The sequence below is a fragment of the Pseudoxanthomonas indica genome (genome assembly GCF_900167565.1).
Classification (GTDB): domain Bacteria; phylum Pseudomonadota; class Gammaproteobacteria; order Xanthomonadales; family Xanthomonadaceae; genus Pseudoxanthomonas_A; species Pseudoxanthomonas_A indica.
This window is the reverse complement of the sequence record NZ_FUZV01000001.1, coordinates 961,288-1,411,447: the sequence shown is the minus strand read 5'-3', so window position 1 is coordinate 1,411,447 and position 450,160 is coordinate 961,288. Positions and strand designations below refer to the sequence as shown.

Sequence of the window (450,160 nt, the reverse complement as noted above, 5' to 3'; positions counted from 1 at the left end):
GAAACGGGCCATCAGAAGAATCCGATTCCGAGAAGAGTGAGAGAAATTCACGATGCTCCCGCCTCGGAGCGCTTGGGTGTCATCCCAACTCAGGGGTTCAACGCCCAACTCGTTACATCAGGAATTTCCAAACATGAAAAAGCATCTGCTCTCCGCCGCTCTGCTTGCGGTTCTCGGGTTCTCTACCATCGGCGCCGCCTCGGCTGTTGACGGCAAGATCACTTTCACCGGCACCATCAGCGATCAGACCTGCTCGGTCACCGGTGGCACCGGCACCAACGGCGCCGCGGGCGACTTCACCGTCACCCTGCCGACCGTGGCTACGACTGCTTTGTCGGCAGCTGACAAGGTGGCTGGCGAAACGCCTTTCACCGTAGTGATCGGTGGATCGGGTCAGACCGGCTGCGGCGCAGGTACGCCAGCCAAAGTCGCGCGCCTGCACTTTGAAGCGCTGTCTTCGCCGGTCAGCGCATCCACGGGTCGTCTGATCAACCAGGCGGCGAGTGGTGCCACCAAGGTGGAAGTCGAGCTCCTGAGCAAGGATAACAAGCCGATCAACATCGCAACGGGCGAGAACGCTACGGGTTCCGAGGAAACCATCACCGGAAACACGGCCACCCTCAAGTATGGCGCCCGTTACCACGCCACCGGCGGCGCCAGCACGGCCGGTGCTGTCAGTACCTATGTGAACTACACGATCGTTTACAAGTAAACGACAGTGCCGCACCAGGGGACAGGCATCTGGTCCCCTGGTGTGTGTCTGGAAGCCGTCCTGCTAACGAAAGAACCGCAACCATGAACAGTTACATCCGCATCGCCCTGACGTCCGTGTTCTGCCTTAGCATGGCCCCGATGGCCAATGCGCAGACCCAAGTGCACGGTACGCGTGTGATCTATCCCGCCGAAGAGCGGGAAGTGACCGTCAGCGTCGACAACGTCGGCAAGACGCCGCGCCTCCTGCAGGTATGGGTGGATGATGGAAAAGAGAATACCACAGCAGAAACCGCTACTGCGCCGTTTCTACTGACGCCGCCGATGAGTCGCGTCGAGCCAGGCAAGGGTCAGTCCTTCCGCTTGATGTTCACGGGCGGCGATGTTCCCCAGGATCGGGAGTCAGTGTTCTGGTTCAATGTTCTCGAGATTCCGCCCAAGCCAGAAGCCAAGGACGCACCGGCCAACTACCTGCAGTTTGCAGTCCGCACGCGCCTGAAGATTTTCTATCGGCCCAAAGGTTTGAAGGACGATCCCCTCAGCGCATTGGACACACTGACCTGGCGCCTGGTGCATGACGGCACTTCCCTGGCACTTGAGTGCACGAATCCTTCGCCCTACAACGTTTCGGTCGCGAACGTCCGTTTCAAGGGAACCGAACTACCGAAAGACTCCATCGAACAGCCCAGCGGCATGTGCACGGCCAAGTCGAGCCATCGAATCGTATTGCCTGGTCATGAGTCCGGCAGTGGGACTCTGATCTACAACGCCATCAATGACTATGGTGGTTTCGTGGAGCGAGAAGCTCCCTACACACGCTAAACCTCCGCTTTGCCCCGCAACGGCCATCGGGCCGCAGCGGTAATTCCCTTCGAATCTCAGGCCCCTGACCAAGGGGAGCGGGCATGCCTTTGTCCAAAACAACGGCGTGCGGCACGGACGCGGCTCTGAATAGCGGCATGTCTATTCCATCTGGAACGTTTCACTATGCAGAACGATCGCCACAAGCTCTCCATGCGCTCGCGCAATGCGGGCATCCTTCGCCCGAGCCTCCTGATGGTGTCGGTCGTTGCCGCCCTGGGACATGTGTCCAGCGCAATAGCCGGACCGTCACCTACCCCGAGTCCCGTGCCCGCCCCCGCGGTACCTGCCCCGGCCGTCGCCCCCTTGCCGAATCCCCTCGTGGCAGGTCCGCAGGAAGTCCAGTTCAGCGCATCGTTTCTGGGCACAAATAGCGACCTGTACGACTTGGGGAGTTATGAGAAGGGTAATCCGGTGCTGCCGGGAGATTACCTGGTTGATCTCTTTGTCAACGGTTACGCCGTCGGGCGCGAGACTGTCTCCTTTCGTGTCCCCGATGCGGGCGGCCAGGCGCAGGCGTGTCTTACCCGCGAGCTGATGACCTTGGCCGGTGTGGACACGGCCAAGCTGGAAGCCAGTGGCGCCATCCTGGAAGGTTGCATCGATATTGGCGCGTTGGGCCAGGGCGCCACTGCGCTGTACGACCCCAGTTTGCTACGTCTGGAGTTGTCGATTCCCCAAATCGCGTTGAATCGGCGCCCCCGCGACTACGTCGACCCCAGTCTGTGGGATCGCGGCATCAATGCATTCACGCTGAGCTACAGCGCAAACTTCAATCATGGCAGCTACGGCAATGGCCAGAAATCGGATAGTGCTTACATCGGCCTCAACTCCGGTCTCAATATCGGCGGTTGGCGCATCCGCAACCAGGCCAGCTATCGTTGGGATGATGCGACGGGTAGTGACTTTCAGAGCATTTCCACGTACGCGCAGCACGACATCACGCGTTGGAAGTCGCAGCTGACGATTGGTGACAGTTTCACCGGATCCCAGTTCTTTGACAGTACCGCCTTTCGTGGCGTCAACCTGGCGACCGACCAGAGGATGCGACCGGATTCCACCAACGGGTATGCTCCGAGTGTGCGCGGCACTGCGGAATCCAACGCCAAGGTCGAGATTCGCCAGCAAGGCTATGTCATCTACGAGACGACTGTGGCGCCCGGTGCGTTCGAGATCAACGACCTCTACCCCAACAGCATTGGTGGTGACTTGGAAGTGGTCATTACAGAAGCGGATGGCAGGACACGCAGCTACACCGTTCCGTATGCCTCGGTGCCGCAGTTGCTGCGTCCTGGCATCTGGAACTACTCGGTCACGCTTGGCCAGGTGCGCGACGACAGTTTGACCGGCGAGGCGCCCACCTTCATCGAGGGAACATTCCAGAAAGGCATCAACAACTGGCTGACGTCGTACGTTGGTGCGCAGGCAACCGATGGCGGTATGTACCGCAGCGCGATGCTGGGCGGTGCCTTCAATTCCCGCTTCGGCGCTGTGTCGATGGACATCACCGGATCGCGCTCCACCTTCGATGCCACGGGCGAAAGCCGAAATGGCTACAGTGCCCGCATCACGTACAACAAGAACATCCCGGCCACACGCACGGACTTCGCGCTCGCCGCTTATCGCTATTCCACCGAAAACTATCTGAGCCTGGCCGACGCGACGCGCTGGAATGACCTCTATGCAAGCAACGACAAGGACCGGATCGCGCAGGCAGAGCATAACGAACATAGCCGCCGCGGACAGCTAAGCTTGACCGTCAGCCAGCGCCTGGGTGATCGAGGTGGTTCGCTCTACTTCTCGGGCTGCGCAACAACTACTGGGACACCGCCAAGCACGAGGCCGTGCCGACCGACTACAGCTTCCAAGCGGGCTGGAGCCGGGCCTTCCGCACCGTAAGCTATAGCGTCAATGCGAGTCGCACCCGACTGTCCACCGGTGAGTTCGACAATAGTGTGTACATGAATGTCTCGGTGCCACTGGGGCGGCTGGCGCGTCGTGCTTCGCGCGCGCCGCAGTTGAGCTTGTCGGGCAGCCAGACCAGCTCCTCGGGTTATGGCATGCAAGCCAGCGTCACGGGCTCGGCCGGGGAACGCAGTCAGATCAGTTACGGCGTCAACGGAAGCTACGGCGAATCGACCCCAACGAATGTGGGCGGCAACGTCAGTTGGAGAGCGCCGTATGTCAACCTCGGTGCGAGCTACAGTCACGGCGAAAGCAGCCAGAACACCTCCGTAACTGCCACTGGCGGTCTGGTGGTTCATAGAGGCGGCGTGACGCTTGCCTCGCAGCTGGGCGACACCATCGGTATTGTCAAAGCAAAGGGCGCCAAGGGTGCTCGCTTGAACAGCGATAACACCACCAAGGTGGACGGTCGCGGCTACGTCGTCACCAACAATCTCATGCCGTATCGCATGAATGAAGTGAACCTGGATCCCAAGGGCAGTTCGTTGGATGTGGAATTGGAGAACACCCGTCAACAGGTCGCACCGCGTGCTGGGGCGGTGGTGGCAATAGAATTTGGCACCAAGACGGGTGAGGCGATGCTGGTTCGCACTCTTCTGGAGGATGGACGGCCTGTCCCGTTTGGTGCACGAGTGATGGACCCCACTGGAAATGTGGTCGGCATTGTCGGGCAAGGCGGACAAGTCTTCATTCGCAGCGAAACGCGTGCAGATGCAGTCCTTAGGGTCGAGTGGGGCGAGCACGGCTCTTGTGCACTGGATGCTGCGATTTCTGCCAATGCGGATCCGGCGGAGAATCTTGAGATTGTCAAAGCTACATGTCGGAGCTACCAGTAGCAGCCCAGCAATAGCATGGGTCTGGAGCAAGGGCCGGAAACTACGCGGATTGAGGCTTGAGTAGTACCGATAACCCGTATCGACACGCTCCACTGCAGGTGTGGCCAGCCGACACATGTGTGAATCGCAGAACGCGTATGGAGTGGGCCGGCTTCTCCAGGTTCGCGAATTGTGTCTGCCAACCAAGATCTTCTGAGTTCTGAGAGGTGGAAGGAAACGCATGAATTTGGTCAATCGAGTAGCTAAAAGTGTCAAGGCGATTCGTCGCGGGTATGGCGGCAGAAGGCGGCATGTTGGAATGCAGCGCATTGCGCTATTCGTTCTGCTGACTCTGATTTCCGGATCCAGTTTGGCGTGGACATGCGACAAGATCGGAGTGCAGAGTGAAACCGTGAGCCTGGCCGCGAATGCCGCCGCGGCTCGTGATGTGCCCGTTGGATCTGCTATTTCGGACTGGAACTACTCCGTGCAGCAAACGTATCGCACATGTACTAGTACGGCCGGCGCCACTCAGGTCATTGGAGTTGCCTTCGGTACATCGGGTCTAGTTGCAACTGCGGGCATCACATTCCAGTCTGATTCTGGAGTGAGCATTCCCGTCTACGACACCGGCTTGGCAGGTGTCGGCGTAGCGATCGAGTCGCGCGGATGGACTTGCTCATCATGGAGCGGCTGGGAGGGAGCAAAGACCTACCAAGGCTCCTATCTATTGTTCCCCTCTGGGTCTGGATTGTACGGGTGCATTTGGAGTAGCACCAATGCACATACTCTCGCAGTTGCAGGCCAAATCGGTATTCGCTTGATAAAGACGGGAACGGTTTCGCCAGGAAAAGTTAAGCTGGGCAACTCGATTGTTGCGTACTCGGTTATCGATGGAAATGTTGATTGGGGCGCGGATAACACGCGCAGGTGGTTCAATTCCACTGAGGTGACGATTTCAGCGTCTTCGTGTGCAACTCCCAGTGTGTCGGTGAACCTCGGAGAGCACAGGTCAAATGCCTTCCCTGAAGTCGGAAGCCGCACCAGTCCCGTGAAGTTTGATCTGAAAATCAATGACTGCCCCGCAGGAATGAGCAACATCCGCTATGGGTTCAATTTTCCCAGTGGAACGGGTTACACACCCACGGACGGGCTGTTTGGGTTGAAGGCCGATGCGACAGCCAAGGGCATCAAGGTCAAGCTGATGACAGATAAAGGAGATACAGTGCAATTGGACAAGTGGTACACCTTGTCTGATTACAATCGCGCCACCGGTGGAAGCTACGTGGTTCCGTTGTCAGCCGCCTACGAAAGAACTGGCGATGTGACTGCGGGTAGCGCGGATGCGGAGCTCACCATCGCCATGAATTACCAGTAGAAGGTGCTGCGGCGGAGCACGTGGCTTCTCGGGCTATGTGCCCCAATAATCCGCCCCATGGAAATCAAATCCGACAACCCTGAACACGGCTTCCAGTTCCCCGGGACTTTCCAGCCCAGTGCCATGGGCATGGCGGGGGCGGGACTGGAGGCGGAATTGCCCCGGCTGCTGGTCGCCGCTGGCCTGGATGTGATCCATGAAGACATCAGCTGGCAGCACTCCTCCAACGACAAATACGTCTGCAAGATCGAGCGGGCGATGATCTATACGGTCGGCGAATGGAACATCCATGTCGAACGCAAGGCCGGGCTCCCGGCGTCGACGTGGCCGGCGCCGAGGTCGGCGCCTTGGTTGGTTCTGGCGGCGGAAACTATATGGGATTCAGCGGCGCGGTCACTCCCAAGAACATCACCTGTGCTGCGGAATATCCTGCTGTGGTGACGCTTCCGAGTGTTGGACTCAGGGGCCTCGGAGAAGCGGGCCGAATTGCGGGGCTAACCCCCTTCACCATCGGTTTGACGTGCGACAAGTCGGCAACAGTGGGTATCTCGTTCGCACCGGGTCCTGACAGCAGCATTGCGATAGCAAGCAGCGGCGTCATTGGTCCCGCCAATCCAGATGCGCCGGACTCAGCGAAAGGCATCGGCGTGCAAATCGTAGACGCAGCGGCAAAAGCGATTCCTTTGAACACCCGACGCCAGCTCGGAGATTTGCAGGAGAACATCAGGGCAGAGGCGACCTTTGCATTGCAGTACTACCGGCTCAGTTCAGCTATGCAGGCTGGCAAAATCGACGGGTCGTTGATCGTCACCTTCGACTACCGGTGAGCTCGAGTTCGACGCGCAGTTGAGAGATGGCCCTCCGCTGTACATCCAGTGCAGCGGCCGACGCACGCAACCTTATGCTGCGATGGCCCTCCCGTAGACAGGCCATTCGCTACCGATGAAAGAATGCGGCTTGGAATTTGGCCGGTGGGCCCCAATAATCCGCCCCATGGAAATCAAATCCGACAACCCTGAACACGGCTTCCAGTTTCCCGGTACCTTCCAGCTCAGTGCCATGGGCACGGCGGGGGCGGGGCTGGAGGTGGAATTGCCCCGGCTGCTGGTCGCCGCTGGCCTGGATGTAATCCATGAAGACATCAGCTGGCAGCACTCGTCCAACGGCAAATATGTGTCCGTACGCATTGCGTTCCGGGCCGAGAGCCGTGAGCAGTACGACGCCGCGCACGCCGCATTGCGTGATCACCCGGAAGTGAAATGGACGCTGTAAGTCGGCTCTGCCGGGTCCGCGAGTTGGGACGGCAGCCTTACGAACCGGTCTGGCGTGCCATGCAGCGGTTTACAGACAGTCGCGACGAGCAGACGCCCGATGAGCTGTGGGTGGTGGAACACGATCCGGTCTTCACCCTGGGCCAGGCGGGTAAGCCCGAGCATGTGCTCGCCCCGGGCGACATTCCGGTGGTGCAGGTGGACCGCGGTGGTCAGGTGACCTATCACGGACCCGGCCAGATCGTTGCCTATCCGCTGTTCGATTTGCCCCGCATGAAAGTCGGAGTGCGCGATTACGTCTGCAAGATCGAGCAGGCGATGATCGACACGGTCGGCGAATGGAACATCCATGCCGAACGCAAGGCCGGGGCTCCCGGTGTCTACGTGGCCGGCGCCAAGATCGGCGCCTTGGGTATCCGCGTGCGCCACGGTCGCACCTTCCATGGCCTGGCCTTCAATATCGCGATGGATCTTTCGCCTTGGCATCGCATCAATCCCTGCGGTTACGAAGGCCTGCAGGTGACCACGCTGGCTGATCTGGGCGGTCCTTCGGGCATGGACGTGGTCAAACCGGTATTGCTGGAAAAGCTCGCCGGCCAATTCGGCCTGCATCTGCAGCACGAAGCCGGGCTGCCGGAGCTGTCCCTGGCCGCATGAGGCCAGCATTGCGGGTGCAGCGATTCCCGGCCCGGCACGCAGCAAGTTTCAGCGGGGAACACCGCATGACATCCGTGCCCGGGTCTGCCGGCGGCGCGGGCTGTCATGCCACAATCCGGGCATGCCCGATTTTTCCCAGGATCTCACGCCCGACCTGCTCGCCGTCATCGAACGTGGATTGTCGCGGCTGCGCGAATCCCATCCTGACAGCGCGGCGCTACTGGCAGCTCCACGCGCCGCCGCTCGAGTAGGCCAGGTCATCCTGGCCAGCGACTTCGCTCTGGAAACGCTGCGCCGCCAACCGGACTTGCTGGCCGATCTGCTGGCGCACGACGGCACGACGCCGGTGCCGCAGCCAGTGCTCTTCGAAGACACCCCCGAGCGTTGGCAGGAGCAGCTCCGCCTCTATCGCACCGCCGAATCCACCCGCCTGGTCTGGCGCGATGTGCATGGGCTGGATGACGTGGATGCCACGCTCGCTGGCAGCACCCGTCTGGCCGAGTACTGCCTGACCCTGGGGTTGGAAGCGCTGGAGAAGGAATTCGCCCGCCGCCATGGGGTGGTGCGTGCCGAAGACGGCAGCGTGCAGCGTCTGGTGGTGTTTGGCCTCGGTAAGCTGGGCGGCGGTGAACTGAATTTTTCCTCCGACGTCGATCTGGTCTATGCCTTCCCGCAGAACGGCGAATCCGATGGCGCGCGTTCGCTTGCGGCCGAGGATTACTTCGCGCGTCTGGGCCAGCGCTTGGCCAAGTTGCTGGACGAGCCGACGGTGGATGGTTTCTGCCATCGCGTGGACCTGCGCCTGCGCCCGTTCGGAAACGCCGGTCGCGTGGCGCTGTCCTTCGCCGGCATGGATCATTATTTCCAGCGCGAAGGTCGCGATTGGGAGCGGTACGCCTGGCTCAAGGCGCGCGCGGTGGCGGGCGATGTCGAAGCCGGCGAACGCTGGCTGGAATCGCTGCGCCCCTTCGTCTATCGGCGTTACCTGGACTACACCGCGCTGGATGGCCTGCGTGAAATGAAGGCCGCCATCGCCGCGGAAGTGGCCCGTCGCGAGCTGGCCGATGACATCAAGCGCGGTCCCGGCGGTATCCGCGAAATCGAGTTCCTGGTGCAGGCTCTGCAGTTGATCCGGGGGGGCAGGGAGCCTTCGCTGCGCGAGCGTCGGCTGATGCCGGCCCTGCGCGCGCTGGTGGCCGATCGCCAGGTGGGCGCGGAAGAGGGCGCGGCGCTGGGGCAGGCCTATCGTTATCTGCGGCGGCTGGAAAATCGCCTGCAGATGCTGCGCGATGCGCAGACCCACGCGTTGCCCGAATCACCGACCGACCGCGCGCGCATCGCCGCCACGCTGGATTACGCATCGTGGGAAGACTTGCTGCGCGCGCTGGATCTGCAACGCGATCGGGTTTCGCGCGAGTTTGCCGAACTGCTGGCGCCGCGCCGTGGGCAGGCGGCGCCCGGTGCGCTGGCGCATTACTGGCGCGCCCTGCCCGATGGCGGTGAAGCCAGCGCGCTGGCCGATGCCGGTTTCACCGACGCCGCCAGCGCCGACCATGTGCTTCGCGACTTTGCGCGTTATCCCGGTGTGCGCGGGCTGTCCGACGCATCGCGCGCGCGCCTGGATCGCGTGCTGCCTTCGCTGCTGGACGCTGCCGCGCGATCCAGCCAGCCGGACGCCGCATTGCGCCGCATCCTGCCCTTGCTGCAGTCCATACTGCGCCGCGCCAGCTATCTGGCTTTGCTCGATGAGCAACCCAGTGCGCTTGCCCGCCTGGTCGATGTGCTGGCGCGCAGTGCGTGGCTGGCGGATCGCCTCGCCGCGTTTCCGCTGTTGCTGGATGAGTTGCTGGACGCACGCGTCTCCGGACCGTTGCCGGATCGCGACAGCCTGCGTGTGAACTACGCCGAGCTGGGTGAAGACGGCGATGCCGAAAGCGCATTGCGCGCGCTCAACGAACGCCGCTTGGCCTTGAGTTTTCGCATCGCGATGGCGGCGCTGGATCGTCGGCAGGCCGCGCGCGACAGCACGCGCCAGTTGGCCTGGCTGGCCGATGAAGTGGTGGCAGCCGTGCTGCGCATGGCCGAAGCCGAAGTCGTGGCCGCGCATGGACCGCTGGCTGGCGGACGCTTCGCGATCATCGGTTACGGCAGTCTGGGCGGTGAAGAACTGGGCTTCGGTTCGGATCTGGATCTGGTGTTCCTGTTCGATGCGCCCGCAGATGCCGTGTCCGACGGCGCGCGTCCACTGGAAGCCGGTCGCTGGTATGCGCGCCTGGCCCAGAAGATCGTGGCGCTGCTTGGCGCCGAGAGCGGCGCGGGCCGGTTGTATGAAGTGGACGTGCGCCTGCGTCCCGACGGCGCCAAGGGCCTGCTGGTGTCGAGCATGGCCAGCTTCCGCGAGTATCAGCGCGAGCGTGCCTGGACCTGGGAACATCAGGCCTTGGTCCGCGCACGCGCCGTGGCGGGTGACGACGGCCTGATCATGGCCTTCGAGGATATCCGCGACGCCACGCTCTCGCGCATGCGTGACCCGCAGAAACTGCGCGAGGACGTGGTGAGCATGCGCAAGCGTATGCGCGGCGAACTTGATCGCAGCGACGTGGCCCGCTTCGACCTCAAGCAGGGCGAGGGGGGGCTGGTCGATCTGGAATTCCTGCTCCAGTACCGGGTACTGCGGGAATCGTCAGCGGTACCGGCACTGCTGACACCGCGCAACACTGCGTCCTTGATTGCCGCGTTGCAGTCGGCGGGGCGTATCGATGAAGCCACCGCGCATGCGCTGACCCAGGCGCATTCGGTGTTCCTGAGCGAGGGGCTGGCCTGCACGCTGGATCGTCGGCCGCGGCTGGTGACCGAAAATGCGGCCATCGCCACGGCGCGCGCGGCCGTGCGCAATGTGTTGGCCGCGCATGAGCTGGCATTCAACGGGTGAACGCGGTGGCGGGGTGTTTGGATGTTGCGGAGTGCGGCGGGGACGCGTGTGCTTGCATCGCACGGTGTGACGATGGTGGTGCTCGTGCGGCGTAAGCTTCGGGGCTGAAGCCCCTCCTACACGGGGCTTTCCAGGGGCATCCGCTGGCGCAGTAGTGCTGCCACGCGCCCGGTTTCGCGCAGCGGCGTTGGCTGCGCGCTCACCGGGTTCGCCGACAGGGCGCAGACGCGTCCGTTGCCCAGCAGGAATTCGAGGAAGCCGCGCGGACGGCCACGCAAGCGTTCGGGTTCGAATACCTGCACCGGGACGCGCGTGGCGCAGGCTTCGGACAACAGGTTGACCGAGTCCGGCGTGCAGATGATGCGATCGGCCCATGCCAGGAAGCCGGCATAAGTATTTTCGCCGTCCGTGCCATCCAACCACACGCGTGCATTCGCACGACCGGCGAAACGTTGGCGCAAGCGTGCGCGCACCTCGTCGGGTGTGCGCCGGGATGCGGTGATCAGCAGCGAGCTGGCATCGGGCAGCGTATCCAGCTGCGCGGCGAGCGCGTCGAACGCCGCCACATCGAAGGCCATGTGTGCACTGGGCCCGCCTATCAACACGGCCGTGCGCGGCCCGGGCAGGGCAGCGAGAGCAGGAAAGGCAGCGCGTGCTGCTTCCAGCCAGCGATCATCGATTTCGTTGAGGCTGCCGTGCACGTTGATGACGTTCTGGCCGCGCAGCCGGTCATGGGCCGGGGCAATCACCCAGTCCCAATGCCGCGGGGGCAAGCGCGGATCCAGAATCTGCACCGCGCGAGCGCCGCGTTCGCGCAACAGGCGGGTAGCCAAGGCGGCCTGGCGACCGCAGCCAATGACCAGTCCGGGCGGCGAGCCCAGCAGGCGGGCAAAGCCGGGTCCGAATGCCTGTCCGCTGGCCGGCAGACGCCGCGGCGCCCACCAGCGCCAGGGTGCGGCCGGCTGCAGGCGCACGTCCCGGATCGCATCCGGCGCCAAGGCCAGTGCCAGCGCGCGGGCCTGGCGAAGATTGCCGGCATGGCCATCGGTCACCGTCCAGACGGCATCGCGGGAGGCGGGTTGGGCGGGCTTCTGTTCCATAAATCAAAACAATCCGTTCCGGAACGACTGGATGTTGCCAAAGTCGGGACACTCTACACTGGCCCGGTCGTCAAGCGCAGGCCCACACCCACCGCCTGCGACCCCGTATCCCGCCCCGGCCTTTCTGTCCGAGCTGCCGCCATCACGTGACGGCCCTCGACCCGGCATTGACGGAGCATCCCGTATCCCTTCTTTCCACCGATTGCACGTCACCCCACCCTGGAGCCCACCCATGCGCAAGACCCTGTTGATTGCCGCCCTGTTCGCCTTCGCTGGCTCGGCCTTTGCCGCCCCGGTGACCTACAAGATTGACCCCAACCACACCAGCGTCATCGCGCAGTGGAGCCACTTCGGTTTCTCCAACCCCAGCGCGAACTTCGGCAAGGCCGACGGCGTGATCGTATACGACGCGCAGAACGTGTCCGCCTCCAAGGTCGAAGTGACCCTGCCGCTGGAAGGCTTGAACAGCTTCGTGGCCGATTTCGACGAGCACCTGCGCAGTGCCGACTTCTTCGACGCCGCCAAGTACCCGGCCGCCACCTTCAAGAGCACCAAGGTCGAAGCCGCCGGCGAAGGCAAGCTCAAGGTCACCGGCAATCTGACCATCAAGGACATCACCAAGCCGGTGGTGCTGGACGTGACCTTGAACAAGGCCGCCGATCAGCCGATGGCCAAGCGCGCCGCGATTGGCTTTGACGCCACCGCCACCGTCAGCCGCACCGAGTTTGGCGTGGGCAAGTACGCGCCGGCCGTCAGCGATGAAGTGAAGCTGCGCATCACCACCGAAGCGCTGGTGCCCAAGGCCGAGTAACGGCCATCGGCACGCATGCCCGCAGGCGCGCGTGCCCGGGTTGCAAAGTCCCCAGCGGGTTCCGGCTCCCCCTCCCCCTCGACTTCGGTCGATCGCCGGTACCCGTACTCCACGCCGTCCCGCCTGGCAGGGCGGCGTTTTTTTTTGACCGGCTTCCGCGCCGGCGCGGCGAGGCTCTGCCTGGGCTGGATGCTAAACTCGCGGCTCGATTCCACAAGCCCCACGCCGCCATGAGCCACACCGCCACCGCGCCCGCCAATGCCGAGAAGCGCTACACCGTCCACCGCGCCGACCTGCCCTTGAGCTGCCCGCTGCCTTCGATGGCGCTGTGGAATTCGCATCCCCGCGTCTACCTGGCCATCGAAGACGCTCCCGGCGGCGAAGTGCAGTGCCCGTACTGCGGCTCGCATTTCGTGCTGGCTGACTGAACTCCGGCCGGGCGCCGATGCGCCGACTGACCGTCGTCCAGTTGCTGCCGGCGCTCGAGTCCGGCGGCGTCGAACGATCCACGCTTGAGATTGCAACTGCGCTGGTACGCGCCGGACACCGCGCCATCGTGGTGTCGGCCGGAGGCCGGCTGGTGGCACCGCTGCTGGCCAGCGGCGCCGAACACATCACCCTGGATATCGGTCGCAAGTCGCTGCTGACGTTGCGGCATGTGCGCGCCCTGCGCGAGATCTTCGTGCGCGAACGCGCCGATATCGTCCACGCCCGTTCGCGCCTGCCGGCCTGGCTGGGCTGGAAGGCGCTCAACGCGATGGCCGCCACGCAGCGGCCGCGTTTTGTCACCACCGTGCATGGACTCAATTCACCGGGCCGCTACAGCGCGGTGATGACCTATGGCGAGCGCGTCATCTGCGTGTCCGACACGGTGCGTCGCTACGTCCTCCAGCATTACCCGCGCACGCCGGCCGACAAGCTGCGGGTGATTCCGCGTGGCATCGATCCGACGCAATTCCCACGTCGGCCGTGGCCTGATGCACCCATGCGCGCACGCATGGCAGAACAGCATCCGGCCCTGGGCGGCGAGGGACCCTTGCTCCTGCTGCCGGGGCGCGGCACGCGCCTGAAGGGACATGCCGACGCCATCGCCTTGCTGGCTGATCTGCATGGCGACGGCATCCCCGCACGCCTGTGGATGCCCGGCGCACGCGAAGCCGGACGCGAGGCCTACCTGGCCGAGTTGCAGGCCGAAGCCAACACGGCAGGTGTGGGCGATGCACTGCTGATGACGCCACCCACCGCGCGCATCGCCGACGCCTACGCCGCCGCCGATCTGGTCTTGCAGCTCTCGCGCAAACCCGAAGCATTCGGGCGCACCGTGATAGAAGCGCTCTCGGTCGGCCGCAGCGTGCTGGGTTGGGCGCATGGCGGCGTGGGCGAGCTGCTGCACGAACTGCAACCGCAAGGGGCGGTGGCGCCCTTCGATCGCGAGCAACTGCGCTCCACCGCATTGGGCCTGCTTGCGCAGCCGCCAGCGGCTGTGACGCGCATGCCGGACCGCTACACTCTGTCGGCGATGCAGGACGCCACACTCGCCACCTATCAAGAGCTTGCCGATGACTGACGCCGCCACACCCGCTTCCTCGCCGCGCGAACACACGCCCTATGGCTGGCGCTGGGCGCCCGCGTGGGTGTTGACCTTCGTGGCGCTGTGGCCGGCGCCGGGCTACGCGGAAGGGGTGATGGTGCTGGGTGCGCTGGCGGCGATCATCCGCCTGCTGTTGGCGCGTTTCCGCGGCAGTTCGCAATTGCTCAGTGGTCCGGCGTGGGCGCTGACCAGCGTGATGTTCTTTGCCTACTGGTCGCCCGAATTGATTTCGTCGATCGACTCGGTCGATGCCGGCCGCGCCCTGCGCGAATCCGCAGTGGATCTGCGCTACCTGCCATTCCTGTGGCTGGTGGCGGCGGCCGTGGCCAACGAGAAAGGTCGCCGCACCACCTTTGCTGGCCTGGCGATCATTGCCGGTCTGTGGACGCTGGACGCACTGCTGCAAGCCGCCTTCGGCACCAGCCCGCTGTTCTGGGCGCTGGATGAACTCAAGCAACTAGTCAGTGGCCATCCCATGTGTTCGGCCGAGAAGACCTTGCTGGTGGACCGCCTCAGCGGTTTCCTGGGGCCGTGCAATCTCAAGCTGGGCGTGGTCATCGCCAGCCTGTCACCCTTCGTGCTGTTCGCGGCCGGCAAGCGTTTCGGCATGCTGGGCTGGGTAGTGGCGGCCGCTGCGGTGGGCGTGGTGGTGATGCTGGCCGGCGCGCGCGCGGCCTGGATCACCTACGGCCTGGTGCTGGTGTTTTCCGGCTGGCCGCTGCTCGGCTGGAAGCGACTGTTGCTGGTCTTCGCGCTGGGAGCGGCGACGCTGGCCGCACTGGCGCTGACCACCCCGCAGTTGCACGAACGCCTGGAGCGCACGGCCAAGGCGCTGGCGGCGGATCAGAGCGGGGTGGACATGGCCTTGTCCGGCCGCGCGCAAATCTGGAGTGCGGCCTGGTGCATGATCAAGCAGGAACCGCTCAACGGCGTGGGTGCGCGCGGCTTCCGCGAGGCCTTCCCAGCCTGCGATCCGCTGCACGGCGCCAAGCCGGCCTGGGGCAAGGGCCCGGCCCATCACGCGCACCAGATCGTCTTGGAGATTCTCAGCGAGACCGGCGTAATCGGCTTGCTGTTGTGGCTGGCCGGCGCTGCATTGGCTTGGCGTGCGTGGCGCTTCGCCCCCCCTGAAGCCAAGGATCGCGCGCGTCCGGCGATGCTGGCGTTGGCGGTGACGGTGTTTCCGCTCAACACCCACTTGGCGTTTTATTCCACCTTCTGGGGTGGGCTGACCCTGATGCTGGCCGCGCTTTATACCGGCAGCCTGCTGGCGCACAACGGCAGCCGCCCGACGCAGCCCTGACACGCCGGACCGCAAACACGCACACCCGCGATCATTCGTAGAAGCGGCTGCGCCCTTCCGGCTGGCGCTTGAAGCGCCGATGGATCCACAGATACTGATCGGGCGCCTCGCGCACCATCGCCTCGATCTGGGCATTGACCCGCGCGCTGTCGGCCACGGCATCGGTGGATGGGAAATCCGCCAGCGGCGGCGCCACCCGCAGCACGTAGCGGTCACCTTCGCGGCGGTGGAAGAACGGCACCACCGCGCAGCCGGTCAGCCGCGCCAACTGGTGAGTGGCGGTGATGGTGGCCGCAGGCACGCCGAAGAACGGGGCAAACACCGTATCCTTGCCGCGCATGTCCTGGTCCGGTGCATACCAGAGGAATCCGCCCTGCTTGAGGTGGCGCACCGCGCCGCGGATTTCGTCGTTGGTGTACATGTGGATGGCGTAGCGCAGGCGACCGCGCTTGACCGCCCATTCGAACACCGGGTTCTTGTGGCGACGGTACATGCCGGCCAGTGGAACGTGGTCGCACATCAGCCGGCCGCACATCTCCAGCGTCATGAAATGGCCGGACACCATCAGCACGCCGCGGCCCTGCGCCTGCAAGGCGCGCAGATGTTCCAGGCCTTCGATGTGCAGGGTCCGGCGCATCGGCTCGGCCGAACCCCACCAGGCACGGGCAAACTCGAACAGACCCACGCCCAGCGCATCGAAGCTGGCATCCAGCAAGGCGGCACGCTCGCCGGCCGGCATGTGCGGAAAGCACATCGCCAGATTGACTTCGGCCGCGCGCCGACGATCTCGCGCCAACCAGGGCGCCAGCTTGCCGATGACATGGCCCAGCCCGCGCTGCAACGACCATGGCAAACGAGCGCCGGCCAACATCATGCCCAGGCCCAGCCACTGCAGCCAATGGCGGGGCGTAAATGGGGGACGGGCAGGCAGGGGGGATTTCTCGGGCGCGGCCATGGCCTAATTCTAGCGTCATCACCTATCCTTCCCGGATGCGGAAGGATCTGACCGAGCGTCTATTGCGTGGCCTGTACTCGGCCGTGCTCTATCTGTTGACGCCCATCACCGTCTATCACCTGATTTGGCGTGGATTCCGCTTCAGCGATTACTTCCAGCGCTGGAACGAGCGCTACGGCAGCTTCGAGCGGCGGCCCGAGGCGGTCGATGTGTGGCTGCACGCGGTGTCGGTGGGCGAGGTCAATGCCGCCGCGCCGGTGGTGGACGCGCTGCGCCGCGAGCGGCCGGAGCTGCGCTGGGTCATCACCACCATCACCCCGACCGGCTCGGCGCGGGTGAGCGCGCTGTGGGGTGACAGCGTCAACCACGTCTACGCGCCGTACGACCTGCCGGGTGCGGTGGCGCGCTTCCTCGATCATTATCGGCCCGGCGTAGCGCTGGTGATGGAGACCGAGCTGTGGCCCAACCTGCTGTTTGGCTGCCACGATCGCCGCATCCCCACCTACATCCTCAATGCACGGCTGTCGGCGCGGTCATTGCGCGGCTACAGCGTGCTGCGGCCGCTGATCGCCCGCACCCTGCGCACGCTCAAGCGCATCGCCGCGCAATCGGCGGCCGACGCCAGGCGCTTCACCGTGCTCGGCGCGGAGCCGGAGCAGGTGCTGGATATCGGCAACCTCAAGTTCGATGTGCGTATGCCCGCCGGGCTGGATGAATTCCGCCAGCAGTTCCGTTCGGCCATCGGCTCGCGGCCGGTCTGGATCGCCGCCAGCACGCACGAAGACGAAGAGTCGGCGGTGCTGGCCATCCATCGCGAGCTGCGTGCGCAATGGCCAGACCTGTTGCTGTTGTGGGCGCCGCGCCACCCGGAACGCTTTCCGCGCGTACAGGAGTTGGCCACCGCCGCCGGTCTGCAGGTGGCCACGCGCACCGGGCAGCGCTGGCCGCAGGCTGCAACCGATGTGCTGGTGATCGACACGCTGGGCGAGCTGTCCGCCTTCTATGCCTGTGCCGACATCGCCTTCGTCGGCGGCAGCCTGCAGGCCATCGGCGGACACAATCTGCTGGAGCCCGCGGCGGTCGGTACGCCGGTGGTGACCGGGCCGCATCTGCACAACTTCGTTGAAATCGCCAAGCGCCTCAAGGAGGCCGGTGCGCTGGAAGTGGGCCACGATGCACGCGCGGTCGCGGCCATCCTGCGCCGACTGCTGGCGGATCCGCAGGCGCGCGCGCAGATGGCGCAGAGTGGTTGCAGCCTGGTCGAACATGGTCGCGGCGCCCTGGCGCGCACGCTGGCGATGATCGACGACGATCTGCCGCCATCGACGCCGTGAGCGAGACCGCACTCCCGGCGCAGTCGCTGGACGGCATCCGCGTGCTGGATCTCTCGCGCGTGCTGGCCGGGCCGTGGTGCACGCAGACGCTGGCCGACCTCGGCGCCGATGTGATCAAGGTGGAGCATCCCGTGCGCGGCGACGACACGCGCGGTTGGGGCCCTCCTTTCCTGCGCGATCGCGATGGCCAGGAAACCGAAGAATCGGCGTACTACCTGTGCGCCAATCGCAACAAGCGATCGATCGGCATCGATTTGTCTACGCCGGCGGGACAGGCACTGATACGCCGCTTGGCCCTGCAATGTGATGTGGTGGTGGAGAACTTCAAGGTCGGCGACATGGCGCGCCATGGTCTGGATGCCGCGACCTTGCGCGCGGCTGATCCACGTCTGGTGTATTGCTCGATTACCGGCTTCGGCCAGAGCGGTCCCTATGCGCAACGACCGGGCTACGACTTCGCGGTGCAGGCGATGGGTGGGCTGATGAGCGTCACCGGCGAGCGCGATGGTGTGCCGGCCGCCGGCCCGCAGAAAGTCGGCGTGGCGGTGGCGGATCTATTCACCGGTCTGTACGCCACCATCGCCATCCTGGCGGCGCTGCGTCATCGCGATGCGACGGGTCAGGGCCAGCAGATCGACATGGCCTTGCTGGATTGCCAGGTGGCCATGCTCGCCAACCTGGGCAGCCAGTATCTTGTCGGCGGTCAATTGCCGCAGCGCATGGGCAATGGCCATCCCAGCATCGTGCCGTACCAGGTCTTTGCGGTGCGCGACGGGCATCTGGTGTTGGCCATTGGCAATGACAGCCAGTTCGCGCGTTTCTGCCAGCTGGCCGATCACCCGGAGTGGGCGCAGGACGCGCGCTTCCAGCGCAACGCCGATCGGGTGCGCCATCGCGCGCTGTTGTTGCCGCAGATCGCCGAGGTCATGGCTACCCGCGAACGCCAGCAGTGGCTGGCGGCGCTGGAGCAGGCCGGTATTCCGTGCAGTCCGGTCAACAGCATCGATGAAGTGTTTGCGGATCCGCAGGTGCGCGCGCGCGGCCTGGCGGTCAGCATGGATCATCCGCAGGCCGGCGCCTTGCCGCTGGTGGCCAGCCCATTGAACCTGTCCGCCACGCCGGTGCAGTACCGGCGCGCGCCACCGGGACTGGGCGAGCATGCGGACGAACTGCTGCAGGAGTTCGGTCTGAAAGCAGAAGAAATCCAGGCGCTGCGCCAACAGCAGGTCATTTCTCCCGCCACGTCTGATTTGTCGTAAGCGCGGTCGCCGCAACCGCGCGCATCTGCTTCCACTGGCGCGCGCGGGCAGGCGAGTCGACCATCACCGCATCCACACCCAGCGCGGCGGCGAGCTGGTAGTCCGCCTTTGACGACACGCCAATCCAGAGGATGCCCACCTGCGGTCGGGCCGAGCGGAAACACTGCACGGCCTGCGGCGTCCACAGCTGTGCGTCCGCAATGGCGCTGACGCCATCACCCAGGGTGAAGTGCTCGCTGACGTGCAGGGGACGCCGCACCTCGAATGCCGTCCACGTCGGTTGCGTCGGTGCATGTTCGCAACGTGATGCCAGCGCCATCGTCAGCAGGCGAGTGCGGGTGGCGTCCCGAGCTTCCATCACCCGTGCATACGGGTGGCGCTGCCAGGCCTGATTGAACTCGACCTCGGTGGAATACAGCCAGACCTGATGCCATGCGCGGCGGCGTTCGAGCACGGCGGCGACCGCATCGACCAGCGGCACGGCCGGCGTGGCTTTCAAATCCAGGAACACCGGCACATGCGCGGGAATCATTGCCAGCGCGCTTTCCAGGCTGGGAATGCCCAGGCCGTGGCGGTGACGGCGATAGACGTAGCCGGCGTTGCCGCGCTGGAAATTCCAGCCGGCATTGAGTCGTGCCAGCGTCGCCGCGGTGTGGGCCGCCACCGGGCCGCGCGCCTGCGTGAGTGCCGACAGATCCTGTGGCCGATACAACACCGGCACGCCGTCGGCGCTCAACTGCACACTCAGCCAGAGCGAATCGGCGCCGTTGACCAGAGATTGGCGGATCGCCCACAGCGTGTTCTCGGGGTAATCGGCCGTGCCGGCACGGTGGGCCACGATCATCGGCTCGCTGGCGCCAGCTGCCGCGGCCACGAGCAGGGCCAATGCAAGGAACAGGCGTATCGCCCGGAAACATCGTGTCATGCAAGGACCGTCCGCTGGATCGACAGTCTGTTATGGCACGGCCTCTGCATCGGTACCACTCACATTGCAGGCAACAAAAAAGGCGGGCTTGCGCCCGCCTTTTCTGGCATTGCCGTGAAGCGTTGAATCAATTGCTCTGGGTGGCTTCCGGCGCCAGGCGCGCTTCGGCCGACACGGTCAGCAGACGGTTGATGTCCTGCACGTCGGCGATATCCAGCGTGCCGGCGGCCTGTTCCAGCAACAGGCGGTTCTGCAGGAAGTTGTACTTCGAGCGCGCATATTCCACCTGCGCGGCGAACAGGGTGCGCTGGTTCTGCAACACGTCCAGCACGGTGCGCGTACCCACTTCCAGGCCGACGTTGGAGGCGTCATACGCACTCTGCGCCGACACCACCGCCAGACGACGGGCTTCCACTTCGCTCACGCCGGCCACCAGCGCCTGGTAGGCATTGCTGGTGTTGCGCACCAGCGCGCGGCGGGTCTGCTCCAGGTTGTCATCGGCGATATCCCGCTGCGACAGCGCCTGGCGCACACGCGACTGGGTGGCGCCGCCGGCGAAGATCGGCACATTCAGGGTGATGCCCCAGTTGTAGCCTTCTTCTTCCGCGGAGATGCCCGGAGCCAGCGGGCCGTGTACCGAATCCCAGCCAGCGCCGTTGCTGTAACCGCCGCCAAAACTCAGCGTGGGGTAATGGCCGGCACGTGCGCTGGCGACGCCAAAGTCCGCCGAACGCTTCTGGAACTCGACCGACTTCAGGTTCGGGTTCTGTTCCAGCGCGCGATCCACCCAGCCCTGCGAGGACTGGTCGGCCGGCAGGTCGGGACGGAAATCATCCGGCAGACCCTGCAGGTTGCTGATCGGCTGGCCGGTCAGCTCGGTGAGCGCGCGATAGGCATCGTCCAGCGCGTTGCGCACCAGGATGGTATTGGCGCGGGCGCTGTCGTACTGGGCGCGCGCTTCGTGCACGTCGGTGATCGGCGCCAAGCCCACGTCCAGGCGCTTCTGCGCGTAGTCGAACTGCTTCTTCGAAGCCGCTTCGTTGGTCTGCGCGGCGGCCAGCGACTCGATACCCACCAGCACGTCGAAGTAGGTGGCCGAGGTGCGGGTAATCAAATCCTGGTTGGCGGCGGCCAGATCGTAATCGGCGGCCTGGCTCAACTGCTGCTGCGCACGCAGGTTGGAGATGCGGCTCCAGTCGAAGATCGACTGGCTGATGTCCACGCTGTAGCTGCGGCCCTTGGTGTCGCCGACCGGGCTGCCGGGACGGCTGGAGTGGGCGCGGCTGTAGCCGGCACTGCCGTCAAGTTGCGGCAACAATGCGGCACGCGCCTGCACCTTGCCTTCCTTGTCGATGAGGGTCTGCGATTCCGATGCGGACAGCTGGGTATCACCGGTGCGTGCCAGATCGTAGGTCTGCAGCAGATCGGTGGCACTGGCGCCGAACGGCAGGACGAGGGCGAGCGCGAGTACGAGGGGGCGACGGCTCATGCGGTTTCCTTGGGTTTTCAAGCTTAAAAGACGAACTTCGGCGCGGGGGCCGCGCCGGCAAGATAAGACAGGTCGGTTTCAAACAACGAATCAGTGCGCGCGCCGTTGACATCGGCGGTGTGCAGCACCGCTTCCATCACCGGCGACTGGCCGCGGACCACGAACAGGCGGCCACCGGGGCGCAGCCATTCGAGGAAGCGCGGCGGAATGCTGGCGACCGCGCCGGTCACGCAGATCGCATCGAAGCGCCGATCGGTGCTGTAGCTGAGCGCGTCGACGTTCTCGATGCGCACGTTGTTGCCCAGGCCCGTGGCGTCCAGCCGCGCGCGCGCCTGGGTCGCCAACTCGGGCTGGATTTCCAGGCTCACCACGTCGCGTGCCAGCGCGCCGAGGCAGGCGCTCAGGTAGCCGCTGCCGGCACCGATTTCCAGCACGTCTTCATCAGCCTGCACCAGCAGACCCTGCAGGGTGCGGCCCTCGACCACCGGCTTCATCATCTTCTGGCCGTGGCCCAGCGGAATTTCCAGATCGGCGTAGGCCAGCGCGCGGTGAATCTCCGGCACGAAGGCCTCGCGCGGCAAGGTGGCCAGCACGTCAAGCACGCGCGCATCCAGCACGTCCCAGGGACGCACCTGCTGTTCCACCATGTTTTCGCGGGCGAGTGAGTAATCGATGGTCATGGGGTTTCTATCCGGCGCGGGAGACAGGGCCGCACATTTTAGCGTCACGGCAGCGTTCGCGCCGGGCAAGGATCGCGGCTGCGGCCAAGCTGGCGCAGTGCCGGAAGTCACCGGCACCTACGGGCCCATGCGGCTGCGCGGCCTCAGCGAGGGCCATAACCGCGCAGGAAGAAGTCCACGGTGGCGTCCAGATGGCTGTCCACGTCGCCCCGGCCTGGGCGATCACACAGGCCGCACATCATCTGTCCGTGCAGTTCACCCTTCACCAGCGCGAAGAACTGCTCGGCGGCGCGGTTCACGTCGGCAATCTGCAGCTCTCCCGCTTCCACGCGCGCCTGCAGGAAGCTGGCAAAGGCGGCATGCGTGCGCTGCGGTCCGGCCTGCCAGAACACCCGCTTGAGGTTGTCGTCGATATTGCCCGGCACCAGCATCATGCGGTGGGTGCTGATGGCCTCATCGCTGCTGATCAGCGCGAAAAACGCCTGCGCAATCACCCGCAGCTGCTGGCGCAGCGAGCCCTTGAGCTCCAGCTCGAACAGGTCGTCCGGCAGCATTTCCTCGCACTTTGCGCGCACGGCCTCGGTAAACAAGGCTTCCTTGTCACCAAAATGGCTGTACACGGTGAGCTTGGAAACACCGGCTTCGGCGGCGATCTGATCCATCGAGGCGCCACCAAACCCGTCGCGGGCGAACAGGCGCTTGGCGGCTTCGAGGATCGCCGCGCGCTTGCCCAGATCCTTGGGCCGGCCGGGACCGGAGGAGGACTTGGCGGCGCCGCCGCGGCGGCTGGCAGGAGGTACGGGGCTGGCCATGACGTAATACTAGACTACTCGGTTCGATATTTATACTATACCGCCAAGTCCATTAATTACAGAAGAATCGGAGTCGCCATGTACGGCCTGCGCCTTGTTGGAGTCAATTGCGTCCTGGTCCTGGGCCTGTCGGCCTGCGGGGCAGGCGACAAGCCGGCGGAAACGCCGCGCCCGGCCATGGTCGTCCATCCGGGTGGCGGCGCCGATGCCGCACTGACGGCCTATGCGGGTGAAGTGCGCGCACGCGAGGAAAGTGCGCTGTCTTTCCGGGTCGGCGGCAACCTGGTGCGCCGCAATGTCGATGCCGGCGCGCGCGTGCAGCGCGGCGAAGTGCTGGCAGTGCTGGACCCCGGTGATCTGCAGTTGCAGGCGCAGGCCGCGCAGGCCGAACTGGCCGCCGCCAATGCCGAACTGGCGCGCACCCGAGGTGATCGTGACCGCTATGCGCTGCTGGTGCGCGACAAGCTGGTCAGCCAGTCTACCTTCGATGCACAGGACGCCGCCTACAAGGCTGCCGAAGGGCAGGCGCGCGCGGCGCGCGCGCAGATGGAGGTGATGCGCAACCAGGAAGGCTATTCGCAGTTGCGCGCACCGCGCGATGGCTTGATCGCCACCCGCCAGGCGGAAGCCGGGCAGGTGGTGGCCGCAGGCCAGACCATCTACACACTGGCCGCCGACGGCGGCCGCGAAATCGCCATCGCGCTGCCGGAAAACCGCATCCGCGAATTCCGCATCGGCCAGCCGGTGCTGATTGAGTTGTGGAATGCGCCGGAGCAGCGCCTGCCCGGCACCATCCGCGAAATCGCCGCCGCCGCAGACCCGCAGACCCGCACCTATGCGGCGCGCGTGGGCCTGGCCAGCGATGCCATCAACGCGGTCGAACTGGGCCAGAGTGCGCGCGTCTACGTGCAGGAAACCGGCACCCAGGCGGCGCTCAAACTGCCGCTGTCGGCAGTGCAGCGTGGCAGCAACGGCCGCACCTCGGTGTGGGTGGTCAATCCAGCCGACGGCAAGGTGGCGCTGCGTCCGGTCACGCTGGGTCCGTACGGCGAAAGCGAAGTGCCGGTGATCTCCGGCGTAAGTGCCAGCGATTGGGTGGTGGCCGGCGGCGGCCACCTGCTGCGCGAGGGCGCTGCGGTGACCCCGGTGGATCGCGACAACCGCCCCCTGTCCACGTCCGCGCCGGTCGCGCCGGCCAAGAAAGGCTGAACCCATGCGCCGCTTCAACCTCTCCGAGTGGGCGCTGACCAACCGCAGCCTGGTGCTGTTCGCGATGATCGTGCTGGCGCTGATTGGCGGCTGGTCGTATCGCCACCTGGGCCAGTCCGAAGATCCGCCCTTCACCTTCAAGGCGATGGTGGTGCGCACGGTATGGCCGGGCGCGACCGCCGATGAAGTCTCCAAGCAGGTCACCGAGCGCATCGAAAAAGCGCTGATGACCACCGGCAAGTACGAGTTCATCCGCTCCTACTCGCGCGCCGGCGAATCGCAGGTCATCTTCATGGCGCGCGACTCGCTGCACTCCAAGGACATTCCCGAGCTCTGGTACCAGGTGCGCAAGAAGGTCGGCGACATCCGCTACACCTTGCCCGAGGGCGTGGTCGGGCCGTTCTTCAACGACGAATTCGGCGACACTTTCGGCAACATCTACGCACTGACCGGCCAGGGTTTTGACTACGCCGTGCTCAAGGACTATGCCGATCGCGTGCAGTTGGAGCTGCAGCGCGTGCCCGACGTGGGCAAGGTCGAGCTGGTTGGCCTGCAGGACGAGAAAATCTGGGTTGAGCTGTCCAACACCAAGCTGGCCACGCTGGGCATTCCGCTGACCGCCGTGCAGCAGGCGCTGGACGAGCAGAACGCGATGACGCCCACCGGCTTCTTCGAGACGCCCAGTGATCGGGTGCAGTTGCGGGTCAGTGGCGAGTTCGAATCAGTCGAACAGATCCGCCAGTTCCCCATCCATGCCAATGGCCGCACGGTCAAACTGGGCGACATCGCCGACGTGCATCGCGGTTTTGCCGATCCGTCGGCGCCGCGCATGCGCTTCATGGGCGAGGACGCGCTGGGCATCGCGGTGGCGATGAAGGACGGCGGCGACATCCTCAAGCTGGGCGACACGCTGGAGAAGGAATTCCAGCGCCTGCAGAAAACCCTGCCGGTGGGCATGCAGCTGCGCAAGGTCTCGGACCAGCCGCACGCGGTGGAAGAATCCGTCGGTGAATTCGTGCGCGTGCTCACCGAGGCGGTGATCATCGTGCTGGTGGTGAGCTTCTTCTCGCTGGGGCTGCGTACCGGCCTGGTGGTGGCGGTCTCGATTCCGCTGGTGCTGGCGATGACGTTCGCGGTGATGCATTACTTTGGCATCGGCCTGCACAAGATTTCGCTGGGCGCGCTGGTGCTGGCGCTGGGGCTGCTGGTGGATGACGCGATCATCGCGGTGGAGATGATGGCCATCAAGATGGAGCAGGGCTATGACCGCCTGAAGGCGGCCAGCTTTGCCTACGAGTCCACCGCCTTTCCGATGCTGACCGGCACGCTGGTCACGGCGGCGGGCTTCCTGCCGATCGCCACCGCCGCATCGAGCACCGGTGAATACACGCGCTCGCTGTTCCAGGTGGTCACCATCGCATTGGTGGTGTCTTGGATTGCCGCCGTACTGTTCATTCCCTACCTGGGCGACAAGATGCTGCCGGACCTCGGCCAGCCGCGTGCGCCCAAGCCCGGCTCACTGGCCGCGCGCTGGCACGCCCAACGCGCGCGCTGGGCCGATCGCCATCCGGCCTTCGCCGGCTGGTTGCAGCCGCCGAGCGGCGATCACCACGATCACGATCCCTATCAGCGGCCGTTCTACCAGCGCTTCCGCAAGCTGCTCGATGCTTGCCTGCGCCATCGCTGGCTGGTGATCGGCATCACCGTGCTGGCGTTCGTGCTGTCCATCGTGCTGTTCCGTTTCGTGCCGCAGCAGTTCTTCCCGGATTCGGTGCGGCCGGAACTGATGGTGGATCTGGAACTGGCCGAAGGCAGCTCGCTCAAGGCCACCGACGCGCAGGCGCACAAGCTGGAGAAGCTGCTGGCCAAGCGCGAGGGCGTGCAGAACTACGTCGCCTATGTCGGCACCGGTTCTCCGCGTTTCTACCTGCCGTTGGATCAACAGCTGCCGCAGGCCAACTTTTCGCAGTTCGTGGTGCTGACCAATGACATCGAAGCGCGCGAAGCCACTCGCAAGTGGCTGATCAACGAGGTCGCGCCGCAGTTCCCCGACATCCAGTTCCGCGTGACCCGGCTGGAGAACGGACCGCCGGTGGGTTATCCGGTGCAGTTCCGCGTCTCCGGCGAGCACATCGACCGCGTGCAGGCGCTGGCCCAGCAGGTGGCGGACAAGGTGCGCGCCAATCCCAACGTGGCCAACGTCAACCTGGACTGGGATGAACCGAGCAAGATCGTCCGCCTGGAAATCGATCAGGACCGGGCACGCGCGCTGGGCGTGAGCACGGCGCAGGTGTCCAACTTCCTGACCAGTTCCTTGTCGGGTCTGCACGTCAGCACGTATCGCGAAGGCAACGAACTGGTCGAGATCCTGCTGCGCGGCCCGGAGCAGGAACGTGCGCGCATGGATCTGCTCGGCAGCCTGGCGGTGCCGACCACCAGCGGCGCCAGCGTGCCGCTGTCGCAGATTGCCACCCTGCATTACGAGTTCGAGGACGGCATCATCTGGCATCGCGATCGCCTGCCCACGGTGACCGTGCGTGCCGACATCAACACCGATTCGCTCACTGCGCCGACCGTGATCGCCCAGATCATGCCGACGTTGGAGAAGGTGCGTGCCAGCCTGCCGGAAGGCTACCTGCTGCAGACCGGCGGTACGGTCGAAGACTCGGCGCGCGGGCAGAACTCCATCAACGCCGGCATGCCGCTGTTCCTGCTGGTGGTGGCGACCTTGCTTATGCTCCAGCTGCGCAGCTTCCCGCGTATGGCGCTGGTGGCGATGACCGCCCCGCTGGGACTGATTGGCGTGACCCTCGCGCTGCTGATCTTCCGGGTGCCGTTTGGCTTTGTCGCCATGCTGGGCACGATCGCCCTGGCCGGCATGATCATGCGCAACTCTGTGATCCTGGTAGATCAGATCCAGCAGGACATCGATGCCGGCCACGATCGCTGGCACGCGATCATCGACGCCACCGTGCGCCGCTTCCGTCCCATCGTGCTGACCGCGCTGGCGGCCGTGCTGGCGATGATTCCGCTGTCGCGCAGTGCATTCTTCGGGCCGATGGCGGTGGCGATCATGGGTGGCCTGACCGTGGCGACCTTGCTGACGCTGTTGTTTTTGCCGGCGCTGTATGCGGCGTGGTTCAAGGTCAAGCCGGAAGAGTCGGGCGAGGCGGCCGGTCAATGAAGCCTCTGGCGCGGGACGGCGTGCCGCCTTCCCGCGCGATTCACCCGCGATCGGCTGGCAGAAAGCGCGGCACCTTGGCCCGCAGCAGCTTGACCAGGTCCGGGTCCATATAGCTGTAGTCGTCGGGGATGTCGAGGCAGATCACACGCTGGCCGTTCAAGTGCTGCTTGAACCGGCTGGACAGCTTGTTCCGATGCGCACGCTCCATCACGAACACCAGCTGCGACCAGGCCAGCAGTTCCGGTGTGAGCGGATTCTCCGCATCCTGGTTCAGGCCTGCCGACGACGTTTCGATCCCCGGCCAGTCCGCGAACACCTGTTCGGCAGTAGGACTGCGCAGCCGGTTCTGGCTGCACAGGAACAGCACCCGCAGGCTCACGCCGACAACGCCATGTCGGCGGTGGCCGTGGCGTGCAGCCGGGTCGTGTCGAACAGCGGCACGCTGGCGTCGTCCGCGCCCACCAACAACGAGATTTCCGTGCAGCCCAGGATGATGGCGGTCGCGCCTTGCGCCACCAGCCGCGCCATGATGCCGCGATATGCCTGGCGCGAGACATCGGACACCACGCCCTGGCACAGCTCCTGATAGATCACGCGATGCACGGTGTCGCGATCATCGGCCTCGGGGATCACCACCTGCAAACCCCTGGCCGCGAGCCGATCCCGGTAGAACGCCTCTTCCATGGTGAAGCGCGTGCCCAGCAGGCCGACCACCGAATGTCCGGCCTGGGTGATCGCTGTCGCGGTGGGGTCGACCACATGCAGGACCGGGATGGCGATGGCCGCCTCCACCTCGTTGACCACCTTGTGCATGGTGTTGCTGCAGATCACCAGGAAATCGGCGCCTGACGCTTCCAGTCCGCGCGCGACTTCGGCCAGCAATGCGCCGGCCTGGTCCCAGTCGCCGCTGCGCTGCAACCGTTCGTAATCGTCGAAGTCCACGCTGTGCAGCAGTACGCGCGCCGAGTGGAAACCGCCCAGGCGCTGGGCGATGGTCTGGTTGAGGATGCGGTAGAAGGGAATCGTCGATTCCCAGCTCATGCCGCCGATCAGGCCGATGGTCTTCATGCGTGCAGTCTAGCCACAGAAGGTCGTGGCGTGTGCGAGCGCGCATCGGCCGGGCAGCGCTGGCGCCGCCCGGCCTGGTATGGCCTCAGTCGCGCAGATCCGCCACGTAGCAATGCTCTTCCAACTGCGCGATCACCGCCTCGGCAGCGGCCGTGGTCGAGATGCCGCGCCCGCCCGGGGCCAGATCATTGGTGAAGGCCTGCGCATTCAAGGCCGCATCCACCGCGCGTTCGATGCAGGCCGCCTCATCTTCCCATCCCAGCGAATGCCGCAACAGCATCGCGCAGCTGAGGATGGTGGCGTAGGGATTGGCGATGCCCTTGCCGGCGATATCCGGCGCCGAGCCATGGATCGGCTCGTACAGGCCACGCTTGCCGTCGCCCAGTGAGGCCGACGGCAACAGGCCCAGCGAGCCGGCCAGCATCGAGGCTTCGTCGGTCAGGATGTCGCCGAACATGTTCTCGGTGACGATCACATCGAACTCGCGCGGCTTGGACAGCAGGTGCATGGCCATCGAATCGACCAGCACATGTTCCAGCCGCACGTCCGGAAATTCCTCGCGGGCGATGCGGCTGGTGACGTCGCGCCACAGCCGCGAGGTTTCCAGCACGTTGGCCTTGTCGACCGAGGCGACGAAGCCGCGGCGCTGCCGGGCCAGGCGGAAACTGCTGCGCACCACGCGCTCGATTTCCTCCACCGTGTAGCGGCATAGATCACTGGCGCTGTCGGCATCGCGGGTCTTGTCACCGAAGTAGATGCCGCCGGTCAGCTCGCGCACCACCAGGATGTCCACGCCGGTCAGCAGGTGCGGCTTGATCGGCGAGGCATTCAAGGCGGCCGGGTGCGGACGCACCGGGCGCAGGTTGGCGAACAGACCCAGGCCTTTGCGCAGGGCCAGCAGGCCCTGTTCCGGGCGCACCTTGGCATTCGGATCGGACCACTTGGGTCCACCGACTGCGCCCAGCAGAACCGCATCGGCGCGCTGGCAACCGGCCAGGGTGGCGGCCGGCAGCGGCTCGCCATGACGATCGATGGCGATACCGCCGATGTCGTATTCGTTGAAGACCAGATCATGGCCGTGGCGGTCTGCCACTTTGCGCAGCACCTTGATGGCGGCGGCGGTGACTTCCGGACCAATGCCGTCGCCTGGCAGGACGGCGATTTCACTGTGCATAGCGGGTGTCCTCGTAATGTTCGATATCGGCCTGGCGGGCCAGCAGGTAGCCCAGTTCGTCGACGCCTTCCAGCAGGCAGGTCTGGGCGAAGGCGTCCAGCGGGAAGGGATACGTGCGGCCATCGGGCGTGCGCAGTTCGCAGGCGGCCACGTCGATCAGCAGCTCATCGTCGGGACGTTCCATCAGCTTCTGCACGTCCTCTTCGGCCAGCACAACCGGCACCAGGCCGTTCTTCAAGCTGTTGTTGCGGAAGATGTCGGCAATCTCGCTGCTGACGATGGCGCGCAAGCCCAGATCCACCAGCGCCCACGGTGCATGCTCACGCGAGGAGCCGCAGCCGAAGTTGCGCCCAGCCAGCAGGATCTGGCGATCCGCATTGGCGGGCTGGTTGAACGGGAACTCCGGATTCGGCGCGCCATCGGCCTGCCAGCGCCAGTCATTGAACGCGTGCCTGCCCAGCCCCGAACGCTCGGTGGTGGACAGGAAGCGCGCCGGAATGATCTGGTCGGTATCGATGTTGGTCTGGCGCAGGACCACGCTGCGCGAGCGCAATTGCTGGAAGCCACTCATCACGCCACCTCCTTGTGCGCGGCAAACAAATCGCGCGGGTCACTGACTTTTCCATTCACCGCCGCCCAGGCCGCGCTCAGCGGCGAGGCCAGCAAGGTGCGCGAACCCGGTCCCTGGCGGCCTTCGAAATTGCGGTTGCTGGTGCTTACCGCCAGCTGGCCGGGTGCGACCAGATCGCCGTTCATGGCGATGCACATCGAGCAGCCCGGCTCGCGCCATTCGGCGCCGGCGGCACGCACGATGGCATCGATGCCTTCGGTCTCGGCTTCGCGCTTGACCTGTTCGGATCCGGGCACGACCAGCATGCGTACGCGTGCGGCGACGTGGCGATCGCGCAACACTGACGCCACTTCACGCATGTCGCTCAGTCGACCATTGGTGCACGAGCCGACAAACACCACGTCCACCGGCGTACCCGCCAGCGCGTGGCCGGCATCCAGGTGCATGTAATCCAGCGCCTTGCGCGCAGCCGCGTCATTGGCGGCGGGAATGGGCAGGTCCACCGCGATGGCCGTGCCAGGATGCGTGCCCCAGGTCAGGGTCGGGCGGATGTCGGCGGCATCGATGCGCACCTCGCTGTCGAAACTCGCGCCGTCTTCGCTGTGCAACTGGTTCCAGGCCTGCACGGCCGCCTCGAACGCCGCACCCTTGGGCGCACGCGGGGCCTTGGCCAGCCAGTCGAAGGTGGTCTGGTCCGGCGCCACCATGCCGGCACGTGCGCCGGCTTCAATCGACATGTTGCACAGGGTCATCCGCTGCTCCATGTCCATCGCGCGGATGGTCGAGCCGCGGTATTCGATCACATGGCCGGTGCCGCCGTTGACGCCAATCACGCCGATGATGTGCAGGATTACGTCCTTGGCGCCCACGCCCGGCGCCAGTTCGCCTTCCACGCTGATCGCCATCGATTTGGGCTTGCGCTGCAGCAGGCACTGGGTGGCCAATACGTGGCCGACTTCGCTGGTGCCGATGCCGAACGCCAGCGCACCGAATGCGCCGTGGGTGGAGGTGTGGCTGTCGCCGCAGACGATCGTCATGCCCGGTTGGGTGAAGCCCAGCTCCGGTGCAATCACGTGGACGATGCCGCGGTGATCGGAGTTCATGTCGAACAGTTCGATGCCATGCGCGGCGCAGTTGCGCGCCAGCGTGTTGACCTGGGTTTCGGCGGCCGCGGTGTAGTAGGGCAGCTTGCCGTCGGCGCCGGCCGGCAGGGTCGGGGTGGAATGATCCATCGTCGCCTTGGTGCGATCCGGGCGGCGTGGCTTCAGGCCGCGCGACGCCAGTTCGGTGAAGGCTTGCGGCGAGGTGACTTCGTGGATCAGGTGCAGATCGATATACAGCACCGCGGGTGCGGTGCTGGTTTCAGGCGTGACGACGTGGGCGTCCCACAGTTTGTCGAACAAGGTGCGTGGCGCGGAGGTCATGCTGGGATTCCTGGTGGTCATGCGACGGCGGCTTCAGTGGTCTCGACGCGGCGCTGGCGCAGCAGGCGGTTGGCCACGTCCAGCCAGGCCAGCGCGCTGGCTTCGATGATGTCCTTGCTGGTGCCGGTGCCCTGGTATTCGACACCCTCGCTGCGCACCGACAGGCTGGCTTCGCCACGCGCATCGGCGCCGATGCCGACGCTGTGCACCTGGTAGCTTTCCAGCTGCAGCTGCACGCCGGTGGCCGCCGACAGCGCGCCAAACAAGGCGTCGACCGGGCCATTGCCCTGCGCGGTCTCGGCAATCCGGTTGCCCTCGGGATCCGACAGTTCCACCAGTGCGTTGGCGCGGCTGCCGACGTCGCTGATGGTCATCGAGGACAGGCGATAGCCGTCACTGACCGAGGCATCCTGCATCAGCGCCTGCAGATCGGCGTCGCCGACCACCCGCTGCTTCTCGCACAGCGCCTTGAACTGCTCGAACACCAGCTTCAGTTCGTCTTCTTCCAGCCAGTAGCCCAGCGCACGCAGGCGCTGCTCCACCGCGGCGCGGCCACTGTGGCGGCCCAGCACCATCTGCGAGGCCGGCCAACCCACGTCCTGCGGTTCCATGATTTCGTAGGTGCCGCGATGACGCAGCATGCCGTGCTGGTGGATGCCGGATTCGTGCGCGAAGGCGTTGGCGCCGACAATGGCCTTGTTGCGCTGCACCGGCATACCGACCAGCCGCGACAGCAGCTGCGAGGTCGGCACGATCCGGCGCGTATCCACGCGCGTACCCAGGTTGTAGAACGCGTTGCGCACCTTCAACGCCATCACGATTTCCTCGATGGCGCAGTTGCCCGCGCGTTCGCCGATGCCGTTGATGGAACCTTCCACCTGGCGCGCGCCGCCTTCGATGGCGGCCAGCGAGTTGGCCACGGCCAGGCCCAAATCGTTGTGGCAATGCGTGCTGAAGATCACCCGGTCGGCGCCCGGCACCTGCGCGATGACGCGCTCGAACATGCCGCGGATTTCTTCCGGCGTGGTGAAGCCCACGGTGTCGGGCAGGTTGATGGTGTTGGCGCCGGCGGCAATGGCCGTGGCGACGACCTGATGCAGGAAGTCTTCCTCGGTGCGGGTGGAGTCTTCGGCCGAGAATTCGACATCGTCGATATGGGCGCGCGCCATCGTCACGTGCTTGTGTACCGACTCCAGCACCTGCTCACGACTCATCCGCAGCTTGTGCTCGCGGTGCAGCGGGCTGGTGGACAGGAACAGGTGAAGGCGCGGACGCGCCGCCGCCTGCACGGTGCGCAGCGAGGTCTCGATGTCGGCGGCCAGGCAGCGCGACAGCACGGCCAGGGTGGTGTCCTTCAGATCGCGGGCGATCAGCGCGTGGGCTTCGCGGTCGGACTGCGAACTGGCCGGGAAGCCGGTTTCAATTACGTCCACACCCAGATCGGCCAGGCCGCGCGCCATCACCAACTTCTGCTGGGGGGTCATGCTGCAACCGGGCGATTGCTCGCCGTCACGCAGGGTGGTGTCGAAGATTCGAACGTTTTCAGTAGTGGTGGGAATGTTCACCAGCGGGATTCCTTATACGACAGTGGCAACGCGGCGGGAGCGGGGCGGCGGCGGGGCCAGGGAAAGAGTAGAAGCGGGAGCGGCCTTGGCGGGCGGGCTAAGTGCAGGCTCGCCTTCGCGGTTGCGTCGGCGCGGCTTGCGCGGTGGGCGCGGACGCACGTCGGACAGCAACTGCGCCAGCACGCTGGCGTCGATGTTGCCGCCGGACACCACCGCGCATTTGCGCTTGCCGGCTACGCGCCGGCCGGCGGCCAGCGCCAGCGCGCCGGCGCCCTCGGCGATCACATGTTCTTCCAGCGCCAGCCGCACCACGGTCTCGCGCAGCTCGGCTTCGCGCACGATCACCACGTCATCCAGCAACTGGCTGCACAGGCGGCGGGTCAGGAAGCCGGGCACCTTGACGCGCACGCCGTCGGCCAGCGAGGCGACCGGATCGCGCGCCGCGATGTCGCCGCGGATCGCGCGGGCCATCGAGTCCACGCCTTCCACCTGCGCGCCAATCACGCGCACGCCCTGCGACTTCAGCGCCAGTGCCACGCCGGAGGCCAGGCCACCGCCACCGATCGGCACGATCACCACGTCCGGCGCGAACGGCGCGATTTCGATGCCGACCGTGCCCTGGCCCGCGATGACATCGGGGTCATCGAACGCCGACAGGAAGCGGTAGCCGTTCTGTTCGGCCAGCTCGCGCGCAAACGCGAAGGCCTCGTCATAGCTGTTGCCGTGTTGGCGCACGGTCGCGCCCCAATGGGCGACGCCGGCGATCTTGGTCGCCGGTGCGCCGTGCGGCATCACCGTGATCGCCTGCACGCCCAGCCGGTAGGCCGACCACGCCACGCCTTGCGCATGATTGCCGGCCGAGGCACAGATGACCGGACGGCGGTCACCGCGTTCGTGCCCGGCCAGCAGCGCGTTCAACGCGCCGCGCACCTTGTACGAACCGGTGCGCTGCAGGTTCTCCAGTTTCAGCAGGACGCCAAAGCGTTCGGCATTGTGGATGGGAGTTACGGGCAGGTAGCGGCGCAGACGAGCCTGCGCCGCCAGAACATCAGCCACGCCTACGCGAACGTCACCGACGTCCGGCTCTTCGTTGGCGGGGGCGCGGCCGGCGTCAGGCATTTGCGAGGCCGGGACAGAGAACGCACGGATTGAGCGGAAGTCGGCGCGACCTTCCGAGAACCGACCTCCGTGCCGCTCGCGTTGTGCGCAGCGCGCGGAAAGGGTGGGCGACGCTCACGACGCCGCCTCCACTTCCGTGATCTCGACCGACTCGCAGTCGTAGATCTTCTGCATCTGCAGGCGCAGGGTTTCCGGCGGACGCTGGCCGTCCACCACCAGCTGCAGGCGCCAGCGGCCATCGGCCATCGCCGGCTCGCCGTTGATCGCACGCGGGGTGAAGCCGCGCCGTTCGGCCATGCCGATCACGCGCGTCAGCGCGCCCTCGGCGGGTTTCAACACCAGGTCAAGCCGGTATCGCATGAGAGGAAGGCTCCGGACTCTGCTTGGCGGGATTGGCGTCCAACATGGTGCTGTTGGCGTGATTGGGTGGCACCAGCGGCCAGACGTTGGCCTTGATGTCGATGGCGACGTGCAGCAGCGCCGGACCGGGCTGGGCCAGAAGATCAGCCAGCGCACCGTCGACCTGGTTGCGCAGATCAATGCGTTGGGCCGGGATGCCGAACACCCGCGCCAGCGCGGCGAAGTCGGGGTTGTCCGACAGATCGATTTCGCTGTAACGCTCGGCGAAGAACAGCTCCTGCCACTGCCGCACCATGCCCAGCGCGCTGTTGTCCAGCAGCACGATCTTCACCGGCAGCTTGCAACGGGCGATGGTGGTCAGCTCCTGCACGTTCATCATGAAGCTGCCGTCACCGCTGACCAGCACCACCGTGCGATCCGGACAGGCGAACTGCGCGCCCATCGCCGCCGGCAGGCCAAAGCCCATGGTGCCCAGTGCACCGCTGGTCAGGTGATTGCGCGGATCACTGAACTTGCAGTGCTGGGCCACCCACATCTGATGCTGGCCCACGTCGCAGGCGATGATGGTGTCGGCCGGCGCCACTTCGCACAGGCGCTTCAACAGGGCCGGCGCATAGATGTCGCTGCCCGGAGCGTCGTAGCGGAAGCCATGCCGTTCGCGATTGCCGGCGCAACGCTTGCGCCATTCCTCGCAGGTGCTGCGCGCCGCGCTCAGCGTGCGCAGACCTGCGGCGACGTCGCCGGGGATGGCGATGTCGGCGCTGCGCAGCTTGGAGATCTCGTACGCGTCGGCATCCAGATGGATCACGCGGGCGAACGGCGCGAACTCGGCCAGCTTGCCGGTGGCGCGATCATCGAAGCGCGCACCGACCACGATCAGCAGATCCGCTTCCTGCACCGCCATGTTGGCCGCGCGCGTGCCGTGCATGCCCAGCATGCCCAGAAACTGCGGGTGGTTGCCGGGCAGCGCGCCCAGGCCACGCAGGGTCAGCACGGTCGGGATGCGGGTGGCGTCGACGAACTGGCGGAAGGCTTCCACGCCCTCGGACAGCGAGATGCCGCCGCCGCCGTAGATCACCGGCTTCTCCGCGCCGGCAATCGCCGCCAGGGCTTCGGCCAGCTTGGCATCGGCCGGCGCCGGTTGCGGGTCCACCGCCGCCGGCACGTGATCGGGCAGATGCGAGGCATCGGCCATCTGCACGTCCTTGGGCAGATCGATCAGCACCGGGCCGGGCCGGCCTTCGCGCGCAATGCGGAAGGCTTCGCGGACCATCTCCGGCAGATCGTCGACCCTACGCGCGACAAAGCTGTGCTTGACGATCGGCAGGGTCAGGCCGAACACGTCCAGTTCCTGGAACGCGTCGGTGCCCATCAGCGGCGTTGCCACCTGTCCGGTCAGGCAGACCATCGGCACCGAGTCCAGCATCGCATCGGCGATGCCGGTGACCAGGTTGGATGCGCCCGGGCCGGACGTGGCCACGCACACGCCGACCCGACCGCTGGCGCGGGCATAACCATTGGCGGCCAGTGCCGCGCCCTGTTCGTGCCGCACCAGGATGTGCTTCAAGCCTGAATCCACCAGCGCGTCATAGAACGGCATGATGGTGCCGCCCGGGTAACCGAACAGCGTGTCCACGCCCTCGGCTTCCAGGGCGTGGGTCAACCAGCGGGCGCCATTGCGTTGAGCAGTGGCAACGGTGGCGTTCATGCAGCGGCGGCCTGTTGTTCTGTATCGGGCTGGGAAGCATTGGCCTGCAGCCACACCATCTTGGCGCGCAGGCGCTTGCCGACGACTTCAATCGGGTGATCCAGATCGGCCTGCTTGAACTTCTTGTAGTTGGGCAGGCCGGCTTCGTACTCGGCGATCCAGTTCTTGGTGAAGGTGCCGTCTTGGATGTCGGTCAGCACGTCCTTCATGCGCTGCTTGGTGCTGGCGTCGATCACGCGCGGGCCGCTGACGTAGTCGCCGTACTGCGCGGTCTCGGAGACGAATTCCAGCATGCGGGTGATGCCGCCTTCGTAGAACAGGTCGACGATCAGCTTCAGCTCGTGCAGCACTTCGTAGTAGGCGATTTCCGGCTGGTAGCCGGCTTCCACCAGGGTCTCGAAGCCGGCCTGCACCAGCGAGGACGCACCGCCGCACAGCACGGCCTGCTCACCGAACAGATCGGTCTCGGTCTCTTCCTTGAAGGTGGTCTTGATGATGTTGGCGCGCGCGCCACCCAGGCCGCCGGCATAGGCCAGCGCCAGCGCTTCGGCCTGGCCGCTCTGGTCCTGGTAGACCGCGTAGATGCAGGGCACGCCGCGGCCGATTTCGTATTCGCGGCGGACCAGCGCGCCCGGGCCCTTGGGCGCGACCAGCACCACGTCCAGGTCTTCGCGCGGGGTGACCAGGCCGTAGTGGACGTTCAAGCCGTGCGCAAACAGCAGGCAGGCGCCTTGCTTCATGTTGGGCGCCAGCACCTCGTTGTAGAGCTGCTTCTGCACCATGTCCGGGGTCAGCACGGCGACCAGGTCGGCGTCCTTGACCGCATCGGCCGGCGCCTTGACCACGAAACCATCGGCCTGGGCCTTGGCTTCGGTGGGACCGCCCGGGCGCAGGCCGACGGTGACGTCGAAGCCGGACTCGCGCAGGTTCAGCGCGTGCGCGCGGCCCTGGCTGCCGTAGCCGACGACGGCGATCTTCGGTTGCGGGAGATTCTGCGATGCGGTGGTCATGGTGCCGGTTTCCTTGAAGTCTTGGGTTGGATGGAATTACTGGGAAAAGAACTGCAGGAAAAAACTCGTGCAACAAAAAACCCCGCACTTCTCAGTGCGGGGTTTTGCGAATCTGGCGTTGCTTGTTGCTTACACGCCGGTTCGTCCCGCACCTGTTGGCGAGGTAATAAGGACGACGACGACAAGGTTCTCAACCGCCGGGCGGGCGGTGGGCGAGGTCTTGGTCAGGGGCGTGTGCAGTTGCAACATGAGGCAAGAGAAACACGTGGGCAGAAAGCTTGTCAAGCAGGGCTGCGAAATTTTCTGTAATGTCCCGATGACCGGCCGAATCAATGCGTTGATGGTTGCAGCTGCAACCATGCACGCACCCCGCGGAACCCGCCGGCGCCGTCCGCATCATCCCCACGCAGAACCATGCCTCAATACCGATCCAAGACCTCCACCCACGGGCGCAACATGGCCGGCGCCCGCGCGCTGTGGCGCGCCACCGGCATGAAAGATGACGACTTCCAGAAGCCGATCATCGCCATCGCCAACTCCTTCACCCAGTTCGTCCCGGGCCATGTGCACCTGAAGGATCTCGGCCAGCTGGTCGCCCGCGAGATTGAACGTGTCGGCGGCGTGGCCAAGGAATTCGACACCATCGCGGTCGATGACGGCATCGCCATGGGCCATGACGGCATGCTCTATTCGCTGCCCAGCCGCGAAATCATCGCCGACTCGGTCGAATACATGGTCAATGCCCACTGCGCCGATGCCCTGGTGTGCATTTCCAACTGCGACAAGATCACTCCGGGCATGCTGATGGCGGCCCTGCGCCTGAATATCCCCACCGTGTTCGTCTCCGGCGGACCGATGGAAGCCGGCAAGACCCGGCTGGCCGATCACAAGCTGGATCTGATCGACGCCATGGTGATGGCCGCCGATCCCAATGCCACCGATGAGCAGGTGGCGGCGGTGGAGCGCAGCGCCTGCCCGACCTGCGGCTCGTGCTCCGGCATGTTCACCGCCAACTCGATGAACTGCCTCACCGAGGCTCTCGGTCTGTCTCTGCCCGGCAACGGCACCACCCTGGCCACGCATGCGGATCGCGAGCAGCTGTTCCTGCGCGCGGGCCGCCTGGCAGTGGAGCTGTGCCATCGCTGGTACGGCGGTGAAGATCCGCGCGCGCTGCCGCGTGGCATCGCCACCTTCGAAGCCTTCGAGAATGCGATGACCCTGGACATCGCCATGGGTGGCTCGACCAACACCATCCTGCATCTGCTCGCCGCAGCGCAGGAGGGCGAAGTGGATTTCGGCATGCGCGACATCGATCGCCTGTCGCGGCGCGTGCCGCAGCTGTGCAAGGTCGCGCCGAACACGCAGAAGTACCACATCGAAGACGTGCATCGCGCCGGCGGCATCATGTCGATCCTGGGCGAGCTGGCGCGCGGCGGGCTGTTGCATACCGACGTGGCCACCGTGCATGCCAAGACCCTGGGCGATGCCATCGAGCGCTGGGACGTGACCCTGACCCGCGACGAGCACGTGCACACCTTCTTCAAGGCCGGACCGGCCGGCATCCCGACGCAGGTAGCTTTCAGCCAGGCCACGCGCTGGCCGTCGCTGGATGTTGATCGCGCCGAGGGCTGCATCCGCAGCGTCGAGCATGCGTACTCAAAGGAAGGTGGCTTGGCCGTGCTGTACGGCAACCTCGCCGTGGATGGCTGCGTGGTGAAGACCGCGGGCGTGGATGAGTCCATCCATGTCTTCGAAGGCCCGGCGCGTGTCTATGAAAGCCAGGACGCGGCGGTGCTGGGCATCCTTGGCAATCAGGTGCGGGCCGGCGACGTGGTGGTGATCCGCTACGAAGGACCGAAAGGTGGCCCGGGCATGCAGGAAATGCTGTACCCCACCAGCTATCTGAAATCCAAGGGCCTGGGCAAGCAATGCGCCTTGCTCACCGATGGTCGCTTCTCCGGTGGCACCTCGGGACTGTCGATTGGCCATGCTTCGCCGGAAGCGGCGGGTGGTGGTGCGATTGGGCTGGTCCGGGATGGCGATCGCATCCGCATCGATATTCCCGCGCGTTCCATCAACCTGCTGATCGACGATGCCGAGTTGCAGCAGCGCCGCACCGAACAGGATGGCAAAGGCTGGAAGCCCGCCGAAGTGCGTCCACGCAAGGTCAGCACGGCGCTCAAGGCCTACGCCTTGCTGGCCACCAGTGCCGACAAGGGCGCGGTGCGGGATCGCGCGTTGTTGGACGGCGTTTGAGTCTGGCGCGCTGGCCGGTGCGCAGAGCGAACGCCGCGACGGTGGCGGCGAACCGTCGCTGGTGGCCGCGTTTGGCGGTAACTGCGGGCGGAGTCGCGGTGCTTGCACTGTCGTTGGTGGCCGCACCGGCCATGGCCGTCGACGCGCCCGCGCTCGTTGTGGCCACCTATGCCTATCCGCATCGCGATCGCGCCGCGTCGATCCGGCCGCTGGCCGAATACCTGGGCGAGACCTTGCAGCGGACCATCGAAGTCCGCGTCCTGGCATCACCCACGGCGCTGGTGCAGGCGATGCAGGACGGCCAGGTCGATGTGGCCGTGCCCAACCTGTATGGCTATTTGCTTGGCACGCGCGAGGGCAGTCCGTTGCAGGCACTGCCGGTGCCGGAGGTACCGCCGGATCATGCGCAGCGATACCGTTCGGTCATCGTGGCCCGCCAGCCGATGACGATGCAGCAACTGGCGGCGCGCGCGCGCCAGTTGCGGTTGGGTCTGGTCGGACGAGATTCGGCATCCGGCGGCTTCGTGCCCTTGGCGGGCCTGCGTGGGGTCGGCGTCGACAGCGGCGACTTCGCCAGTGTGGCGTATGCGGGTTCGCACTCGGCGGCGTTGCACATCCTCGGCGACAGGCAAGTGGATGTGGTGGGTTTGGCAGCCGACGAATTCGACAACACCGCGCGCGGCGGCCTGTACGAAATCTGGCGATCACCGGTGATTCCGCCGGGACCCTTGCTGTGCCGCGGATCGCAGTCGACTTCCTGCGACGAGGTTGCCGCCGCACTGCTCGTCGCCGGCCAGCGCGATCCACGCGTCATGGCCGGGCTGCGCGCTGGCTGGCCGGAGTTCGGCGATGCGCAGCGCCTGGTGGCAGCGCCCGTGCAGGCGTTGCAGGCGCTGCAGGCTGACGTGGTGCCGGTTCGCTAATCCGCCGCGCCGGCCTGGCCGGCGTGCGCCCCGATGTGCCGATCCAGAAAAGCTTCCAGGCGGCGGTAGAAGGCAATGTTGTTCTTGTCTTCGTAAAAGCCGTGGCCTTCCTTGGGCACCGCCATCCATTCCGGCGCGTTGCCGCTGCTTTCCAGCGCGGTCTTCATTGCCTTGGCTTGCGCAAAAGGCGTGCGCTGGTCGGCCTCGCCATGAGCGATCAACACCGGCACCTTGATGCGCGAAGCTACGCCCGTGGGGGAATTGGCCTTCAGATCGCCGGCATCGGTACCGATGGTGCGATTCAAGTAATTCAGGCCGTAGTTGTAAGTACGGGTGTCGCCCTTTGCGTACATCATGTTCAAGTCGTACAGACCGGCCAAGCCCGCGGCGCACTTGAACAAGCCGGGCTCACGCGCCACCACCATCATGGCCGAGTACGCACCAAAACTGGCTCCATAGGAACAGATGCGTGCGGGATCGGCCTGGCCTTGCGCGATGGTCCAGCGCACGCCATCGATCAGATCCTGTTGCACGCGCTTGCCCCATTGGCGGTAACCCAAGGTTTCAAATCGCTCACCGCGACCCAGCGATCCGCGGTAATTGACCTGCAGCACCAGGTAGCCACGGCTGGCCAGAAACTGGGCGTCGTTGTCGTAAGCCCAGGCGTCACCCCAGACATGCGGGCCACCATGCGGCAGCAGCACCATCGGCAGGTTGCGCGGCGTTTCCACCCCGGCCGGCACGGTCAGGATGGCCTCCAGTTCCAGGCCATCGCTGGCCTTGAATCGGAACGGGCGGCGTTCGCCCATTCGCGCTTCGTCGATGCCTTCACGGCTGGCCAGGATCGCTTCCAAGGTGCTGCGCTGCCGGTCGAGCAGATACCAGGTGCCGGGATCGCGGTCGCTGTAGGCATGCAGCAATGACATATTGCCGTCCTGGCTGTGGCCGGTGTACCTGATGAACTTGCCGGGGATCGCATTGCCGATCGCCTCATGCAAGGTGGCATCGCGGGCGTTTGGCTCGAAATAGGTCCAACGCGGCTTGCCGGCGCCCAGTGATGCGGCAATGGGTTGGTAGGGCAGGGAACGCCACTCCACAGCAGCCACGGACGAGAACCCATCCTGCAACAGCACCGTGCGTTGTTGACCTTCCGGCGTGGCGGTCACCACCTGGCTGGGGCCGCCGCTTTCGCTGTAGTAGGCAAACACGCGCGTGCCATCGGCGTTGAAGGCGAACGGCACGAACTTGCCGCCGATTTTTCCGGCATCCAGCGGCAGCCACTCCTTGCCCTGCGCATTGGCCTGGTACAGCAGGTACACGTCGTTGTCGTCCGTGCCGTAGGCGTAACGCGGCACGCCTTTGTCGTCGATCACAAACGAAAGATCCTTGACCGGTATGTCGGCGATCAAGCGCGCCGTCTTCATCTCGGCGTCGACGTCGTAGAGTTGCGAGCGCGATGTGCTGCCGGCGCGGCGCATATAGAAATGGCCGTTGGGCTGGTGCGGACCCCCGGCGACAAACCCAAAGCCTGGCTCCAGACTGGAGGTACGCAGCGAACGCTCCTGGCCAAAGATGTAGTCCTGGTTTTTGCCATCCACGTCGGTAGCGATGATCTCGCCGAGTGCGTAGGGCTCTTCGCGGCCCCCAAACTTGCGGCCTTTGCCAAGCACCAGCCGTTTGTTGCTGACCCACATGGTCTCGGTTGGCAACTGATAGCGCGGCAGGCGCAGCACGGCCGTCTGCTTCATGCCTTCCACGCGATAGATCAGCAGCGCATGGTTGCCTTCGCCCAGGTCGGCGGACACGGCCACATGCTTGCCATCAGGTGACAACCGTGGATTGGACAGCGCGTTGCCCTTGGCGAACGCTTCAACCGGCACACGCTCAGACCCGGTGGACGCGCTGGAATCGTTGTTGGCGGCGTGCGCGTGCGAAACAGACAGCACGACCCAGACGGCGGCGCAAAGCGCCTGTTGCATCCTTGAACGCATGACATCCCTGGCTCATTGTTCCCCTGGGCTAGCCTAGCCAGTTGGACCCTGCGGCGCCAGTTCCTCCCTCCTGTTCACATGACAGCTTCGCCGTTTGGTTGTCTAATAGCGGCCGAAGCGGGGGTATCAGCGGCCAGGCCGGTGATTGAGACAGACCCTTCGAACCTGATCCGGTTGAGACCGGCGTAGGGAAGCTTCGCAGGATGCGGCCGGGGGTGGACCCCGCAGGGCAGGATCACATCGTGATCCCCGCCCGCGATTCCTTTTCAGGATCGCAGCCGTTCCCCGCGCCGCCGCTTCGTCCCGTAGCCGACCCAGGACGATGCCGATGAACGCCGTACCCTCCCGCCTCTTGCAGGACACCCAGCAGCTGTCCGAAACGGTCACCCGGCCGATTCCCGGCTCGCGCAAGATCTTCGTCGAAGGTTCGCGCGCGGATCTGCAGGTGCCGATGCGCGAGATTGTGTTGAGCCGCACGCCGACCCTGTTCGGCGGCGAGGAAAACGCGCCGGTCACCGTCTACGACACCTCCGGCCCCTATACCGATCCGGACGCCACCATCGATCTCGCTGCGGGCCTGTCGGCATTGCGCGCGCGCTGGATCGAGGAGCGCGGCGACACCGAACAACTGTCCGCGCTGAGTTCGGAATTCGGCCGTTCGCGCGAATCCAATGCGCGCCTGGACGCCGTGCGTTTCCCCGCACGCGTGCTGCCGCGCCGCGCCAAGGCCGGCGCCAATGTCAGCCAGATGCACTACGCCCGCCGCGGCATCGTCACCCCGGAAATGGAGTTCGTGGCCATCCGCGAAAACCAGCGCCTGGAAGCGCTGCGCGAGCAGCTGCTGGCCAATCCCAAGCTCAACGGCAAGGGTGCGCGCGACCTGCTGTTCCAGCATCCGGGCCAGAGCTTCGGCGCCAACATCCAGTCGCTGATCACGCCGGAATTCGTCCGCGATGAAATCGCCCGCGGCCGCGCCATCCTGCCCAACAACATCAACCACCCGGAAAGCGAGCCGATGATCATCGGCCGCAACTTCCTGACCAAGATCAACGCCAACATCGGCAACAGCGCGGTGTCCTCCGGCATTGCCGAGGAAGTGGAGAAGCTGGTGTGGGCGATCCGCTGGGGCGGCGACACCGTCATGGATCTGTCCACCGGCAAGCACATCCACGAAACCCGCGAATGGATCATCCGCAACTCGCCGGTGCCGATTGGCACCGTGCCGATCTACCAGGCGCTGGAAAAGGTCGACGGCCGCGCCGAGGAACTGACCTGGGAAATGTTCCGCGACACCCTGATTGAGCAGGCCGAGCAGGGCGTGGACTACTTCACCATCCATGCCGGCGTGCTGCTGCGGCATGTGCCGCTGACCGCCAACCGGGTCACCGGCATCGTCTCGCGCGGTGGCTCGATCATGGCCAAGTGGTGCCTGGCGCATCACAAGGAGAACTTCCTCTACACCCACTTCGAAGACATCTGCGAGATCATGAAGGCCTACGACGTGGCCTTCTCGCTGGGCGACGGCCTGCGTCCGGGTTGCATTGCCGATGCCAACGACGCCGCCCAGTTCGGTGAACTGGAAGCGCTCGGTGAGCTGACCAAGATCGCCTGGAAGCATGACGTGCAGACCATGATTGAAGGCCCCGGCCACGTGCCGATGCAGCTGATCAAGGAGAACATGGACAAGCAGCTGCGCGAGTGCGGCGAAGCGCCGTTCTACACCTTGGGGCCGCTGACCACCGACATCGCGCCCGGCTATGACCACATCACCTCGGCGGTGGGCGCGGCGATGATTGGCTGGTTCGGCACCGCCATGCTCTGCTACGTGACGCCGAAGGAACACCTGGGCCTGCCCAACCGCCAGGACGTGCGCGACGGCATCATGGCCTACAAGATTGCGGCACACGCCGCCGACCTGGCCAAGGGCCATCCGGGTGCGCAGGTGCGCGACAACGCCTTGAGCAAGGCGCGCTTCGAATTCCGCTGGGAGGATCAGTTCCATCTCGGCCTGGACCCGGAGAAGGCGCAGGAATTCCACGATGAAACCCTGCCCAGGGACGCGCACAAGGTGGCCCACTTCTGCTCGATGTGCGGGCCGCACTTCTGTTCGATGAAGATCACCCAGGACGTGCGCGACTACGCCGCCGAGCATGGCATGGACGAAGCGCAGGCGCTGGAAGAGGGCATGGCCGAGAAGTCGGCGCAGTTCCTGGCGCAGGGCGCGCAGGTGTATCACCGTGATTGAACGTGAGGGAAGCGCGATGCAAGGCTGAAGCCTGCACATCGCGTTCACGCCGGCAGGCCTTGCTTTCCTGCCGGCGTCGGGGCGACGCTGGCGATACCAGGACAGGAGGGATCCCCATGACCCGTTTCATCGCCCGCTTCGCCCGACTCGCGCCGTTGGCAGCGCTGTTGCTGCTGACGGCCTGCGTCAGTTCCCCGCGTATCACCAGCGAGGCCGACCCCAATGCCGACTTCGCACAGTACAAGACCTTCTCGTTCTACTCGCCGCTGGCGATCGACAGCAATGGCTACGCCACCCTGACCGGATCGCGACTGAAAGCCGGCGCACGCGCGCAACTGGAAGCGCGCGGCTACGTCTACGACGAGAAATCGCCCGACCTGTGGTTGAACATCAACGCCTACATGCAGGAAAAGACCGACGTGGTCAGCATGCCGAACGTGGATTACGACTACTACTACAGCTATCGCGCGCGCCGTTACGTGTCGGTGCCGTACTGGTATGACGAGACCCGTGTCTATCAGTACACCGAGGGCACACTGAACTTCGACCTGGTCGATGCCAAGCGCAACATGCTGGTCTGGGAGGGCATCGCCGTGGGTCGCGTGGCCAACGCCAAACCGGCCGATCGCGCCGCCCGCATCGACAAGGCGGTGGTCGACATCTTCGCCCGTTATCCGTACCGCGCCGGCAGTGGCACGCCGGCCGTGGCGGTGCAGCCATGAAGGGCGCCTCCAGCGCAGCCAAGGCCGGCATCGGCTTTGGCACCGCCCTGGCCATCACCATTTCCTGGTCGGCCAACCATTCGCTGCTGTGGGCGGTGATCCATGGCTTGCTGTCATGGATCTACGTGGTGTATTACGCGCTGGTGTACCACTTCAAAGCGGTCTGAGCCCCCATGGCACTTCCCTGGCTGCGCTGGGCGGTGATTGCGCGCCGACATCCCTCGGCCCTGCTGCTGACCGTGCAGCTGGCCGGCATCCTGCTATATCCGCTGATGGAGACGGCGCCCGGCGGGCGCGCCATCTTTGGTGCATTCGGCATCCTGGTGCTGGCCTTGGCTCTCTGGGTGGTCAATCGCGGTCCCACCAGTTTGTGGGTGGCGCTGTTGCTGGCGGTGCCCTCGGTCATCCTGTCGCTGCTGGCAGCGGCGCTGGGCAACGTGCATCTGCAGATCGTCGCGCACCTGCTGGAAAGCGCGCTGTACTTCTACACCGCCGGCAGCCTGACCGCCTACATGCTGCAGGACCATCGGGTGACTTCCGATGAGCTTTATGCCGCCGGCGCTACCTTCACCCTGCTGGCCTGGGGTTTCGCGTTCGCGTTTTCGGTGTGCCAGCAGTGGTATCCGGGCAGTTTCATCGCCGCCGTGCATCCGGAGCAACCGCGCACCTGGATGGAATTGCTGTTCCTGAGTTTCAGCCTGCTCTCGGGCGTGGGCCTGAGCGACATCGTCCCCGTCCAGCCGCAGGCGCGCGCGTTGGTGATGCTGGAGCAGTTCGCCGGGGTGATGTACATCGCGCTGGTGGTGTCGCGCCTGATTGGGCTGACCACCTTGAAGATGAGCGGACGCAAGGATCTCTGACGCGCGGACTTCGCCGTACCTCCATCCGCCCTGCGGGCGCCTTCCCCCGGTGGCGGAAGGGAACAAAAAAGCCCGCGCTTGGCGGGCTTTTTCGTGACCGCTGGCGCGGCGGATTACTTCTTCAGTTCAGCGAAGCGCTGCATGGCTTCCACCAGCACCGCCTTGGCGTCGGCGGCGTTGGCCCAGCCGTCGATCTTGACCCACTTGCCCTTCTCCAGATCCTTGTAGTGCTCGAAGAAGTGGCCGATGCGTTCCAGCCAGTGCGGGCTGACCTGGTCGATGTCGGAGATGTGCTTGTAGCCGGAGAACACCTTCTCCACCGGCACGGCCAGGATTTTCTCGTCGCTGCCGGCCTCGTCGGTCATGCGCAGCACGCCGACCGGGCGGCAACGGATCACCGAGCCGGGGATCAGCGGCAGCGGCAGCACCACCAGCACGTCGGCAGGGTCGCCGTCGCCGCACTGGGTGTTCGGCACGTAGCCGTAGTTGCAGGGGTAGCGCATCGGGGTTGAAAGGATGCGGTCGACGAAGATCGCGCCGCTTTCCTTGTCCACTTCGTACTTCACCGGCTCCGAATCCTTCGGAATTTCGATGATGACGTTGATTTCTTCCGGCGGGTTCTTGCCGGTAGAGACGTGGTCCAGACCCATGAGGCTTTGCTCCAGAAACAGTTGCGATGACAGGGGAGCGAATTCTACGCCCCTTCCTGTTGCGGCGCAGCAGGCCACATTCGTGCCCCTTCCCCCGCAGGCGGGGGAAGGGGCGTGACTGCGTCCCCGTTTCCAGCCTTCCCGCAGGCGGGGAGGGAGCAATGGAGACTTCCACGCACTGCTCAGCCAGCCAAGCCTAGAATCCGCGCCGATGACTCCCCTTGCCGCCGCCACCCGCCTGCTGCTCCTGGCCTGCCTGGCCGGCGGCTGCATCGCGCCGGCGCAGGCGCGCACGGTCTACCGCTGCGTGCGCGATGGCACGGTCAGCCTGGCCACCGCGCCGGAGCCGGGCTCGAAGTGCCAACCGCGGGAGGTCGATGACAACGCCGTGAGCCTGCCCAACCTGTGGGGAAAGATGGGGGTGTTCAGCGGCGTGCTCTACGAGCGCGAGCAGGACGGGCAACTGGTGTACAGCACGCGCAAGCTGCCCGGCTCGCGCGAATACCTGCGCTTCACTGTCGCAACGCCACCGGGCGAGCCAGCCCATGCCGGTCTGGGCAAGGTTGGCAAGCCGCGGCTGGACATGTACCCCAAGGATTTCCGCCGCGCGGCACGCAAGACCGGCGTCGACGACGCCTGGCTGCGCGCGGTGGCGCATGCCGAGAGCGACTTCAACGCCCAGGCGGTGTCGGCCAAGGGCGCCAAGGGCGTGATGCAGCTGATGCCCGAGGTGGTGAGCGAGTACGGGGTCACCGATCCGTTTTCCTCCGCGCAATCGATCGACGCCGGCGCTCGCCATATGAAGGGGCTGATGCGTCGCTACCAGGGCGACCTGAGCCTGGTGGCGGCGGCCTACAACGCCGGCATCGGCACGGTCACCCGCTACGGCGGGGTACCGCCCTATGCCGAGACGCAGGAGTACGTCAGCAAGGTCACCGCGCTGTACGAACTCTATCTGCGCGCGATGGGACGCAAGGCCGCGCCGGAAACGCCCGCGCATTAGCCCGCGCGTGCGCGGCGCCGCGCCTTCACCCGGTTTTCGGATGCGCCGTCCTATCGTGCCTGCATACGCTGGCAGGCAGTCCAGCGCAGGAGAGCACCATGAAACGTCGTGTATTCAGCGCGCCGGATCTGGGAACGGCCGAGCAGGCGCTGGGCGCCGCCTTGCGCCTGGGCATCCGCCCCGGCCACGCAGCGGTGCTGGCGCAGTCGGACATCGAAATGAACCAGGTGCCCGATGCGGAGAAGGAAAGCTCGCCCACCGACTTCATGCCGGCCGCGCGCCGCGGCATCGTCGGCGGCGCGATCATCGGGTTGATCGCCGGCCTGATTGGCATGTTCGTGCCCTCGATTGGATTCCACTTCGCGGGCGCGGTGATCACCACCATCGTCGGCGCGATTGTCGGTGGCTGGGCGGCGGCGTTGGCCGGTTCGTCCGTGCCCAGCGAACCGCGCCGGGATTTCCAGCGGGAAATCGAATCCGGGCAGTTGCTGGTGGTCATCGACGAAGAGGACGAAGCCCTGCTCGATCGCGCCAGCCAGGCCATTGCCGCCACCGGCGGCATGCGCCCGCTGAAGCAGATACCGCACGGCTTGCTGAGCTGATCGGCCCGGGCGCCGGCCCGGGCGCGCCGCAAAGAGGTGACAACTGACACTAGGTAAGTGGTGGCATGGGCACGTACCTTTTGCGCATCCACTCTGGAGCCGCTTCGATGCCCGCCGCCACCTTGCCTGCCCTGACGCCGTTGCTCGCCACCGCCGGCATCGGCTGGATCATGTACCGCCGCATCCGCCGCAGCTTTGGCCGGCAACCCTGGCAGCCCAAGCGCACCGTGTTCCGGCTGGGCCTGATGATGCTGCTGCTGGCTTTCCTGATGTTCGGCGCGGTGTTCATGCCCGCGGTGCGGCTGGGCGTGGGTCTGGGCCTGGTCGCCGGCTTGGCCCTGGGTGCCTTGGCCCTGCAGCTGACGCGGATGGAATGGCATGAAGGTCGTCCCACCTACGTGCCCAATGCGTGGATTGGCGGCGTGCTCACCTTGTTGCTGGTGGGCCGACTGGCCTGGCGCTGGTCGCAGGGTGCGTTTGCCGACGGCGCCGCGGCGACCGCGCAGCAAGCCAGTCCGCTGACCATGGCCTTTGCCGGCATGCTGGTCGGCTACTTCCTGCTGCTCAACAGCGGTCTGCTCTGGCGCATGCGGCAATTGCGCGACGCGTCGCGCGGCGAGCTCTGAGTGTGATCAGCGCGAAGTGATCAACGCGGGATATCCGCCGATTCAATGACGTGGATGCCGGGTTGCGGATCCAGCGCCGCCTTCACCAGGGCGCTGGCCACCGCGGTGGCCGGCACCGCTCGCCAACTGCCCGGCAGCACGCCATCCAGTGCGCGCGAGATCCGCAAGGCCAGCTGTTCCATCGGCCGCTGCGCCTGGCGTTCGCCATCCAGCAGGCCCGGGCGCAGCAACGTCAACGAGTCAAAGCCAATCCCGCGCAAAGCTTGTTCCAGCTCACCCTTGGTGCGCGAGTAGAACACCTGCGAGCGCGGATTCGCAGCCTTGGCCGAGGTCAGAGCAAACGTGCGCGCGCCGGCGGCATGCGCCAGCCGGGCGAATGCGAGCGGATAGTCGTAATCGACTTTGCGGAACGCCGCTTGCGAGCCGGCATCCGCGATGGTGGTGCCCAACGCGCAGATGACCGCATCCACGCGCCAGGCCGGATCGCTCACATCGATGGCATCGAAGTCGATGATCGGATTGTCCAGTCGCGGGTGCGTGGGCAGGGGGCGCCGCGTCGGCGCCACCACGCCGGCCACGCGCGCATCGGCCAGCGCCTGCTGCAACGCCGAACGGCCGACCAGGCCGCTGGCTCCCAACACCAATAGTCGCGTCATGACGTGCCCCCGGGCGTGCGCGGGCGGGTCCGCGCGCTTCCCGTATCCTATGCGCTGGCACGCGCCGTGGGTGGGCGTGCATCGACCCAGGCGCCACGGGAGCGCATCAACGCATGAACCTGCCGCTGCATTTCGGATTCCTCGGCGCACTGGAAGCGGGCCTGATCGCCTTCCTCATCGGCCTGCTGGTGTACGCCGGCTGGCAAGCGGTGTGCCGCGCGCTGGGTTGGTCCATCGGTCACGCGATTGGCTGGTCCTGCGTGTTCGCAGCGCTGATTGGCGCTGGAGTGGACAGCTGGAACATGTTCTACCTGGGGATGATGAAGCTCGAGTCGCCCTTGTATGCGCGCATCGCCTTGCAGGCGATCCACGATCCGGACGCGCTGGGGGCGCGCGTGATCTGCGAACTGGTCGGTGCGGGCGCCGGCGTTGTAATGGGTTGGCAATGGTTCAGTCGCGGCCACGCGAAAGAAAACGTTCTCAACGACCGCGAAAAAACGCGGATTGAACATTGATCTGACGATCACGTCACGTCGCGATTCGCGCTCGACATGGTTGTCACGCATCGCTAACGAAGCGAGTAATCGAATCTTTCTGGTGGTTGGTTAAGCCAGCGTGCACATTCATTTCAATCAGCAGTATCGATTCAGAACAAGGTTGGCATCGTCGGCATCGTGCGCTACAGGACGCACTTTCATACTTCCCAACGGAGCTAACGACGATGACCAAGTTCAACACCAAGCCGCTGTTCGCCCTGATCGCTCTGGGCGCCGCCGTTGCCATGCCGGCCGCGTTTGCCCAGGACCCGGCCGCACAGCCGCAGCCGCAGCCGACCCAGTCCACCGAGCAGGCCGCAGGCGGTGCCGAGCAGTCCGCCCAGCAGAGCACCCAGGCCGCTGGCCAGCAGGGTTGGGCCGATGTCGACAAGAACGGTGACGGCAACATCAGCAAGGAAGAGTCCGCCGCCAATGCCGGCCTCTCGCAGGTCTTTGACAAGGCCGACGCCAATGCCGACGGCAGCTTGACCGCCGAAGAGTACAAGGCGTTTGTCGAGAAGAACTACAGCGAACCGCAGAAGTAATCCATCTTGAAGTAATCCTTCTTGATGCATCAGCCCGCGATGGCTCCGGCCATCGCGGGCGTCCGCAGGGTGGAGGGCCACCCTGCGCAGGATGAGGAGAACCGTGATGAAGACCATTGCACGCCCGATCCTCGCCGTCGCATCGGCGCTGCTCTTCGCGGGCCTGGCAGTGCCTGCCGCATTGCTGGCACAAGAACAGGAAACGCCGCCACCCAAGACCCACAGTGACGCGCCCCCTGCCGCGGATCCGGCGAATCCTTCGCCGCGTGCGTTCCAGGAACTGGACACCGATGGCGATGGCGGCATCAGCAAGGACGAAGCCGCGGCCGATCCCGCCTTGACCCAGGCCTTCGGCACACTGGATCAGGATGCCGACGGCAAGTTGACCTCGTCCGAATACCAAGCCTACAAGCCGGCAGCGCCGGGCGGTTGATCCGCGCCTGATTCAGAGGGCCACCCATCCAGCGGTTGCAGCGCAACCGTGACAGGAGGAGCCAATGCAAGACCATACCCCCCATTCCCAACGCGCCCACCGCGCCGGCTGGTTGAGTCTGGCACTGCTGGGCGCCGTGCTTTCGCTGGCTGCGTGCAATCGCACCACCGACAACGACACGGTGACGCCGGTGGACACCGCGCCGCCGCCGGCCGACACGAGCACGCCGCCGCCGACCGATCCCAACGCGATGCCGCCGGCCAGCGATCCCAATGCACCGCCAGCGCCGACCGATCCGGCAGCGATTCCGCCACCGGTCGAGTCGCAGACCACGCCACCCACCACGGACCAGACGCCGCCGCCTCCGGCGAGCTCCGGCACGCCTCCGGCCAACTGATCGCCATCAACTTCCGGAAGCGTGCAGCACTGCCGCATGGCGCCAGCCTGCCTGTCGCCGGCGTCGTGCGGTAGCGAGGCGAGAAGGGCGACCCCTCGTGCGGGGGTCGCCCTTCGTTTATCCTGCGCGCCCCACGACGGTAGAGACAGGCACATGGCGGATATTCGCTGGGTCGGCTTTGATGGCGACGACACGCTGTGGAAGAGCGAGGACTACTACCGCCAGGCCGAACACGACTTCGAGCAGATCCTTGCCGGCTACCTCGATCTGGAAGATCGCCGCATGCAGCAGCATTTGCTGGAAACCGAACGACGCAACCTCAAGGTCTTCGGCTACGGCGTGAAGGGCATGACGCTGTCGATGATCGAATCGGCCATCCAGCTCACCGATGAACGCATCAGTGCGCGCGATCTGCATCGCGTCATGGAAATCGGCCGCGCCTGCCTGCAGCATCCGGTCGACCTCCTGCCGGGCATCCGCGAGGCGGTGGAAGCCGTTGCCCGCGATCACGAGATTGTGCTGATCACCAAGGGCGATCTGTTCCACCAGGAAGCCAAGATCGCCCAGTCGGGCCTGGCCGATCTGTTCCATCGCATCGAAGTGGTGTCCGAGAAGGACGAGGCGACCTACGCCCGCGTGCTGCAGGAACTGGGCGTGCATGCCTCGCAGTTCGTGATGGTCGGCAATTCCCTGCGCTCGGATATCGAGCCGGTCATCCAGCTCGGCGGCTGGGGCATCCACATGCCGTATCACGTGACCTGGGCGCTGGAAACCGAGCACGGCTTGGGCGATGACGTACCCAGGCTGCACACCGTCACGGTTGCGGCGCAGATTCCGTCAACGTTGGCGAGCATCCGCTCGCAGTGACGCCGGCCAGACGGATTAACGGCGACTATCTGTCACCGCCATTCCACGCGACCGCGTCTGCAGGTTAAAAGCCCGTTCACCAGCAAAGCGACATCTTTCACATACGCCCGATGGACGGGCACTTGGGAGGATGACCATGGCTGCATCGCTTATCGCTCGACTGCTTGCACCCGCCGTGTTGGCCACGGGCCTGGGACTGGCGGCCATGACGCCGGCACCGGCGCGCGCTGGCGACGATCTGGTACGGGTCATCGTGGACGTGGCCGATGTCATCTACCACGGCGGCTACCCCTACTATCGCAACGGCCCGGGCTACGGCTACGGCGACCGTTTGATCGTGGTGCGTGATCACTACCATCGCCCCACCTACTATCGCTATGCGCCGCGCACCGTGGTCTATCGCGAACGGCGACCGCCTTACGGCCATGCCTATGGCTACCATCGCAACCGCGACGCGCCCGTGTACGTGCGCTACGTCGACCGGGATCGCGACTACCACCATGACCGTCGTGATCGCTGGGATGACGACAGACGCGGGCACGGAAAGAAGCACGACAAGAAGCGGCGAAACGGTCATCACTGGGACGATTGATCACCCAGGGCTTGGCGGGCCCCTCGCCAGCGGCGCGGGGAGTGATGGCACAATGCGGCCATGTCACTCCTGACGCGCCGCTTTCTTTTTGTGCTGTGGCTTGCCGCCCTGCCGGTGGCGGGCAGGGCCCAGCAGGCCGACGTGCCGGAGCCGATAGCGTGGCCCGGTAGCGGCGATGCGCAGGTGGATCGCCACCTGGCCGACATCAACGACTATGCCGCGCGCTATCCGGCCAGCTTTGTCGATGAGATGGCGCGCTACTACAGCGTGCCGCGCGCCTACGTCGAGGCGATGATGAAGCAGGGCGACTGGACCGCCGGCGATATCTACATGGCCTGCGCGCTGGCGCAGGTGGCGGGCCAACCCTGCCGTGCGGTCGTGCGCGAATGGTCACGTGATCATGCGGGCGGCTGGAAGGACGTGGCCGCACGTATCGACGTCAAACCCGGCGGCGCCCAGTACCGGCGTCTGCGCAAGACCCTGGACGATACCTATCGGCGCTGGGAGCGGCCGGCGCCGTAGCGCGGGTACACTCGCCTTCCATGACGCAGGGAGCCGCGCCGATGGTGGGGAAGGTGGTTTGTTTCGGAGAGTTGCTGCTGCGGCTGGGCGCGCCCGGCCGTGAACTGTTGCTGCAATCGCCGCAACTGCAGGTCAACGTGGGCGGGGCCGAAGCCAATGTCGCGGTTGCGCTGGCCAGCTTTGGCCACGACGCGCGGTTTGTCAGCGTGGTCGCCGACAACACGCTGGGCACGGCGGCGCTCATGCAGCTGCGCGGCCACGGCGTGGATACCTCGGCCGTGCAGCGGGGCGAGGGTCGGATGGGCTTGTACTTCCTGAGTACGGGCGCGGTGCAGCGGCCCTCGCAGGTGCTCTATGACCGTGAGGATTCGGCCTTCGTGCGCGCGGGCGGCGGCGAGCATGACTGGGCCACGCTGCTTGCGGGCGCCGATTGGCTGCATGTCTCCGGGGTGACGCTGGCGCTGGGCAAGGCTTGTCACGCCAATGCCGTGGCGGCCATCCGCCAGGCGCGCGCGATGGGGGTGAAAGTCTCCTTCGACGGCAACTTCCGTCCCCAGTTGTGGCAGCGTTGGGAGCCACAGGACGCCATCCCTTCCGTGTTGCATGCGCTGATGTCGCAGGCGGATCTGCTGCTGGCCAGCCATCGCGATATCGAAGTGGCGCTGGGCAGGCGCTACGAGCACGGCGACGCGACCGCACGCTTCGAAGCGGCCGCGCGCGATGCTTTTGATGCGTTCCCGCACCTGCAACGCATGGCCGCGACCACGCGCGGGCAGCGCAGTGTGGATCATCAGGTGCTGGCGGCGGTATCGCTCTCCCGTGACTGTGCGCTGGTCACGGCGCCTGCGCAGGAGCTGGCCGGCATCGTCGATCGCATCGGCACCGGTGATGCATTTGCCGCCGGCGTGCTGCATGGCATGGTCAGCGGGATGGATGAAGCGGCGATCCTGCGCTTTGGTCTGGCGGCGGGTTGCCTCAAGCATTCGGTGCCAGGGGATTTCTTGCCGCTGGGCGTGGCCGAGGTTGAGGCGGCGATGGGGGAGGGTGGGTTCGATGTCAGGCGGTGAGGGGGGTGAGGGTGAATGCGGGTGGTTGAGGGTGGACAGGGTTCGGGGCTGAAGCCCCTCCTACAGGGGCACTGCGTGTCCCGAAACCGACGCCGCGCTTGCTGCCTTGTTTGCACTGCAACAATTTCGTCGGGTTTGCCAGGGTCGCAGCGACATCCGCTTGCGGCTCCCTCCTGCCGCCCCACCTGCGACGCACGTCGCAATGCCTGACAGCACAGACGCTTTCGACCCAGCCCCTCTCATCACAAGCAAAAGTTGGGTCTGAAGATGCCGGGCGCGACTTTTCTTTGGGTCCGCATCCGACACACTGCGCGCCATGACGAGTCAGACCCATGCGTAGCAAGCTGTTCGTGCCCGCGATACGTCCCGAGTTGTTCGCCAAAGCCATGGCGAGCCAGGCCGACGCCGTGTCCTTTGATCTGGAGGACGCCGTGCCGGCTGATCGCAAGGCGCAGGCACGGGCGCATCTGGTGGAATTCCTGCGCGAGCCGGCCGCCCTGCGCAAAACCATCATCGTGCGCGTCAATGCCAGCGGAACCCCCGACTTCCAGGCCGATCTGGACGCGCTGGCCGGCCTGCCAATCGACCTGATCAACCTGCCCAAGACCGAGTCGGCCGACGAGCTGCGCGCCGCCGCCTCGAGCATCGCCCGCCGCTGGCCACAACCGCCCGGACTGCTGGTCACCATCGAAAGCGCGCGCGGCCTGCGTCATGCCGCCGCCATCGCGGGCGCCGATGCCTCGGTCGCCGGCCTGCAACTGGGGCTGGGTGATCTGTTCGAAGCCTTGGGCATTGATCGGCGCAACCACGCCAATGTGCATGCCGCGATGTACGCGCTGCGCATGGCCGCCGCCGAAGCCGGCGTGTACGCCTACGACAGCGCCTGGGGTGCCATCGAAGACGAAGCCGGCTTCCGCACCGAGGCGCAACAGGCGCGCGCGCTGGGCTTTTTGGGCAAGAGCTGCATCCATCCACGCCAGGTGGCGCTGGCCAACGCCCTGTTCCAGCCCACGGAAGAGGAAATCGCCGCAGCCCGGCGGATCGTCGCGGCCGCTGCCGAGGCGAACACGCGCGGGCATGGTGCCTTTGTTGTCGACGGGCGCATGATCGATGCGCCCTATCTGCGTCGTGCGCAGGCCATCGTGGCCGCCGCCGACGCATGAGCGACCAGGACGTCGCCACCCATCCGGTTCGCCCAGCGAGTCCATTCATTGCATGCACCCGGCGCAGGCCGGCGTTCGAAATCAGGGGAGTTGCTGCACCGATGAAAGCCCAGTCCCACCCTCCCGCCCGGAAGGGAGCCTTCGGCTTTCGCCGCCTGTTGTCCCACGGTTTGGCCTTGCTGCTGTTGCTGGCGTGTGCGCCGGCCGTGTATGCCGAAGCGCTGACCTCGGTCGAGCGCGCCACCTTGCCGGCGCTGCCGGTGGCGGACGTGCAAGCCGACCTGCAGACCCTGGATGATCAGCTGATCGCGTTCTCGCCGGATCAGGCCTGGCGACTGAGCGCCGATGCGCGGCAGTGGCAACCGCTGGCGTGGCAGGGCGCCGCGCCACGCCTGCTCTCGCTCGGTGGCAACGGCAAACGCCTGTTCGCGTTGGCCGAGGACGGCAACGGACGCCATCTCGAAGAACTGGTCATCAGCGGCAACCAGATCCAGCGCAAGCCGCTGGCGGCGTGGCCGTCTGCATTGACCTGGGCCAGCTTTGCGGTGATGGACGATCGCCTTTACGTGGCCGGCTCAGCGAGTGACGGCGACAAGCCGGTCATCCGTCAATGGAACCTGGCCACCCCCGGCACCTGGGCCGATGGCCCTGCATGGCCGAGCCAGGCAACGCGTGGCGAACTGATCGCGCAGACCCGCGCCCTCTACGTGGTGGAAGACGGCCCGGCGCCGCAAGCCCTGTGGCGCCATGACAGCGAAGCCGGCTGGCAATCCAAGCCGCCGGTGCCGGGCGAACGCGTGCCGGGATCGCTGCGCATGCTCGGCCAGGCGCATCTGCTGATGCTGGTGCGTGGCAATGCCGGCGCCGATGCCGCTTCGCCCGCCGACGCACCGGCACGCCTGATGAGCTACCACACCATCACCAGCGCCTGGGCCCAGCTGCCCGACGCAGGCGCCGGCGCAGTGGTCGCCAGCGGCGCCTACAAAAATGGACTGGTCTGGTACGAGCGCGGCGCCGATGGCGTGGTGCACGGACAGAGCGCACAGCTGACCGCCGGCAAGTACCTGCTCAAGTGGATGGACTGGCTGGTGATCGTGGTCTACCTGGCCTCGATGATCGGCATCGGCATGTACTTCTACATCAAGGAAAAGCGCAACTCCACGTCCGACTTCTTCGTCGGCGGCCGCAGCATTCCGTTCTGGGCGGCCGGCGTGAGCCTGTACGCCACCAACACCAGCTCGATCAGCTTCATCGCCATCCCGGCCAAGGCGTTCGAGACGAATTGGCAGTACATGACCAACAACCTGATTGCGGTGTTGGGCCTGATGTTCGTGGCCGTATGGATCGTGCCGCTGCTGCGCCGGCTGGATCTGATGTCGGTGTTCTCGTACCTGGAAACCCGCTTCCATCCGGCCATCCGCATGATCGCCAGCGCGCTGTGCATCGCCATGCAGGTGGGCGCGCGGATGAGCGTGATCCTGTTCCTGCCCGCGCTGGCCATCGCCACCATCACCGGCATCAGCGTGGTGTGGAGCGTGATCCTGATGGGTGTGTTCACCATCATCTACACCGCCATGGGCGGCATGAAGGCGGTGATCTGGACCGACTTCGTGCAGGTGTTCGTCAAGATGGGCGGCGCGATGTTCGCCATCGGCTTCATCATCTGGCACCTCAAGGGCGGCGTGCCCGAGTTCTTCGCCACCGCCATGGCCGAACAGAAGATGCACACCCTGGACTTCAGCTTCGACCTGACCAAGGCCACGGTGTGGGGCTTCATCTTCCTGGTGATCTTCGACGTGGTGCTGACCTTCCCCAAGGATCAGGTGCTGATGCAGCGCACCCTGTCGACCAAGTCCGACAAGGAAGCCGGGCGTTCGATCTGGGCGTTTGCCGCGATCATGATCCCGGGCGGTTTCATCTTCTACGGCATCGGCACGGCGCTGTTCGTGCACTACAAGAACAATCCGGAGCGGCTGAATCCGCTGTTGCCGATCGACGCCACCTTCCCCTTGTTCATCGCTGCCGAACTGCCGCCGGGCGTCACCGGTCTGATCATCGCCGGCATCTTCGCAGCCGCCATGGCAACGCTGTCGAGCATCATGAACAGCGTGGCCACGCTGATTTCGGTGGACTTCTACGAGAAGCTGGCCAAGAACCCCAACCAGAAAAAGAGCGTGCTGTTTGCCGAGGTCACCACGGTGATGGTGGGCCTGGTGGCGATTGGCCTGGCCTTGCTGCTGTCGCGTTACGACATCCACTCGCTGTTCGACATCTCGATCGAACTGGCCGGCCTGCTCGGCGGCGGCTTCGCCGGCGCATACACGCTGGGCATGTTCACCCGCCGCGCCAACTCGGCTGGCGTGGCCATCGGCATCGGCTGCAGCATCGTGCTGACCTTCATCGCCTGGTCGTTCAATCTGGTGCATCCGTACTTCTACCTGGCCATCTCGATCCTGCTGTGCATCGTGATTGGTTACCTGGCCAGTCTGCTGTTCCCGGCGCCAACGCGCTCGCTGAAGGGACTGACGATTTACCGCGACGTCGAATGAACTGCGCGCCGCCCGCATGCCGCATGGCCCTGTCCCCGATGACAGGGCTCGTGTAGCCTGCCCGGCACGTACAGGGGGCGGAAGACGTGGATACCCAGTTCCTGAATACCTTCGTGACGGTGGTCGATCGTGGCTCGATGGCGGCTGCCGCACGCGAGCTCAACATCACCCCGGCCGCGGTGGCGCAGCAGATCCGCACGCTCGAGCGCGAGCTGGGCGCGCCGCTGATCGCACGCGTGGGGCGCACCGTCAGCGTGACCGAAGAGGGCTCGCGCATCGTCCAGCGCGCCCGCGATCTGCTGCGTGGCGTGGCCGACATGCGAAGCATCGCCAACGACAGCGCGGTATCCGGTGAGCTGCGCCTGGGCGCCTGCCCGACCGCGCTGGCCGGCATGTTGCCGGACATCCTGGCGCGGATGGTCGCCGCGTTTCCGCAGATCAACGTCTTCATCAAGCCCGGTTACTCGGCCGATCTCTATCGTGCGGTGGAGTCCGGCGAACTGGATGCGGCCATCGTGCTGCAGGCGCCGTTCGCCCTGCCCAAGACCTGCCAGTGGCAATTGCTGCGCGAAGAACCTCTGGTGGTGCTGGCGCCCGAAGCCATGGCCGATCGCGATCCGCACGAACTGCTGGCCACCCAGCCGCTGATCCGTTACGACCGCAACCAGTGGGGCGGGCGGCTGGCCGACGAATACCTGCGCAACGCCGGCATCGTTCCGCAGGAGCGTTTCGAGCTCAACGCCCTCAATGCCATCGCAGTGATGGTCGATCGTGGCCTGGGCGTTTCGCTGGTGCCCAACTGGGCGCAGCCCTGGCCGGAAGGGGTCAAGCTGGTGCGCCTGCCATTGCCCAACGAGTCGGTGCCGCGCCGCATCGGCATGGTCTGGTCACGCTCGACCGTGCGCATCCGCCTGGTCACCGTGCTGCTGCAGGAAAGCCAGGCGGTTTCGAAGCTCGCCTGAGGTCGATGCTGCACTGCATCGATACGCCACCGCGTTGGCGTACCTAACAAAAACTAGCCTCTGAACATAGGCAAGACCAATTTGTTTCCAATAAGTGTGCGCCTAGTCTCCTAATCCATTGTCTAGGCTGTCGCTGGCGTCTGGGAGGAACGTCCGGCAATGCGGGTGCGCATGCATCCGCAGCACGACCCACAAGAATGCATTCGGGGACCCGCGCATACCGCCGCGGCTCTGCAGCCAATCCACTAGAGAAGAACACCCATGAAGCAAGTGCCCGCCGCCCTAGGCGTATTCCTGCTGGCCGCTGCCGTCAGCGCCAGCGTCAAGGCCCAACAGAACACCCCGCTGCCGGCCGCCGACGGCGCGCCCGAGAGCGCGGCGCAGAAGGACACCAAGGCCACCGATCTGGATCGCGTGATCACCACCGGCGTGCGTTCGCCCAAGGCCATCGACAAGATTCCCGGCGCCATCACCCTGGTTTCGAAAGAAGAAGTCTCGCGCACGCTGCTGCTGACCGAAGACGCCACCGCGGTCCTGGCGCGCACGGTGCCGGGTTATTCCGAAGCCTCGCAGGCGATGAGCAACACCGGTGAGAACCTGCGCGGCCGCATCGCGCTGCGCCTGTTCGACGGCGTGCCGCAGGGCTCGCCGCTGCGCGAAGGCACCCGCAACGCCACCTTCACCGACATGGGCATCGTCGATCACATCGAAGTGATCAACGGTCCTTCGGCGTCCGAAGGCATCGGCGCGGCCGGCGGCATCATCAACTACATCTCCACCGTGCCGCGCGAAGAGGGCAGCACGTTCCGCTTCCTGACCCGTTATTCGACCCAGTTCGAGGACGACAGCGCGGGCTGGAAGGTCGGCGCCAACTACACCTACAAGCAGGACGACTACGACCTGGTGCTGGGCCTGGCGCGCATCGATCGTGGCATGGGCTATGACGCCGATGGCGTGCGCCTGGGCATGAACACCAGCGGTTCGCTCAACGACTCGGTGGCCGACAACTTGTTCGTCAAGGGCGGCTGGAACTTCGGCGAGAACTTGAGCAAGCGCCTGCAGCTGAGCTACAGCAACTTCAAGATCGAAGGCAACGGCGACTACATCCAGGTCGACGGCTGCCGCTATGAGCCGGGCTATTGCGAAGATCCGCATCCGAATACCTCGGAGAAGGGCCACATCTTCGGCAGCAAGGCCGAGTTCAACGATTTCCAGCAGGTCAACGTGCAGTACAGCGACGGCGACTTCCTCGGCGGCACGCTCAACCTCAACGCCTACTGGGCCGACCAGGCCATGCGCTATCCGCCGGAGAACGGCAGTGACCGCCAGGATCCGCTGATCACCCCGAACGGTCCGGATGGCTTGATCTGGGATCAGTCGGAAATCAATTCCGACAAGCTGGGCTTCCGTCCGTCCTGGACCAAGTCGCAGTTCTTCGGCGTGGAAGGCCTGGAACTGCGCACCGGCGTGGACTGGGTCAAGGACAAGGCCGACCAGCGCCTGGCGCTGACCGATCGCGTGTGGGTTCCGCCGATGGAGTACACCAGCATCGCGCCGTACGCGCAGTTGAGCTGGGACGTGGGCGACTTCACCTTCAGCGGCGGCTTCCGTCGCGAAGACGGCGAGATGAAGGTCGCCGACTACACCACCACCTGGTATCGCGACCGCGTCAACGTGCAGGGTGGCAAGCTCGAATACACCGAGAACCTATTCAACCTGGGCGCGATCTGGAACATCACCGATGAGTGGTCGGTGTTCGCCGCCTACGGCGAAGGCTTCGGCCTGCCCAACGTCGGCATCCCGCTGCGCAACATCCAATGCCCCAACGATCCGGATGACACCAAGCCGGACGGCTGCCCGGGTGATCCGCCGCAGAGCGTCGACTCCACCTTCCGCGAACTGCAGGCGGTGGTGGTGGACAACCGCGAAATCGGCGTCAACTGGCGTGGCCCGACGGCCTCGTTCAGCGCCTCGTTCTACGACTCCGAGTCCGACTACGGCACCTCGTACGCCATCGACCCGGACACCAACGACTATGTGCTGTTCCGCGCGCCGACCCGGATCAAGGGCTTCGAGGCTTCCGGCGACTGGAACGTCACCGATGCAGTCAAGCTGACCGCGCTGTACTCGCGCATCCGCGGCAAGACCGCGTTCTGGACCGAGGATCCCGAAGGGCGCTGGGATGCCGGTGGCCTGAACAAGCCGATGGGTGCGCTGGACGTCAACCCGGACAAGGTGGTGTTGAGCGCGCGCTGGAAGTTCCTGCCCAACGCCGACGTGACCTTCGGCTCGACCACGCAGATCTCGCGTGACCTGAGCGGCAGCGACACCCGTCCCGACGGCCGTGAGTACGAGTACGAAGAACACACCAAGGGCTACACGCTGTATGACCTGAGCGGCAACTGGATGGTGGAGAAGGTCGGTCGCTTCTCGATCGGCGTGGAGAACCTGTTCAACAAGCAGTACATCCTGACCTGGTCGCAGGTGCCGGGCTTCCGCAACTACTGGGCAGGCCGTGGCCGCATGTACTCTTTCACCTACGAGTACACGTTCTGAGTCTTGCCGGGATGCAGTTCGAAATCGGAGGTCGTCGCTTCACGCCTGCTGTCGCCCCCCCGCGGCAGGCGCGAAGTGTCCGATGGGGCCTCGGCGCATGGCTGCTTGCCTGCGTCGTGGCCTGGCCGGCGGCCGCAGCCACGGATGGCGCCGCCGGGCAGTCTTCGCCAGGGCAGGCGGCGTCGTGGACGCCGCTGCATGAATTCCTGGACCGCAACACGGGCGACCGCGGCTACCTGGGCGCGGTCAGCCTGATCGCACGCGACGGTCGCATTGTCGACGTGCACGTAAGCGGTCATCGCGACCTGGCGCGCAAGGTGCCGATGCGCCGCGACAGCATTTTCCGCATCTACTCCATGACCAAGCCGCTGACCTCGGTGGCGGTGTTGCAGTTGATGGAGCAGGGCAAGCTGGGCCTGGATGATCCGGTGTCCCGCCATCTGCCGGAATTTTCCGGCCTGCAAATTTTCACTGGCGGCACGGCGGACGCGCCGCAGCTGGCGCCGGCGCAACGCGCGCTCACCATCCGCCAGTTGCTGACCCATACCGGCGGCTTCGCCACCGGCGGGCAAGGCCATGAAGAACCGACGCGCCTGCTGGAACGCGCCAACCTGCACGACTCGCCGGATCTGGCCAGTTTCAGCCGCAGCCTCGCCAAACTGCCGCTGGCCACGGAACCGGGCACGCGTTTCAAATACGACGGCACCGGCATCGAAGTGCTGACGCGGTTGGTGGAAGTGGTCAGCGGCGAAGCCTTTGACGCCTATCTGCACAAGCACGTGTTGGCGCCACTGAAGATGCGCGACACCGGCTTTGAGGTACCCAGGCGCCAGCGTGGACGCATCGTGGATCTGACCCGCATGGGTGACGATGGGCAGCTGCAGCGCGACGACAGCCGCAGCGCACAGACCCCGGGTGTACGCCTGAATGCCTATCCCAGCGGCGCGGGCGGTCTGTATTCCACGGTGGATGACTACGCCTGCTTCGCCCTGATGCTGCTCAACGGCGGCGAATACCACGGCGTGCGCCTGCTGCGCGCCGACACGGTTGACCTGATGATGCGCAATCAACTGCAGGGCCAGCTGGATCCGCCGGTGACCGAATTCAACGCCGGCGAAGGCTTTGGCCTGGGCGGCTCGGTGATCATCGATACCGACAAGCGCGGCCGGCGCGGTTCGCTGGGCGCGTTCGGCTGGTCCGGTGCGGCCTCCACGTATTTCACCATCGATCGCGAGCGGAAGCTGGTGGCCATCCTGTTGCTGCAACATCTGCCCAATGGCGCCGACAACGATCTGCCGCGTCTGGCCACGCCTTTCTACAACCTCGTCTACACGACGCTGGACGCGCAGCAGGACGCACCATGAGCACGCGTCCGGGAATTCTGGTCGCCGGCTCGGCGAACCTGGACTTTGTCGTCCACGCGCATCACGTGCCGTCGCCGGGTGAAACCGTGCTCGGACGCGAGTTCCGGACCTTTCCCGGTGGCAAGGGCGCCAACCAGGCCGTGGCCTGTGCGCGCGCCGGCGGTGCGGCCACGCGCATGTTGCTGGCGCTGGGCGAGGACGCCTTCGCCGAGCCCATCGAGGCATCGTTGCGCGAGGCCGGTGTTGAACTGCACATCGTCCGCGCGAACCAGCCCACCGGTACCGCCTTCATCTGCCTGGCCGACGACGCGGAGAATGCAATCACCGTGGCGCCCGGCGCCAACAACGCGCTGCGCCGGCATCATCTGCCATCGCTGGACGACACGGCGTACTTGTTGCTGCAACTGGAGACACCGCTGGATGTGGTGACGGCGTACGCGCGCGCCGCGCGCGCTTCCGGCGTGCGCGTGGTGCTCAACGCGGCCCCGGCACAGGCGCTGCCTGCATCGCTGCTGGCCGATGTCGATGTGCTGGTGGTCAACGAGGGCGAGCTGGCCCTGCTCAGCGGCGTCGCCGATTCCGTCGCGCAGGGGTTGGCGCAGCTGCCGCAGGTCGCGTGCATCGTCGTCACCCTCGGCGCACGCGGTTGCGTCGCGCGCCAGCACGGGCAGTTCACCCTGCAACCGGCCTTCCGCATCGAACCGCTCGACACCACCGCCGCCGGCGACACCTTCTGCGGTGCGCTGGCTGCGCGGCTGGCCCAGGGCGACACGCTGGCCGATGGCTTACGCTACGCCAGCGCCGCCTCGGCCCTGGCCTGCCAGGCCTTGGGCGCACAATCCAGCATTCCCGCCGGCCAGGCCGTGCATGACCTGTTGAATGCAACGCCGCGCGCCGATGACGACGCCCTGCAAGTGCTGGCCCGCTATTGCGGCCTGCCTTCCCCCCTCACCACGATCCCATTGCCATGACCGCTCCGGAAACCCCCACGCCGCCGTTCCACGAAGACACTCCGCGGCACGTGCCGAAGACGGAATACAAGTTCTCGCACGTCACCACCCAGCGTTACCTGCCCACGCCGGGCAAGGCGCCCGGTTGGCCGTTCGCCGAGATTGGCCACTGGAAGATTGACGTCAACGCCACCTCGGCCGACTGGATTGCCGAACTGCGTGACTGGCGTCGCGAGCATCTGGCGCGCATCGGTTTCGACGACGCCAACTATCGCCGCCCGGAACTGCAATGGGCGCAGCGCAACTTCGTGCACGCGCAGATGATGTGCGAAGACCGCTACTTCTACGACCCGGTGGAAGGCAAGTACACCGTGGATCGCTACCTGGATGATCTGGAAGAGCGCTTCGGTGGCCTGGACAGCGTGCTGATCTGGTACGTGTACCCGAACATCGGCATCGATGACCGCAACCAGTTCGACATGGCCGCCGATTTGCCCGGTGGACTGGACGGCCTGAAGAGCGCGGTCGATGATTTCCATCGCCGCGGCGTGCGCGTGTTCCTGCCGACCATGCCGTGGGATCACGGCTCGCGCGATCAGGGCGAACCGGACTGGAAGGCGGTGGCGAAGATCGTCAAGCACGTCGGCGCCGACGGCATCAACGGCGATACCTACAACGGCGTGCCGCGTGCGTTCTTCGACGCCTGCGATGCGCTGGGCCAGCCGGTGGTGGTGCAGCCCGAGTCCACCATCAGCGCCGAAGAGCACCTGATCTGGAACGTGCAGAGCTGGGGCAAGAAGGCGCCCAACGAGGTCATCCCGCCGGTGGCCAAGTTCAAGTGGCTGGAACCGCGCCACATGATCAACTACGAAAACCGCTGGGGCCGCGATCGCAACCACGATCTGCAGTACATCTTCTTCAACGGCGTGGGTTACAACGCCTGGGAAAACATCTGGGGCCTGTGGAACCAGTTCACCCCGCGCGATGCCGAATCGCTGCGCCGCATCGCCGGCATCGAGCGCCAGTTCGCGCCGTTGATGGTCAGCCGCGACTGGACGCCGTACTTCCCGACCCTGCAGGCCGGCGTGTTCGCCAGCCGTTTCCCCGGCCACGGCCAGGTGCTGTGGACGCTGGTCAACCGCAACGAATACGAGGTGGCCGGCGAAAGCCTGAGCGTGCCGCATGCCGAGGGTCGCCGCTACTTCGACCTCTGGCAGGGCGGGGAAGTGCAGCCGCTGCTGCAGGGCGACCAGGCCATCATCGAAATGGATCTGGAAGGCCGCGGCTTCGGTGCGCTGCTGGCGCTGGATGCGGGCACGTCGGTGGAAGGCCTGGATGCCTTCCTGGCGCGCATGGCCGAACTGGCGCGCGTGCCGCTGCACACGTTCTCGCGTCGCTGGCAGGCCATCCCGCAGCAGATCACCGAGATGGCCGCCACCGCGCCGAGCGCGCAGGCGCCCGAGGGCATGGTCAGCATCCCGGCCGGTGAGTTCCTGTTCGTGGTTGGCGGCATCGAAATCGAAGGCCAGACCTGGGAAGGCCTGGACGTGCAGTATCCGTGGGAGAACAGCGCACGCCGCCAGCATCGCCGGCGCATGCAGATGAAGGCCTTCCATATCGATCGCCATCCGGTCACCAACGCCCAGTTCAAGCGCTTCCTCGACGCCAGCGGTTACGCGCCGCGCGATGCGCACAACTTCCTGCGCGACTGGGACAACGGCGCACCGCGCGCCGGCTGGGAGAACAAGCCGGTGACCTGGGTCGCGCTGGAAGACGCGCGCGCCTACGCCGCATGGGCCGGCAAGCGCCTGCCGCATGAGTGGGAGTGGCAGTACGCGGCGCAGGGAACGGACGGACGCCTCTACCCCTGGGGCAACGACTGGCGCGCCGATGCGGTGCCGCCGGTCAACCGCGAGCGCTTCCTGCTGCCGCCGGCCGACGTCGATGCGCATCCGCAGGGCGCCAGCCCGTTTGGCGTTGAAGATCTGATCGGCAACGTCTGGCAATGGACCGACGAGTACGCCGACGAGCACACCCGCGCCGGCATCCTGCGTGGCGGCAGCGCCTACCAGCCGCAGACCTCGCACTGGTACTTCCCGCAGGCTTACCGCCTCGACCAGCATGGCAAGTATCTGTTGATGGCGCCGAGCAAGGACCGTTCCGGCATGCTCGGTTTCCGCTGCGTCGTGGATGCGGAGTGATCGCGTGAACCTGCACGACTCCACCACCACCCGGGCGACGCCCCGTCAGCGCGCCTTCCAGCCGGCCGCGGCCGGCGCCGTGCAGTTGGGCGGCGTGCTCGGTGCGGCGATCGAGGCCAACCGGCGCGGGCGACTGAGCCGTTTCATCGTCGACGCGGACAGCCCGGCCATCGCCATCTTCCATCCCGAGCACAGCGACGAGAACGAAGAAGGCGACTGGTACGGCGAACACGCCGGCAAGTGGTTGATTGCGGCGGCCAAGGCCGTGGCACGCAGTGGTGACGAAGACCTGCGCGGCAATCTGCGCCGCGTTGCCGATTACCTGCTCTCGCGCCAGCATGCCGATGGCTACCTGGGCAACTACGCGCCCGCGCGCCGCTTCATGGTGCCGCAACCCCCCAAGCCGGTGAGCTGGGACGGTGCGCCCGCGCTGCGCACCTGGGATATCTGGACGCACAGCTACCTGATCCTGGGCCTGATCGAAACCGCGCACGCGCTTGAGGACGACCGCTATCTGACTGCCGCGCGTCGCATCGGCGATCTGTGCTGGCAGACCTTCTGTCGCGACGGCCTGGACATCACCACGCTCGGCAACCACTTCGGCATGTCGGCCACCGTGCTGATGGATCCGGCGGTGGAGTTGTATGGCCGCACCGGCGAGCCGCGCTATCTCGAACTGGCCGAGACGATCGCCGCGCAGGCCGATGCCGAACCGCGGCTGGCGCTGGTCAGCCGCGCCGTGGAAGGCGTGGACGCGGCCGAGATAGGCACCGGCAAGGCCTATCAACTGGCCTGGAACCTGGTCGGCCTGACCAAGTTGCATCGCGCCACCGGCAATCCCGTTTATGCACAGGCGGTGGAGAATCTCTGGCGCAGCATCCGCGATCACCACCTGAGCCTGGGCGGCGGACCATGGGGCGGCGTGGCCCATCGCTCGCGCGAAGTGTTCAACCCCATCGGCGTATTCGATCCACGCGCCTACGTGGAAACCTGCTCGGTGCTGGCCTGGCTGCAACTCAACCGCGAGTTGCTGCAACTCACCGGCCAGTCCCGTTACGCCGACGAAATCGAACGCACTGCCTACAACGATCTGCTCGGCGCCGCCGCGCCCAATGGCGAGGACTGGTGCTACTACTCCTTCCCGAATGGCCCGCGCGTGCACACCACCTATTGGCGCTGCTGCAAATCCAGCGGTGCGATGGCCTGGGAGGAACTGCCGCCGCTGGCCTACGGCGTGACCGACCAAGGCGCGGTGCAGGTCAATCTGTATGGCGAGAGCCGGGCGCAGCTGAAACTGCCGCAAGCACAGGTGGATATCCGCCAGCAGGGCGGCTATCCCTTCCAGGGTGATGTGGAACTGCAGGTGTCGCCGAGCGCGCCCGCAAGTTTCGCCTTGCGCCTGCGCGTGCCGGCATGGGCGAAGCAGTGGGAAATCCGCGTCAACGGCAAGCCGGTGGAAGCGGCGCAGGTCGACGGCTGGATCAGCCTGATGCGCGAGTGGCGCGCGGGTGACCGCGTCGCACTGGCCTTCGCCACGCCGCTGACGCTGCATCGCCGCCAGGCGCGCAATGTGCAGGAATCGCGCGCGCCGGATGGATCACCCGTGCGTCAGCAGGTGCTGCAATATGACTATGCCGGTTTCACCCGCGGGGCCTTGGTCTATGCCACTTCGTTGATCGATGGTTACAAGCACGAGGAAAGCATGCGCTTGCCGGCGGCCGCGCTGACCGAATGGTCGCGCGAGCTGCCAACCGCCGCGGATGCGAAGATCGTGGACATGGAAGTGGATTTCGAGGGACGCGCGCCGCTGCGCTATTCGCCTTACTTCCTGACCGGCGGTCAGCAGGACGGCAGTTGGCGTCTGGTCTGGATGTCGCTGGCACCGCAATGGACGACACCGCAACAAGGAGGTTGAACGTGCAGCATCCCCACTGGATCAAGCAAGAATTTGTCGCCGCAGAAACTAGTTCGCCGCACTGTTTCGGCATGCGGCCTTGCGGGAGACTGGCCCCGGCCCGGGACGATGCACCCGATGGATTTTTTGCCCATGGATAACTCGTCTCCCTTCGCCCTGGTGGAACGTCGCGGACCTGCGGGCCCGCTGGACGGCGTCAAGGTGCTGGATCTCAGTGCGTACATCGCCGGCCCGTACGGCTGCAGCCTGCTGGCCGATCAGGGCGCGCAGGTGATCAAGATTGAACCGCCGGATGGCGACAACCTGCGCAAGTACCCGTCCACCCTGCAAGCCGAGAGTCGCGCGTTCATGGGCGTCAACCGCAGCAAGCTGGGCATCGTGCTGGATCTCAAGTCCGCCGAAGGCCTGACCGCGCTGCTGCGGCTGGTGCGCGAAGCCGACGTGCTGGTGCACAACTTCCGCCCCTCGGTGCCCAAGCGCCTGGGCATCGACTTCGATCGGCTCACCCTGATCAATCCGCGCCTGATCTATTGCGCCGTCACCGGCTATGGCGAGAGCGGGCCGATGAAGGACAAGGCCGGCTACGACCAGGTGCTGCAGACCATGACCGGCATGTGCACCTTGCAGGGCAAGCGCGGCGGTGCGCCGGAAATCACCTACGGATCGGTGGTGGATTACTACGCGGCGGCATTGCTGGCGGCAGGTGTCTCCTCGGCACTGTACGAGCGTGAGCGCAGCGGCCGCGGCCAGTTCGTCGGCGTGTCGCTGCTGCGCAGCGCGCTGACCATGCAATCGGCGCGGATGATCTGGGCCGAGGGCGAATCGCTGGACATCGGCCGCGACATGCGTTCCGGCGGCGTCACCGGCATCCATCCCGCGCGCGAAGGCTATATCTACATCTCCGCCAACACGCCGCGCTTCTGGCAGGCGCTGTGCGAGAAGACCGGACTGACCGCGCTGGCCGGCAATGAACGTTACGACAGCGTGCGCAAGCGCGCCGAGCATGTGCAGGAGATCGTGCCACTGCTGCACGAGGCCTTGTCCACGCGCACCGCGATGGAATGGGAAGCGCTGTTTGGTGACGCGGTGCCGTGTGCCGCCGCGCGCCGCATCGAGGACATGTTCGATCATCCGCAGGTGCTGGCCGAGGACATGGTGGCCAACATCGAGCATCCGGTGGTCGGCACCTACCGCGGCGTGACCCGGCCGATTGCCTACGGCCGCACGCCGGGACCGGCGCCGTTCGCCGCGCCGACGCATGGCCAGCATACGGAGGCGGTGATCGGTCGCGACGACGAATCCGCGGGCACCCGCCGCGCCTGAGCCGGACGCGGCAGCGCGTTACTCCGCTTCGTCCAGCACATGCAGGCCCAGGTTGAGCCGTTTGGCCCGGCGCTTGGCCGCCGCGGCCTGTGAAGCAACTTCTTCGGCGTTGCCGAACCGGCCTGGCTGCACGCGCACCACGCCAATGGTCAGCGTGGTCAGCGGGAAGGCTGGAACACCGCGCGCAGGCCGCCGGGACGCAGGGCGGATTCGAGTAAGAGAGTGGGACTGTCGTCGAGGCTGGGCAGGAGCATGATCGCGCCAGACTAGCCACCGCCAATGACAGAACCGCGTCAGCGCTCGCGTCAAGTCATTGGCCCCATGACGTTGGAGGGTGCCTGCGCAGGCAGACCGCAGTAGCCTAGGCCGATGGACTCCCTCATCGCTGCAGCCGGCCGGGCCTTGATGGCCGGTGACGCCATCACTGCGCTCAAGCATGTGGCCCTGCGCGAGGAGCCGCCGGCGGTGGCCCTGCGCGGTATCGCCATGGCCCAGCTGGGCGATTATCCGCGTGCCCGCGAGCTGCTGCGCCGCGCCGGGCGCGGCTTCGGGACACATGAGGCTTTGGCGCGGGCCCGTTGCAGCGTCGCGGAAGCAGAAGTGGCGCTGGCGATGCGCGACCTGGCCCATTCCCCGCGCGGGCTGCTTACTGCGGTGCAGGATTTGCTGGCACGCGGTGACCCGAGCAACGCCTGGCATGCCCAGCTGATTGGCATCCGCCGGCAGTTGCTGGTGGGCCGGATCGATGCGGCTGAGACGGCCTTGGAAGGCCTGCCCATCGACGCAATGCCGCACGCGCTGGCGGCCAGTGCCCATCTGGCGACCGCCGAAGTGGCGCTGCGTCGCGTGCGGATCCAGGTGGCGGGCCATGCACTGCAATGCGCACGGCATGCTGCAGAAGCGGCCGGCATTCCGGCGTTGCTGGCCGAAGTGCAGGCACTCCAGGCGGCGTTGCAACGGCCGGCGGCACGACGGATCCGTGCAGGCGAGCAGCAGCCACTGCGTCTGGCGCAGGTGGAAGCCCTGTTCGAGAGCGCGAGCCTGGTGGTGGATGGTTGCCGTCGCGGCGTGCGCATCGATGGTCACTGGTATGGCTTGACCCGGCGACCGCTGCTGTTCGACTTGCTGCGCGAACTGGCACAGGCCTGGCCTGGGGATGTCGAGCGCACGGCGCTGATTGGCCAGGTGTTCCGCAGCTGGATGCCCGATGAGACGCATCGCGCGCGCCTGCGGGTGGAGATGGGTCGTCTGCGCAAACTGCTGGCGCCGCATGTGCGGATTGAGGCGACGCCACGCGGCTTTCAACTGCAGGCGTACGATGATCGCGACGTGGTGCTGTTGGCGCCGCCCACCGATGAGGATCATTCGCCATTGTCGGCCTCGCTGCTGGCACTGCTTGCCGATGGCCAGCCCTGGTCCACTTCCGCATTGACGCTCGCGGTGGGCGACAGTCAGCGCACCGTGCAACGCTCGCTCGCGGATCTGGAAGCCGCCGGCCAGGTACGCAGCGTCGGTCGGGGACGCGCGCAGCGCTGGCTGGCGGCGCCCTTGCGCGGATTCACGACGATCTTGTTACTCCCGTCCGCGCTGCCACTCTGACTAGAGTGATTCCACGGCGCCAAGCCCGGCGCCTCACGGAGAACGATATGACTACCGCAACCTCCCGCAAGAACGAAGCCACGGTGCAGCAGGTCGATGTGCTGCGCGAATACGGTCCCTTCGGCGGCGCCGCCCAGGTCGCCGGTGTTTCGCACGACGGCACGCAGGTCTGGGCCGCTCTGGGCTCACGCTTGGTCGCCTTTGATCCGGCCGATGGTCGTGAGCGCCAGAGCCTGGCCGTGCCCGCTGACGCCGGCACCGCATTCGACGGCAAGCATCTGTACCAGTTGGCCGAAGCACGCATCGACAAGATTGATCCGGCCACGGGCAAGGTGCTGGCCTCGATTCCCGCACCGGGTGAAGGGCGCGATTCCGGCATGGCCTGGGCCGAGGGCAGCCTGTGGGTCGGCCAGTACCGGGATCGCAAGATCCATCAAATCAATCCGGACACCGGCGCAATCCTGCGCACGATTGAATCCGATCGCTTCGTCACCGGTGTGACCTGGGCCGACGGCGAACTCTGGCACGCCACCTGGGAAGGCGACGACAGCGAGCTGCGCCGGATTGATGCCAGCGATGGCCGCGTACTGGAACGCCTGCAACTGCCCAGCGGCATCCATGTCAGTGGGCTGGAGTTCGACGGCACCGACACGTTCTATTGCGGCGGCGGCAACACCGCCAAGGTACGCGCCGTGCGCCGGCCCCAACGCGCGGCCTGAAGTGGCCGGTGTCCGGCCCGCCGCTGCTAGACCAGCGACGGGTCGGTCTCGCGATCAAAATTGCGATGCGCGGTGATTGCCTCGACGAACGGACGTACGCCTTCCTCGCTCAGCGCGTCGCCGGCGATCACGACGGCCGGATCCTGGTCATCCTCCACATCGATGCCGGCCATCGACAACACCCGCGCCGCCATGCCGGTGGCCAGCAGCGGCTTGCCATGGCGATAAGCGTCGCGCAGATGCTCCAGCACGCGGCCGTCACCGGACAGTGCTTCCACCGGCTGGTCGCCGCCGATCACGGCAATGGCATCGAACAGGAATCCCGGCTCGTTCTCGAACGAGGCATCGGCATCGATGTCGCCGCCTTCGCCCTGCAGCGTGCCGACATGCGGCCCCACCACGCGCACGCTCGCGCCCGCTCCGGTGAGCGCCGCTTGCAGGGTCGCCAGAGCGGCGACATCGCTGCCTGCGTGCACGAACGCGGCAATCTTGCGGCTGCGGATGCCTTCCTCACCGGGACGGGCGAGCAGGGACAGCGTCGGTGACGCGGTCACTTCCGGCGTGAGCTTGCCCTTGAACGCGCGCGGCATCGGCTCGGGCAGCGGCATGCCCAGGCCCGATGCGACCTGCGCGGCCAGCTCCTCGGACACGTTGCGCAGCATCGACACCACGCGCACGCGAATCGCCGGCACGGTCAGCTTGCTCAGCTCGAAGCGGAACGCCGCCGCGATATGCCGCTGTTCGGCCGGGGACTGGCTCTCGTAAAACAGGGTGGCCTGGGCGAAATGCTCGGCGAACTTCTCCGGCTTGGCGCGCACTTCATCGCCCTGCGGTGGCTCGGCGAACGAGACAAAGCCCGCGCCGCCGGCCTGGAACGGACAGCCGCCGCCCAGCGAATTGGGTTCGTAGGAGACGCGGCCGCGATGGATCGCCTGCCGGTGCATGCCATCGCGCTGGTTGTTGTGGACCGGCGCAATCGGCGAGTTGATCGGAATCTCGTGGAAGTTGGGTCCGCCCAGACGGCTGATCTGCGTATCCACGTAGGAGTGGATGCGCCCGGCCAGCAGCGGGTCATTGCTGAAGTCGATGCCGGGAATGACATGCGCCGTGCAGAAGGCGACCTGCTCGGTCTCGGCAAAGAAGTTGTCCGGATTGCGATTGAGCACCAGGCGACCGACCGGACGCACCGGTACCAGTTCCTCGGGCACGATCTTGGTCGCGTCCAGCACGTCGAAGCTGAAGGCCTCGGCCTGCTCTTCGCTGAAGATCTGCAGCCCCAGCTCCCACTCCGGGAAGTCGCCGGCCTCGATTGCTTCCCACAGATCACGGCGGTGGAAATCCGGATCCGCGCCGGAAATCTTGACTGCCTCATCCCACACCAGTGAGTGCGTGCCCAGCTTGGGCGACCAGTGGAACTTGCAGAACACCGACTGGCCTTCCGCATTGACCAGACGGAACGTGTGCACGCCAAAACCCTGCATCATCCGGTAACTGCGGGGGATGCCGCGATCGGACATCACCCAGGTGAGCATATGGGTCGACTCGGGCATCAACGACACGAAATCCCAGAACGTGTCGTGCGCCGAGGCCGCCTGCGGCATGCCATGGTGCGGCTCGGCCTTGACCGCATGCACGAGGTCCGGGAACTTCATCGCGTCCTGGATGAAGAACACCGGGATGTTGTTGCCCACCAGATCCCAGTTGCCCTCGTCGGTGTAGAACTTGACCGCGAAGCCACGCACATCGCGGGCGGTGTCCTTGGAGCCGCGCTCGCCGGCCACGGTGGAAAAGCGCACGAACACCGGCGTGACCTTGCCGGCCTGCTGGAACGGAGCGGCGCGGGTCAGATCGGTCAGCGCCTCATACGCCTCGAAGTAGCCATGCGCCCCGGAGCCACGCGCGTGCACGATGCGCTCGGGGATGCGTTCGTGATCAAAGTGGGTGATCTTTTCGCGCAGGATGAAGTCCTTGAGCAGCGTGGGGCCACGCAGGCCGGACTTCAGGCTGTTCTGGTTGTCGCCGACCGGCACGCCCTGGTTGGTGGTCAGGCGCTGATCGGTGGCGTCGTTGCGCACGCGCGACAACGGCGCGGTCGTGGTGTCCACGCCAGGAGCCGCCGCCCCGCCCAGTTTGTCGTTGTCATTGGATTCGCTGGTGGTGCTGGCGCCGACCGCTGCCGAGGCCGCGGCAAAATGCTCGCCTTCCGGCGGCTCCGTCGCGCCCTTGCGGCCGTGCTCGGCAGGCTTGTCCGAATTCCATGCCCGCTGCGCCGCCAGTGCATCCACCTCAGCGGGCACCGCATCCACGGGACGTGCGGGTTTTTGCGACGCGCTGCGGCGGGGGCCGCTGTCGGAACGTGCGGCCGACTTTGCGCGTGGGGTAGCTGCGGGGGCTTTCTTCTTGCTGGCCATGTGGCGTGCTCGATCGGGAAGGACGACCTCGTCAACATAGGCGCAGGGGGTGAACACGATGTCGACACCAGGCGTCTGCGCCGTACGCAGGCAGTGATGTCGACGAAAGGTCAGCGCGCCGCCTCACTCTCTCTTGATGATCGAAACCGCAGGGTGGAGGGAAATCTCCCGCGGAAAACAGCATGAAAGCACTGACTTACCAAGGCACGCGCGACGTACGCGTCGAAACCGTCCCCGATCCTTCTCTGGTTGCCGACGACGACATCATCCTGCGCGTGACCGCCACCGCGATCTGCGGTTCGGATCTGCATATCTACCGCGGCAAGATTCCCGGCATGAAAGACGGCGACATCCTCGGCCACGAGTTCATGGGCATCGTGGAGGCCGCTGGCCCCGGCGTGGAGCGGGTGAAGGTGGGAGATCGCGTGGTGATTCCGTTCGTGATCGCCTGTGGTGAATGCTTCCACTGCCTGCTCAACGAGTACTCGGCTTGCGAAACCACCAACCCCGGGCATGGCGCGGCGATGAATGCCAAGGGCATCAAGCCGCCCGCCGCCCTGTTCGGCTACAGCCACCTCTACGGCGGCGTGCCGGGCGGGCAAGCCGAGCTGGTGCGCGTGCCCAAGGCCAATGTCGGGCCGTTCGCGGTGCCGGACGTGCTGAGCGACGAGCAGGTGCTGTTTCTCTCCGACATCCTGCCCACCGGCTATCAGGCCGTGATCAACGCCGGCATCAAGCAGGGCTCGACCGTGGCGATCTTCGGCGCCGGCCCGGTCGGCTGCATGGCCGCGGCCAGCGCACGCATGCTCGGCGCCGAGACGATCTTCATGATCGACCATAACCAGTACCGCCTCGATTTCGCCCGCGCCACCTACGGCGTGGTGCCGATCAACTTCGATGAGCAGGACGATCCGGCCGAGGTCATCGTCGAAGCAACCAGCGGGCGCGGCGTGGACGCGAGCATCGATGCGGTGGGCTTCGAAGCCAAGGGCAGCACCACCGAGACCGTACTGACCAACCTCAAGCTGGAAGGTTCCAGCGGCAAGGTGCTGCGCCAATGCATCGCGGCCACGCGGCGCGGCGGCATCGTCAGCGTGCCGGGTGTGTATGCGGGCTTCATCCATGGCTTCCTGTTCGGCGATGCGTTCGACAAAGGGCTGACCTTCAAGATGGGCCAGACGCATGTGCAGGCGCTGCTGCCCGAGCTGCTCGAAGCGATCGGCGAAGGCAAGCTGGCGCCTGAGGTGATCATTTCGCACCGCATGTCGCTGGCCGACGCCGCCAAGGGCTACGACATCTTCAACAAGCGCGAGGATGATTGCCGGAAGGTCGTGCTTACGCCCTGAATCGTCCATTGACGCATGGAGAAGGGGAAGACAGCACTGTTGATCATCGACATGATCAACCGATTCGACTTCGAGGGTGGCGCGCGACTGGGGCGTGCCGCCGTCCACGCGGCGCCGCGGATCGCGCAGCTGCGCGAGCGTTTCGAGCAGGCGCAGGCGCCGGTCATCTACGTCAACGACAACTTCGCGCAATGGCAGGGCGAATTCCACGATCTGGTGCGTGCCTGCGAAGCCGAAGGTGGCCACGCGGCGGAAATCGTCGAACGCCTGTCGCCGCGGCAGGGCGATTACTACATCCTCAAGCCCAAGCACTCCGCCTTCCTCGCCACCGCGCTGGACGTGCTGCTGGCCAAGTTGAAGGTGCGCCAGCTGGTGCTGACCGGCCTGTCGGCCGATTCCTGCATCCTGGCCACTGCGCAGGACGCCAACATGCGCGAATTCAAGCTGTGGATACCGTCCGACTGCGTAGGCTCGCGCACCGAGGTATTGAAGAAGCAGGCGCTGGCGCTGATCAAGGGCGCGCGGCTGGCCGAGACCGGCAGTACGCGGATCATTCGCGGCGTGTTTCCCGCGGCGTCGTGAATCATTCGTTCGTCCTGTTCGAGTCGCACGCTCGACGCGCTCTTCATCGTCCGGATGCGAAACAAGAAAGCAAGCGAAGCTGAAGATCACTCATCCCCTGCCGGAGACTTATGCCGAACGACAACGACGGAAAACCCAATCTCATCATCGACACCCTGGCCGATGCGGTAGGCGCACTGCGCCTGGATGACGACATGCATGAGCTGGCCAAGGCGCATGGCGAACTGGAGCCCAAGGCGATCGAAAAACTCAGCGCCAACGAAGCCCGTCAGCAACCCACCATCGCCGACGCGGTCAAACACCTGCTGCAGAAACAAGGTCGTTCAACCGATCCGGAAGCGCTGGTGCCCGGCGTGACGCGCAAGTCGATGAGCATCCCCGCCCGCGGTGGTCCGCTGCATGCCCTGGTGTACACCCCGCAGGGCGCGCGCGACGTGCCGGCCATCCTCTACATCCATGGCGGCGGCTGGGTCATCGCCAACGCCGAGGTGTACGACGGTGGTGCGCGCGGGCTGGCCAAGCAGACAGGAGCGGTGGTGGTGTCGGTGGATTACCGGCAGGCGCCCGAGCACAAGTTCCCCGCCGCCTGGGACGACTGCGTGGATGCGTGGCGCTGGCTGGGCGAGAACGCGGCTGCCCTCGGCGCCGATCCTGCACGCCTGGCGATTGCCGGTGAGAGTGCGGGCGGCTGCATGGCCGTCGCCACCGCCGTCGAGGCCCGCCAGCTTGGCCTGGTCGCGCCGCGCCACGTGTTGGCGGTCTATCCCGTCGCGCAGACCGGCAGCCTCAACACCGTGTCGTACCTGGAGAACGCGATCGCCAAGCCGCTCAACCGGCCGATGATCGAATGGTTCCTTGGCCATCTGCTGCGCACCGACGCCGACAAGCAGGACACGCGCCTGGATCTCGAACATGCCGGCTTGGCGGGTTTGCCGCCGGTGACCATCATCAACGCCACCATCGATCCCTTGCGCAGCGATGGCGAGCATCTGAAGGATGCCCTGGAAGCGGCGGGCGTGTCGGTGGAGCGCAAGATCTATACGGGCGTCAGCCACGAATTCTTCGGCACGGCTGCGGTGGTGGCCAAGGCGCAGGAAGCGCAGGAATACGCCGGCGCGCGCTTGCGCGCCAGCCTGGGCGTGGCCCGGGCCTGACGGTGCGGAATGCGGCCGGTGGGGTCGTTCGGTGAGTAAGGTCATGGACAACGGGGCAACCAAGGACGCCTTCCACGCACGCCTGTTCAAGGTCGACGCCAAGGATGAGGAACTTCGGCCGGAACAACTGGCCAGCGTGGCGCTGGACGATGACAGCCTGGGTGGATCTGCGCGATCCCGACGACGAGAGCGTGACCGCCATGCTGCTCGGACGCTGGCGGCAGTGGTCTTGGGCGGGATGTTCCGCCGCCGGACACATCCTCCCCATCAGCTGTCGATCCGCTGGCGCCGAATCGGCTCGCCGCTGCGCCACCGCCGGGTGATGCGCTGGAAGAACTGGCTGTTGGGCACCTGCAGGACGGTATCGCCATGCGTGCCGTCGGTTTCCAGCAGCGTGGTGTAGAGCAGGTTGATATCGACCACGCGTCCGCCCAGGCCGGGCTTGTCGCCGCCTTCCAGCAGTTCCACGTGATCTTGCACGCGGAACGGCCGCGTGGTCAGGATCAGCAGGCTGCAGAACAGATTGGACAGCACGCTCCACGCGGCGAAGAACGCAATGGCCGCCACCGCGGTGAAGCCGGTCAACGCGGTCCACAGGGCCGCGCCGGACACACCCAGTCGGGCCAGGACCAGCATCGTTGCAACGGTATAGATCAGCACGCTGAGCAGGCGGCGTGCGCCGATCGCCAGCTCCGTGGCGATGCCATAGCGGTCGCAGACGCGCCGGATCACGCCACGCAGCAGCCGCCGCAACAACCAGGCGACGGCGAGTATCGCCACCACTTCCACGGCGGGCATCGCGATCAGCGACCATTCGGCGAAGCCGTCGTGCCACCAGGCGGTATTGGCTACTGCGTGCAAATTTTTCTCCGTGTGCAGGCGTCGCGACGTCGCGGGCACCTTTGCCAGGCCGACCGAAGTATAGCCCGCGAATAAATCCGCGTACTGCGACTTGCTCTTCATGCGGAGTGTTCGATGTTGTCCATGCCGCACAGGCACATCACAGAGAGAACGTCATGAGCAACGAGCGCAACCAAGCCGATCAACCACAGCGCGATGATCGGCAGCAGGGACAGCAGCAACAACAGCAGGGTGGCCAGAATCAGCAAGGTGGCCAGGGTCAGCAAGGCGGGCAGGGTCAGCAGCGCGATCCGAACCAGCAAGGTGGTCAAGGTCAGCAGCGCGAACAGAATCCGCAGGGTGGCCAGAACCAGCAGGGTGGGCAGGGCCAGGGACGCCAGGATCAGGGTGGCCAGAAGCAAGGCGACCAGGGTGGCGACGAAGAAGAGTAAGCCGCACGATCCGCGAGTGGACAGAGGCTGCCCGTGCGCGGGCAGCCCTTTTTGTCTGCACCGGCGTCGCCCGCTTCGCTAGCGGAAGCGCCGGGCGATCAGCTCATGGCGATGACAATCACCGTGCCCCAGGTGGTCAGGAACACATGCGCCACCGCCACGGATCCGGTGTAACCGATCACGGCGATCGAACTGTCCGATTTCTCCTGCAATGCCGCCAGACCGGCAGTGAAGGTCTGCGCGCCGGAAATGGCGCCGAGCAGCAGCAGCGGATCGATCTTCAACACCTTGCGTCCAAACCACAAGCCCGTCAGCAGCGGCACCATGGTCACGACGATGCCGCCGAGGAACAGGCCCAGTCCGGATTCCCTGATCGCGCCCAGGAAATGCGGCCCCGCGCCCAACCCGACCATCGCCACGAACGCGGCCAGGCCGAACGACTGCATGAATTTCACCGCCGCATCCGGCACCCGCCCGAACAACGGACGGCGCACCCGCACATGGCCGATCACCAGGCCCGCCAGCAGTGCACCGACACTGGTGCCGATGGTGACGGTGATGCTGCCAATCGGAACCGCAATGACCGCACCCAGCAGTGCGCCCACGAAAATCGCCAGCCCCACCACCACGAAGTCGGTGCTGTCGGTGGCATGGATGATCTCGCCCAGTTGCGCGGCCGCTCCCGCCACGGCCGCTTCCGGGCCGACCACCTGCAGCACGTCGCCACGCTCGAGCGTGGTCCGCGTACCGATCGGGATCGACTGGCCGTTGCGATGGATGCGGCGCAGGAACACCGCGCGCACTTCGTCGCACTCGCCCAACTCTTCCAGGGTGCGACCGGCCCAGCCGGGCTTGCTGACGAACACCTCATGCGAGGCCATCGGGATGTCGAGCAGGGCAGGGTCTTCGACTTCGGTGGCGCGCGCGCCAACCAGATCCACCAGCACCTCGCGGCGACCACTGATGGCGATCACGTCCTCGGGCTGGATGACGGTGGTGGCCTCCAGATCCAGCAGCGCGCCGTCGCGGCGGATGCCATGCACGAACAGTCGCTTGCCTTCCATCGAGCGTTCGGCCTGGGCAATGCTCAGGCCGATGATGCGCGCCGTCGCGGCCACCCGATACGCGCGCGTCTCGAACGGCTGCCAGGCCGAGGCCACGCCCGAGCGCACGCGGGTTATGCCGTAACGCGCTTCCAGGGTCAGGGCGTGCGCCGCCAGATCGATGCGCAACAACGCCGGCCCGAACACCGTGCAGGTCAGGATCACGCCCAAGGCGCCGGACACGTAGCACAAGGCATCGCCGACACCGACGTGGGCCAGGTAGCGTTCCTTGGTGGCCGCATCGATGGTCAGCGCCTGGATCGCTTCGCTCGCGGTTCCCATTGCCGGCGATTCGGTCAGCGCGCCGGACAGCATGCCGGCCGCCAGGCCGGGGTCCAGGCGCAGGTGGCGCGCCACCAGCCAGGCGATCAGCAGGCCTACCAGCGGCATGAAGATGCCGAGCGCGGCAAAGCGCCAGCCATCGCCCTTCATCGCCGACAGGAAGCGCGGGCCGACTTCATAGCCGATCCCGAACAGGAACAGCAGAAACACCAGCGATTTGGCCGCGCCCGATACCGGCACCTCGAACAGCCAACCCAGCAACATGCCGGCCAGCAGGGAGCCGGTGACTCCGCCCAGGGAGAAGCCGCGCAGGCGCAGGTTGCCGACCCAGTAGCCGATGCCGAGCGCCAGATACACGGCCAGTTCCGGATAGCGCGCCAGCATCGACGTGATCCACTGCATGTGGGCTGGCTCCCCGTGGCGGGCTCAGAACTTGGGTGGGTCGTAGTAGATCATCAGGCGCAGGTCATCCAGGTTGGTTCCCATCGGGTCATCCTGGCGCACGTGCGCGTAGCGCAGGCGCAGCATCAGGCCCTTGAAGATGCCTTCCGGAATCGTCCACTGCACGTTGAAGTCGGTCTCGTTCTTGGCGTAGTCGCCGGGTGCCTGTGGATCGGAGCCGTCCACATACAAGGCGTAGATGCTGGCGCCCTTGATCGACTCGAAGGTGTATCCGGCCCGCAGCATCCAGGCCTTTTCGCCATCGCGATTGAAGTCTTCGACCTGCACGCTGGTGTAGCCCGGATAGCCACTCCAGGGGTTCTGCATGTTGGTGTCGCCGCCGGCGCGCGTGTAGGCCGCACTGAACAAGGCGCCATGCCAGGCCAGCTCCGCCTTGCCGCCCCACTGGTCGGCGGAGAAGTCGGTGCCGCGCAGCAGTTCATCGCCGGTGCTGGTCTGATCCGAATACTGCACGGCGAACTGCAGCTTGAGCTTGTCGGCCAGCGGGATGGCGTATTTTCCCTCGGCGTAGAAGATGTTGATGATGTCGTCGCTGTAGTAGTCGATGGCGCCGAACGAGAAATCGCCGGCCTTGACGTTGCCGCCGAGGGCGTAGACCCCACGCTCGATGCCGGCCGGCGCGCCGGCGTCGGTGGCCATCGAGACGAACTCCTCCGACGTGCGCTCCTTGATCTCGTCGAAGTAGCCGCCGCCGAAACGCCACTCCGCCTTGCCGTCTTCGCCGCCGTACAGGCCCTGCACGGTGATCGCCTCGAAGGTGTTGGGGGTCATGCGCGCATCGTTGCGGTTGAGGTAGGGCGTGTCGAAGCCGCGCCGCCCGATGCTCAGGCGGGTGTCCTCATTGAGCAGGAATTCTCCATAGATCTCGCCGAGCACCGTGTAGCCTTCCTGCCCGGTCTGCAGCAGCAACGTACCGTCTTTGTCTTCCGGGCCGTAAAGTTTCTGCGAGGTGTAGCCGGTGGCGCCGAAGGCGAAACGATCGCGGAAATAGCCGGTCTTGAAGCCCACCGATCCACCCAGCGCCCAGGCTTCGCTCTGGGTGTCGTCGTACTTGTCCCGATCCAGATAGAAGGTGCGCAGCTGGATGTCCCAATGGGTGTCCTCGAACGCCTTGCGCCGCGTTTCCCGTACCCAGTCGGCGTGATCGCGCGGGCCGAAGGCCTCGTCGATCGGGGTCTGTCCCAGTTCGGTCGAGGACGTCACCGGCGTGTCGGCGGCAGCGGTGGTGGCTGCCGGCGGAGCGGTGGGCGTGCTGGTCTGCGCCGCCGCCGACAGCGGCAAGGCGCTCGCCAGCAGCAGCATCATCAGGCGCGGCCGGCCGGCACGCGCCTTTTTCAATGACATCGCGTCCATGGCGGCTCCTTAAATCGTGCTATTGCGACAGCACCATCGCGAAGTAACCGAACACGGTATAAAGCACGCCCGACACGGCATAGCCGACCGGGAACCCGACCCACGGCACCGTGCTGTCGATTTCCTTGGCCGCTTCACGCGCCGGTCCGGAGTGCGACCGCGATCCGGCCACGCCACCCATCAACACGGCGGGGTTGATCTTGAAGATGTGGTAGCCGATGGCCCAGGTGATGAAGGGCGGCACGGTACTGGCGACAAAGCCGGCCAGGAAGATCTTGACCGCCACCGAACCCGTGAGCTGTTCCAGCAACGTGGCGCCGGCGTTGATGCCGACGATGGCGATGAAGGTCACCAGGCCCAGATCTTCGAGGATGTTGCGGGCGGCGTTGGGGGTGCTGCCGAAGTAGCGCAGGCGCGACACCACCGACGACACCAGGATGCCTGACAGCAACAAGCCGCCAGCATTGCCCAGGCCCACCGAGAAATCACCGACCGGCACGTTGATCTTGCCGATCAGCAGGCCCAGCACCATGCCGCCGGACAGGGTCAGCAGATCCGTCGCGCTGCTCGGACGCGCCACCTTGCCCAGCAGGCCGGCCGCCTTGTCGACCGCACTCTTCAGGCCGGTGACAAACAGCACGTCCAGGCGCTTGAGTTCGGTGTCCGCACCCACCGGCATCGGTTCGCCGGATCGTTCGAGACGGGTGACCTGCAATTGCCCGGCAAAATCCTCGCTGGCCAGCGTGCGCAGCGGTTGCCCGACGAAGGATTTTTCGGTGACCAGGATCTCGGCCTGATCCAGCGGGATGTTGAGCGCCTGCGGATCATCCACTTCGGCGCCAATCAGGCCCAGGTTGGCGGTGAGATCGCCGAGCTTGCCGCCCAGCGCGATCACGTCGCCCTGCTTGAGCACCAGATCGGTGGCCGAGCCCAGCGACTCGTCGCCGCGGCGGACGTTGGCGATCCGATACTGCGGATAGGTCTTGCGGAACTGCGCGATGGTCTGGCCCGCCACTTGTGCGTTGTCCAGCCGGTAGGCGCGCAGGCCACCGCCGCGATAGCCACTCAGGGCGGCGTCATCGACGTTGCGCACGCCATTGGCCTGTTCGTATTCACGCGCGGCCTTCTTGGCATCCACGCCCCACCAGCGCGGCAGGTACTTGCAGATTAGGATGATGCCGACTGTGCCCCAGATGTAGGTCACGCCGTAGCCGAGCGCGATCATGCCGGAGACCTGTTCGGCGGTGGATCCGGTGGGGACCTTGTAGGCGCCTTGCTCCATCGCCATCTCGGCCGTGCCGATCGCCGCGGACATGGTCTGCGAGCCGGCCAGCACGCCACCGGCGGCGCCGGCGGGCAGTTCCAGCCACTTGGACATGAGCACCACCAGCGCCAGGCCCAGCACCGAGCACACCACGGCCAGGATGGTGAAGGTAATGCCGTCCTTCTTCAGGCTGTTGAAGAACGCCGGACCCACGCGCAGGCCCACGCCGTACATGAAGAGGTAATAGAAGAGCGACTTGGCGAAGTTGTCGAGCTGCAGCTTCACCCCGTAGGTCGATGCCCACGTGGCCAGCGCCGCACCCACCACCACGGCAGCGGCGACCATGCCCAGGCCGTAGCCCTTGACCGAAAACTTGCCGACCAGGACCGCCATGCCCACCGTGAAAAACAGCAGGATGTAAGGGTTGTCAGCCAAAAACTGGAAAAATGCTTGCATGACAGCTGCCTCCGCATTCGGTGGGTTCGGTCATTGCACGGAGCTGGCGCGACGACTGGCCAGCTTGCTGGGGGTGATCAGCTTGATGCCCTGCGCGGCGTGGTAGCCGTGGATTTCCTTGACGTCCAGTTTGCGCATGAAGGCGATGGTGTCGGCGGTGATGACCTGGCCGGGCACCATGATCGGAAAGCCCGGCGGGTAGGGGATGACGAAGTTCGCCGAGACCATTTCCGGGCCTTCGCGCAGACGCCGATCCACGTCTTCGCTGTTCAACTTGACGAATTCGCAGTTGGCTTCCTCGTAGGCCATGAAGAAGGCCGGCCGCATGTGGCCCTCGTTGCTGGCGCCGCTGGGGTCATCGCGGAAGGCATCGTGGAAGCGGCTGAAGTTGGGCAGGTCCGGCACGTCGGTCATCAGCGACTTGACCCGATCCGCGAAGACCTGCTGGCCCAGCGTGCCTTCCTGCGACAGCCGCGACTCGATTTCGCGTGACAGATCGGCCAGCGCCTTGATCAGTAACGCCGCATCGCTATGGGTGTTGTTGATGTTGGTCTGCACCAGCACGCTGTTGCGCGAGGTCTTGTTGATCTGGATATCAAAACGCTCGGCGAGCATGCCCTTGAACTGGGTGCCGTCGAAACCGGCGGCGCCGCAGATGAGTGTCAGCCGGGTGGGATCCAGGGCGAACTCGTCGCTGTCCAGCGCCTCGGCCGAAGCGGCCCAGCTGGCATGCGGCGGTCCGTAATCCTTCAGGCCGGATTCGCGGTATTCGGCCGGGATCATGTCCTCGGGCGTGGCGACCTTGAAGTACTTGGAGATCAGCGGATGGGTATTGATGGCGCGGCGGATCTTCAGCGCCAGATCGGTCATCCGCGTGGTCAGTGCATAGCCTTCCAGTTCCATCTGCCGGCGTGCCAGATCCAGCGAGGCGATCAGCTGCAGGTTGGGCGAGGTGGAGGTATGCGCGAAGAACGCCTCCTCGAACGGGCCTTCCACGTGATGGAAGTCCTCGTCCCACACCAGCATCATCGAACCCTGGCGGAACGCCGACATCGACTTGTGGGTGGAGTTGGTCTGGTAGACGCGGATGCGGACCTTGTCGGGGTCGGGCAGCCAGCGCTCGTCCAGTAGCGCCGGATCGGTGGGATCCACTTCGCCGCGCCCGGATTTCCAGGCCTCGTATTCCTCGCGATAGGCGGCGCTGCGATAGCGGGCGGTCAGCGCGGCGGCCGCGCCCATGGCGGTGCGGCGGCGATGCAGGGCGTTGAAGCGGGCGAAGCCGAACCAGGCTTCGTCCCACAGGAAGATCAGATCGGGCTTGATCGCCAGGCATTCCTCCATGACCCGGCGCGGGTTGTACATGTGGCCGTCGAAGGTGCAGTTGGTCAGGTCGATCACCTTGACCCGATCCAGCTTGCCGCCCGCGGCGCAATCGAGCAGCGCCTGCTTGATCGTGCGCAGCGGCACCGCGCCGTACATCGAGTACTGGGTCAGCGGGAAGGCCTCGACGTAGTATGGCTGCGCGCCACTCAGCACGAACCCGTAGTGATGCGATTTGTGGCAGTTGCGATCGACGATGACGATATCGCCGGGCTTGCACACGGCCTGCACCACGATCTTGTTGGAGGTGGAGGTGCCGTTGGTGCCCAGGTAAGCGCGCTTGGCGCCGAACGCGCGCGCCACCGCCTCCTGCGCGCGCTTGATGGTGCCGGTGGGTTCGAGCAGGCTGTCCAGGCCACCGGTGGTGGCGGAGGATTCGGCGAACAGGATGTTGGTGCCGTAGAAATGGCCCATGTCGCGAATCCAGTTCGAACCGAAGATCGATTTGCCGCGTGCGATCGGCAGGGCATGGAAGGTGCCGATGGGGCGCATCGCGTACTTCTTGAGATTGTCGAAGTACGGCGTCAGGTAGCGATCGTTGACGCCATCCAGGATCGACAGATGAATCTCCATTGGTTCTTCGACGTAATGGAACACGCGCCGCAGCACCGCGGCGGCGTCGCTGCCGGCCAACGATTCCGGCGCACGGTCGGTCAACAGGTACAGATCCAGTTCGGGCCGGAACGCGTCGATGGTGCGCGCCAGCGTCAGCGCCAGGCTGCCGGGCTCCAGGTCGCTGTGATCCACGCGGATATGGCGCGACAGGAACTCCTTGAGGTCGGCCACATCGTGCCGCGAGGCGAAGCCGAAGCCATCCATCAGCACCACGGCCTGCAGGTCGTTGTTGACCATCACCGCCAGCGCGGCATCCTCGAAGCTGCCGGCGTGCACCACCGCAAAGTGGAAGGCATCGTCGGGACGGCGCATGCGGCGCATCTCGTCCTTGGAACGCTGCCACTGCGCCGGATCGCTGGGCGTCACCACCAGTACTTCGAAATAGGGTTTTTCATTGATGCCGGTGATGTCCGGCGGCAGGGCGTCGAGGGCGGTGGCGTCCAGGTCGTCACCGCTGTCCCAGACCCGCTCGTCGCGACGGTAGTCGCCGGAGAGGATGGCCGCGGAGATCTTGTGCACGAGTCGCGCGAACAACGCGGCATCGCCGCGATCCAGCGCCTCGCGCACCTCGCCCAGCAGGCGTTCGCCGGGGTAGGCCCAGCAATGCTCGATCAGCAGCACCGTGTTGAACTGGCTCTGGCAGTTGGCGTGCAGGCCCTTCGCATTGGGACCGCCCGCCGCGAACGACCATGCCCGCGCGGTGGCATTCAGTTGTCGCCACTGGTCCGCGCGCATCGAGGCGGCGACCAGCACATTGGAGAGCCGCGATGGCTCACTCGATTGGAGAACCTCACTCATGCTCCCACTCCCGTGGATGGCCCAGGTTGCCAGCGCTGCATGCTGGCACCAGGCCAGGCCTTCCACGATTGGACCTAGGCCCAACATTCGGGCGCTTTTGCTTACCGCCGGTCGCCTTGCCGCCATGGGCTACGTGGGATGGGATCCTTGCGGGCCATTCCTGCCGAAAACGAACTGCCGTGCGGGGCCGCGTGATAGGGCCAAGGGCCAATGGCAGCCGCTGTAACGCAGGCATAGATTGCTAGCCGCGTCCGCATCCATCTTGCAGGCCTGGTGGCTTCCGCCAGGCTGACCGACATCGAGGCCATAGCCATGAACGTTTCGCCGAAGCAGCTGTTGCTCGCCTGCGTGCTGTTGCTGTCCGTCGTTGCGACCGCGCTGGCGGCCGACGGCGACAAGAGCAAGTTGAAAGGGATCATCACCGGCGTGCAGGGCAACACCGTCACGGTCAAGGATCAGAACAACGTCGAGCAGACGATTACCGTCTCGGCGGACACCAAGTACAAGCGGACCAAAGGATTGACCGGTGTCATCCACGAGAAGGCCGAGCAGTCCGCGCTGGTCGCCGGCCTGCCGATCACCGCCGATGTGGTGGCCGCGGGCAGTGGCTTCAACGCCACCGAGATATCGTTCAAGTCCGAGGACATGCGCACCGCGCAGCAGGTGCAGGCCGGGCTGGCGCCGACCACCGCGCGCATGAACGACTTCGGTACCTACGAAGCCTTGCAGACCGTGGATGTGTTGTTTGCGTCCGGTAGCACGGCCATTTCCGCCAAAGGCAAAGCCGATCTGGATGCGCTGGCCGCGAAGGCCAAGGAAACCAAGGACTACCAAATCGTCCTGCAGGGCTTCACCGATTCCACCGGTGATGCCGCCGCCAACCAGCGCCTCAGCACGCGTCGCGCCGACGCGGTTTCCAACTACCTGCAGCAACACGCCGGATTGATGCCGGGCCGGGTGCGCGCCGGTGACGGCATGGGCGTTGCCAGCGACGCAGGTTCCGGCAGCAACGCCAATGCACGCAAGGTCGTGGTCAAGCTGGTCGTCGACAAGGGCGTGCAGGCCGGCGTCACCAAATAAGTCCAACCGCACGACGGAGATGCCCACATGCGCAGGTTAGCGACCGGACTGCTGGCGTTGGCGGCGGGCATTGGCGTCGCGCTGGCCACAGGCAACGCCGTTGCCCAGACGACGGCGTCGCCTTCATCGGCTACCAAGGCCGGCACCGCCACTACGGCAAGCAGCAACTTCAGCACCGAGCAGCTGGATCAGATGATGGCGCCGATTGCGCTGTATCCGGATTCGCTGCTCGCTCAGGTGCTGATGGCCTCGACCTATCCCGGTGATGTGGCCGATGCCGTGGCCTGGTCGAAGGCGCATCCGGACGCCAAGGGCGAGACAGCGGTCAAGCAGGTGGCCAACGAGAGCTGGGATCCCAGCGTGCAATCGCTGGTGGCATTCCCGCAGTTGCTCGCGGTACTGGGACAGGACGGCGCGTGGGTGCAGCGCATGGGCGATGCCTTCCTCGCCCAGCCCGATGACGTGATGGCCTCGGTGCAGCGGCTGCGCAAGCAGGCGGATGCGGCGGGCAACCTGAAGTCCAACGAGCAGCAGACGGTGAGTACGCAGGCGGTGGCGGCGGGTGCGGCGACCACCGGTTCGCAGCAGGTGATCGTCATCGAGCCCAAGGACCCGGAAGTGGTCTACGTGCCCAGCTACAACCCCAGCGTGGTGTACGGCAGCTGGGCCTATCCGTCCTATCCGCCTTACTACTACCCGCCGCCGGCGTACTACTACCCCGGCGCGGCGCTTTTCAGCTTCGGCATCGGCGTGGCCGTGGGCGGTGCGTTGTGGGGCAACTGCAACTGGGGCGGCGGCGACATCGACATCGACGTCAATCGCTACAACAACTTCAACAGCAACCGCCAGATCAACCGCGGCGACAACACCTGGAAACACAACGCGGCCAACCGCGACGGCGTGCCGTATCGCGACAACGCCAGCCGCGAGAAATTTGGTCGCCAGCTCGATGGCGCCGGTCAGCGCGACAACTACCGCGGCCGTGACCAGGCGCGCACCGCCGAGCGGGATCGCGCGCGGCAGTCGCTGGAGAAGGGCGGCTTCCAGGCGCCGGCGGCGAGCAACCGCGAAGCGCGCGAGCGCGCCGGACAGGCCGGTCGCGAACTGGATCGCCAGCCGGGCGGGCGGCAGGCCGCGGGCAACGCGCAACGTCCGTCCACCGCCAACAACATGCAGTCGCGACAAGGCGCACGCGAGCGGCAGCCGCCGGGCATGGCGCAGAACAACAATGCCTTCCAGGGTGCGCGTGACCCGGGCCAGTCGCGTGCGGCCTCGCAGCGCGGGCAGGGCAGCTTCAATTCATCACAGCGTCCGGCCAGCTCGCGCGGCGGCGGGCACCAGATGTCGCGTCCCTCGCGTCCACCGTCGCGCGGCGGTGGTGGCGGCCGGCGGCGCTGAGGGAGAACTCCATGCCAGGCATGATGCGTTTGTTCGCGATCACCCTCCTCGCTGCACTGGCGTGGCCGGCGCATGCGCAGCACAGCTACGGCAGTCCCGATGCCGCGGTACAGGCGCTGGTCGATGCATTGGGTGACAAGGCCGCCGACCAGGCCAAGCTGGCCGACGTGCTGGGCCCCGACTGGAAGACCTACGTGCCCGCCGAAGGAGTGGATCGCGAAGACGTCGACGCCTTCCTCAAGCGCTATGCCGAGCAGCACCTGCTGAAGACCCCCGCTGCAGGTCACGCCCTGCTCACCGTCGGTCGCGATGCATGGACCTTTCCGGTGCCCCTGGTGAGGAACGACAAGGGCTGGGCGTTCGACCTCAAGGCAGGCGAACCGGAAATAGCGGCACGCCGCATCGGCCGCAATGAACTGGCGACGCTGCAGGCCGTGCTCGCCTACCACGACGCGCAGATGGATTACGCCAGCGTCGATCGCGACGGCGATGGCGTGCTGGAGTACGCGCAGAAGTTCGTCAGCACCGACGGCGAACACGATGGGCTGTACTGGAGCGATAGCGGCGACGACAGCGACGAAAGCCCGCTGGGCCCGTTGTTCGGCGATGACACTCCGCAGGGCGAGTGGCACGGCTACCACTACAAGATCCTCACCGCCCAAGGCGCCTCCGCGCCGCGCGGCGCCTACAGCTATCTGATGGGCGACAACATGAGCCGCGGCTTCGCCGTGATTGCCTGGCCCGCACGCTATGGCGACAGCGGCGTCATGAGCTTCATGATCAGCCATGACGGGCAGGTGTTCGAAAAGGACCTGGGGCCCGATGGCGCGGCGATAGCGCAGGGGATGATGGCGTTTGACCCGGATAGCAGCTGGACGGAGTAGTTCGGCGGGCAGGGGAGTGCGGCTCGCTTCCTGATCGGTAGTGCAGTCGCGGGGACGTAACGCTCCCTGATGCACCGGCACGGCTCGGCGTACAGCAGAAACGCGTCTCTTCCGTGGGCCTTACAATGGCGCCCATGCAAGCCTCCGCCCCCATCCCGCAGGAACACCTTCGCCTCTCCGTCGCCCCGATGATGGACTGTGACGACACCTCCGCTAACTGCTTTTGAGTCAACTAGTTGCGGTGGTACGGGAAAAGCGCGTAGCACTTACGAAGCGTCGCGCAGGCGCTGCCAGTCCTCTCTTGCCTCGCGGGCGCGGCAGTCAATGAAGCTGGCCAAGTCCTCCGCCGATACCAGCCAGGGCGACTTCTGGGAGCCGAGCCTGAAGGCCGGTACCGGCAGCTGCTGGCGACCGGCTGCGCGCTTGGCTTCCTCGGCCTGCAGGCCGAAGTGATGGCAGCACCGTTCCACCGGAATCTGCCCGCTCCCGAACTCGGCCAGGAGCAGGAACAGGGTGCGTGACGAGGCGACTTGTGCCACCTGGTCGGTCAGTGCCGGCGCTTTCTGGGAGCGGCTAGTCATGCATGCACCTTTGCTCAAAGCACTCGTGCACATCGAGGTTCGCGGAAGGGATCATCAGGGAACGCCTCCGCCACGCCGCCGCTTTTGGCGCGTCATGGCCAGCATCGTTCGAGTTGCGTGGAACAAGGCATAGTCTTCGTAGTCGTCGTCTGGGTTGAAAAGCACCCGATGCGGCGTCACCACGATGGCGTTGCGCGGCACATGGGGGATGGGTTCGAATCGCCACCGGTGCAAATCGACCAGCGCTTGGCGCTCCGGTTTGAGCGGGCGCGGCGTCAGCATGCCGTGGCGATCGACGCGTTTGGAGCCATCGTGCGAACGTGCGTCCATTTACGTCCGCGCCGCCCGATCAATCGCAGCCAGCAGGAGTGCGACGGATTCGCGCAAGGCGCGGCGATCCGGCGCCGGTACGGCGGACAACGCCGCTCGGAAATCACTTTGCTTGAAGTCGAGCACGCGCTCGATCTCGGCGGTGACACGGGCGACGAAGCGGCTCGTGCTGACCTTGACGTCCGTTGCGCGGCGCTGCACCGGTGAGTCCGTGGCCTTGGCCACCAGGCGCTTGGCATGTTGCGCCCGGGCGCCCGGCGGGTAGCGCAGCAGGGCGCGGTAGATGGCCTTCTGCTGTTCCTTTGCCAAGGGCGCCAGGATGATGGCCTCCGTGAAGCGCAGGCGCTTCTCGTCATCCATGTCCGGGTGCATGCGCTCCTGCAGTTCCGCGCACAGTTGCTGCAACTGCAGGTACTGGTATACCCAGGCATCCGACTTGCCGATCGAGTCGCCCAACTCCTTGATGGCCTGCCCCCTCGACAACCCGGCTTCGACCCCGGCCTCGACTTGGTAGTGGACGCCGGCGGAAATCTCCATGTGGGTGTGACCCTCGCGCATGAAGTTGCTGGCCAGGGACAGCAGATGCTGGTCGACGTGACGTGCGAGGTCGCGATCTTCAACGTCCACCCGGATGGTGGTGATGCCGGCGAGTTTGCAGGCGCGCCATCTGCGCTCGCCGTCGATGATCTCGTACGGCACTTTGGCTCCGGCGCGCAGCGCCCGCACGGTGATAGGTTGACGCTGGCCGGTCTTCTGGATCGAGGTGGCCAGCGCCTTCAATGCGGACTCGCGGAAGTAGGTACGAGGTTGCTTGGCGTCGGGGCGCACGTCGCTGATCGGCACACGCAGGCTCATGGCTTACTTGCCTCCCTTCTTCGTGACTTTCTTGGGAGCCTTCTTGACGGCTGCCGACGCGGACTTTTTGCCCGCGCCGCTGGCGCCCTTTTTCTTCGGCGCGCTCTTGCCCTTGGTCGCCGGCTTGGCGGCAGGCTTGACCTTGCCGGCCTTCTTGGCGGCCGCTGGCGGGCTCGCCGCTCGGCCCGCGTCGGCGACGCGGCCGTAGCCGGGCCCGCGCAGCGCCGCGGGCAGCCAGCCGGTACCGGACAGCAACTTTCCGCCCAACGCTACTCGCTCAGCGCGCTTCAGATCCTTCAGCTGTGCCGCGACTTCTTTTCCCTTCGCTTCGGTGATTGCCTCCACCAGGAGCTTCGGTGGGATGCGACCCACGAAATTGTCGGTGACCGGCGTCCAATGGCTACTCATGTCGAACCCGACAACGCGATGGATCGCGGCGACGCCATCATGCCCGCCGGCCGACTGCGAAATCCCGTCGAAACTCATGGCCACCAGAATGGCCTGCACTTCCATCCGCCACTTCTCGGTCTGCTTGAGCAGGTAGTCGAGGGTGTCCTTCTGGGGAATCGTCTTGATGACCTGCGCGGCCGTCGCGATCGCGGCGCGAATTGCAGGGTGGACCTCCGCCACCTTGCTGGCGTCGGTGACGCGATCCACGTCCAGGCGCAGGCCATTGCGTTCGTACACGCCCTGCCAGTGATGCTGCAGCAGTCGCTGGATGAGAATGCATTGCGCCAGGACCGGATCTTGCGCCAAGTGATATCGCGCGACCTCGCTGCGGTGTGCCGACAGCGTTTCCAGTACGGCGGCGCTCAGCTCGGTCGGGGCTTCGGACTTGGCAGCTTTGCCGGTGGCGCCGGCGCTCTTGGTCGCCTTCTGGTTCGGCTTGAGCCGGGCATGCAGGACCTGGAGGCCGCTGCGGTCCAGGAACACCAACACGCCGGTAGTGGCCATGATGTCGGCGGGGTAGGTGGTCACCTTGCGATCGTTGATGGCATCCATCTCGACGTCCAGTTCCCGCCACTGCTCGTTGAGAGCGTCCACGCGCGGATCTTCGTCGTCCAGATCCTGTATCTGGTTTTCGAGCTCCGATGCCTGCAACTCGATTTCGGCAAAGCGCGCCGCATCGGCGTCCGAAGCGAAGTTTTCGATATTGGCTGTCCAGCAGCGCGGGTGCTGGCCATATGCGCTCTGCTCGCTGTAGTCCATGCTCAAGCGAGCCTCGGCCCAAGACCATCCGGCGTTGCGAAGTTCGCTCGCGATGGCTTCCAGCTTCTGCATGGCCAGGCTTTCCAGCAGGCTCAGGTCAGCCAGGTAGGCGGTATCGGAGAACAGGTCTCGCCTGACCTTGCCGCCGGCTTCCTCGTACGCCTCCAGCGTCACCAACTGCGCCATCGGGTTCTCGCTGGAGACCGTTTCGCGATAAATGAAGTTGCGCAGCGATCGTGCGTCGCGCTCGTAGTCACCGCGCGCGGTCGCCCATGCCTGGCGCTGCAACTCATGGTTGTCGGTCGAAGCCAGCGCCATCAACTGGTCCAGGTTCATCCCGCCGCCGCGGTAGACCTCGAACAGGTCGGGTTTGACGTTGGCCAGCTTCAGGCGCTGTTGGATGTGCCGGACAGGCTTGCCAAAGCGCTCGGCAATTTCATCGGCCGTGTTTCCTTCTTCGGCCAACTGCCGGAATGCCAGGAACTCATCGGCCGGGTGCATCGCTTGGCGCATGATGTTGGCGGTCAAGCCCGCTTCCACGGCGCGCTCGTCATCCACCACCAGGCACATGACGCTCTTCAGCGTGTCTGCCAGCCGCCCGGCGCGATCAAGCTGCTGCAGTGCCAGAAGGCGCCGGCCACCGTCGACGACCTCAAAGAAGCCATCGTTCGCCGCGGTCACCACCAGGTTGTTGAGCAGACCTTCGGCGCTGATGCTCGCCGCCAGCTCGTCCACATTGGAGTCGCCCGTGCGGCGGACATTGCGGTCGGAAAGGCGCACCTGCGCCAAGGGAATCAGTTGCGAGTTGGTCATGAAAAACTCCTGAGAGTGATGCGCCGACCTTCCAGTCGAACGGGAAATCGACGTGGGGTAGAGGCGTTGCGGATCCACGGGAACCGCCGATGCAGCAGGCGCTGCAGGCGGTGGCTGTTGGCGTGTCGAAAGTGGCCTTGGTAGCTGGCCAAGGTGCTGCGCAGTGCTTCGAGGGCGTACGGGGTGGCGCGGATGCTTCGCGGCGACACGTGGGCGCTCTCCCACGCGGCCAGCGCCTGGCGCGCATGGCTGACCACGCGTGGCCTCACCAACGTGTGCGTGGGCCGGATGACGTAGCCGAGGAAGTCCAACCCGGCTGTCAGTGGCCGCAGGCGCACGTCGGCCTTCAACGAGAGTCGGAGCCGTTGGGACAGGAACGCCTCGATTGCGACCTGCCAGCGCTCGAGCTGGTCGCGGTCATGGTGGAACAGCACGAAGTCGTCCACGTAGCGCACATAGCGCTTGGCCTTGAGCTCGTGCTTGACGAACTGATCCAGCGCATCCAGGTAGACGTTCGCGAAGAACTGGGACGAGAGGTTGCCGATGGGCAAGCCGCATCCCGGCGCCGCGTTGGCGAGCCGCTTGTGGGGTGGCACGAGTGCCTGTTCCTCGGCCGTGGCACGCACCCGCACGCCAGGCGCGACCGGATCCTTGCGCAGCAGAGCGTGCGTGACCTGCAGAAACTGGATGTGCGCGCCTGCGCGCAGCAAGCGCGGCTTGAGCAGGCCCCACAAGGTCGGTCGATGGATGCTGTTGAAGAAGTTGTGCACATCCAGCTGCAGGAACCAGCCACCGCCCTGGCCGCTATGGACCTGGCGGGCGAACGCCTGCGCTCGCCGCACAGCGGCGTGGCTGCCCTTGCCGCGACGGTTGGCGTAGGAGTCATGGATGAAGCCACGCTCAAAGGCGCCTTCGAGCTGCGGCACCAGCCAGTGGTGCACCACACGGTCCGCAAAGTCCGGCGCATGTATCTCGCGCGCCTTCGGTCGTTGGGCGATGAAACAGGTTGCCGGCCTCGGTGACCAGGTGCCGGCGGTGATGCTGCGCTCCAACTGGAGTAATTCGTCCATCCAGTGCGTGTCGAACCGGAGCTGGTTCTGACTGGGCACTTTCTGTCGCCGGGCACGTCGCCAGGCGTGGTAGAGCGCCTGGAACGTGACGGGCATCCATTCCCCCTGAAACTCACCGGCGCGGCGCACGGCCAACGCGAACCCGTTGTTGTTGCGGTGGTTGTTGTTGACGTTGCCGTTGTTGAAGTTGACGTACCACGCGGACGCCGAAGACCAGGCGGCCGCCTCCCCATACACTTGCGACCAAGCCGCGCAGCCCGGATGTGGGTAGCGAGGCGTCGTCATGGATTGGCCTCCGCAGAGGCGGTACAGGTACTCAGTTTCTGGCCTCGCTGCGGTACGGCACGACGGCCTTCCGCATTCTGGGCAGGAGGGGAATTCAGCTGACGGCGCCAGCCGCCAGCCTGTGCGCCCAACTGCTCGGCCTGCCGTGCCAGGTGCTCGAACTGGCGAAAGCTACGGAAGGCCTGCAGCAGCTTGGCGGTCTGCAGGTATTGCTTGAGCTCATCGATGTCCCACACCAACTGCTCCACCCAGCGCCGCTGGTGCGCGCGGTCGCGCCATGCACGCCCGGCCCTGTGCGAAACCGTCATGGCGTGCTCGCGCAGGTTCTTGCCTATCTGGTAACGGTGGTAGCGCGGGAACGCCCGTACCGCCTGTTCTATGTCCACGAGCAGGCGTTCAGCGGCCTTGATGATGGGCGGTGGCTGGAAACGTGATGTCATCGGTCAGGCGAGCTCAGAGAGACCAATTACTGACCGGCGCGGCGCACGGCCAACGCGAACCCGCCGCCGTAGCGGTGGAAGTCGTCGACGCCGCCGTAGCTGAAGCTGACGCACCACGCGGACGCCGAAGACCAGGCGGCCGGCGTCTTGCTCCAGTACCAATCGCTCTCGATGTTGCGGAAGAAATCGGTATTGATGGCAGGGTCGTAGCGGCTTCGGTCGACCAGCAGCTGCAGCTCTTCGATGGTCGGCAGGTCCCAATCCTTCGCGCCCAGCAGGTCCAGCTCTTTCACCTGCTCCTGCAGGGCTTCCTGACTGGCCTGCTCGGCGTTGATGTGCGTGGCGGTGAAAATGAGGCCATGCTCGAGCACACGCACCGCGACCCAGTCGGCCGCTTCGGCAGGCAGTTCGTTGCCCTGCGCATCCAGCTTGACGAGTGTGATTTGTTTCATGCGGTTTCTCCTGAAATTGAAGGGGACAAAGAGCCGACTACTGACCGGCGCGGCGCACGGCCAACGCGAACCCGAGGCTGGAGCGGCGGTCGTAGCTGACGCCGCCGTAGCTGAAGCCGACGCACCACGCGGACGCCGAAGACCAGGCGGTAAGGTCGCTACTCCAGAACCAGCCTCCTTTGATTTCCGGGAAGGCTTCGACATCGATGGCGGGGTCGTAGCGAGTCAGGTCAACGAGCGTGAGAAGCTCGGCACGCGTGGGCAGGCGCCAGTCGCTGTAGCCCGCCAGGTCCAGCGCGGCGCACTGGTCGATGGCCTGCTGGTGCGTGACGCGCTCGGGCAGAGGTTTCGCAGCCCACTGCAGGCCAGTCGTGGAATCGATGTTGGTTTCGACAGTGCCGTCAGCCGCCTGCGTCGAGGTGAAACGAGAGGTGTTGGTGGTCATCGGTGTTTTCCTGGATGGGGTGGCAAAGAGCCGATTACTGACCGGCGCGGCGCACGGCCAACGCGAACCCGTCGCCGCCGCGGAGGCCGCTGTAGACGCTGCCGCCGTCGAAGTAGACGCACCACGCGGACGCCGAAGACCAGGCGCAAGGCGTGCTGGTCCAATGCCAGTTCGGCTTCACGCGCGGGAATGCGTTGGTGTCGATGGCCGGCTCGTGGCGCGTGTCATCAACCAGGCCCGCCAGCTCGGCGCGCGTGGGCAGGCGCCAATCGTCGAAGCCGAGCAAACGCAATTCCGCGCAGCGGTCGATGCAGGCCTTCTGTTCAATGCCGTCGCCGTCTGCGTCGCCCAGGGATTCGACGGACCACATCAGGCCGGTGGCGTTGTCCAGGACCGCAACATGGTCCGTGCCGGTATCTCCGGCAACGCAATGCGCGCCGTTGGCCAAGACCTTGGTGAAGCGGTCCGTGAGTGCCGGGTCGGCGCTCCGCAGACCAGTGACCACTTGGCCGGCCACTGCGTCCGTCGCCACTGCTTGCGCCGCTTCGGCCGGCTGGCCGACGAACCGCGCCGGAACCGTCTCGATGTCGATGGTGCGTTCGGTGGCCAAGCCATTGGCCTCGTAGCGATGGGTGATGCGCACACTCAGTTCGGAAAGCTGGGTCATGGGTTGCTCCTTAAGCGCGGCCAGCCGGCCGCATGGCGATGGCGCGCCGCGTGGCGCGCACCGGGGTGGGAATGGGTGCAGCGGAGGCGGCATCGATGTCTTGCTGCCACTGGCGCGCGCGCTTGCGGTACTCGGCCGCGTTGCGCTGGTTGCCCAAGGCCTCTTCGGCGTCGGCAACAGAGTCGAGAAAGTCAGGCCCGCTCAGGTCGGGCTCGCGGTGATTGAACATGGTGGTGCTCCGTCAGGTGTTGGAAGACTTGGCGCGGCGGTGCGGCGGAATCGCCGAGCGCTGCCGCTGCTCGGCACGGAAGCGTTCTTCGCGTGCTTTGATGGATTCGGCGGTGTCGCCGTGATCGAGCTTCTGGATGGCGCCGCCCGAAGCGATGAAGCGCTCCACGTCCGCAGTGATTTCTGTGCGGTCCAGTTGGCGATGCTTGGGCTTGAGATACAGGCTGCTCAGGTTCACGCGGCCGGCGACTCGCGAGGCCAGCGCGGTATCCACGCGCAGCGGATCAGCGGACTGGTGTTGCGCCATCGGTGAGGGCTTGGCCCCAAGGGACGCCGGTACTGCCTTGGCGATGGGCTTGGGAGGAACGGCCTGCGTCGCCGCCGGCGTCGGTGCGGCCACCGTCGACTTGGTCGGCAGGAAGTGAACCTCGCCGCCGCGCACCTTCCGACGCACCTGGCCGCGCGCCACAATCGGCGCGAGCGTGGCGGACATCGCGCTGGCGGTGCACGCGCGGTCAACGCCCTGAATGATCTGCGCGACGGTCACTCCGTTGGGATGGCGCGCTACAAACTGGCGCACGGCCCGGGCGCGCGACTTAGTCACCACTTTCATGCGTCGCACCCCGGACCAATCTCACCCGGCTTGCCGGCGGCAGTGAAATCCTTCCAGTGCACCCACCCGCGCTCAGGGCAGTGGAAGCCCCATTCGCGCACGGTGGGTCCGAACAGGAACAGCGACCAGCACGGCACTGCGGGGTCGTCCTTCCGCACGATCGGGTCACCGTTGTCGACAATCTCGCGCAACAACTCGATGCGGTGCGCGTGTGTGGTCGGCAGGAAGCGCAGGCTCCCGGGCCCATAGAAGCGTCGCTTGTGGATGCCACCCTCGCGGATGGTGTGCTCGGTGTAGCCGTTGCGCAGGATGAAGCTCACTGCCCAGCTGGGGTGATCGTGCAGGGCACGGTCATCGTCGTCGCGCAGGAACTTGTGCAGGTAGAGGTTGGGAAGCCACCGCGCCATGCGTGCAGTCGCCCGGTTCCACCAGGTGGGGTTCGCGTCGGCACGCTTGCCCAGGCGATGTTGCCAATCGCGCCAGGGTGTCAGGAACCAGCGCATCAGGTAAGCACCGTTGTCGCTGTCGGCGCCCACCACGAAGTTGGGCGGGCGGCGTCCGGCAACGTGGGTGACCAGGTAGGCGAACAGGAGCTGCGCCAGGCGGGTCATCGCACGCCTCCCGCCGTCTGGCGACGGGTTGACTTGGCTTCGGCTATGGCGCGCAGGGTTTCGGCCAGACACACGCCCTGGAGCGTCAGCGTGGCGCTGGTGGGGAACTCCGTGCTGTCGAAGGTGACCAGGTAGCCGGCTTCGAGCATGCGCATCAGGCGAAAGGTGAACGCCGGCGCGGACGTCGCCCCGGCCGGCACGTAGCCGGCGCGCGTGCGATTGAACCGGTGGTCCGGTGCGCCCAGCGCAGCGAGGAGCGCGTGGCGCTGCAGTGGTGTGGTGTTTTCCGGCTTCATCATGGGTGCTCGCGGTGCGGCCTCAGGCCGCGTAGGCGTAGTCGGCGGCGGCGCGAGTGCGCGCTTGGCCAATCTGGGAAAGGGGGATGCGGTGCGGACTGTCCGGCTCGGACCAGCGCAACTCGGCGATGGCGCGGCTGGGGTGCGGTACAGTGGCGATGCCGCACCGCGCGCACTCGATGTGGTACTGATTGGGGCAGGGCAGGCCGGGCTTGTGGTTGAGCGGTGCGCCGCGGCTCTCCACGAACTGAGGGCGATGGCCCAGCACGCAGACCGGAATGCGCGGCGACAGGGGTTCGGCGATCTGCAACATGTCAGGCCGCCTCCAGTGCGCGCATCTGCGAAGCCATGTCGCGGAACTCGTCGCCGCAGGCCTCGTGTATGCCCACCCACAGGCGTCGCTGTTCTGAATCTCCTGCACGCCAGGCCTGTTGCGCGCGGTCTACGGCTTGATGGCACGCGTCGGCAACCGCATTGGCGCGCTGGAGGAGGTCATCGCCATCTTCCTGGTCACGACGCTGCAGCAGCCTGGCCTGCGCCTGTGCCTCGCGCTGCTCGGCCTGGATGCGCGCACGCTCGTGGCGACTGGAAACCAGCCAGCCCAGCGCAATGTTGAGGACGGCCAGCGCAGCCAGCGCCAGCAGGGTGTGGGCGGGATTCATGCGGCGCTCCTTTGCGCATACAGCCAGCGGCTACTGCGCTCGATGTCGCGGTTGGACTTGATGACCAAGCCCTCAGGCATGCACTGCGCGCAGTACGCGTCGTGGTGCGGGCAGTACTCGGGCACGGTGATGCGCACCGGCAGCGGCGCGTGTTGGGCGTGTTGGCGGCGGTCGAAGGTGGGCGCCGGATTCATGCGACACCGTCCTGGCGCTTCGCAGCGCGGCGGTGCTGGGCAATGAGCTTCATGACGGCCATGCCGTCACGGCCGGCGCGCACTTCGGAAACCACCAGGCGCGCGGACTGGTGACGCAGGTCGGGCCTGCCCAGGTCACACAGTTCGCGGAATGCCTGGCGTACCGGATGGAAGGGGACCACGAGCGCAGACATCAGCGCGCCTCCCAAGCCAGTTCACGGGCGCGCACGTCGGCGCGCTTGCTCGCTACGTGCAGTCGGGGCGCCGGGCGTCTCTGGTGTCCATGACGCAGTCCTTCGGCATGGGCGTGGTCGGCCGAGGTGCAGCTGCGCAGGCAGCGGATGGCGGCGTGCGGCAGGCCTTCTCCATCCGATGGCTGTGCGACCATCGGCCGATCAGGTAGGCCAGGAAGACACCGATGAGCATCCCGATCGACGACAAGATCAACTTGAAGATGTACGTCAGCGCTTTGGAAGCCGCCGCCCACGCAAAGACTGACGCCTTTGCCAGCGAGGGCGGCACCCTCACCCGCATTGCCCGCGAACTGCTGGATGCCGGCCTGCTGTCGGATGCCCGGACGGAGTTGGGCTCTTTTTCCCTGCGAAGTCGCATCGTGCTCACTCCTGCTGGCGCCAGTGCGCTGGTTGAGTGGAGTGACTACCTGCAGCGCAGAACATGGCGCGCCCGGCTGCTTGCTGTCCTCGGACAGGTGCTGCTGGTGCTCACGGGTGCCGTGGCAACGAGCTTGCCCGACTGGTTCGCGTGATGGCTCTGGCAAAGACTGCATGGCGTCCTCTCCTGGAAGGAAAGGGCGCCGGCGGGTCGGGTAGGCCCGGGGAAAGGCCTATGCCGGAAGGGGGACCGGCGGTCTGACGACTCGCCGGTCGCCCGCACCTGTGGGTGCGGGACGGATTTAGCCAGCAGCTAAATCATTTGTCAATAGCTGACAGCTAAATTATCGCGCGATGATTGTTATTTCCGCCGGGCCACCCACCGGGAAGGTGCAATTCGCTGTGTATGGCAACTCAACGCCCAAGGCGTTGGTCGCCTCAAAATCCAAGAGCACGCGCGCGCCGCCGGTGGTTTTGTCGGATGAGAAGCGGGCGCCAGCCCATGTGTGCGCGTTGACCAAGGAAGGGAAAGTCGCTCTGGACTTGGCTGCGTCAGCACAGGCGTCGATAGCGACGCTTTGGCTTATGACGCGATCGGACTGGGGGGAAAGTGCCCTGTTCTCGTTCAGGTCATCCTCAGAGACATACAGTCGTTCGCGATTTCGACAATCCACAAACACGGTAATGTTCTGCTTCGTCGAGCGGCTCTCTGACACTTCCGCTAGTTCGACAAAGTCGCATCGGCCGGACTTAACAAATCTCAGCGCGGCCGCTTCACGTAGTGGCTGGATGCGCGGCCAGGCGCTGCCGAGCTTTTTTGACAGCTTCGGGTATTCCCGTTTGTCGTACGGCTCGAAAACGTACTCACTGATTGCTTTCCGCGGATCGCGCGGCTTGGACTCGGTTGTCGCCTTTCTCGTTGCCTCGGCTTTTCGTTCGGGTGAGGCAGGTTCACTGCAGCCAGCAACACCAAAAGCGATCAAAAGAACAGCGAAGCTAGCAGGTTTCATGGCAACTCCGTGAAGGGCTCAATGATGTGGCTCGACGTGTCGCGCACCAGTTCGGCATCGTCAAAGGAGATTCCATCAGCAATGCACTCACGCCCGCGTTCTAGGTCAGCGAGCAAGGCAGCCAGGGCGTGGTCAGCGAGGTGCTCTACCGATGCGGACGAAAGCTGGTGCTGATCCACCAGCCAAGCTAGCCCGTACCGAGCACGCAAAAACCGTATGCGCCGAAGTATGAAATCACGCGTTGCTGGATCGAACTGGCGCGCTGGTGCGCGCGAAACAAGGCGAAGGACGGGAGCTGTTTTGTTCCGCGTCCTTGCTTTGACTTTGTCAGCGAGCGCCTGTGCGAGCGCTTCGAGACCCTTGTGCGTTTCCATCCATCCCCCTTTCTTGCAACACGCGTCTGATATGCCCCGTAAATGAGACGACATTGTCCGCAGTGACCTCAGTCTCACTGCGTGAGGAGAGGTAGTCGTAGGCAAGTAGGACGATTGCCGCGTCCTCTGTGCTTTCAGGGTCGAATGGGATTTCCAGCGCCTGGCAAGCGAGCCGAACGACCTTTACGGACGATGCGAGTATCTTTGAGCTAAGTCGCTCGTTCTGAGACGTTTCACGCTGCGGCGGGGACGCGCCGTGGATCGAGTGTGTGCTGTCGCCCTGGTGCCGGTGCTCTGGTGGAAGGTCCATCCATCCGCGCGGAAGCCTAAGGACCATTTCCAGTTTGCGTGCAACATCGTCACCAATCTTCTTGCCGCCATACAACTGACTCAAGAAAGACGGACTAATGTCGAACTCGATGGCAACTTGTTTCTTTGTGCGCCCCTGAGAAGTGCTTTTGTCGACAAGATCTCGGAAGTTGGCAGTGCGGGATGTCGAGGCGTCCATGCAGCCAGCGTAGCCCGCAGCTAAACGCGCTTGTTTAGCCAACGGCTTGACATATGGATTTAGCTCGTGGCTAAATTCTGACCCCATGGACCTTCTTTCCTTTATTTCGAACCCCGACCGCAAGCGGCGGCTCGCTCGCGCACTTGGAAAATCAGAGGGATATCTGTGGCAGGTAGCCACAGGCTGGAGGGGAAAACGGGCCAGCGCAGAACTGGCCAAGGACATTGAGGCTGCGACGACTGAAATCGGGCCAGGGACGGTTTCCAGGTCCTCGTTGCGCCCAGACCTCTGGAAGCAAGACTCGGAGGCCGCCTGACATGCCGCGCGCACGGCGAACCCTCACCGACTCCGAAATCCTAAGCATGGTCGTCAATACCTCGGCTGCCAGGCGCCTGCGTGGCCCCTTGCCCGAGAGACGGACGAACGCAGTGGCGCATGCGGGCATGTTCTTGTGGCTCGCTGCTGCCGCCACCTTTTTGGCCATCGGCTTGTCTTTGATGGTGGGGGCCGATGACTGGCTCGAAGAACACTGCCACAACGGCACCGACGCCCAGCGCCGCATCGAATGCACGCAGCACGCTGTACCGGGGGCGGGTGGGGAAGGGCAGGACGTTCGACATGAACCGAACTCTGCGGGAACCACGGAGCCTCGCGCATGAAGCCTGGGATCCGTTTTCTGCCACCAGCCCAGTCGGTCCTCTATGCCATCACCGAGCGAATGCTTCGCGAGACTGGCTCCAACCGACGATCTTTTGCCATGGAGGTAGCCGAGCGCTACCTGATGATGACGGCCGAGGACGATCGCACCCACGCGTTTCGGATCACGACTGGCGGCAAGGTCGAGGATGACAAGAAGCACAACGGTCAGATCCTTGGACGCTACCTCGACGGTACGCTCAAGTCGCTGCCCGCTGATCTACTCGATGCGTGGATCACCGCTTTGCCGCAGCCATACCGCGATGAGTGCGAGCAGGCTCTGGCGGTTCGCCGCGGCATGCTCGCCGTGCGCATGCCGGCCGCCGAAATGCTCTCGGTGGCCAGCGTCTCCACTTTGTTCCAGGAGTACGGCCATCTGATGCAAGCACTTGGTCCGGCGTTGGCCGATGGCCGGCTGGGTCCAGAGGATCGCCAACACGCCCCCCGCATCAAACGAGAGGGTCGCGAGGTCATCGCAGCCGTGCTCGCACTTGAGGCGGAAGTGGATCGGGTGGTGTACGGGGAACCGGAGGCGTAGTGCTATGGGGGCAGGGGGAGCTTGCGGCAAACCGTATCGTGCCCTGCGCCATTCGGCGTACAAGCACACCTCAGCGCGCATAGCGATGGAAGTCGCACGCCGAGCACTAGACGAGCCTGGGATTGAGCCCGGGGAACAGGCTATCGCTATCTGCGAGCAACGCAGAATCGAAGACTCTGCCCTACATGACGTGCAGCAAGAACTGCAACTGCGGAGCCATGATTGAACTCCATTGAGCCACCGGGCCAGGGCACCGCGCCCAACGGCCGGCCGACTTCGCGTCCGTATGCAGAGGAGCGGCTGATCCCGCCACATTCGGTTGAGGCTGAGCAGGCGATCCTCGGCGGTCTGCTGCTGTCCCAGGATGCCTGGGAAGATGTCGGAGGTTTAGCGGAGACCGACTTTTATAGACGAGACCACCGGCACATCTTTCGGGCGATCTCTGAGCTTGCCGCACACGGCAAGCCATTTGATGCTGTAACCCTTGGCGATTGGTTTTCGAGCCAGGCAGGCGCCACGCAAGAACGGGTCAGCCTTGAATACTTGATCGACCTTGCGGCCAACACGCCGAGTGCCGCCAACGTTTCGGCTTACGCCGAGATTGTTCTCGAAAAGTCGCGCCTGCGCAGACTCGTCGATATCGGCACCGATATCCTCAATGCGGCGCTAAGCCCTGAGGGTCGCGAATCATCCGTGCTCTTGTCAGAAGCGTCGGCGCTCTTGGACGGAGCACGGCGAACTGAACAAGCGCCGACAGGCTTGCGTGACGTCCCTCTCACTGCATTCATGGACTCGCCACCCAGCACCGTCGGGTATGCAGTTCACCCTGTCGTTCCCCGTGGCGTAGTCACTCTGTGGGGTGGTCACGGCGGTGCCGGCAAAAGTATCAGCACGCTGCAACTACTTGCTCACGGCGCATGTGGCCAGCCATGGCAAGGGCTCACGCCCGACGGCGCGATCCGGTCCATCTACTTGAGCCTAGAAGATCCGGGCGACTTGGTGCGTTATCGCCTGAGGCGAGTGTGCGAGAGCTATGGGCTTGACGAGCGTCGCGTCGAAACGGGCGTTCGCGTGTTTGACTGCCCCGACGGCAGGGCTGCTCTGATGTCCGAAGTTTCGAGTTTCGGCATCCGGTCGATGGTCGAGACCCAATTGCTCGCGCAAGTTCGCGAGCTTTGCGAGGGCGCCGATCTGATTGTGGTCGACAACGCCAGTGACGCGTACGGCGGGAATGAGAACGACCGTCAGTCTGTTCGAACGTTCATGACGGCACTCTCGCGTATCGCCCGTGAACACAACGCCGGGCTGGTCCTGCTTGCCCACATCGACAAATCGGCCGCTCGAAACGGTGCCAACGGCAACACCTATAGCGGCAGCACTGCCTGGCACAACAGCGCTCGTTCTCGCATGGCCATCGTGGCTGGCAAAGACCCGGGCACAGTGGAACTGCACCACGAGAAGAACAACCTCGGCAAGTGCGCAGACCCCGTCCACCTCAAGTGGAACACGCATGGCGTACTGGTTCCACTGACGCCCATGGATCGCGCAGAGCGGGACCAGGCAAACGACGATGGCGCTCTTGCCCTTGCCGTACTGAACGCAGCAGCCGAACGAAGTCTCTGGGTCAACACCGCTACCACCGGGGCCCACCCCGGCCACAAGGCGGTGCAGCATTTGGCGGAGTACGAATCAGCGTTCGGTCAGGACAAATGGCGAGGTGCGCGCCGCTTCCACGCGGCGCTCGACGCGCTTCACCAGGCGGGCCGCATTTCGAAGCAGCCGATGCGCACGAAACACCGCGGTCAAGTGGAAGTTTGGTTGACTGCTTCGCCATCCGCTGCGGTCAATGGCGCGGTCAACGCAGCGGTTAACGCCGATGACACTGGCAACGCCCCCCCATATAGAGCCTCCGAAGGAGGCTCATATATGGGGGGCGGTGAGCGCTCAACCGCGCGTTCAACGCCGCGTTCAACGCAAGGCGGCGGGGAGGAGGCATGAGCCGTCCCATTCGCCCCAACTATCTCGCCAGGGCAATCACTGGCGCTTTGTCCTATGCGGGGCGCGACCCAATTGAGATCGTGATCGCTCATAGCGAAGACTGCCCCCGCCTTATGGGTCGAGCGTGCGAATGCCAACCAGACATCACGGCCGTGTTGCCGGATGGCACAAAGGCTGACATCGATAGCGACGGCAGACTCGTGCCAGCGGTGGACCAATGAGAGCGCAGGACCGCCACCGCCATCTCGCCCCCCACCCTCCTGCGGAGCTCAGTTCGTTCGGGTTGTTCAGCTTTGGGTCCTCCCCAGAGGGTCCTGCCACGGGTAATTCGGACCCCGATTTCTCGCTAGTCACAGGGGTTTTCAAGGGGGGTTGTGGTGGTAACTGACCTCTCTTCCCCTGTCAGCCAAGCCCAGTTTGGCGACTTGGTGGGGATTTCGCAGCAGGCGGTGAGCCTGCTGATGCAACGCAAGATCCTGGTCGACGGCGCCAGTGCAGACGAATGGCTGCTTGCATACTGCGATCACCTCCGCAGCGTGGCCGCAGGCCGGGGAGGTGACGCAAGTCTTGAGCTCGCCGCCGAGCGCGCGCGCCTGGCGAAGGAGCAGGCCGACAAGATCGCGATGCAAAACGCTGTCACACGCGGCGAGCTGGCACCTGCCTATCTATTGGAGGAGGTGCTTGCCCGCGTCGGCGCCAAAGCCGGGCGCATTCTTGAAACCATCCCGGGCTTGGTGCGGCGCCGGCAACCACAGCTGACTTCAGACGACATCGCCGCCGTTGCGGATGTGGTGGCCAAAGCACGCAACCTGGTCGCGAAGATGAACCTTGCCGAGGTCGATACAGACGACCAGGACAGCGGCATCAGCAGCGTGGACATCGTCGATGAGGATCAAGCTGCGTGAGCCTGCTGCAAGGTGTCGACCCCCTGCAACTAACAGCCGTGGCCAATAGCCTCCGCAAAGGCATGGCTGCCTGGGGTGCGCAAGAGCCAAAAACGCTGGAGTGGTGGGCACGAGACAACTTCTACCTGTCCGCCGAATCCAGCTACGTGGAGCAGCACTGGACTCCCTGGTCGTTCCAGCGCGGACTGCTTGCCTTGATGTCGCATGACGACGTGCCCTGTGTGTCGGTGAAAAAATCGGCCCGCGTTGGCTACACAAAAATGCTGTTGGCTGCGATCGGCTACAACGCCGAGCATCGTCGGCGGAACCAGTGCATCTGGCGTCCCACCGACGACGACGCTTCCAGTTTCGTCAAGGCCGACCTCGATCCGATGCTGCGCGACGTGGAATGCATGCGCAGCGTGTTCCCTGCGTACCTGGCCCGTCACAAGGACAACACGCTCGACCAGAAGAAGTTCATAGGCTCGCTGCTGCGCATCAAGGGTGGAAAGGCAGCCAAGAACTATCGCGACATGTCCATCGATTGCGGATACATGGACGAGTTGTCAGCCTTCGACAACGATGTGGAGAAAGAAGGCGCACCCGACACCTTGGCCTTCAAGCGCCTCGAAGGCGCGACGTTCCCGAAGTTTGTTTGCGGCAGCACGCCCAAGCAAAAGGGCGAATGTCTGATCGACAAGCGATGGGTGTCCGCAGACGAGCGATTCACCTACCAAGTGTCCTGTCCGCAGTGCCACCAGCGCCACGCGCTGACATGGGGAGGCAAGGACGAGGCGCACGGATTCAAGTTCGATCCAGAGAATCCGGCCGACGTCTTCCATATGTGCCCGCACTGCACCTACCCGCTTCGACAGAGTGAGTTTCTTGCTTTGGCCGACCAAGGCGAGTGGGTCAACGAGCGCGGTGACCTGTACTGGCGGGAGGTTGAATCAGATCGTTGGGCATTCACCACGGCAGACGGCCAGATAGTTCCTCCGCCCTACCACGTGGCCGTCCACGTTTGGACGGCATATAGCCCGATGGTCGCGTGGACGACAGTTGTCCGCGAGTTTCTGGATGCGTACGCCAAGTTGCTCGAGGGCGACAACACCAAGATGAAGGCGTGGGTCAACACCACTCAAGGTGTTGTCTGGGAAGGTGAGGTAGAGCGCACGGAAGCCGAAGAGCTCAAGAATAGGGCTGAACCTTTCTCGCTCCGCCATATTCCTCGCGATTGCCTACTCCTGCTCGCAGGTGCCGACACCCAGGACAATCGAATCGAGCTGGGCGTTTGGGGCCTCGGTCGTGGCGGTCAGATGTGGACGATCGATCACCGCGTGTTCTTCGGAAATCCCGCACAGCAAGAGGTTTGGGATGAGACGGAGGAATTTCTCCGAACCCAGGAGTACACCCACGCATGCGGCCGGCCACAACGCATCTTCGCCACCGCTATCGACTCGGGCGGCCACCATACAGATGCCGTGTACGCGTTCGCGCACAAGCTCAAGGCCCTGCGCGTCCACGCGATCAAGGGGGCCAGCGGCACCGAGCGCAGCATCGACAATGGCAACACGAGGGTGGGCTACAAGTGGAACGGCCGGAGTGAGAAGCATGGGCCCATTCTGTGGCATGTCGGCACCAACCTGGCGAAAGACCGCTTCCAGGCGCGCCTTGAGGTCGTAGCGCCAGGTCCAGGCTACGTCCACTTTTCTAACCAGTGCAGTGACGAGTGGTTCAAGCAGTTGGCGGGCGAGGCCCGCGCAACGGTTCGGGGTCGCGGAGGCACCGCTACTCGATGGACGCCCGACCGCAAACGCGTGGAGGTCAAAGACTGCGTCACCTACGCCATCTGGCTGGAAGAACGGCTGGACCTCTGGTCGCCGCGGCGGGCGAAATGGTGGGACCAATTGGAGGCACAGGTGCAGCCTGAGGACGACCTATTTACTGCGGTTCCACCAGCAGTGTCTGATTCCCGTGAAACAACACACCCAACTCGTTCCGTGGGGGAGGTCGCGGATTCCCGTGGAACATTGCCCACGAGTCGGGAAGAGGAAGCCCTTGGTTCGGATCGGTGGAGTTCCCGCCTGTGAGCCGGAACACGGCCAGAAAAAAGGCGAGGGTGAATGAGTTGGCCGACGAGCTCACCGTAGCCGCTGCATTTCGACTTCGCGCAGATACAGACAGCATTCGGCACATCGTCGACGCGGTGGTGGCCTACCTCGTTGAAGAGTACCCGTCTCAAGACCTATACATCCCTTCCGGTGTGACCTACCCAGTCGAGCAGATTCGCGCTGACATGGCCTCCGGAATGTCCATCCGAAAGCTCTGCCAGAAGTATCGGATCGACCGCCGAACACTCTACCGCCTGCTAGACGAGCCGACGCAGCCAGCCTGCTAGGAGTGCGGGAGTTTCCCCAAGAACTCCCGCACTCGGCCTATCAGCATGCTGTCCCATGTCCTTCGCCACCGATCAAGTCGCTCTCCTTAAGTCCGCGTACACACGCGTGCTCGAAGGCCAGTCCGTGCGCCTTGGCGAACGCGTTCTCACCCTTGCGGACGCCAGTTGGATTAGCAGCGAGTTGGATAAGTGGCTCCGAAAAGCATCCAACGAAGCCGTGGCAGCAGCGGGTGGAACCCCCGGTGTCGTTATCGCTGACTTCTCCGGTCGATCCGGCGGATGCGAAGGGCAGGGGTGGATCGAATGAAGCCTAGCGCGTTCGATCGCGTACTCATGCAGCTTGCACCTGGTTGGGCAGCTGCGCGCGCGCGCAGTCGTATGCGCGCGATGGCCTATGGCCAAGCTTATGAGGCTGCGGAAACGACTCACCTGCGCCGTCAATCGCGTGAGATGGGCAGCGGGAACAATGTTGTGCAGATGACCGGAACGCGCCTCCGCAACCAGGCGCGTCATCTAGACCGCAACCACGACATCATCAGCGGCGGACTCTCTTCGGTGATCCAGAACATCATCGGTCCCGCCGGAATCAATGTCGTGCCGACGCCGCGGGACGCGGAAGGGAACATCCTCGAGGGCGTTGTGGATCAGATTATGCCGCTCTATGCGGCTTGGTCGAAGCGGCCCGAAGTGACCTGGATGCATGATTGGGCGAGTTGCCAAAGGCTACTCGGCCGAACTTGGCTCAGAGATGGAGAATGCTTTGTCCAGGAGCTGCGGGGTAGCGTTCCGTATCTCGAGCACGGCTCTGCAGTCCCGTTCTCGCTCGAGTTGCTGGAGCCAGACCTCGTGCCCCTCGAGCTTGATGACAGGGCACGGCGCATCACCCAAGGCGTCGAGCGCAATGCGTGGGGCCGGCCGGTGGCGTATCACGTGTACCGGCAGCATCCAGGCGACCCCGATTCATACGTCCCGGAAACCAAGCGCGTTTCTGCCGACCTAATCCGTCACCTTCGAACAGTCGATCGCATCGGCCAGGTTCGCGGGATCAGTATCTTGGCGAGCACATTCACTCGCATCGAAGACCTCAAAGACTACGAAGAGAGTGAGCGCATTGCTGCAAAGATCGCAGCGAGCATGGCCGCCGTCATCATCAAGGGCGATCCGACGATGTATGACCCGGAGACCGCGCCCAAGGCCGACCGAAGGATGCGCTTTCAGCCGGGAATGGTGTTCGACAATCTGGTGTCTGGCGAGGACGTCAAATCGATCGACTCGCAGCGGCCAAATCCCAATCTGGAACCGTATCGCAACGGTCAGCTGCGAGCCATCGCGGCTCCGATGCGCATTTCCTTCTCCACGCTGGCGAAGAATTACAACGGGACCTACAGCGCGCAACGACAAGAGCTGGTTGAACAGTACGGCGCCTATGGCGTGCTGGCGTACGAATTTGTCTCTCAGATGCTCCGGCCGGTATACGAGAGATTCGTGCACATCGCGGTGGCGTCAGGTGAACTCATCTTGCCGCCAGGGGTGACGCCGCAGAGCGCGGCCAGTGCCGACTACCTGCCGCCGCCAATGCCCTGGATAAACCCCGTGCATGAAGCACAAGCGTTGCGAACGATGGTCCGCTCCGGATTCAAGAGCGCGACCGCCGTGATCGCGGAACGCGGTGGTCGGATGTACGACACATTCGAGCAGATTGAGCATGAGCGCCGGTGGGCACGCGAACTGGGAATCGTGCTGGACACGGATCCGGCTTTGGTTGCCGACAGCGGCACAGCCCAACAGAACCAGGTGGCAAAGCCCACATCAGCATCTGACGAGGATACTCAATGAAACGCAGCACCCTGAGCATTTGCATCCTGGGCGCCATCTTCGCGCTCGACAACATCGATCTGGACACCGTCGCGCCCGAGGCACGCGGCAAGTCAGTACTGGCCTTGAGCACAAACGACGCTGGCGAGGCCGAGCTCCTGATCTACGGTCCCATAGGAGACTATTTCTGGGGCGACGGCGTCACCGCCGCAAGCGTCGTCGAAAAGTTGGCAGCGATCAATGCCAGCACCATCAACGTTCGAGTCAACTCGGACGGTGGAGTGGTCACTGATGGTTTGGCCATCTACAACGCGCTCACTCAGCACCGTGCGACTGTGAATGTCACGGTCGATGGGATCGCGGCAAGCATCGCGTCGCTGATTGTCATGGCTGGCGCTACGCGCCGCATGCATGCGAATACGATGATGATGCTGCACGGTCCCCAGTCTGGCGCCTGGGGCTTTGCTGGGGACCTTCGTGACCGCGCGGACGTCCTCGATACGTATGCCGCATCCATGCAGACGAACTACGCTGCGCGTGCGGCTGATCCTGCCAGCATTTCTGCGATGCTGAACGACCGCAAAGATCATTGGTTCACAGCTGCTGAGGCTGTGGCCGCCGGCTTGGCTGATCAGGTGATCGCAGCGGAGCAAGCGGCAACCAGTGATGCCGTAGCAGCGGCGGCCCTTCTTTCCTATGTGCAGGCCATCACCAGCACACCCGCGCCGCTCGCCCAGACGTTGCGCCACCGAATCCAGACGACGACCACGCCGTCTGCCTTTGCCTCGCTCCGCGAGGGCCACCAGCGGGCCATCTATGCCCATCTCGAGGAATCGACCATGAAACAAAAGTGCCATCTGATCCTGGCGCAGGCGGGCAACAATGGCGCGCCGGCTCCTGCCACTCCGCCTGCGCAAGCCACTGCAGCCCCCGTTTCTCAGTCCCCGGCGACAACCGGCACCGAGGACGTGATCGCTTCGCTCCAATCCCGTAACACCGCCCTTCGTGGCGTGTTTGCCGGGTTCCATGACATTCCCGGCATCCGGGAGCTCGAGGCGGACTGCCTGGCCGACCCGCGCATGACCATCGAGCAGGCGCAGGCGCGTTTGCTTGGCCGAATGGGCAACGGCGCTTCCCCGCTTGCAGCCGCTGGCAGTCCGCGCGTTGAAGCGGGCCGCGATGAGCGCGACGCCGTGATGGCACGGACCGTGCAGGGCATTCTGGCGCGCGCCGGCCATCTTTCTGGTCGCGAAGCCGATGAAGCCCGCCAGGGTAATCCCGCAGCGCGGTCTTCGTTGATCAGTCTGGCCGAGGATTCCCTCATTCGCGCGGGCATCAATACGCGCAGCATGACGCGCGACCAGATCGCCGCCCAGGTCTTGGCAGCCCAAACCACCAGCGACTTCCCGATCTTGCTGGAGAACACCCTCCACAAGATGCTGTTGGCCGCTTACCGTACGCAGCCGTTCACCTGGCGTCGCTTCTGCGCGACGGGCACGCTGTCGGATTACCGGCCCCACAACCGCTACCACATGGGTTCGTTCTCGGACTTGAAGCCGGTGAACGAAGCCGGTGAGTACGAGAATGGCGTTTTGTCGGACGGCGCCAAGGAAACCATCCAAGGCAAGCGCCGTGGTCGCATCCTGCAGATCACCCCGGAAGTGTTGGTCAATGATGACCTCGGCGCTTTCACGACCCCGACGCAGGCCTTGGGCCAAGCCGCAGGTCGGACGATCGAGAAGGACGTGTACGCGCTGTTCGCCTTGAACAGCGGCAACGGCCCGACGATGAGCGATGGCAACCCGCTGTTCCATGCCAGCCACGGGAACATCGCCGGAACAGGTGGTGCTCCGACGATTTCCTTGATCGATGCCGGGCGCCAGCAAATGGCCCAGCAGATGGATGTCGGCGGCAATGACTACCTCGACATCGTTCCGGACTTGTTTCTGGGCCCGCTTTCGCTGGGCAGCACTGCGCGCGAGATCAACGCCCAGGAATACAACGATGAAAGCCAGAAGCATCAGCGCAAGCCGAACGTCGTGCGCGGCATCTTCTCGGATGTCATTGATTCCGTCCGCCTGTCGGGCACTGCCTGGTACATGCTCGCCGCGCCCGGCATTGAGCCCGTTTTCGAGGTTGCATTCTTGGACGGCGTGCAGGAACCCACGCTGGAACAGGAGAAGAATTTCCGAACGGATGGCCTGTCCTGGAAGGTTGTTCACCGCTACGGCGTCGCGGCGATCGGATTCCGCGGAATCAACAAGAACCCGGGCGCATAAGGCAGCAAGCCCCATTCCAAACAAGCGCGGTCTTCGGGCCTCGCACGAATCGAGGACAGGAACATGGCAAAGAACTACGTGAGCAAGGGTGACGTTATCCCTTGGACCAACAGCACCGGAAACGCGGTCGTCAGTGGACAGGTAGTGGCGCTGGGGCACTGCATCGGCGTGGTGCTCGCAGCGATCGCGGCCGGAGCAACCGGAAGCGTGGCGGTGGAGGGCGTATTTACCGTGCCGAAGGTCTCTGCGGCGGTTTTCGTCCAGGGCGAGAAGCTCGTCTTTGACGTCAGCGCCAACAGCGGCGCTGGCGCGTTCGATGACTCCGCTGCGACACCGGCTACCGGTGACATCACCGGCGGCGCGGTTGCTTGGGCCGCTGGCAGCGATGGCCAGACCACAGCCACGGTGAAGCTGACGCCCGGCAACGCGGCGAAGGCGTAAGACAGGACCGTCACCGCACGCGGGACCGGGATGGCGCGTGCGGTGACGAGTTCCTTTTTCACTCCATCGAGCAGGGGCGATGAGCGAGCAAAACATGAAGCTGGAAAAGGCCGCCGAGAACACGCTTGCACGATTCGTCGTGCAACTGATCACGCCCGTCTTGCTGGGCCTGATTGCGTGGCTGGGTGCCCGTCAGCTCTCGGCAATCGAGACCAAGCAGGACAGCCTGGCTGAAGAACAGGCACAACAGTCGCGCAAGACGACCGCGATCGCGTCCGATGTGCGAGACCTCAATACCCGTTTCGACGTGATGGCGGTACGCCGCCTGGACGAACTTGAAAAGCGCGTTGACCGCGTTGAGCAGGCGACAAAGACCCCGTGACCGATTCCTTTCCCACCTTCATCAACCGGCTGCTCTCGCACGAAGGGGGCTTCACCGATGATCGCCGTGATCCGGGCAACTGGACGGGCGGAGCCGTTGGCGTCGGTCAGCTCAAGGGAACCAAATTCGGCATCGCTGCCAACACGTATCCGCAGATCGACATCCGCAATCTGACGCGCGACCAGGCAGTGGCTATCTATCGGCGTGACTTCTGGGACCGGGCTCAGTGTTCCAAGCTGCCGAACGCCGTGGCGTTCCAACTTCTGGATGGGGCGGTCAACAGCGGCATCGCCCAGGCATCCCGTTGGCTGCAACGGGCCGTTGGCGCAGCTGACGATGGGTTCATCGGGCCGGCTACCCTCAAGGCTGTCCGGGAGGCGGATGCCAACGACTTGGTACTTCGCTTCAACGCAGCGCGTATCGATTTTATGACCCGGTTAAAGAACTGGCCTGTCCATGGCGCTGGCTGGATGCGCCGGATTGCCAGCAACCTTCGATTTGCTTCCGAGGACAACTGACTATGAACCTGCTGCTACTCGTCGCTCTCATCGTTGCATTCGTCGTCGCAGCCGCCCTGGGCGTGCGCGCCATCGGTGGCAACATCACGTTGGTGGAAGACTGGAAGAAGGCGTGGCGCTGGTACAGCACCTACGGCCTGATCTTGCTTGCTGCGATGCCCGACATCTTCAACGCGCTCCTGGCCGGTGACTATCTGGCCGGCACACCGGTCTCGGAAGAGTTTTCCTGGTGGATTCGGATCGGGGCGGGCGCAACCTTCCTGCTGCGCAGCCTGAATCAGCTCAAACGGCCGGACCTTCCGAAGTTTGACAGCACCGACGGCGCCGGCGCCTGAGCGATGGGCCTCTCTGCACTCTCCGTCAAGCCGCTGCTGATCGCACTGACGATCTGCCTGGTCGCCTTGCTGACCAGCAACGCTGGTTGGTGGGTGCGCGCGAGCGTCTTGTCGAGCGAGCGTGACGTGGCTGTCGCTGATCGAGCAGTGCTTGCCACTTCGAAGGACGCCTACAAAGTTCGCGTGGGAGAGTTGACGGCTGCCAATCGCGTGTACGACGCAGAGTACTCCCGCCTGGCGAAAGAGCTGCAGCTCGCTCAAGGGGAGACCGCGCGGTTGAATGCGGAGGGTGATCGCGCTGTTGCTGCCGCGCAGGCCAAAGCGGACGAGGCCGATCGTGTACTTAAGACCTTCATGGAGCGATACGCCCAGCAAGTGCGCGTACCCGATTGCGCCCAGGCGCTCAGCACAATACAGCGCCTTTGCCCGGCACTGGGGGGCTACTGATGCGCATCCTCATCGTCTTGATCGTGAGCGCCTTGCTCTCTGCTTGCAGGAGCGGAGTCCGCCCCGACCTTCCTGAAGCGTCCACCGCAGTCCTGCCCAAAGTGCAGATCGTGGAGCGCATTGTGTACGTCAAGATTCCCGAACGCCTGACCAAGCAGGAAGCGGTTCCCGAGGGCCCCATCGCACAGTGCTTCGACGTCGCTGCGGCGCGCCGTGCTGTGATTGAGCGCCAGAACGCCCGTGCGGCCGAGATCGCAACGATCGAAGGGACTGAGGTGAAGCCGTGAGTATGGTGAGAATCGAGGTGGACGCCGACAACTTGTTGGTCCGGCAGTTCACTGCGGTGGAACGCAACCAGCTGCCGTTTGCTGCCGCCCAGGCAGCGAACGCGACCGCCGTCGAGATTCGCAGTATCTGGGCAAGAACCGCTTCCCGCGTATTTGATCGACCCGTGCCGATCACGGTGAAAGCAGCGCAGTACGAGCGCGCGACCAAGCAAAAGCCATACGCGGTCATCAAGCTTCGCGATGAGGCCAGCAATGGCACTCCGCCGGCTCGCTACCTGCTTCCCCAAGTGGAAGGTGGGACGCGCCGAAAAAAGGGCATGGAAAGACTTCTCCAGGCGAAAGGGGCAATGTCCGCCGGCTCGTTCGCGGTCGCAGGCAAGGGCGCCGACCTGGACGGTTACGGGAACGTGCGAGCCAAGCAGGTAAACCAGATTCTGTCGCAGCTGGGTGCCCGCAATGACGCCCTGCAGAATGAGACTGAAGCCAGTCGGCAGCGGCGGCAGGCCCGTGCCGCCAAGAAAGGCGTAAGAGGTGGAAATTTCTTTGCGATTCGCGCCAAGCGAGGTCGCTTGCTGCCCGGCATCTACGAACGCTTGGTGACGGGCTTTGGCTCTGCCGTTCGCAGCATCTTTGTGTTTGTGCCCAATGTCCGCTACCGCCCGCGTTACGACATTTTCGGTCTCGCTCAGCGCACGTGGCAAAAGCTCATGCCCTTTCACTTCGCCCGCGAGTTGAAAAAGGCCGTGCAGTCCTCCCGGTTCCGGAGAGGGGCATGAGCGAGGCCCTCTTTCGTCGCAACTTCGATCGCGCGTTCTTATCGGCATGGGGCGTCGCTACAGGCGGCCTTTCTGGCACCTACACGTCGCAGGCAGGTGCAGAAACGGCCGTCGATGTGCTGGTGGACCCGGCGACAGACGACTTTGGCGACGACCTGGCGCCGATTTCGTATGACAAGGCGCTGGTTACGCTGTTCCTGGAGCAGGTGTCACCCGAAACAGGGGGTGTCGTTGCCGTTGGGTCTGACACCTATTACCTGGTGAAGCGGACACCGCTTAGCGATGACTCGCGCAGTGAATGGGTAGCCCGCCGTGGCTAGCCCTCGCACGGTATTGCTGCAAGCCGTGGAGGCATGCCTGGCGCGTATCCAGGTAGCTGACGGCTACCGCACCGACGTCGGCTCGGACGTGACGCTGGAGCCGGCGCCCGCACTTGCTTCGGAAAAGCCGATTGGCCTGCTGACGGTGGTCTGGTTGCGGCAGGAACGCCCCGTCGACTCCGCCGTGCTCAGGACCCACCGCCTTACTACGTTCCGCGTTGTGGCCAAGATTCCCGCCGACATGGATGAAGCTCAGGAGCGGGTAGACGCGCTTGTCAGCGATATCGAAAGGGCCTTGGACGGACAACAGGCTGAGTTTCCGCCTCGCTACTCGGCTCCGGTGTATCAGTTCGCGGAACCCCTGGCGGCCGAGCCCGAGGCGGGATATGTCGGTGCCGCCGTCACTTTCACCAGCAACATCCCCAAGCAATAACCCGCCGCCCAAGCGGCATTACTCGAGGACACCATCATGCAAGACCAAAGCTACCTGGGCAGCGGCAAAATCCTGATGCGGGAATTCGGCTCCGCTGCTCCGTTCGAGGAAGTTGGCAATTGCTCGCTTCTGACGTTCAGCCCGCAGGTCAACACCCTGAGCCTGCAGGACTTCACCAAGCCCGGCGGCGGTACTCGCAACCGCGTGGATCGCGTCACCGAGGTGCAGACGAGTCTGACTTTCCACGACTTCGCCGGTGCCAACTTCTCCCGCTTCATGCGTGGCAGCGTGACCACAGTGGCCGCGGGCACCGTCACCGACGAAGCTCTGGTGGCCTACAAGGGCGGCTTCACGCCGCTGGACAAAATCGCCAACGCGATCACCACGGTCGAACCCGCAGCCGGCGGGACCGCCTACACCGCTGGCACGGATTACGTGTTCCAGGACGGCGGCATTTACATCCCGTCGACCAGCACCATTACCAACCCGGTTGGTGGCGCGGCGAACATCCAAGTCACCTACACGCATGGCGCCCAGGACGTGACGCAGGCCTTCGTGACCTCGGCCAAGCAGTACGAGATGCTTTTCCTGGGGTTGAACGAAGCCCAGAGCGGCAAAGCCGTCCGCGTGCATGCGCACAAGGTCAGCGGCGGCGTCATCGAGCAGCTCGGCCTCATTGGCGAAGAGTACGGCGCCGGCACCGTAAATGGTGGTCTGCTGGCCGATACCGCCAAGGGTGTGGGCCTGTCGCAGTACTTCACTGTGGAGCAGGTGAACTGATGCAGGACATGGACGTCATCGAGCCACAGGCTCGCGTCGTCGAGTTCCGGGGTGAGCGGCTGGAGATCCGGCCGCTCACCATCGGTTCGGTCCCAGGCATTGTGAGAAAAGCCAGCGGATTGATCGATGCCTTGATGCAGGCGCCATGGCTTATTGACGAACAGGCGACCGATGCCCAAACGCTGGACGGCATTCTGGGACTGATTGCAGATCACGGCGAAGCACTCTGGGAAGCGGTCGCGTTGGCTATCGGCAGGGACCCACTATGGGTGTCTGGGTCCGATGCTGCGGAATTCATGGATTTGGCCATGGCGGTGCTGGAGGTGAACCGAGATTTTTTTACGCGGAGAATCGCGCCGCTCCTGGGCGGCCTGCGGCTGCCGGCGCCTGGACTTGGGCGGACAGCCTCCAGCTCCTGATTCAGCACGGGCACTCTTTCACGGAGGTGCGCGCGTTCACTTTGGCGCAAGCCCGGGCCTTCAGCGACGCGGCTCAACGCGCTGAACGAAGGAACCTGTGTGACCTGACCCGCGCGATGCGGGCAACGCAGTACGACGCGAACACCTTCAAATCCTTCCTCGACACCTTGGAGCGCAGAAAGTGAGTACCAATGGCAGCGCCAACCTGCGTGTCCGTGTTTCTGCTGACTTGGCCGATATCAAGCAAGGTCTCGCGCTCTTGCGCGGCGAGTTCGCAAAGGTCAAGAAGGATGCTGCTCAAGCCGCTCCGAATGACAACAGGTGGGCAACAGGCCTTCGCAACATTCGCAACCAGCTCGCAGGCGTTGTATCGGCGTATGCCGCCCTGCGTGGCGTTCGTGTGTACTCGGAGCTTGCAGACCAAGCTGCCAATTTGGCGGCACGGCTGAAGCTGGCCACGAGGAACCAAGAAGAGTTCGAAGGTGCGTATCGTGGCACTTTCGACATCGCACAACGAACTGCAGCCGAATGGGACTCGGTTGTCGGTCTCTACTCCCGCCTGTCACAGTCGACCACACTTGGTCAGCGAGAGATTCTGGGGCTGACTGAGACTATCAGCCAAGCCTTCCAGGTATCCGGCGCCGGACCGCAGGACACTGCCAACGGCATCAGGCAGCTGACGCAGGCGATCGCGGGGGGCACTCTGCGAGCTGAAGAATTCAACTCGATCATCGAGACGAGCCCGCGCATCGTGCAGGCCTTGGCCGACCACTTCGGCATTGCCTTCGGCAAGGTGCGGAGCTTGGTCAACGATGGCAAGGTATCCACTCAGGATTTGATCAATGCCTTGGATAGGGCTGGAGATAGCATTGCCGATGAGTTTGGAAAGCTGCCACTAACCGTATCGCGGGCCATCCAGCAAGTACGCAATGCGCTAATCGGGCTCGTCGGCGGCACTGATGAGGCCACAGGCGCGTCCAAAGGTCTGGCGAAGGCTATCAGCGATCTCGCCACTACTCTGCAATCTCCTGGCGTTCGCGAAGGATTCTCTGCTTTCGTGCAGGGTGTCTCAAACGCGATTTCGGTCCTGTTGCGGCTCGGGTCCACTGCTGCCAGCGTTAGTAAGTTTGTCGGAGAGGAATTCGCAGCGCGCTTCGGCGGTCCCGCACTGGAAGACACCATTCGGATCGAAGAGCGTCTTCAACGCCTCCGGAAAACCATGGACGTCGTGCGCAAAGCCAACTCGGACACGGCTTGGAATCTTGTCAGGAAGGGTGACTCGCTGCTAAGCGCAAGCGAACTGACGCCGGGCGACCTCTTCAGCAAGCGTGAGACTGTGCTTCGCCGGCTCCAAGGAGAGATCGACAAGGAGAACGCGAAGCTGCGAACAGGCGCGTCTCTGCGTGGGCGGTCGGTGGCGGCGGAGGAAGCTACCGCGCAAGCGACGGAGAAGACGACCGCCGCCGTCGCCGCTGGCGGGGCGAAGGTCAAGCAGATTGCCGAGTCTAACGCACTGTTACAGGACGAACTGCGCCGATCACTGGCCGAGGTTGAGCGCCTCTACGCGGAGCACCAAATTGGTATCGAGGAGTATTTCCGGCGCCGGAAGGGTGTGCAGGAACAAGCGATAGATGCGCAAATCCAACAGACCAGGAACGAACTGGCCGTGGCGACTGATCTGGGCTCCCGGAGGAACCTGGAGGAACAGATCATCGTATTGCAGCGCGACCGGGCGGAGGCTGGTGAAACTGCCGCTCGCGAGCAGGCCGAAGCGGAAAAGGATCTTGCTCGTCACGTGGAGAGCGTTCGCAGTCGCCTCGCCGCCCTGAACGGCGATGCGGCCGAGGCGAGGCGGAAACAACTTGAAGATGAGTTCCGCGACCAAAAGGCGCTGCTCCTTGCAAACGGTAATACGGAAGCCGTGGCCGAAATTGATCTGTATATCAACACCGAGGTAGCCAAGGCACAACTTGAGCAGTTTCGCGAGGAAGCGAGCAAGATCCTTGGAAACTTGCAGGGTGGGGAGTCGTCGATTTCGTCACAAATGGAAGCCGGCGCGCTTGGCATGGGCGAAGGTGAGCGTCGGTTGTTGGATCTACGAAAGCAATCCCTTGGCCAGCTGCGATCTTTGCGGGACGCAGTGACGGATTTCTATGCCAAGACAAAGGATCCATCCGTCCTTGCATTCCTGACTCAGTTGGACGGCAACATCGCCGACGTGGGTAGTTCGATGCAAAATTTTCGCCAGGACATCGAAGACATCGGCTCCAGTGCTTTTGTTTCAGCCATCGATGACCTGATCGAAGGAACAAAGTCCTTCAAGGATGCCTTCCAAGACATGGTTCGTAGCTTCGCCGCTGGTGTGGCGAAGATGATTGCGCAGGAACTGGCACTTCGCGCCATCAGGTCGGCATTGTCGGCATTCGGAAGTGGAGCGGGTGGGGGTGGGGCATCGGTGCCAGCAGCCCATCGCGGTGGCATTGTCGGTGCTCTGCAGATGGCCCGGCACAACATCAACCCCTTGGTGTTCGGTCAGGCTCCTCACTATCACGGCGGCGGTGTAGCCGGCCTCACCGGTCTTGCCAACGATGAGGTGGCGGCCGTGCTTCGCCGCGGCGAAACCGTGCGCACCGAGCAGCAGGAAGCTGCTCTGTCCGCGCGCTTGGACAGCGCGCAAGGCGGCCGGCCGGGCTTGGTCACGACGCCCATCGTGGCCATTGGTGAGTCGGCGATCGCGGACGCCATGTCCAGCGCCGCCGGCACCAACGTGATTCTGACCGTGGTCAAGGAGAACTGGGAAGGCCTGAGCCGAGGTGCGCAGTGACCGACCCCGTAGCCTGGACGTTTGCCACCGGCGGCGAAGTCAGCGAGCAACTGGATTGGTTGACGGACACCCTGGCTGCCGCCACCGGACCGATCCAGACGCGCCGCCTGCGCGAGGCGCCGCTGGTCACGCTGGCGTTCAGCGGCCTGGAAGCAACGACCCGTCGTCGGTGGCTGGAAGCCCAGCTGTGGCACGTGGGTGCCGGTCCCTGGCTCGCGCCGCTGGTGATGGACGCACAGGCCTTGGCAGCGCCACTGGCAAGTGGAAGCGCCACAGTGCCGGCTGACACGGCCCATGCGCGCTTTGTGGCGGACGGACAGGCGCTGCTGTGCGGTGACAACCCGCGCGATTTCGAAGTGCTGTCCATCGAGTCCGTGGGTGATGGCGAGCTGCTGTTGGCGGAGGAGACGGCGCGTACCTGGCCGGCCGGCACGCGCCTGTCACCCCTGCGCCTGGCCACGCTGGATGGCCAGCCCTTGTTGGGCCGATTCACCAGCGATCACACGGATGTCTACCAGGTGCGCTTTCGCCTGCAGGCGCCGCTGGAGTCGCCGGCCGACTTTGGGCCCACGACCTACCGGTCCTTGCCGGTGCTGGACCGCCGACCGGTGTGGACGTCGGATCCGCGCTGGTCGCCGGAGCGCACCCTGACGACCGCCGATCATGATGCCGCGCCCGCGCAGGTCTTTGACCTGGTGGGTGCGGCCACGCCGCGCGTGGTGCTGCAGTTCGCCCTGGTGGGCATGGCAGAGGTCCAGGCATTCCGCGGGCTGCTCTACGCGATGGCAGGGCGCTGGTCGCCGGCGTGGGTGCCGACGTGGGCCTCTGACCTGCGCGTGGTGGCCACCGTCGCCGATGGCGCCACCACGCTGGATGTCGAAGGTCCGCTCATGTCGGAGCACGCCCTGACCAGCAACCGCCGCGACATCCGCATAGAACTGGCTGACGGTACTGTCCACTACCGCCGCATCACCGCTGCTGTCCTGCAATCGCCCACTGCGGACCGGCTGACCCTGGATACGCCCATCGCCTCGGGGTTTGCGGCCAACCAGGTGGCGCTGGTGTCATTCCTGACACTCTGCCGACAGGAGAGCGACATCAACGTCCTGCGGCATTTCGACCACGCCACGGTGCAGTGCGAGCTGGTGCTCAAGGGGGAAGTCCATGCCCTTTGACGTGCTCGAACGCAGCCGCTGGGGTGCCCGGCCGACACACCTTTTCATCTTCCAGCGGCAGATGCAGATCACGCGTTTCGCCAATGCCGAGCGTCCGATCGTGCTCGGCGGCGAGACGTTTGCCGCCGCCGGCATCACACGCAGCAACCTGCGCGACAGCACCGAGTCGTTGAAAAACAACATCACGATCCGGTTCCCGTACCTGCTGCTGACACCGCCGGACGGAGTCTACCCGCCCACGCAAGGGTTGGGCGACATCTGGCGGCCGTATCCGCCCAGCGATCGCATTTTCGTCAGTTGTCTGGCCTACCACCGCGGGGATTCGGATGCGGCCATCGAGTGGACCGGCCGCGTCATCGGGCCGGAGTTCACCGACGCCGAGTGCGTACTGACGTGCGAGCCCAGCAACTCCACGGGCCGGCGCAGCGGCCAGCAGAAGCGCTGGCAGCGTGCCTGCTGGAAGCAGCTCTATTCGCAGGGCGATGGCATGTGCAACGTCGACCAGGCGCTGCACGCCATCCCGGCCACGCTGACGGGCGTGGAGGGGCTCACGCTGCGATCGCCATCGTTCGTCCTGCCGGCCGGCAACCTGGCCGGCGGCATGTGGGTCTGGACGCGGGAGGATGGCCTGCAGGACTACCGCACCATCGAAGCCCACAACGGCGACAGCATCGTGGTCAGCTACGGCGCCACGGACTTCGCTCCGGGCCTGGCCGGCGACGCCTTCCCCGGCTGCGCGCATGACTGGGAGGCCTGCGAGGACTTCGACAACACCGACAACTTCGGCGGTGCCGTGTACCTGCCCATCAAGAATCCGATGGGAGGCAGCCCCGTATGGTGAGGCGCCTGCATCGCTGGAGCTGGTTGCTGCGCTACTGGGTGCTGGACAAGTACCACGAACGCTTGCGGCTGGCGGTCTTCTTCGCGGCATCGGCGTTGACGGTGGCACTGGTCGCTTCGCTGGCATGGTCGATGCGCGAGGCCGCGGCCCATCCGCCGGTGGTCACCGCCGATGGCGGCGCGACCATCATCATCCAGATCATCTTGTTCGTGATCTCGCTGGCCATCAGTTATGCCATGCGGCCCAAGACCGAGCAGATGAAGCCACAGGAAGGCTCCATTCCCCAGGTCGAAGACGGCAAGGCCATGCGCCGGCCTTACGGCACGGTGTGGTGCGACGACTCCACGATTCTGGCGTGGCGAAACCTGGGCACCGAGCCAATCAAGAGCAAGGGCGGCAAGAAATGGAAGCCGGGCCTGCTGCCGGGCACCACGAACCCGATTGAGTCCTGGTTGGATGACAAATGGAATGTTTCCGGCCTGGCCGACGTCGACGACCCGCTGGGCGGCGGTAACCACTATCCCGACGATGACGATGACTTCGATCCCGACAGCCCCTGACGTGCGCGTGACGGCCGCGCACCTGCGCAGCATCCCGCATTACACGACCCGCCGCGGCTTCTGCGTCAGCGGCGCGCGCGCGTGGTTCCAGCGCCACGGGCTGGATTTTCGTGCCTTCGTGCGCGACGGCATCCCTGCGTCGCAGCTGGAAGCCACCGGCTGCGGCCTGGGCGCCGCGCTGGCCAACTGGGCCCGCCAGGAGGTCGCGCATGGGCGGTAAGAGCAAAGCCCAAACCATCGGCTACTGGTACCGCCCGGGCATCCACTTCGGCCTGTGGGGTGCCGAGCTCGATGCGTTCCTCGAGTTCCGCGGCGGTGATCGCACGGCCTGGAAAGGCATGGCCACCGAGAGCGGGCAGATCTACATCAATGCCCTGAACCTGTGGGGCGGCGAGGCCTCCGAGGGCGGCATCGCCGGCTATTGCGATCTGATGCTGGGTGAAGCCGACCAGCAGCCCAATGCCTGGCTGGCCCAGACCTTTGGCGATAAGCAACCTGCCTGGCGCGCGGTATCGACGCTGGTGTTCAAGGGTGGTCGCTACGGCGCCATGAACCCATACCCCAAGCCGGCGTCATTCAAAGGCCGGCGCATCCTGAAGGGCTGGGACGATGACATCGCGTGGTATCCGGAGACTGCGCAGATCCTCATGGCCGAGGGCTTTCCTGCGCCGCTGCTGGACCAGGTGTACGCGACGACCACGTATGAGGGTGATGGCGCGGCCTCGCGCCTGATTCCCAGCATCGATCTTTCCGCCGGCGGCATTTCGTGGATCAAACGGCGGGACGCGAACGGCACCCACGCCGTGCAGTTTTCGGTCAAGGGCGAAGCTCCGCGCCAGTTGAATTCCTCGACCACCAACGTGGCCAGCCCGGCTGCGTCCACCTTCGGCGTGCAAGGTACGACGTTGACCAACGCGGCCATGAACGTGGCCAGTGCCACGTACGTCAACTGGGCTTTCCAGAAGACCCCGCGCTTCCTGGACATCGTGGAGTACACCGGTACCGGCGCCGTCCAGGTTGTCCCGCACAACGTGCAGGCCCCGGTTGGCCTGATGATGATCAAGTCGCTCGATGCGAGCGAGAGCTGGTCCTGCTACCACCGCGATCTCGGGCCCGGGGCGCGTTTGACGCTCAATGGACCGGGTGACGTCAACACGGGCACGCAGTACTGGAACAACACCAATCCCACCGAGCAAGCCTTTACGGTGGGCGTGGGGCCGAGCGCGCCCAACGCGTTGGGCGTGCACTATGTCGCCTTCGTGTTCGCGCATGACGCGGCCAACGAGGGCATCATCAAAGCGTTCTCGTACGTCGGTACCACGGCGACGCCCTTCAACGTCACCATCGGGCAGCAACCGGAGATGCTGCTGACGTTCTCGGCGAACGAACTGCATCAGCGCATGATCTTCGATCAGGTCCGGCAGCCGAGCTACAGCGGATTCGAGAAAATCCTTCGACCCAGCACGGATGGTTCCGAGACCAGTTCGGCGCCCGATTTCTTCGAGCTGTCAGCCGGCGGCATCACCTTCCTGGTGTCGGGCCATGTTCCGAACGTCAACAACACCCCGGTCTATGCGTTGTCGGTCGGCCACGGACAGTTGCCGGCCTATGGCGAGGCCGATTTGCTGGGCATGAATCCTGCCCACATGATCTACGACAGCCTGGTGTCCCAGAGCATGCAAGGCGAGCCGCCGGCGAGCATTCACCAGGGCAGCTTCCGTTCCGCGGCCTACCGCCTGTACCGGGAGCGCTTTGGGCTGTGCACCGAGTACGACCCTGACGCGGAAACCGTCGAGCAGTTCCGGCAGCGCATCTGCAACGTGATCGGCGCGCAGTGTTCGCGCAGTCGCGTCGATGGCCTGTGGTACCTGGACCTCATCCGCGCCGACTACAGCCTGGCCGCGCTCCCGATCCTGACCGACGACGACATCCTGGACTTCAAGGAGCAGGGCAGCACGCTGGATGATGCGGTCAACCAGATCAGCGTCAAATGGTTTGATCCGCAGCGCAAGGAAGATCGAACCACGGCGCCGCTGCAGGCCCTGGGCGCCATCATGGCCGCAGGCGGCGTCAACGCGGAAGTGCTCGAGTATCCGGAAATCCCCATCGAGCCGCTGGCGTTGCGGGCTGGCCAGCGCGACCTGTGGGCCAAGTCGCGTCCCCCGCGGCGCTTTGACCTGGTCTGCAGCCGTGCGCCCTACGCGCTGCGCATGGGAACGCGCTTCCGCCTGCAGGCGCCGCGCCGCGGCATTGGCGACATGGTCTGCATGGTCGGTGACATTGACGCCGGCACCCTGCGCTCCGGCGCGGTGCGCATGGTGGCGCTGCAGGACTTCTACAGCATGCCGGCCACCACCTACATTCGGCCCCAGGTACCGGGCGAGGAACCGGACGAAGCCCCGCAAGGCGCACCCCAGCAACGCCTGGTGGAGCTGCCGTATGTCGAACTGGCCGCGACGATGTCCCACGCGGACCTGGAGGCCATGCCTGATGGCGTTGGCTATGTCGGCGCGATCGCCACGGCTCCGCGGGTGGGCACCAACTTCGCGCTCTACACCAAGGCCGAAGGCGAGGAGTACGGCGAGGGCACCATTGGCAACTGGGCGCCGGCGGCGACCTTCGAGGATGACGCCGGGCTCACGACGACGGTCCTGCAGGTGGCTGGCCAGTCCGGCCTGTCGCGCGCCGCCATCGGCAGCCGTGTGTTGTGGGAACGGGAAGAGTGCCGCCTGGACGCGCAGGACACCGAAGCCGGCACGGTCACCCTGGCGCGCGGCTGTGCCGACACCGCTCCGGTGCCGCACGCGCCCGGCACGGTGGCCTACTTCTACGAGGATGCGCACGCGGTGGATGGCCGCGAGTATGCGGACGGCGAGGTGGTCACGGCCAAGCTGCTGACCCGCACGGCCAGCCAGGTACAAGACCCTGACGAAGCCCCGACTCTGACGCTGGGCATCGTCGCACGCCCGTTCAGGCCCTATCTGCCAGGGCGGCTGCGCATCAATGACGAGATCCTGCCCGAGTACCTGTTTGGGGCCATCACCGTCAGCTGGCAACACCGTGATCGCCTCCTGCAGGCGGATCAGCTGGTAGAGCATGAAGCCATGGGCCCGGTGGCGCCGGAGCCTGGCACGACTTACACCGTGCGCTGGTACATCGACGGCGTCCTTGATCACACCGACAGCGGCGTTTCCGGCCTCTCGACCACGTACACAGCCAGTGCCGATGGGCGGCTGCGCATCGAGGTGGAGGCGGTCCGCGATGGCGAAACCAGCTACCAGATGCACGTGCGCGAACTGCACTACACCGTTGTGGAGCGCGACATCCTGACGCTCAACAATGAAATCCAAACCCTTTCTTCCGATCCGATTTACATGGAGTAGCCGCAATGGCCGAACTTTCCACCATGCCCAAGACCACGACCCGCTTGACCGGGCGTGAGCTGCTTCCGTCCTTGCAGGGCAGTGCTGCCATCGGCGTCATGCTCGCCGAAATCGGCGAGGTTCCGCGCGGTGCCATCTTGGTGCGGCGGGCGAACTATGTGGCCGATACGGCCAGCACGTCCGCGGGTGACCCGGGCGCCGGCAACCTGCGCTGGAATCACGCCACGCACGCCTCCGCGACTCACCTGTACATCGATGACAGCGATGCGGACGCGCACGATCTGTCGGCCTTGTGGGCCACCCTGGTCGCCGGTGGCTGGGTCTACCTGTGGAAGGCCGATAACCTGGATGTGTTCGAGGTCTGGAAGGTGTCCGCGGTGACGGATGCAGCCGGTTACCTGGACCTGACCGTGATCTGGGAAGCCGGGGCCGGCGCGATCGCCGATGACACACCCCTCATCCTGACCATCCAGCAACCGGCCACCGCCGGCGCCGGCGTCGTCACCGGGCCGGTCAGCAGCACGGACAACTCACTGCCACGCTTTGATGGCACCAGTGGCAACACGCTGCAGGGGAGCGGCGTCACGGTGACGGACTCGGATGAGCTGGCCGGCTACAAAGCGAATGTGAATGTGCAGACCGGCACCACTTATACGCTGCAGGCGTCGGACTGCGGCAAGGTGGTTGAATTCACCAACAGCAGCGCCGTCACGGTGACTTTGCCCAACAACCTGGCGGCGCACTTCACCTGCTCCATCGTGCAGGCCGGTTCCGGGCAGGTCACCCTTAGTGCGGCGTCCGGCGCCACGCTGCGCAACCGCCAGTCGCACACGAAGACGGCCGGGCAGTGGGGATGGCTCTCGACGTATGTGCGCGCCAACAGCGGCGGCAGCGCCGCGGAGTACGTGATGTCCGGAGACAGCGCGTCATGATGTTGCTTCCGGCTGGCATGGGCGCGGTCAAGCCCGCTGCCATCAGTGGTGGAGTGGGCTCTGGCTTTACGGCCACGAACCTGGGCTCGAATGTCGTCCTGAGCAACGGGAACCGCACTGCCGCATTCGACACCACCGCAACGACGCGCCGCGCGCACGGGTCCCAGGTACGGAGCACGACCGGCAAGTACTACTTCGAGTTCCTGGTGGACCTGGGTTCCGGGGCAACGCTGTACCGGCCGGCCCTTGGCATCTCGGGCGGTGCCACTGCCATCACCAACCTGGGGGGCCTGGCAGGCGACTATGGCTACCTCAGCAACGGCGAAAAGCGCGGGAACGCTGGGTCCAGCTCGTCCTTCGGCGCGTCCTTCACCACGGGCGACATCATTGGCGTGGCCGTCGATTTTGCGGCCGGCCAGATCTGGTATGCCAAGAACAACGTGTGGCAAGGTGGCGGCAATCCTGCTGCGGGAACGAGCCCGGCGTTTAGCGGTGTGGCTGGGAACAAGCAGCCTACCGCGATGGTCACCTCATCCATGACGGCACAGGTGACCATTCGCACCGACACGGGCTCGCAATCGTATGCACCACCGGCTGGCTTCGTTCCTTGGGGGTAGCGACACGCGCTCGAAAGTGAATTGAAGGGGTGGGGCGCGCATAGACGCGCCCTCCACAATGCTTGGCCTATCACTACGTCCTGACCCACTCCCTGGAGGAAACCATGTCCGACGATCTGACCAAGCGCGGCGAACCGGACCGCAGCCGCATCGCGTTGGGTGAAGAACACGAAGTGCGCTACTGGACCAAAAAATTCGGGATCACCGAAGAGAGGCTGCAGGCGGCGGTGAAGGCTGTGGGCAATTCCGCTCAGAACGTGGAAGCCTGGCTCGACCGCAATAAGTGAGTCGCCGCGCGCGCGATGCAGCCGCGACTTACAGCCCTGACGTCATCTGCAAGGCCTCGGCGCCCAGGCGCACCTGCCGCTCTTCTTCCGGCGTCAGTCCGTAGGTCCGCGCCCGGACTTCGCCGGCGAACACCTGGTAGACATCCTCGAGGGGATAAGTCTCGCGGATCTCGCCCAATCGCACAGACAGGATGTCCAGCAGTGCATCGGATTTCGGGTGCAGCGTGGCATGCATGGGCGCACTGTGCCACCGAATCGGAATGAGTGGCCACCGGCAATGCCGCGGCACGACCGGTGGTCGCGGGGTTTCGGTGGAGTTGCGCGGTATCGGCTGGGAGACCCGCTACTTCGTCAACGCGGACCAGTCTGGAGGCACGACACCTTCCCGCAACAGCGTGGCCATCACTTCCTTGTAGATCTCGCCGCAGACATCCTCGTCGTGTCCCTCGAACAATGGCGCCCACGCATGCTCCAAGCGCTCAAGCAGTTTGTCGCCGGCCAGGGCCTCTTCCCTGATGGAGGTGATCCCCTTGAGGAAGTGCTCCCAATCGTCTGCGTCGAACAGGTCTGGTCTCATGGCCGAACTATCCCACCCGTGGCGCTGCTTTGCACCTGCCCCAGTGCCAGCCCGGCACCCTCGCCAAGCGAAGTGCCGACTGCCGTGGCTGACAACGTCAGCAGCCGACCGCGCCCTAGAACCGTCCCTTTTGTTCAATACGCACCGATGCGGCGATCTTGCCTATTCGCTGGCGCAACAAATAGTCGTGCAGACCATCCGTCAAAAGCGCGGCAGCTCGTTGACTGAATGACCAGTTCGGCAAGGTTCGGAAGCCGGTAACGATGTAGCGAAGCTCATGCGTAATGTATGCGTCGCCGAGAACGCGAATCGTTGAAAGGTCGAACTCTTGTAGCGGGACCAGTCGGTCGATGCGTTTTTGGAGCGCGGCATCAAGCAGCTTTCGCAGGTCGTGACCATACGAAAATCTCAGATCGCGAAGGCTGGCGCCCCGCGCCAATAAGTACGCTTTGAGCGAGAGCTCGATAGATTGCCCAAGTAGCATGTACAAGGGAGGCACTAACTCATCGTTGCGATTTTCCTCAACGATTCGAGCTGCTCTCAAATACTCATGCGCGTATCTCAGCATGCCGAACGGCGAGGTCACGCCGGGATGGTTCACTGGGGTTTCCGGGCCAGCTATGCTTCCCACTTCTGATCCACCACATTCCAGATGCCGGCCCCGGTGGCTACAGAGGCGACGAGTCGCGCTCCGTGGATGCAGTTTGCTTTCGTGGTATAGGCTTCAGCACTGTCTGCAATGATCTTGCCGTTGGCCGCGTGAAGCCGCCAACGCCACTCGCCAGTTCTGTCCTTATACAACGCAAACTGTTTCGGAATCTCAGCCATGGTCGCCTCGGTTGAAGGGCAGATCACCTGCCGGTGCGCACACCCTACATCCATCCCTTCGCAAGCGGTTGCAGGTAAGCCTGTGGATAACCGGTTGGCAATTTGAGCCGCCATCCATCTGCCTCAACCTTTTCACCTAGCCGCCCTCCCCGTGGGGGAATAGGCTATTCGGCATGCTCCCGCTAGGCTTCAATTGGACCCGCCACATCGACGGCCCGGCCCTTCGGGTGGGTGAGCATCTGGTGGCCTCGGCTACGCCTGCTAACAACGATTCCGGCGCCCCCTGGCGCATCTGCTTCCCGTATAGCGGTCCGCGGTATCACTTCGTGGCCAGCGAAGCGGGCGCCATGGCTTATATGGAAGCCTGGGCGGGCAAGTGGGAAATGGCGATCCGGGACGCAATCTTGGTTCAAGGACCAGGAAGGGCCGAAGTTCTGTCCAGGTACACGTCAAGAGACGCCAACCCCTCTTGCAATAGGGGGGTAGCCAAGGCCTGCCGAGCCTCTTAGGCGACCGCTGAGGGGCTCAGGCGGACATTCGTCTAAAAGGAGAGGGGGCAGTTGCGCGCAATGAAACGCAATGGCATATAACAACACATTGAGGGAGGCCGTGTAGAATTCACCGATCCCTTGAACCATGGACAATGGGAACCGGATTTGGCCATGAACTCGAAGTCAAAGAGCGCATCTGGAAAGGACTCCACCCCTCAAGGGGCGAGAGAGTACGCCCGAAGCTTCGTCACTCAGATTGTTTGCGAACTCAAGTTCCCAACGATCCTCGAGTTCGGCAATTCCCGGCCCCCTGCTTCCTTCGTCACTGCTCTCCGGAAAAAGTACCCAAACCTCGAAGCAGGTCAGCAAGTCAACATCAGCTTCGGCGGTACGTCTGAGACAACGCAGGCTCACATCTTGCGGGAAGTTCGCGGAGGTTGGCTCGCAACATTGAAACAGAGCTCAGTTTCGATTGAAGGAAACTCCTACGACGGCTATGCCGATTTGCGCAGTCGAGTCGAACAACTGGTAGCAGCAGCTGCTCCAATCATTGATTCGGATATTTGGACACGAGTCGGGCTTCGTTACATCAACACAATCTATGGCGATCCGGCGGACGGGTGGGTCAATCGTGATCTTGTTGGCCCGATAGGTCAGGAGCTCCTTCGCCCCGTCAACAGCTTCGGAGGCGCTCTGCAGGTGGGCACGCTTGAAGAGGGTGCACTATTGCGACATCAGCTCGCGCTGGTAACGAATCACCAGGGCGGCGACGTGAGCACCGTCTCCTATGTCATTGACCTCGATGTCTTTCAAGCCGCCGTTTCGGTAACCGATACGTTCGAGGTCTTGGACAAACTTCACGAACGATCTTTCGCGCTCTTTCAGTGGACGCTCGGAGAACGAGCCAAGTCGTACTTGCAGGCAAAGGATTGACTATGTATGACGTAACATTCCCCCCGGAATTAGTCACAAGCATCATGGCGCCTACCTCCGCAGCAGGAAGCAGTCCTCCCTACTTCAGTCAGTTCCTTGTCATGGAAGGGTATGGTGATGTAGGTCGATTGCGCGCCCATTTTTCGGGAAGTTCTCAGCCAGCCGACTCTTCGAATGCGCGTGCAAGCGCGTTGACGAGGAGTGAAGTCCAAACAAGCGAAGCAACGTCAAACTCTGACGAGTTGGCGCTGATCGCTCGCCGCCGCGTAGCGATCCTGGCTGCCCGAAATGGAACGGCAAAACCGTCTGTAGAGATCATCGCGAGACTCGAGCAACTCAATGCGCGCATCAAGCACCACGCACCATTGGTAACCCAAGAGCAAATCAATTACTTGGAAGCAGCCGTGGCAACTCGGGAAGAGTTGGCGGCGAAGCGCAAGGCTAGGGGCGAGCGCTGGGGAATTTGAAAAATGGGCCTCTTCGAGTATCCCGGCACGCGTCACGTGCGGACGCTCCGTCCGCGTAAGTTCAAGAAGTACAGCACGTACAAGAAGTACCTACAAAACGAATTCTCGCGGCTTTGCGTATATTGCCGACAGGCGGATTCGAGCGTGCCCAGCCTAATCTTTTCGGTCGACCACTACCGACCAAAAGGTCTTCCTCAGTTCGCGCACCTTCTTTGCGAGTACTCGAATCTCTACTACTGCTGCGCCAACTGCAACTCGCGTAAAAGCAATGACTGGCCTGCAACTGCTACGTCCAAGCGCGTAGTGAACCCGTGCGACGACGTGATGTCCGAGCACCTTCGGTTCAACTCAAAGAACGGCATGATGCATCCGCACTCTGAGCACGGAGAGCATATGGAAGAGCTATTGCAGCTTAACGACCCTGACCGGGTTGAATTTAGGCGGACCCTGATGTCTGTAGTGAATCGAGTTCAGTTGGACGTGCTTGAACTGAATAACCAGGAAGCGAAGCTGCTCAAGAAGTTTTCGAACAGCCAGATCTCGAAGACAGACTTTGATGACGCGCTTTCGGAAATCGTTGAAGATCGCGAACACCTTCGGCTGTTCATCGCGCGTAGCGTCGGGACGAAACCGTTACCTCCCTTGCCGAAGTCTCGGATGGGCATTCAGCTGCACACGTAAGAAGTGGCGGCGGGCTTTCCGCAAAAAGCAGGGAACGGGCGAAAACGCTGCGGTTTGATAGCACTCAATAAGTTGCGTTTGCGGAATGCATTCATACGTAACATGTGGAAACTCAACGAATCCCGGCGAGACTTTTAATCTTCCTCTGGAGTCGCGCACTCGCCCGAAATCCAGCAGCTTTTCATCGTTCCGGAACTTGTTCGGGTTTCAGGTGCGTATATCTTTTGAGCGTAGTCCAAGACTCGTGAAGCGTGAACTGGGCGACTTCTTGGATGCTATAACCCCGTTCAAATAATCGAGAAGTGGCCTCGTGCCTCAGATCGTGGAAGTGCAGATCTTCAATGCCCAGCAAGCGCGTTGCGCGAGTGAAAGCAGAACCGATTGACTTCGGGTCAAACGGGAAAACCCTCGGGTCTTCCAGAGAAGTGCCGTCCTGGTTAACGATTCTGAGAATTGGCTGAGCATCAATTATCGCCCAAGCATCGCTCAGCAATCGAAAGCGTTTGTGGTTACCGATTTTTTTGCGTGGATGTTTTACATCACGCAATAACGCCACACCGTTGCTCTTATCCAAGTCTGATCGCAAGAGGCGGGTGATCTCCTCCTGTCGGCGTCCCGTCAGCACGGCGAACCTAACGATATCTACCATCGGAATCTTGCCGCGTCGGCCGTCGAAATGGTCCAGCAGCTTAGTTTCTTCGTCGGCCAACATGCGGCGGTCGCGCTGACCGGACTTACCGATGGCGCGATCACTTCTGAGGAACTCAGCGGCGAGCTCGAGCTCCTGCAGGGGCACTGCAATATGCAGAGCAGCGGCGCCGGCCTTGAATACACCTCTCATCCAAATGATGTCGTTGCCGGCAGTTGCGGGCCCAGCCCCATCACGCCGGCGCTGGTCGATGAAATCCACGAAGTCGCGACGCGTCAACGTATCGAGCCAGCGCTCACGAAGTGCGCCGGTACGCAGTCGCTGAAGGTCGGCCTTCTTCGTCCTGCCCCACGGCTCGCCAGAACGCTCGCGTGTCTCGTACCAGGCGACCAGGTCGCCCAGCTTCATGCGCTTGCCAACGGGCCCGCCGCGGGCGCGCTGGGCATCGAGCGCAGCCTCGCGCCGCGTCAGCCATTCCTTGGCCAGGACCTTCGTGTTGAAGGTTTCGGACTCGCTGTGGACGACTTGGCCATCCTGCTTGAGCCTGATCTGCGCGGTGTATCCTGTCGAGCCGTCGGAGCGGCGGCGTGCCGTGATCGTTCCCATCGGTGCTACATGGCCTCGTTTGTAGCACTGAGCGTAGCACTTCACTGGCTCAAAAGCCGAGAATCCACCGGAAACACCACATAATGCAACAAGCTGAAAACACTGATATTTCTGGCGAAGAGGCAGCTGCCGCAAGCATTCCCGGGCCCCTGGCGGTGTCAGTGGCCCCGATGATGGACTGGACCGACTCCCACTGTCGGGTCTTCCATCGCCTGCTGTCACCCCACGCGCGCCTGTATACCGAGATGGTCCATGCGCAGGCGGTGATCCATGGCGATCGCGATCGCCTGCTGGGTTTCAGCGAGGTCGAACATCCGGTGGCCGTGCAGTTGGGTGGCAGCGAGCCGGCGTTGCTGGCGCAGGCCGCGCATATCGCGCAGGAGTGGGGCTACGACGAGGTCAATCTCAACGTCGGCTGCCCGTCGGATCGCGTGCAGGCAGGGCGTTTTGGCGCCTGCCTGATGAAAGAGCCGTCACTGGTCGCCGACAGCGTGGCGGCAATGATCGCCGCGGTGGACATTCCGGTGACGGTGAAATGCCGGCTGGGCGTGGATGAGCTGGAAGACTACGACCGCTTCCGCGCCTTCATCGATACGGTGGCCGCAGCAGGCTGCACCACCTTCTTCGTGCATGCGCGCAAGGCCTGGCTGCAGGGGCTGTCGCCGAAGGAAAACCGCGAGATTCCGCCGCTGCGCTATGAGTGGGTGCATCAGCTCAAACAGGAACTTCCGCAGCTGACCATTGCGATCAATGGCGGCATCGCCACGGTCGAGGGCGTGCGCGAGCAGCTTCGCCATACCGATGGCGTGATGCTCGGTCGTGCCGCGTACCACGAGCCTTATCTGCTGCACGAGCTGGAAGTGGCGTTGTGGGGCGGCGAACTGCAAAGCCGCGAGCAGCTGCTGCGAACGCTGCGACCCTACGTGGAGCATTGCCTGGCGCGCGGCATTGCGCTCAAGCATCTCAGCAAGCATGTGCTGGGACTGTTCCATAGCCAGCCCGGGGGGCGGCTGTTCCGCCAGATCCTGAGCGAGGGCGCGCATCGTCCCGGCGCCGACTGGTCCCTGATCGAGCAGGCGCTGGCGGCGACCACGATGACCGACCGCACGGCGGCGTAATCCCATGCTGACCCGCGATGCGGACGCGTTCCTCGGCTTCGCCCGCCACTGTGCGGCGGACTTCGGCCCGGCCACTGCGCGCGCGGCCTTTCTGGTCAGTCCCGAAGGATTCCAACGCGCCGAGCAGTCGGCCCGGGACAATCGCTACATGGCCGCGGCCGAGCGATTCGATGCGGACGCGGCCCTGGCCGAGCATCGTCAACTGCACTCAGCGCTGGCCCAGGATGTCCCGGTGATCGCCTTTGCCGGCAACCCCGCCACGCCCGATGCGGTGTTCCCCAACAATGTCTTCGCGACCACGCCCGGGCAGCTGATCGTGGGGCGCATGCGTCATCCGGTGCGCCAGCGCGAAGCGGAGCGGCCCGACATCCGGCGTTACTTCACTGACGTCATGGGCTATGCCGAACGTGATCTTTCCGGCCAGCCGCATCCCTGCGAATTGACCGGCTCGCTGGTCATCGACCGGGCACGGGGCCTGGGCTTCTGCGGCCTGTCCGAGCGCTGCGACGAGGCCGGCGCGGCGTTGATGCATGAGGCCTTCGGGCTGCGCGCGACGCTGATGTTCCCGCTCGCGCCGGGCGAGTACCACACCAATGTCCTGCTGGCCGTCCTGGCCGGCCGGGCGGCGCTGATCTGCCCGGCGGGCTTCGCCGATCCGCGCATCCCGGGGGTGATCGCCGAGCTCTACGGGGACCTTGCCGTGAGCTTGAACGTGAATGAGCAAGCTGCGTTTGCCGGCAATGCCATCGCGCTTTCAGAGCGGCGGGTCTGGATGAGCGAAGCGGCCTCGACCGCCCTCACGGCGGGGCATCGCCGGCAACTCCAGGAGGGGGCGGGCTTTGCCGTGGGGTGCGTGCCTTTGGCCGCCCTCGAGCATGGCGGGGGCTCGCTAAGGTGTTGTGTGGCCGAGATTTTCTGAGCGGCAGGAAACCTGAACGGGTCGGCCCAGCTTGTGGATAAGTTCAGACCGGATTCACTGCCGGACGCCAAAACTTTGCCTCCATTGGTCTAGGAAAGGTTTGGGGTTCCGTTCAGTTTGGCAGGCGGATATCCGTTACGATTCTGTTATGCATCGCACACTCTCCACTTTCTTGTCTGCCGGATTCCTGGCCATCGCCTCGGTGGTGGGAGCGGCTGCGTTGCAGGCCCAGGAGTACGGCGGACCCCCGCCGGGTTCGCATGGGCAGCAAGGCCAGGGCGGTTCGTCGCAGGGGCAGGGCCAAGGCAATCGTCCCCGCGCCAACTTCCCGCGTGCCGACTCGCGCGAAAGCAGCCACAACTCGCTCTCCGATTCGGTCCGCCGGGTGCAGCAGCGTGAGCCGGGCGTGCGCGTGCTGAGTGCCGAGCGCGTTCCTTTCGATGGTCGCGACATCAACCGCATCAAATACGTGGATGAGCGGGGACGGGTGCGTTACATGGACGACGCCGGCAATAGCCGCCGCCGCAACGTGCAGCGCAGCGACAGCGATGATTCCGCACCGCCGTCTCCACGTGGCGATAACCCTTCACACCCCTAGTCTTACGTACAATCGTTCGTAGGCCTGAGCGGCGCACTGCCGTTCCGCATTTTCAAGGAGAGTCCATGCGTATCTTGCTGGTCGAAGACGAAGCCCCCCTGCGCGAAACCCTGGCCGCTCGCCTCAAGCGCGAAGGATTCGCCGTCGATGCCGCGCAGGATGGCGAAGAAGGTCTCTACATGGGCCGCGAAGTGCCGTTCGACGTGGGCATCATTGATCTGGGCCTGCCGAAGATGTCGGGCATGGAACTGATCAAGGCCCTGCGCGATGAAGGCAAGAAATTCCCCATCCTGATCCTGACCGCGCGTTCGAGCTGGCAGGACAAGGTGGAAGGCCTGAAGCAGGGCGCCGACGACTATCTGGTCAAACCGTTCCATGTCGAAGAATTGCTGGCCCGCGTCAACGCGCTGCTGCGTCGTGCCGCCGGCTGGAGCAAGCCGACCCTGGAATGCGGCCCCGTGGCATTGGACCTGGCGGCGCAGACGGTCAGCGTCAATGGCAGCAATGTCGATCTGACCAGCTACGAGTACAAGGTGCTCGAGTACCTGATGATGCATGCTGGCGAACTGGTCTCCAAGGCCGATCTGACCGAGCACATCTACCAGCAGGATTTCGATCGCGATTCCAACGTGCTCGAAGTGTTCATTGGCCGCCTGCGCAAGAAGCTGGATCCGGAAAGTGAACTGAAGCCGATTGAGACCGTCCGCGGTCGCGGTTACCGCTTCGCCATTCCGCGCACCAACGAGAGCTGATGGCGTCCGCGGCGGACGCCGGGAAACCGGCTGGACCGACGCGACGCAAGCCCTTTGAAGGCTGGCGCCCGCGCTCGCTGCGCGCGCGCCAGCTGCTCGCTGCGAGTCTGGGCCTGGTCGCGTTCCTGGCGCTGGCCGGCTACGCGCTGGATCGCGCCTTCGTGGCAACCGCGGAAGACAACCTGCGCCAGCGTCTGAAGGCGTATGCGCTCAAGTACACCGACGAGATCGACTTCACCCGCGGCGGCGCGCTGATTCCGCCGTTCGACACGCCGGATCCGCGCTTCGACATGCCCGACAGCGGCCTGTACGCCGAAGTGATCCTGCCCAACGGGCGCTGGGGTTCCAACTCCACGCTCGGCCCGGCCTTGCCCAACTCGCCGATGCTCGGGCCGCTGGAGGAAACCTTCGACGGGCCGGTGCCGTTCCGCCGCGCCGATGGCGGAGAAAGCCAGGTGTACCGCTACGGTGTGGGTTTCATCTGGGCCGAGCGCGGGCCGGAGGCGGAATTTCCCTACAGCATCTACATCCTGGAAGACGCGCAATCGCTCAACGCGCAGATGCGCGTGTTCCGTGGTGCGCTCTGGGTGTACCTGGGCAGCGCCGGCCTGATCCTGCTGTTGCTGCAGATGGCGGTGTTGCGCTGGAGCCTGCATCCGCTGCGCCGCGTGGTCAGCGAACTGACCCGCGTGCAGCGCGGCGAAATCGTGCGCATGAGCGAACGCCATCCGCGTGAGCTGGAGCCGCTGACCGACAGCATCAACGCCTTCATCGAAAGTGAGCGCGAAAACCTGGAGCGCCAGCGCAACACGCTCGCCGATCTGGCGCACAGCCTGAAAACGCCGATTGCCGTGCTGCGCACGCAGCTGGACGCGGGCAGCGACGGTGGCGCCCTGCGCGACGAACTGGACGTGCAGCTCAAGCGCATGAACGGCCTGGTGAGCTATCAGCTGGCGCGTGCGGCCTCCAGTGGCCACAAATTGTTCTCGGCGCCGGTGGTGATCGAGCCGCATGCCGAAGAAATCGTGCGCGGGCTGGAAAAGGTCTACGCCGGCAAGCGCGTGCTGTGCGAGTTTGAAATCGATCCGCGCGCGCGCTTCTACGGCGAGCCGGGTGACCTGCAGGAACTGATGGGCAACCTGCTGGAAAACGCCTTCAAATGGGCGCGCTCGCGGGTGCTGCTGACGGTCAATTCCCTGCCGGCACCGGCCAACCGGCGTGCCGGCTTGTACCTGTCAGTGGAAGACGACGGCCCGGGCATCACCGATGAAAACATCCCGGTGGTGCTGCAGCGTGGCGTGCGCGGCGACGAACGCGTGCACGGCCACGGCATCGGCCTGTCGATCGTGCAGGACATCGTGCGCGACTACCGCGGCGAGTTGCAGGTCAAGCGTTCCGAAGAGCTGGGCGGGGCGCACTTCAGCGTCACCCTGCCGCAAACCCTGTAAGGCTCAGAATTCCGGCGGTGGCCCATAGAAGCGGCGCAGGTGCGCGGCGACTTCCGGCATGGCCTGGCGCAGGCGTTTGGGCGCGGAGAAGTGGTATTCGCTGACCACCGCGAAGAACTCCTCGGGCGCTTCGGCGGCGTAGCTGTCGATGCTCGTGTCCTGGCCGGCGTCCACCGCCTTGCACAACTGCTCATACTCCTGCTGGAAGTCGCGCGCCCACATCCGCAACCAGCGGGCGGGCAATGGCGGCGTGCCATCCAGCTCGCCATCGAGCGCATCAATCTTGTGCGCCATCTCGTGTGCGACCACGCAAAAGCCCGCATCCGGTTCGGCCAGATCGGCCTGCACGTCCGCCCACGACAGAATCAGCGGACCGGCCTCCCACGACTCGCCGGCCAGTTCGTCTTCCCATTCGTGCATGACCCCGGCGGCATCCACGTGCGAACGCTGCACGCGAAAGGCATCGGGATAGACGATCACCTGCGACCAGCCACGCCAGGCGGTGGCGCCCAGATCAATCAGCGGCAGGCAGCACAGCGCGGCCAGGTGCGCGACGTCCTGCTGCTCCAGCGACAGGCCGGCGACCGGGGTGATGGTTTTTTCCTGCAGGAAGCGCTCGCTCAACCGGCGCAGATGCCAGCGACGCAGATCGTCCAGGCCGGCGAACCAGGGAGTATGTGAGCAGAGATGCTGCCAGAGTGCGTCTTCAATGACGGGCGCACGCAGCCGTCGCAATCGTGACCGCACAGCTGCCTAGCGGAACATCCCCGGCAGGAAGCTGTGCCACTTCGGACCACGCGGGCGCGACAACACCGGCGCGGTGGCATCGCCATCGTCGCCACCGCCGCGGCTGGTGGGGGCCGACGGCGTCACCGTATGGGTGGTCACGGTGGGCAGCGAGTACTTGTTGCGCACCACCGCCTTGCCACGGGTGGCATCGCTGGCATGTGCCGCTTCCACGGCCTTGTCGGCGATTTCCTGGCAGGCGGTCGCGCTGGAGCCATTCATGACGCGCCCGTTCTGCGCCAGGGCGGGCAGGCAGGTACAAGTCAGCAGGACCAGGATGGTGGCGCGAAGCATCGGAGACTCCTGTCGCAGGAAAGCCGGGGCGGGGCCCAGCCGCCGGACTATAGCCCGAATCGCCGTGCCCGGCATGAATAGCCGGCCGGCTCGGCGGCATAATGAATGACATGACGACCCCAGGTTTGGTTCCCCCCGACCGCGGCCGCTGGTCGGCCCGGCGCCGGCTTGCCGCCGCGGCGACAGGCATCCGCCGATGAGCGGTGATGAGCGCGAACTGCTGCGCCGCCTGGCAGGCGGGCCGGTGTCCGGCGATGTGCTGGCGCGTGACGCCGGACTGACCCGCGCGGCGGTGTGGAAGCGCATCCAGGCCCTGCGCGACGCCGGCCTGCGCATCGATGCCCGCGCCGGGCAGGGCTACGCACTGGGCCAACCGCTGGACTTGCTGGACGCGACCAGCATCCAGACGCAGATATCCCGCCAGGCATCGACCTTGTTGGTCGCCTTGCAGGTGGCCTGGTCGATTGATTCGACCAACGCCGAACTGCTGCGCCAGCCCGCCGATGCGGCGGGCGCGAAGGTGTTGCTGGCCGAACAGCAGACCGGCGGGCGCGGCCGGCGCGGGCGCAGCTGGGCCTCGCCGCTTGCCAGCAATCTGTACCTGTCGGTGTCGCGACAATTCTCCGGTGGCCTGGCCCGGCTGGGCGGCTTGAGCCTGGTGACCGGCGTGGCGGTGGCCGAGGCGCTGCATGCGCTGGGCTTTGCGGCCGTGGGCCTGAAGTGGCCGAATGATTTGCTGGTGGGCGATCGCAAGCTGAGCGGCATCCTCATCGAAGGCGGCGGCGAGCACGGTGGCCCGGTGCGCGCGGTCATCGGCATTGGCCTCAACGTGCGCATGCCGCAGGCGCAGGGCGAACGGATCGACCAACCCTGGATTGACCTGCAGGCCCTGATGCCGACGGCGCCCAGCCGCAATGTGCTGGCGGCCGCCGTGCTGTCGCGGCTGTTGCCGGCGCTGGAAGCCTTTGACGCCGACGGATTGGCGCCGTTCCTGGCGCGCTACGCCGCGTTGGATCTGCTGGCCGGCCAGCCAGTCAGCGTGAACGACGCGCGCGGCGTCCGCCATGGCGAGGCGGCCGGGCTGGGCGAAGATGGCGCGCTGCGCGTGCGCTTCGACAACGAACTGCAATCGGTGTATGCCGGCGATGTCAGCGTGAGGAAATCATGAGCCAGTGGGTATTCGATCTCGGCAACACCCGTCTCAAGTGTGCGCGCCTGGACGACGCCGGTGAACTGGGCGACGTGACTGCGCTGGGGCACGACGCGGCCGGCTTTGCCCAGGCCTTGCGCGCACATCTGCCGGAGCAGGCCGACTCGGCGTGCCTGGCCAGTGTCGCGTCACCGGAACTGACCGCCGCCGTCGTGCAGGTGCTCAGCGAACGCTTCCGCCGCATCTCGCGCGTGCGCACGCAGCCGATGCTGGCGGGCGTGCGCATTGCCTATGCACAACCGGCCAAGTTGGGCGTGGATCGCTTCCTCGCCCTGTTGGCGGCGCATGCTCGCGGCCCGGGGCCGTGGCTGCTGGCGGGCATCGGCACCGCCCTGACCATCGATCTGATCGACGCGGACGGCCTGCATCGTGGTGGCCGCATTGCGCCTTCGCCACGGCTGATGCGCCAGGCGCTGCACCAGGCGGCGGCGCAACTGCCGTTCCTCGGTGGCGACTACCACGAGTTTGCGCGCGACACCGAAGATGCGCTGGCCTCCGGCTGCGACGGCGCCGCGCTGGCCTTGCTGGAACGCAGCCTGCGCCTGGCCGGACGCGAACTCGGCCAGGCGCCGCGCTTGCTGCTGCATGGCGGCGGCGTCGACGCCTTGCTGGCGGAATTGCCGGACGCCGAACACGCGCCGGCGCTGGTGCTCGAGGGCGTGGCAGTGTGGGCGCGACTGGGGCGGGATCTTGGCGCGGCCGACCGGATGGATAGAATCCCCGGATGATGATGCGCGCCCTGATTGTCCTGCTGGTGATCCTCAACGTCGGGGTGGCGGCGTGGTGGTTGAGCCGCGCCGAACCCGTCGCCGAAACGCCGCGGGCGACACCGATGGGCGTGGCCACGCTCGAACTGGTGACAAGCGCGCCCAAGGCATCCAGGCCGGCAGCGCCTGCACCTGCCACCATCGCCACGTTGCCTGCCAACGCCGCCTGCTTCCGCGCTGGCCCGTATACGGATCGGGGCAGCGCCGAACGCAGCGCCAGTCCGCTCGGCGCGCGAGTATTGCGCGCACGCGCGCGCGAATTGCCGGGTGCGGGCGCCAGCGGCTATCGCGTCCTGCTGCTGCCCAGCGCCAGCCGCGAGCAGGCGCTGGCTCTCGCACAGCGCGTGGGCGCCGCTGGTTTCAACGACTATCTGGTCGTGAATGAAGGCGAGGAAGCCAACAGCGTGGCGCTGGGCCGCTATCGCAGCCGCGAAGCGGCCTTGCGTCGTCAGGATGAAATGATCGCCGCCGGCTTCGATGCGCAGGTGCGCGCCAGCGGCCGCGGTGTGGTATCGCAGTGGTGGCTGGAACTGGCTACGCCGGCCGGCAGCTCGGGGGAAGAGGTGCGCCCAGCGCTCGGCAGTGCGGAAATTGCGGCGCTGGACTGCGCCGGGCTGCGGTAGAATCCACGCCGGCACACGCCTCAGCGTGCCGCTTTAGCTCAGCTGGTAGAGCAACCGCCTTGTAAGCGGTAGGTCATCCGTTCGATTCGGATAAGCGGCACCACTTTTCGCTGGCACAAGTTCGCGCGCTAGAACCCCAGCACCTTGAAACCCACTTCCATGCTCCAGTCGCCGGGACGTTCGCTGCCGGCCAGCACGCTGGGCTTGATGTAGACCTGGGCGTGGCCGCCAAACGCTTCGCCGACGGTGCGGCCGAAAGTGACCGCCACGCTGACGTAGTCCTTGTTGTTGGCCCAGTCGAAGTTGAGCGCCGGATCCCAGGTGATGTAGTTGCGCGGATCCTTGAGCTTGGGCACGTAATAGAAGTCGATGGTGGTGATGTCCACATCGGCGCGATCGCGATCGCCGGCCACATCCAGGCTGTGCACCAGCGCCGGCGCGAAGATGGCGCCGCCATGCAGGAAGCGGGCATAGATGAAGGTGCCTTTGAACACGTCCTTGCCGGTGCCCAGTTCGTCGCGCTTGGCCGTGTTGAAGAGCATCTCCCCGTGCACGACCATGCCGCGCTGGCGGGTGACGCCAAACACATGGCTCATGCGCAATGCGACATCGCCGAGCGCGAAGTGGTCATTGCCCGCCACGTCATTGCTCACCACCGGCACGGTCAGGCGCAGGTTGTAGTGGCGCTGCTTACCCAGCGGCAGGATCACTTCCACGCGCGGCGCCTGCCGTGCCAGGCCATTGGCCAGGTCGTTGTACTCGTAGATCAGCGCGGCCGAGGTGGTGAACTTGGTCGGATCGGTGCCGTTGTCGATTTCCTTCTGGGCCTGTTGCGCATGGGCGGTCGTCTGGACCAGCAACAGCAGGAGGGCGCAGAAAACAGGGGCTCGCCTCATGGTCACGCATCTCTGTCCGGTGCCCGGAAGCCTAGCGCCTGAGTGGCGCCCCCGCCTCGGTAAAACCACTGAAGGACAAGGCAGGCCAGCGCACCCGACGGTCACCGCGCATATCGGGTGTCGAGGTGCGCGGAAATGCGCGGAATGCCTTGCAAGGAGGGGGCGGGCTCATGCATTGTCTGCCGGCAGGGGAAGCTGCACGCCAGTTGTTGTTCCGTCACTGATGATTCCGACCCTCCCTCCCGCGCGGTGGCCAGGTTTCGTGATGTCCGCCGCAGGGAACCCACGCTCGAGGTGCACCCATGTTAGGCATCACCCCGTTCGGCATGTTCCATACGTTGGTCAGTCTGGTGTCCTTGTTCGCCGGTCTGTACGGCCTGCTCCGTTTCGGCGACATCCGTTATGCACGCGGCAGCGGCAAGACTTATGTGCTGGCGACGATTGTCACCTGCGTCACCGGGCTTTTCATCTTTCGCCATGGTGGTTTCAATGAGGCGCATGTCCTCAGCATCCTGACCCTGATCGTGCTGGCGATTGGCTGGAAGGCGGATCGTGGCGCCGCGGATCGGGGTGGTCGCCGGACCATCGCCGCGCTGTGTTTTACCTTGACGGTGTTCTTCCATTTCATTCCGGGATTCAATGAAACGCTGGTGCGGATTCCGGTCGGCGAACCTTTCATCAACGGGCCGCGTGATCCCAAGTTGTTGGTGCTGGTCGGGGGCACGTTCGTGGTGTTCGCGATCTTCGGGGTGTTCCAGGCGCGGCGGTTGCTGCGGCGGGGTGATGCCGTCGGGATGGCGCCGGCGCGGTAAGGGCGCGTCTGCCGCAGTGCATCGCGCTGCTTTTGATGCCCCCTTGGCAAGGGGGCGAGCACCCCCGGTGCGAAGGGGGATCGGTAGCACGCGACGGGCCCGAAGTTTGCGGGAGCAAACTTTGGGGTTCTACTCGGGTGCACCCGAGTAGAACCAAACTTGCTGCGCCGCCACAGGCGTGTCATTGCGAACGGACTAAACTGTGAGTTCGTTCCGAAGCCTGAGCCGTGCCGATGCCGCGTACTTTCCCTCCCGTTTCCCTGATTGGCGTGCCGACCGATATCGGCGCCGGACATCGCGGCGCGCGGATGGGGCCGGATGCCTTGCGCATCGCGGGACTGGGCGAGGCGCTGTTGGCGCGCGGGGTGGATGTGGTCGATACCGGCAACGTGCAGGGGCCCGCCAATCCGTGGATTGAGCCGGTGCACGGTTATCGCCATCTGGATGAGGTGGTGGCGTGGAACCGGGCGCTGATGGATGCCACGGCGGCCGAGCTGGCCAAGGGCCGGTTGCCGATCATGCTGGGTGGTGATCATTGCCTGGCGATTGGCTCGATCACCGCGATCGCGCGCCATTGCCGCCAGCAGGGCAAGCGGCTGCGGGTGTTGTGGCTGGACGCGCATTCGGATTTCAACACCAGTGCGGTCACCCCGTCGGGCAATATCCATGGCATGCCGGTGGCCTGCCTGTGCGGCATCGGCCCGGATGAGTTGACCCGGCTGGGCGGTGAAGCGCCCGCAATCACGCCGGCGGAGGTGCGCCAGATCGGCATCCGTTCGGTGGATCCGGAAGAAAAGAAACTGATCAAGGATCACGCCGTCGATGTGTACGACATGCGCTACATCGACGAAGTCGGGATGAAGCGGACCATGGAAACCGCATTGGAGGGACTGGATGCCGATACCCATCTGCATGTCAGTTTCGACGTGGATTTCCTCGATCCCAGCATCGCGCCCGGTGTGGGTACCACCGTTCCCGGCGGTCCCAACTATCGCGAGGCGCAGTTGGTGATGGAGATGATCGCCGACACCGGCCGCATGGGTTCGCTCGATATCGTGGAGTTGAACCCGGTGCTGGATCGTCGCAACCGCACCGCCAAGCTCACCGTGGACCTGGTGGAAAGCCTGTTCGGCAAATCCACCCTGATGCGCGACTGAGCCCAGCATGGCCGCTGCCTGAATGCCGAGGGGCGGCGTCGGTGTACTTCACATGCCTTAAACAGCCGTCTGGGCCATCGTGATCCCACGCTGCGCAGGGTCGCCAGGAGGCTGGCCCGCGTGGTTTCAACCATGAGGAGATCGCGCATGAAACGTTGGATGGTTCTGCTGATGCTGGCCATGTTCTCGACCGCCGCCCTGTCGGGTTGCAACACCGTGTCGGGCGCGGGCAAGGATGTACAGAAGGCCGGTGAGAAGGTGTCGGACAAGGCCGAGGATTGCAAGGACGGCAAGTGCTGACGGGCACGCGCCGCTGATGCGCCGCGACGAGGCTGGCGCGTCGCGAAAGGGCCGGATTTCCGGCCCTTTCGTTTATGCGGGCCTTGTCGCTCGACCAGCGGTGGCGTTGCATCCGTGGTCAGCCGGAGTCAGCCATGCTGTAATCCTCGCTGTAGTAGAGCCCGCGTGCCACCCGCCCACCCAAGTTCCCTAGGAGAATGCCCATGAAGCGTTATGCCGTCCTGATGTTGCTCGCCCTGTTCTCGCTGGCCACCCTGTCCGGTTGCAACACCGTCAAGGGCGTCGGCAAGGATGTGCAGAAAGTGGGCGAGAAGGTCGAAGAGTCTTCCGGCAAGTAAACCGCTGGCTGCATCGAAAAAAACGGGTCGCGCGAGCGGCCCGTTTTTTTTGTGGCGTTGCGTGGCAGTGGGTTTGGTCAACGCAGTGCGAATAACCGCAGGTTGACGCAGGGTTGATGCTCTCGCAATGCAGGCGTTGGCAAGCTGGACTCGCGGTAACCCCACCGCGTCATCCATTAGAGAGCGACCATGAATCAGGACATCATTGCCGGCAACTGGAAACAGCTGAAGGGAAAAATCCAGGCCAAGTGGGGCGACCTGACCGACGACGATTTCCAGGTGGTCGAAGGCAATGCCGAGTATCTGGAAGGCCGGCTGCAGGAACGCTACGGCTGGGACAAGGATCGCGCCCGTACCGAAGTGAAGGATTTCGAGCGCAGCCTGCGTTCCAACTGAGGCGGGCACGTCATCCAGCGGCGGCCGATCCCGAAAGGGATCGGACCGCTGTTTTCTTTTCACCAGCGCGGCGGATCCGCCACGAATCCCGAGGGAAAGGCCTGCGGCGCACGATCGCCGTGGCGTGGATGGCGCGGCAGGATTCCCAATGCCGCCAGCCGTCGGGGTTCGTCGTAGCGAATTTGCTCCACCTGCGCCGGTGTCGTGCTCGCCCGCACGAACGAGGTGGTGCCAGTCGGTGACCACTCACGTTGACCATGGCCCGTGCCGATGCGTTGTGCCTGCGCAGCGACGTTGCCGGCCGAGCTGCGTTCGGACTCCATCACTTGATCGGCCGACGCCGCTGCCGGCGCCGACGCGGAGGACTCCCGCCGCGCCTGTCCTTCGGCATAGGGCGGATATGGCGCCGGCATCACCCGCATCGGTCGCCGCTCACGGAACACCGCCACCCCGATCACGCCCACGTTGCGCGGCCTGCCGGTACGGGCGGCGTAGCTGTCGGGGGCGTCGGTGAAGACGAACTGCGCCACGTCCTCCAGCGACTTGCGCCAACCGGTGATCTCCGTGCTTTCCCACGGATCCAGGACGTAGCCGCCCTGGCGCGGATCGGCGGTCTCGCCGGTCACGGCATTCACCCCATCCACCGACAGCACCACCAGCACGCGCTGGCCGGTGGTGTTGGTCAGGCGCACCGCGTAGCGATGGCCGGGCTCGCCGGCCACCCAGGTATCACCGCGATGCGGATACTGCGGCAGCCACTGGCCGCTGTCGCGGTCCACCACCGCCACATCCACCAGCGGGCCCGCGGCAGCGCGGTCACAGGCCGACAACGCGGCCAGGGCCGCGGCAAACAACAGGGAAGCAGTGCGGAACATGGTGGACTCCTATCGGGGGCTCGCCGGGACAAACGCGCCGGACCGGGTCTCGGGGTTGGACGCGGCAGCGGTTAAACTGGCTGCGTTCAGACCCGCCCCCCGAGTTGCAATGACCACCCCTGCTGTCGCCAATCGTGTCCTCACCGGCATCACCACCTCCGGCACGCCGCACCTGGGCAATTACGTGGGCGCCATCCGCCCCGCTGTTGCCGCCAGCCGTGCCGCCGGCACCGAGAGCTTCTATTTCCTGGCCGACTTCCATGCCCTGATCAAGGTGCAGGAACCGGCGCGCGTGCAGCGCTCCACCCTGGAAATCGCCGCCACCTGGCTGGCCTGCGGACTGGAGCCGGACAAGGTCTGGTTCTATCGCCAGAGCGATATCCCGGAGATCCCGGAGCTGACCTGGTTCCTGACCTGCGTGGCGGGCAAGGGCATCCTCAACCGTGCGCACGCCTACAAGGCGTCGGTGGACAAGAACCGCGCCGACGGCGAAGACGACGATGCCGGCATCACCGCCGGCTTGTTCATGTACCCGGTGCTGATGGCCGCGGATATCCTGATCTTCAACGCCAACCGGGTGCCGGTGGGTCGCGATCAGATCCAGCACATCGAGATGGCGCGCGACTTCGGCCAGCGTTTCAACCACCTGTTCGGCAAGGACTACTTCACCCTGCCGGAAGCGGCGATCGAAGAGAACGTGGCGACCTTGCCCGGCTTGGATGGCCGCAAGATGAGCAAGAGCTATGACAACACCATCCCGCTGTTCGCCCCGCGCAACGAGCTGAAGAAGTTGATTGCCTCGATCGTCACCGATTCGAGCGCGCCCGGCGAGGCCAAGGACGCGGGCAGCTCGCACGTGTTCCAGCTGTACCAGGCCTTCGCCAGCAACGAGGAAACCGCCGCCATGCGCCAGGCCTTTGCCGAGGGCATTGGCTGGGGCGATGCCAAGCAGAAACTGTTCGAACGCATCGACGCCGAAGTGGCGCCGCTGCGCGAGAAGTACGAAGCCCTGATCGCCAGGCCCGCCGACATCGAAGCGATCCTGCGCGACGGTGCGCAACGCCTGCGCGCCACCTATGCCACGCCCTTCCTGGCCGAATTGCGCGACGCCGTGGGCCTGCGTCCGCTGGATCGCCAGGACACCGCCACCTCCACGGCGGTCGCCAAGTCGGCGGCGCTGCCGGTGTTCAAGCAGTACCGCGACAACGACGCGCGCTTCTACTTCAAGTTCACGGCCGCCGATGGACGCCTGCTGATCCAGAGCAATGGATTCGACGCGCCCAAGGATGCCGGCCGCTTGATCGCCGTACTCAAGCAGGCCGAGCGTGCGGACCAGTTGGAAACCACCGAGATCGTGCTGCAGGTCGCAGTGGACGAGGTGTTGTCGGCGTTGCGCGATCTGCGCGAAGCGGAGGCCTGACATGCCGTTCCTGGCCGTGGTCCTGTTCCTGCCGTGGTTCCTGCTGCTGGGCGCGCTGTTCTGGTTGTTCCCGCGCCAGCCACGCAACGCGCGTCGTACTGCTTTCGATGCCACCACGCTGGTGATCGCGTTCGTGCTAAGCGTGCTGGGCATGCAATGGGGTTATGCGCTGGGCCTGGCCGATGTGGGCACCGGCGCCATCTGGAAGCAGGTGCTGGCTACGCTGGTGGCGTACGGCGCCTTCCTGTTCGTGCTGACCGTGGCCATCCCCTTGCGCAGCTGGTGGCTGGCGCGGCATTGAGTGTCGCTGTTCCATAGGTTTGCGACTGCGACCAAAGACGCATCGTGCCGCTGTCATGGGCTGGCTAGAATCTGCCGCAGTGGTCGATTCTCCCCCGCGTATGGACACTTCTGGCATCCACCTCATCGACACCGCGTTTCAGCGCGATCATTTCGATGCCGCGTACCTGCTGGTCGAACAGGGTCGCGGCGCGTTTGTCGACTGCGGCACGCAGTTTGCGGTACCGCGGCTGTTGCAGGCGGCGCAGGCAAACGGACTGGCAGCGGAAGACATCGACTGGCTGCTGGTCACGCACGCGCATCTTGACCATGCCGGTGGCGCCGGCGCGTTGTTGCAGGCCTTGCCCAACGCCCGGCTGGTGGCGCATCCGCGCGCCGCGCAACACCTGATTGATCCCACCAAGCTGATTGCCGGCGCCACTGCCGTGTATGGCGAAGCCGAGATGGCGCGCAGCTACGGACACATCCTGCCGGTGCCCGAACACCGCGTGGTCGTGGCCGAAGACGGCCACACCCTGGAACTGGCCGGACGCCGCCTGCAATGCATCGACACGCCCGGGCATGCGCGCCACCACTTTTGTGTGTGGGACGAACAGAGCCGCAGCTGGTTCACCGGCGACACCTTCGGCCTGTCGTATCGCGAACTGGACGGGCCGCAAGGACCGTTCATCCTGCCGACCAGTTCACCGGTGCAGTTCGAACCCGAAGCGCTGAAGACCTCGATCGCACGTTTGCTGGCGTATCGCCCCACCGCCATGTACCTGACCCACTATGGCCGGGTCACCGACGTGGATCGGCTGGCTGCCGAACTGTTCGAGCAGATCGATGCGATGTGCGCGCTGGCGCGCCAATGCGACGAGCGCGCGGATCGCCATCGTTGCCTGGTGGCCGCGTTGACCGCGCTGTATCTGGAACGTGCGCGTGCACAGCGTTGCCCGCTGGACGATGAGGCAATCATCGGCGTGCTGGCGATGGACATCGAGCTCAATGCGCAGGGTCTGGCCTGCTGGCTGGATCGCGACCGCCGCTAGGCTTCGTCGGGGACCACGCAGAAGCGCTGGCCGGTCGGCGCTTCCATCACCCACCAGCGTTCGTGGGCAAACTTCACCCGGCGCGCGCCCAGGGCTTCCAGGCGTTGCACTTCCGCATCGAGATCCTTGGCCGCAATGTCCACATGCACGCGAGAGGCGTGTTCGACCTTCTGCACTTCCACGTGCAGACCGCCGGCGGCGGGTTGCAGGCGGTCGTACAGGCCCACGCCGCCGTCATCCTTGACGGTGATCGCCAGACCCAGCGCCTGGCTCCAAAAGCGGCTGGCGGCGGAGAGATCGTTGGTCTGGCAATCAATGATGAAGCCGGCCAGGCGACTGTTGGCGGAGGCTGCGGGGGGCGTGGCGACGGCATCGCGCTCGCGCCAACGGACGATGCAGAAGCGCTGGCCCGTCGGCGCTTCCATCACCCACCAGCGTTTGACGAAGCCCACCCGGCGCGCGCCCAGTTTTTCCAGGCGATCGGCTTCGGCATCTTGATCCTCGGCCTCGATGTCCAGGTGCACGCGCGACGGATGGCTGACCTGCTGCACTTCCACATGCAGTCCGCCGGGCGCTTGGGTCAGATCGGTATAGCGCGCGTCGCCGTCCTGGTAGGTCTCGCCGCGCGGCAGGCGCAGCGCCTGGCTCCAGAACTGCGCGGCGGCTTCATGGCCTTCGCCCTGGCAATCGATGATGAAACCGGCGAGACGGCTGCGGTTCGGCATGGCGGCGATTCCAGATCCTTCGCCCAGGAGGGAGAAGGATCACGTCTGTCAGGTCAGGCGGACAGGGCGAGATCGTCGATCAGCGCCTTGAGGAAGCGCGCTGCTTCGCCGCCGGTGCAGGCGCGGTGATCGAAGGTGACCGACAGCGGGATGATCTTGTGCGATTCAAAGCCGCCCATCACCGGCGTGACCTGGTGGCGTGCACGACCGGCCGCGACAATCGCCACGCAGGGCGGCACCACCACCGGCGTGGCGTAGCGGCCGGCGAACATGCCGAAGTTGGACAGCGAGATCGTGTAGCCGCTCAGCTCCGAGGCCGAAATGCTGCGATCTTCCACCTGCGTGCGCAGGCGGTTGATGCCCTGGCGGATGCCGCCGGCATCGAGGATGTCGGCATTGCGCAGCGCCGGCACGAACAGGCCATCGTCGGTGTCCACGGCAATGCCGATGTCGACGTGCGGATGCAGGGTGCGGGTGAGCTTGTCGCCATCGAACCAGGCGTTCATCGCCGGCACGGTCTTGCAGGCTTTCACGATTGCGCGGATCAGGCGCACGGTGACGTCGTTGCCCGGCGTCCAAGCGTGCACATCGGCGTCATCGCTGAGCGTGGTCGGCACCACCTTGGCGTGGGCATCGGCCATCACGCGGGCCATGTTGCGGCGCACGCCCTTGAGTTGTTCCGGCTGGCCCGTGACCGACACGCCCGGCGGCTGGGTGCGCATGGGTTTGCCGGATGCGGACAGCGTGGTGCGATCAGACGCATCCCTTGTGGGAGCGACTTCAGTCGCGACAGCGCTGCGGAGGGTGGTCGGGGCTGAAGCCCCTCCTACAGCGGCCGCAGATGCGGCGCCGATCTTGGCGGTGCCGGCTTCGGCGGCCTGCTTGACGTCGGCCATGGTCACCGCGCCATCGGCGCCGGTGGCGCGCACGCGGCCCAGGTCCACGCCGAGCTTTTTCGCGGTGGCGCGCACGGCAGGCATGGCCTTGACGCCGCCTACGGCCACGGCCTGTTCGGCGTGCACGGCGTTGGAGCTTTGCATGCTGCCCACGACCGTGCCTTCGTCGGCGCGATCTCCGGACGCCTGGTCGGTGGCCTTGCCCCCATCCGCCCTGCGGGCACCTTCCCCCGCTTGCGCGGGAAGGGAAGAAGGTACGTTCCCCGCTTGCGGGGGAAGGGAAGAAGGTACGTTCCCCGCTTGCGGGGGAAGGGGAGGTGGCTCGGCAGCAGGCGCCGCAGCCGCCTGCTTCGGCGGACCATGGTGATGGCCGGTGTCCTGGCCTTCGGCGCGCTGCGGCAGGTTGGGGTCAGGCTGGAATTCGGCCAGCATGCTGCCGGTCACGATGATGTCGCCGGCGCCGCCGGCCAGCTTCAGCACCTTGCCCGAGACCGGCGAAGGCACTTCCACCACCGCCTTGGCGGTTTCCATCGACACCAGTGGTTCGTCCAGGCGGATCACGTCGCCTTCCTTGACGAACCACTCCACGATGGTGGCATCCGGCAGGCCTTCGCCCAGGTCGGGCAGGTAGAACGTCTTGCTGTCGCTCATGGGTTTCTCTTGAAAAGTGGGTCGCGTGATCAGCCGTTGGCCAGCGTGCGCTTGGCGGCGGCGACAATCTTGTCCACGCTGGGCAGGTACTTCATTTCCAGGCGGAACAGCGGGATGTGGGTGTCGTAGCCGGTGACGCGCTCGACCGGGGCCAGCAGGTCGTACATCGACTGCTCGGCCAGGCGCGCGCCAATCTCGGCGCCGAAGCCGGCGGTGCGCGGGGCTTCGTGCACGATCACGCAGCGGCCGGTCTTGCTGACCGATTCGGCGATGGTGTCGAAGTCCAGCGGGCGCAGCGTGGCCACGTCGATCACTTCGGCGCTGATGCCTTCGCCGGCCAGCTTGTCGGCCGCTTCCAGCGCTTCCTTCACCTGCGCGCCCCAGGTCACCAGGGTCACGTCGGTGCCGTCGCGCAGCACGAAGCACACGTCCAGCGGCAGCGCCTCGCCATCATCGGCCACCACTTCCTTGTACTGGCGATAGATGCGCTTGGGCTCCATGTAGATCACCGGATCCGGATCGCGGATCGCCGCCAGCAGCAGGCCATAGGCGCGCTGCGGGGAGGATGGCATCACCACGCGCAAACCCGGCACGTTGGTGAAGATCGCCTCGTTGGCTTCGCTGTGGTGTTCCGGCGCGCGGATGCCGCCGCCCCACGGCACGCGCAGCACCATCGGGCAATGCAGGCGACCGCGGGTGCGATAACGCATGCGCGCGGCGTGGCAGATGATGTGATCGACCATCGGATAGACGAAGCCGTCGAACTGCGCCTCGGCCACCGGCTTCATGCCCTGTGCGGCCAGGCCGACGGTGAGGCCGGCGATGGTGGTCTCGTCCAGCGGCGTGTCGAGCACGCGATCGGCGCCGAAGCGTTGCTGCAGGCCGGCGGTGGCGCGGAACACGCCGCCATTCACGCCTACGTCCTCGCCCAGCACGAGCACCGAATCATCGTGTGCGATTTCCCAGGCCAGTGCCTGGGTGATCGCTTCGATCAGGGTGATCGCGGTGGGGGTGGCAACGGCTTTTTCGGTCGCGGCTGATGCCGCGCCCACGGGTTCTTTGCTCATTACAGTGCTCACTCAGCGGCCCTCCGCGGCGATGGCGGCGGCCCGTTGCGCCAGCAATTCCGGCGGCGCATCGGCATACAGGAAATCGAACATCGCTTCGACCGGCTGCACCGGCGTGTTGAGGTAGGCGTTGACCTCCTCGTCCACGCGCGCGCCGCATTCTTCCTTCCACGCCGCTTCCTCGGCCTCGCTCCACACGCCCTGCGCGGTGAGCCAGGTACGCAGGCGCGTCATCGGCTCGCGTTCCCAGGCGGCTTTGACTTCGGCGTCGTCGCGGTAGCGGCGCGCGTCGTCGGCGGTGGTGTGATCGGACAGGCGATAGGTGACGAATTCCAGCACCGTGCCACCCTGGCCCTTGCGTGCGCGCTCACTCGCGCGGCGCATGGCTTCGAGCACGGCGATCATGTCGTTGCCGTCGACCTGCAGGCAGTGCAGGCCGCCGGCCAGGCCCTTCTGCGCCAGCGTCTGCGCGCCGGTCTGCGCCTTGCGCGGCACCGAGATCGCCCAGCCGTTGTTGACCACGCACAGCACCAGCGGCAGTTCGAACGCGCCGGCGGAGTTCAGTGCGGCATAGAAATCGGTCTTGGATGAACCGCCGTCGCCGCAGGTGGACACCGCGATATTGGGCTCGCCGCGCAGCTTGAACTTCAGCGCCGCGCCGGCCGCGTGCAGGCACTGGGTGGAAATCGGCACGCTCCAGGCGAAGTCGTGACGCGCGCCCTCGGCCTTGAAATCGTTGCCGCGCTCATCGCCGCCCCAGTACATCAGCACGTCGCGCGGCAGCACGCCGCGCATGAACTGCGCCCCGTATTCGCGGTAGCTGGGAGCGAAGACATCGTCCGGCTTCATCGACGCGCCAATGCCCACATGGGTGGCTTCGTGGCCCAGGCAGGAGGCGTACGTGCCCAGCTTGCCGGTGCGCTGCAAGGCGATCGCCTTGGTGTCGAAGGTGCGCACGAACAGCATCTGTTTGAACAGTTCGCGCAGGCGCTGGGTGTCACGCCCGGCCTCGGGCAGATCCTCGCGGACGAGGCGGCCATCCGGGCCCAGGTATTGCAGGAATTCGATTTCAAACTTGGCTGCGATAGTCATTGCCAGCGGGTCACTCGTGCAGGTGTTGCGGCGTATGTTAGTCCGTCGATGTTAAAGAACCCTCGCGGTTCTGCCGTCCTGCGCTGCAACACAGGCAAGCCTATTTCCTTTTGTGTCAATGGCTTGGCGGATCGTTGCAAGTGCAACCAATGGCCGGGAACGCGCCGGGCACAAGGCCTGGATCGACGGTTGGCGAGCCGCTATTCGCGCCGCTGCGGTGGCGACCCGTGGCGGGTGGCCGAGGCGCCACGAGCATGGGCACGCCGGCTCTGGACGGGTGCGCTGGGACCAGCCGGTTAGAATCGGCCCATGGAGGAAACCATGACCGTAGAGAAAAACCAGCGCGCGCTGGAGGAAGGCATCCACACCGATCTGGAGGGACGCCTGACCTATGGCGGCTACCTGCGCCTGGACAAGTTGCTGTCCGCGCAGCAGCTGGTTTCCGATCCGCCGCATCACGACGAGATGCTCTTCATCGTCCAGCACCAGGTGTCCGAGCTGTGGATGAAGTTGATGATCCACGAACTGCGTGCGGCCATCGGCTTCCTGCAGCGGGATCAGGTCTGGCAGGCGCGCAAGGTGATGGCGCGCGCCAAGCAGGTGCTGCGCCAGCTGACCGAGCAGTGGTCGGTGCTGGAAACGCTGACCCCTTCCGAATACATGGGCTTCCGCAACCTGCTCGGGCCTTCGTCCGGCTTCCAGTCGCTGCAGTACCGCACCATCGAATTCCTGCTCGGCAACAAGAACGCCGGCATGCTCAAGGTGTTTGCCCACGACGCACCCGGCCAGGCGCAGCTGCGTGAAGTGCTGGACGCGCCCAGCCTGTATGAGGAATTCCTGCGCTACCTGGCCCGCTTCGGCCATGCCGTGCCGGCGCACCACCTGGAGCGCGACTGGCAGTTGCCGCACGTGTCCGACCCCGCGCTGCTGCCGGTGTTCGAACGCATCTACGAAAACACCGATCGCTACTGGCGCGAGTACTCACTGTGCGAAGACCTGGTCGACCTGGAGTCGCAATTCCAGCTCTGGCGCTTCCGCCACATGCGCACGGTGATGCGGATCATCGGCTTCAAGCGCGGCACCGGCGGGTCCAGCGGCGTCGGCTTCCTCAAGCAGGCGCTGGAACTGTCGTTCTTCCCGGAACTGTTCGAGGTGCGGACCTCGATCGACGGCCAACCCGAAGGCAGCTACTGACGATCCGTACGCCGCGCCAAACTGAGCGTTTTGCCCGGCGTTTTCGGCGATCAGTGCAGGGGCGTGTTCAGTAAATCCGCGTTGACGGATCCGTGGGTGTCGGTAATCCTCCCCCGTCCCGTGCCGTTTTCGCGCGGATTTCTCATTACTGAACCAACAGGGGAGACCGCATGAGCGGTGCCGTCGATACAGCTACGCCCAATCAGCCCATACCGGAATTCAAGACCACGCTGGGCCATCCCAAGCCCCTGTGGATGCTGTTCATGACCGAATTCTGGGAGCGCTTTGCGTTCTACGGCATCCGCTGGGCCCTCGTGCTGTACATCGTGGCGCAGTTCTACGGCGGCAGCGGCACCGGTGAAGCCCCGGCCAACCAGTTGTATGGCGCCTACCTGGCGCTGGTCTACGCCGCGGCCATCTTCGGCGGCTACATCGCTGACCGCGTCATCGGTTACCAGCGCTCGATTCTGCTCGGGGCCACCATCATGGCCGCGGGTCTCTTCATGATCTCGGTGCCCGACCAGCAGATCTTCAAGTGGGGCCTGGCCACGATCATCGCCGGCAACGGCCTGTTCAAGCCCAACATCTCCACCATGGTGGGCAAGCTCTACAGCGTGGGCGATGAGCGCCGTGACTCGGGCTTCACCCTGTTCTACATGGGCATCAACCTGGGTGCGATGGCCTCGCCGCTGCTGACCAGCTGGCTGGCCTCCAAGATCTTCGGCACCGAAGCCATGCCGGCCTACAAGATGGTGTTCATCGCCTCGGGCGTGGGCATGCTGATCAGCCTGGTGTGGTTCTGGTTTGGCCGCGCCCAGCTCAAGGGCATCGGCACGCCGCCGGTGGGTGGCGAAAGCGTGGGTAGACTGGCCCTGACCGCGATCTGTGCAGTGGCGGCCATCCCGGCGTTCTACTTCCTGCTCAGCATGGGCGCCGATTCGCTGCAGTGGATCCTGACGGCGATGTTCATCGGCCTGAGCGTGCTGCTGCTGGTCGAAGGCATCCGCAACGGGCCGAAGCAGCGCGACATGACCATCGCGATGCTGATCATCTTTGCCTTCAACGTGCTGTTCTGGTGCTTCTTCGAACAGGCCGGCAGCTCCTTCAGCTTCCTCGCCGACAAGATCGTCAACCGCGACTTCGGCGGCTGGATCTTCCCGGTGGGCTGGTTCCAGTCGGTCAACTCGATCGCCATCATCGTGCTGGCGCCAATCATTGCCTGGATCTGGGTGAAGATGGGCAAGCGCAATCCCTCGATTCCGCGCAAGTTCTCGCTCGGCCTGATCTTCAACGGCCTGGCCTTCCTGCTGCTGATGTTCGCGCTCTCGCACCTGGTCAGCGCGGAATTGAAGATTCCGTTCTGGACGCTGTTCGCCGTGTACTGGATCCAGTCCATCGGCGAGTTGTGCCTGTCGCCGATTGGTCTGTCGATGGTGACCAAGCTGGCGCCGGTGCGCCTGGTCGGCTTCGGCATGGGTGGCTGGTTCCTGTCCACCGGCATCGGCAACAACCTGTCCGGCATCTTCGCCAGCCATGTCAGCGGCGAGCAGGGCATGAACGTAGACTCGGCGCTGTCCGGTTATACGTTCGGCTTCTGGACGCTGATCATCTCCGGCGCGCTGCTGTTCCTGATTGCACCGCTGGTGCAGAAGCTGATGCACGGCGTGAAGTAAGCGCTGCTGCAGCGGAAAAGAAAAAGGCGACCTTCGGGTCGCCTTTTTGTATTGCCATGCGCATTTTTTTGCAGGGTGGAGGCCGCTTACTCGCCCGGCTGCTTCCACGGCGTCGAGCCGGTCATGTGGCCCACGCCCTCGGACAGCTTGTCGATCAGGCGGCTGAGCTGGTCGGCCTCCTCATCGGTCAGTTCGGTCAGCAGGCGGCGTTCGCATTCCAGGGTCATCGGCGCCACTTCGTCGTACACCGAGTAACCCACCTCCGACAGCGCCAGTACCGAACGGCGGCGATCGTCGCCATGGGTGTCGCGCTGGATCAAGCCACGCTCGAGCAGCTTGGCCACGGCGCGGCTCACCGCTACTTTGTCCATCGCGGTGCGTTCGGCCACTTCGCCGGCGGACAGATCCGCAAACCGGCCCAGCACCGCCATCACCCGCCATTCGGTGATGGCCAGGCCAAAGCGCTGCTCGTAGAGCCCGGCAATGGTCTGGCTGACCCGGTTGGACAGCACGCTCAGGCGATAGGGCAGGAAGCGTTCCAGTTCCAGCACGGCATGGGGATGGCCGGCATGGGACTCTTCGGCGGCGGAAGCGGGGTCGACTGGCTGGCTGGGATCGCTCATCGGGGCTGGTCTGGGAAGGGAATGGCGCGGCGCAGCTTGCATATAGTTTCAGCTGAAACTATAAAGGCAGTCTGTCCAGTTGCCAGCCTAGCGAGCCGCCCCATGAACGCACAACCCAATCTCGGCATGCAGGTCACCACCTTCGAGAATCCGATGGGCATCGACGGCTTCGAATTCGTCGAATTCGCCGCTCCGGATGGCCAGGGCGAGGCGATGCATGACTACTTCCGCAAGCTCGGCTTCACCGCCGTGCTGCACCACAAGTCGCGGCCGATCACGGTCTACCGCCAGGGCGGGGTGAACTTCCTGCTCAACGAAGACCCGGATTCGTTCGCCGCCGACTTCGCCCGCGCGCATGGCCCCTCGGCCTGTGGCTTCGCCATCCGCTTCAGCAAGCCGGCCGAGCTGGTGTTCGACACGGTGCTGGGCAATGGCGGCGAAGCCATCGATCACAAGCCGGAGACCCGCGCGGTCAGCGCGCCGGTGGTCAAAGGCATTGGCGACTGCATGCTGTACCTGGTGGATCGCTACGGCGGCGCCGGCAGCATCTACGAAGGCGACTACCTGCCGGTGCAGGGCGCCGACCAGAATCCGCAGGGCTTCGGCCTGACCTTCATCGATCACCTGACCCACAACCTGTACTTCGGCAACATGGACAAGTGGTCGGATTACTACGAGCGCCTGTTCAACTTCCGCGAGATCCGCTACTTCGACATCAAGGGCGCCAAGACCGGCCTGCTGTCCAAGGCGATGACCGCGCCGGACGGCATCGTGCGCATCCCGCTCAACGAGTCGTCGGACCCGAAGTCGCAGATCAACGAATACCTGGACGCCTACCAGGGCGAAGGCATCCAGCACATCGCCTGCTTCACCGACGACATCTACACCACAGTGGAAGCCATGCGCGAGCAGGGCGTGGAATTCCTCGACACGCCGGAGACCTACTTCGATGTGATTGACCAGCGCGTGCCCAACCACAACGAAGACGTGGCGCGCCTGGCCCGCAACAAGATCCTGATCGACGCCGACCCGGAAACCCACCAGCGCAAGCTGCTGCAGATCTTCACCCAGAACGCGATTGGCCCGATCTTCTTCGAGATCATCCAGCGCAAGGGCAACGAAGGTTTCGGCGAAGGCAATTTCCAGGCGCTGTTCGAGAGCATCGAACGCGACCAGATGCGCCGCGGCGTGCTGTAAGCAGAAGTTGCTGTAAAAAGGCATGCTTCAGGCCAAGCCTGCTGCGAGCAGGCTTGGCTTGCGGATAATCGCCAGGCGGATGCGGACAAGGATTGGGTGAGCGCAATGACCAGCAAGTTGCAAGGCAACGGTTACCAGCCGGGTTTCGGCAACCACTTCGCCACCGAAGCGGTGGCGGGCAGCTTGCCCGAGGGGCGCAACTCGCCGCAGCGGGTGGCGCACGGGCTGTACGCCGAGCAGTTGTCCGGCACCGCCTTCACCGCACCGCGCAGCGAGAACCGTCGCAGCTGGCTGTACCGGATCCGTCCGGCGGCCATGCATGGCAGCTTCGCGCCGTTCGCGCAGCCGCATTTTCACAACGATTTCCAGGCCGGGCCGGTGTCGCCGGATCAGCTGCGCTGGAATCCGTTGCCGCTACCCACCACGCCGACCGATTTCGTCGAAGGCCTGTACACCATGGCCGGCAATGGATCGGCCGAAGGCCAGCACGGCGTCGGCATCCATCTGTATGCCGCCAACCGTTCGATGGAAGGCCGCTATTTCTACGATGCCGATGGCGAACTGCTGATCGTGCCGCAGCTGGGGCGCCTGTCGATTGCCAGCGAGTTCGGCGTGATCGACATCGAGCCGCAGCAGATCGCGGTGGTTCCGCGCGGCGTGCGCTTCAGCGTGTCCCTGCCCGATGGCGAGGCACGCGGCTATGTCTGCGAAAACTTCGGCGCCGCGCTCAAACTGCCGGACCTGGGACCGATCGGCTCCAACGGCCTGGCCAATCCGCGCGACTTCGAAACGCCCAACGCGGCGTACGAAGACCGCGAAGGCGATTTCGAGTTGATTGCCAAGTTCCAGGGCCACCTGTGGCGCGCATCCATCGCGCATTCGCCGCTGGACGTGGTGGCCTGGCATGGCAACTACGCGCCGTACCGTTACGACCTGCGCCGCTTCAACACCATCGGTTCGATCAGCTTCGATCATCCGGATCCGTCGATCTTCCTGGTCCTGCATTCGCCCAGCGACACCCCCGGCACCAGCAACCTGGATTTCGTGATTTTCCCGCCGCGCTGGCTGGTGGCGCAGGACACGTTCCGGCCACCGTGGTTCCATCGCAACATCGCCAGCGAGTTCATGGGTTTGATCAGCGGCGTGTACGACGCCAAGGCCGAGGGCTTCGCGCCCGGCGGCGCCTCGCTGCACAATTCCATGACCGGGCACGGGCCGGATGCGGCCACGTTCGAGAAGGCCAGCGCTGCGGATCTGTCCAAGCCCGATGTCATCGCCGACACCATGGCCTTCATGTTCGAAACGCGCGCGGTGATCCGGCCCAGCGCGCAGGCCTTCGATGCGGCGCACCGCCAACGTGACTACCAGGCCTGCTGGGCCGGCCTGCAGAAGCATTTCCGCAAGCCCGGCTGACGCGGGCGCGAGCACGGCGCGTTAACGCGCGCCCGTTAGGCTGATGCTCTTTTCACGTGGAGCCTGCCTGATGAAGTCGACCCTGCCGCTGAGCCTTGCCCTGACCCTGGCGGTCTGCGCCTGCAAGCCCGCCGACGCGCCAGCGCCCACCGCGCCCGCCGCCACACCGGCCCAGGACAGCGCCGCGGTCGATACGGCGGCAGCCAACACCACCCCCAGTGAGCCCACGGCCAGCGCAGTCGCCAGCGGCGTGGCGTCCGCCGCCAGCGGTCCGGGCACCGCCAACGATCCGCTGCAGCAGGCCAGCCTGAGCGGCTATGGCGACATGAAGCTGGGCAGTAGCAGCAGCGAAGCCAAGCAGGCCTGGGGTGGCGAGCTCAAGGCGCTGGGCGCGGAGAGCGAGCCCTGCCATTACCTGGTGCCGAAATGGGCCAAGGACGGCAAGCAACTGGCCTTCATGATCGAAGAAGGCAAGTTTGTCCGCTACGAAACCTCGGTCGACAAGGAAACCGCGCCCGGTGGCGGCAAGGTGGGCATGGGCGAGGCGCAGTTGAAACAGCTCTATCCCAACCTGCAGTCGACGCCGCACAAGTACGATCCCAACGGCCGCTACCTGTCCACCACCACCGACGGCTCCTCGCCGACCAAACTCGTGTTCGAAGTCGATGGCCAGGGCAAGGTCACCGAATGGCGCGTGGGCTTGTTGCCGCAGGCCGATTACGTCGAAGGCTGCTCCTGATCGACGCCGCCCGGAGCGCGCCGGCGGCAATGCTGGCGCGGCACCGGGTGGCCATGAAATGATGCGGCATCGCGTACGCGGGAGGGCTGGGGATGCAAGCTTGGGGCCTGTTCGTACTGGGCCTGGTGCTGCTGGCACTGGGCGGTGACTCGATAGTCAAGGGCGCCTCCGGCCTGGCGCAGCGCCTCGGCGCTTCGCCCTTCGTGGCCGGCCTGTTGCTGATTGCCTTTGGTACCTCGCTGCCGGAACTGGCGGTCAACGCGCGCGCGTTCTGGGTCGGTTCGCAGGAACTGGCGCTGGGCAACGCGGTCGGCAGCAACATCGTCAACCTCGGGCTGACCCTGGGCCTGGCCGCCCTCGCCGCACCGCTGGTGATCCGCATGCGCCTGCTGTCGCCGCTGCTGGTGGCGTTGGGCCTGTCCAGCGTGTTGCTGATGCTGTTTGGCCTGGACGGCGTGATCGGCCAGGTGGAAGGGCTGTTCCTGCTCGCGGCCTTCGTGGTGATGCTGCTGTTGCTGCTGGCGCGCGCGCGCCGCGAGATCGACGACGTGCGTGTCGGCGTCGAAGGCTATGCCGCCACGCGCGGCGCGCTGTGGATGAACCTGCTGCGCTTCGTGGTGGCTGGTGCATTGCTGCACTTCGGCGCGCGCTACGTGGTCGCCTCGGCCACCACCATCGGCGCATCGCTGCATCTGTCGCCGTTGCTGACCGGCCTGCTGCCGGTGGCCATCGGCACGGCCTTGCCGGAAGTGGCCGCGGCCATCGCCGCCGCGCGACGCGGGCAGGGCGACATGGTGGCTGGCCATGTGATTGGCTCCAGCGTGTTCAACCTGCTGGTGATCGTCGGCGGCATGGCGGCGCTGCGGCCGCTGCCGCTGCCGGAATCCTTCGTGCGCCTGGAACTGCCCGCCGCCATCGCCTTCGTGCTGGTGCTGTATCCGATGCTGCGCGGCGACCTGCGCATCAGTCGCGGTGAGGGCGCGATCCTGGCGCTGGCGTTCGTCGCCTGGGTGGTGCTGGAAATCGCGCTGCTGCGCTGATCAATCGGGCTTGGCCTCGTCGGCGACGGGCAGATCCGCCACCTCGCTGGCGCCCGGCAACGGCGGGCGCTCGGCCATCTTCAACGACAGCGCCGCCTTGGCCATCAGGTGCGCGCTGATCGGCGCGGTGATGAACAGGAACGCGGTGACCAGCAGTTCGCGTGGCTGGGGATCCTGGCCCAGGAAGAAGTGATAGCCCACCGAGGCCAGCAGCACGCAGCCCACGCCCAGCGTGGTGGCCTTGGTCGGGCCATGCAGACGTTTGAAGAAGTCCTTCAACTTGGCCAGCGCGAACGAGCCGAGCAGGATGAAGAAGCTGCCCACCGCCAGCAGCGCGACCAGCAACCCGGCGACGAACCAGCTCATTCGACGATGTCCCGGCGCAATATGTACTTGCTCAGCACCACCGTGCCGACAAAGCCGAGCATGGCGATGATCAGCGCCGCCTCGAAATACACCGGCGTGTCGCGATGCATGCCGAACAGCATCACCTCGGCGATGGTGGCGACGAACAAGGTGTCCAGGGCGAGGATGCGATCCGGCACGGTCGGTCCGCGCAGCAGCCGGTAGAGCGCCAGCAGCATGGCCAGGCCGACCACGTGCATCGACACCAGGATGGCCCAGGCGACCAGCAGGTTGGGGGTCATGGGAATATCTCCATCAGCGGCGCCTCATAGCGGCGTTTGATCTGATCGATCACTTCCTGCGGGTCTTTCAGGTTGAACACATGTACCAGCAGGTAGCGGCGATTGTCGGACAGCACGGCCGACAAGGTCCCCGGGGTAAGGGTGATGATGCTAGTCAGCGCGGCGATGCCGTGGATGTTGCCGATATCCAGCGGCACCCAGATGAAGCCCGGGGTGATCTCGCGCTCCGGGCCGAGCACGCGACGCGCCACCTCGATGTTGGACAGTACGATGTCCCAGCCCAGGATCCACAACATCCGCGGAATCCTGCGCAGCCGGCCGATGCGGGCGAACTCGCGGTCCAGGCGGGTGGCGAACAGCGGAATCACCACCGCCAGCAGCAGCGCCATCAGCGTGTGGCCCCAGCTGATTTCCGAATTGAGCAGCAGCCAGAAGCAGAACACCGTCAGGCTGAGCGGCAGGGAAGGAAACAGGCGTCTGCGCAGGCGGCCCATCACGGCGTCCTCAGCACGGGCGTCTGTGCGCGCACGTGTTCCAGGTACTGCTGCGGCGTGGCCAGTTGCTCGGCGGCGGCACGCGTGTAGGCAAACAGCGGCGCCGCCGCCACGCTCATGGCCACGCCATAGGCCAGCAGCAGGAAGGTCGCTGCCACTTCCAGCCGGCGCCTGGACTGCACGGGAGCCGCGTCGGCGACTTCCCGGGCGCCAGGCGCCTGCTTCCAGAAGACGCGGCTGCCCGCGCGCGCCAGGCCCAGCAGGATGATGAAGCTGCTGAGCAGCAGCGCGACCCAGATTTCGCTGTGCTCGCGTGTGGCGTCCAGCAACGCCAGCTTGCCGAGGAAGCCGGACAGTGGCGGCAGCCCGGCCAGCGAAATCGCGGCCAGCAGGAACATCAGCCCCGCCACGATCCAGCCGCGCGCGGACAAGCCCGCCACGGTCGCGTCGCCGTGCCGGTGGCGGCGCACGTGATGGGCAATCAGGAACAACGCGGCGCCGGCGAAGGTGCTGTGCACCAGGTAATACAAGCCCGCACTGATCGTGGCCGGGCGACCCAGCGCGAACGCGACGAACAAGGTTGCGGCCGAGGCGAGCACCAGGTAGCTGGCCAGCACGCGCAGTCGCGTCGCCGCAATGACCCCCAACGACGCCAGTGCCAGCGTCGCCACCCCCGCCACCAGCAGCGCGGAACCGGCAAAGCCGGCCAGCGCGCCGGCGGCCGAGCCGAACAGCAGGCTCGAAACCCGCAGCACCGCGTACAGACCCACCTTGGTCATCACCGCGAACAACGCCGCCACCGAACCGGGCGCATGTGCGTAGGTTTCCGGCAGCCACAGCGACAACGGCAGCAAGGCGGCCTTGGTGCAGAACACGAGCAGCAACAGGCTGGCCGCGGCCTGGATCAGCGCGCGGTCCTGCGGCGGCGCGGCGGCGATGCGCGCCGCCATCTCGGCCATGTTCAAGCTGCCCAGCAAACCGTAGAGCAGGCCCAGCGCCATCAGGAACAGGGTAGACGCGGCGATGTTGACGCTGACGTAGTGGAAGCCCGCGCGCATGCGACCCGCTCGGCCACCGCTCAAAAGCAGGCCGTAGGAGGCAATCAACAGCACTTCGAAGAACACGAACAGGTTGAACAGATCGCCGGTCAGGAATGCGCCGTTCAAGCCCATCAGCTGGATCTGGAAGAACGCCTGGAAGTGCGGCGCGCGCCGATCCCAACCGGCACAGGCATGCACCCAACAGGCGATGGCCAGCAGCAGCGCCACCATCACCATCAGCGCGGCCAGGCGATCCACCATCAGGCTGATGCCCAGGCGCGCCGGCCAGTCGCCGAGCAGGTAGACCAGGATGTTGCCGTCGCTGACGCTGCGCACCAGCAGCACCGCCACCACCAGCTGCGCCAGCAGCGACACCGCGGCAATCGCGCGCTGCGGCGCCATGCCGAAGCGGCGATGCTCGGCCAGCAGCGCCAGGCCCGCGGCGAACAGCGGGATCAGGATCGGCAGCAGCGGCAGGTGCGCCATCATGCGCGCCGCCTCAGTTTGCGCCGCTGCTGGCGCGCCAGGTTGCGCGCTTCCTGCAGCCGCTCGCCCTCGGCGCCGTCGACATGATCGCTACCATTGTCGGCGCGGCTGCGGATCGCCAGCACGATGCTGACGGCGGTCATCGCGAAGGCGATGACGATCGCGGTCAACACCAGCGCCTGTGGCAGCGGATCGGTGTAGTGCGCCAAGGTGGTGGGGGCAAACGCGCGCAGCACTGGCGGCTTGCCCGCCACGACCCGGCCGCAGGCGAAGATCAGCAGGTTGGTGGCGTACGACAGCAGGGTCATGCCCAGGATCACGTCGAAGCTGCGCGCGCGCAGCAGCAGGTAGATCCCGGCAGCGGTCAGCACTCCGATGGCGGAAGCCAGGGCCAGTTCCATCAGCGTTCCACCTCGCCGGTGCGCAGGGAGCGGCGATCCGGATCGATCACGCCTTCGCGGGCCACCTGGGTCAGTGACGGCTTGATCGTGCCCAGCATGGACAGGATCAACATGGCGCCGCCAAACACCACCAGGTACACGCCGGTGTCGAAGCCCATCGCACTGGCCAGTTCCAGCTCGCCGATCACCGGCAGATCCAGCACCAGGTGGCCGCTGGTGAGGAAGGGCACGCCGAACAACCACGACGCCACGCCGCTGGTGCCGGCCAGCAGCAGACCGACGCCGATGCAGCGCACGTAGTCAAAGCCAAAGCGCGATTCCACCGAGCTCGCGCCCTGGATCACGTACTGGATCAGCAGCGGCACCGCCAGCACCAGCCCGGCGATGAAACCGCCGCCGGGCGCATTGTGTCCGCGCAGGAACAGGAAGAACGAAACGGTCAGGGTCAGCGGAAACATGATCTGCGCCAGATCCGCCGGTACCGGCAAGGCCACCGGCGGACCGGGCATGATCTTTTCCGGCGCCATCCGTGCGCGCCGCAACAGGGCATGCACCAGCAGCGCGGCCACGCCGAACACGGTGATCTCGCCGAAGGTATCGAAGCCGCGGAAGTCCACCAGGATCACGTTGACCACGTTGCGTCCGAATGCCTCGGGCAGCGAGCGGGCCAGCATTTCCTCGCCGATGCCGCCGGCCGGCCGCGTCATCACCGCATAGGCCAGCACGGCGATGCCGGCGCCGGCCGACAAGGCGATCGCGATGTCGCGCCAGCGCCGCACGTTGTTGCGTTCCGGCGGCGAACGGAAGGGCAGGTAATGCATGCCCAGCAACAGCAGCGGCAGGCTGACCATCTCCACCAGCAATTGGGTCAGCGCCAGATCCGGCGCCGACAGGAACACGAAGTTCAGGCTCACCACCAGGCCGGCGCCGCCCAGCAGCACCAGCGCGATCAGGCGACGGCGGTACCAGCGCAGCGCCGCCAGCGTGCAGGCCACCAACATCGCCCACAGCACCCAACCCAGCAGCGGCATGGCCTGCGGCGTGCGCCACGTCAGCGGCGCTTCGCCACTGACAAACGGCGCCACGCCCACCACGATGGCGCAGATCGCCAACCACGCCAGGCTGCGCTGCAGGCTGCCATTGATGATCTTCTGGCTGGCATCGCGCGCCAGCGCGGCGCCCGCCCGGCCCATCGCCAGGAAGATGCGCCGGCCCAGCGATTCCTTTTCGATGGCATGCAGATCCAGCCGGCGACGTAGGAACAGGTACAGCAGCACGCCGCCCACCGTGCTGATCATGCTCATCAGCAAGGGCAGGTTGAAGCCATGCCAGATCGCCAAGCTGTACTCCGGCGCCGCCGCACCCAGCGTGCCGCGCACGGCGGCCTGCAGGATGGGTGCGATCGTCCAGGCCGGCAGCATGCCCACCAGCAGGCAGATCACCACCAGGATCTCGACCGGGATCTTCATCCAGCGCACCGGCTCGTGCGGCACGCGATCGAGATCGCGCGGGCCCTTGCCGAAGAACGTGTCGACGGTGAAGCGCAGGCTGTAGGCCACCGCGAAGATCCCCGCCATCACCGCCACCACACTCAGCACCGTGCGCATGCTGGCGTGCGCATCGGCCAGATCCAGGGTCTGGGCGAAGAACATTTCCTTCGACAGGAAGCCATTGAGCAGCGGCACGCCCGCCATCGCCAGACTGGCGGTGATGGCCAGCGCGCTGGTGAACGGCAGCAGATGCCGCAGTCCACCGAGTCGGCGCATGTCGCGCGTGCCGGTTTCGTGATCGACGATGCCGGCGGCCATGAACAACGAGGCCTTGAACACCGCATGGTTGAGGATGTGGAACAGGCCGGCCACCACCGCCATTGGCGTGGACAGGCCAAACAGCAGGGTGATCAGGCCCAGGTGTGAAATGGTGGAGTAGGCCAGCAGACCCTTGATGTCCTGCTGGAAGATCGCCTGCCAGGCACCAATCAGCAGCGTCACCGCACCGACGGTGCTGACCAGGTAGAAGAACAGATCACTGCCGGCCAGGGCCGGGTGCAATCGCGCCAGCAGGAACACGCCGGCCTTGACCATCGTCGCCGAGTGCAGATAAGCCGACACCGGCGTGGGCGCGGCCATCGCCTGCGGCAACCAGAAGTGGAAGGGGAACTGCGCGCTCTTGCTGAAGATGCCGATCAGGATCAGCAGCAGCATCCACGGATACTGCGGGTCGGTACGCACGACGTCGCCGGCCGCGAGCACGGCATCCAGTTCGTAGCTGCCTGCGGCCTGGCCCAGCATCAGCAGGCCGGCCATCAACGCCAACCCGCCGCCGCCGGTGATCGCAAGTGCCATGCGCGCGCCTTCGCGTGCATCGCGACGATGCTGCCAGTAGCCGATCAGCAGGAACGAACTGACACTGGTCAGTTCCCAGAACACCAGCAGCAGGATCAGATTGCCGGCCAGCACGATGCCCAGCATCGAGCCCATGAACAGCAGCAGATAGGCGTACAGACGTGGCGCCGAGTCGCGCGTGCTCAGGTAGTAGCGCGCATACATCACCACCAGTGCGCCGATGGCCAGCACCAGGCCGGCGAAGGTCCAGGCCAGGCCGTCCAGGCGCAGGCTGATCGACAGGCCCAGCGAGGGCGCCCATGCAAAGCGGCTGTGGATGATCTCGCCGCGCAGGATCGCCGGCGTCATTGCCGCCAGCAGGGCCAGGCCCAGCAGCGGCGCCGCTGCGGTCATCCATGCCGCCACGCGGCGCGCATCACGGGCAACAAAGGCCACGCACAGCGCGAGCGCGAAAGGCAACAGAAGCAGCGGGATCAACAGGTCGGACACTCGTCGACGACATCTCTGGCGGGTGTCCAGCGAGTTTAACAGCAGGTGCGAGTCGGCCGAGCCCTCGCTATCCTGACGCATTCATCCTGCTGCGAGCCCACGCCACTCATGTCCCTGCAACACGCCCGCAGCGCCTTGGTTTTCGGCGGCAGCGGCCCGATTGGCGCCGCCCTGCTGACGCGGCTGATGGTTCAGGACTGGACGCTGCTGGCCATCTCGCGTCGCCCGCCCGCGCCATCCCCGGGCCCGGCGGCGATGCGATGGTTGCCCGGCGAGTTCGCCGCCATGCCGGAACTGCCGGAGCAGGTGGATGTCATCTTCAGCACGGGTCCGCTGGATCATTTCGCACGCTGGTATGCCAATGCCCGGATTCGATCTGCACGGGTGGTCGCCTTCGGATCCACGAGCGTGCTGGTCAAGTCCACGTCCAGTGATCCTGAGGAGCGGGACCTGGCGCAACGGCTGCACGTGGCGGAGCAGACCCTGTTTGAAGCGGCGCGCGAACGTGGCGCAGCCGCGACCGTGCTCCGTCCGACTCTGGTCTATGGCACGGGCCAGGATCGCAACCTGAGCCGGATTGCCGCGATGGCGCGGCGCAGCGGCTTCTTCCTGTTGCCCAGTGATGCACAGGGCTTGCGTCAGCCGGTGCATGTGCAGGATCTGGCGCAGGCGGCCGAGGCCGTGGTCGACGTGGCCGCCAGCGCGGGCAAGGCCTATGCATTGCCCGGCGGCGAAACGCTGCGCTATGACGAGATGGTGCAACGCCTGTTGCGGGCGATGCAGCCGTCGCCGCGCCTGATCCGGCTGCCGGCGCCGTTGTTTCGCGGCGTGGTATCGGTGGCGCGCAGGCTGCGGAAAATCGATGGCTTGAGCGATACGGTGCTGGCGCGACTGCGCGAGGATCTGGCGTTTGATGCAAGCGCGGCGCGTGAGGACTTCGCCTACGCGCCGCGCGCTTTCACGCCTGGTGACGTGCCGCTGCCATGAGGCGGGCGCTCAGTAACGCCAGCCCATCACCCGGTAGAACTTGGCCAGTACCCAGGCCGGACCAATCAGCAAATAGGTCAGATCGGTCAGGAAGCTCGGTTTGCGGCCCTCGATCTTGTGGCCGATGAACTGCGCTATCCACGCCACCACGAACACGCCCAGCGCCAGGTAGAACAGGTTGGCGACGCCCAGCCAGGATTCCAGCCAGCGGGTCAGCCACGCCATGGTGATGAAGATCGCCAACATGCCCAGGCCCAGCGAGCGCGACATGCGGTTGTAGAACATCCACGCCACGAACATCGCCAGCCCCGACCACAGTCCGCTCTTCATGACCGTGCCGTAGACCGGGATGCACCACAGCAAGGCCACCACCGTCCACAGGATGGCGGGCACGGCAAAGATGTGGATTTTCTGATTGGTGCGGTTCTGGTGATCACCCGAGTAACTGGCGAACCAACGGTCCACCGGACGCTGCGCGGTTGCGTTCATCACATCCCTCCCGAGGATGGCAATGCGGTCAGGTATGGAGCATAGCGCAGCCGCGACCGGCTTGCGCCGCCAGGCTTGCGGGGGCGACACCGCGTGGCATGATGGCCCTGCGCCCCAGGTTCGCGCGTGGCGCTTCCACCATTGGCAGGAGACGTGCATGCGACAGGCATGGCGCAGACGGGTAGGGCTGTGGCTGGGGCTGGCATTGGCGTGCAGCGGCGTGGCCGCGGCGCAGCAGCCGGCCTCCACGAGCAGCGGTGCGGCCGTGGTCGAACCGGCGCCGGCCGTGGTCAAGATTGTCAGGCAGGGCGCCTCTTACCAGCTGCAGGTCAATGGCCAGCCGTTCTATATCAAGGGCGGCGGACTCGGCGACATTGACCAGGAAACCCTGCTGGCGCGCGGCGGCAATTCGTTCCGCACCTGGAGTACCGGCGATGACACCGCCAAGGTGCGGGCCATGCTGGACCGTGCGCAACGCAATGGCTTGAAGGTGGCCATGGGCCTGGACGTGGCCCGCGAGCGCCATGGCTTCGATTATGACGACGCCACCGCCGTGGCCGCGCAACAGAAGCGCATCGAAACCGAGGTGGCGCTGTACAAGGATCATCCGGCCGTGCTGATGTGGCTGGTGGGCAACGAGCTCAATCTGGAGCACAAGAACCCCAAGGTCTGGAACGCGGTCAACGACATCACCCTGGCCATCCATCGCCTCGATCCCAACCATCCGGTGATGACGCCGCTGGCCGGCTTCACGCCCGCGCTGATTGCCGAGATCAAGGCGCGCGCGCCGGCGCTGGATCTGATCGGCGTGCAACTGTATGGCGACATCAACGAATTGCCCGCCAAGCTGCGCGCGAGCAAGTGGACCGGTCCCTACGTGGTCACCGAATGGGGACCGACCGGCCATTGGGAAAGCCCACTGACAAGCTGGGGCGCGGCCATCGAAGACGATGCCTCACGCAAGGCCGGCCGGCTGATGGAGCGCTATCAGTCCTACATCGCGTCGGACAAGCGCCAGGGCCTGGGTTCGTACGTCTTCCTGTGGGGGCAGAAGCAGGAACGCACGCCCACCTGGTACGGCTTGTTCCTCAAGAGCGGCGAGTCCACGCCCAGCGTGGATGCCATGCAGTATCTGTGGACCGGGCAATGGCCGGACAACCGCGCGCCGGCGATCCAGCCGATCCTGATCGACGGCCTGGCGGCGACAAAGAGCGTGAGCGTGGCGCCGGGCAGCGAGCACGAGGCGCATGTGCAGGCCGAAGATGCCGAGCAGGATCCGTTGCGCTTCCAGTGGTACGTGTTGCGCGAGACCACCGCCACCACCACCGGCGGCGATCACGAAGACGTGCCGGCCGCCGTACGCGTGCGCATGACCTTCCAGGGTCAGGGCGGGCTGAAGTTCCAGGCGCCGCAGGAACCGGGCGCCTATCGGCTGTTCGTCGAGGTCCGCGATGGCCATGGCCATGCGGCGTACGCCAACTTTCCGTTCCAGGTCAGCGCCGCGCCCTGACATCGGCGCAGGAGGCGAGCATGCACGCCAGGGTCCGCACAAGAATCCTGTGGGTGGCGGCGCTTTGGCTGTCCTGCGCCTGCGCCCACGCAACTCAAACGGTCGAAGCGGAGATTGCGGCACGCAATGCCGAGTGGGCGCGCGCCGCCAGCGCGACGGATCTGGCTGCGCTGGGAAGTCGTTACGCCGATGACGCCACGCTGATGCCGGAGCATGCCAAGCTGCGTCGCGGCCGCGACGATATCCATGGCTATCTGCAACAGTGGTGGCAACAGGCACGCGTCACGCGTTGGGAGCGGCAGACCGACAGTCTGGACAAGGCGGGCGATCACCTCATCGAGATAGGCCGCTATACGCAACGCCTGCAGCGCGAAGGACAGCCGGCTTACGACTATGTCGGCAAGTATCTGGCGGTCTGGCGGAATTCCGCGGAGGGGCCGCGCGTCATCGCCGAACTCTGGGGCGCCAGCGCGCCGTTCGACCGCGCTTTGCTGCCGGAGCTGACTGCGCCGACGGACACATCACCTGCAATCGACACCGCCAGCGCGCCGGTCAAACGCGAGCTGGCCGATCGCAATGCATTGATCACCCGCCTCGTGAAGGAACGGAAAGGCGCGGAGCACGCGACGTTGTTCGCCGCCGATGCCGCCTACCTCACCTACTACACGCCCACGCTGCGTGGCATGGACGCGATCCGCGACTACTTCGTCGAGCACGAGCGCCCCGGACCGGTCACCATCGAGGCGATTGAAATCCACAGCGACGGCGTGCACGCGCTGGATGCCGGCACGACTCAACTTGAGGAAGGCCGTTACCGCGTCGCCTGGCGGGCCGGCGGCGACAGTGGCGTGGTGGAAGGCAAGAGCCTGAACCTGTGGAAGCGCGGCGAAGATGGCCAGTGGCGGCTGTTCCGCCAGGCGGTCAATCACGATTAGGCGGAGCCCCGGCGGCGGTCGTCGGACCGCACGTTCGCGCCTGCGAGCTTACGGCCGGTGCTGTTGCCCGCGCACATAGCGCATCAGGTTGACGAAGGTGTCGACCCAGTAGGTGTCGCGGTGTTCGGCCAGGTAGGCCAGCAGTTGTTCGTGCGCTTCGTTGGAGACGGTGAGGTAGTCGCCGCCGATGCCGTGGAAGGTGAAGTTGATCATCGTCCCGCGCGCGGCCGCTTCCTCCACCCGCGCGATCAGCTGTGCACCGGTGACACCCACCGGTACGTCCACCGGCACGGCGGCCGGATCCAGCGTGTCCATGTCGGCAATCACGCCGCCGTTGCCCCATTTGATCGCCACGAATGCGGGCGCCACCCGCAACCGATAGTCGCCGTCCTGCGCGCGGGTGTCGCCGCAGGGAATGGTCAGCGTGCGTTCGTCGCGGCCATCCAGCGCCTTGAGCATCACGTTGGCCAGCAGGATCTGATCCTGCATCTGCGCCGCGGTGGTGGTATCCAGATTGCGCTGCGGCTCGACCCAGTCGCGATCCGGCAGCGAGCCGGAACACTGGTGGAACAGCGTGTGGTTGCCCAGCTCGTGGCCGTTGCGCGCGGCCTGCCGCCATTCCTCCATCCGCAGCCGCACCGGATCGCGTGACAGCTGCAGATAGAAGGTGCCTTTCAGTCCCTGCTTGTCCAACGCCGGGATCGCATGATCCAGCTGCGAATCCAGCGCATCGTCATACGACAGGCTGACGGCCGCCTTGTGCCCGTCCGGCCAGGCGAATCGGGCCGGCTGGGCGGCATGCGCGGGGGACGCGGCCAGCGCCGCGACTCCCGCCAGGACGGCCATCAGCCCGCTGCGCTTCATTGCACCAGTGTCTGGATGGCGTGCGCGGGAATCGTCACCTGCGCCGAGTCGGCATCCACGTAGTAGTTGTAGACCAGTTCCTTGTCGGTCGGGTTCATCACCACCGTGGCCAGGCTGCCATCGGCGTTGCGGAACGAGGTGGCGATCAACACGCTGCGGCTGGTCGCCGTGCCGACGCGACGGGCTTCGGGACGGATGAACTTGGAGAAGTGGCCGATGTAGTAGTAGCTGGGCGTGTACAGCAGTTCGCCGGTGCGGGTATCCACATGCAGCGGCGCGAAACAGTAGTTGCCCACGTGGTTGGGGCCGCCCTTTTCATCCAGCAGGATGTTCCAGTCGGTCCAGCCCACCGCGCCGTTGTTCAGATCGTTGATCATGTTGGTGCCGTAACGCTCGGCGTTGCCCCAGAACTGCAGCTTGGCGAAGTCGAACTTCTCCACCGAGGCCTCGGTCAGCAGCAGCGGCTTGTCCGGATAGGCCTTGGCCACTTCGGCGACGTTGCCGAACATCGGATTGAAGCCGGCCCAGGTCTCGTACCAGTGGAAGCCCATGCCCCAGGCGTACTTGGAGGCTTCCGGATCATCGAAGATCACCTTGGCGCGGTAGACCATCATGTCGCGGTTGTGATCCCACACCACGATCTTCTTGTCGGCATAGCCGGCCTTGGCCATGGTCGGGCCGAGGAAGTTCTTGAGGAAGTCGCGCTCCTGCTCGGCCGTGTAGAGCATGGATTCCCAGGTCTGGGTGGCCATCGGCTCGTTCTGGATGGTGATGCCCCACAGCGGGATGCCTTCCTTTTCGTAGGCGGCGATGAACTTGATGTAGTAGTTGGCCCAGGCCTGGTTGAACTGCGGCAGCAGCGCGCCGCCCTTGAGCATGTTCTTGTTGCTCTTCATGAAGGCCGGCGCACTCCACGGACTGGCATAGGTCAGGATGCTGCCGCCGGACGCCTCGATGGCGCGCTTGATCATCGGGATGCGGTACTTGCGGTCATGCTCGATCGAGAAGCTCTTGAGCGCCTTGTCGCCTTCCTTGATGTAGGTGTAGCTGGCGGAGCTGAAATCCGAACTGTGGATGGTGGTGCGCAGCAGCGAGTAGCCGATGCCGTCCTGCTTGTCGTAATAGGCCTTGAGGAACTCGGCCTGCTTTTCCGGCGACAGCGTGGCAAACACTTCGGCGCTGGCATCGGTGATGGCGCCGCCGATGCCCATCACGGTCTGGTACTGCTTGCCCGGATTGACGAACACCGAGTTCTCGACTTCGGTCAGCTTGTGCCCGCCCTTCAGGGTTACCTGTCCGCTCCGGGCCAGGCGCTGGTTGCCGGCTTCGGCGGTGGTATAGATGGTGACGGGTTTGCCTGCCTGGTCCTGCGCAAAGGCGCCCGAGGGCAGGGAGCAGGCCAACAGCACGGTCAGTCCGGCGGTGGCGATCAAGGGGGGGTGCTTCATCGTGGCCCTCGCGAGCATGGGGAATGGGGTGTCTGACAGCGCTGTCAGCCGAGCCGCCAAAGGTAGTCGCGGCGCGCCTGCGGAGGCAAGGTGCGCCGCCGCATGGCCGCCTTTGTCGCATGCGTGTTGCTGCGCACCATGACATCGGCCAGCCGATCCGCCGCCTGACCAAGGGTGGCGCTTCCCCTGGACCTGTATACACAAGGCCGCGTTGCGCTGTCAGAATCGCCCGCGCCGGGGGCCGGCGAACAGGACGGAGTGCGACGCCATCATGCGTAGTCGTATCGAGGATGTGGCGGAAGCGGCCGGCGTGTCGATGAAGACTGTCTCGCGCGTGCTCAATCACGAGCCCAACGTGCGCGAGGAAATGCGCCAGCGGGTGATGCGCGCGGTGGAAAAGCTGCAGTACCGGCCCAACCTGTCCGCGCGCAGCCTGGCCGGCCAGCGTTCCTACGTGGTGGCGCTGATCTACAACAACCCCTCGCGCAATTACCTGATGGAAGTGCAGAGCGGCATGCTGGAAGCCTGCCGCGCCAGCCACTACAACCTGGTGCTGGCGCCGGTCGGCGCGCAGAAGCAGCGCAAGGCCGACGACATGAAGGCGGTGTTCGAGAACTTCTCGCCGGATGGGGTGGTGCTGATTCCGCCGCTGACCGATGACGAGGTGGTGCTGGAGTACTTGGAGGCCCACGACGTGCCGTTCGCCTGCATCGCGCCCAAGCAGGCGCAGGACCGGATTGGCGTCAACATGGAAGAGACCCGCGCGGTGCAGGAACTGATGGCCGGGCTGATTGCGCTCGGCCATCGTCGCATCGCCCATATCAAGGGGCCGCCCGCGCACGGCGCCTGCCAATGGCGGCTCAAGGGCTACCGTGATGCCTTGCGCAAGGCCGGCATCGAATACGATCCCGCGCTGGTGGTGGCGGGCGAGTTCTCGTTCGAGTCGGGCATAGAAGCGGCCAAGCACCTGCTGGACCTCAAGCCACGGCCCACGGCCATCTTCGCGGCCAATGACGACATGGCCGCGGGGGTGATCCGTGCCGCCTGCGAGCGCGGCCTGAGCGTGCCCGAGGATGTCTCGGTGTGTGGATTCGACGACACGCCCATCGCCCGCCACATCTATCCGGCGCTGACCACGGTGCGCCAGCCCACGGCTGAAATGGGTCGCCTGGCGACGCTGCAACTGCTCGATCGCATCCGCAATCCGGAGGCCGGCGCCATGGTGCACGTCGAGCACACGCTGCTGTTCCGCGAATCGACGCAGCCGCCCACGCGCCGCTGAAGCGGTCGCCTCTCGCTGCAGTTTGTCCGCATGAGTCCCTGCGTGGCCCGTGCTTGTCCTGTGCATGTCCGATCGAATGACCCGGCCTTGTGCCTGTTGGATAGGTAGCGCTAACACGCGATCGCGTCTGCATCGCACCACTCAATAACGATCGTTACGGACCTCGAATAATTTTTCCGATTTGCTTTTCCGCAGTTTTGTGGAAAACGGTTTCAGCTGCGACGCAGCATCGACAAAACTGCTGAAAACAAGCGCTTTTTTGTCATTCGAACAAAGTTGCCGCTCAGGTTGACAACGCTGTCAATTGCGCGTCCAATGCGCCGCATCGTGGAGTAACACCGCGCGATCACAGCGTTCAAACAGCAGTACACAAGCAAACGACATCACGCAGTTTTCGTGTCTTTCCGGGGAGGAGGATTCATGAAGCAGGTGCAGTTCGTTCCAAAGAAGAAGGTCCTGACCACAGCCTTGCTGTTGGCCATGACCACGCCGGTCTGGGCGCAAGATGCGAACCAGACGAATACCAACCTGACGGCTGACCAGCAGGACGCGTCCACCCTCGATACGGTGGTCGTGACCGGCATCCGCAGCAGTTTCGAAGCCTCGATGAACCTCAAGCGCGACGCGCAGGGCATCGTCGACGGCATCACCGCCGAAGACATCGGCAAGTTCCCCGACACCAACCTGGCCGAGGCGCTGCAGCGCATCAGCGGCGTGTCGATCGATCGCCAGCTCGGTGAAGGTTCCAAGGTCACCGTGCGCGGTGTCGGTCCGGACTTCAACTTGGTGCTGTTGAACGGTCGCCAGATGCCGGCCGCCAACCTGGGCTCCGGCGGCGCCGGTGTTTCCGGTTCGCGCTCGTTCGACTTCGCCAACCTGGCAGCCGAAGCGGTCAGCGGCCTGGAGGTCTACAAGACCAGCCGTGCGGCCACGCCTGCCGGCGGCATCGGCGCGACCATCAACGTCAAGACCGCGCGTCCGCTCGACCACGACGGCATGATCGCCACCGCCAGCATCAAGGCGATGCACGACACCACCGTCGACAACCTGCCCAACACGTTCGAAGGCAAGTCGATCACCCCGGAATTCTCGGGCATTTTCAGCGACACCTTCGCCGACGGAAAGTTCGGCGTGGCCCTGTCGGGCAGCTACCAGGAGCGCGATTACGGTTTCAGCCAGGCCTCGGTGGCCAATGGCTGGGCCAAGTTCCGCGGTGACGACACCACCAGCTGGAACCGCCTGCCGCAGCCGGGTGATCCCAACTACGACCTGATCACCAACCGTCCGGGTCCGAACGACGTGTACTCGCGTCCGCAGAACACCGGCTACACCGTCAATGGCGTGCAGCGCCAGCGCACCAATGGCCAGCTGGTCCTGCAGTACGCGCCGACCGAACGCTTGAAGATGACGGCGGACTACACCTACGCCGAAAACAAGATCCAGCAGCAGCGCAGCGAACTGTCGGTGTGGTTCAACTACCAGCCCGGTCCGAGCTCGTGGACGGACGGCCCGGTGTCGGCGCCGATTTCGTACACCGAGTACACCAGCGACGCCGGCGCCGACGTGGCCATGGGCGGCGCGCAGTTCGCCACCAAGTCCGAGCTCAAGTCCACCGGCTTCAACGTGGAGTGGGAAGTCACCGACGCCCTGAGCCTGGCCGCGGATTACCACAACTCGCAGCAGGAAACGAAGGCCGACAGCCCGTACGGCTCGGCCAACGTGCTGGCCGTGGCCGCGTTCGTGCGTGGCACCACCACGGTCGACTACAGCCGCGACCTGCCGATCCTGCATTACGACGTGACCGACGGCGCCAGCCAGGTCGAGCCGTCGCAGGCCAAGGTGACCGGTTCGGTCTTCCACAACAGCTACACCAAGTCGGAAGTGGAACAGGGCCAGTTGAGCGGCAAGTTCGTGTTCGGCGAAAACTCGGCGCTGGATTTCGGCATCGCCCGTACCGAAGTGCAGAACCGCACCGCGTATGGCTACATGCAGCGCGACAGCTGGGGTGGCGTCGGTACCGAGGACGACTACAGCGACGACATCTGGTACGCGGACAACATGTCCAACTACTTCGGCAGCTTCTACAACAGCAATGATCCGCGCTGGACCGATCGCTTCCTGATTTTCGACTTCGAGCGCCTGCGTGCGCAGGCGGCCACCGTGGGTGATGCGGACAACCCGCCGTGCCCCACCTGCTACGTGCCGCCGAATACCTTCAGCCGCGATCTGCGCAACAAGGAAAAGTCGACCAGCGCGTACCTGCAGTACTCCACCACCTTCGACTGGACCGTGCCGGTGCACCTGGCGGCGGGCGTGCGTTACGAGAAGACCGACGTCACCTCGACCGCGCTGGTGCCGGTCGGCACCAGCATCCGCTGGGGTTCGGCCAACGAGCTCAACGTCAACTTCGCCGATCCTTCGTTCGTCGAGGGCACCGGTGAATACGACTACTGGCTGCCCAGCCTGGACATGAGCGCGGACCTGACCGAGAACATGATCCTGCGCGCAAGCTACGGACATTCCATCGGCCGGCCGAGCTGGACCGACATCCAGGGCGGACAGACGCTCACCCAGCAGCTGGGCGTCAGCGGCGGCACCGGCCAGCAGGGCAACCCCGCGCTGGAACCGCTGCTGTCGAAGAACTTCGACATCTCGTGGGAGTGGTACTACGGCGAAGGCAGCTTCGTGTCGGCGGGTTACTTCCGCAAGAACATCGACAACTACGTGGGCACCACCGAAGTCAACACCTCGGCCTATGACCTGCATACGCCGGTTGGTGGCGCCTACTGGAACGAGGCGCTGGGTGCGGGCTGCGCGGCCACGGACATGGTCTGCATCCGCAACTGGATCCTGATCAACCATGCCGGCGATGAGGGCGTTGTCAACCGTGGTGTCAATGGTGAAGGCGAGCAGCAGGGTGACATCTTCGGCCTGCCCGGCGATCCGCTGGCGCAGTTCCGCATCACCACCCCGGCCAACCAGAAGTCGGCCTCGCTCGATGGCTGGGAGTTCAACGTTCAGCACATGGTCGAGGACACCGGCTTCGGCATCGCCGCCAACTACACCATCGTCAACTCCAGCCTGACCTACGACAACTACAACCTGGGTGAGCAGTTCGCGCTGGAAGGCTTGAGCGATTCGGCCAACGTGGTGGGCTTCTACGACAAGGACAAGTGGCAGGTCCGCCTGGCGTACAACTGGCGCGACAAGTTCCTGTCCGGCCGCTTCGATGGCCAGGGCGCCAACCCGAACTACACCGAGCCCTACGGCCAGCTGGATGCGAACATCAGCTACAAGTTCACCGAAAACCTGATCGTCAGCTTCGAAGGCTTCAACCTGACCGACGAGACGGTGCGCATCCACGGCCGCAACAAGAACCAGCTGTTGTGGCTGACGCAGGGCGGTCCGCGCTACGGGATGGGCGTGCGTTACAAGTTCTGATGACGGTACTGCTTCCGCACGGCCGGTGCCGTGCGGAAGGCTGGAAGGGCGCGGCTGCAAGCGAACCGCGCGGAAGCCGCTGCTTGCAGCGGCTTCTTCTTTTTGGGCCTATGATGCGGCCTGGGGCAGCAAGTGAACTGGTGACATGGCACGACACGTTCTGTTGAACAACATCGAGCACAAGGCGTTGCGCGTCGACACCCGCCGCAACGCGGAACTGGGCGACCAGGTGATGTACGCGCAGGTGGTTCCTTCCGAGTTCCGCCAGCTGCAGGAGCACTATCCGATCGTCTTCGCGCCGGGAAGCCAGGGCGAGATGCTGCCCGTGGCGCTGTTGGGACTGCGCCATGGCGAGAACCTGTTCCTGCGCGGCGATGGCTGGGATGCGCACTACCTGCCGCACGTCATCGAGCGCCAGCCCTTCGCGATCGGCAACCAGGACGGCGAACTGGTGCTGCACCTGGACATGGACAGTCCGCGCGTGGGCGCGGCGGTGGGTGAGGCGCTGTTCCTGGAACACGGCGGCACCAGTGCCTACGTGGATCGCATCAGCGAGGTGTTGTCCGCGTTGAATCGCGGGCTGCCGCAGATACCGGTGTTCATGGGGCTGGTCGAGGAATACCAGCTGCTGGAATCGTTCGTGCTGGATTTCAGCCTGGACGATGGCACCCCGCAACGACTGACCGGCTTCCATACCCTGCACGAAGATCGCCTGTCCAAGCTCGGTGGTGAAGCGCTGCAACGCTTCCAGCAGGCCGGCCTGCTCGAGCCGCTGTACATGATCATCGCCTCGCTCTCCAACTTCCGCAGCTTGATCGATCGTTTCAATCGCATCCATGGCGATCAGCACTGAAGCCCTGCCCGAACGGCACGGCCTGGACTACCGGGCGCTGCCCGATGAGGTGCTGCACTCCGACACGCCGATGGTGCTGCGTGGCGTCGTGGCCGACTGGCCGATGGTGCAGGCCGCGCGCCAATCCGCCGAAGCGGCCATCGATTACGTGGCCGGCTTCGAGCGCGCCGACGCGCCGCCGGTGGTGGCCACGGTCGGCCCGCCGGACATCAAGGGCCGTTTCTTCTACAACGAAGATCTGAGCGCCTTCAATTTCCGCCAGGAAAAAGTGCCGCTGGATGTGGCGCTGAAGACGTTGCGCAAATACCTGCCCGACCCGGCGCCGCCGGCGATCTACCTGGCCTCCACCACGATCGATACCTGGCTGCCGGGATTCCGTGCAGCCAACGATGTGCCGATGGGCGAACGCGAAGCGCTGGCCAGCATCTGGATCGGCAACCGCACGCGCATCGCCGCGCACCAGGATGTGCCCGACAACCTGGCCTGCGTGGTCGCCGGCCGTCGCCGGGTCACGCTATTCCCGCCGGATCAATTGCGCAATCTCTACATCGGCCCGATCGAGTTCACCCCGGCCGGCCAGCCGATCAGCCTGGTCGATTTTGCCGCGCCGGATCTCGAACGCTTCCCGCGCTTCGCCGAAGCCCAACGGCATGCGCTGGGTGCGGAACTGGAACCGGGCGACGCCGTGCTGATTCCCAGCATGTGGTGGCACCACATGGAAGGCCTGGAGCCTTTCAACGTGCTGGTGAACTACTGGTGGCGGCAGACGCCGAAATGGATGGACACGCCGATGAACGCGCTGATGCTGGCGCTGCTGACCGTGCGCGATCTACCGCCGCACCAGCGCGAAACCTGGCGCGAAGTGTTCCGTCATTACGTGTTCGAGGCCGGCGAGGAAACCGCCGGCCACATGTCCGAGTCGGCCCGCCGCGTGCTGGGCCAGCTCGATGATGACCGCGCCCGCGACCTGCGTGCGCGCCTGCTCAACCGACTCAACCGCTGAAGGTGCACGACGTGACCGAAGAAGTGACCGAATTCCCGCACAAGGCCGTCAAGCGCGTGGTGATTGCCGGTGGCGGCACCGCCGGCTGGATGGCCGCTGCCGCGATTTCGCGCATGCTGGGACGGGTGCTGGACATCACTTTGATCGAGTCCGAGGAAATCGGCACCGTCGGCGTGGGTGAAGCCACCATTCCGACCCTGGTCACCTTCCATCGCCTGCTCGAGATCAACGAGCAGGAATTCATGGCCGCCACGCAGGCGACCATCAAGCTCGGCATCTCGTTCGAGAACTGGAAGGATCGCGATCACCGCTACATCCATTCCTTCGGCGTCACCGGCCAGGATCACTGGATGGCCAACTTCGTGCATTTCTGGATGCGTGGGCGCGAGGAAGGGCTGGCCAGCCGCTACGAAGACTATTGCGTGGAGCTGCGCGCGGCCGAGGAAAACAAGTTCGCGCACCTGCCGCGCAAGGGCATGAACTACGCGTACCACATGGACGCCAGCCTCTACGCCAAGTTCCTGCGCCGCTTCAGCGAGGGCTATGGCGCCAAGCGGGTGGAAGGCAAGATTGTCGAGGTCAACCAGGACGATGCCAGTGGCTATATCACGTCGCTGAAGCTGGCCGATGGCAACGTGATCGAAGGCGACCTGTTCATTGACTGCACCGGGTTCCGCGCGCTGCTGATCGGCAAGACGCTCAACGTGGGCTTCACCGACTGGTCGCACTGGCTGCTCAACGACAGCGCCCTGGCCACCCAGACCACCGCCGTGCGCGATGCCGTGCCCTATACCCGCGCGATTGCCGGCAATGCCGGCTGGCAGTGGCGCATCCCGCTGCAGCATCGCGTGGGCAACGGCATCGTCTACTGCAGCCGCTACATCAGCGACGACGAGGCCAAGCAGGAATTCCTCGGCAGCCTGGAAGGCGAAGTCATCAAGGATCCCTGGCCGATCCGCTTCCGTCCGGGCCAGCGACAGAAGTGCTGGAGCAAGAATGTCGTCGCCCTGGGCCTGGCGGGCAGCTTCATCGAGCCGCTGGAATCCACCACCATCCACCTGATCCAGCGTGGCATCACCCGCCTGCTCAACTGCTTCCCGCATGTCATCACGCCGGAAATCGTCAACGAGTACAACGCACGACTGGACACCGAGCTGCAGCATGTACGCGATTTCGTGGTGCTGCACTATTGCGTGACCAACCGGCGCGACAATGCCTACTGGCGCACGGTCGGCAGCATGGAACTGCCGCCGAGCCTGCGCCAGCGCATCGAGTTGTTCCGCGAAACGGGCAATGTCTTCCCGGTGCCGACCGAACTGTTTGCGGAGAACTCGTGGATCCAGGTGATGATGGGGCAGGGCATCACGCCCAGGCAGCACCATCCGATTGCCGAGGTCATGAGCTTCGACGAGCTGCGGCAATTCCTCGACAGCATCCGCGCCAGCACCGCGAACACCGTTCGCCAGATTCCCGCGCACATGGATTACCTGCGCAGTTACTGTCCGGCCGACAAGCCGTTCTGACTGCTCTATAGTCCGCCCAACGTTCGGATTCCCCGGTCTCATGCACAACCTGTACGCCCTCCTGCTCGATTCGGCCGTGTTCATCCTGGCGGCGTGGGTGCTGTGGCGCGCGCTGGGGCGTTCGATTCCGATCGCGGTGATCCCGATCATCATCGGCTTGCTGCTGGCCGCCAGCGGCTGGCCGGTGAAGGCATGGGGACTGCCCTCGGTTTGGGGTGATCGGATCGGTTGGCTGGGTGTGTTGCTGCTGGCGTTCACCGCCGGCCTGGAAACCCGGCAGTTCCGCTATCACGGCAATGACGCCGGCACGCCGTCGCGCTACCGCGCGTCGCCGATGCGGCTGGCCAGCAGTGCTGGCATCGCCTTGCTGCTGCCGTTCGCGACCGGCGCGGTGATGGCGTATGCGTACTTCCTGGGATTGGAGGGATGGACGGCGCCGCATGCCGATCGCGCCACCGGCGCGCTGGCGATCGGTTTGTGCCTGGCGGTGAGTGCCTTGCCCGTGCTGATCGGCATCGTCCGCGAACTGGGGCCGTTGAACCGCCCGCTCAGTCAACTGGCCCTGGGCATCGCGGTCATCGATGATGCCGTGCTGTGGATCGGACTGGCCTTGTTGCTGCTGTTCGCCGTGCCTGGCGCGGAAGTGGCGCATGGTTCCTGGCAGCAGGCGCTGGCGCTGGGCCTGCCCTGCACGTTGGTCGCGGTATCGGTGCTGGCGCAACGTCGTGGCTGGCAGTTGCCGCCGGGCGTGATCTACCTGGTCCTGCCCGTGTACCTGCTGGCCGGCGCGTGGTCCTCATCGCAGCTGGGCCTGCATGAATTGCTGGGCGCCTATTTCGCCGGCGCGATCGTTCCGCCGGCCTGGGTGCGCCGGGTGCCGGTGGATACGCTGGGCAAGTTCGCCTTGATGGGCCTGGCGCCGCTGTTCTTCGGCCATAGCGGGCTGAAGATCGACGGCCAGGTGTTGGGTTGGGCGTCGTTGCAGGCCTCGGTGCTGCTGCTGGTGCTGGCGGTCGCCGCCAAGTTGGCGGCGGTGCTGATTCATCCACCCGCGCCGGGCTTCACGCGGCGGGAAACGCTGGCCGTGGGCGCGTTGCTGCAATGCAAAGGCCTGATGGAAATCGTCGCGGCCACCATCCTGCGCGACAAGGGCCTGCTGTCCGAGCACGCCTTTGCCGCGCTGGTGACGCTGGCGGTGTTGTCCACCTTGCTGACCGGGCCGCTGTTCCGCACGCTGGTGCGCAAGCCGGCGACCACAGCGCAAGCACTGGAGCGATCCTGAGCATGGCGTTGTGGCTCTACTTCCTGATCTCGTTGCTGGTCGTGGCCGCGCTGGCCGTGGTCAATTCGCAACACCAGCGGGTCAGTGATCGCTGGCTGCAGCGGACCTTCGATGCGCTGCAATTCGACACCGCGCATGGCCGCCAGGCCGGACCGGACATGCAGGTGGTCAAGCAGGTGACGATGGAGGTGTCCTCGCACAATCATCCGCTGACCGCCTTCTGGTATTGCGTGGGCGAGGGCCCGAGCTACTTCGTGGCGATGGCGCATTACCAGCGCGATGGCTGGATGGGCGGCCACTACGAATGGACGATCAAGTCGCTGGACGAAGCGCGCATGCGGCATGCCTTGATCGACGACAAGCAAGCCTTGCAAGCCACCTTTGGCAGCGCCGATCCCGGCGTGCTGCACGCCTGAGGGTGGGCTAGAACGTCACCTTGACCGACGCCGCGCTGCGCGTGGCTTCGCCGTGGTACACGGCTTCGATGTTGTTGCCGTCCGGGTCCAGCACGAACGCGCCGTAGTAACCGGGGTGATAGGGGCGTTCGCCGGGCTTGCCATGATCACGTCCGCCGTGGGCCATGGCCGCTTGGTAAAAGGCATCGACCATCGCCCGATCCTGCGCCTGGAAGGCCAGGTGCACGCGACCGGTCAATTCGCCTTGCGCGGCCTCGCTGGCGGCAGTGGAGACAAACAGTTCATCGGCCCAGAAGTAGTCGTCGCCGCTGCCCGCCATCGGGATGCCGAGCACCTTGAACACGGCTTCGTAGAAACGCTGGCTGGCGGGCAGATCGCGCACCACCAGCTGGATGTGATCAATCAGGCGACCACGATGCAGTTCCTGGGTTTCCATGACGATTCCATTGGCTTCGGGGAGCGCCCTGTATAGCACTCCCCGATGACGGAATCGTTCAGTGCGCTGCGGGTGCAGCGGACTCAACCCGGCTACGCGTCAACGCGGCATGGCGGGCAGGCTGTCCAGCGTCTGCACCGCGATCACGTCCAGCCGTGACTGCTTGCCTTCGCCACGCTTGACCGCGCCACGCGCCAGCGCACGCCACAGCACGCGGATGGTCTTGGGTTCGATCACTTCCACCAACAGTCCGCCTTCGGTGCTGTGCTTGACGGTGGTCTTCAGTGCCGCCTGGCCACCGGAGGTCTGCGCGACCAGCTGCGAACAACCGCCGGCGCGGCACTCGATGGCCGCCTGTGGCGTGCTGCCGTCGCCCTTGGGCGCGGGCACATCCTTGACCTGCACATCTTCCACGTCCTGCACGCCCACGCGGTAGGCGACGATGAAGTCTGCCTGGCTGGCGCCGCTGGCCAGGCGATAGCCCTTGGCTTGCAGCGCCTTGTCGAGGGCCGCCTGCAGGCGCTTGCGGAACGCGGGATCCTGCACGCGTTGATCGTTCTCGGCAGGCAGGGTAGTGGGACTGGCCACCCAGGCGTAGCGCGGTCCCGGCAGCGCGGTGGCGGTCTTGCTGACGTCCACCGACCCCTGCTGGGCGGCGGCAGGCATCGCGACTGCGGCGACGGCCAGCAGCGCCATGCCCGCGCTGCACAACCAGGAAGAACGAAGCAACACGGTCAAAGCACGCATGGCAGGCACCTCCAGGTCGACAGTGGCCAGACCTTAGCACAGCGACCAGGCGCTATTTATCCACGGTGGGCGTGAGTTTTCCCATGTTGGCATCGCCCGTCATGGCCCGGAACCGGTCCGCGATCGCCTGCCGCACGTCGGCCTGCATGGCGGGGCTGAAGTCATGGGCGGTGTGCTCGTAACCACGCATCGAAACCGGCCAGCCGCGTGCGCCCAATGCCTGCAGCGCCGTCTCGGTCGGGGCCATCGGTACGGTGCGGTCATCGCGACCATGCAGCGCCAGGATCGGTGGACAGGCGTCTGCGCAGTCGACCGCGGACTGCTGCCATTCCGGCAACAGCCGCGCCGCCACCGGGAACGCAGCGGTGTACGCATCCGGGTGATGCAGGATCAACAGCAGACTCAGGTCACCCCCATACGAGACACCGGTCAACAGGGGTCGACCGCGGGTGGGATGGCGTTCCTGCATCTGCTGGATGAACGCGGTCAGGCGGCTTTCGGCTGCCTCGGTCACTGCGGCTTGCGCGGATGCCGGCAATGCGCCGTATCCCTCGGGAAACCAGGATCGTCCACTGGGTCTCGGAAACGGACCGCGCGGCAGGACGACGCGTGCGCGTACCGGCAGGTCGGCAAAGGCGCTCGCCAGCTCCTCCGGTTGCGAGCCCGACGAATGCAGGGCGATCACCAGCGGCAGCGACTCCTGATCACCGCCGCCCCGCGTCTCGAACACCACATACTCCCAGTCCTGCCATTGTCCGTTGCGCGGTGTGGCATCGGCGGCCGCCGCCACCGGTACGAGTGCGCAGAGCAGAAGCAACATCACGCCGTGGACTACCTTCATCGCCCCGCTGTCCCCTGCTCGTTCTGCGCAAGCCCTCACGCTAGGCAGCCCGCCGGTCGCCTGCAAGATCCAATCCTGCCGCCAGCACGCATCCACAGTTGATGCAGGTCACAAATCCCGCCGCCATAGCGCGCGCCTTGGCGTTTTGACCTGGCCATCACCTGCGGCAGCGCAGCATGTCGCGACGCCGACCCCTCCGTGCCGGTTCCGGAGAACATCATGAAGAGTGCCACGCGCCACACCATGTTGCTGATGGGTTTGGTCGGCCTCTGGGCCAGCGCGTTCGCGGCCGGACATGATCCGGCCAAAGGCGGCAAGTTCGCGAGCATGGACAGCGATGGTGACGGTCAGGTGTCCGCCGCCGAACATGTCGCAGGCGCGAAGAAGATGTTCACCGACATGGATTCGGACATGGATGGCCAGGTCAGCGCCGCGGAGATGGACGCCGCCCGGCATGACAAGGCCGGCGCCAAACCGGCGATGTCATCGGCCGACAAGATCAAGAAACTCGACACCGATGGTGACGGCCGGCTGTCCGCCAGTGAACACGCCGCCGGCTCGGACAAGATGTTCAAGGCCGGCGACAGCAATGGCGATGGCCAGCTGACCAGCGCCGAGATGCAGGCGGTCCACGATCGCGAGATGGCGCAGAAGTAAGTTCGCCCACTGATTTTCCTCCGCCGTCCGCTGCCTATCGGTGCGGATGGCGTACGCATGCGCGTTTGCTCAGTCGGCGTCGGCGAGCGCACGGCAGAAGTCTGCCGTAGCCTCGTCCAGCGGGAAACAACTTTCGATCCGCAGTTCGTCCAGGGTCACGTCGCGCGGCGTGGCAAAGACGGTGATGCTGGAGAAAAAGCGCAGCGACACGCCATCATGCGCGAAGCAGGTGGTCAGCAACGGCAACGGTCCCGTGTCCTGGGTCGGATGCCGCCAGGCGGTGGGTACCCCGGGCGCGGCCAGCATCTCATCCAGCAACGTGCGTGCACGCGCATCTCCGGGGCGCGCACTGACCGCCTGGCGCAGGTGCTGGAGCAGATCACCGGCCACTTCGTCCCAGTTCACCAGCACGCTGCGCAGATCCTGCGGATCAAAGACGTGATGCAGCATGTTGCGATGCGGACTGGCCCGGCCCGCAAGCAGAAAGCCATTGACGCGCTGGGCGGCGCGGTTGGTCTGCAGGATGTCCCAATAGCGATTGAGCACGAAGGCGGGGTAGGGCTCCTGCTGGGCCAGGATGAATTCTACCGCGCGCTGGATGCGTTGCAGTTCCGGCGCGTCGATTGGCGTTTCGGTGTAGTGGTCGGCATAGCCCGCCGCACGCAACAGGCGATTGCGCTCGCGCAGCGGCATGTGCAGGGCCTCGGCCAGGCGTTCGATCAGTTCGCGGCTGGGCTGCGATTTGCCGGTCTCCACATAACTGAGGTGGCGGGTGGAGATGCCGGCTTCCAGCGACAGGTCCAGCTGACTCCAGCGTCGTGACGAACGCCATTGGCGCAACAACGAACCCAGGTCGGCGGAGGCGGCAAGTGTGCTCATGGGCGCAGCATAGCCGCGCCGCCTGCGGCGCTGCCATGACCTGCGGGGTTATTGCCGCGCCCAGCCACTGGCGCGAAGGTGGCGCCCTCGTATCGTTCAATCGCCAGGAGCTGGCCATGCAACGCAGGGACTTCTTGAAACTGGGTGGATTCGCCGCGACGACCTCGCTGGTCGCGACCGTTGCGCCGATGGCATGGGGCGCTGGCAGCACGACAGCCGCTTCAGCGGGCCGTGCTCCATCGGCGCTTCCTGTTTTGTCAGCCGCGCAATGGCGGCGTGAACGTCGCTGGCAGCACACGCGCTTCGGCGAGATTGCCCACGTCGAGCGCGGCAGCGGACCGGCCGCGCTGTTCCTGCACGGATTTCCGCTCAACGGATTCCAGTGGCGTGGTGCGCTCGAACGGCTGGCACCGCTGCGGCGTTGCCTGGCGCCGGACATGCTCGGACTGGGCTACACCCGCGTGGCGCCAGGCCAGAGCGTCGCGCCGGCCGCTCAGGTGGAAATGCTCGCCGAATGGCTGGACGCGCTGAACATCGAACAGGTGGATCTGGTCGCCAATGACAGCGGGGGCGCGGTCGCGCAACTGTTCGCCGTGCGATTTCCGCAACGCGTGCGCAGCCTGTTGTTGACCAACTGCGACAGCGAAATCGACTGTCCTCCGCCGGCCTTGCAGCCGGTGATCGATCTGGCGAAGGAGGGGCAGTTTGTCGTGCAATGGTTGGCGCCCTGGCTGGCCGATCCGGTGTTGGCGCGTTCGCCGCAGGGCCTGGGCGGGATGACGTTCACCTTCCCGCAGCATCCGGATGACGACACCCTGGACATGTACCTGCGACCGTTGGTGGAGCAGCCCGAGCGCACGCACGCGTATGCACTCGGTCTGGACAGCAACGTGCTGGCGGGCGTGGAAGCCGCGCTGCGCGCCAGCCGGATGCCGGCGCGCATCCTCTGGGGTACTGGCGATACGATCTTCGCGGCGCAGGCGCCCGACTATCTGGACAGCGTGCTCGGACATTCGCGCGGCGTGCGCCGGGTGGACGGTGCACGCCTGTTCTGGCCGGAGGAATTTCCCGACCTCATCGCCGAAGAAGCGCGCGCGCTGTGGCGCTGATCAGCCGAACAGCTTGTTGGTGACCTCGGCGATGTGGCAACCCTGGAATCGCGCGCCTTCCAGTTCGTTCTGGCTGGGCTGGCGCGAGCCGTCGCCGCCGGCGATGGTGGTGGCGCCATAGGGACTGCCGCCGGTCACTTCATCCAGCCGCATCTGGCCCTGGAAGCTGTAGGGCAGGCCGACCGTCACCAGGCCGAAATGCAGCAGGTTGGCGATGATCGAAAACAGCGTGGCTTCCTGGCCGCCATGCTGGGTGGCCGTGGACGTGAAAGCGCCGCCGACCTTGCCGTTCAAGGCGCCCTTGGCCCACAGGCCACCGGCTTGGTCCAGGAAGTTGGCCATCTGCGATGCCATGCGGCCGAAGCGCGTGCCGACGCCGATGATGATCGCGTCGTAGTTAACCAAGTCGTCAATCTTCGCGATCGGCGCGGGCTGATCCAGCTTGTAGTGGGATGCCTTGGCCACCTCCTCGGGCACCAGTTCCGGAACACGCTTGATGTCCACGGTGGCGCCGGTGGAGCGGGCGCCCTCGGCCATGGCGTTGGCCATGGTTTCGATGTGACCGTAGGAGGAGTAATACAGGACGAGGATCTTGGCCATGGACGTGCTCCGTATGCAGTGGGGGTTCGCCGACGCGGCGGGCGCAAGGACTATAGGCCAGCGACGGTGACGGAACGGAGAGACATACGGGCACGGATTGTTCCACCGGCGGCACTGGCCGGAACCGGCGCGAGCACGCGCGCGAACCCGCCAGCCGATGGTAGAGTCGGCACGTTGACTCTGCCGTATCAGGGGACGCCTCGCGGCGGTATGCGGTGACAGTCAGCCTGCAACGTGCCACGCCAAGGAAGATTCTGCTCATGCCTGGAACCGCAGCACCGGTCGCGCCACACGAACGCCAACCCCTGATTGATGCATTGCGCGGCCTGGCCCTGGCGGGCGTGTTGATGGCCAACCTGGGCTACCTGAGCCTCTACGATTTCACCGGCGACGCGGCGCGTGCCGCGCTGCCGACCGCCGCGTTTGATCTGGCCGTTCTCAAGGCCATGGAGTTGCTGGTCAGTTCCAAGGCCATCACCCTGTTTTCGCTGTTGTTCGGACTGGGCTTTGCCATCCAGCTGGAACGTGCGCAGGCGCGCGGCGCCGGTGGGCTCCGCCACTACCTGCAACGCCTGGGCTGGCTGCTGATCATCGGCCTGGCGCACAGTTATCTGATTTGGTGGGGCGACATCCTCACCATCTACGCGGTGGTCGGTCTGCTGCTGGTGCTGTTCCGGCATGCGCCGGATCGTTGGCTGTTGTGGGGCGGCCTGTTCATCGCCGTGCTGTTGCCTGGCTTGATCGGGCCCTGGCTGAACTCGGTGATCGACGGCGAGTCGCAGCGCAGCAGCATCTATGCGCGCAGCCTGCTGGCCTTCGTCTCCGACTCCTGGCGCGATACATTCGCTGCCAACACCGCCCTGGTGCACTGGACCCGGCTCATGAACTGGAGCCTGATCTGCTTCGTCCTGGGGCGCTTCCTGATTGGCTACTGGGCGGGCCGACGGCAGTTGTTGCAACGCGCCGAAGATCATCTGCCGTTGTTGCGCCGCATCCTGATCGGCGCGCTGGCCGTCGCCATCGTGGCCGGCGCGCTGTTGCTGCTGTGCAATGCCAATCCGGACTGGCGCGAGCATATGGCCGGCCGCCTGCTGCGCAGCACGGTGTTCCGCCTGGCGCCGCTGGCCCTGGCCATTGCGTATGCCGCCGGCTTCGTCCTGTTGTTCCAGCGCGCCGCGTGGCGCCGCGTGCTGATGGGGTTGGCGCTGCTGGGTCGGATGGCCCTGACCAACTACCTGATGCAGAGCGTGCTGGGTATTTTCCTGTTCTACGGCATCGGCCTGGGCATTGGTCCTTGGACCGGTCTGACCGGCTGGCTGCTGGCATGGTTCGGCATCCTGGCCGCGCAGATCGCATTCAGCCACTTCTGGCTGGCGCGCTTCCGCTATGGCCCGTGTGAATGGGCTTGGCGCAGCCTGACCTACGGCAAGCTGCAACCCATCCGCCGGCCGCGGGTGGCGCTGGCTTCGTGACCTGCGCCACGGTCCTCCACGCACCGCTTACGAAATGCTTCGGCCTTCTTAACGCCTGCGGGACTACGCTCGCATCGCCTTCAGAGGAGGAGCGCATGAACACTGATTACTTCTTTGCCCTGGATGACGCCGGCAACCGTTGCAGAGTGGATGTGTTGCGCGCCTGCGACGTGCGCGAACGCGAAGCCACCCTGCATGACAACGCACCGGTCTATCTGCTGGAGGACGGCTCGCGCGTGCATCGCGTCGATCGCGACACTTTCCGCGTGCTCGGCACCGGCGCGTTCATCACGGTGCTGCGCGACTGATCGGCCAGCGCAGTTCGGTCACCACCGGGAAGTGATCAGAAGGATAGCGCCCGTCACGCGCCTGCGTGTCGGTGGCGACTGATTGCACCTCCAAGCCGCGCTGCAGGATCCAGTCGATGCGGTGATCCGGCTTGCCCTTGAACGCATGGAAGGTTTCGGCCGGCCCGCTGCGGCGCGCGCCGCTGTCCCACGCGTCCTGCAGATGGGCGGTGAGCGCGCGATGCGCGGCGCTGTCGGGCGTGGTGTTGAAATCGCCGGTCAGCACCACCGGTATGTCGGCCGGCAGCGCGGCGATGCGCGCGGCGATCAAGGCGGCACCGCGCTCGCGCGCCACGTCGTCCTGATCGCGGTAGGGCAGGTGGGTGTTGAAGAGGTAGAAGCGCCGCTTGTCGGCGAGGCGCTCGAACAGCGCCCAGGTGACCATGCGCGGAAACAGGTTGTTCCAGCTGATGCTGCCGGCCACCTCGGGCGTGTCCGACAACCAGAAGTCGCCTGATTCAATCACCCGCAGGCGATCCGTGCGGTAGAACACGCCCATGTGTTCGTCGCTGTCGTCGCCACGACGACCGCGGCCAAACCAGCGGTAGCCGGGCAGGTGCTCGACGATGTAGTCGCCCTGGATCTTCCACAACTCCTGCGTGCCCATCACGTCCGGCTGCAGCCGACGCACGGTATCGACGAACAGTTCCTTGCGTGCGTCCCAGCGATCGGCGCCATCGCTCTCGGCCGGCAGGCGTACGTTGAAGCTGACCACCCGCAAGGGTTCGACGGTCTTGGTTTCCGATGCCGTTATCGGCAACGTGACGATCAGCAGCAGCAAGCAAACCAGCAGACGACGCATCGCGATCCCTTTCAGAAGAGGGGGAAAATCAAAAGGCCAGCGTGGCCACCAGCGGCGCAGGATCATCCCAGCCCGCACGCGCGCCCAGGAAGGCCAGCTCCACCAACACCGCCACCCCGGCCACTTCGGCGCCTTGTTGTCGCGCCAGCGCCAGCGCCGTGCGCAGGGTGCCGCCGGTGGCCAACACATCATCGACCACCACCACGCGCGCGCCGGGCGCCAGCGCATCGGCATGGATTTCCAGGCGATCGCGGCCGTATTCCAATGCGTAGTCCAGGCTCAGCGTGCGCGCCGGCAACTTGCCCGGCTTGCGCACCGGAACGAAGCCCACCTGCAGCTCGTGCGCCAGTGCGGCGCCGAGAATGAAGCCGCGCGACTCGATGCCAATCACCGCATCCAGGCCGAGGCCGCGCCAGGGCGCGGCCAGTTCGGCCATGGCCTGGGCAAACGCCGGCCCATTGGCCAACACCGGGGTGATGTCCTTGAACAGGATTCCCGGCTTGGGGAAATCATCGACATCGCGGATCAAGCTGGACCAGTGGGACATGCGGGCAACAACGCAGCAACGAGGTCGCCATGCTAACCCGTTTGCCGGCGCCGGCCGTCGCATCGCCGTCACGGGATGCAGTCTCCCGCCCGTCCGGGCTAATCCTCGCCTCCGCCGCGGCGTATGCTTCCGGCCTCCTACTTCGCCACTGCTTGCGCCATGACCGACACTCTTTCGATGTACCAGGCCACCGTTCCCGTCCTGCAGCGTGCACTGCGCACGCTCAAGAGTCTGCTCGAGAAAGGCGAGGCGCATGCGCAGGCGCAGGGCTACGATCCCTCCGTACTGCTGCAATCGCGGCTGTACCCGGACATGCTGCCTTTGCTGCGACAGGTGCAATTGGCCACCGATACGTCCAAGTTCGCCCCGGCGCGCCTGACCGGCAATGAGTCGCCGCGCTTCGAGGATGTGGAAACCAGCTTTGCCGAATTGCAGGCACGCCTGGATCGCGTGATCGAGTACGTCGGCAGCTTCGAGCCTGCCCAGTTCGAAGGCAGCGAGGCGCGCAGCGTGACCCTGGCCTCGCGCGGTGGTGAACGGCAGTTCGACGGTCGCGGCTACCTGCTCGGTTTCGTGCTGCCCAACCTGTTCTTCCACGTCAGCACCGCCTACGCGATCCTGCGCCACAACGGCGTGCCGCTGGGCAAGCTGGACTACCTGGGCGCGCGCTGAAGCCAACGCACAACGGAATGTTCGCGCGCTCTTTACCCGGACCGCGCCAGCATCGGCGGACGCGTGCACGCACGCACCCGATCCGGAGAGCTGAGATGAAAGTGGCCGAGATGATGAGCACCGACGTTTGCATTGCCGCGCCCACCGATACGCTGCAACGCGCCGCCCTGCTGATGGCGCAGAACGATATCGGCAGTCTGCCCGTGGGTGACGGCGATCGGCTGGTCGGCTTCCTCACCGACCGCGACATCACCGTGCGAGCGGTGGCCGAGGGCAAGGGACCGGAAACGCCCATCGCCGCGGTGATGTCGGCGGAGGTCAAGTACTGCTACCTCGACGATGACGTGGACGACGTGGCGAAGAACATGGCGGACCTGGAAGTGCGTCGCCTGCCGGTGGTCAATCGCGACAAGCGGCTGGTGGGGATCATCTCGCTGGGCAACTTCGCCCAGAGCGGGCATCGCCATGCCTCGCAGGATCTGCTGGAAGGGGTGGCCGCGCGTCACTGAGGCCTTCACTGGACCTTGAAGCCGGCATGCGAAAAGATCCCTCCCTCTTGCAAGGGAGGTACCGATCATGGGCAAGCAGTCCGCCTTCACCCGCCTGGCCAAGCGTGCCGCCGCCTTTACCGGCCGCGGCACCTGCTTCGCCCTGGCGCTGCTCGTAGTCGCCGTATGGGCGATCAGCGGGCCGCTGTTCGCCTTCAGCGACACCTGGCAGCTGGTCATCAACACCGGCACCACCATCATCACCTTCCTGATGGTGTTCCTGATCCAGAACACCCAGAACCGTGACACCGAGGCGATCCAGATCAAACTCGACGAGCTCATCCACGTCACCGCGCGCGCCAACAACGAGCTGCTGGATCTGGAAGAGCTGGAAGAGAAGGAACTCGATCGCCTGCGTGACCACTACGAGGCGATGGCGCAGAAGGCCAAGCAGGCACGTACGCGACGCGGTCACCGCGACGCGCGCTGAGCCCGTGTCGTGCAGGGAGCGAGGCTAGTGCACCACCTCCCGCAATGCCCCCTCCAACGCCGGATGGCGGAACGCAAACCCCTCCGCCATCGCGTGCACCGGCAACACCCGCTGCCCGGTCAGCAGCAGCGTGGACGCTTCGCCCAACGCCAGCCGCAAGGCGAACGCCGGCATCGGCAGGAACGCGGGACGATGCAGCACCCTGCCCAAGGTGCGGGCGAACTCGCGCTGCGGCACCGGCTCCGGTGCGGTGCCGTTGTAAGCGCCGCCGGCGTGGTCGTGTTCCAACAGCCATTGGATCAGGCCGATCAAATCCTCGCGATGGATCCAACTGAACCACTGACGCCCATCACCGATCGGCCCGCCCAGCCCCAGCCGGAATGGCAGCAACATTTTCTGCAAGGCGCCGCCGTCCGGTCCCAGCACGATGCCGGTGCGCAGCCGGCACACACGCAGCCCCAGCGCCTCGGCTTCCATTGCTTCGTGCTCCCAGTCGCGGCAGAGCAGGGCGGCAAAGTCCTCGCCCGGCGCGGCGGATTCGTCCAGCGGGGTGTCGTCGCGCGGGCCGTAGTAGCCCACCGCGGATCCGGAGACCAGCACGTGCGGACGGCGTAGCTGCGGCGCCATCCAGCGCAGCAGTTTTTCGGTGGTGCCGATGCGCGAGTCGCGGATCTGCTGCTTGCGCCGAGCGTTCCAGCGGCGCGCGACGAGGGGCTCGCCGGCCAGGTTCACCACCGCCTCGATCTCGTTGGCCTCAGCCAGGTCTTCAATCACATGCACGCCGGGCAGCCGCTGCGCCGCCTGGCGCGGATGGCGCGACCACACCGTCAGGCGATGGCCGACGCGCTGCAGATGCGCGCACAGGGCCTGGCCAATGAAGCCGCTGCCGCCAGTGATCAGGATGCGCATGGCCGAGCTCCGGATGCGGTGTCCGCACTCTACGCCGATGCGCGTGTTCCGCCCGTGGAATGGACCATCTGCTCGGCCCGGCGGCGCATGGCGACTACAATGGCGCCCATGACGCCCGGCTCCCCCCGCCTGCCCCTGCTGTTGTTGCCCGGCCTGCTCTGCGACGCGCGTCTTTGGCGGGATCAGGCCAGCGGCCTGGCCGATATCGCCGACAGCCGGATTGCCGACCTCACCCAGGACGACAGTGTCGCCGCGATGGCCGCGCGCGCCCTGGCGGCTGCACCGCCCCGGTTCGCCCTGGCGGCGCTGTCGATGGGTGGCTACGTGGCGTTCGAAATCCTGCGCCAGGCGCCCGAGCGGGTGACCCGTCTGGCCTTGCTGGCAACCAGCGCCCGCGCCGATCCACCCAAGCGCGCGGCCGTGCGCCGCGCCAGTCTGGCGCTGGCGGGCAGCGGCCGCTTTGCCGGTGTCACCCGCAAACTGTTGCCGCAACTGGTGCATGCCCGCCACGTCGACGATGCCGTGGGCCAGGAAGTGATGGCCATGGCCGAACGGGTGGGCCGCGATGCGTTCCTGCGCCAACAGCAAGCCATCCTGGATCGCCCGGATTCCAGCGACCTGTTGCCTACCTTGCAGCTGCCGACCCTGGTCGGCGTGGGCGACGATGATCGGATGACGGCGCCGGAGGAATCGCGCTACCTCCAGGCGCACATCCCGGGCGCGCGCCTGCATGTCTTCACCGCGTGCGGCCATCTGCCGCCGCTGGAACAACCCGAAGCCACCACCGCCCTGCTGCGCGACTGGTTGCTGGCGGCTTGACTCCGCTTTCTCTTCCCACCTCACCGCAACAACGAACAGAGGATTCCTCATGGAACTGGCAATGATTGGATTGGGTCGCATGGGCGCCAACATGGCCGAACGGCTGCTGCGCGGTGGCCATCAGGTGCATGGCTTCGATCCCGGCGCGCCGGCGCGCGAACAGGCGGCCAGCCGCGGCATCCTCATTGCGCCCACGCTGGAAGCCACCATCGCCGCGCTGCCGAGCCCGCGCGTGGTCTGGATGATGGTGCCGGCCGACGTGGTGGACAGCACGCTCGACAGCCTGCTGCCGTTGCTGGCACCCGGCGATACGGTCATTGACGGCGGCAACTCCAACTACAAGTTGAGCCAGCGTCGCGGCGAACGTCTGGCCCAGGCCGGCCTGCATTACGTGGACTGCGGCACCAGCGGCGGCGTGTGGGGACTGGCCGAGGGTTACAGCCTGATGATTGGTGGCGAGGCTGCGGCCGTGGAAGTCTTGACGCCGATCTTCCAGACTCTGGCGCCCGCCGCCGATCGTGGCTGGGGTCGTGTCGGCCCGGGCGGCGCCGGCCACTTCACCAAGATGATCCACAACGGCATCGAATACGGAATGATGCAGGCCTTCGCCGAAGGCTTCGCCATCATGCAGCGCAAGCAGGAATTCGGCATGGACCTGCAGCAGGTCGCCGACATCTGGCGCGACGGCAGCGTGGTGCGTTCGTGGTTGCTGGATCTGACGGCCGACGCCCTGCGCAAGAATCCGGGCATGGCCGGCATCGCGCCCTACGTGGAAGACTCGGGCGAAGGCCGCTGGACGGTGGCCGAGGCCATTGATCTGAATGTCTCCGCGCCGGTCATCACGATGTCGCTGCTGGAGCGGCTGCGCTCGCGCGAGGATGATTCGTTCGCCGACAAGTTGCTGGCGGCGATGCGCAACGAATTCGGTGGCCACAAGATCAAGCAGGGCTGATCCCTGCGCTCGCCTGCGCCTGCGCCGCCGCCGGTGTCGCAGGCGAAGGCAGCGGGCTGCATTGACCGCTTCTTAGCGTCTGCCTTGATACCGTGGCGTCACCCCCGTCGCGAAAGTCCCGGTCATGAAGAAAATCCTGATGGTGCTGACCTCGCACGACAAGCTGGGTGACACCGGCAAGAAGACCGGCTTCTGGCTGGAAGAGTTCGCCGCGCCGTACTACGCGTTCAAGGATGCCGGCGCCGAGGTGGTGCTGGCGTCGCCGCTGGGCGGCCAGCCGCCGTTGGATCCGAAGAGCGATGCGCCCGATGCGCAGACGCCGGCCACCGTGCGCTTCAACGGCGACACCGAGGCCATCGCCGCGCTGGCGCAGACCCGCAAGCTGGCTGAAGTGGTGGATGCGGACGTGGATGCCGTGTTCTATCCCGGTGGCCATGGTCCGTTGTGGGATCTGGTCGACGATGCCGACTCGCTGCGTCTGATTGAAACCAAGTTCGCCGCCGGCAAGCCGGTGGCGGCGGTGTGCCATGGACCGGCGGTGCTGCGCAACGCCAAGGGTGCGCTGAGCCAGCCGCTGGTGAAGGACAAGCGCGTGACCGGTTTCAGCAACGAGGAAGAAGCCGCGGCGCAACTGACCGATGTCGTGCCCTTCCTGCTCGAGGACGCCTTGAAGGCGCAGGGCGCGCACTACGAAGCGGGTGCGGCGTTCCAGCCGCACGTGGTGGTCGATGGCCGGCTGGTGACGGGACAGAATCCGGCCTCATCCGAGCCGGCGGCGCAGGCAGTGCTGAAGTTGCTGGGCTGACACGCGCATGATCGAACATCCCGATCACCTGTACACCCGCCAGGCCGACATCCGCCAGCTGGAAGCGATGATCCAGCAGCTGCCGGATGAAGCACGGGTCGAACTGCATCTGACCGATGGCGCGCGCGTCACCGGCACGGTGGCCACGCGGCCCAGCGTGCAGGTGTTCCGCGACAGCGAAGGCGCGCAGGGATTCAACGCGGTGGTGCGCATCGATGACCAGCAGCATCCCGAGCAGGCCCACTACATCTGGATGGATCGGATCGCCCAAGTCGTGCACCTGGGTTCGGCCTGAGCCACGCGTCGATGCCGCAGCTGCCTTCCGCCGATATCGAATGTCCCTACTGTGGCGAAGTCATCACGGTGTTCGTGGATGACTCGGCCGGCGAACAGGACTACATCGAAGACTGCCAGGTCTGCTGCAAGCCGATCCAGATCCGGGTCCGCCTGGATGAGGACGGCATGCCCGAGGTGCAGGCACGCGGCCAGGACGATGCCTGATCGCTCTTGACGCGGCGTTCGCTGGCGGCGCGCCACGATGGGCCCACCTTCCGGGAGTTGCCCATGCGCTGGTCCGCTGGATTCACCCTGCTGCTGCTGATGCCGATGGCCTGCGCGCAGACCACATCGTCCAACACGGTGGTGGAAGTCGGTCCGAAAACGGTCTTGCCTGCGCCAAACAAGCAGACCATTCCCACGGTCAACATCGCACCCGCCGTGGGTTGGCCCGCCGGCAGCATGCCGACCGCCGCAGCGGGCTTGCGCGTACAAGCGTTCGCCACGGGCCTGGATCATCCACGCTGGTTGTACGTGTTGCCCAACGGTGATGTGCTGGTGGCCGAAACCAATGCGCCGCCCAAGCCCGGCGAAAAAGGCGGTTTCAAAGCCTGGGTCATGAAGCGCACCATGAAAAAGGCAGGCTCGGCCGTGCCCAGCGCCAACCGCATCCGTTTGTTGCGCGACGCCGACGGTGACGGCGTGGCCGAACTGCAGCAGGTGTTCCTGGCCAACCTGATGTCGCCGTTCGGCATGGCCTTGATCGGCGATCAGTTGTACATCGCCAATGCCGACGCGATCGTGCGCGTGCCCTATCAATCCGGACAGACCAGCATCGCCGCCACGCCGGTGAAAGTGGCCGACCTGCCGGGCGGACCGATCAATCACCACTGGACCAAGAGCCTGGTGGCCAGCGCCGACGGCACGCATCTGTATGCCGGCATCGGCTCCAACAGCAACGTTGGCGAGAACGGCCTGCAGAACGAAACCGATCGCGCGGCCATCCTGGAAGTGGATGTGGCCACGGGCCAACACCGCGTGTTTGCTTCCGGCCTGCGCAATCCGGTGGGCCTGGCCTGGCAGCCCGGCACCAAAGCCTTGTGGGTGGTGGTCAACGAGCGCGACGAGATCGGCGATCAGCTGGTGCCGGATTACCTCACCCGCGTGCGCGAAGGCGCCTTCTACGGCTGGCCCTACAGCTACTACGGCCAGCACGTGGATGCGCGGGTCAAGCCGCAGGACCCGGCCAAGGTGGCGCAGGCGATCGCACCGGACTACGCCCTGGGCGCGCACGTGGCCGCGCTCGTACTGACCTTCTCGCAGGCGCGTGGTTTTCCGGCGACCTATGCGAATGGCGCCTTCATCGGCCTGCACGGTTCGTGGAATCGCGCCAAACCGGTGGGCTACAAGGTGGTGTTCGTGCCGTTCGCTTCCGGGCAACCCGATGGCATGCCGATCGATGTGCTGACCGGCTTCCTCGACAAGGATGGCAACGCACGTGGCCGTCCGGTCGGGGTGGCGTTCGACCAGCACGGCGCCTTGCTGGTGGCCGATGATGTCGGCAACACCCTCTGGCGCGTCTCGTCGGCGCCGTGATCGGGGACGCGGCCACGCGCACAATTCTGTAATCGCCGTTCGCTTTTTTGCGGGAGTATGCTCGGGCCGTCCATCACGCCTGGGGAAGGCATATGAACGCAACACTGGATTTGCCGCGCGGAAAAGGCTTCTGGGTGCTTGGCATTCTTGCGCTGCTGTGGAATCTCATCGGCGTGGCCATGTTCTTCCTGCAGCTCAACATGTCGCCGGAACAGGTGGCCCTGATGCCCGAGGCCGATCAGACCATCTACAACGCGCTGCCGCAGTGGCTGTACGTGGTGTTTGGCATCGCCGTGTTTGGCGGCGTGCTCGGCGCGATTGGCCTGCTGATGCAGAAGCGCTGGGCGGTGACGATGTTCTTCGTTTCCCTGCTGGCGATTCTGGCGCAGACCGTGGGCATGTTCACCTCGACGCCCGCCTGGGATCTGAAGGGCATCTCGACGTTGTTCATGCCGGTGATCCTGATCCTCATCGCCTTGTATCTGTGGTGGTACTCGCAGAAGGCGGCCGTGCGTGGCTGGTTGAACTAGACCGGCGTCCGACCCGTTCCGATTCCAGTAGTTTTACTGGCAATCCAGACGGGTATTTGCGCAAGACACTGCGTCCTCGCGCTCCTATGCTTCGGCCAACGTCGCGCAACCATCACGGTTGCGCGACGGCCCCGCCCATCAGGAGTTGCCGAGATGATCCATTCCCGTTGGTTCCTGCCCGTGGCCTGCGCCGCGGCTGTCGCGCTGGCACTGCCCGGCTGCAAGCGCGAACCCGAAGCCGTCGCCCCCGCCACCGATGCGGCGCCCGCCGCCACGGCCCCCGCCGTGACCGCCAGCAACGAACTGACCGACATCGCCAAGGAGGCCTATATCTACGGCTATCCGATGGTCGACAACTATCGCGTGCAGTATTCGTACTTCGTCGATAGCAAGAGTCCGGAATACAAGGGTGGCTGGAACGAAATCCACAACACCGCGCGCGTGTTCACCCCGGATGACAAGACCATCCAGACACCCAACTCGGACACGCCGTACTCGGCGCTGGGCGCGGATCTGCGCGCCGAGCCGCTGGTCATCAGCGTGCCGGCGGTGGAGAAGGGCCGCTACTACTCGGCGCAGTTCGTCGACATGTACACCTACAACTTCGCCTACGTGGGCAGTCGCGCCACCGGCAATGACGCCGGCAATTACCTGCTGGCCGGACCGGACTGGAAGGGCGACACGCCGGCCGGCATCAAGCAGGTGATCCGCTCGGAGACGCAGCTGGCCTTTGTGCTGTTCCGCACGCAGCTGTTCGACGCCAAGGACATCGACAAGGTCAAGAAGATCCAGGCCGGCTACAAGGCGCAGCCCTTGTCGAGCTTCCTGAAGACCGCGCCGCCGCCGCCCGCTCCGAAGATCGACTTCATCGCACCGCTGACGCCCGAGCAGCAGAAGACCTCGCCGGAGTTCTTCCGGGTGCTCAACTTCCTGCTGCAGTTCACCCCGCCCGTGCCCAGCGAGACCGATCTGATGGCACGCTTCGCGAAGATCGGCGTGGGCGCCGGCAAGCCCTTCGATCCCGCGCAACTGCCGCCGGAAACGCGCAAGGCCGTCGACGACGGCATCGCTGCGGCCTGGAAGACCTTCAACGACTACAAGCTGGGCCAGATCGACACCGGCAAGGAAAGCAGCGCCGACGCCTTTGGCACGCGCGATCACCTGCAGGGCAACTATCTGCGGCGGATGGCCGGGGCCGTGCTGGGCATCTATGGCAACTCTAAGGATGAAGCGATCTATCCGGCGTACTTCGTCGACGCCAACGGCGCCAAGCTGGACGGCGCCGGTGGCGGCTACACGCTGCGCCTGGCCGCCGATCAGTTGCCGCCCGTGAACGCATTCTGGTCGGTGACGCTGTACGAACTGCCCTCCAGCCTGCTCAGCGTCAATCCGCTCAACCGCTATCTGATCAATTCCTCGATGTTGCCATCGCTGAAGAAGGACGCCGATGGCGGGGTGACGATCTACGTGCAGCACGAATCGCCGGGCAAGGACAAGGAAGCCAACTGGCTGCCGGCGCCCAAAGGGCCATTCTTCCTTGCGATGCGCCTGTACTGGCCGAAACCCGAGGCGTTGGACGGTTCCTGGAAGGCGCCGCCGCTGCAGCCGGTGGCCGCCGCGCCGTGACGGCATCCGGGCTGGCTACCAATCAGTAGCCAGCCCACTGCAGGCGTGACGCCTGCCAGTCAGTGCGCTTCGCTCAGATCCAGGCCGATGAAGCCACCGGATTGGCGACGCCACAGCGCGGCGTACAGCCCGTCCTGTGCGAGCAGTTCTTCGTGGCTGCCGGTCTCGATGATCCGGCCTTCGTCCATCACCACCAGGCGATCGAGTACGGCGATGGTGGACAGACGATGGGCAATCGCGATCACCGTCTTGCCCTCCATCAATGCGTACAGCTGCTCCTGGATGGCAGCCTCGATTTCCGAGTCCAGTGCGGACGTCGCCTCGTCCAGCACCAGGATCGGCGCATCCTTGAGCAGCACGCGGGCGATGGCCACGCGCTGGCGCTGGCCACCGGAAAGCTTGACGCCGCGCTCGCCGACATGGGTGTCGTAGGCGCTGCGTCCCTTGGCGTCGGTCAGGGTGCGGATGAACTCGTCGGCATGCGCCTGCTGCGCTGCGCGTTCGATCATGCCTTCGCTGGCATCGGGACGCCCGTAGCGGATGTTGTCGCGGATCGAACGGTGCAGCAGCGAGGTGTCCTGGGTGACCATGCCGATATTGCCGCGCAGCGATTCCTGGGTGACCTGCGCGATGTCCTGGCGGTCGATCAGGATGCGCCCGCCTTCCAGGTCGTAGAAACGCAGTAGCAGGTTGACCAGGGTGGATTTGCCGGCGCCGGAGCGCCCGACGATGCCGACCTTCTCGCCCGGCTTGATCACCAGCGACAGATCCTGGATCACCTTGGACTGGCGACCGTAGTGGAACTGCAGGTGCTCGAAACGGATCTCGCCGTGCTCCACTTCCAGCTCGCGCGCGCCGGCATCGGTGATGGCCAGCGGCTGGGCGATGGTCTGCATGCCGTCCTGCACGGTGCCGATGTTCTCGAACAGGCCGGCCACTTCCCACAGGATCCAGTCCGACATCGAGCGGATGCGCATCACCAGGGCGATCGCCACGGCGATCGCGCCCAGTGAAATCCCGCCCTGCTGCCAGGCCAGCACGGCGATACCGCCGATGCTCGCCAGCAGCAAGGCATTGATGCTGTGCAGGCTGACCGTCAGCAGGGTCACCAGGCGCATCTGCCGGTGCACCGTGACCATGAACTCGTCCATCGCATCGCGCGCGTAGTCCTGTTCGCGCAGGGTGTGCGCGAACAGCTTGATGGTCTGGATGTTGGTGTAGCTGTCGACGATGCGGCCGGTCATCTGCGCACGCGCATCGGACTGCTCGGCGGACACCTTCTGCAGGCGCGGCACGAAGATCACCAGGATGGCGATGTAGCCTGCCAGCCACAGCACCAGCGGAATGACCAGGCGGATATCGGCCCGGCCCACCAGGATCGCGGTACCGACGAAGTAGACGACGACGTAGACGAACACGTCCATCAGCTTCATCACGGTCTCGCGGATCGACAGCGCCGTCTGCATGACCTTTTGCGAAATGCGCCCGGCGAATTCGTCCTGGAAGAACGACACGCTCTGGCGCAACAGATAGCGGTGCGACAACCAGCGCGCGATCATCGGGTAGTTGCCCCAGATCGTCTGGTGGATGATCAGCGCCTGCAGCAGCACCAGCAGCGGAAAAACCACCACCACCAGCGCCGCCATGCCGAGCAGGGTCTGCCCGTGGACGGCGAAGAAGGTGGCGCGATCGGCCTTGCCCAGCCAGTCGACCAGATCGCCCATGAAATCGAAGAACACGATTTCCAGTGCGGAGATGGTGCCGGTCAGCAGCGACATCACCAGCAGCCAGGGCACCAGCGGACGCGAGAAATGCAGCAGGAACGCGAACAGCGTGCGCGGTGGCGTCGCCGGCTCGCCGGCCGGGTAGATGTCGATTTGTTTTTCGAAGAATCGGAACATGCGGGGGCAGTCGTCCGGTGGAGGTGCAGGAAAACGGGCAACGCTCATCCCTGCGGTCCGCTCAAGGCGAACGGAATCGTGATGGCAGGGGACGCGCCATTGTACTCCCGGCGTTGCGTGCCGAAGGCCTTTCCGCATGCCGCACTGCGGCACACGGCATCACGCCACGGTGAGCTCGCGACGCTCGGCATTGCTGCGTTCACCCAACGCGATCAGGCGCATCAGCGCCAGTGCCTGCTCTGCGCTTACCGGCGGCGGCGTGCCATCGACCATGGCCGCATGCATGGCCTGGTAGTAGCGCCGGTAGTCGCCGGGTTGGCTGGGCAGGGTCTGCACGGAGACATGGCCTTCGCCATCGACCAGCTCGAGGCGACCGGATTCCGAGTCTTCGCCCCACCCCATCTCGCCCGGCTGCGTGCCGGCGCGCAGCGCCTGTTCCTGCCCATCGAGCCCGTGCTTCTGATAGCTGCCGCGCTGCCCATGGACGGCAAAGCGGAGTCCGTTGGCGGCGACCAGGCTTCCCGCATGCAGATGCACGCGGCACCGGCGGTAACGAAGCTGCGCATGGAAGTAGTCAGGCGCCTGCGCGTCCTGGCGCTGCAGGGCCAGATCTACCTGCAAGGCCAGCGGCATGCCGAACAGTTGCACCGCCTGATCGAGCAGATGCGGCCCCAGGTCGAACCACAGGCCGGCGCCCGCCGCGGCACTCTCGCGCCAGCGCGACTGCACTTGCGGTCGGTAGCGATCAAAATGCGAATGCAATTCGGCGATGTCACCCAATACATCGTCGCGGACCAGCTGCTGCACGGTCAGGAAATCCGCGTCCCAGCGCCGGTTCTGGAAAACACTCACCAGTCTTCCACGGTCGCGGGCGCGGGCGATGACCGATTCCGCCTCGGCCACGGTCACGGTGAACGGCTTGTCCACCACCACATGCTTGCCATGGTCCAACGCCGCCAACGCCAACGACGCATGGCTGTCGTTGGGCGAGGCGATCACCACCAGATCAATGGCCGGATCGGCAAAGGCCTGCTGCGCGTCCGCCACCACGCGCATGTGCGGCAGGTCCGCATGGACCTTGCCGGCATCGCGGGAGACCACCGTATGCAGATGAAAACCGGGCGTATGCGACAGCAGGGGGGCGTGGAACACCTTGCCGACATATCCATAGCCAATCAGGGCGACATTGAGTGGGGTCGTCATCGCACGAATCCGCTGAAGAGGGATGGATTATGAGTTGAAACGCAGCGAGCGCGAAGACGGCCAGGGCGTGCGGAGATTCATGCTGCCAATCGACATGGCACTGGCAGGGCCGCGCCTGTCACCTGAATGCGCTCCAACCTTGCCGATGCGGTAACGCTGCTTTTCACGCTCACTGTACGACGGCGTGGCAAGACTTCGCTCTCATCAACACCACGCAGGAGGATCTTCCATGAAGTCCACGCATGCTTCCAGGACGCTGCTGACCGCCGCACTGAGCAGCGGACTGCTGTTCGCCACTGCCACCGTGCTTGCCCTGCCTGAAACCGAGCCGGAAGAACAGAACCGGGCGCAGGCCGACAAGCACAAGGGTGAGTCGGAGCAACCCGCCAGCGATACCTGGATCACCACCAAGGTGAAGGCGGATCTGCTGGCCACGGAAGATGTTTCCGGCCTGGATATCAAGGTGGAAACGGTCAACGGCGTGGTCAGCCTGAGCGGTCGCGTCGACAGCCAGGCGCAGATCGACAAGGCCGTGTCGGTATCGCGCGCCATCAAGGGTGTCAGCAAGGTCGACAGCAAGGGCTTGAAGGTGGGCAAGCCGTAAGCCGGCAACGTTTCCCGGGCCGCATCCCGCCGCGGCCTGCAGCAGGTGGCACGGGTCGCGGGGTGTTTTCCAGCGAAGAGAACATCCCGCGGCCCTTCTTGTATTCGCCGCATCCCACGCTCGTACCTTTTCCCGCAGAAGAAGGATTGAACGATGGCACGCTTGCTGCTGATGCTGGGCCTGTTGCTGATCACCGCCGCTTCCCAGGCCGCGCAGCCGTTGACCTCGGTACCTCGGCTGGATGTGCCACGCTACGCCGGGCAGTGGTATGAGATTGCCCACCTGCCCATGCGATACCAGAAGGATTGCCTCACCGATATCACCGCCAACTACACGGTGAAGCCGGATGGCAGCATCGCGGTCCGCAATACCTGTCGCACCGCCAAGGGCACGGAGGTGGCCGAGGGCGTTGCCAGGCCGGTGCCCGGACATCCCGCACGCCTGGAAGTGAGTTTCGCACCCGGGTGGTTGTCGTGGTTGCCCTTCGTGTGGGCGGACTATTGGGTGATCGCGATCGATCCCGACTATCAGTGGGCAATCGTCGGTGAGCCGGATCGCGACTATCTGTGGATACTGTCGCGCTCACCCAGCATGGAGCGTGCGCGCTTCGAATCCCTCAAGGCACGCGCCGCCGCCATGGGCCATGACCTGGAACCGTTGATCATTCCCGCCGGCACGCTGCGCTGAGCCGCTGGCCTGCGTCACTCGGAGTAGCTGATCAACTCCAGCAAGGCCTTGCGCTTGCGCTCCGTCATTTTTCCGAGCGAATGCAGAATCCGGCGCGTCTCCGGTGGCAGCGCATAATCGGTGAGTGCTTCGGAAAGACCCGAACGGCGCATCGCACCTTCGCCCGTTTCCAGCCAGTAGGCGTCCACGCCCAACAATCGTGCGAGCGAACCGATCTTGCTGGTGCTCTTGCTGATATCCCGCTCCAGTGCGGAATAACTCGGCTGCGTGATTCCGACAGCTTCGGCCAGCTCGCCTTGCGTCATTCCGCTGGCGCTTCTTGCCTGCAGCAATCTCTTCCCTAAGGTGTCGCTGACTTTGACCATGTGCTTACGCTAACCGGAGCACGGGATCGCGGGCAAACAGTCTTCTCTATCGATGAAACATATGCAATGGTGGAGACGCAGGACGGGTGTTCCTGATGCGTGCAAAAAATCACACTCGGTCGCGATTTCGCAGGAGCAGGAAACGTGCAGCAAGCGATGGATGTCACTACGCAAGCCGAGCCGGGGGTTTACTGTTTCAGCGAAGACACGCAACTGGAGTTGATCCAGTTGCGCGATCGCATGGCGTTGTACGCCGACATGATCGCGGCGGGCGACGAGCGCGGTGCCGACGCTTCGTTGACGTTGTCGACGCGCCAGCTGGCCGCTTGCTTCCGCGAGATGGCGGCGGATCTGGGCCTGGTGCTAGGACGCACGGTCTGGCGTCGCGCCTGAGAGGCTTTTGCCCTCACCCCAGGTCCCGTTTGCTGGAGAGCAGGTGCGGGACACCTTCCGGCCCTGGCGGCCGGAAGGAGGGGTGGGGCAATTCTCTGGCGTCAGTAGTGACCCACGCTTGCCAGCGTGGGATCGACATCGGCCTCGCCCCAGCCACCGAGCGACTTGTACACCGCCACCACGCCCACGTTGACGCCGGCTTCGGCCTGCGCCAAGGCATCGTCGGCGGCCAGCTGGGTACGCTGTGCATCGAGCAGGGTCAGGAAGTCGGACGCACCGGCGCGATAGCGCGCGTCGGCCAACTCCGAAGCACGCCGGGCTGCGTTGGCCTGTTCGCTGACGCGCAACAACTGCGTCTGTCGTTTGCCATAGCCCATCAGCGCGTTCTCGGTATCTTCCAGCGCCGCCAGCACGGCCTTTTCATACTCGGCCAGTGCGCCATCATTCTGTGCCTCGGTCGCACGCAAGCGCGCACGCACGCTGCCCAGGTCGAAGGCCGCCCAGCTCACCGACGGCGTCACCGCCCAGGCCTTGTTGTCGCCATTGACCAGGCCGCTGAAATCCCCGGCAAGAAACCCGACGAAACCGCGGATGCTGACGCGCGGGAACAGGTCTGCGGTGGCCACGCCGACGCGTGCCGTGGCGGAGGCCAAGCGGCGTTCTGCCGCGCGCACGTCCGGACGTTGCCGCAACAACTGGGTGGTATCGCCAATCGCCAAAGCCTTCACCAGCGCCGGCGTCGGGCGTGCGACCAATACCGCATCCAGGGTGCCGGGTCGCCGACCCGTCAGCACCTCGATGCGATGACGCGACTGCGCCTCGGCCGTTTCCAGGACCGGCAGGCTGGCTTCGATTGCCTTCATCCGCGCCAGGCTGCTCTGCACTTCCAGTTCGGTGCCGGCGCCCAGGCGCCAGCGCGATTCGGTCAGGCGCTGGGTCTCGCCGAGGTTGTCCAGGGTCTTGCGCGCCACCTCGAGCCGTTGCTGGTAGCCACGCAACTCGAAGTAGTTGCGCGCCAGTTCGGCGGCGACACTGACCTGCATGGCCGCCATGTCGTTGCGTTGCGCCTGCAGATCCGCATGCGCGGCCTCGGCGGAGCGGCGCACGCGGCCAAACAGATCCAGTTCCCAGGCCGCATCGAAGCCGACGCTGTCCACTTCGGTTTCAACGCGACCCGCGCCCGGCACCGCTTGCTTGCTGCGGGTCTGTTCGGCGCCGAGCGTCACGTGTGGCGCCAGATCGAGGCGACGTTCGCTGAACACCGCGCGCGCCTCGGCCACGCGCGAGGCGGCAATCCACAGATCCGGATTGGCGGCCAGGCCGTCGGCAATCAGCTGATCCAGGGTGGGATCGCCAAACTGCGACCACCAGTTGGCGACCGGCCGTTCGGCGGTGAAGGAGTCGGCCTGCGCGCTGGGCAGGGCGGCCGGCGCCAGTTCCGGCGCGCGGTAATCCGGCCCCACCGTGGCGCAGGCAGCCAGCAGCGAGGCGGCGAGTAGGGTGATGAGAGGACGGATTACCATGGCAGTTCCTGATCCTGGTAGTAGAAGCCCGCCGTCGGGCCGTCGTTGTCGATCAACGCCAGCGCCACGCTGGTGCGCGCGCCGTCGGCGATTTCCAGTTCGCCTTCACCGGCATTCATGTCGGTGCGCACGTAACCGGGGTGGATGGTGTTGACCTTGATCGGGGTGTCGCGCAGTTCGTAAGCCAGCTGCACGGTCCACGCATTCACTGCGCTCTTGGACACGTTGTACGCCGGCACCTTGAAGTCGTAGATCGGCGAGGCGGGATCCTTGTGCAGCGCCACCGAGCCCAGGATGCTGGACACGTTGACGATGCGTCCGGCCGGCGACTGCCGGATCAGCGGCAGGAACGCCTGGGTCACCGCGATCACGCCGAACACATTGGTGTCGAAGGTCTTGCGCCAGGTGTCCAGGCTCTGCGCCGACACCGGCTTGCCGGGTTCATCGACGAGGATGCCGGCGTTGTTGACCAGGATGTCGAGACGACCGTGGCGCGCTTCCACCGCGCTCACCGCCTGCGCAATGCTGGCGGCGTCGGTGACGTCCAGGGTGATCGCTTCCACCGGCAAGCCTTCAGCCTGCAACTGCAGCGCGGCCTGCACCGACTTCTCGCGATCACGACCGGCCAACAGCGTATGCACGCCGGCTTCGGCCAACTGGCGCACAGTGTGCAGACCAATGCCGCGGGTGGCGCCGGTGACGAGGGCAATCTTGCTTGAGTTGTTCATGGGGATTCCAGAAAAGGGGGTGTGGATTCAGACGTGGGCGGTGGCGGCTTCGCCCGCCGGTGCATGCGACACCAGCGGACGCCCGGCCAGCTTGCGCAGCGCCACGTAGAACACCGGGGTCAGGAACAGACCGAACAGGGTCACGCCCAGCATGCCGGCAAACACGGTGATGCCGGTGACCGAGCGCACCTCGGCGCCGGCGCCGGTGGACATCACCAGCGGGATGGTGCCGGCAATGAAGGCCACCGAGGTCATCACGATTGGACGCAGGCGCAGGCGGCAGGCTTCCAGTGCGGATTCCACGATGCCCTTGCCCTGCAGTTCAAGCTCGCGGGCGAACTCGACGATCAGGATGGCGTTCTTGCACGCCAGGCCCATCAACACCACCAGGCCCACCTGCACGAACACGTTGTTGTCGCCGCCAATCAACCAGATGCCACTCAACGCGGACAGCAGGGTCATCGGCACGATCAGGATCACCGCCAGCGGCAGGGTCCAGCTCTCATACAGCGCGGCCAGCACCAGGAAGGCCAGCAGCACCGCCAGCGGGAACACCACCAGCGCGGCCTTGCCCTGGGTCGCCTGCTGGTAGCTCAGGTCGCTCCAGTCGATGCCCATGCCGGTCGGCAACACTTTCTCCGCCAGCTCGGTGACCTTGGCCATGGCTTCACCCGAGGACATGATGCGCGGGTCGGCATCGCCCAGCAGATCCGCAGCCGGATAGCCGTTGAAGCGGATCACCGGATCCGGGCCGTAGGTCTGCTTGATGTTGACCATGCTGCCGATCGGTACCATCTCGCCATTGGCATTGCGCGTACGCAGGTTGGCGATGTCCTCGACGTTGTCGCGGAACGGGCCATCAGCCTGCGCAATCACCTGCCAGGTACGACCAAACATGTTGAAGTCGTTGACGTAGGCCGAGCCCAGGTAGGTCTGCAGCGTGTCGAACAACTCGGTCAGCGGCACGCCCTGGGCCTTGGCCTTGACGCGATCCACTTCCGCATCCAGCTGCGGCACGTTGGCCTGGTAGCTGCTGATCGGGAAGCCCAGGCCGGGCGTCTGCGAGGCGGCACCCTGGAACGCCTGCACCGCACTCTGCAATTCGCCATAACCCAGACGCGTGCGGTCTTCGACGAACAGCGACCAGCCCGAACCATTGCCCAGGCCCTGGATGGGCGGCGGCATGAAGGCGAAGGTGAAGCCTTCTTCAATCGTCGAGAACTTGGCGTTCAACTCGGCCGAGATCTGCTCGGCGCTGTTCTTGCGCTCACCGAAGGGCTTGAGGTTGAAGAACACCACGCCGCTGTTGGGCGTGTTGGTGAATTGCAGCGGGTTCAGGCCGGGGAAGGCGATCTCGTCCTGCACGCCTTCCACTTCCATCGCCATCTTGGCCATCTTCTTCAGCACCGCGTCGGTACGCTCGATCGAGGCGCCTTCCGGCATCTTCACGCCGGCAATCAGGTACAGCTTGTCCTGCACCGGGATGAAGCCCGCCGGCACCGCCTTGAACATCACGCCCGCGCCAATCAGCAGCACGGCATAGACCGCGAACACCGCGCCACGACGGCCGAGCGAACGCTTGACCTGGCGCTCATAGCCTTCCGAGCTGCGCTTGAAGAAGCGATTGAACGGACGGAACAGCCAGCCGAACAGACGATCGATCAGGCGCGACGGCGCATCCTTCTCGGCATCATGCGGGCGCAACAGCTTGGCAGCCAGCGCCGGCGACAGGGTCAGCGAGTTGATCGCCGAGATCACCGTGGAGATGGCGATGGTCACCGCGAACTGCTTGTAGAACTGGCCGGTCACGCCGGTCAGGAACGCCATCGGCACGAACACCGCACACAATACCAGCGCGATCGCGATGATCGGTCCCGAGACTTCCTTCATCGCCAGATGCGCGGCTTCCAGCGGAGTGGCGCCGTGCTCGATGTGGCGCTCGACGTTCTCCACCACCACGATGGCGTCATCCACCACGATGCCGATCGCCAGCACCAGCCCGAACAGGGTCAGCGTATTGATCGAGAAGCCCAGCACATACAGCACCGCGAACGTGCCCACGATCGACACCGGTACCGCGATCAACGGAATGATCGAGGCGCGCCAGGTCTGCAGGAACAGGATCACCACCAGCACCACCAGCAGCGTGGCTTCCAGCAGGGTGGTGATGACCGACTTGATCGAATCCCGCACGAACACCGTGGTGTCGTAGACCGAGGTGATTTCCACGCCCGGCGGCAACTTCTTGCGGATTTCGGCCATCTTCTCGATGACGGCGTCGCGGATGTTCAGCGCGTTGGCGCCCGGCGCCTGGAAGATACCGATGGCCGAGGCGTTCATGCCATTCAAGCGCGCACGCAGGGTGTAGTCACCGGCGGCCAGTTCGATGCGGGCCACGTCGGCCAGGCGCACGATCTCGCCGTCATTGCCAGCCTTGAGCACGATGTCACCGAACTCCTCGGTGGTTTCCAGCCGGCCCTTGGCGTTGATCGGCAGCAGGAAGTCGCTGCCGTTGGGCATCGGTTCGGCGCCCAGCTGGCCGGCCGAAACCTGCACGTTCTGCTCGCGCACGGCGCGCAGCACGTCGCTGGCGGTCAGGCCGCGCGCGGCCACCTTGTCCGGATCCAGCCACAGGCGCATGGCGTAGTCGCCGCCGCCAAAGGCCTGCGCGTCACCGACGCCGGGGATGCGCGCCATCTCGTCTTTCACATGCAGGCGCATGTAGTTGCGCAGGTACAGCGAGTCGTACTTGTTGTCCTTGGACACCAGGTGCACGACCATCAGGAACACCGGCGACTGCTTCTGCGTGGTCACGCCTTGCCGGCGCACGTCTTCAGGCAGACGTGCCAGCGCCTGCGAGACGCGGTTCTGCACGCGCACCGCCGCTTCATCGGCGTCGGTGCCCGGGCGGAAGGTGACGGTCAGCTGCAACACGCCATCGGAGCCGGCGACGGACTTGACGTACATCGAGTCCTCCACGCCGTTGATGGCTTCTTCCAGCGGCGTGGCCACGGTTTCGGCAATGACCTTGGGGTTGGCGCCTGGATAGACGGTGCGCACCATTACGGACGGCGGCACCACTTCGGGGTATTCGCCAATCGGCAGCATCGGGATGGCGATCAGGCCGGCGGCGAAGATCACGATCGACAACACCGCGGCAAAGATCGGCCGGTCGATGAAGAATCGGGAGAAGTCCATGGGTGGATTTCCTTGGAAAAGGGAAAGCAAAGGGCTGCTCCTCGTCCGTACAGGACGAGGAGGGGAGTTCCGTCGTGGTCGTGCGGGCGGGTCCGCGGCGTCGGTCGGCGCGTACGGACCCGTTGGGGCGGTCTTACTTCATGGCGACCGCAGCCGGCGGCGGAGCATCGCTGGCGCCCATCGCCACCGTCTTGGCCTGCACCGGCATGCCCGGGAAGAACACCTTCTGCACGCCGCTGACGATCACGCGGTCACCGGCCTGCAGGCCTTGTTCGACAATCCGCAGGTTGCCCTGCTTGCGGCCCAGAGTCACATCACGTCGTTGCGCCTGGCTCTTGGCGTCGACCACGTAGACGTACTTGCGATCCTGATCGGTCAACACCGCCTTGTCGTCCACCAGCGCGGCCTTGAACTCGCCGCTGCCGAGCAGGCGCACGCGCGCATACAGGCCGGGCGTGAACACGCGATCCTGGTTGTCGAGCAGGGCGCGTGCGCGGATGGTGCCGGTGCTGCGATCGACCTGGTTGTCGAGGAAGTCGACCGTGCCGTTGTGCGGGAAGCCGGCTTCATCGGCCAGCGCCACCTGCACCGGCAACTTGCCGTCACGCTCGCTCGGGCGTTCGCCCTTGCGCGCCATTTCGGCATAGCGCAGGTAGGTGCGCTCGTCGGCGTCGAAGTGCACATGTACCTTGTCCAGCGACACCAGCGTGGTCAGCACGCTGGCCGCATCGCCGGCGGACACCAGGTTGCCGGCGGTGACCAGCGCACGACCGGCACGGCCGTCGATGGGCGCACGCACCTGGGTGAACTCCAGATTGAGCCTGGCCGAATCGACCGCGGCGCGCGCGGCGGCGACATTGGCCTGGGCCTGTCCGGAGGCGGAACGACGCTGCTCGTACTCTTCAGTGGAGATGGCCTGGATTTCCGACAGCTTCAGCGCGCGGGCGGCTTCACTGCGGCCCAGTTCGGCCTGGGTGCTGGCGCGCGCAAGTTCGGCCTGGGCGCGTGCCAGCTCGGCGCGATAGCTGCGCGAGTCGATGGTGAAGAGCACATCGCCCTTCTTCACTTCCTGGCCTTCGACATAGTTCACGCGATCGATGTAGCCGGAAACGCGCGGGCGCAGGTCGACGCTTTCAACCGCTTCGATGCGGCCGCTGAATTCGTCCCACTGGCTGATCGGCTTGATCAGCACCGGCGCGACACTGACGGCGGGCGGCGGCGGTGCGCCGGTTTCGCTGGCCTGGCCGCCACTGCAACCAACCAGCACCGCGGCCGCCAGCAGGCTGACGGCGGCAAGGGCGAGGGTGCGTCGCGTACGCGGCGCAGAAAGAACGTGCTTGTTCATGGGGAATCTCGGGTGGTGGGGAGGGGGAGAGCGAACAGCAGGACGTCAAGATCAAGAACGCGATGGGCGATCAGTGAGCGGGGCAAGGGCGCGGCTCAGGCCGCGGTGGCGTCGTCCCGGTGCGAAGTGGGAAAGTCGGAGAACAGGGTCTGCGTGGGTTGGCTCGCCGAATCGGGCGAGTACGAAACAATCGAACGTGGCTTGCCGCCGCGGCTCAGCAGCGACACCGCGCTGCGGCCCACCGACAGCGCCGTGGGCCACTCGGCGCAGGCGTTGACGGCGTTGGACGGCGTGCAGATGGGTGAGTCGATCGACAGCAGCTGCACGCGCACGCCCATCGCCTGCGCTTCTTCGTGCAGCACCTGCGCCATCATCCGCATCGCCGCGCCGGTCACCGAGCTGTGGCCGTAACCGGCCCAGCCACGTTCGGCAAACGGACCACCGACCAAGACGTAATGCGCAGCGCCTTCGTATTCGGACAGCAGTGGCAGCAGCGCACGCGCGGCGGCCAGGTGCGGGATGAGGTCCATCTCCAGTTTGTGGCGCAAGGCATCGGCTGGCTTGTCGAGCAGGCGGCCGGGCTCCAGCGGACTGGTCAGGCTGGCGAACACCGCATGCAGCGGACGCCCGCGCGCACGGATCGTCTTGACCAGCTTGGCGGCATCGTCATCGCTGAAGATGCAACCGCTATGCATCAGTTCCAGGCCCGGCTCTTCGGCGAAATGCTCGGACAGCGCGCGCATGCGCGGGCCATCGCGACCGACCGCCAACACCGGGCTGCCGACTTCCAGCAAGGCGCCGACGACGCCGAATCCCACCGTGCCGCTGGCGCCCAGCACCAGGGCTTGCGGACGTGCAATGGCGTTCACGCGCGTCTCCGTTGCAGGGAAGCGCGCTGGCCCACGGCGCGTGCGCGCATCGGCGTGGCGCCGCCCAGTTGCATGCGGCGCGGCGCGGTGAACTCGCGGAAGCCGCGCAGTTCGCCTGCAGTGCCCAGCTTCAGGCGCGGCACGTCTTCCACCATGTCGGCAGCGGCCAGATCCACCACCACGGCACCGTCGCTGGGCGCGGCGAACGGACGCAGTGCCGTCCACAGGCCGCGCAGCCAGGCCAGCGCACCACCGCGCGGGGAGGGAGAGGGTGAAGCGGGTGCGGTGGTGGCTGGCATGACGACGTTCTCCGTGCCGGCGGGGGAGGTTCCCGGCGTGGTGGAAAGTCTGTGGGCTGCGCGCAAGCGGGCGATATCCGATTCCTGCGGCGTGATTGCACGATCCTGCGGCGCGACCAGGGCCAGCAGCAGGACTGGGGAAAGTGTCCCGTTCATGGGATGATTTCTCCCACGACCGGGACAATGAGGTTGGGCAGGCCCATCGCGCCTTGCACGATGCGCCAGGCGGAACGGCCATCGCGCGCCAGCCGGCCCAGACCCGCCGGCATCCGCAAGCCCAGGCCCGGCGTGGCTTCCGCACCATTGATCGACCGCCCGCCTTGCCATTCGGCACGGTATTGCGGGGCCAGCGGCAGGCGTTGGGGAAGGGAGAGCGACATGGGCGGGCGCCATCACGGAGGGGAGGGTCGCTACCTTAGGCCTTCAATCGGGACTTGATTAGTCCGGATTAAGGGGAATAATCATCCCGCTGGCGGTCCAATCCGGATCGCGCCGGAGTCCCCCATGAGTCACGATCTGAATGACACGCTGATCTTCGTCAAAGTGGTCGAGCAAGGCAGCTTCATTGCCGCCGCCAAATCGCTCGGCCTGCCCAAGACCACGGTCAGCCGCAAGGTGCAGGAACTGGAAACCCGCCTGGGCGCGCAGTTGCTGCATCGGACCACGCGCAAGCTGGGCCTGACCGAAGCCGGCAACATCTACTACGAACACTGCCAACGCATCGCGCGCGAACTGAGCGACGCCGAAAGTGCGGTCAGCCAGTTGCAGGGTGGTCCGCGCGGCTGGCTGCGTTTCACCGCGCCGTACTCGATCGGCATCGACAAGATCGCGCCGCTGCTGGGTGAATTCCACGCCCAGTATCCGGAAGTGCGGGTCGAGATGGTGCTGAGCAACGAGCCGCTGGATCTGATTGGCGGCGAAATCGACATCGCCCTGCGCATCGGCAGCCTGCCCGATTCCAACCTGGTCGCACGTCGACTGGGCGTGCTGCGCACGCAGGTGTATGCCAGCAACCACTACGTGACCCGCTACGGCGAGCCGCTGCGTCCGGAAGACCTGCAACACCATCGTGTGCTCGGCATGCCCAAGCATCGGCGCGGCAACAACAGCTTCAGCTGGACCTTGAACGACGGCACCGCTGATCGCGACTTCGCGGTCAACCCGATCCTGATCGCGAATGATCCCGCCGCGCTCAAAGGCGCGCTGCTGTGCGGCGAAGGCCTGATGGTCGCCGCCGACGTGATGGTCAAGCCGTACCTGGAACAGGGCTATGTGCGTCGCGTGCTCGCCGGCTGGACCGGCCCGGAGTTCGAGTTCAATGCAGTGTTTCCGCGCGGTCGCATGATGTCGCCCAAGGTGCGCGCGTTTGTCGACTTCCTGGTCGAGCGGCTGAAGTTCGACATGGATTACATGATGGAACATTGCCCGGTGTACCTGAAACAGCAGGCCGAAGCGCGTGCCCGCGCCGAAGCCGGCGAAGAACCCGGCGTACCGAGCGAAACTGAAGCCGAGATTGCCGCCGGTCGCAAGCTGCTGGCCGACGTCATCTCGTAACGACGGGCAATCAGTAGGATGCGTCGGCAGGCGCATCCTGACTGGTCGGCAAACAGAAAAGGCTCGCGCCGTCACCTCGCACGGAGAAGCCCATGAAGCGTTTGCAGTCGAAGTTTTTCATTGCCTTGATCACGGTGCTCGCGCTGGCGGCCTGCAAGCCCGCGGCCGAATCACAAACTCCCGTCGCCGAAGCGCCTCCGGCAACGGATGCGCCGGCGCCAGCCGCTGCCGATCCTGCTCCACCCGCCGCAGGCGAACAGCAGCCCATCGCCGACACCCATGGCGGTGCGGCCGAACCCACGCCGCAGGCGCAGGGCGAAACCGACGACCATACGGCCGTCAACCAGACCATCTCGCAGGTGCTGGGAGATGCCGCTCCTTACGAAAAAGCCATCCTGGCGTTCCAGCAGGCCGTCGCGCAGAAAGACGCCGCGACCGTGGCCTCGATGATTGATTTCCCCTTCAAGACCCACGTCGACAACCGACCCGCGACCATCGCCGACGCCTCCGAGTTCATTGCCAAGTACGGCCAGATAGTGAGTCCGCAGGTGGCCGAAGCCATCACCCGCCAGCGCTACTCGGATCTGTTCGTCAACCAGAAGGGCGTGATGTTCGGCAGCGGCGAAGCCTGGCTCAACGGCGTCTGCCGGGATGACAAGTGCGAGAAGGTCGAAGTTCGCGTGGTGGCGCTTCAGCCCGGGCAATGACAGCGGGCTGCTCGCCTTTCGCCTCGATCCTGCAGGAGGGACTTCAATCTCGACCACTAGCCGGCGCTGCCCCACTCAGGTGGGCACTGAAGTGCTTCCCACAGTAAACCTCGCAGTCCACGTCGTTTTCAGGTGGAGCATGCTTCAACGAAGAAGGGCGGCCAAAGCCGCCCTTCTTCATCTGAACTTCCACTACTTTTCGATCGAGTGAACAATCACTCCACCGTAATCTCCACCCGCCGCGCCTCGTCCGCATCGCCCTTGCCCTGCGTCTGCATCGGCTTGTCCAGGGTAATGCGTTCCTGGGTGACGCCGTTGACCACCAGCCACTGCTGGATCGCCACCGCGCGCTGCTTGGCCAGCTCCTGGTTGGTCGCCACGTCGCCACTGGCATCGTGATACCCCGACACCCGCACCTTGCTCTCCGGCTTGGCCATCAACGTGGTCAACACGCTCGACATCCGCGCCGTCACATCGGCCGGCACCACCGCAGAACCCACGTCGAAGTACACCCGCGCCATCCGCTCATTGCCCAACTCGGACACATGCAGCGCAGCAGCGGCATGGGCGCTGTCGGCGGCTTCCGCCGCGCGGCCCTTGAACCAGCCGTCGATCGGCAGCAGCGGCACCAGCAGCAGTGCGACGATGTTGATGATCTTGATCAGCGGATTGATCGCCGGACCCGCGGTGTCCTTGTAGGGATCACCAACGGTATCGCCGGTCACCGCCGCCTTGTGCGCTTCCGAACCCTTGCCGCCATGGTGGCCTTCTTCGATGTACTTCTTGGCGTTGTCCCAGGCGCCGCCGCCGGTGCACATGGAAATGGCGACAAACAGGCCGGTGACAATCGTGCCCATCAACAGGCCGCCGAGTGCGGCCGGGCCCAGCAACAGGCCGACGACAATCGGAATGATCAGCGGCAGCAGCGAGGGCACGATCATTTCGCGGATCGCCGACTTGGTCAGCAGGTCCACGGCCTTGTCATACTCCGGCTTGCCGGTGCCTTCCATGATGCCGACGATTTCGCGGAACTGGCGGCGTACTTCTTCCACCACCGCGCCCGCCGAGCGGCCCACGGCCTGCATGGCCAGCGCGCCGAACAGGTACGGAATCAAGCCACCAATCAGCAGGCCCACCACCACCTTGGGATCGTTGATGGCGAAGTTCACCGCGCCCTCGCCGAACTTGTCGTCCAGCTTGTGCGCGTAGTCGGCGAACAGCACCAGCGCGGCGAGTGCGGCCGAGCCAATCGCGTAGCCCTTGGTCACCGCCTTGGTGGTATTGCCCACGGCGTCCAGCGCATCGGTGATCTTGCGGATGTCCGGACCCAGTTCGCTCATCTCGGCAATGCCGCCGGCGTTGTCGGTGATCGGGCCGTAGGCGTCCAGCGCCACCACCATGCCGGCCATCGACAGCATCGCCGTCGCCGCGACCGCCACGCCGTACAGATCGCCGATCGTGTAGCTGGCCAGGATGGCGACCGCAACGGCGATCACCGGCAGTGCGGTGGACTTCATCGACACCGCCAGGCCGGCGATGATGTTGGTGCCATGGCCGGTTTCCGAGGCCTTGGCCACCTGTTGCACGGGTGCGTATTCGGTAGCGGTGTAGTACTCGGTGATCACCACCATCGCCGCAGTCAGCACCAGGCCAATCAAGGCGCAGATGAAGAGCGGCATCACCGCTTCGGCTTCGAACATCGACTTGGTGACGAAGTAGAAGGCGATGGCCGCCAGCGCGCCCGACACGGCCAGGCCGCGGTACAGGGCGTTCATGATCTTGCCGCCTTCGCGCGCCTTGACGAAGAACGTGCCCACCACCGACGCCACGATCGACACCGCGCCCAGCACCAGCGGGTAGACCACGCCGGTCCAGCCGTAGTCGGCGTAGTAGATGCCGGCAATCAGCATCGCCGCAATCACCGTCACCGCGTAGGTCTCGAACAGATCCGCCGCCATGCCGGCGCAGTCGCCGACGTTGTCGCCGACGTTGTCGGCAATCACCGCCGGGTTGCGCGGGTCATCTTCGGGAATGCCGGCTTCGACCTTGCCTACCAGATCCGCGCCGACGTCGGCGCCCTTGGTGAAGATGCCGCCGCCCAGTCGCGCGAAGATCGAGATCAGCGAGGCGCCGAACGCCAGGCCGACCATTGGCTGCAGCGCGGCCTTGATGGTGGCTTCGTCGGTCTGGCCGTTCCAGACGATGATGAAGTAACCCGCCACGCCCAGCAGGCCCAGGCCCACCACCAGCAGGCCGGTGACGGCGCCGCCGGTGAAGCTGATCTTCAGCGCCTGGTTGAGGCCTTGCGTGGCCGCTTCGGCGGTGCGCACATTGGCGCGCACCGAGACGAACATGCCGATGAAGCCGGCCACGCCCGACAACAGGGCGCCGATGGCGAAGCCGATGGCGGTCATCCAGCCCAGCGCCGGCACCAGGCCGATGATGAAGAACAGGATCACGCCGACGATGGCGATGGTGGTGTACTGCCGACGCAGGTAGGCGCTGGCGCCTTCCTGCACCGCAGCCGCGATTTCCTGCATCCGCGCGTTGCCGGCAGGGCGTGAAAGAATCCAGCGTGCCGACACAATGCCGTAAAGAATGGCTACCGCGGCGCAGACCAGCGACAGCGTCAAACCGTGTTGTTCCAGCATGAACCCCTCCCAAGGTGGATGGATAACGTTCCGGCGGATGCGCGAACGATCAAATCCGGGTGGGGCGGTAATCCCGATGGAGCCTGTCGCACGGGATACAGCCACTGCGGCCTGCGGCCGCGCGGATACCGACGAGTTCAGACAATCCCTGGAGCGCCCCGAGTATGACCGAGGCCACTGCCACCCGCCAACCGCGACGCAGCATTCAGGCGCCGCATGCAAGCCTGTGGGCCTCGTACAACCAAGGCCCCTGCATGCGCCCGAACCTCTTGAGCCTGTGCCTGCTGCTGATGGCGACCGCCCCCGCGCTCGCCGCCGACCCCAAGCCCGAAATCGATCGTCCGGTCGCGCCGCCACAGGCGACCGGTGTGGCCCACACGCTGCGCCAGATTCCGGAAGCCTGCGCACGTTTTGAAGGCACATTCACCGGCGATGCCGCGCAGCCGTATTCCTTCAAGGTGGTGCGGATCAGCGCGCAATGCCAGCCGCGTGCGCGCCTGCTGGATGCGGCCAAGGTCAAGCCCGATGCCGCACAGGGCTGGAAGCTCAATGATCTGGTGCGCATTCCCAGCAAGGCCTGCCCCAGCCAGATCGCGGTGCTGCGCATATGGCGGCATCCGGTCGCGGTGAACACGCCGGATATCGATGGCCAGGGCCAGGCGCGCATCTATCTGGAAGACGCGCAGAAGGACATTGCCGCGGGCAAGGTCGCGCAGGCCAAGATTCCGCTGTATGCGGCGGAGTTCAAACTCGAAGGCAAGGCCTGCCAGTAAGCGGCTGCCTGCGTTGCCACGCCCCTCCCGTTGCGGGAAGGGGCGTGTTTCCATCAGGCCGGCTCAGTTCGACAGCGGCTGCGTGCGGCCCAGCTTGTTCGCCAAGGCCTGGAATGCCTTTTCATCCGACGGTGTCAGGTTGGGATGGCCGGCCATGAAGCCCATCGTGATGCCGCTGGCGACGTAGTAGGTTTCGCCGGCTTCCACTTCCAGGTTCAGCACGTCCTTGGCTTCCGAATGGACCACGTACTGGTGTGCGCCCGGATCGACAGGCAGCACGAAGTAGGTGCCGTTGCTCAGCTTGCCCAGTTCGGTTTTGCCTTCGCGGACCTTGAACGAAATCATGCTGCCGGTGAATTTCTTCTCGCGGAAGAACACGATCTGGCCCTTGCCTTCCGGCGGCGCCGTCAATGCGCCCTTGGCGGCCGGCGCGGCTGCAATCGCCGGCGCGGCCTCGGTGGCCGCTGCAGCGTCCGCCGCCGGTGCGGCTTCCGCAGCCGCCGCCGCTTCGGTGGCCGGCGTAGCAGCCGCAGCGGCCGTGGCGTCCGCCGTCGCTGCAGTGGCTTCCGGCGCCGCGATCGTCGCGGGCTCGGCAGGGGCGGCAGGTGCGGCGGCTTCCTGCGCGAACGCCAACGTCGGGCAGGCCAGGGCCAGGCACAGCAGACTGATTTGGATCTTGGAACGCATGCGGTACTACTCCTTTTGCGGTTGAGTGGAGACTGCGTTGTCGGGGGATGCGGTGGGATCGGCGGCCGGCGTTGCGGCGGGCGCGGAGAGCGGCGCGAGGTCGAGCGCGCCCTTGAGCTTGGCGTGGGCCAGGGTGCCGGCGGGGATCACGATTTCGCCGCCCTGCACCAACAGACCGAACACGCCCACGGCCGCGCTCACGGCGGCCGACGTGTTCGATTGATCCTTGCCGCTGCGGCCCAGCTGCATGCCGCGCAACGGCAGCGTGCGTCCGTCCAGTTGCAGGAAGCGCGCGGCCAGCAGCAGCTCGCCGGCCTTGCCGCCGCTGCGCGCCTTGTCGGCGTGGATGACTTCGCCGACGCCTTCGATGCCCGCGGGCAACACGACGACATCACCCACGGTGATCGCCGCGGTGGATCGCAGGCGGAAGTGATCGCCCCGGCGGGCGCGTGCCGAGGTGATCGGCTCCAGCGTCTCCAACTCGATGAGCGTGCCGTCAGGCAACTGGCAACACGCGGGCGGCGCGGGTGCCGGCAGCGGAGTGGCCGCGACGGTCACCGCGGCGTCGCCGGACGAAGCCGGCGTCATCGTGGTTACGTTCGATACGGGAGTGGGAACCTGTTGTGCCAGGGCTGGCAAAGTGGCGAGCGCACACAGCCACGCCAGCGACCGAATCAGTCGAGTGGACATCCTGTCGAGGTTTTCCCCAATGGGTCGAAGCGAGTGCCGACCGCGAGCGCCGATTATGCAACGCAGAAATCGCCGGACGGAAGGGGTGCTGGAGGGTCTTCAGCCCCGAAGCCCGGAATCCGTCAGACTTCGGGGCTGAAGCCCCTCCTACGTTATCCGCTGTCAGATCATGTCGACCTTGCGGTGAGGAATCACTCTTCCCATTTCGGCAATTTGGCCGCTACCGCCACGTTCTTCAGCGTCACGTACTTGGGCAGGCCGTCGCGACCGAACGGCGGATACGCTTCGCCACGAATCAGCGGCTCCAGGTAGGCGCGGGCCGCAGCAGTAATGCCGTAGCCGTCCTTGCGCAGGAAGTTGGCGGGCATCTTCTTTTCGTGGTTGGCCACCTTGGTCAGCGGTGCGGCTTCGATCTTCCAGCGATAGGGCACGTCCGAGTTGCGCACGATCACCGGCATCACCGCATTCTGGCCCTTCAAGGCCAGCTGCACCGCCGCCTTGCCTACGGCCTGCGCCTGCTCCCAGTCGGTCTTCGAGGCGATATGCCGCGCCGAACGCTGCAGATAGTCGGGCAGGGTCCAGTGCACTTTCAGGCCCAGCTGATCCTTGACCCGGCCGGCCAGGTACGAGGCCACGCCGCCCAATTGCGTGTGACCGAAGGAATCCTTGCCGCCGCCGGCGTCGGCGACGAAACGGCCATCGGCATGCTGGATGCCTTCGCTGGCCACCACCACGCACCAGCCGACCTTGTCGACCACCTTCTTGACCTGGGCCAGGAACGCCGCTTCGTCGTAGGCGCGCTCGGGAAACAGGATGATCTGCGGGGCGTCATCCGGCGATGCGCCGGCCAGGCCGGCCGCCGCGGCCAGCCACCCGGCGTGCCGACCCATGGCTTCGTAAACGAACACTTTGGTCGAGGTTTCGGCCATGGCGGCCACGTCCAGCGCCGCCTCGCGCACCGATACCGCCGTGTACTTGGCCGCCGAGCCGAAGCCGGGACAGGTATCGGTCACCGCCAGATCGTTGTCCACGGTCTTGGGCACGCCGATGCAGGTCAGCGGATAGCCGAAGGCCTGCGCCAGCTGCGAGACCTTGAGGGCAGTGTCGGCCGAGTCGTTGCCGCCGTTGTAGAGGAACCAGCGCACGTCATGCGCCTTGAGCACCGCCAGCAGCCGCTCGTAGCGGGCGCGGTCGGCCTCCAGTGATTTCAGCTTGACCCGGCAGGAGCCGAAAGCGCCGCCGGGCGTGTGCGCCAGCGCGCGGATGGCCGCGGCGGACTCCTTGCTGGTGTCGATCAGCTCTTCGCGCAACGCGCCAAGAATGCCGTTGCGTGCCGCCAACACCTTGATTTTGCGGGCGCGGGCCTCGGTTATTACCGCCGAGGCGGTGGCGTTGATGACGGCGGTGACGCCGCCGGACTGCGCATAAAGTAGGGTGCCCTGGGCCATGGGGGGATTCGTCCGAGGTTGCGAGGATGCGGTAAGCTTCCCACGTATGACGCGGTGCAGCGAGGCGCGCGAAACGTTGCTGCCCGGCACCGCCCGCCGAATTCTGGTTTGGGAGTTACACAATGCGATTGGTTCTACTGGGCCCACCCGGGTCGGGCAAGGGCACTCAGGCAGCGCGCTTGAAGGAATATCTGCAGGTGCCGCACATTTCCACCGGTGACCTGCTGCGCGCCGAAGTCGCCGCCGCCTCGCCGCTGGGCCTGCAGGCCAAGGAAATCATGGCCCGTGGCGATTTCGTCAGCGACGAGATCCTGCTGGGCATGCTGGAAGACCGCTTCGCCCGTCCGGATACGGCCAATGGCTTCATCCTGGATGGCTACCCGCGCAACCAGGCCCAGGCCGATGCGCTGGGCAACCTGCTCAAGAAGATCGGCCAGCCGATGGACTACGCGGTGCAGCTGGAAGTGCCCAGCGAACTGCTGGTCGAGCGCATCGCCGGGCGCGCCAAGGCCGAAGGCCGCGACGACGACTCCCCGGAAGTGGTGCGCAACCGCCTGGACAAGTACACCAGCCAGACCGCGCCGGTCATCGACTACTACCGCCAGCATGGCCAGCTCACCGTGGTCGACGGCGTAGGTTCGCTGGACGAGGTGTTCAGCCGCCTGATTGAAGCGCTGTCGCCGGCGAAGGAAGTGGGTTGAGGCGATTGCGTTGCATGGATTGATGCAATGCCGAACGTCGTTCTGCCTCAACCATACGAAAGCCCCTCCTTGCGAGGGGCTTTTTTTGTCTTCGTGATTGCCCAAGTCAGAGCTGACTGCTCTTGCCCCTTCTCCCGCTTGCGGGGGAAGGTTGGGATGGGGGCGGAGCGAAGTCCGGATCGATCCGCGCCAAAAGCGCCCCCACCCCAGCCCTCCCCCGCAGGCGGGAGAGGGAGCGGACAGCGAACGTGCGACACGCTCTTCCCCGTTCCCTTCAAGCACAATCCCGGCAAGCCGCGCACGCCGCGCGTCACGAGGATCGCAATGAAACGATTCGCCTGCCTGCTCGCCACGCTGTGCTGTCTTGCCTTTCCGCTGCACGCCAAGGACTTTCTGCGCGCCAAGGACAAACAGATCGTCGATGCCCAGGGCCAGCCGGTGATCCTGCGCGGCATGGGCCTGGGCGGCTGGATGCTGCAGGAGGGCTACATGCTGGAAGTGCCGCAGCTGGGCACGCAGCAGGTGATCCTGGCGCGTATTGCCGAGCTCATTGGCGAGGACAAGGCGCAGGCCTGGCACCAGGCCTGGCTGGACAACCACACCACCAAGGCCGACATCGACGCGATGGCGCGCTGGGGTTTCAACTCCATCCGCCTGCCGATGCATTACGCTCTCTACACGCTGCCGGTGGATCAGGAACCCGTGGCAGGCGAACAGACCTGGCGCGAAGAAGGCTTCCGCCGCACCGACGATCTGCTGCGCTGGGCCAAGGCCAATGATCTGTACGTGATCCTGGATCTGCATGCGGGGCCGGGCGGGCAGGGCAATGACATCAACATCGCCGATCGCGATCCGTCCAAGCCATCTCTGTGGGAAGACCGCCGCCATCAGGACAAGATGGTGGCGCTGTGGCGCAAGCTGGCCGAGCGCTACAAGGACGAGCCGTACATCGCCGCCTACGACATCATCAACGAGCCGAATTGGGGCTTTGCCGATCGCGCCGATACCAACGGCTGCAAGGAAACCGGCAACGCGCCCCTGCGCGAACTGCTGGTGCGCACCACCCAGGCCATCCGCGAAGTGGACCCGCGCCACATCGTGATCATCGAAGGCAATTGCTGGGGCAACAATTACCAGGGCGTGCTCGACGCCGGCCTGTGGGATGACAACCTGGTGTTGAGCTTCCACAAATACTGGTCAGTCACCACGCGCGAAAGCATCGCCGACTGGCTGGCGCTGCGCGACAAACACAACGTGCCAATCTGGCTCGGCGAGACCGGCGAAAATTCCAACGACTGGTTCAGCCGCACCGTGGCCCTGGCCGAAGGCAACGGCATGGGCTGGGCCTGGTGGCCGTTGAAGAAAATCCGCTACAACAATCCGCTGCAGATCATTCCCAACCCCGGCTACGACAAGCTGCTGGCGTACTGGCGTGGCGAAGGCGCGAAGCCGTCAGCCGCCGAGGCGGAGAAGGCGTTGATGCAGTTCGCCTCGCATGACGTCAACTACGCCAACAACGTGCAGCATCCCGACGTCATCGACGCACTGTTCCGCGCGCCGCATTCGGATCAGTCGGTGCCGTTCAAGCGCCATGTGATTGCGGCTCGCGGCGGCCGCATCGCGGCGATCGATTTCGACATGGGCCGCAACGGCGTGGCCTACCGCGATGACACCCCCGCCAACCATCACATCAGCGACGGCGGCGAACGCGTGGTGTGGAATCCGGCCATGGCCTACCGCAATGATGGCGTGGACCTGGCGCGTGCCGCCGATGGTTCGCTGCAGGTGGCGGATCTGCGGCCGGGCGAATGGCTGCAGTACACCATCGAGGTGGAGCGTGGCGGGCGTTATCGCCTGCACCTGGCCACGCGCGGCGAAGGGCGCGCGTCGTTGCAGGTCAATGGCGAGGCGCTGCCGGCGCAGGCCATTGGCGAAGTCTCCGCAAGCTTCGAGCTGCTGCCGGGTCGCAATACGCTGCGGGTCGTCGCGCAGGCCGGCGCCTTCGATCTGCTGACCCTGCAGCTGCGGCGCTGACATGACTGCCAAAGCGCCGCCCGACGCCGCGGTTTCCGCGGTGCAGGCCGCATTGTCCGGCGCTTGGCCTTACCATTCCCCCTTCACCGCAGCATCCGGACCACGCACTTGAAAATCCACATCCTCGGTATCGCCGGCACCTTCATGGGCGGCGTCGCAGCGCTGGCGCGCGAACTGGGCCATACCGTCGAAGGCAGCGACCAGGCCATCTACCCGCCGATGTCGACCCAGCTCGAGCAGTTGGGCATCGCGCTGGCGCAGGGCTATCTGCCCGGCAACATCGGCGGGGATTGCGACGAAGTGGTGGTGGGCAATGCGCTCTCGCGTGGCAATCCCGCGGTGGAAGCCGTGCTGGATGCCGGCCGCGCCTACACCTCGGGCGCGCAGTGGCTGGCCGAGAACGTGTTGCCCGGACGCACCACGCTGGCCGTGGCCGGCACCCATGGCAAGACCACCACCACGACCATCCTGACCTACCTGCTGGAAGCGGCCGGTCGCGCGCCGGGCTTCCTGATTGGCGGCGTGGCGGAAGACTTCGGTGTATCGGCGCGGGTGGGCGGCGGCGCGGAATTCGTGGTCGAAGCCGACGAATACGACACCGCGTTCTTCGACAAGCGCAGCAAGTTCGTCCACTACCGGCCCACGGTGGCGATCCTCAACAACCTGGAATACGACCACGCCGACATCTTTCCGGACGTGGCCGCGATCCAGCGCCAGTTCCACCACCTGGTGCGCACCGTGCCGGGCAGCGGCCGCTTGATCGTCAATGGCCACGACGCCAACTTGGCCGAGGTGCTGGCGATGGGCTGCTGGACGCCGATGGAGCGGTTTGGCTTCGATGCCACGTTCGAATGGAGCGCGCGGCTGATCCAGGCCGATGGCAGCGTGTTCGCGGTGCTGCACGGTGGCCAGGAAATCGGCCAGGTGCAGTGGCCGCTGCTCGGCGATCACAATGTTCTCAATGGCCTGGCCGCGTTGGCTGCCGTGCATGCGGTGGGCGTGGATCCGGCCAGCGTGATGCCGGCGCTGGCGCAGTTCCGCAGCGTGAAGCGCCGCTTGGAAGTCATCGGCCAGGCCGGTGACGTCACCGTCTACGACGACTTCGCCCATCACCCCACCGCCATCCAGACCACGCTGGCCGGCCTGCGCGCCAAGGTCGGCGACGCACGCATCGTGGTGGCGATGGAGCCGCGCAGCAATTCGATGCGCCTGGGCGCGCATGCCGATGCGCTGGCGCCTTCGCTGGATCTGGCCGATGCGGTGGTGTTCCTGTCGCGGCCGGAGCTGCCGTGGGATGCGGCCAAGGTGATCGCGGCTATCCGCGGCGAGGCGCGCGCGGTGGCCGACGCCGATGGCCTGATCGCCGCCTTGCAAGAGTTGGTGCGCGCGGGCGACCACGTCGTCTTCATGTCCAACGGCGGCTTCGACGGCGCGCCCCGCCGCTACTTCGCCACGTTGAAGTGAATCCCCATGTCCGGCACGACCGAAACACTCCCCCTGTTCCCCCTGCATGCCGTGCTGCTGCCCGGCGCCGGGTTGGACCTGCGGGTATTCGAGCGCCGCTACCTGGATCTGGTGCGCGACTGCGGTCGCAGCGGACAGGGCTTTGGCGTCTGCCTGATCCTGGAAGGCAACGAAGCCGGGCAGCCGGCCACGCCCGTGGCGTATGGCACCGAAGCGCGCATCGAGGACTTCAACACCGGCCGTGATGGCCTGCTGGCCTTGCGCGTGCGCGGCGAGCGGCGCTTCCACGTGGTGCAGACGCGGGTGCGCGACAACGGCCTGGTGATCGGCCAGGTGCAGTGGTGCGAGCCGGATCCGGACGACGAGCTGCGCGCCGAACATGGCTTGCTCGCCACCTTGCTGCAGAGCCTGCTCGAACAGGCCGGCGCCGATCTCACCCAGGTCACGCCCGCGCAGATGGATCAGGCAGCGTGGGTGGGCTGGCGCCTGGCCGAGCTGCTGCCGCTGTCACCGCAGCAACGGGTGGCGCTGCTGCAGGAAGATGACCCGCACCAGCGCCTGGAACAACTGCTGGCGGCGATCGCCTGACCGGTTTCAGCGCGGGTGATGGCCGGGTGCGGTGACGGCCAGTTCATCGGTGCGGATGCGCAGTACCGGCAAGTGCGACTGCGGATGCGCGTCGATCCGGTGCGCCAGTGGTTGGGTGGCGGCGGTGACCGCCAGCAGCGCGGCGTCGGCTTCGCGCAAGGGACGCCACATGCCGATCAAGCCGACAGCCTGGTGATGCTTGAGCACCTGCGCACTGCCGATCCACAGCGGCGTGTCACCCGGTTGCAGCAGCGCATTGGCCGGCCACAGCCGCAGCACGAAGCGCATCCCCGGCTGCACGCCATCGCGCACCATCACCAGCCGCTCGGCGCGGGTATCCAGCGTAGCCGGCAGTACCGGTTGCCGGGTAGGCGGCAGATCGTTGTCCAGCAGGTTCAACGCGTCCTTCCAGCCGGCTTGCGGCTGCACCCGCCAGCCAGCGGCTTCCAGGCGTGCCTGCAAGGGCGCCAGCGGGCCTGCGATCTGCACATCCAGCGGCCAGCGCTGCTCATCGTCGAACTCGTTGCGCCGCGCCGGCAACTGCTGCCAGCCGTCCCGCCACCAGCTGTCCATCGCCATCACCTTGACCGGCACCGGCGCTTCGAACTGGGCCAGCATCTTGTCGACATTGCGCGGTGCGTGCCACAGCGCGGCGGCGACAAACGCGCCATAGAACAACCAGCTGATCGGGGTGATCCAGAACGAGCGCAGCATGCGCCGCCGATAGGCGATGCCCAGCACCAGCAACCAGACGATGCCGAACAACATGCCGCCGATGACATCGCTCAACCAGTGCGCGCCCAGATAGATGCGGGCAAAGCCGATCAGCGCCACCACGCAGCCGGACACCAGGTAGGGCCAGACCCGTTGCCGGCCCGGCAATTCGCGCGCAATCAGCACGGCGAAGAAGCCGAAGCTGATGGTCGCCATGGTCACCGCGATTGACGGGAAGCCGAAGCCACTGCTCACCGCCGGTGGCTTGGGAATGTCCACCGATGCGCCCAGCCAGGCCGTCAACGCCAGGCCGAAGGCCAGCGCCGCCAGCCAGTGCGCCGCTGCCATCCAGCGTCGGCGCCAGCACAGGTACAGCAGGACCAGCGTGCAGGCCGGCGCCAGCACCTGCTCATCACCCAGCGAGGCAATCGCGGCCAGCGGGTAATCGGCCAGCGGATTGCGCAGGGCCAGCATCAGCTCGTACACCGCCAGGTCCAGGCCCAGCGGTTCGCCGTGACCGATGACCAGGATCAGGAAGGCGAAGAACACCCAGACGATAGCCAGCAACAGAATCGCCAGCAAGGCCAGCGGCACCGACTCGCGCCGCCTGGGATCGAACACCGCCGCCGAATACCGGCCCAGCACCGGGTGCGCATGCGACCACGCCAGCGCGCGCGCGAGCAACGCGTCGGCATGCGCGGCAAACCAGCGATAGCTGTACAGCACCAGCGCCCAGGCCAGCGCCATCACGATGATCAGCAGGCCTACCACCAGGCCCAGTCGTCCGGCCACGGCGGCGACGGCATCGTAAGCCTGCCCGAACACCCAGCCCGGCAGCAGGAACAACGCCGCCCACGACACAGCGGCCAGCGACGTGGCCGGCAGATAGCGTTTCATCGGCATGCGCAACATGCCGGCCACCGCCGGCACGAACGGCCGGATGGGCCCCACGTAGCGCGCAATCAGGATGCTCTTGATGGCATTGCGGCGGAACAGCACCTCACCGCGATCCAGAAGTTGCGGATAGCGGCTGAAGGGCCAGTGCGCGCGCAGCTGCGGCCCCCAGCGATGACCCACCCAGAAGCTGACGCCGTCACCGGCCAGCGCGCCCAGCGCGGCGCTGATTAAGGCGTAGGGGCCGTCGATCTCGCCCAGCCCAATCAACACGCCTACTGCGAACAACAGCGGCAGCGCCGGCACAATCGCGCCCAGCACGATGACCGCATCGCAGAACGCAATGGCGAAGATCGCCGCGCCCGCGGCGACCGGATGCGCGCTGATCCATGCAAGCAGGGTATCGAACCAGGAATCCATCGCCCGGATTATAGGGGCGAGGTTGTGACTGGCAGCCTGTCGGATGGGTGTGGACATCGGCATCGAAAAATGTCACGGCGATGACGCCGGAACCGCGTTGCCGGTAAACGTGGCATGCGCCAGAACCACTCCGGTCCGGTCCGCCAGCACCATGGCCTGCGACGGCACGCGCTATCCTTGTGTTCTTACTCCGCTGCGGAACCCGGCGCGCCATGGCGACACTGCAAGGCAAGACCCTCTTCATCACCGGCGCATCGCGCGGCATTGGCCTGGCCATCGCCCTGCGCGCCGCGCGCGACGGCGCCAACGTGGCAATCGCCGCCAAGTCCGCGGTCGCCAATCCCAAGTTGCCCGGCACCATCCACAGCGCCGCGCAGGCGGTGACCGAGGCCGGTGGCCAGGCACTGGCGCTGAAGTGCGACATCCGCGAGGAAGATCAGGTGCGCGCCGCCGTTGCCGCCACCGTCGACGCCTTTGGCGGCATCGACATCCTGGTCAACAACGCCAGTGCGATCTGGCTGGCCGGCCTGGCCGACACGCCGATGAAGCGCTTCGACTTGATGCAGCAGGTCAACGCGCGCGGCAGCTTCCTGTGTGCGCAGGCCTGCCTGCCGTATCTGCAGCAGGCCGCCAACCCGCACATCCTGACCCTGGCGCCGCCGCCGTCGCTGGATCCGCGCTGGTGGGCGCCGCATACCGGCTACACCCTGGCCAAGATGGGCATGAGTCTGGTGACCCTGGGCCTGGCCGGTGAACTGGCCGGGCAGGGCATCGCGGTTAACGCCTTGTGGCCGCGCACGATCATCGCCACCGACGCCCTGAACATGATCCCGGGCGTGGACATCCCGCGTTGCCGCAAGCCGGAGATCGTGGCCGACGCCGCGCAGGCGATTCTGGTGCGGCCGGCGAAGGGCTTCAGCGGCCAGTTCCTGATTGACGAACGCGTGCTGCGCGAAGCCGGCGTCACCGATTTCGAACCCTACGCCGTCGAGCCGGGCCAGCCCTTGCTGCCGGACCTGTTCCTGGAGCCCTGGAACGACTGATCCCGGCGCGCCTCGCGCGCCCCGCACCTGGAGTGGCCATGACGCATCCGCCAACCTCTGTCTCGCAAGGTCTGATCTTCATCCGCTGCGTACTGGCCGTGCTGTTGTTCATCCATGGGGTCGCGCGCTGGCAGGCCGGTGGCGTGGCGCCGTTCGGTGAGTTCCTCGCTGCGCAGGGCTTTCCGTTGGGCCTGGTGATCGCCTGGGCGATCACGTTGTACGAAATCCTCGCCACGCCGCTGCTGGCCTGGGGCCGCTGGGTGACGCCGATTGCGCTGCTGTTCTGCGTGATCTACGCCTGCGGCATCTGGCTGGTGCACGCACAGGAAGGTTGGTTCGTGGTGGGCCTGGGCCGCAATGGCGTTGAATACAGCGTGCTGATCCTGGCCTGCCTGCTCGGCCTGGCCTGGGCGCACCGGCCGCAACGCGCCCGAATTTTTTCCTGAATCAAATCACGAGATCCGCCGATGAAGTACCTGCACGCCATGATCCGCGTCCACGATCTGGACGCCACCTCCTACTTCCTCACCGCTGGCCTGGGCCTGGTGCAGACCCGGCGCATGGACAGCGAAGCCGGCAAGTTCACCCTGGTCTACTTCGCCGCGCCGGCCAATCCGGAAGCCGAAGTGGAGCTGACCCACAACTGGGGTTCGGACGAGGACTACGGCAGTGCGCGCAATTTCGGCCACCTGGCCTTTGAAGTGGACGACATCTACGGCTTGTGCGCGCATCTGCAAGGCATGGGCGTGACCATCAACCGGCCGCCGCGCGATGGCCGCATGGCCTTCGTGCGGACCCCGGATCGGATCTCGATCGAACTGCTGCAGAAGGGCGCCGCCCTGCCGGCGCAGGAACCCTGGATGTCGATGGCCAACAGCGGCGAATGGTAAGACCCTGCCGCCGGTCGCCGGCGGCTGAACCTCGCAGCGGAGCCAGCTTGGCTTCGGCGCGCAGATGAAGGATGCTGATCCGGTCAAATCGAAAGGGGAGTCGCGATGAGCCAGGCATTGCTGATCATCGATGTGCAACAGGGATTGTTCGCCACCACGCCGCCGCCGGCCGATGCGGATCAGGTGATCGCCTGCATCAACGATCTGAGTGCGCGTGCCCGCCGCGACGGCGTCCCCGTCATCTGCGTGCAACACGAGCGCGCCGGCGACATGGAAGCCGACTCGGCGGGCTGGCAGCTCGACGCGCGTCTGCAACTGGACGCCAGCGACCGCCGCCTGCGCAAGACCACGCCCGATTCCTTCCTTCGCACCGGACTGGATGAAGTGCTGGCCTTCCTGGGCGTGCAGGAACTGATCATCTGCGGCTACGCCAGCGAATTTTGCGTGGACACCACCACCCGCAGCGCGGCCGCCCATGGCTATGCGGTCATCCTGGCCGCCGATGCGCACACCACCCACGACAAGGCGCACGCCAGCGCCGCGCAGATCCGCCAGCACCACAATGCCACCCTGCCGGAAATCACCAGCTTCGGCCCGCGCATCCGCGCCGTGCCGGCAGCCGACATCGCGTTCGCCGAGCAGGTCGTCTTCGCCTGACAGTTAACACATGGCCCTTCCACGCCGTCCTTGAGATGACACCGCTGGAGGGGCATGGACGATTCCGCATCGACCGCTACGCTGGTCCATGCTGCGCGCGCTGGTTCGCAGGCGGCGATGGCCGCGCTGTACCAGCGTTTCGCGCCGGTGGTCCATGGCGTGTTGCTGGCCCGCCTGCAACCGGCCGATGCCGATGACCTGACCCAGGACGTCTTTGAAACCGCGTTGCAGCGGCTGCACACCCTGCACGAGCCGGCGGCGTTTCCCGGCTGGATCATCAGCATCGCGCGGCGGGCGGCCGTGGAGGGCCGGCGCCGCGCTCCGCGGACCGTCGCTGGCGCGGCCGAATCGCTGGCCGACCTGTCCGCCACGCCCGAGCAGCGCCTGGAGGCCGGACGTGTGCTGGCGGCGATCCAGGCCTTGCCGGCGGCCTACCGCGAAACCCTGTTGCTGCGCCTGGCCGAAGGCTTGAACGGGCCAGAGATTGCCGAGCGCACGGGGCTCAGCCACGGCAGCGTGCGGGTCAACCTGCATCGCGGCATGAGCCTGCTGCGCGCGGCCCTGTCCATCCCGGTCGAGGGAGGCCACCGATGACGATTCGACTTCCGCCTGACGATGCGCCTGACTACCTGTGGGATGGCCAGGGTGAGCCGGATCCGGACGTGCTGGCCGTGCAGAGCGCACTGGCCCCGCTGGCCTGGCGCGCGCAGCCCCTGCAGCCGCGCGTGCTGGAGGCCGGTGCCGCGGCCCTGAGCGCACGGACGCGTCGACGCCGCTTCGGTCGCGTGGCGGCGGCGTTGGCGGCCTCGTTGTTCCTGAGTGTTGGCATGGCCGAAGGCCTGCGCCATCGGCTGCAATGGCCGCAGGACCAGGCGTGGCGGATCAGCGAGGTGGTCGGCGCGCCGCAGGTGCAAGGCGTACGCCAGGGCGAAGAGGATCGTCTGGCGCCAGGCCAATGGCTGGCGACCGGTGCGGATGCACGCGTGCACCTGCGCGCGGCGCGCATCGGCGAGGTGGTGATTGGCGAGCACTCGCGCTTCCGCATCGTGCAGACCCGCACAGGCCGCCACCGCACCCAATTGCAGCAAGGCGTGCTGTGGGCGCGGGTGTGGGCGCCGCCGGGACAGTTTGGCGTGGCCACGCCGCGTGGCGACGTCATCGATCTGGGCTGCGAGTTCGTCCTGCGTGCGCAGCCCGACGGCAGCGGCAGCGTCACCGTCAGCAGCGGCTGGGTGCAGTGGGACAACGGCTGGAGCGAAGTGCTGGTGCCGCAAGGCGCGCGCCTGGACATCGCGGCGGGCGGTCGGCCGGGCACGCCCTACGATCTGCGCTCCAGCGCGGCGTTCCGCCAGGCACTGAAGGCCGTGGACGCCACGCGCCGCATCCAGCCCCGGGACCCACGCATCGATGCCCTGGTGGCGCAAGCGCAGCCGCAGGACGCGTTGAGTCTGCTGGTCCTGCTGCGCCAGCATCCGCAGTTGCTGGACGGACCGGTCTACGAGCGTTTGGTCCAGTTGATGCCGGCCGATGCGCAGTTGACCCGCGAACAGATCCGGCGCGAGGGTCCACGCGCCTACAACCTGTGGTGGGAGCAGCTGCCGTATCCGCGCACGAAACGCTGGTGGCTGCATTGGGCCGATGCGCTGCCGGCCAGTGGTTCGGCTGACAAGATGCTGGACGCCGACGCGCCTTGAATCTGTCGAGCCTGTTGCGCTGCTAACACTCGCTGCCTCCTGCACCTCCTTGTCATGCGCACTCCGCGCTCTCTGCCCTGGAGCCTTGCCATGAACCGCAAACCCTCGCTTCTGTTCTGCATCGCGTTGTCGCTGCTGTACTGGGTGGCCAACACGGCATGGGCGGGCCCACCGCTGCTCTGCCATCCCTTCCAGGTGCAGGGACAACCCAGCCTGCCGTGGGGAGCGGGCTGGAACCAGCCCGACGCCCGATTCGATCTGCGCCAGCTGGGCGCGCGCACCCAGGCCTTGCTGGGCGCGGACACGCCGGTGATTGCGCGCATGGAAACACTGCGCCGCGCCGCCATCTACGCCAGCGCCGATGCACGCGCGCTCACCGAGCTGTCGGATCGGCTGGAGGCGCGCATCGCCGCCGCGACCACGCCGCAGGCGCGCGCGCTGGCCTTGTTCGATGCCGGCTATTTCGACGAGACCCTGGAAGACGTGGTGCGCCTGCAGGGCTACGACATGCCGGGCATCGGCCGGGTCGACGCGACCGCCCTGCGCCGGGTGGCCGCGCGCCAGAACGGCGCGCTGCGCATCGACGAGGCCATCGCCCTGCGGCGCGAACCGGCCCTGCATTTCGCCGCCGCGCTGGTGGCCAGCGCCCACCAGCGCGACGCCGCCCGGCAGCGCCACGCACGGCTGGCGCGGGTCGGCGCCGGTGGCGACCCGCTGTTGTTGCGCAACCTGGGCCAGATCGCGTCGTTGTAGTGGGTGAGCCCTGTGCTGCCGCCCGCGGCTCCCACACCTGCGGGCTGCGGGCAGGGCGCGGGGCTTTGCGCGACAATGCGTGCTCGCTCATCACCTCGCCACGCCCGCTCCCATGACCACGTCCGCCGATTTGATCGCCAAGGCCCAGCAGTACTACCTGCCCATCTACCGCCAGCGCGAGGTGATCCTGGACCGCGGCCAGGGCGCGCGCGTGTGGGACAGCGAAGGGCGCGACTACGTCGACTTCTCCGCGGGCATTGCCGTGTGCGGCCTGGGCCATGCCGATCCCGACCTGCTTGCCGCATTGAACGAGCAGGCCGGCAAGATCTGGCACACCAGCAATGTCTTCCACAGCGAGCCGCCGCTGCGGCTGGCCGAGGAACTGGTGGCGGCATCACGTTTCGCCAGCCGCGTGTTCCTGTGCAACTCCGGCGCCGAAGCCAACGAAGCGGCGATCAAGCTGGTGCGCAAGTACGCCGCCAGCCAAGGCCGCACGCCGGACAAGCGCGTGATCGTCACCTTCCGTGGCAGCTTCCACGGCCGCACGCTGGCGGCGGTCACCGCCACCGCGCAACCCAAGTACCAGGAAGGCTACGAGCCACTGCCGCCAGGCTTCCGCTATGTCGACTTCAACGACATCACCCAGCTGGAAATCGCGATGGCGGCCGGCGATGTGGCCGCGGTGATGCTGGAACCGGTGCAGGGCGAGGGCGGGGTGATGCCGGCCGCGCCGGGCTTCCTGAGCGCGGTGCGCGAGTTGTGCGATCACCATGGCGCGCTGCTGGTGCTGGATGAAATCCAGTCCGGCATGGGCCGCACCGGCACCCTGTTCGCGCACTGGCAGGACGGCGTGAAGCCGGACATCGTCACCCTGGCCAAGGCGCTGGGCGGCGGCTTCCCGATTGGCGCGATGCTGGCCGGACCCAAGGTCGCGGAGGTCATGCAGTTCGGTGCGCATGGCACCACCTTCGGCGGCAATCCACTGGCCGCAGCGGTGGCGCGCGTGGCGCTGCGCAAGCTGTCCTCGCCGGCGATTGCCAACAACGTCTCGCGCCAGTCCAATGCCTTACGCGCCGCGCTGACGAAGATCGATGCCGAACTGGGTCTGTTCGCGCAGGTGCGCGGACGTGGCTTGATGCTGGGCGCCGTTTTGAAGCCGGCATACGCCGGTCGCGCCGGCGAGATCCTCGATCACGCCGCCGCCCATGGCCTGCTGATGCTGCAGGCCGGTCCGGATGTGCTGCGCTTCGTGCCGCCGCTCAACCTCACCGACGCCGAACTGACCGAAGGCTGCGCGCGTTTGCATGCGGCGCTCAAGGTTTTTGCCGGGCGCGGATGAAGCGACCACTAGCCAGGGCTGTCATCGCTGTTTTCCTGTTGGCGACAGGGTGGGTGGTCGCGGCATTCGCGACGCCCAAGCTTGCCCAGTCCACGTGCATCGCCTATGCCCAGGACTACCTGCGCACACATCCCGTGCATGGGCGCACGTTGAATGGCCAAATAGTCCCCGCTTCACCGGACGACATGGTGACCAAGGTCGAAGGACCGTTCCAAACGAGCGTCTGGTATTCCGTGCCGCGTCATCTGCACGCTACCGTCTATGTGCATCAATGCCACGCCTTGCCCTGGAAGACCACGCTGGGTGAGCGCAAGGCCCTGCATTTGGTGTAGGCGGCCGGCGCTGGCCGGCCCGCTCAAAGGTAGCGCTTCAACACCTTGCGTAGTGTCCGCCCGCTGGACACGGTGTCAGCATGCAGGCCCGCTTCGCGCGCGCCCTGGACGTTGGCGAACACGTCATCGACAAACAACGTGTGCGCGGCTTGCCAACCCAGTGTCTCCAGCGCCAACGTGAAGATGCGCGGTTCGGGCTTGCGCAGCTGGAATCCGCCGCTGCACAGCACCCGGCCCTGCAGGCGCGGATAGATGCGTTCGACGACGCGCGGAATCACCTGCGCCATCATCACGCCGTTGTTGGTCAGCACGCCCAGCTCCAGCGCCGGATCCAGCGCTTCGATCTGTTCCAGCACTTCGTCGATGGCGAAGCTGCCGGCCACCCGCGCCTCGATCCAGGTGTCCGCATCGAGGCTGCAGGCCAGGCCGCTGCCCAGGCGCGCGAGGTAATCATCGGTGTCGATGCCGCCACTGTCGTAGGCGGTTTCCAGGCCGGAACCGAACAGCACTTCGCGCACGTGTTCGTGCGGCATGCCGCTGTGGCGGGCCAGATGACCGATGCGTACTTCGTGGTGATAGTCCGCCAGCACGCCGTCGAAATCGAACAGCACGTGGCGGATGCGCGGGGTCTTCACTGGCCAGCCGCGCGCATCGGCGCCGCTCATGCGGCGGCGACCACCTGGAAGGCTTCGCGCGCGGCTGTGAGAGTGTCGGCAATCACCGCGTCATCGTGCGCGCTGGACATGAAGCCGGCCTCGAACGCCGACGGCGCCAGGAACACGCCGCGTTCCAGCATCGCGTGGAAGAAAGTATTGAACGCGCCAATATCGCAGGCCACCGCCTGCGCGTAGGTATCGACCTGCTGATCGGTGAAGAACATGCCGAACATGCCGCCCACGCGGGTGGTGGTGAAGGGCACGCCGGCATCGCGCGCTGCTGCTTCCAGGCCGTCGCAGAGCGTGTTCGACGCAGCGGCCAGGCGATCATGGAAGCCCGGCGCCTGGATCAGTTCCAGCATCGCCAGACCCGCCGCCATCGCCACCGGATTGCCGCTCAACGTGCCGGCCTGGTAGATCGGGCCGGACGGGGCAATCTGCGACAGCAGATCGCGGCGACCGCCATAGGCGCCCACCGGCATGCCGCCGCCAATCACCTTGCCGAAGGTGCTCAGATCCGGGGTGATGCCGTAGTGCGCCTGCGCACCGCCCAGGGCCACACGGAAGCCGGTCATCACTTCATCGAAGATCAGCAGCGCGCCATGGCGCGTGCACAGATCGCGCAGATGCTGCAGGTAACCGGCACGCGGCGGCAGGCAGTTGGCGTTGCCGACTACCGGTTCGATGATCAGGCAGGCGATTTCGTTGCCGTATTGCTGGAACAGTTCGGTCGCGCCGTCGAAATCGTTGTAGCTCAGGGTCAGGGTCAGTTCGCTCAGGCCGGCCGGCACGCCCGGCGAAGTCGGCACGCCCAGGGTCAACATGCCGCTGCCGGCCTTGACCAGGAACGAGTCGCCATGGCCGTGGTAGCAGCCTTCGAATTTGACGATGCGATTGCGGCCAGTGGCGCCGCGCGCCAGACGGATGGCCGAGAGCGTGGCTTCGGTGCCGGAATTGACCATCCGCACCATTTCGCAGGAAGGCACCAGGCGGGTGATGGTTTCCGCCATGGTCACTTCGGCCGGGCAGGGCGCGCCGAACGACAAACCGTTCTGGATCGCCTGGCTCACCGCATTGCGCACGGCAGGATGGTTGTGGCCGACGATCATCGGGCCCCACGAACCCACGTAGTCGATATAGCGGTTGCCGTCGACGTCAAACAGCCAGGCGCCATCGGCACGCTCGACAAAGAACGGCTCGCCGCCCACCGACTTGAACGCGCGCACGGGCGAATTGACGCCGCCGGGCAGCAGTTCCTGGGCGCGGGAGAACAAGCGGTGTGACTGATCGTGGTTCATGGGTGTTCCGATATGAAAACGGGGAAGGCTGAGTGCTGCACGCGGCGGCCGCGTGGCAGACAGGCTGTCAGGCGAAGGCGGCCTGGTAGGCGCGCGCGGCGGCGAGCGGGTCGGGCGCTTCGAAAACGCCGGCAATCACCGCGACCAGGTCTGCTCCCGCGGCCACCAGGGCCGGGGTATTGTCCGGCGTTATCCCGCCTATCGCCACCCGCGCCACGCCCAGCGCCTGCGCATCGGCCAGCAACGCGGGGCTGGCGCGGCGATGGGTGTCCTTGCTGCGGGTGGGGAAAAACGCGCCAAAGGCCACATAGCTGGCGCCGGCAGCCACGGCGCGCTGCGCCAGCGCCTGCTCGTCGTAGCAGGAGGCGCCGAGGATGGCCGCCGGACCCAGCAGGGCGCGTGCGGCGGCAATGTCGCCATCGTCCTCGCCCAGGTGCACGCCGGCCGCGCCAACGGCACGCGCCAACCGCACGTCGTCATTGATGATCAGTGGCACGCCGGCGGCGGCGCAACGCGCCTGCAGGGCAAGCGCCTGTTCGTGCCGCAGCGCGTCGCCGGCGGTCTTGTTGCGGTACTGCAGCCAGGTGACGGCGCCGCTGGAAAGCAACGGCTCGACGCGCGCCAGCAGGGAGGCGGTGCCGGCGTCATCCGGAGTAATCAGATACAGGCCGCGGGGCGGTGGGCCGGCGAGCGGCCTGGACGGGGTCATGTGCAACTTCCGGTGCTGGGGCGGGAGTGGGACAATGCCGGCCCCCCTCGTGCATGCATTATCCAATGAGCGACGCCACCGCCACCACCTGGCGCACCTGGATGTGCGTGGTCTGCGGCTTTGTCTATGACGAAGCGGACGGCCTGCCGGAAGAAGGCATCGCCCCGGGCACCCGCTGGGAAGATATCCCCGACACCTGGACCTGCCCGGATTGCGGCGTGACCAAGGACGATTTCGAGATGGTGGAAATCTGAGGCGCAGCGGGCTGCGCGCTAGCGCGCGCAGCCGACTCAATTCATCCGGCGCGGTGCGGCGGCGTTCAATTCGATCAGCTTGTCGCGCAGGTCGGGCGCGTCCTTGGCGTCGGGCGCCAGTTGCAGATAGCGGGCCAGGTCGTGGCGGGCGCCCTGGGCGTAGTCCATTTTCAGGTAGGCCAGGGCGCGATCCCGTAGCGCGTCGGTCTGATCCGGCATCAGCTTGAGCACGCGATCGGCGCTGCGCGCGGCGCGGTCCCACTCGTCGCGCTCCACGTAGACGCCGTGCAGGTTGCGCAGGATGCGCACCAGGATGGCGCGGTGCGTGGCCGGGTCGAGGATCCGCAGCAGGGCATTGTCATCGGGGATGTCCCCGCCCAAATGCGGACGGGCGCGCTCGCGCAGTTCGTCCGCGCCCAGCGGTCTGCCCCCATTGAACGGATCCATCACCAGGATGCCGTCATCCACCGGCAGGCGGACCAGGAAATGACCGGGGAAGGAGACCCCGTCCAGCGGCACGCCCAGCCGGCGTGCGACTTCCATCTGCACCATGGCCAGTGAAATGGGATTGCCCAGGCGCCGTTCGAACACCTGGTTCATGTAGCTGTTGCGAGGGTCGTAGTACTCCTCGTGATCGCCGCTGTAGCCCAACTCTTCGAACAGATGGCGATTGATGGCCGCCATCTTCAGCGGCCAGGGATCGATGAGATCAATCTGCGGCCGCAGGTGCGCCACATGGCTCTGCACGAGCGTGTCGTACAGATCCGCATCCAGATCCGGGTACTCGTCGCGGGCGATCAGCAGCGCGGTTTCCAGCAGCGGCAAGGCCTCGTCGGCTTGTGCCGCCAGAACGTTCCAATCCGGCAATGTCAGGCGATCCCCCATGCCGTCAGACTGCGACCATTCCCGCGCATGATCAAGCCCTGGCCGGCCTTATTTTGCCGGCGGAATGCTCTCACTCAGTTTCAGTTCCGCGCCGTCCTGCAGCTTGAGCCGGTCGGCTTCGCCGGCGTTCAACTCCAGCACGTAGCGGGCCGGGGCGTTGCTGGGGTACGAGGGGCAGGCATCGCCGGCCGAGCAGGGCGGGGTGTTGCGCCGCTGCGCCACCAGTTTGCGTGCATCGTCGAAGTACAGGATGTCGAGCGGAATCTTGGTGTTCTTCATCCAGTACGCCTGCGGTTCCTCGCGCTCGTGGATGAACAGCATGCCGGCGCCGCTGTCCATCGCATCACGGAACATCAGGCCGCGCGCGCGCTCGGGATCGGTGTCAGCCAGCTCCACCTGGTAGCGCTGGCCACCCACCTCGACCCAGGTGGACTGGCCCGACGCCGGGCAACCGCTCAACAACAGGGCAAACATCGGGATCAGCAGTCGCGCGTTCATGGTCTCTCCGTTGTCGGAACGCTGGAATTACAGGATTTGCGGCGGTTGTCCGCCGACGATCACCACATCGGCGGGGCGGCGGGCGAACAGGCCCACGCTGACCACGCCGGGAATCTGGTTGAGCTCGCGTTCCACCGCCACCGGATCGACGATGGACAGATTGTGCACGTCCAGGATCCAGTTGCCATTGTCGGTGGTGACACCATCACGCCACACCGGCTGTCCACCGGTCATGGCCAGGATCCGCCGCGCCACCAGGCTGCGCGCCATCGGGATCACTTCCACCGGCAGCGGGAATTTGCCAAGCACCGGCACCTGCTTGATCGGGTCGATGATGCAGATGAACTTGCGGCTGGCCTCGGCGATGATTTTTTCGCGGGTCAGCGCCGCGCCGCCGCCCTTGATCAGCCGCTTGTGCGGGTCGCATTCGTCGGCGCCGTCGACATACAGCGACAGCTCGCCGGTGGCGTTGAGATCCAGCACTTCGATACCGTGGGAGCGCAGGCGCTCGGTGCTTTGATCCGAGCTGGACACCGCGCCGGCGATGCGATCCTTGACCCGCGCCAAGGCGTCGATGAAGTAGGCCACCGTCGAACCGGTGCCGACCCCGACAATCATGCCGTCCTCGACAAAATCGATGGCCTTTTCGCCGGCCAGGCGCTTGGATTCGTTCTGCGACATGGCGTGCCTATTCCATGGAAAGGAGATGTTTCCACTGCGCGGCGGTGACCGGCAGCACCGACAGGCGATTGCCGCGGGCGATCAGGGAAAACCCTTCGCCCAGCGCTTCGGCCTGCTGCTTGATTTCGTCCAGCGCGATGGTGCGTTTGAGCTTGCGCTCGAACGCCACGTCCACCAGCACCCAGCGCGGTTCTTCCGGCTTGGCCTTGGGATCGTAGTAATCGCTCTTCTTGTCGAACTGGGTGGGATCCGGGTAGGCCGTGCTTTTGATGGTCGCCGTGCCGACGATGCCCGGCACCGGACAGTTGGAGTGGTAGAACAACACCCCGTCACCCACCTGCATGCCATCGCGCATGAAATTGCGCGCCTGGTAGTTGCGCACGCCATTCCAGGGCTCCACGCCCACCTTGCGCAAATCGTCGATCGAAAAAGTGTCCGGCTCGGTTTTCATCAGCCAGTAGCGCTTGCGTGTGCTCATGCGGGACTCATGCGGGGCGGGGGACCGGGATCACGGTGGTGCTCTCGGTACAGACGGCATCCACCGGCACATCCCAGGCTTGTGCATCCAAAGCTTCCACGCGCTGGGCCTGGAAGCCCACGCCCACCAGCCACGGCGGCGCCGCGGTGTGCTGGCGGAAAGCGAAGCTGCGATCGTACCAGCCACCCCCCATGCCCAGGCGCAGACCGGCATCGTCAAACCCCACCAGCGGCATCAACACCAGCGCCATCGCCTGCGGATCCAGGCTTGAGGCCGGTTCCACATCGGGTTCGGGAATGCCGAAGCGGTTGGTGACCAGCGGATCGCCGGCGCGCCACGGCGCAAAGCCCAGGGTGTTGTCCGCGCGCAGCACCGGCAGGCAGTAGATCAGGCCCGCCGGCAGCCGCAGCTGCCAGTTGTGCAGGCCAATCTCGCCATCCATGGCCCAATAGCCAGCGGCGTAACCGGAGGAAGGCAGGAACGGCAGCGCACGCAGGCGCTCACCGAGCGCATCGGCCGCGGCAATCCGCTGCGCGGCCGGAATGGCACGACGCCGCTGCCGCAATTCGCGCCGCAGCGCGTCACGGTCCAGGCTCATGCAGGAAAGAAGAAGGCAGGCATCGCGGAATTTTATGCCAAGCCGCGCGCCCGCACTAACAGGCAACCAGATGAAACTGAAGCAATGCCTTTGAAAGCCCCCTTAGTAAGGGGGCGATTCGCGGCGCAGCCGCGAATGGGGGCTTGGAAGTACATAGCGGGGCCCAAAATTTGCGCAGTAAACTTTGGTATTCCCATGCGCAGCATGGGGGGATGCGGGTTTTTCCGGCGGAGCCGGAAAAACGCCATCAGTCGAAACCTCGGATCATTCGGTCCGGTTAACGACGGCTTCGTCGTGAAGCAATCCGGCATAAGGTGGATGGCAAGACCGGCCGGGTCACGACTGATGGCGCTATGCGCAGAAAGTTACGTCCTCCGCCAATGCCGATGTTCACGAAACGACCTTGAACCCGGGGTTCAAGTGGGAAGGCTGGGTTTCCATCGGGCTTCCCGCTACGAGGCGGACTTGCACTCCCGGCTACCGTTGCCTACCCGTGGTCGTCAATAAGGGACAAGGCGAATGTTTGCGTGCGCTGTCGGACACAGCAGAGGACGCGACATCAGTATAGCGAGAAGACAAAAATTGCCTAGCCCGTTCGTCGGTCAAAGTTCAGCGCAAGTGCAGCGCGCGACGCGCGCGTATCCAATGACTAACGCGAAGTGTCGAGCACACCGTCCAGCTTGCGATGCAATTCATCGAGCGCGCGCGACAGTTCGCGCTCGCGCACATGACGCTCGTCACGCAGCTGCTGCAATTCGTGTGCCAGATTGAGTGCGGCCAGCACCGCCACGCGATCCACCGCGGCCATGCGATTGCTGCCGCGCACCTCGCGCATCTTGCTGTCCAGCAACTTGGCGGCCGCCATCAGGCTGCTGCGCTCTTCCGGTTCCACGCCCACGGTGTATTCGCGGTCGAGGAGATGGACGCTGACCGGTTCGTTGCTCACGTGTGCTGCTCCAGGGACTTCAGGCGGCTGATCATGGCTTCGACACGCGAACGCGCCTGTTCGTTCTTGGCCAGCAACTGCGAGCGCTCTCCGCTCAACTGTTCCTGTTGATGGCGCAGGCTGCGGTTCTCCTCGGCCAGTTGCTGGCAACGTTCCGCCAGCGCGTCGATACGCCCGGAGAGTCGTCGGATCTGGTCGAGCAGCTCAGCGTTGTCCATGGCCGGCACGATAGGCAGGCCGGTGGTGGTGGTCAAGATGCCACCCGCATTCCCGAGCCCGGATAGTACTCGCGGATGAAGCGCAGGCACTCGTTGGGCTCCAGCGCGCGCGCCACCCAGTGGCCCTGGACCTCGTCGCAGCCGTGTTCGCGCAGGAACTCGTACTGGTCATAGGTCTCCACGCCTTCGGCCACGACTTTCAGCGCCAGCGACTGGCCCATGGTGATGATGGTGCTGGTGATGGCGGCATCGTCGCTGTCGTGGGTCAGGTCGTTGACGAACTCGCGGTCGATCTTCAGCGTCGTCAGCGGCAGCCGCTTCAGGTAGGCCAGCGAGGAATAACCGGTGCCAAAGTCGTCGATCGCCAGCGAAATCCCCAGCCGGCGACAGGCGCGCAGGGTGTCGGCGTTCTGTTCGGGGTTGGCCATGATCACGCTCTCGGTCAATTCCAGCTCCAGCCGGTTGGCCGGGATGCCGGTCTCGGCCAGCGTGCGCGCCACCACCGCCGGCAGATCACCGCGCTGCAATTGCATGGCCGAGATGTTGACGGCCACGGTCAGGTCTTCCAGGCCTTCGTCATGCCAGCCGCGCATGATCCGGCAGGCCTCGCGCAGCGCCCAGGCGCCAATCTCCAGAATCAGGCCCGATTCTTCCGCCAGCGGAATGAACTGGCCGGGCGAGACCATGCCGAATTCCGGACTGTCCCAGCGCATCAGGGCTTCCACCGCTGTCACCCGCTGCCGCGACAGGGCCAGGCGTGGCTGGAACACCAGCGACAACTCGTTGCGTTCCAGCGCGCGCCGCAGCGCGCTGGCCAGGATGGCGCGATGGCGGGTCTTCTCGTCCATCGATTCCGAGTACACCTGGTAGGTGTGCCGGCCCAGCGCCTTGGCCTGGTACATGGCGGTGTCGGCGTGCTTGAGCAGTTCGGTGGGCACCTGCGCGTGCTGCGGGTACAGGCTGATGCCGATCGAAGGCGACACCGACATCTCCAGCCGTTCGCCGAAATTCAGCGGCACCCGGAACGCCTCGATGATCTGCTGCGCCACCTGCTCGGCATCCTGCAGCGACTGGATGTCCTCCAGCACCACGGTGAACTCGTCGCCGCTCAGGCGCGCCACCGTGTGCTGGGCGCCCACGGTCTGCTGCACCCGCGACGCGGCCGCGCGCAGGATGCGATCGCCGGTGGCATGGCCAAGCGAATCGTTGATGTCCTTGAAGCGGTCCAGATCGATGAACAACACCGCCACATGCCCGCGTTCACGGCGTGCACGGACAATGGCGCGCGACAGCCGCTCCGACAGCAGCGAGCGGTTGGGCAGGCTGGTCAGGGTGTCGTAGTTGGCCAGGTAACGCAGTTCCTGTTCGGCGCGCTTCTGCTCGGTGATGTCGGTCAGCACCTGCACATAGAGCTGGCGCTCGCCGGACGCGTCCGGCACCACGTTGGTCTCGATGCGGCAGAGGATTTCCTCGTTGTCCTTGCGCCGCTTCCAGACTTCGCCGGACCAGTGGCCGGTGTGCAGCAGCTCGGCGTTCATGCGCTCGAAGAACGCTTCGTCATGCTGGTCGCTGTCGAGCAAGCGCGCCGGTTGGCCGATGACTTCATCTTCGCGATAGCCGGTGATGCGGGTGAAGGCCGGGTTGATGGTGATGAAGTGGTGCGCCCAGTCCAGCACCGCCACCGCCTCGTTCATGCTGCGCATGACCTCGCCGGCAATCCGGTGCTCGTACTCGGCATTGCGGCTGAGGGTGATGTCGCGGGCGGTGCCGGCGATGCGCACCGGTCGACCCTCGGCATCGCGATCCACCACCCGGCCGCGCGCGCGTACCCACACCCAGCGCCCGTTCTGGTTCATGTCCATGCGATGTTCGGACATGAACAGCGGCGCCTTGCCCTGCAGATGCAGGCGCAGACGGTCCATGACCAGCGGCATGTCATCGGCATGGATGGTGGGCACCTCGCCGTGGCGGGTGAACACGGTGATGTCCGGATTGTTGGCCGCGGTTTCGTCCACCCGCATCCGGTAGAGCTTGCGCTGGACCAGGTCGTAGTCCCAGAAGTGCTCGCCCGAGGCCCACAGCGCCAGCTTCAACCGCTCATCGCGCGCGCGCAGCGACTCGCTGCGCGTCGGCTCCAGCGGGGGGCGGCGCCCGTCCAGCCAGGGCCGCCAGTACCGGCGACTGGCGATCAGGCCGACGCCCAGCAGCACCGCCAGCGCCAGCAACAGCAATGGCAGGCGCGTGGACAGCGGTGCGGCGGGATGCACGGTGGCGGCAAACAAGGCAGGGAGCATGAAGGCGCGGCGGGCCGTCCGAAGCCTGGAAGCCGACGAGTGTAGGGGCGCGCGAACATGCACAACAAGCGGGTTGCGGGCTTTTCGTTGCTACACTTCGCGCTTGTCCTGCCGCGCCTGTGAATTGCGTTCTTTCATGTCCGAAGTGCCCAACGAACTCCCTACCTACGGCGAAATCGCCGCCGCCTCGCGCGGCTGGGATCTGGCCATCGAACCCGCCGAACTGCACGGCGCGCTGTGCGGCTGGCTGGCGGCGGGCGGCGAAGACCTGACGGCCTGGCCGGCGCGGGTGCTGGCCGATGACGAACTCCCCGTGCCCGCGTCCGGCAGCGATCTCGACCGCCTGCGCACCGTCAGCGCGGCGCAACTGGAAGATCGCAGCTTTGCCTTTGAACTGCTGCTGCCCGAGGCGGGCGCACCCACGGTTGAGCGCGCTGGCGCTTTGCTGGATTGGTGCCGCGGCTTCCTGGGCGGGTTTGGCCTGGCCGGTGGCAATGAATCGGGGCTGTCGGAAGAAGGCCGCGAAGCCCTGCAGGATCTGGCCCGCCTGGCGCAGGCCGCTCCGGAAGACGGCGACGAGGAAGAGGACCAGGACGCCCTGGCCGAGATTGAGGAATACGTGCGCGTGGCCGTGCTGCTGCTGCATGGCGACTGCGTGCTGGGGCCGCGTCACCGCAAACGGTTGAACTGATGAAGGCGCTGACCGGGCTGTCGGCGGCCGAGTTCGCCCGCCGGCGCAAGCAGCTGATGCGGATGGCCGGCAACGACGCCATCCTGGTCCTGCCCGCCGCGCCGGAGCGCGTGCGCAGCCACGATACCCACTGGCCGTTCCGGCAGGACTCGGACTTCTGGTACCTCAGCGGCTTCCCCGAACCGGAAGCGGTGCTGGTGCTGGTGCCCGGACGCCGCCATGGCGAAACCCTGCTGTTCTGCCGCGAACGCGATCCCGAGCGTGAAAGCTGGGACGGCCCGCGCGCCGGCCAGGAAGGCGCCGTGGCCGACTACGGCATGGACGACGCCTATCCGATCGAGGATCTCGACGAAATCCTGCCCGGCCTGCTGGAAGGGCGATCGCGGGTGTACTACCACTTCGGCCGCGACGCCGACTTCGATCTCAAGCTGATCGGCTGGGTCCGGCATGTCCGCGCGCAGGTGCGCCAGGGCAAGCAGCCGCCGCACGAATTCCTCGAACTGGGCCACCTGCTGCACGAGTTGCGACTGTTCAAGAGCAAGGACGAACTGAAACTGATGCAGCGCGCCGCCGACATCAGCGTGCAGGCGCATCAGGCTGCCTATCACGCGGCGCGCCCGGGCATCCGCGAATACGAACTGCAGGCGGACGTGGAGCGGGTGTTCCGCGCCAACGATGCGTGGCCTGCGTACGGCAGCATCGTCGGCGCCGGCAGCAATGCCTGCGTGCTGCACTACCGCGCCAACACCGCCACCGCGCGAAACGGCGATCTGGTGTTGATCGATGCGGGCGCCGAGTACCGCGGCTATGCCAGCGACATCACCCGCACATTTCCGGTCAATGGCCGCTTCAGTCCGGCGCAGCGCGCGCTGCATGATCTGGTGGGGCAGGCGCAGCAGGCCGCCCTGGCCAAGGCGCAGCCGGGCGTGCCGTACGAAGCCGGTCATGTGGCGGCGGTGGAAACGCTGACCGAGGGTCTGCTCAAGCTCGGATTGCTGAAAGGCTCACTGCAGAAGAACCTCGCCGAAGGCAGTTACCGTCGCTTCTACCGGCACAAGACCGGGCATTGGCTGGGCCTGGACGTGCACGATGTGGGCGAGTACCGCATCGACGGCGAATCGCGCCTGCTTGAACCGGGCATGGCGTTCACCATCGAGCCGGGGCTGTATGTCAGCGCGGATGACACCAGCGTTTCCGAGAAGTGGCGTGGCATTGGCATCCGCACGGAAGACGATGTGGTGATCACGGCAGACGGACATCGTATGTTGACCGATGGCTTGGCGCGTAGTGCTGATGAGATTGAAGAGGCGATGTCGGCGGGTCGCTGAGGCTGGCTGTGCGAAAAGCACGGGCCGATCGGCTACGGGCTAAAGGCGGGACCGGGCCCCTGGCGACAGCGTCTGGAACTTTTATCCCTTCGACCGGCAACTGTACGAGTAAGGGCTCCAGTCGCTGTCGCCAGGGGCCCGGACCCGCTCGGACAGATTTCCAGGCTGCGCATGGAAATCCCAAAGTTTGCTGACGCAAACTTCGGGCCCCGCTATGTGCCTCCGATCCCCCATTTGCGCCTGCGGCGCAAATCGCCCCCTTACCAAGGGGGCTGGCTTCCTTCGATGAGCTCCAGCAACCAACGGAGCGGCCGCTCCCGCTTCTCTGCTTTGCTCTTCGATCAGGCGACGGATTGTTTGGGGAGAGGGAGCAGGCCACGCGAAACAGGGATCGGATCGCTACTAGGCCACCATGTTTCAGATGAGGGAGCGTTTCCGAGCCCTGTTTCGCGTGGCCTGCTCCCTCTCACACTCACACCCAGCTGACGCTCAGGCTTCCGCAAACGCCGGCCGGGTCAGATTGACCGCATCACCTTCAGTGCACAGCACCTCGTCTTCGATACGGATACCGCCGTAAGGACGGAAGTGATCCACGCGCGACCAGTCCACGCTGTCGCCATGACCGTTCTGCTTCACCTCATTCAACAGCATGTCGATGAAGTACAGGCCCGGCTCGATCGTCACCACCATGCCCGGCTCCAGCACCCGGGTCATGCGCAGATAGGGATGGCCTGCGGGGCGCTCGATGCGTCCGCCGCGATCACTGGCGGCAAAGCCCGCCACGTCATGCACCTGCAGGCCAATCTGATGCCCCAGCCCATGCGGGAAGAACGCCGCGCTCACGCCGCTCGCCAATGCCGCTTCCGGCGACACCGTGATCACGCCGAAGTCCTTCAACACACCCATCAACTGCAGGTGCGCATCGATGTGCAGCTGCTTGTAGTCCACGCCAGCGCGCACTGCCTGGGCCAGCTGCAGCTGTACACCGTCGACCGCGTCGATCAACGCCTGGAACTCGCTGCCGGCATCGGCCGCGTAGCTGCGGGTGATGTCACTGGCGTAGCCGTGAAAGCTGGCGCCGGCATCAATCAGGAAGCTGCGTGAAGTGGCGGGCGCTTGCCGATCCAGTTCCATGTAGTGCAACACCGCGCCATGCTCGTTGAGCGCGATGATGTTGCCGTAGGGCAGTTCGTTGGCGTCCTGTTCCACCGCCGCGCAATAGGCCATGTTGATAGCAAACTCGCCGCGGCCCTGGCGGAACGCCGCCTCGGCGGCGCGATGGCCGCGCACGGCCAGGCGCTGGGCTTCGCGCATCAGGCGGATTTCATAGGCGGTCTTGAACGAGCGCTGGTACTCCAGGTACTGGATCACCGCTTCGGGATTGTTCGGCGTGTACGCGCCCAGTGCACTCTGCGGTTCGCCCAGGATCGCGCAGCGCGCGCTGGCCGTCGGCAGCAGGGCCAGCGCTTCTTCGGGTTTGCGGATGATGTGGATGTCGAAGTGATCCACCCACCAGCCGGCCGGCGCGTCCGGCACCACATGCCAGTAATCGAACGGCTGGAAGTAGATCACCTTGGGCCGCTGGCCGGGCGTGTACACCAGCCAGCTGTAGGGCAGGCGGGTCAGCGGCAACCAGGCCTTGAACTGCGGATTGACTGCGTAGGCATAGTCGCGATCATCAAACACCTGGTAATGCAGGCTGCCGCTGGGCACCAGCAGATGATCGAAGCCGCCGCGCGCCAGCGCCTCGTCGGCGCGGCGCTGCAGGATCGCCAGATGCTCGGCGTAGAGCGGCGCCAACTCGGTGGCGAGGGAAGCGGAAGCAGTCATGGCGGCAAGTCCGGTCGGACGAAAACGCCATTTTACCGGACCCGGCTCAGCCGGCGTTGACCCACTGACGCAGCGTCGCCAGCGGGGTCGGCTCGATGGTCAGGAAACGCAGGCCGGCAAAGGTCTGGCCGGGCGTGTTGGCCTGCGCCGACCACAGCAGGTGCGCGCCCACGTCAATCGGCATCTCGCGCCCAGCGGCGTCACGCACGTGGAAGCGCAGCTGGTAGATCGCATCGTCCTGCACCGGCACGCTGGCAATCAGCAACATGCCCGATTCGGAGACGTTGCCGAGCCGGCCAATCAGTTGATCGGTCAGCGTGTCCATCACGCCGATCGGTTCGGCCACGCTGCGGCGGCGGGCACGGCGGAAATCCTGGCTCATGCGCCGGCTCCTTCTTCGGCCGGCTTGCTCATGCCGGCCAGGTTGCGCAGGGCGCGCAGGGTGGCGTTCCAGGCGCGATCAATCAGGCGACCCTTGTCTTCGGTGACGATGTGCGCCTGGTTCTTGGCCATCATCATCGCCAGGCCATCGAGCGAGTGCTCACCCACGCGCTGGCCGCGCTGATTGACGAACAGGGCGTTGCCGGTCACCGGACTGAACCACGACAGGCGCTGGCGTTGCACATCGCCCTGCTGGTTGAGGACGAACTCGAACCAGGTGCCGAACGGCAGCGAGCGCAGGTAGTCGTAGCATTCCTGTTCCTTCGGCGTGCGCGGCGCGGCCGGCTTGCGTTTGACCAGGTTCTGCTCGCCCAGCCGCGCGCGCGCCTTCAGGCGTGCGGTCAGCTCGGTCTTGGAGCCGGCATCGTCGTCGACGTCGGCGCTGGACAGGCGCTTGGCGATCGCCTGCGCTTCGTCCTCGTGGTAGCCGACCTGCTGCAGCGCCTTCTCGATCTTGGCCGGCAGCTGCGCATCCTTCTGCGCGCCGGCATCGCCGGTGGTCGCCGCGACAATCTGCAAGGTGGTCTGCAGATGCTCGGCCCATTCGTCGGACTTCTCGCCCTGGCGCAACTGGGTCAGGGTGAGCACGTCGGCCCAGGCCTGGTTGAGCAGCGCCTGCACGAATCGCGGCGGCTGTGCTTCGGCCAGCGCGCTCTCGATGGTTTCGTTGGCGCGCTGTTTGGCGATCTCCAGGCGTTCCTTGCCGCGCGCGGCTTCCACCTGGCGACGTTCAGCCAGTTCGGCCTTGCGGGCCGCCGCCTGCAGGTGCCGCTGCACGTCCTGGTTGGCTTGTTCGAACACGGCTTCGTCGCCGTGGTAGTGCTTGACCACGAACTCCACGGCCTGGTGCAGGTGATGCAGCAGCTGCGGGTCCAGATCGTCTTCGCTCTGCCAGGTGGCGCCGGATTCGGCCACCGCATTGAGCAGTTCGCGTGCCGGATGCTGCGGACGCAGGAAGAACTGGCGATCCCGCAACGCCGCCTGCACCAGCGGCACCTGCAGGCGACCCAGCAGATCCGAGGCCGGTGCGTCGGCGCGCACTTCGCGTTCCATCTCGGTGTAGAGCAGGCCGAGCAGTTCGAAGGTGTCGGCGTCGGGACTGGCCAATGTGGCCTGCGCGCCATGTTGCTGGCGGGCGCGCGACAGCAGGGCCTGCTGGATGTCTTTCAGGTTGCGGCGCGGTTGATCCTTGCCGCGCGGTTGCGCCGGCGCGGCCTGCAGCGCGTCCAGGCTGGACAGCACGTCGGCGGTGGGCACCAGCTTGCGCGGCATTTCCACCGCGCCCGGCTTGCTCGCCGTCGCAATCGCGCCGGCTTCGCCCAGCCGCGCCGCGGCCGGGCCGCTGAAGCGCGCCATCGCCTTGCGGCGTGCAGCCAGCAATTGCTGCAGGCCCTCGAAATTGGGTTGCCCGTCTTCGCCGGTGGTCGCAGGCGCGGTGGGCGCAGCTTCCCCGCTGGCGGCAGCGGCACCGCCGGGCGCATCCGGCAACGGCGGCGGCTTGGGCAAATCCTTCAGATCCGGCACCGTCCAGGCCGACGGCGTGGACGGCCCGCGCCAGGCAGTGAGCGGTCGCTCGGCCGCGGTCTGCCCTTCCGGCCGGGTGCCGGCGCGCGGCGAAGTGCCGGGCGTATCCACCGAGCGCACGCGTCGCGGCGTGTAGACCAGGCCGGGCAGCACGCCTTCGCGCGAGAGGTATTGATTGAGGGTTTCGGCCCACTCGTGATAGTTGCCCATCACCTTGTGATCGAAGGTGCGATACAGCAGCAGCCGTTCTTCCAGTTCCAGCTCGAGGGTCGCGCCGGCCTGCTTGAGCATGCGGCACAGTGCCTGCGGACCGATCGGCAGGCGCTCGTTGTCGAAGGCGGGCGCACCGCCCAGCGCACCGAAGCGCTGGCCGAGCAGAAGCAGCGCGTGGGCGGCGCGGATTTCATGCCGGCGCGCAATGTCGCGCAGCACGATTTCCTCGTCCATCACATCGTCTTCGACCAGGGTCAGCGTGCGGAACTCGACTTTGCTCACCGGCGCCGATGATTCGCCGGGCGGGGTACGCACGCTGGCCAGTTCCGATTCCAGCGCAAAGATGAAATGCGGGACGAATTCGCCGCGGTTGCGCTGGAACGAATGCAGGTTGCTGAAGAATTCCGCCTGCCGGTTGTTGTTGCGCGCCTGCTCGGCCTGTTTGAACAAGGCCTGCTCGTACTCGGGCAGCATCGCATTCAAGGACTGCACCACGTCGGTGGCGATGTGCTCGAAGAAGCTGCGCAGGATTCGGCGCACGCGCGGCGGCAGCGCGGCGCTCGCGATGGTCGCCGGGGTTGCGGACAAGGGCGGTGTCGGTGCGGTCACGTGCGGTGGATCTCCCCTTTGGGGACCATTATCACATTTCGCGAAGCTTAGTCGGCGCCTTGTCGTGGACGGGTGAGCCCGGGGGACGAAAGGCGTTTTGTGTTGCGATGCAAGGTTCAGGCCAGAAACAGTTCGATCACGTCGTTGGTGAAGCGGCGACCCAGTTCGGTCGGTATCACCTGGCCATCGGCAGCCAGGTGTAGCCAGCCTTTCGCCTCTGCCTCGCGCAGTGGCATGGCAATGGCGTCGGCCGCCAGCCCGGTGCGCGCGCTGAAGTCGATCAGGCGGAAACCTTCGCGCAGGCGCAGGGTATTCAACATGTATTCGAACGGACGCTGCGCGGGCGCGATGGACTCGTCGCCGCCGATGGCTTCGACCGTGCCGGCCGTTTCCAGGTAACGGGTGGGATGCTTGATCTTCCAGCGCCGCTGGATCGACTGGTCGGCGCCCAGGCTGATCTTGCCGTGCGCGCCGGCGCCTATGCCCAGATAATCGCCAAAGCGCCAGTAGTTGAGGTTGTGCGCACATTGCCGGCCCGGCCGCGCATAGGCGCTGACTTCATAGTGATCAAAGCCCGCTGCCGCCAGCAACGCCTGGCAGTGCGCCTGCATGTCCCAGGCGTGATCGTCGTCCGGCAGGCCCTTGGGCGGGCGCGAGAAGAAGATCGTGTTGGGCTCCAGGGTCAGCTGGTAATGCGAGACGTGCGCCGGCTGCAAGGCAAAGGCGCGCTCCAGATCATGCTCGGCCATGGCCAGGGTCTGGCCGGGCAGGGCGTACATCAGATCCAGATTGAAATTGTCGAAGCCGGCGTCCTGCGCCAGCTTCACCGCCGCCTCGGCCTCGCGGCTGTCGTGGATGCGGCCCAGCCGCTGCAGGCAGCCATCGTCGAAGCTCTGGATGCCGAAGCTGATGCGATTGACGCCGGCCGCCAGATAGCGATCGAAGCGGCCGTGTTCGGCGGTGCCGGGATTGGTTTCCAGCGTCACTTCCAGGCCCGGCGCGAAGCGCAGACGCGCGGCTGCCGCCTGCAGGAAGCGATCGATGGCTTCCGGCGGAAACAGGCTGGGCGTGCCGCCGCCAAAGAACACCGAATGCACCGTGCGGCCCCACACCAGCGGCAAGTCCTGATCCAGATCGCGGATCAGCGCGTCGATGTAGTCCTCGAACGGCAGCGCGCCTTTGCCCTGGTGCGAGTTGAAGTCGCAGTAGGGACATTTGCGCACGCACCACGGCAGGTGCACGTACAGCGACAGGGGCGGTGGGATCAGCATGCGGCGGCGGTGTCGATCAGGCGCGCGCAGCCAGCCGCTGCTTGAGCGCGGCCAGCGCCTGGCCGCGATGGCTCAGGCCATTCTTGAGCGGCAGCGGCATTTCGGCGGCGGACTGGCCATGCACGGGATCCAGGAACACCGGATCGTAGCCATGGCCACCCTGGCCCTGGCGCGCGTGCAGGATGCGGCCCTGCCATTGTCCTTCGACAATCAGCGGCTGCGGATCGCCGGCATGGTGGAGCAGCACCAGCACGCAATAGAAATGCGCGCCGCGTTGTGCGTCGGGTACTTCGCGCAAGGCTTCCAGCAGTTTGTCGATGTTGCGGCTGGCATTGCCATGCTCGCCGGCGTAGCGCGCCGAATACAGCCCGGGCGCGCCGTCGAGCGCATCCACGCAGATGCCCGAGTCGTCGGCCAGCGCCGGCAGGCCGGTCAGGCGTGCGGCGTGGCGCGCCTTGATGATGGCGTTTTCGACAAAGGTCGCGCCGGTTTCCTCGGCGTCGTCCACGCCCAGGTCGCTCTGCGCGATCAGCTCGATGCCGGTATCGGCCAGCAGTTCGCGCAGTTCTTCAAGCTTGCCGGCGTTGGAGGAAGCCAGGACCAGTTTCAAGGCGGGGGAGCTCCAGTCAGGGGAGGTCAGGACGCGGGTTGCAGCAGGTCCCAGCGGTTGCCGTAGGCATCGCGGAATACCGCGACGGTGGCGTAGCTTTCGTGGCGCGGGGCTTCCAGGAACTCCACCCCGGCCGCGACCATGCGCGCATGGTCGCGGGCGAAATCGTCGGTATGCAGGAAGAAGCCGACCCGGCCTCCGGTCTGGTCGCCGATGCGTGCCCTCTGCGCCGCATCGCTGGCCTGCGCCAGCAGCAGGCCGGTCTCGCGCGAACCCGGAGGCGCCACGCGCACCCAGCGCTTGCCGTTGCCCAGGTCGGTGTCTTCACGCAACTCGAAGCCCAGCGCGCCGGTGTAGTGGGCGATGGCGCGATCGTAATCGTCCACCAGCACGGTAATCAGGGCGAGCGTCTGCGACATGCTGGCTCAGCGACCCAGCGCCTCGTTCTGCGCGGCAAACAGTTCGCGCGCGCCCTTCTCGCCCAGCGCCAGCAGGGCATCCAGCTCGTCGCGGCGGAACGCATGGCCTTCGGCGGTGCCCTGCAGTTCGATGAAGCCGCCGCCATCGTTCATCACGATGTTCATGTCGGTATCGCAATCGCTGTCTTCGGCGTAGTCCAGATCCAGCACGGGCTGGCCGCGGTAGATGCCGGCGGAGACCGCGGCGACCGCGCCCACCACCACCTCGCGCTTGATTTCGCCGCGCTGGCGCAGCCAGTTCACCGCATCCACCAGGGCTACATAGGCGCCGGTGATCGCGGCGGTGCGGGTGCCGCCATCGGCCTGCAGCACATCGCAATCCAGGGTGATGGTGCGTTCGCCCAGCGCCGAACGATCCACGCAGGCGCGCAGGGCGCGGCCAATCAGGCGCTGGATCTCCAGGGTGCGGCCACCCTGCTTGCCGCGCGCGGCTTCGCGATCGCTGCGCGTGTGGGTGGATCGAGGCAGCATGCCGTATTCGGCGGTGACCCAGCCTTCGCCCTTGCCGCGCAGGAAGGCCGGCACCTTGTTGTCCACGCTGGCCGTGCACAGCACGCGCGTCTCGCCGAAACAGATCAGCACCGAGCCTTCCGCATGGCGGGTGAAGGCGCGCTCAATCCGCACCGGGCGCATCTGATCGGGGAGACGGCCGCTGGGACGCGGTGAAACGACGGGGGTCTGGCTCATGCGGGATTCGTGCGCTGGTTCGCGGCGCGCTAGGGTACCATTCGCGCCTTCCCACTTCCCGCCCGGACCACCCATGATCCGCAGCATGACCGCCTTTGCGACGGTTGAACGCGCCACCGACGCCGGCACGCTCAACGGCGAACTGCGCGCGGTCAACCACCGCTTCCTGGAGTTGGGCGTGCGTCTGCCCGAGGAGCTGCGCGGACTGGAACCGGCACTGCGCGAGCGGATCAGCGCGCGCGTATCGCGCGGCAAGCTCGATTTCACCCTGCGCCTGCGCGCGCCCGAGGGTAGTGGCCATCTGCAGGTCAATGCCGGGCTGGTGGATCAGCTGGCTGGCCTGGCGGCGGACCTGGGCGGGCGTTTCCCGGGGCTGCGCACCGATCTGGGCGAGCTGCTGCAGTTTCCCGGCGTATTGCAGAGCCGCCTGGGTGATCCGGCGGTCCTGCAGACCGAAGCCCTGGCCCTGGTCGACACGCTGGTGGAGCAATTCCTGTCCTCGCGTGAACGCGAAGGCCAGAAGCTGGCCGCCGCCATCCAGGAGCGGGTGGATGGCATCGCCGCGCGCGCAGCCGAGGTGCGCGAGTTGATTCCGCTGATTCGCGCCGGCCAGCGGCAGAAGCTGGAAGCACGCCTGGCCGACCTGAGCCAGCCCGGCGATCCCGGCCGGCTGGAACAGGAACTGGTGCTGTGGCTGCAGAAGCTGGACGTGGACGAGGAACTGGATCGCCTGGACAGCCACATCAAGGAAATCCGCCGCGTGTTCAAGCAGACCGAACCGGTCGGGCGCCGGCTGGATTTCCTGCTGCAGGAATTCAACCGCGAAGCCAACACCCTGGGCTCCAAGTCGGTGGATACCCGCACCACCAACCTGGCGGTGGAACTGAAAGTGCTGATCGACCAGATTCGCGAACAAGTGCAGAACATCGAATGAGCCGCCGGGGCACTCTCTATATCGTCGCCGCGCCGTCGGGCGCAGGCAAAAGCAGCATCGTCAATGCGGTGCTGGCGCGTGACGAGGAAATCGCCCTGTCGATTTCCTTCACCTCGCGCGCGCCGCGCCCGGGTGAGCGGCATGCACAGCACTACCACTTCATTGCCGCCGATGAATTCAAGGCCATGATCAAGGCCGGGGATTTCTTCGAGTACGCGCTGGTCCATGGCGACTGGAAGGGCACCGCCCGCCAGTCGGTGGAACCCCAGCTCAGCGCCGGCAAGGACGTGCTGCTGGAAATCGACTGGCAAGGCGCGCGCCAGGTGCGCGAGAAGGTGCCGGACGCGGTCAGCGTGTTCATCCTGCCGCCTTCGCGCGACGCCCTGGAGCAGCGCATGCACGCGCGCGGCCAGGACAGCGAAGAGGTGATCCAGCTGCGCTTGGCGGCGGCGCAGGAGGAAATGTCCCACTACGGCGAGTTCGACTACGTCATCGTCAACGACGTCTTCGAGACCGCCTGCGCGCAGATGCATGCCATCTTCACCGCCAGCCGCCTGCGCCGCGAGGCCCAGGAACAACGGCACGGCGACCTGATCCGGGCATTGCTGGCGGAATAGGCCGCAGGAGGGGCTTCAGCCCCGACCCCGCGAGCTGGCCGGTAGTCCAAGCCCTTGATTCACAAGGAAAGGCTTGCATCTCCAGGGTCCAGCGCCTACAATCCGCGACCCTTTCCGTTTACATCGCGCGGCCGTCTGGTCGCCGGGAGCCCGCATGGCCCGCATCACCGTCGAAGATTGCCTGGAAGTCGTCAACAACCGTTTTGACCTGGTCACGATGGCCGCCAAGCGCGCCCGCCAGCTCGCCAACGGTGTGGAACCGACCATCGACAACAGCGAGAGCGGCGACAAGCCGACCGTGCTGGCGCTGCGCGAGATTGCCGCCCGCAAGATCGACAACGATCTGATTGATCGCGTCGAGAAGGCAGAGCGTGAACGCGCCGAGCGTGAAGCGCTGGAATGGGCTGCCGCCGAAGTGGTCGCCGACGAAGACATGTCCAAGGGCGACGACTGATTCCCGATGCTTGCGCCCGCTGCCGGCGCATTCGCAAAAAGCCCGCGCAAGCGGGCTTTTTTGTTGCCCACTGCGGTGATGTGAGTTTGCCGTCCTGCGGCGTCTGCACTAGATTGGCGGCATGAACCCAGGCCGCTCCGCCAAGGCACTCCGCAATGCCGCCGCCACCCCCGGCGACGGCATTCCGGACTACCTCGTCCAATTCGAAAAATCCGCGCGCTACCTGCCCAAGGATCAGCTGCCGCTGCTGCGCCGCGCCTGGGAAGTGGGGGCCGCCGCGCACGCCGGCCAGACCCGCAAATCCGGCGAGGACTACATCACCCATCCAGTGGCCGTGGCCGGCGTACTGGCCGAACTGGGCATGGATGCCGAGACGCTGATCGCGGCGATCCTGCACGACACCATCGAAGACACGCCGCTGACGCGCGAGGGCATCGCCGCCGAGTTCGGCGAGTCGGTGGCCGAACTGGTCGATGGCGTCACCAAGCTGGACAAGCTCAAGTTCCGCGATCGCAAGGAGGCCGCGGCCGAAAGCTTCCGCAAGATGCTGCTGGCCATGTCACGCGACTTGCGCGTGATCATGATCAAGCTGGCCGATCGCCTGCACAACATGCGCACGCTGGGCGCGCAGAGCGCCGAAGCGCGCCAGCGCATCGCCCGCGAAACGCTGGAAATCTACGCCCCCATCGCCCAGCGCCTGGGCATGAACCTGGTCAAGTCCGAGTTGCAGGATCTCGGCTTCCGCGCGCTGCATCCGTGGCGCCACGCGGTGATCGACAAGCACATCCGCAGCCAGCCGGTGATGCGGCGCGAATCGATGGCGCAGATCGAGGCGCACCTGTCGCAGCGCCTGACCAAGGAAGGCCTGGAACATCGGCTGGTCAGCCGCATCAAAACCCCCTGGAGCATCTACAACAAGATGCAGGGCGAAGGCAAAAGCTTCGACCAGGTGATGGACGTGTTCGGCTTCCGCGTGGTCGTGGAGTCGGTACCGGCCTGCTACCACGCACTCGGCGCGGTGCATGCGCAGTACAAGCCGCTGGACGGACGCTTCCGCGACTTCATCGCCATTCCCAAGGCCAACGGCTACCAGTCGCTGCACACGGTGTTGTTCGGCCCGTACGGCTCGCCGATCGAGGTGCAGATCCGCACCACCGAAATGGATCTGATCGCCGAGCGCGGCATCGCCGCGCACTGGACCTACAAGTACGGCATCGACGCGCCCAACAGCGCGCAGAACCGCGCGCATGCGTGGATCTCGGAGCTGATCGACAACCAGCGCGCGGCCGGTTCCTCGCTGGAGTTCCTCGACAACGTCAAGGTCGATCTGTTCCCGGACGAGGTCTACCTGTTCACGCCCAAGGGCAAGATTCTTTCCTTGCCGCGCAACTCCACCGCGCTGGATTTCGCCTACGCGGTGCACACCGACGTCGGCAACCAGGCGGTGGCCTCGCGCGTGGACAAGCGGCTGGTGCCGCTGCGCACCAAGCTGGCCAGTGGCCAGAGCGTTGAGATCATCACCGCCAAGTCGGCCGCGCCCAAACCGCAGTGGCTGGAGTTTGTGGTCACCAGCAAGGCGCGCACGGCGATTCGCCACCAGCTCAAGCAGCTGGAACACGAAGACGCCGTGCAACTGGGCCACCGCATGCTCGATCGCGCGCTGGAGGAACTGGACAGCTCGCTGGAAAAACTGCCGCAGCAGCGCCTCGACGCCTTCATGGCCGAACACCGCTATCCGCGGCTGGAAGCTTTCCTGGCCGATGTGGCGCTGGGCAACTGGATGCCCGCGCAGGCGGCGCAGGCGCTCACCGCCTATGCGGAACTGCGCAGCGGCGGACACTCGCGCCATTCGCAGGAAAAGATCCTGATCAATGGCACCCAGCGCGGCGTGGTCAGTTTCGCCAACTGCTGCCAGCCGATTCCCGGCGACGAGATCATGGGCTACCACACGGCCGGCAAGGGCATCGTGGTGCACCGCATGGATTGCCCCAACGTGGTGGAGTTCCGCAAGTCGCCCGAACGCTGGGTGCCGATCGCCTGGGACGCCAGCGTCACCGGCGACTACGACGCCTCGCTGTTGATCGATGTGGAAAACCGCCCCGGCGTGCTCGCCCAGGTGGCGGCGGCGGTGGCCAAGAGCCAATCCAACATCGAGCGGGTGGAATACCTGGAACGCGACATCAACGTGGCGGTGCTGCGCTTCTCCATCCAGGTGCGCGACCGCAATCACCTGGCCGAGGTGATGCGTCGCCTGCGCCGCTTGAATGTCGTGCACGGTGTCCGCCGCCAGTAACCGGCGGCGTCACCCGCGTCATGAACCGTCGCGCGGCAGCGCGTACTCGCTCACCACCACGCCTTGCGGATAGTGCTGCAGGGAGCGCAGTTCCAGAGCCGTGGCGCGCAGGGCCGCTGGCGTGAACGAGCGCCCGGCGCCAATCAGCACCGGCACGCTGCGCAGGCGCAGCACATCCACTTCGCCCGCCGCCAGCAAGGCATCCGCCAGGGTCAGGCTGCCCCAGACGATGATGTCGCCGGCCACCTGGCCGCGCAGCACACGCAGCGAAGCCACACCGTCACCGCGCAGTACGCCGGCGCTGTCTCCTTTCGTGCCCCACGGCGCCTGCGCGAGCGTGTTGGAAACCACGTATTTGGGAATCGTGTTGAGGGGAACGGCCACCGGCTCCTTCGCCGGATCGGCCTCCGGCCAGTAGTCGGAAAACATGCCGTAGGTGACGCGGCCCAGCACGATCGCTTTCACGCCTTGCAGCAGGCGCAACTGCTCACTGTCGGCTTCGTTGATGGCTTGCGCGTTGACGAAAAAGTCGATGCCGCCATCGGCGTCCGCCGCATAGCCGTCCACGCTGATGATCTGCTCCACGATGACGCGACCCATGGCCTTGCTCCCGAGTGATGTACCGGTACGACGAACCAGCGGGCCGCGAATCGACATCTACTTGGAGTGACCGCGCAGGGATGGCGCCGCCGATGGCCTCCACCAGCGCTAGAATGCGGGCCTTTCTCGACAGGAGTGCGCCATGAGCCGCCAGATCATCCATACCGAGCAGGCGCCCGCCGCCATCGGCCCGTACTCGCAGGCCGTGCGCGCCGGCAACACCGTGTACTTCTCCGGCCAGATCCCGCTGGACCCGGCCACCGGCAACATCGTCGATGGCGACATCGATGCGCAGGCACGGCGCGCTTTCGACAATCTCAAGGCCGTCGCCGAAGCCGCGGGTGGTTCACTCGATCAGATCGTGCGCCTGGGCCTGTACCTGACCGACCTGGGCGAATTCGCCAAGGTCAATGCAGTGATGCAGGATTATTTCAAGGCGCCGTTCCCGGCGCGCTCGACCATTGAAGTGTCGGGCCTGCCCAAGGGTGCGGGCTTTGAAGTCGACGCGGTGATGGTACTCGACTGACCTCGCTCGCTTGAGCGTGGCCCCGTGCCCGGTGCCACGCCTCAGGTCATCCGGTCGCGCGCCTCGCTGGGCGTGTTGCCGGTCCAGCGCTTGAAGGCGCGACGGAACTCGCGCACATCGTTGAAGCCCAACTGTGCGCCGACATGGGCGATGGTCAGATCGCGGTCCTGCAGCAGCACCAAGGCGCGCTCCGTGCGCACGCGATCATGGATGTCGGTGAAGCGCTGGCCTTCGTCGGCCAGCTGGCGGCGCAGCGTGCGCTCACTCAAATGCAGTGACGTGGCGATCTCGGTCATCTGCGGGTTTTCGCGCAGGCGTGGACGCAGTTGTCGTTCCACTGCCGCAGTGGTTTCGCCCGACGCCGCGGCCGCCGCCAACTGCGCCTGGCACATCGCCAGCGCCTGCTGCGAGCCGACCGGGTTGTAGTTGGCAAAGGGCAGGGTGAGCCAGCGTCGATCCACCAGCATGCGGTTCTGCGCCTGGTTGAAGTACACGTCGCAGTCGAACATCTGCGCATAGCGATACGCATAGGTCGGCGGCGGATAGGTCAGGTCCACGCGCAGCGGATGGAATTCCGGACCGGCAAGTTCGCGCGCCAGCATCAGCACGCTGGAAAACAATTCCTCGCACAGGAACGGCAGGATCTCCGGCATCTCCAGCGGCGTCGTCGCGACCAGCGTCACTGCTTCGCTTTCGTGCTGCACCAGCTGCAGATCCATCAGCGGACCCAGGTTGCGCTGGTAGGTCAGGCCAATGCTGACCGCTTCGCCAAAGTTCGGCGCCATCCGCATGGCCAGGCCGAGCAGACCAAAGTTGCTGCCGTTCTGCGCACCGCCGATGGTCAGACCGACATCGTCCATCGGCAACGTGGGCAGGGCGCGGCGAATCACCTCGGTGGCCTGGCGATAGGACACGCGCGCCTGCGGATCCTGGATCTCGCGCGGCGTCAGCCGCAGACCTGTGAACCAGGTCTCGCAATTCACTCCGAATTCGCCCGCCAGCAACACCAGGCTGCACAGCATGTTGGTGGGCAGGTTGGCGATCGATAGCCGATTGCTCCCCAATAGTCCCAATTTACGTCGCATGCCAGCCCTCCAGCTTGACCGCTTTCCCCCCCCTAGTATGCCGCTACGGCCCTCCTTTGTGAGAGGCCACACGACAAGACTTTCACTTACAGATTTCAGATGCGCCGGCGTATGGCTGGCGTCGGTCGCCAAACACTCGTGGGGAGAACGAATTGAAGCAGCGGACGGTACTGATGGCGGGCCTGGCATTGGCCCTGGTGGGGTGCAAGCCCGCGACCGACGAGACGACCCCGGCCAATCCGGCCAACCAGGACTTCGCGCAGAAGCTGCATGAGCGCCTGCTCGACGCCAAGCCCGGCGATGTCATCGAGATTCCCGCCGGCAAGTACCAGTTCGATCGCAGCCTGACCCTGCGCGCCAGCGGGGTGACCATCAAGGGCGCCGGCATGGAGCAGACCGTGCTCAGCTTCAAGGGCCAGAAGGCCGGTGCCGAAGGCCTGCTGGTGAACGGCGACAACTTCACCATCGAAGACCTGACCATCGAGGATTCCAAGGGCGATGGCCTGAAGATCAGCGAGTCGGAAAACATCACCATCCGCAAGGTCAAGGTGCAGTGGACCGGCGGGTCGAGCACGAAGAACGGCGCCTACGGCCTGTACCCGGTGCTGACCAAGAACGTGCTGATTGAAGATTCCATCTCCATTGGCGCATCCGACGCCGGCATCTACGTGGGCCAGTCCGACGGCGTGATCGTGCGTCGCAGCCGCGCCGAACAGAACGTGGCCGGCATCGAGATCGAAAACACCATCAACGCCGACGTCTACGACAACGTCGCCACCGGCAACACCGGCGGCATCCTGGTGTTCAACATGCCGGGTCTGTCGCAGCAGGGCGGCAGGATCCGCGTGTTCAACAACAAGGTGCTGGCCAACAACCACGAGAACTTCGGCGCCAAGGGCACGCCGGTGGCCAGCGTGCCGGCCGGTTCGGGCGTGGTGATCAACTCCAACGACGACATCGAAGTCTTCAACAACGAAATCCGCGACAACGCCACCGCCAACATCATCGTCTCCAGCGTGTACTCCACCGGCTACAAGGATTCGAGCAAGTCCGAGACCTTCGATCCCTATCCGGAGCGCATCTACATCCACGACAACACCTTGTCCGGCGGCGGTGACTCGCCGGATGGCCTGGACCTGAAGGCGCTCAAGACCACGCAGTATGGTTTGACCGGCAGCTTCCCCGACGTACTGTGGGATGGCTACTACAACAAGGATCGGCAGGTGGATGGCAAGCCGCGCGGTCCGGAAATCTGCCTGCAGGGCGTGAGCGGCGTACTCAATGCCGACGGCCCCGGCGGCTACAAGAATCCGAGCCAGGACAGCAAGCCCTACGCATGCACGCTGCCGGCCTTGCCGGCGGTGGATTTGAAGCGGGGTTGAGTTCGATGCGGAAAGTCAGAACCGTGGCGATGCTGATCGTCGCCGCGTTGCTCGCAGGGTGCGGTGGCCCCGCACCCGTGAAGTTCATCGCCGATGGCCAGCCGGCCAAGCTCAGCGACTGGCACGTGCTGCGCATTGAAGACGGCAAGCTGCGCTTGAACGAAGGCGTATCGCCCTACGATCTCAACACGCCCTTGTTCAGCGACTACGCGCACAAGCTGCGCACGATCTGGATGCCCAAGGGCGCATCGGCCAAGTATTCGGCCGATGCTGCCTTCGACTTCCCGGTCGGCACCATCATCAGCAAGACCTTCTACTACCCGCTGCCGGCAGGGCAGGGCTGGGATGGCAAGTCGGTCGCACGCACCTCGCCCGCCGCCAGCGTGATGGAGCAGGAATCGCTGGACCTGTCCAAGGTGCGGCTGATCGAAACGCGCCTGCTGGTCCGTCGCGAGAACGGCTGGGTCGCGATGCCGTATGTCTGGAACGCCGATCAGAGCGAAGCCGAACTCAAGCGCACCGGTGATTTGATCAGCCTGGAGCTGGTGGACGCCGATGGCCAGCGCGAGCAAGCGTCGTACCAGGTGCCGGATCAGAACCAGTGCGCCGGTTGCCACATGACCGACAACCGCTCGCGCCAGCTGTCGCCGATCGGTCCCAAGGCGCGCCACCTCAATCGCGATCTCGACTATGTCGGCGGACGCGAGAACCAGATCGCGCACCTGAGCCGCATCGGCTACCTGCAGGGCGCTCCCGCGCCGGCGCAGGCGCCGCGCGCGGCCGACTGGCAGGACGAAGCACACGCCAGCCTGGACGCCCGCGCGCGTGCCTACCTGGACGTGAACTGCGGTCATTGCCATAGCCCCAAGGGGCCGGCGATCACCTCGGGCCTGTGGCTGGATGCGCACACGCAGGATCGCCTCAAGTTGGGCTTCTGCAAGCAACCGATCGCCGCCGGCAAGGGCACCGGCAACCGCCGCCACGATATCGAGCCTGGCAAGCCGGATGAATCCATCCTCAGCTTCCGCATGGACAGCGCCGATCCGGCGGTGATGATGCCGGAGCTGGGACGTTCGGTGATCCATCGCGAAGGCGTGGCCCTGATCAATGCCTGGATACGCGAACAACAAGGCAGCTGTGACGGCGAGGCGCCAGGCGGCGCCATTGCCGCCGCACGCTGACACATTCAATAAGAACGCTTCGGGGAGGGAGTATGAAATTGAATCAACGGAATCTGGTGATCGGCCTGCGTCGGGCCTTGTTGGCAAGCATGGTGCTGGGCGCCAGCGGTGCGGCCTTGGCGCAGACGGCTCCGGCCGCCGCGCCGGACGAGGCCACCACGCTGGACACCATCAAGGTGACCGCGCAGAGCCGCGAGCAGGAACTGAAGGACGTGCCGATCGCGATCAGCGTGATCAATGCCGACCTGATCGACGACGTGGCCGCCACCGACATCGGCGACCTGGACATGTTCGTGCCCGGCCTGGACGTGGGCAGCGACAGCCCGACCCAGCCGCGCTATGCGATCCGCGGCATCTCCACCGGCGACTTCGGCATCGGCACCGACCCGGCGGTCGGCGTCTACATCGACGGCGTCTACTCGGCGCGTACCGGCGGCGCCATGCTCGCCTTCAACGACATCGAACGCATCGAAGTGCTGAAGGGCCCGCAAGGCACCCTGTTCGGTCGCAACAGCGCCGCCGGCGCCGTCTCGATCATCACCAACAAGCCCAGCAACGTCGCCGAAGGCAACGCGCGCGTGCGCATCGGCGAAGACGGCCGTCGCTACATGAGCGGTCTGTTCAACGTGCCGGTGGGCGAGCGCAACGCATTCCGCTTCAGCGCGCTGTCCAACCACAGCGATGGCTGGATGAGCGATGCGGCCAGTGGCCAGAAGCTCAACCCGCAGGACACCTGGGCGCTGAAGGCGGCCTGGCGTTCGGAGCTGGGCGAGTCCACTACGCTCAACCTGTCCTGGGATTACGAAGACATCGATCAGTTGGCGCGTCCGGCGGTGGGCCTGGTCGCACTGGATCCGTACCCGGCCACCGCGCCGTACCCGGCGGACGGCAACACCTACCTCAATCCGCTCAAGGCGCCGGTCTACAACGACGTCCGCCAGAACGAGGAATCGCGCACCTTCAACGGCCTGACCCTGCAGATCGATCACGCGTTCCCCTGGGGCAGCCTGCAGTCGACCACGGCGTTCCGCGATTTCGATACCGAGAACCGCGAGGACGAAGACGGCACCAACCGCATCAACCTGTATTTCGACACCGCCAACATCGAGAGCAACCGCAGCTATTACCAGGAGTTCAAGTTCTCCGGGGTCAGCGGCAGCCTGGATTGGGTGGCCGGCGCGTCGTGGTTCAAGGAGGACGCGGATCAGACCAGCGAGACCAACCTGTTCACCGACAGCATCGGCACGGCCATGGGCAACCTGCCGGCCTACGGCGGCGTCAACGCCTTCGCCATGCTCGACCAGATCCTGGAAGGCGCCGGCCTGCCGCTGCGCATGCAGGGCCACCAGTGGAAGGAGAGCATGGTCAACCACGGCAAGGCCGAGGCCTATGCGGCGTTTGGCGACGTGATCTGGCATGCCAGTGATCGCCTCAACGTGACCTTTGGTCTGCGCGTCACCCATGACCGCAAGGAATTCTCCTGGTTCAACGGTCCGCGCGATGCGCAGACTCTGGACGCCACCATCGCCATGCTCGACGCCGCCGGCTTCTGGCAGATGATCGGGCTGGACCCGGCGATGTTCATGCAGGACTTCGTGTTCGCCTTCGGTGAACTGGAAGGCGTCAAGACCAAGCGCAAGGACAGCTGGACCGATGTCAGCCCGCGCTTCGTGATCGACTACGCGCTCAATGACAACACCATGGTGTTCGGCTCGCTGGCCAAGGGCTACAAGGCCGGCGGCTTCAACAGCGTGCAGCCGCTGTCGGAGTTCGACAACGAAGACGTCTGGAACGCCGAGTTCGGCATCAAGACCGTATTCCCGGAACAGAAGCTCTCGCTTAACGCCTCCACCTACTACTACCTGTACCAGGATCGCCAGGCCATCAGCCTGGACTTGAACACCGCCGGCAGCGGCGTGCCGCGCTACATCACCGACACCAGCGACATGGAAGCCTGGGGCGTGGACGTGGACCTGCAGTGGCGACCCATCCAGGGCCTGGATCTGACCCTGGGCGCGGCGTTCATCGACGCCACCTACAAGAACGGTGACAGCAACGGCCGCGATCTGAGCGGGGATCCCACCGGTGAACCCTATCTGTCGGCCACCGCCGGCGTGGGCTACACCTGGCTGATCAACGACGGCGGCGACGTGCGGTTCTCGTTGCAGCATGCTTACCGCGGCGAGTCGCGCTGCAATTCCGATTCCGGCGTGCAGGGCGACTGCAACCGCTACCCGGCCTTCAGCGTGGGCGAGGCGCAGCACCGCACCGACGTGCGCGTGCAGTGGACTGCGCAGAGCGGCCATTGGGGCATGGGCCTGTACGGCAACAACGTGTTCGACGAGCGTTACGTGGTGGGCATCAACAACATCTCCGCGTCCGTGCTGGGCACACCTTTCGCCACCATCTCCGCCCCGCGCGAAATTGGTGTCGAACTCAACGCGAAGTTCTGAGCATGCTGATCGCCCCCGGGGTTCCCGGGGGCGATTTTTCGCGAGGTCCGCTCCCGCACCCCCGAACACTGGTGTTTTCACCTGTCGACCCGTCATGCTTTGCGCATGTCGCATCCGAGTACCCGGGCCGAAGAGGCGGCCCGCCAGCCGATAACCTCGCTGAAAGGCGTCGGCGAGCGCGTGGCCGAAAAGCTGGCGGCGCGCGGGCTGCTCAGCCTGCAGGACCTGTGGCTGCACCTGCCACTGCGTTACGAGGATCGCACCGCGCTGACCCCGATCCGCCTGCTGCAGCCCGGGGTGCCCGCGCAGGTTGAAGGGCGGGTGGAAGCGGTCGAGCGCGGGTTTCGCTATCGCCCCATGTTGCGGGTGGCGGTGGGCGACGACTCCCATGCCACCGTGGTGCTGCGCTTCTTCCATTTCCGTGCGGCGCAGGTGGCGCAGTTCGCGCCGGGCACGCGCGTACGTTGCTACGGCACGCCCAAGCCGGGCCAGCGCGGCCTGGAAATCGTCCATCCCAGCTATCGCGTGCTGGACGAGGACGACGACGCGGCGCTGGGTGATGCGCTGGATCCGATTTATCCCGCTGTCGACGGTGTCGGCCCGGCCAGCCTGCGCAAGCTGATCAGCCAGGCGCTGGACCGCCTGCCCGACGATGACAGCCTGGAGCTGCTGCCGCCCGAACTGCTGCGCGAACTGGCCTTGCCTTCCCTGCGCGAAGCCCTGCTGACCATGCATCGCCCGCCGCGCGATGCCGACCTGGCCGCCTTGAGCCAGGGCCAGCACCCGGCCCAGCGCAGGCTGGCGCTGGAAGAATTGCTGGCCCATCACCTGAGTCTGCGCCGCCAGCGCATCGCCTTGCAGAAGCATCGCGCGCCTGCGCTCGCCGGCCCGGGCAAACTGGCCAAACAGTTGCTGGCGAGCCTGCCGTTCCGCCTGACCGGCGCGCAGCAGCGTGTGTTCGAGCAGGTTCGCGCCGACCTGCGCCAGCCTTCGCCCATGCTGCGGCTGGTGCAGGGCGACGTCGGCAGCGGCAAGACCGTGGTCGCCGCCCTGGCCGCCATGCTGGCGGTGGAGAAGGGCAAGCAGGCCGCGCTGGCCGCGCCGACCGAACTGCTGGCCGAGCAGCATCTGGTCAATCTGCGCCATTGGCTGGAACCGCTGGGCATCCGCGTGGCCTGGCTGGCCGGCAAGGTCACCGGCAAGGCGCGCGCGGCGGTGCTGGAGGAGGTGGCGTCCGGCCAGGCGCAGGTGGTGGTGGGCACGCATGCCTTGATGCAGGAGGCGGTGACATTCCGCGATCTGGCGCTGGCCATCGTCGATGAGCAGCACCGCTTTGGCGTCCATCAGCGCCTGGCGTTGCGCGACAAGGGCGCGCAGGGCCAGGCCGTGCCGCATCAGCTGGTGATGACCGCCACCCCGATTCCGCGCACGCTGGCCATGGCTGCCTATGCCGACCTGGACGTGTCGGCCATCGATGAGTTGCCACCCGGCCGCACACCGGTGCAGACCGTGGCCTTCAGCGCCGAACGTCGCCCGGAACTGATCGAGCGCATCCGCGCCGCCTGCGCCGAGGGCCGGCAGGCCTACTGGGTCTGCACGCTGATCGATGACAGCGACGAAGTCATCGCGCAGGCCGCGCAGACCACCTACGAACAACTGTCGGCGGCGCTGCCGGAACTGCGCATCGCCCTCGTGCACGGACGCATGAAGGCGGCGGAGAAGCAGGCCGCGATGCGCGCCTTCAAGCAGGGCGAAACCCAATTGCTGGTCGCCACCACGGTGATCGAAGTCGGCGTGGACGTACCCAACGCCTCGCTGATGATCATCGAAAACGCCGAGCGCCTGGGCCTGGCGCAGCTGCATCAGTTGCGCGGACGGGTGGGGCGCGGTGCGACGGCATCCAGTTGCGTGCTGATGTACCAAGCGCCGTTGTCGTTGATGGCCAAGCAGCGCTTGGCGACGATGCGCGAGACCAACGACGGTTTCGTCATCGCCGAAAAGGATCTGGAACTGCGCGGGCCGGGCGAACTGCTGGGCACGCGACAGACCGGCCTGGCGACCTTCCGCGTGGCCGATCTCGCCCGCGATGCGCATCTGCTGCCACACGTGCGCGATCTCGCAGATCGCCTGCTCGCCGACGCGCCGGCGCTGGCCGATCGCATCATCCAGCGTTGGGTGGGCGGCGCTGCGCGTTACGCTTCTGCTTAGTTGGTGACTTCCGTTGGCAGGTCACTGCTGCCAGACTGCGGTGTCACTGAAAAGCAAGACGAAGAAGACGAAGCCATGACTGATCGCATCCCCCTCTTGATCGACACCGACCCCGGCGTCGACGATGCACTGGCCTTGCTGATGGCCTTCAACGATCCGCGCCACGACATCGTCGGCCTGACGATTGCGGCCGGCAACGTCGGCCTGTCCCACACCGTGCGCAACGCGCTCAAACTCTGTGAAGTGTGCGGACGCGATGACATCCCGGTGTTTGCCGGTACCCCCGAGCCGCTGCTGCATCCGGCGCCGGATGCGGGTTACGTGCATGGACAGGACGGTTTTGGCGACATCGGCTACCCGCCGCCGCAGCGACAAGCCGAGGCCGAGCATGCTGCGCTGGCGATCCTGCGCCTGTCGCACGAGCACGCCGGCAAACTGCTGCTGGTCGCGCTGGGCCCGCTGACCAATGTTGCGCTGGCCCTGAAGCTGGACCCGACCCTTCCGCAGCGCGTGGCCCGGCTGGTGGTGATGGGCGGCGCGGTGACCGGGCACGGCAACATCACGCCATCGGCCGAGTTCAATTTCTACTTCGACCCGGAAGCCGCGCATCTGGTGTTCGAGGCGTTCGAACGCATCGACCTGGCGGACTGGGAAGCAACGCTGGCCCACGGCCTGTTGCATGAGCGCGTGGCCGGCTGGCTGGCGGCGGATTCGGACCGGGCCCGCTTCTACGCGGACATCTCCGAGAAGACCCGGCTGTGGTCCATCGACCGCCGCGGCGACCATTGGTATGCGGCGGACGCGGTCGCCATGGCCTTCGCGCTGGAGCCGGCCGGGGCGGTCGAGCTGGCCGAACGGCCGGTGGCCATCGAGCTGCAGGGCCGGCACAGCCGGGGCGCCAGCGTGGTGGATTGGCGGCGGGAGGGGGGCCGGCCGGACCGGGCCAACATCCTGCTCCAGTACGATCAGGCCCGCTTCGAAGGCCTGATCCAGGCCGCGCTGGCGGCAAAGTGAGGCTCCCGACCGGGGTCGGGTTGCGCCGGGCGGGAAGGGCAGGCTAAAATGCCGCTCTTCCATTCCCGCAATCCCCGGTTACCGATATGAAGGCCGACATCCATCCTCAGTACCGCGACGTCGTCTTCCATGACGTGACCTCCGATTTCAAGATCCTGACCCGCTCGACGCTGGCCAGCAAGGAAACCACGAAGTGGGAAGACGGTAACGAATACCCGCTGATCAAGGTCGAAATCTCTTCGGCCTCGCACCCGTTCTACACGGGCAAGCACAAGGTCATCGACACCAGCGGCCGCATCGACAAGTTCCAGAAGCGCTACGCGCGCTAATCCGGAAACTCGATTCGTCCCGAACGGCCGCGCCTCGTGCGCGGCCGTTTGCGTTTGCGGCGAACGCCGGTCCGCGCCGGCACAAGGCGAACACTTTGTTGCAGGAAAAGCCTAGTGCTTTGGTCTGAGAATGGCCTGCGACTGAGCGACGACTCAAAGTTGCCTATGCGATAATCGTGAAATCCTGGGGTTCATGCCCTGGACTCCCGTCACACGCCGACCGTGCCAACGGCCGGTGCTTCCCCACGAAGGAGCGCACACTGTGTCCGATCTCGACCAGGTCACGCTGACCGCAGGCGACAAGTCCGTCAATCTGCCGGTCCTCAAACCCACGCTTGGCAACGAATGCGTTGATATTTCCAGGCTGACCAAGGAAACCGGTCTCTTTACCTACGACTCCGGCTTCACCGCTACCGCCAGCTGCAAGTCGGCCATCACCTATATCGATGGCGACAACGGCGTGCTGCTGTACCGTGGCTACCCGATCGAGCAACTCGCCAAGCAGTCCAGCTTCCTGGAAGTGGCGTACCTGCTGATGAATGGCGAACTGCCTACCAAGGACGAATTCGAGAAGTTCGACCACGAGGTCACGCATCACACGATGATGCATGAGTCGCTGAAGAACTTCCTGCACGGCTTCCATTACGACGCCCACCCGATGGCCATGCTGGCCGGCACAGTGGCTTCGCTGTCGGCGTTCTACCACGACACCCTGGATCTGGAAGACCCGGAACAGCGCCGCCTGGCCGCCATCCGCCTGCTGGCCAAGATGCCGACCCTGGCCGCTGCCGCCTATCGTTATTCGATTGGCTGGCCGATCCGCTATCCGCGCAACAACCTGGACTACGTCAATCGCTTCCTGCACATGATGTTCGAAGTGCCGAGCGAACCGCTGGAGATGAATCCGGTGGTGGCCAAGGCGCTGGACCTGTTGTTCATCCTGCACGCCGATCACGAGCAGAACGCGTCGACCTCGACGGTGCGCCTGGTCGGTTCGACCGGCGCCAATCCGTATGCCTCGGTCGCTGCCGGCATCACCGCGCTGTGGGGCCCCGCTCATGGCGGCGCCAACGAAGCCGTGCTGAAGATGCTGGAAGAAATCGGCACCCCGGACAAGGTCGCCACCGCCGTGGCCAAGGCCAAGGACAAGGAATCGGGCTTCCGCCTGATGGGATTCGGCCACCGCGTCTACAAGAACTTCGATCCGCGCGCCAAGATCATCCGCGAGATGACCCATAAGGTGCTGGGCGAACTGGGCGTGGACGATCCGCTGCTGGAAGTGGCGATGAAGCTGGAAGAAGCCGCGTTGAAGGACGACTACTTCATCCAGCGCAAGCTCTATCCGAACGTCGATTTCTACAGCGGCATCATCTACAAGGCGCTGAAGATTCCGACCGAAATGTTCACCGTGATGTTCGCCATCGGCCGCACCGCCGGCTGGACGGCGCATTGGCTGGAACAGCAGATCGACCCGGAAGCCAAGATTGGTCGCCCGCGCCAGATCTACACCGGCTACCCGGTGCGCGACTACAAGGGTTTTGACCAGCGTTGAGCGGTCAAAACCCGATACGAGAAAACGCCCCGCATTGCGGGGCGTTTTTTTATAGTCAAAGTGCGCTTGCCTGCAATAAGGCATCGCGTCCAGCAGAAGTCAACGTGCTTCCAATTCCGGTGATGGAGCGACCGGTGCAGGTAAACCTAACTTCATAAGCCAATCCATTCAGGCGAATGCTTGATCCACTCGTCTTGCAGATAAACCCGGCTGCACCTAGTTCCGCGAAACCCAAAGTATTCGCGGCTGCATCAGTGGCAGTCGAACCCACGCCCGTGATTGTGGTTGCTCGCGGGATACCTTCTTGTGGATAGCCGCAGCCGAAATTGGACACATATCCTCCCAGAACGATGGTGGTTGTGCTGACGTTACATATATAGCCTGTTGCCGCCAGTAGACGGGCGACACCGAAAGCATTGACGCCAGCATCCGTCATGTACGTTCCGAGTCCACCAATACCTCGGGCGCGAGGGCTCGAATCACCCGTGTCACATCCGAAGCTGACTATGAATGCACCTGGCCCCCCGGCAAGTGAAGAGTAATTACAGCGCGTATTTGCCGAAATAAGTGTGGCCATCGAATTGGCGTTGGCCACTGCGGCGTCTAGAGTAGTGCCTACACCTCCCACACTTTTACCATCGTAACAACGCTTTACCGCAAATCCGCCTTGCAGAATTGTCGTGTCAGTTACGCAGCGAGTGATGGCGGCTGGCGCGGCGGATGCAGATGGCGTGGCAGCGATTGCAGAAAGGCTTGAACTTGCTGCTAGAACTGTCAATGCGATGGTGAACTTAAGCGTATCCATGCTAGCTCCTTGTTGGGACAATCAGTTCGGTGCTCCACTACAGGAGCAAGACCTCAATAGCACTGCTGCACATCGTGCAAGCGTTTGTCGCGTGTCCCATTCTGCAATCTGTTCCATTCGTCACGGGAAAGTGGCGATGCACTGCCCACAATTGCCCGTCCGGACGTTCCCCAAACACCGGATATGGTGCACGCCAGTATTAGAGAGCGTCGCTATTTCCATAGCGACGCTGCATTTCCGGCGGCGCCACCTCCTCGATGCTGTGGCCGATATTCCAGCGGTAGCCGAACGGATCGCGCACCACGCCGGAACGCTCGCCGTAGAACATGTCCTTGGGCGCCATCACCAGCGTGGCGCCGTGATCGAGCGCGCGCTGGATGGTGGCGTCTGCATCGTCCACGTGGACATGCAGGGTCAGGAAGGTGGGGCCGGCAGGATCGGGCCGGGTGATGCCGAACTCGGGAAATTCCTCGCACATCATCAAGGTGGTGCCCGCCAGAGACAGTTCGACATGGCCGATGCGGCCACCGGGTTCAACCAGGCGGAAGGTTTCGCTGGCGCCAAACACCTCGCGGTAGTGATCAACCGCGGCCTGGGCATCGTGGACGCAGAGGTAGGCAAACAATTCGTGGACGGTCATGGCTGGGCTTCCTGGATGGGAGGGCAGAGCATCCGCGACCGCGATTGTCGGGTATTGAAGAAAATGGAACGGTCAGGTTTGGGTGGGGGGCGGCGGGATGTCTGCCGCGCGGACGTGGCGCACACCTTGCCGCTGAGCGCGGCGATAGGCCTGCGGCGTCATCTGCGCAAAGCCATGGAAGTCGCGTACGAAGTGCGCCTGGTCGCTGTAGCCCGCGTCCGCCGCCAGATCGACCCAGCGCACCGGCTTGCCCGATGCCGGCAAGGCGTCGGCAAAGCGGCGCAGGCAGGCGTAGCGTTTGGGCGCCATGCCGGTGGCTTCGCGGAACAGGCTGGTGAAGCGACGGTGGCTGTAGCCGGACATCCGCACCAATTCATCGATACGCAGACCCTGCGCGAGCCGGGGCAGGGCCAGGGCGACCTGCGGATGCAGGGCGCGGGCAGGGCGCAGATGGGCCAGCAACTGTGCTTCCAGCACGGCAATCTGCGCCTGCGGCGACGCAGCGGCGTTGATCTGCCCGACCAGCCTGGCAGCCGCCTCCGGCCAGACCTCGGCCAAAGGCAGATGCCGATTCAGCAGCTGCGGCTCGGCCACGCCGAACAGCGCGTGCAGCGCGCCGGGGCGAAGCAGGGCACCGACCGAACCGGTCATCTGACCGGTGTCCTTCAAATAGGCGCGGTCGTGCGGCCCGGCGAGCACCGCATCGGAAATCCAGCGTGCCTGCACGTCGTCCAGATCCCGATACAGGCCCAGCGGCTGCCCACCCAGGCGAATTGCCAGATGCGCGCGCCCATCGGGCATCACCCATTCGCGCGTGCGGCCGCCTTGTTCGCCGGGTACGCGTGCAGGCGCCGCCCACAGGCTCTCCACCCAAGGGCGCAAGCTGAGGGCGGGCGGGTGCAGGCTCATGCAAGCGCGCTTCGCAGGCGTCAGCGGGACGCGCTGAGCTCGTAATCGGCAATCTCTTCTTCGGCCAGCAACAAGCGCAGTTGCGAAGTCGATGCGCGACGCATCGGCTTTTCATCGACATTGGACAACGGCGCCTGGCGCACCGCGTCCAGCGGCAGCACGGTCAGGTCAAAGCTAAGCTCCTCGGCGCTGAACAGACAGACCGGGGCATCGAGCACGCGCTCGCGGTCCATGCGCATCCGGCGCGTACGGCCTTCATTGGGAATGCCGTGCTCATCGAGGAAGCGGGCGACCGCGTCCGTATCGTCGGTATGCAGGTGCAGTTGCACCGGCGCGTTGGCGTCGGCGGTGCCTTCGAGCACCGGGCCAATCAGGCGCGGTGAAAAGGCATGGAAGAATTCCAGGGCGCGCAAAGCGGCCTCGCGTCTGCGCCGCAGCCCGGCCGAGTGCGCTTCGCCGACGAACAGGCGCTGGTACTCACGCAGGGCGTCCTCGATCTCGCGGTTGCGCGGCAGCGAGGCGTCATCGTGGATGCCGAGCCGATCTGCGGCCTTGAGTTTGGCTTGATGGAAGTCGCGGATGCCGCCTTCGGCCATCAGCCGTGCGGCTTCATGGGCGAGCCGGTGACGGCGCTCGCGTGTGCGGGTTTCGGCGTGCTGACGAGCGTGGTGCATGGCGAGCCCCTGCGTCGAAACTGGGCTCGAATGTACACGATGGTTCGTGAATGTAAATGAGGCGATCGCACCCGCCATGCAAACGCGCCAGCCGGAAGGGCTGGCGCGGTGGAGGCTCAGAAGATGTCGAAGGCTTCTTCGTCGGGCTCGTCCGGTCCGAAGTCGTCGAACTGCTGGATGCGATCCAGATCCTCGGTCTTGACCCACTCGGTGGCGCCGTTGGTGGTCACCTGGACCATGCCGGCCGGCGGATCGTTCTTGGCGATTGGCTTGTCCTTCAGCGCCACGCGCATGTAGTCGATCCAGATCGGCAACGCCGCCTTGCCGCCGTATTCGCGATAGCCCAGCGAGCGGAAGTTGTCGCGACCCACCCATACCGTGGTGACATAGTTGCCGCCGAAGCCGGAGAACCAGGCGTCGCGGTGATCGTTGGTGGAGCCGGTCTTGCCGCCCACGTCTTCGCGACCCAGCACCTTGGCGGCGGTGCCGGTACCGCGCTGGACCACGTCGCGCATCATCGACACCAGCTGGTAGGCGGTGCGTTCGTCGATGGCACGCGGCGCGGCCACGGTGCTGGCGGCTTCGGCTGGCTCGGGCGCGACCGGCGCTTCGGCAACCGGCGCCGGCGCTGCCGGCTTGATCGGCGCGGCCTGCTCGGCGCCGAAGTTGAAGCCATCCACCACGTCGTTGACCGGCGCGGCGTTGCCCAGCGAACTGCCGCCGCAACCGCGGCAGGCCACCGCCGGCTTTTCCTTGAACAGTACGGTGCCGTCGCGGTCCTTGACCTCGTCGATGAACCACGGCGTGACCCGCGAGCCGCCATTGGCGAACACCGCATAGCCGCGCGCCACCGACAGCGGGGTCAGCGAGGCCGTGCCCAGCGACATCGACAGGTTGGGCGGCAACTCGGCTTCCTCGAAACCGAACTGGCTGATGTACTTGCGCGCAAAGTCCACGCCGATCGCATCCAGCAGGCGCACCGAGACCAGGTTGCGCGACTGCACCAGCGCTTCGCGCAGGCGCATCGGGCCGCGGAAGCCGCCGCCGTCATTCTGCGGACGCCACATGTGGCCGCGGCGATCGCGGAACACCACGGGTGCGTCCAGCACGATTGAAGCCGGATTGAAGCCCTTTTCGAACGAGGCCGCATACAGGAACGGCTTGAAGCTGGAACCCGGCTGGCGACGCGCCATGGTGGCGCGGTTGAACTTGTTGCCGGCAAAGCTGTAGCCACCAATCAAGGCGCGCAGGGCGCCATTGTCCGCGTCCAGCGAGACCAGCGCGGCCTGCGCGCGCGGCACCTGGTCCAGCACGTACTGGCCCACTTCCTTGCCGGCGCGCACGCGCACCACGTCGCCGCGCTTGACCAGCTTGGCCGGGCTCTTGCCGGTCCACTGGCTGGCCGAGGCGGGCAACACCAGCTCGCTGGCGTCGGAAAACACCACGGTGGCGCTGCCGTCGTCGGCGGTCGCGGCGACGATCGCCGCGCGCAGGCCACCCTGCGGCACCAGCCCGGTCAGCTGCGCCGACAAGGCCTTGGCGTCGGCGTCGGCCGGCACGTCGACGTGCTTCTCCACGCCGTTCCAGCCATGGCGGCGGTCGTACAACTGCAAGCCTTCGCGCACGGCCTGGTCGGCCGCGGTCTGCAGATCCGCATCAATGGTGGTGGTGACGTGGTAGCCCTTGGTCAGCACTTCGCCGCCGAAGCGGGCGATCATTTCCTGGCGTACCATCTCCGCCACGTACGGCGCATACACTTCGACCGGACGCTCGTGCGGGCTGGCATGCATCGGTTCGGCTTTGGCCTGCGCCGCCTGCGCCGGGGTGATGTAACCGTCATCCAGCATCCGCTCGATCACATACACGCTGCGCTGATGGTTGCGCACCGGATTGCTGATCGGGTTGCCGCTGGAGGGGAACTTGAGCGCACTGACCAGGGTGGCCGACTCGGCCAGGGTGAGCTCGCTGAGCGGCTTTCCGTAGTAGTACTCGGCCGCGGCGGCGACGCCATACGAGCGATTGCCGAAGAAACTCTTGTTGAGATAGAGCTGCAGGATCTCGTCCTTGCTCAGCATCTTTTCGATGCGCATCGCCAGCATCATTTCCACCAGCTTGCGCGTGTAGCTGTATTCGGAGCTGAGGAAGAACTGCCGCGCCACCTGCTGGGTGATGGTGCTGCCGCCGGCCACGCGGCCTTCCTTGCGCGAGGCGATCTGCCAGACCGCCCGGCCAATGCCGGTCAGGTCCACGCCGTTGTGCTTGTAGAAATCGGAGTCCTCGGCGGCGATGAAGGCCTGCCGGACCGGGACCGGCACGTCCTTGATGTCGACCGGGTAGCGCCGGGTCTCGCCGAACAGGCCAATCAGCCGGCCATCACTGGCGTAGACGTACAGGGGCTCCTGCAGCTCGACATTTCGCAGCGCCTGGACGTCCGGAACCTTGGCCGAAACCACGTAATAAAGGATGCCCAGGGCGGCCAGGCCGGCAAGCGAAAGGACCAGGCCGGCGATGACGGCCCAGCGGATGTAACGGCGAAGACGTGGCATCCAGCACTTTCCCGATTGCAGAATTCTTGACGGCAGAGTATAGATGAGGGACAAGGCCGCCGACGGCGATCCTTGGGGGAACAGGGACTTGGGGAACAACCTTAGTGAATCGTGACAAGCCGCACAGGCACGAAAACTGAGGTTGCCAAGCGTAAAAACTTGGTTATTAATGTGGCCGGTAGCAGTACCGTCCAGTGCCCGTCGGAAGGGGAAAGACCGTGGGGCTAATCCCAAAAAGCCAGGCGCCGCTTATCGGCGTCGATATCAGTTCGACTGCGGTCAAGCTCCTGCAGCTTTCCCGCGTCGGTAACCGTTACCGCGTGGAGCACTACGCGGTAGAACCGCTGCCGCCCAATGCGGTGGTGGAAAAGAACATCGTCGAGGTCGAGGCGGTCGGCGAAGCCATTCGCCGGGCGGTCAACCGTGCCGGGACCAAGGTCAAGCATGCGGCCGCCGCCGTGGCGGGCTCGGCGGTGATCACCAAGATCATCCCGATGCCGGCCGAGCTGGACGAGAGCGACCTGGAAGCCCAGGTGGAGCTCGAGGCGGTCAACTACATCCCCTATCCCATCGAGGAAGTGAACCTGGACTTCGAGGTGCTGGGCCCCATGCCCAACAACCCGGAAATGGTCCAGGTGCTGCTGGCCGCGTCGCGTTCCGAGAACGTCGAGCTGCGCCAGTCCGCGCTGGAACTGGGTGGCCTGACTGCCAAGGTGATGGACGTGGAGGCCTTCGCGGTCGAGAACGCCTTTGCCCTGATCGCTGACGACCTGCCCATCCCGCAGGATGGCGTGGTCGCGCTGGTCGACATCGGCGCCACCATGACCACCCTGAGCGTCCTGCGCCGTGGTCGTAGCCTCTACAGCCGCGAGCAGGTATTCGGTGGCAAGCAGCTGACCGACGAAGTCATGCGCCGTTACGGCCTGACCTACGAGGAAGCCGGCATGGCCAAGCGCCAGGGCGGGCTGCCGGAAAGCTACGAAGTAGAAGTGCTGGAGCCCTTCAAGGAAGCCACCGTCCAGCAGATCAGCCGTCTGTTGCAGTTCTTCTACGCGGGCAGCGAGTTCAACCGGGTCGACCAGATTGTGCTGGCCGGCGGTTGCGCAGCCCTGTCCGGCCTGCCGGAAATGGTCGAGGAACAGCTGGGCGTGCCGACCGTCGTGGCCAATCCGCTGTCGCAGATGACCCTCGGTCCGCGCGTGCAGGCGCATGCCCTGGCCCAGGACGCACCGGCGTTGATGATTGCCACCGGCCTGGCGCTGAGGAGCTTCGACTGATGGCACGCATCAATCTACTTCCCTGGCGAGCCGAACGTCGCGCCCAGCGTCAGCGCGACTTCGTCACCATGCTGGCCCTGGCCGCCGTCGCTGGCGCCCTGCTGTCGTTCCTGCTGTGGTTCTACTACGACCGCCAGATCAGTGGCCAGAACGACCGCAACGCCTACTTGAACGCGGAAATCCAGAAGGTCGAATCGCAGATCAAGGAAATCGAGGCGCTCGACAAGCAGAAGGATCGCCTGCTGGCGCGCAAGAAGGTCATCGAGGAACTGCAGGCCAACCGCTCGCAGATGGTCCACCTGTTCGACTCGCTGGTGCGCACCATTCCCGATGGCGTGGCGCTGTCCAACATCAAGCAGGAAGGCGAAGTGCTGACCCTGGAAGGTCGGGCCCAGTCCAACGCGCGCGTCAGTGCCTACATGCGCAACCTGGAAGGTTCCGGCTGGATGACCAAGCCTGAGCTGAGCATCATCGAGGCCAAGAGCGAGGGCAAGGACGGCCGCGCGGTTGCCGCCACCACCGCCGCCAACAGCTCCCTGCCGTACGTGTTCAACCTGCAGGTGCGCCTGGCCAACCCGAATGCGACCGAGGGCGAAGGCCAGGAAGGCGCTGATGGTGCGGTCCCGGCCGCCGAAGCCAGCGCCGCCGCCACCGCGCCGACGCCGGCCGTCGTCGCCCCGGCGCCCACAGCGCCTCCGGCCAGCAGCACGCCCGCCGCGACGCCGCCTGCGGCCGCACCGGCTCCGGCCGCGACCCCGGCCGAGCCGGAGGCTCCGCGCACCGGACCGGTCAATGGTCAACCCAGCGCGCCACCGCCCACCTCGGGCAGCGGGAGCCAGTCATGAGCCAGAAAAAGACCTCGCTGAAGAACCTCGACATCAACAACATCGGCGGCTGGCCGCAGAACGCCAAGATCGGCTTCTGCGTCATCGTCGGGCTGTTCATCGTCGCCATGGCCTACCTGCTGGTGATCAAGGGCAAGCGCGAAACCCTGCAGGGCCTGGAAACCACCGAAGCCACCCTGCGCCAGACCTATGAAGACCGCCAGGGCCGTGCCGCCAACCTGGAGCCGCTCAAGCAGCAGCTGGCCCAGATGGAGCAGGTGCTGCAGCAGATGCTGCGCCAGCTGCCCAGCAAGACCGAAATGCCGGACCTGATCATCGACATCTCGCAGACCGCGCTGTCCAGCGGCCTGTCCAACGAGCTGTTCCAGCCTGGCCCGGAAACGCCCAAGGAGTTCTACGCCGAAAAGCCGATCGCCCTGCGCATGGTGGGTAGTTACCACCAATTCGGTGCCTTCGTCAGCGGCGTGGCCTCGCTGCCGCGCGTGGTCATCCTGACCATGCACGACATCTCGCTCAAGCCCAAGGAAGGCACGGGCAGCATCAATACCCGCGGCGCGCTGGAACTGTCGGGCACCGTCAAGACGTACCGCTACCTCGACGAGAAAGAAATCGAGGCGCAGGAGCAGGCAGCCGCGGAAGCGGCGAAGGCGGCAAAGAAATGAGCATGCGCAGTCATTCCGCATTCCGCCCGCTGATCGCGCTGGCGCTGCTGCTGGCCCTGGCCGGTTGTGCCCGCGGCATCACCAGCACGCCTGGCGATGCGCCGAACCTGGAAAAGTGGGCGGCCGACGTGCGCGCCCGCCCGGCGCCGCCGCTGGATCCGCTGCCGGTGATGCAGCAGTTTGAAACCTTTGAATATGCCGCCCAGACCCTGCGCGACCCGTTCAGCGATGCCTGGAACAACACCGACGGTGGTGGTCTCCGGCCGGATCCGAACCGCCGCAAGGAAACCCTGGAGCAGTATCCGCTGGACAGCCTGGACATGGTGGGCACCATCGGCCGCGGCCCGGGACTTATTGCGTTGGTGATGGCGCCTGACAAGGTGACCTACCGGATCCGTCCGGGCAACTATTTGGGGCAGAGCGACGGTCGCGTCACCGCCGTCGGCGAAAGTGGCATTGAACTTGTCGAACTAGTGCCGGATGGCGCGGGCGGTTGGCTGGAACGGCCGGCTTCAATTGCGCTTGAAGATCAATGATTGGGGGATACACGATGACCGCTTCAAACGCCTACCGCCTGCGGCCGTCCCGGCGCCTGACCTCGCTCAGGGCCTGCAGCCTGGGACTTGCCATCGGTCTGCTGGCTGCCGCCAGCACGGCCGGCGCGGCGACGCCCCCGGCCACGCCGTCCGCACCCGCCACCGTCGCCGCCAAGCCACAGGCAGGCGCGCCGGTTGCAATCACCAATATCGACTTCCGCCGCGGTGAAGACGGAGCCGGTCGGCTGATCGTCCGCTTCGACGGCACCGGCGCCGCGCCCGACCTGCGCAACCTGGGCTCGTCGGTGGTGGTCGATGTCGGCAACGCCGATATCCCCAGCACGCTGCAGCGTTCGCTCAACGTGGCCGACTTCGCCACGCCGGTGCAGCGCGTGGATGCCCGCCCCAGTGGCAAGGGCACCCAGCTGGTGCTGAACACCAGCGGCGCATTCGAGTCCATGGCGTACCAGACCGGCAACGAATACGTGGTCGAGATCTCGCCGCGCAGTGGCCAGGCCGCCATGGGCGCGTCGGGTAACGCTGCCGGTGCGGTTGCCTCGGCGGCAGCGAAGGTCGCCAGCACCTCCGCCAAGTCCTACGGTGGCCGCCCGGTCACCTTCAACTTCCAGGACGTGCCGGTGCGCACGGTGCTGCAGCTGATCGCCGAGGAATCCAACCTCAACATCGTGGCGTCGGACACTGTGCAGGGCAACGTCACCCTGCGCCTGATCAACGTGCCGTGGGACCAGGCGCTGGACATCGTGCTGCGCGCCAAGGGCCTGGACAAGCGTCGCGAAGGCGGCGTGGTCTGGGTGGCTCCGCAGCCGGAGCTGGCCAAGTTCGAGCAGGACAAGGAAGACGCGCGCATCGCGATTGAAAACCGCGAAGACCTGACCACCGACTACATCCAGATCAACTACCACAACGCCGGCGCCATCTTCAAAGCGCTGACCGAAGCCAAGGGCATCGGCAACAGCGGCAGCGGTGGTGGTGGTGGCATGAACCAGCAGGAAAACAGCTTCCTGTCGCCGCGTGGCCGGATTGTGGCCGACGAGCGCACCAACACCCTGATGATCAGCGACATCCCGAAGAAGATCGCGCAGATGCGCGAGCTGATCGCGGTGATCGATCGCCCGGTCGACCAGGTGCTGATTGAAGGCCGCATCGTCATCGCCACCGACAGCTTCGCCCGCGACCTGGGCGCCCGCTTCGGTGTGTCGGGTATCCGTACCGGCGACCGCACGCAGGTCATCGGCGGCAACATCGGCGACAACGATGACGTCATCAATGGCAGGCCGCGTGAGCTGCCGTCGGGCCTGAACATCAATCTGCCTGCAGGCGGCTTCACCACCGGTACCCCGGGTGCGATTGCCTACACCCTGCTGGGCGCCAACTTCCAGCTCGACGTGGAACTGTCCGCGCTGCAGGAAGAAGGTCGCGGCGAAGTGATCTCCAACCCGCGCCTGGTCACCACCAACCAGCGCGAAGCCGTGATCAAGCAGGGCCGCGAAGTCGGCTACCTGACCGTGACCGCGCAGGGCACTGGCGGCGCCGCGCTGCCGACCGTGCAGTTCAAGGAAGCGCTGCTCGAGCTGAAGGTCGTGCCGACCATCACCAGCGACAACCGCGTGTTCCTGTCCTTGAACGTGAAGAAGGACGAAGTGCTGCGCTTCATCGACCTGGGCGACTTCGGCCAGGTGCCGGAACTGGCGCGTCGCGAAATCAACACCGCTGTGCTGGTGGAAGACGGCCAGACCGTCGTCATCGGCGGCGTGTACGAGTTCACCGACCGCTCCAGCGTGTCCAAGGTGCCGTACCTGGGCGACATCCCCTTCCTGGGCAACCTGTTCAAGAAGAAGGGTCGCAGCAAGGAAAAGGCCGAGCTGCTGATCTTCGTCACCCCGAAGGTCCTGCGCGTCGCTCCGCCGGCGCCGATGGCCCGCGCGCCCTGAGCACCACGCCAAGCACGCAGATGAAACGGGGCCGCAAGGCCCCGTTTCTTTTATGGGGATTGCGGCACATGCGCCAGCGCGGGGGCGTTGCGACTGCGCACTGCCTTGCGGGCTCGATGCCGCATGTACGTAAGCGCCCTGAATGTCACGGGCCAACGCAACGCATGATGGATGTCATGGAGACAAGTGTCCGCGGGCGAGTAAGGCCTGTCACAGCGAAGATTCTTATGGTGCAGGAGTGTTTCAACTCACGACTGGACGCTTAACCAAGTGCGTGCATGAGCGGTGCTCCGCCTTTACGCCTCTTGGCACAGCATCTAGGGTGCCGCACGCCTGAAGCGACGGACGCGTCAGTGCGCAACCTGCGTGCCTTCGCAGCCCCATGACATCAAATCAACCAGTGAAACCATGAAGTTCATCCGAAGCCTGATCGTTGCTGCCGTTCTGAGCACAACCCTGATCACCCCCTCATTTGCCGCCGAGCCTGCGGACGCCCAGCCGGCGCCCGAATGGATGGTGGGTACGTACAAAGGTTACAACCGCAATTACAGCAAGACGATCTCCAAACAGGATCGTGCCGCTGTCGATTCCGCGGTCGCCCAGGCCAACGTCAAAGCCGCGCCGGAAGAAATCGACGCCGCACTGAAGTCCATGGAAACCATGCCAATCAAGTTGACCATCAGCGCCGACGGACAGGTGACCGCGAAGATGGCATCCACCATAACCAAGGGGCACTACATCGGAAACAACCAAATCGGCTGGGTCGGTGGGTGGAAATCGAACATCATCCGCACTGACAAGGGGATGAACTTTTCCGAGGTGGGCAATGAGGCCAACGTGTCCGAGTACACCAGGGACAAGTGAACCTGATGGCGGACCGGGCGCAGCGGCAATCGATGCGCCCTTCAAATCCAGAAACCGCCCCGATCGGGCGGTTTTCTGTTTTTCCCGCCAGCGCAATCTGAACCGGACTTTTCCACCGCACTGAACCAATGCGGGCGTCATGGGTCAGAATGGACCATCAAAGCCAGACCCTTGCGCCGATGGAACAGTCATCCACTGAAGTCCCTTCCAGCGCTGCCGAGTCAGCGCAAACGCACCTGCACGCGGCCTTCCGGCAATTGCGCGTCGACCTGGCGGCGACCATCGTCGGCCAGGCCGACCTGATCGAGCGCTTGCTGATCGCCCTGCTCGCCGATGGCCATCTCCTGGTGGAAGGCGCCCCCGGCCTGGCCAAGACCACCGCCATCCGCGCACTGGCGTCCCGTCTGGAAACCGACTTCGCGCGTGTGCAGTTCACCCCGGATCTGCTGCCGGCCGATCTGACCGGCACCGAAGTCTGGCGACCGCAGGATGGCCGCTTCGAATTCCAGCCCGGACCGATCTTCCATCCGCTGCTGTTGGCCGATGAGATCAATCGCGCGCCCGCCAAGGTGCAGTCGGCCTTGCTGGAAGCCATGGGAGAACGCCAGGTCACCGTCGGCCGGCATACCTATCCCTTGCCGGCGTTGTTTCTGGTCATGGCCACCCAGAATCCGATCGAGCAGGAGGGCACCTTCCCCTTGCCCGAAGCGCAGTTGGATCGCTTCCTGATGCATGTGCGCATCGGCTACCCGGAGGCAGCGGCCGAATCGGAGATCCTGCGCCTGGCGCGCGAGCGCGCGCGGCAGACCCTGCATGCCGAACCCGTCGCCCAAACGCGGATGCCGCTGCAGCAGGTGTTCGACGCCCGCCAGGCCGTGTTGGACGTGCACCTGGCGCCGGCGCTGGAGCGTTACCTGATTGAACTGGTGCTGGCCTCGCGCGATGCGCGTCGCTACGACGCCAGCCTGGCCCGGCGCATTGCCTGGGGCGCCAGCCCGCGTGGCTCGATCGCGCTGGAACGTTGCGCACGTGCGCGCGCCTGGCTGGCCGGACGCGACTACGTCACCCCGGAAGACGTGCGCGCCATCGCCCCCGACGTGCTGCGCCATCGCGTGCTGCCCAGTTACGAGGCCACCGCCGAGGGCTGGGATGGCGAGCGCCTGGTCGCGGCCTTGCTCGACGTTGTGCCCTTGCCCTGAGTCCGCCGCGCATGACCGCTGACACAGACGGCGTCGTCCCCCAGCTGCGCGAACTGATCGCGCTGCGCGCCACCGCACAGCGGCGCGGCCCGGCGCGGCACGGACGGCACGGCGCCAGTGGTCCAGCGGCTTCGCAGCTGCGCGGTCGCGGCATGGAATATGCCGAATCACGCGAGTACGTGGCCGGCGACGACGTGCGTCATATCGATTGGCGCTTGACCGCACGCAGCGGTCGCACCCACACCAAACTGTTCCAGGCCGAACGCGAGCGCCTGAGCCTGATCGTCGCCGACACCTCGGCATCGCTCTATTTCGGCACCCGCGTCCGCTTCAAGTCCACCCAGGCCGCGCGTGCGGGCGCCGTGGCCGTCTGGAATGCCATCCGCGACGGCGATCGCGTCGCTGCCGTGCGCGGCTCGCGGCTGGAGCCGCCGGTACCGCCGGCGTCCGGGCCGCGCGGTGCCTTGCGCGTGCTGGACGCGCTGGTGCGCTGGTACGCACAGGCACCCGCCGATGATCAGGGCCTGGCCAGCGCGCTGGAGGCGGCGGGGCGCTTGCTGCGTCCCGGCTCGCGGCTGATCGTGCTGGCGGATCCGGCCAGTGTCGCGTCGCTGCCGCAGGAAGTCTGGACGCGCCTGTCCGCCCACCACGATGTGGTCGTACTGCTGCTGTTCGACGTGCTGGAAGAGACCCCTCCGGAGGCGGCGCTGGCCTTCCAGTCCGCCCAGCACCGGATCGAACTGGATCTGGCCGACAGCGCGCAACGCGCGCGCTGGCAACACGTCTTTGCGGAACCAATCACGCAGGCGCTGGCCCAATTGCCCGGTCGCGGCGTGCGCGTGCAATCACTGCGCGCCGATGCGCCCAGTGACGCCTGGCTGCCCCTGCTTGGCCGGCCGCAGCCGCAGGTGGCCTGATGGATCCTTCGCAGTTGGTCTTGCGTGACGTGCACCTGCCGCAGGCGCCTGGCCTGTGGCCGCCCGCGCCCGGTTGGTGGCTGCTGGCCGGCGCGCTGCTGCTGATCGCGTTGTTCGCGGGCGGGTGGCGCTGGACCCGACAACGGCAACGCCGGCGCTGGCTGGACTGGTTTGACCGACAGACGCGTCACGACGATCCGCTGGGCGAACTCGCGGCGCTGTCGGCCTTGCTGCGCCGTGCCGCGCGGCGGGTGGACGCCGGCGCCGATCGCTTGCAAGGTGAAGCCTGGCTGCGCTTTCTGGATGGCGCACGCGGGCAGGCGTTTACCGACGGCCCGGGCCAGCTGTTGCTGCATGGCGCCTTCCAGCGCCAGGTCGATGCGCGTGCAGTGGAACAGCTGCGCATGCTGGCGCGCGCGCGCTTTCTCGAGTTGATGGCCGGGCAACGCTGATGACGGGTCTGACGGCTCTGCTGGCCCAGGCACACTCGGCGTTCGCCGGTTTCGCCTGGCCGTGGCTGTGGTGCGCCGCGCCCTTGCCGTGGCTGGTGCATTGGCTGTTGCCGGCACGCCGGCAGGGCGGTGACGCATTGCGCGTGCCCTATGCCGGCCGGCTCGATGCCATCGCCGCCGGCAGCGGCGTTTCCAGCCGCCGCTCCTTGCCCTGGCTGGCGTGGCTGGCCTGGTTGCTGCTGTGCGCCGCCGCCGCGCGGCCGCAGGCCTGGGGCGAACCGATTGCGCCGCCGCAAAGCGCCCGCAACCTGATGCTGGCGCTGGATCTGTCCGGCAGCATGGGCGAGGCCGACATGGCGCTCGGCGGTGCGGTCGTGGATCGTCTGACCGCGGCCAAGGCCGTGCTGGCGGATTTCCTGGATCGTCGTGCCGGTGATCGCGTCGGCCTACTGGTCTTCGCCGACCGCGCTTACGCGCTGACGCCGCTCACGCTGGATCGCGACACGGTGCGCCAGCAATTGAACGACGCGGTGCTGGATCTGGTGGGACGCGCGACGGCGTTGGGCGATGCAATCGGTTTGGCGGTCAAACGCCTGGACACGCAGAAGCAGGGCGACCGCGTGCTGATTGTGTTGACCGATGGCGTCAACACCGCGGGGCTGCTGGACCCCATCAAGGCCGCTGAACTGGCCAGGCAAGCCAAGGTGCGCGTGCACACGATCGCCTTTGGGGGCGGCGGGGCGTCAATCTTCGGCATGCCCTTGCCAGGGGCGGGCGAAGAAGAAATTGATGAAGCCACCCTGCAACGGATTGCGCAGATCACCGGAGGCCGATCCTTCCGTGCGCGTGACATTGAAGAGCTGGCCAGCATCTATGCCGAACTGGATCGCCTGGAGCCGGTGGAAACTCCAGGCGAAAAAGTGCGCCCGCGCATCGAGCGCTATCCCTGGCCGCTGATCGCGGCTGTGTTCTTGGCAGGCTTGAGCCTGCTTCTGCCGGGGCGTCGCGCATGAGCGAAGCCTGGGCCAGCCTGCATTTCCTGCGTCCGCACGCGTTCTGGTGCCTGTTGGCGCTGCCGCTGCTGCTGTGGCTGCGGTATCGGCAGTACCAGAATGCCAATCCGTGGCGTGGGCGCGTGGACGCGCACCTGTTGCCGCACCTGTTGGTGCCGGGGCGGCGACGTGTGCTGGGTTCGCTGATTGGATTGGCCCTGGTGCTGTTGCTGGCAGTGCTGGCATTGGCGGGTCCGAGCTGGCGGCAGGGCGAGCAGGAGATGTGGCAACAACGCGCGCCGCTGGTGATCGCGGTCGACTTGTCTTCGACCACCACGGCCGCGGATCTGCCGCCGTCGCGCCTGTTGCAGGTTCGCAGCAAGCTGGCGCAGTTGCTCGCGCAACGCGAGGGTGGCCAGGTCGCGCTGGTGGCTTTTGCCGACGACGCCTTCACTGTCGCTCCCATGACCGAAGACAGCGCCAATGTGGCCTTGTTCCTGGATGCGCTGGCGCCGGACGTGATGCCGGTGGATGGTCAACGGGTGGACCGCGCGATCGCCCGCGCCGCGCGCTTGCTGGCGCAGGCCGGGTTCCAGCGCGGCGATATCCTGCTGTTGACCGATCACGCCGATGCCGCCGCCATCAGTGCCGCCGCGCAAGCCGCGCAACAAGGCTATCGCGTGTCGGCGCTCGGCTTGGGCACCGCTGCCGGCGCCACCTATCGCAACGGCGATGGCGCGTTGCTGCGGACGCAGCTGGACGCCGGTTCCCTGCAGACGCTGGCTCGCCAGGGCGGCGGCGAATTCCGTGCACTGCAGGCCGGTGACGCGGATCTCGTGGCGCTGGGCGTGCTCGATCCGCCGCAACTGGACGATGCCCAACGGGGTCACGGGCAAACGCGCACTTGGCTCGACGAGGGCTACTGGTTGTTGCTGCCATTGATGCTGTTGAGCGTGCTGGCGTTCCGGCGCGGTGGACAGTTGCTGCTGCTGGGGGCGTTGATGATCGGCATGCCTTGGTCGGCGCATGCCAGTGACACCGGCGGCTGGTGGCAGCGCGCCGATCAGCGTCAGCACGCGCGCATGGAGCAGGGCGTGCAGGCTTATCACAGCGGCGATTTTGCCGGCGCCCAGCAGGCATTTGCCGGTCAGTCGAGCGCCGACGCGTATTACAACCAGGGCAATGCGCTGGCCAAGCAGGGGCGCTACGACGAAGCCATTGCTGCCTACGACGCCGCCTTGGCCAAGCAACCCAAGATGGAAGACGCCATCGCCAATCGCGCCGCCGTCGAACAGGCGCGCAAGCAGCGGCAAGGTCAGGGCCAGGGCCAGCAGGGTAGCCAGGGCAAGAGCGGCGCGCAGGACAGGAACAACACGCAGGGCGAGTCCGGCTCCCAGGCCGACCGCCAGGACCAGCCGCAGCCAGCAAAGCAGCAGGGCGCACCCGCGACACCGCCGTCGTCAAACGCTCAATCCGCTCCGGCCGGGCAGGAAAAACCGGCATCGCCGGCTGGCACGCGTGCCGCTTCGGCGCCGCCGCCGCCACCGCCGCAAGCCGCGGATGCGAAAACGCAGGGCGCCGCCGATGCTGCCCAGCGCCGACAGATGCAGCAGGCGATGCAACGGGCCGGAAAATCCTCGATGCGCCCGCAGGCGCGGGACAACGCACAGCAGGCGCCGGAAACGCCGGAACAGCGCGAGCAACGCCAGGCACTGGAAGCCTGGTTGCGCCGCGTGCCCGATGATCCCGGTGGCCTGCTGCGCGCCAAATTCCAGCTTGAGCAAGAGCGTCGCCAGAGGGAAGGTCAATGAATGTGTCGTCACGTCTGCCGCGCCTGCGCCGGGCCGCGCTGTTGTTGCTGGCGACGGCGCTGTGTGCACTGAGCCTGCCGGCCATCGCGCAGATCCAGGCGCGCGTCAATCGCAATCCGATCGACATGGGTGAGACCTTCACCTTGAGCCTGGAGAACGTGCCGCAGCTGGGCGCACCGGATCTGAGCCCGCTGCAGACCGACTTCGAGGTGCTGGGGCGCGCGAGCAACCAGAGCGTGCAACTGGGCGGTGGTCGCAGCAGCGTCACTTCAGTGCTGGAACTGACCCTCGCACCCAAGCGTGCCGGCAACCTGCAGATTCCTTCCCTGCAGTTCGGCAGCCAGCGCTCTCCCGCGCTGGCCTTGACCGTGCGGCCGGCGCCACCGGTGGTCGGTCGCGACGGCAATGCCGATCTATTCCTGGAAACCAGCCTCGACGCCAGCGCGCCCTATGTGCAGCAGAGCGTCGGCGTGGTGCTGAGGCTGTACTACGCGATTCCACTGCTGTCGGGCGAACTGCAACTGGATCCCCCGGCCAATGCGTTGATGCAGAAAGTGGGCGACGACGTGCAGGGCAGCCGCCAGATCAATGGCCGCAGTTACACCCTGGTGGAACGACGCTTCCTGCTGGTACCCGAACGCAGCGGCGCGCTCACCTTGCCCGCGCCGCGCTTCCGCGGCCGCGCCGCGGTGGGTTGGTTCGACAACATCATGGGCAACCGCCGCGAAGTCAGTGCGATGGGCTCCGCGCGGACGCTGCAGGTACGCGCGCAACCGGCGAACGCCGCGCAACCCTGGCTGCCGCTGCGCGATCTGCGTCTGCGTTATGTCGGCGCGCCCGATCGCGGGCGTACCGGCGAAGCCTCGATGGTCACCATCGAAGGCGTGGCCGATGGCGCCACGCGTGCGCAGTTGCCGGACATCGCAGCGCCGGTGGTATCGGGGGCGCAGGTGTTTCCTGAGCCGATGCAGTACGACGAAACCTTTGTCGACGGTCGGCCACAGGTGAAGTGGACGCAGCGCTATGCGGTGGTGCCCGAACGCAGCGGTGAACTGGTGATTGGCGGCGCGACGATGTCCTGGTGGGATGTCGGCGCGGGCGTCGGCAAGACCGAGCGACTGGGTGACCTGCGCTTGAGCGTCAGCCCTGGCCAGGTGGGCGCTGGCGTCGGCAGCGTGCCCGCTGCCGCATCACCTACGTCCGCCCGCGCCGGCGAACCGGTAGCCGTGGCGGGACAGAGCCAACTTCCGCGCAGTCCCTGGGTATGGCTGACCGTAGGCTTCGCCGTGCTCTGGTTGCTGACGCTGTTGTGGGCATTGCGTCGTCGACCGGCGCAGACGGCGCCACATCCGCGCGAGCACGCCGCTACGCCGTTGACGGCCGGACCGACCGGCACGCTGGCCCAGCTCAGGCAAGCGCTGGACACCGGCAGCCTGGACGATGTCGCCGAAGCCGTGCGCCAGTTGCATGCACCGCCATTGCGCGATCTCGACGCGGTGATCGCGCAGCTGGCACGTGCCGATCAACGTGCCGCGCTGGAGGCACTGCGGCGCGCGCGCTGGGCCGATGGCGATGGCGCTGCCGCGCGCCAGGCCCTGCGCGCGGCCTTTGCCGATGGACCGCACTGGCGCGCAGGACCGACCGTCGAGCCTGCGCCGTTGCCGCCGCTCTATCCCCAGTCCTGAGCGCTCGCGCGCACTGCACAACAGGCACGCCATGGGGGTTTGCTACAGTTGTGACTTGTCTCCGCAGGCTTGATTCATGACCGCAGCGCTTACCGGCAAACCCGGGCTCCCCTTGCATTGGAAGATGGCCATCGGCTTTGGCACCGGCCTGATTCTGGGTTTGCTGGCATACAAGACCGGCCTGGGCACGCTGACGGTGGCCGGCGCGGGCGCGCCGCAATGCGTGGCCGGTGCGGGCGAATTGCCCTGGCAATGCCAGAGCTGGGTCAGCCTGATTGCCGACTATGTCACCGGCCCGATCGGCCAGCTGTTCCTCAACCTGATCTTCATGCTGGTGGTGCCGCTGCTGTTCTCGGCGCTGGTGGTGGGCGTGTCGGAGATGGGCGATATCCGCGCCTTCGGCCGGGTCGGCTGGCGCACGCTGGGCTACACCGTGCTGATGTCCTCGATCGCGGTGGTGCTGGGTCTGTTGCTGGTCAACTGGCTGCAGCCGGGGGTGGGCATTGATCGCGCCACCGCGCAGCAACTGCTCGACGAAGGCGCGCAGCGCGCCAGCGCCATCGTGGCCAGCACGCACGAGCAGCCGCGCGGCCTGGACATGCTGTTGTCGATCGTGCCGGACAACGTGATCAAGGCCGCCGCCGACAACACCATCCTGGCGGTGATGTTCTTCGCGCTGATGCTGGGCATCGGCATGGTGCTGACCCCGGGCAAAGCCACCGATACCCTGCGCGAAGGCATCCAGGGTCTGTTCGATGTTTCGATGACGCTGATTGGCCTGGTGATCCGGCTGGCGCCGATCGCGGTGTTCTGCTTCATGTTCGAACTGGCGGCGATGTTCGGCTGGGACCTGCTGATCAAGCTGGCCAGCTATGTCGGCGTGGTGGTGCTGGCGCTGGCGCTGCACCTGTTTGTCGTCTACTCGATTGCCTTGCGCACCATTGGCGGTTACTCGCCGCTGGCCTTCTTCAAGGGCACCCAGGAAGCGATGGTGCTGGCGTTCTCCACCGCCTCCAGCAATGCCACGCTGCCCACGTCCTTGCGTGTAGCCGAAGAGAAGCTGCATCTGCCGCGGCGCATCTCGCGCTTCGTGCTGACCGTGGGCGCCACCGCCAACCAGAACGGCACCGCGTTGTTCGAGGGCGTCACGGTGATCTTCCTGGCGCAGTTCTTCGGCGTGGATCTGAGCCTGACCCAGCAGGTGCTGGTGATGCTGGTCTGCATCCTGGGCGGTATCGGTACCGCCGGCGTGCCATCGGGCTCGCTGCCGGTGGTGGCGATGATCTGCGGCATGGTCGGCGTGCCGCCACAGGGCATCGGCCTGATCCTGGGCGTGAACCACTTCCTCGACATGTGCCGGACTACGCTCAACGTCACCGGCGACATCGCCATTGCGGCGATGGTGTCCAAGGGCGAGCCGGATGCGCCGGTCGATTCCCCGGTCGACGCCCAGCCCGCGGGCTCGTCGTCCAATTCGGCCTAAGTAACTGATCTGCCGATGATCGCCGCCGCATGGCGGCGATACGCGCGGGCCATTCGGTTTCTGCCCGGCTGGCGGTCTGTGGGACAATGGCGGCGCCCGTCTTCCCGGCACGCCCTTCCCGACTGCAGATCCCCATGACGACGCCTTCCCGCCGCCAGCTTGCCAACGCCATCCGCTTCCTTGCCGCCGACGCGGTGGAAGCCGCCAAATCCGGTCATCCCGGCATGCCCATGGGCATGGCCGACATCGCCGAAGTGCTGTGGAACGACTACCTCAGCCACAGCCCCAAGAACCCGCACTGGTTCAACCGCGATCGGTTCGTGCTCTCCAACGGCCACGGCTCCATGCTGCAGTACGCGCTGCTGCATCTCAGCGGTTATGACCTGCCGCTGCAGGAGCTGAAGAATTTCCGCCAGCTGCACAGCAAGACCGCCGGCCATCCGGAACGCCATGAAACCCCCGGCGTGGAAACCACCACCGGCCCGCTCGGCCAGGGCTTTGCCAACGCCGTGGGCTTCGCGCTGGGCGAAAAGCTGCTGGCGCAGCGTTTCAACCGTCCCGAGCTGGAAGTGGTCGATCACCGTACCTGGGTGTTGATGGGTGATGGCTGCCTGATGGAAGGCGTGTCGCACGAAGCCGCCTCGCTGGCCGGCACCTGGGGATTGAACAAGCTGGTCGCGTTCTGGGACGACAACAAGATTTCCATCGACGGCAACACCGATGGCTGGTTCACCGATGACACCCCGGCACGTTTCGAAGCCTATGGCTGGCAGGTGGTGCGCAATGTCGACGGCCATGACCCGGTCGAGATCAAGGCCGCCATTGACACCGCGCTGAAGTCGGAAGACAAGCCGGTGCTGATCTGCTGCCGCACCACCATTGGTTTCGGCTCGCCGAACAAGGCCGGCAAGGAATCCTCGCACGGCGCGCCGCTGGGCAAGGAAGAACTGGAAGCCACCCGCAAGGCGCTGGAATGGCCGTACGGCCCGTTCGAAGTGCCGGAAGAGATCTACGCCGGCTGGCGTGCCGGCAACACCGGCCTGGTCCGCGAAGAGCAGTGGAACATGCTGTTCGACAAGTACGCCGCGCAGTATCCGGAACAGGCCGCCGAGTTGAGCCGCCGTTCGCATGGCGAATTGCCGGAAGGTTTCGAGGCCGCGGCCGATGCTTTCATCGCCAAGACCCAGGCCGAAGGCCAGGTGATCGCCTCGCGCAAGGCCTCGCAGCTGTCGATTGAAGCCTTCGCGCCGCTGCTGCCGGAAATGGTCGGCGGCTCGGCCGACCTGGCGCATTCCAACCTCACCCTGTGGAAGGCCAGCAAGTCGGTCGCCACCGATGACCCGAACGCCAACTACGTTTATTACGGTGTGCGCGAGTTCGCGATGACAGCGATCAGCAACGGCCTGGCCCTGCATGGCGGCTTCATTCCGTTTGACGCCACCTTCCTGGTCTTCAGCGACTACGCCCGCAACGCGGTGCGCATGAGCGCGCTGATTCCGGCGCACAACATCCACTTGTATACGCACGACTCGATTGGCCTCGGCGAAGACGGCCCGACCCATCAGCCGGTCGAACACCTGGCCTCGCTGCGCTACATCCCCAACAACGATGTGTGGCGTCCGTGCGACGCGGTGGAATCGGCGGTGTCGTGGAAGCAGGCGATCGTGCGCCGTGACGGCCCGAGCTGCCTGGTGTTTTCGCGCCAGAACCTGCCGCACAACGCGCGCAGCGAAGCGCAGGTGGCCGACATCGCCCGCGGCGGCTACGTACTCGCCGACAGCGACGGCACCCCCGACGTGATCCTGATCGGCACCGGTTCGGAAGTGGGCCTGGCCGTGCAGGCCAAGGCCACGCTGGACGCCGCCGGGATCAAGACCCGCGTGGTGTCGATGCCCTCGACCGATGTGTTTGATCGCCAGGACGCGGCGTATCGCGAACAGGTGCTGCCCAACGCCGTGCGCAAGCGCGTGGCGGTGGAAGCCGGCATCACCGACTTCTGGCGCAAATACGTGGGCCTGGACGGTGCCGTGATCGGCATGACCGGCTTCGGCGCCTCGGCTCCGGCCGACGCGCTGTACAAGCACTTCGGCATCACTGCCGAGGCGGTGGTCGAGGCGGCGAAGGCGCTGTAAGTCGGCGTCGACGCAGCAATGAAGAAGGCCGGTCTCTGACCGGCCTTTTTTTTGCTCGTGCCGAGTTTGCAATGGACTTGGAGCATGCTCCATTGCAGCTTCTGGAGGGGTCGAAGAGTATCGGGGTAAGGATCTGTGCGGGGTAGGGGAATGCCGCGCTCTGTGGGGGCTGTGGCTTCGGGGCTGAAGCCCCTCCTGCGAATGGAAGGTCCTCTTCCGGTACTGAAGCCGTTGGTACGGCGCCTACTGGCGGGTTTCGGTCAGTCCTAGTTTCAACAGCTTCGCGTCCAGGCGCTCAGCCAAGGAGCCGGGTTTGTCCAGGCCCATGCGCTGCAAGGCTTCATGATCGTCGCTGCTGGCGCCCAGCGCACGCAACACCGTGCCGATCTTCTGCGTGGTCGTGGCGGTGTTGGATTTGAGCCAGGCCAGCGCCTTGACCACGCGTTGCTCCACCTCGGTGAAGTCGCTGCCCAGCGGGTAGTCGGGCAGGGTGCCGTCCTGGCGGAAGCGGCGCAGGCGTGCAGACAGATGCACCGGCGTGTTGCCGCGCCAGGCTTCCGGTGCGCTGAATTCGGTGCGCAGCTTGCGCGACTTCTTCGCCTGTTCCAGCAGCTCGTCCTGGAAGCGCGCGTCGGTGATGCCGGCCATGGCGATCACGCAGTCTTCGTCGTTACGCGCGTGCAGATCGGCAATCCCGTATTCGTTGATGTAGATATCGCGCAGGTGGCGCGGGATGGTGGTGTGGCCGTAGTTCCAGCGCACGGTCGAGGATTCCTCGCCGGCATGCTCGCGCAGGGCGCGGAATAGCAATACCGAGCGTGCGTCATCCAGCGCATGCGACATCGACACGAAGTTGTACTGACCACCCACACCGGAAACGACACGACCGTCTTCCAGACCATCGGACACCGCCGCACCCAGCGCGGTGGCCATCATGCAGGTGTTGAAGAAACGTGCGTCGCGACGTTGCAGGCGTTCCAGGGCTTCGTGGCCGCCGTACAACTGATTGATCGTGGAGATGCGGCGCATGCCGATGGCGCGGCGCTCGTCTTCGGGCAGTTCGTGCAGCCACTGGTAGAACGCCGGCGAGCCCAGGTAAAAGGCGCCATGCAGGTATTCGCCGTCGCGCTGCAGCCGCGCCTGATCGCCCAGGTTGGCCGTGCCCTGCTCGATGCGCTGCATCAGCGCTTCGTCATCCACCACCTTGCGCCGGATCACGCCGGTTTCCACCAGCTTCTTGAAGCCTTCGTTGATCATCTCGCTGCAGCCGTACAAGCCAATGGCGAAAGGCTCCAGACTGCCGCTTTCCAGCACGCTGGGATGGCGTTCCAGCGCCGGGTCCAGCGCCGCCAGCACCTCGCGATAGCGTGCGTTGTCGGTGTGGCGCAGCACCAGCGCATGGCAGAGCGCATCGGCCAGCGCGCCAATGCCGATCTGCAAGGTGCCGCCATCGCGCACCAGCGTGCTGGCATACAGGCCGATGGCGAATTCGGCGTCGGACACCGGCTGCCGTGGCAGGCCGAACAATTTTGGATACGGCCCCGGCAGCGTCAGCACCGCATCGAAGTAGTCTTCATCCACCGCCGCGGTACCGCCCAGCCACGGAAGTTCGGGATCGATCTCCGCCACCAGCAGCGGCGGCGGCAGGCCGCGCGCGACGATCGCCTCCACCGAGTCCTGGGTCAGATCGTTGTTGCAGGACAGCGACAGCCGGCGTCCGCCGCCGGGCTCGCGCGCCACCTTCTGGATGATGATGTTGACGCCGCGCTCGGCCAGCGCGCGCGCCACATGGGTGTAGTTGAGGCTGGCGTAACGGCGCTGGGTCTGGCTCGAATGCATCAACGCGCCGGACTGCAGGTAGAACTCCTCGACCTGGATATGCGCGGGCAGGGCATCCCGCTTCATCGCCTGTACGTAATGCAGGCGCGGGAAATCGGCGCCGAAATGGCGATCGACGAATTCGCCGACAAAGCGCGCCTGCAGGCCGCTTCCCGGTGCGGGCGGATCCAGCGACAACGCCGTGTACAGGTGCCATTGCCGCGAGCGATCCGGTTCAATCCGCTCATACAGCGCATTGAGCAGCCGATGTGGCTTGCCGATGCCCAGCGGCGCGCCCATGTGGATCACCTGCGGGATGCGTTGCAGGATGAAGTCGACGGTGTCTTCCAGGTTGTCCAGGTGTACGGTCATGGCGTCAGCATAGTTCCGTCTAGGTGAAACAACGTGGAGGTGGCCGGGCTCAATCCATTACGTGGATGGCGTCGGCCAGGCGTTGGACTTCTTCGGCATGGTGGCTGACATAGACAATCGGCAGCCGGATCTCATCGCGCACGCGTTGCAGATAGGGGATCAGTTCTTCGCGGCGGGCCTGGTCCAGCGAAGACAGAGGCTCATCGAACAGCAGCACGGCCGGCTGCGAGAGCAAGGCACGGCCAATCGCCACGCGCTGTGCCTCGCCGCCGGACAGATTGCGCGTGGGCCGGCCCAGCAGCGGCCCGATCCCCAGCAACTCCACCACCGCATCGAAGCCAAACCGCTGCGTATCGCGCCCATGCCGGCCGTAGCGCAGGTTGCGGCGCACATCCAGATGCGGGAACAAACGCGCGTCCTGGAATACATAGCCGATGCGGCGACGGTGAGTCGGTACATCCACGCGCGCGCTGCTGTCGAACAAGACGCTGCCGTCGATTTCGATGCGCCCGGACAGCGGCGTGACCAACCCGGCGATGGCGTTGAGCACGGTGGTCTTGCCGGCGCCCGAAGGCCCGGTCAATGCGAGCACGCGCGCATCGGAGTGGATCGCCACCTGCTTGTGGAAATGTCCGCGGCGGAGTTCGACCTGCATGCGCAGCATCAGATCTCCTCCCGTCCGTGCGCACGCCGCACCAGCCACTCGGAGAACAGCAGCGCGCCCAGCGAAATTGCCACCGCCACCGCCGCCAGTCGCCAGATGCCGGACTCCGCACCGGGCACCTGCATCAGCCCGTAGATGGCCGAAGACAAGGTCTGGGTTTCACCCGGAATGTTGGAGACAAAGGTGATGGTGGCGCCAAATTCACCCAGTGCCTTGGCGAAGGCCAGCACGGCGCCCGCCACCAGGCCGGGCCAGGCCAGCGGCAAAGTGATGGTGAAGAACACCCGCCAGGGGCCGGCGCCCAAGGTCGAAGCGGCCTGTTCCAGCCGGCGGTCGGTGTTTTCCAGCGACAACCGGATCGCGCGCACCATCAAGGGAAATCCCATGACCGCGCAGGCCAGCGCAGCGCCGGTCCAGCGGAACGCGAAGACGATGCCGAAATGCTGCTGCAAAAATCCGCCCACCGCGCCCTGCGTGCCCAGCGTCATCAGCAGGGCGTAGCCCATCACCACCGGCGGCAACACCAGCGGCAGATGCACCACCGCATCCAGCAGCGCCTTGCCGGGAAAGCGTCGCCGCGCCAGCAGCCACGCCACCGCGATGCCGAACGGCAGGCTGGCCAATGCCGCCGTCAGCGCCACCTTGACGCTGAGCACGATGGCGGTGACTTCCTCGGGCGTGAACCAGGTCAAGGCGACGTCACCAACCGATCAAGGCAGCAGTTCGAAGCCGCGCTTCTTGAAGATGGCGTCGGCGTCCTTCGAGCCCAGCCACTCCACGAACGCCCGCGCCTGCGCATTGCGCTCACCGCGCAGCGCCGCGACCGGATAGACGATGGCCGGATGGCTGCCATCGGGGAAGGTGGCGACCACGCGCACGTTGGCTTCGGCCTTCGCATCGGAGGCATAGACGATCCCCAGCGGCGCTTCGCCGCGCGACACCAGCATCAAGGCGGCGCGCACGCTTTCGGACTCGGCCACGCGCGATTGCACGCTGTCCCACTGGCCCAGCGCCTGCAACGAAGCCTTGCCATACTTGCCGGCCGGCACGCTGGCGGTCTGGCCCATCGCCAGGCGTCCGCTCTCGCCCAGCGCGGCGGCAATGGAGCCGGCGCGCTTCAGATCCACTTTCGCGGTGCTGGCCTTGGGGGCGACCAGGACCAGATGGTTGCCCAGCAGGTTGCGCCGCTGCGCCGCGTCCAGCTTGTTGCGTTCCTGCAGGTAATCCATCCATTCCAGATCCGCCGAGAAGAACACATCGGCCGGCGCGCCCTGTTCGATCTGGCGGGCCAGCGCCGAACTGGCGGCGTAGGACACACGCACGGGGATGCCGGTCTTCTTTTCGTAACCGGCGGCCGCTTCGTCCATCGACTCTTTCAGGCTGGCGGCGGCAAACACGGTCAGCGGCGCCTTGTCCTGGGCCAAGGCGGGCAGGGCGGCGAGGGCGAACAGTCCGCCCATCATCAGAGCAGTGAACTTGCGCAGCAGACGAACCTGGTGCATGACAGAACTCCAGCGTCGGGGGGAATGAGCGGGTTGCGTCAGTATCGGAGCAAGCGGGTCAACTCAGTGCGGCGCCAGCGCGGCGTTCAACAGGTGCGCCAGGCGCACGCCGGCCAGGCGGATCTGCTGCTCGGCCAGCGGACGATACGTGTCGTAGTAACCGGTTTCCAGTGTGGCACGCGGCGGGTACACGCCGGGGCGCAGCACGATCTTGCAGGATTGCCGCGCCCAGTCGGCGGTGGCCGGCGGCAGCGCGGGTACGCGGTCGGCAGTCGGCGCCGGCAGGGCAGTGACCTGGCGCAGCAGCGCGACGTCATCCAGGCCGGCGGAAGCCAGCAGTCCGCTGTCCCAGACCTTGTGCAGGTTGCCACCCTTGCCCTGGTAGCTGGTCTGGAAATCATTGCCGCCCTTGTCGCGGGCAAACCCCGCATGCATGGGCTGATGCGCGTCGCCGACCAAGTGGACGACGAACTTCAACGCCTGCAGGCGTTGCTCGCGCGGCAGCGTCGTGTTGGCCAGGATGTCCGTCTGCGTGCGGATTGCCTCGATCACGCAATTACCATCCGGACAATCGCGCGGCGGGTCGTAGGCGCAGTCGTGATCGGCCAGGTTGACGAAGTGCCAGCGTGCACTGCGCCTGCCCAGGTCGGGATCGTTTTCGCGCAGGTTGTCGGCCCAGTTGGCGATGCCGGCCAGGGTGGGATCCGGTTCGCCTTGCAACAGGGCATCCACCTGCTTGCGTACGGCGGGGCTCAGATCATTGGCCGCCAGCTCGGCGACCATGCGATGACCGACCGGACCCCAGGCAAAGGCCGAAGGCGAGGAGGCAAGTGCGGTGACAAAAAAGAGGGACGCAAAAAAGAATCGGGCCATGCCGGCAACTTTACCCGACATGGCCCAACCCGGAGAGAACATTGGCTTGCGGCAACGACATCGCGCCTGCAAAAAAGGCCGGGCCCTGCCGGGGTTTGAGGCGACAGGGCCCGGAGCAGGAAGTCTTAGAACTTGATCACGTAGGCCGCGCCGTACACCAGCGGGTCGATGTTGGCGGTGCCCAACTTGGCGCCGTTCACTTCGACCTTGCTGTCGATGTCCATGTAGCGCACGTCAACGCGCAGCGCGCCGTTCTTGCTGACGGCGAAATCCAGGCCGGCGTGCGCGGCCAGGCCCCAGGAATCACCGAGCTTGAGCTTGGTGCCTTCCAGGATGCCCTGGGTGTCTTCGCTGAAGAAGGTGGTGTAGTTGATGCCGGCGCCGAGGAATGGCGAGACCTTGCCCTTGCTGTTGAAGTGGTACTGCAGGGTGAAGGTCGGCGGCAGGTGCTTGGTGCTGCCGACGGTGCCGACGCCCTTGATGGCGATGTCGTGCTTGAACGGCAGCGCGGCCAGCACTTCCAGACCCAGGTTGTCGGCCAGGAAATACTCGGCGGTGATGGTCGGCTTGACGTCGCTGTCGATTTCCAGCGGCAGGGTGCCGCCGGCGAGCTTGCCGTTGTCCGACTTCGGGTTGACCTGGTGCACGCCGACGCCCAGCGTCCAGTCGCCCTTGGACTGGGCGAAGGCGGGCAGGGCGGCGCCGGCCAGGGCGACGGCTAGCAGGGCAATCACGGGCTTTTTCATGGTGTCTCTTTGGTCTTGTGGGTTGATGTGGGGCGCAGTGTCCGCCTCTGAATTCACTAACGCCTTGATCACAATCAATCGCGGCACGCACCATCCCGACGGCTTGCCCGCGCGGTCCTGATAGAATGCGATTCCCGTCAACCCCCGCCGCGCCGGGCGCGGCCGCAGGAGTCTGAGCAATGTCGATCAAGGTTGGTATCAACGGCTTCGGCCGCATTGGACGCAACGTGCTGCGTTCCGCCGTGCAGAACTTCGCCGACGACATCGAAATCGTCGCGATCAACGATCTGCTGGAGCCGGATTACTTGGCCTACATGCTCAGCTACGACTCGGTGCATGGCCGCTTCAAGGGCGACGTGAAGATCGAAGGCAATACGCTGGTGATCAACGGCAAGAAGATCCGCCTGACCCAGGAACGTGATCCGGCCAACCTCAAGTGGGATGAAGTCGGCGCCGAAGTGGTGATCGAGTCCACCGGACTGTTCCTCGACAAGGTCACCGCGCAGAAGCATCTGGATGCCGGCGCCAAGAAGGTGATCCTGTCGGCGCCGTCGAAGGACGACACGCCGATGTTCGTGTTTGGCGTCAACGACAAGACCTACAAGGGCGAAGCAATCATCTCCAACGCCTCGTGCACCACCAACTGCCTGGCGCCGCTGGCCAAGGTGCTGAATGACAAGTGGGGCATCAAGCGCGGCCTGATGACCACCGTGCACGCCGCCACCGCCACCCAGAAGACCGTCGACGGTCCGTCCAACAAAGACTGGCGCGGTGGCCGCGGCATCCTGGAAAACATCATTCCTTCCAGCACCGGCGCCGCCAAGGCAGTGGGCGTGGTGATTCCGGAGCTCAACAAAAAGCTGACCGGCATGAGCTTCCGCGTGCCGACCAGCGACGTGTCGGTGGTGGATCTGACCTGCGAACTGGAAAAGCCGGCCACCTACGCCGAGATCTGCGCGGAGATGAAGGCGCAGAGCGAAGGCGCGCTGAAGGGCATCCTGGGTTACACCGAAGACAAGGTGGTGGCCACCGATTTCCGTGGCGACACCCGTACTTCGGTGTTCGATGCCGACGCCGGCATCGCCCTGGACAGCACCTTTGTCAAGCTGGTCAGCTGGTACGACAACGAATGGGGCTATTCCAACAAGTGCCTGGAAATGGTCCGCGTGGTCGCCGGCAAGTAAGCCCGACCAACGCAATGCATCGAGCGGGGGCGCCTTCGGGCGCCCTTTGCTTTTGCGCGCGGGTCCGGCAGGCGGGCCAGCGGTGGAATCCGTTACGATGCCCACGCCGCCATGGGCCTGGGGAATGACGGGGCGGTCCACTATGAGGACAGGGAATGGATGACTTGGCAGGTGTGCTGGTCTTGTTCGGCCTGGCGGTGCTGGCGGTACCGGTGTTGCTCATCATCGCGCTGGTCTCGATCAGCGGCTTGAAGCAGCGCGTGTCCCGGCTGGAGGAGCAACTGGCGCAAGCGCGTCATGCCGCGCCGCTGTCCACCGCCACTGCAGCGGCCCAAGCCGCATTCACTCCCCATGGCGTCGCCACGGCCGAAGACTATCCCGCCGAACCGGTCGACGATTCGCCGACCCTGGGCGAAATCCTGCAGCGCAGCACACCCTCCAGCACCTCCGCATCGCCGTCGCGCACCGCGCCGCCGCCGATGGATGCCGAGCCGGCATTGCACGAGTCGACGCTGCCGCCACCTTTGCCGGTGCCGCCGGCTGGCGCGACCCCGCCGCCGCTGGAACGCCCGATCGAGCAGCCGTCGACGCCAGAGGTCGAGATTCCGCGCGTGCCGCGTCCGCCGCTGCGCAGCGCGCCGTCGCGCCCGGATCCAATTACTCTGGGCCTGCGCGCGATCAAACACTGGTTCACCGTAGGCAACGTGCCGGTCAAGATCGGCATGCTGGTGTTGCTGGCCGGTGTCGCCGCGCTGCTGAAGTACGCCGCTGACCAAGGCTATTTGAACGCACCGATCGAAGCGCGCCTGGCCGCCGTCGCTGCCTGCGCCCTGGGTGCGCTGGTGTTTGCCTGGCGCAAGCGCGAGAGCCACCCCAGTTTTGCCCTGACCGTGCAGGGCGGCGCCATCGGCATCCTGTTGCTGACGGTGTTCGCCGCCTTCAAGCGCTATGACTTGCTGGAAGCCATGCCGGCATTTGCGCTCAGCGTGGTGCTGATTTTCGGCGCGGGTGCGCTGGCGGTGTTGCAGAACTCCAAATCGCTGGCGGTATTCGCGATCCTGGCCGGCTTCCTGGCCCCGATCTGGCTGTCGACCGGCAGCGGCAATCATGTCGCGCTGTTCTCGTACTACGCGGTGTTGAACGCGGCCATCCTGGCGGTGGCGTGGTTCAAGCCGTGGCGCGTGCTCAATCTGCTTGGTTTCGTCTTCACCTTCGGCATCGGCACGCTGTGGGGCGTGCTCAGTTACGACCCGGCCAAGTACGCCAGCACCGAACCGTTCCTGCTGCTGTTCTTCGGTTTCTACCTGCTGATTCCGTTGTTGTATGCGCGGCGCTTGCCGGAAGGACGGCGTGGCCTGGTCGACGCGTGCCTGCTGTTCGGCACCCCGTTGATTGCATTCGCCCTGCAGGCCGCGCTGCTGGAGGGCGCGCGCATGCCGCTGGCCTACAACGCACTGGGCCTGGCCGCGCTGTATGTGGTGCTGGCCGTGCTGCTGCGCCGCCGTGGCGGGTACGAGGCATTGGTGCCGGCCTACGCGGTGCTGGGCGTGGGCTTTGCCACGCTGTCGGTACCGCTGGCCTTGTCCGCGCGCGCCACCGCCAGCGTGTTTGCGCTGGAAGGCGCCGCGCTGATTTGGCTGGGCCTGCGCCAGGAACGCAGATTGCCTCTGTTCACCGGCAGCCTGCTGCAACTGCTGGCGGCGTTGGCCTTCCTGTTCGGCGACCTGCACAGCGGCGGCACGCCAGTGGCCAATCCGGTGTTCATGGCCGCGTTGATCATCGCTCTGGCCGGCCTGTCCAGCGCCTGGAATTTCTCCCGCCAGGGTCATGCGCTGGCATTACCGTTCTACCTGTGGGGCCTGGGCTGGTGGCTGGGGGCGGGCGTGCATGAAATCGGCGCCTTCATCACCTACACGCATCGCGCCGACGCCTTGCTGGCCTTCGCCGCGGTGACCGGCTGGCTGGCCGCCGAGGTTCATCGCCGTCATCCGTCCACCGCTCTGGCCATGACCACCTTGGCGGCGCTGATTGCGGCGGCGCCGCTGTCCATCGTGCAGGCGCAGGAACACGCGCAACCGTTCGCCGGTTACGGCGCGCTGGCATGGCTGGTCTACGCGGTGCTGGGCGTGCGCAGCCTGATCTGCCTGCGCCGCAGCGAGCATGCCCTGGCCGGGTGGGCGCAGTTCGTCTGGCTGCTGGTCTGGCCGCTGGCGCTGTCGTTGTTGCTGGATTGGGTCAGCCGCGAGCAACACCTGGCCGAAGGCTGGCGCGTGCTGGCGATGTTGCTGCCGTGGTTGATCGTCACTGCGCTTGGCCTGTTCCGCTGGCCGTGGCTGGCTGCGCCGTTGGGTGAGCGTTTCGATGGCTATCGCAGCGCCTTGCAGTGCGTGCAGTTTGCCGTGCTCACCTGCGCGGGCGTGTACATGCTGTTGCTGGCCGGCAGCAGCGCGCCGCTGCCGTGGGTGCCGGTGGTCAATCCGCTGGAGCTCGCGCAGTTGGGCATCATCGCTTTGCTGGCGTACTGGCTGTGGTCGGACTCGGCGCCGGAGTGGATGGTGTCGCAGCGGACTTCGCTGCTGGCCATCGCCGGTTTCTCCTGGGTCAGCGTGGTGGTACTGCGCGCCGTCCATCATTGGGGCGGGATGGGTTGGGACGGATCGCTGATTGGCACCAGCCTGGCGCAGACCAGCCTGACGCTCACCTGGAGCGTGTTGGGCGTGATTGGCTGGGTGCTGGGCTCGCGTCGTGGGCAACGCTCGTTGTGGCTGGCTGGTGCGGTGCTGATGGGCGTCGTGTTGGTGAAACTGCTGCTGATTGATCGCGGCAACCTCGGCGATGCGCTTGGCATCGCTTCCTTCATCGCCTACGGCGTGCTGTGCACGGTGGTGGGCTATCTGGCGCCGGTGCCGCCGCGCATGGCCCAGGAGGATGCACAGGCATGAAGCAGGCAGGCATGAACAAAGTGGGCAAGAAGGTGTTGGCTGCAGTGGCGCTGTGCCTGCCGCTGCTGGCAAGCGCGGCCGCGCGCGATGACTACGCGCGTCAGTGGCCGCTGCAGTTGCCTGCCGCGCAGGAAGGTGCGTATCGGGTCACCCTGGATGGCAGCGTGTACGAGCAGACGCGCACGCCGAATCTGGCCGATCTGGATGTGCTGGATGCCAACGGCAAGCCGGTACCGTCGATGTTGTCCGCGCCGGCCTCGCCCGGCATCGGACCCGCGCAGCAGCATGGCTTGCCGTGGTTCCCGCTGCCTTCCTCGCCGCAGGCACGCGACGTGGCGTCGATCAGCGAGATTGCCGCCGATGGCAGCCTGCGCCGTGTGCAATGGTCGGCTGCCGAGGTGCAGGCCAACGCGCCGGCCGCGGGATACCTGATCGATGCGAGCGCGCTCACCCAGCCGCTGCAGGCCTTGCAACTGCAGTGGCAGGTGGATTCGCCGCTGGAACGCGAAGTACGCCTGGAAGCCTCCGACGATCTGCGCCAGTGGCGAGCGGCCGACGGCGGCGTAGCGCGCCTGCTGGATCTGCGCAACAACGGCGCGCGGGTACTGCGCAATCGCATCGAATTTGCGCCGCAGCGCGCCCGCTATTGGCGTCTGCTGGTGCCGGCGCCGCTGCCGGCAGACTTCCGCCTGCTGGCGGTGCAGGCCGAAACTTCCACGCCCGGTGTCGCCACCGCCTGGCAATGGCAGAGCTTGTCGGCCAGACGCAGTCCCGATGCCAACGGGCAGATGCACTACGAATTCGAGTTGCCCGGCCGTTATCCGATTGCCCGCGCCGATGTCGAACTGCCCGGCAACAACACCCAGCAATGGCGACTGGAATCGCGCGACCGTGCCGATGCGCCCTGGCAACTCGTGGCCGGCCCGTGGGTGGCGTTCCGCGTCGCCAGCGCCGGCAGCGACAGCGCCTCGCCGCCGCAGGAACTGGCGGGCCTGCATCGGGATCGGCATTGGCGACTGACGCCGGTCGATGGCGTGGATGCGGCCTTGCCGACGCTGCGGCTGGGCTGGCAGGCCGAGTCGCTGGTGTTTGTCTCGCAGGGCCAGCCACCGTTCGTGCTCGTGGCCGGCAGTGCGCGCGCCAGCCGCGCGGCGGCGTCGGTGCAGCCGACGTTGGCGGCCATCCGCCAACAACGTGGCGCCGATTGGCAGCCTTCCGTCGCCACCCTGGGCGTGCCGCAGGCACTGGCCGGTGACGCCGCGCTGACGCCGGCGGCCAAGCCGCGCGACTGGAAAGCCTGGTTGCTGTGGTCGCTGCTGGTCGTGGGCGCGCTGCTGGTGACCGGCCTGGCCCTGAGCCTGATGCGCAACAAGCCAGCGCGCGACTGAGTCGGCGCGGTGCGCTACTGCGCGCGCACGCGGATTTGCCGCGCCCGCGCGCAGCCGGGACAATAGGGGTCTTCCCCAGTTCCGAAGGAATGCCCCATGTCCATCGTCCGCATGTCCGATCTCGACCTTGCCGGCAAGCGTGTGCTGATCCGCCAGGACTTGAACGTACCGATTGAAGATGGCCGCATCACTTCCGAACAACGCATCACCGCCTCGGTGCCCACCCTCAAGCTGGCGCTGGAGAAGGGCGCGGCGGTGCTGGTCACCTCGCACCTGGGCCGGCCCAAGGAAGGCGTGTGGAGCGAAGCCGATTCGCTGGCGCCGGTGGCCGCACGCCTGACCGAGCTGCTCGGCCAGGAAGTGAAGCTGGTCAAGGACTGGGTGGACGGCGTCGAGGTTGCGCCCGGCCAGGTCGTGCTGCTCGAGAATTGCCGCATGAACGTGGGCGAGGGCAAGGATGACGAAGCCCTGTCGAAGAAATACGCCGCGTTGTGCGATGTGTTCGTGATGGACGCCTTCGGCACCGCGCATCGCGCGCAGGCCTCCACCCACGGGGTGATTCGCCAGGCGAAGGTCGCTGCCGGTGGCCCGCTGTTAATGGCCGAGCTGGATGCCCTGGCCAAGGCCTTGAAGGAACCGGCGCGTCCGCTGCTGGCGATCGTGGCGGGCAGCAAGGTCTCGACCAAGCTGGAACTGCTGTCCAACCTGGTCGGCAAGGTTGATCAGCTGATCGTCGGCGGCGGCATCGCCAACACCTTCATCGCCGCGTCCGGACACAAGGTCGGCAAGTCGTTGTACGAAGCCGATTTGCTGGATACCGCCAGGCAGATCATGGCCGATGCCAAGGCGCGAGGCGCCGATATCCCGGTGCCGGTGGACGTGGTGGTGGCGCCGACCTTCGCCGCCGATGCGCCGGCCACCGTGAAAGCGGTCGACGCGGTGGGTGATGACGACATGATCCTGGACATCGGCCCGCAGACCGCGGCGCGCTACGCGCTGCTGATTGCCGACGCCGGCACTGTGGTCTGGAACGGCCCGGTGGGTGTGTTCGAGTTCGACGCCTTTGGCGGCGGCACCGAAACGCTGGCGCGCGCGATTGCCGATTCCAAGGCGTTCTCCATTGCCGGTGGCGGCGACACGCTGGCGGCGGTGGACAAGTACGACATCGCCGGGCAGGTCAGCTACATCTCCACTGGCGGCGGCGCGTTCCTGGAATTCCTGGAGGGCAAGACCTTGCCGGCCGTCGCGGCGCTGGAGGCGCGCGGTTCGTGAGTCGTTCCATTCTGTTCTTCGATCTTGATGGCACGCTGATTGATTCGGCCGTCGGCATCACCCGCTGTGTGGCCTATGCACTGGAGCAACTGGAACATCCGGTGCCGGAAGAAGCGGAACTGCGTGGCTGGATCGGTCCGTCGCTGCGCAACAGTTTTACCCCGTTGCTGGTGGATCCCGAGCGGGTGGAACAGGCCGTGGCCCACTACCTGGTCCGCTTCGACGAACATGGCTGGACCGAGCACACCCAATACGAGGGCATTGGCGAGGTGGTGGAGACCCTGCATGCCGCCGGCCACCGGCTGGCCGTGGTCACCGCCAAGAACGAGCCACACGCGCGCCGTATCGTCTCGCACCTGCCGTTCGGTCATTGCTTCGAAGACGTGATCGGCGCCACCGCCGATGGCAGCCGCAGCCACAAGCCCGAACTGATCGACGAAGCCCTGCGCAGGCTTGACGTCAATGCCGCCGACTGCTGGATGATTGGCGACCGTCGCATGGATATCGAAGGCGCCGAGCACCACGGCATGCGCAGTGTCGGCGTGCTGTGGGGATTTGGCGGCGAAGTCGAATTGCGCACCGCCGGCGCACGCCGCCTGGCCGCCACGCCGGCCGACCTGGCCTTGCTGCTGCAGGCCTGAGCCGGGCGGGTCGACGGCGAACGAGGCGCCACGTTTCTTGCGCGGTGGCATTGCAGTGGTCTGTGCGTGCGCAGCAATTCTTGCCGGTCACTAGACCAAAAAAATACCAATGTCGGATTTCGTTGTGGGTGCGTGAAAGCACTAGAAAACAAGGCTTTCCGCAAACGCGCGGAGAGATTGGATGGAGGCCGTACTCGCCCGCGCTTGCACGGCTTGGTCGCGGACATCGCACAGTGGTACGGGTGTGGTAGCGTTTGCGCGATCACAGGAAACCCGCCTTATGACTACTCGCCAGCGCCGCACCAAAATCCTCGCCACCCTCGGCCCCGCTACCGACCCGCCGGGCGTGCTCGACGAACTGTTCCGCGCCGGCGTCAATGTGGTGCGCCTGAACTTCTCGCATGGCGATCCCTCCGGCCAGGCCAAGCGTGCCGCCGCCGTGCGCGCGGCAGCGCAGCGTGCCGGCGCCGAGGTCGGCATCCTGGCCGACTTGCCTGGCCCGAAGATCCGCATCGAGCGTTTTGCCGAAGGCAAGGTCGTGCTCAAGGCCGGCGCGCGTTTTGATCTGGTCGCCAGCGCCGATGCGCCTCCCGGCGACGTCAACCAGGTGGGCGTGAGCTATCTGGGCCTGCCCGGCGATGTGAAGCCGGGCGATGTGCTGCTGCTCGATGACGGCCTGATGCAGCTGCAGGTGGTGTCGGTGGAAGGCGAGCGCATCGTCAACACCGTGCTCAACGATGGCGTGCTGTCTGATCGCAAGGGCCTGAACAAGCAGGGCGGTGGCCTGTCGCTGGGCGCGCTGACCGAGCGCGACAAGGAACTGATCGGCATCGTCGCCGAGATTGGCGTGGACTTCATCGCCGTTTCGTTCTGCCGCAACGCCGAAGACATGAACGAAGCGCGCCGCATCGCCCGCGAACACGGCTGCGATGCCGCGCTGGTGTCCAAGATCGAGCGCACCGAGGCGATCGAGAACCTCACCGAAATCGTTGATGCCAGCGACGTGGTGATGGTGGCGCGTGGCGACCTGGGCGTGGAAATCGGCGACGCCGAACTGCCCGGCCTGCAGAAGAAGATCATCCGCGAGTCGCTGGCGCGTGGCCGCGTGGTGATCACCGCCACGCAGATGCTGCAGTCGATGGTCGACAGCCCGATTCCCACCCGCGCCGAAGTACTGGACGTGGCAAACGCCGTGATCGACGGCACCGACGCGGTGATGCTCTCGGCCGAAACCGCCGCCGGCAGTTACCCGGTGCGTGCGGTCGAAGCGATGGCGCGCATCTGCCTTGGCGCGGAGAAGCAGTTCGAGACCGACACCGACTTCGAGAAGGCGCCGCGTGATCTGGCGCGTGCGGACCAGGCGATCGCGATGGCCGCCATGTTCCTGACCGAACACATCGGCGTGCGCGCGATTGTCGCCATGACCGAATCCGGCGGCACCGCCCGCTACCTGTCGCGCTTCCGCGCCCGCGCGCCGGTGTATGCGTTCTCCCGCCACGACGGTGCGCGCCGCAAGATGGCGATGATGCGCGATGTGTTCCCGATCGCCTTCGACAGCCGCGGCCTGGCCCCGCGCGAAGCCGCCCGCGAAGCCACCCGCTGCCTGGCCGACCGACAACTGCTGGTGGAGGGTGACCGGATCATCTTCACCAGCGGCGATCACATGGAAAAGCATGGCGCCACCAACACCCTGCGCCTGCTGCAGATTGGCCAGCAGGGCCAGGTCGAGGGCCTGGGCGAGCTTTGAACTGGGCTATAATTGGTATCTTTCCCGCCGCGCTTCCAGGACCCACATGAGCATCGAACAGCTTGCCGAAACCGCCCAGGCCATGGTGGCCGCGGGTAAGGGCATCATCGCGATCGACGAATCCACCAGCACCATCGCCAAGCGTTTTGCCGGCGTGGGTATCGAGAACACCGAAGAGAATCGCCGCGCCTACCGCGAGCTGCTGCTCACCACGCCCAAGCTGAGCGACTACATCTCCGGCGCGATCCTGTATGACGAAACGCTGCGCCAGTCGACCAAGGACGGCACGCCGTTCGCCAAGTACATGGCCAAGAACGGCATCATCCCCGGCATCAAGGTCGACAAGGGCACGCATGCCCTGGCCGGCTGCCCGGGCGAGGTGGTGACCGAAGGCCTGGACGGCCTGCGTGATCGCCTGAAGGAGTACTACGCTCTGGGCGCACGCTTCGCCAAGTGGCGCGCGGTCATCAACATCGGCGACGACATTCCCACCGGCACCGCGATTGAAGCCAATGCGCATGCGCTGGCCCGCTACGCCGCGCTGTGCCAGGAAGCCGGCCTGGTGCCGATGGTCGAGCCGGAAGTGTTGATGGATGGCGAACACGACATCCAGACCTGCTACGAAGTCACCGAAGCCGTGCTGCGTTCGCTGTTCGCCGCGCTGTACGAGCACAACGTGCTGCTGGAAGGCACGATCCTGAAGGCCTCGATGATCGTCCCCGGCAAGGATTGCCCGGACCAGGCCGACGTGGATGAAGTCGCCGAGTCCACTGTGATGTGCCTGAAGAGCACGGTGCCGGCGATCCTGCCGGGCATCGTGTTCCTGTCCGGTGGCCAGAGCGATGAAGACGCCACCGCGCATCTCAACGCCATGAACCAGCTAGGCGCGCTGCCGTGGCCGCTGTCGTTCTCGTATGGCCGCGCCATGCAGTCGGCCGCGCTCAAGCTGTGGTCCGAAGACCTGAAGGGCAACTTCAGCAAGGCGCAGGGCACCGTCTACGCCCGCGCCAAGGACAACGGCCTGGCCGCACAGGGCAAGTGGGAAGGCTGAGCCGCCTTCACCCGCAACCTCCAGGAAAACGCCGGCCCAGTGCCGGCGTTTTTTTTGGGCCGCTGCGCTGCGCGAAAGGCGCCCCCACCCCAGCCTTCCCCGCAAGCGAGGGAAGGGTCGGCAACGTGAGTCTTGTCACAGCAGCTGAACAGGCATATGCTTACATCTATATTATTGCCTAAGCAGCTATATCATAGGCACCCATGAATACCGAAGCCTGCAGCCCTGCCACCATCGGCTATCTGATCGCCGACCTCAGCCGCCTGTATGGGCGGGTGTTTGATCGGCGTGCCGCCCATCTGGGCCTGACCCGGGTGCAATGGCGTGCACTCAAGCGCATCCACCAGGAAGAGGGCATGACCCAGGCCGCCTTGGCCGATGTCATGGACATGGAGCCCATCGCCGTCGGCCGGGTGGTGGACCGCCTGCAGAAGGCCGGCTTTGTCGAACGTCGCAACGATCCCGATGACCGCCGCTGCTGGCGCCTGCATCTGTCGCCGCAATCGAACGAAATCATGGGCGAAATCGAACAGGTCGCCATCAGCCTGCGCGAAGACAGCCTGGCCGAAGTAGATACGGTCGAACTGCAAACCACGCTGCAGGTGCTGTCGCAAATCCGCGAAACCCTTTCCCAACTCGATCGCGCCAGCCGCGGCGAGTCCTCCCTCCGTAAAAGCTGACCACCACCATGACCACCAAAATCAATGCCGCCGCCGAACAGGCGGGCACCTCGACTGCACCCAAGCGCCGGCGCGTGCCGGTGTGGCTGTGGATTGCCGCACCGCTGGCCGTGCTCGGCTTCTTCGCCTGGGAATATGTGGTTTCCAGCCGCGAAGTGAGCACCGACAACGCGTACATCAAGGCCGACCGCATCCTGATTGCACCGCAGGTGGGCGGCCGGGTAGTGGAAGTGGCCGTCGGCCAGAACCAGGCCGTCAAGAAGGGTGACCTGTTGTTCCGCATCGACGCCGAGCCGCTGGAACTGGCCATCGCGCAGAACGAAGCGGCCGTGGCTTATGTCGCCAACAGTACCTTTGCCAACCGCGCCAAGGTGACCGGCGCCGGCACGTCGGTCTCGGCCAAGCGCGAAACGTTGGCCTGGGCGCAGCGCGATCTGGTGCGCATGCAACAACTGGCGACCCAGGAACTGGTTTCCCGCAAGATGCTCGACGACGCGCGCCATGCAGTGGCCGAGGCCAAGACCGATCTGGCCGATGCCATTGCCTCCGAATCCGAAGCCAGCGCGATCCTGAGCGGCAACGCCGGCACGCCGTTGCAGGATCTGCCGGGCTACCGCGGCGCGCTCGCCCTGCTGGCCAAGGCCAAGCTGGATCTGGCGCATACCGAAGTTCGCGCACCGGTGGACGGCATCATCGGCATGCATGACCTGCAGGCCGGCGAGTACATCAACGTGGGTCAGGCGGCCATGCCGCTGGTGGCGACCGCGCCGATCTGGGTGGAAGCCAACTTCAAGGAAACCGAACTGACCAAGATGCGCGTGGGCCAGAAGGCGCTGGTGGAAGTGGACACCTATCCCGGGGTGAAGTGGCACGCCCACGTGGCTTCCATTGCACCGGCTTCCGGCGCGGAGTTCAGCGTGCTGCCGCCGCAGAACGCCACCGGCAACTGGGTCAAGATCGTGCAGCGCATTCCGGTACGTCTGGAAATCGACGACGCCAACCGCGCCGATGCACCGCAGCTGCGCGCCGGCATGAGCGCCGACGTCAAGGTCGACCTGGTCGACGGCGGCGCGACCGCGGGCAAGTCCACGGCTGCACGCTGATTCGTTACGTCATTCCGAGCGTCGTCAGGCAAGCCTGTGGCGCTGTGGTGGAGTCGCGGTGATGCCGCGGCGCTCGGGGTGACCCCGTTCAAACCTGGCCAGGCCGCGCCTATGCGCGGCTGTCGCCCGTAACGGCCCACTCCATGATCAGCCGACTTGAAAATTCCAACGAGAATGGTGGCAACCGCACCTTGCTGGTGATCTCGGTGATGCTGGCCACGCTGATGCAGGCGCTGGACACCACCATCGCCAACGTCGCCTTGCCCGACATGCAGGGTTCGCTGTCGGCCACCCAGGACCAGGTGTCGTGGGTGCTGACCAGCTACATCGTCGCTGCCGCGATCCTCACGCCCGTGACCGGCTGGCTGGCCGGCCGATTGGGCCGGCGCCGCCTGCTGATCATCGCCGTCGCCGGCTTCACTGTCGCCTCGCTGCTGTGCGGCATCGCCAGCGGCATCGGCGAAATGGTGTTCTACCGCGTGCTGCAAGGCGTGTTCGGTGCCTCGTTGGTGCCGATCTCGCAATCGCTGCTGCTGGATTCCTTCCCCAAGGAGAAACATGGCGCGGCGATGGCCATGTGGGGCATGGGCATCATGATCGGCCCGATCCTGGGCCCGCCGCTGGGCGGGTTCCTAACCCAGAACTACAGCTGGCACTGGGTGTTCCTGATCAACCTGCCGATCGGCATCCTGGCGCTGATTGGCATCATGGCCAGCGTCAAGAAAGATGCGCCGCACGAACGCCCGCTCGACGGCATCGGCCTGGGCCTGCTTGCCTTGGGCATCGGCGCGTTGCAGCTGTTCCTCGACCGCGGCCAGGGCGAAGACTGGTTCGGCAGCCTGGAAGTGCAGATCGAAGCCGCGCTCGCGCTGCTCGCGCTGTGGGGATACGGCCTGTGGTGGTGGAACAAGCGCGAACATGCGCTGCTGGATTTGAGCCTGTTGAAGAACGGCAACTTCGCCGTCGGCTGTGCGCTGATCTTCATTGTCGGCATCGTGCTGTTCGCCACGCTGGCGCTGCTGCCGCCGTACCTGAGCACGCTGATGAACTACCCCGTGCTCACCATTGGTCTGGTGCTGGCTCCGCGCGGTATCGGCACCATGTTCACCATGATGCTGGTCGGTCGCATGCTGGGCCGGGTGGACGCGCGCATTCCGATCCTGGTCGGCATGGGTCTGATGGTGATCTCGCTGCATGGCATGACCCTGTTCGGACCTACTGCTTCGATGAGCTCGATCATCTGGCTGGGCGTCATCCAGGGCATGGGCCTGGGGCTGGTCTTCGTGCCGATTTCCACCGTCGCCTACGCCACCCTGGAACCGCACCAGCGCACCGAAGCCGCCGGCCTTTTCAGCCTGGTCCGCAACATTGGTTCCTCGGTGGGTATCTCGGTGGTGATGACGTTGCTGTCGCGTGCGATGCAGATCAATCACGCCGAAATCGGTTCGCGCATTCCCGCCTTCGGCGCGGAACTGGCAGCGCTGCCAGCGGCCTGGAATCCGGCCACCACCACCGGCGCGGCCCTGCTCAATGCCGAGGTCATGAAGCAGTCGGCCGCCATCGGCTACCTCAATGATTTCAAGCTGATGATGGTGTTGACCCTGCTCTCGATGCCGCTGGTGTTCTTCATGCAGAGCGGCAAGGCGCCTGCCGGTGGAAACCCGGGCGCGGACGCCGCTGCAGCGCACTGAACATCACTGCGCGCGATCGCATCGCTTGCGGCGCATCAGGGATAGTTGCGCCATACACCCGCGTGTCGACCGCGGTTCGCCAGTTCGCGGCCGCGAGTTGATTCCCCGCTCCCTGTGGCGCAGGCTGACGGCATGAAAATATCCGGCCTGCACCACGTCGCCATCATCGCGTCCGACTACGCGCGCTCGAAACGCTTCTATGTGGAAGTCCTGGGCCTGCAAGTGATCGCCGAGGTATATCGCGAAGCGCGCGATTCCTGGAAGCTCGACTTGCGCGTGGATGACACCACGCAGATCGAATTGTTCTCCTTTCCCTCGCCGCCATCGCGTGTATCCAGACCGGAAGCAGCAGGGCTTCGGCATCTTGCCTTCCGCGTTGACGATGTCGACCTGGCCGTCGCGCATCTGGAACACAATGGGGTCGCTTGCGAGCCAATCCGCATCGACGAATACACGGGCAAGCGCTTTACCTTTTTCGCGGATCCCGATGACCTTCCTTTGGAGCTCTACGAAGCTTGACGGGGCGCTGGTTCGGTCCGTGTTCGTGCGCGCGAGGCCCGTGATCGGATAGTGCGCGTGCCGGCTGCTTGGAGTGGCGCGCGCTTGGGTGCCGGGACTTCGCGCCCTCCGCGCTGCGCGCTGCGGGTCCGTGCCGCCGGAGCTAAGTTTCGGATGGCACATCCTGTGCCAGCCGAAACCGTCGCGCATCCGTGCGCGACGCCCTGCGGGTTTACGCTCCGGCGACACCGCTCCGAGCGGCACCCAAGCGCGCACCACTCCAAGCAACCTTCCTTGACAACCGCGTGATTGCCGACATCAGACCAGCAGTCCAGCAGAACAACGGACCACCGACCACCAACCACCAACCACCAACCACCAACAATCGGGCCATCGGGCCATCGGGCCCAGCAGGTTTAGCAGGGATATCAGGGTCAGCAGGGCTATCAGGGCTATCAGGGCTAGGAAGGCTATCAGGGCTATCGGGGGCTATCGGGGCTAGCAGGTCTATCAGGGCTATCGGGGCTATCGGGGCTAGCGGGTCTAGTAGTGCAGGAGACCGATAGATCGGCGTGGCAGCAAGGCAGAAGGTCAGGAGACCAGCAAGCCACAAGGCTGGAAGGCTGGGCGGCCAAGGACCTGCAGTTTCTGTGCATGCCGACAAAGTTTCCAGTTTGCTTGGAGCGGTGCGCTTGCGGGTCCCGCTCGGAGCGGTGCTGGCGGAGCGTAAACCCGCAGGGCGTCGCGCACGGATGCGCGACGGTTTCGGCTGGCACAGGATGTGCCATCCGAAACTTAGCTCCGGCGGCACGGACCCGCGGCGCGCAGCGCGGCGGGCGCGACGCCCCGGGACCCGCGAGCGCACCGCTCCAAGCAAACCCACGGAGACCATCGGCCATCACCCACGGGCAGCAAACAGCAAACAGCAAACTGCAAACTGCAAACAGCAAACAGCAAACAGCAAACAGCAAACAGCAAGCGGAAAGCGGAAAGCGGAAAGCGGCAAGCAAGAAGCAGCCAGCGAGCGAGCTCAGAAGGCAAGCATGCCTAGCGGCGCCACCGAACCGTGAAGGCGAGGCGAGGCAGGAACGAAGATCCGCAACCGGACATCGCAGCCAAGAAAAAAGCCAGCGAATGTATTCCGCTGGCTTTCCCTTCACCCACATCGAGTCGCTTACAACGACGTCAGCCACTCGTCATCAGAACCCTCATTCACGCCCTCGAACAATGGCGTGGAGAAGTAACGCTCACCGGTATCCGGCAGCACCGCCAGGATGACGCTGCCTTCGCTGGCCTTCTCCGCCACCTGCAAAGCAGCGGCCACCGTGGCACCTGCGGAAATGCCCACGAAGATGCCTTCCTCCGCTGCCAGGCGACGCGACACGGCAATGGCGGTCACGTCATCCACCGGCAGCACCTCATCGGCCACTTCGCGGTTCAGAACTTCCGGAACGAAATCCGGCGTCCAGCCCTGAATCTTGTGCGGCGCCCATTCCTTGCCCAGCAACAACGATGCACCGGCCGGCTCACTGGCGGTGATGCGTACTTCCGGACGCGCCACCCGCAACACCTCGCCAACACCCGTCAACGTACCGCCCGTGCCCCAACCGGTAACGAAGTGATCCAGCCGCAGCCCGGCAAAATCGCGCAGGATTTCCGCGGCCGTAGTCTGCCGGTGATAAGCCGGGTTGGCTGGATTGGCGAACTGTCGCGCCAGGAACCAGCCATGTTGCTTGGCCAACTCCTCGGCACGTCGCACCATTCCGCTGCCACGCTCGGCCGCCGGCGTCAGGATCACCTTGGCCCCGTAGGCGCGCATCAACTTGCGGCGCTCGATGGAGAACGTCTCCACCATCACCGCCACGAACTTGTAACCGCGCGCGGCCGCCACCATCGCCAGCGCCACGCCGGTGTTGCCGGAGGTGGCTTCGATGATTGTGTCGCCCGGCTTCAGCAGTCCCTTGTTCTCTGCATCCAGGATGATGGCCAACGCCAGGCGATCCTTGACCGAGCCGCCCGGATTGAACGATTCCACCTTGGCATAAAGCTGCACATGCTTCGGCGCAACGCGATTGAGCCTGACGACCGGGGTGCGGCCAATGGTGTCGAGGATGCTGTCGTAAATGGCCATGCGGGAAATCTCCAGGTGGATGTCGTTATGCAGCGTGCGGCAAGGAGGTGTGGACCGGCAGGGCACGCGCCTGGTCCGCGGACAGTGGAGGCGCGCCGAACCAGTGCAGGTCCACGGCCAACCCGGCCACCTCGCCGATGATCAGCAAAGCAGGTGAGCAAATCCCATGTTCACGCGCGGCCACCGCCAACTGCTCCAGGCGACCGGCCAGCACCCGCTGGTTGGCGCGCGATCCATTCTCTATCAACGCAAACGGCGTGGAAGGCGGACAGCCTTCGGCGACCATGCGGGCCTGGATGGTGTCCAACCCGGCCACGCCCATGTAGAAAGCCAGGGTCTGGCGCGACTGTGCCAGCGCGGGCCAGTCCAGCGTGTCCAGCGAATCCTTGCAATGCGCAGTGACCAGCCGCAGCGATTGCGCATGGTCGCGGTGCGTAAGCGGAATTCCGGCATAGGCGGCGCAGGCCACCGCGGCGGTGATGCCGGGGATGACTTCAAAGTCGATGCCGTGCGCGCGCAGCACCTGCAGCTCTTCACCGCCACGACCGAAGACAAACGGATCGCCGCCTTTCAGGCGCACCACGCGCCGGCCTGCGCGCGCGTGTTCCAGCATCAGCTCGTGGATGGCCTCCTGGCGCACACTGTGGTGCCCGGCGGACTTGCCGACCTCGATGCGCTGCGCATCACGGCGCGCGAGTTGCAGCACCTCGTCGCTGACCAGGCGGTCATGCAGGATCACGTCCGCTTCATTGATCGCGCGCAAGGCATGCAGGGTCAGCAAACCCGGATCACCCGGACCGGCGCCGACCAGCACCACCGAACCGACGCTGCGCGCAGGCGAGTCACGCAGCGCCTGCTCCAACCACTGTTCCGCGCGCGCCTGCTGGCGTTGGCGCAGCAGGCGCGGCAGGTCACCCTGCAGCACCTGCTCGAAAAAACGCCGCCGCTGCGCCGTGTCCGGATAACGCGCACGAATCGCCTGGCGATGACGCGCGAACAGCGCCGTCAAGGCGCCCCACGAATCATCGAAGAAGGTCTCCAGTTGCCGACGCAAATGACGCGCGACCATCGGTGCGCCGCCGCCGCTGGAGATCGCGATCTGCAAGTCACCCCGCTGCACCCGCGCCGGCACGTGCACGCTCGACAATTCGGCATGGTCGACGATATTGGCGAACACCCGGCGCTGCTGCGCCGCCGCCGCCACCTCCTGGTTGACCTGCGGGTCGTCGGTGGCGGCCACCACCAGCCAGACATCCTCCAGCGCACGCGGATGGAAGCGTGGACCGATCCACGTCACCCGTCCCTCATCCAGCCAGGCCTGGATGGCTGGCGACAAGGCCAGCGCCTGGATGCGCGGCAGCGCGCCGGCTTCCAGCAAGGCGGCCAACTTGCGCTCGGCCACGGCGCCGCCGCCGACCACCAATACCGGACGGTCATGCAGGTCGGCAAACAACGGGAACAGGGCGCTGGCCACGGCGGCGGGCTGCTGGAGATGGCTTATGACCCTATCCGCCCGGCATGAGGACAAGGAAATAACTTGCGCCATATGGCTCATGTCTTGCAGTTATAAGGCTGCGGCGTTACGTTCGGATCAATTCCTCTACAGTCGGAACTCCCGCCGCCTGAACAGCGCGACTCCCCACGGGCCCCTTCGATGACCCTTACGCAACTGCGCTACCTGGTGGCCATCGCCGACGCTGATCTCAACATCACGCTGGCGGCGGCGCGCGTGCATGCCACCCAGCCCGGCCTGTCCAAGCAACTCAAGCAACTGGAAGACGAGTTGGGTTTCCTGCTTTTCGTGCGCAAGGGGCGCAGCCTGGAAGCGGTGACCCCGGCCGGCGGCGAAGTGATCGACCGTGCCCGCGCCGTGCTGGCCGAGGCCAACAACATCCGCACCTACGCGGCCAACCAGCGTCGCGAAAGCCAGGGCCAGTTGATCCTGGCCACCACCCATACCCAGGCCCGCTTCGTGCTGCCGCCGGCGGTGGCGCAAATCAAGCGCGCCTATCCGCAGGTCAGCGTGCACCTGCAACACGCCGCCGAAAGCACTGCACTGGATCTACTGAACCAGGGCGATGCCGACATCGCGGTGATCAGCACCGCGGGCGACGAACCGCAGGGCGGCATCGCCGTGCCGTTGTATCGCTGGCGCCGGCTGGTGCTGGTGCCGCGTGGCCACGCGCTGGATCACGACGGCCCCGCGCCGGCCATCCGCGACCTGGTGGACCTGCCGCTGATCAGTTACGACTCCTCCACCCGCCCGGGTTCCTCGCTGCAGCGCGCCTTTGCCAGCGCCGGCCTGGAACCGACCATTGCGGTCACCGCGCTGGACGCCGACTTGATCAAGACCTACGTGCGCGCCGGCCTGGGGGTTGGCCTGCTGGCGGAGATGGCGGTCAACGGCGCCGACACCGACCTGCGCAGCTGGCCCGCGCCCAAGGAAGTGAAAGACTGCATCGCCTGGGCCGTGCTGCCGCGCGAGCGCGTCCTGCGCGACTACGCCCTGGAGCTGGTGACCGCCCTGGCACCGCAGATTGATCGCCGCGACCTGCGACGCGTGCTGGATGGCAACCAGGTGGCCGACTGGCCGGCGCCGCCCACGTGGGAAACACTGACCCAATCCATCACCACCTGAGGGCTGTCGCCGGTCTTACAATTGCGCCAGGCAACAGGTGCGGCTGGGGGTCAGGTCGATGAAGTTGATGACAAGGATGGTGCTGCATCTGTACGCGCCGGCGGTGCTGATCGTCGGTGGTGGCCTGGTCATCGCCGAAACCATCACCCGCACCCATACCGGTTGGGCAGGCCTGACCAGTGGACGCACCGCCTCGATCAGTTTCCTGCTGGCGATCCTGCTGGGCACGGCCTGGGCGCTGCATTCCAGCTGGCGACTCTATCGCTGGGCGCTGGGGCGCGAGCAGCGTTGCGGCTGCGGTGGGCTATGGACGCGACCACGCATCAACCGGCATGGCGCGGTGTACCGCAAGTGCATTGGCTGCGGCTACAAGAAGTTCGAGCACGCGCATACCTGACCACGGCTACGGCGAAACCGTCGCCTCAAGGCAGCGCGCACTCGCGCGGCGACTGCGCATCCACGCAGATATGCGGGCGCGTAGGTAGGCCGTTGCGTTCGACACTCCGGCCCACGGCGACACTGAATACCTGCGGCTTCGCGGCCAGGCACGCCTGGCCCGGCTGACAATCGCGATCCAGGATCAGGTAATGGCATTGGCCGCTTTGGCTGGCCAGGCATTCAAAGCGTCCGTGGCCATTCTGCGCGCGCGACTGGCTGTACAGGCGGTCCACGCCGTTGTCGTTGTCGCGAACGGTGGAGGTGACCGTCGGCGCGGGGTTGGCGACGGACAACAGGATCAGCAGCCAGCTCAACACAGCCTGCCAGGCGGAGAACAGCCAACTGAGTGCGGCATCGAAGGGTTGCATGACAATCCTCGCAAGAGTGCTCACATGCCGCGGAACAGCGACATGAAGGGTTGGCTGACGATCAATGTTTCCGGACGCTGCTTGAGCTTGACGATGCCGCGGCCGGTGTCATCGCGGGTGACCGACGCGATGGCCTTGAGGTTGACGATGGTGGAGCGGTGGATCTGCTTGAAGCCCTGCGGATCCAGCGCTTCCAGCAGCTCGCGCAACGGCGTGCGCAACAGCGCTTCGCCTTCGGCGGTCATCACCACGGTGTACTTGTTGTCGGCGCGGAAGTAGGCCACATCATCGACCAGGATCAGCTTGGTGTCCTTGCCGGTGCTGGCGGTGATCCAGACCAGCGGTGGCCGCGTCGGCGTCTGCGCCTGCGCGCCCAGCCGGCGCAGCAGCGCCGCCAACGTGGCCGCATCCGGATGGCCATTGCCGCGCTGTTGCAATCGCTGCACCGTGGTCAGCAGGCGCTCGCGGGTGATCGGCTTGAGCAGGTAATCGATGGCGCCTTGTTCGAACGCATCGATGGCGTACTGGTTGTAGGCGGTGACAAACACCACCTGCGTGTGCGGGCTGACTTCGGCCAGCGCCTGCGCCACTTCCAGGCCGGTCAAGCCGGGCATGCGGATATCCAGGAAGGCCACGTCCGGCTGCTGCTCGGCGATGGTTTCCAGCGCGCTGGCGCCGTCCTCGCATTCGCCCACCAGCTCCAGGCCAGGCCAGACGTCGCGCAGCAGCGAGGCCAGCGCGGTGCGCAGCAGTTCCTCGTCTTCGGCGATGACGGCCTTAACCACGATCCTCTCCCGTGGCGCCCAGCGGCAAGGTCAACGTCGCTGCCACGCCGTTGGGGAAGTTGGAGACGATGGCGAACGACGACGCATTGCCGTAAGTCAGGCGCAGGCGCTCGCGCAGATTCTTCAGGCCGATGCCGGTGCCGCTGCTCTGCGAACCAAAACCCATGCCATCATCGGCGACCGTGAGCGCGACCTGGCCTTCCTGCTCGCGCGCCAGCACCCAGATGGTGCCGCCGCCGGGCTTGGCTTCCAGCCCGTGCTTGATGGCGTTCTCCACCAGCGTCTGCAGCATCATCGACGGCATGCGCACACCGCGCAGCGCTTCCGGCACATCGATATGCGTCTGCAGGCGCTGGCCCATGCGGATCTTGAGGATTTCCAGGTAAGCCTCGGCACGTTCCATCTCTTCGCCCAGGGTCGACATCTGATCGTCGACGTTGGGCAGCGAGCGGCGCAGGTACTGGATCAAATGGCCCAGCATCAGATCCGCACGCGGCGGATCGGTGCGGGTCAGCACCTGCGCGCTGGCCAGGGTGTTGTAGAGGAAGTGCGGCTCCACCTGCGCCTGCAGCATGTGCAGCTTGGCCACGGTCAGTTCCTTCTCGGTGACCGTGCGCGTGTTGACTACCTGTTCCTGGCGGCGGCCTTCGCCCACCCGCCGCGCCAGGGCGCGCAGCAGGGCTTCGGCGTTCTCCAGATTGGTGCCGTCGTCGACCTTCAGCAAATCCGCCCAGGCCCCGGCTTCGGGTTCGCACAGCAGCGACACGCTGCAGGTGCCCGTGCCCGGCGTCACCGTGGCCGTTACCTGGTTGCGCTTGAAGCCCAGCCAGCTGGACAGGTTGTAGCGCACCGGCTTCTCGTCGCTGTAAGGCACCAGCCGCAGCTGCTTGGCGCGCACCTGCAGGCTGTCCTTCGCACTCTCCACGCTCTGTACCCGCGGCAGCTCGCGCACGGCAGCTTCGACCAGCACGAAGGCCTCATCGGCGCTCAGCGGTACTTCAATCTGGCGGCGGTGGCGGTTGGACAGGGTGGTGGCGTCGATGCGATCGGCGATCAGGCTGACCCGCCGGATGTGCGAGACCGAGGTGATGAACACCGCCACGCCGGTCAACAGCACCAGGCAGGCGAACACCGGCCCAGGGCCGCTGTCATTGCCGAAGATGTTGAAGAAGCCGCCCCAGAGCAGCCCCGCGACGACGGCGACCACGGCCCAGGCGGCGAACATGCGGAGTACGAAGTAGATGCTGGCGAACACGGGGCATTCCGGGTCTTGGATTGCCGCGGAGCATAGCGGTCCCTTGCCGGGGCGTCCTGCCTGGTGCGATGAAACCGGGAATCGGGCGATGAAACCGGCAGGTCGACGACCGGATTTGTTCGCCGGTCAGCGGTGGCTGCTCACTGGACCCGCCATCACGGTCGGTGGCGGGAGTTTCAGATATCCAGATGCAACCCACACTCCCGCTTCAAGCCAAAGAAGCGCGTATCTTCCTCGCGCATGCCCGGCTCCCAGCGCTTGGTGGTGTGGAAGTCGCCGATCGAGACATAGCCTTCCTCCCATAGCGGGTGGTACGGCAGGTCATGCTGTTTCAGGTACTGCCAGACATCGCGATCGGTCCAGTCGGCTATCGGGTTGATCTTCAGACGGGTGCCGCGCCATTCGATGATCGGCGCATTGGCGCGGCTGGCGGCCTGGCTGCGACGCAGGCCGGTGAACCAGGTGCCTACATCCAGGTCGGTCAGGGCGCGCCGCATCGGCTCGACCTTGCGCAGGTTGTTGTACTGCTCGATGCCGACCAGGCCCTGTTCCCACAAGCGACCGTGGCGCGCTTCCATCCAGGCGCGGCTGACCAACGGGCGGTATACGTGCAGGTTGAGCTTGAGGCGGTCGACCAGTTCGTCGGCAAAGCGGTAGGTCTCGGGGAACAGGTAACCGGTATCGACGAGGATGACCGGCACGTCCGGCCGCTGCCGGCTGAGCATGTGCAGCAGCACCGCCGCCTGCGCGCCAAAGCTGGAGGACATCGCCGGTTGCGCCGGTCCGTTGGCGAGCGCCCAGGCCACGCGCTCTTCGGCGCTGCGCGCTTCCAGCGCGGCGTTGGTGCTGGCGATGTCTTCTCCCTGGGCGGGGAGGTCTACGGGTTGCGGCGCGCTCATGCGTGCAGTTCCAAGGCAATCTGGCGGTGGGTGGGGTAGGGCGGCAGGGCGATCACGCCGCTGCGATGGAGGAAGTCGCCAAAGCCTTCGCCGGCTTCGCGTTCCTTGGCGTAGCGCGCGAGCAAGGGGTCGAGCGCGGCGAGGATGTCTTCCTCGCTGATGTTTTCGCGGTACAGGGTGTTCAGGCGTTGGCCGCGATGGTCACCGCCCAGCATCAGGTTGTAGCGCCCCGGCGCTTTGCCGACCAGCGCGATCTCGGCCAGGTACGGACGCGAGCAGCCATTGGGGCAACCCGATATCCGCAACAGGATCGGCGCTTCACTCAAGCCATGCCGGTCGAGCAGCGGTTGCAGGCGCGCGCTGAAAGCGGGCAGGTAACGTTCGGCCTCGGCCATGGCCAGGCCGCAGGTGGGCAATGCCACGCAGGCCACGGCCGCGCGTGCGAGCGCGGTGCCGAGGCGGTGGCCATCGTCCAGGCCATGGGTGCGCACCAGCGCCTCGATGCGTTCGCGCTCGCCGCCGGGTACGCCGGCCACCACCAGGTTCTGGTTGGCGGTCATGCGGAATTCGCCGCGGTGCACGCGCGCAATCTCGCGCAGGCCGGTCAGGTGGCTGTGCTGAAGCGTGTCGGCAATGCGGCCGGAGAAGAAGTGCAGGGTCAGGTGCCAGCGGCCGTCTTCGCCTTCCACCCAACCCAGGCGATCGCCGTTGTGGTCGAAGCGGAAATCGCGCGCCGCCTGCAAGGTGAAGCCGGAGCGGCGTTCAATCTCGGCGACGACCTTGTCCAGCCCGTGATCGTCAATCGTGTACTTGAAGCGTGCGCGCTTGCGCAGCTCGCGATTGCCCAGGTCGCGCTGGGTGGTGACCACGGCGGTGGCAACGTCCAGCAGCCGCTCCGGCGTCAGGAAGCCGACCACGTTGCCGACGCGGGGATAGGTTTCGGCATCGCCATGGGTGGCGCCCATGCCGCCGCCAATCACCAGGTTGAAGCCGACCAGTTGGCCGTCCTCGAGAATGGCGATGAAGCCCAGATCGTTGGCGAACACATCGACGTCGTTGATCGGCGGCACCGCAAAGCCGATCTTGAACTTGCGCGGCAGGTAGGTGGCGCCGTAGATCGGCTCTTCTTCCTCGCCGCTGCCGGCCACGCGCTCCTCGTCCAGCCAGATCTCGTAGTACGCGCGGGTGTTGGGCAGCAGGTGTTCGGACAGCCGCGCGGCCCAGTCCTGCACCTGCGCATGCGCGCGCGACAGCAGCGGGTTGGCCGCGACCAGCACGTTGCGATTGACGTCGCCGCACGCGGCCAGGGTGTCGATCAGCGCGGCATTGATCGCCTGCATGGTCGGCTTGAGTTCGCGCTTGATCACGCCATGGAACTGGAAGGCCTGGCGGGTGGTGATGCGCAGCGAATGATTGGCGTAGCGGGTGGCGATGGCATCGAGCTTGAGCCATTGCTCCGGGCTGACCACGCCGCCGGGCGTACGCGTGCGGATCATGAACTGGAAGGCCGGCTCCAGCTTTTGCCGGCGGCGCTCGTCACGCAGGTCGCGGTCGTCCTGCTGGTAGCTGCCGTGGTACTTGATCAGGGTCTGGTCCGACTCGCGCAGCGCACCGGTCACCGGATCGGCCAGGCTGTCCAGCAGGCTGCCCCGCAGGCGACGGCTTTCGGATTTGATGTCTTCGACGGAGTGGCTGGACATGGGCTGGCGAGGATTGGCTACGTGTTGGCTATGCGTTGGAGTTGGTGGGTTGCCTGGAGTGGGGAGTCAGTACACATCGCGTGCATAGCGCCCCTCCGCCTGCAGCCGCGACAGGTACTCGGCCGCGCCTTCGGCATCGGTGGCGCGCTGCGAAGCGATGACCTCGAGCAGGGTCGCGTGCACGTCCTTGCCCATGGCGATCGCGCCGCAGACATACAGGTGCGCGCCGTTCTCCAGCCAGTCGTACACCTCGCGGGCATGGGCGCGCAGGCGGTGCTGCACGTAAACTTTTTCAGCCTGGTCGCGCGAGAACGCCAGCGACAGGCGATGCAGCTCGCGCTTGCGCAGCGCGTCCTGCCATTCGCTCTGGTAGAGGAAGTCGCTGTTGAAATGCTGGGCGCCAAAGAACAACCAGTTGCGGCCGGCCGCACCGGTTTCGGCACGTTCCTGCACGAAGCCGCGGAACGGCGCCACGCCAGTGCCCGGGCCAATCATCAGCAGGTCGCGGTTGCCATCGGCCGGCACGCGGAAGCGCTCGTTGGCTTCGACGTAAATCGGCGCCTGGCCACCCTCGTGCAGTTCCGCCAGGAATCCGCTGGCCGCGCCCAGATGTGGCTGGCCGAACGCCTGGTAGGCGAGCACGTCGACGGTCAGATGCGCTTCCTCACCGACCCGCTTGCGGCTGGAGGCAATCGAGTACAGGCGCGGCGCCAGCGGACGCAGCGCAACCACCAGTTCGTGCGCGTCCCATGACGTGGGCCAGCGACGCAGCACATCCACCAGATGATGGCTCTGCAGCAACTGCGCCAGGCCGGCTTGCTGGCCCGGGGCCAGCAATGCGTTGAGGTCATCGGCGCGTGCCGCTGCGGCATGCTCGGCCAGGAACGGGCGCGAAAGCCGGGTCAACTCGCGGCGTGACGCCAGCCATTCGTGCAGCGACAGCGATCGCTGCTCATGCTCGACCACGGCGTCGCCGTCCAGGCGCAATGCATCGAGAACAGCGTTGACCAGCACGTCGGGGTTGCGATGGCGGATACCGAGCGCATCGCCGGGTTCGTAAAGCAGGCCGCTGCCGGCCAGCGACAACTCGATATGGCGCACATCCTTGCCGCGCTCGCCGTGCAGGCCATGGCGCGGACCCTTGAATTCGCGGCCGCTGATCGTCTGGTTGGCCAGCAGCTCGGCGGCGAACGGCTTGTCGGGCGTCCAGGCAGCCGCGTGCGCGGGGCGCAGCGGGGTGACGGTGGCGAGCGGAGCCGCCGTGGTTTTCAGGGCATCGCGCGCATGCTGCAACGCCTGCGCGCGCCACGGCAGCGCCACGGTGTCGATATCGAGATCCGCCAGGCCCGCGTCGAACAGGCGCTGTCCACCTAGTTCGGCCAGGCGCGCATCGAGCCGGCGCGCGATGCCGCAGAAATCGGCGTAGCTGGAATCGCCCAGGCCGAGCACGGCGTACTTGAGCTCGGGCAGCTTGGGCGCGCGTTTGCCGCTGATGAACTCGACCAGGCCGATCGCATCATCCGGCGGATCGCCTTCGCCCTGGGTGCTGATGACCACATAGAGCAGGCGCTCGTTGGCCAGTTCGCGGGTGGCATAGGCGTCGGCGCGCAGCAGCCGCACCTGCAGGCCGGCGGCTTCGGCTTCCTGCGCCACCTGCTCGGCGGCGCGACGGGCGTTGCCGGTCTGGCTGCCGTAGACCACGGTCAGGCGCTGGCTGGCGCTGGCCACGCCGCCAGGCAGGACCGCCAGCTGCGGGCCGTGCTGGCCCTGGGCCAGGCCGGCCGTGTATCCCGACAACCACCACAGGGTGGGCGCATCCAAGCCGTCGACCAGCCGGGCCAACAGCACGCGACGCTCCTCGGCCAAGGGGCTGGGCGCCAGTGCGTTGGGGGAAGCAGTCATTGCGGCAATCGCCATGCGCGGGGTGGAAGTCGATGTTAGAAACTCGTTGTGCCAGTCTGAAAGGACGTCTGGTTATGGCCTTATCGCCTGGGCTTATTTCCAGCGCCCGGGCCGGCAGGAGGATGCTGGCCGGCCCCCAGGCGGGGGTAGCGGCGTCAGCTGGTACGCTTTGCGCCGGTTTGTTCCTTCACTCCAACCGCTGAATTGATGAGCGCAGACGCACGACTGTCCCACCTGGACCGCCTGGAAGCCGAAAGCATCCACATCCTGCGCGAGGTTGCCGCCGAGTTCGGCAACCCGGTGCTGCTGTATTCCGTGGGCAAGGACAGCTCGGTGCTGCTGCACCTGCTGCTCAAGGCGTTTGCGCCGGGGCGCCCGCCGATTCCGCTGCTGCATGTGGATACGCGCTGGAAGTTCCGCGAGATGATCGCCTTCCGTGATCGGCGTGCGGCCGAGACCGGCGTGGACCTGCGCGTGCACATCAATCCCGACGGCATTGCCCAGGACGTCGGGCCGATCAGCCACGGCGCCACCGTGCACACCGACATCATGAAGACCCAGGGCCTGAAACAGGCGCTGGATCAGTTCGGTTTCGATGCGGCCATCGGCGGCGCCCGCCGCGACGAGGAAAAGTCGCGCGCCAAGGAGCGCGTGTTCTCGTTCCGCAATGACAAGCACCGCTGGGACCCCAAGAACCAGCGGCCGGAACTGTGGGACCTGTACAACGCGCGCATCCACAAGGGCGAGAGCGTGCGGGTGTTTCCGCTGTCGAACTGGACCGAGCTGGATATCTGGCTGTACATCTACCGCGAATCGATTCCGGTGGTGCCGTTGTACTTCGCCGCCGAGCGGCCGGTGGTCGAACGCGATGGCGCGTTGATTCTGGTCGATGACGAGCGGCTGCCACTGGCAGCCGGCGAGACGCCGCAGCTGAAGAAGGTGCGCTTCCGCACGCTGGGTTGCTACCCGCTGACGGGCGCGATCGAGTCGGAAGCCGAAACCCTGGAAGCGATCATCGCCGAGATGCTGGTGGCGACATCGTCCGAGCGGCAAGGCCGGGTGATTGATCAGGATCCTTCCGCTTCGATGGAAAAGAAGAAGCTCGAGGGGTATTTCTGATGACCCGGACCACCGACATCGCCGCTTACCTCAAGCAGCACGAAACCAAGCCGCTGCTGCGCTTCATCACCTGCGGCAGCGTCGACGATGGCAAGAGCACCCTGATCGGACGGCTGCTGCACGACAGCAAGCGCCTGTTCGACGATCAGCTGGCCGCGCTGGAAAAGGACAGCCAGCGACACGGCACGCGCGGTGGCGAAATCGACTACGCGTTGCTGCTCGACGGGCTGGCCGCCGAACGCGAGCAGGGCATCACCATCGATGTGGCGTACCGATTCTTCGATACCGACAAGCGCAAGTACATCGTGGCCGATTGCCCGGGCCATGAGCAGTACACGCGCAACATGGCCACTGGCGCCTCCACCGCGGATCTGGCGATCGTGCTGGTGGACGCGCGCAAGGGCTTGCTGACGCAGACGCGGCGGCACAGCTACATCGTTTCGCTGCTGGGCATCCGGAAGGTGGTGCTGGCGGTCAACAAGATGGACCTGGTCGGATTCGACCAGGCGGTGTTCGATGAGATTGCGCAGGCCTACCAGACATTGGCCGGGCAGCTGGGTATTGCCCAGGTGCTGGCAGTGCCGCTGTCGGCGCTGGAAGGCGACAATCTGATCACGCGTTCGGCGCGCACGCCGTGGTACACCGGCCCGAGTCTGCTCGAGCATCTGGACAGCGTCTCGCTGGATGCGGGCGAACAAACCGCTGGCCTGCGTTTGCCGGTGCAGTGGATCAATCGACCGAACCAGAATTTCCGCGGCTTTGCCGGCACCATTGCGGCCGGCCAGGTGCAGGCCGGCGATGCCGTGGTCGCGCTGCCCTCGGGTCGCCGATCCACCGTGACCCAGGTGCTGGGACCGGACGGCGCAGTGGCGCAGGCCGGGACGGGCCAGGCGATTACGCTGACCCTGGCCGACGAAATCGACATCAGCCGGGGCGATGTGATCGCCGCCGCCGATGACCCGCCGGAGGTGGCCGATCAATTCGCCGCGCATGTGCTGTGGATGGACGATGCGGCCTTGCTGCCAGGCAGGCCCTATTGGCTGAAGATCGGCACGCGCACCGTGTCGGCCACCGTCAGCGAGATCAAGCATCGCGTCGACATCAACAACCAGGAGCACCTGGCGGCCAAGCGGCTGGAGTTGAATGAAGTCGGCTACTGCAACCTCAGCCTGGAAGAACCGGTGGTGTTTGCGCCCTACGCGCGCAACCGCACCCTGGGTGGCTTCATCCTGATCGACCGGCAGAGCAATCGCACGGTCGCCGCCGGCACGCTGGACTTCGCCCTGCGCCGAGCGGGCAACGTGCACTGGCAGCACCTTGACGTGGACAAAGCGGCGCGTGCGCGCATCAAGGGGCAGTCGCCGCGGGTGCTGTGGTTCACCGGCCTGTCCGGCGCCGGCAAGTCGACCATCGCCAACCTGGTCGACAAGCGCCTGCACTCGCTGGGCTTCCACAGCTTCCTGCTCGATGGCGACAACGTCCGCCACGGCCTCAACCGCGACCTCGGCTTTACCCCGGAAGACCGGGTGGAGAACATCCGCCGGGTGGCCGAGGTAGCCAAGCTGATGACCGAGGCCGGGCTGATCGTGCTGGTCAGCTTCATCTCGCCGTTCCGCGCCGAGCGGCAGATGGCGCGCGAGCGCTTCGGCGAAGGCGAATTCCTCGAGATCTTCGTCGACGTGCCGCTGGACCTGGCCGAGCAGCGCGACGTCAAGGGGCTCTACCGCAAGGCGCGCGCCGGCCAGATTCCCAACTTCACCGGCATTGACTCGCCCTACGAAGCACCGGAACATCCGGACCTGCGGCTGGATGCCGGCAGTGAAAGCCCGGAACGGCTGGCCCGGCGGGTACTCGAGAAACTGGGATTGGCGTAGCGTTTCGGTCACTGGCAAGGGTCATCAGTCATGCCCTTGTCAACGCGTTGATGCCCCAAATCGTTCATGACGTGAAGGTACACTTCGCGGGATAACGATCATTACGGACTTTTACATGCTGAGTGGAAGCGGTTGGCGCGCGATCACCGTTGCGGCTGCGTTGTTGTTGCTGTCGGCGTGTGGCGACAAGAACGCGCAGGCTGGCGGTGGCGGACAGGGCGGGGATCGACCGGTGCTGGTGACCACGCAGACGGTCCAGCCCTCGTCATGGAACGACAGCCTGGAAGCGCTGGGCACCGCCAAGGCCAACGAATCCGTCACCCTGACCGCCAAGGTCAGCGAGATTGTCCAGGACGTGCATTTCGAAAGCGGGCAGGACGTGCGTGCCGGGCAGACCCTGGTGACCTTGCGCGGTGACGCCGCGCAGGCATCGCTGGTGCAGGCCGAGGCCACGTACGCAGAAGCCCAGCGCCTGTACAACCGGCAGCAGGAACTGGCCCAGCAACAACTGGTGGCGCGTTCGACCCTGGACACCCAGTTGGCCCTGCGCGACGCCGCCGCCGCGCGGGTGGCGCAGATGAAGGCCGACATCGGTGATCGCAGCGTGCGCGCGCCGTTTGCCGGCGTGCTGGGCATCCGCCAGGTCAGCCCGGGTTCGCTGATCACCCCGACCACGGTAATCGCCACCCTCGACGACATCTCGCGGATGTACGTGGACTTCCAGGTGCCGGAAGCGGCCCTGGCCACCATCCACCCTGGCGATGCCGTGTCGGCGGTGACCGCGGCCTATCCCGGCCGCAAGTTCGAGGGCAAGGTGGAAACCATCGATGCCCGCGTCGACCCGGCCACGCGTGCGGTGACCGTGCGCGCCACCTTCGACAATCCGGATCGCGCGCTGCGTCCCGGCCTGTTGCTGGACGTCAATCTGTTCCGGCCTTCGCGGCAGGCGCTGGTCATTCCGGAAATTGCCGTGGTCCAGGTGGGGCGCGATTCGTTCGTCTACCGGGTCAAGCCTGACAACACCGTTGAGCAGGCCAAGGTTTCCACGGGCGTACGCCGCGAAGGCGTGGTGGAAATCCTCGAAGGGGTGAAGGCAGGCGACCGCATCGTCATCGACGGCACCGGCAAGCTGCGTCCCGGCGCGCCCATCACGGAAGGCCGCGAAGACGGTACCGCCAAGCCCGCCGCCGCACCTGCCGGCAAGCAAGGCTGACCGATGAAAATTTCGGACCTGTCGATCAAGCGGCCGGTGCTGGCCGTGGTGATGAGCCTGTTGCTGATCGTGCTGGGCGTGATGTCGTTCCTGCGTTTGACCCTGCGCGAGCTGCCCAACATCGATCCGCCGGTGGTATCGGTGGAGGTGACCTATCCGGGCGCGTCGGCCGCCGTGGTGGAAACCCGCGTCACCCAGATTCTGGAAGACGCGCTGGCCGGCATCGAAGGCATCGAGACCATCGAGTCCCGCAGTTCCAATGGTCGCTCGCAGGTGACCATCGAGTTCACCCTCAGCCGTGATATCGAAGCCGCGGCCAACGACGTGCGCGACAAGGTCAGCCGGGTCATGGATCGCATGCCCGAAGAGGCCGACCCACCGGAAGTGCAGAAGGTGGAAGCCGACGCGGACGTGATCCTCTGGTTGAACATGAGTTCCACCAAGATGGATACCCTGCAGCTGACTGACTACGCCGATCGTTACATCGTCGATCAGCTGTCCGCGCTGGACGGCGTGGCGCAGGTGCGCATCAGCGGTGCGCAGCGTTACGCCATGCGCATCTGGCTGGACCGCGCCGCCATGGCGGCGCGCGGCATCACCGCCAGCGATGTCGAGAATGCCCTGCGCCGCGAGAACATCGAGCTGCCCGCGGGCCGCATCGAATCGCAGACCCGCGACTTCACCCTGCGCGTCGAGCGTGGCTACCTGAGCGCGGAGCAGTTTGCGCAGATGCCGCTGTCCAAGGGTGCTGATGGCTACGTAGTGCGGGTGGGCGACATCGCCAAGGTGGAACTGGGAACGGCCGAACGCCGTGCCTACTTCCGCAGCAACGGCGTACCCAATGTGGGCCTGGGCATCGTCAAGACTTCCACCGCCAATGCGCTGGATGTGGCGCGTGCGGCGCGGGCAGCGGCCGAACGCATCGCGCCGACGCTGCCGGAAGGCACCAGGATTTTCGTCGCCTATGACAGCACCATCTTCATCGAGGCGTCGGTGGAGCGCGTCTACGCCACCCTGATTGAAGCCATGGTGCTGGTGTTCCTGGTGATCTGGTTGTTCCTGGGCAGCCTGCGCGCGGCGTTGATTCCGGCGGTGACGGTGCCGGTGTGCCTGATCACCTCATTCATCGCGTTGTACGCGTTCGGCTTCTCGATCAACCTGCTCACCCTGCTGGCGCTGGTGCTGTGTATCGGCCTGGTGGTGGACGATGCGATCGTGGTGCTGGAAAACATCCAGCGCCGTGCCGATCTGGGCGAACCGCCGTTGGTGGCGGCGCGCCGAGGCACCTCGCAGGTGGCGTTCGCCGTCATCGCCACCACGGCCGTGCTGGTGGCGGTGTTCCTGCCGGTGGGCTTCATGGAAGGCAACACCGGACGCCTGTTCCGCGAGCTGTCGGTAGCGCTGGCCGCTGCCGTGGCCATCTCGGCCTTCGTGGCGTTGACGCTGACGCCGATGATGTCGTCCAAGCTGGTGCGTCCGCACACCGCGCCCAAGGGCTTCAACGCCTTCATCAACCGGCAGTTGAATCGCATCAGCGACGGCTACGGGCAGCAGGTGGCCCGGCTGGTGGCCCTGCCCGGCAAGCGCATCGCGGTGCTGGTGATCGCCACGCTGGCGATCTGCCTGGGTGTGGCGGCCCTGCTGGCCTCGCGCGTGCCACGCGAACTGGCGCCGCTGGAGGATCGCGGCTCCTTCTTCGTCTCGATCCAGGGACCGGAAGGCGCAGGCTTCGATTACACGGTGAAACAGATCCAGCAGGTGGAAAAACTGTTTGCCACCCAGGTGGGCGACGACAAGCCGATCCAGCGCGCCAACGCGCGCGTGCCCGGCGGTTTCGGCGCCAGCGAGGAAATGCATACCGGCCAGGTGATCGTGTTCCTGCAGGACTGGCACAAGCGCGATGTCAGCACCACCCAGGTGCTGGAGTCGGTGCGCAAGCAGCTGGAAGAAATGCCCGGCATCCGCGCGCAGCCTTCGCAGCGCACCGGCCTGGTCCGCGGTGGCGGCCAGCCGTTCCGCATGGTGCTGGGCGGCCCGGACTACAACGAGCTGTCGCAGTGGCGCGATCGCATGATGGAGCGGATGGAGCAGAATCCCGGCCTGTACGGCGTGGACTCGGACTACAAGGAAACCCGTCCGCAGATGCGGGTCAACATCGACCGCAGCCGCGCCGCGGATCTGGGCGTGTCGGTGCAGGAGATTGGCCGCACCCTGGAAACCATGATGGGTTCGCGCCAGGTCACCACCTTTGTCGAGAACGGCGAAGAGTACGACGTGCTGATGCAGGCCGACCGCGAACGCCGCGCCACGCCTGCGGACCTGACCAACACCTATGTGCGTGGCGGCGCCGGTGAACTGATCCCGTTGTCGAACCTGGTGACCTTGTCGGAAGTGGCCGAACCCGGTTCGTTCAACCGCTTCAACCGCCTGCGTGCGATCACCCTGAGTGCGTCGCTGGCGCCGGGCTACACCCTGGGCGAGGCCATGGACTGGGCGCAGCAGGTGTCGCAGGAAGAACTGCCCGACTATGCACAGGTGGACTGGAAGGGCGAGTCGCGCGAATACCTGAAGGCCGGCGGCGCCGTGCTGCTGACCTTCGGCATGGCCTTGCTGATCGTGTACCTGGTGCTGGCCGCGCAGTTCGAGAGTTTCATCCATCCGCTGGTGATCATGCTGACCGTGCCGCTGGCGGTGCTGGGTGCGTTGATCGGTCTATGGGTGACGGGTGGCACACTCAATCTGTTCAGTCAGATCGGTATCGTGATGTTGATCGGCCTGGCGGCCAAGAACGGCATCTTGATCGTGGAATTCGCCAACCAGTTGCGGGATGAAGGCATGAGTGTGGCCAAGGCAATCGCCGAAGCTTCCAAGGTGCGCCTGCGTCCGATCCTGATGACTTCGGTGGCGACCGTGATGGGCGCGGTGCCGCTGGTGGTGGCGGGTGGTCCGGGTTCGGCCAGCCGCGCCACGATTGGCGTGGTGGTGATTTTTGGCGTGTCGTTCTCGACGCTGTTGTCGTTGTATGTGGTGCCGGCGTTCTACGCACTGCTCGCGCCGTACACGAAATCGCCCGAAGCCGTGGCGCACGAATTGCAACGACTGGAAGACGAGACACCGTCGGTGGGTGGACATGGTTGAAGGTAAGGAAGTGCGCCTGCGTGGCGATGGGTTCGTGTTGCGGCGCTGGAAGGCGGAAGATGCGCGCTGGTTGATTCGACATGCCAACGATGCGGAAGTGGCGGCGCCGTTGAGCGATCGCTTTCCGCATCCGTATCGGCGCGAAGACGCCTGGCGGTTCCTGGCCGGGGAAGTGGTCAACCTGGACGAGCCGGTGTTTGCGATCGATGTGGATGGCCGTGCCTGTGGCGGCATCGGCGCGCGCCTGCTGGGCGGTGATCACCAGGGCAGCGCCGAACTGGGCTACTGGTTGGGTCGCCGCCTGTGGGGGCGTGGCCTGATGAGCCGGGTCGTGGCCGACTTCGTGCCCTGGCTGATGCAGCACCATGACATCCATCGCGTACAGGCGGTGGTGCTGACCCAGAACGCGGCCTCGGCGCGCGTGCTGGAAAAGGCCGGCTTTGCCCAGGAAGGCATCCTGCGCCAATCTTTCCTCAAGCACGGTCGCCCGCACGATGTGCGGATGTACGCGCGGGTCCGCGCGGAACAAGCCTGATTTGATGCACCAACGAGGCATTCGCCTCGTAATCGCGCGGTAATTCGGCCAGAATCGCCCTGGCCCCTGTCGACGGGGGACCTTTCCTTCCTCCGTCCGGGGTTATCGCGTGGAATCCATCATCATCGCCATCAACGGCGTCATCTGGAGCAAGGCACTGATCTTCATGTGCCTGGCGGCCGGCCTGTTCTTCACCGTGCGCACGCGTTTCATGCAGGTGCGCGGCTTCGTGGAAATGATTCGCCTGACCGTGGGCGGACAGAAATCCGACGCCGGCGTGTCCTCGTTCCAGGCCTTGGCCATGTCCATGGCGGGCCGCATCGGCATCGGCAACATCGCGGGCGTGGCCACGGCCATCGCCTTCGGCGGCCCCGGTGCGATCTTCTGGATGTGGGTGATGGGCTTCCTCGGCGCCTCCACCTCCTATGTCGAGTCGACGCTGGCGCAGATCTACAAGGTCAAGGACGAGGAAGGCCGCTATCGCGGTGGTCCGGCCTACTACATTGAAAAGGCCATGGGGCTGAAGTGGTATGCGCTGGCCTTCGCCATCGTCACCATTGCCGCCGCCGGTTTCCTGATGCCCGGCGTGCAGGCGAACGCCATTGCCGACAGCGCGGCCAATGTCTTCCACAACGGCAGCCTGTTCGGCAGCCTGGACGCCACCTGGTGGGGCATGCCGGCGCGTGATCTGTTCAAGCTCGGCGTGGGCGTTGCGGTGGCCCTGCTGCTGGCGGTGATCATCTTTGGCGGAGTCAAGCGCATCGCCAACTTCGCCGAAGTCGTGGTGCCCTTCATGGCGCTGGGCTACATCGGCATGGCGGTGTTCGTGATGCTGCTCAACGCCGAGCGCGTGCCGGACATGTTCCGCATCATCTTCGACAGCGCCTTCGGTACGCACGCCGCCTTCGGCGCCATGCTGGGCCTGGCGGTGGAGTGGGGCGTCAAGCGCGGTATCTACGCCAACGAGGCAGGCCAGGGTACCGGTCCGCACGCCGCCGCTGCCGCGGAAGTCTCGCATCCGGCCAAGCAGGGCTATGTGCAGGCCTTTGCGATTTACTTCGACACCATGATGGTGTGCACGGCGACCGCCTTCCTGATCCTGGCCACCGGCAAGTACAACGTGTACTCGCCGGACGGTGGACCGCACCTGTTCTCCGGCCTGGCCGGCGTGGCCGAAGGCCCGGGCTTTGCCCAGGCGTCGGTGGAATCGGTGCTGCCCGGCTGGGGCGCCGGCTTTGTCGCGGTGGCGCTGTTCTTCTTCGCCTTCACCACCATCATGGCCTACTACTACATGGCCGAGACCAACCTCAGCTATGTCAACGGCAACCGCCGTCGTCCGCTGACCGTGCTGCTGCTGCGGCTGGGCATCATCTCGATGGTGATTTTCGGCGCCTTCCACAATGCCGGCGTGGCTTGGGGGCTGGGCGACATCGGCGTAGGCTTGATGGCCTGGCTCAACATCATCGCCATCCTGATCCTGCACAAGCCGGCCATGCTGGCCCTGCGCGATTACGAGCGGCAGAAGAAGCAGGGCCTGGACCCCACCTTCGATCCGCAAGCGCTGGGCATCCGCAACGCCGATTTCTGGAACAAGCCGCAGGCCTGACATGAGCAATCCCTGGGACAACACCCGTCCGCCCTCGCGTGGTCCCGGTGGCCCGAAAGGGCCGCGTGATCCTCGCGACCCGCGCGAACATCGCGAGCCGCGTGCACCCGCCGCCGCACGCGGCGGGCAGCGTGCCGCGCCGCCCCGAGCGGCGCGCGCACCCTCACGCGAATGGGCAGGCGACGAGTTCCGCGAGGCCGCCTCCGAGCCGGCCGCGCCGCACGCGGGCGCCAACCGCAGCGAGGTGCGGCTGTACGGCATCAACGCCGTGCAGGCGGTCTTCGAGCAGCGGCCGGAGGCCATCCGCAAGGTCTACCTGGACGAAACCCGCATCCCGCGCTTCAAGGCTTTGCTGGCCTGGTGCGTGAAGCAGCGCGTGGGCTATCGCGTGGTCGCCGAGCAGGATCTGGACAAGCTGGCCGGCAGCCAGCACCACGAAGGCATCGTGGCCGAAGTGCTGAAGTCCGAGCCGGCCGCCCTGCGCGACTGGTTGCGCGAATTGCCGCCGGGCCCGGCGTTGGCATTGTGGCTGGATGGGGTAGGCAATCCGCACAACTTCGGTGCCATCCTGCGCTCGGCGGCGCACTTTGGCGTGTCGGCCATCCTGTTGCCGAACAACTCGCATCTGGCCGTGTCCGGCGCTGCGGCGCGCGTGGCCGAAGGCGGCGCCGAACGCGTGCCGCTGGTGCGCATGGGCGCGCCGGCCGAGGCCATCGATGATCTGCACGAGGCAGGCTTTGCCCTGGCCGCCACGATGGTGCGTGACGGCATGGATCTGTTCGACACCGGCCTGCCGGAGCGCCTGGTGTACGTGATGGGCGCGGAAGGCGAGGGCATGGATCTCAAGCTCGCCGCCGCCTGTGATGCGCGGGTGTCGATTCCGGGCACCGGCGCGGTGGAAAGCCTCAACGTGGCCGCCGCCACCGCGGTGATGCTGGCGCTGTGGCGGCAGCAGCGGGATTGAATCTTTCCCGATATGGCTCGGGGACCTCCCCAGAAAAAAGGCCCGCTAGCGCGGGCCTTTTTTTCGGGGCTGGCTTTCAACAGACGAATGTCTGATCAGCCCCTCCTACCGTGGGATGACCTCATTCGTTGGGTGGCGTGACCTCTTTGGCTTCGCTGCCGAAGCCACCGTCGGCATCTGCGGCGAGGTAAGCAAACACGGTGTACGCGGCGACATTCTGAGCCAGCGCCTGCGGATCGATCTTGTCCAGCGTGTCGTCGGCGGTGTGGTGCAGGTTGAAGTAATCCGTTCCGTCCTGCGCCAACCAGGCCCAGGCTAGGCCATGAGCGGCGAAGGGGCTGATGTCCGGACCCGGGCCACCCTTTGTGGGTTGATACTCGATGCCCAGCGGCGCCAGTGCCTCGGCAATTTGTTGGGTCGCGGCGCGTGCAGACTCCGGCGCGCTGGTGTTGAACGCGTAGATGCGGCCCGCACCAAAATCGCTCTCGGCGCCAATCTGATGTTTGCGCACGTCGGCCCGATGCTGGTCGGCATAGGCACGGCCGCCGTACAGGCCCTGCTCCTCGTTGGCGAAGGCAATGACGCGGATGGTGCGCTTGGGCGCCTGCTTGAGCTGGCCAATCAAGTGGCCCGCGGCCATGGTGATGCCCACGCCGGCGGCGTCATCGATGGCGCCGGTGCCCAGGTCCCAGGAATCCAGATGGCCGCCAATCACCACCACTTCCTGCGGCAGGCTGCGGCCGGTGATCTCGCCGATGACATTCTGCGAGGTGTAGCTGCCATCCCAACCGCAATCCAGCGCCAGCTTGACGGTGATTGGGCCGCGTGAGAGCAGACGGCTGAGCTGATCGGCATCGGGCGTGGCCAGCGCCGCCGACGGCACCGGCGTCAGGCCTTCATCGAAACGGGTGATGCCGGTATGCGGGACGCGATGTTGATCGGTGCCCGCCGAGCGCATCAGATAACCGATGGCGCCCTTGCGGATCGCCGCCGAGGGGCCGCGTGAGCGGATGGCACCGCCGTTGCGATAGTCACTGCCGGCGCGGTCGGCCTTCATCTGGTAATCGACGAACGCAATTTTGCCCTTGAGCGAATCCGCCGGCGCGGCTTCCAGTGCAGCGAGATCGGCAAAGCGCACGACCTCGGCCTGCACGGTGCCACCGGGGCTGCCGCCGAGCGCGGTGATCGTCAAGGGCTGCGGATGCGCGCCGATTACGGCGGCATGTTCGCTGCGCCGTTCCCACTTGGGAAAGGTCACCGGCTCGGTCCAGACCTTGTCGAATCCCAGCGCCTTGAACTTGGCCACGGCCCAGGCCGCGGCGCGTGCATCGGCTTCGCTGCCGGCCAGGCGCGGGCCCACTTCCGTGGTGAGCGACTCGACCACCTTCCAGCCGGTGTCGTCCTTGAGTGCCTGTTCGCGCAGCTGCGCGGCCACGGCGAGCGAGCTGGGCGGGATGGCGGTGGGCTTTTCAGCGGCGGCGGCCGGCAAGGCCAGGCTCAGTGCGATCAACAGCGGTGCAAGACGCATTGCTCAGTCCCCCTGAAACAAGAAAGCCGCGACTGTAGCAGTACGCGGCTTTCCCGAACCGTGAAAAAAGTCGTAGTGAGCGTGCTTATTTGTTCAAGGCATCGCGGATCTCGCGCAGCAGCAGCACGTCTTCCGGGGTGGCGGCCGGCGGCGGCGCCTGCTTCTTGTAAAGACGGTTGACCGCCTTGACCAGCAGGAAGATCGCGAAGGCGACGATGACGAACTGGATCAGCGTGTTGAAGAATTCGCCGAAGCCGATGATCACGGCCGGCACTTCCTTGCCCGTCGCATCCACCGTGGCTTCGCGCAGGGTCCAGCCCCACTTGGCGAAATCCACGCCGCCCACCAGCAGGCCAATCGGCGGCATGATGATCTTGTCGACCAGGGCGGTGACGATCTTGCCGAAAGCAGCGCCAATCACCACACCGACGGCCAGGTCGATGACATTGCCGCGTGCAATGAATTCCTTGAACTCGCTGATCATGCCCATGCGGGATTCCTCTTGGTCGGCGCGGCCGCGCCTGCGTGACGGACTATAACGCGGCCAGCGTGCAGGACCGCTACGCGATCCTGGTGTTGTGAATCAGACGATCGCGCCGCTGAGCTGCACCATGCCACCCAGATCGGCTTCGAAGCGGTCGCCCACCTGCAGCGCGGCCACCCCGGCCGGCGTGCCCATGTACACCAGATCGCCGGCCTTGAGCGCGTACAACCGGGACAGCTCGATCAGGATGTCGGGTACGTCCCAGATCAAATCCGAGAGAGCACCGCGCTGGCGTTGCTCGCCGTTGACGTGCAGCGTGAGCGTGAGCGCGTCCAGATCGGCCACCTGCGCGACCGGGATCAGCTCACTGATTGGCGCGGAATGATCAAAGCCCTTGCCGGTATCCCAGGGCAGGCCCTTGGCCTTGGCGGCGGCCTGCAGATCGCGACGGGTCAGGTCCAGGCCCACGCCATAGGCCACCACCAGCGCGGCGGCCGTCTCGCGATCCAGCGTGCCGTCCGGCGCATCGCGGCCAATGGCCGCCACCAGTTCCACCTCGTGGTGCAGATCGCGGGTGCCAGGCGGGTAGGGCACATCGCGATTGCCGGTCACCAGCGCATCGGCGGGCTTGTGGAAGAACACCGGCTGGCCGCGCTCGGCCGGCGAGGCGGGCACGACGGCGCCCATTTCGCGAGCGTGATCAGCAAAGTTGCGGCCGACGCAGAAAATCCGGCGCACGGGAAACGTCGCGCCGCCACGCACGGCTACGCGCGGCGTCTGGGGAGCAGCAAACAAATCGGTCATGGCGGGCCTGGCTGGGCTCCGGCAGGGCGGAGCGGCGTGAATGGCCCGCGAGTTTAACGCGACAGTGGAATGGCCGGCTTGCGGACCACGCGGAATTCGCCATCGACCACGCGCGCATCACGCGCCAGCGGCTTGCCACGCTGCTTGAACAGCTTGAACAGCAGGCCCGCCGCGATCATTGCCGCGCCCAGGAACACGCTCACGAACACCAGCACGCACAGCACGGCCACGCCCAGCACGCCCATGGCCACGCGCAGCAGCGGGTGGCGCGGCTTGCGCGGCGAGAAGGCGTTACGGAAGGTGTTGAACTGGAAGCTGCGAGCGAACATGAGGGGCGAACCTTTGGGTCGTGACACAATGCGGCGGGGGCCGGTGGCGACAAGTATCCGGTGACAGAAACATGACCGTGTGAGAAGTTCGTTAATCAGGCCCATGACGACGATTACGCTTGACAACATAGAAGACGGTGGGTTCGCCGAAGTCGAGGCCGAAATCGATGGCGACAGCGAATCGGTGATTCTGTTCCGCGAAGGTGGCAGCGTGCGCGCCTGGCTCAACATCTGTCCGCACGCGGGCCGACGCCTGGATTGGGCGCCGGGCAAGTTCCTCAAGAGTCGCGAAGGTCATCTGGTCTGCGCCGCGCATGGCGCGTCATTCGAATTGCAGCGCGGTGATTGCGTCGCCGGTCCATGCCGCGGCGACTCGCTGCGTGCGGTGGCAGTCAGCGTCGTAGACGGCAAGGTCAACGTTGGCTGATTGAAGCCCCTCCTACATCTCACGCCGCGCGACCGTTCCACCAGAACAAGGCGTTGACGGCCAGCACCACCACCACCGTATAGATCAGCGACAACGGCCCACCCACGCGCCACATCTGCCGCGAGGTGTAGTTGGCCGGGCCGGTGACCATCGAGATGACTGGATTGGACGCGGTCATCAGGTTGTTGGAGGCCGACAAGGCCACGATCAGCGCGAACGCGGTGGGATTGCCGCCCGCCGCCAAGGCCAGGTTGATCGCCATCGGCACCATCACGATGGTCGCGCCGACATGGCTGATCACCAGCGAGAACAAGGTGGTCAGCAAGGCCACGGCGATTTCGATCAGCCACACCGGCATGCCTTCGGGCAGGCGTTCCACCGTATGTCCGGCCACCCACGCCGCCGCACCGCTGCTGTCCATTGCCCAGCCCAGCGGAATCAGCCCGGCCATCAGGAACACGGTCTTCCAGTTGATCGCCGCGTAGGCCTCGTCCATGCGCAGCACGCCGGTCAGCAACATGCCGGCCACGCCAGTCATCAGGGTCAGCGACACCGGCAGCTTGGAGGTCAGGGCGATGATGATGGTCAGCGCGAAGATCGTCATGGCGATCTTGAACTTGTGCGGCCGCTGCTCGCCCTTGGGATAGTCGGTGACCACCACGAAGTCGCGGCTTTCCGCGGCCAGATGCAGGTCCTGCCAGATACTGTGGAACACCAGCATGTCGCCGGCACGCAACGGGATCTTGCGCACGTCTTCGCGCAGTACTTTCTTGTCGCGGTTGATCGCCAGCAGGCTGATGCCGGATTGCTTGCGCAGACGCAGCTCGGCGGCGGTCTTGCCGATCAATTTGGAGGTAGGTGGAATCACCGCCTCGGAAATGCCGGCGCGGCTGGGATTGAACAGATCGCCAAAGTGGCGCAGGCGCGAGGACAGGCGCAGGAAATGGTTTTGGCCAAAGTCGGCCACCTGCTGGCGCGGACCCATCACGCCCAGCACGCTGCCCACCCAGATGCGCATGTCGGCCGGCGGCGCCAGACGGGTGTCGTTACCGGTCTGCAGGGCGAGCATCAGCGGCGCGTCGTGCATGGCTTCGGCTTCGCCCAGCGACATGCCCACCAGCGGGCTCTCGGCGGTGACGATCAATTCGAACACATCGCCTTCGATGCCGTAGGTGTTGGCGAAGTAGCTCTCGGTGCGCGCGGGGGTGACGTTGGTTTCGGTCTCTTCCTTGAGCTTCTTGTCGCCGTAGTAACGGAAGTACAGCAGCGAGGCGATCAGCAGCGCCACGCCAATTGGCAGCGGCGCAAACATGCGCAGCGGCTCCAGCGTAGCCATGCCCGAGGGCAGGTTGTTGTTGGCCGAGACCAGCAGATCGTTGAGCAGGATCAGCGGTGAATTACCGACCATGGTCAGCGCGCCGCCCATCACGATGGCCGCGGCAATCGGCAGCAGCAGGCGCTGCAGCGAGAGACTGGTGCGCGAGGACAGGCGTGAGGCCACCGGCATGAACAGGGCCATGACCGAGGGGTTCTGCATGAAGGACGAGTTGAGCCCGGCAATGGCCGTGGTCATCAACAGCAGGCGTTGTTCGACGCCATGGCCGCGCCGCAGCAACCAGGTAGCGAGCCGGTTCAATGCGCCGGTACGGTCCAGGCCGGCGCCCAGGATCATGGTGGCGATGATGCTCATCACCGCGTTGCCGGAGAAGCCGCCGAAGATCTCCTCCGGGGCAATCAGGCCAGTGACGCCCAGCACCACCAACACCACCAGCGCTACCAGATCGGCGCGGATGCGCTGGAACAGGAACATCGCCATCGTGAAGCCGACCAGCCCGAGCACGAGCTTCATATCGTTGGTCAGCGTCAGCGCGTTTTCCATGTCGCGATCAGGTTCCTGGCGGCGTGCGGCGATGCAGGGTCATGCGCGGTCGTACAGCAGATCCCAGACGCCATGGCCGAGCTTCTGGCCGCGGGTCTCGAAATGCGTCTGCGGCCGCCACGACGGGCGCGACACCTGGCCGCGCGGACCGGCGCGATTGCTCAGACCGGGTGTGGCGTCCAGCACGTCCCACATCTGCTCGGCATAGTCCTGCCAGTCGGTGGCCGCATGCAAGCGGCCACCGCTGCGCAGTTTGCTCACCAGCAGCTGGGCGAACTCGGGCTGGATCAGCCGGCGCTTGTTGTGGCGCTTCTTGTGCCAGGGATCCGGAAAGTAGATGCGCACCTCATCGAGCGCGCCATCGGCAATTTCGTTGCGCAGCACTTCCACCGCGTCGTGGTGGTACAGGCGCACGTTGTCGCGATCATCCTGCGCGAGCGCATTCAGCAGCCGGCCCACGCCAGGTGCATGCACCTCGATACCGATGTAGTCGCGTTCCGGATCGTGGCCCACGGCAAAGCGCAGGGCCTCGCCGTTGCCGAAGCCGATTTCCAGCACGCGCGGCGCTGTGCGGCCGAAGTCGGCGTCGAAATCGCGCACCTGGCCGTGATAGTTGAGCCCGAATCGCGGCCACTGATCATCAAAGGCGCGTTGCTGTGCCTCGGTGAAGCGGCCCTGGCGCAGCACGAAGCTGCGCACTTCGCGCCGGCCTTCGGTCACCGTGAACGGCTTGGGTGGGGTCTTGGCGCCGGCGCTGGAAAACGGATCGGTCATTGCCTCAACCAATCAGACCGTCGATGGGGCTGGAGGCGGAGGCATTGCGCTTGCGCGGGATGCGCCCGGCCAGGAACGCTTCACGCCCGGCTTCCACCGCCTTGCGCATGGCGCTGGCCATCAGGATCGGACTGCGTGCACCGGCGATGGCGGTGTTCATCAGCACGCCGTCGCAGCCCAGCTCCATGGCGATCGCGGCGTCCGAGGCGGTGCCCACGCCGGCATCGACCAGCACCGGCACCTTGGCGCTCTCGATGATTTCCAGCAGGTTGTACTTGTTCTGGATGCCCAAGCCCGAGCCAATCGGCGCGGCCAGTGGCATCACCGCCACGCAGCCGATTTCTTCCAGACGGCGCGCCAGGATGGGGTCATCGCTGGTGTAGACCATCACCTGGAAGCCGTCGGCCACCAGTTGCTCGGCGGCGGTCAGGGTCTGCACCACGTCCGGATACAGGGTCTTCTGATCGCCCAGCACTTCCAGCTTGACCAGGGTATGGCCATCGAGCAGCTCGCGCGCCAGGCGGCAGGTGCGCACGGCGTCTTCGGCGGTGTAGCAGCCGGCGGTGTTGGGCAGGATGGTGTAACGGTCCGGCGGCAGCACATCGAGCAGGTTGGGCTCGTTGGGCGACTGGCCCAGGTTGGTGCGGCGGATGGCGACAGTGACGATTTCAGCGCCCGCGGCGTCAGTGGCCAGGCGGGTCTCTTCGAAATCCTTGAACTTGCCGGTGCCGGTGAGAAGGCGGGATCGGTAGCTTTTTCCCGCTATCACCAGCGGGTCGGTGTGGGCGTCGTGAGGCATTCCGGGATTATCGCCGATGTTGTCGGCGGCCGGGGTGTTTGCCGCCTCAGCCGCCGCCCAGGGCGTGGACGATCTCGATGCGATCGCCGGCCTGCAGTGCGTGCGTGGCGTGCAGCCCGCGCGGAATGATCTCGCCGTTCACTTCCACGGCGACCCGGCGTTCGGCCAGGCCCTCGCTCTGCAACAGGTCGGCCACGGTCTGGAGGGGAGGCGTCTGGCGGGCTTCGCCATTGAGCAGGATGTCCATGCCGCCATTGTCGCCGCTGAGCGCGGCCTGCGCACCCGTCATGACGCGACGCAGCGTGAATGGCCCGGGCCATGGTGAAACGATAGGGCCATGCGCAGCCGTACGGGAGAGCGACGGCGGCCATGACCATAACTAGAACATCAGCCTCGGAGAGACATCCATGAAATTGACCCAACGGCCCGTGCGCCGCGCCCTGGCCTTGGCCCTGGCTCTGGCGGCAGCGCCGGCCTTCGCCCAGACCAGTCCGTACTCGCAGACCGTGTTCTTCGGCGACAGCCTGACCGACTCGGGCTCGTTCCGCCCGACCTTGGTGCAGCTCAACCCCGCTGCGGCCGTGGCCGGCCGTTTCACCACCAACCCCGGCTTTGTCTGGTCCGAGTTCGTCGCGCAGTGGTATGGCACCGGCGCGGTCAGCGCCAACCAGGGCGGTACCAATTACGCCTGGGGCGGTGCCACCACCGGCACCGACACCACCACCAATGTCGGCCCGATCACCGTGCAGGTGCCGGGCATGACCACCCAGCTCGGCAGCTACCTGGCCACCAACGGCGGACGCGCCGATCCCAACGCGCTGTACACGGTCTGGGGCGGCGCCAACAACCTGTTCGGCGCAGTCGCCAACCCCGGCCAGGCGCCGGCGATCATCGGCGCCGCGGTGACCTCGGAAGTGGGCATCGTCGCCACGCTCAAGCAGAGCGGCGCGCAGTACATCCTGGTGCCGAACATCCCGGACCTGGGTCGCACGCCCGCGTTCCTGGGCAATCCCGGCGCCACCCAGCTGGCCTCGATGTACAACGCCGCGTTGTACAACGGCTTGCAGTCGCAGGGCCTACGGGTGATTCCGCTGGATACCTTCAACTTCCTGCGCGAGATCACTTCCTCGCCGGCGCAGTACGGTTTCGCCAACGTCACCACGCCGGCCTGCGGCGCAACCAGCTCGCTCACCTGCCTGCCGTCGAACTACGTGACGCCCGGTGCGGCCGGCACCTATGCCTTCGCCGATGGCGTGCACCCGTCGCTGGCGGCGCACCAGATGCTGGGCGCCTACGCGATCTCGGTGCTGGAAGGTCCGCGCCAGATCGGTGTGCTGACCTACACGGCTTCGGTCACCGGCCGTTCGCGCGCCGACCGCGTGAGCAATCACGTCGATGGCAAGCCGGAAGCCGATGGCGTGCGCTGGTGGGGCGACCTGCGCGGCGATCAGATGCGTTATGACGAAGGCGACTTCGACGGCATCACCCCCGCAGGCACGTTCGGCATCGACTGGGCCCGCGGCGACTTCGTGTTCGGCGGTTTCGCCGGCTACGGCAGTGGCAAGCAGGACTACGGCAACAGCCTGGGCGAGTTCAAGCAGCAGGACACCACCCTGGGTGGCTTTGCTGGCTGGTACCAGGACCAGCTGTGGGTCAATGGCCAGATCAGCTACACCTGGTTGAGCTATGACGTGGATCGCAAGATCAACCTGGGTCCGACCAGCCGCACCCACAGTGGCTCGCCGGACGGCAGCAACCTGTCGGTGGGCCTGAGCGCAGGCTACGACTTCGAACAGGGCATCGTCCGCCATGGCCCGGTGGCCAGCATCCTGAGCCAGCAGATCAAGCTGGACGGCTACAGCGAAAGCAATGCCAGCTCCACGGCGTTGACCTACCAGGATCAGGACTTCGATTCGCTGGTCGGCAGCGTGGGCTGGAAGGCCAGCATCCAGGCCACCGAGCACCTGCGTCCCTATGCGCAGCTGACCTACGACCACGAGTTCGAGAAGACGCCGGAACAGCTGTTCGCCAGCCTGCAGTCGATGCCGGGCGTGATGCCCTATGCGGTGCCGGGCCTGAACTTCGATCGCAACTACGGCACCTTCCTGGTCGGTGCACGCACCGAGGTGTTCGGCCTGCATGCCGACATCGGCGCCAGCGCCACGGTCGGGCAGAAGGATGGCAACAACGCCACGTTCTTCGCCACGCTCAGCGGCACGTTCTGATCGCTGGCAGGGATGCACGGAAAACGGCGCCACAAGGCGCCGTTTTTTCTTGCTTTCCACTGGCCATGGACACGCGAGGCGAGTTGCATTGCATTGGCCATGAGGCAGGGCATAGACTCTGCCCGTCGCGGGTGTAGTTCAATGGTAGAACTGCAGCTTCCCAAGCTGCTAGCGTGGGTTCGATTCCCATCACCCGCTCCACCTTTGTGGCATGAGCCGCGCGCTGCGGTGAACGCACTTCCCAAGCCGCGTTGCCGCCGGGGCTGGCACCTTGTTAGCATGACCATGTGGAGCGCGATAGCCGGTGTCCCGACAGGGTAGCGCCCATGCCACCAGTGGTTATGAACCGTCTGGTCCCCGCCAAAGTGCAGGGATATCCAAGAGGCCCGGCATTTCTTCCTGAACCCCCCGGTTACTCCGGGGGGTTTATTTTTGCCTCGCCCGCGGCCACCCAATCGTGATTGCTGCGCAGATCCTTGTAGAAATCCCAGAACAGGGCCCAGAACCGCTGGGGACCTCCGCGGGTGTCTTCGGGACGATTGGTTCTGTAGTGGACGCTGCGAATGCTCAGCGTAATTTCCTGCTTCTTCTGGATCGCACGCAATCGGGCGCACACATACCAGCCTGCGTAGCCATCCTTGCTTTCATCGGCCTTCACTCGATAGAAGATTTGCTTTGACCTGCCCCGCAAGCACAGTGAGTGCGGGAGGGAAGCCACTATCTCGGGAAGCTGCAACGAAAACTTCCAGCGGGTCTCGCAGAAGACGCGCTCGTCAACCCAATCGGAATGGTGCTCGTAGAAGAGAACCGTATCTTCCGGCTCGTCCTTGCGCGTCCTGGTCCAGCAGTGATTGGAGTAGTAGACGCGTACATTCACCACGCACCGTGCTCCATCAATCCGTACTTCGACCGGAAGAAAAGAGTCGGCGAGATGGTCGTTCTTTCGTTCCCCAAGTGCGGCGTCGATCCGATCCTGAAATACAACGGTTGCCTTCCTGGCCCTGTTTCCGTCCACTTGGAACCGAATACGATGAGTGACGGCCAATCCTAGCCTTTGAACGGTGTCCCGAGGGAGTCGGGCGCCATCTGTGAGTCGCCCTTTGGAATGTCGCGATTCGTCATCGCCAGGCGACTGGGAGCGTGCCATCCTTTGGCAACAAGACCGCCGCCAGAATGCGCCATGAAACTCGCCATCCTCTCCCGCAACAGCAAGCTGTACTCCACCCGCAGGCTGGTCGAGGCGGCGCGCGAACACGGGCATAGCGCGCGCGTGCTGGATCCGCTGCGCTGCTACATGCGCATTGCGTCCGGCAGCTTCCAGATGCATTACATGGGCAAGCCCATCAAGGGCTACGACGCGGTGATTCCGCGCATCGGCTCCTCGGTCACCCGCTACGGCACTGCAGTCCTGCGGCAGTTCGAGATGATGGGCACCTACACCCCCAATCCGTCCGACGCCATCCTGCGCGCGCGCGACAAGCTGCGCGCGCACCAATTGCTGGCGGCGCAGGGCATCGACTTGCCGATCACGGTGTTCGGCGACAACCCGGACGACACCGTCGATCTGCTGTCGATGCTGGGACCGCCGCCGCACGTCATCAAGCTCAACGAGGGCGCGCAGGGCGCCGGGGTGATGCTGACCGAGAAGCCGTCGGCCTCGCGCAGCGTCATCGAGGCCCTGCGCGGTCTGTACGCCAACTTCGTGGTGCAGGAATTCATTGCCGAAGCCCAGGGCGCCGACCTGCGCTGCTTCGTCGTGGGCGGCAAGGTCATCGCCTCGATGCGCCGCCAGGCACCGGAGGGCGACTTCCGCTCCAACCTTCATCGCGGCGGCACTGCCGAGCCGGTGGAATCCACCGAGGAGGAGCGTGCCGTGGCGGTAAGGGCGGCGCAGGTGCTGGGCCTGGGCGTCGCCGGCGTAGACCTGATCCGCTCCCAGCGCGGGCCGCTGGTGCTGGAGGTCAACTCGACCCCCGGCCTGGAAGGTATCGAAGGGGTAGGCGGCGTGGACGTGGCCGGGGCGGTGGTTGAACACATCGCCGAGGCGGCTGCCTGTTCAGGCTGAATCCGTGACGGAACGGTCCGGATTTCACATGGAATTAACGCGGGCTTTAACGGTCGTTTAATCGAATCGCGCGTAGCCTTGGCGGGACCGCTAGCTCTGCGCCCTCCTGGATTAGGCATCTTCTGGAAAGCACAGGATTACGGTAATCGGGGCACAACTTGGCCCAGGCTGGCGCCCGCCCGCCTGGGCTTTTTCTTGTCTTGCGTTCGTGCAGGACAAGTGAGGGGCAGGGCGGGGGAATTTGTTAAATTCATTGGCAGAGCCCGGAACCCTGCCAGGGGGACGGCGGTCGTACAGACCCCACTTTAGGAATCGTCATGCGCATTCTGGTCATTGAAGACAACAGCGATATCGCCGCCAATCTTGGCGACTACCTCGAAGAACGAGGCCATACCGTCGATTTTGCGGCCGACGGCGTCACCGGCCTGCACCTGGCGGTGGTGCACGAGTTCGACGCCATCGTGCTCGACCTCAACCTGCCCGGCATGGACGGGCTGGAAGTCTGCCGCAAGCTGCGCAACGAAGCGCGCAAGCAGACCCCGGTGCTGATGCTCACCGCCCGTGATTCGCTGGACAACAAGCTGGCCGGCTTCGACTCCGGCGCCGACGACTACCTCATCAAACCCTTCGCCCTGCAGGAAGTGGAGGTGCGCCTGAATGCGCTCTCGCGCCGCGGCAAGGGCGTGCAGACGCGCGTGCTGGAAGTGGGCGATCTGGAATACAACCTGGATACCCTGGAAGTGCGCCGCCAGGCCAAGCTGCTGCAGCTCAACCCGACCGCGCTTAAGATCCTGCAGGCATTGATGGAAGCCTCGCCGGCCGTGGTCACCCGCCAGGAATTGGAAACGCGCGTCTGGGGCGAGGAACTGCCTGATTCGGATTCGCTGCGCGTGCATATCCACGGCCTGCGCGCGGTGGTGGACAAGCCCTTCGACGTGCCGTTGATCCAGACCCGCCACGGCATCGGCTACCGGATCGCCGCGCCCGATGCCAACAGCTGAGCCCAAGCGTCCGGCCGCGGTGCGCGCGGCCAAGTACCGCCATCGGCTGCGCACCCGCATCATCCTGTCGTTCTTCCTGCTGGGCACCGGCCTGACCGGGTTGTTTGCCTATCTGACCGACATGGCCCGCCAGCGCGTGGAAACGCAGCTGGTGGAAGACGTGATGAATCAGAACATCGATGAATACCGTCGCCAGTTCTATCTCAACCCCAGCAAGAACCCGCAGATCCGCGTCCAGCAGATGCGCGCCTACGTGTTCGCGCCGGACAGCGAACGCCTGCGCGGTGAGTTTCCCGACTGGATTGACCTGCCCAACGGCAACCACAACGTCACCGGTACCGACGAGGACGGCAATGCGTACGCCTACAAGCTGGCGGTACGCAAGGAACCGGATGAGTGGTTCTTCCTTGCCTACGACATGACGCAGACCCGCCGCGGCGAAATCCAGCTCAAGCGTTGGCTGTACTTTGCCGTGGTCTTGTTTGCGGTGCTGTCGCTGATCATCGGCTGGTGGTCGGCGTCGCGGGTGATGAGTCCGGTGTCCAACCTCGCCCAGCGCCTGCGTGCGTATCGCGGAAGCAGCGACCCGCAGCCGCTGGCGGCGCATTTCCCGGAAGACGAGGTGGGCGAACTGGCCAAGGCGCTGGATGACTATTCCGAACGCCTGACCGAAGTGGTGCAGCGTGACCGCGAATTCAATGCCGACGTCAGCCACGAACTGCGTACGCCATTGGCGATCATCCGCGGCTCGGTCGAACTGTTGCTGTCGCGGCAGGGCCTGGACGAGAAGACCCGCACCCGCATCCTGCGCATCCAGCGTGCGGAGCAACAATGCACCGATCTGATCAGCGCCCTGCTGCTGCTGTCGCGCAGCGAGCGGGGGCATGGCAACTCGGATGTGGCACGCGTCTGCGAACAGTTGCTCGACGCCCACCGTGCGCAGCTGGGCGGCAAGCCGCTGACGCTGCGTATCGAAGGCGAATGCGGGGTCAAGGTGGATGCACCGGAATCCGCGCTGTCGGTGGCGCTGGGCAATCTGATTGGCAACGCCGTCAAATACACCCAGGAAGGCGAAGTGGTCGTGCGCCTGTTGAATGATGCGGTGGAAGTCATCGACTCCGGCCCCGGCTTGAGCCAGCAGGACGCCACGCGATTGTTCGAACGTGGCTATCGGGGCACTCACGCCGGTCACTCGCAAGGTGGCGGCATCGGCTTGTCGATCGTCAGCCGTCTGTGCGACTTGTACGGATGGCAAGTGGGTGTGCGACCGGGTGAGGAGCGCGGCGTGGTCGCCACGCTGTCGTTCTCCAAGCAATAAGCACGCCCGCGATGGGTGGGCCGATTCGCTGTGGCCTCGGCTACAGCGTGATCCAGAAACACTTGTACGACCGGCGCAAGCCAAACACCGTACGCGATGGGGTGGCGCTGTTCTTCAGCGTCTGCTCCAGTCGCAGGCCAATGGGTCGCTGCGAGTTGGTCTGCGGGTAGTAGCCGTCACTGTTGGCGTCCACTACGTTGCCACCCAGCGGATCGGTCACCGGCTGTGCGGGGCGCACTGGCGCGATGTCGACCAGGGGCCGGTTGACCACGGCCTCCAACTGGTCGAGCACGCGATTGGCGCCGGCGTCGGAGACGCCGCTCCAATCGTAGACGCCGGCCAGGCGGTTGACGTCATGGGCGTCCACCGCGGCGGTGATTTGATAGACCAGGTCACTGAGGGTGCGCGAACAGGTGCCGCGATACAGGCCCGTGGAGCTCGTGCTGCCCTCGGGGGTGATACGCGGCAGGCGATCCATGGCGCCCACGTCCTCGCACTTCTTGTCGGTATAGACGGTCTCACCGTCCATGGCGGTGCAGCGATGCACCGCGTCCTGCGCGCGCGCTGCCGGCGCCGCCACGACGGCGGACAGCAGCAGGGTCAGGAACAGCAGGCAACGAAGCATCCGCACAGCCTACCGCCGGGCTGTGTCGCTTGCCATGAAGTTGGATGCGAACTGGGCGAGCCATCAAGCTGCATCGCCCCGGCGCCGGCTTACACGCCAAGTCGCGCCAGGATGGTCTGGGTCGGCTTGGCCAGGTTCAAGGTGTAGAAGTGCAGGGCAGGTGCGCCGCCGGCAATCAGCTGCTCGCACAGCTTGGCGACCACGTCGGCGCCGAATTCGCGGATGCTTTCCGCGTCGTCACCATAGGCCTGCATGCGCTTGTTGATCCAGCGCGGAATCTCCGCGCCGCAGGCTTCGGAGAAGCGCTTGAGCTGGGAGAAGTTGGAGATGGGCATGATGCCCGGCACGATCGGAATTTCCACGCCGAGCTTGCGCGCGCCGTCGACGAAATGGAAATACGCGTCGGCGTTGTAGAAGTACTGGGAAATTGCGCCGTCAGCGCCGGCATCCACCTTGGCCTTGAAATACTTCAGATCCGACATCGCGTCTTCCGACTGCGGATGCGATTCCGGATAGCAGCCCACTTCGATGTGGAAGGTGTCGCCGTGTTCCTGGCGGATGAAGGCGATCAGTTCCGAGGCGTAACGCAGGTCGCCGGGGTGGCCCATGCCCGAAGGCAGGTCACCGCGCAGGGCGACGATGCGCTTGCAGCCAATGGCGCGATACAGCTTGAGCAGCTCGCGGATTTCCTCGCGGCTGCCACCCACGCAGGACAGATGCGGCGCAGCGGAAAAGCCGTGCTGCTGGTTGAGGTGGCGGACCGTTTCGGAGGTGTAGCTCAAGGTCGAGCCGCCGGCGCCGAAGGTGCAGGACACGTATTCGGGCGAGTACGCCTTCAGCTTCTCCGCCGTGCGATCCAGCTGCTGGCGCTGCTCATCCGTTTTGGGCGGATAGAACTCGAAGGACAGGGGAATTGAAGTCGCAGCCGATACGTCAGTCATGAATCCATCCGGATGAACTGTAGGAGGGGCTTCAGCCCCGACAGCAGCAGCGGCGAGTGATCGGGGCTGGCCTGAAGGCCCTCCTACGGCACGATGTCCCCATTTGCCGCCTGTCGTTCGCTACCTGCGTACAAATCAAACGCACGCTGCACGCCGAACCGGCCGGTGTGCATCGCTGCACACCGGCCGTTGCATCGATCAATAGCGGTAGTGATCCGGCTTGTACGGACCTTCCACGGCCACGCCGAGGTAGTCGGCCTGATCCTGGGTCAGCTTGGTCAGCTTGACGCCGATCTTCTCCAGGTGCAGGCGAGCCACTTCTTCGTCCAGTTGCTTGGGCAGGCGGTACACGGTCTTCTCGTACACGTCCTTGTTGGCCCACAGATCAATCTGAGCCAGGGTCTGGTTGGCGAACGAGTTGGACATCACGAAGCTCGGATGGCCGGTGGCGCAACCCAGGTTGACCAGGCGGCCTTCGGCCAGCAGGAACAGCGCATTGCCGCCCGGGAAGATGTACTTGTCCACCTGCGGCTTGATGTTGACGTGCTGCACGCCCGGGAAGTTCACCAGCGCATCGACCTGGATTTCGTTGTCGAAGTGGCCGATGTTGCAGACGATGGCCTGGTCCTTCATCGCCTTCATGTGATCGATGGTGATGATGTCCTTGTTGCCGGTGGTGGTGACGTAGATGTCCGCCTGGCCCAGGGTGTCTTCGATCGTGTTGACCTCGAAGCCTTCCATCGCCGCCTGCAGCGCGCAGATCGGATCGATCTCGGTGACGATCACGCGCGCGCCGTAGGCACGCAGCGAATGTGCCGAGCCCTTGCCGACGTCGCCGTAACCGCAGACCACCGCGACCTTGCCGGCCAGCATCACGTCCATCGCGCGCTTCAGGCCATCGGCCAGCGATTCGCGGCAGCCGTACAGGTTGTCGAACTTGGACTTGGTGACCGAGTCGTTGACGTTGATGGCCGGGATCAGCAGGGTGCCGGCTTCGGCCAGCTGATACAGGCGGTGCACGCCGGTGGTGGTCTCTTCGGAGACGCCCTTCCAGTTCTTGACCACTTCGGCCCAGTAACCCGGACGTTCCTTGTGCACGCGCTTGAGCAGGTTCTTGATCACCTGTTCTTCGTGGTTCGAGGACGGGGTGTTGACCCAGTCAGAGCCGTTTTCCAGCTCGTAGCCCTTGTGGATCAGCAGGGTGACGTCGCCGCCGTCATCGACGACCAGTTCCGGGCCTTGCTTGCCGCCGGCAAAGCTCAGCGCGTCCAGGGTGCAGTCCCAATACTCTTCCAGCGACTCGCCCTTCCAGGCGAACACCGGGGTGCCGGTGGCGGCGATGGCTGCAGCGGCGTGATCCTGGGTGGAGAAGATGTTGCACGAAGCCCAGCGCACGTCGGCGCCCAGGTCCACCAGGGTTTCGATCAGCACGGCGGTCTGGATGGTCATGTGCAGCGAACCGGTCACGCGCACGCCCTTGAGCGGCTTGGCGGTGGCGTGCTTGCGGCGGATGGACATCAGGCCCGGCATTTCATGCTCGGCGATGTCGATCTCCTTGCGGCCCCAATCGGCCAGGGAGATGTCGGCGACCTTGTAATCGCCCTCGGTGGAGAACTGGCGTACTGCGTTCATTGTTTCGGCTCCGGAAAGTGGCGAGCGGGGCTCGCATTCTTGACCGGGCGCCGTTACAGAAAAGTTCCGCCAAGCCTGGCCGTGCCTATCCACGGTCGCAGCGCCCCTTGGCGAGGCGGCATTATATCGCTTGTTCCGGATGAAAAGATAAGCCAAGCCCGGCGGGGATGGGGTAGGCTTGGGTTTTGCTGCCTTGCAGCAGACCCGGCCGTCCGGCCCGCCCCGCGCGGCGCCTGCCCGACCGTCCCCCTGGATTGACTGGAAGCCTCGCGTCCCAAGCATGAACAGCCCAAGCAGTCTCGAATTCGCCGCCCCCGATGTCCCCCTGCGTGAAGACGTCCGCCGCCTTGGCGCGCTGGTCGGTGACATGTTGGCCGAGCAGGTCTCGCCGCACTTCCTGGCCGAGGTGGAGCGCGTGCGCACCACCGCCATCGCCCGCCGCCAGAGCGACGCGCCGCCGCAGTCGCTGGCCGGCCTGTTGGATGGCATGCAGCCGGCCGACGCCGAGCAGTTGATCCGCGCCTTCAGCACCTACTTCCAGGTGGTCAACATCGCCGAGCGCGTGCACCGCATCCGCCGCCGCCGTGATTACCAGCGCCTGCAAAGCGCCAAGCCGCAACCGGAAGGCCTGCAGCACGCCTTGCAGCAGTTGAAGCAGCAGGGCGTCACCATCGACGAACTGGCCGACTGGCTGCCGCGCATCGACATCGAACCGGTGTTCACCGCCCATCCCACCGAAGCGGTGCGGCGCGCGCTGCTGGAAAAAGAACAACTGATGGTGGCCAGCCTGGTCAACGGACTGGATGGCCAACGCACGCCCGGCGAGCAGGCCACCGACACCGCGCGCTTCCGCATGGCGCTGACCTCGGCCTGGCAGACCGCCGATTCCTCGCCGGTGCGGCCGGGCGTGGAAGACGAGCGCGAGCATGTGGGCTTCTATCTGATCGAAGTGCTGTACCGGGTCATGCCGGTGCTCTACGAAACCCTGGAGAACGCGCTGACCGAGGTCTACGGCGCACAGCCGGCGCTGACCGGCCAGCTGCCGCGCCTGTTGCGCTTCGGCACCTGGGTGGGCGGCGACATGGATGGCAATCCCAACGTCGACGGCGGCACGATCACCGCCACCCTGAACGCCCAACGCGCTTCGATCCTGCGCCGCTATCTCAAGGAGCTGCGTCAGCTCACCACCCTGTTGAGCCAGTCAACCTCGCTGGTGGCGGTGTCGCCGGAGGTGCTGGCACGCGTGGAAGAGTACCGCGCGCTGCTGCCCAAGGCTGCCGGCGTCTCGCGTCCGCGCCACGGCGACATGCCGTATCGCCTGCTCAATGATCTGATGCGCGCGCGCCTGCAGGCCACGCTGGAAGATCGCCCGGAAGGCTATGCCGGCCCGGATGAATTCGCCGCCGACGTGCAGTTGATCCTGCACAGCCTGGAGCTCAATCGCGGCATCCACGCCGGCTGGTTCGCGGTGCGCCGCCTGGCCTGGCGCGTGCGCAGCTTCGGTTTCCACCTGGCTCGCCTGGATGTACGCCAGGAATCCAGCGTGCATGCGCGCGCCGTGGCCACCGCGCTCGGCGATGACGATTGGGAAAACCGCGATGCCGCCGATCGCGGCGCCCTGCTGGGGCCCTATGCCAGCGGCGAACAAGCGCTGCCGGCCGTGCAGGACGAAGGCAATGCGCGCCTGGACGCGGTCTTCGCCGCACTCGGCGATGCGCGCCGCCGCCACGGCGCCGAAGCTCTTGGCGCCTACATCATCAGCATGGCGCACAACCGCGCCGACGTGCTGACCGTGCTGGCGCTGGCGCGACGTGGTGGGCTGGTCGATGACGACGGTGCGGTGCCGCTGGATATCGCGCCGCTGTTCGAAACCGTGGACGACCTGCGCCACGGCCCGGAAACCCTGCGCGATCTGCTCGCCGATCCGGTCTACCGCCAGCATCTGGCTGCGCGCGGCAATGTGCAGATGGTGATGCTGGGTTACTCGGACAGCGGCAAGGATGGCGGCATCGCCGCCTCACGCTGGGGCCTGCAACGCGGCCAGGTGGAACTGCTGCAGACCGCCAACGAGTTGGGCATCAAGCTGACTTTCTTCCACGGCCGCGGTGGATCGATCAGCCGCGGTGGCGGCAAGACCACGCGCGCGGTCGATGCCTCTCCGCGCGGCAGCGTCGATGGCCGCCTGCGCGTCACCGAGCAGGGCGAGGTGATCCACCGCAAGTACGGTATTCGCGCGCTGGCGCTGCGTTCGCTGGAGCAGGCCACTGGCGCGGTGCTGCAGTCGTCGCTGCGACCGCGTCCACCGGAACCGCGCGAGCCCGGTTGGCGCACGATCATGGACAGCGTGGCCACCCAGAGCAGCCAGGCCTATCGCGACTTTGTCGGCGCGCCGCGTTTCATGGACTACTTCCGCAGCGCCACCCCGATTGACGTAATCGAACGTATGACCCTCGGCTCGCGGCCGTCGCGTCGACTCGGCCAGGATGCGGCGCTGGGCAACCTGCGCGCGATTCCCTGGGTGTTCGCCTGGAGCCAGGCGCGCGCGGTGATTCCCGGTTGGTACGGCGTGGGCAGCGGCCTGCAAGCCGCCGCGCAAGCGCATGGCGTGGAAGCCTTGCAGGAAATGGCGCGCGACTGGCCGTTCTTCCGCACCTTCCTGGATGACATCTCGATGGTGCTGGCCAAGGGCGACCTGAGCATCGCCGAGATGTTCTCGCGCATGTCCGGCGATCTGCATGGCGACTTCTTCCCGCGCATCCAGCACGAACATGCGCTGACCCTGCAGTGGGTGCTGAAGCTGACGGGCGATAGCTGGCTGCTGCAGCACGATCAGCGGCTGGCGCTGTCGATTCGCCTGCGCAATCCCTACATCGATCCGATCAGCGTGCTGCAGGCGGACCTGCTCAAGCGCTGGCGCGCGACCGGACGCGAGGATGACACCTTGCTGCGGGTACTGGTGGCGAGCATCAATGGCGTGTCGCAGGGTGTGCAGAACACCGGCTGATACGAAGCTGTCTGTCGCAACTGTTGGAGGGGCTTCACAAGCGCCGAACTATAACGCTTCGCTGCTGCGCTTCGGCTTGTCCAATTGCAGGTCAAGCCATCGCAGCAGGTCCGCGACCACGCGACTGCGATCCGCCTCAGCTTCGTTGTAGATCTCGTGGTACAGGCGCAAATACTCATGCGCCTCCAGCTTGCGCTGCGGCGCGGCCGCGGCAAACGCCCGCGAGCCGGACGCATCGACCAGGTGATCATCTGCGGCGTACTGCAGGAGCGTCGGCACCTTCAGCGTAGCGGCGCCATCCAATGTGCGACGACCCGCCGCAAACAGGAAATACGCCAGCCGCGCGCTGATGCGCGAATGATTGAGCGGGTCCTGGCGGTAATCCGGCCCCACGAACGGATCATGCGACAGCTTGTCGGCCGGCAGCCCGTTGCGCAGGGTGAAATGCGGCCAGCGCCCCACCAGCCAAGTTGCCAGCTTGCGCTGCAACTTGCCGGCATGGGTGGCCAGCGCGGGCGAGGAGGCGATGATGCCGCGCGGGGTCAGACCCATCACCACGCTCGCATACAGCACCACCAGGCCACCCAGGCTGTGGCCGAACACAAACGGCAGATCGTCGCCCTCGGCCGCGTAGGCCTGGAAGACATCCAGCAGATCGTGGGCCAGCTGGGTGTCGTGGCCTTCGAGCACGCCGCGCGCGCCTTCCGATTGGCCGTGGCCGCGATGATCGTAAGCGCAGACCGAAATGCCGGCCGCCGCCAGTTCCTCACCGAGTCGCGCGTAGCGACCGCTGTGTTCGCCCAGGCCATGTACCAGCAAGAGTCGCGCGCGTGGTTGCGCGGCCCGCCAGTCGCGGCGATGCAGGCGCGTACCGTGTTCGGTCAGGAAGGAGGCAGTGGTGGCGGTGTCAGGCATGGATCAAGTTCGCCTGATTCGTCCTGGATGGTCAAGCAGGCCGCTACGCGTCCAGTTCCGCCCAGCGCGCGTAGGCCTGCTCCAGCTCGGCCTGCAGTCTGGCCAGCGCGTCATTGGCCTGCTGCATCGCGGCCGCGTCCTGCTGGTAGTAGGCCGGCTCGTTCATCGCCGCCGTGCGCTGGGCGATGTCGCCTTCCAGCGCTTCGATGCGGGCCGGCAGCTGCTCCAGTTCGCGGCTGTCCTTGTAGCTCAGCTTGCGCTTGGGCGCGGCGGCGGCGGGTGCTGCGGCGACGGCTTCACGCGCGGCTGGCCGGTTGGCCGCCGCGGCTTCGGCGACCGCGCGCTGGCGCAACCAGTCGCTGTAGCCGCCGACGTAATCCCCGAGTTTGCCATCGCCTTCCAGCACCAGGGTGCTGGTGACGACGTTGTCGAGGAAGTCGCGGTCATGGCTCACCAGCAACAGGGTGCCCGGATAGTCGCCCAGCAGTTCTTCCAGCAGCTCCAGGGTTTCCACGTCCAGATCGTTGGTGGGTTCGTCCATCACCAGCAGGTTGGACGGTTGCGCGAACAGCTTGGCCAGCAGCAGGCGGTTGCGTTCGCCGCCGGACAGGCGGGTGATCGGCGCACGCGCGCGTTCGGGCGAGAACAGGAATTCCTGCAGGTAGCCGATGATGTGCTTGCGGCTGCCGTTGATCTCGACAAAGTCGCGGCCCTCGGCCACGTTTTCCAGCGCGGTCAGTGATTCGTCCAACTGGCTGCGATGCTGATCGAAGTAGGCAATCTGCAGGCCGGTGCCCAGTTGCACTTCGCCTTGCTGCGGCTGCAGTTCGCCCAGCAGAATCTTGAGCAGGGTCGACTTGCCCGAGCCATTGGGACCGATGATGCCGATGCGATCGCCGCGCAGGATCGTGGTGCTGGCATCGCGCAGCAGTACCCGGCCATCGTAGGCCTGGGTGACGCCGGTCATCTCGATGACCTTCTTGCCGGAAGCCTGCGCCGCCGCGGCCTCCATCTTGACGTTGCCGGTCAATTCGCGGCGCTTGGCGCGCTCGCGACGCATCGCCTTCAGAGCGGTGACGCGGCCTTCATTGCGGGTGCGGCGCGCCTTGATGCCCTGGCGGATCCACACTTCTTCCTGCGCCAGCAGCTTGTCGAAGCGCGCGTTCTCCTGCGCTTCGGCATGCAGGCGTTCTTCGCGCCGGCGCAGGTAGTTGTCGTAGTCGCCGGGCCAGCTGGTCAGCTGGCCGCGATCAATTTCGACGATGCGCGTGGCCAGCGAGCGCAGGAAGCTGCGGTCATGGGTGACGAATACCAGGCTGCCTTCGAACTGCTTGAGGAAGCCTTCCAGCCAGGCGATGGCTTCGATGTCGAGGTGGTTGGTCGGCTCGTCCAGCAACAGGATGTCGGGCTTGCGCACCAGCGCCTGGGCCAGCAGCACGCGCCGCTTCATGCCACCGGAGAGCGCGGCGAAATCCGCCTCGCCGGGCAGTTCCAGGCGGGCGATGACCTGTTCGACCCGCAAATCCAGATCCCAGGCATGGCGGGCTTCGATTTCGGTCTGGGCCGCGCCCAATGCGTCCATGTCGCCTTCGGACAAGGCGTGGTGATAGCGGGCCAGCAGGTCGCCCAGATCGCCCAGACCATGCGCGACCACGTCGAACACCGTGCCGTGGGTGTCCTGCGGGACTTCCTGCGCCATGCGCGCCACCACCACGCCGTTCTGCACGCGGATTTCGCCGTCGTCCGGCTTCAGTTCGCCGGCCATCAGCCGCATCAGGGTGGATTTGCCGGCGCCATTGCGGCCGACGATGCAGACGCGTTCGCCAGCTTCGATGGACAGATCGACGTGTTCGAGTAAGAGCGGCCCGCCGACGCTGAGGTCGACCCGCTGGAATTGCAGAAGAGACATGCGGCCATTGTACCCGGCCGCCGTCGGCCCACCGGCGTTTTATTGGTAGCCGTAGCGCACGACGTGGAAAAACACCGGCGCGGCGAACACCACTGAGTCCAGCCGGTCCAGCATGCCGCCGTGGCCTTCGATCATCGCGCCCCAGTCCTTGGCGCCCAGGCTGCGCTTCACCGCCGACAGCGCCAATCCGCCGAGGAAGCCGCAGATCACGATCAGCAGCGACAACAAGCCAGCCTCGAGCGGGCTGAACGGCGTGACCCACCACAACGATGCACCGATGGCCGCTGCCGCCAAGCCGCCGCCGACCAGGCCTTCGACCGTCTTGGATGGGCTGACCTGCGGCGCCAGCAGGTGCCGGCCGAACAGCTTGCCGAACACGTACTGCAGCACGTCGCTCAACTGCACCACCAGCAGCAGGAAGAACAGCAGCATCAGGTTCTGCCCTTCGTAGCCGGGGATGCGCAGCAGCAGCATCGCCGGCGCGTGGCTCAGGCAGTACACGGTCAGCATCAGCCCCCACTGGACCTTGGTGCTGCGGGCGAGGAAATCCTCGGTGTCGCCGGAGATCGCCGTCACCGCCGGCAGCAGCAGGAAGCCATAGACCGGGATGCACATGACGAACAGGCCGTACCAGTCGATGCCAATCAGGAAGTACTGCAGCGGAATGGCGATGTAGAAGCACAGGCACAGCGCCAGGTGATCGCCGCGCCGGGTGGGGGTGAGCGAAATGAACTCGCGCAACGCGAAGAACGACAGCAGCCCGTACAGCACCAGCGTGGCGACCTTGCCCAGCAGGAAGCACGCGGCCAGCACCGCCACCATCAGCCACCAGGCGTTGATGCGTGCGTTGAGGTTGTCGATCACCGGCCCGGGCTTGAAGCGCTTGAGCAGCGCGCCAATCACGCTGGCCACCAGCAGCAGCGCGATGACCCCGCCAATCACCCACCAGAACGAGCGCGGTGCAGCGGCGATGGCGGCGCGGACGAATCCGTCCAGGGGCAGGGCGCTGCTGATCATGCCAGCGCCACCACGGCGTCGCGCGCGCGTTGCAGGAAGGATTCTTTTTCTTCGTCCACCGCCAGCGTCACCGGCGCGCCGAAGCGCACCGTGCAGATCAGCGGCACCGGCATCAAGCTGCCCTTGGGCAGGCAGCGACGGGCGTTGTCCAGATACACCGCGATGAACTCCACCTGCGGATAGCGGCGGGCCAGATGGAACAGGCCGGACTTGAAAGGCTGCGGCAGGATCTCGGCGTTGCGCGTGCCTTCCGGAAAGATGATCAGCGAATCGCCCGCGTCCAGTGCGTCGTACAACGGCTGCAGCGGATCGCCTTCGACCTTGTCGCGGTCGCGTTCGATCAGCACCGCGTTGAAGGCGCGCCGCGCCAGCACATTGCGTGGACCATGGCCCCAGTAATCGCGTGCAGCCACCGGGCGCGTGCGCGCGCGCAGCGGCGGTGGCAACGCCGCCCACAGCGCCACCGTGTCGACATGGCTGGTGTGGTTGGCGAAGTACACGCGCTGACGCGGTTCGGGGCGCGAACCCTGCCAACGCGGATAGGCGCCGATGAAGACATGCGCCAGCGTGGCCAGCGAACGCGCCAGCATCTCAGCCGCGCGCCTGCAATTGGCGGGCGATGGCGAGCGTGCGCGTCACGCAAGTCAGCAGTGCACCCAGGGCGATGAGGGCCGACGCGGCCGGCAGCACATAGCCCGAGCCGAGGGTGTGGTATTCGATCACCGCCAGCACGCAGGCGGCGGTCAGCACGGCCATGCGGTGCTGCTTGGCCATCGGCCCGCGGAAATCCTGCACCAGGCCCAGGCTGCCACCGGCCAGCCGCACATAGGCGGTCAACGCCGCCAGCAACGCACCGAACCAACCCAGCCACGGCACGCCGGCGGCGTAGCCCAACGCGACGATCAGCAGCGAGTCGGCAATGCGATCCGGGAATTCGTTGTAGAGCGCACCGGTGGCCGATTGCTTGCCGCCGTCCATCGCCACCATGCCGTCGAGCAGGTTGCACACCAGGCGCAGCTGCACGCAGATCGCGCAGACGATCAGGCCGAAACTGGTCGGCGCAACCAGCAACATCAAGGCCCCGACCGCGGCAAAGAAGATGCTCGCCACCGAGATCTGGTTGGGCGTGATGGCGCTGGCGGCCAGCGCCGCACTGAGTCGCTGGGCCCAGGCGCTGCCACGCGCGGCGATTGGCCGTCGGTCGTTGATATTCCCCATACATCGAGCATAGACGAAAGCCGCGGCCGAAAGCGGCAACAAAAAACCCCGCCGGAGCGGGGTTTTTCGCAAGCTGTGAAGCCGGACACGCCTGGGTGGAGGCAACCGTCCGGCGTAGCGCTGCTTACTTGAGGCCAGCGTCCTTGCGCAGGGCGTCGGCGCGGTCGGTCTTCTCCCAGGAGAAGGCGGTCGCGGTGTGCTTCTTGCCGGCGCCGTCGAGGTAGCTGATTTCCTGCGGCTTGCGGCCGAAGTGACCGTACGAGGCGGTGGCCTGGTACATCGGGTGGATCAGGTCGAGCATCTGGATGATGCCGTACGGGCGCAGGTCAAAATGCTTGCGGATCAGCTTTTCGATCTTCTCGTCGCTGATCTTGCCGGTGCCGAAGGTGGTGACCGAGATCGAGGTCGGCTCGGCCACGCCGATGGCGTAGCTGACCTGCACTTCGCAACGATCGGCCAGGCCGGCGGCGACGATGTTCTTCGCCACGTAGCGGGCGGCGTAAGCGGCCGAACGATCGACCTTGGACGGATCCTTGCCCGAGAACGCGCCGCCACCGTGACGGGCCCAGCCGCCGTAGGTGTCAACGATGATCTTGCGACCGGTCAGGCCGCAATCGCCCACCGGGCCGCCGATCACGAACTTGCCGGTCGGGTTGATGTGGAACTTGGTGCCCTTGTGCAGCCACTTGGCCGGCAGCACCGGCTTGAGGATGGTCTCGCGCACGGCTTCGATCAGATCCTTCTGCTTGACGTCCGGATCGTGCTGGGTCGACAGCACCACCGCGTCGATCGCCACGGCCTTGCCGTTTTCATAGCGCAGGGTGACCTGGCTCTTGGCGTCCGGGCGCAGCCACGGCAGCGGCGAGTTCTTCTTCTTGCGGACCTTGGCCTGCTGTTCGACCAGGCGGTGCGAAAGGTGGATCGCGGCCGGCATGTAGCTGTCGGTTTCGTTGGTGGCGTAGCCGAACATCAGGCCCTGGTCGCCAGCGCCCTGTTCTTCGGGCTTCTTGCGGTCCACGCCCTGGTTGATGTCCGGCGACTGCTTGCCGATCAGGTTGAGCACGCCGCAGGTGGCGCCGTCGAAGCCGACGTCGCTGCTGTCGTAGCCGATATCCAGGATCACCTTGCGGGTCAGCGCTTCCAGATCAATCCAGGCCGAGGTGGTGACCTCGCCCGCGACAATCGCCACGCCGGTCTTGACCAGGGTTTCGCAGGCCACGCGGGCGCGCTTGTCCTGGGCCAGGATGGCGTCCAGCACGGCATCGGAAATCTGGTCGGCGACCTTGTCCGGATGGCCTTCGGAGACCGATTCGGAGGTGAACAGGTAGTTGGACATCGGGCTTATATCCCTGTATTCGGATGAAAAGATGGGTGCGCATGATACACGCGCCGGAGCGTGTGTGCATTCTGCGCCGTTCAGGGTGCCCCTTTCGTTAAATCCGGGGCCCCGCGTTGTGTCATGCAACTGCCTTGCCTTTGCCATGCCGCTGTCGCGGCGCGGGCGCAGGCTGCGCGGCGAATGCGCCGTCGGCGCACACCTCCAAACGCCATGCGCCCACTGGAACAACAGCTCGCCGATCGCTATCCCCACTGGTTCCGTGGTCGCCGCGGCCACCTGGCCCGGCCACTGCTGCGCACGCTCGGGCGCTGGACCGGACTGGATCGCGCGCACGCCTTCCTGTCCCAGCACGCGCACCTGCGCGACTTCGCCTTCCTGCAGGCGGCCATCGACTTCCTCAACCTCCGCTACACGGTGGAACCGGTCGAGCGCGGCCACATTCCGCCCGCCGGGCGCCTGCTGATCATCGCCAACCATCCTTCCGGCGCGCTCGACGCGATGGCGCTGCTGGATTTTGTCGGCAGCGTGCGCCGCGACGTGCGCATCGTCGCCAACGACCTGCTGGCCAGCATCGAGCCCTTGTCCGGATTGTTGCTGCCGGTGCGCATCCTCGGCGGCCGCGTGCGCGCCGACAGCCTGCGGGCGGTGGAGCAGGCGCTGGAAGACGAGCAGTGCGTGATCATTTTCCCGGCCGGCGAAGTCTCGCGCCTGGGTCCGCGCGGGGTCACCGACAGCCGCTGGCGTCGCGGCTTCCTGCGCTTCGCCCGCGCCACCGGCACGCCGGTGTTGCCGATTCGCGTGCAGGCGCGCAACTCGGCCTTGTTCTATGGCGCCTCGGCGCTGTTCAAGCCGATGGGCACGGCCCTGCTGGCGCGCGAGATGTTCAAGCGCAGCCAGCGCCGGGTCAGCCTGCGGGTCGGCAAGCCGCTGACCATCGCCGCGCAGCAGGACGACCGCGCGGTACTGCGCCAGCTGCGCCGGACCCTGTATGCGCTGGGCCGCAACGAGCCGTCCATGGCCGCTGCCAGCGAACCCGAGCCGGTCATCGAGGCCCTGCCGCCCGCGCAGTTGCTGGCCTGTATCGAAGCGCTTGAAACCCTGGGCCAGACCCGCGATGGCAAGCGCATCTGCGTGGGCCGGCTGGCGCCGGATTCACCGCTGCTGCGCGAACTCGGCCGCCTGCGCGAGCTGACCTTCCGGGCGGTGGGCGAGGGCACCGGCAAGCGCCTGGACGTGGATCCGTTCGACGCCTGGTACGAGCACATCGTGTTGTGGGATGCCGCCGCGCAGCGAATTGCCGGCGCCTATCGGGTGGCCCGCGGTGTCTCGACGCTGGCCGAGCACGGCCTGAAGGGGCTCTACACGGCGTCGCTGTTCCGCTACGCCGACGACGCCTTGCTGCGCATCGCCCAGGGCATGGAGCTGGGGCGCAGTTTCGTGGTGCCGGAATACTGGGGCAGCCGCAGCATCGACTACCTCTGGCAGGGCATCGGCGCCTACCTGGGCCGGCATCCGCAGGTGCGCTATCTGTTCGGCGCGGTTTCGATCAGCGCCGCCTTGCCGCTGCATGCGCGCGAAACCATCGTGTCCTATTACGCGCGCTACTACGGCAGCGAGCAGCGCGAAGCCATCTCGCGCACGCCGTTCCGCTACGCCGCCGTGCCGCCCAGCTTTGGCGAAGTCGATGCCGAAACCGGCTTCCAGATCCTCAAGAGCCATCTGGACAGTCTGGGCGCGAGCGTGCCCATGCTCTTCAAGCAGTACACCGAATTGTGCGAACCCGGCGGCGCGCGCTTTCTGGCCTTTGGCGTCGACCCGGCCTTCAGCGATTCCATCGACGGCCTCATCGAAGTGGATCTGCATCGCCTGCACCCACGCAAGCGAGCGCGCTACCTGCCGACGCAAAGCGAAGCGGTGCCGGCATGAAGGGCCCGGCCGCCGAAGCTCCCCTGCGTCGCGCGGTCTTTGTCTCCGATGTCCATCTGGGTTCCAAGCATTGCCACGCGGCGGAGTTCGCCGACTTCCTGGCCACCGTGCGCTGTCGACGGCTCTATCTGGTGGGCGATATCGTCGACCTGTGGTGGATGGCGCAACGCCGCGCGCGTTGGGACGCTGCGCACAACCGGGTCATCGAGCAACTGCATGCGCTGGCGCGCGCGGGCACTGAATTGATCTACGTGCCCGGCAACCATGATCGCCCGGCGCGCCGCTTCTGCGGCTTGATGCTGCCGGCGATGCAGGTACGCCGACGCGCCATCCACGTCACCGCCGACGGTCGTCGCCTGCTGGTGGTGCACGGTGACGAGTACGACGGCGTCACCCACTTCGGCGGTCTGCAGGAGCGCTTTGGCGACTGGCTGTATTACCGCATCCTCACCGGCAATCGACTGACCAACCGCATCCGCCGCCTGCTCGGCCTGCGCTACTGGTCGCTGGCCGAATACCTCAAGCGGCAGAGCTCGGCCGCCGAGCGCTATATCGAACGCTTCGTCCAGGCCGGCCTGGATGACGCCCGACGTCGCGGCCTGGATGGCATCCTCTGTGGCCACATCCATCGCGCCGCGCTGATCCAGCGCGAAGGATTGATCTACGCCAACGATGGCGACTGGGTGGAAAGCCTGACCGCGTTGAGCGAAGAGGCCGATGGAACCCTCTGCCTGCTGTCCCATCAAGGCCAGGTGCTGAGCGAAATCCCTCCGCGCCTGCGCCTGGTCTCGAGCCAGATCCCGCGAGCCGCATAGCCGAAGCACGCGTCGTACCGTAGGAGGGGCTTGATCAGACATGCGTCTGTTGAAAGCAGCCCCGAAGCAGGAAGCGTTTGAGCGTCGCTTTTGAATTGGTTTCCCGAACTCCTCCAGCTTCGGGGCTAACGCCTCTCCTACAGCAAAGCCCCATCACCCGACCGCGTGCGAGCGGGCTGCTAGCATCGGCGCATGGATTCCCTCTCCCAAATCGTCCTTGGTGGCGCACTCGCCGCCGCCATCGCCCCGCCCGGTCACCGCCGTGCTGCCCTGCTCGCAGGTGCGGCGCTGGGTACGCTGCCGGATCTGGACAGCATTCCGATCGGTTTGTTGACCCACGATCCGGTCGCCCTGATGACCCAGCACCGCAGCTTCAGCCATTCGCTGTTCGTGCTGCCCTGGGTCGGTTGGCTGATCTGGTGGTTGTTCAAGTTGCGCGGCAAGCGCGTGGCGCAGTCGCCACAGCGCTGGTTCTGGGCGATCCAGCTGTCGTTGATCACCCATCCCCTGCTCGATGCGTTCACCGTGTACGGCACCCAGCTCTGGTGGCCGTTGCACCCGCATCCCACCATGGGTTCCAGCGTCTTCATCATCGATCCGCTCTATACGATCTGGTTGCTGCTGGCCTGTGTCGTGGCCTGGTGCTGGCGCGAGAAGGCGCTGGCGCAGCGTGCGCTGCTGCTGGGCCTGGCCCTGAGCAGCGGCTATCTGGGCTGGTCCTTGCTGGCCAAGGCCAGGGTGGATGCGGTGGCAGACTCCACGCTGGCCGCGATGGGCCTGCAGGATGCACCGCGCTTCAGCACGCCGCTGCCTTTCAATACGCTGCTGTGGCGGGTGGTGGCGATGACGCCCACCGGCTACGTCGATGCCGAGTACTCGCTGATCGCCGATCACGGGGTGATGCATTACCGCGCCTACCCGTCGGACGTGCAGGCGCTGGAAGCCACCGCCGACCTCCCGGCCGTGCAGCGCCTGCAATGGTTCAATCGCGGATTCATGCGCGCACGTGTCGAGAACGAACGACTGGTGCTGTCCGACCTGCGCATGGGGCTGGAGCCGGACTACAGCTTCAGTTTCGAAGTCGCCCAGCGCCAGCAGGGTCGCTGGCAAGCCATCACGCCCGTGCAGCAGCCGTGGAGCGCTCCCGTCTCCGGCTGGGATGGGGTCAAACGCCTGCTGGCGGCGATGTGGCAGCGCATCTGGCACAGCAGTGATCAGCCGGTGCGCGCGATGATGGTTGCGCCCATCGCGCCGGCGCCCGCGACCACGGACGCAACGCACGGTTCCCCATGAGCCGGCAGCCTTGCCCGGCAGCCGCGCTCAGTACACCGTCGCGCTGGCCTGGATGAAGGCGTAGAAGAACACGGCGTCCGGATTGTCCTGCACGTCGCGCATCTCGCGGCGCACGCCGTCCACCACGTCCTGGGTCACCCGTCCGGCTTCAAGCAACTGGTCGGAGGCCGAGAGGATCAATTCTTCCCAGAACGCGATCATGGTCTTGCGCCGGGCCGGCTCGCGATTGTCGAAGTAGAAGGTCTTCACTTCGGTCTGCACATCGCGATAGCCACCGGCCAGCAGCAAATTGCCCAGCTTGGCGCCGATGAAGGGATCACCGCCGTTGTCGTACTGGAAGTCGTTGAAGGCCATCCAGTAACGCCAGACATTGGGCGAGTAGGGATCGAGCAGGAACGAGGAATTCATCACCTCGGTGATGTACACCGGCGAGCCCGGCGACAGCACGCGGCGGACCTCGCCCAGCACGCGTTCCGGTGAAGGCACGTGTTCCAGGATCCAGCACAGGAAGGCGGCATCGAACTCGCGCGGCGAAAACGGCAGCTGGGTCGCGTCGGCCTGCTGGATCACATAACGATCGGCACACCAGGGCAGGCGCGCCAGGTTCTCGCGTGCTGCGGCGATCTGCGCGGCATTGAGGTCCACGCAGGTGACATGCAGATCCGGGAAGCGGCGCAGCAGGATCTCGGTCTGCGCGCCCACCCCGCTGCCGACTTCCAGCAGGCGCCGCGCGCCGGTGTAATCGATGCGCGAGAACACGGTGGATTCGGCCAGCCGCGCCTGTTTCATCAGGCGCGCCTGCTCCACCGGGGAGAAGCCATGGACATAGGCGGGCGAGGGCGATTGACTCATGACAGGCTCCAAAGGAAAGCCAGGACACAGGACAACTACGCGGCGGCGGGCAGCTCGGGATCGACGCCGGCCATCAGCGCGTCAAAGTAATCGCGGGTCAGTGACAGCTGTGTTTCGGCGGTCTCGGCGCGATTGACCACCGCGCGGAAGCCGGCATTGTCCGGGCGGTCCTTGGCGTACCAGCCCAGGTGCTTGCGCGCGATGCGCACGCCCTGATGCTCACCGTAGAAGGCGTGCAGGGCCAGCAGGTGGCCCAGCAGCAGATCACGGACTTCGCCCACGCTGGGCGGCGGCAAGTGTTCGCCGGTGGCCAGGTAGTGCGCCACCTCACGGAAAATCCACGGCCGGCCCTGCGCCGCGCGGCCAATCATCACCGCATCGGCGCCGGTGGCCTTGAGCACGGCCTCGGCCTTGGCCGGCGAATCGACGTCGCCGTTGGCGAATACCGGGATGTGCAGCTGCGACTTGATCGCGGCGATGGTCTCGTACTCGGCGGTGCCGGTGTACTGCTGATCGCGGGTGCGGCCATGCACGGCCAGTGCCGCGATGCCGCTTTCCTGCGCGATACGCGCAATCATCGGGCCATTGCGATGGTCGCAGTCCCAGCCGGTGCGGATCTTCAGCGTCACCGGCACGTCCACTGCGCCGACCACCGCTTCCAGAATGCGCGCCACCAGCGGCTCGTCACGCATCAAGGCCGACCCGGCCCAGGCATTGCAGACCTTCTTGGCCGGGCAGCCCATGTTGATGTCGATGATCTGCGCGCCGTGGTCCACGTTGTAGCGCGCTGCCTCGGCCAACTGCTGCGGCTCGGTGCCGGCAATCTGCACGCTGACAGGAGCCGGCTCGCCGACGTGATCCATGCGATGGCGCGATTTGTCGGTATGCCAGAAGCGGGCGTCGCTGATCGTCATTTCCGACACGGCCAGGCCCGCGCCCAGGCGCTTGCACAGCTGCCGGAACGGTTTGTCGGTCACCCCGGCCATCGGCGCGAGGATCACCGGCACCTCGATGCGGTGGGAGCCTATCTGGAAGGGAGGGGGCGACATGCGGCCATTATCCGCCGCCGCGCCGCGCAGGCCAAACCGGGCGCGCGTCCGGCGGGATTATTCGCCGAAACGCGCCAGCACGTCGGCCTGCGACGGCATGGCCAGGGCGGCGCCGGCTCGCTCGGTCGACAGCGCGGCATAGCGGTTGGCGTAGCGCACATGTTCGGCAAACGCCGCTTGGGGGGCGTGCGCCAGAGAGGCGACCAGGGCGCCGTTGAAAGCATCGCCTGCACCGGTGGTGTCCACCGCGGTGACGGACTCGGCGGGATGGCGATAGAACGCCTTGCCATCGCCGCGATGCTGATCATCGGCATGCGAGACGAACACGCCGGTAGCACCCAGGGTGATCACCACCGTGCCCTTGGGATGCACTTCGCGGCAGAGCGCGTGCAGGCGCTGGCCATCGAGCGCGGCCACGTCATCGGGCTCCACGCGCTCGCCGACATGGCGGGCGAGCAGGGCGGAGAACTCGGTTTCATTCGGTGTCAGCAGATCAGCCTGATCCAGCAGTTCGGCATAGGTGTGCGCATTGGCCGGTGCGGGATTCAACACAGTCAGCACGCCGTTCTCGCGCGCCAGTTTCAGGCTGGCCAATACGGTTTCCGCCGGTGATTCCAGTTGCACCAGCAACACCTTGGCCGTCTGCACGGCCTCGCCTTGGACGGCGATGAACTCGCTGGCCAGCAGGCCATTGGCACCAGCGCCGATCACGATGCTGTTGCGACCCATGGCGTCGACATAGATGCCGGCCGTGCCGGTGGGTTCGTCGCCAAGCTGGACGCGCAGATCGATGCCCTCGGCCTGCGCCAGACCGCGCGCCAGCGCGCCGCCGGCGTCATCACCCAACGCGCACAGAAAGCGCACCTGCGCGCCCGCCCGCGCAGCGGCGACCGCCTGGTTGAAGCCCTTGCCGCCCGGACCGGTGTCGTAGCGGCCGGCAATGGTCGCGCCAGCGGCGGGCAGCTGTTCGCAGCGCCAGACGTGATCGACGTTGAAGGAGCCGACGAGGGTGACGGTAGCCATGGTTGTGCGCTTTCTCTGAAGGGTCGAACACGCCGCCCGGAGATGCTCCCGGGCGGGCAGGGGAAACGATGTCTCGCCGAATCAGCCGAAGTGGGTGAGCACACCGGCAATCGTGGCGGTCATGAAGGTGGCGATGGAGCCACCCAACACGGCACGCAGGCCAAACCGGGCCAGGTCGGCACGGCGTTCCGGGGCCAGGCCGCCGATGCCGCCAATCTGGATGGCGATCGAGCTGAAGTTGGCGAAGCCGCACAGGGCATACGTCGCGATCAGCCGGCCTTCGCCACTCAGGTTCATGCCCGGCACCTGACCGTTCACGATCTTGGCCAGTTCGGTATACGCCACGAACTCGTTGATCACCACCTTCTGGCCAATCAGGCCACCGACGGTAGTTGCATCGGCCCACGGCGTGCCGATGACCCAGGCAATCGGCGCCAGCACATAGCCGAGCAGGGTCGACAGGCTGGTCGGCTTGCCCAGAGCGGTCGCCAGGCCGGTCACTTCGCCAAACCAGGTCAGCGGCGCATTGAGCAGGGCGATCAAGGCGATGAAGGCCAGCAACATGGCGCCGATGTTCAACGCCAGGCGCAGGCCGTCGCCGGCTCCGGCCGCCGCCGCGTCAATGACATTGCTGGTGGTCCGTTCCACTTCCATCTTGACCGTGCCGCGGGTAAGCGGGGTGCCGGTTTCGGGAATCAGCAGCTTGGCAACCACCAGGGTCGCGGGCGCGGCCATGATCGAAGCCGCCAACAGATGCTTGGCGTAGAACGCCTGCTGGACCGGGTCGCTGCCGCCGAGCATGCCGACGTACGCGGCCAGCACGCCGCCGGCAATATGGGCCATGCCGCCGATCATCATGGTGATCAGTTCGGACTCGGTCATCTTGGGGATGTAGGGACGCACGGTCAGCGGCGCTTCGGTCTGGCCGATGAAGACACTGGCGCAGACGCTGGTGGTCTCGGCGCCGGAAACCCGCATGACCTTGGTGATCGCCCAGGCCATGGCGCGCACGATCGCCTGCATCACGCCCAAGTGATACAGCACGCCCATCAGCGCCGAGAAGAAGATGATCGTCGGCAGCACCTGGAAGGCAAAGATGAAGCCCACCTTGGTGGTGTCCATCAGCCCGCCGAAGATGAAGTTCGAGCCTTCATTGACGAAGCTCAGGACCTTGACGAAGCCACGACCCAGCGCGTCGAAGACGTCGCGCCCGCCGGGCACCAGCAGGACGATGGCGGCAAAGCCAATCTGCAGCAGCACGCCGGTGGCCACCAGGCGCCAGTCGATCGAACGGCGATTGTTGGAAAACAGCCAGGCGATACCAATCAGTACCGCCAAACCAAACAGGCCGAAGCCGATCCGCCCCAGAGCTTCCGCCATGCGTTCCCCCAACACCTGTGCATTCATTCAAAGGCCGGCAGTCTAGCAGGCCCGGAAACCGGACCTGCCCGCCAGGCGGGGCGTTCAGCCAACCCCGAACACCGCCACCCACGCCGCCAGCACCAGGAACACCAGCGCCGCCACCGTGCGCGCCAGCTTCAGCGGCAGGCGGTCGGCAAAACGGTGGCCCAGCCACACCACCGGCAAGTTGGCCAGCAGCATGCCCAGGGTGGTGCCGACGATGACCTGCCACAGGGGCTCGTAGCGGGTGCCGAGCAGCACCGTCGCCACTTGGGTCTTGTCACCGATCTCGGCCAGGAAAAAGGCCAGGGTGGTGGCCACGAAAGCGCCGTAGGCGGGCAGCTTCTCGCTGTCTTCATCCAGCGTATCCGGCTTCAGCGTCCACAAGGCAACGGCCAGGAAGCTCGCCGCCACCAGCCAGCGCATGACATCGGGGGAGAGCCAATTGCTCAGTTCGGCACCGAGCCAGGCAGACAGGGCGTGGTTGACCAGGGTGGCCGCGAGAATGCCGCCGGCGATTGGCCAGGGCTTGCGGTAGCGGGCGGCCAACAAGAGGGCTAGCAGCTGGGTCTTGTCGCCGATCTCGGCAACGGCGACGGTGCCGGTGGACACCAGCAGGGCTTGCAACGACAACATCAAATACTCCGGGGCCGGGCTTCGCTGGACGCGAAGGCAAACGCACGCAGCCCGGCCCGGGTTGCGTCCGCTTGCCTTCGGTCTTGCCCGGCCGAAGCGATGCTTCGGGCCCGCGCACCATGGCGTGCCGCCAAGTGTGTTGATGCGCGGTACCCGCAGAGCGGGTGGGCTACTCCCCGGAGGTAAGTGCGCGCATTGTAAGTGGACTCACAGGCTCCATGCGTAAACTCTTCTCATTTGGACGCAAGGGAACCCCACGCCATGTACTACCGTCGCCTTGGCTCCACCGGTCTGCAGCTGTCGGCGCTGTCGTTTGGCGCCTGGGTGAACTTCGGCGAACGCATCGGCGCCGACGGTGCCCGCGAATTGCTGGCCGCGGCCTGGGACCATGGCATCAATTTCTTCGACAACGCGGAGAACTACGCACATGGCGCGGCCGAAGAGGTAATGGGCCAGGCCCTGCGTCAGCTGCGCCTGCCGCGCGATGGCTACTGTGTGTCCAGCAAGCTGTTCTTCGGCTCGGCGCGCGAACCACGGCCGACCCAGCGCGGCCTTTCCCGCAAGCACGTGACAGAAGGCTGCCATGCCGCAATGGCGCGCCTGCAAGTGGATTATCTGGACCTGCTGTTTTGCCACCGGCCCGATCCGGAAACGCCCATCGAAGAAACGGTCTGGGCCATGGATGCCCTGATCCGCCAGGGCAAGGTGTTGTACTGGGGCACGTCCGAATGGCCGGCCGCGCAGATCCGCGAAGCCGCGCGCATCGCCGCGCAACATCACCTGCATGGGCCGAGCATGGAGCAGCCGCAGTACAACCTGTTGCGGCGACAACGCGTCGAACTGGAGTACGCGCCGCTTTACAGCGAGTTGGGCCTGGGCACGACCACCTGGTCGCCGCTTGCCTCCGGCCTGTTGAGCGGCAAGTACAACCAGGGCATCGGCGCCGACTCGCGGCTGGGATATGAAGGCAATGAAGACCTGCAGAAGATGATTCTGGGCCAGGCGACGGATCGCAAGCTGGAGCGCGCACGCCGCTTCAGCGCCATCGCCGCCGAACTGGGCGAAGCGCCCGCGCCCCTGGCGATCGCCTGGTGTCTGCGCAACCCGTTTGTCTCCACCGTGATCACCGGCGCCAGTCGCGTTGCGCAATTGCTGGAAAATCTCACCGCCATCAACCTGGCCAAGCGCTACGACGACGCCGTGTGGGAACGTTTGAGTGCGGCTGCGGACTAGTCGTTTCCTGCCGCCGGGTGACCACTGACATCAGGCGTTTGGTCTGCATGACTGATGGCACGGCGTGACTCCCGGCAGGGGAGAGCCGCTGCATAGCCTGCGGATACTGCGCACTCCCCTGACGCGCAGTCCGCCTCGATGTATGCCATCCAGACCACCGATCTGTGCAAGCGTTTTCCGGGGGGTTTCGGCGTCCGTTCGCTTTGCCTGAACGTGCCCGTGGGCTGCGTCTACGGGTTCCTCGGCCCCAACGGCGCGGGCAAGACCACCACCGTCCGCATGCTGCTGGATTTGCTGCGGCCCGACGCCGGTCAGGTACGCCTGTTCGGCGCGCCACTTTCGCGGAACCAACGCGAGCCGCTTGCGCGCGTGGGCGCACTGGTGGAATCACCTTCGCTTTATCAGCATCTCAGCGGGCGTCAGAACCTGGAGGTGACACGACGTCTGCTGGCCTTGCCCGCCACGCGCATCGATGAAGTGCTGGAACAGGTGGGCTTGCGCGAGGCCGGCGAGCGCCGGGTGCGCGAGTATTCCCTGGGCATGCGCCAACGATTGGCGTTGGCGCTCAGTCTGCTGCCGGCGCCGCGTCTGCTGATACTGGATGAGCCCACCAACGGGCTCGACCCTGCTGGCATTCTCGACATGCGTCGTCTGCTGCGTGACCTGGCCACCCAAGGCGTCACGATCTTCGTTTCCAGCCATCTTCTGAGTGAGGTCGAAGTCATCGCGCATCACGTCGGCGTGTTGCAAGCCGGACAGTTGCGCTTCCAGGGGACGCTCGAGGAACTGCGGGCGCGCGCGCGACCGAAGCTGCAGATTCGCTGCGACGATCCCGTGCAGGCCGCCTACACCTTGGCCCAGGCCGGTGAAAGGGTGAGCGAAATCGATGCCGAAGGCCTGAAAGTCCAGTTGGGCGGGCGCAACGAGCAGGACATCAATCGACTGCTCGTCTGCCAGCGCATCGGCGTTTCGCATCTGGCGAGGGAAGTGGCTTCGCTGGAATCCCTGTTCTTCGCCCTGACCGAAGCGCCGGACGAATTGGAACAGGCAGCATGAAGCATGTGCTGCGCGCCCTGGCGGCAGAACAGGTCAAGGTCCGCGGTACCCTGGCGTGGCGCCTGAGCTTCATTGCGCCGGCGCTCGTAGTTTGCCTTTGTGTGCTGCAATTGCTGCTCAGCGGAAATGCAGCGCCCATGCAGGACGGTGCGCAGGCCTGGCAGCGCTTTGCCCAAGCCGTGCTCGTGCTCTGGGCGTTTCTGATGTTGCCGCTGTACATCACCCTGCAATCCGCGCTCCTGGCCGGACTGGAGCACAGCGAACGGCAATGGAAGCATCTGTTGGCGCTGCCGTTCCCGCGCGGCGCGCACTACCTGGCCAAGTGGCTGGTATTGCTGGCGCTCGTCTTTCTTGCAACAGGTGTCCTGATGTTGCTGATACCTCTGGGTGGCGCGGTGATGGTTCAACTGCACAACCCGCTCGGCGTGTCGGGGCCCGCGCCATGGAATTTCCTGATGTCTCGGGGCGCCGCAATCTTCGCCGCCAGCGTTTTCATGATCAGTCTGCATACGTGGATTTCCATTCGCTGGAGCAGTTTCACCGTGGCGGTCGCCAGTGGCATGACGGCTACCGTCGCCGGCTTCCTGATCGCCCAGTCTGCACGGTTCGGGCACTGGTACCCTTGGTCGATGCCCATGCAAGTTCTGGCTGGAGAAGGACAGAAAATGGGCGTGGCGGTCATGGCGGGACTTGCTGGCGGGCTCGTCTTCCTAATGCTTGGTCTTACGGATTTCCTGCGTCGCGACGCCGACTGATCGACAGCCGCACATCTCTAGGGTTGTCCGCTGTATCGGTCGCCCGTTCCTTCGCGAGAACCCGCACCGTCCAGCCCCACTCGGTCACTGCGATGGTGGCCACCTTCTTGTCCGGTCCCAGCGAAGGCCTCCGGCACGCACCTGCCGATTCAACATTCAGCCCGGCATTCCCTAGCGCCTGGATCCGGCATTCGGGAAGACCCCCAATTGCCTGTTGACTACCGAATGAGAATCATTATCATCTGAATCGTTCCTCCCCGGAGCTTCCCAGATGACCGCCAACGTGACCTCTCTGCCGATTGTCGAACCCATGCCGATGCGCGAACGTCTGCCGCCGCAAACATTGTTCGGTGACGACACGCTGGACAGCGAATCCCTGCTCAAAGGGCAGCGCGAAATCCTGATCCGCCACGGCGACAAGGTGTATCGCCTGCGCCATACCAGCAACGACAAGCTGATTCTCACCAAGTAAAGCTCGCACCTTCCAAGCACACTGCCGTCGCGGCTGCGCCACGTTCCCTCTCCCTCGGGGCGGGCCGCAGCGGCGGTGACCACTCTCGCCTGGGCGCCAGCCATCGGTCCTCTCTCCACCGGCCGCCAGCCTTCTGGGTTTCACCACCGAAACTAAGGAAAGCTGCACCGATGATGCGTACCCCCCCGCTCACGGCCGCTCTTTGGCTTGCCTGTGCCAGTTTGGCGCGGGCGGAAACGCCGATGGACGCCGCCAGTTCCCCGAATGAGTTTGATCGCGTGCAGGTCACCGCCACGCGTGGCGAACGTGTGATCTCCGATGTCCCGAATACGGTCAGCGTCATCGATCGCGAGCAACTGGATGACCGCCTGGTCAGGGACCTGAGAGAACTGGTGCTGTACGAACCAGGTATCTCGGTGACCTCCAGTTTCGGACGCTTCGGCATTGGCGACATCCGCATCCGCGGCCTGGGTGGCAATCGGGTACGTGTCCAGGTTGACGGCATTGCCGTCTCGGACTCCTTCTCAATCGGCAGCTTCTCCAATGCCAACCGCAATTTCGTCGATCTCGATACGTTGAAGCAGGTAGAGATCGTCCGCGGTCCTTCCAGCTCCTTGTATGGATCCGACGCACTGGGCGGCGTGGTGTCTTTCATCACCAAGGATCCCTCCGACTACCTGTCGGATGGAAAGGGCAGCTACTTCGGCCTCAAGCTGGGCTACGACGGCAGCTGGAACGGCTTGTTTGGTGGCGCGACTGCCGCGTTTGGAGGCGAGCGCTGGAGCGGCATGGTCGTGGCGGGCCACCGTCAGGGGCAGGAAACCGAGAACATGGCCGAAGTGGGTGGTACCGGTTCGCTGCGCACCAAGCCAAATCCACAGGAGCGCGATGGCCGAAGCCTGCTGACCAAACTTGTCTACGCGCCACAGCAGGATCAGCGATTCACCCTGACGGTGGAAGGCAACGAAGATGATGCAGACACGAATCTGCTCACGTCGCAGGGCCTGCAGGCGTTGACGGGGGCGAACAACACCTCTGTCACGGCCAGGGATCACCAGAGCCGCGCGCGTGTCTCGCTTGCGCACACCTGGGACAACATGGAGGCAGCCTGGGCCGATCATCTGGACTGGCAGCTGTATCGCCAGGATAGCCAGACGACCCAGTACACCCGGGAAGAGAGGACGCTGCCGCCGCCGACCTTGCGCGACATACGCGAGCGCGAGTTTGACTTCGACCAGCGCATGTATGGCCTGCAGGCCAACCTGCGCAAATCGTTCATGACCGGCAACGCCCAGCATGATCTGTCCTACGGTCTGGACGTTTCCTGGACCGAGACCCAGCAGAAGCGCGACGGCCTGCGGACCTTCCCGTTGACCGGCGTCGAGACGCCGGTGATGGCGCCGGACAACTTCCCGGTGCGCGATTTTCCGATCAGCAAGACCACGGTGGCCGCCCTGTACGTACAGGACGAGATAAGCCTGGTGGACGGACGCCTCCGGCTGGTACCCGGTGTGCGCGTAGACCACTACCGGCTCAATCCGGAACTCGACAACATCTTTGCCGAAGACAATCCGGGCGTTGCGGTGTCCGATTTGAACGAAACCAGCGTCTCGCCGAAGTTCGGTGTGGTGTGGCACTTCAACGACGACTGGTCGCTGTTCGGCAGCTACGCACGGGGCTTCCGTTCACCGCCCTACAACGACGTCAACATCGGCTTCACCAACGTGCAGTTTGGGTACACCGCGATCGCCAACCCGGACCTCAAGCCGGAAACCAGTGACGGTATCGAACTGGGGCTGCGCTATTCCACCGACGCGGTGTATGCCGGGCTGACGGTGTATGGGAACAAGTACAAGGACTTCATCGAGTCGACCGGTTTTGTCGGCTTCAATGCCGAAGGCCTGATGGTGTATCAGTCGCGCAACATTGACGAGGCCAAGATCTATGGCGCCGAGTTCAAGGGAGGCGTCGAGCTGGGCATCTTGTCCGATGCCCTGGCTGGCTGGTCGCTGCAGGCTGCAGCGGCGTGGTCGCGCGGCAAGGACGAGACCAACGACACCTGGCTGGATAGCGTGGACCCCCTGACGGCGACGTTGGGTGTTGCCTATGACCGTGAGCAGTGGGGCGCCGAGCTGGTGGGTCGGTTTGTCAGCCAGAAAGACGAATCCAGTGCAGCGAATGTGTACCAGGCGCCCGGCTACGGCGTGCTCGACCTCTACGCGCACTGGGATTTCGCAGCGGGCGCGAAGCTGAACTTCGGTGTCCTCAATCTGGGTGACCGTCGCTACTTCGAGGCCGGCAACCTGGCCGTCGTGCCGTTGACCACCAGCCGAACACTGGATCGTTACACCGCCCCAGGTCGCACGGTGTCCGCCAGCCTGGCCGTGAGCTGGTAGCCATGAGCCTGCGCGCGCTGCCGACGAGCTGGGAATTGACCGACATCCAGTCGGCAGGCGCGTTGCCCATGCCCCGGCAACTGGCCGAACTGGGCGCCGTGCTTTGTCTTTACCGCGCCGACCATGGAAGCGAGTTGGGCGGTTGGGCGCGTGCAACGCGCGTTGCCGTGCATGCGGGGCTGGACAGCGATGGATTGCGCGAGGCCCTGCACTTTTTCGATGGCCAGGGCCGCTGTTGCTGGCAGGTCTATCTGCTGCCGGACAGTGACTTCCTGGCCTGGGACCGGCTGCTGGCAGGACTTCCGAAAGAGCAGGGAGGCGAAGTTTGCGCGGGCGTGGGTGAGCGCTTGTGGCGACGCCTTGCCGGTCGCCTGCGTGGTGAACAGTGGAGGGCGGCGGTGCTGCACCTGCATGCGGTGCGTCGCGATGACGGGCGTGATGTGTTGGCTGCCAGCCTGGCGTCGCTCTCACATCTGGGGGCGTCCACCGCGCGAGAAATCGCCCGCGCCGAAAGCGCCGAAGGCGAGGCCCTGGCCGATGAATGCTGCTGTGCAAAAGCCGCTTCCCGCGAACCCGTGATATTCAGCGGCGCTGCCTATGCGGACGCCGTCATTCCCTGGAACCAACGACCCGAATGAGGAAACGTATGAACCCGATGCTTCGCCCAACCCTGATGTTGGCCCTGGGCGTGCTGGCCGGACAGGCTGCCGCGCAGGATGCGGGCAGCGCAGACCGGACGCGCGATCACCAATCCATCCTGGCGATGCAAGGCGAGTACCTGGTTGATTTCGCCTTTGATGAAACCGTGTTGCTGCAGCCCGGCTACGAGCGGCATGCGGCGATGCGCAGCGGGGGTGACGAGACGGTCATCGTGGTGGAAGACACGCCCACCCGTATCGTGCTGCAGCACATCCTGGTCGATCCGAAGTCCGGTCACGTCACCAAGCATTGGCGACAGGACTGGACCTACGAGGCGCCGCAACGCTTCGAGTTCACTGCCGATCAAACCTGGACGCGCCGGCAGATTCCCGCGGACGTGACCCGCCATGCATGGACCCAGTGCGTCTACGAAGTCAGCGACGCTCCGCGCTACTGCGGCACCGGACGCTGGGACTACCGCGAAGGCAACGCCACCTGGACCAGCGATCTGAGCTGGCGACCGCTGCCGCGCCGCGAGTACACCCAGCGCAGCGATTACAACGCCATGTCGGTGATCAACCGGCACACGCTGACGCCCGGCGGCTGGACCCACGAACAGTTCAACACCAAGGTATTGCGCAAGCCGGACGGCACACAGGTGGCGCTCGCGCGCGAATTCGGTTTCAACGACTACCAGAAGACGACCGAGACCAACTTCAAGCCGGCCTACGCCTATTGGGAAGCGACCCGGGGTTATTGGGCGAAAGTCCGCTCGCGCTGGGATCGCTTTCTCAGCCACGACACGGGCGTGCACCTGAAAACCAAGATCGACGGCATGGCGATGATCATTCCGCTGTTCACCCAGGCCGGGTCACTGGAAGAAGGCAAGACGGTGGCCGATGCGGATATCGATGCGGTGTTCGCCAAGTGGGTCGTGCCGGCGCCGGCACCGGCGCAGGCAACCGCCGCGAAATAGCCGGGTTTCAGGGGAATGCAGCGGTCGGTCCGGACGATCCGGGCCGACCGCTGCGTGTTGCGATGTCGGTGATCACACGGGGATGCCCGAAGCAGGTGGCGGCGGTGGCGGTGGCGCGGAAGGCGCTTTCGGCGCCTTCGGGGCAGCGGCAGGCGGAGCCGGTGGCGCTGGCGCTGCAGGCGCGGCGCCATGGCTGTATTCGTAGCGCTTGCCATCCTTGTCCACGATGACAACCTGCTTGCCGTGCTGCACCCAACTGGGCGCCGAGGGAGCTGCAGGCGGTGCTGGTATCGCCTTGGGAGCGAGGGCAGGCGGTGCGGGCGGCGCCGCCATCGCGGCCGGAGGTGCAGCAGGTGCGGCAGGGGCTGCGGGCGGCGCCGGCGGCGCGGGCGGCACCGGAATCCGCAGCGGCATGGCGCGGGGAATCTTCACCATCGCGCTGGCTGTCTTGCGATCGCGCAGGTACTCCACTTTGACGCTGCTGTCGGCAGGCCGCCCGCGCAGCGATTCCATCACCTCGCGGGGCGTGTTGACCGGTTTGCCGTCGACGCGCTTGATCACATCGCCCGCTTGCAGGTTGGCCAGGTCTTCGCCGGTGGACAGGACCAGCACCCCGCTGTCGGTGCCGAAATAGCGGCCCAGCTGCGGGTCAATCGAGGACAGGTTGAGCCCGTTCCAGCGGAAGGCCTCGGCCAGGCGCGGCAGCGCCACGCAGTCTTCGCCATCGCAGTCGGACAGTTCGCGCACGCGCATCAGTTCGCGCTGGATTTCCGGGGTGATGGCCAACTCGGCGGAATTGAAATCCATGTCGTCGAAGTTGAAGTCGAAGTTGTAGTCGAATCCGAAGTCCGCGCCGACATCGTTGACGGTTTCGACATTGTTGCCGTCAGGGGACATGACTATCCGGGTCTGCCGCGCGCCCGGACCTGCGCCGTCATCGGTGAACACCATCACCGGTCGTCCGGGTTGCGGCTCGATGCCGACTTTCGTTTCCTGCGGACCACGCCGATAGACCACCGAGACCGGCTTGCCGGCCTGGATTTCGCCCAAGCGCGCGCGCGCACTGGCCAGGCGCTGTTCGGGGTTCTGTCCGGCGATGGCCTTGTCATCGATCTTGATCAGCTGGTCGCCGGCACGCAGCCCGGCGCGGGCGGCGCCACCGTCGGGGGTGACGCCGGTGATGCGCACACCGACTTGCGGGTCAGGGGCCAGCAGCACGCCGAGCATCGGTTTGAGCTCGATGCGCTTGCGCATCGAGGCGATTTCCTCGTCGCGTGAAAGATCGGCCACGCGCTTGGCGGCGCGTTGCAACTCGGCGCGCGCCGAATCCAGCTCCTTGCGTTTGGCGGCGCTGGCAGCGTCGTCCTGGGCCTGCGAGGCGAAAACCAGCCCGGTGGCCAGCGCCAGGGCGGCAATGCTCAGTTGGCGGATGCGGCGTTTCATGCAGACCTCGTGATGAACAATGGGGTGCGTCAGGGAATCAATAGATCTGGGCGACCTGGCCGTCGGCGCGATAACCGTTGGCCGCCATCCAGCGTTGGGTACTTTCCACGCCGGTCAGGCGTTGCAGGGTGGCCACGCGCTCGCGCCACAAGGCAAGGCGCTGGCCGGCATCCAGGTCCGGTTGTGACAGCGCGGCGTCAACGCCGCTTATGCGGTCGTGCAACTCGGCACTGAGCGCCATCGCCGTACCGCTGGACACGCGGTCATCGCGAATCTGCGAAAGCAGTGCTTCCAGCCTTGCCGATTCGGCATACAGATCCTCTTGCGAAGGTGATGTTGGTTGCTGGCTCGCGACAGCCGTTGGCGGGTTGGCGTCCGCTCCTGCGGGAATTGCGCCTTCCTTATCCATGGATGTGGCGTCGGCTGAAACGGTCGCAGCCAGTTGAATGCTGGCCAGTGATGGGTCGGTGCTGGGCGCGTGCGCGGATTCGCCGGCAGTTGGTGCGGACCGATCCTTGCTGACCGGTGCAACAGGTTGAGTGGCCGGCTCGGTCGCGGCGATAACCGAGGCTGTCGTGGCAGGTTGGACAGCGGGCGGCGGCGTCATCGACGGTGGCGGCGCCACGTTCGTCGTGGGCGGTTGGCTGGCCACGACATCCGGTGCGGACGGCGCCTGCTGCTGGGTCTTCCACGGCGCAACCAGCAGCAGCGCCAGCGATGCCGCCAGCGCGGCCGGCACCCACAGGCGGGCAGGCGAACGGCGACGCGGCAAATGCGCGGCAACGCGATTCCAACCGCCTTCGGGCGGCGATTCCAGGGGCAGCGCGGCCAGCGCCCGACCCCAATCTTCCTCCGGCGCGGAGGCGACCTCGGGTAGATGTGCATCAGGCATGGGAAGGTTCCTCGATTTGCAGCAGCGTGCGCAGGCGGCGGGTGCCGCGGGCGAGCTGGGATTTGGAAAAACTGGGGGTGCGTTGCATCAGCCGCGCGATTTCCTCGTGCGTGTAGCCTTCGGCGTGATACAGCCAGATTACGCTGCGCGTGGCGGCCGGCAACGCGGACAGGGCGCGCTGCAGCAGCGCGGCGTCAGCGGCGGCGGGCGGCAGACTGCCGTGGTCCTGCGGTAGATCGTCTTCGTCCATGGCGATTTCCATGTCGAAGCGACGGTTGCGGCGCAGGCGCATCAGCGCTTCGTTGACGGCGATTTGCCGCAGCCAACCCCAGAAAGGACTGCCACCGCGAAATTCGCCGATATGGTGGAACAACTTCAACATGGTGTCCTGCACCACGTCCGAGGCTTCTTCGCGGTCGCCGCAGATGCGCAGAGCCAGGGTGAACACCGGCCGCTCGAACCAGCGGTAGATCTGCTCGAACGCGTCCTGCCGCCCCGCGCGGGCGCGGGTCAGGAGGGTGTCCGGCACATCGATGGCAAAGCTGGATACGGGTGGCATACATCCCTTCCAGATGCGGGGGATGGCGAAAGGGTTGCATGGGAAGGGCAGGTTTCCGGCGGTCGCCTCCCGGCCACGCCTATAATCGGCCCAAACCTACAGGGAGAGTGATATGTCCGGCGGCACGATTCTCGCGTTCATCCTGGCCCTCGTCTTTTTGTTCGTCTTCTTCAAGATGGTCCGGATCGTCCCGCAGGGCTACGAGTGGACAGTGGAGCGGTTTGGACGCTACACCCATACGCTGTCGCCGGGGCTGCACCTGCTGTTTCCCTTCATCCAGGCGGTGGGCCGCAAGGTCAATGTGATGGAGCAGGTGCTGGAGGTACCCAGCCAGGATGTGATCACCAAGGACAACGCCGTGGTGAAGGTGGATGGGGTGGTGTTCTTCCAGGTGCTGGATGCCGCCAAGGCGGCTTATGAAGTGGCCAACCTGGAACAGGCCAGCGTCGCCCTGGTGCAGACCAATATCCGCACGGTCATCGGTTCCATGGACCTGGACGAATCATTGAGCCAGCGCGAGACCATCAACGCCAAGCTGCTTGGCGTGGTCGACCACGCTACCAGCCCGTGGGGCGTCAAGGTCAATCGCATCGAGATCAAGGACATCCAGCCGCCGCGCGACCTGGTGGATGCGATGGCCAGGCAGATGAAGGCCGAGCGCGACAAGCGCGCCTCGATCCTGGAAGCCGAAGGCATGCGCCAGTCCGAGATCCTGCGCGCCGAGGGCGAGAAGCAGGCCGCCATCCTGGAAGCCGAAGGCAAGCGCGAAGCAGCCTATCGCGAAGCCGAGGCGCGCGAACGCCTGGCCGAGGCCGAAGCCAAGGCGACCACGCTGGTGTCCGAGGCCATCGCCAAGGGTGATGTGCAGGCCATCAATTACTTTGTCGCGCAGAAATATGTGGAGGCGTTCCGCGAGCTGGCCACCGCGCCGAACCAGAAGTTCGTGCTGATGCCGATGGAGGCCAGCGGCATCATCGGTTCGATCGGCGGCATCGCCCAGCTGGCCAAGGAGGCGCTGGAACGCACGCCGGCGCAACCGCCGCGGGTGCCGCCGCGGACGGGAGGCTGAGATGCGCTGGGATGTGGTCACCTGGGCGGCGATTGCGCTGGTGCTGATGGCGGCCGAGACGATGGTGCCGGGCGCCTTCCTGTTCTGGATGGGCATCGCGGCGGCGCTGGTCACGCTGGTGTTGCTGGTGGCGCCCGGCTTGTCGCTGCTGGCGCAGGTCGTGCTGTTCGTGGTCTTGAGCATCATCGCCGTGCTCGCCTACCGCAAGTGGTTTCGCAAGCGCGAACGGCCCAGCGATCAACCGCTGCTCAACCGGCGCGCCGATCAGCTGGTCGGGCAGGTGCTGGAGCTGGAACAGGCCATCGTCGATGGCCGCGGCCGGGTCAAGGTGGGCGACGCGTTCTGGTCGGTGAGCGGTCCGGATCTGCCGTCAGGCCGGCGTGTGCGGGTGGTCGCGGTCGACGGGATGACCTTGAAGGTCCAGGAGAGTTGAATGTGCCGAATCATGGGCCTGGCGTTGTGTCTGTGGCCGATGAGCGCATGGGCCGGTGACCTGGTCGGCCAGATCGTGCCGCCTTATCCCGCCGGGCTGCATGACATCGGTGGCAGCTGCATGACCCTGACACCGGGATATGCACACGTCTGCGACTACTCGGTCGGAGTGTTGGCCGACGCCGCCAACGATGACGACATCGATCAGACCCTCAGCCCGGTCATCCGCTGGCTGGTGGTGGGACGGATGGTGGGGCGCGATGGCACCCAGGCGCGCTGGTTGATCACCGATACGGTGGCCTATCCGAAAACCGAAGCGGGTTTCCACCTGCAGATGGGCAGTTGTCGCCTGGCCGGTCGCGAAGACGACCGGGTGATCGCCGTGGTGCGCGATGACGACGCGGGCGAGTTGCTGACTGACGTCCACTGGGCGCGGCGGGTGGAACTGCCGGTGGGCAAGTTCACCGAGCTGGATCCACGCGCCGTGGATTGCCTCAACGAGGCGTACCTGGGTCTGTAGGCCCCGGCGCGCGAGCACCCCATCTGGGATAATGGCCTTCTTTGCCCGGGAGGCGCGCATGACCAGCAAGACCATCCTCAACGAAACCCACCGCGCCCAGGGCGCGAAGATGGTCGACTTTGGCGGCTGGGACATGCCGATCCACTACGGCTCGCAGATCGAGGAGCACCACCAGGTGCGTCGCGACGCCGGCATGTTCGACGTCAGCCACATGACCGTGGTGGATCTGCACGGCGAGCGCGTCCGTGCGTTTCTGCGCCATCTGCTCGCCAATTCCGTGGACAAGCTCAAGGCCCGGGGCAAGGCGCTCTACTCGTGCATGCTCGACGCCAACGGCGGCGTCATCGATGACCTGATTGTCTATTTCATGGACGAGTCGTTCTTCCGGCTGGTGGTCAATGCGGCCACCCGCGACAAGGATCTGGCCTGGATCCAGCAGCAGGCGCAGGCGTTTGGCGTGCAGGTGAAAGAGCGCCCGGAGTTCGCGATGGTCGCGGTGCAGGGCCCGAGCGCGCGTCAGCGCGTGGTGGGCCTGTTGCGTGCCGAAGACCGTGCCGCCGCGGAGAAGGTGGGTCGGTTCGCGGCCGTGGAAGTCCAGAGCGCGGACGGCATTCCGTTGTTCCTGGCTCGCACCGGGTACACCGGCGAGGACGGCTTCGAAATCGTGCTGCCCGAGCAGAATGCGGTGACCTTCTGGAACGCATTGGCGCAGGCCGGGGTCAAGCCCGCTGGCCTGGGCGCGCGCGACACCCTGCGCCTGGAAGCGGGCATGAATCTTTACGGCCAGGACATGGACGAGTCGGTGTCGCCTTACGAAGCCGCGCTGGCCTGGACGGTCGCGCTGGATGCGGAACGCGACTTCATCGGACGCGGCGTGCTGGAGCAGCAGAAGGCCGATGGCGCACCGCGGCAGATGATTGCCCTGGTGATGGACGAGAAGGGCGTGCTGCGCCACGGGCAGAAGGTACTGACTGACCAGGGCGAAGGCGAAATCCTGTCCGGTACTTTCTCGCCCACGCTGGGCAAGGCCATCGCCTTCGCACGTGTGCCGACCGGCGCGCCGGGCGCGGTGCGCGTGGACATCCGCGGCAAGGAAGTGCCGGTGCGTGTGGTCAAGTTCCCCTTCGTACGCGACGGCCAGGCGCAGCCCGGCGTGCTGGAAGATTGAACGTTACCCGCTAAACTAGTGCCCATCCCGACCCACAGCCCCTTATCCGGAGCAGCCAACATGAGCGAGATTCCTGGCGATCTCAAATTCCTGAAGTCCCACGAATGGGCCCGCGTCGAAAACAGCGGCCGCGTCACGGTTGGCATTTCCGACCATGCGCAGGGTCTGCTGGGCGACCTGGTCTATGTCGAACTGCCCAACGTGGGCGACCGTGTCGAAGCCGGCAACGCCAGCGCGGTGGTGGAATCGGTCAAGGCCGCTTCCGACGTCTACAGCCCGGTGACTGGCAAGGTTGTCGAGGTCAACTCGGCGCTGGCCGACAAGCCCGAGACCATCAATGAAGACGCCTACGGCGAGGGCTGGATTTTTGTGGTCGAGGCCGAAGAGCCGGACCAGCTCAACGAATTGCTGGCGCCCGACGACTATGCCCAGCTGCTGGAAGACGAAGACCACTGAGTCTTTGCAGCGAGTGCACACCCAGGCCGGCCGCTTTCAGCGGCCGGCTTTTTTTTTGCCGGGGGCGTTCCCCGGTGCAGCGTAGGCAAACCGTTCGTCGGCATGCCAGCGTGCTCGAGCAGGCAAACATCGCCGCGGGCTTGAAGTTCGTCGACGACGTGCAAGTGGCGTTCCAGGGTGGCGTAATCGGATTTCGCCGACGGCGACCATGCGAAGGATCTTCCATCGAAGATGGTGGCGATCCGGGTGTCGACAACCCGCGCGTTACTGCTTCGCGGATCCGCTTTGAAGTGTTTCGACAGCGCCGAACGACGTCGCGAACTGCGAAAAAGTTTGCGCAGTTCGGTGCAATTGGGTGCTTGCGACACCCCATTCCGACCCGTCGCGAGAAACTTTTTTTTACCCCGAATAGGAACTCCTAACTGCCGTCGTCGGCATTCGACGGTCGCCACGCGCAAGTCGCACGGACGGCCGACGACGGCAGAGTGCAAAAAAAAATCGCGGTTTTTCCCGCGTTTTTTTCTCATCGTGATCGTGGACGACGGATTGGAAGACGCCAGGCATGCGCCCAAGGCGGCTTGGATGCGGCAACCGGTACGGGGCTCCCGCGAAGGCGACCCCAAAATATTTTTCGCAAAGGTGTTGACACGTCCAAAAAGCGTGATTAGGTTTCGCGCAGCAGACAGTTGCTGCGGAAGCGAGTGAGTCGGATCAATACGACAGCGCGAGTGACAATCAGGCCCATCGTCTTAGCCCGGAGCGCGGCGGACGCAGGCATCGCTTCCCCAGAAGAAACGTCCCAGATTTCCTTTTCGGCACCCGCGGCGCTGGTCGACGCGGGTGCTTTCGTATTTGTAGGGGGCCGCAAAAGAAAGGCCCCCACAAAGAAATCCGTTTCAACGCGCCTGGCGCGTCGACGGTTGCCTGCGGGTCCGACTCCCGCGGCTGATTTTGCAACTGGGCCTGCCCTAGGGCAGAGGTGTCGTACCCCGATTTACCTAATCCAAGTTCACTGACGAGGAGCCATCCCATGGCAACGAAGAAAGCCGCTAAGAAACCTGCCAAGAAGGCCGCCAAGAAGGCGACCAAGAAAGCAGCCGCCAAGAAGACCGTGAAGAAGACCGCCAAGAAGGCCGCCAAGAAGGCGACCAAGAAGGCAGCCGCCAAGAAGACCGTGAAGAAGGCAGCGAAGAAGGTTGCGAAGAAGGCAACCAAGAAGGCCGCCAAGAAGGTCGCTAAGAAAGCCACCAAGAAGGTTGCCAAGAAGGCCGCCAAGAAGGGCGTGAAGAAGGCTGCGAAGAAGGTTGCCCGCAAGCCCGCCAAGAAGGCCGCAAAGAAGGCTGCCAAGAAGACCGTGAAGAAGGCTGCCAAGAAGGCTGCCAAGAAGCCGGCCAAGAAGGCTGCGAAGAAGGCCGCCAAGAAGCCTGCCCGCAAGTCCAAGAAGAAAGCGGCTCCGGTCGCGCTGCCGGCAACCCCGGCTCCGCTGATCTAAGCCAAACCCCGATTAGCCGTATCCATCAGACTCTTCCCCCGTGCCCAGCGGGGGGAGAGTTTTTTTTCGCCCGGGTCTAAGCTGGCGCATCGTTGTTCGGAGCCGATAGATGAAATTTCTGAAGTGGACGTTGGCCTTGCTGGCCCTGCTGGGTGTGGTGTTGGTGGGCGGCAGCCTGGTCCTGCCGGCAGACACCCGGGTGGAGCGCAGCGTGCTGATTGAGCGCCCGACGGCGGAGGTGTTCGCCACGTTGAACTCGTTCCGTCGGTTCAACGAATGGTCGCCCTGGTTCGGGGCTGACCCGCAGGCAAAGTACGAGTACACCGGCCCGGCCGAAGGCGTGGGCGCGGGCATGCAATGGTCGGGCAATCGCGCGGTCGGCAGCGGCAGCCAGAAAATCCTGGAGAGCCAGCCCAACCAGAAGATCGTGGTGGCGTTGGACTTCGGCGGTTCGGCGGCGACCGCCACCTATCTGCTGAGCCCGGAAGGGAGCGGCACCCGCGTTACGTGGCGCTTCGAGACCCGGCACGGCTACAACCCGCTCAATCGTTGGATGGGGCTGCTATTCGAGAAGATGATCGGCGGCGACTTCGAGCGTGGCCTGGGCTCGCTCAAGCATCTGCTTGAGCGACCGTCTTCTTGATAGGCGAGGGTATTCGACGCCTCGCACGGGCGACGCGTCGATTTCGCTAGCGCGGCGAAGCCGTCGCTTGGCTCGCGGCGGTGCCGCTGTCGTTGGCCGGCTGCGGCGAATCGGCCATCAGCAGGTCGCTGGTGTCCAACGGCGTATCCAGCCACTGCTGCGGCGGCAAGCCCATGGCCTGGTCCAGGATCGTCGGCAGTAGACCAGAAGGCGCGGCGCTGTCGCTGTTCCAGAGGATGGCGATGCCCAGGTCGCGCTCGGGCAGCAGTGCGACCATGCCGCGATAGCCCTGCACGGCACCGGCGTGGAAGATCACCGGATGGCGCGAATAGTCGAACACACGCCAACCCAGCGCATAGCTGGCTGAGTAGATGCGATCACGGCGCCAGCCGGCACGCATCTCGCCCGGCGTGGACACCAGCGGCGCATGCAATGTGGCCAGCATGGGAGCCGGCAGGACGTCGGGGCGATGGCCCGTTTGTGCGACCAGCCATTGCGCCATGTCGCTGATGCTGGCATTGACGCCGGCGGCAGGCGCCAGGCGGTAATAGGTGGGCTTGGGCATCATCGCCACCCAGCCATTGCGGCTGCGCACATGCGGACGCGCCCAACGCGCGCTGTTCTCGATGCCGGCCAATCCCAGGCTGGCGTCGTTCATGCCCAGCGGCTTGAAGATGCGCCGGTCCACGGCTTGTTCGTAGAAGCCACCGGTGGAGGCGAACACGACATCGCCGAACAGGCTGAAAGCGACGTTCTGGTAGGCATAGCACTGGCCCGGCAGGCAGGTCATCGGCGCAGAGGACAGCTTCTGCGCAACCGTGTAGTAGTCGGCATTGCCTTCGATATCGCGATCGAAGGCGTTATGGGCACGCAGGCCGACGCGATGACTCAACAGGTCAGCCACGGTCACGCGCTGGGTGGCGGCCGGATCACTCAGATGGAAGTTGGGTACGTAATCGGCCACCTTGCTGTCCCAACGCAGCGAGCCGTCGTTGACCAGCAGACCCGCCAGCGTGCCGGCAAACGCCTTGGACAACGAGGCCAGGCGGAACACGGTGTGCGAGTCGATGGCCTGCGGTGCACTGACATCGGTGACGCCGTAGCCCTTGGCGGTCAACACCTTGCCGTTGTGGACGATGGCCAGCGCCATGCCCGGGATGCGTTCGCCCAAGGTCAGCTGCTGGGCCATCATTTCAAAGCGCGCGACATCGAAGCCGGGCGCCAATGCGGTGGCCGCAGTGGCCATGCCGGTGCTGCTTGTGGTCGAGGCTGCGGCCAGTGCATGCACGTTGGCGACCTGGCCATGGATCTCGCCGGTGCTGGGAGGCGTCTGTGCGGTGGACACCAGGGTCAGCGGGATCAGCAGCCCAAGCAGTCCGAACCGGAGCGGGCCCAATTGCCGCCGAGACACCTTCTTCTTCATCGAACTGATCGCCTGCTTTGCACGTGCTGGGGCGATGATAAGTCCGCAATCCCCAATGCACAAATGGCAGGAAGATCCGCGCGCATGTCGTTCATCTAGTTCAAGATCGACGTGCGCGTGGTCCCAGTTTGCCGGCGAGGATGAGCCCGCCAAAGCGGGCTCCCCTGTTCAGGCAAGCGCGCGTCCCCGGATCAGATCGCTGGCACGCTCTGCCAGCATCATCGTCGGTGCATTGGTGTTGCCGCCGATGAGATTGGGCATCACCGAAGCGTCGACAACGCGCAGCCCTGCGACACCACGCACGCGCAATTGCGGGTCGACCACCGCCGCTTCGTCGTTGCCCATCCGGCAGGTGCCGATGGGGTGGTAGATAGTCTCGGCCTTGGCCCGCACGAAGTCGGCCAGTTCGGCATCGGACAGATTGTGGCGGCAGGGGAAGATCGGTTCGCCGCGAACATGATCGAACGCCGGCTGGGACAGCACATCGCGCGCCACCTTGGCTGCCTGCACCATCATGCGCAGATCAAAGCCCTCGGCATCGCTCAGGTAATTCGCCTCGATGCGCAGTGGCTGGCGCGGGTCGGCGTTGGCCAACTGCAACTGGCCACGACTGCGCGGGCGCAGGAAGCACGCATGCACCGTATAACCGTCACCCTTGAGGCGACGACGACCGTGATCATCCAGCATGGCCGGGACAAAGTGCAGCTGCAGATCAGCGCGATCATCGGTGGCCAGCGGCGAACGGATGAAGGCGCCGGCTTCGGCGATGTTGCTGCTGCCAGGACCGCGATGTCCGCGCAGGAAGTACTGGTAGGCCGCGCCGATCTCGCTGGCGCGATCGTAGGTGATGCGCTGGGTGGCATGTTGCAGCGTGCAGACGTCGAGGTGGTCCTGCAGGTTCTGTCCGACCTGTGGCAGGTCCATCACCACGCCCACGCCATGCTGGCGCAGGTGATCGGCCGGGCCAATGCCCGACAGCATCAGCAACTGCGGCGAATTGATCGCGCCGCCGCTGAGCAGCACCTCCTGGTCCGCGTGCGCGTGAACTTCCTGGCCGCGATGGGCATAGGAGACGCCGATTGCGCGGCCTTGTTCGATGATGATGTGGCGAACCAGTGCGCCGGTGACCACCTTCAGGTTGGGGCGTTGCCGCGCCGGTTGCAGATAGGCCACGGCCGCGGAACAGCGTGCACCGTCCTTCTGAGTGACCTGGTAGTAGCCAAAACCCTGCTGCTCCGGTCCGTTGAAATCGTCGTTGTGGAGGTAGCCCGCTTGCAAGCCGGCCTGGATGAAGGCGTCGGACAGGGGATTGGTGTAGCGCAGATCAGCGACGAACAGCGGACCGGCATCGCCATGCAGGTCGCTTGCGCCGCGCTGATTGCGCTCGGAGCGCTTGAAGTAAGGCAGTACCTGCTTCCAGTTCCAGCCCTCGGCGCCTTCTGCAGCCCAGGCGTCGTAGTCGGCTGGCAGGCCGCGCACATAGCACATCGCGTTGATCGAGCTCGAACCGCCCAGCACCTTGCCGCGCGGCCACCACAGGCGCCGGTTGTTGAGCTGGGGCTCGGGCGCCGTGTCGTAGTTCCAGTTGACCGAAGTGTTGCCGACCAGTTTGGCCAGGCCGGCGGGCATGTGGATGAAGGGATGCCAGTCGCGCGGGCCCGCTTCCAGCAGCAACACGCGGCAGTGGGGGTCTTCACTGAGCCGGTTGGCCAGGACACAGCCGGCCGAGCCAGCACCGATGATTATGAAGTCGAACACAAACGTACCTGTTGCCGGAAGCGCCCGACCGTAGCGACCGTGCTTAGAGCATATGCTCTGCGTTGCAGGCCGTATGTGCGCGCTGACCGCTAGTCCTGCTGGAAACGGCGGGCTGGCGGGCTGATATAGGGGTAGCGATGTTGCAGTGCATCGGATACCTTGCGCGCGTAATGGAGCCCGCCATGTCGTTCAAATCACCGACCCACCGGAGCCGTGCATGAGCCAGATGGAAGGGGCGCGTGGGCGCGCGGGTCGATTGCAGGCCGCCCTGGGTGAGTCACCGCCGCTGATCTGGGCTTTTGTTTATTTCTTCTGCCTGCTGAGCGGTTACTACGTGCTGCGGCCGGTGCGCGAGGCGATGGGCGCCTCGGCGGATGTGCAGCAAGTGTTTCCGCCGGCGATGATCGCCTTCTTCGCGCGCCACGGCGTGGCCGTCGGTGAACTGACGCTGCAGATCCTTTTTACCTGCACCTTCCTGATCATGCTGGTGCTGCAACCGGTCTACGGCGCGCTGGTGAGTCGTTTCCCCCGCCGTGTGTTCCTGCCGGTGGTGTATGGCTTCTTCATCGCCACCTTGCTGGTGTTCTACGTGGTGTTCGACAGCGGTCTGCCAGGGCGCGGCATGGCGTTCTTCCTGTGGATTACGGTGTTCAACCTGTTTGCCGTGGCCGTGTTCTGGAGCTTCATGGCCGACGTCTTCAGTAACGCCGAGGCGCGCAAGTACTACGGCTACATCGGTGCGGCGGGAACGGTGGGCGCCTTTCTGGGGCCGTTCCTCACCCGTACTCTGGTGGGCAGCGTGGGCATCGCCAATCTGATGCTGGTCTCGGCTGTATTCCTGTCGGTCTGCGTGATCTGCCTGTTGCGTCTGCGCCTTTGGGCGGTGCGCCGCGAGCAGGAGCGCAAGCTGGTCAGCGGTGAGCTGCCGATGGGCGGCGAAGTGCTGGCGGGATTGAAGTTGATCGTCCGTGAGCCGTTGCTGCGTTGGCTGGCGGTGATGGTGGTCTTTGGCGTTGGCGTGGGAACGTTGTTGTACAACGAGCAGGCGGCCATCGTGCGGCGCGCCTTCACCGACCCGGCGGCGGCTACCGCGTACTACGCCACCCTGGATCTGGCCGTCAACGCGCTGACGTTGGTGGTGCAGTTGAGCCTGACGCGTTTGCTGATGTCGCGCTTTGGCATTGCGCCGGCCCTGCTGATCCCTGGCTTCGCCATCATCGTGGGCTTCTCGATCCTGGCGGCATCACCCTTGCCGATGCTGGTGGCGGTCGTGCAGGTGGTGACCCGCGCCAGCGAGTTCTCCCTGGCCAAGCCCGCGCGCGAGACCATTTACACCCGCGTGGGGCGCGAGTGGCGTTACAAAGCCGGCGCGGCCATCGACACGGTGGTCTATCGCGGTGGCGACCTGAGTTTCGTCTGGCTGCACAAACTGTTGTCGGCCTTCGGCTCGCAGGCGGTGTTCGCCTTCGGCCTGCTGGTGGCCGGCGGCATGACGTTCGGCGCCTGGCGCCTGCTGCGCGAGGAAGCGCGGTTGCCGTCCGAGCGTGCCAGCGCCAATCCGGCCGGGACGCACGCCGCCGCCTCGTGACGCCCCGCCACCTGCTCATTCTGGAGATACCGCCGCCATGCTGATCGCCGTTTGCCTGACCGTGCTGGTCGCCTTGCTGCACGTGTACTTCCTGGTCCTGGAAATGTTCCTGTGGACCCGCCCGCTGGGCCTCAAGACGTTCCGCAACTCGCCCGACAAGGCGGCTGCCACGCGCGTACTGGCGGCCAACCAAGGCTTGTACAACGGCTTCCTGGCCGCGGGCCTGTTATGGGGCCTGGCGACGTCGCAGTGGAACGTGGTGGTGTTCTTCCTGCTTTGCGTCGTGATTGCCGGCGCTTACGGCGCGTGGAGCGTCAACAAGCGGATCTTCTTCGTGCAGAGCGTCCCCGCGGTTGCCGCCCTGGCGGCGATCCTGGTGGGCTGATCGGTAGGCGCCGCTGCGGCGGGCGGGCGCCGCGCGTCCTCAGCGCTTGCCCTTGGGCGATACCCACATGGCAATGCGGGCACGGAACACCGGCTCGCCCAGTTCGTTGTTGATCACCACATCCATGGGCAGCTCGTAGCCTTCTTCGGCGGCCCGCGGAGCAAATGCCGGTGTCGCCACCGCATGCATCGTGCCGGTGGCTTTTTTCAGGTACTCGACCGTCATGCCCTTGGGTATCCAGCGCATGGAGGCGGGAAGGCTCACATCGGTGGTCAGCCCGCCGATGAACTCGGCCAGGTTGCACAGCGCGATCGCATGCACCGTGCCGATATGGTTGGTCAGCTTGCGGCGATGGCGGAGGCTGGCTTCGCCGCGATTGGGTTCAAGCAACCGGATGCGCGGCGAAATGCTGGCGAAGTAGGGCGCCTTCCAGCAGATCAGGCGTGCAAACAGCCAGCGGCCGAGTGGCTTGGAGGCCAGTCCACGGTACAGGGCGAGTACGTCGGTGCTCATGGGACTTCCCTTGTGAAGACGGCGAGCCTGAGCTCGCCGTCGCCGGTGTTGCTTGCGTGATCAGGCGGCGGCGCGTGAGCCGTCGCTAGCTTGCGGGCGGTCGTAGTAGCTGGCCGCGCGCAATTCGTGGGCGTCGAAGTCGTCCACAGTGATCGTGTCCAGGGTAATCGCGCGCAGCTCTTCCAGCAGCTTGCGCTCTTCGGCGGTGATCCAGCTTTCGGCCACGGCTTCGTCGAGCTGGCTGGTGAAATCCAGCGCCTCGATGCCCTTGGTCTTGAGTGCCTTGAGGAACTTGCGCTCGACCGGTTCGGCCAGCACGGCCTTGGCTAGGTAGCTGTCGATGCGGCCACCAGGATTGTTTTCACACGGCGTGGTGAACACGCCGCTGGCCAGGCGATCGCGCGCTTCGTTCGGCGTCATCAGCAAGGCGGCAGCGCGGTGGCCGAGGCGGTCGCCCGGGGCATGGGCGCGGCGACCCAGCGGGAAGATCAGCGCCCACATCAACCAGCCAATCGGACGGATCGGGAAGTTGCGCAGGGCGGCCGACAAGGCCAGTTCCATCTGATGGACGCTGTCGTGCACGGCCCACGCCAGCAACGTGCGATCCGCGGCGGGCGCGCCTTCGTCGTGGTAGCGCTTGAGCACGGCGCTGGTCATGTACAGGTGGCTCAGCACATCACCCAGGCGCCCGGACAGCGATTCCTTGAACTTGAGCTTGCCGCCCAGGGTGAGCATGGAGATGTCGGCCATCAGCGCCAGGTTGGCCGAGTAGCGATCCATCTTGCGGAAGAAGCGGCGGGTGTAGTCATCGCCGGGCGCGGCGCCGATGCGCGACGAGGTCAGGCCGAACCAGAACGAGCGCACCGCGTTGGAGATGGCATAGCCGATGTGGCCGAACAGGTTGCGATCGAATTCGTTGATGCCGGCGGCCACGTCGGGGTTCTGCGCGGCCTTCATTTCCTTCAGCACCCACGGGTGGCAGAGGATCGCACCCTGGCCGAAGATCAGCAGGCTGCGGGTCATGATGTTGGCGCCTTCCACCGTGATGGCGATGGGCGAGGCCTGCCAGGCGCGGCCGACGAAGTTGCGCGGCCCCAGGATGATGCCCTTGCCACCGACTACATCCATCACGTCCTTGACCACGTCGCGGCTCATGCTGGTGCAGTGGTACTTGGCGATGGCCGAAGGCACGGCCGGCTTTTCGCCGCGATCCACGGCCGCGGCCGTGGCCTGCGACAGCGCGCTGATCGCGTAGGCCTTGCCGGCGATGCGGGCCAATGCTTCTTCGACGCCTTCGAAGCGGCCGACCGACAGGCCGAACTGCTTGCGGATGCGCGCATAGGCGCCGGTGACCACAGCGCCCATCTTGGCGCCGCCGCTGGCGGTGGAGGGCAGGGTGATCGAGCGGCCAATCGACAGGCACTCGCTGAGCATGCGCCAGCCTTCGCCGATGCCTTTCTCCTCGCCGATGATCTGCGACAGCGGCAGGAACACTTCATGCCCGCGCACCGGTCCATTCTGGAACGGCGAGTTGAGCGGGAAATGGCGACGACCGACTTCCACGCCGGGCGTTTCGCGCGGCATCAACGCCAGGGTGATGCCCAGGTCACGGGTGTCGCCCAGCAAACCATTCGGGTCGTACATGCGGAAAGCCAGGCCGATGATGCTCGCCACCGGCGCCAGCGTGATGTAGCGCTTGTCGAAGGTCAGCTTGATGCCGACCACCTTGGCGCCGTCCCAGTCGCCTTCGCAGACGATGCCGTAGTCGGGAATCGAGGTGGCATCGGAACCGGCAAACGGACCGGTCAATCCAAAGCAGGGCACTTCGCGGCCATCGGCCAGACGCGGCAGGTAATGATCCTTCTGCGCTTCGGTGCCGTAATGCATCAGCAGTTCGCCCGGGCCGAGCGAATTGGGCACGCCGACGGTGGAGCTGACCACGCTGGAGACCGAAGCAAGCTTCTGGATCACCTTGTGGTGCGCCAGCGCCGAGAAACCCAGGCCGCCGTACTCCTTCGGAATGATCATGCCGAAGAACTTGTTCTTCTTGATGAAGTCCCACATCGCCGGCGGCAGATCTGCGTGGATGTGGGTGATTTCCCAGTCGTTGGTCATGCGACAGAGTTCTTCCACCGGGCCATCGAGGAACGCCTGCTCCTCGGCGGTCAGTTCCGGCTTCGGCTGCGAGAGCAGCGCATTCCAATCCGGATCACCGGAAAACAACTCGCCCTCGAAACCCACCGAGCCCGACTCCAGCGCGATGCGCTCGGTCTGCGACAGCGGCGGCAGGATCTTGCGGTAGAAGGTCAGCAGCGGCGCGGTGATCAGCGGCTTGCGGATGGCCGGAATCAGCAGCGGCAATGCAATCAGCGCCACGATGACGGCGGCGATGATCGTGGCCGTGGGATTGGCGCCCAGCAGCCAGCACGCCACCAGCAGGGTGGCCGTGATCGCGGCCCAGTAGGCCAGGCGCAACCTGTGGTAGGCGGCGAATGCGCCCACCAGCAGGAAGGCGAGGAAAGGGGCGAGGATGCTCATGGGCTAGCTCCGGTTGCGGTTCCGCCGAGGGCGGAGGTTTCGATGGGGTCAGGCGAGGTGGCAATGCTGTCCGACCGCAGCTCGGCAAGGTATTCGAGCACGGTGGCGGTAAAGGTGTCGTTGTCGTCGCCAGCAACCATATGCGTGGCCTGCGGCAGATGTACGTGGCGGGCGTGCGGCGCCAGCGTGCGGAATTCCTCGACGGTTTCGGCGCTGACCAGATCGCTGCGACCGCCGCTGATCAACAGCAGGGGGCAGCGTACGCGGCGGGCCGCTTCGGCGATGTCGTCCTGGTGCCGGGCGCTGTCGCGCGCGAGTTCGTCAATCAGGCGCGGATCCCAGTGCCAACGCCAGCGGCCATCTTCGCCACAGCGCAGAAGTTCGCGCAGTTCTTCCGGAGATTTGCGTGAGCGGCGATGCGGGAGGTAGGCGGCAATGGTGTCGCTGGCGTGCTCCAGGGATTCAAAGCCGTGTGGAAACGCGGTCATGAAACCGAGGATGCGCTGCAGGCCGGCCGCTTCCCAGCGTGGGGTGATGTCGACCAGCACCATCGCCTGGAACAGGCCCGGCCAGCGCGCCTCGGCGATCAAGCCGAACAGGCCGCCCATCGAAGCGCCAATCAGCACCGGCGCCTGCGCCTGGTCGCCGGCGACGATGATCAGGTCATCGGCGAACTGCTCACCGGCATAGGGGCGAGCCGGATCGTTGCGCTGCGAGTCGCCATGGCCGCGGGCGTCGTAGGACAAACCGCCATAGCCGGCCTTGGCCAGGCTGGCGCCCGTGCGGGCCCAGGCATGTCGGGTCTGACCAAAGCCATGCGCATAGACGAGTGCGGAGTGGGATTGCAGCGAGGCGGGGGCCCGATAGCGGCTTGCCGCCAATTGCACGCCGCCTTCGCCCGCCAGGCGCAGGCTGTCGCTGGCGGCGGTAGAGGATGAACTGGCAGACAGTGTGACCATACGGCCTAGTATGGGAGTTGGCGTTTAGAGTAGTCAATCGGCCCCGTGGCGTTCTTGCGATCCCGCAAGCGTTTGATTCCCCGCAATTTGTGGTGCGATGCAGCAAACGTACCGCAACAAACCTCGGCGTATGGTTAAATGCGAGCCATGACCACATCCAGCCCCGATCCCGCCGCTTCCACTCCATCGCGCAGCACGCGCCTGAGCGCCGACGATTGGGCGCAGGCCGCACTGGATTTGATCGCGGAACAAGGCGTCTCCGCGGTCGCGGTAGAACCATTGGCCCGCCGATTGGGCGTGACCAAAGGAAGTTTTTATTGGCACTTCCCGTCGCGCGATGCCTTGCTGCAGGCCGCGCTGGAGCGCTGGGAATCAGTGGAGCAGGAAAGCGTGTTCGGCAGTCTGGAAGCGGTGCCGGATCCGCGCGAGCGCCTGCGCGCGCTGTTCGAACTGGTCGGCCATGAAGTCAAGCCGCATATCATTTACAGCGAACTATTGAAGGCCCTGGATCACCCTGCGGTGCAGCCGGTGATCGATCGTGTCTCGCAACGTCGCCTGGAGTATCTGGTGGCCTCGTTCCGCCAGGCGGGCCTGGTGCGCCAGGATGCGATTCACCGCGCCCGCCTCACCTACGCTGCCTACGTGGGCTTTCTGCAGCTGTCGCTGCAGCTGCAACAGCCACGCATGACCCACGACGAGTTTGAAGCGTATCTGGAGCATGTGATCTCCACGCTCATCCCGACGAGCTGAAGCAGCGCGTTTTGTTTTCCGCGTACCCCGATGCCGCCACGGCTGCGGCCGGTGGCCCGTGGGCGCCTGTCGGCGGCTGCGCTCGTCGCCCAGGTAGAGCCCGCCAGCCCCTCCTCCCTTGCCCCCGAAATGACCTGAGCATGGCTCGCCCGGCGTTCTTCTCGTCAGCGGGACAGGACATTGGTATCATTTTGGTCTCTTCTGAGAGGGTCGGGCATGAACGCAGCGGTCGATGTTTTCAAAGGAAACGATGTAGCCGGCAAGGAGGCCGCGGGCAGCCGGCTGGAAAGCCTGAATGCCTGGGTGGCCCAGGTGGTGGCATTGACCCAACCCGATCAGGTGCACTGGTGCGACGGTAGCGAGAGCGAGCACGCCAATCTGGTGGCCGCCATGCAGGCCGACGGCACGCTGCTGCCGCTCAACCGCGAAACCCATCCGCATAGTTGGCTGCACCGTTCGCATCCCGGGGACGTGGCGCGGGTGGAGCATTTGACCTTCGTCTGCACGCCCGACCGCGACGAAGCTGGTCCGAACAACCATTGGATGGATCCCGTCGCCGCCCACGCGAAGATGGACGCGCTGTTCGCCGGCTGCATGCGCGGACGCACCTTGTACGTGGTGCCTTACTGCATGGGCCCCATCGATTCGCCGTTGGCGCGTTGTGGCGTCGAGATCACCGACTCCCCCTACGTGGTGGTCAACATGCGGCTGATGACCCGCATGGGCGCGCCGGCGCTGGCGCGGATCGAACGCGAAGGCCTGGATCGCGCCGTGCGCGGACAAGCGGGCGACACCTATGTCAAAGGTCTGCACTCGACCGGCGACCTGGATCCCGAACGTCGCTTCATCATGCATTTCCCGCATGAGCTGACCATCAAAAGTTTCGGCTCCGGTTACGGCGGCAACGCACTGCTGGGCAAGAAGTGCCACGCGCTGCGGATTGCTTCGCATCAGGCGCGTCAGGAAGGTTGGCTGGCCGAACACATGCTGATCGTCGGCATCGAGAATCCTCACGGCCAGACCCATTACATCGCGGCAGCGTTTCCCTCCGCCTGCGGCAAGACCAATCTGGCCATGCTGATTCCGCCCGAAGGCTATCGCCAAGCGGGCTGGAAGGTGTGGACGGTAGGCGATGACATCTGCTGGATGCGCCGGGGCCAGGATGGACGCTTGTACGCGATCAATCCCGAGGCGGGCTTCTTTGGCGTCGCACCGGGAACGTCCGACAGCTCCAATCCCAACGCACTGGCCACGATCAGCCATCACACCATCTTTACCAACGTGGCGGTGACCGACGATCAGGAACCCTGGTGGGAAGGGCTGGACGGGCGTACGCCGGCGCTGGACTGGCAAGGGCGACCGTATTCGCCGGAGCAGGGCCCGGCCGCACATCCCAATTCGCGCTTCACCGTTTCGGCACGCCAATGCCCCAGTTACTCGGCGCGTGCGGAAGACCCGCAGGGCGTGCCGATTTCGGCGATTGTCTTCGGTGGGCGTCGCGCGTCACTGGTGCCGCTGGTGATGCAGGCGCGCGACTGGACGCATGGCGTGCTGATGGGTGCGGCGATGGGCTCGGAAACCACGGCAGCGGCTACCGGCGCCGTCGGCGTCATGCGCCGCGACCCGATGGCGATGAAACCGTTCTGCGGATACAACTTCGCCGACTACTTCGCCCACTGGTTGTCGTTCGACACGGCCGATGCGCGCCTGCCCGAAGTCTTCCACGTCAACTGGTTCCGCAAGGATGCCGACGGCAAATTCCTGTGGCCGGGATTCGGCGAGAACCTGCGCGTCTTGCAGTGGATGCTGGCCCGGGTCGAGGGCAGGGCGCGGGCCACCGAAACACCGGTGGGTTGGCTGCCAACGGCGGACGACCTGGAACTCGAAGGGGCGGGAGTGAGCGCCGCTGCCATGGCCGAGTTGTTGCAGTTCGACCCTGAGGGGTGGCGCGAGGAAGTCGAGGCCCTGGGCGCTTATCTGGATGAGTTTGGCGAGCGCATGCCGCCGACCCTCAAGGCCGAACAACAGCGCATCTTGCGGGCCCTTTCTGAATAGGCGAAAGCGGCTCCAACTCACGAAATTGTGTAATCTGATTTCGCACAATTGAGCTAAGTGCTTGTTCTGATTAGAGTGAGAACACTTTCACAGTAGTAAAATTTGCGTTACTCTCCTGGTTAAGCGGTAACTCACATTACTGCGCACCCTGGCCCGGCCCTCAAAAGTCGGGCCGTTTTCAACCTGAGAGAGAGACCAAATGGGTTCCAACTATTTGTCGAAAGGCATCAAGCGCACGGCCCTGAGCCTGGCCCTTGGCGCATGCTTCGTGGGCGGCGTCAGCGCGCAGTCCAACTCTGCTGGCGCGATCAACGGCACTGCCGGCGCAGGCGACACCATCACCATCGTCAGCCCGGACACCGGCTTCACCCGCACCATCAGTGCATCGGCCGATGGCAGCTACCGCTTCTCGGCCCTGCCGACCGGCAAGTACAAGGTGACCCGCAATGGCGCCGATGGCACCAGCAGCAGCCGTGACATCGTCGTTTCGGTCGGCACCGCCGCCAACGTCGACTTCGTCCGCGCCGCTGCCGACGGCAGTGCAAACACGCTGGATGCCGTCACGGTCGTGGGCACCAACGCCATCAACCCGATCGACGTATCGTCGGTGGAATCCACCACGATCCTGACGGCCGAGCAGATCGCCAAGATTCCGGTGCCGCGTGACATCACCGGCGTGGCCTTGCTGGCTCCGGGCACCATCAAGGGTGACGCTGCGTTTGGCAACCTGGCTTCTTTCGGCGGTTCGTCCGTTTCGGAAAACCAGTACTACGTCAACGGCTTCAACATCACCAACACCTTCAAGAACCTCAACTTCGCGCAGATCCCGTTCGAGGCGATCGCCGAGCAGCAGATCAAGACGGGTGGTTACGGTGCCGAGTTTGGTCGCTCCACCGGTGGCGTGATCAACCTGATTACCAAGCGCGGTAGCAATGATTTCCATGCAGGCGGCAACATTTTCTGGGAGCCGGAATCTCTCAAGGAAACCACCCCGAACCTGGTCTACAACAATGGTCGCCTGGTCTCGGACAATTCCAAGGACAACGGCTGGGCCGCCACCGCTTCGGTGTGGGCTTCCGGCGCGCTGATCAAGGACAAGCTGTTCGGCTACGCCTTGCTGCAGTACGGCAAGACCGATGACGCCGGCTATCCGGGTTCGCTCAGCGGTGGCAAGAACACCCAGTCGGAGCAGAAGTCGCCGTCGTGGTTGGTGAAGTTGGATTGGAACATCAACGACAACAACCTGCTGGAACTGACTGCTTTCTCGGACAAGCGCAAGACCGACACCGCGTACTACTACACCAATTTTGCTGAGAACTCGGTGAAGCCGGAGCGTGGCACCTATGTCGGCACCCTGCACGAAGAAGACGGTGGCGAGAACTACGCGCTCAAGTACACCGGCTACCTGACCGACAGCTTCACCCTGACCGCGCTGGCGGGTCACGGCGAATTCTCGCGTTCCAACCATGCCATTCAGGCCGACGGTTCGCGCATTTCGTACGACGGCAACCTCAACAGCGTTGTGGGCGGCTGTCCGATCGTTCGCGACCAGCGTCCGTCGGATCGCCGCGACGCCACCGGCATCTACTCCGGTTGCGATTTCGCCACCTCGCTCAATCGTGCCGATGCCAAGGACACCCGCGACCAGTTCCGCATCGACGCCGAATGGCTGTTGGGTAGCCACGTCGTCAAGTTCGGCTACGACCTGGACGATTTCGAAACCGTCGATGGCACCGCCTACTCCGGCAACTACTACTATCAGTACCTGTACCACGCCACGGCCGCCCAGGACTACGTCCGCCGCATCAACATCCGCCAGGGTGCCGAGGTGAAGGTCGAGCAGCGTGCGTTCTACGTTGAAGACACCTGGAACATCACCGACAACTTCCTCGTCTACGGTGGCCTGCGCTGGGACAGCTTCGAGAACAAGAACGGTGCCGGCGAGACTTACGTCAAGATCGACAACCAGTTCGCACCGCGCCTGGGCTTTTCGTGGGACGTGAACGGCGACTCGTCGTTCAAGATCTTCGGTAACGCCGGCCGTTACGCGCTGCCGTTGACTGCCAACGTCGCTGTGCGTGGCGCCTCGGCTTCGCTGTACGAGTTCCAGGACTTCACCTTCACTGGCGTCGATCCGGTCACCGGCGCTCCGCTGGGCACGGCGCCTTGCGAACTGCGCAACTGCTACACCGAGCCGTTCTACGCCAACGGTGAATACGGTGGTGCCAAGAACCCCAACTCGATCGCTTCGACCAACCTGAAGCCGATGTACCAGGATGAGTACATCCTTGGCTTCCAGGCCCAGTTGACCGATCACCTGTCGGCCGGTGTCCGCGGTATCTATCGCGAACTGAAGCGCGCCATCGATGACACCTGCGACTATCGTCCGATCGTCGACTGGGCCGTCAACAACGGCTTCACCGAAGACGACGTGTTCGGTGGTCTGGGCAATCCGTCGTTCCCGTACTGCCGCCTGTACAACCCGGGCAGCGACGGCGTCTGGAACATCGACGTCAATGGCGACGGCACCATCGAAAACGTCCGCATCGCCGCCGGCGAGCTGGGCCCGAAGGCCAAGCGTACCTACAGCGCGCTGGAATTCTTCTGGGAAGGCGCCTGGGACAAGTTCTTCCTGCAGGGTTCGTACACCTACGGCAAGAGCAAGGGCAACACCGAAGGTGGCGTGAAGTCCGACATCGGCCAGGGCGACACCGGCACGACCCAGGACTTCGACTATCCGGAACTGGCCATCGGCTCGTTCGGCTACCTGCCCAACGATCGTCGCCACACGTTGAAGATGTTCGGCAACTGGGACATCACCGATGAGTGGTCGGTCGGCGGCAACCTGCTGGTGCAGTCGGGCCGTCCGCTGAACTGCTTCGGCGTGTATGGTGAAGATCCGGTCCACTACCGCAACTCGTACTTCTCGTGCGACCTGGGTGATCCGAACGGCGTGGACAACGGCTCGACCGTGGTTCCGCGTGGCACGGCCGGCCGTATGGCCTGGACCACCACCTTCGACATGAACGTGGCTTACCGTCCGTCGTTCGCTGAAGGCCTGACCTTCAAGGTGGACGTGTTCAACCTGTTCAACTCCGACAAGCCGACTTCGGTCGACGAAGAAGGCGAGAACAGCGTGGGCAACCCGTCGGTCCGCAACGAGACCTACCTGACTCCGCTGTACTGGCAGGCTCCGCGCACCGTCCGCTTCATGGTGCAGTACGACTTCTAAGCAACACCGAAGTCGAGCAAGTCAAGACGGCCGCCCCTCGGGGCGGCCGTTTTCTTTGGTTTATGCTGTCGGCCCACCCAGGGGTAAGTGAATGCAGAACGACGAAATCAGTGCGCTGGTGGCACAGGGCCGCCAGGCCATTGGCGAGCGCCGCTTCGATGAGGCCCGCCAGATTTACCGCGACATGCTGGCCAAGGACCCGAGCCAATGCCGCGCGTGGCTGGCGCTGTCGGCGATTGCGCAACAGGAGGGCAAGCTGCGCGAAACCGTGGAGACGGCGCGTTCGGCGGCCGAGACATGGCGCAACAGCGACTCCAACGCCTTCCTGGCGGAGGTATGCATGCGCCTGCTGATGCTGGGCGAATACCAGACCGTCCGTGACCTGATCCTCGGCGCGGACTGGAACGATCCGGTGGTGCTGCGTGCCAGCCCCGGTCTGGTGCAGTACCTGGGGCTGGTGGAAGCCCATGACGACGCGCTGCGCCTGGCCGACCATGCGATCGAACGCAGTGCCGGCATGGCGCCTGCCTTGCTGTATGCGCGCGCCACGGCCCTGCGCCACCTGGGCCGCATGGACGAAGCCGCAGACGCCTTCGAGCAGGTGATTGCCGCCAATCCGCTGCATGCCGAAGCCCATTGGGCGCTGGCGCACCATGCGCGCAGTGAACCGGCCGGCGCGCGGGTACCGCGACTGCGCAAGTCGGCCGCGCATGTGTCCGCCGACCACGAAGACGCCATCTATTTTCAGTACGCCCTGTTCAAGGAACTGGACGATGCCGACCGTACCGAAGAGGCCTGGGCAGCACTGGAGCGCGGCGCAGCGCTCAAGCGCAAGCGGCTGAACTACGCGGCCAGCCACGATGACGAGAGTTACCAGCAGTTGCGCACGCTGTGCTCGCGCGAGTTCGTGACCGCGCCGGGAGCGTCACAGGCGCGCGCCCACCACACGCCGGTCTTCATCGTTGGCCTGCCGCGCAGCGGCACCACCGTCATCGAACGCATGCTTGGCAATCATCCACAGGTGCAGTCGGCCGGGGAGCTCAACGATTTCCTGGCGCAGCTGTCCTGGGAAGCCGATCGCTTCATGGGCGAACCCCTACGTCAGCCGGGGCTGGAGGCCGTGCAGGGCATCGACTTCGAGGCGCTGGGACGCGGCTATCTGGAGCGCACGAAGTGGCGCGCCGGTGACGCTCGCCTGCTGGTCGACAAGCTGCCCAACAACCTGTTGCACGCCGGCTTCATCCACCGCGCGCTGCCGGACGCGCGCATCATCTGCGTGCGTCGCAACCCGATGGACAGCTGCTTCTCGACCTTCAAGCACCTGTTCTCGGCGCAGGCCTATCCCTTCAGCTACGACCTGTCGGAAATGGCGGCGCAATACCGCCGTTTCGAAACCCTGGTCGAGCACTGGAGCCGCGTCCTGCCGGATCGCTGGCTGCTGGCGGACTACGAAGACGTAATGCGCGAACCCGAGGGCTGGGCGCGCCATATCGCCGAGTTCTGCGGCATCGAATACGACCCGGCGATGATCCAGATCGAGAGCAATACCGCGCCCGCCGCCACCGCCAGCAGCTCGCAGGTGCGCGAGGGTCTGCACGTACGCAATATCGGCAGCTGGCAGCGCTACGCGCGCTGGGTCGCGAGCATGGGGATGTAAGAAAAAAGGCCGCGGACAGAACCCGCGGCCTTTCTTTATGGCGCTCTGGCGGGAAGGTATCAGGCCAGGCGCTTGGCGATGGTCTCGCGCAGCGACACCAGATCCTTGGCGAAGATCTCGATGCCCGTCGCCAACTTTTCCTTGGCCATCGGATCGGCTTCAATCGCGGCGGCAAAACTCTGGGCATTGATGGGGGCGGTCTGCACCGGCTGTGCGGCGCCCGGGCTGAGCTTGCGCGGCAGCATGCCGCTGTCCTGATCCAGCTTTTCCAGCAGGTCCGGCGAAATCGTCAGGCGATCGCAACCGGCCAGGGCTTCGATCTGTGCGGTGGAGCGGAACGAGGCGCCCATCACCACCGTGGCCGAACCACGGCGCTTGAACTCGTCGTACACGCCACGGACAAACACCACGCCCGGGTCTTCATCGATGCTCGCCGGCACTTGGCCATTGGCCACGTACCAGTCCAGGATGCGGCCCACGAACGGCGAGATCAGGAACGCACCGGCTTCGGCACAGGCAATGGCCTGCGCGCGATTGAAGATCAGGGTGAGATTGCAATCGATGCCCTCGGCCTGCAGCTGGCGCGCGGCCTCGACGCCTTCCCAGGTGGAGGCCACCTTGATCAGGATGCGGTCGCGGGCGATGCCGCGCTCGCCATACATCGCCACGAACTTGTGCGCCTTGGCGACCGTAGCGGCGGTGTCGTAGGCCAGGTCCGCGTCCACCTCGGTGGAAACGCGGCCGGGGATCAGTTCGCTCAACATCGCGCCCACGCCCACGGTGAGGCGATCGGCGACTTCATTGACCAGCGCCTGCGCATCACCGGATTGTCCGCGCGCCCAAGCCAGTTCGCGCTCGATCAACTCGGCATAGACCGGCAGGTCCAGCGCCTTCTTGACCAGCGTCGGATTGGTGGTGCAGTCCACCGGCTTCAGGCGCTTGATTGCCTCGTAGTCGCCGGTATCGGCCACGACGACGGAAAGTTCGCGCAATTGCGCCAGCTTGGATGGGGCGGAAGCGGTCATCAGCTCACTCATGGGGCGGAAGAAATGGGGGTCACAGTATGCCCTGCGGCGGCGGGCAGTTCAGCCGCCGCGGCGAGACGCTCAGTCCGGGCGACGAATTTCGGTGACCCGCAGGCGCAGGTGACGTCCACCGGGGGCGTTCCAGTCGATGGTCTGGCCCAGCGACAGTCCCAGCAGCGCGCTGCCCACCGGCGCCAGCACGGAGACGCGGCCCTGATCGACATCGGATTCGTGCGGATACACCAGGGTCAGGCCATGGCGTTCTCCGGTCAGTTCGTCGACGCAATCGACGAACGAATGCATGGTGACCACGCTGTCCGGGACCTGCTCGGGTGGCAGTACTTCGGCGCGGTTGAGTTCCTCCATCAGCGCTTGGGCGGCCGGTTGATGGCGCTGCGCGGGTGAATCAAGCAAGGCTTCCAGGCGATTGAAATCCACGCTGGAAAGAATCAGCGAAGGCGGCAGGCCGCTGGCGTGTTGTTGGGTCATGGTCCAGTCCTTTTACGTAGAAAGTGGGATTGCAAACAGAAAGAAAACGGGCGCCGCGTTACCGCGCCGCCCGAGCTGGTTTTCCTGTGTGACTACCGTAGCCCGGCTGTCGTCCGCGTTCAAGTCACCGGGGCGTGCCGGGGCTCAGTTGCCTCCGCGCGCGGCACGGCCGTCGGGGACTCAGTACTGGGGTCGAACAACGAGGGCGGAAGTTCGCGAAACACCTGCGCCAGCTGCTGCAGGAATTCGCCCATGGCCGAGCTCTTGCGCCAGGCCATGGCGATCCGGCGACTGGGATGGGAGTCGGTGAAGCCGAGCAGGTGGATGTTTTCCGAGCGCGCCACCGGTGGCTTCACCGCCAGGGTGGGCAGCAGGGTAATGCCGACATTGGCGGCCACCATCTGCCGCAGGGTCTCCAGGCTGGTGGCACGGAATTCGGATTTTTCGTTGGCGCCGGCGAGGCGGCAGACATCCAGCGCCTGTTCGCGCAGGCAATGGCCGTCTTCCAGCAGCAGCAATTGCTGCTCGGACAATTCGCTCAGCGACAGCGCCTGGCGCCGTGCAAGCGGATGCGCTTCGGGCACCGCCAGCAGGAACGGTTCCTCGAACAGGAATTCGGTGTGCAGCTGATCGTCATGCAAGGGCAAGGCAAGAATGCCGGCGTCGAGCTTGCCTTCGCGCAGGCGCGAGAGCAGCACGTCGCTCTTTTCCTCGATCAGCAAAAGTTCCAGTTGCGGAAACCGCTGGCGGATGCGCGGCACCACGTGGGGCAGCAGATACGGGCCCAAGGTGGGAAAGATGCCCAGCCTGACCGTGCCCGCCTCGGGATCCTGGCTGCGGCGGGCGGCTTCCTTCATCTGTTCCACTTCCGCCACGATCCGGCGCGCGCGATCGGCCGCGTCGCGTCCAGCCGGCGTCAGCATCACCTTGCGCGGTGCACGCTCGACCAGCGAAACGCCCAGTTCTTCTTCCAGCTTCTTGATCTGGGTCGAGAGCGTGGGCTGGCTGACAAAGCAGGCCGCCGCCGCATGACCAAAATGCTTGTGGTCGGCCAGCGCCACCAGGTACTTCAAATCGCGCAGGTTCATGTCAGTTCCCCGTGCTGGCTGCGGCAAGTGGCCGGGCGGCGCCTGTCGGGCCGCCCGCCTTCGCAGGGTGGATGGTATGCCAAGCCGCGGCGAGGCGTGGAAACGCCGTTACACCATGGTCAATGGCGCGCCTGCTGGTTCACGCCGACATCGCCTCCTGGACTTCCGCCGGCGCCGAAGTACGAATCAGGTGATCGAACGCGCTCAGTGCGGCCTTGGATCCTTCGCCCATCGCGATCACGATTTGCTTGTAAGGCACCGTGGTGGCATCGCCGGCGGCAAACACGCCCGGTACCGAGGTACGGCCATGGGCGTCGACTTCGATCTCGCCACGCGCCGACAGCGCAACCGTGCCTTTCAACCATTCGGTGTTGGGCAGCAGGCCGATCTGTACGAACACGCCTTCCAGTTCCAGCCGGTGGGTGTCGCCACCGGCACGGTCCTTGTAGACCAGTCCGGTGACCTTGCCGCCATCGCCCAGCACTTCGGTGGTCTGCGCGCTGACGATGATGCGCACGTTCGGCAGGCTGCGCAGCTTGCGCTGCAGGACTTCGTCGGCGCGCAACTGGCTGTCGAATTCGATCAAAGTCACGTGCTTGACGATGCCGGCCAGATCAATCGCCGCTTCCACGCCGGAGTTGCCGCCACCCACCACCGCCACGCGCTTGCCCTTGAACAACGGGCCATCGCAGTGCGGGCAGTAGGCCACGCCCTTGTTGCGGTACTGCTCTTCGCCCGGCACGTTCATCTGCCGCCAGCGCGCGCCGGTGGACAGGATCACCGTCTTGCTCTTGAGCGTGGCGCCGTTGGCCAGCTGCACTTCGATCATGTCCTTGCCGGGCACCAGCTTCTCGGCGCGCTGCAGGTTCATCACATCGACGCTGTAGTCCTTGACGTGTTGTTCCAACGCAGCGGCCAGCTTGGGCCCTTCGGTGTAGGGCACCGAAATGAAATTCTCGATCGCCAGCGTGTCCAGCACCTGACCACCGAAACGTTCAGCCGCCACGCCGGTGCGGATGCCCTTGCGCGCGGCATACACCGCAGCTGCGGCGCCGGCCGGGCCACCGCCGATCACCAATACGTCGAACGCTTCTTTCCTGGCGATCTTGGCGGCTTCACGCGCCGCCGAGTTGGTATCCAGCTTGGCCAGGATTTCCGGAACACCCATGCGGCCGGCACCAAACACTTCGCCGTTGAGGAAGATGTAAGGCACCGACAGCACTTCGCGCGCTTCCACTTCCTGCTGGAACAGGGCGCCATCGATGGCCACGTGCTGGATGCGAGGATTGAGCACGCTCATCAGGTTCAGTGCCTGCACCACGTCCGGGCAGCTCTGGCAGGTCAGCGAAAAATAGGTTTCGAACTTGTAGTCGCCGTCCAGATCGCGGATCTGCTCGATGACGTCCTGGCCCAGCTTGGAAGGATGCCCGCCCACCTGCAGCAGCGCCAGCACCAGCGAAGTGAACTCGTGGCCCATCGGCACGCCGGCAAAGCGCAGGTGGATGTCCTGGCCCGGCGAACCCAAGGCGAACGACGGCTTGCGATGCGCATCGTCGCGGCTCTCGGTCACCCGGATCTGCGGAGAAAGCGCGGCCAGATCGGCCAGCAGCGAACGCATTTCCTGCGAGCTGTCGCTGTCATCCAGCGAAGCTGTGATCTCGATCGGACGGATGACCTTTTCCAGGTAGGCCTGGAGCTGGGTCTTGAGGCTGGCATCCAACATGGGTGACTCCTTGAGTAAAGCGCTAAGGGGATCGGGGGGAGGTGGGCACTGCGGCAGCTACCGATCGCAAGCGAGCGGGCCGTGAGAGTGGGGGGAGGGCGTTTGCAGGAGCGGCCTGGGCCGGGGAGAGAGCCAGGGGGAGAGAACCGGCGCGGCGCAAGCCGCTGATGCAACCGTCCGTCTGCGGGGGAAAGTGCCCGGACGATCGTCCGGGCACCTGTGTTGCGACTGCAGTGAAACGCGCAGCTTGAAACTTAGATCTTGCCGACCAGGTCCAGCGACGGGGCGATAGTCTTGGCGCCTTCCTTCCACTTGGCCGGGCAGACCTGGCCAGGGTTGTTGGCGACGAACTGGGCCGCCTTGAGCTTGCGCAGCGACTCGGACACGTCACGGGCAATGGCGTTGTCATGCACTTCCAGCGTCTTGATCACGCCTTCCGGGTTGACGATGAAGGTGCCGCGCAGGGCCAGGCCTTCTTCTTCGATGTGCACGCCAAAGGCGCGGGTCAACTGGTGGGTCGGGTCGCCGACCAGCGGGAACTGGGCCTTGCCCACCGCCGGGGAGGTTTCGTGCCACACCTTGTGCGAGAAATGCGTGTCGGTGGTGACGATGTAGACCTCGGCGCCGGCCTTCTGGAACTCGGCGTAGTTGTCAGCGGCGTCTTCCACTTCGGTGGGGCAATTGAAGGTGAAGGCGGCCGGCATGAAGATGATCACGGACCACTTGCCCTTGAGGCTGGCATCGCTGACTTCGACGAATTCGCCGGCATGGAACGCCGTGGTCTTGAAGGGCTGGACTTGCGTGTTGATCAGGGACATCAGGTTTCCTCTTTCATTGGGAAGGTGAAGCAACGGAGGCAAGGTTAATAGGCACAGACTAATAAATCCAATGCATTGGTGAGATGAAATCAATAGGCACTGCCTATAATTGTGGAAAGCACATAGGGTCTACCTATGTCGCCCAGGCGAAATTGGATCCAATCCTGTGCCCTGCGTGACCTGAGCCGGTACTTTCGGCAGGGGGTCATTGACCCCGGGCGAGCCGTAAGCTGGCTTTTTGCCCAGGGGATGCCATGACTGTTCTTCGACGCACCGCGCTTGCCTGCGCGCTGATGCTGGCCACCGGCTTGCCGGCTGCCTATGCCGCACCGGTTCCAGCCACCGCCACCGCCAGTGCCGCCGATGGCATGGCCATCCCCAAGGGACCCTTGCCTCGCACCGTCGTGCCGAGCCTGGTGCAGCTGGAACTCAAGCTGGACCCCAAGCAGGAGCGGTTCAGCGGCGTGACCCGCATCGAAGCAGACGTCACCGAAGCCACGCGCACCGTCTGGATGCACGGTCGCGATCTGGATCTGAAGACCATCACGGCCATCCTGCCCAGCGGCAAACGCATTGGCCTGAGCGCCGAATCGGTGGATGTCTCCGGTGTGCTCAAGCTGACCGCCGCCGAGACGATCCCCGCCGGCAAGGCCCGGCTGGAGATCAGTTTTGAAGCGCCGTTCGGTCAGTTGCAGGGCGCCTACCGGGTCAAGCCCGACGGCAACGACTACGTCATCACCCAGATGGAGCCGCTGGGCGCACGCAACACGTTCCCGGGCTTTGACGAACCCAGTTTCAAGCAGCCTTGGGACATCACCCTGATTGTTCCGGAAAACGACGTGGCCGTGGCCAACAGCGCCGAGACCAAGACTGAATCGCTGGGTGACGGCTGGAAGAAGGTCAGCTTTGCGCGGACCGAAGCCTTGCCCAGTTACCTGGTGGCTTTTGCCGTCGGCCCCTGGGACGTGCCGAAGGGCCCTGACATCCCGGCCACGGCCATCCGCAAGACGCCGATCACCCTGCGTGGCATCGCCGCCAAGGGCCAGGGCGAGCGCATGCGCTACACCCTCGACAACACGCCGGTGATTGTCACCAAGCTGGAGGAATACTTCGGCACGCCGTACCCGTTCGACAAGCTGGACAACGTTGCTGCGCCGGACTTCTGGGCGGGTGCGATGGAGAACGCCGGCTTGATCGTCTATCGCGACACGTTGATGTTCCCGGACGAGAAGTCCACCCCGCGCGAGCGCCAGTCGTACTGGGGCGTGAGCGCGCACGAACTGGCGCACCAGTGGTTCGGCGATCTGGTGACGATGAAGTGGTGGGACGATCTGTGGCTCAACGAAGCCTTTGCCACCTGGATGGGTACCAAGATCACCGGCCAGTTGCAGCCGGGTTTCCATGCCGACCGCGGTTTGCTGGAAGGCGCGCTGGAAGCCATGAGCGAAGACAGCCTGGTCAGCACGCGCCGTGTGCATGAGCCGATCAACGACTTCACCGAAATCCAGTCGGCCTTCGACGGCATCACCTACCAGAAGGGTGGTGCGGTGCTGTCGATGTTCGAAACCTACATTGGCGAAACCAAGTTCCGCGACGGCGTGCGCAACTACCTCAAGGCACATGCGCGCGGAAATGCCACCAGCGGCGACCTGATTGCCGCCGTGGCCGCGCAGAGCAAGGACGCGGCGGCGGTCGATGCGGCGTTCAAGAGCTTCATCGATCAGCCTGGCGTGCCCTACGTCAAGGTCGATGTCGACTGCGAGGGCAAGACGCCGTCGCTGCATATCGAACAGAAACGCTATCTGCCGCTGGGATCCGCGGCCAGCGCCAACCAGAGTTGGGGCTTGCCGTTCTGCGTGCGCTATCAGGATGGCCAGGAGGTGCGTGAGGAATGCTCGCTGGTCAGCCAGGCCAAGGCGACGGTTCCGCTCACCCAGGCCAAGTCCTGTCCGGCATGGGTGATGCCCAATGCGCATGGCAATGGCTACTACCGCTATGCCCTGGGCGGCGATGCCGGCGCCAGGCTGAGTGCGGCGTTCGCCAAGCTCGACGAGCGCGAGCAGCGCGTCTACGCCGACTCGCTGGAAGCGGCTTTCACCGCTGGCAACATCGATGCTGCCACTTACCTGGCGTCGGTTCCGCAACTCGCGGCGGCCGAGGTTCGCCAGACGGCGGCAGCACCGATGGGCCAATTGGTCTGGATGAAGGAACACCTGGCCAAGGACGAAGCCGAGCAACAGGCGGTCGCTGCCTATGCACGCAAGGTCTACGGCCCGCGCCTGCAGGCCATCGGCATCGACGCCAAGCCCGGCGACAGCGATGACACCCGTCTGCTGCGTCGCGCGCTGATTGGCTTCCTGTACCACACCGGCGAAAGCCCGGAGTTGAGCAGCGAGTTGATTGGCCGCGGCCGCAGCGTGCTGGGCCTGAAGGCCGACGGCAGCGTTGGCTCGGGCACGCTCAATCCGGAAGCGACCCCGCGCGACGTGCGCGCGCTCTCGATCGAAGCGGCGGCGCGTGTGGGCGACAAGGCCACCTTCGACCTGCTGGAAAAGCACCTGCGCGCCACCCAGGACGCGCAGCTGCGCAACGAACTGATCTACGCCTTGGGCACTTTGCGCGATCCGGCCCTGGCCGAGCGCGCGCGTGGACTGGTGCTGGAGAAGGGCCTGTTCCGCCGCAATGAAATCTCCTCGGTGCTGTACTCGCAGATGGACGAGCCGGCGATGCGCCCGGCCATGCGGCAGTGGGTCGACACCCACTTCACCACCCTGGAAGCCTCGCTGTCCCCGGCCGGCGCAGGCCTGATTGGCCTGTATGGCGGCGGCATGTGCAGCAAGGCCGATGCGCAGACCTTGCAGGCCAAGTTCGCCGAGCGCATGAAGACCATCGAAGGCGGTCCGCGCGCGCTGAAGCAGCAAGCAGAGAACATCGGCTTGTGCGCCGACCTGCGTGACGCCCAGCGTGCCAAGGGCTTTGGAAGCGCATTGAAGTAAGCCTTTGCAGTAAGCTGCGCGCCCGCATCCCGCGGGCGCGCAGGACGGTCGATGGCGGCTTCCCCTTCTCCCGATGTCGGTCAATGCCTGGTGGCTGCGGTGGCGCGGTTGCCGGCCGACGACGGTCGGCACGTGGCCGAACTCTTGCTGGGCCACGCCCTGCAACGCGATCGCGCCTGGTTGTTCGCGCACGCGCGTGATCTTGTTCCAGCCGACATCCAGGCCGAATTCGACGCCTTGTTGCGCCGGCGCATCGCGGGCGAGCCCATCGCCTATCTGCTCGGCAAACGCGGCTTCTGGACCCTGGATCTGCAGGTCACGCCGGCCACCCTGATTCCGCGTGCGGACACCGAGCGATTGGTGGAACTGGCGCTGGAGCGCCTGCCTGCGGATCAGAACGTCCGCGTGGCCGATCTGGGCACCGGCAGTGGTGCGATCGCCCTGGCCATCGCCAGCGAGCGACCGCTGGCCGAGGTCATCGCCACCGATGCCAGCACGGACGCACTGGACGTGGCTCGCCTCAATGCGGCGGCCAACGATCTGACGCGCGTGCACTTTCGCCTGGGTTCGTGGTGGGAAGCGCTGGCAGGGGAGCGATTTGATCTGGTCGCCAGCAATCCGCCCTACATTGCCGAAGGCGACCCGCACCTGCAGCAGGGCGATCTGCGCCATGAGCCTGCAAGTGCGCTGTCGTCCGGCGTCGACGGCCTGGATGACATCCGCGCCATCATCGCCTCGGCACCGCGGCACCTGCATGGCGATGGCTGGCTGCTGCTGGAGCACGGGCACCAGCAAGGCGCTGCCGTGCGCCAGTTGCTGCATGCAGTGGGATTCGTCGAAGTGGCGACCGAACAGGATCTGGAGCATCGTGATCGCGTCACCCTGGGCTGCTGGCCAGGCTGAAGCGGCCCGGAGCGGTCCCGGTCCGTCATGGGGACAGGCGCTAGAATGGCCACCCGCTCACCTGGAAGCCCGGCCATGCGCACGCTGTACCCCGACATCGAGCCCTATCAACACGGCACGCTGAAGGTCGACGATCGCCACACGCTGTACTACGAACAGTGCGGCAATCCCGACGGCAAACCGGTGGTGCTGTTGCATGGTGGCCCGGGCGGCGGTTGCAGCCCCAAGATGCGGCGTTTCCATGACCCGGCCAAGTACCGGATCATCCTGTTCGATCAGCGTGGATCGGGGCGTTCAACGCCACATGCCGACCTGGTCGACAACACCACCTGGGATCTGGTCGAAGACATCGAGCGCCTGCGCCTGCACCTGGGCGTGGATCGTTGGCAGGTGTTTGGTGGCAGCTGGGGCTCGACGCTGGCGCTGGCCTATGCGCAGAAGCATCCGCGCCAGGTGAGCGAGCTGGTGCTGCGAGGCATCTTCATGCTGCGGCGCTGGGAACTGGAGTGGTTCTACCAGGAAGGTGCATCACGGCTGTTCCCCGATGCCTGGGAACACTATCTGCGCCCAATTCCGCTGGTCGAGCGCCATGATTTGATCTCGGCCTACCATCGTCGCCTCACCTCCGCCGACGCCGCCACCCGCCTGGCCGCCGCGCGTGCCTGGAGTGTATGGGAAGGCGCCACCAGCTTCCTGCACGTGGACGCGGATTTTGTCAGTGGTCACGAGGACGCCGAATTCGCCCTGGCGTTTGCGCGCATCGAGAACCACTACTTCGTCAACGGCGGATTCTTCGAAGTGGAAGATCAACTGTTGCGCGATGCCGATCGGATTGCCGACATCCCCGGCGTGATCGTGCATGGCCGCTATGACGTGGTATGCCCGGTCGCCAACGCCTGGGAACTGCACAAGGCCTGGCCCAAGGGACAGCTGGTGATTACACCGGCGTCCGGTCACTCGGCCTTCGAACTTGAAAACATCGATGCATTGATCAAGGCCACCGACGCATTCGCCTGAATGCGCGGTGGCATCACCGGTAAGGAAACGACATGTCGGACGAAGAAATCCAGGTCAAGGACAGCAACGGCACGCTGCTCGCCAACGGCGACTCGGTCACCCTGATCAAGGACCTGAAAGTAAAGGGCACTTCGGTGACCCTCAAGCGCGGTACGATGGTGAAGAACATCCGCCTCACCGACGATGAAGACCTGATCGAATGCAATGTCGACAAGGTGAAGGGGCTGGTGCTGCGCACCGAGTTCCTGAAGAAGGCGTAATCGAGCGGATACGTCTGGCGAGGCTTGCGGATTACTCGCGTGGCGTGCCGTCCAGCTGGTGTTCGATCATCCACAATCCGGCCCAGAGCTTGGCGTCCAGTTCGTAACCTTCGCGCATCTTGGCGGTGAGCCAGGCGGCGGCCTGGGCGCGCGGCACTTCATGGACGGTGATGTCTTCATCGCCGTCGCCTCCGCCTTCGCCGACCTTGCGCAGGCCGGTGGCGCGCACGAAGGCGATCTTTTCGTTGCTGCTGCCGGAGGACGTGGGGCCGATCAACAGCACCTCGGCGTGATCCGCGGTCCAGCCGGTCTCTTCTTCCAGTTCGCGCACCGCCGAGACCTCGATCGATTCGTCGGCATGGATGTCGCCCACCAGGCCGGCGGGCATCTCGATGGTGCGCGCCTGCAGGGGAACGCGGAACTGCTCGACGAAGAGCACGCGATCATCGGGGGTCACCGCGATGATGATGGCCGCCAGGCCAGTGGCATGGGTGCGCTCGGCGTATTCCCAGGTGCCGCGTTCAATCATCCGCAGATAGCGGCCTTCGTAGACCGTGCGGGGGGCTGCCGTCTTGCGTGCGTGAGCGTCGTCCATGCCGCCGATGCTAACAGGCCGGCCATGACGATTCATCGCTTCAGAAGGGCTCGAGCCCGGCGGCTTCGCGCAGGCGGCGACGGGTCATGGGGCCGAAACGCAGGGCTTCGGACAAGCCATGCAAGATGTCGGCATCCGCGCTGGCGCGCACGAAGCCGGCTTCCACCGCGCCCATCGGCGCATCCAGGGCAATGGTGGTCAGCTGCCGCCAGAGCAGGGCGTGTTCGCGCTGCTCACGCAGGCGCAAGGCCATGCCGGCCGCGCCGCGCAGGCGCAGGAACTTGACCTCGTCCACCCGCTCGAGCAAGGCGTCCAGACTGCCGAAGTGGGCCAGCAGGATCGCCGCGCTCTTGGCGCCAATGCCGCTGATGCCGGGGATGTTGTCCACCGCATCCCCGCACAGGGCCAGATAGTCGGCAATCTGCCGGGCTTCCACGCCATGGCGCGCCTTGACCCCGTTCATGCCCCAGCGTTGGCCACGGGCGTAGTCCCACTGCTCGTCGTGTTCCCACAACAGCTGCGAAAGATCCTTGTCGGCCGAGATGATGACGCCGCGAAAGCCATCCGGCCGGGCGCCGTGCAGGGCGGTGCCGATCAAGTCATCGGCTTCGTACTCGTGGTGGGCCAGGACATTCAGGCCCAGCGCGGCGCACAGCGCCTTGCAATGGGCGAACTGGCGGCGCAGTTCCTCCGGCGCGGGATCGCGATTGGCCTTGTAGGCCGGGTAAATGCGATGGCGGAAGCAGCTGTCCAGGGCTTCGTCGAAGGCAATGGCGATGTGCTGCGGCCGCTCGCGCTCGAGCAGCTCGAGCAGGAACCGCGCGAAGCCATGCACGGCGTTGGTCGGCCAACCCTCGGCATCGTGGAATTCGTCCGGCATCGAGTGCCAGGCGCGGAATACGTACAGGCTGGCGTCGACCAGATAGAGCGGGCGCAGCGGTGGCGGCGTGTCCAGCACGAGGTTCAGGACTCCGGTTGCCACTCGGCGAGCAGGGCGTCCACGTCCGGGCGCTCGCGCTCCGGGGCCTCCAGCTTTGCGGTGCCAATGTGGATGAAGCCGACGACGCGCTCGTTGTCCGCCAGGCCCAACAGGCGGGCCACGCTCGCGTCATAGGCCATCCAGGCAGTCAGCCATTGGGCCCCGAAACCCAGTGCCTGCGCCGCCTGCAGCAAGGCGAAGCAGACGCTGCCGGCCGTGAGCAGCTGTTCCTGCTCCGGCACCTTGTGGCCGGGTGTCAGGCGCGCAATCACGACAATGATGTCGGGTGCATGAGCGAAGCGGCCGCGATCCTTTTCCACCGCGGCGGCGGGTGCGTCTGGGTCGCGCTGCAGGGTCAATGCGGCCAAGGCATCGCCGAGGTGCTGGCGGGCCGGACCATGCAGGTGCAGGAACCGGAACGGCACCAGCTTGCCGTGATCGGGAACCCGCACGGCCGCGGCGAGCATGCGCCGCAGGGTAGCGGCGTCCGGGCCGGGCTCGCCCAGTTGCTTGGAGGGGATGGAGCGGCGCTCGTCGAGGAACTGCAGGGGGTTGGATGCGGACATGCCGTCAGTTTACCGGGGATGCGCGGAGCCCACGGCCCCCACGCACCCCATCGGGGCGCGTCCTGGCTTGTCTTCCGCGCTGCGCCGCGCCAAAGTGCCGATCTGGTCACGTCGCCTTCGCACCGGAATGCCTACGATGTGAAGGCGACCCCGACCGGCCGCTCTCCGAGATACCTTTTCGCCTGCCAAGGCGGGGAACCTTGCGCATGTCGACCACCCCACACGCCACCACAGTCCGCCGTGGTCACGATCCGCAACTGCTCGGGCAGGCGCGCGATGCCGTGATTCCGCCGCTGACCGATGTATTCGCGGTGGCGCTGGGTCGCTTCGATGACGCGCTGTTCGACCGCGCCGAACGCGCCGGTCCTTCGCAGATGGCTTTCCTGGACGCCATGCGCGAGCTGCGCCGCCGGCGCGAAGAGATCATCTCGCGCTTCCGCGAGGCCCTGCTGGTGGCCTGGCGTTCGCTGGAGGCCGGCGAGCCGCTGTCGGCGGAAGACTCGCTGATCAAGAACGAATCCAACAGCCTGAGCCTGGTCAGCGACCAGGAACTGGAATCGCGACTGGCGGCGCGCAACCTGGCGGCGGTGCTGGCGCGCGACTGCAAATCGGTGTTGGCCCGCCTGGAACGCCGCCTGGGAGTCATTGCCGGCAACCTGAGCCTGGATGGCGAGCACAATCCGATCGGCGCCGAACATATCGGTACGGCCGTGCACTCGGCCTTCGCCACCTGCGACCTGGCGCTGGATGTGCGCCTGGTGGTGATCAAACTGTGCGAGCGCGATCTCGTGCCGGCGATTGCACGTATCTATGAAGCGCTGGACCAGCGTCTGGTCCGCGCCGGCGTGATGCCGGAAATGGAAAGCCCGCGTCGACCGGCCGCCGCGCCGACGCCACGCGCACGCCAGGAGACCTTCGACGAACCGCTGCTGGCCGATGACGAAGCGCAGGCGCCCGCCTGGGCCGCGCGTTTCGTCAATCGCATGGCCGGTTTCCGCGACATGCGCAATGCCGAGCGCGAAGCCATGGGCCAGGGCCCGGCCTATGAAACGCCCGGCGCGCAAGGCGTGCTGCTGGAAGCCCTGCACCATTTGTTGCAGGAGTCGCGCGGCCAGCGCGAAGCCGCGCCGCAGCGCGCGTCGGCTGGCAGCCGTGATCTGTCCCAGCGCGAGATGCTTTCGGTGTTGTCGCTGCTGCAGGCCACGCCCAGCGCCACTTTGAATGCGGCCATCGGCGATACCGGTGAATCGCTGGCGCAGCGGCTCAAGAATGAAGTCATCAGCAGCGCCATGCAGCTGGGTGTGGATCCTTCCACGGCGCGCCTGGCGCCCGTGGATGAAGACGCCATCGATCTGGTCGGCATGTTGTTCGATGTGATGCTCGACGAGCGCGATCTGGAAGGCCGGCCGCGCGAACTGATCGGCAGGCTGGTGGTGCCGTTCGTCAAGGTGGCGTTGCTGGATCGCCGGATGTTCGTGCAAAAGACCCATCCGGCCCGGCGCCTGCTCAATGCACTGGCCGAAGCCTGCGAGGGCAACCTGGGCGAAAGCGCGGCCGAGCGCACCCTGCTGACCAAGGTGGAAGAAGTGGTCGGCCGGCTGGTGGCGGAGTTCAACGAGAACCTGGCGATCTTCCTGACCCTGGAAGAAGAGTTCCGCGCCTTTCTGGACCAGCATCGCCGCCGCATCGAAATCGCCGAGCGCCGCGCGGCCGAAATCCAGCGCGGCCAGGAACGCCTGGAAAGCGCGCGCAGCCGCATGACCCGCGAGCTGGATTCGCGCGTGACGGGCCGTGAATTGCCGCAGGCCATCGAGGATTTCCTGCGTCAGCCGTGGGCCCACCACGTCACCATGACGGTGCTGCGCGAGGGCGAGGAAAGCGCCGCGCTTACCGAGGCTCTGACGCTGGCCGATGGCGTGCTGGAAGAACTGGCCGAGGCCCAGCGCCAGATCGTCGGCAAGCCCTGGCTGCAAGCCTGGCGTCCGGGGCTGCAACAGGTCTTTGCCAGTGTCGGCATGAACAACGATGCGGCCAATGCCGCCGTCGATGCGCTGCACGACACCTATCAGGCCATTGCCGCCTCGCGCCCGGATCTGGCCAAGCCATTGCCGGAGCTGCCGCAGGTGATCCTGCCCAAGCCGGCCGAAGACGACAGCAGCGCCATCCACCTGGTGGGCGGCACCGACACGCTGGAATTCGATCACACCGACGCCGACCATTTCCGCGCGCTGACCATCGGCACCTGGCTGGACTTCGTCGACAAGGACAACAAGGTGCAACCCGGCAAGTTGTCCTGGGTCAGCCCGATTTCCTCGCGCCTGCTGTTCGTCAATCGTCGCGGCGTGCGCTTCTGCGTGGCCTCGCCTGAGGAACTGGCGGCGATGGTGCGGCTGGGCCGCCTGCGCAAGCATGTGGAAGAGGACGCCTTTGACAGCGCCATGCAGGGCGTGATTGATCGCCTGGAACCCGGCAAGGGCGCACCTGTCGCACCGTAAGACCGCCCGCCCGCAGGGGTGATGCATTTGCTAGCATCGGTCCGTCAACCTGGTACCGGAGTGCGCATGGCGGTCGAAGTCCTGGTCCTGAAAGAAACGGCAGCCGGCGAACGCCGCGTCGCCGCCACCCCGGAAACCGTCAAGAAACTGATCGCCGCCGGCGCCGACGTGCGCGTCGAAGCCGGCGCAGGTCAGTCGGCCGGCTTCCTGGATCAGGCTTATTACGATGCGGGCGCGCGACCGGCCGATGCCGGCTCACTTGCCAGCGCGCAGGTAGTGTTGGTGGTGCAGCCCCCTTCGGCCGAAATTCTCAATGGAATGGCCAGCGGGGCCACCCTGGTGGGCGTGTTGCAACCGCAGGCCGACGCCGCGCGTGGCGACGCCATCCGCGCGCGCGAACTGCTGGCATTCCCGCTCGAGCGCCTGCCGCGCACCACCCGCGCGCAAGCCATGGACGTGCTGAGCTCACAGGCCGGCATGGCGGGTTACAAGGCAGTGCTGATCGCGGCACAACTGACGCCGCGCTTTTTCCCGATGCTGACGACGGCGGCGGGCACCATCCGGCCCTCCAAAGTACTGATCGTCGGCGCGGGCGTTGCGGGCCTGCAGGCCGTGGCGACGGCCAGGCGCCTGGGCGCACAGGTGGAATGCTTCGACGTGCGGCCCGAAACCCGTGAGCAGATCGAATCGCTGGGCGGCAAGTTCCTGGATCTGGGCGTGAGCGCAGCGGGCGAGGGCGGCTACGCGCGCCAACTCACCGACGACGAGCGCCGCGAACAGCAGCGTCGACTCGGTGAACATCTGAAGGGCATCGACGTGATCGTCTGCACGGCTGCGGTGCCGGGGCGCCCTGCGCCGAAGATCATCACCGCCTCCATGGTGGAAGGCATGCGCGCAGGCAGCGTGATTGTCGATCTGGCGGCGGAGACGGGCGGCAATTGCGAACTGACCCGGCCCGGCGAATCCATTGACCACAATGGCGTCACCATCGCAGGCCCGCTCAACCTGGCCAGCCTGGGTGCGGTGCACGCCAGCGAAATGTACGCGCGCAACGTGCTCAATTTCGTCTCGTTGTTCCTGCGCGAGGGCGCGCTCAGTTTCGACTGGCAGGACGAGTTGCTTGCCAAGACCCGCTGGCCGGAGCCTGCTGCCCCCTGAGCCACACGCTCCGGGCAACAGCCAGCGCGCGCCTTTGGAGGCGCGCGCGGCCTCAGCGCTCCGGTGGCGGCAGCGGCGGCGGCGCGTGATCCTTGCCGCGATGCTGTTCCATCCACACCTTGCGCTGCTCCGGCGTCATCTTCTGCCACTTCTCGCGCAGCTTTTCGCGTTCTTCGGGCGGCATGTCGCGCATCTGCGAGAACAACGCGCGCGCGCGTTCGCGCTGCTCCGGACTCATGTCCTCGAAGCGCTTGGCGCCCTTGCGCGCCTGCTTGCGCTGCTCGGGCGTCATGTTCTGCCAACGCTGGCCATGCTCGAGCATGCGTTCGCGCGACTGCGGGTCGCTGTTCCAGCGGTCACGCAGTGGGGCGATCAGGGTTTCGCGTTGCTGTGGCGTGAGCTTGTCCCACTCCGGCAGGGCAGCAGCCGGCGAGGAGGATTGCGCCAGCGCGCTGCCAGTGGCCAGCAGAAGCAGCATCAGCACGGGACCGAGTCGGTTCTTCATGTTCTTACTCCATCGCCAGCGGCTGGGCTTCGGATGAAGCCAGCCACAGGTACAGGTCGGGGTTTTCATCCAGCAGGGTGACCGAGCCGGTGGCCTCGGTCGCGGGAAGGGTCTGCACGGCCAGCTGCGCCGGGTCGGTGGTGGGCGCCTGTGTGCCGGGCAGGAACTGCACGCCCAGGCCCACCGCCAGCAGCGCGCTGAAGGCGGTGGCCGCCAGCCACGGCCAGCGGCGCGGCGCGGTTTCGGTCTGCGCCTGCGCGCGTGCGCTGCGCAGCTGCGCCAGGGTCTGCGGCGAGAGTTGCCGCAACGCGGCGCCATGCATCGCCCGCGCGCGGGTATCGAAGTCGTGATCGCGTTGGCTCATTGCGTGTTCTCCAGGTGCTTCTGCAGCGCCTCACGGGCGCGCGATAAATGCGTTTTGACCGATCCTTCCGAGCAGCCCATCACCTTGGCGGTGGCGGCCACGTCCAGCTCTTCCAGCACGCGCAAGGTGAAGGCTTCGCGCTGCCGCGTGGGTAGAGCGCGCAGGCCCTGCACGAGTTGCGCATACGTTTCCCGCTGCTCGTGCGACTGCGCCGGACCGTGGCCGGGGTCGGCCCAGTCAATCGAGCTTTCGTCGGCTTCCTCGCCGGCGGGCCGCAACCAGCGCAGGCGGAACGTGTTGCGCCGCTGCGTGTCGACGATCTTGCGCCGCAGGATGCTCCAGAACAGCGGCGTCCATTCGCCGGCGGGGCGCTGCGCATACGGAAGCATCTTCATCATGGCTTCCTGCACGGCGTCCAGGGCGTCGTCGCGGCTGCGCAGCCCGGCCTCGGCAAAACGGAAAGCGCGCGTGCCGATGTTCGCCAGGAATTCCTCCAGCGACACCGCCGCCGGGGCGGGCGATGGCGAGAGCTGCAGTTCCTGTTCGATGCCTGTACTCACCAGCACAGCTTATCTCCGACCGTGCGGAAGACGGTCAAGACCGCCCTTCCGGCGATCGCAACAGGCGCGCAGAGGTGGGCGGTAGCGGGCAGGTGACATGCGGAAGTCCTCGCGGGCAGGGGCCTTGCAGACAGGGAAACGCACCGCCGCCGACCGCGTTGACAGGCACCAATGTGACTGGCGCCGGATTCAGGGGAGGTTATGATGCGGAAGCCGCCCGGCGGCATCGACAAACTGGGAGAGTGTGGATGAGCGACGGTTTCGTGGCCCTGTACATCTTCATGCTGGCGGCCATCGCCGGACATGTGATTATTTCCCGGGTGCCGGTCATCCTGCACACCCCGCTGATGTCGGGCTCGAACTTCATCCACGGCATCGTGCTGATTGGCGCCATGGTCGTGCTGGGGCACGCCGACACCACGTTGGAAAAGGTCATCGGCTTCGTCGCCGTACTGCTGGGCGCGGGCAACGCCGCCGGCGGTTACGTGGTGACCGAACGCATGCTGGAGATGTTCAAGTCCAGCAAGGCCCCCGGCAAGGGAGCCAAGTGATGAGCTGGAGCTTGCCCGAGCTGTTGTCGATCCTGGTCAAGACCAGCTACCTGGTGGCCGCCACCCTGTTCCTGCTGGGCCTGCAACGCATGGCCTCGCCCAAGACCGCCAGCAGCGGCATCCGCTGGGCCGGCCTTGGCATGCTGATTGCCACCATCGCCACGTTCTTCCTGCCCGACCTGCACAACGTGCCGCTGATCATCGCGGCCATCGCCATTGGCACGGCCGCGGCCTGGGTGTCCGGCAAGCAGGTGCCCATCACCGACATGCCGCAGATGGTGGCGCTGTACAACGGCATGGGCGGTGGCTCGGCAGCGGCCATCGGCGCGGTGGAGTTGCTGCGTTTTTCCCTGCTGATGCAGCGCGACACCACGCATTGGAGTGAGTCGGCCATTGCCGCCTTGGCGGCGCGCCAGCCCGACACCATCACCCTGGCGTTGGCGGTGATCGGTTCGGCCATCGGTGCGGTGTCGCTGTCCGGCTCCGTGATCGCCTGGGCCAAACTGGATGGACGCCTGGACAAGCGCGTGGTGTTCCCCGGCCAGCAGGTCTTCAACCTGCTGGTGTTCGTGGCGATGGTGGTGCTGGGCGCCTGGGCAGCTGCGACGCTGTCGGTGCCGGTGATCATCGCCTTCTTCGTGGTAGCGCCGGCGCTGGGCGTGTTGATGACCTTGCCGATCGGCGGCGCCGACATGCCGGTGGTGATCTCGCTGTACAACGCGTTCACCGGTCTGGCAGTGGCGTTCGAAGGTTACGTGCTGGGCAACGAGGCGCTGATCATCGCCGGCATGATGGTCGGCGCGGCCGGCATCCTGCTGACCCGCCTGATGGCCAAGGCGATGAACCGGCCGATCCGCAACGTGCTGTTCTCCAACTTCGGCGGCGGTGGCCAGGCGCAGGAAATCGCCGGCACGCAGAAGCCGATCGAAGCCGGCGACGTGGCGGCAATGATGGCCTTCGCCGAACGCGTGGTGATCGTGCCCGGCTACGGCATGGCCGTGGCGCAGGCCCAGCACAAAATCTGGGAGCTTACGCAGCGCTTGATCGAGCGCGGAGTGAAGGTGAAGTTCGCCATCCATCCGGTGGCCGGTCGCATGCCTGGTCACATGAACGTGTTGCTGGCCGAGGCGGGTGTGCCTTACGACCTGATTGCCGACATGGACGACATCAATCCGGAGTTCGCGAATACCGATGTATCGCTGGTGATAGGCGCCAACGATGTGGTCAACCCGGTCGCCAAGACCGATCCGGCTTCACCCATCTACGGCATGCCGATCCTGGACGTGGTGAACAGCAAGAACACCATCGTGATCAAGCGCGGCAAGGGCACCGGCTTTGCCGGCATCGAGAACGCCCTGTTCTATGCCGACAACACCCGCATGCTCTACGGCGATGGTGCGGAAATGGCCGCCGCCCTGGTCAGCGAACTCAAGGCGCTGGATGGCGGGCACTGATTGAGTGCACCGCCTTGCGCGCGAAGCCGGCGCAAAGCAGCCCAATCAACAGGTGCACGGCGATGCTCGCGCCAATCCAGAGCGGATGGAACTGCAACGTGTTGGTCCGCGAAAGCGGGACCACCACGAACGTCATCGCCACGTACAGCGCGCCGCCGTAAAGCAGGCCAAAGAACCACGGTTGCTCGATCAGGCGCGTCCAGCGTCGTGCCGCCCATCCGTACACCAGCACCATCACGATGGCGATGAAGTAATGCAGGCTGGCGCCCACCCAGGCGGTGCGCGCGCCGCCGTCAAAACTGGCCTTGCCGTACACGCCGGCCGCGATGGCCTGCAGGATGCGCTGGGCTGGCACCTCGTTGCTGAGGTGCCAGAAGGTGGTGGCGAACAACAGGTCGAAGCTGGCGACGACGATGCCGCCCAGCAGCAGCCAACCCAGCCAGGTCCGATCATTCAACGCAGCGGTACGCCCCATCTCGGCCCCTCCGCCGTCCAGGTGGCGCGAGTCTACTTCGCCAGCCAGGCCGCCAGCAGGGGGGCCAAGCCCAGGCTCACAAGATCCCAAGGTCCGTTGGCCAGCTGGGCCAGTGTCCACGCATGCCCCGGACGCAGCAGTAGTGCCGATTCCCACGGCAGCAGGCCAAAAAAGAAGCCCAGCTGGCTGGCGATGATCAGCCAGTTGGCCACGACAGCCACCATGACGGTGGTCAGGGCCGCCAGCACGACGCGGGCTGCGCCACGCCGCATCCCGCCAAATCGCAGCAGCAGCGCAGCGTCTGCCGCCGCCAGCCACGCCATCCAGCCCACCTGCTTGCCCTGATAGATCGCCAGCAGCACCCAGATCGCGGTGACAAAAGCCGCGCCCAGCAGCAGGATGACGGGCGCCAGCCAGCGCGGCGATGAGGGGGACAGAGTGGGCAAGCGCATGGAGGATCCCGCGGAAGGTCGCCAAGGATAAGGCCTGCGGGGCCAGCCGGTGTAAGCCGGGCTACAATGGTGCTCTTGCGCGCCCGGCTCGCGCCCCCCATGTCAGTGCCATGTACTCCCGCAGCAGTGAACCCGTCCAGTTCGAACGCGATTGCCCGGCCGTCCTCGTGCCGCAGGGCGAGAGCGTGACCTTGCCGGCCGGCACCTACGGCTATATCACCCAGGCCCTGGGTGGCAGCTACACGGTGTTCGTGGAAGGCAATCTTTTCCGCATCGCCGGCAAGGATGCCGACGCCATCGGCAAGGAGCCGGTGGAATCGTTGTCGCTGCCCGACAACGCCAGCGACGATGAAGTCGAGGCGATGGTCTGGCAGCAGCTGCGCACCTGTTTCGACCCGGAAATTCCGTTCAACATCGTCGACCTGGGCCTGGTGTACGAAGCCAGGCTGGATCACCGCGATGACGGCAAGCGCCAGGTCGAGGTCAAGATGACGCTGACCGCGCCGGGCTGTGGCATGGGCGAGATCCTGGTCGACGACGTGCGCAGCAAGCTCGAAATGATCCCCACGATCGCCGAGGCGGACGTGGAGTTGGTGTTCGACCCGCCGTGGGGCCGGCACATGATGTCCGAGGCCGCCAAGCTGGAAACCGGCATGCTGTAAGGCACGCCGCCCATATCCTCCGTAGTGGAAGACAGGAAACGCTCATGAACATTGCCAATGCCACCCCGCTGGTCTATCGCGTCGAAACCTCCGGCAAGGCGCGCAGCGCCGCCGAGCGCGACGCCGTCCTTGCTTCGCCGGGCTTTGGCGTGCACTTCACCGACCACATGGTCGCCATCACCTGGGACAAGGCGCAGGGCTGGCACGACGCCGAAGTGATTCCCTATGGTCCGCTGTCGCTGGATCCGGCGGCGTCGGTCCTGCACTACGGCCAGGAAATCTTTGAAGGCATCAAGGCCTATCGCCATGCCGATGGTTCGATCTGGACCTTCCGCCCGGATGCCAACGGCCAGCGCCTGCAGCGTTCGGCCAAACGCCTGGCTTTGCCGGAACTGCCGGTGTCCGAGTTCGTCGAGTCGCTGCGTCAGCTGGTGGCGGTGGACAAGGACTGGGTGCCATCCGCGCCGGAAACCAGCCTGTACTTCCGTCCCTTCATGATCGGCACCGAGGCCTTCCTCGGCGTGCGTGCCGCGCACAAGGCCGGTTACTACGTGATCGCCAGCCCGGCCGGCGCCTACTTCGCCAAGGGCGTGGCGCCCGTCTCGATCTGGCTGTCCACCGACTACGCGCGTGCGGCCAAGGGCGGCACCGGCGCGGCCAAGTGCGGCGGCAACTACGCCTCTTCGCTGCTGCCGCAGCAGGAAGCCCAGGCCCAGGGTTGTTCGCAGGTGTTGTTCCTGGATCCGGTGGAAGGCAAGTACCTGGAAGAACTGGGCGGCATGAATGTCTTCCTGGTCTACAAGGATGGCACCGTGGTGACCCCGGAACTGTCCGGCAGCATCCTGGAAGGCGTGACCCGCTCGAGCATCCTGCAATTGGCGCATGATCGCGGCCACAAGGTGGAAGAACGCAAGGTCTCCATCGATGAGTGGAAGCAAGGCGTGACCAGTGGCGAGATTGCGGAAATCTTCGCCTGCGGTACGGCGGCGGTGATCACCCCGATCGGCCAGCTCAAGGGCAAGGACTTCGCCGTGGGCAACCCGGATGCACCGGCGGGCGAGCTGACCATGTCCATCCGCAAGGAACTGACCGACATCCAGTACGGCCGCGTGCCGGATCGGCACGGTTGGCTGGTCAAGCTGCACGACTGAGCCGCTGGCGGCACCAACAAAAAAAGCCGGGCATTGCCCGGCTTTTTTCTTTTGCTTGTCCCCTCTCCCGCTCGCGGGAGAGGGCCGGGGTGAGGGCCTTGCCGGTGCAGCGCGCGCTGTCAGATTGCTTCGAAGCGATTGGCCGCCACGTTCTTGCGCACATGCGCCGGATCCCAGATCCGTCCGTTCATGGCGATGTAGACACCCGCTGGCAGCGACTGCACCGCGCCTACCGCACAGCCGATGTTGAACTCCGCATCCGAGCCGCGGAAGCGCGCGGGATTCAATGCGCCAGTCAACACGATGGTCTTGTCTTCCAGGCCCGAAAGCACCTTGGCCGTCTCGACCATGCTGTCGGTGCCGTGGGTAATCAGCACATGCCTGGCTGGCTGCGCGGCGATGGCCGCACGCACCAGTTCGCGATCCGCGTCGGTGATGTGCAGCGAATCCTTGCGGATGATCGGAATGACGCTGAAACGGAAAGCCACGCCCAGTTCCTGCAGGATGCGGCCGATCTGCGGCTCGCCGACCTGGAAATCGGACTTGTCGTCAAAGTAGATCTTGTCGATCGTGCCGCCCGTGGTGACGATCAGCAGCTCTTCCATTTCGGTGCTCCTACGCAGGTGCGGCAATTATCGCTGCTCGTAGGGTGAAGGTGCACGCATGCCTGCCGGCGGCCGCGGCCGGGCCCGCACGGATTACGCCCGTTTGCGGCCAAAGCGCGCGCTCAGGCCCGGCCAGCTGGCCGTCAGCACGATGACCAGCGACAACACGATCTCCAGCCAGGCAAACAGGGCTTCGGCCGGGCGGCTGTAAGCCACCATCACCCCATGGGCAAACCAGAACAGGCCCAACACACCGGCCCAGAAGCCCGCTTGCCGGCGCTTGAGCAGCACCCCGATCAGACAGAGCAGGGGCGGCACGGTGAACACCAGCTGGGAGGCGATCAGGTGCTTGTCGGCGCGGAACCAGACAGCGAACACAACGGTGAGCAGGGCAAGCGAGGTGCTCAAGGCCAGGCGCGAGGAGGGCAGGGGGATCATCGGTTTTTCTCGAGGCGGCGGGTGATGTCCGCGATGCGCCGGCCGAGCGCGCGTGCCAGTGCCGCCTCGTCATCGGTCGGCTGCGGATCATCGCTGACGCCAGCGACATGGCTGGCGCCGTAGGGCGTGCCGCCGCTGCGGGTGCTGCTGAGCAGGGTTTCGGTAAACGGGATGCCGACGATCACGCAGCCGTGGTGCAGCAGCGGCAACTGCATGGACAGCAAGGTCGATTCCTGCCCGCCGTGTTGCGTGGCCGTGGAGGTGAATACGGCGGCCGGTTTATCGACCAGCGTACCGCTGGCCCATTCGGCGCCCAGGCCGTCGATGAAATGCTTGAGCGGCGCGGCCATGTTGCCGAAGCGCGTTGGGCTGCCGAGGACGAGGCCCGCGCATTCGGCCAGGTCACGTGCTTCCACATAGGGCGCGCCGTCTTCGGGCACCGGTGGCGCTGCCTGCTGGGTGACAGCCGCGACCGGCGGCACGGTGCGCAAGCGTGCGCTCATGCCATCCACTTCGCCGATGCCACGCGCAATCTGCCGCGCCAGCCGGGCCACGGAACCGCCGCGGCTGTAATAGAGCACCAGGATCTCGGCCATGCGTCGTTCCAGCGTGAAAGGTCGCTAGTATCCCCTGCGGCGGCTGCGGATGTCGCCTTCCGGGCGCATCGGTTACCCTTCGGCGCATGGAGCCGCTGGATTCCTTGAATCGATGGACCGACCGCCTGCGCGACCGCGCGCGCGCGGGCACCTTCGCGCGCTTCCTGGCGCTGCGCTTCCTCGACGACCGCCTGTTCCAGGCGGCCGGTTCGCTGGCCTATACGACCTTGTTTGCACTGGTACCGCTGGCGATGGTCGTGTTTGGCGTGCTGTCGGCGTTCCCGGTCTTCGAGCGCTGGAGCGATCAACTCAGCGACTACATCTTCTCCAACTTCGTGCCCAGCGCCGCGCGTTCGGCGCAGATCTACATCAAGCAGTTTTCCGCCAGCGCCGGCCAACTGACCGCGGTGGGTGTGATCATCCTGGTGATCTCGCTGCTGATCACCCTCAACAGCATCGAAGCCACCTTCAACCGGATCTGGCGCGTGGCCTCGTCCCGACCCAAGTTCGGCCGCTTCCTGGTGTACTGGACGGTGCTGACCTTGGGCGCGCTGGTGGCGGCCGCTTCGCTGGCGATGTCGGCGCGCTTTTTCGAGATGTCGTTGTTCGCCACCCAGGAAGGCCGGTTGCTGCGGACGGTCCTGCTGACCCTGACGCCCCTGCTGATCGAGTTTGCCGCGATCACCATGATCTACCGGGTGGTGCCGCACCGGACCATCAAGCTCCGCTACGCCGTGGCCGGCGCCCTGCTGGCCACCGTGCTGCTGGAAATCGTCAAGTGGGGCCTGGGCCTTTATCTGGGCAGCTTCAACACCTACACGAAGATCTACAGCACCTTCGCCGCGGTGCCGATCCTGCTGATGTGGATTTACCTGTGCTGGGTGGCGATCCTGATGGGGGCGTCGCTGGCCTCGTCGATGGCGGCGTTCCGCTACCAGCCAATCGCCTTCCGCTTGCCGATGGGATACGAGATTTACGGCCTGTTGCGCATGCTGGGTCGCTTCAACGAGGCGCGCCGGGCGGGGCGCGGCCTGCACAGTGATCAGATCCTGGCGATGGAACCGATGCTGACCGATTCGCTGATCCAGCAGATGCTCGGCCAGCTGTGCGACATCAACGTGCTGCGCCGCGCCGAGGATGGCGAGTGGTTGCTGGCGCGCGATCTGGATGACATGACCATGGCCGAGCTGTACGAAGCCTGCCAATTGCGCGTGCCGATCGCCGAAGCGCATCTGCCGTTCCATGACGATTCGCTGGGCATGGCGGCGCGCAACACCCTGGATGACCTGCGCGTGCCGCTGCGTGAGCTGCTCAAGCGCAAGGTCAGTGATATCTATGTCGAATCCTCTTCGGAGTCGCGATGAAAGCAGCAACAAGCGTCTGTCTGGTCTTCCTGGTGCTGGCCCTGGCGGCTTGCAAACCTGCCGCCCCCGAGGCCACGCCGTCCAAGCTGCCTGCCACCACCCAGGCCAAACCCGAGCCCGCCGCCGATGGCAACGAAACCGGCGTGCAGATCCGCGAGAAGACCGCAGACCAGCCGGCCTTGTCGGTGCCGACCGTGGCGGGCAAGACCTTTGATCTGGCCGAACATCGCGGTCAGTGGGTGGTGGTCAATTTCTGGGCGACCTGGTGCGGGCCCTGCCTGAAGGAAATGCCGGAGCTGTCGGCGCTCGACGCCATGCGCCAGGACGTGCAGGTCATCGGCCTGGCCTACGAGGACATCGAACTCGCCGACATGCAGGCGTTCCTGAAGGAGCACCCGGTGGTGTACCCCATCGCCATTGTTGATGTGATGGCGCCGCCCGCCGACTTCGCCACCCCGCGTGGCCTGCCGATGACCTATTTGATTGCGCCGGATGGCAAGGTGGCCAAGGAATTTGCGGGCCCGGTGACGGCGAGCATGATTGAAGAGCTGATCGCAGACAGCCGCGCCAAGGCCGCGGAACGGGGCTGATGGCGGCGGCGCGATTCCTGGTGCGGGGAAAGGTGCAGGGCGTGTTCTTCCGCGCCTCCACCCGGGATGCAGCCACGCGCTGGGGACTGGATGGGATTGCGCGCAATCTGGACGATGGCGGCGTGGAAGTGATTGCGGCGGGTGATGCCGCTGCATTGGAGCAGTTGGCCCGCTGGCTGCAACACGGCCCTCCGATGGCGCATGTCGAGTCAGTGCAGCAGTTCGAGTGGAACGAGCCCACAAGCCCGGGCTTCACCATCGCTTGAAAGAAAAACGGCGGCCTCCGGCCGCCGCTTTCATCGCATCAATTGAGGGCTTACTTGCCCTTGTCCTTGCCCTTTCCATTATTGCCATTGTTGCCCTTGGCCTTGCCTTGGCCGTGATCCGCATGGCCCTTGTTGCCTTGCGCAGAGGGCGACGTCTGCTTGCTTGGCTTGCCCGCGTTGCCGCCGCCCTTGCCTTTGCCCGGGCCGTGTTGTGACCAGTCCACATGCACGTTGCGGTCCACCGCCACCGGATAGCCCCAACGGTCATAGGTGCGCGAGAAGCCGTTCTTCAAATCGTGGAACTGTCGGGAACCCGGCTTGATGCCCATGCGCTTGGCCAGCGCGCCCCAACCCTGGCCGGGATTGCGCTCGTACTCGTGGACCACATTGATGCAGGGCACACCGAGGATATGGGCAATGGCGCAGGCGTAATAAATGTCACCCGCCGACCAGCGCCTGCCGAACAGATCGTTCACCAGCGAGCGCGGCGCGCCGTAATAGCCGGTCATCTCATCGATGAAGGGATCGCGATAGCGCGAGCCGTAATCGTTGATTTCCACGAGACGGGTGTCGACCCATGCATCGCCGGTGCGGAAGTTGTAACCGACCACCTGTGCCTGCGCGGCCGTGGCCAACACAGCGGAGATCAGCAGGAGGGAAAGTCGGGGACGTGCGAAGCGCTTGATGACAGACATGCCTGGGCTCCAGAGCCTGGGTGCGGTGAGTCTCGGCAGCATGCGGTGAACTGCTTATGAAATCCCGGACGCGGATCGCGTTGCCAACGCCTGCCGGTGCGAAAAGTGAAGCCGGCGCGAAGAATGCTAGGGGATGGGAAACTCCGGCAAGGGCTTGACCACCGTGTACTTCTCCTTGCGTGGCTTGCCCTTCAACGGTTTCAGCGTGAGCACGTCCAGCGGGACCTGCATATCCGGCAGGCGGTCCAGAAGATCCCGGATCAGCGTGAGCCGTCCTCGCCGCTGATCATTGAAATCCACCAAGGTCCACGGCGCAAAGTGGCTGTGAGTGGCTTTGAGCATGGCCTCGCGCGCGTCGGTGTAGTCGGCGTACATCTGTCGTGCCTGCAGATCAATGGGCGAGAGTTTCCAGCTCTTCAACGGCTCCTGTGCGCGTTCTGCAAAACGTTCTTCCTGTTGCGCCTGATCCACCGCCAGCCAATACTTGAACAGCAGGATGCCGTCGTCGATCAGCAACTGCTCGAATACCGGCGCCTGCTGCAGGAACCTGTCGTACTCGCTTTCACTGCAATAGCCCATGACCTTTTCCACGCCCGCGCGGTTGTACCAGCTGCGGTCGAACAGCACGATTTCCCCGGCCGCCGGCAACTGCGCGACGTAGCGCTGGAAATACCACTGCGTGGACTCGCGTTCGCTGGGCTTGGGCAGGGCGACCACCCGGCATTGGCGCGGATTGAGGTGTTCGGCGATGGCGTTGATCACGCCACCTTTGCCAGCGGTATCGCGGCCTTCCACCAGGATCACGATGCGCTTGCCATGATGGGACGCCCAGCGCGCCATTGCTGCCAACTCCAGTTGCAGCGGCTTGAGCAGTTCCTGGTAGGGCTTCTTCTTGAGCGGCTTCATGCACGGGTTCCGGTTTTGCGGGCTTTGCGTCGCTGGCCCGCCATGCTGCGCGCCACTTCCAGCAAGGCGCCCTGTTGGCGGGTATCGAGAGTGCGATAGGCGGCGAGCAGATCGTGTTCGCCCGCGGTACGGGCCGGATCCAGTTGGCTGGCCAGTTCGGTAAGCAAGGCGCCGGCGGGAATGCCGAAGGCGCGCGCCAGCGCTGCCAGTTGATCGCGACCCGGCAGCTTGTCACCGCTCATCCATGCCTTGACCGTCTGCGCGCCCGCGCGCGGGATTGCGGCGGCGATGTCGGAGGCGTTCAAGCCGCTGGCCTTGGCCAGCATCCGCAACGTGGCGTCGATCGACATGGAGGCTCCCGGGTCATTCCTTCAGGCGGGGACGCAACGTGGCCAGATTGCAGGGGCGGGTGCGTGCGTCGAGCTGGGTGACGATGATCCGTTCCCAGGCGGTGCGGCAGGCCGAGGTGGAACCCGGCACGCAGAACACGAAGGTGGCGTTGGCCAGCCCCGCAAAGGCACGCGACTGCAGCGAAGACGTGCCGATGTCGTCGTAGCTGATGCTGCGGAACAGTTCGCCGAAGCCCGGCATCTGCTTGTCCAGCAGCGGCGCGACCGCTTCGGGCGTCGAATCGCGACCGGTGAAGCCGGTGCCGCCAGTGATCAGGATGCCGTCGACCGCGGGATCGGCGATCCACTTCGAGATCACCGCGCGCTGCTGGTAGATGTCATCCGGCAGCAGCACCCGCTCGAGAATGCGGTGGCCGGCCGTTTCGGCGGCGCCGCAGAGATAGTCGCCGGAGCTGTCGGTGGCCAGGGTGCGGCTGTCGGAGACCGTCAGCACGCACAGCGAAAGGGGAATCAGTTGGTCAAGTGCGCTCATGGCCGAAGCCTAGCACCCGACATGCGGACTACGCCTTCTCAGGCGTCATGCCGGGTCCAGGCGCAGGCGGAAGCGCATCGTGCTGTCGTAGACCTCCCAGCCCAGGTGCCGGTACAGCGCCTGTGCTGATCGGTTGTCGTGGTCGGTTTCCAGTTCCAGCCGTGCCGCGCCCGTGGCCCGGCCGAAGTCGGCGGCGGCGCCCAGCAGCGCCCGGGCCACGCCTTGCCGGCGCGCTTCGGGCAGCACATACAGGTCGTTGAGGATCCACGCACGTGCGGCGCCGACCGAGGAAAAGCTGGGAAACAGCTGGGTGAAGCCGAGTACCTGGCCTTGATTTTCGGCGATGAAGATCACCGATTCCTCCGCACTCAGCCGCGCCTGGATGAAGTCATGCGCCTTGGCCGGGTCCGGCGCCTGCTCGTAGAACTGCCGGTAGCGATCGAACAAGGGAGCGATGGCATCCACATCCGTTACGGTCGCGCGTCGCAGTTGCATGCTCAGTTCTCCGTCAGGCGGGCCAGTTCGTCGGCCTGGTACTCGCGGGTCAGGCGTTCGACCAACGGGTCCAGATCGCCTTCGATGATGTTGGGCAAATCGTACAGGGTCAGGCCTTCCACCCGGTGATCGGTGATGCGGCCCTGGGGGAAGTTGTAGGTGCGGATGCGCTGGCTGCGATCGCCACTGCCCACTTGTAGCCGGCGCGACTCCGCCTGGGCCGCCTGCTGCTTGCTGCGTTCGCTGTCCAGCAGCTGCGCCTTCAAGCGCTTCATTGCCTTGTCGCGGTTGGCGTGCTGGCTGCGCTCGGTCTGGCATTCCACCACCACGCCGCTGGGCAGGTGGGTGATGCGGATGGCCGACTCGGTCTTGTTGACGTGCTGGCCGCCGGCGCCCGAGGAGCGGAAGGTGTCGACCTTCAGGTCGGCCGGATTGATCACGACATCGTCGACTTCCTCCACGTCGGCGATGATCGCCACGGTGGCGGCGGACGTGTGGATGCGGCCTTGCGACTCGGTGGCCGGCACGCGCTGCACGCGATGGGTGCCCGACTCGAACTTCAGCCGCGAGAACGCGCCCTTGCCGCTGACCTTGGCCACGATTTCCTTGTAGCCGCCATGCTCGCCGGGATTGTCGGACTCCACTTCCACCCGCCAGCCCATGCGCTCGGCGTAGCGCGCATACATGCGGAACAGATCGCCGGCGAAGATCGCCGCTTCATCGCCGCCGGTGCCGGCGCGCACTTCGAGGAACAGGTTGCCATCGTCGCGCTGGTCGCGCGGCACCAACAGCAGGGCCATGTCGTCTTCGAGCTGCGCCAGCCGCGCTTGCGCGGCAGTGATTTCCTCTTCGGCCAGATCGCCCAGGTCCGGATCGCCGCGCATGGCCTGCGCCGAGGCCAGATCACCCTTGGCGCGCGCCTCGTCGGCCAGCGCCGTGGCAATCGGCTCCAGTTGCGAGAACTCGCGCGACAGATTGCGGAAGCGGGTGTTGTCGGCGACCACGTCCGGTTCGGCCAGCAGGCGTTCCAGTTCTTCGCGGCGTTCGGCCAGCGCTTCGAGTTTACGGCGCAGCGTCGGCGTCATCGTCGGGCTTGGAATGGGAGTAGGGCGCCTTGTCGGGGAACAGGCGTTCGGCCGCGCGCGCCAGTTCACCATCACCACGCAGCGCGGCTTCGCGCAGGGCGGCGGTGGGCGGATGCAGCAGGCGGTTGGTCAAGGAATGGGCCAGGAATTCCAGCACTTCATCGGCATCACGGCCATTGGCCAGTTGCTGCCGCGCCTTGCCCAGGATGTCCTCGCGTGCGGCATCGCCATGCGCGCGCAGGCGCTTGAGCGGTTCCTGGCGACCACTGGCCTGCAGCGATTCGACAAAGCGCGCCACCTGCAGATCGATGATCGCTTCGGCGGCATCGGCGGCCTCGCGGCGGCTGCGGCGGTTGTCTTCGACCGCACGCTCCAGATCGTCGACGGTATAGAGGTAGGCGTCCTTCAGGTCGCCGACATCGGCGGCGATATCGCGCGGCACCGCCAGATCGAACAACAGCATCGGCTTGTGCTTGCGGCGCAGCAGGGCCTGTTCCACCTGCGTGCGCAGGAGGATCGGCTCGCGCGCGGCGGTGGCTGAAAACACCACGTCGGCTTCAGCCAGATGGCGCTCAAGCTCGCTCAACGGCAGGGCATAGCCGCCGTGCCGGCTCGCCAGTTCCTGCGCGTGAGCCAAGGTGCGGTTGGCGATCAGCAGACGACGGACCCGGCCTTCGCTCAGGTGCTTGGCGGCCAGTTCGATGGTCTCGCCCGCGCCGACCAGCATCACGGTGGAGTCGCTCAGGCGGGTAAAGCTTTCCTGCGCCAGGCGCACCGCGGTGGAGGCGACCGAGACCGGGTTGGCGCCCACGCGGGTGTCGGTACGCGCGCGCTTGGCCACGGCAAAGGTCTGCTGGAACAACTTGTCCAGGCGATTGCCCAGCGCGCCGTGCTCACGCGCGCTGACCCAGGCGTCCTTGACCTGGCCCAGAATCTGCGGCTCGCCCAGCACCATCGAGTCCAGGCCGGTCGCGACGCGGAAAAGATGGCGCACGGCTTCGGCATCGTGGTGCCGGTACAGATAGGCGTCCAGACCATCGGCGTGGGTGGCCAGCCAATCCGCCAGGGCCTGGCCATCGGAGGTGATGGCGTACAGCTCGGTGCGGTTGCAGGTGGACAGCAGCGCGGCTTCTTCCACCTGCGGCAAGGCGCGCAGCGAGGCCAGCGCCGACGGCAACGCGCTGCCGTCGAACGCCACGCGTTCGCGCAGTTCGACTGGCGCAGTCTGGTGATTAAGTCCGAGAACCCACAACGTCATTGTTCAGGTGCTTGCGATAAGCTGCTGGCTGTTCAGGACCACCATTTTACGGCCCACGTGAGCCTCATGCCCGCAATGATGCGTATCAGCCTGGCGATTCCACTCCTGCTGGTGCTCGCCCTGCCTGCGCAGGCCGCCCGCAAACCGGCGCCCGTGCGTGAAGAACCCCTGGGTGCGGTGATGGCCGGTGAGTTCGCCCTGCAGTCCGGGCAACTGTCCGAAGCCTCGCGCTGGTACCTGCAAGCCGCGCGGGCCAGCGAGGACGCCGGTCTGGCCGAGCGGGCCACCCGCATCGCCCTGCTGTCCAATGATGATGCCGGCGCCGCCGAAGCGCTCAAGCTCTGGCGCGCCCGCGCGCCCAAGTCGCTGGCCATGCGCAGCGCCGAGGCCACCCTGGCGATTCGCCGCAACAACGCCCGCGCTGCGCGGCGCGAGCTGTCGGCGTTGATGGCCGACCCGGATGAAATGGGCTGGCGCTACGCACTGACCGCACTGGGCAGTGGCGGGCGCGACCCGGACCTGTCCGCGAAGCTGCTGGGCGAGTTGGTCGATGACGGCGCCATCCCGGCCCAGCTGCAAGCCTGGCTGGCCTTTGCCGGGCTGGCCCAGCAACTGGATCAGCCGGACCTGTCCCAGCGAATCGTCGGCCTGGTGGTGACGCGTTTTCCGCAGGAGCCGCGGGTGGCCTTGCTGCATGCTTCGCAATTACGTCGTTCCGGTGACGAGGCAGGTGCTCGCGAGGTTCTGGACGGGCTGCATGAGGCGGCCGCGAACACGCCGGAACTGAGACTGGCCACGGCAGCCGAATACGAGGCCCTGGGCGACAGCCAGGCCGCGGCGGGCATGCTGGCCGAAGGACCGCAAGATGATCAGACCTACGCGCTGCGCGCCTCGCTGCTGGCCAAAGCCGACGATGATCGTGCATTGACTGCCTTGTACGACGAGCTGCGCAAGGAAGACGCCGATCCCGAACCCGAGCGCCGGCTGCTGCTGGGCCAGATGGCCGAGTTCCTCAAGCGGCCGCAGCAAGCGCTCGACTGGTATCGCAGCGTGGCCAGCGGCAATGCGCGCTCCGAAGCGCGCCTGCGCTCGGCCAATACGTTGTTCGAACTGGATCGCCAGGCCGAGGCCCTGGCCGAGCTCAAGTCACTGCAGGGCGACGCCGCCGCCGACGATGAGGCGCGCATCAACGCTTATCTGCTGGAAGCCGAACTGCGCCGCAAGGCGGGCAACGATGCGGCCGAGCTGGAAGTTTTCGCACGCGGCCTTGCGGCTTACCCGGACGATGTCGAAATCCTGTATTCGCGCGGCCTGGCCTGGGAGCGGCGGGATCGCATCGATCGCGCCGAGGCCGATTTCCGCAAGATTCTGGTGATAGACCCGGAGAACACCGCCACCCTCAATGCGCTGGGCTACACCCTGGCCGACCGCACGCAGCGCTTCCAGGAAGCGCTGCAATTGATCGATCGTGCACGCACGGCCGACCCGGAAAACGCAGCCATCATCGACAGCTACGGCTGGGTGCTTTACCGCATCGGTCGGCTGCCCGAGGCGCTGATCGAACTGCGCCGCGCCTACGCTCTGCAGAAGGATCCGGAAATTGCGGCACATGTGGGCGAAGTGCTGTGGGTCATGGGCCAGAAGGACGAAGCGCGCCGCTATTTCGAAGAGGCACGCAAGCTCGATCCCGAAAACCGCTCGCTGCAGCGGGCGCTGGAGAAGACCGGAGCATGATGACGACACCTCGCGGCCTGCTGCTGGCCGCCTGTTCACTGCTGCTGACTGCGTGCGCCAGTCGCGGTCCGACCTTGCCACCGACCGCGGTGCTGCAGGACCCCGCAGCCCTGGCGGCCGCGCAGGCGGCCCAGGCCACGCGCGAGGCATGGTTGCAGGGACACGCTAGCTGGGGCTTCGAGGCGAGGGTCGCGGTGAGCCAGGCCGGCAAGGGCGGCAGTGGCCGACTGGACTGGCAGCAGCAGGCAGGACGCTACACCGCCCAACTCAGCGCCCCGGTTACCCGCCAAAGCTGGCGCCTCAGCGCCGACGGCGATGGCGCGCTGCTGGAAGGTCTGGCAGGTGGCCCACGCCAGGGCGGCGACGCCGATCTTCTTCTGCGTGAAGCCACCGGCTGGGACATCCCGGTCCAGACCCTCTCCGACTGGGCTCGCGGAATTGCAGCCGCGGGCCGGGCCGAGTTCGCCACTAATGGGCAGTTGCAGACGCTGGAGCAGGCAGGCTGGCAGATCCGCTATGGCGAATGGCAGGCCGGGCAGGGCGATACGCCGACAATGCCACGCAGAATCGAGGCGCAGCGGGGCGAGTCCAAGGTGCGCCTGATCGTCGATCACTGGCAGTTCGACGGTCCATGAGCCGGTTTCCCCGCGAAGACGGCTGGTCGGACTGGCCCGCCCCAGCCAAGCTCAACCTGTTCCTGCACATCACCGGCCGGCGCCCTGACGGCTATCACCAGCTGCAATCGGTCTTCCGGATACTTGAATGGGGAGACACGGTGTACCTGCGGCCCAGAGCGGACGGCCGAATCAGCCGCGCAGGCGAGACAGTTGCGGGCCTGGCTGAAGCCGACGACCTGATGGTTCGTGCCGCCAATATGCTTCGAACAGCCACCAAGTGCGTTCAAGGTGTCGATATTGGCATTGAAAAGCGCATTCCGGCCGGCGGTGGATTTGGCGGAGGTTCCTCGGACGCCGCCACCGTCTTGCGGGTGCTTGACCGGCTCTGGGGCACCCACCTGGGTGTAGAGCGTCTGGCTGAGCTGGGACTGGCGCTTGGCGCAGATGTCCCAGTCTTTGTGCGTGGTGAGAATGCATGGGCCGAGGGGATAGGCGAGCAACTGAGCCCGCTGTCACTGGCTCCCGCCTGGTATCTGCTGGTCGACCCGGGGGTTCACGTGCCCACCTCGGTGTTGTTCGCTAGCCCGGATTTGACGCGAAACGCTGCGCCCGCGAAAATATCGGACTTCGTTTCGGGACATGTGTCCGGCAACGTGTTCGAGCCGGTGTTGCGCCGTCGCGAACCGGCCATCCAGGCCGCGTTCGATCGACTGGCCAGCGTCGGCACGCCACGTCTGACGGGATCCGGCAGCGGTTGTTTCGTCGAGTTCGCCCAGCGCGACCTGGCGGAAGCGGCGCTGCGGGAAATGACGGGCCTGCGAGCTTGGCTGTCTGCGGGTGCGGCGCGTTCGCCGTTGCTGCAGGCACTCGAAGCGGAAAACCAATCGTAGGGGCGTCGCCAAGTGGTTAAGGCACCGGGTTTTGATCCCGGCATTCGCAGGTTCGAATCCTGCCGCCCCTGCCAAAAGCAGCAAACGGAGTTGTCGCCCGCGTGCGGGCCGTAAAGCGTCAGCAGATTTTCGCCACACGTTCCTTCCTTCCCGCGCGCATCCGGCGCCAACTCCAGCGAAGCCATCACCGCCATGCAAGACGAACGTCACCTGCTTGTGTTTTCCGGCAACGCCAACAAGGCGCTGGCCGACAGCATCTGCCGCGAACTGGGTGTTCGCCCGGGCAAGGCCCTGGTGTCCACGTTCTCCGACGGCGAAGTGCAGGTGGAGATCGAGGAAAACGTCCGCCGCCAGGAAGTGTTCGTGGTCCAGCCGACCTGCGCACCGGCGGCGGAAAACCTGATGGAGCTGCTGGTGCTGATCGACGCGCTCAAGCGCGCATCGGCGGCCAGCGTCACCGCGGTGGTGCCGTACTTCGGCTACTCGCGCCAGGATCGCCGCTTGCGTTCCTCGCGCGTGCCGATCACCGCCAAGGTGGCCGCGAAGATGTTCAGCGCGGTGGGTACTGATCGCGTGTTGACGGTGGACCTGCACGCCGACCAGATCCAGGGCTTTTTCGATATCCCGGTCGACAACGTGTACGCCTCGCCGCTGCTGCTCGCCGACATCTGGCGCGCCTACGGCACCGACAACCTGATCGTGGTGTCGCCGGACGTGGGCGGCGTGGTCCGCGCCCGCGCGGTGGCCAAGCGCCTGGATGACGCCGACCTGGCGATCATCGACAAGCGCCGCCCGCGCGCCAACGTCGCCACGGTGATGAACATCATCGGCGACGTGGACGGCAAGGACTGCGTGTTGGTCGATGACATCGTCGACACCGCCGGCACGCTGTGCGCCGCGGCCGCTGCGCTCAAGGCGCGCGGCGCCAAGAAGGTGGCGGCGTACTGCACCCACGCCGTGCTCTCGGGCCCGGCGGTGGACAATTTGAACAAGTCGGTGCTGGACGAACTGGTCGTCACCGACACCATCCCGCTTTCGCCGGAAGCGAAAGCCTGCAGCCGTATCCGCCAGCTCAGCGTGGCGGAACTGCTGGCGGAAACGGTTCGCCGCATCGCCTTTGGCGAATCGGTGAGCTCGCTGTACGTGGATTGACCCCCATCCGGCTCTTCTGGTCGCGGAAGAGTCTCCAACGCCGCCGCGAGGTGGCATCTTCAACCTAGGTAGTAAAGAAAAATGGCTAACACGCACGAAATCAAAGTGGAGCGCCGCGAAGTCGAAGGTAAGGGTGCGAGCCGCCGCCTTCGTACCGCCGGTAGCATCCCCGCCATCGTTTACGGTGGTGACCTGACCCCGGTCGCAATCCAGTTGAACCACAACGAGATCTGGCTCGCCAGCCAGAACGACTGGTTCTACTCCTCGATCCTGGACCTGAGCCTCAACGGCGACATCCAGAAGGTGCTGCTGCGTGACATGCAGCGCCATCCGTTCAAGCAGCTGATCATGCACCTGGACTTCCAGCGCGTGAACGAGAACGAGAAGCTGCGCACCGCCGTGCCGCTGCACTTCATCAACCAGGACACCTCGCCTGCCGGCAAGTCGGCCGACGTCGTCGTGACCCACGAGTTGAACGAAGTCGTGGTCGAGTGCTTGCCGAAGGATCTGCCGGAGTCGATCGAAATCGATCTGTCCAACCTGGCCGTGGGCGGCATCGTCCACCTGTCGGAAATCAAGCTGCCGGCCGGCGTTGAACTGCCGGAACTGAAGCTGGGCAAGGAACACGACGTTGCCGTCGTGATCGCCAAGCACGGCAAGGAAGAGGCCGAAGCCGAAGCACCGGCGTCCGCCGAAGTGCCGGCCGCCAAGGTCGCCAAGAAGGACGAGAAGTAATATCCCGCACGGTGCGCCTGCCCAGGCAGGCGCACCGGCGTGATGTACTGCCATGGCAGGCCTTCGACTCATCGTCGGACTGGGCAATCCCGGTGCCGAGCACGCCAGAACCCGGCACAACGCCGGGTTCCGTTTTGTCGACACCCTGGCGGATCGCCTGGGTGAACGCTGGGGCCTGGAAAGCAAGCTGTTCGGTGAAACCACCAAGGTGGTGATCGCTGGCCAGCCGGTCTGGTTGCTCAAACCGGCCACGTACATGAACCTGAGTGGCAAGTCGGTGATGGCGGCGCTGCGTTACTGGAAGATTGCGCCGGAAGAGGCACTGTTGGCGCACGACGAACTGGATCTGGCCACGGGTACGGCCCGGCTCAAGTTCGATGGCGGACACGGCGGACAGAATGGCCTGCGCGACACCATGCAGTTGCTGGGCCATGGCAAGTTCCATCGCCTGCGTATCGGCATTGGACATCCGGGTCACAAGGACAAGGTCACTCCCTGGGTGCTGGGCAAACCGGGCAAGGACGATGAAATCCTGATTGGACGCGCCATCGATGACGCCATCGATGTGCTGCCGATAGCGGTAGCTGGCGATTTCAACGAGGCAATGAAGCGTTTGCATACGCCCAAATAAGCGCACGCAAGCGGTTCTGACACTAGCCAAGAGTCAAGAGCAAAGCGCGGCCACGCGGCCTTTCTTTGCTCTTTACCCTTCACAAGACGGCTCCCCACATGGGCATCAAATGCGGCATCGTCGGCCTGCCTAACGTCGGCAAGTCGACCCTGTTCAACGCGCTGACCAAGGCGGGCATCGCCGCGGCCAACTTCCCGTTCTGCACCATCGAGCCTAACGTGGGCGTCGTGCCGGTGCCGGACCCGCGTCTGAATCAGCTGTCGGACATCGTCAAGCCGCAAAAGGTTATTCCCACCGCGGTCGAGTTTGTCGACATTGCCGGCCTGGTGGCCGGCGCTGCCAGTGGCGAAGGCCTGGGCAACAAGTTCCTGGCGCATATCCGCGAAGTCGATGCGATCACCCACGTGGTCCGCTGCTTCGAGCACGGCGACATCATCCACGTGGCCGGTAAGGTCGATCCGCTGGAAGACATCGACACCATTGATACCGAATTGGCCCTGGCGGATCTGGACAGTGTCGAAAAGGCGCTGAATCGCGCCGAGCGCTCGGCCAAGGCCGGCGAGAAAGACGCCATTGCACGCAAGCCGGTGCTGCAGAAGCTGCACGCAGGACTGAGCGACGGCCGCCCGGGCCGCGCCCTGGGACTGGACGAAGAAGAGCGCGCACTGGTGCGCGACATGTTCCTGCTGACCCTCAAGCCGGTGATGTACGTGGCCAACGTCCTGGAGGACGGCTTCGAGAACAATCCGCACCTGGATGCCGTGCGCGCGCGCGCCAAGGCCGAGGGCGCCGAGGTGGTGCCGGTATCGGCGGCCATCGAGGAAGAGCTGTCGCAGCTGGACGATGCGGATCGCGACACCTTCCTGGCCGATCTGGGCCTGGACGAACCGGGCCTCAACCGCGTCATCCGCGCGGCCTATCGCCTGCTCGGGCTGCAGACCTACTTCACCGCCGGGGTCAAGGAAGTACGCGCCTGGACCGTCAAGGCCGGCTCGACCGCGCCCCAGGCGGCTGCGGTCATCCATACGGATTTCGAGAAGGGCTTCATCCGCGCCGAGACGATCGCATTCGACGATTTCATCAAGTACAAGGGCGAAGCGGGTGCGCGGGATGCCGGTCGCCTGCGCCTGGAAGGCAAGGAATACCGGGTGCAGGAAGGTGATGTGCTGCATTTCCGCTTCAACGTGTAAGAAAATCGAATTTCCGCGTTGACAGCTGCCCGGGTTCACGCCAAAATCTCGGGCTGTTTCACCCCGGTCTGATTTGGCCCTTGCGGTCTGGTCTTACGGGTGGCTCCGGAGGGATACCCAAGCGGCCAACGGGGGCAGACTGTAAATCTGCTGGCTTACGCCTTCGGTGGTTCGAATCCACCTCCCTCCACCAAAATTCGAGTTGTTTTGTGTTGTAGTGGTCTCCCGGCGCGGGAGTAGTTCAACGGTAGAACCTCAGCCTTCCAAGCTGATGGTGCGGGTTCGATTCCCGTCTCCCGCTCCAATGAACGCCCCGGCGCGGATCTGCAAGTAACAAAGCGACACCCAGTTTCAAGCTCACGTAGCTCAGTCGGTAGAGCACCTCCTTGGTAAGGAGGAGGTCGATGGTTCGATTCCATTCGTGAGCACCACCTTTCCAATCCATTCAACGATCTACTCGAGAAGAAGCAGCCATGGCAAAGGGTAAATTCGAACGCACCAAGCCGCACGTCAATGTGGGCACGATTGGTCACGTTGACCACGGCAAGACGACGCTGACCGCGGCGCTGACGAAGGTGGGTGCCGAGCGCTTTGGTGGCGAGTTCAAGGCGTACGACGCGATTGACGCGGCGCCGGAAGAGAAGGCGCGCGGCATCACGATTTCGACGGCGCACGTGGAGTACGAAAGCCCGACGCGTCACTACGCGCACGTGGACTGCCCGGGTCACGCCGACTACGTGAAGAACATGATTACCGGTGCAGCGCAGATGGACGGTGCGATTCTGGTGTGCTCGGCCGCTGACGGCCCGATGCCGCAGACGCGCGAACACATCCTGCTGTCGCGCCAGGTGGGCGTGCCGTACATCGTGGTCTTCCTGAACAAGGCGGACATGGTGGACGACGCCGAGCTGCTGGAACTGGTGGAAATGGAAGTTCGCGAGCTGCTGAGCAAGTACGACTTCCCGGGCGATGACACCCCCATCATCCACGGTTCGGCGCGTCTGGCGCTGGAAGGTGACCAGTCCGAGATTGGCGTGCCGGCGATTCTGAAGCTGGTCGAAGCGCTGGACTCGTTCATTCCGGAACCGCAGCGTGACGTGGACAAGCCGTTCCTGATGCCGGTGGAAGACGTGTTCTCGATTTCGGGCCGCGGCACCGTGGTGACCGGTCGTATCGAGCGCGGCGTCATCAAGGTGGGCGAAGAAATCGAGATTGTCGGTATCCGTCCGACCCAGAAGACGACGGTGACGGGCGTGGAAATGTTCCGCAAGCTGCTGGACCAGGGCCAGGCGGGCGACAACGCCGGTCTGCTGCTGCGCGGCACCAAGCGTGACGACGTGGAGCGCGGCCAGGTGCTGTGCAAGCCGGGTTCCATCACCCCGCACACCGAGTTCGAAGCCGAGGTGTACGTGCTATCGAAGGACGAGGGCGGCCGTCACACGCCGTTCTTCAAGGGCTACCGTCCGCAGTTCTACTTCCGTACCACCGACATCACCGGTGCGGTGACCCTGCCGGAAGGCGTGGAAATGGTGATGCCGGGCGACAACATCAAGATGGTGGTGGCGCTCATCAACCCGGTGGCGATGGACGAAGGCCTGCGCTTCGCCATCCGCGAAGGTGGCCGCACCGTCGGCGCCGGCGTGGTTGCCAAGATCATCAAGTAATGTATTGACGGGCGCGCGCAAGCGCGCCCGGCTGCAGGCGGGCCGGAACCTCGGTCCGCCTTCGCCGTCTAAAAGGACGGCAAACAAATCGATACGCCAGTAGCTCAATTGGCAGAGCAGCGGTCTCCAAAACCGCAGGTTGGGGGTTCGAGTCCCTCCTGGCGTGCCATCTTGCGGAGTCATCCGCACAGGCGCCGGCCCGATTCGCGGGCCGCACTTGTTGATAAAGAGCGACTCTGACTTGAACAGCAAGGCCGAACAATCCAAGAACGCGATTAACCCCGCCGACATCCTCAAGTACGTGCTGGCGGCCGCCCTGGTCGTAGCCGGCCTGGTGGCGTGGTGGTGGTTCAACGGCCAATGGGCCACGCCGGTCCGCGCTTTGGCTGTCGTGGCGGGTCTGGTCCTGGGCAGCCTGCTGTTCATGGTCACCGCCAAGGGCCGCGATACCCGCGAGTTCCTGTCCGAATCCCGTTTCGAACTACGCAAGGTCGTCTGGCCCACCCGCCAGGAAGCTACCCGCATGACCTGGGTGGTCGTGGTCGTGGTGATCGTGCTGAGTCTGATCCTCGCTGGCTTCGATTTCCTCATCAAAGAGGCCATCGAGCTGTTCCTGAATTACGGTCGCTGAGGAGAACGTCGCAGTGAAGCGTTGGTACGTGGTCCATGCCTATTCTGGCTTCGAGAAATCCGTAGCGCAGGCATTGCGCGATCGCATCGTCCGCAATGGCATGGAAGAGCGCTTCGGCGACGTGCTGGTGCCGACTGAAGAAGTCATCGAAATGCGCTCAGGCCAGAAGCGCCGTTCCGAGCGCAAGTTCTTCCCCGGTTACGTGCTGGTCCAGATCGAAACCCATGACGAAGCCGGCATCCCGCGCATGGACAACGAAAGCTGGCACCTGGTGAAGGAAACCAGCAAGGTGCTGGGCTTCATTGGTGGCACCGCCGATCGGCCGCTGCCCATCCGCGACGAAGAAGCGGCCCAGATCCTGGATCGCGTACAGGAAGGCGTCGAGAAGCCGCGTCCGAAGGTGCTGTTCGAGCCGGGCGAAATGGTCCGCGTCACCGACGGCCCGTTCAATGACTTCAACGGCGTGGTCGAGGAAGTCAACTACGAAAAGAGCCGCCTGCGCGTGGCCGTGCTGATTTTCGGCCGGTCGACCCCGGTGGAGCTGGAGTTTGGCCAGGTCGAAAAGGCCTGAGCCGGCGGCCCTGCGGGGCCGCTAAAACCCTGATATACTGCGCGGCTCCCTAGCAGGGACCGCCAACGTAGCCGCCGCAAGGCGGCTCGTGTGCGTTCAGAAAACGCGAAGCCGGGACGCGTCATTCCCGGTCCGATGGGGAGCCTGAGGTCCAGGCGCTAGCACCCGGAGAGAGCTAAAATGGCAAAGAAAGTAGTTGGTTACATCAAGCTGCAGGTGAAGGCCGGTCAGGCCAACCCCTCGCCGCCGGTCGGTCCTGCGCTGGGTCAGCGCGGCCTGAACATCATGGAATTCTGCAAGGCGTTTAATGCCGCCACGCAGAAGCTGGAGCCGGGTCTGCCGATTCCGGTGGTGATCACCGCCTATTCCGACCGTACCTTCACCTTCATCACCAAGACGCCGCCGGCGTCGATCCTGCTGAAGAAGGCTGTCGGCATCCAGTCCGGCTCCAAGCGCCCGAACACCGAAAAGGTGGGCAAGGTCACCCGCAAGCAGCTCGAAGACATCGCCAAGGCGAAGGAACCCGATCTGACCGCGGCCGATCTGGACGCGGCAGTTCGCACGATCGCGGGTTCCGCCCGCTCCATGGGCCTGACGGTAGAGGGTTAAGAGATGGCACAGAACAAGCGACAGAAGGCCATCCTGGCCGCAGTGACCCCGGGCAAGGCCTACAACATTGACGAGGCTCTGAAGATCGTCAAGACCGCCACCAAGGCGAAGTTTGTCGAGTCCGTCGACGTGGCCGTGCGCCTGGGCGTGGACGCCAAGAAGTCGGATCAGCAGGTGCGCGGTTCGACCGTGCTGCCGGCCGGTACCGGCAAGTCGGTGCGCGTGGCGGTGTTCGCCCCCGCCGGTTCGAAGGCTGACGAAGCCGTCGCCGCGGGCGCCGAAGCCGTCGGTATGGACGATCTGGCCGAGAAGATGCTCGCCGGCGACATCAACTATGACGTCGTGATCGCCACCCCGGACGCGATGCGCGTTGTCGGCAAGCTGGGTACGGTGCTGGGCCCGCGCGGCCTGATGCCGAACCCGAAGGTCGGCACCGTTTCGCCGAACCCGGCCGAAGCCGTGAAGAATGCCAAGTCGGGTCAGGTGCGTTACCGCACGGACAAGGCCGGCATCATCCACTGCACCATCGGCAAGGCCAGCTTCGAAGACGAAGCACTGAAGTCGAATCTGCAGGCCCTGCTGGCCGACCTGGTCAAGGCCAAGCCGTCGACCGCCAAGGGTCAGTACCTGCAGAAGATCTCGGTCAGCTCGACCATGGGCCCGGGCGTGACCGTGGACCAGTCCTCGCTGAGCCTGAAGTAATCGCAGCATGCGTGAAGTGGAGTCGCTCCCGACAGGGCGGCTCCATCGCAACAAAGTTTGAGGGCAATCGTCGGGCCTTGGCCCGCGATAGCCGTCAAAGACCGCAGGTGTGGTCAGCGCGTAACGACGACGGGCAGGGATGCTCGAACTGGCAAGGACTCGCCGTCGTGGCTAGCGGGATCGCTTAATCCGGACCCGTAAGGGAACAAACCTGCGTAGATGGTGCTGCCTTCTGGAGTTATCTGGTCAAGACGCAAGTCGACCCAGGCAGAAAGGCCACCGCCGGGGCGTCAGCCCCCGGTGCCCAGGAAGGGCGCCGTCCTGGACCGCAAGTGGCAGGAGCCGCGAGCGGAATCAACAAGTGAGGAGTGTATGGCTCTCAATCTGTCCCAGAAGCAAGAAGTAGTCGCCGAACTGGCAGACGTCGCCGCCAAGGCGCACTCCCTGGTCGCCGCCGAATACGCAGGCACCTCGGTCACCCAAATGACCGCGATGCGCAAGAAGGCTCGCGAAACCGGCGTGTTCTTGAAAGTTGTCAAGAACACCCTGGCCTCGCGCGCCGTCGAAGGTACCGAATACGAGTGCGTCAAGGACAAGCTCGTCGGTCCGCTGCTGTATGCGTTTTCGACGGAAGAACCCGGCGCTGCCGGTCGTCTGATCAAGGAATTCGCCAAGTCCAACGACAAGCTGCAGGCCAAGGTCGTCTCCGTGGGTGGTCAGCTGTATCCGGCCACGCACGTCGAAGTCCTGGCTTCGCTGCCGACCCGTGATCAGGCCCTGGCCATGCTGGCCCGCGTTCTGGCTGAGCCCGCCACCATGTTCGCCCGCGCCGTCAAGGCAGTGGCCGATCAGCAGGGTGGTGGTGACGAAGTCGCCGCGGAAGCCGTTGCCGAAGCCTGAGTTCGACGTTTCTACGGTTCACTGAACCCTATCCCAGATAATTTCCAAAGGTAAACACAATGTCCCTTTCCAACGAACAGATCGTCGACGCCATTGCCGGCAAGACCCTGATGGAAGTGATGGAGCTGGTCAAGGCCATCGAAGAAAAGTTTGGCGTGTCCGCTGCCGCCCCGGTTGCCGCTGCCGGCCCGGCCGTCGCTGCTGCCCCGGTTGAAGAGCAGACCGAATTCACCGTCACCCTGAAGTCGGCTGGCGAGAAGAAGGTCGAAGTGATTAAGGCTGTCCGCGCCATCACCGGCCTGGGCCTGAAGGAAGCCAAGGACCTGGCAGAAGCCGGTGGCGTCCTGAAGGAAGCCGCTTCGAAGGAAGACGCCGAGAAGATGAAGAAGGACCTCGAGGCTGTCGGCGCCACCGTCGAAGTGAAGTAAGCAAAATCCGTCGCCAGGTTACATCGGCGGCAATCCGAGGCCGGGGGCGCAAGCCCCTGGCCTTCGGTCGTTGTTGAGTTCAGCGAGTTTGTAGTTGGAAGCAGCAGCAGAAGGCGTGCGGGTGCCGGCAATACCCGCGGCTTCCAACTGAAAATTCTCCCGTTCGAAAGAATGTTTCCCGGGGTCACGGACGCGTGGCCCCCGATGCCAAAGGCACTCCCATGACGACA

At 65.4% G+C, this 450,160-nt stretch carries 437 protein-coding genes, 7 tRNA genes, 1 other RNA gene, 4 pseudogenes and 2 riboswitches (1 of these 451 cut by a window edge); of the genes and pseudogenes, 262 read left to right on the top strand and 187 right to left on the bottom strand.

Features of this window, described 5'->3' with window-relative positions; genetic code table 11:
- The first annotated feature begins 133 nt into the window (after positions 1-133).
- The 10 genes and pseudogenes from B5X78_RS06810 (at position 134) to glnE (ending at position 10,590) form a co-directional block, all read left to right on the top strand.
- A complete protein-coding gene (locus tag B5X78_RS06810) occupies positions 134-712 on the top strand; it encodes a fimbrial protein (RefSeq protein ID WP_079723672.1) in 579 nt (192 codons plus the stop codon).
- 83 nt (positions 713-795) lie between these two features.
- Positions 796-1,533, top strand: coding sequence for a fimbrial biogenesis chaperone (locus B5X78_RS06805; RefSeq protein ID WP_079723671.1), 738 nt, complete (start codon positions 796-798; stop codon positions 1,531-1,533).
- Positions 1,534-1,698: 165 nt separating this feature from the next.
- Positions 1,699-4,034, top strand: a pseudogene (locus tag B5X78_RS06800) (fimbria/pilus outer membrane usher protein); the annotation flags it as partial.
- 81 nt (positions 4,035-4,115) lie between these two features.
- Positions 4,116-4,373, top strand: coding sequence for a FimD/PapC C-terminal domain-containing protein (locus B5X78_RS18865; protein ID WP_425478714.1), 258 nt, complete (start codon positions 4,116-4,118; stop codon positions 4,371-4,373).
- Positions 4,374-4,593: 220 nt separating this feature from the next.
- Positions 4,594-5,730 carry a fimbrial protein gene (locus B5X78_RS06790; RefSeq protein WP_079723668.1) on the top strand — a complete coding sequence of 379 codons (1,137 nt, stop codon included), beginning with the start codon at positions 4,594-4,596 and terminating at the stop codon, positions 5,728-5,730.
- Positions 5,731-5,787: 57 nt separating this feature from the next.
- Positions 5,788-5,970: pseudogene (locus B5X78_RS06785) on the top strand (DUF493 family protein); the annotation flags it as partial.
- A gap of 134 nt (positions 5,971-6,104) precedes the next feature.
- On the top strand, positions 6,105-6,557 hold the full coding sequence (locus B5X78_RS06780) for a fimbrial protein (RefSeq protein ID WP_176140791.1): 453 nt from the start codon (positions 6,105-6,107) through the stop codon (positions 6,555-6,557).
- A 166-nt stretch (positions 6,558-6,723) separates the two neighbouring features.
- Positions 6,724-7,002 carry a DUF493 family protein gene (locus tag B5X78_RS06775; RefSeq protein ID WP_079723666.1) on the top strand — a complete coding sequence of 93 codons (279 nt, stop codon included), beginning with the start codon at positions 6,724-6,726 and terminating at the stop codon, positions 7,000-7,002.
- Entirely contained in the window at positions 6,990-7,658 is a 669-nt protein-coding gene (gene lipB / locus B5X78_RS06770) for a lipoyl(octanoyl) transferase LipB (RefSeq protein WP_079723665.1), read from the top strand. The genes B5X78_RS06775 and lipB overlap by 13 nt, the downstream gene beginning before the upstream one ends.
- Positions 7,659-7,779: 121 nt before the next feature.
- Positions 7,780-10,590 (top strand): bifunctional [glutamate--ammonia ligase]-adenylyl-L-tyrosine phosphorylase/[glutamate--ammonia-ligase] adenylyltransferase, encoded by a 2,811-nt coding sequence (gene glnE, locus B5X78_RS06765; protein ID WP_079723664.1) that lies wholly within the window; start codon positions 7,780-7,782, stop codon positions 10,588-10,590.
- A 116-nt stretch (positions 10,591-10,706) separates the two neighbouring features.
- On the opposite strand, the gene B5X78_RS06760 is transcribed toward glnE, so the two are convergent.
- Positions 10,707-11,690 (bottom strand): mitochondrial fission ELM1 family protein, encoded by a 984-nt coding sequence (locus tag B5X78_RS06760; RefSeq protein ID WP_079723663.1) that lies wholly within the window; start codon positions 11,688-11,690, stop codon positions 10,707-10,709.
- Between the two features lie 232 nt (positions 11,691-11,922).
- On the opposite strand from B5X78_RS06760, the gene B5X78_RS06755 reads away from it, so the two are divergent.
- The 4 genes from B5X78_RS06755 to B5X78_RS06740 all read left to right on the top strand — a co-directional run bounded on the left by B5X78_RS06755 (position 11,923) and on the right by B5X78_RS06740 (position 15,395).
- The gene (locus B5X78_RS06755; protein WP_079723662.1) at positions 11,923-12,501 is read left to right on the top strand and encodes a YceI family protein; all 579 of its coding nucleotides are present in this window, start codon (positions 11,923-11,925) and stop codon (positions 12,499-12,501) included.
- A gap of 230 nt (positions 12,502-12,731) precedes the next feature.
- Positions 12,732-12,929, top strand: coding sequence for a zinc-finger domain-containing protein (locus B5X78_RS06750; protein ID WP_079723661.1), 198 nt, complete (start codon positions 12,732-12,734; stop codon positions 12,927-12,929).
- Positions 12,930-12,946: 17 nt separating this feature from the next.
- Positions 12,947-14,068: a glycosyltransferase gene (locus B5X78_RS06745; RefSeq protein WP_079723660.1), complete on the top strand. Its 1,122-nt coding sequence runs from the start codon at positions 12,947-12,949 to the stop codon at positions 14,066-14,068.
- The gene (locus tag B5X78_RS06740) at positions 14,061-15,395 is read left to right on the top strand and encodes an O-antigen ligase family protein (protein WP_079723659.1); all 1,335 of its coding nucleotides are present in this window, start codon (positions 14,061-14,063) and stop codon (positions 15,393-15,395) included. The genes B5X78_RS06745 and B5X78_RS06740 overlap by 8 nt, the downstream gene beginning before the upstream one ends.
- A 31-nt stretch (positions 15,396-15,426) precedes the next feature.
- On the opposite strand, the gene B5X78_RS06735 is transcribed toward B5X78_RS06740, so the two are convergent.
- Positions 15,427-16,350 carry an LpxL/LpxP family Kdo(2)-lipid IV(A) lauroyl/palmitoleoyl acyltransferase gene (locus B5X78_RS06735; protein ID WP_079723658.1) on the bottom strand — a complete coding sequence of 308 codons (924 nt, stop codon included), beginning with the start codon at positions 16,348-16,350 and terminating at the stop codon, positions 15,427-15,429.
- Positions 16,351-16,385: 35 nt separating this feature from the next.
- Here B5X78_RS06735 and waaA point away from each other — a divergent pair, with 35 nt between their 5' ends.
- Positions 16,386-17,684, top strand: a complete 1,299-nt coding sequence (gene waaA / locus B5X78_RS06730) for a lipid IV(A) 3-deoxy-D-manno-octulosonic acid transferase (protein WP_079723657.1) — start codon at positions 16,386-16,388, stop codon at positions 17,682-17,684.
- A complete protein-coding gene (locus tag B5X78_RS06725; protein ID WP_229730840.1) occupies positions 17,681-18,943 on the top strand; it encodes a CaiB/BaiF CoA transferase family protein in 1,263 nt (420 codons plus the stop codon). Before waaA ends, B5X78_RS06725 begins: the two co-directional genes overlap by 4 nt.
- Here the strand turns inward: B5X78_RS06725 and B5X78_RS06720 are convergent.
- The 4 genes from B5X78_RS06720 to B5X78_RS06705 all read right to left on the bottom strand — a co-directional run bounded on the left by B5X78_RS06720 (position 18,912) and on the right by B5X78_RS06705 (position 22,849).
- Complete coding sequence (locus B5X78_RS06720) at positions 18,912-19,868, bottom strand: glycerophosphodiester phosphodiesterase family protein (RefSeq protein WP_079723656.1); 957 nt, start codon at positions 19,866-19,868, stop codon at positions 18,912-18,914. The two genes, B5X78_RS06725 and B5X78_RS06720, sit on opposite strands and share 32 nt — an antisense overlap.
- A 127-nt stretch (positions 19,869-19,995) precedes the next feature.
- Positions 19,996-21,357, bottom strand: coding sequence for a TolC family outer membrane protein (locus B5X78_RS06715; RefSeq protein ID WP_079723655.1), 1,362 nt, complete (start codon positions 21,355-21,357; stop codon positions 19,996-19,998).
- 23 nt (positions 21,358-21,380) lie between these two features.
- Positions 21,381-22,037: a protein-L-isoaspartate O-methyltransferase family protein gene (locus B5X78_RS06710; protein WP_079723654.1), complete on the bottom strand. Its 657-nt coding sequence runs from the start codon at positions 22,035-22,037 to the stop codon at positions 21,381-21,383.
- A gap of 143 nt (positions 22,038-22,180) precedes the next feature.
- Positions 22,181-22,849, bottom strand: a complete 669-nt coding sequence (locus B5X78_RS06705) for a TetR/AcrR family transcriptional regulator (RefSeq protein ID WP_079723653.1) — start codon at positions 22,847-22,849, stop codon at positions 22,181-22,183.
- Between the two features lie 78 nt (positions 22,850-22,927).
- On the opposite strand from B5X78_RS06705, the gene B5X78_RS06700 reads away from it, so the two are divergent.
- Together B5X78_RS06700 and B5X78_RS06695 are read left to right on the top strand one after the other, a co-directional pair.
- Positions 22,928-24,058: an efflux RND transporter periplasmic adaptor subunit gene (locus B5X78_RS06700; RefSeq protein ID WP_079723652.1), complete on the top strand. Its 1,131-nt coding sequence runs from the start codon at positions 22,928-22,930 to the stop codon at positions 24,056-24,058.
- A gap of 4 nt (positions 24,059-24,062) precedes the next feature.
- Positions 24,063-27,242 carry an efflux RND transporter permease subunit gene (locus tag B5X78_RS06695; protein WP_079723651.1) on the top strand — a complete coding sequence of 1,060 codons (3,180 nt, stop codon included), beginning with the start codon at positions 24,063-24,065 and terminating at the stop codon, positions 27,240-27,242.
- 40 nt (positions 27,243-27,282) lie between these two features.
- Here the strand turns inward: B5X78_RS06695 and B5X78_RS06690 are convergent, their stop codons facing one another.
- The 10 genes from B5X78_RS06690 to ilvC all read right to left on the bottom strand — a co-directional run bounded on the left by B5X78_RS06690 (position 27,283) and on the right by ilvC (position 37,241).
- On the bottom strand, positions 27,283-27,621 hold the full coding sequence (locus tag B5X78_RS06690) for a low molecular weight protein tyrosine phosphatase family protein (protein ID WP_079723650.1): 339 nt from the start codon (positions 27,619-27,621) through the stop codon (positions 27,283-27,285).
- On the bottom strand, positions 27,618-28,310 hold the full coding sequence (locus B5X78_RS06685; RefSeq protein WP_079723649.1) for an aspartate/glutamate racemase family protein: 693 nt from the start codon (positions 28,308-28,310) through the stop codon (positions 27,618-27,620). Before B5X78_RS06685 ends, B5X78_RS06690 begins: the two co-directional genes overlap by 4 nt.
- Positions 28,311-28,395: 85 nt before the next feature.
- Positions 28,396-29,484 (bottom strand): 3-isopropylmalate dehydrogenase, encoded by a 1,089-nt coding sequence (gene leuB / locus B5X78_RS06680; RefSeq protein WP_079723648.1) that lies wholly within the window; start codon positions 29,482-29,484, stop codon positions 28,396-28,398.
- Positions 29,474-30,055: a 3-isopropylmalate dehydratase small subunit gene (gene leuD / locus B5X78_RS06675; RefSeq protein ID WP_079723647.1), complete on the bottom strand. Its 582-nt coding sequence runs from the start codon at positions 30,053-30,055 to the stop codon at positions 29,474-29,476. Before leuD ends, leuB begins: the two co-directional genes overlap by 11 nt.
- Complete coding sequence (gene leuC / locus B5X78_RS06670; RefSeq protein ID WP_079723646.1) at positions 30,055-31,479, bottom strand: 3-isopropylmalate dehydratase large subunit; 1,425 nt, start codon at positions 31,477-31,479, stop codon at positions 30,055-30,057. Before leuC ends, leuD begins: the two co-directional genes overlap by 1 nt.
- 17 nt (positions 31,480-31,496) lie before the next feature.
- Positions 31,497-33,044, bottom strand: coding sequence for a 2-isopropylmalate synthase (locus B5X78_RS06665; protein ID WP_079723645.1), 1,548 nt, complete (start codon positions 33,042-33,044; stop codon positions 31,497-31,499).
- A gap of 12 nt (positions 33,045-33,056) precedes the next feature.
- Positions 33,057-34,163, bottom strand: a complete 1,107-nt coding sequence (locus B5X78_RS06660; protein WP_079723644.1) for a threonine dehydratase — start codon at positions 34,161-34,163, stop codon at positions 33,057-33,059.
- A gap of 114 nt (positions 34,164-34,277) precedes the next feature.
- On the bottom strand, positions 34,278-34,523 hold the full coding sequence (locus B5X78_RS06655) for an ACT domain-containing protein (RefSeq protein ID WP_079723643.1): 246 nt from the start codon (positions 34,521-34,523) through the stop codon (positions 34,278-34,280).
- A complete protein-coding gene (ilvG, locus tag B5X78_RS06650; RefSeq protein ID WP_079723642.1) occupies positions 34,507-36,231 on the bottom strand; it encodes an acetolactate synthase 2 catalytic subunit in 1,725 nt (574 codons plus the stop codon). The genes B5X78_RS06655 and ilvG overlap by 17 nt, the downstream gene beginning before the upstream one ends.
- Positions 36,228-37,241 carry a ketol-acid reductoisomerase gene (ilvC, locus tag B5X78_RS06645; protein WP_079723641.1) on the bottom strand — a complete coding sequence of 338 codons (1,014 nt, stop codon included), beginning with the start codon at positions 37,239-37,241 and terminating at the stop codon, positions 36,228-36,230. The genes ilvG and ilvC overlap by 4 nt, the downstream gene beginning before the upstream one ends.
- Positions 37,242-37,655: 414 nt before the next feature.
- On the opposite strand from ilvC, the gene ilvD reads away from it, so the two are divergent.
- The gene (gene ilvD, locus B5X78_RS06640) at positions 37,656-39,497 is read left to right on the top strand and encodes a dihydroxy-acid dehydratase (RefSeq protein WP_079723640.1); all 1,842 of its coding nucleotides are present in this window, start codon (positions 37,656-37,658) and stop codon (positions 39,495-39,497) included.
- A 98-nt stretch (positions 39,498-39,595) separates the two neighbouring features.
- Positions 39,596-40,420 carry a PhnD/SsuA/transferrin family substrate-binding protein gene (locus B5X78_RS06635; protein WP_139381430.1) on the top strand — a complete coding sequence of 275 codons (825 nt, stop codon included), beginning with the start codon at positions 39,596-39,598 and terminating at the stop codon, positions 40,418-40,420.
- Here B5X78_RS06635 and B5X78_RS06630 read toward each other — a convergent pair.
- Positions 40,417-42,411, bottom strand: coding sequence for an alpha/beta hydrolase family protein (locus B5X78_RS06630; protein ID WP_229730838.1), 1,995 nt, complete (start codon positions 42,409-42,411; stop codon positions 40,417-40,419). The two genes, B5X78_RS06635 and B5X78_RS06630, sit on opposite strands and share 4 nt — an antisense overlap.
- A 109-nt stretch (positions 42,412-42,520) precedes the next feature.
- A riboswitch (TPP riboswitch) is annotated at positions 42,521-42,621 on the top strand.
- 118 nt (positions 42,622-42,739) lie between these two features.
- Here B5X78_RS06630 and thiC point away from each other — a divergent pair.
- The 4 genes from thiC (at position 42,740) to B5X78_RS06615 (ending at position 46,238) form a co-directional block, all read left to right on the top strand.
- Positions 42,740-44,656: a phosphomethylpyrimidine synthase ThiC gene (gene thiC, locus B5X78_RS06625; protein WP_079723637.1), complete on the top strand. Its 1,917-nt coding sequence runs from the start codon at positions 42,740-42,742 to the stop codon at positions 44,654-44,656.
- A 116-nt stretch (positions 44,657-44,772) separates the two neighbouring features.
- Entirely contained in the window at positions 44,773-45,378 is a 606-nt protein-coding gene (locus B5X78_RS06620) for a DUF4136 domain-containing protein (RefSeq protein ID WP_079723636.1), read from the top strand.
- Positions 45,375-45,545 carry a hypothetical protein gene (locus B5X78_RS18605; protein ID WP_176140790.1) on the top strand — a complete coding sequence of 57 codons (171 nt, stop codon included), beginning with the start codon at positions 45,375-45,377 and terminating at the stop codon, positions 45,543-45,545. Before B5X78_RS06620 ends, B5X78_RS18605 begins: the two co-directional genes overlap by 4 nt.
- A 6-nt stretch (positions 45,546-45,551) precedes the next feature.
- Positions 45,552-46,238, top strand: a complete 687-nt coding sequence (locus B5X78_RS06615; RefSeq protein ID WP_079723635.1) for an ion channel — start codon at positions 45,552-45,554, stop codon at positions 46,236-46,238.
- A gap of 113 nt (positions 46,239-46,351) precedes the next feature.
- On the opposite strand, the gene ppa is transcribed toward B5X78_RS06615, so the two are convergent.
- Positions 46,352-46,888 (bottom strand): inorganic diphosphatase, encoded by a 537-nt coding sequence (ppa, locus tag B5X78_RS06610; RefSeq protein WP_079723634.1) that lies wholly within the window; start codon positions 46,886-46,888, stop codon positions 46,352-46,354.
- 211 nt (positions 46,889-47,099) lie between these two features.
- Between ppa and B5X78_RS06605 the strand changes: the two genes are divergently transcribed.
- The 3 genes from B5X78_RS06605 (at position 47,100) to B5X78_RS06595 (ending at position 49,119) form a co-directional block, all read left to right on the top strand.
- Positions 47,100-47,891, top strand: coding sequence for a lytic transglycosylase domain-containing protein (locus B5X78_RS06605; protein WP_079723633.1), 792 nt, complete (start codon positions 47,100-47,102; stop codon positions 47,889-47,891).
- Between the two features lie 98 nt (positions 47,892-47,989).
- Positions 47,990-48,493, top strand: coding sequence for a hypothetical protein (locus tag B5X78_RS06600; protein WP_079723632.1), 504 nt, complete (start codon positions 47,990-47,992; stop codon positions 48,491-48,493).
- A gap of 107 nt (positions 48,494-48,600) precedes the next feature.
- A complete protein-coding gene (locus B5X78_RS06595) occupies positions 48,601-49,119 on the top strand; it encodes a CcdC protein domain-containing protein (RefSeq protein ID WP_079723631.1) in 519 nt (172 codons plus the stop codon).
- 20 nt (positions 49,120-49,139) lie between these two features.
- On the opposite strand, the gene B5X78_RS06590 is transcribed toward B5X78_RS06595, so the two are convergent.
- The gene (locus tag B5X78_RS06590; RefSeq protein ID WP_079723630.1) at positions 49,140-49,775 is read right to left on the bottom strand and encodes an NAD(P)H-binding protein; all 636 of its coding nucleotides are present in this window, start codon (positions 49,773-49,775) and stop codon (positions 49,140-49,142) included.
- Between the two features lie 113 nt (positions 49,776-49,888).
- On the opposite strand from B5X78_RS06590, the gene B5X78_RS06585 reads away from it, so the two are divergent.
- The 19 genes from B5X78_RS06585 to B5X78_RS06495 all read left to right on the top strand — a co-directional run bounded on the left by B5X78_RS06585 (position 49,889) and on the right by B5X78_RS06495 (position 72,035).
- A complete protein-coding gene (locus B5X78_RS06585) occupies positions 49,889-50,290 on the top strand; it encodes a hypothetical protein (RefSeq protein WP_079723629.1) in 402 nt (133 codons plus the stop codon).
- 206 nt (positions 50,291-50,496) lie between these two features.
- Positions 50,497-50,856, top strand: a complete 360-nt coding sequence (locus B5X78_RS06580) for an EF-hand domain-containing protein (protein WP_079723628.1) — start codon at positions 50,497-50,499, stop codon at positions 50,854-50,856.
- A gap of 106 nt (positions 50,857-50,962) precedes the next feature.
- Positions 50,963-51,289, top strand: coding sequence for an EF-hand domain-containing protein (locus B5X78_RS06575; RefSeq protein ID WP_176140789.1), 327 nt, complete (start codon positions 50,963-50,965; stop codon positions 51,287-51,289).
- Positions 51,290-51,353: 64 nt separating this feature from the next.
- Positions 51,354-51,686, top strand: coding sequence for a hypothetical protein (locus B5X78_RS06570; protein WP_139381429.1), 333 nt, complete (start codon positions 51,354-51,356; stop codon positions 51,684-51,686).
- Between the two features lie 153 nt (positions 51,687-51,839).
- A complete protein-coding gene (locus B5X78_RS06565; protein WP_079723625.1) occupies positions 51,840-52,553 on the top strand; it encodes an HAD family hydrolase in 714 nt (237 codons plus the stop codon).
- A 136-nt stretch (positions 52,554-52,689) separates the two neighbouring features.
- Positions 52,690-53,145 (top strand): hypothetical protein, encoded by a 456-nt coding sequence (locus tag B5X78_RS06560; RefSeq protein WP_139381428.1) that lies wholly within the window; start codon positions 52,690-52,692, stop codon positions 53,143-53,145.
- Between the two features lie 60 nt (positions 53,146-53,205).
- Entirely contained in the window at positions 53,206-53,667 is a 462-nt protein-coding gene (locus B5X78_RS06555) for a hypothetical protein (protein WP_079723623.1), read from the top strand.
- Positions 53,668-53,687: 20 nt separating this feature from the next.
- Positions 53,688-54,734, top strand: a complete 1,047-nt coding sequence (locus B5X78_RS06550; RefSeq protein WP_229730836.1) for a sugar kinase — start codon at positions 53,688-53,690, stop codon at positions 54,732-54,734.
- Between the two features lie 332 nt (positions 54,735-55,066).
- Positions 55,067-55,897, top strand: coding sequence for an HpcH/HpaI aldolase/citrate lyase family protein (locus B5X78_RS06545; protein WP_079723621.1), 831 nt, complete (start codon positions 55,067-55,069; stop codon positions 55,895-55,897).
- Between the two features lie 158 nt (positions 55,898-56,055).
- Entirely contained in the window at positions 56,056-58,446 is a 2,391-nt protein-coding gene (locus B5X78_RS06540; protein ID WP_229730834.1) for a sodium:solute symporter family protein, read from the top strand.
- A gap of 86 nt (positions 58,447-58,532) precedes the next feature.
- Complete coding sequence (locus B5X78_RS06535; protein WP_079723619.1) at positions 58,533-59,408, top strand: LysR family transcriptional regulator; 876 nt, start codon at positions 58,533-58,535, stop codon at positions 59,406-59,408.
- Between the two features lie 261 nt (positions 59,409-59,669).
- A complete protein-coding gene (locus tag B5X78_RS06530; protein ID WP_079723618.1) occupies positions 59,670-61,964 on the top strand; it encodes a TonB-dependent receptor in 2,295 nt (764 codons plus the stop codon).
- A gap of 116 nt (positions 61,965-62,080) precedes the next feature.
- Entirely contained in the window at positions 62,081-63,328 is a 1,248-nt protein-coding gene (locus tag B5X78_RS06525; protein WP_176140788.1) for a serine hydrolase domain-containing protein, read from the top strand.
- On the top strand, positions 63,325-64,299 hold the full coding sequence (locus tag B5X78_RS06520) for a ribokinase (RefSeq protein ID WP_079723616.1): 975 nt from the start codon (positions 63,325-63,327) through the stop codon (positions 64,297-64,299). The genes B5X78_RS06525 and B5X78_RS06520 overlap by 4 nt, the downstream gene beginning before the upstream one ends.
- Positions 64,296-66,479, top strand: coding sequence for a formylglycine-generating enzyme family protein (locus tag B5X78_RS06515; protein WP_079723615.1), 2,184 nt, complete (start codon positions 64,296-64,298; stop codon positions 66,477-66,479). The genes B5X78_RS06520 and B5X78_RS06515 overlap by 4 nt, the downstream gene beginning before the upstream one ends.
- 4 nt (positions 66,480-66,483) lie before the next feature.
- A complete protein-coding gene (locus tag B5X78_RS06510) occupies positions 66,484-68,394 on the top strand; it encodes a glycoside hydrolase family 127 protein (RefSeq protein WP_229730832.1) in 1,911 nt (636 codons plus the stop codon).
- A 132-nt stretch (positions 68,395-68,526) separates the two neighbouring features.
- Positions 68,527-69,717: a CaiB/BaiF CoA transferase family protein gene (locus B5X78_RS06505; RefSeq protein ID WP_139381427.1), complete on the top strand. Its 1,191-nt coding sequence runs from the start codon at positions 68,527-68,529 to the stop codon at positions 69,715-69,717.
- Positions 69,718-70,086: 369 nt separating this feature from the next.
- Positions 70,087-71,316 carry a helix-turn-helix domain-containing protein gene (locus B5X78_RS06500; protein ID WP_079723613.1) on the top strand — a complete coding sequence of 410 codons (1,230 nt, stop codon included), beginning with the start codon at positions 70,087-70,089 and terminating at the stop codon, positions 71,314-71,316.
- Positions 71,317-71,363: 47 nt separating this feature from the next.
- Positions 71,364-72,035, top strand: a complete 672-nt coding sequence (locus tag B5X78_RS06495; RefSeq protein ID WP_079723612.1) for a Vgb family protein — start codon at positions 71,364-71,366, stop codon at positions 72,033-72,035.
- A gap of 26 nt (positions 72,036-72,061) precedes the next feature.
- Here the strand turns inward: B5X78_RS06495 and B5X78_RS18795 are convergent, their stop codons facing one another.
- Positions 72,062-74,341, bottom strand: a complete 2,280-nt coding sequence (locus B5X78_RS18795) for a catalase (protein WP_280522562.1) — start codon at positions 74,339-74,341, stop codon at positions 72,062-72,064.
- 287 nt (positions 74,342-74,628) lie between these two features.
- Between B5X78_RS18795 and B5X78_RS06485 the strand changes: the two genes are divergently transcribed.
- The 3 genes from B5X78_RS06485 (at position 74,629) to B5X78_RS06475 (ending at position 77,528) form a co-directional block, all read left to right on the top strand.
- A complete protein-coding gene (locus B5X78_RS06485; protein ID WP_079723610.1) occupies positions 74,629-75,792 on the top strand; it encodes a zinc-dependent alcohol dehydrogenase in 1,164 nt (387 codons plus the stop codon).
- A gap of 15 nt (positions 75,793-75,807) precedes the next feature.
- Complete coding sequence (locus B5X78_RS06480) at positions 75,808-76,374, top strand: cysteine hydrolase family protein (protein WP_079723609.1); 567 nt, start codon at positions 75,808-75,810, stop codon at positions 76,372-76,374.
- A gap of 110 nt (positions 76,375-76,484) precedes the next feature.
- Complete coding sequence (locus B5X78_RS06475) at positions 76,485-77,528, top strand: alpha/beta hydrolase (protein ID WP_079723608.1); 1,044 nt, start codon at positions 76,485-76,487, stop codon at positions 77,526-77,528.
- Between the two features lie 267 nt (positions 77,529-77,795).
- Here B5X78_RS06475 and B5X78_RS06470 read toward each other — a convergent pair whose 3' ends face one another.
- The 6 genes from B5X78_RS06470 to B5X78_RS06445 all read right to left on the bottom strand — a co-directional run bounded on the left by B5X78_RS06470 (position 77,796) and on the right by B5X78_RS06445 (position 86,533).
- Positions 77,796-78,326, bottom strand: coding sequence for a mechanosensitive ion channel family protein (locus B5X78_RS06470; protein ID WP_139381510.1), 531 nt, complete (start codon positions 78,324-78,326; stop codon positions 77,796-77,798).
- Positions 78,327-78,487: 161 nt separating this feature from the next.
- On the bottom strand, positions 78,488-78,790 hold the full coding sequence (locus B5X78_RS18395) for a hypothetical protein (RefSeq protein ID WP_176140787.1): 303 nt from the start codon (positions 78,788-78,790) through the stop codon (positions 78,488-78,490).
- 128 nt (positions 78,791-78,918) lie between these two features.
- Positions 78,919-80,607 carry an aspartate-alanine antiporter-like transporter gene (locus B5X78_RS06460; RefSeq protein ID WP_079723606.1) on the bottom strand — a complete coding sequence of 563 codons (1,689 nt, stop codon included), beginning with the start codon at positions 80,605-80,607 and terminating at the stop codon, positions 78,919-78,921.
- A 24-nt stretch (positions 80,608-80,631) separates the two neighbouring features.
- Positions 80,632-82,020, bottom strand: coding sequence for an OprD family outer membrane porin (locus B5X78_RS06455; protein WP_079723605.1), 1,389 nt, complete (start codon positions 82,018-82,020; stop codon positions 80,632-80,634).
- Positions 82,021-82,039: 19 nt separating this feature from the next.
- Positions 82,040-83,740 carry an aspartate:alanine exchanger family transporter gene (locus B5X78_RS06450; RefSeq protein ID WP_079723604.1) on the bottom strand — a complete coding sequence of 567 codons (1,701 nt, stop codon included), beginning with the start codon at positions 83,738-83,740 and terminating at the stop codon, positions 82,040-82,042.
- Between the two features lie 30 nt (positions 83,741-83,770).
- Positions 83,771-86,533: an aminotransferase class I/II-fold pyridoxal phosphate-dependent enzyme gene (locus B5X78_RS06445; protein WP_079723603.1), complete on the bottom strand. Its 2,763-nt coding sequence runs from the start codon at positions 86,531-86,533 to the stop codon at positions 83,771-83,773.
- A 312-nt stretch (positions 86,534-86,845) separates the two neighbouring features.
- Between B5X78_RS06445 and B5X78_RS06440 the strand changes: the two genes are divergently transcribed.
- The 3 genes from B5X78_RS06440 to B5X78_RS06430 are packed head-to-tail and all read left to right on the top strand — an operon-like array spanning position 86,846 to position 89,895.
- Positions 86,846-87,613 (top strand): OmpA family protein, encoded by a 768-nt coding sequence (locus B5X78_RS06440; protein ID WP_079723602.1) that lies wholly within the window; start codon positions 86,846-86,848, stop codon positions 87,611-87,613.
- 27 nt (positions 87,614-87,640) lie between these two features.
- Positions 87,641-89,011 (top strand): DUF3300 domain-containing protein, encoded by a 1,371-nt coding sequence (locus B5X78_RS06435; protein WP_079723601.1) that lies wholly within the window; start codon positions 87,641-87,643, stop codon positions 89,009-89,011.
- Between the two features lie 20 nt (positions 89,012-89,031).
- Positions 89,032-89,895: a DUF2950 domain-containing protein gene (locus B5X78_RS06430; RefSeq protein ID WP_229730831.1), complete on the top strand. Its 864-nt coding sequence runs from the start codon at positions 89,032-89,034 to the stop codon at positions 89,893-89,895.
- 266 nt (positions 89,896-90,161) lie between these two features.
- Here B5X78_RS06430 and B5X78_RS06425 read toward each other — a convergent pair whose 3' ends face one another.
- The 17 genes from B5X78_RS06425 to B5X78_RS06350 are packed head-to-tail and all read right to left on the bottom strand — an operon-like array spanning position 90,162 to position 99,840.
- Positions 90,162-90,476, bottom strand: a complete 315-nt coding sequence (locus B5X78_RS06425) for a pyocin activator PrtN family protein (protein ID WP_176140786.1) — start codon at positions 90,474-90,476, stop codon at positions 90,162-90,164.
- Positions 90,477-90,530: 54 nt separating this feature from the next.
- Complete coding sequence (locus B5X78_RS06420; protein ID WP_079723598.1) at positions 90,531-90,806, bottom strand: hypothetical protein; 276 nt, start codon at positions 90,804-90,806, stop codon at positions 90,531-90,533.
- Positions 90,807-91,661: a ParB/RepB/Spo0J family partition protein gene (locus B5X78_RS06415; RefSeq protein WP_079723597.1), complete on the bottom strand. Its 855-nt coding sequence runs from the start codon at positions 91,659-91,661 to the stop codon at positions 90,807-90,809.
- 3 nt (positions 91,662-91,664) lie between these two features.
- A complete protein-coding gene (locus B5X78_RS18790; RefSeq protein WP_079723596.1) occupies positions 91,665-93,683 on the bottom strand; it encodes a ParB/RepB/Spo0J family partition protein in 2,019 nt (672 codons plus the stop codon).
- Positions 93,680-95,038 carry an RNA-directed DNA polymerase gene (locus B5X78_RS06405; protein WP_079723595.1) on the bottom strand — a complete coding sequence of 453 codons (1,359 nt, stop codon included), beginning with the start codon at positions 95,036-95,038 and terminating at the stop codon, positions 93,680-93,682. The genes B5X78_RS18790 and B5X78_RS06405 overlap by 4 nt, the downstream gene beginning before the upstream one ends.
- On the bottom strand, positions 95,035-95,478 hold the full coding sequence (locus tag B5X78_RS06400) for a four helix bundle protein (RefSeq protein ID WP_079723594.1): 444 nt from the start codon (positions 95,476-95,478) through the stop codon (positions 95,035-95,037). Before B5X78_RS06400 ends, B5X78_RS06405 begins: the two co-directional genes overlap by 4 nt.
- A gap of 26 nt (positions 95,479-95,504) precedes the next feature.
- Positions 95,505-95,930: an Lcl C-terminal domain-containing protein gene (locus tag B5X78_RS06395; RefSeq protein WP_079723593.1), complete on the bottom strand. Its 426-nt coding sequence runs from the start codon at positions 95,928-95,930 to the stop codon at positions 95,505-95,507.
- 37 nt (positions 95,931-95,967) lie between these two features.
- On the bottom strand, positions 95,968-96,375 hold the full coding sequence (locus B5X78_RS06390) for an Lcl C-terminal domain-containing protein (protein WP_079723592.1): 408 nt from the start codon (positions 96,373-96,375) through the stop codon (positions 95,968-95,970).
- A gap of 34 nt (positions 96,376-96,409) precedes the next feature.
- A complete protein-coding gene (locus tag B5X78_RS06385; protein ID WP_176140785.1) occupies positions 96,410-97,042 on the bottom strand; it encodes an Lcl C-terminal domain-containing protein in 633 nt (210 codons plus the stop codon).
- A 10-nt stretch (positions 97,043-97,052) separates the two neighbouring features.
- Positions 97,053-97,271 carry a hypothetical protein gene (locus B5X78_RS18390; protein WP_139381426.1) on the bottom strand — a complete coding sequence of 73 codons (219 nt, stop codon included), beginning with the start codon at positions 97,269-97,271 and terminating at the stop codon, positions 97,053-97,055.
- Positions 97,272-97,283: 12 nt separating this feature from the next.
- Entirely contained in the window at positions 97,284-97,883 is a 600-nt protein-coding gene (locus B5X78_RS06380) for a hypothetical protein (RefSeq protein WP_079723590.1), read from the bottom strand.
- On the bottom strand, positions 97,880-98,494 hold the full coding sequence (locus tag B5X78_RS06375) for a hypothetical protein (RefSeq protein WP_079723589.1): 615 nt from the start codon (positions 98,492-98,494) through the stop codon (positions 97,880-97,882). Before B5X78_RS06375 ends, B5X78_RS06380 begins: the two co-directional genes overlap by 4 nt.
- Entirely contained in the window at positions 98,491-98,793 is a 303-nt protein-coding gene (locus B5X78_RS06370; protein WP_079723588.1) for a hypothetical protein, read from the bottom strand. Before B5X78_RS06370 ends, B5X78_RS06375 begins: the two co-directional genes overlap by 4 nt.
- Positions 98,794-98,812: 19 nt before the next feature.
- Positions 98,813-99,103 (bottom strand): hypothetical protein, encoded by a 291-nt coding sequence (locus B5X78_RS06365; RefSeq protein ID WP_079723587.1) that lies wholly within the window; start codon positions 99,101-99,103, stop codon positions 98,813-98,815.
- 1 nt (position 99,104) lies between these two features.
- Entirely contained in the window at positions 99,105-99,452 is a 348-nt protein-coding gene (locus B5X78_RS06360; protein WP_079723586.1) for a hypothetical protein, read from the bottom strand.
- Complete coding sequence (locus B5X78_RS06355) at positions 99,449-99,646, bottom strand: hypothetical protein (RefSeq protein ID WP_079723585.1); 198 nt, start codon at positions 99,644-99,646, stop codon at positions 99,449-99,451. Before B5X78_RS06355 ends, B5X78_RS06360 begins: the two co-directional genes overlap by 4 nt.
- Positions 99,643-99,840, bottom strand: coding sequence for a hypothetical protein (locus B5X78_RS06350; protein ID WP_079723584.1), 198 nt, complete (start codon positions 99,838-99,840; stop codon positions 99,643-99,645). Before B5X78_RS06350 ends, B5X78_RS06355 begins: the two co-directional genes overlap by 4 nt.
- Positions 99,841-100,064: 224 nt before the next feature.
- Between B5X78_RS06350 and B5X78_RS06340 the strand changes: the two genes are divergently transcribed.
- Entirely contained in the window at positions 100,065-100,412 is a 348-nt protein-coding gene (locus tag B5X78_RS06340) for a hypothetical protein (protein WP_079723582.1), read from the top strand.
- A gap of 189 nt (positions 100,413-100,601) precedes the next feature.
- Here the strand turns inward: B5X78_RS06340 and B5X78_RS06335 are convergent, their stop codons facing one another.
- Together B5X78_RS06335 and B5X78_RS18785 are read right to left on the bottom strand one after the other, a co-directional pair.
- Positions 100,602-101,267, bottom strand: a complete 666-nt coding sequence (locus B5X78_RS06335) for a hypothetical protein (RefSeq protein WP_079723581.1) — start codon at positions 101,265-101,267, stop codon at positions 100,602-100,604.
- Positions 101,264-101,641, bottom strand: a complete 378-nt coding sequence (locus B5X78_RS18785) for a hypothetical protein (RefSeq protein WP_229730830.1) — start codon at positions 101,639-101,641, stop codon at positions 101,264-101,266. The genes B5X78_RS06335 and B5X78_RS18785 overlap by 4 nt, the downstream gene beginning before the upstream one ends.
- A gap of 951 nt (positions 101,642-102,592) precedes the next feature.
- On the opposite strand from B5X78_RS18785, the gene B5X78_RS18740 reads away from it, so the two are divergent.
- From B5X78_RS18740 to B5X78_RS06180, 27 genes are all read left to right on the top strand, one after another.
- Positions 102,593-102,808, top strand: coding sequence for a hypothetical protein (locus B5X78_RS18740; protein ID WP_079723578.1), 216 nt, complete (start codon positions 102,593-102,595; stop codon positions 102,806-102,808).
- On the top strand, positions 102,805-103,383 hold the full coding sequence (locus B5X78_RS06315) for a hypothetical protein (protein ID WP_079723577.1): 579 nt from the start codon (positions 102,805-102,807) through the stop codon (positions 103,381-103,383). Before B5X78_RS18740 ends, B5X78_RS06315 begins: the two co-directional genes overlap by 4 nt.
- Before the next feature lie 222 nt (positions 103,384-103,605).
- Complete coding sequence (locus tag B5X78_RS06310) at positions 103,606-105,381, top strand: AAA family ATPase (RefSeq protein WP_079723576.1); 1,776 nt, start codon at positions 103,606-103,608, stop codon at positions 105,379-105,381.
- A gap of 377 nt (positions 105,382-105,758) precedes the next feature.
- Entirely contained in the window at positions 105,759-106,286 is a 528-nt protein-coding gene (locus B5X78_RS06305) for a terminase small subunit (protein WP_217698642.1), read from the top strand.
- Positions 106,283-108,355 (top strand): phage terminase large subunit family protein, encoded by a 2,073-nt coding sequence (locus B5X78_RS06300; protein WP_217698641.1) that lies wholly within the window; start codon positions 106,283-106,285, stop codon positions 108,353-108,355. The genes B5X78_RS06305 and B5X78_RS06300 overlap by 4 nt, the downstream gene beginning before the upstream one ends.
- 611 nt (positions 108,356-108,966) lie before the next feature.
- Positions 108,967-110,499: a phage portal protein gene (locus B5X78_RS06285; protein ID WP_229730829.1), complete on the top strand. Its 1,533-nt coding sequence runs from the start codon at positions 108,967-108,969 to the stop codon at positions 110,497-110,499.
- Positions 110,496-112,757 carry a ClpP-like prohead protease/major capsid protein fusion protein gene (locus B5X78_RS06280; protein WP_079723572.1) on the top strand — a complete coding sequence of 754 codons (2,262 nt, stop codon included), beginning with the start codon at positions 110,496-110,498 and terminating at the stop codon, positions 112,755-112,757. The genes B5X78_RS06285 and B5X78_RS06280 overlap by 4 nt, the downstream gene beginning before the upstream one ends.
- Positions 112,758-112,820: 63 nt before the next feature.
- Positions 112,821-113,198: a DUF2190 family protein gene (locus B5X78_RS06275; protein WP_079723571.1), complete on the top strand. Its 378-nt coding sequence runs from the start codon at positions 112,821-112,823 to the stop codon at positions 113,196-113,198.
- A 79-nt stretch (positions 113,199-113,277) separates the two neighbouring features.
- Positions 113,278-113,580 (top strand): hypothetical protein, encoded by a 303-nt coding sequence (locus tag B5X78_RS06270; protein WP_079723570.1) that lies wholly within the window; start codon positions 113,278-113,280, stop codon positions 113,578-113,580.
- Positions 113,577-114,098, top strand: a complete 522-nt coding sequence (locus tag B5X78_RS06265) for a glycoside hydrolase family 108 protein (protein ID WP_079723569.1) — start codon at positions 113,577-113,579, stop codon at positions 114,096-114,098. The genes B5X78_RS06270 and B5X78_RS06265 overlap by 4 nt, the downstream gene beginning before the upstream one ends.
- A gap of 2 nt (positions 114,099-114,100) precedes the next feature.
- On the top strand, positions 114,101-114,433 hold the full coding sequence (locus B5X78_RS06260) for a DUF7940 domain-containing protein (protein WP_079723568.1): 333 nt from the start codon (positions 114,101-114,103) through the stop codon (positions 114,431-114,433).
- Between the two features lie 3 nt (positions 114,434-114,436).
- A complete protein-coding gene (locus B5X78_RS06255) occupies positions 114,437-114,880 on the top strand; it encodes a hypothetical protein (RefSeq protein ID WP_079723567.1) in 444 nt (147 codons plus the stop codon).
- Positions 114,880-115,167, top strand: coding sequence for a hypothetical protein (locus tag B5X78_RS06250; protein ID WP_079723566.1), 288 nt, complete (start codon positions 114,880-114,882; stop codon positions 115,165-115,167). Before B5X78_RS06255 ends, B5X78_RS06250 begins: the two co-directional genes overlap by 1 nt.
- Before the next feature lie 17 nt (positions 115,168-115,184).
- The gene (locus tag B5X78_RS06245) at positions 115,185-115,943 is read left to right on the top strand and encodes a hypothetical protein (RefSeq protein WP_308933133.1); all 759 of its coding nucleotides are present in this window, start codon (positions 115,185-115,187) and stop codon (positions 115,941-115,943) included.
- The gene (locus tag B5X78_RS06240; protein WP_079723564.1) at positions 115,940-116,263 is read left to right on the top strand and encodes a hypothetical protein; all 324 of its coding nucleotides are present in this window, start codon (positions 115,940-115,942) and stop codon (positions 116,261-116,263) included. The genes B5X78_RS06245 and B5X78_RS06240 overlap by 4 nt, the downstream gene beginning before the upstream one ends.
- 13 nt (positions 116,264-116,276) lie before the next feature.
- Positions 116,277-116,696 (top strand): hypothetical protein, encoded by a 420-nt coding sequence (locus tag B5X78_RS06235; protein WP_229730828.1) that lies wholly within the window; start codon positions 116,277-116,279, stop codon positions 116,694-116,696.
- A 36-nt stretch (positions 116,697-116,732) separates the two neighbouring features.
- Positions 116,733-117,476: a phage tail tube protein gene (locus tag B5X78_RS06230; RefSeq protein WP_079723562.1), complete on the top strand. Its 744-nt coding sequence runs from the start codon at positions 116,733-116,735 to the stop codon at positions 117,474-117,476.
- A gap of 8 nt (positions 117,477-117,484) precedes the next feature.
- Positions 117,485-117,895, top strand: a complete 411-nt coding sequence (locus B5X78_RS06225; protein ID WP_139381424.1) for a hypothetical protein — start codon at positions 117,485-117,487, stop codon at positions 117,893-117,895.
- A 181-nt stretch (positions 117,896-118,076) separates the two neighbouring features.
- Positions 118,077-120,719 carry a tape measure protein gene (locus B5X78_RS06220; protein WP_176140784.1) on the top strand — a complete coding sequence of 881 codons (2,643 nt, stop codon included), beginning with the start codon at positions 118,077-118,079 and terminating at the stop codon, positions 120,717-120,719.
- On the top strand, positions 120,716-121,894 hold the full coding sequence (locus B5X78_RS06215; protein WP_079723559.1) for a hypothetical protein: 1,179 nt from the start codon (positions 120,716-120,718) through the stop codon (positions 121,892-121,894). The genes B5X78_RS06220 and B5X78_RS06215 overlap by 4 nt, the downstream gene beginning before the upstream one ends.
- Positions 121,884-122,735: a phage BR0599 family protein gene (locus B5X78_RS06210; protein ID WP_079723558.1), complete on the top strand. Its 852-nt coding sequence runs from the start codon at positions 121,884-121,886 to the stop codon at positions 122,733-122,735. Before B5X78_RS06215 ends, B5X78_RS06210 begins: the two co-directional genes overlap by 11 nt.
- Entirely contained in the window at positions 122,732-123,295 is a 564-nt protein-coding gene (locus B5X78_RS06205) for a hypothetical protein (protein ID WP_217698640.1), read from the top strand. The genes B5X78_RS06210 and B5X78_RS06205 overlap by 4 nt, the downstream gene beginning before the upstream one ends.
- The gene (locus B5X78_RS06200; RefSeq protein ID WP_079723556.1) at positions 123,270-123,515 is read left to right on the top strand and encodes a hypothetical protein; all 246 of its coding nucleotides are present in this window, start codon (positions 123,270-123,272) and stop codon (positions 123,513-123,515) included. Before B5X78_RS06205 ends, B5X78_RS06200 begins: the two co-directional genes overlap by 26 nt.
- Positions 123,505-126,678 (top strand): DUF7483 domain-containing protein, encoded by a 3,174-nt coding sequence (locus B5X78_RS06195; RefSeq protein WP_079723555.1) that lies wholly within the window; start codon positions 123,505-123,507, stop codon positions 126,676-126,678. Before B5X78_RS06200 ends, B5X78_RS06195 begins: the two co-directional genes overlap by 11 nt.
- 5 nt (positions 126,679-126,683) lie before the next feature.
- Positions 126,684-127,610: a hypothetical protein gene (locus tag B5X78_RS06190; RefSeq protein WP_079723554.1), complete on the top strand. Its 927-nt coding sequence runs from the start codon at positions 126,684-126,686 to the stop codon at positions 127,608-127,610.
- Positions 127,607-128,227, top strand: a complete 621-nt coding sequence (locus tag B5X78_RS06185; RefSeq protein ID WP_176140783.1) for an SPRY domain-containing protein — start codon at positions 127,607-127,609, stop codon at positions 128,225-128,227. Before B5X78_RS06190 ends, B5X78_RS06185 begins: the two co-directional genes overlap by 4 nt.
- 104 nt (positions 128,228-128,331) lie before the next feature.
- A complete protein-coding gene (locus B5X78_RS06180) occupies positions 128,332-128,514 on the top strand; it encodes a DUF3606 domain-containing protein (RefSeq protein ID WP_079724453.1) in 183 nt (60 codons plus the stop codon).
- A gap of 28 nt (positions 128,515-128,542) precedes the next feature.
- Here B5X78_RS06180 and B5X78_RS06175 read toward each other — a convergent pair whose 3' ends face one another.
- The 4 genes from B5X78_RS06175 to B5X78_RS06160 form a co-directional block, all read right to left on the bottom strand.
- Positions 128,543-128,749 (bottom strand): hypothetical protein, encoded by a 207-nt coding sequence (locus tag B5X78_RS06175; RefSeq protein ID WP_079723552.1) that lies wholly within the window; start codon positions 128,747-128,749, stop codon positions 128,543-128,545.
- Between the two features lie 108 nt (positions 128,750-128,857).
- On the bottom strand, positions 128,858-129,091 hold the full coding sequence (locus B5X78_RS06170; protein WP_079723551.1) for a hypothetical protein: 234 nt from the start codon (positions 129,089-129,091) through the stop codon (positions 128,858-128,860).
- 115 nt (positions 129,092-129,206) lie between these two features.
- Complete coding sequence (locus B5X78_RS06165) at positions 129,207-129,692, bottom strand: HEPN domain-containing protein (protein WP_139381423.1); 486 nt, start codon at positions 129,690-129,692, stop codon at positions 129,207-129,209.
- Positions 129,693-129,709: 17 nt separating this feature from the next.
- Positions 129,710-129,919 (bottom strand): YegP family protein, encoded by a 210-nt coding sequence (locus tag B5X78_RS06160; RefSeq protein WP_079724452.1) that lies wholly within the window; start codon positions 129,917-129,919, stop codon positions 129,710-129,712.
- 662 nt (positions 129,920-130,581) lie between these two features.
- Here B5X78_RS06160 and B5X78_RS06155 point away from each other — a divergent pair.
- From B5X78_RS06155 to B5X78_RS06150, 3 genes are all read left to right on the top strand, one after another.
- Positions 130,582-131,343 (top strand): TIGR04255 family protein, encoded by a 762-nt coding sequence (locus tag B5X78_RS06155; RefSeq protein WP_079723549.1) that lies wholly within the window; start codon positions 130,582-130,584, stop codon positions 131,341-131,343.
- 242 nt (positions 131,344-131,585) lie between these two features.
- The gene (locus tag B5X78_RS18735; protein ID WP_188444687.1) at positions 131,586-131,810 is read left to right on the top strand and encodes a hypothetical protein; all 225 of its coding nucleotides are present in this window, start codon (positions 131,586-131,588) and stop codon (positions 131,808-131,810) included.
- Positions 131,811-131,813: 3 nt separating this feature from the next.
- Positions 131,814-132,491: an HNH endonuclease family protein gene (locus tag B5X78_RS06150; protein ID WP_079723548.1), complete on the top strand. Its 678-nt coding sequence runs from the start codon at positions 131,814-131,816 to the stop codon at positions 132,489-132,491.
- Between the two features lie 181 nt (positions 132,492-132,672).
- On the opposite strand, the gene B5X78_RS06145 is transcribed toward B5X78_RS06150, so the two are convergent.
- On the bottom strand, positions 132,673-133,746 hold the full coding sequence (locus B5X78_RS06145) for a site-specific integrase (protein WP_079723547.1): 1,074 nt from the start codon (positions 133,744-133,746) through the stop codon (positions 132,673-132,675).
- Between the two features lie 83 nt (positions 133,747-133,829).
- Between B5X78_RS06145 and dusA the strand changes: the two genes are divergently transcribed.
- The 5 genes from dusA (at position 133,830) to B5X78_RS06120 (ending at position 138,581) form a co-directional block, all read left to right on the top strand.
- Positions 133,830-134,864 carry a tRNA dihydrouridine(20/20a) synthase DusA gene (gene dusA / locus B5X78_RS06140; RefSeq protein ID WP_079723546.1) on the top strand — a complete coding sequence of 345 codons (1,035 nt, stop codon included), beginning with the start codon at positions 133,830-133,832 and terminating at the stop codon, positions 134,862-134,864.
- A 4-nt stretch (positions 134,865-134,868) separates the two neighbouring features.
- Positions 134,869-135,783 carry an arginine deiminase-related protein gene (locus tag B5X78_RS06135; RefSeq protein WP_079723545.1) on the top strand — a complete coding sequence of 305 codons (915 nt, stop codon included), beginning with the start codon at positions 134,869-134,871 and terminating at the stop codon, positions 135,781-135,783.
- Between the two features lie 172 nt (positions 135,784-135,955).
- Positions 135,956-136,381, top strand: a complete 426-nt coding sequence (locus B5X78_RS06130) for a hypothetical protein (protein ID WP_217698672.1) — start codon at positions 135,956-135,958, stop codon at positions 136,379-136,381.
- Between the two features lie 65 nt (positions 136,382-136,446).
- A complete protein-coding gene (locus B5X78_RS06125; RefSeq protein WP_079723543.1) occupies positions 136,447-137,133 on the top strand; it encodes a response regulator transcription factor in 687 nt (228 codons plus the stop codon).
- Positions 137,133-138,581 carry an ATP-binding protein gene (locus tag B5X78_RS06120; protein WP_079723542.1) on the top strand — a complete coding sequence of 483 codons (1,449 nt, stop codon included), beginning with the start codon at positions 137,133-137,135 and terminating at the stop codon, positions 138,579-138,581. The genes B5X78_RS06125 and B5X78_RS06120 overlap by 1 nt, the downstream gene beginning before the upstream one ends.
- A gap of 3 nt (positions 138,582-138,584) precedes the next feature.
- Here the strand turns inward: B5X78_RS06120 and B5X78_RS06115 are convergent, their stop codons facing one another.
- Entirely contained in the window at positions 138,585-139,316 is a 732-nt protein-coding gene (locus tag B5X78_RS06115; protein WP_079723541.1) for a M90 family metallopeptidase, read from the bottom strand.
- Between the two features lie 18 nt (positions 139,317-139,334).
- Positions 139,335-139,661, bottom strand: a complete 327-nt coding sequence (locus B5X78_RS06110) for a hypothetical protein (RefSeq protein WP_079723540.1) — start codon at positions 139,659-139,661, stop codon at positions 139,335-139,337.
- 196 nt (positions 139,662-139,857) lie between these two features.
- Between B5X78_RS06110 and birA the strand changes: the two genes are divergently transcribed.
- The 4 genes from birA to B5X78_RS06090 all read left to right on the top strand — a co-directional run bounded on the left by birA (position 139,858) and on the right by B5X78_RS06090 (position 142,364).
- The gene (gene birA / locus B5X78_RS06105) at positions 139,858-140,829 is read left to right on the top strand and encodes a bifunctional biotin--[acetyl-CoA-carboxylase] ligase/biotin operon repressor BirA (protein WP_079723539.1); all 972 of its coding nucleotides are present in this window, start codon (positions 139,858-139,860) and stop codon (positions 140,827-140,829) included.
- Positions 140,826-141,599: a type III pantothenate kinase gene (locus tag B5X78_RS06100; RefSeq protein WP_079723538.1), complete on the top strand. Its 774-nt coding sequence runs from the start codon at positions 140,826-140,828 to the stop codon at positions 141,597-141,599. The genes birA and B5X78_RS06100 overlap by 4 nt, the downstream gene beginning before the upstream one ends.
- Complete coding sequence (locus B5X78_RS06095) at positions 141,596-142,261, top strand: SPOR domain-containing protein (RefSeq protein WP_079723537.1); 666 nt, start codon at positions 141,596-141,598, stop codon at positions 142,259-142,261. The genes B5X78_RS06100 and B5X78_RS06095 overlap by 4 nt, the downstream gene beginning before the upstream one ends.
- A gap of 27 nt (positions 142,262-142,288) precedes the next feature.
- Positions 142,289-142,364 (top strand) — tRNA-Thr (locus B5X78_RS06090).
- A 25-nt stretch (positions 142,365-142,389) separates the two neighbouring features.
- Here the strand turns inward: B5X78_RS06090 and B5X78_RS06085 are convergent.
- A complete protein-coding gene (locus B5X78_RS06085) occupies positions 142,390-143,157 on the bottom strand; it encodes a hypothetical protein (RefSeq protein WP_139381420.1) in 768 nt (255 codons plus the stop codon).
- Positions 143,158-143,459: 302 nt separating this feature from the next.
- On the opposite strand from B5X78_RS06085, the gene B5X78_RS06080 reads away from it, so the two are divergent.
- The 5 genes from B5X78_RS06080 to B5X78_RS06060 all read left to right on the top strand — a co-directional run bounded on the left by B5X78_RS06080 (position 143,460) and on the right by B5X78_RS06060 (position 146,160).
- Entirely contained in the window at positions 143,460-143,969 is a 510-nt protein-coding gene (locus tag B5X78_RS06080; RefSeq protein WP_079723535.1) for a hypothetical protein, read from the top strand.
- A gap of 233 nt (positions 143,970-144,202) precedes the next feature.
- Entirely contained in the window at positions 144,203-145,126 is a 924-nt protein-coding gene (gene rocF / locus B5X78_RS06075) for an arginase (protein ID WP_079723534.1), read from the top strand.
- 147 nt (positions 145,127-145,273) lie between these two features.
- A complete protein-coding gene (locus B5X78_RS06070; protein WP_079723533.1) occupies positions 145,274-145,426 on the top strand; it encodes an entericidin A/B family lipoprotein in 153 nt (50 codons plus the stop codon).
- Positions 145,427-145,629: 203 nt separating this feature from the next.
- On the top strand, positions 145,630-145,764 hold the full coding sequence (locus B5X78_RS06065; RefSeq protein ID WP_079723532.1) for an entericidin A/B family lipoprotein: 135 nt from the start codon (positions 145,630-145,632) through the stop codon (positions 145,762-145,764).
- Positions 145,765-145,953: 189 nt separating this feature from the next.
- On the top strand, positions 145,954-146,160 hold the full coding sequence (locus B5X78_RS06060; protein ID WP_079723531.1) for a CsbD family protein: 207 nt from the start codon (positions 145,954-145,956) through the stop codon (positions 146,158-146,160).
- A 59-nt stretch (positions 146,161-146,219) separates the two neighbouring features.
- Here the strand turns inward: B5X78_RS06060 and B5X78_RS06055 are convergent, their stop codons facing one another.
- Positions 146,220-147,035: a hypothetical protein gene (locus B5X78_RS06055; protein WP_229730826.1), complete on the bottom strand. Its 816-nt coding sequence runs from the start codon at positions 147,033-147,035 to the stop codon at positions 146,220-146,222.
- Between the two features lie 109 nt (positions 147,036-147,144).
- On the opposite strand from B5X78_RS06055, the gene B5X78_RS06050 reads away from it, so the two are divergent.
- The 3 genes from B5X78_RS06050 to B5X78_RS06040 all read left to right on the top strand — a co-directional run bounded on the left by B5X78_RS06050 (position 147,145) and on the right by B5X78_RS06040 (position 149,786).
- Positions 147,145-148,455, top strand: a complete 1,311-nt coding sequence (locus tag B5X78_RS06050; RefSeq protein ID WP_079723530.1) for a tryptophan--tRNA ligase — start codon at positions 147,145-147,147, stop codon at positions 148,453-148,455.
- Position 148,456: 1 nt separating this feature from the next.
- Positions 148,457-148,756 (top strand): hypothetical protein, encoded by a 300-nt coding sequence (locus tag B5X78_RS06045; protein WP_079723529.1) that lies wholly within the window; start codon positions 148,457-148,459, stop codon positions 148,754-148,756.
- A gap of 100 nt (positions 148,757-148,856) precedes the next feature.
- Positions 148,857-149,786 (top strand): MBL fold metallo-hydrolase, encoded by a 930-nt coding sequence (locus tag B5X78_RS06040; protein WP_139381419.1) that lies wholly within the window; start codon positions 148,857-148,859, stop codon positions 149,784-149,786.
- On the opposite strand, the gene B5X78_RS18730 is transcribed toward B5X78_RS06040, so the two are convergent.
- The 5 genes and pseudogenes from B5X78_RS18730 to pdhA all read right to left on the bottom strand — a co-directional run bounded on the left by B5X78_RS18730 (position 149,783) and on the right by pdhA (position 154,217).
- Positions 149,783-150,118: a VOC family protein gene (locus tag B5X78_RS18730; RefSeq protein ID WP_425478713.1), complete on the bottom strand. Its 336-nt coding sequence runs from the start codon at positions 150,116-150,118 to the stop codon at positions 149,783-149,785. The genes B5X78_RS06040 and B5X78_RS18730 overlap by 4 nt on opposite strands.
- 30 nt (positions 150,119-150,148) lie before the next feature.
- Positions 150,149-150,511, bottom strand: a pseudogene (locus tag B5X78_RS18780) (VOC family protein); the annotation flags it as partial.
- A 53-nt stretch (positions 150,512-150,564) separates the two neighbouring features.
- Complete coding sequence (locus B5X78_RS06030) at positions 150,565-152,058, bottom strand: dihydrolipoamide acetyltransferase family protein (protein WP_079723527.1); 1,494 nt, start codon at positions 152,056-152,058, stop codon at positions 150,565-150,567.
- Positions 152,059-152,087: 29 nt separating this feature from the next.
- Positions 152,088-153,125 (bottom strand): alpha-ketoacid dehydrogenase subunit beta, encoded by a 1,038-nt coding sequence (locus B5X78_RS06025; RefSeq protein ID WP_079723526.1) that lies wholly within the window; start codon positions 153,123-153,125, stop codon positions 152,088-152,090.
- Positions 153,126-153,137: 12 nt separating this feature from the next.
- Positions 153,138-154,217: a pyruvate dehydrogenase (acetyl-transferring) E1 component subunit alpha gene (gene pdhA / locus B5X78_RS06020; protein WP_079723525.1), complete on the bottom strand. Its 1,080-nt coding sequence runs from the start codon at positions 154,215-154,217 to the stop codon at positions 153,138-153,140.
- A gap of 321 nt (positions 154,218-154,538) precedes the next feature.
- On the opposite strand from pdhA, the gene B5X78_RS06015 reads away from it, so the two are divergent.
- The gene (locus B5X78_RS06015) at positions 154,539-155,411 is read left to right on the top strand and encodes a tryptophan 2,3-dioxygenase (RefSeq protein WP_079724449.1); all 873 of its coding nucleotides are present in this window, start codon (positions 154,539-154,541) and stop codon (positions 155,409-155,411) included.
- A gap of 170 nt (positions 155,412-155,581) precedes the next feature.
- Positions 155,582-157,084, top strand: a complete 1,503-nt coding sequence (locus B5X78_RS06010) for a peptide MFS transporter (RefSeq protein WP_079723524.1) — start codon at positions 155,582-155,584, stop codon at positions 157,082-157,084.
- Positions 157,085-157,170: 86 nt separating this feature from the next.
- Here the strand turns inward: B5X78_RS06010 and B5X78_RS06005 are convergent, their stop codons facing one another.
- Positions 157,171-157,707, bottom strand: a complete 537-nt coding sequence (locus B5X78_RS06005) for a MarR family winged helix-turn-helix transcriptional regulator (RefSeq protein WP_079723523.1) — start codon at positions 157,705-157,707, stop codon at positions 157,171-157,173.
- 102 nt (positions 157,708-157,809) lie between these two features.
- Between B5X78_RS06005 and hppD the strand changes: the two genes are divergently transcribed.
- The 4 genes from hppD to B5X78_RS05985 all read left to right on the top strand — a co-directional run bounded on the left by hppD (position 157,810) and on the right by B5X78_RS05985 (position 162,096).
- Complete coding sequence (gene hppD, locus B5X78_RS06000; RefSeq protein ID WP_176140782.1) at positions 157,810-158,904, top strand: 4-hydroxyphenylpyruvate dioxygenase; 1,095 nt, start codon at positions 157,810-157,812, stop codon at positions 158,902-158,904.
- Between the two features lie 105 nt (positions 158,905-159,009).
- A complete protein-coding gene (hmgA, locus tag B5X78_RS05995) occupies positions 159,010-160,317 on the top strand; it encodes a homogentisate 1,2-dioxygenase (protein WP_079723522.1) in 1,308 nt (435 codons plus the stop codon).
- 70 nt (positions 160,318-160,387) lie between these two features.
- Positions 160,388-161,056: a hypothetical protein gene (locus B5X78_RS05990; RefSeq protein WP_079723521.1), complete on the top strand. Its 669-nt coding sequence runs from the start codon at positions 160,388-160,390 to the stop codon at positions 161,054-161,056.
- 92 nt (positions 161,057-161,148) lie between these two features.
- On the top strand, positions 161,149-162,096 hold the full coding sequence (locus tag B5X78_RS05985; RefSeq protein WP_079723520.1) for a calcium/sodium antiporter: 948 nt from the start codon (positions 161,149-161,151) through the stop codon (positions 162,094-162,096).
- On the opposite strand, the gene B5X78_RS05980 is transcribed toward B5X78_RS05985, so the two are convergent.
- From B5X78_RS05980 to B5X78_RS05955, 6 genes are read right to left on the bottom strand one after another with little or no spacing between them, the layout of a single operon-like run.
- A complete protein-coding gene (locus B5X78_RS05980) occupies positions 162,097-162,462 on the bottom strand; it encodes a Na+/H+ antiporter subunit G (RefSeq protein WP_079723519.1) in 366 nt (121 codons plus the stop codon).
- The gene (locus tag B5X78_RS05975; protein ID WP_079723518.1) at positions 162,459-162,743 is read right to left on the bottom strand and encodes a K+/H+ antiporter subunit F; all 285 of its coding nucleotides are present in this window, start codon (positions 162,741-162,743) and stop codon (positions 162,459-162,461) included. Before B5X78_RS05975 ends, B5X78_RS05980 begins: the two co-directional genes overlap by 4 nt.
- Positions 162,740-163,237 (bottom strand): Na+/H+ antiporter subunit E, encoded by a 498-nt coding sequence (locus B5X78_RS05970; RefSeq protein WP_079724447.1) that lies wholly within the window; start codon positions 163,235-163,237, stop codon positions 162,740-162,742. Before B5X78_RS05970 ends, B5X78_RS05975 begins: the two co-directional genes overlap by 4 nt.
- Complete coding sequence (locus B5X78_RS05965) at positions 163,237-164,763, bottom strand: monovalent cation/H+ antiporter subunit D (protein WP_079724446.1); 1,527 nt, start codon at positions 164,761-164,763, stop codon at positions 163,237-163,239. Before B5X78_RS05965 ends, B5X78_RS05970 begins: the two co-directional genes overlap by 1 nt.
- Positions 164,763-165,164: a Na+/H+ antiporter subunit C gene (locus tag B5X78_RS05960; RefSeq protein ID WP_079723517.1), complete on the bottom strand. Its 402-nt coding sequence runs from the start codon at positions 165,162-165,164 to the stop codon at positions 164,763-164,765. The genes B5X78_RS05965 and B5X78_RS05960 overlap by 1 nt, the downstream gene beginning before the upstream one ends.
- Positions 165,164-167,986 (bottom strand): monovalent cation/H+ antiporter subunit A, encoded by a 2,823-nt coding sequence (locus B5X78_RS05955; protein WP_079724445.1) that lies wholly within the window; start codon positions 167,984-167,986, stop codon positions 165,164-165,166. The genes B5X78_RS05960 and B5X78_RS05955 overlap by 1 nt, the downstream gene beginning before the upstream one ends.
- A gap of 120 nt (positions 167,987-168,106) precedes the next feature.
- Between B5X78_RS05955 and B5X78_RS05950 the strand changes: the two genes are divergently transcribed.
- Positions 168,107-168,985 carry an NAD-dependent epimerase/dehydratase family protein gene (locus B5X78_RS05950; protein WP_079723516.1) on the top strand — a complete coding sequence of 293 codons (879 nt, stop codon included), beginning with the start codon at positions 168,107-168,109 and terminating at the stop codon, positions 168,983-168,985.
- 9 nt (positions 168,986-168,994) lie between these two features.
- On the opposite strand, the gene B5X78_RS05945 is transcribed toward B5X78_RS05950, so the two are convergent.
- Positions 168,995-169,474 (bottom strand): Mpo1 family 2-hydroxy fatty acid dioxygenase, encoded by a 480-nt coding sequence (locus tag B5X78_RS05945; protein WP_079723515.1) that lies wholly within the window; start codon positions 169,472-169,474, stop codon positions 168,995-168,997.
- A gap of 157 nt (positions 169,475-169,631) precedes the next feature.
- Here B5X78_RS05945 and B5X78_RS05940 point away from each other — a divergent pair, with 157 nt between their 5' ends.
- The gene (locus B5X78_RS05940; protein WP_139381417.1) at positions 169,632-170,984 is read left to right on the top strand and encodes a glycoside hydrolase family 2 TIM barrel-domain containing protein; all 1,353 of its coding nucleotides are present in this window, start codon (positions 169,632-169,634) and stop codon (positions 170,982-170,984) included.
- A gap of 20 nt (positions 170,985-171,004) precedes the next feature.
- Positions 171,005-171,919: a DUF4440 domain-containing protein gene (locus B5X78_RS05935; RefSeq protein WP_079723514.1), complete on the top strand. Its 915-nt coding sequence runs from the start codon at positions 171,005-171,007 to the stop codon at positions 171,917-171,919.
- A 48-nt stretch (positions 171,920-171,967) separates the two neighbouring features.
- Here the strand turns inward: B5X78_RS05935 and B5X78_RS05930 are convergent, their stop codons facing one another.
- Together B5X78_RS05930 and B5X78_RS05925 are read right to left on the bottom strand one after the other, a co-directional pair.
- Positions 171,968-172,783 (bottom strand): polysaccharide deacetylase family protein, encoded by an 816-nt coding sequence (locus B5X78_RS05930; RefSeq protein ID WP_079723513.1) that lies wholly within the window; start codon positions 172,781-172,783, stop codon positions 171,968-171,970.
- Positions 172,780-174,231, bottom strand: a complete 1,452-nt coding sequence (locus tag B5X78_RS05925; RefSeq protein WP_079723512.1) for a glycoside hydrolase family 30 protein — start codon at positions 174,229-174,231, stop codon at positions 172,780-172,782. The genes B5X78_RS05930 and B5X78_RS05925 overlap by 4 nt, the downstream gene beginning before the upstream one ends.
- A 271-nt stretch (positions 174,232-174,502) precedes the next feature.
- Between B5X78_RS05925 and B5X78_RS05920 the strand changes: the two genes are divergently transcribed.
- The 7 genes from B5X78_RS05920 to B5X78_RS05890 all read left to right on the top strand — a co-directional run bounded on the left by B5X78_RS05920 (position 174,503) and on the right by B5X78_RS05890 (position 184,031).
- Positions 174,503-175,513, top strand: coding sequence for a LacI family DNA-binding transcriptional regulator (locus tag B5X78_RS05920; protein ID WP_079723511.1), 1,011 nt, complete (start codon positions 174,503-174,505; stop codon positions 175,511-175,513).
- A 420-nt stretch (positions 175,514-175,933) separates the two neighbouring features.
- The gene (locus tag B5X78_RS05915; protein WP_079723510.1) at positions 175,934-178,954 is read left to right on the top strand and encodes a TonB-dependent receptor; all 3,021 of its coding nucleotides are present in this window, start codon (positions 175,934-175,936) and stop codon (positions 178,952-178,954) included.
- Between the two features lie 145 nt (positions 178,955-179,099).
- Entirely contained in the window at positions 179,100-179,807 is a 708-nt protein-coding gene (locus tag B5X78_RS05910) for a SapC family protein (protein WP_079723509.1), read from the top strand.
- On the top strand, positions 179,791-180,810 hold the full coding sequence (locus B5X78_RS05905) for a cupin-like domain-containing protein (RefSeq protein ID WP_079723508.1): 1,020 nt from the start codon (positions 179,791-179,793) through the stop codon (positions 180,808-180,810). Before B5X78_RS05910 ends, B5X78_RS05905 begins: the two co-directional genes overlap by 17 nt.
- 11 nt (positions 180,811-180,821) lie before the next feature.
- Positions 180,822-182,333 carry a tryptophan halogenase family protein gene (locus B5X78_RS05900; RefSeq protein WP_229730824.1) on the top strand — a complete coding sequence of 504 codons (1,512 nt, stop codon included), beginning with the start codon at positions 180,822-180,824 and terminating at the stop codon, positions 182,331-182,333.
- Positions 182,334-182,373: 40 nt separating this feature from the next.
- Entirely contained in the window at positions 182,374-183,615 is a 1,242-nt protein-coding gene (locus B5X78_RS05895) for a cation:proton antiporter (protein WP_079723507.1), read from the top strand.
- A gap of 2 nt (positions 183,616-183,617) precedes the next feature.
- The gene (locus tag B5X78_RS05890; RefSeq protein ID WP_079723506.1) at positions 183,618-184,031 is read left to right on the top strand and encodes a hypothetical protein; all 414 of its coding nucleotides are present in this window, start codon (positions 183,618-183,620) and stop codon (positions 184,029-184,031) included.
- 7 nt (positions 184,032-184,038) lie between these two features.
- On the opposite strand, the gene B5X78_RS05885 is transcribed toward B5X78_RS05890, so the two are convergent.
- The 3 genes from B5X78_RS05885 to B5X78_RS05875 form a co-directional block, all read right to left on the bottom strand.
- Entirely contained in the window at positions 184,039-184,467 is a 429-nt protein-coding gene (locus tag B5X78_RS05885) for a VOC family protein (RefSeq protein ID WP_079723505.1), read from the bottom strand.
- A gap of 99 nt (positions 184,468-184,566) precedes the next feature.
- Positions 184,567-185,214: a DUF4136 domain-containing protein gene (locus B5X78_RS05880; protein WP_079723504.1), complete on the bottom strand. Its 648-nt coding sequence runs from the start codon at positions 185,212-185,214 to the stop codon at positions 184,567-184,569.
- Positions 185,215-185,266: 52 nt separating this feature from the next.
- Complete coding sequence (locus tag B5X78_RS05875; protein WP_079723503.1) at positions 185,267-186,055, bottom strand: alpha/beta hydrolase; 789 nt, start codon at positions 186,053-186,055, stop codon at positions 185,267-185,269.
- A gap of 219 nt (positions 186,056-186,274) precedes the next feature.
- Between B5X78_RS05875 and B5X78_RS05870 the strand changes: the two genes are divergently transcribed.
- The gene (locus tag B5X78_RS05870; RefSeq protein ID WP_079723502.1) at positions 186,275-186,712 is read left to right on the top strand and encodes an EF-hand domain-containing protein; all 438 of its coding nucleotides are present in this window, start codon (positions 186,275-186,277) and stop codon (positions 186,710-186,712) included.
- A gap of 69 nt (positions 186,713-186,781) precedes the next feature.
- Here the strand turns inward: B5X78_RS05870 and B5X78_RS05865 are convergent, their stop codons facing one another.
- Positions 186,782-187,591 (bottom strand): helix-turn-helix domain-containing protein, encoded by an 810-nt coding sequence (locus B5X78_RS05865; protein ID WP_079723501.1) that lies wholly within the window; start codon positions 187,589-187,591, stop codon positions 186,782-186,784.
- A gap of 35 nt (positions 187,592-187,626) precedes the next feature.
- Here B5X78_RS05865 and B5X78_RS05860 point away from each other — a divergent pair, with 35 nt between their 5' ends.
- Entirely contained in the window at positions 187,627-188,700 is a 1,074-nt protein-coding gene (locus tag B5X78_RS05860) for an alpha/beta fold hydrolase (protein ID WP_244898546.1), read from the top strand.
- Here the strand turns inward: B5X78_RS05860 and wrbA (B5X78_RS05855) are convergent, their stop codons facing one another.
- Positions 188,701-189,300, bottom strand: a complete 600-nt coding sequence (gene wrbA / locus B5X78_RS05855) for an NAD(P)H:quinone oxidoreductase (protein ID WP_079723500.1) — start codon at positions 189,298-189,300, stop codon at positions 188,701-188,703.
- A gap of 260 nt (positions 189,301-189,560) precedes the next feature.
- On the opposite strand from wrbA (B5X78_RS05855), the gene B5X78_RS05850 reads away from it, so the two are divergent.
- A complete protein-coding gene (locus tag B5X78_RS05850) occupies positions 189,561-190,772 on the top strand; it encodes a DUF418 domain-containing protein (protein WP_079723499.1) in 1,212 nt (403 codons plus the stop codon).
- A gap of 95 nt (positions 190,773-190,867) precedes the next feature.
- Positions 190,868-191,080 (top strand): hypothetical protein, encoded by a 213-nt coding sequence (locus B5X78_RS05845; protein ID WP_079723498.1) that lies wholly within the window; start codon positions 190,868-190,870, stop codon positions 191,078-191,080.
- Here the strand turns inward: B5X78_RS05845 and B5X78_RS05840 are convergent.
- Together B5X78_RS05840 and B5X78_RS05835 are read right to left on the bottom strand one after the other, a co-directional pair.
- Entirely contained in the window at positions 191,061-191,921 is an 861-nt protein-coding gene (locus tag B5X78_RS05840; RefSeq protein ID WP_079723497.1) for an endonuclease/exonuclease/phosphatase family protein, read from the bottom strand. The genes B5X78_RS05845 and B5X78_RS05840 overlap by 20 nt on opposite strands.
- Before the next feature lie 28 nt (positions 191,922-191,949).
- Complete coding sequence (locus tag B5X78_RS05835; protein WP_079723496.1) at positions 191,950-192,468, bottom strand: adenine phosphoribosyltransferase; 519 nt, start codon at positions 192,466-192,468, stop codon at positions 191,950-191,952.
- A gap of 159 nt (positions 192,469-192,627) precedes the next feature.
- On the opposite strand from B5X78_RS05835, the gene B5X78_RS05830 reads away from it, so the two are divergent.
- The 3 genes from B5X78_RS05830 (at position 192,628) to B5X78_RS05820 (ending at position 194,118) form a co-directional block, all read left to right on the top strand.
- Positions 192,628-193,140, top strand: coding sequence for a DUF1993 domain-containing protein (locus tag B5X78_RS05830; RefSeq protein WP_079723495.1), 513 nt, complete (start codon positions 192,628-192,630; stop codon positions 193,138-193,140).
- A gap of 95 nt (positions 193,141-193,235) precedes the next feature.
- Positions 193,236-193,649, top strand: a complete 414-nt coding sequence (locus B5X78_RS05825; protein WP_079723494.1) for a CBS domain-containing protein — start codon at positions 193,236-193,238, stop codon at positions 193,647-193,649.
- A 67-nt stretch (positions 193,650-193,716) separates the two neighbouring features.
- On the top strand, positions 193,717-194,118 hold the full coding sequence (locus B5X78_RS05820) for a low affinity iron permease family protein (protein WP_079723493.1): 402 nt from the start codon (positions 193,717-193,719) through the stop codon (positions 194,116-194,118).
- Between the two features lie 24 nt (positions 194,119-194,142).
- Here B5X78_RS05820 and B5X78_RS05815 read toward each other — a convergent pair whose 3' ends face one another.
- On the bottom strand, positions 194,143-195,027 hold the full coding sequence (locus B5X78_RS05815; RefSeq protein ID WP_079723492.1) for a TIGR01777 family oxidoreductase: 885 nt from the start codon (positions 195,025-195,027) through the stop codon (positions 194,143-194,145).
- A 108-nt stretch (positions 195,028-195,135) separates the two neighbouring features.
- Between B5X78_RS05815 and B5X78_RS05810 the strand changes: the two genes are divergently transcribed.
- The 8 genes from B5X78_RS05810 to B5X78_RS05775 all read left to right on the top strand — a co-directional run bounded on the left by B5X78_RS05810 (position 195,136) and on the right by B5X78_RS05775 (position 201,631).
- The gene (locus tag B5X78_RS05810; protein WP_079723491.1) at positions 195,136-195,846 is read left to right on the top strand and encodes an alpha/beta fold hydrolase; all 711 of its coding nucleotides are present in this window, start codon (positions 195,136-195,138) and stop codon (positions 195,844-195,846) included.
- A gap of 49 nt (positions 195,847-195,895) precedes the next feature.
- Complete coding sequence (gene gnd / locus B5X78_RS05805) at positions 195,896-196,798, top strand: phosphogluconate dehydrogenase (NAD(+)-dependent, decarboxylating) (protein WP_079723490.1); 903 nt, start codon at positions 195,896-195,898, stop codon at positions 196,796-196,798.
- Between the two features lie 124 nt (positions 196,799-196,922).
- A complete protein-coding gene (locus tag B5X78_RS05800) occupies positions 196,923-197,603 on the top strand; it encodes a type 1 glutamine amidotransferase domain-containing protein (protein WP_079723489.1) in 681 nt (226 codons plus the stop codon).
- Positions 197,604-197,610: 7 nt separating this feature from the next.
- Positions 197,611-197,898 (top strand): DUF3247 family protein, encoded by a 288-nt coding sequence (locus B5X78_RS05795; RefSeq protein ID WP_079723488.1) that lies wholly within the window; start codon positions 197,611-197,613, stop codon positions 197,896-197,898.
- A gap of 11 nt (positions 197,899-197,909) precedes the next feature.
- Positions 197,910-198,104: a CPXCG motif-containing cysteine-rich protein gene (locus tag B5X78_RS05790; protein ID WP_079723487.1), complete on the top strand. Its 195-nt coding sequence runs from the start codon at positions 197,910-197,912 to the stop codon at positions 198,102-198,104.
- 63 nt (positions 198,105-198,167) lie between these two features.
- Entirely contained in the window at positions 198,168-199,475 is a 1,308-nt protein-coding gene (locus B5X78_RS05785; RefSeq protein ID WP_079724441.1) for a PQQ-dependent sugar dehydrogenase, read from the top strand.
- Positions 199,476-199,567: 92 nt separating this feature from the next.
- Positions 199,568-200,005, top strand: coding sequence for a hypothetical protein (locus B5X78_RS05780; RefSeq protein ID WP_079723486.1), 438 nt, complete (start codon positions 199,568-199,570; stop codon positions 200,003-200,005).
- 153 nt (positions 200,006-200,158) lie between these two features.
- A complete protein-coding gene (locus B5X78_RS05775; RefSeq protein ID WP_079723485.1) occupies positions 200,159-201,631 on the top strand; it encodes a DUF1254 domain-containing protein in 1,473 nt (490 codons plus the stop codon).
- Between the two features lie 59 nt (positions 201,632-201,690).
- On the opposite strand, the gene B5X78_RS05770 is transcribed toward B5X78_RS05775, so the two are convergent.
- Together B5X78_RS05770 and B5X78_RS05765 are read right to left on the bottom strand one after the other, a co-directional pair.
- Entirely contained in the window at positions 201,691-203,532 is a 1,842-nt protein-coding gene (locus tag B5X78_RS05770; RefSeq protein ID WP_079723484.1) for an ABC transporter ATP-binding protein, read from the bottom strand.
- Between the two features lie 159 nt (positions 203,533-203,691).
- Entirely contained in the window at positions 203,692-204,735 is a 1,044-nt protein-coding gene (locus B5X78_RS05765) for an oxidoreductase (protein ID WP_079723483.1), read from the bottom strand.
- Positions 204,736-204,964: 229 nt separating this feature from the next.
- Here B5X78_RS05765 and B5X78_RS05760 point away from each other — a divergent pair, with 229 nt between their 5' ends.
- Complete coding sequence (locus tag B5X78_RS05760; protein ID WP_079723482.1) at positions 204,965-205,339, top strand: BON domain-containing protein; 375 nt, start codon at positions 204,965-204,967, stop codon at positions 205,337-205,339.
- A 153-nt stretch (positions 205,340-205,492) separates the two neighbouring features.
- Positions 205,493-206,026 (top strand): lipocalin family protein, encoded by a 534-nt coding sequence (locus B5X78_RS05755; RefSeq protein ID WP_079723481.1) that lies wholly within the window; start codon positions 205,493-205,495, stop codon positions 206,024-206,026.
- 14 nt (positions 206,027-206,040) lie between these two features.
- Here B5X78_RS05755 and B5X78_RS05750 read toward each other — a convergent pair whose 3' ends face one another.
- Positions 206,041-206,391, bottom strand: a complete 351-nt coding sequence (locus B5X78_RS05750; RefSeq protein WP_079723480.1) for a helix-turn-helix domain-containing protein — start codon at positions 206,389-206,391, stop codon at positions 206,041-206,043.
- Positions 206,392-206,535: 144 nt separating this feature from the next.
- Between B5X78_RS05750 and B5X78_RS05745 the strand changes: the two genes are divergently transcribed.
- Positions 206,536-206,784, top strand: coding sequence for an XAC0095 family protein (locus tag B5X78_RS05745; RefSeq protein ID WP_139381416.1), 249 nt, complete (start codon positions 206,536-206,538; stop codon positions 206,782-206,784).
- A 101-nt stretch (positions 206,785-206,885) separates the two neighbouring features.
- On the opposite strand, the gene B5X78_RS05740 is transcribed toward B5X78_RS05745, so the two are convergent.
- From B5X78_RS05740 to B5X78_RS18585, 7 genes are all read right to left on the bottom strand, one after another.
- Positions 206,886-208,307: an efflux transporter outer membrane subunit gene (locus B5X78_RS05740; protein ID WP_079723478.1), complete on the bottom strand. Its 1,422-nt coding sequence runs from the start codon at positions 208,305-208,307 to the stop codon at positions 206,886-206,888.
- Positions 208,301-209,035, bottom strand: coding sequence for an SDR family oxidoreductase (locus B5X78_RS05735; RefSeq protein WP_079723477.1), 735 nt, complete (start codon positions 209,033-209,035; stop codon positions 208,301-208,303). Before B5X78_RS05735 ends, B5X78_RS05740 begins: the two co-directional genes overlap by 7 nt.
- 27 nt (positions 209,036-209,062) lie before the next feature.
- Positions 209,063-212,233 carry an efflux RND transporter permease subunit gene (locus B5X78_RS05730; protein ID WP_079723476.1) on the bottom strand — a complete coding sequence of 1,057 codons (3,171 nt, stop codon included), beginning with the start codon at positions 212,231-212,233 and terminating at the stop codon, positions 209,063-209,065.
- 133 nt (positions 212,234-212,366) lie between these two features.
- Positions 212,367-213,578 carry an efflux RND transporter periplasmic adaptor subunit gene (locus B5X78_RS05725; RefSeq protein WP_079723475.1) on the bottom strand — a complete coding sequence of 404 codons (1,212 nt, stop codon included), beginning with the start codon at positions 213,576-213,578 and terminating at the stop codon, positions 212,367-212,369.
- A 95-nt stretch (positions 213,579-213,673) separates the two neighbouring features.
- Positions 213,674-214,447, bottom strand: a complete 774-nt coding sequence (locus tag B5X78_RS18595; protein ID WP_176140781.1) for an SDR family NAD(P)-dependent oxidoreductase — start codon at positions 214,445-214,447, stop codon at positions 213,674-213,676.
- Positions 214,444-214,902, bottom strand: coding sequence for a hypothetical protein (locus B5X78_RS18590; protein ID WP_176140780.1), 459 nt, complete (start codon positions 214,900-214,902; stop codon positions 214,444-214,446). The genes B5X78_RS18595 and B5X78_RS18590 overlap by 4 nt, the downstream gene beginning before the upstream one ends.
- Positions 214,899-215,126, bottom strand: a complete 228-nt coding sequence (locus B5X78_RS18585; RefSeq protein ID WP_176140779.1) for a hypothetical protein — start codon at positions 215,124-215,126, stop codon at positions 214,899-214,901. Before B5X78_RS18585 ends, B5X78_RS18590 begins: the two co-directional genes overlap by 4 nt.
- Positions 215,127-215,250: 124 nt before the next feature.
- Here B5X78_RS18585 and B5X78_RS05715 point away from each other — a divergent pair, with 124 nt between their 5' ends.
- Both B5X78_RS05715 and B5X78_RS05710 read left to right on the top strand, forming a co-directional pair.
- The gene (locus B5X78_RS05715; protein WP_079723473.1) at positions 215,251-216,300 is read left to right on the top strand and encodes a LysR family transcriptional regulator; all 1,050 of its coding nucleotides are present in this window, start codon (positions 215,251-215,253) and stop codon (positions 216,298-216,300) included.
- Between the two features lie 92 nt (positions 216,301-216,392).
- Positions 216,393-217,007, top strand: coding sequence for a hypothetical protein (locus B5X78_RS05710; protein ID WP_079723472.1), 615 nt, complete (start codon positions 216,393-216,395; stop codon positions 217,005-217,007).
- 215 nt (positions 217,008-217,222) lie between these two features.
- Here the strand turns inward: B5X78_RS05710 and B5X78_RS18775 are convergent, their stop codons facing one another.
- Entirely contained in the window at positions 217,223-217,528 is a 306-nt protein-coding gene (locus B5X78_RS18775; RefSeq protein WP_268234360.1) for an OmpA family protein, read from the bottom strand.
- 96 nt (positions 217,529-217,624) lie between these two features.
- A pseudogene (locus B5X78_RS05705) lies at positions 217,625-219,658 on the bottom strand (sodium-translocating pyrophosphatase); the annotation flags it as partial.
- A 254-nt stretch (positions 219,659-219,912) separates the two neighbouring features.
- Here B5X78_RS05705 and B5X78_RS05700 point away from each other — a divergent pair.
- Positions 219,913-220,431, top strand: a complete 519-nt coding sequence (locus B5X78_RS05700) for a hypothetical protein (protein WP_079724440.1) — start codon at positions 219,913-219,915, stop codon at positions 220,429-220,431.
- Between the two features lie 63 nt (positions 220,432-220,494).
- On the opposite strand, the gene B5X78_RS18375 is transcribed toward B5X78_RS05700, so the two are convergent.
- The 3 genes from B5X78_RS18375 to B5X78_RS05685 all read right to left on the bottom strand — a co-directional run bounded on the left by B5X78_RS18375 (position 220,495) and on the right by B5X78_RS05685 (position 223,256).
- Positions 220,495-221,118 carry a DUF2846 domain-containing protein gene (locus B5X78_RS18375; protein ID WP_139381415.1) on the bottom strand — a complete coding sequence of 208 codons (624 nt, stop codon included), beginning with the start codon at positions 221,116-221,118 and terminating at the stop codon, positions 220,495-220,497.
- Positions 221,119-221,124: 6 nt separating this feature from the next.
- The gene (locus B5X78_RS05690; protein WP_188444686.1) at positions 221,125-221,808 is read right to left on the bottom strand and encodes a hypothetical protein; all 684 of its coding nucleotides are present in this window, start codon (positions 221,806-221,808) and stop codon (positions 221,125-221,127) included.
- 191 nt (positions 221,809-221,999) lie between these two features.
- Positions 222,000-223,256, bottom strand: a complete 1,257-nt coding sequence (locus B5X78_RS05685; protein WP_079723469.1) for a 6-phosphofructokinase — start codon at positions 223,254-223,256, stop codon at positions 222,000-222,002.
- Between the two features lie 122 nt (positions 223,257-223,378).
- Between B5X78_RS05685 and B5X78_RS05680 the strand changes: the two genes are divergently transcribed.
- The 4 genes from B5X78_RS05680 to B5X78_RS05665 all read left to right on the top strand — a co-directional run bounded on the left by B5X78_RS05680 (position 223,379) and on the right by B5X78_RS05665 (position 228,043).
- Positions 223,379-223,957: an adenylate kinase gene (locus B5X78_RS05680; RefSeq protein WP_079723468.1), complete on the top strand. Its 579-nt coding sequence runs from the start codon at positions 223,379-223,381 to the stop codon at positions 223,955-223,957.
- Between the two features lie 324 nt (positions 223,958-224,281).
- On the top strand, positions 224,282-225,991 hold the full coding sequence (locus B5X78_RS05675) for a cellulase family glycosylhydrolase (RefSeq protein WP_079723467.1): 1,710 nt from the start codon (positions 224,282-224,284) through the stop codon (positions 225,989-225,991).
- Between the two features lie 108 nt (positions 225,992-226,099).
- Complete coding sequence (mpl, locus tag B5X78_RS05670; RefSeq protein WP_268234349.1) at positions 226,100-227,455, top strand: UDP-N-acetylmuramate:L-alanyl-gamma-D-glutamyl-meso-diaminopimelate ligase; 1,356 nt, start codon at positions 226,100-226,102, stop codon at positions 227,453-227,455.
- Between the two features lie 6 nt (positions 227,456-227,461).
- Positions 227,462-228,043: an LON peptidase substrate-binding domain-containing protein gene (locus B5X78_RS05665; protein WP_079723466.1), complete on the top strand. Its 582-nt coding sequence runs from the start codon at positions 227,462-227,464 to the stop codon at positions 228,041-228,043.
- Between the two features lie 6 nt (positions 228,044-228,049).
- Here B5X78_RS05665 and B5X78_RS05660 read toward each other — a convergent pair whose 3' ends face one another.
- Positions 228,050-230,071 (bottom strand): bifunctional DedA family/phosphatase PAP2 family protein, encoded by a 2,022-nt coding sequence (locus B5X78_RS05660; RefSeq protein WP_079723465.1) that lies wholly within the window; start codon positions 230,069-230,071, stop codon positions 228,050-228,052.
- Positions 230,072-230,283: 212 nt separating this feature from the next.
- On the opposite strand from B5X78_RS05660, the gene B5X78_RS05655 reads away from it, so the two are divergent.
- The 9 genes from B5X78_RS05655 (at position 230,284) to B5X78_RS05615 (ending at position 236,779) form a co-directional block, all read left to right on the top strand.
- Entirely contained in the window at positions 230,284-231,114 is an 831-nt protein-coding gene (locus B5X78_RS05655) for an SDR family oxidoreductase (protein WP_079723464.1), read from the top strand.
- Between the two features lie 38 nt (positions 231,115-231,152).
- Entirely contained in the window at positions 231,153-231,560 is a 408-nt protein-coding gene (locus B5X78_RS05650; RefSeq protein ID WP_079723463.1) for a DoxX family protein, read from the top strand.
- Positions 231,561-231,581: 21 nt separating this feature from the next.
- Positions 231,582-232,004 carry a VOC family protein gene (locus tag B5X78_RS05645; RefSeq protein ID WP_079723462.1) on the top strand — a complete coding sequence of 141 codons (423 nt, stop codon included), beginning with the start codon at positions 231,582-231,584 and terminating at the stop codon, positions 232,002-232,004.
- A gap of 105 nt (positions 232,005-232,109) precedes the next feature.
- On the top strand, positions 232,110-232,661 hold the full coding sequence (locus tag B5X78_RS05640; RefSeq protein WP_079723461.1) for a cysteine hydrolase family protein: 552 nt from the start codon (positions 232,110-232,112) through the stop codon (positions 232,659-232,661).
- Positions 232,662-232,715: 54 nt separating this feature from the next.
- A complete protein-coding gene (locus B5X78_RS05635) occupies positions 232,716-233,255 on the top strand; it encodes an RNA polymerase sigma factor (protein WP_079723460.1) in 540 nt (179 codons plus the stop codon).
- Positions 233,252-234,355, top strand: coding sequence for a FecR domain-containing protein (locus B5X78_RS05630; protein WP_079723459.1), 1,104 nt, complete (start codon positions 233,252-233,254; stop codon positions 234,353-234,355). The genes B5X78_RS05635 and B5X78_RS05630 overlap by 4 nt, the downstream gene beginning before the upstream one ends.
- Positions 234,356-234,445: 90 nt before the next feature.
- Positions 234,446-235,108, top strand: a complete 663-nt coding sequence (locus B5X78_RS05625) for a hypothetical protein (RefSeq protein ID WP_079723458.1) — start codon at positions 234,446-234,448, stop codon at positions 235,106-235,108.
- 112 nt (positions 235,109-235,220) lie between these two features.
- Positions 235,221-236,447 carry an acetylornithine transaminase gene (locus tag B5X78_RS05620; protein ID WP_079723457.1) on the top strand — a complete coding sequence of 409 codons (1,227 nt, stop codon included), beginning with the start codon at positions 235,221-235,223 and terminating at the stop codon, positions 236,445-236,447.
- Positions 236,444-236,779 carry a hypothetical protein gene (locus tag B5X78_RS05615; protein ID WP_079723456.1) on the top strand — a complete coding sequence of 112 codons (336 nt, stop codon included), beginning with the start codon at positions 236,444-236,446 and terminating at the stop codon, positions 236,777-236,779. Before B5X78_RS05620 ends, B5X78_RS05615 begins: the two co-directional genes overlap by 4 nt.
- Positions 236,780-236,802: 23 nt before the next feature.
- Here B5X78_RS05615 and B5X78_RS05610 read toward each other — a convergent pair whose 3' ends face one another.
- The 3 genes from B5X78_RS05610 to thiE all read right to left on the bottom strand — a co-directional run bounded on the left by B5X78_RS05610 (position 236,803) and on the right by thiE (position 239,442).
- Entirely contained in the window at positions 236,803-237,444 is a 642-nt protein-coding gene (locus B5X78_RS05610; protein ID WP_079723455.1) for an HAD-IA family hydrolase, read from the bottom strand.
- Positions 237,441-238,733: a glutamate-1-semialdehyde 2,1-aminomutase gene (gene hemL, locus B5X78_RS05605; RefSeq protein WP_079723454.1), complete on the bottom strand. Its 1,293-nt coding sequence runs from the start codon at positions 238,731-238,733 to the stop codon at positions 237,441-237,443. Before hemL ends, B5X78_RS05610 begins: the two co-directional genes overlap by 4 nt.
- Before the next feature lie 67 nt (positions 238,734-238,800).
- On the bottom strand, positions 238,801-239,442 hold the full coding sequence (gene thiE, locus B5X78_RS05600) for a thiamine phosphate synthase (RefSeq protein WP_079723453.1): 642 nt from the start codon (positions 239,440-239,442) through the stop codon (positions 238,801-238,803).
- Between the two features lie 65 nt (positions 239,443-239,507).
- Between thiE and B5X78_RS05595 the strand changes: the two genes are divergently transcribed.
- On the top strand, positions 239,508-239,696 hold the full coding sequence (locus B5X78_RS05595) for a rubredoxin (RefSeq protein WP_079723452.1): 189 nt from the start codon (positions 239,508-239,510) through the stop codon (positions 239,694-239,696).
- Between the two features lie 36 nt (positions 239,697-239,732).
- Here B5X78_RS05595 and B5X78_RS05590 read toward each other — a convergent pair whose 3' ends face one another.
- The 9 genes from B5X78_RS05590 to B5X78_RS05550 all read right to left on the bottom strand — a co-directional run bounded on the left by B5X78_RS05590 (position 239,733) and on the right by B5X78_RS05550 (position 246,294).
- On the bottom strand, positions 239,733-240,581 hold the full coding sequence (locus B5X78_RS05590; RefSeq protein ID WP_079723451.1) for a SirB1 family protein: 849 nt from the start codon (positions 240,579-240,581) through the stop codon (positions 239,733-239,735).
- Positions 240,582-240,629: 48 nt separating this feature from the next.
- Complete coding sequence (locus B5X78_RS05585) at positions 240,630-241,079, bottom strand: DUF192 domain-containing protein (protein ID WP_079723450.1); 450 nt, start codon at positions 241,077-241,079, stop codon at positions 240,630-240,632.
- A 27-nt stretch (positions 241,080-241,106) separates the two neighbouring features.
- Positions 241,107-241,760 carry a ribose-5-phosphate isomerase RpiA gene (gene rpiA, locus B5X78_RS05580; protein WP_079723449.1) on the bottom strand — a complete coding sequence of 218 codons (654 nt, stop codon included), beginning with the start codon at positions 241,758-241,760 and terminating at the stop codon, positions 241,107-241,109.
- Positions 241,761-241,767: 7 nt separating this feature from the next.
- Entirely contained in the window at positions 241,768-242,238 is a 471-nt protein-coding gene (locus B5X78_RS05575; RefSeq protein WP_079723448.1) for an EVE domain-containing protein, read from the bottom strand.
- A 7-nt stretch (positions 242,239-242,245) separates the two neighbouring features.
- Positions 242,246-242,836: a 5-formyltetrahydrofolate cyclo-ligase gene (locus B5X78_RS05570; protein WP_079723447.1), complete on the bottom strand. Its 591-nt coding sequence runs from the start codon at positions 242,834-242,836 to the stop codon at positions 242,246-242,248.
- Positions 242,837-243,203: 367 nt separating this feature from the next.
- Positions 243,204-243,390: non-coding RNA, 6S RNA (gene ssrS, locus B5X78_RS05565), on the bottom strand.
- Between the two features lie 95 nt (positions 243,391-243,485).
- On the bottom strand, positions 243,486-243,782 hold the full coding sequence (locus B5X78_RS05560) for a cell division protein ZapA (protein WP_079723446.1): 297 nt from the start codon (positions 243,780-243,782) through the stop codon (positions 243,486-243,488).
- The gene (locus tag B5X78_RS05555; RefSeq protein WP_079724437.1) at positions 243,779-244,000 is read right to left on the bottom strand and encodes a TIGR02449 family protein; all 222 of its coding nucleotides are present in this window, start codon (positions 243,998-244,000) and stop codon (positions 243,779-243,781) included. The genes B5X78_RS05560 and B5X78_RS05555 overlap by 4 nt, the downstream gene beginning before the upstream one ends.
- 32 nt (positions 244,001-244,032) lie before the next feature.
- Positions 244,033-246,294, bottom strand: coding sequence for a putative bifunctional diguanylate cyclase/phosphodiesterase (locus B5X78_RS05550; RefSeq protein WP_079723445.1), 2,262 nt, complete (start codon positions 246,292-246,294; stop codon positions 244,033-244,035).
- Between the two features lie 136 nt (positions 246,295-246,430).
- Between B5X78_RS05550 and B5X78_RS05545 the strand changes: the two genes are divergently transcribed.
- Together B5X78_RS05545 and B5X78_RS05540 are read left to right on the top strand one after the other, a co-directional pair.
- Entirely contained in the window at positions 246,431-246,985 is a 555-nt protein-coding gene (locus B5X78_RS05545) for a UPF0149 family protein (RefSeq protein ID WP_079723444.1), read from the top strand.
- A complete protein-coding gene (locus B5X78_RS05540) occupies positions 246,985-248,313 on the top strand; it encodes an aminopeptidase P N-terminal domain-containing protein (protein WP_079723443.1) in 1,329 nt (442 codons plus the stop codon). The genes B5X78_RS05545 and B5X78_RS05540 overlap by 1 nt, the downstream gene beginning before the upstream one ends.
- A 489-nt stretch (positions 248,314-248,802) precedes the next feature.
- On the opposite strand, the gene pepQ is transcribed toward B5X78_RS05540, so the two are convergent.
- The 7 genes from pepQ to rph form a co-directional block, all read right to left on the bottom strand.
- Positions 248,803-250,143 (bottom strand): Xaa-Pro dipeptidase, encoded by a 1,341-nt coding sequence (pepQ, locus tag B5X78_RS05535; protein WP_079723442.1) that lies wholly within the window; start codon positions 250,141-250,143, stop codon positions 248,803-248,805.
- A gap of 46 nt (positions 250,144-250,189) precedes the next feature.
- Positions 250,190-250,525, bottom strand: coding sequence for a PilZ domain-containing protein (locus B5X78_RS05530; protein ID WP_079723441.1), 336 nt, complete (start codon positions 250,523-250,525; stop codon positions 250,190-250,192).
- Positions 250,522-252,909, bottom strand: coding sequence for a DUF1631 domain-containing protein (locus B5X78_RS05525; protein ID WP_229730822.1), 2,388 nt, complete (start codon positions 252,907-252,909; stop codon positions 250,522-250,524). Before B5X78_RS05525 ends, B5X78_RS05530 begins: the two co-directional genes overlap by 4 nt.
- A 137-nt stretch (positions 252,910-253,046) precedes the next feature.
- Positions 253,047-254,201 (bottom strand): radical SAM family heme chaperone HemW, encoded by a 1,155-nt coding sequence (gene hemW / locus B5X78_RS05520; protein ID WP_079723439.1) that lies wholly within the window; start codon positions 254,199-254,201, stop codon positions 253,047-253,049.
- A 16-nt stretch (positions 254,202-254,217) separates the two neighbouring features.
- The gene (gene rdgB, locus B5X78_RS05515; RefSeq protein ID WP_079723438.1) at positions 254,218-254,811 is read right to left on the bottom strand and encodes an RdgB/HAM1 family non-canonical purine NTP pyrophosphatase; all 594 of its coding nucleotides are present in this window, start codon (positions 254,809-254,811) and stop codon (positions 254,218-254,220) included.
- A gap of 26 nt (positions 254,812-254,837) precedes the next feature.
- A complete protein-coding gene (locus tag B5X78_RS05510) occupies positions 254,838-255,230 on the bottom strand; it encodes a VOC family protein (protein WP_079723437.1) in 393 nt (130 codons plus the stop codon).
- A gap of 6 nt (positions 255,231-255,236) precedes the next feature.
- On the bottom strand, positions 255,237-255,977 hold the full coding sequence (gene rph, locus B5X78_RS05505) for a ribonuclease PH (protein ID WP_079723436.1): 741 nt from the start codon (positions 255,975-255,977) through the stop codon (positions 255,237-255,239).
- 73 nt (positions 255,978-256,050) lie between these two features.
- Between rph and B5X78_RS05500 the strand changes: the two genes are divergently transcribed.
- From B5X78_RS05500 to B5X78_RS05485, 4 genes are all read left to right on the top strand, one after another.
- Positions 256,051-256,911 (top strand): YicC/YloC family endoribonuclease, encoded by an 861-nt coding sequence (locus B5X78_RS05500; protein ID WP_079723435.1) that lies wholly within the window; start codon positions 256,051-256,053, stop codon positions 256,909-256,911.
- Positions 256,908-257,528 carry a guanylate kinase gene (gmk, locus tag B5X78_RS05495; protein ID WP_079723434.1) on the top strand — a complete coding sequence of 207 codons (621 nt, stop codon included), beginning with the start codon at positions 256,908-256,910 and terminating at the stop codon, positions 257,526-257,528. Before B5X78_RS05500 ends, gmk begins: the two co-directional genes overlap by 4 nt.
- Positions 257,529-257,682: 154 nt before the next feature.
- Positions 257,683-257,982 (top strand): DNA-directed RNA polymerase subunit omega, encoded by a 300-nt coding sequence (gene rpoZ / locus B5X78_RS05490; RefSeq protein WP_079723433.1) that lies wholly within the window; start codon positions 257,683-257,685, stop codon positions 257,980-257,982.
- Positions 257,983-258,103: 121 nt separating this feature from the next.
- On the top strand, positions 258,104-260,275 hold the full coding sequence (locus tag B5X78_RS05485) for a RelA/SpoT family protein (protein ID WP_079723432.1): 2,172 nt from the start codon (positions 258,104-258,106) through the stop codon (positions 260,273-260,275).
- A gap of 18 nt (positions 260,276-260,293) precedes the next feature.
- On the opposite strand, the gene B5X78_RS05480 is transcribed toward B5X78_RS05485, so the two are convergent.
- Positions 260,294-260,875 (bottom strand): dihydrofolate reductase family protein, encoded by a 582-nt coding sequence (locus B5X78_RS05480; RefSeq protein ID WP_176140778.1) that lies wholly within the window; start codon positions 260,873-260,875, stop codon positions 260,294-260,296.
- Positions 260,876-261,017: 142 nt separating this feature from the next.
- On the opposite strand from B5X78_RS05480, the gene B5X78_RS05475 reads away from it, so the two are divergent.
- Positions 261,018-261,401, top strand: a complete 384-nt coding sequence (locus B5X78_RS05475; RefSeq protein ID WP_079723430.1) for a RidA family protein — start codon at positions 261,018-261,020, stop codon at positions 261,399-261,401.
- 41 nt (positions 261,402-261,442) lie between these two features.
- Here B5X78_RS05475 and B5X78_RS05470 read toward each other — a convergent pair whose 3' ends face one another.
- On the bottom strand, positions 261,443-262,486 hold the full coding sequence (locus B5X78_RS05470; RefSeq protein WP_217698639.1) for an AraC family transcriptional regulator: 1,044 nt from the start codon (positions 262,484-262,486) through the stop codon (positions 261,443-261,445).
- Between the two features lie 152 nt (positions 262,487-262,638).
- Between B5X78_RS05470 and B5X78_RS05465 the strand changes: the two genes are divergently transcribed.
- The 7 genes from B5X78_RS05465 to B5X78_RS05435 all read left to right on the top strand — a co-directional run bounded on the left by B5X78_RS05465 (position 262,639) and on the right by B5X78_RS05435 (position 272,605).
- Positions 262,639-263,868: a parallel beta-helix domain-containing protein gene (locus tag B5X78_RS05465; RefSeq protein ID WP_229730820.1), complete on the top strand. Its 1,230-nt coding sequence runs from the start codon at positions 262,639-262,641 to the stop codon at positions 263,866-263,868.
- A gap of 5 nt (positions 263,869-263,873) precedes the next feature.
- Complete coding sequence (locus B5X78_RS05460; RefSeq protein ID WP_079723428.1) at positions 263,874-265,049, top strand: SO2930 family diheme c-type cytochrome; 1,176 nt, start codon at positions 263,874-263,876, stop codon at positions 265,047-265,049.
- A 32-nt stretch (positions 265,050-265,081) separates the two neighbouring features.
- Complete coding sequence (locus B5X78_RS05455) at positions 265,082-267,502, top strand: TonB-dependent receptor (RefSeq protein ID WP_079723427.1); 2,421 nt, start codon at positions 265,082-265,084, stop codon at positions 267,500-267,502.
- 105 nt (positions 267,503-267,607) lie between these two features.
- On the top strand, positions 267,608-269,710 hold the full coding sequence (gene recG / locus B5X78_RS05450; RefSeq protein WP_079723426.1) for an ATP-dependent DNA helicase RecG: 2,103 nt from the start codon (positions 267,608-267,610) through the stop codon (positions 269,708-269,710).
- A gap of 75 nt (positions 269,711-269,785) precedes the next feature.
- Complete coding sequence (locus B5X78_RS05445) at positions 269,786-270,724, top strand: nucleoside hydrolase (protein ID WP_079723425.1); 939 nt, start codon at positions 269,786-269,788, stop codon at positions 270,722-270,724.
- Between the two features lie 86 nt (positions 270,725-270,810).
- Positions 270,811-271,053, top strand: coding sequence for a type B 50S ribosomal protein L31 (locus B5X78_RS05440; protein WP_079723424.1), 243 nt, complete (start codon positions 270,811-270,813; stop codon positions 271,051-271,053).
- A gap of 262 nt (positions 271,054-271,315) precedes the next feature.
- The gene (locus B5X78_RS05435) at positions 271,316-272,605 is read left to right on the top strand and encodes a citrate synthase (RefSeq protein WP_079723423.1); all 1,290 of its coding nucleotides are present in this window, start codon (positions 271,316-271,318) and stop codon (positions 272,603-272,605) included.
- A 55-nt stretch (positions 272,606-272,660) separates the two neighbouring features.
- On the opposite strand, the gene B5X78_RS18370 is transcribed toward B5X78_RS05435, so the two are convergent.
- The 5 genes from B5X78_RS18370 to B5X78_RS05415 form a co-directional block, all read right to left on the bottom strand.
- A complete protein-coding gene (locus B5X78_RS18370) occupies positions 272,661-273,410 on the bottom strand; it encodes a hypothetical protein (protein ID WP_139381414.1) in 750 nt (249 codons plus the stop codon).
- Positions 273,411-273,609: 199 nt separating this feature from the next.
- The gene (locus B5X78_RS05430) at positions 273,610-274,050 is read right to left on the bottom strand and encodes a VOC family protein (protein WP_079723422.1); all 441 of its coding nucleotides are present in this window, start codon (positions 274,048-274,050) and stop codon (positions 273,610-273,612) included.
- Positions 274,051-274,122: 72 nt separating this feature from the next.
- Positions 274,123-274,959: a helix-turn-helix domain-containing protein gene (locus B5X78_RS05425; protein WP_079723421.1), complete on the bottom strand. Its 837-nt coding sequence runs from the start codon at positions 274,957-274,959 to the stop codon at positions 274,123-274,125.
- Between the two features lie 20 nt (positions 274,960-274,979).
- Entirely contained in the window at positions 274,980-275,633 is a 654-nt protein-coding gene (locus B5X78_RS05420) for a hypothetical protein (RefSeq protein ID WP_079723420.1), read from the bottom strand.
- Between the two features lie 116 nt (positions 275,634-275,749).
- Entirely contained in the window at positions 275,750-278,179 is a 2,430-nt protein-coding gene (locus B5X78_RS05415; protein WP_079723419.1) for a penicillin-binding protein 1A, read from the bottom strand.
- A 218-nt stretch (positions 278,180-278,397) separates the two neighbouring features.
- Between B5X78_RS05415 and B5X78_RS05410 the strand changes: the two genes are divergently transcribed.
- The 14 genes from B5X78_RS05410 to tkt all read left to right on the top strand — a co-directional run bounded on the left by B5X78_RS05410 (position 278,398) and on the right by tkt (position 294,986).
- Positions 278,398-279,456 carry a pilus assembly protein PilM gene (locus tag B5X78_RS05410; RefSeq protein WP_079723418.1) on the top strand — a complete coding sequence of 353 codons (1,059 nt, stop codon included), beginning with the start codon at positions 278,398-278,400 and terminating at the stop codon, positions 279,454-279,456.
- Positions 279,456-280,301: a PilN domain-containing protein gene (locus B5X78_RS05405; RefSeq protein WP_079723417.1), complete on the top strand. Its 846-nt coding sequence runs from the start codon at positions 279,456-279,458 to the stop codon at positions 280,299-280,301. The genes B5X78_RS05410 and B5X78_RS05405 overlap by 1 nt, the downstream gene beginning before the upstream one ends.
- A complete protein-coding gene (locus B5X78_RS05400; RefSeq protein WP_079723416.1) occupies positions 280,298-280,963 on the top strand; it encodes a type IV pilus inner membrane component PilO in 666 nt (221 codons plus the stop codon). The genes B5X78_RS05405 and B5X78_RS05400 overlap by 4 nt, the downstream gene beginning before the upstream one ends.
- A 2-nt stretch (positions 280,964-280,965) precedes the next feature.
- Entirely contained in the window at positions 280,966-281,499 is a 534-nt protein-coding gene (locus B5X78_RS05395) for a pilus assembly protein PilP (RefSeq protein WP_425478689.1), read from the top strand.
- Positions 281,500-281,513: 14 nt separating this feature from the next.
- On the top strand, positions 281,514-283,451 hold the full coding sequence (locus tag B5X78_RS05390) for a type IV pilus secretin PilQ (RefSeq protein WP_079723414.1): 1,938 nt from the start codon (positions 281,514-281,516) through the stop codon (positions 283,449-283,451).
- A 408-nt stretch (positions 283,452-283,859) separates the two neighbouring features.
- Complete coding sequence (locus tag B5X78_RS05385; protein WP_079723413.1) at positions 283,860-284,315, top strand: hypothetical protein; 456 nt, start codon at positions 283,860-283,862, stop codon at positions 284,313-284,315.
- Positions 284,316-284,494: 179 nt separating this feature from the next.
- Positions 284,495-285,514 (top strand): AAA family ATPase, encoded by a 1,020-nt coding sequence (locus B5X78_RS05380; RefSeq protein ID WP_079724435.1) that lies wholly within the window; start codon positions 284,495-284,497, stop codon positions 285,512-285,514.
- Positions 285,515-285,525: 11 nt separating this feature from the next.
- On the top strand, positions 285,526-286,431 hold the full coding sequence (locus B5X78_RS05375; protein ID WP_079723412.1) for a DUF58 domain-containing protein: 906 nt from the start codon (positions 285,526-285,528) through the stop codon (positions 286,429-286,431).
- Entirely contained in the window at positions 286,431-286,883 is a 453-nt protein-coding gene (locus B5X78_RS05370; RefSeq protein WP_079723411.1) for a DUF4381 domain-containing protein, read from the top strand. The genes B5X78_RS05375 and B5X78_RS05370 overlap by 1 nt, the downstream gene beginning before the upstream one ends.
- Positions 286,883-287,896 (top strand): vWA domain-containing protein, encoded by a 1,014-nt coding sequence (locus B5X78_RS05365; RefSeq protein WP_079723410.1) that lies wholly within the window; start codon positions 286,883-286,885, stop codon positions 287,894-287,896. The genes B5X78_RS05370 and B5X78_RS05365 overlap by 1 nt, the downstream gene beginning before the upstream one ends.
- On the top strand, positions 287,893-289,686 hold the full coding sequence (locus B5X78_RS05360; RefSeq protein WP_079723409.1) for a VWA domain-containing protein: 1,794 nt from the start codon (positions 287,893-287,895) through the stop codon (positions 289,684-289,686). Before B5X78_RS05365 ends, B5X78_RS05360 begins: the two co-directional genes overlap by 4 nt.
- The gene (locus tag B5X78_RS05355) at positions 289,683-291,371 is read left to right on the top strand and encodes a BatD family protein (protein ID WP_079723408.1); all 1,689 of its coding nucleotides are present in this window, start codon (positions 289,683-289,685) and stop codon (positions 291,369-291,371) included. Before B5X78_RS05360 ends, B5X78_RS05355 begins: the two co-directional genes overlap by 4 nt.
- A 76-nt stretch (positions 291,372-291,447) precedes the next feature.
- Positions 291,448-292,854, top strand: coding sequence for a dicarboxylate/amino acid:cation symporter (locus B5X78_RS05350; RefSeq protein ID WP_079723407.1), 1,407 nt, complete (start codon positions 291,448-291,450; stop codon positions 292,852-292,854).
- A gap of 134 nt (positions 292,855-292,988) precedes the next feature.
- A complete protein-coding gene (gene tkt, locus B5X78_RS05345) occupies positions 292,989-294,986 on the top strand; it encodes a transketolase (RefSeq protein WP_079723406.1) in 1,998 nt (665 codons plus the stop codon).
- Between the two features lie 243 nt (positions 294,987-295,229).
- Here tkt and B5X78_RS05340 read toward each other — a convergent pair whose 3' ends face one another.
- The 6 genes from B5X78_RS05340 to B5X78_RS05315 all read right to left on the bottom strand — a co-directional run bounded on the left by B5X78_RS05340 (position 295,230) and on the right by B5X78_RS05315 (position 300,961).
- Complete coding sequence (locus tag B5X78_RS05340) at positions 295,230-297,176, bottom strand: acetyl-CoA hydrolase/transferase C-terminal domain-containing protein (RefSeq protein WP_079723405.1); 1,947 nt, start codon at positions 297,174-297,176, stop codon at positions 295,230-295,232.
- Between the two features lie 49 nt (positions 297,177-297,225).
- Entirely contained in the window at positions 297,226-297,840 is a 615-nt protein-coding gene (gene modC, locus B5X78_RS05335) for a molybdenum ABC transporter ATP-binding protein (RefSeq protein ID WP_079723404.1), read from the bottom strand.
- Positions 297,840-298,532: a molybdate ABC transporter permease subunit gene (gene modB, locus B5X78_RS05330; protein WP_079723403.1), complete on the bottom strand. Its 693-nt coding sequence runs from the start codon at positions 298,530-298,532 to the stop codon at positions 297,840-297,842. Before modB ends, modC begins: the two co-directional genes overlap by 1 nt.
- A gap of 18 nt (positions 298,533-298,550) precedes the next feature.
- Complete coding sequence (gene modA / locus B5X78_RS05325) at positions 298,551-299,342, bottom strand: molybdate ABC transporter substrate-binding protein (RefSeq protein WP_079723402.1); 792 nt, start codon at positions 299,340-299,342, stop codon at positions 298,551-298,553.
- Between the two features lie 63 nt (positions 299,343-299,405).
- Positions 299,406-300,215, bottom strand: a complete 810-nt coding sequence (locus tag B5X78_RS05320) for a S1/P1 nuclease (RefSeq protein WP_079723401.1) — start codon at positions 300,213-300,215, stop codon at positions 299,406-299,408.
- Between the two features lie 125 nt (positions 300,216-300,340).
- Complete coding sequence (locus tag B5X78_RS05315) at positions 300,341-300,961, bottom strand: OmpW/AlkL family protein (protein ID WP_079723400.1); 621 nt, start codon at positions 300,959-300,961, stop codon at positions 300,341-300,343.
- A gap of 179 nt (positions 300,962-301,140) precedes the next feature.
- On the opposite strand from B5X78_RS05315, the gene gap reads away from it, so the two are divergent.
- The 11 genes from gap (at position 301,141) to gloA2 (ending at position 315,179) form a co-directional block, all read left to right on the top strand.
- A complete protein-coding gene (gene gap, locus B5X78_RS05310; RefSeq protein ID WP_079723399.1) occupies positions 301,141-302,145 on the top strand; it encodes a type I glyceraldehyde-3-phosphate dehydrogenase in 1,005 nt (334 codons plus the stop codon).
- Between the two features lie 155 nt (positions 302,146-302,300).
- The gene (locus B5X78_RS05305) at positions 302,301-305,087 is read left to right on the top strand and encodes a DUF2339 domain-containing protein (protein WP_079723398.1); all 2,787 of its coding nucleotides are present in this window, start codon (positions 302,301-302,303) and stop codon (positions 305,085-305,087) included.
- Entirely contained in the window at positions 305,084-306,475 is a 1,392-nt protein-coding gene (locus B5X78_RS05300; RefSeq protein WP_229730817.1) for a DUF3999 domain-containing protein, read from the top strand. Before B5X78_RS05305 ends, B5X78_RS05300 begins: the two co-directional genes overlap by 4 nt.
- A 96-nt stretch (positions 306,476-306,571) precedes the next feature.
- A complete protein-coding gene (locus B5X78_RS05295; protein ID WP_079723397.1) occupies positions 306,572-307,747 on the top strand; it encodes a phosphoglycerate kinase in 1,176 nt (391 codons plus the stop codon).
- Positions 307,744-308,388: an HAD-IA family hydrolase gene (locus B5X78_RS05290; protein ID WP_079723396.1), complete on the top strand. Its 645-nt coding sequence runs from the start codon at positions 307,744-307,746 to the stop codon at positions 308,386-308,388. The genes B5X78_RS05295 and B5X78_RS05290 overlap by 4 nt, the downstream gene beginning before the upstream one ends.
- Positions 308,389-308,668: 280 nt before the next feature.
- The gene (gene pyk, locus B5X78_RS05285) at positions 308,669-310,135 is read left to right on the top strand and encodes a pyruvate kinase (RefSeq protein ID WP_079723395.1); all 1,467 of its coding nucleotides are present in this window, start codon (positions 308,669-308,671) and stop codon (positions 310,133-310,135) included.
- A gap of 46 nt (positions 310,136-310,181) precedes the next feature.
- The gene (locus B5X78_RS05280) at positions 310,182-311,186 is read left to right on the top strand and encodes a class I fructose-bisphosphate aldolase (RefSeq protein ID WP_079723394.1); all 1,005 of its coding nucleotides are present in this window, start codon (positions 310,182-310,184) and stop codon (positions 311,184-311,186) included.
- A gap of 203 nt (positions 311,187-311,389) precedes the next feature.
- Entirely contained in the window at positions 311,390-311,866 is a 477-nt protein-coding gene (locus B5X78_RS05275; protein WP_079723393.1) for a MarR family winged helix-turn-helix transcriptional regulator, read from the top strand.
- A gap of 8 nt (positions 311,867-311,874) precedes the next feature.
- A complete protein-coding gene (locus B5X78_RS05270; protein WP_079723392.1) occupies positions 311,875-312,969 on the top strand; it encodes an HlyD family secretion protein in 1,095 nt (364 codons plus the stop codon).
- 143 nt (positions 312,970-313,112) lie between these two features.
- A complete protein-coding gene (locus tag B5X78_RS05265; protein WP_079723391.1) occupies positions 313,113-314,660 on the top strand; it encodes an MDR family MFS transporter in 1,548 nt (515 codons plus the stop codon).
- A gap of 132 nt (positions 314,661-314,792) precedes the next feature.
- Positions 314,793-315,179 (top strand): SMU1112c/YaeR family gloxylase I-like metalloprotein, encoded by a 387-nt coding sequence (gloA2, locus tag B5X78_RS05260; RefSeq protein WP_079723390.1) that lies wholly within the window; start codon positions 314,793-314,795, stop codon positions 315,177-315,179.
- 1,153 nt (positions 315,180-316,332) lie between these two features.
- Here the strand turns inward: gloA2 and cysK are convergent.
- Both cysK and cysG read right to left on the bottom strand, forming a co-directional pair.
- The gene (cysK, locus tag B5X78_RS05250; protein ID WP_079723389.1) at positions 316,333-317,289 is read right to left on the bottom strand and encodes a cysteine synthase A; all 957 of its coding nucleotides are present in this window, start codon (positions 317,287-317,289) and stop codon (positions 316,333-316,335) included.
- 25 nt (positions 317,290-317,314) lie between these two features.
- Positions 317,315-318,763, bottom strand: a complete 1,449-nt coding sequence (gene cysG, locus B5X78_RS05245) for a siroheme synthase CysG (RefSeq protein ID WP_229730812.1) — start codon at positions 318,761-318,763, stop codon at positions 317,315-317,317.
- A 180-nt stretch (positions 318,764-318,943) separates the two neighbouring features.
- On the opposite strand from cysG, the gene B5X78_RS05240 reads away from it, so the two are divergent.
- Positions 318,944-319,927: a LysR family transcriptional regulator gene (locus B5X78_RS05240; RefSeq protein ID WP_079723388.1), complete on the top strand. Its 984-nt coding sequence runs from the start codon at positions 318,944-318,946 to the stop codon at positions 319,925-319,927.
- Positions 319,928-319,985: 58 nt separating this feature from the next.
- Positions 319,986-320,324, top strand: coding sequence for a hypothetical protein (locus B5X78_RS05235; RefSeq protein WP_217698638.1), 339 nt, complete (start codon positions 319,986-319,988; stop codon positions 320,322-320,324).
- A gap of 25 nt (positions 320,325-320,349) precedes the next feature.
- Here the strand turns inward: B5X78_RS05235 and B5X78_RS05230 are convergent, their stop codons facing one another.
- The 6 genes from B5X78_RS05230 to B5X78_RS05205 all read right to left on the bottom strand — a co-directional run bounded on the left by B5X78_RS05230 (position 320,350) and on the right by B5X78_RS05205 (position 327,274).
- Positions 320,350-320,733: a hypothetical protein gene (locus B5X78_RS05230; RefSeq protein WP_229730810.1), complete on the bottom strand. Its 384-nt coding sequence runs from the start codon at positions 320,731-320,733 to the stop codon at positions 320,350-320,352.
- 20 nt (positions 320,734-320,753) lie between these two features.
- The gene (locus B5X78_RS05225; protein ID WP_229730925.1) at positions 320,754-321,521 is read right to left on the bottom strand and encodes a LytR/AlgR family response regulator transcription factor; all 768 of its coding nucleotides are present in this window, start codon (positions 321,519-321,521) and stop codon (positions 320,754-320,756) included.
- On the bottom strand, positions 321,511-322,773 hold the full coding sequence (locus B5X78_RS05220) for a sensor histidine kinase (protein ID WP_079723385.1): 1,263 nt from the start codon (positions 322,771-322,773) through the stop codon (positions 321,511-321,513). Before B5X78_RS05220 ends, B5X78_RS05225 begins: the two co-directional genes overlap by 11 nt.
- Before the next feature lie 176 nt (positions 322,774-322,949).
- Entirely contained in the window at positions 322,950-323,672 is a 723-nt protein-coding gene (locus tag B5X78_RS05215; RefSeq protein WP_079723384.1) for a phosphoadenylyl-sulfate reductase, read from the bottom strand.
- The gene (gene cysI / locus B5X78_RS05210; RefSeq protein WP_079723383.1) at positions 323,669-325,372 is read right to left on the bottom strand and encodes an assimilatory sulfite reductase (NADPH) hemoprotein subunit; all 1,704 of its coding nucleotides are present in this window, start codon (positions 325,370-325,372) and stop codon (positions 323,669-323,671) included. Before cysI ends, B5X78_RS05215 begins: the two co-directional genes overlap by 4 nt.
- A gap of 66 nt (positions 325,373-325,438) precedes the next feature.
- Positions 325,439-327,274 (bottom strand): assimilatory sulfite reductase (NADPH) flavoprotein subunit, encoded by a 1,836-nt coding sequence (locus tag B5X78_RS05205; protein ID WP_079724430.1) that lies wholly within the window; start codon positions 327,272-327,274, stop codon positions 325,439-325,441.
- 207 nt (positions 327,275-327,481) lie between these two features.
- Here B5X78_RS05205 and cysD point away from each other — a divergent pair, with 207 nt between their 5' ends.
- From cysD to B5X78_RS05170, 7 genes are all read left to right on the top strand, one after another.
- Positions 327,482-328,393 carry a sulfate adenylyltransferase subunit CysD gene (gene cysD, locus B5X78_RS05200; protein ID WP_079723382.1) on the top strand — a complete coding sequence of 304 codons (912 nt, stop codon included), beginning with the start codon at positions 327,482-327,484 and terminating at the stop codon, positions 328,391-328,393.
- The gene (gene cysN / locus B5X78_RS05195) at positions 328,393-330,267 is read left to right on the top strand and encodes a sulfate adenylyltransferase subunit CysN (RefSeq protein WP_079723381.1); all 1,875 of its coding nucleotides are present in this window, start codon (positions 328,393-328,395) and stop codon (positions 330,265-330,267) included. Before cysD ends, cysN begins: the two co-directional genes overlap by 1 nt.
- 115 nt (positions 330,268-330,382) lie before the next feature.
- On the top strand, positions 330,383-331,480 hold the full coding sequence (locus tag B5X78_RS05190; protein ID WP_079723380.1) for an efflux RND transporter periplasmic adaptor subunit: 1,098 nt from the start codon (positions 330,383-330,385) through the stop codon (positions 331,478-331,480).
- 3 nt (positions 331,481-331,483) lie between these two features.
- Positions 331,484-334,618 carry an efflux RND transporter permease subunit gene (locus tag B5X78_RS05185; protein ID WP_079723379.1) on the top strand — a complete coding sequence of 1,045 codons (3,135 nt, stop codon included), beginning with the start codon at positions 331,484-331,486 and terminating at the stop codon, positions 334,616-334,618.
- Positions 334,611-335,153: a GNAT family N-acetyltransferase gene (locus B5X78_RS05180; RefSeq protein WP_079724429.1), complete on the top strand. Its 543-nt coding sequence runs from the start codon at positions 334,611-334,613 to the stop codon at positions 335,151-335,153. The genes B5X78_RS05185 and B5X78_RS05180 overlap by 8 nt, the downstream gene beginning before the upstream one ends.
- Before the next feature lie 166 nt (positions 335,154-335,319).
- Positions 335,320-336,759: an alanine/glycine:cation symporter family protein gene (locus tag B5X78_RS05175; RefSeq protein WP_425478712.1), complete on the top strand. Its 1,440-nt coding sequence runs from the start codon at positions 335,320-335,322 to the stop codon at positions 336,757-336,759.
- Position 336,760: 1 nt separating this feature from the next.
- Entirely contained in the window at positions 336,761-337,723 is a 963-nt protein-coding gene (locus B5X78_RS05170) for a TrmH family RNA methyltransferase (protein ID WP_079723377.1), read from the top strand.
- A gap of 121 nt (positions 337,724-337,844) precedes the next feature.
- Here the strand turns inward: B5X78_RS05170 and B5X78_RS05165 are convergent, their stop codons facing one another.
- The 4 genes from B5X78_RS05165 to B5X78_RS05150 form a co-directional block, all read right to left on the bottom strand.
- Positions 337,845-339,251: a M28 family peptidase gene (locus B5X78_RS05165; protein WP_079723376.1), complete on the bottom strand. Its 1,407-nt coding sequence runs from the start codon at positions 339,249-339,251 to the stop codon at positions 337,845-337,847.
- Between the two features lie 85 nt (positions 339,252-339,336).
- Positions 339,337-339,741: a large-conductance mechanosensitive channel protein MscL gene (gene mscL / locus B5X78_RS05160; protein WP_079723375.1), complete on the bottom strand. Its 405-nt coding sequence runs from the start codon at positions 339,739-339,741 to the stop codon at positions 339,337-339,339.
- A 93-nt stretch (positions 339,742-339,834) separates the two neighbouring features.
- Complete coding sequence (locus B5X78_RS05155) at positions 339,835-340,539, bottom strand: fumarylacetoacetate hydrolase family protein (RefSeq protein WP_079723374.1); 705 nt, start codon at positions 340,537-340,539, stop codon at positions 339,835-339,837.
- Positions 340,540-340,592: 53 nt separating this feature from the next.
- The gene (locus B5X78_RS05150) at positions 340,593-340,868 is read right to left on the bottom strand and encodes a hypothetical protein (RefSeq protein ID WP_079723373.1); all 276 of its coding nucleotides are present in this window, start codon (positions 340,866-340,868) and stop codon (positions 340,593-340,595) included.
- A gap of 103 nt (positions 340,869-340,971) precedes the next feature.
- Between B5X78_RS05150 and B5X78_RS05145 the strand changes: the two genes are divergently transcribed.
- The gene (locus B5X78_RS05145) at positions 340,972-341,295 is read left to right on the top strand and encodes a Rieske (2Fe-2S) protein (RefSeq protein WP_079723372.1); all 324 of its coding nucleotides are present in this window, start codon (positions 340,972-340,974) and stop codon (positions 341,293-341,295) included.
- A gap of 19 nt (positions 341,296-341,314) precedes the next feature.
- Here the strand turns inward: B5X78_RS05145 and B5X78_RS05140 are convergent, their stop codons facing one another.
- Genes B5X78_RS05140 through thiS form a run of 4 tightly spaced genes read right to left on the bottom strand, consistent with a single transcriptional unit; the run spans position 341,315 to position 344,994 of the window.
- Positions 341,315-343,174 (bottom strand): SLC13 family permease, encoded by a 1,860-nt coding sequence (locus tag B5X78_RS05140; protein ID WP_079723371.1) that lies wholly within the window; start codon positions 343,172-343,174, stop codon positions 341,315-341,317.
- Between the two features lie 39 nt (positions 343,175-343,213).
- Positions 343,214-343,948, bottom strand: coding sequence for a tRNA (guanosine(46)-N7)-methyltransferase TrmB (gene trmB, locus B5X78_RS05135; protein WP_079723370.1), 735 nt, complete (start codon positions 343,946-343,948; stop codon positions 343,214-343,216).
- 4 nt (positions 343,949-343,952) lie between these two features.
- Positions 343,953-344,747, bottom strand: coding sequence for a thiazole synthase (locus tag B5X78_RS05130; RefSeq protein WP_079723369.1), 795 nt, complete (start codon positions 344,745-344,747; stop codon positions 343,953-343,955).
- A gap of 46 nt (positions 344,748-344,793) precedes the next feature.
- On the bottom strand, positions 344,794-344,994 hold the full coding sequence (thiS, locus tag B5X78_RS05125) for a sulfur carrier protein ThiS (protein ID WP_079724428.1): 201 nt from the start codon (positions 344,992-344,994) through the stop codon (positions 344,794-344,796).
- Between the two features lie 160 nt (positions 344,995-345,154).
- Here thiS and B5X78_RS05120 point away from each other — a divergent pair, with 160 nt between their 5' ends.
- Both B5X78_RS05120 and B5X78_RS05115 read left to right on the top strand, forming a co-directional pair.
- The gene (locus B5X78_RS05120; RefSeq protein WP_079723368.1) at positions 345,155-346,972 is read left to right on the top strand and encodes an autotransporter outer membrane beta-barrel domain-containing protein; all 1,818 of its coding nucleotides are present in this window, start codon (positions 345,155-345,157) and stop codon (positions 346,970-346,972) included.
- Between the two features lie 127 nt (positions 346,973-347,099).
- Positions 347,100-347,173, top strand: a tRNA-Gly gene (locus B5X78_RS05115).
- Positions 347,174-347,384: 211 nt separating this feature from the next.
- Here B5X78_RS05115 and B5X78_RS05110 read toward each other — a convergent pair.
- Positions 347,385-347,849: a hypothetical protein gene (locus B5X78_RS05110; protein ID WP_139381411.1), complete on the bottom strand. Its 465-nt coding sequence runs from the start codon at positions 347,847-347,849 to the stop codon at positions 347,385-347,387.
- A 303-nt stretch (positions 347,850-348,152) separates the two neighbouring features.
- Between B5X78_RS05110 and rimK the strand changes: the two genes are divergently transcribed.
- The 3 genes from rimK to B5X78_RS05095 all read left to right on the top strand — a co-directional run bounded on the left by rimK (position 348,153) and on the right by B5X78_RS05095 (position 351,356).
- Complete coding sequence (rimK, locus tag B5X78_RS05105; RefSeq protein WP_079723366.1) at positions 348,153-349,037, top strand: 30S ribosomal protein S6--L-glutamate ligase; 885 nt, start codon at positions 348,153-348,155, stop codon at positions 349,035-349,037.
- Positions 349,038-349,354: 317 nt separating this feature from the next.
- Entirely contained in the window at positions 349,355-350,038 is a 684-nt protein-coding gene (locus B5X78_RS05100; RefSeq protein WP_079723365.1) for a response regulator transcription factor, read from the top strand.
- A complete protein-coding gene (locus B5X78_RS05095; protein ID WP_079723364.1) occupies positions 350,025-351,356 on the top strand; it encodes a sensor histidine kinase in 1,332 nt (443 codons plus the stop codon). Before B5X78_RS05100 ends, B5X78_RS05095 begins: the two co-directional genes overlap by 14 nt.
- Before the next feature lie 40 nt (positions 351,357-351,396).
- Here B5X78_RS05095 and B5X78_RS05090 read toward each other — a convergent pair whose 3' ends face one another.
- From B5X78_RS05090 to ahcY, 3 genes are all read right to left on the bottom strand, one after another.
- Positions 351,397-351,981, bottom strand: coding sequence for a hypothetical protein (locus B5X78_RS05090; protein WP_079723363.1), 585 nt, complete (start codon positions 351,979-351,981; stop codon positions 351,397-351,399).
- Positions 351,982-352,070: 89 nt separating this feature from the next.
- Positions 352,071-352,922 (bottom strand): methylenetetrahydrofolate reductase [NAD(P)H], encoded by an 852-nt coding sequence (gene metF, locus B5X78_RS05085; RefSeq protein WP_079723362.1) that lies wholly within the window; start codon positions 352,920-352,922, stop codon positions 352,071-352,073.
- A 198-nt stretch (positions 352,923-353,120) separates the two neighbouring features.
- The gene (ahcY, locus tag B5X78_RS05080; protein ID WP_079723361.1) at positions 353,121-354,554 is read right to left on the bottom strand and encodes an adenosylhomocysteinase; all 1,434 of its coding nucleotides are present in this window, start codon (positions 354,552-354,554) and stop codon (positions 353,121-353,123) included.
- 38 nt (positions 354,555-354,592) lie between these two features.
- A riboswitch (S-adenosyl-L-homocysteine riboswitch) is annotated at positions 354,593-354,669 on the bottom strand.
- Between the two features lie 165 nt (positions 354,670-354,834).
- On the opposite strand from ahcY, the gene ppc reads away from it, so the two are divergent.
- Entirely contained in the window at positions 354,835-357,558 is a 2,724-nt protein-coding gene (gene ppc, locus B5X78_RS05075; RefSeq protein ID WP_079723360.1) for a phosphoenolpyruvate carboxylase, read from the top strand.
- Positions 357,559-357,606: 48 nt separating this feature from the next.
- On the opposite strand, the gene B5X78_RS05070 is transcribed toward ppc, so the two are convergent.
- The 6 genes from B5X78_RS05070 to metK form a co-directional block, all read right to left on the bottom strand.
- Positions 357,607-358,473, bottom strand: coding sequence for an alpha/beta hydrolase (locus B5X78_RS05070; RefSeq protein WP_079723359.1), 867 nt, complete (start codon positions 358,471-358,473; stop codon positions 357,607-357,609).
- Positions 358,474-358,516: 43 nt separating this feature from the next.
- Complete coding sequence (locus B5X78_RS05065; protein WP_079723358.1) at positions 358,517-360,382, bottom strand: ATP-binding cassette domain-containing protein; 1,866 nt, start codon at positions 360,380-360,382, stop codon at positions 358,517-358,519.
- A 39-nt stretch (positions 360,383-360,421) separates the two neighbouring features.
- On the bottom strand, positions 360,422-361,399 hold the full coding sequence (locus B5X78_RS05060; protein ID WP_079723357.1) for a phosphatidate cytidylyltransferase: 978 nt from the start codon (positions 361,397-361,399) through the stop codon (positions 360,422-360,424).
- Positions 361,396-361,989, bottom strand: a complete 594-nt coding sequence (locus tag B5X78_RS05055; protein WP_079723356.1) for a lysophospholipid acyltransferase family protein — start codon at positions 361,987-361,989, stop codon at positions 361,396-361,398. The genes B5X78_RS05060 and B5X78_RS05055 overlap by 4 nt, the downstream gene beginning before the upstream one ends.
- Before the next feature lies 1 nt (position 361,990).
- A complete protein-coding gene (locus B5X78_RS05050) occupies positions 361,991-362,617 on the bottom strand; it encodes a CDP-alcohol phosphatidyltransferase family protein (protein ID WP_079723355.1) in 627 nt (208 codons plus the stop codon).
- A gap of 124 nt (positions 362,618-362,741) precedes the next feature.
- Positions 362,742-363,953, bottom strand: coding sequence for a methionine adenosyltransferase (metK, locus tag B5X78_RS05045; RefSeq protein ID WP_079723354.1), 1,212 nt, complete (start codon positions 363,951-363,953; stop codon positions 362,742-362,744).
- Positions 363,954-364,166: 213 nt separating this feature from the next.
- Between metK and olsF the strand changes: the two genes are divergently transcribed.
- The 3 genes from olsF (at position 364,167) to B5X78_RS05030 (ending at position 367,990) form a co-directional block, all read left to right on the top strand.
- Complete coding sequence (gene olsF / locus B5X78_RS05040; protein WP_079723353.1) at positions 364,167-365,882, top strand: bifunctional ornithine lipid synthase OlsF; 1,716 nt, start codon at positions 364,167-364,169, stop codon at positions 365,880-365,882.
- The gene (locus tag B5X78_RS05035; RefSeq protein WP_079723352.1) at positions 365,879-366,697 is read left to right on the top strand and encodes a UDP-2,3-diacylglucosamine diphosphatase; all 819 of its coding nucleotides are present in this window, start codon (positions 365,879-365,881) and stop codon (positions 366,695-366,697) included. Before olsF ends, B5X78_RS05035 begins: the two co-directional genes overlap by 4 nt.
- Before the next feature lie 192 nt (positions 366,698-366,889).
- Complete coding sequence (locus B5X78_RS05030) at positions 366,890-367,990, top strand: metal-dependent hydrolase (RefSeq protein ID WP_079723351.1); 1,101 nt, start codon at positions 366,890-366,892, stop codon at positions 367,988-367,990.
- A gap of 27 nt (positions 367,991-368,017) precedes the next feature.
- Here the strand turns inward: B5X78_RS05030 and B5X78_RS05025 are convergent, their stop codons facing one another.
- The 5 genes from B5X78_RS05025 to B5X78_RS05005 all read right to left on the bottom strand — a co-directional run bounded on the left by B5X78_RS05025 (position 368,018) and on the right by B5X78_RS05005 (position 372,951).
- On the bottom strand, positions 368,018-368,842 hold the full coding sequence (locus B5X78_RS05025) for a class I SAM-dependent methyltransferase (RefSeq protein ID WP_139381410.1): 825 nt from the start codon (positions 368,840-368,842) through the stop codon (positions 368,018-368,020).
- A 35-nt stretch (positions 368,843-368,877) separates the two neighbouring features.
- A complete protein-coding gene (dusB, locus tag B5X78_RS05020; protein ID WP_079723349.1) occupies positions 368,878-369,891 on the bottom strand; it encodes a tRNA dihydrouridine synthase DusB in 1,014 nt (337 codons plus the stop codon).
- Between the two features lie 57 nt (positions 369,892-369,948).
- A complete protein-coding gene (locus tag B5X78_RS05015; protein ID WP_079723348.1) occupies positions 369,949-370,914 on the bottom strand; it encodes a ribokinase in 966 nt (321 codons plus the stop codon).
- A gap of 81 nt (positions 370,915-370,995) precedes the next feature.
- Positions 370,996-372,294: a NupC/NupG family nucleoside CNT transporter gene (locus B5X78_RS05010; RefSeq protein ID WP_079724427.1), complete on the bottom strand. Its 1,299-nt coding sequence runs from the start codon at positions 372,292-372,294 to the stop codon at positions 370,996-370,998.
- Positions 372,295-372,378: 84 nt separating this feature from the next.
- Positions 372,379-372,951: a TMEM165/GDT1 family protein gene (locus B5X78_RS05005; protein ID WP_217698637.1), complete on the bottom strand. Its 573-nt coding sequence runs from the start codon at positions 372,949-372,951 to the stop codon at positions 372,379-372,381.
- A 261-nt stretch (positions 372,952-373,212) separates the two neighbouring features.
- Here B5X78_RS05005 and B5X78_RS05000 point away from each other — a divergent pair, with 261 nt between their 5' ends.
- The 7 genes from B5X78_RS05000 to B5X78_RS04970 all read left to right on the top strand — a co-directional run bounded on the left by B5X78_RS05000 (position 373,213) and on the right by B5X78_RS04970 (position 380,478).
- Complete coding sequence (locus tag B5X78_RS05000; RefSeq protein ID WP_079723347.1) at positions 373,213-374,184, top strand: aldo/keto reductase; 972 nt, start codon at positions 373,213-373,215, stop codon at positions 374,182-374,184.
- A 138-nt stretch (positions 374,185-374,322) separates the two neighbouring features.
- Positions 374,323-375,240 (top strand): ABC transporter ATP-binding protein, encoded by a 918-nt coding sequence (locus B5X78_RS04995; RefSeq protein ID WP_079723346.1) that lies wholly within the window; start codon positions 374,323-374,325, stop codon positions 375,238-375,240.
- Entirely contained in the window at positions 375,237-375,995 is a 759-nt protein-coding gene (locus tag B5X78_RS04990) for an ABC transporter permease (protein WP_079723345.1), read from the top strand. The genes B5X78_RS04995 and B5X78_RS04990 overlap by 4 nt, the downstream gene beginning before the upstream one ends.
- A gap of 271 nt (positions 375,996-376,266) precedes the next feature.
- Entirely contained in the window at positions 376,267-376,467 is a 201-nt protein-coding gene (gene hemP, locus B5X78_RS04985; RefSeq protein ID WP_079723344.1) for a hemin uptake protein HemP, read from the top strand.
- A gap of 170 nt (positions 376,468-376,637) precedes the next feature.
- Entirely contained in the window at positions 376,638-378,863 is a 2,226-nt protein-coding gene (locus B5X78_RS04980; RefSeq protein ID WP_079723343.1) for a TonB-dependent hemoglobin/transferrin/lactoferrin family receptor, read from the top strand.
- Positions 378,864-378,865: 2 nt separating this feature from the next.
- Positions 378,866-379,501, top strand: a complete 636-nt coding sequence (locus B5X78_RS04975) for a hypothetical protein (protein ID WP_079723342.1) — start codon at positions 378,866-378,868, stop codon at positions 379,499-379,501.
- 35 nt (positions 379,502-379,536) lie between these two features.
- Complete coding sequence (locus B5X78_RS04970) at positions 379,537-380,478, top strand: DUF6607 family protein (RefSeq protein WP_176140831.1); 942 nt, start codon at positions 379,537-379,539, stop codon at positions 380,476-380,478.
- 72 nt (positions 380,479-380,550) lie between these two features.
- Here B5X78_RS04970 and B5X78_RS04965 read toward each other — a convergent pair whose 3' ends face one another.
- From B5X78_RS04965 to B5X78_RS04955, 3 genes are read right to left on the bottom strand one after another with little or no spacing between them, the layout of a single operon-like run.
- The gene (locus B5X78_RS04965; protein ID WP_079723341.1) at positions 380,551-381,921 is read right to left on the bottom strand and encodes a PDZ domain-containing protein; all 1,371 of its coding nucleotides are present in this window, start codon (positions 381,919-381,921) and stop codon (positions 380,551-380,553) included.
- A 37-nt stretch (positions 381,922-381,958) separates the two neighbouring features.
- A complete protein-coding gene (locus B5X78_RS04960) occupies positions 381,959-382,813 on the bottom strand; it encodes a hypothetical protein (RefSeq protein ID WP_079723340.1) in 855 nt (284 codons plus the stop codon).
- A complete protein-coding gene (locus B5X78_RS04955; RefSeq protein ID WP_079723339.1) occupies positions 382,806-383,372 on the bottom strand; it encodes an RNA polymerase sigma factor in 567 nt (188 codons plus the stop codon). The genes B5X78_RS04960 and B5X78_RS04955 overlap by 8 nt, the downstream gene beginning before the upstream one ends.
- Positions 383,373-383,484: 112 nt before the next feature.
- Between B5X78_RS04955 and B5X78_RS04950 the strand changes: the two genes are divergently transcribed.
- The 7 genes from B5X78_RS04950 to B5X78_RS04920 all read left to right on the top strand — a co-directional run bounded on the left by B5X78_RS04950 (position 383,485) and on the right by B5X78_RS04920 (position 389,152).
- Positions 383,485-384,441 carry an SPFH domain-containing protein gene (locus B5X78_RS04950; protein ID WP_079723338.1) on the top strand — a complete coding sequence of 319 codons (957 nt, stop codon included), beginning with the start codon at positions 383,485-383,487 and terminating at the stop codon, positions 384,439-384,441.
- A gap of 1 nt (position 384,442) precedes the next feature.
- Positions 384,443-384,874 carry an NfeD family protein gene (locus tag B5X78_RS04945; protein WP_079723337.1) on the top strand — a complete coding sequence of 144 codons (432 nt, stop codon included), beginning with the start codon at positions 384,443-384,445 and terminating at the stop codon, positions 384,872-384,874.
- A complete protein-coding gene (locus B5X78_RS04940; protein WP_139381409.1) occupies positions 384,875-385,393 on the top strand; it encodes a hypothetical protein in 519 nt (172 codons plus the stop codon).
- A gap of 58 nt (positions 385,394-385,451) precedes the next feature.
- Positions 385,452-386,561 (top strand): glycine cleavage system aminomethyltransferase GcvT, encoded by a 1,110-nt coding sequence (gene gcvT / locus B5X78_RS04935; RefSeq protein WP_079723335.1) that lies wholly within the window; start codon positions 385,452-385,454, stop codon positions 386,559-386,561.
- 60 nt (positions 386,562-386,621) lie between these two features.
- On the top strand, positions 386,622-387,017 hold the full coding sequence (gene gcvH, locus B5X78_RS04930) for a glycine cleavage system protein GcvH (RefSeq protein ID WP_079723334.1): 396 nt from the start codon (positions 386,622-386,624) through the stop codon (positions 387,015-387,017).
- A 1,030-nt stretch (positions 387,018-388,047) separates the two neighbouring features.
- Complete coding sequence (locus B5X78_RS04925) at positions 388,048-388,509, top strand: hypothetical protein (protein WP_079723333.1); 462 nt, start codon at positions 388,048-388,050, stop codon at positions 388,507-388,509.
- 109 nt (positions 388,510-388,618) lie between these two features.
- Positions 388,619-389,152, top strand: a complete 534-nt coding sequence (locus B5X78_RS04920) for an SRPBCC family protein (RefSeq protein WP_079723332.1) — start codon at positions 388,619-388,621, stop codon at positions 389,150-389,152.
- 46 nt (positions 389,153-389,198) lie between these two features.
- On the opposite strand, the gene B5X78_RS04915 is transcribed toward B5X78_RS04920, so the two are convergent.
- Both B5X78_RS04915 and B5X78_RS04910 read right to left on the bottom strand, forming a co-directional pair.
- The gene (locus B5X78_RS04915) at positions 389,199-390,575 is read right to left on the bottom strand and encodes a serine hydrolase domain-containing protein (protein WP_079723331.1); all 1,377 of its coding nucleotides are present in this window, start codon (positions 390,573-390,575) and stop codon (positions 389,199-389,201) included.
- Between the two features lie 168 nt (positions 390,576-390,743).
- Complete coding sequence (locus tag B5X78_RS04910) at positions 390,744-392,333, bottom strand: GMC family oxidoreductase (RefSeq protein WP_079723330.1); 1,590 nt, start codon at positions 392,331-392,333, stop codon at positions 390,744-390,746.
- Positions 392,334-392,550: 217 nt separating this feature from the next.
- Between B5X78_RS04910 and B5X78_RS04905 the strand changes: the two genes are divergently transcribed.
- Together B5X78_RS04905 and B5X78_RS04900 are read left to right on the top strand one after the other, a co-directional pair.
- Positions 392,551-393,921, top strand: a complete 1,371-nt coding sequence (locus tag B5X78_RS04905) for an NTP/NDP exchange transporter (protein ID WP_079723329.1) — start codon at positions 392,551-392,553, stop codon at positions 393,919-393,921.
- 37 nt (positions 393,922-393,958) lie between these two features.
- The gene (locus B5X78_RS04900) at positions 393,959-394,306 is read left to right on the top strand and encodes a DUF1304 domain-containing protein (protein ID WP_079723328.1); all 348 of its coding nucleotides are present in this window, start codon (positions 393,959-393,961) and stop codon (positions 394,304-394,306) included.
- 39 nt (positions 394,307-394,345) lie between these two features.
- Here B5X78_RS04900 and B5X78_RS04895 read toward each other — a convergent pair whose 3' ends face one another.
- Genes B5X78_RS04895 through B5X78_RS04885 form a run of 3 tightly spaced genes read right to left on the bottom strand, consistent with a single transcriptional unit; the run spans position 394,346 to position 398,316 of the window.
- A complete protein-coding gene (locus B5X78_RS04895) occupies positions 394,346-394,819 on the bottom strand; it encodes a hotdog fold domain-containing protein (protein WP_079723327.1) in 474 nt (157 codons plus the stop codon).
- 60 nt (positions 394,820-394,879) lie between these two features.
- Positions 394,880-397,357: an acyl-CoA dehydrogenase gene (locus B5X78_RS04890; protein WP_079723326.1), complete on the bottom strand. Its 2,478-nt coding sequence runs from the start codon at positions 397,355-397,357 to the stop codon at positions 394,880-394,882.
- Complete coding sequence (locus B5X78_RS04885; RefSeq protein WP_079723325.1) at positions 397,354-398,316, bottom strand: alpha/beta fold hydrolase; 963 nt, start codon at positions 398,314-398,316, stop codon at positions 397,354-397,356. The genes B5X78_RS04890 and B5X78_RS04885 overlap by 4 nt, the downstream gene beginning before the upstream one ends.
- Before the next feature lie 138 nt (positions 398,317-398,454).
- Between B5X78_RS04885 and B5X78_RS04880 the strand changes: the two genes are divergently transcribed.
- From B5X78_RS04880 to B5X78_RS04865, 4 genes are all read left to right on the top strand, one after another.
- Positions 398,455-399,066, top strand: coding sequence for a TetR/AcrR family transcriptional regulator (locus B5X78_RS04880; protein WP_079723324.1), 612 nt, complete (start codon positions 398,455-398,457; stop codon positions 399,064-399,066).
- Positions 399,067-399,282: 216 nt separating this feature from the next.
- Positions 399,283-401,121, top strand: a complete 1,839-nt coding sequence (locus B5X78_RS04875) for a phosphoenolpyruvate carboxykinase (GTP) (RefSeq protein ID WP_079723323.1) — start codon at positions 399,283-399,285, stop codon at positions 401,119-401,121.
- A 199-nt stretch (positions 401,122-401,320) separates the two neighbouring features.
- Positions 401,321-404,353, top strand: coding sequence for a TonB-dependent receptor (locus B5X78_RS04870; protein WP_079723322.1), 3,033 nt, complete (start codon positions 401,321-401,323; stop codon positions 404,351-404,353).
- A gap of 91 nt (positions 404,354-404,444) precedes the next feature.
- Entirely contained in the window at positions 404,445-406,010 is a 1,566-nt protein-coding gene (locus B5X78_RS04865) for a tetratricopeptide repeat-containing sulfotransferase family protein (protein ID WP_079723321.1), read from the top strand.
- Between the two features lie 59 nt (positions 406,011-406,069).
- Here B5X78_RS04865 and B5X78_RS04860 read toward each other — a convergent pair whose 3' ends face one another.
- The 5 genes from B5X78_RS04860 to ahpC form a co-directional block, all read right to left on the bottom strand.
- The gene (locus B5X78_RS04860; protein ID WP_079724424.1) at positions 406,070-407,035 is read right to left on the bottom strand and encodes a transaldolase; all 966 of its coding nucleotides are present in this window, start codon (positions 407,033-407,035) and stop codon (positions 406,070-406,072) included.
- A gap of 81 nt (positions 407,036-407,116) precedes the next feature.
- Positions 407,117-407,524 carry a nucleoside diphosphate kinase regulator gene (rnk, locus tag B5X78_RS04855; protein WP_079723320.1) on the bottom strand — a complete coding sequence of 136 codons (408 nt, stop codon included), beginning with the start codon at positions 407,522-407,524 and terminating at the stop codon, positions 407,117-407,119.
- A 119-nt stretch (positions 407,525-407,643) separates the two neighbouring features.
- Positions 407,644-408,612 carry a DNA-binding transcriptional regulator OxyR gene (oxyR, locus tag B5X78_RS04850; RefSeq protein WP_079723319.1) on the bottom strand — a complete coding sequence of 323 codons (969 nt, stop codon included), beginning with the start codon at positions 408,610-408,612 and terminating at the stop codon, positions 407,644-407,646.
- A 139-nt stretch (positions 408,613-408,751) separates the two neighbouring features.
- Complete coding sequence (gene ahpF, locus B5X78_RS04845; RefSeq protein ID WP_079723318.1) at positions 408,752-410,335, bottom strand: alkyl hydroperoxide reductase subunit F; 1,584 nt, start codon at positions 410,333-410,335, stop codon at positions 408,752-408,754.
- Between the two features lie 254 nt (positions 410,336-410,589).
- The gene (gene ahpC / locus B5X78_RS04840; RefSeq protein ID WP_079723317.1) at positions 410,590-411,153 is read right to left on the bottom strand and encodes an alkyl hydroperoxide reductase subunit C; all 564 of its coding nucleotides are present in this window, start codon (positions 411,151-411,153) and stop codon (positions 410,590-410,592) included.
- A 254-nt stretch (positions 411,154-411,407) separates the two neighbouring features.
- On the opposite strand from ahpC, the gene B5X78_RS04835 reads away from it, so the two are divergent.
- The 4 genes from B5X78_RS04835 (at position 411,408) to B5X78_RS04820 (ending at position 416,329) form a co-directional block, all read left to right on the top strand.
- Positions 411,408-414,149, top strand: a complete 2,742-nt coding sequence (locus B5X78_RS04835; RefSeq protein ID WP_079723316.1) for a M1 family metallopeptidase — start codon at positions 411,408-411,410, stop codon at positions 414,147-414,149.
- Between the two features lie 51 nt (positions 414,150-414,200).
- A complete protein-coding gene (gene prmC, locus B5X78_RS04830; protein ID WP_079723315.1) occupies positions 414,201-415,052 on the top strand; it encodes a peptide chain release factor N(5)-glutamine methyltransferase in 852 nt (283 codons plus the stop codon).
- A 75-nt stretch (positions 415,053-415,127) separates the two neighbouring features.
- The gene (gene pip, locus B5X78_RS04825; RefSeq protein ID WP_079723314.1) at positions 415,128-416,069 is read left to right on the top strand and encodes a prolyl aminopeptidase; all 942 of its coding nucleotides are present in this window, start codon (positions 415,128-415,130) and stop codon (positions 416,067-416,069) included.
- A 32-nt stretch (positions 416,070-416,101) separates the two neighbouring features.
- Positions 416,102-416,329, top strand: coding sequence for a zinc ribbon domain-containing protein YjdM (locus B5X78_RS04820; protein ID WP_079723313.1), 228 nt, complete (start codon positions 416,102-416,104; stop codon positions 416,327-416,329).
- A gap of 31 nt (positions 416,330-416,360) precedes the next feature.
- Here the strand turns inward: B5X78_RS04820 and B5X78_RS04815 are convergent, their stop codons facing one another.
- Genes B5X78_RS04815 through B5X78_RS04805 form a run of 3 tightly spaced genes read right to left on the bottom strand, consistent with a single transcriptional unit; the run spans position 416,361 to position 418,469 of the window.
- Positions 416,361-416,924: an NUDIX hydrolase gene (locus B5X78_RS04815; RefSeq protein ID WP_079723312.1), complete on the bottom strand. Its 564-nt coding sequence runs from the start codon at positions 416,922-416,924 to the stop codon at positions 416,361-416,363.
- Positions 416,925-416,964: 40 nt separating this feature from the next.
- Complete coding sequence (locus tag B5X78_RS04810) at positions 416,965-417,906, bottom strand: 5'-3' exonuclease (protein WP_229730804.1); 942 nt, start codon at positions 417,904-417,906, stop codon at positions 416,965-416,967.
- The gene (locus B5X78_RS04805) at positions 417,888-418,469 is read right to left on the bottom strand and encodes a nitroreductase family protein (RefSeq protein ID WP_079723311.1); all 582 of its coding nucleotides are present in this window, start codon (positions 418,467-418,469) and stop codon (positions 417,888-417,890) included. Before B5X78_RS04805 ends, B5X78_RS04810 begins: the two co-directional genes overlap by 19 nt.
- A 206-nt stretch (positions 418,470-418,675) precedes the next feature.
- Between B5X78_RS04805 and B5X78_RS04800 the strand changes: the two genes are divergently transcribed.
- Together B5X78_RS04800 and B5X78_RS04795 are read left to right on the top strand one after the other, a co-directional pair.
- Positions 418,676-420,964 (top strand): DUF1631 domain-containing protein, encoded by a 2,289-nt coding sequence (locus B5X78_RS04800; RefSeq protein ID WP_079723310.1) that lies wholly within the window; start codon positions 418,676-418,678, stop codon positions 420,962-420,964.
- A 66-nt stretch (positions 420,965-421,030) separates the two neighbouring features.
- Positions 421,031-422,122, top strand: a complete 1,092-nt coding sequence (locus B5X78_RS04795; RefSeq protein WP_079723309.1) for an NAD(P) transhydrogenase subunit alpha — start codon at positions 421,031-421,033, stop codon at positions 422,120-422,122.
- 52 nt (positions 422,123-422,174) lie between these two features.
- Here B5X78_RS04795 and B5X78_RS04790 read toward each other — a convergent pair whose 3' ends face one another.
- Genes B5X78_RS04790 through B5X78_RS04780 form a run of 3 tightly spaced genes read right to left on the bottom strand, consistent with a single transcriptional unit; the run spans position 422,175 to position 423,557 of the window.
- On the bottom strand, positions 422,175-422,627 hold the full coding sequence (locus B5X78_RS04790; RefSeq protein ID WP_079723308.1) for a DUF3106 domain-containing protein: 453 nt from the start codon (positions 422,625-422,627) through the stop codon (positions 422,175-422,177).
- Between the two features lie 4 nt (positions 422,628-422,631).
- The gene (locus tag B5X78_RS04785) at positions 422,632-422,991 is read right to left on the bottom strand and encodes a hypothetical protein (RefSeq protein WP_079723307.1); all 360 of its coding nucleotides are present in this window, start codon (positions 422,989-422,991) and stop codon (positions 422,632-422,634) included.
- Positions 422,988-423,557 carry an RNA polymerase sigma factor gene (locus tag B5X78_RS04780; RefSeq protein ID WP_079723306.1) on the bottom strand — a complete coding sequence of 190 codons (570 nt, stop codon included), beginning with the start codon at positions 423,555-423,557 and terminating at the stop codon, positions 422,988-422,990. Before B5X78_RS04780 ends, B5X78_RS04785 begins: the two co-directional genes overlap by 4 nt.
- 242 nt (positions 423,558-423,799) lie before the next feature.
- Between B5X78_RS04780 and B5X78_RS04775 the strand changes: the two genes are divergently transcribed.
- On the top strand, positions 423,800-424,102 hold the full coding sequence (locus B5X78_RS04775) for an NAD(P) transhydrogenase subunit alpha part 2 (RefSeq protein ID WP_079723305.1): 303 nt from the start codon (positions 423,800-423,802) through the stop codon (positions 424,100-424,102).
- Positions 424,102-425,556, top strand: coding sequence for an NAD(P)(+) transhydrogenase (Re/Si-specific) subunit beta (locus B5X78_RS04770; RefSeq protein WP_079723304.1), 1,455 nt, complete (start codon positions 424,102-424,104; stop codon positions 425,554-425,556). Before B5X78_RS04775 ends, B5X78_RS04770 begins: the two co-directional genes overlap by 1 nt.
- Here B5X78_RS04770 and B5X78_RS04765 read toward each other — a convergent pair.
- The gene (locus B5X78_RS04765; protein ID WP_139381406.1) at positions 425,531-426,031 is read right to left on the bottom strand and encodes a hypothetical protein; all 501 of its coding nucleotides are present in this window, start codon (positions 426,029-426,031) and stop codon (positions 425,531-425,533) included. The two genes, B5X78_RS04770 and B5X78_RS04765, sit on opposite strands and share 26 nt — an antisense overlap.
- A gap of 32 nt (positions 426,032-426,063) precedes the next feature.
- Positions 426,064-426,483 (bottom strand): hypothetical protein, encoded by a 420-nt coding sequence (locus tag B5X78_RS04760; protein ID WP_079723302.1) that lies wholly within the window; start codon positions 426,481-426,483, stop codon positions 426,064-426,066.
- Between the two features lie 110 nt (positions 426,484-426,593).
- On the opposite strand from B5X78_RS04760, the gene sufT reads away from it, so the two are divergent.
- Both sufT and B5X78_RS04750 read left to right on the top strand, forming a co-directional pair.
- A complete protein-coding gene (sufT, locus tag B5X78_RS04755; RefSeq protein WP_079723301.1) occupies positions 426,594-427,145 on the top strand; it encodes a putative Fe-S cluster assembly protein SufT in 552 nt (183 codons plus the stop codon).
- A 44-nt stretch (positions 427,146-427,189) separates the two neighbouring features.
- Positions 427,190-428,296 carry a branched-chain amino acid aminotransferase gene (locus tag B5X78_RS04750; protein WP_079723300.1) on the top strand — a complete coding sequence of 369 codons (1,107 nt, stop codon included), beginning with the start codon at positions 427,190-427,192 and terminating at the stop codon, positions 428,294-428,296.
- A 119-nt stretch (positions 428,297-428,415) separates the two neighbouring features.
- On the opposite strand, the gene B5X78_RS04745 is transcribed toward B5X78_RS04750, so the two are convergent.
- The 3 genes from B5X78_RS04745 to wrbA (B5X78_RS04735) all read right to left on the bottom strand — a co-directional run bounded on the left by B5X78_RS04745 (position 428,416) and on the right by wrbA (B5X78_RS04735) (position 429,935).
- Positions 428,416-428,901: an asparaginase domain-containing protein gene (locus B5X78_RS04745; protein ID WP_079723299.1), complete on the bottom strand. Its 486-nt coding sequence runs from the start codon at positions 428,899-428,901 to the stop codon at positions 428,416-428,418.
- 93 nt (positions 428,902-428,994) lie between these two features.
- Positions 428,995-429,339 (bottom strand): DUF2069 domain-containing protein, encoded by a 345-nt coding sequence (locus B5X78_RS04740; RefSeq protein WP_079723298.1) that lies wholly within the window; start codon positions 429,337-429,339, stop codon positions 428,995-428,997.
- Positions 429,336-429,935, bottom strand: coding sequence for an NAD(P)H:quinone oxidoreductase (gene wrbA / locus B5X78_RS04735; RefSeq protein ID WP_079723297.1), 600 nt, complete (start codon positions 429,933-429,935; stop codon positions 429,336-429,338). The genes B5X78_RS04740 and wrbA (B5X78_RS04735) overlap by 4 nt, the downstream gene beginning before the upstream one ends.
- Positions 429,936-430,021: 86 nt before the next feature.
- Here wrbA (B5X78_RS04735) and B5X78_RS04730 point away from each other — a divergent pair, with 86 nt between their 5' ends.
- From B5X78_RS04730 to B5X78_RS04720, 3 genes are read left to right on the top strand one after another with little or no spacing between them, the layout of a single operon-like run.
- Entirely contained in the window at positions 430,022-431,299 is a 1,278-nt protein-coding gene (locus tag B5X78_RS04730; RefSeq protein WP_079723296.1) for a YihY family inner membrane protein, read from the top strand.
- On the top strand, positions 431,296-431,889 hold the full coding sequence (locus tag B5X78_RS04725) for a TlpA family protein disulfide reductase (protein ID WP_079723295.1): 594 nt from the start codon (positions 431,296-431,298) through the stop codon (positions 431,887-431,889). Before B5X78_RS04730 ends, B5X78_RS04725 begins: the two co-directional genes overlap by 4 nt.
- The gene (locus tag B5X78_RS04720; protein ID WP_079723294.1) at positions 431,889-432,155 is read left to right on the top strand and encodes an acylphosphatase; all 267 of its coding nucleotides are present in this window, start codon (positions 431,889-431,891) and stop codon (positions 432,153-432,155) included. The genes B5X78_RS04725 and B5X78_RS04720 overlap by 1 nt, the downstream gene beginning before the upstream one ends.
- Before the next feature lie 50 nt (positions 432,156-432,205).
- Here B5X78_RS04720 and B5X78_RS04715 read toward each other — a convergent pair whose 3' ends face one another.
- The 7 genes from B5X78_RS04715 to hemA form a co-directional block, all read right to left on the bottom strand.
- A complete protein-coding gene (locus B5X78_RS04715; RefSeq protein ID WP_139381405.1) occupies positions 432,206-432,850 on the bottom strand; it encodes a hypothetical protein in 645 nt (214 codons plus the stop codon).
- Between the two features lie 126 nt (positions 432,851-432,976).
- Entirely contained in the window at positions 432,977-433,756 is a 780-nt protein-coding gene (gene ppk2, locus B5X78_RS04710) for a polyphosphate kinase 2 (protein ID WP_079723292.1), read from the bottom strand.
- Positions 433,753-434,106 carry a helix-turn-helix domain-containing protein gene (locus tag B5X78_RS04705; protein ID WP_079723291.1) on the bottom strand — a complete coding sequence of 118 codons (354 nt, stop codon included), beginning with the start codon at positions 434,104-434,106 and terminating at the stop codon, positions 433,753-433,755. The genes ppk2 and B5X78_RS04705 overlap by 4 nt, the downstream gene beginning before the upstream one ends.
- 13 nt (positions 434,107-434,119) lie before the next feature.
- Positions 434,120-434,638 carry a molybdenum cofactor biosynthesis protein B gene (gene moaB, locus B5X78_RS04700; protein WP_079723290.1) on the bottom strand — a complete coding sequence of 173 codons (519 nt, stop codon included), beginning with the start codon at positions 434,636-434,638 and terminating at the stop codon, positions 434,120-434,122.
- Between the two features lie 45 nt (positions 434,639-434,683).
- Entirely contained in the window at positions 434,684-435,133 is a 450-nt protein-coding gene (locus tag B5X78_RS04695; protein WP_308933132.1) for a GNAT family N-acetyltransferase, read from the bottom strand.
- 2 nt (positions 435,134-435,135) lie between these two features.
- A complete protein-coding gene (prfA, locus tag B5X78_RS04690) occupies positions 435,136-436,218 on the bottom strand; it encodes a peptide chain release factor 1 (protein WP_079723289.1) in 1,083 nt (360 codons plus the stop codon).
- Positions 436,196-437,476: a glutamyl-tRNA reductase gene (hemA, locus tag B5X78_RS04685; RefSeq protein ID WP_079723288.1), complete on the bottom strand. Its 1,281-nt coding sequence runs from the start codon at positions 437,474-437,476 to the stop codon at positions 436,196-436,198. Before hemA ends, prfA begins: the two co-directional genes overlap by 23 nt.
- A 66-nt stretch (positions 437,477-437,542) precedes the next feature.
- Between hemA and B5X78_RS04680 the strand changes: the two genes are divergently transcribed.
- The 20 genes from B5X78_RS04680 to rpoB form a co-directional block, all read left to right on the top strand.
- Positions 437,543-439,210, top strand: coding sequence for a tetratricopeptide repeat protein (locus tag B5X78_RS04680; protein WP_079723287.1), 1,668 nt, complete (start codon positions 437,543-437,545; stop codon positions 439,208-439,210).
- Entirely contained in the window at positions 439,207-439,845 is a 639-nt protein-coding gene (gene lolB, locus B5X78_RS04675; protein WP_079723286.1) for a lipoprotein insertase outer membrane protein LolB, read from the top strand. Before B5X78_RS04680 ends, lolB begins: the two co-directional genes overlap by 4 nt.
- Positions 439,842-440,717, top strand: a complete 876-nt coding sequence (gene ispE, locus B5X78_RS04670; protein WP_079723285.1) for a 4-(cytidine 5'-diphospho)-2-C-methyl-D-erythritol kinase — start codon at positions 439,842-439,844, stop codon at positions 440,715-440,717. Before lolB ends, ispE begins: the two co-directional genes overlap by 4 nt.
- Positions 440,716-440,791 (top strand) — tRNA-Gln (locus B5X78_RS04665). The genes ispE and B5X78_RS04665 overlap by 2 nt, the downstream gene beginning before the upstream one ends.
- A 118-nt stretch (positions 440,792-440,909) precedes the next feature.
- Positions 440,910-441,869: a ribose-phosphate diphosphokinase gene (locus tag B5X78_RS04660; protein WP_079723284.1), complete on the top strand. Its 960-nt coding sequence runs from the start codon at positions 440,910-440,912 to the stop codon at positions 441,867-441,869.
- A gap of 81 nt (positions 441,870-441,950) precedes the next feature.
- Positions 441,951-442,604 (top strand): 50S ribosomal protein L25/general stress protein Ctc, encoded by a 654-nt coding sequence (locus tag B5X78_RS04655; protein WP_079723283.1) that lies wholly within the window; start codon positions 441,951-441,953, stop codon positions 442,602-442,604.
- Between the two features lie 52 nt (positions 442,605-442,656).
- Complete coding sequence (gene pth, locus B5X78_RS04650; protein WP_079723282.1) at positions 442,657-443,235, top strand: aminoacyl-tRNA hydrolase; 579 nt, start codon at positions 442,657-442,659, stop codon at positions 443,233-443,235.
- 98 nt (positions 443,236-443,333) lie between these two features.
- Positions 443,334-444,425 carry a redox-regulated ATPase YchF gene (ychF, locus tag B5X78_RS04645; protein ID WP_079723281.1) on the top strand — a complete coding sequence of 364 codons (1,092 nt, stop codon included), beginning with the start codon at positions 443,334-443,336 and terminating at the stop codon, positions 444,423-444,425.
- Positions 444,426-444,532: 107 nt separating this feature from the next.
- Positions 444,533-444,618, top strand: a tRNA-Tyr gene (locus B5X78_RS04640).
- A gap of 37 nt (positions 444,619-444,655) precedes the next feature.
- A tRNA-Gly gene (locus tag B5X78_RS04635) sits at positions 444,656-444,729 on the top strand.
- 51 nt (positions 444,730-444,780) lie between these two features.
- Positions 444,781-444,856, top strand: a tRNA-Thr gene (locus B5X78_RS04630).
- Between the two features lie 42 nt (positions 444,857-444,898).
- Positions 444,899-446,089: an elongation factor Tu gene (gene tuf, locus B5X78_RS04625; RefSeq protein WP_079723269.1), complete on the top strand. Its 1,191-nt coding sequence runs from the start codon at positions 444,899-444,901 to the stop codon at positions 446,087-446,089.
- 93 nt (positions 446,090-446,182) lie between these two features.
- Positions 446,183-446,258: transfer RNA gene (locus B5X78_RS04620), tRNA-Trp, on the top strand.
- 72 nt (positions 446,259-446,330) lie between these two features.
- On the top strand, positions 446,331-446,720 hold the full coding sequence (gene secE / locus B5X78_RS04615; protein WP_079723280.1) for a preprotein translocase subunit SecE: 390 nt from the start codon (positions 446,331-446,333) through the stop codon (positions 446,718-446,720).
- Positions 446,721-446,733: 13 nt separating this feature from the next.
- Entirely contained in the window at positions 446,734-447,291 is a 558-nt protein-coding gene (gene nusG / locus B5X78_RS04610; protein ID WP_079723279.1) for a transcription termination/antitermination protein NusG, read from the top strand.
- A gap of 180 nt (positions 447,292-447,471) precedes the next feature.
- Complete coding sequence (gene rplK, locus B5X78_RS04605) at positions 447,472-447,900, top strand: 50S ribosomal protein L11 (RefSeq protein ID WP_079723278.1); 429 nt, start codon at positions 447,472-447,474, stop codon at positions 447,898-447,900.
- Positions 447,901-447,903: 3 nt separating this feature from the next.
- Complete coding sequence (rplA, locus tag B5X78_RS04600) at positions 447,904-448,602, top strand: 50S ribosomal protein L1 (RefSeq protein ID WP_079723277.1); 699 nt, start codon at positions 447,904-447,906, stop codon at positions 448,600-448,602.
- Between the two features lie 372 nt (positions 448,603-448,974).
- Complete coding sequence (gene rplJ / locus B5X78_RS04595) at positions 448,975-449,502, top strand: 50S ribosomal protein L10 (RefSeq protein WP_079723276.1); 528 nt, start codon at positions 448,975-448,977, stop codon at positions 449,500-449,502.
- 59 nt (positions 449,503-449,561) lie between these two features.
- Positions 449,562-449,930 (top strand): 50S ribosomal protein L7/L12, encoded by a 369-nt coding sequence (gene rplL / locus B5X78_RS04590; protein WP_079723275.1) that lies wholly within the window; start codon positions 449,562-449,564, stop codon positions 449,928-449,930.
- A 221-nt stretch (positions 449,931-450,151) separates the two neighbouring features.
- On the top strand, positions 450,152-450,160 hold the 5' end (the start) of the coding sequence (rpoB, locus tag B5X78_RS04585) for a DNA-directed RNA polymerase subunit beta (protein WP_079723274.1). It continues 4,140 nt past the right edge of the window; 9 of the gene's 4,149 nt are visible here — the first part of the coding sequence; the start codon lies at positions 450,152-450,154; the stop codon falls past the right edge of the window.

Coding starts and splice junctions, on each gene's coding strand:
- gap (WP_079723399.1), top strand. CDS start 301,141: ATGTCGATCAAGGTTGGTATCAACGGCTTCGGCCGCATTGGACGCAAC.
- B5X78_RS06555 (WP_079723623.1), top strand. CDS start 53,206: ATGTCACTCCTGACGCGCCGCTTTCTTTTTGTGCTGTGGCTTGCCGCC.
- B5X78_RS05810 (WP_079723491.1), top strand. CDS start 195,136: ATGACGCCCGGCTCCCCCCGCCTGCCCCTGCTGTTGTTGCCCGGCCTG.
- B5X78_RS05165 (WP_079723376.1), bottom strand. CDS start 339,251: ATGCGTCTTGCACCGCTGTTGATCGCACTGAGCCTGGCCTTGCCGGCC.
- B5X78_RS04820 (WP_079723313.1), top strand. CDS start 416,102: ATGTCGGACGAAGAAATCCAGGTCAAGGACAGCAACGGCACGCTGCTC.
- B5X78_RS04950 (WP_079723338.1), top strand. CDS start 383,485: ATGTCCGGCGGCACGATTCTCGCGTTCATCCTGGCCCTCGTCTTTTTG.
- B5X78_RS06365 (WP_079723587.1), bottom strand. CDS start 99,103: ATGTTGCAGATCGCCGAACCCCTGTCGCCGCGCATTCCGGTCTGCGTG.
- B5X78_RS06050 (WP_079723530.1), top strand. CDS start 147,145: ATGACCACCCCTGCTGTCGCCAATCGTGTCCTCACCGGCATCACCACC.
- B5X78_RS05845 (WP_079723498.1), top strand. CDS start 190,868: ATGAACACTGATTACTTCTTTGCCCTGGATGACGCCGGCAACCGTTGC.
- B5X78_RS04895 (WP_079723327.1), bottom strand. CDS start 394,819: ATGAGCACCGACGTACTCGCCCTGTACCGTGGACTGGCCTCCAAGCCA.
- B5X78_RS05895 (WP_079723507.1), top strand. CDS start 182,374: ATGCACAACCTGTACGCCCTCCTGCTCGATTCGGCCGTGTTCATCCTG.
- B5X78_RS05960 (WP_079723517.1), bottom strand. CDS start 165,164: ATGGAACTGGCCCTGGCTTCCGCCATCGGAGTGCTGACCGCTGCCGGG.
- B5X78_RS05925 (WP_079723512.1), bottom strand. CDS start 174,231: ATGAAGCACCCCCCCTTGATCGCCACCGCCGGACTGACCGTGCTGTTG.
- B5X78_RS05930 (WP_079723513.1), bottom strand. CDS start 172,783: ATGAAGCGCAGCGGGCTGATGGCCGTCCTGGCGGGAGTCGCGGCGCTG.
- B5X78_RS06260 (WP_079723568.1), top strand. CDS start 114,101: ATGAACCTGCTGCTACTCGTCGCTCTCATCGTTGCATTCGTCGTCGCA.
- B5X78_RS05760 (WP_079723482.1), top strand. CDS start 204,965: ATGAAGTCCACGCATGCTTCCAGGACGCTGCTGACCGCCGCACTGAGC.
- B5X78_RS05875 (WP_079723503.1), bottom strand. CDS start 186,055: ATGAAGGTAGTCCACGGCGTGATGTTGCTTCTGCTCTGCGCACTCGTA.
- B5X78_RS06175 (WP_079723552.1), bottom strand. CDS start 128,749: ATGCATGCCACGCTGCACCCGAAATCCGATGCACTGCTGGACATCCTG.
- B5X78_RS05420 (WP_079723420.1), bottom strand. CDS start 275,633: ATGCACCACGCTCGTCAGCACGCCGAAACCCGCACACGCGAGCGCCGT.
- B5X78_RS06110 (WP_079723540.1), bottom strand. CDS start 139,661: ATGCTTCGCGCCACCATCCTGGTCCTGCTGACTTGTACCTGCCTGCCC.
- wrbA (WP_079723297.1), bottom strand. CDS start 429,935: ATGGCCGAGATCCTGGTGCTCTATTACAGCCGCGGCGGTTCCGTGGCC.
- B5X78_RS05365 (WP_079723410.1), top strand. CDS start 286,883: ATGACGGGTCTGACGGCTCTGCTGGCCCAGGCACACTCGGCGTTCGCC.
- B5X78_RS04925 (WP_079723333.1), top strand. CDS start 388,048: ATGGCAACGAAGAAAGCCGCTAAGAAACCTGCCAAGAAGGCCGCCAAG.
- B5X78_RS05975 (WP_079723518.1), bottom strand. CDS start 162,743: ATGACCCCCAACCTGCTGGTCGCCTGGGCCATCCTGGTGTCGATGCAC.
- B5X78_RS06450 (WP_079723604.1), bottom strand. CDS start 83,740: ATGCAAGCATTTTTCCAGTTTTTGGCTGACAACCCTTACATCCTGCTG.
- B5X78_RS04980 (WP_079723343.1), top strand. CDS start 376,638: ATGATGCGTACCCCCCCGCTCACGGCCGCTCTTTGGCTTGCCTGTGCC.
- B5X78_RS05120 (WP_079723368.1), top strand. CDS start 345,155: ATGAAATTGACCCAACGGCCCGTGCGCCGCGCCCTGGCCTTGGCCCTG.
- B5X78_RS04890 (WP_079723326.1), bottom strand. CDS start 397,357: ATGAGCATCCTCGCCCCTTTCCTCGCCTTCCTGCTGGTGGGCGCATTC.
- B5X78_RS06390 (WP_079723592.1), bottom strand. CDS start 96,375: ATGACCACCAACACCTCTCGTTTCACCTCGACGCAGGCGGCTGACGGC.
- sufT (WP_079723301.1), top strand. CDS start 426,594: ATGTACTCCCGCAGCAGTGAACCCGTCCAGTTCGAACGCGATTGCCCG.
- B5X78_RS05305 (WP_079723398.1), top strand. CDS start 302,301: ATGGATGACTTGGCAGGTGTGCTGGTCTTGTTCGGCCTGGCGGTGCTG.
- B5X78_RS05300 (WP_229730817.1), top strand. CDS start 305,084: ATGAAGCAGGCAGGCATGAACAAAGTGGGCAAGAAGGTGTTGGCTGCA.
- B5X78_RS05460 (WP_079723428.1), top strand. CDS start 263,874: ATGCGGAAAGTCAGAACCGTGGCGATGCTGATCGTCGCCGCGTTGCTC.
- B5X78_RS05545 (WP_079723444.1), top strand. CDS start 246,431: ATGTCCGAAGTGCCCAACGAACTCCCTACCTACGGCGAAATCGCCGCC.
- B5X78_RS05240 (WP_079723388.1), top strand. CDS start 318,944: ATGACCCTTACGCAACTGCGCTACCTGGTGGCCATCGCCGACGCTGAT.
- B5X78_RS06580 (WP_079723628.1), top strand. CDS start 50,497: ATGACCAAGTTCAACACCAAGCCGCTGTTCGCCCTGATCGCTCTGGGC.
- B5X78_RS18775 (WP_268234360.1), bottom strand. CDS start 217,528: ATGGCGCGGGTGTACTTCGACGTGGGTTCTGCGGTGGTGCCGGCCGAT.
- thiS (WP_079724428.1), bottom strand. CDS start 344,994: ATGGACATCCTGCTCAATGGCGAAGCCCGCCAGACGCCTCCCCTCCAG.
- ychF (WP_079723281.1), top strand. CDS start 443,334: ATGGGCATCAAATGCGGCATCGTCGGCCTGCCTAACGTCGGCAAGTCG.
- B5X78_RS05395 (WP_425478689.1), top strand. CDS start 280,966: ATGCGCAGTCATTCCGCATTCCGCCCGCTGATCGCGCTGGCGCTGCTG.
- B5X78_RS05715 (WP_079723473.1), top strand. CDS start 215,251: ATGAGTCACGATCTGAATGACACGCTGATCTTCGTCAAAGTGGTCGAG.
- B5X78_RS06775 (WP_079723666.1), top strand. CDS start 6,724: ATGGAAATCAAATCCGACAACCCTGAACACGGCTTCCAGTTTCCCGGT.
- rplJ (WP_079723276.1), top strand. CDS start 448,975: ATGGCTCTCAATCTGTCCCAGAAGCAAGAAGTAGTCGCCGAACTGGCA.
- hmgA (WP_079723522.1), top strand. CDS start 159,010: ATGACCAGCAAGTTGCAAGGCAACGGTTACCAGCCGGGTTTCGGCAAC.
- B5X78_RS18785 (WP_229730830.1), bottom strand. CDS start 101,641: ATGGAAACGCACAAGGGTCTCGAAGCGCTCGCACAGGCGCTCGCTGAC.
- ilvD (WP_079723640.1), top strand. CDS start 37,656: ATGCCTCAATACCGATCCAAGACCTCCACCCACGGGCGCAACATGGCC.
- dusA (WP_079723546.1), top strand. CDS start 133,830: ATGCAACAAGCTGAAAACACTGATATTTCTGGCGAAGAGGCAGCTGCC.
- B5X78_RS06095 (WP_079723537.1), top strand. CDS start 141,596: ATGATGATGCGCGCCCTGATTGTCCTGCTGGTGATCCTCAACGTCGGG.
- B5X78_RS04680 (WP_079723287.1), top strand. CDS start 437,543: ATGCCCGCAATGATGCGTATCAGCCTGGCGATTCCACTCCTGCTGGTG.
- glnE (WP_079723664.1), top strand. CDS start 7,780: ATGCCCGATTTTTCCCAGGATCTCACGCCCGACCTGCTCGCCGTCATC.
- B5X78_RS05145 (WP_079723372.1), top strand. CDS start 340,972: ATGACGACGATTACGCTTGACAACATAGAAGACGGTGGGTTCGCCGAA.
- B5X78_RS06560 (WP_139381428.1), top strand. CDS start 52,690: ATGGCTGCATCGCTTATCGCTCGACTGCTTGCACCCGCCGTGTTGGCC.
- prmC (WP_079723315.1), top strand. CDS start 414,201: ATGGCGGCTTCCCCTTCTCCCGATGTCGGTCAATGCCTGGTGGCTGCG.
- B5X78_RS05405 (WP_079723417.1), top strand. CDS start 279,456: ATGGCACGCATCAATCTACTTCCCTGGCGAGCCGAACGTCGCGCCCAG.
- B5X78_RS05835 (WP_079723496.1), bottom strand. CDS start 192,468: ATGTCCCACTGGTCCAGCTTGATCCGCGATGTCGATGATTTCCCCAAG.
- B5X78_RS06705 (WP_079723653.1), bottom strand. CDS start 22,849: ATGGCCAGCCCCGTACCTCCTGCCAGCCGCCGCGGCGGCGCCGCCAAG.
- B5X78_RS06735 (WP_079723658.1), bottom strand. CDS start 16,350: ATGGCCGCGCCCGAGAAATCCCCCCTGCCTGCCCGTCCCCCATTTACG.
- B5X78_RS04940 (WP_139381409.1), top strand. CDS start 384,875: ATGTGCCGAATCATGGGCCTGGCGTTGTGTCTGTGGCCGATGAGCGCA.
- thiC (WP_079723637.1), top strand. CDS start 42,740: ATGAACGCCGTACCCTCCCGCCTCTTGCAGGACACCCAGCAGCTGTCC.
- dusB (WP_079723349.1), bottom strand. CDS start 369,891: ATGTCGCCCCCTCCCTTCCAGATAGGCTCCCACCGCATCGAGGTGCCG.
- B5X78_RS05050 (WP_079723355.1), bottom strand. CDS start 362,617: ATGGGGAATATCAACGACCGACGGCCAATCGCCGCGCGTGGCAGCGCC.
- rph (WP_079723436.1), bottom strand. CDS start 255,977: ATGAGCCAGACCCCCGTCGTTTCACCGCGTCCCAGCGGCCGTCTCCCC.
- B5X78_RS06600 (WP_079723632.1), top strand. CDS start 47,990: ATGAAACGTCGTGTATTCAGCGCGCCGGATCTGGGAACGGCCGAGCAG.
- B5X78_RS05445 (WP_079723425.1), top strand. CDS start 269,786: ATGACTGATCGCATCCCCCTCTTGATCGACACCGACCCCGGCGTCGAC.
- B5X78_RS05660 (WP_079723465.1), bottom strand. CDS start 230,071: ATGGATTCCTGGTTCGATACCCTGCTTGCATGGATCAGCGCGCATCCG.
- B5X78_RS05625 (WP_079723458.1), top strand. CDS start 234,446: ATGAACCGCAAACCCTCGCTTCTGTTCTGCATCGCGTTGTCGCTGCTG.
- B5X78_RS06185 (WP_176140783.1), top strand. CDS start 127,607: ATGATGTTGCTTCCGGCTGGCATGGGCGCGGTCAAGCCCGCTGCCATC.
- B5X78_RS06230 (WP_079723562.1), top strand. CDS start 116,733: ATGCAAGACCAAAGCTACCTGGGCAGCGGCAAAATCCTGATGCGGGAA.
- B5X78_RS05905 (WP_079723508.1), top strand. CDS start 179,791: ATGGCGATCAGCACTGAAGCCCTGCCCGAACGGCACGGCCTGGACTAC.
- B5X78_RS06040 (WP_139381419.1), top strand. CDS start 148,857: ATGGACACTTCTGGCATCCACCTCATCGACACCGCGTTTCAGCGCGAT.
- B5X78_RS05735 (WP_079723477.1), bottom strand. CDS start 209,035: ATGAACAACTCAAGCAAGATTGCCCTCGTCACCGGCGCCACCCGCGGC.
- B5X78_RS05485 (WP_079723432.1), top strand. CDS start 258,104: ATGAACCCAGGCCGCTCCGCCAAGGCACTCCGCAATGCCGCCGCCACC.
- B5X78_RS05630 (WP_079723459.1), top strand. CDS start 233,252: ATGACGATTCGACTTCCGCCTGACGATGCGCCTGACTACCTGTGGGAT.
- rpoZ (WP_079723433.1), top strand. CDS start 257,683: ATGGCCCGCATCACCGTCGAAGATTGCCTGGAAGTCGTCAACAACCGT.
- rocF (WP_079723534.1), top strand. CDS start 144,203: ATGCCGCGTACTTTCCCTCCCGTTTCCCTGATTGGCGTGCCGACCGAT.
- B5X78_RS05360 (WP_079723409.1), top strand. CDS start 287,893: ATGAGCGAAGCCTGGGCCAGCCTGCATTTCCTGCGTCCGCACGCGTTC.
- B5X78_RS06440 (WP_079723602.1), top strand. CDS start 86,846: ATGAACGTTTCGCCGAAGCAGCTGTTGCTCGCCTGCGTGCTGTTGCTG.
- hemL (WP_079723454.1), bottom strand. CDS start 238,733: ATGAACCACGATCAGTCACACCGCTTGTTCTCCCGCGCCCAGGAACTG.
- B5X78_RS05815 (WP_079723492.1), bottom strand. CDS start 195,027: ATGCGCATCCTGATCACTGGCGGCAGCGGCTTCATTGGCCAGGCCCTG.
- B5X78_RS06170 (WP_079723551.1), bottom strand. CDS start 129,091: ATGAGACCAGACCTGTTCGACGCAGACGATTGGGAGCACTTCCTCAAG.
- B5X78_RS05090 (WP_079723363.1), bottom strand. CDS start 351,981: ATGCTTCGTTGCCTGCTGTTCCTGACCCTGCTGCTGTCCGCCGTCGTG.
- B5X78_RS06620 (WP_079723636.1), top strand. CDS start 44,773: ATGACCCGTTTCATCGCCCGCTTCGCCCGACTCGCGCCGTTGGCAGCG.
- B5X78_RS05910 (WP_079723509.1), top strand. CDS start 179,100: ATGGCACGACACGTTCTGTTGAACAACATCGAGCACAAGGCGTTGCGC.
- B5X78_RS04995 (WP_079723346.1), top strand. CDS start 374,323: ATGTATGCCATCCAGACCACCGATCTGTGCAAGCGTTTTCCGGGGGGT.
- ahpF (WP_079723318.1), bottom strand. CDS start 410,335: ATGTTGGATGCCAGCCTCAAGACCCAGCTCCAGGCCTACCTGGAAAAG.
- B5X78_RS18865 (WP_425478714.1), top strand. CDS start 4,116: ATGCTGGTTCGCACTCTTCTGGAGGATGGACGGCCTGTCCCGTTTGGT.
- B5X78_RS05965 (WP_079724446.1), bottom strand. CDS start 164,763: ATGGCGCACCTGCCGCTGCTGCCGATCCTGATCCCGCTGTTCGCCGCG.
- B5X78_RS05280 (WP_079723394.1), top strand. CDS start 310,182: ATGAGCATCGAACAGCTTGCCGAAACCGCCCAGGCCATGGTGGCCGCG.
- B5X78_RS04790 (WP_079723308.1), bottom strand. CDS start 422,627: ATGAAGAACCGACTCGGTCCCGTGCTGATGCTGCTTCTGCTGGCCACT.
- B5X78_RS04900 (WP_079723328.1), top strand. CDS start 393,959: ATGCTGATCGCCGTTTGCCTGACCGTGCTGGTCGCCTTGCTGCACGTG.
- B5X78_RS06425 (WP_176140786.1), bottom strand. CDS start 90,476: ATGACTAGCCGCTCCCAGAAAGCGCCGGCACTGACCGACCAGGTGGCA.
- B5X78_RS04740 (WP_079723298.1), bottom strand. CDS start 429,339: ATGATCCCCCTGCCCTCCTCGCGCCTGGCCTTGAGCACCTCGCTTGCC.
- B5X78_RS05725 (WP_079723475.1), bottom strand. CDS start 213,578: ATGAACAAGCACGTTCTTTCTGCGCCGCGTACGCGACGCACCCTCGCC.
- B5X78_RS05100 (WP_079723365.1), top strand. CDS start 349,355: ATGCGCATTCTGGTCATTGAAGACAACAGCGATATCGCCGCCAATCTT.
- B5X78_RS06495 (WP_079723612.1), top strand. CDS start 71,364: ATGACTACCGCAACCTCCCGCAAGAACGAAGCCACGGTGCAGCAGGTC.
- moaB (WP_079723290.1), bottom strand. CDS start 434,638: ATGAGCGCACTTGACCAACTGATTCCCCTTTCGCTGTGCGTGCTGACG.
- B5X78_RS04865 (WP_079723321.1), top strand. CDS start 404,445: ATGCAGAACGACGAAATCAGTGCGCTGGTGGCACAGGGCCGCCAGGCC.
- cysI (WP_079723383.1), bottom strand. CDS start 325,372: ATGTCCAGCCACTCCGTCGAAGACATCAAATCCGAAAGCCGTCGCCTG.
- B5X78_RS05730 (WP_079723476.1), bottom strand. CDS start 212,233: ATGGACTTCTCCCGATTCTTCATCGACCGGCCGATCTTTGCCGCGGTG.
- B5X78_RS06400 (WP_079723594.1), bottom strand. CDS start 95,478: ATGACATCACGTTTCCAGCCACCGCCCATCATCAAGGCCGCTGAACGC.
- rplK (WP_079723278.1), top strand. CDS start 447,472: ATGGCAAAGAAAGTAGTTGGTTACATCAAGCTGCAGGTGAAGGCCGGT.
- B5X78_RS06045 (WP_079723529.1), top strand. CDS start 148,457: ATGCCGTTCCTGGCCGTGGTCCTGTTCCTGCCGTGGTTCCTGCTGCTG.
- B5X78_RS06530 (WP_079723618.1), top strand. CDS start 59,670: ATGAAGCAAGTGCCCGCCGCCCTAGGCGTATTCCTGCTGGCCGCTGCC.
- B5X78_RS06225 (WP_139381424.1), top strand. CDS start 117,485: ATGGACGTCATCGAGCCACAGGCTCGCGTCGTCGAGTTCCGGGGTGAG.
- pip (WP_079723314.1), top strand. CDS start 415,128: ATGCGCACGCTGTACCCCGACATCGAGCCCTATCAACACGGCACGCTG.
- B5X78_RS04870 (WP_079723322.1), top strand. CDS start 401,321: ATGGGTTCCAACTATTTGTCGAAAGGCATCAAGCGCACGGCCCTGAGC.
- B5X78_RS05590 (WP_079723451.1), bottom strand. CDS start 240,581: ATGGGGGATCGCCTGACATTGCCGGATTGGAACGTTCTGGCGGCACAA.
- B5X78_RS05765 (WP_079723483.1), bottom strand. CDS start 204,735: ATGACGACCCCACTCAATGTCGCCCTGATTGGCTATGGATATGTCGGC.
- B5X78_RS06120 (WP_079723542.1), top strand. CDS start 137,133: ATGGCGTCCGCGGCGGACGCCGGGAAACCGGCTGGACCGACGCGACGC.
- B5X78_RS05375 (WP_079723412.1), top strand. CDS start 285,526: ATGACCGCTGACACAGACGGCGTCGTCCCCCAGCTGCGCGAACTGATC.
- B5X78_RS06280 (WP_079723572.1), top strand. CDS start 110,496: ATGAAACGCAGCACCCTGAGCATTTGCATCCTGGGCGCCATCTTCGCG.
- B5X78_RS04720 (WP_079723294.1), top strand. CDS start 431,889: ATGGCGGCGGCGCGATTCCTGGTGCGGGGAAAGGTGCAGGGCGTGTTC.
- gmk (WP_079723434.1), top strand. CDS start 256,908: ATGAGCCGCCGGGGCACTCTCTATATCGTCGCCGCGCCGTCGGGCGCA.
- B5X78_RS05555 (WP_079724437.1), bottom strand. CDS start 244,000: ATGGACAACGCTGAGCTGCTCGACCAGATCCGACGACTCTCCGGGCGT.
- B5X78_RS05635 (WP_079723460.1), top strand. CDS start 232,716: ATGGACGATTCCGCATCGACCGCTACGCTGGTCCATGCTGCGCGCGCT.
- B5X78_RS06505 (WP_139381427.1), top strand. CDS start 68,527: ATGGATAACTCGTCTCCCTTCGCCCTGGTGGAACGTCGCGGACCTGCG.
- B5X78_RS05640 (WP_079723461.1), top strand. CDS start 232,110: ATGAGCCAGGCATTGCTGATCATCGATGTGCAACAGGGATTGTTCGCC.
- B5X78_RS06585 (WP_079723629.1), top strand. CDS start 49,889: ATGAACCTGCCGCTGCATTTCGGATTCCTCGGCGCACTGGAAGCGGGC.
- prfA (WP_079723289.1), bottom strand. CDS start 436,218: ATGACGCCGACGCTGCGCCGTAAACTCGAAGCGCTGGCCGAACGCCGC.
- B5X78_RS06660 (WP_079723644.1), bottom strand. CDS start 34,163: ATGCCTGACGCCGGCCGCGCCCCCGCCAACGAAGAGCCGGACGTCGGT.
- rpiA (WP_079723449.1), bottom strand. CDS start 241,760: ATGTCGCAGAACGAATCCAAGCGCCTGGCCGGCGAAAAGGCCATCGAT.
- mscL (WP_079723375.1), bottom strand. CDS start 339,741: ATGGGCATGATCAGCGAGTTCAAGGAATTCATTGCACGCGGCAATGTC.
- B5X78_RS05865 (WP_079723501.1), bottom strand. CDS start 187,591: ATGAGCACACTTGCCGCCTCCGCCGACCTGGGTTCGTTGTTGCGCCAA.
- B5X78_RS06150 (WP_079723548.1), top strand. CDS start 131,814: ATGGGCCTCTTCGAGTATCCCGGCACGCGTCACGTGCGGACGCTCCGT.
- B5X78_RS05665 (WP_079723466.1), top strand. CDS start 227,462: ATGTCCGGCACGACCGAAACACTCCCCCTGTTCCCCCTGCATGCCGTG.
- B5X78_RS06755 (WP_079723662.1), top strand. CDS start 11,923: ATGCGCAAGACCCTGTTGATTGCCGCCCTGTTCGCCTTCGCTGGCTCG.
- B5X78_RS05340 (WP_079723405.1), bottom strand. CDS start 297,176: ATGACCGTACACCTGGACAACCTGGAAGACACCGTCGACTTCATCCTG.
- hemA (WP_079723288.1), bottom strand. CDS start 437,476: ATGACGTTGTGGGTTCTCGGACTTAATCACCAGACTGCGCCAGTCGAA.
- B5X78_RS05355 (WP_079723408.1), top strand. CDS start 289,683: ATGAATGTGTCGTCACGTCTGCCGCGCCTGCGCCGGGCCGCGCTGTTG.
- metK (WP_079723354.1), bottom strand. CDS start 363,953: ATGTCCAACTACCTGTTCACCTCCGAATCGGTCTCCGAAGGCCATCCG.
- B5X78_RS06270 (WP_079723570.1), top strand. CDS start 113,278: ATGAGCGAGCAAAACATGAAGCTGGAAAAGGCCGCCGAGAACACGCTT.
- pdhA (WP_079723525.1), bottom strand. CDS start 154,217: ATGACTATCGCAGCCAAGTTTGAAATCGAATTCCTGCAATACCTGGGC.
- B5X78_RS06160 (WP_079724452.1), bottom strand. CDS start 129,919: ATGGCTGAGATTCCGAAACAGTTTGCGTTGTATAAGGACAGAACTGGC.
- B5X78_RS04875 (WP_079723323.1), top strand. CDS start 399,283: ATGAACGCAGCGGTCGATGTTTTCAAAGGAAACGATGTAGCCGGCAAG.
- leuB (WP_079723648.1), bottom strand. CDS start 29,484: ATGCACAGTGAAATCGCCGTCCTGCCAGGCGACGGCATTGGTCCGGAA.
- B5X78_RS06385 (WP_176140785.1), bottom strand. CDS start 97,042: ATGACCCAGCTTTCCGAACTGAGTGTGCGCATCACCCATCGCTACGAG.
- ppa (WP_079723634.1), bottom strand. CDS start 46,888: ATGGGTCTGGACCACGTCTCTACCGGCAAGAACCCGCCGGAAGAAATC.
- B5X78_RS05690 (WP_188444686.1), bottom strand. CDS start 221,808: ATGTCCACTCGACTGATTCGGTCGCTGGCGTGGCTGTGTGCGCTCGCC.
- B5X78_RS04805 (WP_079723311.1), bottom strand. CDS start 418,469: ATGTCCGCATCCAACCCCCTGCAGTTCCTCGACGAGCGCCGCTCCATC.
- modA (WP_079723402.1), bottom strand. CDS start 299,342: ATGCACCAGGTTCGTCTGCTGCGCAAGTTCACTGCTCTGATGATGGGC.
- B5X78_RS18370 (WP_139381414.1), bottom strand. CDS start 273,410: ATGGATACGCTTAAGTTCACCATCGCATTGACAGTTCTAGCAGCAAGT.
- B5X78_RS05920 (WP_079723511.1), top strand. CDS start 174,503: ATGCGTAGTCGTATCGAGGATGTGGCGGAAGCGGCCGGCGTGTCGATG.
- B5X78_RS06355 (WP_079723585.1), bottom strand. CDS start 99,646: ATGAATCCGGCGCCCACCTTCGACCGCCGCCAACACGCCCAACACGCG.
- B5X78_RS05035 (WP_079723352.1), top strand. CDS start 365,879: ATGAAGGGCCCGGCCGCCGAAGCTCCCCTGCGTCGCGCGGTCTTTGTC.
- B5X78_RS06100 (WP_079723538.1), top strand. CDS start 140,826: ATGAGCCAGTGGGTATTCGATCTCGGCAACACCCGTCTCAAGTGTGCG.
- B5X78_RS18790 (WP_079723596.1), bottom strand. CDS start 93,683: ATGACCAACTCGCAACTGATTCCCTTGGCGCAGGTGCGCCTTTCCGAC.
- B5X78_RS05645 (WP_079723462.1), top strand. CDS start 231,582: ATGAAGTACCTGCACGCCATGATCCGCGTCCACGATCTGGACGCCACC.
- gnd (WP_079723490.1), top strand. CDS start 195,896: ATGGAACTGGCAATGATTGGATTGGGTCGCATGGGCGCCAACATGGCC.
- B5X78_RS06475 (WP_079723608.1), top strand. CDS start 76,485: ATGCCGAACGACAACGACGGAAAACCCAATCTCATCATCGACACCCTG.
- B5X78_RS06135 (WP_079723545.1), top strand. CDS start 134,869: ATGCTGACCCGCGATGCGGACGCGTTCCTCGGCTTCGCCCGCCACTGT.
- B5X78_RS05985 (WP_079723520.1), top strand. CDS start 161,149: ATGCAAGCTTGGGGCCTGTTCGTACTGGGCCTGGTGCTGCTGGCACTG.
- B5X78_RS06805 (WP_079723671.1), top strand. CDS start 796: ATGAACAGTTACATCCGCATCGCCCTGACGTCCGTGTTCTGCCTTAGC.
- B5X78_RS04785 (WP_079723307.1), bottom strand. CDS start 422,991: ATGAGCCAACGCGATCACGACTTCGATACCCGCGCGCGGGCGATGCAT.
- B5X78_RS04730 (WP_079723296.1), top strand. CDS start 430,022: ATGGAGCCGCTGGATTCCTTGAATCGATGGACCGACCGCCTGCGCGAC.
- B5X78_RS05880 (WP_079723504.1), bottom strand. CDS start 185,214: ATGCGTGCTTTGACCGTGTTGCTTCGTTCTTCCTGGTTGTGCAGCGCG.
- B5X78_RS05400 (WP_079723416.1), top strand. CDS start 280,298: ATGAGCCAGAAAAAGACCTCGCTGAAGAACCTCGACATCAACAACATC.
- B5X78_RS06570 (WP_139381429.1), top strand. CDS start 51,354: ATGCAAGACCATACCCCCCATTCCCAACGCGCCCACCGCGCCGGCTGG.
- B5X78_RS05575 (WP_079723448.1), bottom strand. CDS start 242,238: ATGAGCACACGCAAGCGCTACTGGCTGATGAAAACCGAGCCGGACACT.
- B5X78_RS05950 (WP_079723516.1), top strand. CDS start 168,107: ATGTCCCTGCAACACGCCCGCAGCGCCTTGGTTTTCGGCGGCAGCGGC.
- B5X78_RS06360 (WP_079723586.1), bottom strand. CDS start 99,452: ATGAATCCCGCCCACACCCTGCTGGCGCTGGCTGCGCTGGCCGTCCTC.
- B5X78_RS06700 (WP_079723652.1), top strand. CDS start 22,928: ATGTACGGCCTGCGCCTTGTTGGAGTCAATTGCGTCCTGGTCCTGGGC.
- lolB (WP_079723286.1), top strand. CDS start 439,207: ATGATGACGACACCTCGCGGCCTGCTGCTGGCCGCCTGTTCACTGCTG.
- B5X78_RS06415 (WP_079723597.1), bottom strand. CDS start 91,661: ATGAGCCTGCGTGTGCCGATCAGCGACGTGCGCCCCGACGCCAAGCAA.
- rplA (WP_079723277.1), top strand. CDS start 447,904: ATGGCACAGAACAAGCGACAGAAGGCCATCCTGGCCGCAGTGACCCCG.
- B5X78_RS05000 (WP_079723347.1), top strand. CDS start 373,213: ATGTACTACCGTCGCCTTGGCTCCACCGGTCTGCAGCTGTCGGCGCTG.
- B5X78_RS05270 (WP_079723392.1), top strand. CDS start 311,875: ATGACCACCAAAATCAATGCCGCCGCCGAACAGGCGGGCACCTCGACT.
- B5X78_RS05785 (WP_079724441.1), top strand. CDS start 198,168: ATGCGCTGGTCCGCTGGATTCACCCTGCTGCTGCTGATGCCGATGGCC.
- pepQ (WP_079723442.1), bottom strand. CDS start 250,143: ATGACTGCTTCCGCTTCCCTCGCCACCGAGTTGGCGCCGCTCTACGCC.
- B5X78_RS06655 (WP_079723643.1), bottom strand. CDS start 34,523: ATGCGATACCGGCTTGACCTGGTGTTGAAACCCGCCGAGGGCGCGCTG.
- B5X78_RS05540 (WP_079723443.1), top strand. CDS start 246,985: ATGAAGGCGCTGACCGGGCTGTCGGCGGCCGAGTTCGCCCGCCGGCGC.
- B5X78_RS04860 (WP_079724424.1), bottom strand. CDS start 407,035: ATGACCGCTTCCGCCCCATCCAAGCTGGCGCAATTGCGCGAACTTTCC.
- B5X78_RS06565 (WP_079723625.1), top strand. CDS start 51,840: ATGGCGGATATTCGCTGGGTCGGCTTTGATGGCGACGACACGCTGTGG.
- B5X78_RS05775 (WP_079723485.1), top strand. CDS start 200,159: ATGATCCATTCCCGTTGGTTCCTGCCCGTGGCCTGCGCCGCGGCTGTC.
- B5X78_RS05150 (WP_079723373.1), bottom strand. CDS start 340,868: ATGTTCGCTCGCAGCTTCCAGTTCAACACCTTCCGTAACGCCTTCTCG.
- B5X78_RS06025 (WP_079723526.1), bottom strand. CDS start 153,125: ATGAGCAAAGAACCCGTGGGCGCGGCATCAGCCGCGACCGAAAAAGCC.
- B5X78_RS05070 (WP_079723359.1), bottom strand. CDS start 358,473: ATGCCTGACACCGCCACCACTGCCTCCTTCCTGACCGAACACGGTACG.
- olsF (WP_079723353.1), top strand. CDS start 364,167: ATGCGCCCACTGGAACAACAGCTCGCCGATCGCTATCCCCACTGGTTC.
- ilvC (WP_079723641.1), bottom strand. CDS start 37,241: ATGACCACCGCATCGCAGAATCTCCCGCAACCGAAGATCGCCGTCGTC.
- B5X78_RS05550 (WP_079723445.1), bottom strand. CDS start 246,294: ATGCTCCCTGCCTTGTTTGCCGCCACCGTGCATCCCGCCGCACCGCTG.
- B5X78_RS05015 (WP_079723348.1), bottom strand. CDS start 370,914: ATGGCTACCGTCACCCTCGTCGGCTCCTTCAACGTCGATCACGTCTGG.
- B5X78_RS04915 (WP_079723331.1), bottom strand. CDS start 390,575: ATGAAGAAGAAGGTGTCTCGGCGGCAATTGGGCCCGCTCCGGTTCGGA.
- B5X78_RS05990 (WP_079723521.1), top strand. CDS start 160,388: ATGAAGTCGACCCTGCCGCTGAGCCTTGCCCTGACCCTGGCGGTCTGC.
- B5X78_RS05380 (WP_079724435.1), top strand. CDS start 284,495: ATGGAACAGTCATCCACTGAAGTCCCTTCCAGCGCTGCCGAGTCAGCG.
- B5X78_RS05095 (WP_079723364.1), top strand. CDS start 350,025: ATGCCAACAGCTGAGCCCAAGCGTCCGGCCGCGGTGCGCGCGGCCAAG.
- B5X78_RS04945 (WP_079723337.1), top strand. CDS start 384,443: ATGCGCTGGGATGTGGTCACCTGGGCGGCGATTGCGCTGGTGCTGATG.
- B5X78_RS06405 (WP_079723595.1), bottom strand. CDS start 95,038: ATGACGACGCCTCGCTACCCACATCCGGGCTGCGCGGCTTGGTCGCAA.
- pyk (WP_079723395.1), top strand. CDS start 308,669: ATGACTACTCGCCAGCGCCGCACCAAAATCCTCGCCACCCTCGGCCCC.
- B5X78_RS06430 (WP_229730831.1), top strand. CDS start 89,032: ATGATGCGTTTGTTCGCGATCACCCTCCTCGCTGCACTGGCGTGGCCG.
- B5X78_RS06255 (WP_079723567.1), top strand. CDS start 114,437: ATGGGCCTCTCTGCACTCTCCGTCAAGCCGCTGCTGATCGCACTGACG.
- ispE (WP_079723285.1), top strand. CDS start 439,842: ATGAGCCGGTTTCCCCGCGAAGACGGCTGGTCGGACTGGCCCGCCCCA.
- B5X78_RS05010 (WP_079724427.1), bottom strand. CDS start 372,294: ATGGCGGAAGCTCTGGGGCGGATCGGCTTCGGCCTGTTTGGTTTGGCG.
- B5X78_RS05175 (WP_425478712.1), top strand. CDS start 335,320: ATGTGCCTGGCGGCCGGCCTGTTCTTCACCGTGCGCACGCGTTTCATG.
- B5X78_RS04660 (WP_079723284.1), top strand. CDS start 440,910: ATGCAAGACGAACGTCACCTGCTTGTGTTTTCCGGCAACGCCAACAAG.
- B5X78_RS06070 (WP_079723533.1), top strand. CDS start 145,274: ATGAAACGTTGGATGGTTCTGCTGATGCTGGCCATGTTCTCGACCGCC.
- ahcY (WP_079723361.1), bottom strand. CDS start 354,554: ATGAACGCAGTACGCCAGTTCTCCACCGAGGGCGATTACAAGGTCGCC.
- B5X78_RS04990 (WP_079723345.1), top strand. CDS start 375,237: ATGAAGCATGTGCTGCGCGCCCTGGCGGCAGAACAGGTCAAGGTCCGC.
- B5X78_RS06420 (WP_079723598.1), bottom strand. CDS start 90,806: ATGGACGCACGTTCGCACGATGGCTCCAAACGCGTCGATCGCCACGGC.
- B5X78_RS06780 (WP_176140791.1), top strand. CDS start 6,105: ATGGGATTCAGCGGCGCGGTCACTCCCAAGAACATCACCTGTGCTGCG.
- cysD (WP_079723382.1), top strand. CDS start 327,482: ATGAGCGCAGACGCACGACTGTCCCACCTGGACCGCCTGGAAGCCGAA.
- B5X78_RS05860 (WP_244898546.1), top strand. CDS start 187,627: ATGACCTGCGGGGTTATTGCCGCGCCCAGCCACTGGCGCGAAGGTGGC.
- B5X78_RS05370 (WP_079723411.1), top strand. CDS start 286,431: ATGGATCCTTCGCAGTTGGTCTTGCGTGACGTGCACCTGCCGCAGGCG.
- B5X78_RS05935 (WP_079723514.1), top strand. CDS start 171,005: ATGCACGCCAGGGTCCGCACAAGAATCCTGTGGGTGGCGGCGCTTTGG.
- B5X78_RS04750 (WP_079723300.1), top strand. CDS start 427,190: ATGAACATTGCCAATGCCACCCCGCTGGTCTATCGCGTCGAAACCTCC.
- B5X78_RS05170 (WP_079723377.1), top strand. CDS start 336,761: ATGAGCAATCCCTGGGACAACACCCGTCCGCCCTCGCGTGGTCCCGGT.
- B5X78_RS06455 (WP_079723605.1), bottom strand. CDS start 82,020: ATGGACGCGATGTCATTGAAAAAGGCGCGTGCCGGCCGGCCGCGCCTG.
- B5X78_RS06155 (WP_079723549.1), top strand. CDS start 130,582: ATGAACTCGAAGTCAAAGAGCGCATCTGGAAAGGACTCCACCCCTCAA.
- recG (WP_079723426.1), top strand. CDS start 267,608: ATGTCGCATCCGAGTACCCGGGCCGAAGAGGCGGCCCGCCAGCCGATA.
- B5X78_RS06370 (WP_079723588.1), bottom strand. CDS start 98,793: ATGATGAAGCCGGAAAACACCACACCACTGCAGCGCCACGCGCTCCTC.
- lipB (WP_079723665.1), top strand. CDS start 6,990: ATGGACGCTGTAAGTCGGCTCTGCCGGGTCCGCGAGTTGGGACGGCAG.
- B5X78_RS05185 (WP_079723379.1), top strand. CDS start 331,484: ATGAAAATTTCGGACCTGTCGATCAAGCGGCCGGTGCTGGCCGTGGTG.
- B5X78_RS04695 (WP_308933132.1), bottom strand. CDS start 435,133: ATGCAACTGCGACGCGCGACCGTAACGGATGTGGATGCCATCGCTCCC.
- B5X78_RS06615 (WP_079723635.1), top strand. CDS start 45,552: ATGGCACTTCCCTGGCTGCGCTGGGCGGTGATTGCGCGCCGACATCCC.
- B5X78_RS05980 (WP_079723519.1), bottom strand. CDS start 162,462: ATGAGCTGGTTCGTCGCCGGGTTGCTGGTCGCGCTGCTGGCGGTGGGC.
- cysK (WP_079723389.1), bottom strand. CDS start 317,289: ATGGCCATTTACGACAGCATCCTCGACACCATTGGCCGCACCCCGGTC.
- B5X78_RS05320 (WP_079723401.1), bottom strand. CDS start 300,215: ATGGCCCGATTCTTTTTTGCGTCCCTCTTTTTTGTCACCGCACTTGCC.
- B5X78_RS06685 (WP_079723649.1), bottom strand. CDS start 28,310: ATGAAGACCATCGGCCTGATCGGCGGCATGAGCTGGGAATCGACGATT.
- B5X78_RS05840 (WP_079723497.1), bottom strand. CDS start 191,921: ATGCGTCGTCTGCTGGTTTGCTTGCTGCTGCTGATCGTCACGTTGCCG.
- B5X78_RS06460 (WP_079723606.1), bottom strand. CDS start 80,607: ATGCAGTGGATCACGTCGATGCTGGCGCGCTATCCGGAACTGGCCGTG.
- B5X78_RS06210 (WP_079723558.1), top strand. CDS start 121,884: ATGCCCTTTGACGTGCTCGAACGCAGCCGCTGGGGTGCCCGGCCGACA.
- B5X78_RS05890 (WP_079723506.1), top strand. CDS start 183,618: ATGGCGTTGTGGCTCTACTTCCTGATCTCGTTGCTGGTCGTGGCCGCG.
- B5X78_RS05390 (WP_079723414.1), top strand. CDS start 281,514: ATGACCGCTTCAAACGCCTACCGCCTGCGGCCGTCCCGGCGCCTGACC.
- B5X78_RS05480 (WP_176140778.1), bottom strand. CDS start 260,875: ATGGGTCGCGTCATCGTGGAGCAGATCATCAGCGTGGACGGCTATGCG.
- B5X78_RS06760 (WP_079723663.1), bottom strand. CDS start 11,690: ATGGAACAGAAGCCCGCCCAACCCGCCTCCCGCGATGCCGTCTGGACG.
- B5X78_RS06145 (WP_079723547.1), bottom strand. CDS start 133,746: ATGGGAACGATCACGGCACGCCGCCGCTCCGACGGCTCGACAGGATAC.
- B5X78_RS05680 (WP_079723468.1), top strand. CDS start 223,379: ATGCGATTGGTTCTACTGGGCCCACCCGGGTCGGGCAAGGGCACTCAG.
- B5X78_RS06435 (WP_079723601.1), top strand. CDS start 87,641: ATGCGCAGGTTAGCGACCGGACTGCTGGCGTTGGCGGCGGGCATTGGC.
- B5X78_RS05800 (WP_079723489.1), top strand. CDS start 196,923: ATGAAGAAAATCCTGATGGTGCTGACCTCGCACGACAAGCTGGGTGAC.
- B5X78_RS06350 (WP_079723584.1), bottom strand. CDS start 99,840: ATGTCTGCGCTCGTGGTCCCCTTCCATCCGGTACGCCAGGCATTCCGC.
- B5X78_RS05315 (WP_079723400.1), bottom strand. CDS start 300,961: ATGAAAAAGCCCGTGATTGCCCTGCTAGCCGTCGCCCTGGCCGGCGCC.
- B5X78_RS05180 (WP_079724429.1), top strand. CDS start 334,611: ATGGTTGAAGGTAAGGAAGTGCGCCTGCGTGGCGATGGGTTCGTGTTG.
- pth (WP_079723282.1), top strand. CDS start 442,657: ATGGCAGGCCTTCGACTCATCGTCGGACTGGGCAATCCCGGTGCCGAG.
- B5X78_RS06480 (WP_079723609.1), top strand. CDS start 75,808: ATGGAGAAGGGGAAGACAGCACTGTTGATCATCGACATGATCAACCGA.
- B5X78_RS06125 (WP_079723543.1), top strand. CDS start 136,447: ATGCGTATCTTGCTGGTCGAAGACGAAGCCCCCCTGCGCGAAACCCTG.
- B5X78_RS18605 (WP_176140790.1), top strand. CDS start 45,375: ATGAAGGGCGCCTCCAGCGCAGCCAAGGCCGGCATCGGCTTTGGCACC.
- cysN (WP_079723381.1), top strand. CDS start 328,393: ATGACCCGGACCACCGACATCGCCGCTTACCTCAAGCAGCACGAAACC.
- B5X78_RS06810 (WP_079723672.1), top strand. CDS start 134: ATGAAAAAGCATCTGCTCTCCGCCGCTCTGCTTGCGGTTCTCGGGTTC.
- B5X78_RS05610 (WP_079723455.1), bottom strand. CDS start 237,444: ATGAGCGGCGCCGATGCGCGCGGCTGGCCAGTGAAGACCCCGCGCATC.
- B5X78_RS06010 (WP_079723524.1), top strand. CDS start 155,582: ATGAGCGGTGCCGTCGATACAGCTACGCCCAATCAGCCCATACCGGAA.
- ppk2 (WP_079723292.1), bottom strand. CDS start 433,756: ATGAAGCCGCTCAAGAAGAAGCCCTACCAGGAACTGCTCAAGCCGCTG.
- B5X78_RS06085 (WP_139381420.1), bottom strand. CDS start 143,157: ATGAGGCGAGCCCCTGTTTTCTGCGCCCTCCTGCTGTTGCTGGTCCAG.
- B5X78_RS05470 (WP_217698639.1), bottom strand. CDS start 262,486: ATGCGACGTAAATTGGGACTATTGGGGAGCAATCGGCTATCGATCGCC.
- B5X78_RS06720 (WP_079723656.1), bottom strand. CDS start 19,868: ATGACACGATGTTTCCGGGCGATACGCCTGTTCCTTGCATTGGCCCTG.
- B5X78_RS05710 (WP_079723472.1), top strand. CDS start 216,393: ATGAAGCGTTTGCAGTCGAAGTTTTTCATTGCCTTGATCACGGTGCTC.
- B5X78_RS18590 (WP_176140780.1), bottom strand. CDS start 214,902: ATGAACGGGACACTTTCCCCAGTCCTGCTGCTGGCCCTGGTCGCGCCG.
- B5X78_RS06590 (WP_079723630.1), bottom strand. CDS start 49,775: ATGACGCGACTATTGGTGTTGGGAGCCAGCGGCCTGGTCGGCCGTTCG.
- B5X78_RS05755 (WP_079723481.1), top strand. CDS start 205,493: ATGGCACGCTTGCTGCTGATGCTGGGCCTGTTGCTGATCACCGCCGCT.
- B5X78_RS06445 (WP_079723603.1), bottom strand. CDS start 86,533: ATGAGTGAGGTTCTCCAATCGAGTGAGCCATCGCGGCTCTCCAATGTG.
- B5X78_RS05130 (WP_079723369.1), bottom strand. CDS start 344,747: ATGCCTCACGACGCCCACACCGACCCGCTGGTGATAGCGGGAAAAAGC.
- B5X78_RS06545 (WP_079723621.1), top strand. CDS start 55,067: ATGCGTAGCAAGCTGTTCGTGCCCGCGATACGTCCCGAGTTGTTCGCC.
- B5X78_RS05500 (WP_079723435.1), top strand. CDS start 256,051: ATGATCCGCAGCATGACCGCCTTTGCGACGGTTGAACGCGCCACCGAC.
- B5X78_RS06080 (WP_079723535.1), top strand. CDS start 143,460: ATGTTAGGCATCACCCCGTTCGGCATGTTCCATACGTTGGTCAGTCTG.
- B5X78_RS06745 (WP_079723660.1), top strand. CDS start 12,947: ATGCGCCGACTGACCGTCGTCCAGTTGCTGCCGGCGCTCGAGTCCGGC.
- B5X78_RS05265 (WP_079723391.1), top strand. CDS start 313,113: ATGATCAGCCGACTTGAAAATTCCAACGAGAATGGTGGCAACCGCACC.
- gloA2 (WP_079723390.1), top strand. CDS start 314,793: ATGAAAATATCCGGCCTGCACCACGTCGCCATCATCGCGTCCGACTAC.
- B5X78_RS04975 (WP_079723342.1), top strand. CDS start 378,866: ATGAGCCTGCGCGCGCTGCCGACGAGCTGGGAATTGACCGACATCCAG.
- B5X78_RS04655 (WP_079723283.1), top strand. CDS start 441,951: ATGGCTAACACGCACGAAATCAAAGTGGAGCGCCGCGAAGTCGAAGGT.
- B5X78_RS06200 (WP_079723556.1), top strand. CDS start 123,270: ATGACTTCGATCCCGACAGCCCCTGACGTGCGCGTGACGGCCGCGCAC.
- B5X78_RS05970 (WP_079724447.1), bottom strand. CDS start 163,237: ATGGGCCGCCTGCGCAGACGCCTGTTTCCTTCCCTGCCGCTCAGCCTG.
- metF (WP_079723362.1), bottom strand. CDS start 352,922: ATGACTGACGTATCGGCTGCGACTTCAATTCCCCTGTCCTTCGAGTTC.
- rnk (WP_079723320.1), bottom strand. CDS start 407,524: ATGACCCAACAACACGCCAGCGGCCTGCCGCCTTCGCTGATTCTTTCC.
- B5X78_RS06575 (WP_176140789.1), top strand. CDS start 50,963: ATGAAGACCATTGCACGCCCGATCCTCGCCGTCGCATCGGCGCTGCTC.
- B5X78_RS05385 (WP_079723413.1), top strand. CDS start 283,860: ATGAAGTTCATCCGAAGCCTGATCGTTGCTGCCGTTCTGAGCACAACC.
- ilvG (WP_079723642.1), bottom strand. CDS start 36,231: ATGAACGCCACCGTTGCCACTGCTCAACGCAATGGCGCCCGCTGGTTG.
- B5X78_RS04715 (WP_139381405.1), bottom strand. CDS start 432,850: ATGTCTGTCATCAAGCGCTTCGCACGTCCCCGACTTTCCCTCCTGCTG.
- waaA (WP_079723657.1), top strand. CDS start 16,386: ATGCGGAAGGATCTGACCGAGCGTCTATTGCGTGGCCTGTACTCGGCC.
- B5X78_RS05425 (WP_079723421.1), bottom strand. CDS start 274,959: ATGAGCCTGCACCCGCCCGCCCTCAGCTTGCGCCCTTGGGTGGAGAGC.
- thiE (WP_079723453.1), bottom strand. CDS start 239,442: ATGACCCCGTCCAGGCCGCTCGCCGGCCCACCGCCCCGCGGCCTGTAT.
- B5X78_RS04760 (WP_079723302.1), bottom strand. CDS start 426,483: ATGCGCTTGCCCACTCTGTCCCCCTCATCGCCGCGCTGGCTGGCGCCC.
- B5X78_RS04765 (WP_139381406.1), bottom strand. CDS start 426,031: ATGGGGCGTACCGCTGCGTTGAATGATCGGACCTGGCTGGGTTGGCTG.
- B5X78_RS06740 (WP_079723659.1), top strand. CDS start 14,061: ATGACTGACGCCGCCACACCCGCTTCCTCGCCGCGCGAACACACGCCC.
- B5X78_RS05025 (WP_139381410.1), bottom strand. CDS start 368,842: ATGAGTCAATCGCCCTCGCCCGCCTATGTCCATGGCTTCTCCCCGGTG.
- B5X78_RS06715 (WP_079723655.1), bottom strand. CDS start 21,357: ATGAGCCGTCGCCCCCTCGTACTCGCGCTCGCCCTCGTCCTGCCGTTC.
- B5X78_RS05230 (WP_229730810.1), bottom strand. CDS start 320,733: ATGCAACCCTTCGATGCCGCACTCAGTTGGCTGTTCTCCGCCTGGCAG.
- B5X78_RS05570 (WP_079723447.1), bottom strand. CDS start 242,836: ATGAGCCTGGACCGTGACGCGCTGCGGCGCGAATTGCGGCAGCGGCGT.
- B5X78_RS05940 (WP_139381417.1), top strand. CDS start 169,632: ATGCGACAGGCATGGCGCAGACGGGTAGGGCTGTGGCTGGGGCTGGCA.
- wrbA (WP_079723500.1), bottom strand. CDS start 189,300: ATGGCCAAGATCCTCGTCCTGTATTACTCCTCCTACGGTCACATCGAA.
- B5X78_RS04965 (WP_079723341.1), bottom strand. CDS start 381,921: ATGAAACGCCGCATCCGCCAACTGAGCATTGCCGCCCTGGCGCTGGCC.
- B5X78_RS05585 (WP_079723450.1), bottom strand. CDS start 241,079: ATGAACGCGCGACTGCTGATCCCGATGTTTGCCCTGTTGTTGAGCGGT.
- B5X78_RS06015 (WP_079724449.1), top strand. CDS start 154,539: ATGACCGTAGAGAAAAACCAGCGCGCGCTGGAGGAAGGCATCCACACC.
- B5X78_RS06335 (WP_079723581.1), bottom strand. CDS start 101,267: ATGAAACCTGCTAGCTTCGCTGTTCTTTTGATCGCTTTTGGTGTTGCT.
- B5X78_RS06180 (WP_079724453.1), top strand. CDS start 128,332: ATGTCCGACGATCTGACCAAGCGCGGCGAACCGGACCGCAGCCGCATC.
- B5X78_RS04835 (WP_079723316.1), top strand. CDS start 411,408: ATGACTGTTCTTCGACGCACCGCGCTTGCCTGCGCGCTGATGCTGGCC.
- oxyR (WP_079723319.1), bottom strand. CDS start 408,612: ATGAACCTGCGCGATTTGAAGTACCTGGTGGCGCTGGCCGACCACAAG.
- tuf (WP_079723269.1), top strand. CDS start 444,899: ATGGCAAAGGGTAAATTCGAACGCACCAAGCCGCACGTCAATGTGGGC.
- B5X78_RS04905 (WP_079723329.1), top strand. CDS start 392,551: ATGAGCCAGATGGAAGGGGCGCGTGGGCGCGCGGGTCGATTGCAGGCC.
- B5X78_RS05440 (WP_079723424.1), top strand. CDS start 270,811: ATGAAGGCCGACATCCATCCTCAGTACCGCGACGTCGTCTTCCATGAC.
- B5X78_RS05510 (WP_079723437.1), bottom strand. CDS start 255,230: ATGTCGCAGACGCTCGCCCTGATTACCGTGCTGGTGGACGATTACGAT.
- B5X78_RS06250 (WP_079723566.1), top strand. CDS start 114,880: ATGCGCATCCTCATCGTCTTGATCGTGAGCGCCTTGCTCTCTGCTTGC.
- B5X78_RS05005 (WP_217698637.1), bottom strand. CDS start 372,951: ATGTTGTCGTTGCAAGCCCTGCTGGTGTCCACCGGCACCGTCGCCGTT.
- B5X78_RS06485 (WP_079723610.1), top strand. CDS start 74,629: ATGAAAGCACTGACTTACCAAGGCACGCGCGACGTACGCGTCGAAACC.
- B5X78_RS04970 (WP_176140831.1), top strand. CDS start 379,537: ATGTTGGCCCTGGGCGTGCTGGCCGGACAGGCTGCCGCGCAGGATGCG.
- B5X78_RS04745 (WP_079723299.1), bottom strand. CDS start 428,901: ATGGAAGAGCTGCTGATCGTCACCACGGGCGGCACGATCGACAAGATC.
- B5X78_RS04795 (WP_079723309.1), top strand. CDS start 421,031: ATGGCGGTCGAAGTCCTGGTCCTGAAAGAAACGGCAGCCGGCGAACGC.
- B5X78_RS04705 (WP_079723291.1), bottom strand. CDS start 434,106: ATGTCGATCGACGCCACGTTGCGGATGCTGGCCAAGGCCAGCGGCTTG.
- hppD (WP_176140782.1), top strand. CDS start 157,810: ATGAACGCACAACCCAATCTCGGCATGCAGGTCACCACCTTCGAGAAT.
- B5X78_RS05750 (WP_079723480.1), bottom strand. CDS start 206,391: ATGGTCAAAGTCAGCGACACCTTAGGGAAGAGATTGCTGCAGGCAAGA.
- birA (WP_079723539.1), top strand. CDS start 139,858: ATGAGCGGTGATGAGCGCGAACTGCTGCGCCGCCTGGCAGGCGGGCCG.
- B5X78_RS18740 (WP_079723578.1), top strand. CDS start 102,593: ATGTTCTTGTGGCTCGCTGCTGCCGCCACCTTTTTGGCCATCGGCTTG.
- B5X78_RS05850 (WP_079723499.1), top strand. CDS start 189,561: ATGCCTGGAACCGCAGCACCGGTCGCGCCACACGAACGCCAACCCCTG.
- B5X78_RS05215 (WP_079723384.1), bottom strand. CDS start 323,672: ATGAGCGCGCCGCAACCCGTAGACCTCCCCGCCCAGGGAGAAGACATC.
- B5X78_RS05615 (WP_079723456.1), top strand. CDS start 236,444: ATGAAGCGACCACTAGCCAGGGCTGTCATCGCTGTTTTCCTGTTGGCG.
- B5X78_RS05475 (WP_079723430.1), top strand. CDS start 261,018: ATGAGCCGCCAGATCATCCATACCGAGCAGGCGCCCGCCGCCATCGGC.
- B5X78_RS05675 (WP_079723467.1), top strand. CDS start 224,282: ATGAAACGATTCGCCTGCCTGCTCGCCACGCTGTGCTGTCTTGCCTTT.
- B5X78_RS18585 (WP_176140779.1), bottom strand. CDS start 215,126: ATGTCGCTCTCCCTTCCCCAACGCCTGCCGCTGGCCCCGCAATACCGT.
- B5X78_RS05595 (WP_079723452.1), top strand. CDS start 239,508: ATGAGCGACGCCACCGCCACCACCTGGCGCACCTGGATGTGCGTGGTC.
- B5X78_RS04725 (WP_079723295.1), top strand. CDS start 431,296: ATGAAAGCAGCAACAAGCGTCTGTCTGGTCTTCCTGGTGCTGGCCCTG.
- B5X78_RS05065 (WP_079723358.1), bottom strand. CDS start 360,382: ATGTCTCTTCTGCAATTCCAGCGGGTCGACCTCAGCGTCGGCGGGCCG.
- B5X78_RS05155 (WP_079723374.1), bottom strand. CDS start 340,539: ATGACCGATTTGTTTGCTGCTCCCCAGACGCCGCGCGTAGCCGTGCGT.
- B5X78_RS05945 (WP_079723515.1), bottom strand. CDS start 169,474: ATGAACGCAACCGCGCAGCGTCCGGTGGACCGTTGGTTCGCCAGTTAC.
- B5X78_RS05430 (WP_079723422.1), bottom strand. CDS start 274,050: ATGACCGTCCACGAATTGTTTGCCTACCTCTGCGTCCACGATGCCCAG.
- B5X78_RS06030 (WP_079723527.1), bottom strand. CDS start 152,058: ATGAGCGACAGCAAGACGTTCTACCTGCCCGACCTGGGCGAAGGCCTG.
- B5X78_RS05060 (WP_079723357.1), bottom strand. CDS start 361,399: ATGATCAGCAGCGCCCTGCCCCTGGACGGATTCGTCCGCGCCGCCATC.
- B5X78_RS05655 (WP_079723464.1), top strand. CDS start 230,284: ATGGCGACACTGCAAGGCAAGACCCTCTTCATCACCGGCGCATCGCGC.
- B5X78_RS06630 (WP_229730838.1), bottom strand. CDS start 42,411: ATGCGTTCAAGGATGCAACAGGCGCTTTGCGCCGCCGTCTGGGTCGTG.
- B5X78_RS06005 (WP_079723523.1), bottom strand. CDS start 157,707: ATGAGCGATCCCAGCCAGCCAGTCGACCCCGCTTCCGCCGCCGAAGAG.
- gcvH (WP_079723334.1), top strand. CDS start 386,622: ATGAGCGAGATTCCTGGCGATCTCAAATTCCTGAAGTCCCACGAATGG.
- B5X78_RS05620 (WP_079723457.1), top strand. CDS start 235,221: ATGACCACGTCCGCCGATTTGATCGCCAAGGCCCAGCAGTACTACCTG.
- B5X78_RS06065 (WP_079723532.1), top strand. CDS start 145,630: ATGAAGCGTTATGCCGTCCTGATGTTGCTCGCCCTGTTCTCGCTGGCC.
- B5X78_RS04775 (WP_079723305.1), top strand. CDS start 423,800: ATGAGCGACGGTTTCGTGGCCCTGTACATCTTCATGCTGGCGGCCATC.
- rimK (WP_079723366.1), top strand. CDS start 348,153: ATGAAACTCGCCATCCTCTCCCGCAACAGCAAGCTGTACTCCACCCGC.
- B5X78_RS05885 (WP_079723505.1), bottom strand. CDS start 184,467: ATGGAAACCCAGGAACTGCATCGTGGTCGCCTGATTGATCACATCCAG.
- B5X78_RS05235 (WP_217698638.1), top strand. CDS start 319,986: ATGAAGTTGATGACAAGGATGGTGCTGCATCTGTACGCGCCGGCGGTG.
- B5X78_RS04920 (WP_079723332.1), top strand. CDS start 388,619: ATGAAATTTCTGAAGTGGACGTTGGCCTTGCTGGCCCTGCTGGGTGTG.
- leuC (WP_079723646.1), bottom strand. CDS start 31,479: ATGACCTCCGCGCCACGCACCTTGTTCGACAAACTGTGGGACGCCCAC.
- B5X78_RS05820 (WP_079723493.1), top strand. CDS start 193,717: ATGGGCAAGCAGTCCGCCTTCACCCGCCTGGCCAAGCGTGCCGCCGCC.
- B5X78_RS18375 (WP_139381415.1), bottom strand. CDS start 221,118: ATGCGTTCCAAGATCCAAATCAGTCTGCTGTGCCTGGCCCTGGCCTGC.
- B5X78_RS06595 (WP_079723631.1), top strand. CDS start 48,601: ATGCCCGCCGCCACCTTGCCTGCCCTGACGCCGTTGCTCGCCACCGCC.
- B5X78_RS05915 (WP_079723510.1), top strand. CDS start 175,934: ATGAAGCAGGTGCAGTTCGTTCCAAAGAAGAAGGTCCTGACCACAGCC.
- B5X78_RS05295 (WP_079723397.1), top strand. CDS start 306,572: ATGTCCATCGTCCGCATGTCCGATCTCGACCTTGCCGGCAAGCGTGTG.
- B5X78_RS06515 (WP_079723615.1), top strand. CDS start 64,296: ATGACCGCTCCGGAAACCCCCACGCCGCCGTTCCACGAAGACACTCCG.
- B5X78_RS05190 (WP_079723380.1), top strand. CDS start 330,383: ATGCTGAGTGGAAGCGGTTGGCGCGCGATCACCGTTGCGGCTGCGTTG.
- B5X78_RS05055 (WP_079723356.1), bottom strand. CDS start 361,989: ATGCTGGCGCGTTCGCTGGCCACGCTGGCGCATGTCTTCATCGGCGCC.
- B5X78_RS05650 (WP_079723463.1), top strand. CDS start 231,153: ATGACGCATCCGCCAACCTCTGTCTCGCAAGGTCTGATCTTCATCCGC.
- B5X78_RS06500 (WP_079723613.1), top strand. CDS start 70,087: ATGGACTCCCTCATCGCTGCAGCCGGCCGGGCCTTGATGGCCGGTGAC.
- B5X78_RS06375 (WP_079723589.1), bottom strand. CDS start 98,494: ATGACCCGCCTGGCGCAGCTCCTGTTCGCCTACCTGGTCACCCACGTT.
- B5X78_RS05685 (WP_079723469.1), bottom strand. CDS start 223,256: ATGGCCCAGGGCACCCTACTTTATGCGCAGTCCGGCGGCGTCACCGCC.
- B5X78_RS06380 (WP_079723590.1), bottom strand. CDS start 97,883: ATGAAAGTGGTGACTAAGTCGCGCGCCCGGGCCGTGCGCCAGTTTGTA.
- B5X78_RS06340 (WP_079723582.1), top strand. CDS start 100,065: ATGAGCATCCCGATCGACGACAAGATCAACTTGAAGATGTACGTCAGC.
- B5X78_RS06195 (WP_079723555.1), top strand. CDS start 123,505: ATGGGCGGTAAGAGCAAAGCCCAAACCATCGGCTACTGGTACCGCCCG.
- B5X78_RS06470 (WP_139381510.1), bottom strand. CDS start 78,326: ATGCCCGCCGTGGAAGTGGTGGCGATACTCGCCGTCGCCTGGTTGTTG.
- B5X78_RS06605 (WP_079723633.1), top strand. CDS start 47,100: ATGACTCCCCTTGCCGCCGCCACCCGCCTGCTGCTCCTGGCCTGCCTG.
- B5X78_RS05205 (WP_079724430.1), bottom strand. CDS start 327,274: ATGACTGCTTCCCCCAACGCACTGGCGCCCAGCCCCTTGGCCGAGGAG.
- B5X78_RS06550 (WP_229730836.1), top strand. CDS start 53,688: ATGACGCAGGGAGCCGCGCCGATGGTGGGGAAGGTGGTTTGTTTCGGA.
- tkt (WP_079723406.1), top strand. CDS start 292,989: ATGACGACGCCTTCCCGCCGCCAGCTTGCCAACGCCATCCGCTTCCTT.
- B5X78_RS05275 (WP_079723393.1), top strand. CDS start 311,390: ATGAATACCGAAGCCTGCAGCCCTGCCACCATCGGCTATCTGATCGCC.
- B5X78_RS06790 (WP_079723668.1), top strand. CDS start 4,594: ATGAATTTGGTCAATCGAGTAGCTAAAAGTGTCAAGGCGATTCGTCGC.
- B5X78_RS05790 (WP_079723487.1), top strand. CDS start 197,910: ATGCCGCAGCTGCCTTCCGCCGATATCGAATGTCCCTACTGTGGCGAA.
- B5X78_RS18390 (WP_139381426.1), bottom strand. CDS start 97,271: ATGTTCAATCACCGCGAGCCCGACCTGAGCGGGCCTGACTTTCTCGAC.
- ppc (WP_079723360.1), top strand. CDS start 354,835: ATGAACAGCCCAAGCAGTCTCGAATTCGCCGCCCCCGATGTCCCCCTG.
- B5X78_RS06695 (WP_079723651.1), top strand. CDS start 24,063: ATGCGCCGCTTCAACCTCTCCGAGTGGGCGCTGACCAACCGCAGCCTG.
- B5X78_RS05825 (WP_079723494.1), top strand. CDS start 193,236: ATGAAAGTGGCCGAGATGATGAGCACCGACGTTTGCATTGCCGCGCCC.
- B5X78_RS05740 (WP_079723478.1), bottom strand. CDS start 208,307: ATGGTAATCCGTCCTCTCATCACCCTACTCGCCGCCTCGCTGCTGGCT.
- B5X78_RS06750 (WP_079723661.1), top strand. CDS start 12,732: ATGAGCCACACCGCCACCGCGCCCGCCAATGCCGAGAAGCGCTACACC.
- hemW (WP_079723439.1), bottom strand. CDS start 254,201: ATGCTGATCCCACCGCCCCTGTCGCTGTACGTGCACCTGCCGTGGTGC.
- B5X78_RS06055 (WP_229730826.1), bottom strand. CDS start 147,035: ATGTTCCGCACTGCTTCCCTGTTGTTTGCCGCGGCCCTGGCCGCGTTG.
- B5X78_RS05795 (WP_079723488.1), top strand. CDS start 197,611: ATGATCGAACATCCCGATCACCTGTACACCCGCCAGGCCGACATCCGC.
- B5X78_RS06395 (WP_079723593.1), bottom strand. CDS start 95,930: ATGAAACAAATCACACTCGTCAAGCTGGATGCGCAGGGCAACGAACTG.
- B5X78_RS06275 (WP_079723571.1), top strand. CDS start 112,821: ATGGCAAAGAACTACGTGAGCAAGGGTGACGTTATCCCTTGGACCAAC.
- B5X78_RS06060 (WP_079723531.1), top strand. CDS start 145,954: ATGAATCAGGACATCATTGCCGGCAACTGGAAACAGCTGAAGGGAAAA.
- B5X78_RS05530 (WP_079723441.1), bottom strand. CDS start 250,525: ATGAGCCAGGATTTCCGCCGTGCCCGCCGCCGCAGCGTGGCCGAACCG.
- leuD (WP_079723647.1), bottom strand. CDS start 30,055: ATGAGTGGCTTCCAGCAATTGCGCTCGCGCAGCGTGGTCCTGCGCCAG.
- B5X78_RS04770 (WP_079723304.1), top strand. CDS start 424,102: ATGAGCTGGAGCTTGCCCGAGCTGTTGTCGATCCTGGTCAAGACCAGC.
- B5X78_RS06315 (WP_079723577.1), top strand. CDS start 102,805: ATGAAGCCTGGGATCCGTTTTCTGCCACCAGCCCAGTCGGTCCTCTAT.
- modC (WP_079723404.1), bottom strand. CDS start 297,840: ATGCTGCGCATGCAGGTCGAACTCCGCCGCGGACATTTCCACAAGCAG.
- trmB (WP_079723370.1), bottom strand. CDS start 343,948: ATGACCGATCCGTTTTCCAGCGCCGGCGCCAAGACCCCACCCAAGCCG.
- B5X78_RS05140 (WP_079723371.1), bottom strand. CDS start 343,174: ATGGAAAACGCGCTGACGCTGACCAACGATATGAAGCTCGTGCTCGGG.
- B5X78_RS05770 (WP_079723484.1), bottom strand. CDS start 203,532: ATGTTCCGATTCTTCGAAAAACAAATCGACATCTACCCGGCCGGCGAG.
- B5X78_RS05870 (WP_079723502.1), top strand. CDS start 186,275: ATGAAGAGTGCCACGCGCCACACCATGTTGCTGATGGGTTTGGTCGGC.
- B5X78_RS05455 (WP_079723427.1), top strand. CDS start 265,082: ATGAAATTGAATCAACGGAATCTGGTGATCGGCCTGCGTCGGGCCTTG.
- B5X78_RS06240 (WP_079723564.1), top strand. CDS start 115,940: ATGAGCGAGGCCCTCTTTCGTCGCAACTTCGATCGCGCGTTCTTATCG.
- hemP (WP_079723344.1), top strand. CDS start 376,267: ATGACCGCCAACGTGACCTCTCTGCCGATTGTCGAACCCATGCCGATG.
- B5X78_RS05700 (WP_079724440.1), top strand. CDS start 219,913: ATGCGCCCGAACCTCTTGAGCCTGTGCCTGCTGCTGATGGCGACCGCC.
- B5X78_RS05780 (WP_079723486.1), top strand. CDS start 199,568: ATGAACGCAACACTGGATTTGCCGCGCGGAAAAGGCTTCTGGGTGCTT.
- gcvT (WP_079723335.1), top strand. CDS start 385,452: ATGACCAGCAAGACCATCCTCAACGAAACCCACCGCGCCCAGGGCGCG.
- B5X78_RS06520 (WP_079723616.1), top strand. CDS start 63,325: ATGAGCACGCGTCCGGGAATTCTGGTCGCCGGCTCGGCGAACCTGGAC.
- B5X78_RS04880 (WP_079723324.1), top strand. CDS start 398,455: ATGCGAGCCATGACCACATCCAGCCCCGATCCCGCCGCTTCCACTCCA.
- B5X78_RS05350 (WP_079723407.1), top strand. CDS start 291,448: ATGACCGCAGCGCTTACCGGCAAACCCGGGCTCCCCTTGCATTGGAAG.
- B5X78_RS06285 (WP_229730829.1), top strand. CDS start 108,967: ATGAAGCCTAGCGCGTTCGATCGCGTACTCATGCAGCTTGCACCTGGT.
- ahpC (WP_079723317.1), bottom strand. CDS start 411,153: ATGTCCCTGATCAACACGCAAGTCCAGCCCTTCAAGACCACGGCGTTC.
- rplL (WP_079723275.1), top strand. CDS start 449,562: ATGTCCCTTTCCAACGAACAGATCGTCGACGCCATTGCCGGCAAGACC.
- B5X78_RS04885 (WP_079723325.1), bottom strand. CDS start 398,316: ATGGTCACACTGTCTGCCAGTTCATCCTCTACCGCCGCCAGCGACAGC.
- B5X78_RS04815 (WP_079723312.1), bottom strand. CDS start 416,924: ATGGACGACGCTCACGCACGCAAGACGGCAGCCCCCCGCACGGTCTAC.
- B5X78_RS05415 (WP_079723419.1), bottom strand. CDS start 278,179: ATGCCACGTCTTCGCCGTTACATCCGCTGGGCCGTCATCGCCGGCCTG.
- B5X78_RS04960 (WP_079723340.1), bottom strand. CDS start 382,813: ATGCCTGATGCACATCTACCCGAGGTCGCCTCCGCGCCGGAGGAAGAT.
- B5X78_RS06710 (WP_079723654.1), bottom strand. CDS start 22,037: ATGACCATCGATTACTCACTCGCCCGCGAAAACATGGTGGAACAGCAG.
- B5X78_RS05830 (WP_079723495.1), top strand. CDS start 192,628: ATGACCGACACTCTTTCGATGTACCAGGCCACCGTTCCCGTCCTGCAG.
- B5X78_RS05030 (WP_079723351.1), top strand. CDS start 366,890: ATGGATTCCCTCTCCCAAATCGTCCTTGGTGGCGCACTCGCCGCCGCC.
- B5X78_RS04955 (WP_079723339.1), bottom strand. CDS start 383,372: ATGCCACCCGTATCCAGCTTTGCCATCGATGTGCCGGACACCCTCCTG.
- B5X78_RS06190 (WP_079723554.1), top strand. CDS start 126,684: ATGGCCGAACTTTCCACCATGCCCAAGACCACGACCCGCTTGACCGGG.
- B5X78_RS04800 (WP_079723310.1), top strand. CDS start 418,676: ATGTCGACCACCCCACACGCCACCACAGTCCGCCGTGGTCACGATCCG.